This window comes from Catenuloplanes japonicus (assembly GCF_000717135.1).
GTDB classification, from domain to species: domain Bacteria; phylum Actinomycetota; class Actinomycetes; order Mycobacteriales; family Micromonosporaceae; genus Catenuloplanes; species Catenuloplanes japonicus.
Window position 1 is genome coordinate 172683 of sequence record NZ_JNXY01000006.1, and the last position, 360498, is coordinate 533180.

The 360498-nt window shown below is 71.4% G+C and carries 322 protein-coding genes, 1 tRNA gene, 1 other RNA gene and 7 pseudogenes; 185 read left to right on the top strand and 146 right to left on the bottom strand.

The window, feature by feature from the left end:
• Positions 1-6 precede the first annotated feature (6 nt).
• Positions 7-204, top strand: a complete 198-nt coding sequence (locus OP04_RS11545) for a hypothetical protein (RefSeq protein WP_033339570.1) — start codon at positions 7-9, stop codon at positions 202-204.
• Between the two features lie 41 nt (positions 205-245).
• Here OP04_RS11545 and OP04_RS11550 read toward each other — a convergent pair whose 3' ends face one another.
• From OP04_RS11550 to OP04_RS49515, 4 genes are all read right to left on the bottom strand, one after another.
• Complete coding sequence (locus OP04_RS11550; protein WP_033339571.1) at positions 246-491, bottom strand: hypothetical protein; 246 nt, start codon at positions 489-491, stop codon at positions 246-248.
• Positions 492-496: 5 nt separating this feature from the next.
• Positions 497-766, bottom strand: coding sequence for a hypothetical protein (locus OP04_RS11555; RefSeq protein WP_033339572.1), 270 nt, complete (start codon positions 764-766; stop codon positions 497-499).
• Positions 767-844: 78 nt separating this feature from the next.
• Complete coding sequence (locus OP04_RS11560; RefSeq protein ID WP_033339573.1) at positions 845-1294, bottom strand: single-stranded DNA-binding protein; 450 nt, start codon at positions 1292-1294, stop codon at positions 845-847.
• A gap of 93 nt (positions 1295-1387) precedes the next feature.
• Complete coding sequence (locus tag OP04_RS49515) at positions 1388-1828, bottom strand: single-stranded DNA-binding protein (RefSeq protein ID WP_051797579.1); 441 nt, start codon at positions 1826-1828, stop codon at positions 1388-1390.
• A 614-nt stretch (positions 1829-2442) separates the two neighbouring features.
• Here OP04_RS49515 and OP04_RS53220 point away from each other — a divergent pair.
• Together OP04_RS53220 and OP04_RS11575 are read left to right on the top strand one after the other, a co-directional pair.
• On the top strand, positions 2443-3000 hold the full coding sequence (locus tag OP04_RS53220; protein ID WP_157239673.1) for a hypothetical protein: 558 nt from the start codon (positions 2443-2445) through the stop codon (positions 2998-3000).
• A gap of 30 nt (positions 3001-3030) precedes the next feature.
• The gene (locus OP04_RS11575; protein ID WP_157239675.1) at positions 3031-3426 is read left to right on the top strand and encodes a hypothetical protein; all 396 of its coding nucleotides are present in this window, start codon (positions 3031-3033) and stop codon (positions 3424-3426) included.
• Between the two features lie 35 nt (positions 3427-3461).
• Here the strand turns inward: OP04_RS11575 and OP04_RS11580 are convergent, their stop codons facing one another.
• Entirely contained in the window at positions 3462-4307 is an 846-nt protein-coding gene (locus OP04_RS11580; RefSeq protein WP_232323554.1) for a DUF6042 family protein, read from the bottom strand.
• Between the two features lie 93 nt (positions 4308-4400).
• Here OP04_RS11580 and OP04_RS11585 point away from each other — a divergent pair, with 93 nt between their 5' ends.
• Positions 4401-5285 (top strand): hypothetical protein, encoded by an 885-nt coding sequence (locus OP04_RS11585; RefSeq protein WP_033339575.1) that lies wholly within the window; start codon positions 4401-4403, stop codon positions 5283-5285.
• Positions 5286-5420: 135 nt separating this feature from the next.
• On the opposite strand, the gene OP04_RS11590 is transcribed toward OP04_RS11585, so the two are convergent.
• The 8 genes from OP04_RS11590 to OP04_RS54595 all read right to left on the bottom strand — a co-directional run bounded on the left by OP04_RS11590 (position 5421) and on the right by OP04_RS54595 (position 14056).
• Complete coding sequence (locus OP04_RS11590) at positions 5421-6371, bottom strand: bifunctional DNA primase/polymerase (RefSeq protein WP_051797583.1); 951 nt, start codon at positions 6369-6371, stop codon at positions 5421-5423.
• Positions 6372-6377: 6 nt separating this feature from the next.
• Positions 6378-6815: a hypothetical protein gene (locus OP04_RS11595; RefSeq protein WP_033339576.1), complete on the bottom strand. Its 438-nt coding sequence runs from the start codon at positions 6813-6815 to the stop codon at positions 6378-6380.
• Between the two features lie 118 nt (positions 6816-6933).
• Positions 6934-8448 (bottom strand): DUF3560 domain-containing protein, encoded by a 1515-nt coding sequence (locus OP04_RS11600; RefSeq protein ID WP_085066382.1) that lies wholly within the window; start codon positions 8446-8448, stop codon positions 6934-6936.
• A 77-nt stretch (positions 8449-8525) separates the two neighbouring features.
• Positions 8526-9290: a hypothetical protein gene (locus tag OP04_RS11605; protein ID WP_033339577.1), complete on the bottom strand. Its 765-nt coding sequence runs from the start codon at positions 9288-9290 to the stop codon at positions 8526-8528.
• Positions 9287-10258, bottom strand: coding sequence for a hypothetical protein (locus tag OP04_RS11610; protein ID WP_033339578.1), 972 nt, complete (start codon positions 10256-10258; stop codon positions 9287-9289). Before OP04_RS11610 ends, OP04_RS11605 begins: the two co-directional genes overlap by 4 nt.
• Positions 10255-10671 (bottom strand): hypothetical protein, encoded by a 417-nt coding sequence (locus tag OP04_RS11615; protein ID WP_033339579.1) that lies wholly within the window; start codon positions 10669-10671, stop codon positions 10255-10257. The genes OP04_RS11610 and OP04_RS11615 overlap by 4 nt, the downstream gene beginning before the upstream one ends.
• On the bottom strand, positions 10668-12242 hold the full coding sequence (locus OP04_RS11620; protein WP_051797587.1) for a DNA cytosine methyltransferase: 1575 nt from the start codon (positions 12240-12242) through the stop codon (positions 10668-10670). The genes OP04_RS11615 and OP04_RS11620 overlap by 4 nt, the downstream gene beginning before the upstream one ends.
• Before the next feature lie 101 nt (positions 12243-12343).
• A complete protein-coding gene (locus OP04_RS54595) occupies positions 12344-14056 on the bottom strand; it encodes a ParB/RepB/Spo0J family partition protein (RefSeq protein WP_085066383.1) in 1713 nt (570 codons plus the stop codon).
• Between the two features lie 619 nt (positions 14057-14675).
• On the opposite strand from OP04_RS54595, the gene OP04_RS11630 reads away from it, so the two are divergent.
• Together OP04_RS11630 and OP04_RS51595 are read left to right on the top strand one after the other, a co-directional pair.
• Entirely contained in the window at positions 14676-15152 is a 477-nt protein-coding gene (locus tag OP04_RS11630; RefSeq protein ID WP_033339581.1) for a hypothetical protein, read from the top strand.
• A gap of 144 nt (positions 15153-15296) precedes the next feature.
• The gene (locus OP04_RS51595) at positions 15297-15863 is read left to right on the top strand and encodes a VanZ family protein (RefSeq protein WP_085066384.1); all 567 of its coding nucleotides are present in this window, start codon (positions 15297-15299) and stop codon (positions 15861-15863) included.
• Between the two features lie 741 nt (positions 15864-16604).
• Here OP04_RS51595 and OP04_RS11635 read toward each other — a convergent pair.
• The 12 genes and pseudogenes from OP04_RS11635 to OP04_RS11685 form a co-directional block, all read right to left on the bottom strand.
• Positions 16605-17051 carry a hypothetical protein gene (locus OP04_RS11635; RefSeq protein ID WP_033339582.1) on the bottom strand — a complete coding sequence of 149 codons (447 nt, stop codon included), beginning with the start codon at positions 17049-17051 and terminating at the stop codon, positions 16605-16607.
• Between the two features lie 24 nt (positions 17052-17075).
• A complete protein-coding gene (locus OP04_RS11640; RefSeq protein WP_157239677.1) occupies positions 17076-17819 on the bottom strand; it encodes a hypothetical protein in 744 nt (247 codons plus the stop codon).
• Positions 17812-18306 carry a WXG100-like domain-containing protein gene (locus OP04_RS11645; protein WP_033339584.1) on the bottom strand — a complete coding sequence of 165 codons (495 nt, stop codon included), beginning with the start codon at positions 18304-18306 and terminating at the stop codon, positions 17812-17814. Before OP04_RS11645 ends, OP04_RS11640 begins: the two co-directional genes overlap by 8 nt.
• Positions 18307-18313: 7 nt before the next feature.
• A complete protein-coding gene (locus tag OP04_RS11650) occupies positions 18314-18637 on the bottom strand; it encodes a hypothetical protein (protein ID WP_033339585.1) in 324 nt (107 codons plus the stop codon).
• Positions 18638-18783: 146 nt separating this feature from the next.
• On the bottom strand, positions 18784-19191 hold the full coding sequence (locus OP04_RS11655) for a YbaB/EbfC family nucleoid-associated protein (RefSeq protein ID WP_033339586.1): 408 nt from the start codon (positions 19189-19191) through the stop codon (positions 18784-18786).
• A gap of 199 nt (positions 19192-19390) precedes the next feature.
• Positions 19391-19642 (bottom strand): annotated as a pseudogene (locus OP04_RS55530) (IS630 family transposase); the annotation flags it as partial.
• A 120-nt stretch (positions 19643-19762) separates the two neighbouring features.
• Positions 19763-20524 carry a hypothetical protein gene (locus OP04_RS11660; protein ID WP_033339587.1) on the bottom strand — a complete coding sequence of 254 codons (762 nt, stop codon included), beginning with the start codon at positions 20522-20524 and terminating at the stop codon, positions 19763-19765.
• 3 nt (positions 20525-20527) lie between these two features.
• Positions 20528-20932 carry a hypothetical protein gene (locus tag OP04_RS11665; RefSeq protein ID WP_157239682.1) on the bottom strand — a complete coding sequence of 135 codons (405 nt, stop codon included), beginning with the start codon at positions 20930-20932 and terminating at the stop codon, positions 20528-20530.
• Positions 20933-21067: 135 nt separating this feature from the next.
• Positions 21068-21643: a hypothetical protein gene (locus OP04_RS53235; protein WP_157239684.1), complete on the bottom strand. Its 576-nt coding sequence runs from the start codon at positions 21641-21643 to the stop codon at positions 21068-21070.
• A complete protein-coding gene (locus OP04_RS11675) occupies positions 21640-22854 on the bottom strand; it encodes a methyltransferase (RefSeq protein WP_157239686.1) in 1215 nt (404 codons plus the stop codon). The genes OP04_RS53235 and OP04_RS11675 overlap by 4 nt, the downstream gene beginning before the upstream one ends.
• 185 nt (positions 22855-23039) lie before the next feature.
• Positions 23040-24161 (bottom strand): hypothetical protein, encoded by a 1122-nt coding sequence (locus OP04_RS11680; RefSeq protein ID WP_157239688.1) that lies wholly within the window; start codon positions 24159-24161, stop codon positions 23040-23042.
• Complete coding sequence (locus OP04_RS11685) at positions 24158-25111, bottom strand: DUF4192 domain-containing protein (protein ID WP_033339591.1); 954 nt, start codon at positions 25109-25111, stop codon at positions 24158-24160. The genes OP04_RS11680 and OP04_RS11685 overlap by 4 nt, the downstream gene beginning before the upstream one ends.
• A 468-nt stretch (positions 25112-25579) precedes the next feature.
• On the opposite strand from OP04_RS11685, the pseudogene OP04_RS56785 reads away from it, so the two are divergent.
• The 4 genes and pseudogenes from OP04_RS56785 to OP04_RS11705 form a co-directional block, all read left to right on the top strand.
• A pseudogene (locus OP04_RS56785) lies at positions 25580-25840 on the top strand (NYN domain-containing protein); the annotation flags it as partial.
• A 110-nt stretch (positions 25841-25950) separates the two neighbouring features.
• A complete protein-coding gene (locus OP04_RS56425; RefSeq protein ID WP_051797592.1) occupies positions 25951-26349 on the top strand; it encodes an OST-HTH/LOTUS domain-containing protein in 399 nt (132 codons plus the stop codon).
• Between the two features lie 477 nt (positions 26350-26826).
• Complete coding sequence (locus tag OP04_RS11700; protein ID WP_033339593.1) at positions 26827-27201, top strand: CU044_2847 family protein; 375 nt, start codon at positions 26827-26829, stop codon at positions 27199-27201.
• Between the two features lie 31 nt (positions 27202-27232).
• Positions 27233-32401 carry a S1 family peptidase gene (locus OP04_RS11705; protein ID WP_033339594.1) on the top strand — a complete coding sequence of 1723 codons (5169 nt, stop codon included), beginning with the start codon at positions 27233-27235 and terminating at the stop codon, positions 32399-32401.
• Positions 32402-32644: 243 nt separating this feature from the next.
• On the opposite strand, the gene OP04_RS49535 is transcribed toward OP04_RS11705, so the two are convergent.
• The 5 genes from OP04_RS49535 to OP04_RS11730 form a co-directional block, all read right to left on the bottom strand.
• Positions 32645-33748 (bottom strand): GGDEF domain-containing protein, encoded by a 1104-nt coding sequence (locus tag OP04_RS49535; protein ID WP_051797594.1) that lies wholly within the window; start codon positions 33746-33748, stop codon positions 32645-32647.
• 105 nt (positions 33749-33853) lie between these two features.
• Positions 33854-35488 (bottom strand): DUF2637 domain-containing protein, encoded by a 1635-nt coding sequence (locus OP04_RS49540; protein WP_198153793.1) that lies wholly within the window; start codon positions 35486-35488, stop codon positions 33854-33856.
• Positions 35481-36563: a DNA-processing protein DprA gene (locus OP04_RS49545; RefSeq protein WP_051797598.1), complete on the bottom strand. Its 1083-nt coding sequence runs from the start codon at positions 36561-36563 to the stop codon at positions 35481-35483. Before OP04_RS49545 ends, OP04_RS49540 begins: the two co-directional genes overlap by 8 nt.
• Positions 36564-36955: 392 nt before the next feature.
• Positions 36956-38197 (bottom strand): tyrosine-type recombinase/integrase, encoded by a 1242-nt coding sequence (locus OP04_RS11725; RefSeq protein WP_063746587.1) that lies wholly within the window; start codon positions 38195-38197, stop codon positions 36956-36958.
• A 275-nt stretch (positions 38198-38472) separates the two neighbouring features.
• On the bottom strand, positions 38473-39072 hold the full coding sequence (locus OP04_RS11730) for a helix-turn-helix domain-containing protein (protein ID WP_157239693.1): 600 nt from the start codon (positions 39070-39072) through the stop codon (positions 38473-38475).
• Between the two features lie 110 nt (positions 39073-39182).
• Here OP04_RS11730 and OP04_RS11735 point away from each other — a divergent pair, with 110 nt between their 5' ends.
• From OP04_RS11735 to OP04_RS11755, 5 genes are all read left to right on the top strand, one after another.
• A complete protein-coding gene (locus OP04_RS11735) occupies positions 39183-39371 on the top strand; it encodes a helix-turn-helix transcriptional regulator (RefSeq protein ID WP_033339596.1) in 189 nt (62 codons plus the stop codon).
• Positions 39368-40111: a DUF3800 domain-containing protein gene (locus OP04_RS11740; protein ID WP_033339597.1), complete on the top strand. Its 744-nt coding sequence runs from the start codon at positions 39368-39370 to the stop codon at positions 40109-40111. The genes OP04_RS11735 and OP04_RS11740 overlap by 4 nt, the downstream gene beginning before the upstream one ends.
• Before the next feature lie 366 nt (positions 40112-40477).
• The gene (locus OP04_RS11745) at positions 40478-42004 is read left to right on the top strand and encodes a hypothetical protein (RefSeq protein WP_157239695.1); all 1527 of its coding nucleotides are present in this window, start codon (positions 40478-40480) and stop codon (positions 42002-42004) included.
• Positions 42001-42573 carry a hypothetical protein gene (locus OP04_RS55545; RefSeq protein ID WP_033339599.1) on the top strand — a complete coding sequence of 191 codons (573 nt, stop codon included), beginning with the start codon at positions 42001-42003 and terminating at the stop codon, positions 42571-42573. Before OP04_RS11745 ends, OP04_RS55545 begins: the two co-directional genes overlap by 4 nt.
• The gene (locus OP04_RS11755; RefSeq protein WP_033339600.1) at positions 42570-44522 is read left to right on the top strand and encodes an ATP-binding protein; all 1953 of its coding nucleotides are present in this window, start codon (positions 42570-42572) and stop codon (positions 44520-44522) included. Before OP04_RS55545 ends, OP04_RS11755 begins: the two co-directional genes overlap by 4 nt.
• Positions 44523-44776: 254 nt before the next feature.
• Here OP04_RS11755 and OP04_RS56790 read toward each other — a convergent pair whose 3' ends face one another.
• The gene (locus OP04_RS56790; protein WP_408606740.1) at positions 44777-45085 is read right to left on the bottom strand and encodes a nitrilase-related carbon-nitrogen hydrolase; all 309 of its coding nucleotides are present in this window, start codon (positions 45083-45085) and stop codon (positions 44777-44779) included.
• Positions 45086-45472: 387 nt separating this feature from the next.
• Between OP04_RS56790 and OP04_RS11765 the strand changes: the two genes are divergently transcribed.
• From OP04_RS11765 to OP04_RS53245, 3 genes are all read left to right on the top strand, one after another.
• Entirely contained in the window at positions 45473-49303 is a 3831-nt protein-coding gene (locus OP04_RS11765; RefSeq protein WP_157239697.1) for an NACHT and WD repeat domain-containing protein, read from the top strand.
• Positions 49304-49462: 159 nt separating this feature from the next.
• The gene (locus tag OP04_RS11770; protein WP_157239699.1) at positions 49463-50035 is read left to right on the top strand and encodes a hypothetical protein; all 573 of its coding nucleotides are present in this window, start codon (positions 49463-49465) and stop codon (positions 50033-50035) included.
• A 1455-nt stretch (positions 50036-51490) separates the two neighbouring features.
• Entirely contained in the window at positions 51491-51712 is a 222-nt protein-coding gene (locus OP04_RS53245; protein WP_157239702.1) for a hypothetical protein, read from the top strand.
• A 1438-nt stretch (positions 51713-53150) separates the two neighbouring features.
• Here OP04_RS53245 and OP04_RS11780 read toward each other — a convergent pair.
• Positions 53151-53720, bottom strand: coding sequence for a TetR/AcrR family transcriptional regulator (locus OP04_RS11780; RefSeq protein ID WP_033339604.1), 570 nt, complete (start codon positions 53718-53720; stop codon positions 53151-53153).
• Between the two features lie 85 nt (positions 53721-53805).
• Between OP04_RS11780 and OP04_RS11785 the strand changes: the two genes are divergently transcribed.
• Both OP04_RS11785 and OP04_RS11790 read left to right on the top strand, forming a co-directional pair.
• On the top strand, positions 53806-54534 hold the full coding sequence (locus OP04_RS11785) for an SDR family NAD(P)-dependent oxidoreductase (RefSeq protein WP_033339605.1): 729 nt from the start codon (positions 53806-53808) through the stop codon (positions 54532-54534).
• Positions 54535-54757: 223 nt separating this feature from the next.
• Positions 54758-55633 carry a polysaccharide lyase gene (locus OP04_RS11790; protein WP_085066389.1) on the top strand — a complete coding sequence of 292 codons (876 nt, stop codon included), beginning with the start codon at positions 54758-54760 and terminating at the stop codon, positions 55631-55633.
• Here the strand turns inward: OP04_RS11790 and OP04_RS11795 are convergent.
• Positions 55630-55983, bottom strand: a complete 354-nt coding sequence (locus tag OP04_RS11795) for an MFS transporter (protein WP_157239707.1) — start codon at positions 55981-55983, stop codon at positions 55630-55632. The two genes, OP04_RS11790 and OP04_RS11795, sit on opposite strands and share 4 nt — an antisense overlap.
• Before the next feature lie 204 nt (positions 55984-56187).
• Here OP04_RS11795 and OP04_RS11800 point away from each other — a divergent pair, with 204 nt between their 5' ends.
• Entirely contained in the window at positions 56188-57123 is a 936-nt protein-coding gene (locus OP04_RS11800) for a hypothetical protein (RefSeq protein ID WP_033339607.1), read from the top strand.
• An 82-nt stretch (positions 57124-57205) separates the two neighbouring features.
• On the opposite strand, the gene OP04_RS49555 is transcribed toward OP04_RS11800, so the two are convergent.
• Positions 57206-58774, bottom strand: a complete 1569-nt coding sequence (locus OP04_RS49555; protein ID WP_157239710.1) for a sensor domain-containing diguanylate cyclase — start codon at positions 58772-58774, stop codon at positions 57206-57208.
• Between the two features lie 144 nt (positions 58775-58918).
• Between OP04_RS49555 and OP04_RS11810 the strand changes: the two genes are divergently transcribed.
• Positions 58919-60019: a nucleotide disphospho-sugar-binding domain-containing protein gene (locus OP04_RS11810; protein ID WP_157239712.1), complete on the top strand. Its 1101-nt coding sequence runs from the start codon at positions 58919-58921 to the stop codon at positions 60017-60019.
• Here OP04_RS11810 and OP04_RS11815 read toward each other — a convergent pair.
• Positions 59982-60506: a hypothetical protein gene (locus OP04_RS11815; RefSeq protein ID WP_033339609.1), complete on the bottom strand. Its 525-nt coding sequence runs from the start codon at positions 60504-60506 to the stop codon at positions 59982-59984. The two genes, OP04_RS11810 and OP04_RS11815, sit on opposite strands and share 38 nt — an antisense overlap.
• 59 nt (positions 60507-60565) lie before the next feature.
• On the opposite strand from OP04_RS11815, the gene OP04_RS11820 reads away from it, so the two are divergent.
• Positions 60566-62620: an NB-ARC domain-containing protein gene (locus OP04_RS11820; protein WP_033339610.1), complete on the top strand. Its 2055-nt coding sequence runs from the start codon at positions 60566-60568 to the stop codon at positions 62618-62620.
• On the opposite strand, the gene OP04_RS11825 is transcribed toward OP04_RS11820, so the two are convergent.
• Complete coding sequence (locus OP04_RS11825; RefSeq protein ID WP_051797609.1) at positions 62571-63911, bottom strand: hypothetical protein; 1341 nt, start codon at positions 63909-63911, stop codon at positions 62571-62573. The two genes, OP04_RS11820 and OP04_RS11825, sit on opposite strands and share 50 nt — an antisense overlap.
• A gap of 521 nt (positions 63912-64432) precedes the next feature.
• On the opposite strand from OP04_RS11825, the gene OP04_RS53250 reads away from it, so the two are divergent.
• The 4 genes from OP04_RS53250 (at position 64433) to OP04_RS49560 (ending at position 67059) form a co-directional block, all read left to right on the top strand.
• Complete coding sequence (locus OP04_RS53250) at positions 64433-64741, top strand: hypothetical protein (protein WP_157239714.1); 309 nt, start codon at positions 64433-64435, stop codon at positions 64739-64741.
• Between the two features lie 66 nt (positions 64742-64807).
• Complete coding sequence (locus OP04_RS11835; RefSeq protein WP_033339612.1) at positions 64808-65224, top strand: YbaB/EbfC family nucleoid-associated protein; 417 nt, start codon at positions 64808-64810, stop codon at positions 65222-65224.
• Complete coding sequence (locus OP04_RS11840; protein ID WP_033339613.1) at positions 65221-65550, top strand: type VII secretion target; 330 nt, start codon at positions 65221-65223, stop codon at positions 65548-65550. Before OP04_RS11835 ends, OP04_RS11840 begins: the two co-directional genes overlap by 4 nt.
• Positions 65551-65553: 3 nt before the next feature.
• Positions 65554-67059 (top strand): hypothetical protein, encoded by a 1506-nt coding sequence (locus OP04_RS49560; protein WP_051797612.1) that lies wholly within the window; start codon positions 65554-65556, stop codon positions 67057-67059.
• Positions 67060-67256: 197 nt separating this feature from the next.
• Here OP04_RS49560 and OP04_RS11855 read toward each other — a convergent pair whose 3' ends face one another.
• Complete coding sequence (locus OP04_RS11855) at positions 67257-68834, bottom strand: methyl-accepting chemotaxis protein (RefSeq protein ID WP_033339615.1); 1578 nt, start codon at positions 68832-68834, stop codon at positions 67257-67259.
• A 287-nt stretch (positions 68835-69121) separates the two neighbouring features.
• Between OP04_RS11855 and OP04_RS11860 the strand changes: the two genes are divergently transcribed.
• The 4 genes from OP04_RS11860 to OP04_RS11875 are packed head-to-tail and all read left to right on the top strand — an operon-like array spanning position 69122 to position 73765.
• Positions 69122-70132 (top strand): glycosyltransferase family 4 protein, encoded by a 1011-nt coding sequence (locus OP04_RS11860; RefSeq protein ID WP_033339616.1) that lies wholly within the window; start codon positions 69122-69124, stop codon positions 70130-70132.
• A gap of 11 nt (positions 70133-70143) precedes the next feature.
• Positions 70144-71250 (top strand): glycosyltransferase, encoded by a 1107-nt coding sequence (locus OP04_RS11865; protein WP_033339617.1) that lies wholly within the window; start codon positions 70144-70146, stop codon positions 71248-71250.
• On the top strand, positions 71247-72290 hold the full coding sequence (locus OP04_RS11870) for a glycosyltransferase (RefSeq protein WP_198153795.1): 1044 nt from the start codon (positions 71247-71249) through the stop codon (positions 72288-72290). Before OP04_RS11865 ends, OP04_RS11870 begins: the two co-directional genes overlap by 4 nt.
• Positions 72287-73765: a glycoside hydrolase family 130 protein gene (locus OP04_RS11875; protein ID WP_033339618.1), complete on the top strand. Its 1479-nt coding sequence runs from the start codon at positions 72287-72289 to the stop codon at positions 73763-73765. Before OP04_RS11870 ends, OP04_RS11875 begins: the two co-directional genes overlap by 4 nt.
• On the opposite strand, the gene OP04_RS11880 is transcribed toward OP04_RS11875, so the two are convergent.
• A complete protein-coding gene (locus OP04_RS11880) occupies positions 73766-74002 on the bottom strand; it encodes an ANTAR domain-containing protein (protein ID WP_033339619.1) in 237 nt (78 codons plus the stop codon).
• A 215-nt stretch (positions 74003-74217) separates the two neighbouring features.
• On the bottom strand, positions 74218-74988 hold the full coding sequence (locus tag OP04_RS11885) for a CPBP family intramembrane glutamic endopeptidase (RefSeq protein ID WP_051797614.1): 771 nt from the start codon (positions 74986-74988) through the stop codon (positions 74218-74220).
• Between the two features lie 58 nt (positions 74989-75046).
• Between OP04_RS11885 and OP04_RS11890 the strand changes: the two genes are divergently transcribed.
• Positions 75047-75691: a TetR/AcrR family transcriptional regulator gene (locus tag OP04_RS11890; protein WP_033339620.1), complete on the top strand. Its 645-nt coding sequence runs from the start codon at positions 75047-75049 to the stop codon at positions 75689-75691.
• Positions 75692-75898: 207 nt separating this feature from the next.
• On the opposite strand, the gene OP04_RS11895 is transcribed toward OP04_RS11890, so the two are convergent.
• Positions 75899-76297, bottom strand: a complete 399-nt coding sequence (locus OP04_RS11895; RefSeq protein ID WP_033339621.1) for an MmcQ/YjbR family DNA-binding protein — start codon at positions 76295-76297, stop codon at positions 75899-75901.
• 47 nt (positions 76298-76344) lie between these two features.
• Here OP04_RS11895 and ligD point away from each other — a divergent pair, with 47 nt between their 5' ends.
• Together ligD and OP04_RS11905 are read left to right on the top strand one after the other, a co-directional pair.
• Positions 76345-77310, top strand: coding sequence for a non-homologous end-joining DNA ligase (ligD, locus tag OP04_RS11900; RefSeq protein ID WP_033339622.1), 966 nt, complete (start codon positions 76345-76347; stop codon positions 77308-77310).
• Between the two features lie 75 nt (positions 77311-77385).
• Positions 77386-78789: a serine hydrolase gene (locus OP04_RS11905; RefSeq protein ID WP_051797616.1), complete on the top strand. Its 1404-nt coding sequence runs from the start codon at positions 77386-77388 to the stop codon at positions 78787-78789.
• A 47-nt stretch (positions 78790-78836) separates the two neighbouring features.
• Here the strand turns inward: OP04_RS11905 and OP04_RS11910 are convergent, their stop codons facing one another.
• From OP04_RS11910 to OP04_RS11945, 8 genes are all read right to left on the bottom strand, one after another.
• Positions 78837-79229, bottom strand: coding sequence for a VOC family protein (locus OP04_RS11910; protein ID WP_033339623.1), 393 nt, complete (start codon positions 79227-79229; stop codon positions 78837-78839).
• Positions 79230-79303: 74 nt separating this feature from the next.
• Entirely contained in the window at positions 79304-80188 is an 885-nt protein-coding gene (locus OP04_RS11915; RefSeq protein ID WP_051797619.1) for a CPBP family intramembrane glutamic endopeptidase, read from the bottom strand.
• Positions 80189-80309: 121 nt separating this feature from the next.
• Positions 80310-80870, bottom strand: a complete 561-nt coding sequence (locus tag OP04_RS11920; protein WP_033339624.1) for a hypothetical protein — start codon at positions 80868-80870, stop codon at positions 80310-80312.
• Positions 80867-81400, bottom strand: coding sequence for a hypothetical protein (locus OP04_RS11925; protein WP_033339625.1), 534 nt, complete (start codon positions 81398-81400; stop codon positions 80867-80869). The genes OP04_RS11920 and OP04_RS11925 overlap by 4 nt, the downstream gene beginning before the upstream one ends.
• Positions 81397-81933, bottom strand: a complete 537-nt coding sequence (locus OP04_RS11930) for a hypothetical protein (protein ID WP_033339626.1) — start codon at positions 81931-81933, stop codon at positions 81397-81399. Before OP04_RS11930 ends, OP04_RS11925 begins: the two co-directional genes overlap by 4 nt.
• 20 nt (positions 81934-81953) lie before the next feature.
• A complete protein-coding gene (locus OP04_RS11935; RefSeq protein ID WP_033339627.1) occupies positions 81954-83159 on the bottom strand; it encodes an ABC transporter permease in 1206 nt (401 codons plus the stop codon).
• Positions 83156-83842, bottom strand: coding sequence for an ABC transporter ATP-binding protein (locus OP04_RS11940; protein ID WP_033339628.1), 687 nt, complete (start codon positions 83840-83842; stop codon positions 83156-83158). Before OP04_RS11940 ends, OP04_RS11935 begins: the two co-directional genes overlap by 4 nt.
• On the bottom strand, positions 83839-85035 hold the full coding sequence (locus OP04_RS11945) for an efflux RND transporter periplasmic adaptor subunit (protein ID WP_157239716.1): 1197 nt from the start codon (positions 85033-85035) through the stop codon (positions 83839-83841). Before OP04_RS11945 ends, OP04_RS11940 begins: the two co-directional genes overlap by 4 nt.
• A gap of 98 nt (positions 85036-85133) precedes the next feature.
• On the opposite strand from OP04_RS11945, the gene OP04_RS11950 reads away from it, so the two are divergent.
• Positions 85134-85814: a response regulator transcription factor gene (locus OP04_RS11950; RefSeq protein ID WP_033339629.1), complete on the top strand. Its 681-nt coding sequence runs from the start codon at positions 85134-85136 to the stop codon at positions 85812-85814.
• On the top strand, positions 85814-87580 hold the full coding sequence (locus OP04_RS11955; protein ID WP_033339630.1) for a sensor histidine kinase: 1767 nt from the start codon (positions 85814-85816) through the stop codon (positions 87578-87580). The genes OP04_RS11950 and OP04_RS11955 overlap by 1 nt, the downstream gene beginning before the upstream one ends.
• 854 nt (positions 87581-88434) lie before the next feature.
• Here the strand turns inward: OP04_RS11955 and OP04_RS56430 are convergent.
• Complete coding sequence (locus OP04_RS56430) at positions 88435-89619, bottom strand: glycosyltransferase (protein ID WP_085066391.1); 1185 nt, start codon at positions 89617-89619, stop codon at positions 88435-88437.
• Between the two features lie 163 nt (positions 89620-89782).
• Between OP04_RS56430 and OP04_RS11965 the strand changes: the two genes are divergently transcribed.
• Genes OP04_RS11965 through OP04_RS11985 form a run of 5 tightly spaced genes read left to right on the top strand, consistent with a single transcriptional unit; the run spans position 89783 to position 93511 of the window.
• Positions 89783-90202 carry a YciI family protein gene (locus tag OP04_RS11965; RefSeq protein WP_033339631.1) on the top strand — a complete coding sequence of 140 codons (420 nt, stop codon included), beginning with the start codon at positions 89783-89785 and terminating at the stop codon, positions 90200-90202.
• A 17-nt stretch (positions 90203-90219) separates the two neighbouring features.
• The gene (locus OP04_RS11970; protein WP_456297620.1) at positions 90220-91419 is read left to right on the top strand and encodes an RNA polymerase sigma factor; all 1200 of its coding nucleotides are present in this window, start codon (positions 90220-90222) and stop codon (positions 91417-91419) included.
• A gap of 54 nt (positions 91420-91473) precedes the next feature.
• Positions 91474-91719 carry a hypothetical protein gene (locus OP04_RS11975; RefSeq protein WP_033339632.1) on the top strand — a complete coding sequence of 82 codons (246 nt, stop codon included), beginning with the start codon at positions 91474-91476 and terminating at the stop codon, positions 91717-91719.
• A 29-nt stretch (positions 91720-91748) separates the two neighbouring features.
• Positions 91749-92876, top strand: coding sequence for a sensor histidine kinase (locus OP04_RS11980; protein WP_085066392.1), 1128 nt, complete (start codon positions 91749-91751; stop codon positions 92874-92876).
• The gene (locus tag OP04_RS11985; RefSeq protein ID WP_033339633.1) at positions 92873-93511 is read left to right on the top strand and encodes a response regulator transcription factor; all 639 of its coding nucleotides are present in this window, start codon (positions 92873-92875) and stop codon (positions 93509-93511) included. Before OP04_RS11980 ends, OP04_RS11985 begins: the two co-directional genes overlap by 4 nt.
• On the opposite strand, the gene OP04_RS11990 is transcribed toward OP04_RS11985, so the two are convergent.
• From OP04_RS11990 to OP04_RS12000, 3 genes are read right to left on the bottom strand one after another with little or no spacing between them, the layout of a single operon-like run.
• Positions 93503-94303: an ABC transporter ATP-binding protein gene (locus OP04_RS11990; protein ID WP_033339634.1), complete on the bottom strand. Its 801-nt coding sequence runs from the start codon at positions 94301-94303 to the stop codon at positions 93503-93505. The genes OP04_RS11985 and OP04_RS11990 overlap by 9 nt on opposite strands.
• The gene (locus OP04_RS11995) at positions 94300-95340 is read right to left on the bottom strand and encodes a FecCD family ABC transporter permease (protein WP_033339635.1); all 1041 of its coding nucleotides are present in this window, start codon (positions 95338-95340) and stop codon (positions 94300-94302) included. The genes OP04_RS11990 and OP04_RS11995 overlap by 4 nt, the downstream gene beginning before the upstream one ends.
• Positions 95337-96368, bottom strand: a complete 1032-nt coding sequence (locus OP04_RS12000; RefSeq protein WP_033339636.1) for a FecCD family ABC transporter permease — start codon at positions 96366-96368, stop codon at positions 95337-95339. Before OP04_RS12000 ends, OP04_RS11995 begins: the two co-directional genes overlap by 4 nt.
• A gap of 110 nt (positions 96369-96478) precedes the next feature.
• On the opposite strand from OP04_RS12000, the gene OP04_RS12005 reads away from it, so the two are divergent.
• Complete coding sequence (locus tag OP04_RS12005; RefSeq protein ID WP_033339637.1) at positions 96479-97501, top strand: iron-siderophore ABC transporter substrate-binding protein; 1023 nt, start codon at positions 96479-96481, stop codon at positions 97499-97501.
• 987 nt (positions 97502-98488) lie between these two features.
• On the opposite strand, the gene OP04_RS12010 is transcribed toward OP04_RS12005, so the two are convergent.
• Entirely contained in the window at positions 98489-99334 is an 846-nt protein-coding gene (locus OP04_RS12010) for an EamA family transporter (protein ID WP_232323555.1), read from the bottom strand.
• Between the two features lie 181 nt (positions 99335-99515).
• A complete protein-coding gene (locus tag OP04_RS54605; protein ID WP_198153797.1) occupies positions 99516-100742 on the bottom strand; it encodes a hypothetical protein in 1227 nt (408 codons plus the stop codon).
• A gap of 97 nt (positions 100743-100839) precedes the next feature.
• Between OP04_RS54605 and OP04_RS12020 the strand changes: the two genes are divergently transcribed.
• The 9 genes from OP04_RS12020 (at position 100840) to OP04_RS12060 (ending at position 111896) form a co-directional block, all read left to right on the top strand.
• The gene (locus OP04_RS12020; RefSeq protein WP_033339639.1) at positions 100840-102762 is read left to right on the top strand and encodes an acetoacetate--CoA ligase; all 1923 of its coding nucleotides are present in this window, start codon (positions 100840-100842) and stop codon (positions 102760-102762) included.
• A 313-nt stretch (positions 102763-103075) separates the two neighbouring features.
• A complete protein-coding gene (locus OP04_RS12025; RefSeq protein WP_033339640.1) occupies positions 103076-104221 on the top strand; it encodes a glycosyltransferase family 4 protein in 1146 nt (381 codons plus the stop codon).
• An 88-nt stretch (positions 104222-104309) separates the two neighbouring features.
• A complete protein-coding gene (locus OP04_RS12030) occupies positions 104310-105407 on the top strand; it encodes a mannose-1-phosphate guanylyltransferase (protein ID WP_033339641.1) in 1098 nt (365 codons plus the stop codon).
• A 76-nt stretch (positions 105408-105483) separates the two neighbouring features.
• Entirely contained in the window at positions 105484-106518 is a 1035-nt protein-coding gene (locus tag OP04_RS12035; RefSeq protein ID WP_033339878.1) for a hypothetical protein, read from the top strand.
• A 72-nt stretch (positions 106519-106590) separates the two neighbouring features.
• Positions 106591-106965, top strand: a complete 375-nt coding sequence (locus OP04_RS12040) for a helix-turn-helix transcriptional regulator (RefSeq protein ID WP_085066416.1) — start codon at positions 106591-106593, stop codon at positions 106963-106965.
• Positions 106966-106970: 5 nt separating this feature from the next.
• Entirely contained in the window at positions 106971-107378 is a 408-nt protein-coding gene (locus OP04_RS12045) for a VOC family protein (protein WP_033339879.1), read from the top strand.
• A 23-nt stretch (positions 107379-107401) separates the two neighbouring features.
• On the top strand, positions 107402-109792 hold the full coding sequence (locus OP04_RS12050; protein WP_051797637.1) for an ATP-binding cassette domain-containing protein: 2391 nt from the start codon (positions 107402-107404) through the stop codon (positions 109790-109792).
• Between the two features lie 126 nt (positions 109793-109918).
• Entirely contained in the window at positions 109919-110956 is a 1038-nt protein-coding gene (locus OP04_RS12055) for a zinc-binding dehydrogenase (protein WP_033339643.1), read from the top strand.
• 55 nt (positions 110957-111011) lie between these two features.
• A complete protein-coding gene (locus OP04_RS12060; RefSeq protein ID WP_033339881.1) occupies positions 111012-111896 on the top strand; it encodes a helix-turn-helix transcriptional regulator in 885 nt (294 codons plus the stop codon).
• Here the strand turns inward: OP04_RS12060 and OP04_RS12065 are convergent.
• Together OP04_RS12065 and cofD are read right to left on the bottom strand one after the other, a co-directional pair.
• Positions 111853-112983: a coenzyme F420-0:L-glutamate ligase gene (locus OP04_RS12065; RefSeq protein ID WP_033339644.1), complete on the bottom strand. Its 1131-nt coding sequence runs from the start codon at positions 112981-112983 to the stop codon at positions 111853-111855. The two genes, OP04_RS12060 and OP04_RS12065, sit on opposite strands and share 44 nt — an antisense overlap.
• Before the next feature lie 33 nt (positions 112984-113016).
• Complete coding sequence (cofD, locus tag OP04_RS12070; protein WP_033339645.1) at positions 113017-113973, bottom strand: 2-phospho-L-lactate transferase; 957 nt, start codon at positions 113971-113973, stop codon at positions 113017-113019.
• Positions 113974-114086: 113 nt separating this feature from the next.
• On the opposite strand from cofD, the gene OP04_RS12075 reads away from it, so the two are divergent.
• The 3 genes from OP04_RS12075 (at position 114087) to OP04_RS12085 (ending at position 118230) form a co-directional block, all read left to right on the top strand.
• Positions 114087-115037 (top strand): hypothetical protein, encoded by a 951-nt coding sequence (locus tag OP04_RS12075; protein WP_033339646.1) that lies wholly within the window; start codon positions 114087-114089, stop codon positions 115035-115037.
• 97 nt (positions 115038-115134) lie between these two features.
• Positions 115135-117657, top strand: coding sequence for a bifunctional FO biosynthesis protein CofGH (locus tag OP04_RS12080; protein ID WP_033339647.1), 2523 nt, complete (start codon positions 115135-115137; stop codon positions 117655-117657).
• A 315-nt stretch (positions 117658-117972) separates the two neighbouring features.
• Positions 117973-118230: a WhiB family transcriptional regulator gene (locus OP04_RS12085; protein WP_033339648.1), complete on the top strand. Its 258-nt coding sequence runs from the start codon at positions 117973-117975 to the stop codon at positions 118228-118230.
• 73 nt (positions 118231-118303) lie between these two features.
• Here the strand turns inward: OP04_RS12085 and OP04_RS12090 are convergent, their stop codons facing one another.
• Complete coding sequence (locus OP04_RS12090) at positions 118304-118672, bottom strand: metallopeptidase family protein (protein WP_033339649.1); 369 nt, start codon at positions 118670-118672, stop codon at positions 118304-118306.
• Between the two features lie 250 nt (positions 118673-118922).
• On the opposite strand from OP04_RS12090, the gene OP04_RS12095 reads away from it, so the two are divergent.
• The 5 genes from OP04_RS12095 (at position 118923) to OP04_RS12115 (ending at position 125009) form a co-directional block, all read left to right on the top strand.
• Positions 118923-119297, top strand: coding sequence for a DUF3499 domain-containing protein (locus OP04_RS12095; RefSeq protein ID WP_033339650.1), 375 nt, complete (start codon positions 118923-118925; stop codon positions 119295-119297).
• 318 nt (positions 119298-119615) lie between these two features.
• Complete coding sequence (locus tag OP04_RS12100) at positions 119616-121763, top strand: M6 family metallopeptidase (protein ID WP_232323556.1); 2148 nt, start codon at positions 119616-119618, stop codon at positions 121761-121763.
• A 244-nt stretch (positions 121764-122007) separates the two neighbouring features.
• Positions 122008-122349, top strand: coding sequence for an effector-associated constant component EACC1 (locus OP04_RS12105; RefSeq protein WP_033339652.1), 342 nt, complete (start codon positions 122008-122010; stop codon positions 122347-122349).
• Between the two features lie 7 nt (positions 122350-122356).
• A complete protein-coding gene (locus OP04_RS12110; RefSeq protein ID WP_033339653.1) occupies positions 122357-123571 on the top strand; it encodes a caspase family protein in 1215 nt (404 codons plus the stop codon).
• Between the two features lie 13 nt (positions 123572-123584).
• A complete protein-coding gene (locus OP04_RS12115; RefSeq protein WP_033339654.1) occupies positions 123585-125009 on the top strand; it encodes a hypothetical protein in 1425 nt (474 codons plus the stop codon).
• A gap of 28 nt (positions 125010-125037) precedes the next feature.
• Here OP04_RS12115 and OP04_RS12120 read toward each other — a convergent pair whose 3' ends face one another.
• The 3 genes from OP04_RS12120 to OP04_RS12130 form a co-directional block, all read right to left on the bottom strand.
• Complete coding sequence (locus tag OP04_RS12120) at positions 125038-126366, bottom strand: NAD(P)/FAD-dependent oxidoreductase (protein WP_033339655.1); 1329 nt, start codon at positions 126364-126366, stop codon at positions 125038-125040.
• The gene (locus OP04_RS12125; protein WP_033339656.1) at positions 126366-127691 is read right to left on the bottom strand and encodes an aspartate aminotransferase family protein; all 1326 of its coding nucleotides are present in this window, start codon (positions 127689-127691) and stop codon (positions 126366-126368) included. Before OP04_RS12125 ends, OP04_RS12120 begins: the two co-directional genes overlap by 1 nt.
• A gap of 124 nt (positions 127692-127815) precedes the next feature.
• On the bottom strand, positions 127816-128319 hold the full coding sequence (locus OP04_RS12130) for an Lrp/AsnC family transcriptional regulator (protein WP_033339657.1): 504 nt from the start codon (positions 128317-128319) through the stop codon (positions 127816-127818).
• A gap of 182 nt (positions 128320-128501) precedes the next feature.
• Here OP04_RS12130 and OP04_RS12135 point away from each other — a divergent pair, with 182 nt between their 5' ends.
• The 5 genes from OP04_RS12135 to OP04_RS12155 all read left to right on the top strand — a co-directional run bounded on the left by OP04_RS12135 (position 128502) and on the right by OP04_RS12155 (position 134209).
• Positions 128502-129728, top strand: coding sequence for a polyamine ABC transporter substrate-binding protein (locus tag OP04_RS12135; RefSeq protein ID WP_232323557.1), 1227 nt, complete (start codon positions 128502-128504; stop codon positions 129726-129728).
• Between the two features lie 30 nt (positions 129729-129758).
• Positions 129759-130886 (top strand): ABC transporter ATP-binding protein, encoded by a 1128-nt coding sequence (locus OP04_RS12140; RefSeq protein WP_033339658.1) that lies wholly within the window; start codon positions 129759-129761, stop codon positions 130884-130886.
• 150 nt (positions 130887-131036) lie between these two features.
• The gene (locus tag OP04_RS12145) at positions 131037-131942 is read left to right on the top strand and encodes an ABC transporter permease (protein ID WP_033339659.1); all 906 of its coding nucleotides are present in this window, start codon (positions 131037-131039) and stop codon (positions 131940-131942) included.
• A complete protein-coding gene (locus tag OP04_RS12150; protein WP_033339660.1) occupies positions 131939-132712 on the top strand; it encodes an ABC transporter permease in 774 nt (257 codons plus the stop codon). The genes OP04_RS12145 and OP04_RS12150 overlap by 4 nt, the downstream gene beginning before the upstream one ends.
• A gap of 120 nt (positions 132713-132832) precedes the next feature.
• Complete coding sequence (locus tag OP04_RS12155; RefSeq protein ID WP_408606742.1) at positions 132833-134209, top strand: NAD(P)/FAD-dependent oxidoreductase; 1377 nt, start codon at positions 132833-132835, stop codon at positions 134207-134209.
• 73 nt (positions 134210-134282) lie between these two features.
• Here OP04_RS12155 and OP04_RS12160 read toward each other — a convergent pair whose 3' ends face one another.
• From OP04_RS12160 to OP04_RS12180, 5 genes are all read right to left on the bottom strand, one after another.
• Entirely contained in the window at positions 134283-135821 is a 1539-nt protein-coding gene (locus tag OP04_RS12160) for a beta-N-acetylhexosaminidase (RefSeq protein ID WP_033339662.1), read from the bottom strand.
• 76 nt (positions 135822-135897) lie between these two features.
• Positions 135898-137085, bottom strand: coding sequence for a carbohydrate-binding protein (locus tag OP04_RS12165; RefSeq protein ID WP_033339663.1), 1188 nt, complete (start codon positions 137083-137085; stop codon positions 135898-135900).
• A 31-nt stretch (positions 137086-137116) separates the two neighbouring features.
• A complete protein-coding gene (locus OP04_RS12170) occupies positions 137117-137935 on the bottom strand; it encodes a carbohydrate ABC transporter permease (protein ID WP_033339664.1) in 819 nt (272 codons plus the stop codon).
• Positions 137932-138870 (bottom strand): carbohydrate ABC transporter permease, encoded by a 939-nt coding sequence (locus tag OP04_RS12175; protein WP_051797642.1) that lies wholly within the window; start codon positions 138868-138870, stop codon positions 137932-137934. Before OP04_RS12175 ends, OP04_RS12170 begins: the two co-directional genes overlap by 4 nt.
• Positions 138871-138878: 8 nt before the next feature.
• Positions 138879-140132, bottom strand: coding sequence for a sugar ABC transporter substrate-binding protein (locus OP04_RS12180; RefSeq protein WP_051797645.1), 1254 nt, complete (start codon positions 140130-140132; stop codon positions 138879-138881).
• A gap of 184 nt (positions 140133-140316) precedes the next feature.
• On the opposite strand from OP04_RS12180, the gene OP04_RS12185 reads away from it, so the two are divergent.
• On the top strand, positions 140317-141027 hold the full coding sequence (locus OP04_RS12185) for a GntR family transcriptional regulator (RefSeq protein WP_033339665.1): 711 nt from the start codon (positions 140317-140319) through the stop codon (positions 141025-141027).
• A gap of 4 nt (positions 141028-141031) precedes the next feature.
• Here OP04_RS12185 and OP04_RS12190 read toward each other — a convergent pair whose 3' ends face one another.
• Positions 141032-141979, bottom strand: a complete 948-nt coding sequence (locus tag OP04_RS12190; protein WP_033339885.1) for a glycoside hydrolase family 16 protein — start codon at positions 141977-141979, stop codon at positions 141032-141034.
• Positions 141980-142060: 81 nt separating this feature from the next.
• Between OP04_RS12190 and OP04_RS12195 the strand changes: the two genes are divergently transcribed.
• Positions 142061-142297 carry a hypothetical protein gene (locus OP04_RS12195; protein ID WP_033339666.1) on the top strand — a complete coding sequence of 79 codons (237 nt, stop codon included), beginning with the start codon at positions 142061-142063 and terminating at the stop codon, positions 142295-142297.
• Here the strand turns inward: OP04_RS12195 and OP04_RS12200 are convergent.
• On the bottom strand, positions 142294-143454 hold the full coding sequence (locus OP04_RS12200; RefSeq protein ID WP_033339667.1) for a monooxygenase: 1161 nt from the start codon (positions 143452-143454) through the stop codon (positions 142294-142296). The genes OP04_RS12195 and OP04_RS12200 overlap by 4 nt on opposite strands.
• A gap of 183 nt (positions 143455-143637) precedes the next feature.
• Positions 143638-144522 (bottom strand): LysR family transcriptional regulator ArgP, encoded by an 885-nt coding sequence (locus OP04_RS12205; protein ID WP_033339668.1) that lies wholly within the window; start codon positions 144520-144522, stop codon positions 143638-143640.
• A gap of 70 nt (positions 144523-144592) precedes the next feature.
• Here OP04_RS12205 and OP04_RS12210 point away from each other — a divergent pair, with 70 nt between their 5' ends.
• Positions 144593-145186: a LysE/ArgO family amino acid transporter gene (locus tag OP04_RS12210; protein ID WP_033339669.1), complete on the top strand. Its 594-nt coding sequence runs from the start codon at positions 144593-144595 to the stop codon at positions 145184-145186.
• On the opposite strand, the gene OP04_RS12215 is transcribed toward OP04_RS12210, so the two are convergent.
• Positions 145183-145521: a hypothetical protein gene (locus OP04_RS12215; RefSeq protein ID WP_051797648.1), complete on the bottom strand. Its 339-nt coding sequence runs from the start codon at positions 145519-145521 to the stop codon at positions 145183-145185. The genes OP04_RS12210 and OP04_RS12215 overlap by 4 nt on opposite strands.
• Positions 145518-145934: a YbaB/EbfC family nucleoid-associated protein gene (locus OP04_RS12220; RefSeq protein WP_033339670.1), complete on the bottom strand. Its 417-nt coding sequence runs from the start codon at positions 145932-145934 to the stop codon at positions 145518-145520. The genes OP04_RS12215 and OP04_RS12220 overlap by 4 nt, the downstream gene beginning before the upstream one ends.
• Before the next feature lie 102 nt (positions 145935-146036).
• Between OP04_RS12220 and OP04_RS12225 the strand changes: the two genes are divergently transcribed.
• From OP04_RS12225 to OP04_RS12240, 4 genes are all read left to right on the top strand, one after another.
• Complete coding sequence (locus OP04_RS12225; RefSeq protein WP_033339671.1) at positions 146037-147293, top strand: SUKH-3 domain-containing protein; 1257 nt, start codon at positions 146037-146039, stop codon at positions 147291-147293.
• 77 nt (positions 147294-147370) lie between these two features.
• Positions 147371-148624 (top strand): helix-turn-helix domain-containing protein, encoded by a 1254-nt coding sequence (locus tag OP04_RS12230; protein WP_033339672.1) that lies wholly within the window; start codon positions 147371-147373, stop codon positions 148622-148624.
• Positions 148625-148634: 10 nt separating this feature from the next.
• Positions 148635-149261, top strand: coding sequence for a helix-turn-helix domain-containing protein (locus OP04_RS12235; RefSeq protein WP_085066394.1), 627 nt, complete (start codon positions 148635-148637; stop codon positions 149259-149261).
• Positions 149262-149360: 99 nt separating this feature from the next.
• The gene (locus OP04_RS12240) at positions 149361-150776 is read left to right on the top strand and encodes a GMC family oxidoreductase (RefSeq protein WP_033339674.1); all 1416 of its coding nucleotides are present in this window, start codon (positions 149361-149363) and stop codon (positions 150774-150776) included.
• 273 nt (positions 150777-151049) lie between these two features.
• Here the strand turns inward: OP04_RS12240 and OP04_RS12245 are convergent, their stop codons facing one another.
• Positions 151050-151427, bottom strand: a complete 378-nt coding sequence (locus OP04_RS12245) for a DUF779 domain-containing protein (protein WP_033339675.1) — start codon at positions 151425-151427, stop codon at positions 151050-151052.
• Positions 151428-151475: 48 nt separating this feature from the next.
• Complete coding sequence (gene exaC, locus OP04_RS12250; RefSeq protein WP_033339676.1) at positions 151476-152999, bottom strand: acetaldehyde dehydrogenase ExaC; 1524 nt, start codon at positions 152997-152999, stop codon at positions 151476-151478.
• 152 nt (positions 153000-153151) lie between these two features.
• On the opposite strand from exaC, the pseudogene OP04_RS56970 reads away from it, so the two are divergent.
• The 3 genes and pseudogenes from OP04_RS56970 to OP04_RS12260 all read left to right on the top strand — a co-directional run.
• Positions 153152-153568: pseudogene (locus OP04_RS56970) on the top strand (WXG100-like domain-containing protein); the annotation flags it as partial.
• 360 nt (positions 153569-153928) lie between these two features.
• Complete coding sequence (locus OP04_RS56435) at positions 153929-159568, top strand: toxin glutamine deamidase domain-containing protein (protein ID WP_157239721.1); 5640 nt, start codon at positions 153929-153931, stop codon at positions 159566-159568.
• Positions 159561-160004 carry a hypothetical protein gene (locus tag OP04_RS12260; protein ID WP_232323559.1) on the top strand — a complete coding sequence of 148 codons (444 nt, stop codon included), beginning with the start codon at positions 159561-159563 and terminating at the stop codon, positions 160002-160004. The genes OP04_RS56435 and OP04_RS12260 overlap by 8 nt, the downstream gene beginning before the upstream one ends.
• On the opposite strand, the gene gabT is transcribed toward OP04_RS12260, so the two are convergent.
• Both gabT and OP04_RS12270 read right to left on the bottom strand, forming a co-directional pair.
• Positions 160001-161281 carry a 4-aminobutyrate--2-oxoglutarate transaminase gene (gene gabT / locus OP04_RS12265; RefSeq protein WP_033339679.1) on the bottom strand — a complete coding sequence of 427 codons (1281 nt, stop codon included), beginning with the start codon at positions 161279-161281 and terminating at the stop codon, positions 160001-160003. The genes OP04_RS12260 and gabT overlap by 4 nt on opposite strands.
• The gene (locus OP04_RS12270; protein ID WP_033339680.1) at positions 161282-162718 is read right to left on the bottom strand and encodes a gamma-aminobutyraldehyde dehydrogenase; all 1437 of its coding nucleotides are present in this window, start codon (positions 162716-162718) and stop codon (positions 161282-161284) included. It abuts the gene before it with no gap.
• A 117-nt stretch (positions 162719-162835) separates the two neighbouring features.
• Between OP04_RS12270 and OP04_RS12275 the strand changes: the two genes are divergently transcribed.
• The 11 genes from OP04_RS12275 (at position 162836) to OP04_RS51640 (ending at position 174483) form a co-directional block, all read left to right on the top strand.
• A complete protein-coding gene (locus tag OP04_RS12275; protein ID WP_033339681.1) occupies positions 162836-164266 on the top strand; it encodes an aldehyde dehydrogenase family protein in 1431 nt (476 codons plus the stop codon).
• A gap of 72 nt (positions 164267-164338) precedes the next feature.
• Positions 164339-165004 (top strand): deoxyribonuclease V, encoded by a 666-nt coding sequence (gene nfi / locus OP04_RS12280; protein WP_033339682.1) that lies wholly within the window; start codon positions 164339-164341, stop codon positions 165002-165004.
• A gap of 77 nt (positions 165005-165081) precedes the next feature.
• On the top strand, positions 165082-166092 hold the full coding sequence (locus tag OP04_RS12285; protein ID WP_157239723.1) for a hypothetical protein: 1011 nt from the start codon (positions 165082-165084) through the stop codon (positions 166090-166092).
• Positions 166093-166237: 145 nt separating this feature from the next.
• Positions 166238-167614, top strand: a complete 1377-nt coding sequence (locus OP04_RS12290) for a phosphomannomutase/phosphoglucomutase (protein WP_033339684.1) — start codon at positions 166238-166240, stop codon at positions 167612-167614.
• A 52-nt stretch (positions 167615-167666) separates the two neighbouring features.
• The gene (locus OP04_RS12295; protein ID WP_051797650.1) at positions 167667-167882 is read left to right on the top strand and encodes a Trm112 family protein; all 216 of its coding nucleotides are present in this window, start codon (positions 167667-167669) and stop codon (positions 167880-167882) included.
• Positions 167882-169105: an SIS domain-containing protein gene (locus OP04_RS12300; protein WP_033339685.1), complete on the top strand. Its 1224-nt coding sequence runs from the start codon at positions 167882-167884 to the stop codon at positions 169103-169105. Before OP04_RS12295 ends, OP04_RS12300 begins: the two co-directional genes overlap by 1 nt.
• A gap of 3 nt (positions 169106-169108) precedes the next feature.
• Positions 169109-170110 carry a cation diffusion facilitator family transporter gene (locus OP04_RS12305; RefSeq protein ID WP_033339686.1) on the top strand — a complete coding sequence of 334 codons (1002 nt, stop codon included), beginning with the start codon at positions 169109-169111 and terminating at the stop codon, positions 170108-170110.
• Between the two features lie 5 nt (positions 170111-170115).
• A complete protein-coding gene (gene manA / locus OP04_RS12310) occupies positions 170116-171225 on the top strand; it encodes a mannose-6-phosphate isomerase, class I (protein ID WP_033339687.1) in 1110 nt (369 codons plus the stop codon).
• A 372-nt stretch (positions 171226-171597) separates the two neighbouring features.
• A complete protein-coding gene (ahcY, locus tag OP04_RS12315) occupies positions 171598-173070 on the top strand; it encodes an adenosylhomocysteinase (RefSeq protein WP_033339688.1) in 1473 nt (490 codons plus the stop codon).
• Positions 173071-173372: 302 nt separating this feature from the next.
• Entirely contained in the window at positions 173373-174248 is an 876-nt protein-coding gene (locus OP04_RS12320) for a helix-turn-helix domain-containing protein (RefSeq protein ID WP_033339689.1), read from the top strand.
• Between the two features lie 28 nt (positions 174249-174276).
• Complete coding sequence (locus tag OP04_RS51640; RefSeq protein ID WP_085066417.1) at positions 174277-174483, top strand: DUF397 domain-containing protein; 207 nt, start codon at positions 174277-174279, stop codon at positions 174481-174483.
• Between the two features lie 53 nt (positions 174484-174536).
• Here OP04_RS51640 and OP04_RS49570 read toward each other — a convergent pair whose 3' ends face one another.
• The gene (locus tag OP04_RS49570; RefSeq protein ID WP_051797653.1) at positions 174537-175148 is read right to left on the bottom strand and encodes a DUF6082 family protein; all 612 of its coding nucleotides are present in this window, start codon (positions 175146-175148) and stop codon (positions 174537-174539) included.
• Between the two features lie 57 nt (positions 175149-175205).
• Positions 175206-176312, bottom strand: a complete 1107-nt coding sequence (locus OP04_RS12330) for an RDD family protein (protein ID WP_051797655.1) — start codon at positions 176310-176312, stop codon at positions 175206-175208.
• A 40-nt stretch (positions 176313-176352) separates the two neighbouring features.
• On the opposite strand from OP04_RS12330, the gene OP04_RS12335 reads away from it, so the two are divergent.
• Complete coding sequence (locus OP04_RS12335) at positions 176353-177393, top strand: stage II sporulation protein M (RefSeq protein WP_063746588.1); 1041 nt, start codon at positions 176353-176355, stop codon at positions 177391-177393.
• Here the strand turns inward: OP04_RS12335 and OP04_RS12340 are convergent.
• From OP04_RS12340 to OP04_RS12360, 5 genes are read right to left on the bottom strand one after another with little or no spacing between them, the layout of a single operon-like run.
• Positions 177365-178744 (bottom strand): DUF58 domain-containing protein, encoded by a 1380-nt coding sequence (locus OP04_RS12340; RefSeq protein ID WP_198153798.1) that lies wholly within the window; start codon positions 178742-178744, stop codon positions 177365-177367. The genes OP04_RS12335 and OP04_RS12340 overlap by 29 nt on opposite strands.
• Before the next feature lie 7 nt (positions 178745-178751).
• Positions 178752-179735 carry an AAA family ATPase gene (locus tag OP04_RS12345; RefSeq protein WP_033339690.1) on the bottom strand — a complete coding sequence of 328 codons (984 nt, stop codon included), beginning with the start codon at positions 179733-179735 and terminating at the stop codon, positions 178752-178754.
• Positions 179732-181060 (bottom strand): DUF4350 domain-containing protein, encoded by a 1329-nt coding sequence (locus OP04_RS12350; RefSeq protein ID WP_051797657.1) that lies wholly within the window; start codon positions 181058-181060, stop codon positions 179732-179734. The genes OP04_RS12345 and OP04_RS12350 overlap by 4 nt, the downstream gene beginning before the upstream one ends.
• A complete protein-coding gene (locus OP04_RS12355) occupies positions 181057-181611 on the bottom strand; it encodes a DUF4129 domain-containing protein (protein WP_033339691.1) in 555 nt (184 codons plus the stop codon). Before OP04_RS12355 ends, OP04_RS12350 begins: the two co-directional genes overlap by 4 nt.
• Complete coding sequence (locus tag OP04_RS12360; protein WP_033339692.1) at positions 181608-182459, bottom strand: hypothetical protein; 852 nt, start codon at positions 182457-182459, stop codon at positions 181608-181610. The genes OP04_RS12355 and OP04_RS12360 overlap by 4 nt, the downstream gene beginning before the upstream one ends.
• A gap of 203 nt (positions 182460-182662) precedes the next feature.
• Here OP04_RS12360 and mtrA point away from each other — a divergent pair, with 203 nt between their 5' ends.
• From mtrA to hpf, 5 genes are all read left to right on the top strand, one after another.
• A complete protein-coding gene (gene mtrA, locus OP04_RS12365; protein ID WP_033339693.1) occupies positions 182663-183352 on the top strand; it encodes an MtrAB system response regulator MtrA in 690 nt (229 codons plus the stop codon).
• A gap of 76 nt (positions 183353-183428) precedes the next feature.
• Positions 183429-185129: an MtrAB system histidine kinase MtrB gene (gene mtrB, locus OP04_RS12370; protein WP_408606743.1), complete on the top strand. Its 1701-nt coding sequence runs from the start codon at positions 183429-183431 to the stop codon at positions 185127-185129.
• The gene (locus tag OP04_RS12375) at positions 185126-186949 is read left to right on the top strand and encodes an LpqB family beta-propeller domain-containing protein (protein ID WP_157239725.1); all 1824 of its coding nucleotides are present in this window, start codon (positions 185126-185128) and stop codon (positions 186947-186949) included. The genes mtrB and OP04_RS12375 overlap by 4 nt, the downstream gene beginning before the upstream one ends.
• Positions 186950-187020: 71 nt before the next feature.
• Positions 187021-187731: a ComF family protein gene (locus tag OP04_RS12380; protein ID WP_033339695.1), complete on the top strand. Its 711-nt coding sequence runs from the start codon at positions 187021-187023 to the stop codon at positions 187729-187731.
• Positions 187732-188048: 317 nt separating this feature from the next.
• On the top strand, positions 188049-188669 hold the full coding sequence (hpf, locus tag OP04_RS12385) for a ribosome hibernation-promoting factor, HPF/YfiA family (RefSeq protein ID WP_033339696.1): 621 nt from the start codon (positions 188049-188051) through the stop codon (positions 188667-188669).
• A 57-nt stretch (positions 188670-188726) separates the two neighbouring features.
• Here hpf and OP04_RS12390 read toward each other — a convergent pair whose 3' ends face one another.
• Positions 188727-189851: a GNAT family N-acetyltransferase gene (locus OP04_RS12390; RefSeq protein WP_033339697.1), complete on the bottom strand. Its 1125-nt coding sequence runs from the start codon at positions 189849-189851 to the stop codon at positions 188727-188729.
• Entirely contained in the window at positions 189848-191038 is a 1191-nt protein-coding gene (locus OP04_RS12395; protein WP_033339698.1) for a GNAT family N-acetyltransferase, read from the bottom strand. The genes OP04_RS12390 and OP04_RS12395 overlap by 4 nt, the downstream gene beginning before the upstream one ends.
• A gap of 193 nt (positions 191039-191231) precedes the next feature.
• On the opposite strand from OP04_RS12395, the pseudogene secA reads away from it, so the two are divergent.
• From secA to OP04_RS12410, 4 genes and pseudogenes are all read left to right on the top strand, one after another.
• Positions 191232-193749: pseudogene (gene secA, locus OP04_RS12400) on the top strand (preprotein translocase subunit SecA); the annotation flags it as partial.
• A gap of 80 nt (positions 193750-193829) precedes the next feature.
• A pseudogene (locus OP04_RS56975) lies at positions 193830-194129 on the top strand (SEC-C metal-binding domain-containing protein); the annotation flags it as partial.
• Between the two features lie 247 nt (positions 194130-194376).
• Positions 194377-195207, top strand: coding sequence for an alpha/beta fold hydrolase (locus OP04_RS12405; RefSeq protein ID WP_033339700.1), 831 nt, complete (start codon positions 194377-194379; stop codon positions 195205-195207).
• Positions 195200-195778, top strand: a complete 579-nt coding sequence (locus OP04_RS12410; RefSeq protein ID WP_033339701.1) for a TetR-like C-terminal domain-containing protein — start codon at positions 195200-195202, stop codon at positions 195776-195778. The genes OP04_RS12405 and OP04_RS12410 overlap by 8 nt, the downstream gene beginning before the upstream one ends.
• 264 nt (positions 195779-196042) lie before the next feature.
• Here the strand turns inward: OP04_RS12410 and OP04_RS53270 are convergent, their stop codons facing one another.
• The 3 genes from OP04_RS53270 to OP04_RS12425 all read right to left on the bottom strand — a co-directional run bounded on the left by OP04_RS53270 (position 196043) and on the right by OP04_RS12425 (position 197823).
• The gene (locus tag OP04_RS53270; RefSeq protein ID WP_157239727.1) at positions 196043-196963 is read right to left on the bottom strand and encodes an Rv3235 family protein; all 921 of its coding nucleotides are present in this window, start codon (positions 196961-196963) and stop codon (positions 196043-196045) included.
• A 134-nt stretch (positions 196964-197097) separates the two neighbouring features.
• Positions 197098-197331: a helix-turn-helix transcriptional regulator gene (locus OP04_RS12420; protein WP_033339895.1), complete on the bottom strand. Its 234-nt coding sequence runs from the start codon at positions 197329-197331 to the stop codon at positions 197098-197100.
• 24 nt (positions 197332-197355) lie between these two features.
• Positions 197356-197823 carry an Lrp/AsnC family transcriptional regulator gene (locus OP04_RS12425; protein ID WP_085066399.1) on the bottom strand — a complete coding sequence of 156 codons (468 nt, stop codon included), beginning with the start codon at positions 197821-197823 and terminating at the stop codon, positions 197356-197358.
• 92 nt (positions 197824-197915) lie between these two features.
• Between OP04_RS12425 and OP04_RS12430 the strand changes: the two genes are divergently transcribed.
• Together OP04_RS12430 and OP04_RS12435 are read left to right on the top strand one after the other, a co-directional pair.
• The gene (locus OP04_RS12430) at positions 197916-198347 is read left to right on the top strand and encodes a rhodanese-like domain-containing protein (protein WP_051797661.1); all 432 of its coding nucleotides are present in this window, start codon (positions 197916-197918) and stop codon (positions 198345-198347) included.
• Positions 198348-198401: 54 nt separating this feature from the next.
• Positions 198402-198908 carry a DUF6912 family protein gene (locus OP04_RS12435; RefSeq protein ID WP_033339702.1) on the top strand — a complete coding sequence of 169 codons (507 nt, stop codon included), beginning with the start codon at positions 198402-198404 and terminating at the stop codon, positions 198906-198908.
• On the opposite strand, the gene OP04_RS49575 is transcribed toward OP04_RS12435, so the two are convergent.
• From OP04_RS49575 to OP04_RS12450, 3 genes are all read right to left on the bottom strand, one after another.
• Entirely contained in the window at positions 198896-199381 is a 486-nt protein-coding gene (locus OP04_RS49575) for a hypothetical protein (RefSeq protein ID WP_051797663.1), read from the bottom strand. The genes OP04_RS12435 and OP04_RS49575 overlap by 13 nt on opposite strands.
• A gap of 68 nt (positions 199382-199449) precedes the next feature.
• Positions 199450-200370 (bottom strand): hypothetical protein, encoded by a 921-nt coding sequence (locus OP04_RS12445; RefSeq protein ID WP_051797665.1) that lies wholly within the window; start codon positions 200368-200370, stop codon positions 199450-199452.
• A 112-nt stretch (positions 200371-200482) separates the two neighbouring features.
• Positions 200483-202915, bottom strand: a complete 2433-nt coding sequence (locus OP04_RS12450; RefSeq protein WP_157239729.1) for a helicase-associated domain-containing protein — start codon at positions 202913-202915, stop codon at positions 200483-200485.
• 193 nt (positions 202916-203108) lie between these two features.
• On the opposite strand from OP04_RS12450, the gene OP04_RS49580 reads away from it, so the two are divergent.
• From OP04_RS49580 to ssrA, 9 genes are all read left to right on the top strand, one after another.
• A complete protein-coding gene (locus OP04_RS49580; RefSeq protein ID WP_051797670.1) occupies positions 203109-204506 on the top strand; it encodes a serine/threonine-protein kinase in 1398 nt (465 codons plus the stop codon).
• A 295-nt stretch (positions 204507-204801) separates the two neighbouring features.
• Complete coding sequence (locus OP04_RS12460) at positions 204802-205317, top strand: PadR family transcriptional regulator (protein WP_033339902.1); 516 nt, start codon at positions 204802-204804, stop codon at positions 205315-205317.
• 71 nt (positions 205318-205388) lie between these two features.
• Entirely contained in the window at positions 205389-206510 is a 1122-nt protein-coding gene (prfB, locus tag OP04_RS12465; RefSeq protein WP_033339703.1) for a peptide chain release factor 2, read from the top strand.
• Between the two features lie 129 nt (positions 206511-206639).
• Positions 206640-207320 (top strand): cell division ATP-binding protein FtsE, encoded by a 681-nt coding sequence (gene ftsE, locus OP04_RS12470; protein ID WP_033339704.1) that lies wholly within the window; start codon positions 206640-206642, stop codon positions 207318-207320.
• A 76-nt stretch (positions 207321-207396) separates the two neighbouring features.
• The gene (ftsX, locus tag OP04_RS12475; RefSeq protein WP_033339705.1) at positions 207397-208272 is read left to right on the top strand and encodes a permease-like cell division protein FtsX; all 876 of its coding nucleotides are present in this window, start codon (positions 207397-207399) and stop codon (positions 208270-208272) included.
• A gap of 131 nt (positions 208273-208403) precedes the next feature.
• Positions 208404-209699 carry a M23 family metallopeptidase gene (locus tag OP04_RS12480; RefSeq protein WP_051797673.1) on the top strand — a complete coding sequence of 432 codons (1296 nt, stop codon included), beginning with the start codon at positions 208404-208406 and terminating at the stop codon, positions 209697-209699.
• A gap of 206 nt (positions 209700-209905) precedes the next feature.
• Positions 209906-210382, top strand: coding sequence for an SsrA-binding protein SmpB (smpB, locus tag OP04_RS12485; protein ID WP_033339706.1), 477 nt, complete (start codon positions 209906-209908; stop codon positions 210380-210382).
• A 102-nt stretch (positions 210383-210484) separates the two neighbouring features.
• Positions 210485-211099 carry a cellulose binding domain-containing protein gene (locus OP04_RS12490; protein ID WP_033339707.1) on the top strand — a complete coding sequence of 205 codons (615 nt, stop codon included), beginning with the start codon at positions 210485-210487 and terminating at the stop codon, positions 211097-211099.
• Between the two features lie 84 nt (positions 211100-211183).
• Positions 211184-211556: a transfer-messenger RNA gene (gene ssrA / locus OP04_RS51070) on the top strand.
• Positions 211557-211728: 172 nt separating this feature from the next.
• Here ssrA and OP04_RS12495 read toward each other — a convergent pair.
• The gene (locus tag OP04_RS12495) at positions 211729-211962 is read right to left on the bottom strand and encodes a hypothetical protein (protein WP_033339708.1); all 234 of its coding nucleotides are present in this window, start codon (positions 211960-211962) and stop codon (positions 211729-211731) included.
• A gap of 21 nt (positions 211963-211983) precedes the next feature.
• On the opposite strand from OP04_RS12495, the gene OP04_RS53275 reads away from it, so the two are divergent.
• Positions 211984-212217: a hypothetical protein gene (locus OP04_RS53275; protein WP_157239731.1), complete on the top strand. Its 234-nt coding sequence runs from the start codon at positions 211984-211986 to the stop codon at positions 212215-212217.
• Between the two features lie 50 nt (positions 212218-212267).
• Here OP04_RS53275 and OP04_RS12500 read toward each other — a convergent pair whose 3' ends face one another.
• Together OP04_RS12500 and OP04_RS12505 are read right to left on the bottom strand one after the other, a co-directional pair.
• Positions 212268-212867, bottom strand: coding sequence for a class I SAM-dependent methyltransferase (locus OP04_RS12500; RefSeq protein WP_033339709.1), 600 nt, complete (start codon positions 212865-212867; stop codon positions 212268-212270).
• 92 nt (positions 212868-212959) lie between these two features.
• On the bottom strand, positions 212960-213562 hold the full coding sequence (locus OP04_RS12505) for a class I SAM-dependent methyltransferase (RefSeq protein WP_033339710.1): 603 nt from the start codon (positions 213560-213562) through the stop codon (positions 212960-212962).
• Between the two features lie 268 nt (positions 213563-213830).
• Between OP04_RS12505 and OP04_RS12510 the strand changes: the two genes are divergently transcribed.
• The 5 genes and pseudogenes from OP04_RS12510 to OP04_RS12530 form a co-directional block, all read left to right on the top strand.
• Positions 213831-214475, top strand: a complete 645-nt coding sequence (locus tag OP04_RS12510; protein ID WP_157239733.1) for a DUF6928 family protein — start codon at positions 213831-213833, stop codon at positions 214473-214475.
• A gap of 55 nt (positions 214476-214530) precedes the next feature.
• On the top strand, positions 214531-214737 hold the full coding sequence (locus OP04_RS12515; RefSeq protein WP_198153799.1) for a hypothetical protein: 207 nt from the start codon (positions 214531-214533) through the stop codon (positions 214735-214737).
• A 398-nt stretch (positions 214738-215135) separates the two neighbouring features.
• Positions 215136-215564 (top strand): cupin domain-containing protein, encoded by a 429-nt coding sequence (locus OP04_RS12520; protein ID WP_033339712.1) that lies wholly within the window; start codon positions 215136-215138, stop codon positions 215562-215564.
• A 4-nt stretch (positions 215565-215568) separates the two neighbouring features.
• On the top strand, positions 215569-216030 hold the full coding sequence (locus tag OP04_RS12525; protein WP_033339713.1) for a DUF6174 domain-containing protein: 462 nt from the start codon (positions 215569-215571) through the stop codon (positions 216028-216030).
• Between the two features lie 76 nt (positions 216031-216106).
• Positions 216107-216247, top strand: a pseudogene (locus tag OP04_RS12530) (YfcE family phosphodiesterase); the annotation flags it as partial.
• Positions 216248-216254: 7 nt separating this feature from the next.
• Here OP04_RS12530 and OP04_RS12535 read toward each other — a convergent pair.
• Entirely contained in the window at positions 216255-216839 is a 585-nt protein-coding gene (locus OP04_RS12535) for a TetR/AcrR family transcriptional regulator (protein ID WP_232323561.1), read from the bottom strand.
• Between the two features lie 73 nt (positions 216840-216912).
• On the opposite strand from OP04_RS12535, the gene OP04_RS12540 reads away from it, so the two are divergent.
• The 3 genes from OP04_RS12540 (at position 216913) to OP04_RS12550 (ending at position 220607) form a co-directional block, all read left to right on the top strand.
• Entirely contained in the window at positions 216913-217860 is a 948-nt protein-coding gene (locus tag OP04_RS12540) for an alpha/beta fold hydrolase (RefSeq protein WP_033339906.1), read from the top strand.
• Between the two features lie 204 nt (positions 217861-218064).
• Complete coding sequence (locus OP04_RS12545; RefSeq protein ID WP_051797678.1) at positions 218065-219501, top strand: hypothetical protein; 1437 nt, start codon at positions 218065-218067, stop codon at positions 219499-219501.
• Positions 219480-220607, top strand: coding sequence for an ARPP-2 domain-containing protein (locus tag OP04_RS12550; RefSeq protein WP_232323562.1), 1128 nt, complete (start codon positions 219480-219482; stop codon positions 220605-220607). The genes OP04_RS12545 and OP04_RS12550 overlap by 22 nt, the downstream gene beginning before the upstream one ends.
• Here the strand turns inward: OP04_RS12550 and OP04_RS12555 are convergent.
• Positions 220570-221406, bottom strand: coding sequence for a helix-turn-helix transcriptional regulator (locus tag OP04_RS12555; protein ID WP_033339716.1), 837 nt, complete (start codon positions 221404-221406; stop codon positions 220570-220572). The genes OP04_RS12550 and OP04_RS12555 overlap by 38 nt on opposite strands.
• A 103-nt stretch (positions 221407-221509) precedes the next feature.
• On the opposite strand from OP04_RS12555, the gene OP04_RS12560 reads away from it, so the two are divergent.
• Positions 221510-222214 carry an SDR family NAD(P)-dependent oxidoreductase gene (locus tag OP04_RS12560; protein ID WP_033339717.1) on the top strand — a complete coding sequence of 235 codons (705 nt, stop codon included), beginning with the start codon at positions 221510-221512 and terminating at the stop codon, positions 222212-222214.
• Positions 222215-222221: 7 nt separating this feature from the next.
• Here OP04_RS12560 and OP04_RS12565 read toward each other — a convergent pair whose 3' ends face one another.
• The gene (locus OP04_RS12565; RefSeq protein ID WP_033339718.1) at positions 222222-222404 is read right to left on the bottom strand and encodes a hypothetical protein; all 183 of its coding nucleotides are present in this window, start codon (positions 222402-222404) and stop codon (positions 222222-222224) included.
• A 414-nt stretch (positions 222405-222818) separates the two neighbouring features.
• Here OP04_RS12565 and OP04_RS12570 point away from each other — a divergent pair, with 414 nt between their 5' ends.
• From OP04_RS12570 to OP04_RS12585, 4 genes are all read left to right on the top strand, one after another.
• Complete coding sequence (locus OP04_RS12570) at positions 222819-223310, top strand: NADPH-dependent FMN reductase (protein ID WP_033339719.1); 492 nt, start codon at positions 222819-222821, stop codon at positions 223308-223310.
• Between the two features lie 6 nt (positions 223311-223316).
• Positions 223317-223832: a flavin reductase family protein gene (locus OP04_RS12575; RefSeq protein WP_033339720.1), complete on the top strand. Its 516-nt coding sequence runs from the start codon at positions 223317-223319 to the stop codon at positions 223830-223832.
• Positions 223829-224374, top strand: a complete 546-nt coding sequence (locus OP04_RS12580; protein ID WP_085066401.1) for a hypothetical protein — start codon at positions 223829-223831, stop codon at positions 224372-224374. Before OP04_RS12575 ends, OP04_RS12580 begins: the two co-directional genes overlap by 4 nt.
• A 74-nt stretch (positions 224375-224448) precedes the next feature.
• Positions 224449-224868, top strand: coding sequence for a hypothetical protein (locus tag OP04_RS12585; RefSeq protein ID WP_033339909.1), 420 nt, complete (start codon positions 224449-224451; stop codon positions 224866-224868).
• On the opposite strand, the gene OP04_RS12590 is transcribed toward OP04_RS12585, so the two are convergent.
• On the bottom strand, positions 224865-225674 hold the full coding sequence (locus tag OP04_RS12590; RefSeq protein WP_033339721.1) for a helix-turn-helix domain-containing protein: 810 nt from the start codon (positions 225672-225674) through the stop codon (positions 224865-224867). The genes OP04_RS12585 and OP04_RS12590 overlap by 4 nt on opposite strands.
• 101 nt (positions 225675-225775) lie before the next feature.
• Between OP04_RS12590 and OP04_RS12595 the strand changes: the two genes are divergently transcribed.
• Together OP04_RS12595 and OP04_RS12600 are read left to right on the top strand one after the other, a co-directional pair.
• Positions 225776-227215 carry an aldehyde dehydrogenase family protein gene (locus OP04_RS12595; RefSeq protein ID WP_033339722.1) on the top strand — a complete coding sequence of 480 codons (1440 nt, stop codon included), beginning with the start codon at positions 225776-225778 and terminating at the stop codon, positions 227213-227215.
• A gap of 45 nt (positions 227216-227260) precedes the next feature.
• A complete protein-coding gene (locus OP04_RS12600; RefSeq protein WP_157239735.1) occupies positions 227261-228160 on the top strand; it encodes a hypothetical protein in 900 nt (299 codons plus the stop codon).
• 44 nt (positions 228161-228204) lie between these two features.
• Here OP04_RS12600 and OP04_RS12605 read toward each other — a convergent pair whose 3' ends face one another.
• Entirely contained in the window at positions 228205-228756 is a 552-nt protein-coding gene (locus tag OP04_RS12605) for a helix-turn-helix domain-containing protein (protein WP_033339724.1), read from the bottom strand.
• A gap of 47 nt (positions 228757-228803) precedes the next feature.
• Here OP04_RS12605 and OP04_RS12610 point away from each other — a divergent pair, with 47 nt between their 5' ends.
• Positions 228804-229589: a class I SAM-dependent methyltransferase gene (locus OP04_RS12610; RefSeq protein WP_051797685.1), complete on the top strand. Its 786-nt coding sequence runs from the start codon at positions 228804-228806 to the stop codon at positions 229587-229589.
• On the opposite strand, the gene OP04_RS12615 is transcribed toward OP04_RS12610, so the two are convergent.
• Together OP04_RS12615 and OP04_RS12620 are read right to left on the bottom strand one after the other, a co-directional pair.
• Entirely contained in the window at positions 229586-230119 is a 534-nt protein-coding gene (locus tag OP04_RS12615; RefSeq protein ID WP_198153800.1) for a hypothetical protein, read from the bottom strand. The genes OP04_RS12610 and OP04_RS12615 overlap by 4 nt on opposite strands.
• A 318-nt stretch (positions 230120-230437) precedes the next feature.
• The gene (locus OP04_RS12620) at positions 230438-231274 is read right to left on the bottom strand and encodes an S-methyl-5'-thioadenosine phosphorylase (RefSeq protein WP_085066402.1); all 837 of its coding nucleotides are present in this window, start codon (positions 231272-231274) and stop codon (positions 230438-230440) included.
• A gap of 140 nt (positions 231275-231414) precedes the next feature.
• Here OP04_RS12620 and OP04_RS12625 point away from each other — a divergent pair, with 140 nt between their 5' ends.
• The 4 genes from OP04_RS12625 (at position 231415) to OP04_RS12640 (ending at position 233876) form a co-directional block, all read left to right on the top strand.
• Positions 231415-231969 (top strand): YqgE/AlgH family protein, encoded by a 555-nt coding sequence (locus OP04_RS12625; protein ID WP_033339726.1) that lies wholly within the window; start codon positions 231415-231417, stop codon positions 231967-231969.
• A gap of 91 nt (positions 231970-232060) precedes the next feature.
• A tRNA-Ala gene (locus OP04_RS12630) sits at positions 232061-232133 on the top strand.
• 170 nt (positions 232134-232303) lie between these two features.
• Positions 232304-232576 (top strand): helix-turn-helix domain-containing protein, encoded by a 273-nt coding sequence (locus OP04_RS51645; RefSeq protein ID WP_085066422.1) that lies wholly within the window; start codon positions 232304-232306, stop codon positions 232574-232576.
• The gene (locus tag OP04_RS12640; protein WP_033339728.1) at positions 232569-233876 is read left to right on the top strand and encodes a type II toxin-antitoxin system HipA family toxin; all 1308 of its coding nucleotides are present in this window, start codon (positions 232569-232571) and stop codon (positions 233874-233876) included. The genes OP04_RS51645 and OP04_RS12640 overlap by 8 nt, the downstream gene beginning before the upstream one ends.
• A 15-nt stretch (positions 233877-233891) precedes the next feature.
• Here the strand turns inward: OP04_RS12640 and OP04_RS12645 are convergent, their stop codons facing one another.
• The 3 genes from OP04_RS12645 to OP04_RS12655 are packed head-to-tail and all read right to left on the bottom strand — an operon-like array spanning position 233892 to position 239520.
• A complete protein-coding gene (locus tag OP04_RS12645) occupies positions 233892-234977 on the bottom strand; it encodes a hypothetical protein (RefSeq protein ID WP_033339729.1) in 1086 nt (361 codons plus the stop codon).
• On the bottom strand, positions 234974-237886 hold the full coding sequence (locus OP04_RS12650) for a DEAD/DEAH box helicase (RefSeq protein WP_198153801.1): 2913 nt from the start codon (positions 237884-237886) through the stop codon (positions 234974-234976). Before OP04_RS12650 ends, OP04_RS12645 begins: the two co-directional genes overlap by 4 nt.
• Before the next feature lie 20 nt (positions 237887-237906).
• The gene (locus OP04_RS12655) at positions 237907-239520 is read right to left on the bottom strand and encodes a protein kinase family protein (RefSeq protein ID WP_033339730.1); all 1614 of its coding nucleotides are present in this window, start codon (positions 239518-239520) and stop codon (positions 237907-237909) included.
• 522 nt (positions 239521-240042) lie between these two features.
• Between OP04_RS12655 and OP04_RS12660 the strand changes: the two genes are divergently transcribed.
• The 5 genes from OP04_RS12660 (at position 240043) to OP04_RS12680 (ending at position 247499) form a co-directional block, all read left to right on the top strand.
• A complete protein-coding gene (locus OP04_RS12660; RefSeq protein ID WP_051797710.1) occupies positions 240043-241245 on the top strand; it encodes an LPXTG cell wall anchor domain-containing protein in 1203 nt (400 codons plus the stop codon).
• 143 nt (positions 241246-241388) lie between these two features.
• The gene (locus tag OP04_RS12665; RefSeq protein ID WP_198153802.1) at positions 241389-243407 is read left to right on the top strand and encodes an AAA family ATPase; all 2019 of its coding nucleotides are present in this window, start codon (positions 241389-241391) and stop codon (positions 243405-243407) included.
• Between the two features lie 81 nt (positions 243408-243488).
• Positions 243489-246710, top strand: coding sequence for a DEAD/DEAH box helicase (locus OP04_RS12670; RefSeq protein ID WP_157239738.1), 3222 nt, complete (start codon positions 243489-243491; stop codon positions 246708-246710).
• A 228-nt stretch (positions 246711-246938) separates the two neighbouring features.
• Positions 246939-247139: a hypothetical protein gene (locus OP04_RS12675; RefSeq protein ID WP_033339731.1), complete on the top strand. Its 201-nt coding sequence runs from the start codon at positions 246939-246941 to the stop codon at positions 247137-247139.
• Positions 247140-247142: 3 nt separating this feature from the next.
• Positions 247143-247499 (top strand): hypothetical protein, encoded by a 357-nt coding sequence (locus tag OP04_RS12680; RefSeq protein WP_033339732.1) that lies wholly within the window; start codon positions 247143-247145, stop codon positions 247497-247499.
• 6 nt (positions 247500-247505) lie between these two features.
• Here the strand turns inward: OP04_RS12680 and OP04_RS12685 are convergent, their stop codons facing one another.
• The 11 genes from OP04_RS12685 to OP04_RS12735 all read right to left on the bottom strand — a co-directional run bounded on the left by OP04_RS12685 (position 247506) and on the right by OP04_RS12735 (position 260062).
• A complete protein-coding gene (locus tag OP04_RS12685; protein WP_033339733.1) occupies positions 247506-248708 on the bottom strand; it encodes a TIGR02679 family protein in 1203 nt (400 codons plus the stop codon).
• Positions 248705-252826: an SbcC/MukB-like Walker B domain-containing protein gene (locus OP04_RS12690; RefSeq protein WP_033339734.1), complete on the bottom strand. Its 4122-nt coding sequence runs from the start codon at positions 252824-252826 to the stop codon at positions 248705-248707. The genes OP04_RS12685 and OP04_RS12690 overlap by 4 nt, the downstream gene beginning before the upstream one ends.
• Positions 252826-254139, bottom strand: coding sequence for a TIGR02678 family protein (locus tag OP04_RS12695; RefSeq protein WP_033339735.1), 1314 nt, complete (start codon positions 254137-254139; stop codon positions 252826-252828). Before OP04_RS12695 ends, OP04_RS12690 begins: the two co-directional genes overlap by 1 nt.
• Positions 254136-255674: a TIGR02677 family protein gene (locus tag OP04_RS12700; protein WP_051797717.1), complete on the bottom strand. Its 1539-nt coding sequence runs from the start codon at positions 255672-255674 to the stop codon at positions 254136-254138. Before OP04_RS12700 ends, OP04_RS12695 begins: the two co-directional genes overlap by 4 nt.
• Before the next feature lie 71 nt (positions 255675-255745).
• Positions 255746-256102 carry a hypothetical protein gene (locus OP04_RS12705; RefSeq protein ID WP_033339736.1) on the bottom strand — a complete coding sequence of 119 codons (357 nt, stop codon included), beginning with the start codon at positions 256100-256102 and terminating at the stop codon, positions 255746-255748.
• Between the two features lie 10 nt (positions 256103-256112).
• A complete protein-coding gene (locus OP04_RS12710; protein ID WP_033339737.1) occupies positions 256113-256523 on the bottom strand; it encodes a nucleotidyltransferase domain-containing protein in 411 nt (136 codons plus the stop codon).
• A gap of 137 nt (positions 256524-256660) precedes the next feature.
• Positions 256661-257143, bottom strand: coding sequence for a WXG100-like domain-containing protein (locus OP04_RS12715; RefSeq protein WP_232323572.1), 483 nt, complete (start codon positions 257141-257143; stop codon positions 256661-256663).
• 19 nt (positions 257144-257162) lie between these two features.
• The gene (locus OP04_RS12720) at positions 257163-257474 is read right to left on the bottom strand and encodes a WXG100 family type VII secretion target (RefSeq protein ID WP_033339739.1); all 312 of its coding nucleotides are present in this window, start codon (positions 257472-257474) and stop codon (positions 257163-257165) included.
• 2 nt (positions 257475-257476) lie between these two features.
• The gene (locus OP04_RS12725; RefSeq protein ID WP_051797720.1) at positions 257477-257902 is read right to left on the bottom strand and encodes a YbaB/EbfC family nucleoid-associated protein; all 426 of its coding nucleotides are present in this window, start codon (positions 257900-257902) and stop codon (positions 257477-257479) included.
• 1 nt (position 257903) lies between these two features.
• Positions 257904-258491, bottom strand: coding sequence for a hypothetical protein (locus tag OP04_RS12730; RefSeq protein ID WP_033339740.1), 588 nt, complete (start codon positions 258489-258491; stop codon positions 257904-257906).
• Positions 258492-258568: 77 nt separating this feature from the next.
• Positions 258569-260062, bottom strand: a complete 1494-nt coding sequence (locus OP04_RS12735; protein WP_033339741.1) for a ricin-type beta-trefoil lectin domain protein — start codon at positions 260060-260062, stop codon at positions 258569-258571.
• A 157-nt stretch (positions 260063-260219) separates the two neighbouring features.
• Between OP04_RS12735 and OP04_RS12740 the strand changes: the two genes are divergently transcribed.
• Entirely contained in the window at positions 260220-261380 is a 1161-nt protein-coding gene (locus OP04_RS12740; protein WP_033339742.1) for a hypothetical protein, read from the top strand.
• A 6-nt stretch (positions 261381-261386) separates the two neighbouring features.
• Here OP04_RS12740 and OP04_RS12745 read toward each other — a convergent pair whose 3' ends face one another.
• Positions 261387-262292: a hypothetical protein gene (locus OP04_RS12745; RefSeq protein WP_157239745.1), complete on the bottom strand. Its 906-nt coding sequence runs from the start codon at positions 262290-262292 to the stop codon at positions 261387-261389.
• 308 nt (positions 262293-262600) lie between these two features.
• Here OP04_RS12745 and OP04_RS12750 point away from each other — a divergent pair, with 308 nt between their 5' ends.
• Positions 262601-263464, top strand: a complete 864-nt coding sequence (locus OP04_RS12750; protein ID WP_033339744.1) for a hypothetical protein — start codon at positions 262601-262603, stop codon at positions 263462-263464.
• On the opposite strand, the gene OP04_RS12755 is transcribed toward OP04_RS12750, so the two are convergent.
• The 4 genes from OP04_RS12755 to OP04_RS12770 all read right to left on the bottom strand — a co-directional run bounded on the left by OP04_RS12755 (position 263465) and on the right by OP04_RS12770 (position 269287).
• The gene (locus OP04_RS12755) at positions 263465-265003 is read right to left on the bottom strand and encodes a hypothetical protein (protein ID WP_033339745.1); all 1539 of its coding nucleotides are present in this window, start codon (positions 265001-265003) and stop codon (positions 263465-263467) included. It lies immediately after the preceding gene.
• 21 nt (positions 265004-265024) lie between these two features.
• On the bottom strand, positions 265025-266371 hold the full coding sequence (locus tag OP04_RS12760) for a P-loop NTPase family protein (RefSeq protein WP_033339746.1): 1347 nt from the start codon (positions 266369-266371) through the stop codon (positions 265025-265027).
• A gap of 31 nt (positions 266372-266402) precedes the next feature.
• Positions 266403-268157, bottom strand: a complete 1755-nt coding sequence (locus tag OP04_RS12765) for a dynamin family protein (RefSeq protein ID WP_033339747.1) — start codon at positions 268155-268157, stop codon at positions 266403-266405.
• Between the two features lie 137 nt (positions 268158-268294).
• Positions 268295-269287, bottom strand: coding sequence for an IniB N-terminal domain-containing protein (locus OP04_RS12770; RefSeq protein ID WP_051797722.1), 993 nt, complete (start codon positions 269285-269287; stop codon positions 268295-268297).
• A gap of 457 nt (positions 269288-269744) precedes the next feature.
• Here OP04_RS12770 and OP04_RS12775 point away from each other — a divergent pair, with 457 nt between their 5' ends.
• From OP04_RS12775 to OP04_RS12790, 4 genes are all read left to right on the top strand, one after another.
• The gene (locus tag OP04_RS12775; protein WP_033339748.1) at positions 269745-271028 is read left to right on the top strand and encodes an Hsp70 family protein; all 1284 of its coding nucleotides are present in this window, start codon (positions 269745-269747) and stop codon (positions 271026-271028) included.
• Between the two features lie 8 nt (positions 271029-271036).
• Positions 271037-273526 (top strand): helix-turn-helix transcriptional regulator, encoded by a 2490-nt coding sequence (locus tag OP04_RS12780; protein ID WP_198153803.1) that lies wholly within the window; start codon positions 271037-271039, stop codon positions 273524-273526.
• Positions 273527-273537: 11 nt separating this feature from the next.
• Positions 273538-274647: a sensor histidine kinase gene (locus OP04_RS12785; protein WP_051797724.1), complete on the top strand. Its 1110-nt coding sequence runs from the start codon at positions 273538-273540 to the stop codon at positions 274645-274647.
• A gap of 142 nt (positions 274648-274789) precedes the next feature.
• On the top strand, positions 274790-275110 hold the full coding sequence (locus tag OP04_RS12790; RefSeq protein ID WP_033339749.1) for a DUF742 domain-containing protein: 321 nt from the start codon (positions 274790-274792) through the stop codon (positions 275108-275110).
• A 31-nt stretch (positions 275111-275141) separates the two neighbouring features.
• Here OP04_RS12790 and OP04_RS12795 read toward each other — a convergent pair whose 3' ends face one another.
• Positions 275142-275762, bottom strand: a complete 621-nt coding sequence (locus tag OP04_RS12795; RefSeq protein WP_033339750.1) for a class I SAM-dependent methyltransferase — start codon at positions 275760-275762, stop codon at positions 275142-275144.
• Between the two features lie 37 nt (positions 275763-275799).
• On the opposite strand from OP04_RS12795, the gene OP04_RS53280 reads away from it, so the two are divergent.
• Together OP04_RS53280 and OP04_RS12805 are read left to right on the top strand one after the other, a co-directional pair.
• Positions 275800-276576, top strand: coding sequence for a hypothetical protein (locus tag OP04_RS53280; protein ID WP_033339751.1), 777 nt, complete (start codon positions 275800-275802; stop codon positions 276574-276576).
• A 64-nt stretch (positions 276577-276640) separates the two neighbouring features.
• Positions 276641-277051: a hypothetical protein gene (locus OP04_RS12805; protein WP_033339752.1), complete on the top strand. Its 411-nt coding sequence runs from the start codon at positions 276641-276643 to the stop codon at positions 277049-277051.
• Between the two features lie 278 nt (positions 277052-277329).
• Here OP04_RS12805 and OP04_RS12810 read toward each other — a convergent pair whose 3' ends face one another.
• The gene (locus OP04_RS12810) at positions 277330-277887 is read right to left on the bottom strand and encodes a GrpB family protein (protein WP_033339753.1); all 558 of its coding nucleotides are present in this window, start codon (positions 277885-277887) and stop codon (positions 277330-277332) included.
• A 22-nt stretch (positions 277888-277909) separates the two neighbouring features.
• Between OP04_RS12810 and OP04_RS12815 the strand changes: the two genes are divergently transcribed.
• The gene (locus OP04_RS12815; protein ID WP_033339754.1) at positions 277910-278347 is read left to right on the top strand and encodes a hypothetical protein; all 438 of its coding nucleotides are present in this window, start codon (positions 277910-277912) and stop codon (positions 278345-278347) included.
• A 1-nt stretch (position 278348) separates the two neighbouring features.
• Here the strand turns inward: OP04_RS12815 and OP04_RS12820 are convergent, their stop codons facing one another.
• From OP04_RS12820 to OP04_RS12830, 3 genes are read right to left on the bottom strand one after another with little or no spacing between them, the layout of a single operon-like run.
• Positions 278349-278729, bottom strand: coding sequence for a RidA family protein (locus OP04_RS12820; RefSeq protein ID WP_033339755.1), 381 nt, complete (start codon positions 278727-278729; stop codon positions 278349-278351).
• Positions 278730-278743: 14 nt separating this feature from the next.
• Entirely contained in the window at positions 278744-280000 is a 1257-nt protein-coding gene (locus OP04_RS12825) for an amidohydrolase/deacetylase family metallohydrolase (protein WP_033339756.1), read from the bottom strand.
• Positions 279997-281277, bottom strand: coding sequence for a helix-turn-helix domain-containing protein (locus OP04_RS12830; protein ID WP_033339921.1), 1281 nt, complete (start codon positions 281275-281277; stop codon positions 279997-279999). Before OP04_RS12830 ends, OP04_RS12825 begins: the two co-directional genes overlap by 4 nt.
• A 136-nt stretch (positions 281278-281413) precedes the next feature.
• Between OP04_RS12830 and OP04_RS12835 the strand changes: the two genes are divergently transcribed.
• The 5 genes from OP04_RS12835 to OP04_RS12855 all read left to right on the top strand — a co-directional run bounded on the left by OP04_RS12835 (position 281414) and on the right by OP04_RS12855 (position 287425).
• Positions 281414-282709, top strand: coding sequence for an alanine racemase (locus OP04_RS12835; protein WP_033339757.1), 1296 nt, complete (start codon positions 281414-281416; stop codon positions 282707-282709).
• A 108-nt stretch (positions 282710-282817) separates the two neighbouring features.
• Positions 282818-284074, top strand: coding sequence for an extracellular solute-binding protein (locus OP04_RS12840; RefSeq protein ID WP_033339758.1), 1257 nt, complete (start codon positions 282818-282820; stop codon positions 284072-284074).
• Complete coding sequence (locus OP04_RS12845) at positions 284071-284982, top strand: carbohydrate ABC transporter permease (protein WP_157239749.1); 912 nt, start codon at positions 284071-284073, stop codon at positions 284980-284982. The genes OP04_RS12840 and OP04_RS12845 overlap by 4 nt, the downstream gene beginning before the upstream one ends.
• On the top strand, positions 284979-285797 hold the full coding sequence (locus OP04_RS12850; protein WP_033339759.1) for a carbohydrate ABC transporter permease: 819 nt from the start codon (positions 284979-284981) through the stop codon (positions 285795-285797). The genes OP04_RS12845 and OP04_RS12850 overlap by 4 nt, the downstream gene beginning before the upstream one ends.
• 2 nt (positions 285798-285799) lie before the next feature.
• On the top strand, positions 285800-287425 hold the full coding sequence (locus OP04_RS12855) for a beta-N-acetylhexosaminidase (protein WP_232323563.1): 1626 nt from the start codon (positions 285800-285802) through the stop codon (positions 287423-287425).
• Here the strand turns inward: OP04_RS12855 and OP04_RS12860 are convergent.
• A complete protein-coding gene (locus OP04_RS12860; protein ID WP_033339760.1) occupies positions 287367-287852 on the bottom strand; it encodes a MarR family winged helix-turn-helix transcriptional regulator in 486 nt (161 codons plus the stop codon). The genes OP04_RS12855 and OP04_RS12860 overlap by 59 nt on opposite strands.
• Before the next feature lie 125 nt (positions 287853-287977).
• Here OP04_RS12860 and OP04_RS12865 point away from each other — a divergent pair, with 125 nt between their 5' ends.
• Both OP04_RS12865 and OP04_RS51655 read left to right on the top strand, forming a co-directional pair.
• On the top strand, positions 287978-288922 hold the full coding sequence (locus OP04_RS12865; RefSeq protein WP_033339761.1) for an NmrA/HSCARG family protein: 945 nt from the start codon (positions 287978-287980) through the stop codon (positions 288920-288922).
• A 708-nt stretch (positions 288923-289630) separates the two neighbouring features.
• A complete protein-coding gene (locus OP04_RS51655) occupies positions 289631-290854 on the top strand; it encodes a discoidin domain-containing protein (RefSeq protein WP_085066407.1) in 1224 nt (407 codons plus the stop codon).
• Between the two features lie 549 nt (positions 290855-291403).
• Here OP04_RS51655 and OP04_RS12875 read toward each other — a convergent pair.
• Positions 291404-291979: a TetR/AcrR family transcriptional regulator gene (locus tag OP04_RS12875; protein WP_033339762.1), complete on the bottom strand. Its 576-nt coding sequence runs from the start codon at positions 291977-291979 to the stop codon at positions 291404-291406.
• A gap of 95 nt (positions 291980-292074) precedes the next feature.
• On the opposite strand from OP04_RS12875, the gene OP04_RS12880 reads away from it, so the two are divergent.
• Together OP04_RS12880 and OP04_RS12885 are read left to right on the top strand one after the other, a co-directional pair.
• The gene (locus OP04_RS12880) at positions 292075-292932 is read left to right on the top strand and encodes an alpha/beta hydrolase family protein (RefSeq protein ID WP_051797732.1); all 858 of its coding nucleotides are present in this window, start codon (positions 292075-292077) and stop codon (positions 292930-292932) included.
• A complete protein-coding gene (locus OP04_RS12885; protein ID WP_033339763.1) occupies positions 292929-293789 on the top strand; it encodes an LLM class flavin-dependent oxidoreductase in 861 nt (286 codons plus the stop codon). The genes OP04_RS12880 and OP04_RS12885 overlap by 4 nt, the downstream gene beginning before the upstream one ends.
• Before the next feature lie 13 nt (positions 293790-293802).
• Here the strand turns inward: OP04_RS12885 and OP04_RS55570 are convergent, their stop codons facing one another.
• Positions 293803-294858, bottom strand: a complete 1056-nt coding sequence (locus OP04_RS55570; protein WP_033339764.1) for an AraC family transcriptional regulator — start codon at positions 294856-294858, stop codon at positions 293803-293805.
• A 77-nt stretch (positions 294859-294935) separates the two neighbouring features.
• On the opposite strand from OP04_RS55570, the gene OP04_RS12895 reads away from it, so the two are divergent.
• The gene (locus OP04_RS12895; protein WP_033339765.1) at positions 294936-295847 is read left to right on the top strand and encodes an NAD(P)/FAD-dependent oxidoreductase; all 912 of its coding nucleotides are present in this window, start codon (positions 294936-294938) and stop codon (positions 295845-295847) included.
• 441 nt (positions 295848-296288) lie between these two features.
• On the opposite strand, the gene OP04_RS12900 is transcribed toward OP04_RS12895, so the two are convergent.
• Together OP04_RS12900 and OP04_RS12905 are read right to left on the bottom strand one after the other, a co-directional pair.
• A complete protein-coding gene (locus OP04_RS12900) occupies positions 296289-296813 on the bottom strand; it encodes a CGNR zinc finger domain-containing protein (RefSeq protein ID WP_033339766.1) in 525 nt (174 codons plus the stop codon).
• 100 nt (positions 296814-296913) lie between these two features.
• Complete coding sequence (locus OP04_RS12905) at positions 296914-298827, bottom strand: HelD family protein (protein ID WP_033339767.1); 1914 nt, start codon at positions 298825-298827, stop codon at positions 296914-296916.
• Between the two features lie 65 nt (positions 298828-298892).
• Between OP04_RS12905 and OP04_RS12910 the strand changes: the two genes are divergently transcribed.
• The 8 genes from OP04_RS12910 (at position 298893) to OP04_RS12945 (ending at position 308543) form a co-directional block, all read left to right on the top strand.
• Positions 298893-299522, top strand: a complete 630-nt coding sequence (locus OP04_RS12910; protein WP_232323564.1) for a TetR/AcrR family transcriptional regulator — start codon at positions 298893-298895, stop codon at positions 299520-299522.
• Between the two features lie 240 nt (positions 299523-299762).
• Positions 299763-300602 carry a glycosyltransferase family 2 protein gene (locus OP04_RS12915; RefSeq protein ID WP_232323565.1) on the top strand — a complete coding sequence of 280 codons (840 nt, stop codon included), beginning with the start codon at positions 299763-299765 and terminating at the stop codon, positions 300600-300602.
• Positions 300599-301597, top strand: coding sequence for a glycosyltransferase family 2 protein (locus tag OP04_RS12920; RefSeq protein ID WP_198153805.1), 999 nt, complete (start codon positions 300599-300601; stop codon positions 301595-301597). Before OP04_RS12915 ends, OP04_RS12920 begins: the two co-directional genes overlap by 4 nt.
• Before the next feature lie 34 nt (positions 301598-301631).
• A complete protein-coding gene (locus OP04_RS12925; RefSeq protein WP_157239751.1) occupies positions 301632-302657 on the top strand; it encodes a polysaccharide pyruvyl transferase family protein in 1026 nt (341 codons plus the stop codon).
• A complete protein-coding gene (locus OP04_RS12930; RefSeq protein ID WP_033339769.1) occupies positions 302654-303922 on the top strand; it encodes a glycosyltransferase in 1269 nt (422 codons plus the stop codon). Before OP04_RS12925 ends, OP04_RS12930 begins: the two co-directional genes overlap by 4 nt.
• Positions 303919-305919 (top strand): hypothetical protein, encoded by a 2001-nt coding sequence (locus OP04_RS12935; RefSeq protein WP_033339770.1) that lies wholly within the window; start codon positions 303919-303921, stop codon positions 305917-305919. Before OP04_RS12930 ends, OP04_RS12935 begins: the two co-directional genes overlap by 4 nt.
• 150 nt (positions 305920-306069) lie before the next feature.
• A complete protein-coding gene (locus OP04_RS12940) occupies positions 306070-307623 on the top strand; it encodes a lipopolysaccharide biosynthesis protein (protein WP_033339771.1) in 1554 nt (517 codons plus the stop codon).
• Positions 307620-308543, top strand: coding sequence for a beta-1,6-N-acetylglucosaminyltransferase (locus tag OP04_RS12945; RefSeq protein ID WP_033339772.1), 924 nt, complete (start codon positions 307620-307622; stop codon positions 308541-308543). Before OP04_RS12940 ends, OP04_RS12945 begins: the two co-directional genes overlap by 4 nt.
• 131 nt (positions 308544-308674) lie before the next feature.
• On the opposite strand, the gene OP04_RS49585 is transcribed toward OP04_RS12945, so the two are convergent.
• Positions 308675-310129, bottom strand: a complete 1455-nt coding sequence (locus OP04_RS49585; RefSeq protein ID WP_051797736.1) for a glycoside hydrolase family 16 protein — start codon at positions 310127-310129, stop codon at positions 308675-308677.
• 309 nt (positions 310130-310438) lie between these two features.
• Between OP04_RS49585 and OP04_RS12955 the strand changes: the two genes are divergently transcribed.
• Genes OP04_RS12955 through OP04_RS12965 form a run of 3 tightly spaced genes read left to right on the top strand, consistent with a single transcriptional unit; the run spans position 310439 to position 316745 of the window.
• Positions 310439-313435, top strand: coding sequence for a methyl-accepting chemotaxis protein (locus OP04_RS12955; RefSeq protein ID WP_157239756.1), 2997 nt, complete (start codon positions 310439-310441; stop codon positions 313433-313435).
• Positions 313432-314985 (top strand): chemotaxis protein CheW, encoded by a 1554-nt coding sequence (locus OP04_RS12960; RefSeq protein WP_033339773.1) that lies wholly within the window; start codon positions 313432-313434, stop codon positions 314983-314985. The genes OP04_RS12955 and OP04_RS12960 overlap by 4 nt, the downstream gene beginning before the upstream one ends.
• 23 nt (positions 314986-315008) lie before the next feature.
• Positions 315009-316745 carry a sensor histidine kinase gene (locus OP04_RS12965; RefSeq protein ID WP_033339774.1) on the top strand — a complete coding sequence of 579 codons (1737 nt, stop codon included), beginning with the start codon at positions 315009-315011 and terminating at the stop codon, positions 316743-316745.
• A 28-nt stretch (positions 316746-316773) separates the two neighbouring features.
• Here OP04_RS12965 and OP04_RS12970 read toward each other — a convergent pair whose 3' ends face one another.
• Positions 316774-317271 carry a CAP domain-containing protein gene (locus OP04_RS12970; RefSeq protein WP_033339775.1) on the bottom strand — a complete coding sequence of 166 codons (498 nt, stop codon included), beginning with the start codon at positions 317269-317271 and terminating at the stop codon, positions 316774-316776.
• A gap of 423 nt (positions 317272-317694) precedes the next feature.
• Between OP04_RS12970 and OP04_RS12975 the strand changes: the two genes are divergently transcribed.
• On the top strand, positions 317695-318282 hold the full coding sequence (locus OP04_RS12975; protein ID WP_051797739.1) for a DUF3455 domain-containing protein: 588 nt from the start codon (positions 317695-317697) through the stop codon (positions 318280-318282).
• Positions 318283-318352: 70 nt separating this feature from the next.
• On the opposite strand, the gene OP04_RS12980 is transcribed toward OP04_RS12975, so the two are convergent.
• Complete coding sequence (locus OP04_RS12980; RefSeq protein ID WP_033339776.1) at positions 318353-318808, bottom strand: SLATT domain-containing protein; 456 nt, start codon at positions 318806-318808, stop codon at positions 318353-318355.
• Complete coding sequence (locus tag OP04_RS12985) at positions 318801-319289, bottom strand: DUF4231 domain-containing protein (protein ID WP_157239760.1); 489 nt, start codon at positions 319287-319289, stop codon at positions 318801-318803. The genes OP04_RS12980 and OP04_RS12985 overlap by 8 nt, the downstream gene beginning before the upstream one ends.
• A 123-nt stretch (positions 319290-319412) precedes the next feature.
• Between OP04_RS12985 and OP04_RS12990 the strand changes: the two genes are divergently transcribed.
• Both OP04_RS12990 and OP04_RS12995 read left to right on the top strand, forming a co-directional pair.
• Positions 319413-320573 carry an acyl-CoA dehydrogenase family protein gene (locus OP04_RS12990; RefSeq protein WP_157239762.1) on the top strand — a complete coding sequence of 387 codons (1161 nt, stop codon included), beginning with the start codon at positions 319413-319415 and terminating at the stop codon, positions 320571-320573.
• A gap of 72 nt (positions 320574-320645) precedes the next feature.
• Positions 320646-321506, top strand: a complete 861-nt coding sequence (locus OP04_RS12995; protein WP_157239764.1) for a protein kinase family protein — start codon at positions 320646-320648, stop codon at positions 321504-321506.
• 35 nt (positions 321507-321541) lie between these two features.
• Here OP04_RS12995 and OP04_RS13000 read toward each other — a convergent pair whose 3' ends face one another.
• The gene (locus OP04_RS13000; RefSeq protein ID WP_033339779.1) at positions 321542-322432 is read right to left on the bottom strand and encodes an SDR family oxidoreductase; all 891 of its coding nucleotides are present in this window, start codon (positions 322430-322432) and stop codon (positions 321542-321544) included.
• An 89-nt stretch (positions 322433-322521) separates the two neighbouring features.
• Between OP04_RS13000 and OP04_RS13005 the strand changes: the two genes are divergently transcribed.
• Positions 322522-323091, top strand: coding sequence for a TetR/AcrR family transcriptional regulator (locus tag OP04_RS13005; protein ID WP_033339780.1), 570 nt, complete (start codon positions 322522-322524; stop codon positions 323089-323091).
• Here the strand turns inward: OP04_RS13005 and OP04_RS13010 are convergent.
• On the bottom strand, positions 323088-325220 hold the full coding sequence (locus OP04_RS13010; protein ID WP_085066411.1) for a DEAD/DEAH box helicase: 2133 nt from the start codon (positions 325218-325220) through the stop codon (positions 323088-323090). The two genes, OP04_RS13005 and OP04_RS13010, sit on opposite strands and share 4 nt — an antisense overlap.
• Positions 325221-325266: 46 nt before the next feature.
• Here OP04_RS13010 and OP04_RS13015 point away from each other — a divergent pair, with 46 nt between their 5' ends.
• The gene (locus tag OP04_RS13015) at positions 325267-326172 is read left to right on the top strand and encodes an SMP-30/gluconolactonase/LRE family protein (protein WP_033339781.1); all 906 of its coding nucleotides are present in this window, start codon (positions 325267-325269) and stop codon (positions 326170-326172) included.
• 688 nt (positions 326173-326860) lie between these two features.
• Here the strand turns inward: OP04_RS13015 and OP04_RS13020 are convergent.
• Positions 326861-327370, bottom strand: coding sequence for a hypothetical protein (locus OP04_RS13020; RefSeq protein WP_157239766.1), 510 nt, complete (start codon positions 327368-327370; stop codon positions 326861-326863).
• Between the two features lie 413 nt (positions 327371-327783).
• Here OP04_RS13020 and OP04_RS13025 point away from each other — a divergent pair, with 413 nt between their 5' ends.
• Complete coding sequence (locus OP04_RS13025) at positions 327784-328356, top strand: hypothetical protein (RefSeq protein WP_033339783.1); 573 nt, start codon at positions 327784-327786, stop codon at positions 328354-328356.
• A gap of 382 nt (positions 328357-328738) precedes the next feature.
• On the opposite strand, the gene OP04_RS13030 is transcribed toward OP04_RS13025, so the two are convergent.
• Positions 328739-329695, bottom strand: a complete 957-nt coding sequence (locus tag OP04_RS13030; RefSeq protein WP_051797744.1) for a GlxA family transcriptional regulator — start codon at positions 329693-329695, stop codon at positions 328739-328741.
• A gap of 72 nt (positions 329696-329767) precedes the next feature.
• Between OP04_RS13030 and OP04_RS13035 the strand changes: the two genes are divergently transcribed.
• The gene (locus OP04_RS13035; RefSeq protein ID WP_033339784.1) at positions 329768-331069 is read left to right on the top strand and encodes an MFS transporter; all 1302 of its coding nucleotides are present in this window, start codon (positions 329768-329770) and stop codon (positions 331067-331069) included.
• A 54-nt stretch (positions 331070-331123) separates the two neighbouring features.
• On the top strand, positions 331124-331513 hold the full coding sequence (locus tag OP04_RS13040; RefSeq protein ID WP_033339785.1) for a cupin domain-containing protein: 390 nt from the start codon (positions 331124-331126) through the stop codon (positions 331511-331513).
• A gap of 10 nt (positions 331514-331523) precedes the next feature.
• On the opposite strand, the gene OP04_RS13045 is transcribed toward OP04_RS13040, so the two are convergent.
• Positions 331524-332063: a hypothetical protein gene (locus OP04_RS13045; RefSeq protein ID WP_033339786.1), complete on the bottom strand. Its 540-nt coding sequence runs from the start codon at positions 332061-332063 to the stop codon at positions 331524-331526.
• A gap of 187 nt (positions 332064-332250) precedes the next feature.
• The gene (locus OP04_RS13050; RefSeq protein ID WP_033339787.1) at positions 332251-332961 is read right to left on the bottom strand and encodes a 7-cyano-7-deazaguanine synthase; all 711 of its coding nucleotides are present in this window, start codon (positions 332959-332961) and stop codon (positions 332251-332253) included.
• A 187-nt stretch (positions 332962-333148) separates the two neighbouring features.
• On the opposite strand from OP04_RS13050, the gene OP04_RS53285 reads away from it, so the two are divergent.
• The 3 genes from OP04_RS53285 (at position 333149) to OP04_RS13060 (ending at position 335217) form a co-directional block, all read left to right on the top strand.
• On the top strand, positions 333149-333436 hold the full coding sequence (locus OP04_RS53285) for a hypothetical protein (RefSeq protein WP_157239768.1): 288 nt from the start codon (positions 333149-333151) through the stop codon (positions 333434-333436).
• A 115-nt stretch (positions 333437-333551) separates the two neighbouring features.
• Positions 333552-334394, top strand: a complete 843-nt coding sequence (locus OP04_RS13055) for an MmyB family transcriptional regulator (RefSeq protein WP_033339788.1) — start codon at positions 333552-333554, stop codon at positions 334392-334394.
• A gap of 76 nt (positions 334395-334470) precedes the next feature.
• Complete coding sequence (locus tag OP04_RS13060; protein ID WP_033339789.1) at positions 334471-335217, top strand: SDR family oxidoreductase; 747 nt, start codon at positions 334471-334473, stop codon at positions 335215-335217.
• On the opposite strand, the gene OP04_RS48460 is transcribed toward OP04_RS13060, so the two are convergent.
• The 3 genes from OP04_RS48460 to OP04_RS13075 form a co-directional block, all read right to left on the bottom strand.
• Complete coding sequence (locus OP04_RS48460; protein ID WP_232323566.1) at positions 335178-336050, bottom strand: glycosyltransferase; 873 nt, start codon at positions 336048-336050, stop codon at positions 335178-335180. The genes OP04_RS13060 and OP04_RS48460 overlap by 40 nt on opposite strands.
• Positions 336051-336283: 233 nt before the next feature.
• Positions 336284-337414 (bottom strand): GH12 family glycosyl hydrolase domain-containing protein, encoded by a 1131-nt coding sequence (locus OP04_RS13070; protein WP_033339790.1) that lies wholly within the window; start codon positions 337412-337414, stop codon positions 336284-336286.
• Between the two features lie 198 nt (positions 337415-337612).
• Complete coding sequence (locus OP04_RS13075; protein WP_232323567.1) at positions 337613-338374, bottom strand: IclR family transcriptional regulator; 762 nt, start codon at positions 338372-338374, stop codon at positions 337613-337615.
• A gap of 75 nt (positions 338375-338449) precedes the next feature.
• Here OP04_RS13075 and eda point away from each other — a divergent pair, with 75 nt between their 5' ends.
• The 4 genes from eda (at position 338450) to ctaD (ending at position 343368) form a co-directional block, all read left to right on the top strand.
• Complete coding sequence (gene eda, locus OP04_RS13080) at positions 338450-339088, top strand: bifunctional 4-hydroxy-2-oxoglutarate aldolase/2-dehydro-3-deoxy-phosphogluconate aldolase (RefSeq protein ID WP_033339791.1); 639 nt, start codon at positions 338450-338452, stop codon at positions 339086-339088.
• The gene (locus tag OP04_RS13085) at positions 339082-340170 is read left to right on the top strand and encodes a sugar kinase (protein WP_033339792.1); all 1089 of its coding nucleotides are present in this window, start codon (positions 339082-339084) and stop codon (positions 340168-340170) included. Before eda ends, OP04_RS13085 begins: the two co-directional genes overlap by 7 nt.
• Before the next feature lie 168 nt (positions 340171-340338).
• Positions 340339-341460, top strand: coding sequence for an FAD-dependent monooxygenase (locus tag OP04_RS13090; protein ID WP_033339793.1), 1122 nt, complete (start codon positions 340339-340341; stop codon positions 341458-341460).
• Between the two features lie 153 nt (positions 341461-341613).
• Positions 341614-343368, top strand: coding sequence for an aa3-type cytochrome oxidase subunit I (gene ctaD, locus OP04_RS13095; RefSeq protein ID WP_033339794.1), 1755 nt, complete (start codon positions 341614-341616; stop codon positions 343366-343368).
• Positions 343369-343505: 137 nt separating this feature from the next.
• On the opposite strand, the gene OP04_RS13100 is transcribed toward ctaD, so the two are convergent.
• A complete protein-coding gene (locus tag OP04_RS13100) occupies positions 343506-344498 on the bottom strand; it encodes a LysR family transcriptional regulator (RefSeq protein ID WP_085066413.1) in 993 nt (330 codons plus the stop codon).
• Positions 344499-344579: 81 nt separating this feature from the next.
• Between OP04_RS13100 and OP04_RS13105 the strand changes: the two genes are divergently transcribed.
• Both OP04_RS13105 and mptB read left to right on the top strand, forming a co-directional pair.
• A complete protein-coding gene (locus OP04_RS13105; protein ID WP_033339937.1) occupies positions 344580-345869 on the top strand; it encodes an aspartate aminotransferase family protein in 1290 nt (429 codons plus the stop codon).
• A 127-nt stretch (positions 345870-345996) separates the two neighbouring features.
• Positions 345997-347712: a polyprenol phosphomannose-dependent alpha 1,6 mannosyltransferase MptB gene (gene mptB, locus OP04_RS13110; RefSeq protein WP_051797749.1), complete on the top strand. Its 1716-nt coding sequence runs from the start codon at positions 345997-345999 to the stop codon at positions 347710-347712.
• Positions 347713-348619: 907 nt separating this feature from the next.
• Here the strand turns inward: mptB and OP04_RS13115 are convergent.
• The 4 genes from OP04_RS13115 to OP04_RS13130 are packed head-to-tail and all read right to left on the bottom strand — an operon-like array spanning position 348620 to position 354456.
• Complete coding sequence (locus tag OP04_RS13115; protein WP_157239770.1) at positions 348620-349849, bottom strand: MFS transporter; 1230 nt, start codon at positions 349847-349849, stop codon at positions 348620-348622.
• Positions 349850-349880: 31 nt separating this feature from the next.
• Entirely contained in the window at positions 349881-350456 is a 576-nt protein-coding gene (locus OP04_RS13120; protein ID WP_033339796.1) for an isochorismatase family protein, read from the bottom strand.
• 14 nt (positions 350457-350470) lie between these two features.
• Entirely contained in the window at positions 350471-351754 is a 1284-nt protein-coding gene (locus OP04_RS13125) for a nicotinate phosphoribosyltransferase (protein WP_033339797.1), read from the bottom strand.
• Between the two features lie 50 nt (positions 351755-351804).
• Positions 351805-354456 carry a LuxR C-terminal-related transcriptional regulator gene (locus tag OP04_RS13130; RefSeq protein ID WP_033339798.1) on the bottom strand — a complete coding sequence of 884 codons (2652 nt, stop codon included), beginning with the start codon at positions 354454-354456 and terminating at the stop codon, positions 351805-351807.
• A gap of 189 nt (positions 354457-354645) precedes the next feature.
• Here OP04_RS13130 and OP04_RS13135 point away from each other — a divergent pair, with 189 nt between their 5' ends.
• From OP04_RS13135 to OP04_RS13160, 6 genes and pseudogenes are all read left to right on the top strand, one after another.
• Positions 354646-356121 carry a hypothetical protein gene (locus tag OP04_RS13135; RefSeq protein ID WP_051797751.1) on the top strand — a complete coding sequence of 492 codons (1476 nt, stop codon included), beginning with the start codon at positions 354646-354648 and terminating at the stop codon, positions 356119-356121.
• A gap of 57 nt (positions 356122-356178) precedes the next feature.
• Positions 356179-356469, top strand: a complete 291-nt coding sequence (clpS, locus tag OP04_RS13140; RefSeq protein ID WP_033339799.1) for an ATP-dependent Clp protease adapter ClpS — start codon at positions 356179-356181, stop codon at positions 356467-356469.
• A 109-nt stretch (positions 356470-356578) separates the two neighbouring features.
• Complete coding sequence (locus OP04_RS13145; protein ID WP_033339800.1) at positions 356579-357076, top strand: DUF2017 domain-containing protein; 498 nt, start codon at positions 356579-356581, stop codon at positions 357074-357076.
• A 52-nt stretch (positions 357077-357128) separates the two neighbouring features.
• Positions 357129-357645 (top strand): annotated as a pseudogene (locus OP04_RS48465) (Mov34/MPN/PAD-1 family protein).
• A gap of 75 nt (positions 357646-357720) precedes the next feature.
• A complete protein-coding gene (locus tag OP04_RS13155; protein ID WP_033339801.1) occupies positions 357721-358044 on the top strand; it encodes a MoaD/ThiS family protein in 324 nt (107 codons plus the stop codon).
• Between the two features lie 5 nt (positions 358045-358049).
• Complete coding sequence (locus OP04_RS13160) at positions 358050-359015, top strand: PLP-dependent cysteine synthase family protein (protein ID WP_033339802.1); 966 nt, start codon at positions 358050-358052, stop codon at positions 359013-359015.
• The last annotated feature ends 1483 nt before the right edge of the window (positions 359016-360498 follow it).

The window sequence follows — 360498 nt, forward strand, 5'->3', positions numbered from 1 at the left end:
GACCGAATGATCTCTGTTCTCACCAACGCCGTAGCCGGCCTGTCCACGCCGGCCTACATCCTGATCGGCACCGTCATTGCTGTCCTTGTGGTGTTCGCCAGCGTAGCGATATGGACGAAGGACGTCGGGCGCCGCGACACCGCGATCAACGTGCTGTGCATCTTCCTTCGGTGGCGGGACGGAGGAAAGGGGCCGAAACGCTAACGATGCACCACCCAGAGACGCAGGCTGGCCCAGATCGCTGGTCAGGTGCAGTCGAGCCCGCATGAGGGGCAGATCAGCACCTGGCGCTCAGGCTCGTCGTCCGGGCCGATCCAGATCCCGAGCAGGCCGTCGTCCTGGCACTGTTCCGGGCATGGGTAGAGCCATTCACCGGCGACGGCGCGCCGCCCGGGCACGACGTAGGCGCCGCCGTGGTGCACCACGAACTCGTCTCGGTAGGGCACCGGCCCGCACTGGATTGCGGTGACGGCGGCGGCGATGGTGGTCATCGACGTCAGCCTGCGGAGAGGCCGCTGGTGCGGCAGCCGGTGGTGGTGTCACCGGCGTCGAGGGCGGCGGCGACATAGGTGCGGGCAAGGCGGAGTAGATCGGCGTGGGCCTGGTCGTGCTGGTGGTCCGGGCACGGGCTGCTGGTCGTGCTGTCGGGGCAGCGGCAGCGGGCCGTGTCGTGGTCGTAGGCGTCGACGGTGTAGGAGAGGGCGAAGAGCAGGTCGTCGGCGATCATGCGGGGCACGACGATCACGACCGGCGCGTGACGATGCATCGTGATGGCTCCTGAACAGGTGCGGGATGGGTGAGGCAGGGGGCCGGGCCAGTCGCGGGGACCGGCCCGGCCCGGGATTCAGCGGGTGTGGTGGACGAGTTCGCGGTCGGTGGCGATCTCGGGGTAGACGTCCGCGGCGTACCGCTCCCCATCCGGGGTGGTGACGACGTCGCCGCGGCGTTGCCGGGTCGGCGGGCCGGCGTGCGCGTTGGTGAAGCGCATCGAGACGGACACGTTCTTCGCGCTGAGCTTGAGGGTGGGGAGCCCTGAGTCGTTGAGGTAGGGCATCAGGTGGCCGCCTTCGACGACGACCTGGTCGCCGCGGGTGAGGTTGCGGACGCGTGCGGCGAGGTCGCCCCAGGTCATGACGTCGAAGAACATGGCTTTCGCCTCGACCCAGCGGCCGTTGTGGTCGCGGTAGCGGTCGCGGTGGATGAGCTGAAACTGGGTGTATTCGCGGCCCTCACGGGTGGTCCCGGTCTCGGCGGAGGAGGTGAGGCGGCCTTCGATGACGATGGTGCACAGCATGGTCGGCTCCAGCGGTGAGGTGACGGCAGAATCGCGTGCTCGGGGGCGACGCGGGGCCGGGCGGTGAGAGCGCCCGGCCCCGCGGGGCGGGTGTTAGAGGGCAGGCTCGAGGTCGCGGTCGGCGGCGGTCTCGGCGTGCGCCCACGGGTCCGTCTCGTGGTCGGCGGCGGTGCGCGTGGGCCGGCTCGAGGCGGCGGGGTTGAACCGCAGCGACAGCGCGATGTTGGCGGCGGTGACCTGGAGTTGCGCGCCGGGCTTGTCGCTGTTCTGGGCGGTGAAGGCCCAGGCGGCCAGGTCGTCGCGGGCGTCGACGATGATCGTGTCGCCCTTGGTGAGCTGGGCGCAGCGCTCGGCGAGGGTTTCCCAGGCGGTGACGGTGACCCACATGGTCGGCCCGTTGACCCACTCGCCGCCGGTGGTGCGGCGGCGGGTGTTGTGCCCGACCCGCAGCCGGCACAGGGCCTTGCCGGACGGGGTGAACCGCAGCTCGGGGTTCTCGGCCAGGTTGCCCTCGAAGGTGAGGTTGAACAGCATGGGTGGCTCCCAAAGGGTGGTGCTTGGGTGCGGCACCCCGTGGTCGGCAGGTGGATCGGCTGATCCGCCGCGCCGGGTGTGCCGCGCTGACGGGGCCGGTCAGAGCCCGCCTGGGGCCGGGGGTGCAAGCCGCCCGCGCGGGCGATCTTTGGCGTCGAGCGGAGCGAGACCATGGGGCTCGGTGTCGAGCGCAGCGAGACCCGACGGGCCAAGATCGTTCGTTGGCGGTGGCTTAGCGGCCTCGGCCTGGGGTGGGCTGACCTGAGTCCTGTTCAGAAGCGGCGCCACCGGCCGCCGGTGGAACAGCACCACCTGCGCGTCCCCGGATCGCACCCCGCAGCGCCCTGGGACGCCTCCCGTGCGCGTACGGCTCGCCGAGGGAAACCTGCCGAAGACCAGCGCGGAGAGCCCCACCCGTGAGGACGGTCCGGCACCAGGGTTACGTGCATCGCGTCCGCGAAGGTGCCGAGTGGAGCAAATTCGCACCGCGCTGTCTCGCCGCGTCAAGATGCCGGGTGCGTCCGGCTCACTGAAGGTGATGGAGGTTCGGTTCTTGACCGCGGTCCTGGCTCGGGCCGTAAGCTCGGCGGCGTCGACAGGAAGGTGCGGGCCAGGTGATCACGAGCAGCCGGTCCGCGATCGTTCACGATGCCGTCTCGCGGCGACTTGTCGAAGCCGTTCAGGATCACGTGCGGCTCATCGACACGGGCGGCCCGAGACCGGCCGGCTGGCGATACCCGAGCGTGTTTCATCTCCTGCTCGCTCACGGCCGGTGCTTCGCCCCGGCGCGGCGCCCGCCGGGACTGGACAAGATGCCGGACGGCGCCTGCTACGCCAACGCCGCGTATACCGCCCGCACGTACCGCGAGCACGATCTCGTGTATGCCGAGGGGATCGCGGCGTTAAGCCGGCGGGGCGTCACCATTCACCTACCGCACGCCTGGTGCGTCACGCGGGCTGGTGACGCGATCGACCCGACCTGGGAGGTCGAGGACGGCACTGTCGCGTACTTCGGCGTACCGGTCGCCGACGCCGAGATCTGGCCTGCGCGCGGTGAAGGGCTTCTCGAGGATTTCGGATGGGCTAAGCGACTGCTGCGCGATGGTCTCCTGCCCGGAGCGGTCGCCGATCGCGGTTACCGGCCGCCGCCGGTGACCGCGCCGCCAGGCTGATCGCGGATACCGGTGTCGCATACTTTGGAGATGGGGCATATCGACCGTGTCCGCGCTGCCCGTGACACATGCGACGGGATGGTTGCCGAGGCGCTCGCCGGGCTCTTCGAGTCGATGGCTGGTGCGCTGCGCGCCGGTGTGAGCGCCGCCGATATCGCGGCGGCGTCACGCTTCGACGTCGACCAAGTCACGCGGATTGGCGTGGCGGCAAACATCCTGGCCCCGGCTCCCGGCGTGGAGCCCGACGATCGGGCCGCGCCGCAATGGCGGGAGACTCTCGCTGCCACGGACGACCCGCGGCAGCGTGCTCGCCTTGAACGGCTGCCGCGGGACTCCCGGCCGTTGCCGACCGTCGACAAATACGATGCCCTGCTTGCCAGGCGCGGCCGCGCGGACGGCGGCTCCGGCGGCATGCCGGCCCCCTGACGGACCGGCGTAAGCGGCCTGTGCAGCAGGAGCGGTCAGGCGTCCGGACGCACGATCGGACGGTTGACCGTGATGGATTGCCGGTTCGCGTGGAACAGGTCCGGATCCACGACGAGGTCGAAACGCTGATGCGGGATCATCCGTTCGACATCGACCGGCGCCCCCTGACGGCGAGTGGTGAAGTCACCCTCCCAGATCAGCACCTGCACCGCGTGACGGACATCCTCAGGATCGGCGCCGGTGCTCTCGGCCAGCCGCTGCAGAGATGTCGGAAGGACAGTGTGGCGCAGCCCGCCGTCGTGCTCGTTGATAAAAAGTCTCAATACCTTCTGGGAAAGCCTTCCGTAACGGCTCGTCCAGCGAAGGTGGTCCTCCTGCGCGCGCTCCTCAGGGCTCAGCGGCAGGACCTCGGTCGGCAGCGGCGGATCGGACGCGAGCCGCATCTTGGCATCGTGGTCGGAGCCTTCCACCGTGACGATGCCGAGCCTGACCATCAGGTCCAGCGTATGTGCGGCGGTGCGAACGGGGCCGATGCCCATCCGCTCGGCCAGCTCGTCGTATTCGCGGACCCGCCGGTCGTGGTCGGCGACTTCTTCCTCGGTGAGAGGGTCGTCCTCATCGGGTGTGGGAGGTGACCATGCCGGTGCCTCTGGCAGCTCGGCGGCGAGCGCTTCAGGCGCCGTGTCTCGATCGATGGTGATGCCGAGCCGGCGCGCGTGCAGGAGCTGCTGGGCCAGGAGAATCTCTGCCTGCGGGATGTCGGGGAACCGATGCAGAATGTCTTCGATGTCCATCGCCGCGTGGGGCAGCCATCGGAACCAGCCCAGCTGGAAGATTGCCGGTACGCGAATCGGCTCGTGCTCGGTGTCGTTCACACTCACCCACTGATCGTACTGATAGGACTACCAATTGTGGTCGCGTGGTGTCCTGCGGGGTGAGTGCGTCGCTCGGGTGCCGGCGTTACGGTGTCGGCTGTGAACCTGGAGCAGTTCTCGTGGGCCGGTGGGCTCGTCGGCGCCTTTACCGGTATCGCCGCGCTGATCACCAGCGTCTACTTCACCCGGCGGGCGACTAAGGCTGCGGAGGACGCGGCCGCGTCAGCGCGCAGGACCGCGAAGGTCGAAGTCGACCGTCATCACGGCGAACTCACACCGCAGGTCACCGTGGAGGCGGCGGCTGCTGGCCACGGCAGTGATCGCGTGACGGTGACCCTGTGCCTTGATGGCCCGCCCGGGTTGCGGCATCTAGACGAGATGCTGATCCGCATCCGCGGCGATCAGCCTCAGCGAGTCCTCGCCGGAGACCCGAGCGAGGAAGAACTCCGCGCCGTGATCTGGGCACCCTACAGGCTCGTACCCGGTGTCGACGGCGCAGACCTCGACGGCCGCAGCGTAAACGTGGCCACCGTGCGCAGCGGCGATCGGCGAACGCTCGTACTGGAGCCCAGCCCCGCACCGGCCTGGATTACCGCGGACGAGTGGGCCGCACGCCACGATGAGACACCGATCCGGCTGGCGATCGAGTGCACACGCACAGGCGATGAACCCTGGCCACTTCTGCGCGAGTTTCCGCAGCCGCAGGCAGAGTTCGAACCGCACCTGACCACGAAGTCTGGCGGGATCCTTGTCCTGAGATGCACCAATACGGGCAACGCCCCGGCGAAGGGCCCCGTTTTCACCGACGATACCGGCGACGACGTGAGCGTTGAAGGCACCTACCGCGAACTGGTCCATCCCAGCGAGTCCACCCAGAGCGCGTGGATCTATCGGACGGCGGCTGGGCACACGGAATGGGTGCGGCTCGCGTGGACCGACCTACGCGGCGTGACACGCTCCATGCGATACCGCCTGCCCGACTGAGAGTCGGAACCGGCCTCGTGCCCCCGCCGGGCGGTGACGATCGGTAAGGTCCGGGTCGGGGCGGCGCCTCGATGTTGATCTCCCGCAAGAATCAACGGCGCCGCCCCGACCGCTCGGCGAATCCCTCGCGCTACGTCACCAACGCGCGCCGCGCCCGGCTCGGGGAACAACCGCACGTGGCCTGCGTAGACCCGCGTGCCAGCCGGAGGCGATCGTCCGTTCGGCCTCAGCGGCGCTCAGGCCGACGTTACGTGCCGCGCCGAGCAGCTGAGGCCGGACGACGGACTGATCCAGGCCGCTGCGGGCGGCGAGCTGCCCGAGACGGAACGCGGCCAGATGCAGCGCGTTGTTTCGGCCGCCGCCGGTCACGCGTCGCCCGCCGGAGTACACCGGTCGCGGCGCCGCATGAATCCGCGCGAGCTCTCCGTCGAGCGCCGCCTGCGCGTAGCGGTGCACGTCACCGACTTCGCCCGACCCTGCGGGCGGGACGATGTCCGGCGGGGCGGGCTGGACCAGCTGACGTAGCGCGGGCGGGCACTCCGGCAACGCCTCGGCGGCGTTCCACGGCTGCTGGAAGGTGTACCAGCGGCCGGAGGCGTGCAAGGACGGTGGCGCGACGGCGTACCCGCCGCGCCCGCGCCAGTCGACGCCGGGCAGCAGGCTGATCCGGCTGGGCAGGCCGTCTGCGGCAAACCACAGGTGCCAGCCGTGCCCGGTGCGCACCAGCGGCCCGGCGGGGCGTACGACGTCGAGGACGTCGAGGACCGTGCTCAGCCCGGTCGTGGTGTCGATGTCGCAGACGTCGAGCTTGCCGCCGGTGGCTAGGCCGATGTTCGCCTCCGGCCAGCGCCGCCACCATGCCCGGACCCGGTGCGAGTCGGTTGCCGCCTCGTGCAGGCCGTGCGGCAGGCGTGGGTGTTTCCCAGGCGATCCGCATTCCGGCCCGGCCGTGCACGAGCAGACGCCTGCGGCGGTGTGGTGCAGCGGCATGACCGGAATCCCGGCCGTCGCGTACCAGCGCGCGGCCGCGGCGAGCGTCGGCACGCGTGTCGGCTCGGGCCCAGTGGCGTTGATGCGCGCGGTCATCGGCGTTCACCTGGTCTCGCCGGCGATGGCGGTGATGGCGGCACGTGCCTTGGCCGGGTCGATCTCGGTGATCCAGGTGCGGGGGATTTTGGGCCAGTAGCGGTTGCCGTTGCCGCCGAGCTGGACGAGTTTGACGGTGTCGCCGTTGTCTTTGAGGACCACGTGCGGGTCGGGGCTGCCGCGCCAGGCCGGTGAGGTGACGGTGACGACGGCGCCGAGGTCGAGCGGACGGAGGAGGGCCACGTCCGTGGTGGTGTCGCCGTTCTGGGCGGGTGTCAGGAGGGTGCGGGCGATCTTCAGGCCGACGCCGCCTGCGGGGTGGTTGAGGAAGGCGTTGACGGGTCCGAGACGGTCGATCGTCCAGACGACGCCGTGGTATCGGGCGTCGACGTAGTTCGGGTTACAGGTGACACGGTCACCGGGTTTGAACTGGTGCTCTGGCATGGGCGGAACGGGCTCCCTTGCAGTGGTTGTCGAACGATGACGGGCAGGTGTAAGGGCTCGCGCGTGAGTGCATGACGCCAGTGGTGCGTGGCATCGCCGGGCGTGTGGGCGGTGCGGGTTATGGCTGGTGGGGGCAGTGGACGGCGACCCAGCGGCCGGTGGCGAGTTCGTGGGTGCTGCCGTCGTGGAGGGTGAGGGTGATCCAGTCCCGGCCGTTGTGGTGGCGGATGCCGGAGACGGCGGTGACCGGGCCGACGGCCTCGAGGGTGAGGGCGAGCCCACCCGCGTGGTGGTCGTAGATGCCGGCGAGGATGTCGCCCTCGTGGACGGCGTCCGGGTGCCGCTGGAGGGGTTTGCCGCCGGGCATCCGCCATGCGGGCTCGCGATGCTGCGGGGGCAGGTCGGCGATGATGTCCGGGATCGGGTCACCAGTGTCGAGGCGCTGGTAGACGGCGAGGTACGCGGCGGCCAACCGTCGTTGCTCGTCGACGAACCCGGGTTCGTCCGGATCGGGAATGAACGCGGCGACTTCGGCCGCCGCCGCGGACAGGTCGAGCCCGTGCACGATCCGCAGGGCCCAGCGCACGTGCCGGTCGTGGCGCTGGGCAGCCTCGTCATATCCGCCGCGCGCCGCCCGGGCGAACAGACGCTGCCAGCGGGCGACCGCGATCGCGAGGGTGACCGGCCACGGCTCGCCGTTGGGGGTGTCGAGCTGCTGCCCGTCGCGGCGCCGTCCGTAGATCTCGTCGAATGGGGCTTTCTGCGGCCACTCGCGGTTGTCGAGGCTGACGGTCTTGGTGTTGACCTTGGTGATGCGGTACCAGCCGAACCCGCTGACGTTGACCAGGTCGCCTGGCGCAAGGTTGTCCCGGCTCCATGCGACGAAGGTGCCGTCGGCGGTCAGGTGGTCGAGCTTGGCGCGCTGGTGGGCGATGTCTTCGACGAGCCGGTCGTAGTCGCGCTGGATCCGGTCGCGGTAGCCGCCGGTGGTGTCCGGGGCGTCGAGGCTGCGCCGGGTGCGGCGCAGGTCGGCGGTGAGGCGCTCGATCCGGCGCATGATCACGCGCGGGTTGTCTCGGCGGTTGTCGTGCGCGCGGACCGCTGCCGCCCGCTCCGCCAGCCCGTCGGCGGTCTTCTGTGCGTCGATGGCCGTGTCGAGGTGCGCGTGCGCGCGTTCGCGGTGCCGCCGGTCGCCGGGGTAGGAGTGGTGGCCGGGCAGCATCGGCTGCCCGGCGGGGATCTGGTCGAGGATCGCGTGCGCGGCGTCGTGCCGGGCGTCGGCCCGCCCGGCGGCGGCATCGGCCCGCGCGGTGTAGCGGTCCGCGCGGTCGGCGGCGCGGTCGCTGCGTGCGGCTTCGCGGTCGGCGGCGGGCCGCCACGTGTCGTCGATGTCGACGGTGACCTGGTGGCCGTGCGCGCGCAGCGCGGTCGCGGTGGCCTCGATACGGCTGGTGGGGGCGTCGCGGTCGCGGGTGCCGCGAATGTAGATGCCGACGTCGGTTGAGTAGCGGAAGCCGTGTGGCTGGACGAGCTCGTAGACGCCGTCACCGCGCCGGGAGCCGGTGAGGATCGTGCCGTCTTCGTGGGTGTGCGTGATCGTGATCAAGAGCGGGCTCTTTCGTGGTGCGGACATGGGAAAGCGCCCCGGCCCGCCGAAGCGGGCCGGGGCGCCGGGTGGAGGAAGGACGGCGCGGGCCGGAGAGGAGTGGGTCAGGGGCAGGAGTGCGCGGCGTGGGCGGCAAGCAGCCCGCCGAGGCTGTCGCCGGCGGCGAGCATGACCGTGCCCTGGCCGCAGGAGTGGCAGGTCAGCCAGTCACCGTCGTCACCTGCGGTGATCAGCGTGTCCGGATGCACCCGTGGCCACCGCCGCGCGCAGGGCGCCGACGATTCGGCGAGGCGTAACGGCGACAGGTCCTGAAGACGCGCGGCCAGGTCGTGCAGCTCGGCGAGTTCGCCAGCGGTGTCGGCGGCCAGCCGGGCCGTGGGCAGGACCTGTTCGTGGACCAGCCGGTTGAGCCGGGTGCTGGCGGTGGCGTGGGCGGCGGCCAGCGCGAGCCGTGCCGGGTCCATGGCCTGGTAGTGGTCGGCGAGGGCGGTGAGGACCGCGTGGAGGTGGGGCACCGATCTGCGGGGCACGGGGGTCAGCAGGCCGTCACGCCGGTGGGTGGCGTCGATCGCGGCGAGCCAGCCGATGTGGTCGAGGGTGGTGACGACGCCGCCGATCAGCCGGTGGCCGTCGAGGACGGGCCGGTCGGCGAGCTGGTCGGCGAGCATCGCAGTGCCGTCGCCGAACCGCACGACCACTGCGTCCGGGATGGCCTGACCGGGCAGCGGGCACGGCCGGAATACCACCGTGCCCGCGATCCGCGCGCCCGTGATCCGGAAGGCGACTTCGCCCGCCGGCCGGATCGCGATGCTGACGTCGAGCGTGCCGTGCCGGCCCGGCAGGGTGACGGCGATCGGCGGGGTGTTCATGCGGCCTGCTTTGTCCGCCGGAACACCGCGATGCCGGCCAGCGGAGATGGCATCCGGATCGCGCGGGCGGTGCGGTCGAACACGCTGGTGGCGTAGAGCGGGGTGTCGAAGTACCGCAGCGGGATCCCGGCGGCGGTCATGGCGGCGGTCCAGCCGAGCCGGTCCCGTTCGGCCTCGGCGAAACACCGGCGTCCCGGATGGACCCCGGCGAACGCGTCAGTGAACGCTCGTGTGATCTGCGCGGCGGTCACGTCGGTTGTGGTGGCGCCTTCGGCGTGCAGCCAGTCGCCGATCACCGACGCCGGCAGCTCGTGGGCGGCGGCGAGGGCGTCGATCGCGCACAGCACCGGCAACTCGAGGTGTTCGCGGTGCCGGCCGTAGTCGCCGAACCCGTCCACCTCCACCACCCGCACCTGCCCGTCGCCTGGATTGCGGCCGTTCAGCGCGGCCAGGTGTGCGCGGGTGGTGTCCAGGTCGCCGGAGGGTCTTGCCCACCAGGTGAGTGTCGGATCCGCGCTGTGCGCGAACAGCAGCCGTGTCGAGGGGCCCAGCGGATCCGGTGGATCGCCGGGGATCCGGCCGTCGCGCTGGTCGCGCAGCCGGGCGAGCGCGGCGACTGCCCGCCGGGTCAGCCCGGACAGCGCGGCCACGGCCCGCTGCTGGTGAGCGCGCTGGTAGGCGGTCAGAGCGGTGGCGGGTGGGGTGTGGACGCGGGCGTCGTAGGTCAGCCACGCCACCGGTGTGCCGTCGCTGGAGACGACGTAGCAGATGAGGCCGGCGGTGGTCGGGGTGTGCCGCGGCCGGTACACGCTGACCGCGAGTTCCTCAGCCGCCTCCCGGGTGAGCCGGCCGGGCGGGATCGCAGGCAGGGCCGGGCCGAGCAGGCTCGCGCCGGTCAGCCGGCCAGCGTCAGCGTCGGCCAGCGCGGAGAAGAGCCGGAACGCCTCGGTTTGGGTGCAGCGGCTCATGGCTGTACCTCCCCGATGTCGAGGCGGATCGACCGGGACGCCGATCGCGGTGTGAGCACCGGCCGGTCGTCGATGGTGACCCCGACCGGGCCGGTGGCCTGCCCGGTGATCGGGGTGTCGTTGTGCACCTCGATGCGCAGGTCGGGTGAGTCGATGGGGTGCTGGAACAGTCGCACCGTGTACCCGCCCGCGGTCACCACCACGGCCGGGATGCCGTGCTGGTCTTCGATGACCTCGGCGGTCATCTCCCACGGTTCGCTGATCACCGGCCGGCCGCTTGAGTCGAGCAGTTCGCAGAGCAGTTGGACGACGTCGGCGCCGGACGGCGGGTGGTTGCGGTTGATGAACGCGGTGAGCCTGTCCAGCAGCACCGTGTCCGGATGCCGCTCCTCCGGCGGCAGCGGCGCGTTCACGCGGCACCTGCGGCCAGCGCGAACTCGGCCCGGTGCGGCTGCGGCAGAAAGCTCGGCTCCTGCCCGGAGATCGTCTCAACCAGCGCCGCGATCAAATCCCGGGCGGCGGGCGGGGTGACGGCGTTTCCGGCCTGCCGGACCCGCTCGCGCCGGGTGCCGAGGATCTCGTACACCTCGCTGAACGCCATCCCGGCCGCGATCTCGCCCGGCTCCAGCATCCGGAACACACAATCCAGGGGATCGACCAGTGTGTCATCGCGGTCGAGCAGCCCGTACCGGTCGACGGTCGTCAGGGTGCCGATCGGCTGGTCGACCGGTCGCGCTGCCCCGGTGCGGTGGTACGGGATGAGCAGCTGCGGCCAGGTCAGCAGCCCGTGGTGGTTCCCGGCCGCGGTCACCGTCGGCAGCGGATGGGCGCCGGTGGGCCGGGCGATGCCGTGGTTACGCATCGGCACCAGCAGCGCGTCCTGATGCCGGCCGGTCTGCGCCCGCAACGGCACGTCGACCGGGCGGACGTGGGCGACGGTGGCCCGGCCCTCCAGCGCCACGACCATCGGCGGGACCACGAGCTGCTCGGGGACCGGCGGGATGGCCAGGCCGTCGTTCTCCCGCGTCGTCCGGGCCGGCATCGGCACATCGACCGGGGACGGGTCGGTGCGCCACGTCCCGCCGGTCGGCACGAGGGCCGGCCGGGCGTAGCGCTCTAGGCCGGCGCGGATGCGGGCCATGGTCTTGTCGGCGAGAGGTTCAGCGCGGTCGCGGATGCGGGTGCCGGTCAGCGTCCAGTCGATCGCGACCGCCGCCGGGAGGACCTGCGGGTAGACGCGCCGGCCGCGGCAGGCCGGGGTCGGGCACGCCCACACGTACTGGCCGTGCGAGCCGTACCGCCCCCAGGTGCGGTCGGTGCGTTTCCACGCCTGGACTGGCTTTCCGGTCCGCCCGCAGTTGTTGCAGGTGGCGTCGGGGCGGGTCCAGCGGCGTAGGTCGGGGCAGCGGCGGATTTTCGTGAGGTGGCCGAGCAGGTACCAGCGGTCGCGGGACTGCGGCGCGCCGGGCCCGCCGGCCTGGGCGTACATGGAGTTGAGGTAGACCGGGTGCGCGCAGTAGCCGAGCGCTTCGATCGCCATGCGCCATGCCCGGTAGGGCAGCCACTTGTTGACCTCGACGACGTTCTCGACGACGAACCCGGCGTACGGCCTGCCGGCGAGGAGTTTCGCCTCCAGGAACCGCACGACGTCCCACATCGTGGCCCGGGAGCGTTCGGCGGCGTCACCGTCGAGGGTCTGGTCGAACAGGTCGGGGATCTTGTCGGCGTCCCGGACGCCTTTGGCCTGGGTGTGGTTCGTGCACTCCGGCGACGCCCACAGCAGGTCGGTGTGCGGGTAGCGGCGCGGGTCGACCTGGGAGATGTCCGCGCAGTCATGCGCGGCCTGCGGCAGGTTGTGCTGGTGGGTGGCGATGGCCTTGGCCCAGTGGTTCGCGGCCATCACGGTCTGCACACCGTTGACGAGTTCGGCGCCGGAGCTTGAGCCGCCGGCGCCGCAGAACAGATCGGTGAGGGTGTAGGTCACCCGAAGTCCTCCCGGAAACGACAAAGGCGGCGGGAACCCCGCGCCTGTGCGCGTGGGCTCCCGCCGCCTCGTGATGAAAGGGCGAGAAGGGGGAGAGCAGGTCAGACGGTGGTGAGACCGGGCTCGGCCAGCACGGTCGTCAGTTCCAGATCGAGGTCCACGTCCGAGTCCGCGAAGGCGTCGTCCCCGTCCGGCTCGTCCACCTGGTAGATCTCGTCGTCGTCGTCGTCGTCGTCGTCGTCGTCGTCGGCGTCGGCGTCGGCGTCGGCGTCGTCGTCCTGGTCGTCCTCGTCCTCGAAGTCGTCCTCGTCTTCGTCGAAGTCGTCGGGATCGTCGGTCGGCGGGGTGGGGGTGAGCTGCTGGTGCAGCTGGGTCTCTGCGTCGGAGAGGGCGTAGCCGTCGGCGACGAGCCGGTCCAGCCACCACAACGCCGCCGCCCGGTCCAGGGCCCACGTCTGCGCGATGGTGTGGCCGAGGTTGCGCTCGTGCGCGGCGACCCACCGCGCGACCAAGCTCCGCCGCAGCCGGTCCTCCCCGGCCGTGGCGAGCGTGTCGTCGTCGGCGCCGCCGAGCGCGGTGTAGACCGCGTCGTCGCCGGGGACCGGGCGCAGCTGGAACCGGGAGGCTACGGCCTGCCGCAGCGCCTCCGGGAACTGCGCCTTCGCCGCCTTCGCCGTGCCGTAGACACGGCTGTAGAACGCGCGCCGGACCTCGGCGGCGGCGCCGAGCGCGGCGACGAACTCGGCCTGGGCGCGCTCGGCGGCCTCCTGTGCCTCGGTCTTCGCGTCCGCCGGGCGCCGGCCGATCCGCCGCATGTAGCCGAGCTTCTCCGGGTCGGTGCAGTACACGGTCACCCGGGCGCTGGAGACCACCTTCTCGATGAACGCCGCGAACCCGGGCAGCGCCCGCACCAGCTCCGCCTGCAGCGGCTCGCCGGCGGCGGTGGTGAGGTGGGCGATGTCGGCCTCGACGCTGTGATACCCGAAGCCCTTCGGCTTCCCGGTGATCTTCACCCCGGCCAGGACCAGCTCCGCGTGGAGCTTCTCCTTCTCCGCCGTGTAGCTGCGCTTCTGCCGCTCGGCAGAGACCGCGTGCTGGAAACCCCACTCACTACCGGTCTTGGCGAGGAGCTTCTTCATCACGGCCGGCTCGCCCGCGAACTCGTCCAGAGCGGCGAGCTGCTCCAGGTTCAGGGTGCCGGCGTCCGCCGCATCCTGGGCCTGCTGCGGCAGCTCGCGGAGCTTGAGGCTCTGCCGCACCCGCACGGCCGGGATCGCGCGCACGTGCGCGATCTGCTCCGGCGTCCAATCCAGCAGGGTCAGCTGATGGTAGGCCTCGGCCTCCTCGGTCGGGGACAGCCCGATCCGGTCGCCGTTCTCGGCCAGCTGCGCCACGATCCACGCGGCCTCACCCGCGTTGGTGGCGACCCAGCATGGCACCTGCGCCATCTCCAGCGCGATCGCGGCGTACTTGCGCCGGTGCCCGATGACGATCCGATACCGCTCGAGATCCTCCGGCTCGTAGACCTCCGGGGCGCGAGGGATGACGACCAGCGGGCACAGGACCCCGACGACCTTCATCGACGCCTTCAGGTCGTCGAGGTCGTCGAGGTTCTTGCGCACGTTGCCCGGGTTGTCCTGCAGCAGGCGCGGATCCAGGTACGCCGCGCGCGACTCCACCGACTCATCGCCGGAAAGCGGCGCGAACAACGCGGCCGGGCCAGAGAGCGGCGGGCCGTCGATGACGATCTCGCCCTCGATCGCCTCGTCCGCCACAAGAGCGGCAGGCGGTGGGGGCAGCACATCGATGGTCACGATGAACGGTCCTTCCTGAAAGGGAGACCACCCGAACCGCGTGTGATGCGGTGCGGATTAGGCGGTGCTGGCCCGATCCGAGAAGGCCGGCCGATCGGCGACGGACGGCAAGGCCCACTACGGCCCGGCATTCACCGATCCGCTCGCGACGACGGCAGCGTGCGGGGCCTTGCCCGGCCGTGCCGCGGTCGGCCAGGATCACGGGGCGGCAACGCTCCGATCCCGGCCGCTACGCGTCCTGCCTCACCTGTTCACCAAGCACCGGCCCGCTGGATCGGGCGCTGCGGTCGCGGTAGCTGGCAAGGACGACCGAATGAGCTGCTCCGCGTAAGGATGGTCAGCGGCGTTCACGCGATCTGTACGAGGTGGACGACGAACGGCGAGCTGCATCGGCAGTAGTTAACGGTCAGCGTGGTCGTAGGTGCCGACGCAATTTTGCCCAGGCCTGACTGGCTAGCAAGGGTCGGGGACTGGAGCCCGCCACTCAGAGGTGGGCATGCGCGCGTCCATAGTGACTACACAGTGGACAGTCAAACAAATTCTAAGTGATCTCGTTCACATTTACTGTATGTAAATGTGTGAATAGACTTTTGTAGTCTCGACGACCTGATGGGGAGTAATGACTAGATCGCTCATCACGCGCATCCTGGCGTTCGTGTCAGTGGTGACAATGGGGGCCGTTCTGCTTGCGGCGCCCGCATCCGCAGCTGTGAACAGCTGCTCCGGAGGAGGCGGAACTTTCTGGGGATCGAACTACGGAACGCTCGACAACGGGGAACTGCGCGTCGGCTGGTGCGTCGAAAATGGCACCAGCATCGTGAGGCAGGTGAACGTCGAGTATGCAAAGAGCGGTGGCGGTTCGATCTCTGTCAAGTTCGGCTGGTCGATGGTTAACAATGAGGACGCAACCGCGACCTACGCAACGTGGCTCGAGCCGACCGCCAGAACCATCAGCTCGGGTCAGACGCAGACCTACTCTTTCACGTATCCGACCGCGTCACCCGCTGCGGTGTCGAGGGACTGGCAGTGCGCTAGGGGCGTGATGCAGGCTCAAGTCTCTCTGGTCCTTTACATCACGAAGACCGTCTGCTCGTAGCAGGGGCCGTCGTTCTGCCTGCACGTATCCGAGTCTTGTCCTGGTCTGACCGGGGCAAGACTCGTTTCCATCACCCGTTGCCGATATGCTGTCTCGGCACAATCTTGATGTCAGGTCACGTGGCACTGACTGATCTGGAGGACCATGCTCATCGTCTCCCCGCAGCTATTGCAACGAACATTAATTGCTTTTGCGGTCTTCGCACTTGTGGGTATCGCGTGGAGTGTCAGTGCAGCGAAGCGAGATGTGCGACGTGGAGCTTATCTAGTTCTTTTATCTCTTTCCCTATCATTAATTTTCGCGCTTACGTTCCCGGTGGAACTCGACCTCCTGACGGGATCTTATCCATCGATTCAATCCGGAATTCGATCCGTCGAGATGGGTTTCTCGCTCAATGCTTTAATGCGAGCGTTGAGCAGTTTTGCTGATACGCCGGAAAAGGTGGCCAATATCGCTTTGTATGTCCCTTTCGGTTTTTTTGCTCAGGTGGTTATGCGGCGCGGTTGGTTGGTAGTTGGCTCGGGGGCAGCGCTATCACTGCTGGTTGAGCTATGGCAGTGCTTTGCCGTTATTCGACACGGGTCAGTCGCTGATTTGCTCCATAACACAACGGGAGTGGTGTTGGGGGTGCTTGCGTTTTGGGTCTTTGGGTTTGTGTCTAGGCTATTTCGTCCTCGTCGTGCGCACCAAACCTCATCCGACAGGGGATAAGGCGTTCGCATGCCGTCCAGCACGGATATATTGTTTTTGATTCCGCCTGACGACTACGAGGCAGCAACTACTCGCACCACCGCGGTGCGCGGACAGCGCGTGCCTGCTTGCCAATCCGAGTAGCAGCCTGCCGTACCTCCGGTTCTGCAAAAGGCAGCATTGACAGCGGCTTCAGTGAGTTGCAGCCGAATGTCGGCCTATCCGTACTCGCCATGGGGCGAAGTTGCTTGAGCTGAACGAGGCTATGGGCCGTGCCATGCGGCAGAGGCCGCGTACTTGGGCCGCTACCGAGGCCAGTCCCGGCTTCACACGGCTTCCGACCTCAAGATCTTCCCGACTTGGTGCACCACCAGCAGGCGGGACCCACTGAATGCCGGCCGGACAGACATCGAACGGTACGTGCGAGGGCTGCAGGAAACCCGGTGCTACCAGCCGTCTCCCGGCGGCTGTCCGTGGTGGCCGGCTTCGCCCGAACATGTGTCATCGATCAGATCCTGCCGCCCTCGCCTGCTGACTACGTCCGCCGGCCGGCGGTACCTGCCGAATAACCCACCCTCGGCCTCGGGCACCTGCAGTTCGAAGGCCTGATCACCGCCGCCCTTCTGTCGGGAAACATCAACGACTTCGCCCTGGTCGCGATGCTAGGCCTACTCGGGTTGCGGATCTTCGAAGCCTGCGGCGCGAACATCGGCTACCTCGGCGAGGAACACGGCAATGCTGCCCATCGCCGCATCGGCAGGTTCAGCTTGTGGGCTGTAGCTGGGCGTCGTAGACGCCGTCGCTGGTGAACAGCAACCCGTCGAGTTGGCGGGCGATGAATGCCTGCACGATGTCGAGCATCTCCCAGGCGTCGTCGTCGAAGCCGTCCGGCATGAACTCGATGCCGATGATCTGACGGGTGTCTCGCAGCCGGTCGGCGGTCTCCGGGCGTAACGGCACCGGTGGTGAGCCGATCGCCTCGGAGACCAGTTCCCCGATCGCGGCGCTGTCGCTGTCGCGCAGGAAGGTCACCGGCCGGCCGATCCCGGGCAGGCGCGCCTCGAGGCGCTGCCAGCCGGCGGTGGTGTCGGGTGACGGCACGAACGTGGGCTCGCCGTCGCCGTACCAGGCGCCCTGCAGCGCGTCGGCGATGTCCGCTCGAGACAAGGACGTCGCGGAGGCGCAGAAGATGTTGTGGAACTGAGCCATCGACAGTCAGCCTTTCACCGGCGGCTACCGCGCTCTCTTGGTGTGCGGATCGTCGCCTCTATTGTATCGAATCCAGTTATCCGGTTCCGGGGAAGTCTTGTTGACGAAGTTGAGTGTGTCGTTGTCGCCTAGTACGCCAACCTCGTTGGCGAGCTTCGCCCGTTCGCGCGCTTCGGGCAGCCCGTTCTGCAGGCCCGCGCCGACCTCGAAGTAGTCGGTACCGCCGCGGTCGTTGGTGCGGACTCCGTCGACGTACTGCGGGCCGAGCCGCACGTTCTCCACCGGCTCGACACCGTGCTCGTCGCGCAGGTAGTCCTTGGCCGCCTGCTGGTCGGCGCCGCCGCGCCGGCCGGGACGGCCGCCGTTGGCGGCCGCCTCGTAGTCCGTGCGCCGCCAGTCATCGAACGACTTGACGTCGTCCGGGCCCTTGCCACGGGCGTGCGCCTTCTGCAGGTATCGCTGGTAGCGCCACTCGGCCGCGCCCGGCTCACCGAACCCTGGCTTCCGCCCGGCCGGAGGCTGTGGCGGCCACGCTCGCCCATCCCGAGTACGGCCCGACGGTGTGCCGCCCGCCGACGATCCGCCACGGACACGGGGCTCATGTTGCATATCGGCGGCGCGGTGCAGGATCGAGTTACCGGACGGCCGGCGCGGCGCACCACTGCCGGAGCCCTGCCGGCCGCCGTCACCACGGCCGGCGGGTGGCGTGGAGCCGCCACCGTCGCCGCCTGATCCGCCGCGCGGCCGGGACGGCCGGCCCCTAGCCACCGAGGACCGCCGCGATCGCCTGGTCGATCAACAGCCCGACTACCATCCGCGCGGCTTCCTTCAGCAGCGGAATCACCAGCAGCGACGCGCCGAAGGAGACTGTCGCGGCCGCGATGGCCTGCGCGACGGCGACCGCCAGCAGGATCAACTGAACGATGATCTGGATCTTCAGGGCCAGGACGATGGCGGCGCTGGCCAGTAGGCCGGCACCGAGGGCGGTCGCCGCGTCGACGCCGCTGCCGAGCGTCGGCACGGGGCTGCCGTCCGCGGTCCACCAGGTGCCGAACGCCTGCATCGCCGGCCCGGCGTTGTCGGACTGGACCGTGCCGGCCGCGCCCTCGGCGGCGGTGATCGTCGATTCGAGGGTGCCGGCCATCCCGATCCAGGCCTGGCCCATCTCGAACAGGGCCGTCTCGTCGGCGTCGGGCCATTCGTAGCCGAGCCAGCCCAGGACGGTGACCAGCTCACCCGGCAGTTCGAGTCCCATCGACCGGTCAGCCCAGCCGCGTCGACATGGCCGTCATCGAGTCCTGCGCGCCGGCCTCGGTCTCCTCGTAGGCGGCACCCATCTCAACGAGATCCGCACCGCTGCGCGCCAGCTCATCGGCGGCGATGAACAGGCAATCCAGCACGTACTGACTGACCTCCAGATAGGACGGGCCGAGCAGGCTGCCGATCGTGCCGGTCCCCCACGGCGCGCCGTACCCCTGCAGCGTGCCGGCGAACATCTCAAGCTGCCCGGCGAGCTGATCACCGAGATCCTCCACGCGTGTGCCACCACTGCGCAACGACTCGGTGGATATGTCGAACCCGCTCATCTCGCCGCCCCGTCGTGCACCGAACGATGACGGCGAGTATAGGCGGCATGGACAACCCGCATCCATGCCCAGCGATCGAAGCGAGGATATCGGTGGCTTGCTCAGACGTCAGAGTCGCAAAGGTCCGCGGCAGGAGGTAGCGCCGCTCATCGCTGGTTCGGCGTGACGCGACGCAGGGCCTCGCCGATGCCATCGGTGAACTGCCGCATCTGCCGCAGCCCGTCGTCCTGCAACCGCTCAACGGTGGACAACAGCGAGCCCAGGTCGGGGGCGGCTTCGGCGGCCGGCTGCCCGGCGCTCTGCGCGTCGAGGCAAGCGTTGACGGCGTCCAGGATCGCGGCGGACACGGACTCGACACCTTCCCGCAGCGCCGCAGGCCGCACGTCGAGCGTGGTGAGCCGACCGGTGGAGTCGACGGTCACCCGCACTTGCCCGTCCATGCGTTCGACGGTGACCGGTTCTGGTGCCGGCGCCGCTGGCGTGGAGTCCTGCAGCTGACGCAGTGCGGCCCGCGTCGTGCGTAGTTGCTGTTCGAACGCGGACTCGTCGTACACGCGTACCTCCCATAGGCGTGCGGCGCGGCAGCCAGCCCACAGCATACCGTTGCTATTCGAGCACCCTGGACCTCGTCGCGCGGTTCCCAGCCGTCGCCGCCTCAGCCCCGCAATCCGTCCGGTGGCACGGATTCCTCGATGCTGCGCCGCACTTCGGCGGCGCGACGTTCATGTCAGTGCGGCTAGGCTGTGATTTATCGCCTTTGCGTTTCCGGACCGCACCCCAAAGCTGATCGTCGCCGAGGCTGTAACAGCCGTGGAAGCAACGAAGGCCAGGCGTGCGGGTGTAAGTCGCGGGCAGCTGGCCCGGAGCCGTGCGTGGTGCCCACTTGCTGCCGTGGTGCGGACGGATCAATAACGGCCCGAACTGGTCGAAGGCGAAACACCGGTTCGGGAACGCCTTCGTGACCTGCTCTATCCGGTCCAGTTTCGCGTCGAAGTCCGAATCGCGGCCGGATGATGACGCCGCGGCGGCGGCCGATCTGCCTGAGGTGCTGATGCGCCGTGATCGGTTACGTGATCCGGGAACGGTGCGGTAGACCGCAACCGCGGACGGCACCGCGTGCACTCCCTAGAAGTCGGATGCGAGGCCTGCTGGGCGGACCAAGACTCGGACATCGAGCGCCTCGGCACGATAATCGGCCAGCCGATACGCAAGACGAGATGGCAGATGGAGCAGGGTTACCGCCAGCCGGAGCTGGCGATCGGTGCTGATCGAGTGTCCCACCGACATCACGAGTTCTTCATCGACCTCGTTGAGGATCTCGTCCAGGTATCGGCGATCCCATCGGCTCGCGACTACGTCCAAGGACTCTCGATAGTGCGGTGCGAGCATGTCCGTGGTCAATCCGACGTCCGTGGTCAAGGCGATACGGCGGCCGGTGCGCTCGTCGGTCCACAGGTCGAGAACGATGCCCTGCTCCAGCAGGGCGCGCTCGGCCGGGATCCGTCTGCTCGGCCTCGTCCCGTGACGTGAGGCAGGCACATCGCCGGCCCGCAATCCGGTCGGTCGTCTGTCCGTCCTCGCGGCGTCCGCAGGGGCGGCGCGCGGCCGCACGACGTCGACGAGCAGCTGCTGACTCTGCAACGTGCCTGCCGCTGTGACCCATCGGTTGTCGAGAGCGGCCAGACCAGGATCCGGGACTGACACGGCTAGTGGCACGGCACGCGACATGGAGGGAATGCCGGCAGGGGAATGAGACACGTGCCCGTCCGACGCGACAACGAACGGAACGTCCTGCACGTGCACCAGAAGGCCGTCCGTCGCGCCGGGTTGCCCCTCATCCAGGACGAGGGGTAACCACGGCGCGGTCCCGCTATCCGGCAAGGGCATAGCTCAGCATAGCGGCGCATCCTGCCGGCTCTTCTGCGCCGCGATCGGCGTCAGGGCCTCGGGTGGAAGGAGCGAGTCCACCGACTTGACCTGCAGCACCCACCGGTACAGAGGGCATGGTGGCAGTCCGACATCTCGGCGGTCACAGCGAAGATTGCTCGTCGCGATGTTGTAAGTCCTGGCGATGAACGCGAGGCGGGCCTGGCAGTTCGCCAGCGACGTGATCAGGTTCCCGTCCCAGTCGGTCCAGACATCGAGCGGAGCGGTCCTCGGCTCGCCCGCACCCACTGGGGCGGCCACGACCACACCGGCAGACCGAGCCGAAGCCACCCCGGCATCCGCGCCGGCCGGTAACGCGTGCGCTCCGGCCAGCGTGAGCCCGAGGAGCAGGGCAAGAAAGCGTTTCATCGCGTCCCCATCCACACTAGACATATAGCGACTTCAATACGCTAGGTCTTTGGTGGTGCCTTCGGCAGCGGTGAGTCGGCCTCACGACTTAGCTCAACATCCCCTCCAGCGTCGGCCTGCGACGAGGCCACGGCGTCACGCTCGCCAGCACAGATGCCAGCACCGTGGCACCAGCAGGGCAGCCGCACGCGATTGCGGGTCCTGGCGGCCGCGGCGGAAGCCGCGGGCGGCGCCGTCGAAACCGAGATGTTCGAGACGGTCGTAGTCCAGCAGCTCCCATGGCGCGTCGGGCGGGCGTGCGGCGACGTGGACGACGTACGCGAGGATCAAGTCCGCGACGTCGCGATTCGTAGTGCAACCGGCATTGAGGATGTCCTGCGGCGTCTTATTCTCGCCGCTACGGCCGGGGCGGATCTCGAACTCACCGAGCCGGCCGGGGAGAGTGCTGGCGAGCCCGCAGAGGAGGGGATAGACCCCTCGGGCATCGGGTTCGCCCGCCGCGATGGTGGCGGTGCCATCGCGGTGATGCCGCACCGAGCAGCTCACGCGTACGGCCCGGATCGTGCCCGCGATCTGCTCCGCGTCGAAGGCGAGCCGCGCCGGCTCGCGATCAGAGTGGGCTGAGGCAGTGCGCGCCGGCGCGACCCGCGCGGCGAACCGACGAAGGACACGGGCCAGCCTTCCGGGCCAGGCGGGCGGTGTGGGCGTCATGCGCGGGCCAGCGGCTGGTGCGCGGCGGGCATCTGCCACTGTGCCTGCGCGGGCAGCATGCCCGACCGGTAGAGGTCACCGTCGTTGCCGCATCGGGAGCACAGCCCGATCTGCGGCCCGGTGAGGCCGAAGTCCTGCGGATCGAGGCTGAATCCGGCGGTGAAGTCGCCCAGGATCCCGCGCGGGTCGTTCTCGCCGTCGTCGAAGCCCCACAGCAGCCACCCGCACACCACGCACCGGCCCCGGTAGCGCAGCACCCGGTCCCGTCGCCGCCACGAGTCCCACCACAGCTGCACCGGAATCTCCCGCGCCCCGGCTCCGGTGAACTGCGGCTCATCCACCCGCACCGGCGCCGGGTCCGGGACGCGGAGCTCGAAGTCCGGTCGGCGTGTGTCGATCGGTCTGGTAAGACGGGCAACGCGGGCGCCGAACATGGTGCCCGACTCGGCGAACGCGTCGGGCGGTAGTGGTGCGAGGGTGCCGTGGTGGGTGATGAACGCCCGCGCGTCGGCGTAGACGGTGTCGGCGCGGCTGGCGGCGCTGGCCGGGACGACGCACACCATACGGGCGCCCGGGTGCAGCAGGTGCCAGGCGATGCGGAGGTGCTCGGCCCACAGTTTCGGGTCGTCGGTGGTGGCGAATGGCGGGTTCGCGATCACCGCGTCGAACCGGATGCCGACGGTCAGCGCGTGGGCGGCGTAGGTCTCGAAGGTGCTGGTGTGGACATCGACGGCGGGGCCGAGCGCGGCGCACAGCCGGGCCCTGGCCGGGTTCGGTTCGACCGCGGTCACCTGAACGTGCGGGTTGGCGCGCAGGATCGCCGCTACGAGGGATCCGTCCCCGGCGGAGGGCTCCAGCACGCGGGAGCCGGCGGGCAGCCAGCGCAGGTCGGTGTGCGGGTAGTCGCACAGCTCGTCGGCGAGGTCGTCCGGGGTGCGCACGTAGCCCTCGCCGCGCCGCGGGTGGATCGGCATGATGCCGGCGGCGAGCACTGCGGCGATGAGCGTTGTCGGGTCGGCATGTGCGGGAAAGACGAACGCGCGTTGATGTGGGTTCCAGGTGGCGCCGAGGGCGGCGAGGATCTGGCCGACCGGCGCGTACTGCGCCGGCGTGAGCAGGTCGGGCAGCCGCAGGTGCGCGCCGGCGATGACGGCATCGTTCAAGGCGACACGGGTGGACTCGTCCAGCGGGACAAGATTGGCAGTAGTCACGAACAAGCCTCATTCTCCGAGCAAGACGAAAGCTGCATGTGGGTCGGCAGCGGAACCCGCCGGACCACACACAGCCGGGATGAGCGAGACGGGAAGGCGCCTGTGCCGTGGACGGCGCGTTGGTGCGCTGGCTGCGCAGGCCCGCCGGACTGGCCGTCAGCAGCGGTGGCTGCGCAGCTGACCGCTCACACGGCGGTCGGCGTGGCGTAGGTGGTGCCGTGGTGGTGGTGCCAGACGGCGATCTGCGCGTCTAAGCGCGTTCGTGCGGCGGCGACCTGCTGGCCGTTGTAGCGCACCCTCCATTGCCCGTCGGCAGTGCCGTCGTCGTGGCGGTGGATGCGGTAGCGGGCGCGGGTGGCCGGGCCGCGCCGGACTTCGGCGAGCAGCCGGGCGGCGAACGCGGGCACGATCGCCGGGTAGTCCCAGCGCACCGTCACGCCGGTGTGCTCGGCCTGGGCGTCGATGGCATTGATCGTGCGCCACCACAGCTGTTCGACGTCGTCGGCGTCGAGCGCCAGCATCGCGTCTGCGGCACGTCGGCGCAGCAGCCGATAGACGTCGTCGGCAGCCCATTGCCGCCAGGAGGCGGCGATCTCCTCGTGCTGTAGCGCGCCGTGATCGTCGTCGTCGAGCAGGGGGTATTCGCTGAGCTGGCACATGGCGTCGACCACGGCCGGCGGGAGGTCCGCGACGAACGCGCCGAGGACCGGCCCGTCCGCGAAGACCAGGTCGGTCCAGACGTTCGGCCAGAGCCGGTGCGCGGTGCGGTAGTTGCTGCGCTGCACCGTGTCGACCTGCCCGATCTGGTCAGGTCCGGCCGCGGCACGGCTGAAACTGACGTAGACCGCCTGCTCCTCGCTCTCCCTGCGGGTTCGCAGATTTCTCGCAGTGACCTGCCCGAACGTGTTTGCCGTGTCCGGGTCGGTGTAGCTGATGCGATAACCCGCCCCGGTCAGCTGCCGCACCACGTTCTCCGCGGTGTCTGCGAGCCGATCGGCCAGCCAGTCCTGCGCGTCAGGCAGATGGGCGAGGAAGATCGCGTGCAGGTGCCGGGCGGCTGCCTCGGTCGCGGGCGTCGGCGTCGCGGCGGTGACGATCATCAGATTCCGCAGCGGTGGCATGCGTCGGCGGTATGCCGGATAGGCCAGGTCGGCGCCGAGCAGGACCAGCTGGGCGGCACGCCACTCTTTGCGGATCACGATCAGGGTGTGGCGCACCTCCAGCCACGCCCCGGCCCGCAGGACGCATGCGCGCACCAGCGTTACGAGGAGCGGGTCGGCGGTGACCAGCAGCACGGGGCCGTTCATGCCGGCACCGCCGGGTGCGTGCCGGTCGCGGCCGGCGGCCACACGCCGATGAGGTCACGGGCCGGCATCCCGGTCTGGATGGACGCGATGATGACCTTCGGCATCTGCGCGTCCGGGTCCGAGGCCAGCGCCCGCCGGGCGGCGGCGTGCGCGAGCGGGTCCTCGCCGCGCAGCCACGCACACCACGCGGCCAGGAACGCCGGCGCGGCGGCATGGTCGTCGGGGACGCGGCGGGTGATGTCCAGCCACAGGTCCCGCTGCCACACCCGGTCGCTGGTCGCGGCCAGCCACACCGCCTCCCGAACACGCTGGTCGCGCAGCATCACCACCAGCTGCGCGACCTGCTCATCCGACAGCCGGACGTCGAGCGCGGCCTGGTCCAGCATGTCCCGCAGCGCAGCCTTCGACGGCCGGACCTCCGGCGGAAGCGTCCGGATCGTCGCGGCGACGGCCGCCTGCGCGGCCGGGTCGGGTGCGGCGAGCGCGATCAGCGCGTCCCGCGACGGCAGTGCGACCAGCCCGGCCACCGTCGACTGCGCGGCGACTGCGGTCTCCCGGGCGTCGAACAGCACCCCGCCGGCGGCTGGGCAGCCGCAGCCGGGCGTCAGGCAGAACCGGTAGCCGACCGACACGAAATGCACCCCGAGGACCGGGACCGTCTGCGCGATCACCTCCGCCGCCGTACGGGTGAGGCCGGTGGCGGTCAGCGGCCCGTACCCGACCACGACCAGGGACATCTCCGGGTGCCGGTCGGCGACCGGCTTCAGCCGCTTGACCGCGACGGACGGCGGCGCGGCCAGGTCGAGGCGCATCGTGCCGCGCAGTTGCCGGTCGGTGCCGATTATGACCACGACGAGGCTGTCCTCGGGGTGAAATCCGAGCAGGTAGGGGATCATGCCGAGCACGTCGGACGGCGTGCGAAGCGAGAACGAAGCGGGAGTGTCGGGCACTAACGGCCTCCAGGGGCGCGATGAAGCAAGCGCCAGCCGACGCCGGAATTGACCGGGTCGGCGGCGCGCTGACCCACCGCGCGCACCGGCCAGGACGGCCGCCCGCAGGCCAGGGCCGCAACTCCAGCACCGACCGCCCCTGGCCGTCCGCCCGACGCCAGCGAGTGCGCCGCGGTCGGGGGTGGACGCGTGCCCTTGCCGGCGAAGGCCGGGGCCGGTACACACGCGGATGGGCAGCAGCGTCCCGATCCCGGCACCGACCGACGGCGCGTCACCTCGACGAGGTACGCCCTGCGACACCCATTGCCCGAGACGGCGCCGATACGCAAGGCTTCCAAACGGACACGGCATATCCCGGTGAGCGTTCGCCAGCCCGGCGCTTCATTGCACGACCTCGTGACGACCAGAGGAGGCACCCCGTTGAGTGAGGACCGGCCGGCGCCCTGGCACCGGAACCGCCCGGATCCGATGTTTCGCTACTCCCCGGACGCGCGCGTCGCCGTCTACCTGGACTTCGAGAACCTCGTCCACGGCGCCGGAGCGGGCCTACCCGGACAGAGCGAGCCGATCCCCGCCGCCGCGCTGACCCAGCTGTGCCGGGGCTTTTACGGCAACGCCTCCATCCGCCGCGCCTACGCCGACTGGGCCAGCCCCGTCCTCGGCCGCTACCAGCCGGCGCTGGTCGACAACGGCGTCGACCTGATCCAGATCACCCGCACCGCCCGCGGGAAGAACGCCGCCGACATCCGCATGGCCGTCGACGCGATGGAAGTCCTCATCACCCACCCCGACATCCAGGTTTTATCCTCGTCACCGGCGACAGTGACTACTCCCCGCTCGTGCATCGGCTCCGGGAGTTCGGCAAACACGTCGTCGGCGTCGGCACCGAGGCCAGCGCCAGCCAGCGCCTGGTCGCGGTCTGCTCCGAATACAAGTTCTGGGGGACGATCTTCGCGGAAGTCGAACCCGCCACCCGGCCCGCTCTCACCGCAGCGTTCGACCTCGCCGACGCCGAACGCCTCGCCGTCCAGGCCATCACCCAGAGCCGCGTCGACACCCCCACCGCGAGCGCGCTCAAGAACAAGATGCTCGCGCTCGACCCCTCCTTCGACGAAGCGAACTACGGCTGCACCAGCTTTCGCGCCTTCCTGGCCCGGCTGGCACACCGCATCCGCATCGATGGGACCTCCGGCTCCGACATCACCGTCTCGCTGATCCACACCGGTGAAGCATCGTGACCCCTACATCCACAGGCCATCATGAGTTACCGACAGCACAGCCCGGAACGGTCACGACCAGCGGACAACATACGGATCCGCACCACATCCGTTTGGCCAGTTATGCGTACTCGGACATGTTCGGCATATGCCATGCGGCCTGGTGATCTTGGGATGGCAGGTCCGCGTCACTCGTCGGCGTCTTACCCAGCCGTTGAAGCCGGCGCTGGTCGCGGAGTCTCTTCATAACCTCGGTACGGGGCAGGACGAGCATGGAGTGCTGGACGGAGAGGCACGCCTGCTGGACCCATGGTGTCGGTACGACGTCGAACTGCACCGGTTGTTTGCCGGCCCGCTCAGTGTGAAGCGCTGGCCGCCCGCACGCGTCGACGGCATGGACCATCTTTAATTTTTGCGGAGTTATTAGCACACAGTCGCGAGCACGCGCTCGTCATGGCAGAGTCGCGAGAACGATGCCGGTCGAGGATCGGAGCGCACATGTCGCGGTTACTGCCCGTCGAGCTTCCCAGCGGACAGGTCATATGGGCCCGGGTGAGCACCGAGGGGCCGACTGATGTCGGCGCATCCGACGTTATACGCGGGCTGCGGCTCGACGACCTGCGCGAGATCGTCGAGGGTGTCACCCGATCGGTGGCCGAGGCCGCCGAGAATGTCCGCCCTGACCAGATCAGCGTCGAGTTCGGCATCGAGCTCGCCTTGAAGACCGGCAAGCTCACCAGCGTCCTCGCCGAGGGATCCGCGAAGGGCGCCCTAAAGCTAACCCTGACCTGGGCCACCGGCAGCGCCGCGAGCGCGCCGATCGCGCACGGCGGCACCGACGATGACGACACTGACGGCGGTCCGGCGGCCTGACACAGTCGGCGTATTTATCGAGGAGTGTCAGATGACCGAGGCCGTTCAGGCGCTTGCAGCACTCGCCAGGGAATGCGTCGTCCAGATCGGTGCCGAGGACACCGCTTTTCTCGGCTCCGGCTTTTTCGTGACCGAGACCGACGTGATCACCTGCGCCCACGTTGTCCGGGGCCGGGACGCCGGCACGCTGCATGTCATGTGTGGTGACGGCTCGGTCATCACCGTCCTCGCCTGCGAACGGGAACCGTCGGGCGACGGGTTTCTCGGCAACTGGCCGGCTCCGGACCTGGCGCGGCTCACCGTCGCGTCGGCGCCGGGCCGGCCGACCGTCTGGCTGGGCGGCGATCCGCCAGCTGCGGGCACCGAGACCCTGGCTCTCGGCCGGTCCAGCGATACACCGACTGCCGGCGTAGTCGCGCACACGCTCGCGCTGCGGGTCGTGGGCGAAAGCGGCCCGCCGCTGCTGAAGGTCAACGCCGACTACATCCCGCTCGGCATGAGCGGCAGCGCTGTCCTGGACCGAGACCGCGGATCGGTCTGCGGCGTGGTAAAGACCGCGGTGGCAGCGTTCGAGCCGGGCGGCGGCTGGATCGTCCCGGCCACCGAGATCCGTCGCTGTTTCCCAGCCATCGCCGCCCGCAACGATGACCTGCATCGGCCGGGTACGCCGTGGCGTGACCTGGCCACCCGCCGCGCGGCCTACACCCGGCGGATCTTCGGCCCGGCCGGCGCGTTCGGGCGGCCACTGGCGGTCGCGACCCCACCGCCCTCACGATGGCTGGACCCCCGTGTCCAGGCCGTCACATTCCAGCCGCGCCCCGAGCTCGCCGATCTCCTGGCCTGGGCCCGGGATCGTTCGCCCGGTGTGCCGGTGGCGCGCCTGCTGACCGGCCCCGGCGGTGCGGGCAAGACCCGGCTCGCGCTCGAGATCGCCGGTCAGCTGCACGCCGACGGATGGATCGCCGGGATCCTGCCGCCCGACAACGCCGAGCGGCTGCAGCCGGTGGCCGACGCGATCCAGGAGGCCACCGGCCGGGGCCATCGCGTGTTCCTGGCGCTCGACTACGTCGAGGGGTACGGCCGGGAGATCGGCTGGCTGATCTCCCGCATACCGCCGGACCAGGTACGGATCCTGCTCCTCGCCCGATCCGCGGGCGCCTGGTGGAACAACTTCCTGACCGGCGGCAACGACCGGGCGCTCGTCGACCGCGCACCAATGCCGATCGAGCCGATCGCCGGCGACCGGACGGCGGCGGTCGCTTCGCTGGAAGCCGCGCTGACTGACTTCCGGCGCCACCTCGGGCTCACCGGTGACCTGCCACCGCTGCCCACGGGGCTACGCGCTCGCGCGCAGGAGCACACCGACGTGCTCAATCTGCACGCCCTAGCGCTCGTCGCCGCGCTGCACGAACGTGAGCACGGCGGACTGCCCGAGGACGGACCGGCGTCGCCCGATCCGCTGCGGGATCTGGCCCGGCACGAGCGCCATCACCTGATAATGGCAAGTTCTCGGGAGCGGCTCGACCGTACCCCGGAGCTCGTTGGGCAGGTGCTTCTCGCACCCACCATGTTCGCTGCGCGGGACGAGACGCAGGCCTGGCAGGCGCTCGAACGGCTCGGCGGCATGAGATACCGCGATCCGGCGCCGGTGGCGGCCTGCCTACGGGACCTGTACCCACCGGCACGGCACAGCCTGCGCTGGTGGAGCCCGCTGCCGCTTGACCGGCTCGCGGAGACGCTGCTCGACGAGGTGATCGCCGAGTCGTCGACCGGATTCCTGCGTGAACTCGTCGGCGCCGCGCCGGTCTGGCCGGCCGCCGAGGCGTTCGTACTGCTGCTGCGCACCCGGCAGTGGGCGGCCCCGGAGCGTGGCGAGGACCTCGACGAGTGCATCGACGCGCTCGTGCGCGCGGACGGCTTCCGGCTACTCGGAGCCCTGTTCGTGGCGGAGAGACGGAGCACCGGCACGAGCGCGCGGGCTGAGGCTTACATTGCCGGCCTCGATCCCGGGCCTGCCGGAGATCTCGTCCGCGCGGCGCAGCGGACCGGACGGCACGGTCTGCTGGAGTTCGCCGTGGTCGTGCTGGACCGCCTCGCCACCATGGCCGACGCCAAGGCCCGCGAAGGTAGACCTGCATTAACCGGGATGCCTCCGGGCGCCGTGCACAATCTGGCGACGGCGATGGTGCGGGTACAGCAGGCGCAGATCCTGGTCGTGCTTGGCCGCCCTACTGACGCGCTGACGGTGCTCGAGCCCGGACTCGAGGTGCTGCGCCGCATCGACCGAGCTGACGCCATCCGGCAGGCCCAAGAGGTGGACGCCGTCCTGCTGTCCGACCGCAGGTTTGTAATGGTGTCGTTCGCGCGGACGGATGTGACGAGAGAGCTCGTCGTCGCCCTGGACACCTGCGCCGCCGCGCTGTCCGAACAGAGTCGGCATGTCGAAGCGGCCGCCCTGCTGCGCGAGGCGGTGCACAAGGTACGAGAGCAGCGGGACAGCGACCCGGAGCACGACCGGCATCTCGGACACTACCTTGCCCGGCTGGGAGCCACGCTGATCAGCAGCGGTGACGACGAGGCCGCCGTGATCGTGCTTACCGAAGCGGCGGGTCTTCTGTCGTCAGTGTCGGGCTTGCCGGAGCGCTCGGTCATACTGCTCGAACTTTCGCACGCGTGCCGGCGCCTCGGCGACCATGAGGGGTCCGCCGCCTGGCTCGCCGAGCATGACCGGACGGGTCCACTGACCACCGCCGATCCTGAGGTGCGCCACAAGCTGGAGACGACTCGGGCCGGGATGGAGGCGCTCGCGGCGTGGCGAGCCGGCCGGATGGATGAACTGCGGGCGTGGAGCCGGGAGCACCTCGACAAGCTGCGAGCGCTGGACGCGGACGACCCGGCGACCCACGCCGTTGACCTCGCCGGGGCACTCACCTGGCTCGGACACCTGTTCCAGGCGGAAGAGCAGCTGGTCGAAGCTGTCGACGTCCTGCGCCGCCGCCCAGGCAACAAAGGACCCCACGAGCTGCGCGCGCTCGGCATCGCCCACGCCGGCTACAGCGGCTACCTGACCGGAGCGGGCCGCCATCAGGAGGCATTCGTCGCCGCTCAGGACGCGGTGGCGTCATTTGACATGCTCGCCGTCTTGGAGCCGGCCACCACCAGCACGCCGCTGCTGCTCGCCGACGCCCTCGCCATGCTGTCCACGGCGGCGTACGACGCCGGTGACCACCAGGCCGCGTTTCTCACAGGACGCCGGTTGACCGGCATGCCGAGCCGATACGCCGACGACATGCAGGCCTCGGTTCACAGGCCTGGCGGCCATGAGCGGCGGCTCGCGCTCATGCTCCTCAACGACGCGGTGGGCCTCGAAGACCCGGCGCTGCGGCTCAGCCGGGCGGACGAGGCCATCGCGCTGTTCGAGGAGAGCGACCGGCTGGCCGCGGAAGGGCTGCGGCAGGAGGACATCCGTATGGAACTGGCCGCCCGGCAGTTTAAGTCGATCGTCCTGCTGGACCAGGGCGATCGGCGGGCCGCCGCAGGCGCCCTGCGCGCGCAACTGCACGCCTGCCGGCGGACCGACGACGCCGGCCTGCGGTCCATGGCGCTCGGGCTCGCGATGAACATCCCGGACGACACACCGCAGGAGGAACTGCTTCCTCTGCTCGTCGACATGCTCGCCGTGCGGGCATCGACACCGGACGATGACCGGTACCCCGGGCTCACACTCTCGCTCATCGAGCGCATCGCTGCTCTCGTGCACCGCTGGGGCCTGCCCGCCGCGGTCGCGCCCCAGCTGGGTGCCGCCCTCTGCGCCACCGCGGAGGCGGCCGGCGACGGGGGTGCCGCCCTAACGGGTGAGGCGCTCGACCTGCTGTCCGCCCTGCTGCTCCGTCTGCCCGACGACGTGCGAGAGCCGGTCCTGATCCGGCTAGCCGCCGCCGTCGCCTGGCAGCCGGAGCTGGTCCGAAACGCCGGCCCTCCGGTCCTGGCTCTGCTGGGAAACACGATGGTCGCCTCGGGCCACGCTGACGCGGCCGTCGACCTGCTGTCCAGCACGCTCGACCGGCTCCTGCCTGAGATCACCTCCTGGACAGAGGATCCCTCGGAGCTGGCAATCGTCGCCGCCAACGACCTGCTCGACGCCGCCCAGCTGGCCGGCCGCACGGCCGAGTGGGACGCGCTATTCACGCGCCTCGGCGCCGACGGCCAGCGGCAGGTGTACCTGTTCCGGGCCGGCCGGTCCCTACGTCAGGCGCGGCAGGTCGCAACCGAGGACCCCGCCACCGCTGTCCCGCTCACCGGGCAGGCGCTCGGGTACAGCTACCTGGCGGGTGACGTCGCACGGATCGGTCAGGCCCATCACGACCACGCCGACATGCTCCTCACTATGCAGCCGTACGCGCCCGACGCGCTGGCCCATCACCTGGCCGGCGGTGTGATCGACGCGCTACGGCAGGGCAAGGTGGAGACCGGACGGCTGCGTCTGCTACTGAAGGCACAGATGGGCGGGCACGACATCGGCACGATCACCGGACTCAGCCGCCGGGTAGACACGGTGCCGGCCGTCGACTTCACTCAGCTCATCGAGCACACCGCGGGTGTACGCACCGGTCAGGACGTCCTCGATCAGGTGCTCCTGATGGTGATCGAAGGGGACCGGCCGGCGTTCGAGGAGGGCGCCCGGTACCGGGCACAGTTCGATCCGGTCATCGCGGCGATCGTACGGGTCCGTGGCGGTGCGCCAGACCTTGCTGCTTCCCTCCGGCAGCTCCTGGCGATTTACCGGCAGGCCGGGCCGTGGAGCGGCCTCGCGCGCGGCTTCGAGTTGATACTGGAACGCGCTGACGAACGGGCTCTCGGTGCCGCCAGCGACGGCGCCGACGAGGCGGTGATTGCACGCTGTCTCAACGCCGTCGGCGGCCGCATCACCATCCCCGACGCCCTCGCGGACGCCGCTGGCATCGGCGGGGTGTTCTCGACCGTCCTCAGAACCATGCAGAACCCCGGGCAGCGTGATCCCCGGCTCGCGGCCGCGCTGGCCGGGCTGCGGCAAGACGAAGTCTGGTCCGAACTGGTGCCGCATCTGCACCGCCTGATCGACGGCGACCTGCGCCCTGCACGGGCCCGCCCACCCGTCGAGGCCGCGATTCGCCTGATCCTCGACTGCTACGCGTCGTGCTGGGCATCGCCCCACCAGTAGACCGCCCACCGGGCGGCATCCGGTCACCGCACGGCGCCCCGGCCGGCGTTCGCCGCGGCGCCCGGGCAGGTGAGGCACCCCTCCCGCTGAGCTGCAGCGAGACGCCCGGGATCGTTGAGACGCCAGAAAACTGGCTCTATGACGTGCTGCGCCTATGGCTGGATGAACAGTGTCCGCCAGGCCCACGATCGTTCCTCGGCTTCAAAGGCTCCCTTCGATAACTCCCGGTGGGACGGCCGAGGATCACCGGTCGGCCTGCCCGCTCTGTCGGAGGGCGCGGAAGTTGGTGTGGAGCCGATCGGCGGTCTCCGCGATGACCTCCAAGATCCGCATGGGGACGTCGGTAGCGTCGACGAAGGCACGTGCGCGGATCTGCGGTGAGGTCAGGGTGATGGTGCGGCTGATCTCGGCGAGGACGAGGAATCCGCCGTCGCGTGCTTCGCCGCGGGTGATGGGCTGGATCGCCAGGCCGGTGACCGGATAGCGCAGCGTGATCGCCCCGTGGGTGACCGCGAACGTGACCAGGTCCGCCACGTCGGTGCCGAAGTCACGGGACAGCGGGGCGAGAACCTCGAGCAGTTGGTGGAATTCGGCGATGTCGTCTCGGTGGGCGACGTCGCTGGATACCTCGCCTGCGACGAGGTGCCGGTATCGGGTGGTGTCGAGCAGGACGGCTGGCATGGGGCGCTGGTCGCGCAGGCGGGCGCCGTGGCGGCCGCCGGTGGCGGGGTGGGTCATGCCCGGGTGGTGCATGGCCCAGGGCAGGTGGTGGTGCCGGGCGTGGTAGAGCGCGATGTCCGCGGTCCGGAACGGCTGCGCCGGATCGGCGCCGGTAGCGGGACGGGCGGCGCCCACGACACAGGACACGGTCACCGTCTGGCCGTTGTCCCCGACGCGGATCGGGCTGCCGACCGCAGCACGGATCGCGTCCACCAGCGCTGTGAGATCGTCCGGTGCTGTATGGCCGGGAAGCAGGAGGACGAACTCATCGCCGCCAAGCCGGCCGGCGACTGCCCCGAATTCGGCGGCCAGGGTGGCCAGGCGGGTAGCGACGGCGCGCAGGACGTCGTCTCCGGCGTCATGACCGTACTGGTCGTTGATCTCCTTGAACCCGGTCAGGTCCAGCAGCAGCACAACCGGGGGCGCACCGGTCGCGGCGAGGGCGCGGTAGGTGTCGTGAAGACCGCCGCGGCCGGGAGAACCGGTCAGGCGGTCAATGCCTACGGATGCTGACAGTGCGGCCAGCCGTCGGATCAGCCGGCGCAGCAGCAGACCGACGGCAGCGGCTTGCAGCAACTCCACGGCGGCGATCACTGCGATGACGAGGAAGGTGGTGGCGGGCAACATACGGGCTCCCGAAACGACAAAAGGCCCGTCCCCGAGTGGGGGACGGGCCGTGGTGGATGTCAGTAGGTCAGGACGTGGCCGAGGTGATGCGGAGGGCGTAGGTGGTCATCCTGGTGACGCGTCCGTATCGTCGGCGGGCATCAATTCAGAGGTCAGGACGAGGAGAAGCGCGGAGGCGCGGTCGGTGGAGACCGGCACACCCGCCGCGCGCAGCTGCGCGATCAGCGCGCTCCGCGACAGCGCGAGGCCTTGATCGGCGAACCGGGACCGGATCTGCCGCCCGACCGGAAGCAGGTCGGACACATCAGGACGAGCCCGCAGCAGGCCCGCCTTGTCCGGATTGGACCTGACTGCCGTGCCCGGTACGGTCCTGCCCGGTCCTGGGCCTCTCGTGCTCGTCTTCCCCGATTGCGGCTCACCGACCGTGCCGTTGCGTGAGGCGACCGGTTCGGGGACCCGCGCCGGTGCGATGCGCGGACCGGACTCCGGTCCACCTCGCGCACGTGCCAGCTGGCCTGACGCTGTCTCCGCGTGTCCGGTTCGGACCTGCTGGACGCGAGCCCGCCGCAGCCTTGCGATACGTCCACGTTGTGCCCGCGTGCGGCGCGAAGGGCTGCCGCGCCGGACGGATCCGTGTCGCGCCGGCCGGGCGGTGTTCTTCGCGATCGTGGGCAGCAGGACGTCGGAGCGATGGGGTGGTGAGGTCCGTGATGCCGGGCCGATGGTCAAAGCGGGGACCGTGGGGATGGTGCCGTGGGCGGCCAGCGAGGTCAGCGCGGTCAGGAGCGCACCGGACTCGCCGCGCCGCAGCGCGCGCCGGACCGCGCGGCGCGCCAGACGCCGGACCTGCCCGGCCTCGCGCCTGATATGCCGGGCCTGGTCCTCGGCGGCGACCTGAGCCAGCAGCGCGGCGGCGCGCGGGCTGACCCGGCTGCGGATGTCCAGCGACCAGGCCGCCGCGGTGGAGGGGAAGTATCGACACCACCTGCGCCACCCGAACGACGCCGGCGGGTCCGGCAGCAGCCCGCGGTGGCGCAGCTCGGCACGGTGCGCGGCACCGGAGCGGACCTCCCACACCACGATCCCGGCCGCGGACAACGCCGCGAGCAGGACCGCGCCGGTGCGATCGAGATCGGCGTGGCCGGCGTAGTTGACCGCCGACGCGAACCCAGCGCACAACCAGGTCAGCGCGCGAGGCAGCCGGGCGGCCTCACCTTGCAGCCGCAGCTGCTGCGCGGTCAACGCCATCACCAGCGCCAGACCTTCGACCGCGGCGGCGATCACGACACCGACCAACAGTGGCCAGCCCCTGCCGGTCGCCGCGCTGATCTGCCCGTACACGGCGCCGCCGACCGCGAGCAGATACATCACGGCCGCGTACACCGCCACCCCGCGCTCACGCACCAGCCGCAGCAGACCCGCCACGCGAGCGACGAACGCGGCACCCCGCACGCGCCGCGCTGCTGCGGCATCGGACCTCCGTTGACGGCGGGCGGCCGTGGCCTCGGCGGCTTCCTGCCGGCGGGCCGCCCGCTGTTCGGCGGCCAGCTGCGCACGGCGCGCGGCGATCCGCAGACGCCGGTCCGCGTCCGCGTCCGCGACGGCGATCCGCGCCTGCGTCACCGCCCTCGTCTGCTCCACCCCGGCGAGCACCCGCGCCGCACGCGGATCCTGCACCCAGGCCGGCGACACACCATCGACCGGTGACCGCGTCACATCGTCTCGGACGGTCTCAGTCACTGGATGCCACCTGCACGGCCTCGTAGATACCGGCCGGATCGACGATGCCGGCATCGAGCGTGGCACCTGCCGCACCGGGGTGGGCCGCGAAGACCACCTCGTAGGCGAGATCCGCCGCTTCGCGGTGCGAGGCCGCCTCGACCGCGAAGTCCGGCACCCGGCGGGTACGCCAGTACCCGTCATCCCAGGAGGCAGTGCCATACACGCGAAATGCCCGCGTCGCCTCAACCGCCGTGCCCGGGCCGGCGAGCGCGCGGAGGATGTCGTGTGCGCCGGTGACCGTCATGGCGCCGGAGGCCAACAGTTGGTGGCAGCCGGCGGAGACCTTCGAGGACACCGGGCCCGGCACCGCACCGACCAGCCGCCCCGACTCCGATGCTGCGGTCGCGACATCCAGCGTCCGACTATCGGCGGCGGCCTCGACGATCACCGTTGCGGCGGCGAACGTGCCCAGAAGACGATCCCGCACGCTCCAGCGGGACCACGTCGCCGGCACGCCGGGCGGGAACGCGCTGACGACCGCGCCACGACGCGCGGTGCGCTCGACGAGCTCGTGCGGGCCGTGGAAGGACTCCGCATCGAGACCGGAGGCGGCAACGGCCACCGGCTGCTGCGGGGCATGCGCGAGCGCAGCCCGCCACGCGTAGTAGTCGATACCGGCGGCAGGGGCAGCACCGCAGACCACGGTGACCTGCGAGGCCGCGAGATCGAAGGCCAGATCGGTCGCCACATGCTGCCCGTACTCGGTGCACTCCCGCACACCTGAGACCGTCACCGCGCGCCGCAACAGCCCGGCCACATTACGATCACCGCGCACCCACAGACACGGCAGCTCATCCGCGCCGGTACCGGACGGCCAGCCCAGATCGCCGCGCATCAGCATCGTGATCCCGGCCCGATCCGCAGCGCGACGCAACTGCTGGCCGAACTCCCGTAGGTTCTGTGGATTCTGCGAGTTGAGCTCCGGCGCCGACGGATAGACCCAGCCACCGATCGTCAGTCCATGTGCCTCTGCGGTGCCGACCAGATCGGCGGGAAGCGGACCGCCGACGTACCGCGACAGCGCCGCGGTCACGTCGCGTATATCTTCTTCGGCTTGCACGTGCGTACCTCCGAGCGATAAGGCAGGACCCGCGCCGAGGCGCTGGAGGCGCTGGCGGGGGAGTGGACGGCACGCATCGGCCTGGCCGGCATCGACCAGGGTCAAGCCGGGCGCGGCCCGCGCGGGCGGCAACGGGCGCGAAGTAGATTCGGCGGGCGCGGTCGGCCTGACGCGGCCGGCGCCGTACGGCCGGGCGTCCCGGTCGGCTTGACGCGGGGCGTGACCGGGCAGGATCGTGCCTCGTCCACTCACCCGCGTACGCAAGCCGGAAAGATGCTGAATCCGATCGCGTGGGTGAACGTGACGAGGCCGTCCGGTGAGATCAACTGGTGGCGTCCAGAGGGAGACCATCAGCGGAAATGCGTCTATGCGGCGAGTGGATCTTGTGGATCAGTGCCCTCGTCGAGAGGGAGATCTGCGACGCGCTCCGACGCTTCAGAGGGAAGTCCGGCGTTTTCAGGATCGGTCGGTGGCTGCATGGCGAGGTCGATGGCGGCCCGGCCGCGTTCGGGGGCGTCGGGCATCAGGTGGCCGTAGTACGCGTAGGTGATCTCGACGTTGGAGTGGCCGAGCCAGACGCTGACATCGGTGATCGGCACGCCTCGGCTGAGCAGGGAAGAGGCGAAGAAGTGCCGCAGCGCGTGGGTTTTGATGAATGAGACCCGTGCGCTCTTCAGGGCTGGCAGCCACAGCTGGTTGCGGAAGAAGTACTGGTAGATCAGGCCAGTCCGTGTGCTGTTGGGAAACAGCAGCTGATCGAGGCCGTAGGTGCCGTACTCGCGCAGGTGCGCGCGCAGGATTCTCGCGACGATGGCCGGCAGTGGAACGTCTCGGCCGGGTGTGTCCTCGTCGCGGTGTTTGGTGTAGCGCTTCAGCCGGAGGCCGGCGTTCTTGCCGCTGGCGGTTTCGCCGTCCTCGGTGATCTGCCGGTCGACGTGCAGAATTTGCTTGCGGAAGTCGATCTGATCGCGGCACAGGCCCATGACCTCGCCGATGCGCAGACCACAGCCGGCCATGAGCCACACCATGGCCGCGTACCGCGGGTCGAACGCGGCGGCGAGCGCGTCGATCTCCGCCAGTGACGGCACGATGATTTTCCGTTTGGCGATGCGTCGCACGTTCGCCCGCCGACCGGGCAGTTTGACTCCCTTGGCCGGATTCCGGCCGAGTTCCTGGTTGACGACGGCCCACTGCAACGCCGAGGACAGGTACCCGAATCGCGTCTGGATTGTTTGGGGCGCGTACCGCTTGGTGTCCTTCATCCACAGCACCCACGCCTGCACATCGGTTTGCCGGAGTGCGCCGATCGTTTTCGCCTTGAAGTATGGGGCGATGGCCTGGTTGAGCATGCTGCGGTACTGCCGGACGCTGGAGTTCTCCAGCCCGCGGGTGGTCGCCCACCGGGCGAAGAGCCGGGTGATGGTCTCCCCGGCGTGCTCGGCCTCGATGTAGACGCCAGTGTCGAGGTCACGTTCGGTCTTGGCCCGGAACTTCTCGGCGTCGACCTTCTTCTTGAAGGACCGCTGGCGCTGCTTCTGGTTCGCGTCGTACCAGTACACCGTGTAGCCGGGGCCATCAGAGCGGGGATTGATCCATGCGCGAGCCATCTGGTGTTCCTTTGCTGTGCGGTGTGCTCCCGGCGGCCGCCGAACGGCGCCGGTTTCTGTGCGAGGGCGTGCGGGATCGGCCCGGCTGCCGGCGCGGCAGCGGGCTGAGGGCACGAAGGGATGGCCCTGCGGCCGCGCCGCAGGGTTGATCTATGCCGGTATGGGGTCGTATGGAGCCGCGTGAAACGGCGTGATCAGGGCATGGCTGAGCCGCCCGTGTACCGCGTGGGTCTTACGGGCCGGTCAGTCGAGTCTGGTGGTGGTGGGGCTGGGGCTTACTCGAGCCGGTTGAGGTAGGTGTCGATGACCCCGAGTAGTTCGTCCGTCGTCTTGCCGGACGAGATTGCCTCGCGGACGTCGCTGAGCACGCCGCGGACCTGCTGCCGGGTCTTATGGTGGATCTCTTCGCTATCGGCGAAGAAACCGTCGAAGGCCGCCTGCGCCCGGGCCAGGAACTCATCCCGCAGCTCCTGCGGCACACCGCGGCCGGCATCGCCGAGGGCCTCGGCGGCGACCGCGCGATAGTGATCGGCGTCCGCGCCGTCCAGCGCCTCCTGCCCGCGCAGCCAGCGCAGGAACCGGCCGGAGTCCACCGAGACCCCCGGCGCGACCTCCACTACCGCGCCCGGTCCGACCAGCAGTGCCTCCACTGGCACGTCCAGCACGTACGCGAGCCGGACGAGCTCGTCGACTGTGACCGACTGGCGGCGCCCGGCCTCGATGTTCATCAGCACCGTCGCGGTCATCGCCACGTCGCCGTAGCGCTCCGCAGCCGCCGTCGGGCTGAGCTTCCGTGCCTTCCGCACCTCACGGATCCGCCGCCGGGCGACCTCGCCCGGCGTCTCCACCTGCACCTCGGCACGATCACTTGTCATGTTCGTAAGTTTTACTCGCCTCCTTGACAACTGGCAAGACGCGGAGCAGTCTCACTTTCCGAAAAGGTTGATCAACGTAATCTACTTACTGATTTGGTGAGTGAGGGTGCATGGCGGACGGCGCGAAAGGGTTGTGGTCGCACGAGGAGGCAGCCGCCTACCTCGGGCTCAGCGAGCAGACCCTGTACTTCATCAACCACAAGGGCAAAGGTCCGAAGTCATACAAAGTCGGTAAATACCGCAGGTACCGGAAGGCGGACATCGACGCCTGGCTCGAAACGGAGTGCGCGGCCAAATGAACCAGGCCCGGCAGCGAAAGACCCCCACCCCGTCCAGGCTGAACGCCGCGACCCGTCCGTCCTGCAACTTCACCCTCTTCTACATCGACGATTCCGGCAGCGAAGCCGCCGGCTGCACCACCTTCAGCTGGATCGAAATCAGCCCCGCCACCTGGACGGACGCCGCCGACCGGTGGAACAACTACCGAACCGCTCTGTACGAGCGCTACGGCATCCCCACTGCAGACCGGCTCCACGCCACCGACCTCGCCACCGGACGCGGCTACCGCACACGCGGCACCGCCGGAAAATCCGCCGACCACGGACGACAGATCCTGCGCCACGGCATCGAGACGATCGCATCCCTGCCGGGAGCCGCCGTCGGCAGCGTCTACCGCAGGACGACGGCTCGTGGCCGCGCCTTCGAGCGCGTCAAGCAGGACCTTTATCAGCGTCTCCTGGACGCGCTCGATACCCGGCTACTCGCCACCGACACTTACGGCAGCGTGATCATGGACGGCGACGGCAGTAACACCGGATATGCCACCAGCCACCACCAACGGAACATCACGACGAGCCGGCTGATCGAAGACCCGTTCTTCCGCCACGCCAGCACCAGCCAATGGGTCCAAGCCGCAGACCTCGTCGCCTGGACCGCCTACCGCTCACTACGCCCCGGCGCTCACCGCGCCGAACACGACTCCTGGTACGACGGCGTGCTCAGGCCGCTCGACATCCACGGCGGACCGGTCCGGCTGTAGACCTCATCGCGCGAACGTTCGAACTGTCCTGAGGTGGCCCTGACGTCAGGCTCGCCCTGTGGAGCGGGGGCGTACTCCTTCGCCGCAGGTTGCAGTCACAGCCCCGCCCGCTTGAGTGCGGGGAACTGTCGACTCGTTGAGCGTTCGCTGTGGTCCAGAAGTGGCGGAGGCTTGACGGCGGCCAAGAGCGAAGGAAAGTTTGCCCTCGCGCAAGGCGAGACCATCGGCAGGGCCAGGGGTGGCCCTGGCGGCGGGCGCGATGCGGGGTGGCCGCAGGGATAGGTAGGTACGACAGCGTGAGGCTCGGCCCGCTAGGGCCGGAGAATTTCACGGTTGGGTCTAGATAGGCTTATTTGATTAATGTCAATGGCCGAGATCGTTTCGGACGAGGTTTTCGTTCGTTGTCGGCTTGGCGACGACCTTTCTTGTCGCCTAGGCGGCGGCCGCCCTGATATGGTTCTGCAACCACAAGCGGTTAGCTCTTCGATACCCTACGAATATTATTGCGGGTGGCGGTTGCAGGCGGAAGACGGAGCGGTTTCGGCTGCTGATCTTGTGGTGACGCAGGAGCCACCCGACGATGCCGGTGCTCGGACTGCGGATCTGTACGAGTGGCAGGCCGTCATGGCCGCGGCTGACGGATTGCGACTCTATTTAGACGCCTTAAGGCCGTCCGGCGAGTTTGTCGCGGCGGAGGGCTGCAGGGTGCTGTGTGAGCGGCACGAGGACTGGGTGATCCTGCGCGACAGGGATGCCGAGTTGGTCTCCGCCAAGCATCCGGGTCTCTCGTTCGGCGCCTACACCACTCTCAATTCGCTGGCCGATGACGGCGGCGTCGGGCATCTGTTCAACCGATGGCTGGCCATGGGTGAGCATGCGACGTGCCGGCTCGTGACGACCGCTGGCCTGGATAAGCAGCCCAAACAGCTGGCCACGCTGGCAGAAACGCTTCGGCAGCGACGGCTTGCCGGTGCTGCTCTGCTCGCCGACGGCGAGTTCGAGGAATTGCTCGACGCCTTCGGCGCCGCGCTGCTAAAACACTGCGATGGCCTGCCTAGCCTGTGGAGCGCCGATGCCGGAGGTCAGGCCGATGTGGTTCCCGGCTTGGGCCAGCGGCGGCAGATGGCGCGTTTCCTATCGATGTTCCGCTATCAGCCGAGCCCTCTGCGGGACTATGTAGGCTTTGCGGCACCGTCGATGTATGTGCGGCCGGTGCTGCGGCGTCTTGGCAGTTCAGTTCCTGCCGATGCGGTCTGGGAAGCGGTTCTATCGCTGTTCCGCGCTAGAATGCGCGCCTGCGGTCCGACCGAGGCGGGCGGCCTGCCGGCGGTTCTGATGGCCCCGTTGGGCGCCGGAATCCCGAGCGCTGCCGAGTTGGAGAAGGATCTGGCGGGCCGGATCGTTACGCTCGGCGACATCGATGTGGCAGTCCGCGCTGCGCTGGCGTTCCCCGCGGGTTTCGCGCGGCTGCCGCGGATGCAGCGCACGAGCCGTCTGGCCATCAAGATGGAGGCTGGGGGCTGCTCGGATAACGCTGTGGAACGCGCGGAACAACTGCGTCTGGACTACCAAGACCTGATGCGTGAGCGGATGGCGGGTGATCCGCTGGCCCGTGCCGACGAGATGCGGCTGCGACGCATGCTGTTGCGGATCAGCGACACCGCGACGTCGCGGGTGAAAGATCCGGCCGCGGAGTGGGGTACCGCTCTGTGGCGGGAACTTGAGGCTTCGCTTGAGCAGCAGGCTGCCAAGTTGCCTGACGATATGGATGTGGACCTGGCGCTGGGCGGGCTGTGTGACCTGTCCAGCCGGTGCCAGGTGTGGTTCAGCGAGAAATTCGCCATCGACAACGAGGTCGCGCGCCGGCGCCGTGAAGGGGGCGGAGAATCATGACAACAGCATTCGAGGCCGCTGAGCTGGCGTTACTGCGGGAGGATCTCGCCTACCACCAGGCTCGCGTGTTGCTGCTGGTTAACGCTACCGCCGCGGAGCGCGGCCACAACCGCAAACTCGACGGGCTCACCAAGCTCGCGAAGCTGGATTTCCTTCTGCGCTATCCGGCCCTGGCCGCGCAGGTGCTAGACGAGCTCGACCCCGATGATCCGCGTTTGCACCTGAGCGAGGACGAGATCCAGCAGCCCACCGACGTGGAAGCCCCAATGACCCGCTACAAGTACGGGCCTTGGGATGACCGCTACTACGCGATCATCGGTGCTCTGGTCGGGCGTGGCCTGCTGCGCTACGCCCGCGGCCGCAGAGGCAGCGTGGCGCTGGTTACGACCCCGGAAGGCCGCGAACTGGCCGGGCAGCTCGCCGACGCCTCCGCCTGGGAGATCATCGCCGAACGCAGTCGGGCCATCGCACAGGCATCGACTGGTCTGACCGGCAACGCTCTTAAGGATCTCATCTACCAAAGACTGTCCGACCTCATGGACCGACCCCACCGACAGGTGATCCGTTGACCACCACGTTTCGTCTCAACGCCGTCGTCCTCGACACTGTCGAAGGGCCCGTACGGCACGAGTTCCCGAGAGATCTGACGATCCTGGCCGGCCCGACCGGCGTCGGGAAAACCACGCTGCTGGAAGCGGTCAAGTACGGCTTCGGCCTCGACGGCGTACTGGCCCTGGTTATCACCGACAGCGTCACCGACATCAGCGTCGATGTGACCATCGGCGACGAGCGCTACCTGCTGGTGCGGTCGACCGACCCGAACAAGCGGCGCAACGTCCGTGTCACTGACCAGAAAACGCAGGAGCGGCTGCCCGATCAAAGCACCGATCTGGACAAGTCACCCAGCCTCAACACCCTGCTCATGACCGCACTGGGCCTCTCAGCCGACATGCGGGCGGCATCGAAGAACAGCGCCAGCGGCAATCCCGGGACCCGCATCTCCTTCGCGGACATCTTCTCCTTCCTCTACGTCGCGCAATCCGACATGAACCGGGACATCGCTCGGAGCCAAGACCAGTATCTCGAACCCAAACGTAAAGCAGTCTTCGAGCTGCTGTTCATGCTGACCAACGAGAACATCCTCGCCCTGCGCTCGGAGGCCAGCCGGCTGCACGCCGAAGTCGCCGCCGCGCAGAAGGAAACGCAGACCATCCGCAGCTTCCTGCGCACCACCAACACCACCGGGAAGGAAGAAGCCCTCGGCGCCTTCGGCGACGCCACGAATGACCAAATCGCTGCAGAGGCGCAACTAAAGGTGCTGCGGGAAGCAATCAACCCGACCGTCGACCGTGAGACCCAAGTGATCCGTGATCTGCTGACCGACACCGAGAGGCGGCTGGCGGACGCCCGGGCGGCGGTAACTTCTCTAGTCCGGCAGCAGCGGGAACTGGTACGCGAGCGAAGCCGGGTCGAAGCCGATCTGGCGCGGCTGGAGCGCATGCGCGATGCCGGCGACCGAATCGCCAATATCGAGTTCGTGACCTGCCCCCGATGCCTGCAATCGCTGACAGCCAGGCCGGTTCCCGAAGACGCCTGCCGAGTGTGCCTGCAACATGATCCGGTGACGGTCGGTCACAGCGATGACCAGTATGAACAGCGTCAACTAGCCGACCAGATGCGCGAGATGGACGCACAACTGGTGGTGCTGCGGGAGCAACTCGCCGTCACCAAGGATGCGGTAACCGATCGCGAGGCTCTCGTTTACAGGCTCACCGGGGAGATCGAGACCCGGACAGCGGAGCGGGTCACACCACGGCTTCAAGCATACACCGACGCCGCCACCAAATTGGCCAACGCCCAGGCCCGGCGCCGAGAGCTGGAAACCATCCTGCGGCAATGGGATCGGGTCGATGATCTGGGCCGAATCGAAGACGACCTGCGCGCCAAGCGTGATCGCGTCCGCGGCGAGAGCCAGCGGCTAGAAGCGGATCTGAACGAACGCCGGGATTCGATCATCGGAGAGCTGAATTACCAGTTCGACCTGGCCATGCGCAGCATCGGCGTTCCCAGCGTGAGAACCGCCGAGATCAGCCCCACGACCTATCTGCCTGTTTTGAACGGTAAGCCGTTCCAGAAGTCGAGCAAGGGCGGCGGCATCATCACCGCCACCCAGATCGCCTACTGGACATCGATCCTCTATGTGGTGGTGTCTCGTGGCGACACCCGATACCCGTCGTTCCTGTTGATCGACAGCCCACGGATGGCTTTGAACTCGGCGACGAGCATGCAGGTCGCTCTCTACCGGCGGCTCAGCGACCTTGCCGGCGCCTTGCCCGGAAAGCTGCAGCTGATCGTTGCCGACAACGAGCTGCCTCCAGTCGTGCAACGTGATTTCGTGGAGATCGACTTCGACTACGACGCGCCTACGGTGTCCACCATTGAGCACCCGGGCCCGGCAGCCGTGGACACCATCTACGAGAGCGACCCCGAGCAAGACGAAGCCGAAGCTGACCGGTGAACACCAATAGGAACCGAGCCGACCGAGGTGGCTAGGTTTCTATCGATCACGGCAGCTGGCCGGGTAGCACGCTAAGCGTCGGTGGCTCGGGCGGGCGGCTGTCGGGCCATGGATAGATGCATCGTCGTGTCTGCTGAACCGGACGCAGGAGATCAGATCGGTCCGCAGAGCGTCACCAATGCTGGGAAATGCTGGGCGAGCCGTTCAGGGAGCGCGTTTTGCAGCTCAGAAACCCTGTGACCTGTGGCCTGTGTTCAGCCAAGTTCCGGTCTCCCGCGCTCGCGCGTCCTGATCTCGTGATGCCGGTCCCTCCACTCCTGTGCGACGGCGTGACCCGTTATGTGCTGCGCTGGGACCAGCAGTACGAGGGCACCCTGAGCCGCGACTGCCGCTACGGTGCCGGGGAAGCGGGTGTCAGCGCAGATGCTGATGCCCACGCAGACGCCAGCCTCGTCGAAGACGAGCAATGGTGCGCCCGGAGTGAAGATCGCCTCGCCCGGGTCAGGTGCACTTTGCAGTAGACGACGAGTAGCCCGCCGCGGTGGATGATCACGGCGTAGCAATGGCAGCGTGGCTGCCGATGCCTAACAGCAACGTGATCTACCGCTCGATCGCGTGAACCACAACACGCCGGTGCAAAATTACTTTGCGTTGCTGATCTAAACGCTGGCTAGAGCCCGCCAACATCCACTGCCGAGATATTGTCGATCATGACACAGATGACGATATTGGACAGGAGTTGGACAGTGATCTAGGGGATCGAGCAGTACTGTTCGTCGTCACGGTATGTTGTCTTCGATGGCGAGGATTTAGTGAGCGAACTGCCGCGCAATAGATCAATCTCACCCCAACCTGAGGATTGTGTCGGTCGCGAGGAGTTCTCGGCCGCGTTGGAGAGGCTTCGGGTCGGATCAGGACTCTCGTTCCGCAACTTGGCGGACGCAAGCGACGTGGCGAACCACAAGATGGTGCACGGCACGATCGAGGGCTGGTTCAAGGGTAGAATTGTGCGAATGCGGAATGAACCGGCATTCCGCATTGTGCTGCGCGAACTCGGGGTGACGGGGCAGGCCGACCAAGACGCATGGGTGGCCGGAGCGCGTAAACTGCGCACTAGGCGCGCACCATCAGCGGGTGTGGAGCCATTCCGCGGTCTGGAGAGCTATAACGTTACCGACGCCGAGATGTACTATGGCCGAGGTCGGCTGATCGAGCAGGTCTTGGAAGAGCTGGCCGCTCTGTACGGCCTCGGCGGCGGCGCTATGCTATTGACTGGAGTCTCCGGGGCGGGCAAATCCTCATTGCTAAAGGCGGGTGTGATTCCGGCGCTCGCCGGAGGTCGACACACGGGCAGCGCAAGTTGGCCAGTGCTGTTCGTGAGTGCCGGCCCGAATGCCGTAGACAGATTGGCCGAAGCGGTGGCGGCACGTCTGCGCGTAGACGCCGACAAGATTGCTATCGACCTGCGCGGAGGTCCGGCGTCTGTCGCGGGCGTAGTTCAGCGGCTCGTCGCATCGAGCACCAAGCCCACGTCATACGATAAAGATGCATCCGGTAGCACTACCGACGCCAAGGTCGTCTTGATCGTTGATCAGTTTGAGCAAGCCATGATCAGCACTGCAGACGGGGCGGGCGGCGACGATGCGCTCGAATCGTTCATTGCCGTACTCCAAGCAATGACCTCCGGACCAGTCCGTGTCGCTGTGATCTTCGGCGTGCGGCTGGACTTTCTCAACGCTGCGATGCTGCGCCGTTCGCTGCGTGATCTGACCAAGGGTAGGCCGCCGGTTGTTGTCGGACCGATGGACGATAACGACCTGATCGAGGTGATCGATAAACCTGCACAACGCGTCGGCGTCAGACCAGAGCCGGGCTTTGTTGAGCTGCTACTCAGAGACATTTCGGCGCGCGACGGCAGGGTCGCACACCAGGCAGGCACCCTGCCTTTGTTGTCCCACGCGCTACGCATGACCTGGGAGCGGGGCAATGGACAGCAGATGACTTTGGCGAACTATCGAGCCGTTGGTGGTATCGACGGTGCGCTGAGCGAGAGCGCGGAGAAGGTATACACCGGCCTGTCTCCCAAGCAGCAGACCATCGCGCGGCGCATGTTCTTCTGCCTCGTGCACTTGCACCCCTCCGGTGCCGATACACGTCGACAGATATCACAGGACGAACTGTTCACCGAGATCGACGGTGGCGCTGCTGAACTCGACGTGGTACTAGATCGTTTTGTCGCGCAACGCCTGCTCACCATCGACGAAGACACCGTCGAGATCACTCACGACGCGTTGATGGTCGCCTGGCCACAGCTGCGGGATTGGCTGAACGCCGACCGCGACGACCAGCTCAGGGCGCAGAAGCTCAACACCGACGCCCGCGCCTGGGATCATGCAGGCCGGCCAACCTCCGATTACTACCGGGGCACCCGGCTGCAAGCCGCGCAGGAATGGCGCGAGCGTCACCCTGCCGAGTCGAATAAGTTGTCACGAGAATTTCTCGACGCGGCGACCCGATACGCCCGACGCTCGACCCGAGCTCTGCAGCTCACGGTCGGCGTGCTAACGATCCTTCTACTCGTCGCCGGCATGCTGACTGGGGTCGTGTTTCAACAGTTCCAGAACGCTGAACGCCAACGCGACGAGGCGCAATCCCGAAGCCTTGCCAGTCAGGTCCGCACGCTGCGTGGCAAAGACGTCGCGCTCGCGCGCCAACTCGCGCTGACTGCATTCCAGATCTCGCCCACCACAGAGGCGCGGTCCGCGCTGATCGACGCGACCGCGTTGCGACCCGCCGTGCGGATGCGCGGCGGCGTCGGCACCATGTACGCAGTGGGTATACACCCAAGCGGAACAATTGCCGCAATAGCCGCCGAGAACACCATACGGTTCTGGGACATCACGAACCCTGGCCACCCCAAACCGCAGTCGGACCCACCCGCCGCAACCTGTAGCAAGATCTACGCTCTCGCGTTCTCTTCTAACGGGAATCTGCTCGCAGCGTCCTGCGGTGACGGCACCATCCACCTGTGGAACACCCGCGACCCCATGGCTCCTGCCGTGCTGCCCACATTGTCCGGTCTTGGAGCGAAGGTCTACTCGGTCGCCTTCAGCCCAGATGCGAGCATGATGGCCGCCGCGGTCGCCGAGCCGCCGGTCGGCAATGTCGTCCAGGGCAGCGTGCGACTGTGGCGAGTCAGTGGGGATACGCCAAAACCGCTCGGCGAGCCGGTGCGCGTTGATGACAACGCGCCGGCGAAGTCCGTCGCGTTCCATCCGAGCAACAAACACCTCGCCGTAGGCACAGACGACGGCACCGTGCATATCTGGGACATCAGCACCGCCGGGCAGCCCGCGAACCCCGTGCCTGCGGTGGGGGCGGCGAGGGCGATTGGCCAGTTGGCCTTCAGTCCCGACGGCACCACGCTGGCTGCTGGCGGTGCCGACAACCTGGTGTACCTGTGGTCTACAATCGATCCCCGCAGCCCTCGCCCAGACGGGCCGCCGATCGGCGGCTCGGCCACCTACATCAACGCTGTCGCCTTCTCACCCGACGGCGCCACCCTTGCGATCGCCAGCTCGGACGCCAACAACGGCGTCCGGCTCCTCGACCTGGTCAGCCGCCACATCGTTGCCACGATGGCACATCCGACGGCCGTCACCGCGGTTAAGTTCAGCCCCGACAGCACGCAGGTGATTACCGGCGCGAACGACGGCACCGCCCGCATCTGGCCGGTGCTCTCCAGCGCGCTGGAGAGCATGGACTACACGGTCAGCGCCGCCCGCTTCAGCCCCAACGGCGATACTCTGGCCATCGGCAGTGCAGACCTGCGGCTGCTCGACGTCTCCGACCCGCAGTATCCCCGTCCACTCGGGCCCGCGATACCCAATCCCGACGGGTTCTCCGGCACCCTTGCCTTCGCCCCGAACAACCGACTCCTCGCTGAAGGCCGCGGTAGATCGGGCACCGCGCAAATCTGGAACATCGCCAACCCGTCTCAACTGATACCCCTCGGCCAGCCACTGAAGGCTCACTCCAAGCAGATCGAAACCCTCGCGTTCAGCCCGGATAGCACCATTCTGGCCACCGGTAGCCGCGACGGCGCTGTGCACCTGTGGGACGTTCGCACACCCGAAACGCCGGTTCGGTTGTCCACGCCCGGCAACTTCGGCGGATTTGTTCATGAGGTGGCGTTTAGTCCGGACGGAACGCTACTGGTTGCCGGCAGTGCAGACAAAACCATCCGGCTGTGGGATATCAGCAGTCCACGTACTCCGATTCCCGTCGGCCCGCCGCTCACACCGGCCAACCACTACGTTTACTCGACGGTCTTCAGTCCCGACGGCACGATGCTCGCCGTCAGCCTCGCAGACAGCACCATCCGGCTCTTCGACGTTACCGAACCAGGCCTCCCAACGCCTTTGGGTGCACCACTAGCTGGCCCAGAAGGCTATGTCCACGCGGTCTCATTCGCCTCGGACGGCAGCACTCTCGCCGCTACTGCTGGCGACGGGACCGTCTCTATCTGGAACCTACGCGACCAGGGCACGCCGACCCTACACGCCAGTCTCACGCTCGGCGCCGGAGCTATGTTCCCCGTGAACTATCAGCCGCATACTCACCTGCTCGTAGCTGGCGGCGACCAGAAGAAGGCGTGGATCTGGACCACGGACACTGATGCGGCTGCGGCCCTCATTTGTGACACCAGTGGTGACCCCATCACCCCCGAAGAGTGGGAGAAGCACATTCCCGCCCGCGCCTATGACCCCCCCTGCCTGTGAACTTGCATGATCCACACTCTGTCCAGAAACCGTCTAACTTAGGCATCTGACCTGGCCAGGAGGCACGTGCAGCGGTCATGGTCGTCATGTCGGGGTTCGATCCGCAGCCCTGGCTCCACGGGTCAACTAGATCCGAAACAGAAGGGACCAGTACCGCCCATGAACCGAGATACACGCCTCTATCGCAAGGTGCGCGTGCTAATCGCCGGAGTCACGATCTCGGCGTCGACGATCTTCGGCCTGGCGGCCTTCGTGCCGCCAGCGAGTGCTGCCTCGTACTGCGGCCCGAGCAAATTTGTTGAGGAGATCGAGGTCGCACGGTGGGGCGATGGACAGTTCCAGATCGTTCTCACCCCTACAACCGAGGCTCGGGCGCACGCGGCCTTCTCGAAGAGCCCGCGCGATGCGGTGGTCGAGCAGTGGCACGCGATCCAGCGCTGCGTGCCGGGGCTCTATGGGAGCTTGGCCGACACGATTTGGGACCAGCTGGAGTGCCACCAGCTGAACTCGTGGCTGATCTTCCCGAAGGAAGATGGAAACTGGTTGACCGGCTCGACGTACGACCTGGAGAGCTGGCGACCAATCCTGCCCCGTTGGGTAGGCGGTCAGGACCTCATCGTCACCGAGTGCCTCAACAGGCTAGGCGTCGATCCCGCTGGCCCGTTCGGCAGTCCCTTGAGGCCCGATGCGGGCCAGTCCGACCTCTACGGAGCGTGGAGCAAGATCGCGTGATGAACACCGGCTAGTGCCGTGCCACTAGCTGAGGATGGGTGGGGCAGGTCCATGGGACGTGTCCCACCCATCCCATTTCGGTGGTGGTCTCTGAGATGTCGCCTGTTCGAGGCGAGGTTCGGAGGGTTGATGCAGGACTTGGGAAAGTTGGCTGGTGGCAGGGCTGCTGTTGAGTGCAACGGCGGTGGTGGTACCAGTACGTACTCCAGGTGGCGATCTCGACTTGGTCGCAGGTCCGCCACGGCCCGCGCGGTTTGATCAGTTCGGTCTCGAGCAGCCCGGTCGAAGACTGGCTGGAGCATTGTCGTAAGCCCCGCGACGGTGCCGACCGATGCATCGGTACTCGCTGCGGCGAGGCGTCCGGTGAAAGGCTATAGAGGTGTTGACCGCCCGCGTCGTGGTGATGGATCAACGTGGACAGGCCGGTGGTGCCGTGCCGCCGCGAGTCCAGATCGCCATCGCAAGGACGTCGAGAACCAGAGCAGTCTTCATTGCTGCTCGCGGCTCGCCAGACCGGGGTCCGCCGAGAGCAGAGGTCGATCACGAACGCGACGTAGACCCTGCCGGACCAGGTCGGGCACGTAGGTGAAGTCCACGCCCTACCTCCGGCTCGGCCGGTCCGCGCGGAACCGGCGCTATGCCAGATTCGTCGGCCGCGCCGTGTGTGGGTCGGTCATCGTGGTGCAGCGAGTCTTGCCCGAGGGGCACCGCGCAGGCCAAGTTGACGCATGAGCCGTTCGACCACCACGGCGGGTCTTGCCGGCGACGAACGGCGGCACGGCGCGGTAGGTGCTCGACGCGATCAGCCACCCGAACGAGGTCACAGCCCGACACATCGGCTCGACGCAGAAGAGACGCCTGCGCTCGTCGATATAAGTCACGAGCGATGCTTCGGCCGGTCGAGCTCGGCCGCGAAGAAGGCCGACGCACTTTCAAAATTTGGTTCGTCCGGCGCAGCTCGGCTTTCTCGCGGCGCAGCCGCTTCAGCTCGGCGGACTCGTCCGTGCTGGCTCCGGCACGCTGCCCGCCGTCAATCTGGGCTTTGCGAACCCATTCATGCAGCGTCTCCGCGGTACCGATGCCCAGCTTCTGAGCTGCCGCGGTGATCGCAGCACAGTCGGATTCGTAGTTTCGACCGCACCTCGACGACCATCCGAACCGCGCTGAGGCGACTCAGCAGGCTAGGGCAAGGGCGTGACATGACTCGACCCTTCACAAGACGTCGGGCCGATATCAAACCCGGGGCGGTTCAGTCGTGCACAGGCTCAAGTGAATGACTTGTTGACGGCCTTAAGCTGGACGCCGCCTACTACCCCAAGCCGTACAAGACTGTCTTACCTCCGTCCAATACAAGCATTTGGGCTATCCGCCAGACCTCATATCGGTCACTGTCGTGATCTGAGCTCAACCAGCGAGCGCCGCGTCTGCGGCCTACGCGAGCTGATCGGAGGTAACATGCGCGTGTTCATCTCGTTCGGTGCCTTGTTCAGAATAGGCGCATATTGCTTCGTCGCCGGATTTATTGTCGGCATCACCGTTATCGCCTACGCGGGGCAATTTCAGTGGCCCGGCAAGGTAACCAGTGCGCGCTTCGTAACCGTTGCGGCAGGCGTCAACAGAAGTCACCAATTGACCAGTGGTGACCTAAAGACTACCTGGCTCATGGTCAACAAGTGACGCCCGTTTGGCGGATACTTAGGCTAACTAGCAAGATGGCGCCGAAGCTGAGTACGTCGGGCATGGTGGTGAGCGACCCGGCGTCATCGCGTAGGGCGCCGCCGGACTCGACCGCGGACACCTGCCGGTAGTCCCGAGGGGCCGGATCGTCGCGCGCTTCTCGGCGATTGTGTGGAGGGCGTTGAGGTTGCGGGTACCAGCGCGACCGGTCTCGTCGACCAGGATTACGTCCCCGAGCCGGATGTGGCTGGCTGCGTGCCGGGGAAAGGAGCATTTGTGACTACGTTCGGAGTCAATACAGTTCGCTGTCGGCGGCCACGCTGGTGGGAAACGCCTTCGTCGGTCAGCGTGAGGCCCGGTAGCGGGGGCGCAACCGGGTATTGGGCTTTCTCCGCCTGTGATGGTCGGTGGAGGCTCGACGGTGGCCGGCAGTCGACGAACCGTAGGCATTGCCAGAGGGCGAATGCGAACGATGTGGGGGGTTGCTAGCAGTCGGATCGCTGTTCGGATGGATGGATAGGCGGCATCGTCGCGGTCGGGTTCGTGTTGGCAAAGCGGCTTAAATCGGTGCGGAAGGTGGCTCGCCTGCGCGACTCCGTCACGTCGGATATCCGCCTCTTTGCTCACGGCTAGAAATTGCGATTTCAAACTTCGCGGTTCAGAACGAAACGACACGTATCGCTTAACACTATCAGGAACGGCTCATAACGTTTTGACGTCGAAGCTGACCTTCGCGAGCCGGGTCGATTTCCGTTAAGGCAAACCCTGTCCGAGAAAGGCTCGTCATCGGATGTCCCCCGTACGCATCATCTGTGTCCTCGTCCTAGCACTCATGGGGGTCGCTGTTGCTGCTCTAGCCGGCTACCTCACACTTCAGCACAGCAAGAACCCATACGTTTCCGTCCTTACCGGCGGCGGAGCCTTCGCGGGGTGGATGGCGCTCGGGCTCGCAGTGCTGACCTTCGTCATGTCAACCGGCTGAGTCATATGGACCGGGAGGGCCGCGATCCACCCCTCCCGTAGGGAGTTGTGAGCAACTTGACCCCGCGACCCGCGCGTTACATCTGTGGCTCACCGTAGAGCTGCCGACGTGAGATAGCGCTCGGTCCGATAATGCGGTTAGGTTCGACGTTGGTGTGCTCGTGACTGCTGTCCCTGGGCCAGAGCATCTCGATCGGTGGACCGATGAGTGCTGTGGTGACGAAACAAGTCGCTGGGCAACTCGGATACTGGGCAAATGCTGGGCAGGCCGCCCTTGGGTCACGTTTCCGCAGCTCAGACGGCATCTGATCGTTGTTCACCCAAATTTACGAGGGTACGAATCAGGTGCAGCGGATCGTGATGTCGAGGCAGCTGCTCAAGGGTTGAACCTGTCGTTCTGCGGTTCAGGCATCGTTGCCGGTTGGCAACGATGCCTGACTTTTTTTAACGGCGGAGCTCACGTCAGCGCGGTGGTGGTGGTGCGCAGTTCGGCGAGGACGTCGTCAGCGAGGGCGGGGAGGGGCTGGTCGGTGGGGGCGGAGAGCCAGCGGGTGTAGGTCTCGTGCAGGGCCAGTCCGATCAGCGAGGCGACGAGGTCCGCGTGCAGGCCGGTCAGTCCCCGGTCGCGCAGGGCGCCGGTGATCGCCGCGGTCTGGGCGTGCTGTTTGAGCAGGTCGCGCTCGCGGAGTTCGGGGTTGCCGGCGACCACGGCCTGGCGTCGTGCGTACCACTGCCTTCTGGCCGGGTCGAAGACCGGCAGGATCCCGCGCAGGGCGCCGTCGACCAGGTCGAACGTGGTGGCGGTGGGCGGGGTGGCGGCGATCGCGGCCACGGCCCGGTCGGCGATCTCGGCGGTGCCGTCGAACAGCACCTCCCGCTTGTCGCTGAAGAGGCGGAAGAACGTGCTCTTCGCCGTGCCGGCCCGCTCGGCGATCTCCGCAGCGGTGGCGTTGTCGTAGCCGTGCTCGAACAGCTCCAGGGCCGCGTTCTGCAGACGTTCGCGCGTATCCGGTCCCCACCTGGCCACGGGCTCATCATACGTATAGGACCCGGGTCCGATCACCTGCTAGCATGACAGGACCCCGGTCCTATCACTCTGGAAGGCGTTGGACATGGACTTCTCCGGCAAGACGGCCCTGGTCACTGGATCCGGCGCGATCGGCGGCCTCGGCCACGCGATCGCGAAGATGTTCGCGGCCCGCGGTGCCTCCGTCATCGTCACCGGCGTCGACGCGGCTCGCGGGGCCGAGGTCGTCGCTGACATCGGCGGGGATGCCCGCTTCGCACGGGTCGATCTGAGCAGCCTCGACGAGGTGCGCCGCCTGGCCGACGACGTCGGCACGGTCGACGTCCTGGTCAACAACGCGGTGGCCTACACGATGGCGCCCACGGTGGGGCAGGATCTCGATGAGTACGACGGGGCCTTCGCGGTCAACGTCAGGGCGCCGTTCGTCCTCACCGCCGCGCTCGCCCCGAAGATGGCCGCGAACGGCGGCGGCAGCATCGTCAACATCTCGTCGACGGCCGCCGGCAAGGCCGAGCCCGGCATGACCGTCTACAGCGCGACGAAGGCCGCCATCGAGGCGCTGACGCGTGCGTGGGCGGCCGAGTTCGTCGAGGGAAACGTGCGGGTCAACGCGGTCCGGCCCGGCCCCATGCACACCTCCAAGCTGGTCGGCGCGCTCGGTCCGGACCTGGGCGGCCTGCCGCAGCTGGTGCCGATGCGCCGCTCGGCCGACCCGTCCGAGGTGGCCGAGGTCGTGGCGTTCGTCGCCAGTGACAGGGCGAGCTTCATGACCGGCGCGACGATCTCCTCGGACGGCGGCCGCGCCGCCATCTGATGTGCCGGCGCTGCCGTACCCCCGGCGTCCGGGCATTGTGATGCGGTTGACGTCGCCGTCGAGAGGGCTGAGGCGGTGAATGCTGCGGGCCGGATTGTCCTATTAGCGGCGTGGGTACCCGCTTGACTCGCAGGATCCTGAGATGTCTAGTTTTGTCGAGGGTCTCCCTCGCCGCGCACCGTCGCGGACGGCCCTCACATCTCAAGCCCTCAATGGAGACATCATGCGAAAGCGGCTCTTCGCGACCGCGGGCATAGTTGCCCTCGTCGCGGCCATTCTGACCCCGGGAAGTGCCTCGGCGGCGGTGGGTTTCGGCGGGTTCGAGAACGGGACGGCCGGGCAGCCGTACACCCGTGCCCTGTGGTCTCAGTCGGGGTGGAACGCCTCGTGGGACCAGGGGATGGACACCCGGACGTATGTGGACGCGACGACGCCCGCGCACTCGGGGACGAAGTCCCTGCGGGTCTACTACCCCAAGGGCGTGGTGGGGCCGGAGGGCTCGGGTGCGCAGGCGCCGTTCACCCTGACCAAGGGGCGTGAGTACTACCTGTCGTACTGGGCGCGGCTGAGCCCGGACTTCAGCTTCGGGACGACCGAGTTCTCCGGCAAGATGGGCATCGGGCTGGCCGGCGGCGCGGCCTGTTCCGGCGGTCAGCAGTGCGACGGGTACAACGGCTTCAGCTCGCGGTTCATCTGGCTCTCCGGCGGCCGGGCCGGGCTGTACTACTACCAGATGGAGCACGACGGCGAGTACGGCGACCACTTCGTGCTGAAGAACGCCGACGGTACGGACGTGCGCTACCCGCGCGGGCAGTGGTTCCACGTCGCGCAGCGTCTGAAGGTCAACACCGTGACGAACGGCCAGGCCGACGCGAACGGCGAGATCGAGGTCTTCTACAACGGCCGCTCCGCGGGCAGCGCCACCGGCCTGCGGTTCGTCCGTAACGGGGACCTGGTCGACCGGGCCTACTTCTCGTCGTTCTTCGGCGGCGCGACCACCACGTTCGCCCCCGCCAACGACTCCTGGATCTGGTACGACACGATCAAGGTCTCCACCGACCGCGCGGAGATCTGTGAGATCAGCGGCGCCGGCTGCTAGGTGCCGAGGCGCGCGTCGCTGCCGGGTGCGAGGCCCGGCGGCGACGCGGACAGCTGTGGGGTGGCGGCGCCGGCGAACCCGAGCACCAGCGCGCTCACCACGTACGGCACCCACAGGTGCGGCGCATACGCGATCCCGGCCCAGCCTGCGAAACCGGCGGCCGCGCAGATCCGGAACAAGCCCAGACGCCGGCCGGTACGGTCCGAGCGCGCGCCGACCAGGTAACCGGTCACCGGCGCGGTGAGGTTCGTCAGGTAGAACAGCCCGGCCGCGGTGAGCTCGTTGACCAGGTACGACGCGATCTGCGGCGCGGCCGCGGAGAACCCGAGGCCGGACAGGAACATTGCCACCGTCGCGCCCCGGTAGAGCGGCGACGCCAGCGTCGGCGCCGTCGCCGGGCGTGCGCCACGCGATCATCGTCCCGTTCATGCCACTCCCGCCGTCAGGTATCCAGGCCGGACCGCACGCTAGGGGCGGGAGCGGTTCCGGATAAAGCCATGGGTAGGCCTGAGCGGGTGTGGCTGGCCCGCCGCGGATCTCCCAGGATCGACGTCATGAACGCGAAGAAGATCCTTGCTGCCGCGGTGCTGAGCATCGCGGCGGCCGCGACACCGGGCGTCGCCACCGCGGCCGTCCCCACGGCCTCCGTCCTGGTGCACTTCGACCTGGCCGCCGGCCAGATGCCGGAGAACGTGGTGCCGGACCGGGACGGCAGCGTCGACGTCACGTTCGCCGGCGCGCGGCAGGTGGCGCGCATCGGCGCGGACGGCCGGGTGCGCGTGCTGGCCACGCTGCCCGCACCGGCCGACCCGGCCGCGGTCACCCCGCTGCTCGGCTTCCCGCTGACGACCGGCCTGGTCCGCGTGGGCCGCACGTTCTACGTGCTGTACGCGACCGGTTCCGCGGCCGAGACCGGCGTCTGGACGTTCACCGAGGGCGGCACGCCGCGGAAGTTCGCGGACCTGCCCGCGGACGGACTGCCGAACGGCCTGGCGAGGGACGCGGACACCGGCACGCTCTACGCCACCGACTCCGCCAAGGGCGTGGTCTACGCCGTCACCCCGCACGGCCGGACCCGGGTGTTCAGCGCGGACCCGGCACTGACCTCGACCGGCTTCTTCGGCGTCAACGGCGCGAAGATCCACAACGGCCGCCTGTACGTGTCGAACCTGGACCGGGGCACGGTGCTGCGTACCCCCGTGGGCGGCCGGCAGGCCGGGGTCTTCACCACGGTCGCGACCGGCCTGACCGGCATCGACGACTTCGATTTCGTCGGCGACGGCGAGACGTTCCTGGCCGGTCTGGTCACGCAGAACACGGTCGTGCTGGCCGGTGGCGGCCGCGCGCCGCGGACCGTGCTGACCGAGGCCGACGGCCTGTCCAACCCGACGTCGGTCCTGGTCCGCGGCGGCACGGTCTACGTCCCGAGCGCCGCCTACACCACCCAGCACGACCCGAACCTGCTGGTCACCCGCCTGCCCCGGCGCTGACTCGCCCCGCCGGTGATCGGGGCGTCCCCCAAGTCGTCAGAACACTGTGGGGACGCCCCGATCTTGGAGAAGCGCGGCACGTCTAGGAGGCGGCGACGCGGCCGCGGCCGCTGTCCTTGGCCCGGTAGAGGTTGCGGTCCGCGTCCGTCAGCAGGGTCGGCAGTTCCTGGGCGCCGCCGCGGTGGACGCCGATGCTGATCGAGACGGTGAGGCCCGGGGCCAGCTCGTCCCACGCCTGCTCGCGGACCGCGTCGATGATCTCCTGGGCCCGTTTTTCCGGCTGGTTCGGGCCGACCCCGGCGAGGACCACGACGAACTCGTCGCCGCCGAGCCGGGCGGCCAGGTCCACCGGTCGTACGTGCGCGGCCAGGATCTCGGAGATCCGGGCCAGGACCAGGTCGCCGACGTCGTGGCCGAAACCGTCGTTCACCTGCTTGAAGTGATCGACGTCGACCATCATGACGGCGTACTCCCGCGGCTCGGCCTCGGGGACCAGCAGCGCGTTGAGGTAGGCGCGGTAGCCACGCCGGTTCGCCAGCCCGGTCAGCTCGTCGACCAGGACCTGCTGGCGCAGCTGCTCGTGCTCGCGGCGCTGGCGCTCGACGGCGATCGCGTCCCGCAGCCCGGCCACCTGGTCGAGCCGGGCGTTCCAGCGAAGGCGGGCCAGCTCGTCCGCGTAGGTGACCGCGGCGACCGGCACACCCGGCAGCCGGGCGGCGATGCTCATGCACAGCAGCCGGGTGCTCTGTGGCGTGGCCCAGCCGATCTGGCCGGCCAGATCGGCGGCGAGCAGGGCCGCGTCCGCGTCGTCGGCGGCCCGCGCGGTGCGGATGGCCTCGCCCAGCGCGACGACCGAGGCGACCGAGACGCCGGTGCTGAACATCTCCGGCGGCAGCGCGATCTCCACCGCGCTCCCGGCGAGCGCGGCGAGCAGGTGCAGGTGGGCGCGGTGTTCCATCTCCCAGCTGGGCGGCCAGTCGTCGTCGATCGCGGCGAGACCGCCGGGGATCGCCGCCGCGGCGTTGCGCACCGCCGCGTCCCAGTTGCCGATCATGGCCTGCGCGCTCGCCCAGTCGAGCACGACCTCGGTCCGGTTGTAGCTGAGGACCCGGCGCTGCAGCAGGATCGTCTCGGTCAGGCGCGGGTCACCGGCGCTGTCCAGGACCCGCTCGGCGTGGTCGTAGTACTCGACGGCCAGCTCCCAGAAGCTCAGCTCCTGCGCGGCGACGCCGACCTCGATCAGTGCGGCCGCCCGATGGACCACCGGGCCGCCGCCGTCGTCGAGCAGCGCGACCGCGCGTACCAGCGGGATGGCCGTGGACTCGCTCACGTCCACGGCACGCTTGAGGGTCCTGCGCCGGGCGGCCACCGTGGCCAGGGCCAGCGCGAGCAGCACCGTCTCCCCGCTGCTCTCGGCCAGGTCGACCATGGCCTGCAGGTAGTCGGTGTTGTCGAGCCCGGTCTCGCGCGCGGCCATCGTGCGGGCCCACTTGAGGAGCAGCCGGACGTCGGTCCAGCCCTGCGCGGCCGCCTCGTCCTCGGCCGCGCCGATCTCGGCGTCCACGTTCTGGCCCTGGGCCAGGCCGACCAGCTCGTAGGCGCGCCCGATCGCCACCGCGCGGGCGTCGTCCAGGTGGCCGGCGTTCGGCACGGGCCCGCCTCCCTCGTGATCCGCGTCGGCCACGCTCGTTGCCACCCCATCGGCAGCGCGAGGAGCGCCCTGAGCTTGTCACGCTCCGAGGTGGCTTGGGAACCATGAGTGGATGTCCGGTAGTGTGTGGCGATCGTGGCGCGGGTGCTGTTCGTTCCGTATTCGGTGGCGGGGCACGTGGGGCCGATGCTGCCGGTCGCGGCGGAGCTGAGCGCGCGTGGTGAGCAGGTCTGGATGCTGGCCGGCGGTGCCTTCGCGGAGGCGATCCGGGAGCGCGGCGCGACGCCGGTGCCGCTCACCGCCGTCCCGGACGTGTACGTGCCGGACCGGCTGCTCGGGCCGGGCGGGCTGCGCTACGCGCGCGGCCGGATGCGCCGGCCGCGGATCAACCGGCGCGCGGCCGCTGAGCTGCACACGACGCTGTTGGGCACCCGCCCGGACCTGGTGGTGCTGGACCCGATGATCGGCTGGGCGGATCGCGTGGCGACCCGGGCCGGCGTGCGGTCCGTGCTGCTCAGCACCACGTTCGCCGCGACCGGGACCGCGCTGGCCGAGGTCTCCCGGCTGCCGGCCGCGGTGCACCGGTTGCGGCCGATGGTCCGCCGGGTCGAGCGCGACGGACGGCTGGTGCTGGCCCACACCGTTCCCGGCCTGCAACCGGGTCACGCGAAAGGCATCGAGGTGGTCGGCCCGCTGCTGGGCAGCCTCGACGAGCACGCCCGGCGGGAGGATCGTCTGCTGTTCGTCTCGCCCGGCACGGTTTTTGCGCGCGGGAGGCGGTTCTTTCACGACATTTCAGGAGCCTTCGCGGGTACGGACTGGCGCGTCCTGATCGCGACCGGCCACCTGGACCCGGCCTCGCTCGGGCCGTTGCCGCCGCACGTCCACGCCGTCCGGCACGTGCCCCAGCGGACGGTGCTGCGCCGCGCGACCGTGTTCCTCACGCACGGCGGGATGAACTCGACGCTGGAGGCGGTCGCGGCCGGCGTGCCGATGATCTTCGCGCCGCGCTCGGCGGAACAGCGCTACCTGGCGCGACGGTGGGCGGATCGACGGGCGGGGGTGCTGCTCACGGCACCACGCGAGGCTCGGCACACGGCAGAGCGCCTCGTCGCGGACCCAGGCGTACCCCCGGCGATTGATTATTGGCGTGCGGAACTGGCGGCGCGCGACGGGGCGCGACGCGCCGCGGACCTGATCGCGGCCGCTATTCCGGGCCGGACATCGGCAGGTAGGGCGCGGTGACGCCGACGTCCCGGCGCGCCGCGCGGACGAACGCGTCCAGCGCGGTCCCGAGCCGCCGCCGCGCGTCCGCCAGGCTCTCCGCGGGTTCGCCGGACAGCGTGCCGCCGACCGGCCGGGTCGTGCTCTCCCGCAACCCGTCGATCACCGCGGTCAGCGCGAGCGCGGCCGTGGTCGCCTCCCGCGCGGTGCCGGTCACCCGCGCCGGCGCCGCGAACGCGATGTCCACGTCCGCGCGCCGGACCTGTTCCAGCATCGGTTCGGTGGGGACAGGGTCACCGGTCCGCGACGACGGCCAGACGTCCAGGTCGAGCAGGCGGCGGCCGGCGTGCACGTACTCCCGATAGAAGCCGATCTTGTCCGGATCCAGCCGCGCGGCCCGCTCCGACCGGCGGCGCGCCTGGTCGGACAGCAGCGTCCACAGCTGGGTGAGCACGATGCCGGCCAGGGTGAAGGCGGGCACGGCCCACCACGGTGACGTAGCGTCCACGGCGCGACCATAGCCGGTAATGTTCGTCCAACGTGGTCGCCGCAACCGTGGAGTGTGGAGTGAACGAGTTCCCCGCCGCGCCGATGCCGTTCGTCGATCGCCAGGAGCCGCTGGACCGGGCCAACACGCTGATCAACACCGCGCGGTCCCGCGAGGAGCCGCTGCGCCTGCTCGTGACCGGTCCGCAGGGCATCGGCAAGACCATGTTCGCGCAGTACCTGGCGCACGGGCTGCTCGGCCGCTACGGCGACCGGCGCCTCTACGCGGAGCTGGGCGGCTCGGCGCCCGGCGGCGGCACCGAGCCCGCGGAGATCCTCGCGGACTGGCTGGGCGCGATGCGCTGGGAGAACGACCGGGCGGGCGGCGAGATCCCGGCCGGTCTGTCCGCGCGGCAGCGGCTGTTCCGGTCGCTGACCGTCCGCGGCAGCGTGCTGATGCTGCTCGACGACGTGCACGACGGGCCGCAGGTCGAGGCGCTGCTGCCGTCCTCGTCCGACGCCGTGGTGATCGCCACCAGCCGCCGCGACCTCGACCACCTGCACCGGCAGGGCTTCCGCCGGATCGTGCTCGGCGAACTGACCGACGAGCACGCGATCGCGCTGCTGGAGGCGCTGATGCCGGACGGCCTGGCCGCAGGTGAGCCGGAGGCGGTGCGCGCGCTCGCCGGGCTCTGCGGCGGGCTGCCGCTCGCGCTCGCGATCGCGTCGGCCCGCGTCCGGCGCCGCGGCGACCGCCCGCTCGGCGTGCTCACGGACCTGCTCCGGGCCCGGTCCCCGCTCGACGTGCTGCACCTGGACGGCGAGCGCGTCATCCGCCTGCTGCTGGACACCTGCGCGGACGCGCTCACGCCGCCGGCCCGGCGCGCCTACCTGACGCTGGGCCTGCACCCGGGCCCGGACTTCGCGGCGACGACCGCGTCCGCACTGCTCGGCGACGCGGACGACGTGCTCGACGAACTCTGCGCCGCCCACCTGCTGCGCCCTTCCCCGCCCGGCGACCGTTACCGCTTCCACCACGCGCTCATCGCGCGCCACGCCCACGAGCTCGCCGTCGCAGAACTCTCCCCGGAGGAGCGGCTCGACACGATCAAGAGCATCACCGGTGGGTACGCCGCGCGGGCGGCCGCGCTCGCCCGCGTCTACTCCGGCCGGTGGTGGGTGAGCGACGTCTTCGCGCGTACCGCGCCCGCCCACCACGGGCCCGGCGCCCGCGCGGCCGTGCGGGCGGAGCTGGCCGCCGAGCAGGCGAACCTGCGCGCGGTCGTGCGGCTGGCGGGCGAGGCCGGGCTGCACGCGGACTGCGTCGCGGTGTGCGAGGCGCTGTGGCCGCTCTTCTACCAGACCGACCGGGCGGACGCGCTGCTGGAGATCCTGCCGATCGGCCTGGAGGCCGCCGGTCATCTCGGCGCGCTCGCGTCGATGCGCCTGCACCAGGATCTCGGCGCCACCGCGGAACAGGCCGCCGAGCACGAGGCGGCCGCGCAGGGCGCCGGGCACGAGACCAGGCGGACCGCGCTGCTGCACACGGCGCTGGAGTCGTTCGGCGAGTTCCGCCGGCTGGCCGGGGAACTGGACCACGTGCCCGGGATGCAGAGCGCGCGGGAGTGGCAGGGCATCGTGCTCGGACAGCTGCCCGGCCGGATCGAGGAGGGGATCGCGCGGCTGCGCGAGTCCTGGGAGATCGTCGAGGACCGGATGCCGGACGGCGCGCAGCGGGACCGGATGTGCGCGCTGCTGCGGCTGCACCTGGCCCGGCTGCTGACCGACGCCGGCCGCCCGGACGAGGCCCATCCACTGGTCCGGGCCGCGCACGACTGGTTCACCGCACAGGGCGAGGCGATCAACACGGGACGCTCCGCGTCGACGCTGGGCCTGGCGCTGACGCTGCTCGGCCGTCCCGAGGAGGGACGGGCGGCCGCGGAGGAGGCGGTGGCGCTGCTGACCGGGGAGAACGCGCGGTCGGCCGCGATGCGCACGATGATCGCGATGGCGGGCGTGGTGCCGCCGGCGGAGGCGCGCGCATGGCTGGACCGAGCCGTGCCGGCCGCCACCGAGCTGGGGCTGCTCAGCCTGGCCGATCGGCTTCGCGGGCAACGGGACGCGCTGCCAGCCTGACGCGTCGCGCTCCGATGTGGAGCGTGATGCCGTTCGCGGCGGCCGCGAGCGGGCTGCTCGCGTTCCCGGCGGATCTGAGCGGGCCGTCCGCGTTCCCGGCGGATCTGAGTGGGCTGCCGGCGGGTTCGGCCGAGCCGGGCGGGCTGTCCGAGGTCTCGGCGGCGTGGCGGGCGAGGGCGGCGGACGCATAGGTGAGCGGATCGACCGGGCCGGCGTCCTCGGCCGAGGCGGGCGGGCCGCCGCGTTCGCCGTTGGCGCCGCCCGCGTCGGCCACGCCTGCGATGTCCGCGCGCAGCGCCACGAGGGTGCCGTCACGGTCGCTGATCAGGCAGTCGTCCTGGCCGGCCACCGCCGCGAGCAGCGCGCCGGGATGCGCCTTCAGGATCTGCCGCAGCAGGGAGGCGCGCGCGGCGTCCGTCGCGGGGGCCTCCGAGACGAGCGCGAAGACGATGTCGGCGGCGGCGCGGAGGCGGCGGGCCGGGTGGCGGTGGTGGACCAGCAGGTGGGCGCGGGTGCCGGGTGCGGCGGGGGCAAAATGCGGCCACTGTTCGGCGGGGAAGCGCTGCAGGCGTACCCACTGATGGTCTTGACCTGTTCTTGCCGTGACCAGCACGGCGGGGATGCGGGGTGCCGGCAGCGGGGTGAGGCCGTCGAGCGGGAGCGGGTGGAGCGTCGGCTCGTGCGCGGGCTCGTCGAGGCGCAGCAGGCGGTAGAACGTGGCGCGCAGGCGTTCGGGGGACTCGCCGGGGACGGCGTTGGTCAGCGCGGCGACCTCGGCGAACGTGTCGTGGCAGTGATTCTTGAGCGCGGCCTCCAGCTGCGGGCGAAGTGGCGACGTGGTGTCCAGGCGGGGTGCGGTGCGGCCCAGCGCGCTGATAGCGGTGCCGGGAGCGATGTCGTCATCGGGGAACGCGGCGAGCAGCGTGGGGCGGCCGAGCGCGGCGGCGTAGCCGGTCACGGCGCCGTGGTCGCCGATCACCGCGTCGGCGGCGATGAGCGTGGCGCGCCAGCCCTCCAGCGGCGGGACGATCTGGAGGCCGGCGCGGACGCAGTCGGCAAGCCAGGAGCGCAGCTGGTAGGCGCCGTGGCCGGCGACCGCGTTCGGGTGGACGATCGCGGCGACGCGGTACTCGTCGATCGGCAGCTCGGCGAGCAGCCGGCGGATCAGCGTGGGGTGGGTGCCGAGGAGCGAGCCGGCGGACCAGGTCGAGGAGATCGCGATGAGCGTGTGATCGGCGGGGATGCCGAGCGCGGCGCGGTACTGGTCGCGGTGAGGGAGCGAGGCGAGCATCCGGTCGTGGCAGGGATCGCCGGCGATGACACCGGCGTGCGCGGCCTGCGGGACGCGGGCGCGGAGGCGGTCGGCCTGCTCCTGGTGGGAGAGGATGAGCGCGTCCGCGATCGGCCGCCCGTCATAGAGCAGCCACTGCGCGGACAGCCCGAAAACGCTGCGTTCGTGCGCCGATTCCGGGCTCCCGGCTCCCGGCTCCCGGCTCCCGGCTCCCGGCTCCCGGCTCCCGGCTCCCGGCTCCCGGCTCCCGGCTCCCGGCTCCCGGCAATGCCGTGCGACAGAATCGCTTTAGGACCGTGCAGTTCCGTCAGGTATCCGTGGTGGCTGGCGGCGATGATCAGGTCGAATCGCGTCTGTAGCGCCTGCGCCCACGGGATGACCACGATCCCCAGGCCGGCCAGCACCTCCGGCAGCCCGGCGGAGAACGGATCCGTCATGCTGGACGTCGCCACCACCTGTACCCGCAGGTCCGCGTCGAAGGCGGGAAAGACGTCGGTGAGCCGGTTCAGCGTCGTCACGTTGTGGACCACGAAAAGGACCGTGCGCGCGAATCCGACCGTGCGCCATTCTCCCGCCGCTATGCCGATCGGGACCTGCACGGGCGGCACGTTCATCGGGACAGCCTAGAGGGCGCCCCGCGCCAGGGAATCGATGGCGCGCTTTGTCACCGATCGCAGTCGGACGATTTCTCGCTGGAGTCCACCTGTCAAGTCAGGTTTACCCTCGCGGGGTACGCCTGGTGCGGCATCGCCGGCGCGCTCGGCGGGGTGCTGCTGGTCTACGCCGCGCTGATCGCCCGTCGGCTGTGGCGATCCCGGCGGCTCGGATGATTTTTAGAACCGAAACCGTCGTCCGTCCGTAGCCCGAATGACGTGCGTCAATCTCGGGAGGTCGGGATGAGCGGGGAACGGGACGAATTTCGGCGGGCCGGCGCGGACGAGGTGGAACGCATGCTGTCCGCGGCCCGGGACAGGCTGGCGGAGGCCCGGAGAAGCCGCGACGAGGGCCGGGGGGAGTGCGTCGGCGACGCGTTCGACGGTCTGGTCCGGGCCCGTGCCGGCGCCGACGGCATGGTGTCGGAGCTGGTCCTCGACCCCCGCGTGATGCGGTTGCCGGCGATCGACCTGGCCGAGGGCGTGCGTGCGGCCGTCAACCAGGCGCTGCGGGCCGCCCTCGGCGACCCGGAGTCGCCGGTGGCCGACCTGGCCGGGCTCGATGCCCGGATCGCGGAGATGCAGAACCAGGGACTGCGGCAGCTGGCGATGATCGGCGAGTCGATGGACGACTTCCTGCGACGGGCGGCACGACGGTGAAGCCGCTGCACGTCGAGCCGGACTCGATGCGGGACGCCGGGGACACGATCGACCGCGCGTCCGACGACGTGGACGAGGCCGCGAACAGGGCCGACAGCGGAAGCGCGCAGCCGTGGGGCGCGGACCTCCTCGGCAGCGCGATCGGCTCGTGCTTCACGCCCGCGTTCGAGCTGGCCTTCGACTGCGTCGACGCGAACCTGGTCGTCCTCCGCGACTACGCGGAGAAGCTGCGCACGATGGCCGGTTCCTACGACCGGACCGAGGACGAGAACGGCCGCGGCATGACCGAGGTCCGCAGGCAGTTCGACAACCGCGCGGGGCGGTGAACCATGGCCGACGACCTCGCCTGGCCGCTGGCCGCCACGCTGAACTGGCTGGAACGGACCTGGCCGGAGGCGGACGAGTCCGCGATGTTCGTGATGGGAATGGTCTGGATCGCCAACGGCGGCTCGATGCAGGACCCGATGGCGACCGCGCAGAAGTCCGCGGCCTCGGTGTGGGAGCGCAACAGCGGCGACGCGGTGGAGGCGTTCCGGACGACGTGGAGCAAACGGGACGCGCCGGCGGCGAACCTGGAGGACGCCGCGGAGGGCTACCAGCTGCTCGGCCTCGGCCTGCTCGCGGCCGCGAGCATCGTGGGCCAGACGAAACAGATCCTGGAGTCGATCCTGCTGGAGACCATCAGCCAGTTGCTGCTGGTGGAGTCGACGTTCGTGGTCACGTTCGGCGCTTCCGCGGCCTGGCTTCCCCGCATCAAGGCGAACGCGCAGACCGCCATCGACGAGGTTCTCGCCGAGGCGCAGAAGCAGATCACCAGGGGTACGGCCGGCACTCCCACGGGCGACGCGGACGGCCGTCGGGACGGGGCGGGCGGCGGGTTCGGGCTGGCGCGGGAGGGGAGCCTCAAGTTCCGGTTGCCGGCGGCTCCGGCAGCCGGGGACCCGGCGACGGCAGCGGAAACCCCGACCCCGGACACCGGCGGGGGTACGTCCGGAGCGCCGGAATCCCCGGCACCGTCAGGGTCCGGGGGCGGCGGCGGGGGAGCGCCGACGGGGACGGGTGGCGGTGGGGCTCCGGCGCCGAGCGGCAGCGCTCCGAGTGCCCCGAGTGTTCCGAGCGCTCCGAGTGTTCCGAGCGCTCCGAGTGTTCCGAGCGCTCCGAGTGTGCCGAGTGGTGGCGTGCCGAGTGGGGGAGGCGGTCCGGCTGATACCGGTGGGAGCGCGATGGCGGAGCCGGTCGGGTCCGGGAGTGAGGCGGAGGGCGAGGGCGGTGGCACCAGCCTGAGCGGCGCGGGGCCGTCCGGGACGGGTGGTGCGTCCGGCGAGGAACAGGGTGGCGAGGCCGAGGAGGGCTCCGAGGCGGAGAAGCCGGAAGCCGACGACGCGAAGGATGACGAGGACGGCGAGGACTCGGAACACGACAGGCCCGAGAACGAGGAAGACGAACGCAAGGAAGACGAGAACGGGGAAGACGAGGAGGCGACCGCCGAGCACGACGAGCATGAGGACGACGAGCGCGAGCGCGAGGGCGAGGCCGACGAGCGCGAAGGCGAAGGGGACGAGCACAAAGGCGACGAGCACGATGGTGAGGGGGACAAGCGCGGGGGCGACGAGCACGAAGGTGACGGCAGCGAGCACGAGGGTGATCGTGACGAGCACGAGCGTGACGAGCACGAGCGTGACGAGCACGAGCGTGATGGGCACGAGCGCGGCGAGCACGAGCACGAGGGCGGCGAGCACGCGGGCAACGGCGACGCGGGCGAACAGGATGGCCACGGGCGCGAGCACGAGGACCACGGGGCACGAACGCGGCGAGCACGAGGGTGGCGGCGCTGAGGACCGCGGCGAGCACGGGGAGCACGACGGCCACGGCCGGAACCACGAGCACGACCGTGACCACGAGCGCCACGATGAGCACGACGACGGCCGCCGGCCCGAGCAGGGCGACGGCCATCGGGGCGGGCACGACGGCCACGACCGGCGGTGACGCGGCGGAAGCGGTGGGCCGGAGGATCGGCCCACCGCTCACCGGGTCAGTACTTGAACTGGCCGACCAGCGTCTTCAGCGTGCTGCTCATCTCGTTGAGCTCCTCGACCGAGGCCTGGGTGGCGGTCAGCGCGACCGTGGTGTCCCCCGCGGCGCTGGCCACGCCGGCCAGGTTCGCGGAGATCTCGGTGGTGCTGCCGGAGGCCTCGTTGACGCTGCGGCTCATCTCGGTGGTGGTGGCGGTCTGCTCCTCCACTGCCGACGCGATCGTGGTCTGGTAGTCGTTGACCTGGACCACGATGTCGCTCATCCGGCCGATCGCGTCCGCCGCGGCGTCCGCGTTGACCTTCATGCTCTCCACCCGGCGGCTGATGTCCTCGGTGGCGCGTGCGGTCTCCTGCGCGAGGTCCTTGACCTCGCTGGCCACGACCGCGAACCCCTTGCCGGCCTCGCCGGCGCGGGCCGCCTCGATGGTGGCGTTCAGGGCGAGCAGGTTGGTCTGCTCCGCGATCGCGGTGATCAGCTTGATCACGTTGGTGATCTCGGCGGAGGAGTTGCCCAGCTCGCTGACGGTCTCGGTGGCGGACCGGGCGACCTCGACCGCCTCGGCGACCACGCGGGCGGCCTCGGTGGCGTTCGTGGAGATCTCGCGGATGGACGCGCCCATCTCCTCGGCGCCGGCCGCGACCGTGTTCAGCGCGCCGCTCATCGCCTCGGTCGCGGACGACACCTGGTCGGCCCGGTTCGAGGTCTCCACGGCCGAGGCCGAGATCTGGGTGGTGGCGCGGGCGACCTCGCCGGCCGCGACCGCGAGGTTGGCGGACTGCTCGCCGATCTGCCCGATGGTGCCGGCCAGCTTGGCCACGAACCGGTTGAACGCGGCGGCCAGCGGCCCGAACTCGTCGCGCCGGTCCTCCTCGACGCGCCGGGTGAGGTCGCCCTCGCCGTTGGCGATCTCGCTGAGCCGTGAGGTGAGTGCGGACAGCGGGCGCAGGATGCTGCGGGTCATCAGGAAGGCCAGGACGAGTACGAACACGAGCGCGATGGCCACGCCGGCCAGGATCGTGGTGCGGGAGGCGTCCGCGGTGTCGTCGGTGGTCTTTGCCCGGTCGTCGAGCAGCGAGGACTCGGCCGTGGACATGTCGTCGAGCAGGCCGCGGATCTGGTCCATCACGGCCTTGCCCTTGTTCTGCAGGACGACGGCCTCGGCGGCCGCGAAGCCCTGGGTGCGGCGCAGGTCGATGGTCTCCTGCATCTCGGCGAACTTCGTGTCGACCAGCGGGCGCAGCTCGTCGATGCGGCCCTGCTGGGTGGCGTTGTCCGCGGTGAGTTCCGCGACCGTGTCGATGGTGCCGCTGACCGCGTCCTTCGCCTTGGTGTACGGCTCGAGGTAGGCGTCCTGGCCGGTGATCAGGAAGCCGCGCTGCCCGGTCTCCGCGTTCTGCAGCGCGTCTGAGACCTGGTCGATCGCGTTCATGACCTGGTACGTGTGGGACACCCACCCGCTGGTGGTCTCCAGCGTGTCCGTGTTCCGGTACGCCAGCGTGCCCACGATGCAGAGGACGACGAGCGGGACTGCGAACGCGGCGATCATCCGCGTTCTGATGCGGTGGATCCAGGCCATGACACCGACCTATCGAGTTCGTGCGGGGGTGGTCGTATGTCCCTTCGACCTGAAATACCCGTAATTAAGGGCATTTGTCACCCTGTCGAATGGAGAACGGCTGGCGAGGGCGTAGGCTGTGCGGAGTCGCCCGGGACCCCGGTGGCCGCCGATACGCCGCCACCGATCCTGACGGGCATTCGCGGTGCTCCTGACATCTCCGCTTTTCGCGGGATCGTTGACCTACCGCTTCGTGAGGAGCACCCGATGATGATCACTTCACGTTTGAGATCCGCCGTGCGCCACCTGTGAGAGTCGCCCTGCTGGGCCCGGTGGCGTGGCGGACTCCGCCGCTGCACTACGGCCCGTGGGAGCAGGTGACCGGGCTGCTGGCCGACGGGCTGGCCACGCGTGGCGTCGACGTGACGCTGTTCGCCACGCTGGATTCGAGGACCACCGCGACGCTGGACGGGGTGGTGCCGCACGGGTACGGCGACGACCCCGGCCTGGACGGGCGGGTGCAGGAGGCGCTGCACGTCGCGTACGCGCTGGGCCGCTCGTCCGAGTTCGACCTGGTGCACAACCATCTCGACTGGCTGCCGCTGGCCTTCGCCGCGCACTGCCGCGCGCCGATGCTGACCACGGTGCACGGCTTCTCCGGGCCGCGCATCCTGCCCGCCTACCGGAGCGCGCGGTCCGCCTACGTGTCGATCTCCGACTCGGACCGGGTCGCGGACCTCGACTACGCGGCCACGGTCTACCACGGGGTGGACCTCGGCGGGCTGCCGTTCACGGCCACGCCCGGGGACGGGCTGGTCTCGTTCGGCCGGATCCACCCGGACAAGGGCACGCACACCGCGATCGAGATCGCCCGCCGGGCCGGCCGCCGGCTCACCATCGCCGGCATCGTGCACGACGAGCGCTACTTCACCGAGGCGGTGGCGCCGCACATCGACGGTGACCGGGTGGAGTTCATCGGCCCGGTCGGGCCGGCGGACCGCCCGCGCGTGCTCGGATCCGCGGCGGCACTGCTGCACCCGATCGCGTTCGACGAGCCGTTCGGACTCTCCGTGGTGGAGGCGATGGCGTGCGGCACGCCGGTCGTCGCGTACGCCCGGGGCTCGATGCCCGAGGTCGTCGACGACGGCGTCACCGGCGTGCTCGCCCACGACCTGGACGGCGCCGTCGCGGCGGTCGGCCGGGCCGTGGCGCTGGACCGGCCGAGGTGCCGGGACCGGGCCCGGGAGCGCTTCGGCGCGGACCGGATGGTCGACGACTACCTGGCCGTCTACGGCCGGCTCGCTTCACTACAGACCTGAGAGGTCGATCAATGCGTACCTTCGGATTCCTCAGCACCCACCCGCCGACCCGCTGCGGGCTGGCCACCTTCAACTCCGCGCTCGCCGACCACCTCGACGGCGGCATCGTGCGCGTCCTCGACGGGGACGCAGTGCAGACGCCGCCGCGGGTCGTGCACACCTGGTCGTCCCGCACGCGCGGTGGCTGGCGGGACGCCGCGGCCGCGCTGGACGGGTTCGACGTGGCGATAATCCAGCACGAGTACGGCATCTACCCGGGCCCGGACGGCGAGGAGGTGCTGCCGCTGCTGCGCCGGCTGACCGTGCCGAGCATCGTGGTGCTGCACACCGTGCTCACCAACCCGTCCGAGCGGCAGCGCTCGCTGCTGACCCAGATCGCGGGCGCGGCCGGCGCGGTGGTCACCATGACCAACACGGCCCGCGACCGGCTGCTGGCCGGCTACGGCGTGGACCCGTCGAAGGTCACGGTCATCCCGCACGGCGCGGCCGGCCCGGTCGGCGGCACGGCCGCCCGCCGCGACCGCCCGCACCTGCTCACCTGGGGCCTGATCGGGCCGGGCAAGGGCATCGAGTGGACGCTGCGCGCGCTCGCGCTGCTCCAGGACCTGGACCCGGCGCCGACCTACACGGTGGCCGGCCGCACGCACCCGAAGGTGATCGAGCACCACGGCGAGGCGTACCGGGCCGGGCTCTATCAGCTCGGCGCGGAGCTCGGCGTGGCGCACACGGTCGACTACCAGCAGCGCTACCTCGACCAGGACGCGCTCGGCGCGCTGATCCGCTCGGCGGACGTGGTGGTGCTGCCCTACGACTCGCGCGAGCAGGTCACGTCCGGCGTGCTGATCGAGGCGGTCGCGGCCGGCGTGCCGGTGGTGGCGACGCCGTTCCCGCACGCGGTGGAACTGCTCACGGACGGTCCCGGCCTGCTCGTGCCGCACGCGAACCCGAAGGCGCTGGCCAAGGCGATCCGGCGGGTGCTGACCGTGCCGGGCCTGGCCGCCAAGCTGTCCCGGCAGGCCGGCGCAGAGCTGCGCTGGCCGGCCGTCGCGGAGGCCTACGACGAGCTGGCCGGCCGGTTGCTGGCCGCCCGCGAGCCGGTCGGCGTGGCGGCGGCATGACCGCGACGCTCGGACCGGCGCTGACCGTACCCGCGCCGCCCTTCGCTCATCTGGCCCGGCTCAGCGACGACACCGGGCTGTGCGAGCACGCACGGCACGGGATCGTCCGCCGCGAGCACGGCTACTGCACCGACGACGTGGCCCGCGGGCTGGTCGTCGCCGCCCGCGAGCCGGAACCGTCCGCGCTCGTGTCCGGGCTGGCCGAGCGCTACCTCGGGTTCCTGACACACGCGCAGGGCGCCGACGGCGCCTTCCACAACCGGCTGGGGTACGACCGGCGCTGGCAGGATGCCCCCGGCCTCGGCGACTGGTGGGGCCGCGCGCTCTGGGGACTCGGCACCGCCGTGGCGCACAGCCCGGCCGGGTGGATCCGGCAGGAGGCGCTGGTCGCGTTCAGACTGGGTGCGTCCCGGCGGTCACCGGCGCCGCGCGCGATGGCGTTCGCCGGGCTGGGCGCGGCCGAGGTGCTGCGGGCCCGCCCCGGCGACCCGGCCGCGCGGGCCCTGCTCGCCGACGCCGCGTCCGCGATCGTGGGCGCGGCTCCGCCGTACCCACTGAGAGGTCTTGACTGGGTCTGGCCGGACGACCGGCTCACCTATGCCAATGCGGCGCTCGCCGAGGTGGTCATCGCGGCGGGTCAGCTCGGCGGCGACGCCGCGCTGCGCGACGCCGGGCTGCGCATGCTGACCTGGCTGTGCGCGGTCCAGACGCGCGACGACCGGCTCTCCGTGGTGCCGGTCGCCGGGTGGCGGCACGGCGGGCCACGGCCACGGCACGACCAGCAGCCGATCGAGGTCGCCGCGCTCGCGGACGCGTGCGCCACCGCGGCCGGGATCACCGGCGACCCGGCCTGGGAGCAGCGGATCCGGCGCTGCGCGGACTGGTTCCTGGGGGAGAACGACGGGGGAGTGCCGATGTGGGATCCGGAGACCGGCGGCGGATACGACGGGCTCACCCCCGGCGGGCCGAACCTCAACCAGGGCGCCGAGTCCACGCTCGCGCTCGTCGCCACGCTCCAGCACGCCCGGCGGTGGTCATGACCGGCGGTCTCGCGGTCCGGCTGGACCACACGCTGAGCCCGGACCCGCGGCGGGTGGTGGTCAAGCTCTTCGTCCCCGGCGAGGACGCGGCGCTGGTCCGGACGCGGGCACAGTCGCTCATCGACCGGATCGCGCTGCTCGGCGAGCAGGAGAGCACACGCCTGCTGCGGCAGGTCATGGAGCGTTTCGGTGACCGGCACGCGGCGCTGGACGACATCTTTCTCCACCACTACGACCTGGTCCGGCACCGGATCGCGCACCCGCTGGAGCTGTCCCGCACGGCCCGGCTGCTGGTCGGCGCGTACTTCACGCACGAGTACGCGGTCGAGGCCGCCGCGCTGTGCAACCCGTCGATGGTCGCCCACCCGGACCAGAGCGGCCTGGGCGCCGGGCAGCTGCGGGTCGCGATCAGCCTGCGCCAGATCGGCGAGGGCCACCTGTCGTCGATCGGCTTCGCCACCGCGGTCCTCGGCCCCGGCAGGCGGCTGGAGGTCGCGGACCGCACCGGGCCGCTGCTGATCGGGCAGCGCACCGCGGCCCGGCACCGCCGGGACCTGCTCGCGGCCGGCCTCGACGAGAGCGACTGCGACAACGAGATCTCCGCGACCGTGCTGGACCTGCTGCCGGAACGGTACGACGACGCCACGTTCGAGCGCGTCGTCGCGGACCTGCCGGCGGACCTGATCAGCCGCAGCACCGGGCCGAGCACGGTGGAGCTGCTGCGCCGCATCCGGTCCGACAGCTACGCCGCGGCCTTCCCGGACGGCACCCGGCTGGAGCAGCAGGTGCTCTGGCCGGCCACGCCGCCGGAGAGCAACGGGATGGAGGACGCGCGGTTCGTGCTCTTCGCCGGCGAGGACGGGCCGGTCTACCGGGCCACGTACACCGCGTACGACGGACGGCGGATCGCCGGGCGTGAGCTGGCCAGCGCCGACCTGCGACACTTCGAGATCATGCCGATGCGCGGACCGGGCGCGGCGAACAAGGGCGTCGCGCTCTTCCCGCGTGCGGTCGGAGGGCGGCACCTCGCGCTGTGCCGCTCCGACGGCGAGACCATCGGCCTGTCCACCATGGACGAGCTGAGCCGCTGGCGGACGCCGGTGCCGCTGCACACGCCGCGGCACGCCTGGGAGCTGATCCAGGTCGGCAACTGCGGCTCGCCGATCGAGACCGAGGCCGGCTGGCTCGTGCTCACGCACGGCGTCGGACCCATGCGGCGGTACGCCGTCGGCGCGCTCCTGCTGGACCTGGACCACCCGGAACGCGTGCTCGCCGAGCTGCCGGACGCGCTGCTTTCCCCGGACGGGACCGAGCGCGACGGGTACGTGCCCAACGTCGTCTACTCGTGCGGCGGGCTCGTCCACGACGGCGACCTGTGGCTGCCGTACGGCGCGAGCGACGCCCGCGTCGGGTTCGCCACCGTCCCGGTCGACCGGCTGCTCGCCGCCATGGTCCGCCGCCCGGAGGCGGGCTGATCAGGCCGGGGAGATCCGCGTGGTCCCGTCCACGACGGCCTGGGAGAGGTCGGCCAGCTGCTGATTCGTCCGCCGGGCCTGCGCACGCATCAGCGTGAACGCCTCGGCCATGTCCGTGCCCAGGCCGGCGGCGGCGCGATGCGCAGCCGGCGGACGATGTGCGTGGACGTGCGGGGGAGACCGGGGAATCCGGGTGGCCCGGCGCAGATGCGCGATGCGTGCCGTGCCGATCGACATCTCAGAATGGATGGCGTCGGCGCCGGGCAGCCCGCGCCTACGCCTGATCGGCCCGCGCCGCCCGGCGGCTGCGACGTGCGCCGCCCGGCGGCTGCGGCCCGCGCGGCCTGGCGGTATAGGCCCGCGTTGCCCGGCGGCTTCGGCCCGCGGTTTCGACCTGCGCCGCGCGGCGGCCGCGGTCAGTTCGACGGCGTCGGCCCGCGCGGCCCGGTGGCCTACTTGCGGGCGACCACCAGTGCGGCGGCCAGGAGCAGCGCGGTCAGCGGCACCAGCGGCACGTCGCCGAGCGCGGCCTGCAGCAGGGACAGGCCGACGTTGAGCGCGGTGTGGGCCAGCACGGCCGGGAGGATGCCGCCGCCGGCGCGCTGCGTGGCCCAGCCGAGCAGGATCGAGATCGCGACCGCGGTCACGGCGAACACCGCGAACGGGAGCGTCTGCTGGGCCGTGCCCGGGATCAGCCACAGCGGCGCGTGCCAGACCGCCCAGATCAGGCCGACCGTGAGGTGCGCCGCGGCCGGCGGCAGCGCGGACCGCAGCCGCGGCGAGAGGAAACCACGCCAGCCGAGCTCCTCGTTGCCGCCGCCGACCAGCGCGATCATGACGATCATGACGGGCAGCGCCGGGAGCACGGCCAGCAGCGCGCCCGTGTCCAGCGTGGCGCCGGTGAGCAGGCTCCCGGCGGCGGTGAGCGCGGCGGCCAGCAGGATCACCGGCGCCATCAGGTAGGCACGGCCGCTGCCGCGCCGGTGCTTGTACTTCCCGAGGAGCTCGCGGACGGCCGGCCGGCCGCCGGTCCGCGCGGTCACCGCGATCGCGGCGACCATGGGACCGAAGCCGCCGAGGAACACCAGCGCGGTCCGGGCGTCCGCCGCGCCGAGGCTCGCCGCGATGCTCCAGGGGATCCAGGACAGGACAAAGGCGCCGATGAGGTACGCCGTGGTGTGCCCGACGTCGGCACGAGGAATCGAGATCGACTGCTGCGTCATACGTTGTAGGTTAAGACCTACAGCGTAGGAGAGTCAATCGCGTCATTAAGATCGGCGGGTGGAATTCGACAGCGTCTTCATGCGTGAGCAGCGGCGCGGGCGCTCGCAGCCGGCCCTCACCCAGGAGCGGATCGTCGCCGAGACGATCACGCTGCTCGACGAGAAGGGCGCGGCCGCGCTGACCATGCGCGGGCTCGCGGCCCGGCTCGGCGTGCACGCGACCAGCCTCTACTGGTACGTGGACCGTCGTGAGGACCTGATCGACCTGGCGCTCGACGAGATCGTCCGCCCGGTCGCGGAGGCCACCCCGCCGGCCGGCCCCTGGGACGTGGTGGTGACCGACTCCGTGATCCGGATGTACGCCGCGCTGACCGCGCACCCCTGGGCGTCCGCGTTCTTCGGCGTCCGGCCGCTGATCGGGCCGAACGCGCTGACCATGACCGCACGGCTGCAGGCGACGCTGGCCTCCGCGGGCGCGCCGCCGCTCACGGTCGCCACCGTGGCCGCGGCCGTCTCGCACCTGGCGATCGGCGCCGCCACGACCGCGGCCGCGTTCGCGTCGCTGCAGCTCGGCGACGACGACGCGTCCCGGCGGATCGTCGCGCACCTGGGCGCGAACTCGGCCGAGCAGGTCGCCTGGCGCCCGGAGTTCGCCGACCAGCTGGAGATGCTGCTCGACGGCGTGCGCGCGCGGCTGGGGTGACGCCGGCTTCGTACCGTTGATGTGACGTCGGGTTGGGGTTTCAGCGTGGCGGCCATGAGGGTGGCGATCGTGGGCGCGGGGCCGGCCGGGACGTGCAGGCGGGGTACCGGGCGATCCCGCATCAGGGTGGCGCGGTGGCCGGCGAGCGGCTCACCGCACTTCAGGGCGGCGACCGGCTCAGCCACACGCTGCGCGCGCCGCACTGTCCTACCTCGCGTCGTTCGCCTCCGCCGAAGGCCCCGCCCCTGCCACGGATGAAGAGGACCCCGGCTCCGCCCGCATCCGCCACGCGTCCGTGATCAGCTCGGACAGCCGCTCCACCGGCACCTCCGGCAGGCGCAGCATCACCAGCGGGAGGTCGCCGTAGCCCGGTGCGGTGAAGAAGAGGGCCGGCTCGCCGAGCAGCAGCGCCTGCTTCTCCGCCTCGTCGCCCACGAAGAGCACGGCCACGTCGGTACGGATCCGGCGCGGCTTGCCCGGCACGCGCTCGGGATAGGACCAGACGAAGCCCCTGCCGGCCACCCGGAAGTCGAAACCGTCGCTGGCGATCTCCACCACCTGCGGCAGCGCGAGCGCGAGCCGGCGCACGTCATCCGCATCAGCCATGGTCAGAAGCCCCCATGACACGGAGCGTACCGGCTAGATTCGGATCCATGGCGGCCAGCACCTCGCCGGCGATCATGATCGACGCCGGCGACCACGAGGTCCGGGTGTCGAACCCGGACCGGGTCTACTTCCCGCAGCTCGGGATCACCAAGCTCGACCTGGTCAACTACTACCTGGCGGTCGGCGACGGCATCGTCCGGGCGCTGCGCGAGCGGCCCTGCATGCTGCATCGCTTCCCGGACGGGCTGGCCGGCGACAAGGTGCATCAGAAGCGTGTGCCGAACGGCGCGCCCCCGTGGCTGGAGACGGTCCGGGTGTTCTTCCCGCGCTACAAGCGGTACGCGGACGAGCTCTGCGTGACCAAGCCGGCGGACGTGATCTGGGCCGTGCAGATGTCGACCGTCGAGTTCCACCCGTGGAATTCGAGGCGCGCCGACACCGAGCAGCCGGACGAGTGGCGCATCGATCTCGACCCGATGCCGGACTGCCCGTTCGACCGCGTGCGCCGGGTGGCCGGCGTCGCCCACGAGGTGCTCGACGACCTGGGCATCATCGGCTATCCGAAGACGTCCGGCGGCCGTGGCCTGCACATCTACGTCCGGATCGCGCCGGAGTGGGGTTTTGCGGACGTGCGCCGGGCCGCGCTCGCGTTCGCCCGCGAGGTGGAGCGCCGCGCGCCGCAGGACGTGACCACGGCCTGGTGGCGCAAGGACCGCGACCCGGCCGCGCTCTTCGTCGACTACAACCAGAACGCGCGCGACCACACGATCGCCAGCGCCTACTCCGTGCGCGGCGTGCCCGAGGCCACGGTCTCCACGCCGGTCGACTGGTCCGAGATCCCCGCGCTCGACCCGCACGACTTCACGGTCCGCACCGTCCCGGCCCGCTTCGCGGCGCGCGGCGACCTGCACGCACGCATCGACGACCGGCACTTCTCCCTGGACACCCTGCTGGAGTGGGCGCAGCGCGACGAAGCCGCAGGCCTGAGCGGTCCGGAGGATCAAGCTCCGTAGTGGACAATCCCGTGATCTGGGCGCAGTCTGTTGGCGCTCTGGGTGATGAACCCTCCTGGATGACGGGGATGAACATTGCACAGGAACAATCGCCTGCTCAGCGGTCTGACCGTACTGACCGTGGGCCTGGGTGTCCTCTTCGCGCCGACCGCCGCGAGCGCGTCGTCGCACACGCCGCCGCTCGATGAGTTCCTCCGGCGTACCCTCGACGGCCTTGCCTTTGAAGAGGTGCTGGATCTTGCGCCGCCGACGTCGGCACAGGCCCGCGCCGCGGTGGTGACCACCGACAAGGAAAACGCCGCGGGGGTACGCCGCGCGGCCGCCACCGACCTCGCGGCCGAGCCGATCGTGCAGCAGCCGCAGATCGACGCCACCGTGCTGGAGCTGGACTCCGCCGGCCGGATCGTCGGGTCCGCGACCGTGCTGATGAGCCCGCAGTACCCGGACGGCGTGATCGTCGACGTGGACCGCGACCTGCACACCGACGACGTGCGCTGGCGTGAGTGGGACGACGCGGGCTGGTACGCGAACCAGGCGCAGGGCACGGTCGACATCGTGCCCGGCCGCGAGGACGCGTCGCTGGACTTCATGTCGCCCTACCCGGCCTCGGTGCTGAAGCTGATGGTCGCGTTCGGCGTGCTGCGCCTGGTCGACAGCGGCGTGGCCGGTCTGGACGACACGTACACGTACACGCCGACGCTGGCCAGCTCGCTCTGCGGCCCGGCCTCGGAGAACACGCTGCGCGGCTACCTCGACCTGTCGCTGACCGAGTCGTCGAACGAGGCCAGCTGCGCGCTGATCAAGTTCCTCTGGGACCACGACGCGGTGAACGCGCTGAACCAGACGTTCCAGGATCTGGGCCTGGAGACGCTGCGGCTGCTGAACACCCGGCCGGAGAACGGCGGGCGCTGGACGAACTCGCTGACCATGTCCTCACTGGACACCGCGAAGCTGCTGGCGATAGTCAACGGTGGCCCCGGCACGCTCTGGACCGCGCCGAACGGCCACCGCGTCACGAAGAACGAGCTGAGCCGCGCGTCCCGCGAGTTCTTCCTGTCCACGCTGCGCCAGCAGGGGTGGAACTGGATGCTGTCGACCACGAACTGGTGCGGCCGCGACTACCCGGCCGCCGGCATCCCGCAGAAGATCGCGTCCCGCTGGATCGCCGCGGACGGCACCGTGACGGTGGCGGGCAACGCGTTCGGCGAGGACGTGCGCCCGTGCAACCGCGCGGCCGAGGTCTCGTTCGCCCACAAGCCCGGCTGGGTCCCGAACAGCGGCGCCGACTCCGGCATCGTGTCGTCCCTGCCCGGCGCGCGCAGCCGCCACTACATCATCTCCGTCTTCTCCAACCTCGGTGACCAGTACACCGACCCGAACCGCCCGCCGACGCCGGACGGCACCGTCCCGGTCCAGTACACCGAGAAGTTCGCCCGGCTGGGCGCGCTGATCGACCGGTACGAGGCCGCGAAGCGCTGATGCCACGACGGAAAGGCCCGGCTCTCCAGCCGGGCCTTTCCGCGTTCTCAGGCGAGGTTGAGCTGCCAGGAGACGCCGAAGCGGTCGTCGGTCCAGCCGAACTTGCGGCTGAAGCCGTAGTCGCCGAGCGGCATGCGGGGCGTGCCGCCCTCGGCGAGCGCGGCGTAGAGGCGGTCCAGCTCCTCCTCGGTGTCGCAGCTGACGAAGAGCGAGACCGAGGGCGTGAAGCCGAATCCGTGCTTCACGTGGCTGTCGATGCACTGGTAGGTCCGGCCGGCCAGCCGGAACGAGGCCCGCAGGACGGAGCCCTCGGGTCCGGGGCCCTCGGGGCCGTACCGCGCGATGTCGATGATCTTGGAGTCGGGGAACAGGCCCACGTAGAAGGTGATGGCCTCCTCGGCCGCACCCTCGAACATCAGGAACGTCTCGATCGTTGTCATGGCGCCTATATTAACCGCGGACTTATATAAGTAAAGCCCCTGGTGGCGGACCACCAGGGGCTTTTCCGGGGCTGTCAGGCGGCGACGCGGGCCTCGGCCGGAGCGGCCTGGAGTCCGAGGCGGCCGCGGGTGGCGATGATGAGAAGGAGCGCGGCGGCGGTGGAGGCGATGAGCTGGCCCCACATGGTGTCGCTGGATTCGAGCGTGGGGTAGACCTCGGCCCAGACCAGCGAGTACGTGGTGTTGATGCCGGCGTGCAGGAGCATGATCAGCGGCACGCTCTGGTTGGTGCGGTTGAAGACCCAGGTCATGACCAGGCTCAGCGGTACGCATCCGACGATGAAGATCACCGGCAGCCACCAGGGCTTCTCCGGGCCGCCCCACTCGGTCAGGAACAGCGGGAGGTGCCACGCGCCCCACAGCAGGCCCAGGAACGTGGTGCCGAGCACCGGGCCGAAGCGCTCCTGCATCCGCGGCAGCGCGAAGTCACGCCAGCCCGGCTCCTCGGCCGCGGCCGTGGTGATGATCTGCATGATCAGCAGCGGCACGTAGAGGGCCAGGATCATCAGGCTCGGCATGGTCACGTGGCCCCACGTCTTCGGCAACGCGAGCGGCGCCAGCAGGATCGCGGCCGGCACGATCAGCAGCACGGCGAAGAACCAGCGCCAGCCGACCTTCCAGTGCGTCAGGCGGTGTGCCCACGCGCGCAGTCCGGCGCGGCCCTCGGAGAGCGCGGTGACGATGAACGCGGCGCCCAGCGGGCCGAGGTAGGCGCCGGGCAGTACGCCGATCAGCTGGCTGCCGAGCGGCCCGCCCGGGATCTTGAGGTCCGGCTCCAGCGCGAGGCCGTGGTCGGAGAGGATGTAGGGCGTCCAGAGGAACCAGCTCAGCCCGAACGCGAGGGCGAAGAAGCTCAGTACCGGGAAGCGTCGTACCAGGGCGCGCAGGCCGTCCATCATGGACTCCGTTTCAGGACTTCCACCGTTTCTCTGACGGGGTCAAGTCCACCGGATCGGAGCCCTGCGGTCATTGCAGCGGACTGGCCGACCGGGGTACAGCAGGCTGTACCCCGGCGGACGGTCAGACCGTGAAGGCCTTCATCTCGCACTCGTCGACGAACCGCATCTTGTCCTCCGAGGGCAGGCTCTCGAACGCGAGGAAGCCGTCCTCCTCGAACGCGTCGATGCCGTGCGAGCGGATGCAGGTGATCCAGTCGCGCAGCCGGTCGGCGTAGTGCGGGTCGGTGCGCTGGGACCGCTGCCAGGGCGTCTCCGGCTCCAGGTTCGCGCAGGCCGCCACCGCCGCGGCGTCGTCGTCACCCCTGCCCTGCCCGGCGCCCGGCTTGGGCGCGGTGGCGACGCTGCCGTCCGCCTCCTTCGTGTAGCCGGGAACGCCGTGGTCGGACAGGCAGGTCCAGTACACGTCGTAGTAGCGGTCCTCCTCCTCGCTCGAGGCGTCCGGCCGGAGCAGCGGGCGCTCCTGCGCGGACGCGGCGGGGGAGGCGGACGCGGCCGGGGTGTCGGTGGTCAGCGTGGCGACGTCCGCGGAGTCGCCGGCAGCGTCCGTGTCCGGCGCGCTGGAACATGCGCTGAGCAGGAGCACGAGTGCGATGCCGGTGAGACGTGAAAGCGGGATCTTCATGAGGACTCCGTCAGTGTCGTGGTGAACGCCTTCATCTCGCACTCGCCGACCAGCTTCGCGTCCGCCTCGGAGAGCATCTCCTCGACGAACAGCTCGCCGGGCTCGCCCCAGGCGTCGATGCCCTTGGCGCGGATGCAGGTGATCCAGTCGCGGTGGTGGTCGGCGAAGTGCGGGTCGGTGCGCTCGGCGCGCTTCGAGAGCGTCTCCGGCTGCAGGTGACCGCAGACCTTCAACGCCGCGGCCTGCTGATCCAGCGTGCCGGTGCCGTCCGGCTGCGGGAAACCGTTCTGCTCCATGCACTCGTCGAAGACGGCGTACATGCGGGCGATGTCCTCCTGCGAGGCGTCCGCGCGTTCCAGCGGACGCTCCGGCGGAGCGGGGGAGGACGTTGCGGCGGGTGTGTCGGTGGTCAGCGTGGCGACGTCCGCGGAGCCGCCGTCCCCGGAAGACGTGCCGGAATCGGGGCTCGAACAGGCGGTGAGCAGCAGCGCGAGCCCGGCGACGGCCGTGACGGCAGCCAGCCGGGTCACTTGGCCGCCCCCACGACCTCGGCGAACGCCTTCATCTCGCACTCGTCGACCCGCTTCGCGTCCTCGCCCTCGGGCAGTTTCTCGAACGAGATCTGGCCGTCGTGCTCCCAGGCGTCGACGCCGGCCGCGCGCACGCAGGTGACCCAGTCGCGCACCCGGTCCGCGTAGTTCGCCGGGTCGAGGCGCTGGGCGCGTTCCCACGGCTCCTCCGGCTCCAGCTGGTTGCAGGCCGCATCCGCGGTCTTCCACTGCTCCTCGGTGTTCTCGGCCCGCGTCTCCGGGTCGAAACCGTTCTTCCGCAGGCAGTCGAAGTAGATGTCGCGAATCCGGTCCTGCTCCTCCTGGGAGGCATCCGGCCGGAGCAGCGGGCGCTCCTGGGCGACGGGCGTCGCGGACGTGCCGCCGCCGGGCGTGGCCGTGGCCAGGGACGCGACCTCGTTCGTACCCTCGGCGGCCTTGTCCTCTCCGCCGCAGGCGGACAGCAGCAGCGCGAGGCCGGTCACGATCGTGACACCGGTGATCCGGGTGATCATGCGTTGGTCCCTTTCCAGGTTCATGCGGAGGCCAGCGCGACCGTCGGCTGCAGCCGGGCCGCGCGGATGGAGGGGTAGACGCCGGCGATGACGCCGACCACGAGCGCGCCGCCGAGCGAGCCCGCGACGGCCAGCGCCGGCACCACCACCGGAAGGTCGTTGGCGATGGCGTAGACGGCCGTGCCCGCGACGCCGATCGCGGTGCCGGCGCCGCCGCCGAGCGCGGACAGCGCCACCGATTCGGTGAGGAACTGGATGCGGATCTGCCCGCGGTTCGCGCCGAGCGCGCGGCGCAGGCCGATCTCGGAGCGGCGTTCCAGCACCGAGATGACCATGGTGTTCGCCACGCCGATGCCGCCGACCAGCAGCGCGACCATGGCCAGGCCCACGAACAGCACGGAGAACGTCTGCTCGGTGGCGCGCTTCGCGAACAGCGCGTCCGACGGCAGCGTGACCCGGACCCGGCTCGGCTCCTGCGGATGCACGGTGGCGGGCAGCACCGCGCGCACCGACTCGATCGCGGACTCGCGGGCCCGCAGGTAGATCACGGTCGGCCGCCCGTCGAACCCGAGCGATGTCTGCGCGGCCTCCCAGCCGACCAGCACGGACCGGTCGATCTCCGGGGACAGCGGCGTGGTGGCGAGAATGCCCACCACCGCGAACCAGCTCTTGCCGATCAAGATCTGGGGCGGCGGAGCATCCGAGGGTACGGAGGGAATGCCCAGCCGGGACGCCGCGACCGACCCGAGCACCACCGTGGGCACGGCGCCGCCGGCCCGGTCCAGGAAGTGCCCGGAGTACATGGTGGACTCCAGCGTCTCCAGCAGATCGGGCCGGCTGGCCAGCACGGCCAGCCCGGAGCCGTCGCGCGGGTCGGTGAGGTCGGAGCGGCGTACCACCGTGTGGGTGTTCGCGACCGCGGTCACGCTGGTCACCGGCCCGATCCGGGAGACCATGTCCACCGACTCCGCCGGCAGGCCGAAATCCTGCTCGGGGTTGTCCGCGGCGTTGACCTGCAGCAGGTTCGGGCCGAGCGCGGCCAGCTCGTTCATCAGCGCACGCTCGTTCGACTCCGGGATGGCGGTGACCGCGACCATGGTGGCGATGCCGACCGCGATGCCGAGCGCGGAGAGGACGGCCCGCATCCGCCGGGTGCGCAGCCCGATCGTGCCGAGCGACAGCACGTCGGGCAGCGCCAGCCGGACCGGCTTGACGTCGTCGTTCATCGGACCTGGACTCCGGTCCGGTCGCTGACGATCTTCCCGTCCCGCACCTCGACCTTGCGCGGCAGCTGCGCCGCGATGTCCCGGTCGTGCGTGATCAGCGCGATCGTGGACCCCTCCGCGTGCAACCGGTGGAACAGGTCCAGCACGGCCCGGCCGTTCGCGGTGTCCAGCGCCCCGGTCGGCTCGTCGGCCAGCAGCAGCGCGGGCTCGTTGACGATCGCGCGGGCGATCGCGACACGCTGCTTCTCGCCGCCGGACAGCTGATGCGGCAGGTGGGTGATGCGGTGGCCGAGCCCGACGCGCTCCAGCGCGGCCACGGCCTTCGCCCGCCGCTCCCGGCGCGGCACGCCCGCGTAGAGCAGGCCGGTGGACACGTTCTCCACCGCGGACAGCCCGTCGGTGAGGTGGAACTGCTGGAACACGAAGCCGAGCCAGCGGCCGCGCAGTGCGGACAGCCGGCGGTCGGAGAGCGCGGCGACGTCGTGCCCGGCCAGCTCGACCGTGCCGGACGTGGGCCGGTCCAGCGTGCCCATGATGCTGAGCAGCGTTGACTTGCCGGAGCCGGACGGGCCGACGATCGCGACCAGCTCGCCGGCGTCGATGTCGAGCGACACCCGGTCGAGCGCGGTGACGCCGCCGGGGTAGTGCTTGCTGGCGTCGCGGACCGAGAGCACCCGGGTCATGACGTCGTCACCACCATCAGGCCCTCGGCCACGCCGTCGCCGCTGACCTCGACCAGGCCGCCGGAGAACATGCCGGTGGTGACCGCGATCCGGCGGCCGTCCGCCAGCTGGATCGCGTACCCGCCCTCGCGCAGCGCCAGCAGCGCGGTCACCGGCACGGCCAGCACGCCGGCGTGCGTCTCGCCCTCCACCTTCACCTCGACCGTGCCGCCGTCGAGGTTGCCGGCCGCCTTCGGGTCGGTCATCGTGACCGTGAGCGTCACCTGCTGCGGGCTGCCGGGCGCGGAGCCGTCCGGCGTCTGCGCGACCGTGGAGATCTCGCCGACCTCGCCCGCGGCCTCCTTGCCGTCCGGCATGCGCAGCGTGACCTTGTCGCCGGGCTTGAGCCCGTCCGCCTCGGTCACGGACGCGGACGCCGTGATCGCCTTGGTGGTCTGGGTGACGGACATCAGGTCGCCGGTGGCCGGGTCGCCGACCTGCACGGCGACGGAGTCGACGCGGACCGCGCCGGGGAGCACGGCCAGGTCGCCGACCTCGATGACGCCGTCGTCGTCGACGCCGAGATCACGCTGCCACTTCTTGATCGCGTTGGTCAGCGTGGTGGTCAGCACGCCCTCGCCCTCACGCACGGTCACCCACTCGGTGCGGTTTACCGGCGCGGACGGGGGCGCGCTCGCGGTGGGCGACGGCTCCTCCGTGGTGGTCTGCTGCACCTGCTGGCCGGCGCGGGGCTGGTCGCCGATGGCGTACCCGAGCGCCTTCAGGTTCTTCGCGACCATGGCGACGTCGCGGCCGGTCATGTTGCGGCCGTCGATCGTGCGGTAGATCGGCGGCGCGCCGATGAACAGCGGGACCGGCTCGTCGTTGACCTGGTACAGCGACTGGCCGCGGTCGACGGTCTTCCCCCCGTCCGGCAGCCAGGTCACCACGCCCTCACGTGCGCTCTTGATCGTGCGCGGGGTGCCGTAGCCGAGCTTCCCGTCCAGGGACCTGCTGGTCGACAGGTCGGTACGGGTGATCGCGACCGACGACACGCTGATCACCTCGGCGGGTTCGTCGTCGGCCGCCCGTACGCCGCGCGTCCACACCAGCACCGCCGCGGTGACGGCCAGCACGGACCCGGCCGCGATGAGGCCGGACACGATGCGGTTCCGGCGCCGATGGGAATGCGGCCGGTCTTCGTCCAGAGACATGGCGACGATTCTGGCGAAGACTTGTCAGGAAGTTGTGGGGTGTAAGAAATGCCCCGCACGCTGCTGAAATGCGATGGGGCCCATCTATTGTCGACGTCGTGTCCGCACACTTGCTGATAGCCGAGGACGACCACAAACACGCTGAGATATTGCGGCGTTACCTGGAGTCGGCCGGCTATCGGACCACGGTCGCGCACGACGGCCGCACCGCGCTGGACCACGCCCGCCGGCTGCGTCCCGACCTGCTGCTGCTCGACGTGATGATGCCGGAGATGGACGGCCTCGACCTGTGCGCCGTGATCCGCCGCGAGTCCGACGTGCCGGTGCTGATGCTGACGGCGCGGACCAGCGAGGACGATCTGCTGCTCGGACTGGATCGCGGCGCGGACGACTACCTCACCAAGCCGTACCGGCCGCGGGAGCTGCTGGCCCGGATCAGGACGCTGCTGCGGCGCGCCGACCGCGGCTCCACCCGGGACGTGCTGCGGGCCGGCCCGGTCGCGGTCGACCTGACCCGCCGGACCGTCACGGTCGGCGACCGGGAGATCGACTGCACGCCCGACGAGTTCGCGATCCTGGTGACGCTCGCACACCAGCCGGAACGCGTCTTCACCCGCGCCCAGCTGCTCGAACAGACCAACGGCTACGGCCGGGACTCCACCGAGCGCACGATCGACACCCACATGTCGAACCTTCGCCGCAAGATCGAGCCGAACCCGCGCCGCCCCGTGCTGCTGCTCACCGTCTACGGCGTCGGCTACAAGCTGGCCGGCGCCTGATGCGCGCCGCGGTCCCGCCGCACCGCAGCCTGCTGGTCCGGCTGCTCGCCACGTCCATGCTGATCGCGGTGTGCGCGGTCGCCGCGACCGCGTGGCTGACCGTGCAGCTCACCACCCGCGCGGTCACCGTGGAGCAGAGCCGCACGCTCGCGTCCGACACGGACGTCTACAACGCGATCATCGCGTACGCGGCCGGCCACGACAGCTGGAACGGCGCGGCCGAGCTGGTCCGGCGGCAGGCCGACCTGACCGGCACCCGGATCGCGCTGACCACGCCGGACCGGGCGCTGATCGCGGCCTCGTCCCCGGACGCGGCGGACGCGGTCGCGGCCTCGGACGTGCCCACGGCCACGGTCGACCCGCTCAGCCTGGACCGGGGCATCGTGCGCGACACCGGCGGCCGCATCCATCCGGACGTGGTCGGGCCGTACCGCCTGACCGATGCCGAACGCGACCAGCTGCGCCGCCTCGCGGACGTGGAGGTCGTCTGCCTCGGCCGGCAGAACCTCCCGGCCGAGGTGGTCACGCTGCCCAGCGGCCGCCCCACGATCCGCGCGGCCGGCGGCGGACCACCGCCGATCACGCGGTGCGCGCTGATGGGCCGGCTCGACCCGGTCGGCACCGAACGCGGGCCGCTGGCCGAGCTGGCCGGCCTCACCATCAGGTGCAACAGCGGGAGCGTGAAGGACGCGGGCTACACGATCACACCGGAGTTCACACCACGGTACGACGGCGACCCGCCCACCGCGGACGAGGACAACCGGGTGCGGGACTGCATCGAGGAGGCGCGCCGCGCGCAGCTGCGCCCCTACGTCGCGCCGCGCGCGCTGCTGTTCGTCACCGGACTCGCCGCACCCACGCCCGCGGTCACGCTCTCCACCGCGAACACGCTCCGGATCGCCGGCACCGCGCTGGTCATCCTGCTGCTCACGCTGGCCGCGACGATCGTGGCCGGGCGCCGCCTGGTCCGGCCGCTGCGCGCGCTCACCGACGCGGCCCGCCAGCCCGCGGACCGGCAGGAGCCGGTGCCGATCACCACCCGGGACGAGATCGGATATCTGGCGGCCGCGTTCAACGACCTGTCCGCGCGCCGGCAGGCGCTGGAGCAGCAGCGCACCGCCATGGTCAACGACATCGCGCACGAGCTGCGGACGCCGCTGACGAACATCCGTACCTGGCTGGAGACCGCGCGGGACGGCGCCGTCGAGGTCGACCAGGAAGTGCTGGACCTGCTGGTCGAGGAGTCCGTGCTGCTCCACCACGTGGTCGACGACCTGCGCGACATCGCCGCGCTCGAGGCCGGCAGCCTGCGCGTGCACCCGGAACCCACCTACGTCCGCGACCTGCTCGAACAGCTGCTCGACGCACACCGCGGCGCCGGCACGGTCACGCTGACGCTGTCGACCACGGACGACCCCGAGGTCACGGTCGACCCGGTGCGCCTGCGCCAGATCGTCGGCAACCTGGTCTCCAACGCGGTCCGCCACACGTCGCCCGGCGGCACGGTCACGGTGCTCCTCTCCATGCGCCCCGGCCGCATGGTCATCGCCGTGACCGACACCGGCCCCGGCATCGCCGCCGCCGACCTCCCGAAGGTCTTCGACCGCTTCTGGCGCGCGGACGGCTCCCGCTCCCGTACCACCGGCGGCAGCGGCCTCGGCCTGCCCATCGCCCGCCAGCTGGCCCGTGCCCACGGCGGCGACCTCACCGCCACCAGCACCCCCGGCCACGGCGCCACCTTCACCGTCATCCTCCCGACGACGTGATGACCGCCGCGCTCTCGGCGTCAGGGCGAGGATGCTTCGGCCGCTATTTCCCGAAATCTCGGGCACGGAGTGCGCGTCGATCGAGGCAGGTCCGGACCTCGCCGCCGGAAGCCCCGATAAGCCGCTTTTAATTGCATAAATTCCTTTTCCCGCTTCCGGCGTGGTGCGGCCCGCATGCTCCCGCGGGCACTTGAGCTTGCCTGGGGGCGACCCCAGACCCCGATCCCGCTTACGCGACGGTTCAGTCCGTCCGCCGGCACCGGCGCTTGGCCCGGCCCGAAGTCAATCCCACAACCGATTTTCCCGCTTCCAGCGTGGTGCGGCCCGCATGCTCCCGCGGGCAAACCTCCGGTTCCTCGAAGACTCCGCTGGCGCTCCGCTTCGATCCACCGGTCGGAGCCGGTTTCGCCGTGGTTCCGGAATACCCGCGTGGTGTGGGTCGCGTCGCCTGCCGTCGGCAGCGACGGGAATTGGGTGCTTGTTTTCGATCCGCCGGTCGGAGCCGGTTCCCCGTGGTTCCGGAGCACCCGTGCGGCGTGCGTCGCGCCGCCTGCCGCGGGCGGCGACGGGAGTCGCGTGCTCGTTCCCGGCCACGGGGGAACCGGCTCCGATGGCGAGTGGCAAGCGGAGCGCCAGCGGAGTCTTGGCGCGAGGCGAGGTTTGCCCGCGGGAGCATGCGGGCCGGACCACGCCGGAAGCGGGAAAATGATCTTGTGCATTTCGGGTCTTCTGATCTTTGGGCATCAAGGGGTGGTCCGGATGGCGCCGATGGGGCTGTCGGGCGCTTCGCGCCCGATATTTCAGTAAATAGCCGCCTGGACGGGCGACTGCGGGCCCTGCCGGACGCTGAGAACTCAGCCGCGCACCAGTGCTTCCAGGTCGCGGATCATCGTGGGGGTGCCGGGGAGGGCGGTGATGCGGCGCTGCCAGTCCTGGGCGGCGGTGCGGTAGGCGGGATCGGCGAGCAGCGTGCGGGTGGCCTCGGCAATGTCGGCGGCGGACGCGGTGGCGGGGTCGAGGGTGAGGCCGGCGCCGAGTTCGGTGAGGCGGCGGGCGTTGGCGGGCTGTTCGGAGTGGAGCGGGAGCGCGAGCATCGGGACGCCCGCGGTCAGCGACTCGCGGAGGCTGCCGAAACCGGCGTGCGTGATGAAGAGGTCGCAGTGGGGGAGCAGTGCGCGCTGCGGGGCGAAGCCGGTGAGGCGGACGTTCGCCGGGCGCGGGCCGGTCCAGGCGGCGAGCGCCTCGTCGTCGCCGAGCGCCACGATCGCGGTGCACGGCAGCGTGCCCAGTGCCTCGACCACGCGGGCCAGCGGGGAGCCGTCGACGCCGACCGTGTGCCGCAGCAGCGAGCCGAATGCGACGAGGACCAGCGGTTTCTCGACGTCCGCCAGGTCTGGCGGAGTGTGGGGCGAGGGCGGGGCCTGATAGGCGCGGGAGTCCGGTGGGGTGGCGGCGGCGGGCGTCCAGCCGGGCGCGATCCAGGTGATCCACGGGCCGTCCGTCACGGCGGCCAGATCGGTGGTCGCCGGCAGGCCGAGCGCGGCGCGCGAGCGGTTGAGCCAGGGCAACAGCGCGGGGTCGCGGGCCAGCAGCTCCAGCGGCGCGTTGTCCAGCGTGACCAGCGGAACGCCGAGCTTCTCCGCGAGCAGCAGGCCGCTGAAGTCGAGCGATTCCCGGATCACCAGGTCCGGCGCGGCACGGTCGATCAGCTCCGCGGCCGCGCGCTCGGCCAGCACGCCGGCCATGAACCGGCCGAAGCGTGACGCGGGCGTGGCGTCCGGATCGTCCGCGAGCGTGCCCTGCCCGCCGAACCCGGCCTGCGCGGCCAGCTCCGGATCCGCGGCCAGCTGGTCCTGGGTGAGCATCTGCCGCAGCGGGAGCATCGGCACGCCGGCCGCGGCCGCGTGCGAGGCCGCCATCGGCGCGGCGGTCGCGACCGTGACCTCGTGCCCGGCCGCGGCCAGCGCGCGGGCCGTCGGGATGACCATGGTCCACAGGTGGGACGGCACGGCCAGGCTGGTCAGCAGCACTTTGATCATGTCCTGAAGCCAACCGCACGGGGTGGCGGGAGGGCCATACGCGACCGGACCCGGGTGATACGAGAAAAAGTCCGGCGGACGTGTCGATCCGGGGCGGGGCCGTTCGACCTGGGAGTGTCAGAGGCCGAGGAACGGGCCTGAGCGGGTACGGAGGAGAGCCACCATGGCGAAGTACATGCTGATCATGCGGAACACGGACGAGTCGCTGGCCACGATGGTCAAGACGCCGATGGAGGAGATGCTGGACGTCGTGGGCCGCTTCAACGAGGAGCTGATCCAGGCCGGCGTGCTGGTGGCGGCCGAGGGCCTGGACGACGCGGCGAACGGCGTGGTCATCGACTACAGCGGCGAGACGCCGGTGGTCACGGACGGCCCCTACGGCGAGACGAAGGAGCTGTTCGGCGGCTACTACATCCTCGACGTAGCCACGATCGAGGAGGCCGTGGAGTGGGGGAAGCGGATGCCGGCCATCCCGGGTGCGAAGTGCGAGATCCGCCGGGTGCCGGGCATCGACGAGTTCCCGCAGGACAACAAGTGGGTCGCGCTCGAGCGGGCCTGGCGCGAGCGCACGGGCCAGCTGTAATGCACGCGGGGCGGGCCGTGGAGGCGGTCTGGCGGATCGAGTCGGCCCGGATCGTCAGCGCGCTCGCCCGCTACACCGGTGACTTCGCGCTCGCCGAGGACGTGGCCCAGGAGGCGCTGGCCGAGGCGCTCGTCTCCTGGGAGCGGGACGGCACGCCGGACAACCCGGCCGGCTGGCTGCTGGCAACGGCGCGGCGGCGGGCGATCGACGCGTTCCGCCGCCGGGCCGCGCTGGAGAAGCGCCTCCCGCTGCTGGCCCCGCCGGAGGCCGCGGCGGAGGAGAGCTGGGATCCGGACCGGATCGACGACGACGTGCTGGCGCTGATCTTCACGGCCTGCCATCCGGTGCTCGCGCCGGAGGCCCGGGTGGCGCTGACGTTGCGTGCGGTCGGCGGCCTGACCAGCGAGGAGATCGCTCGCGCGTTCCTGGTGCCGGTCGCGACGTTGCAGGCCCGGATCACCCGGGCGAAGAAGACGATCGTGGCGGCGCGGGTCGCGTTCGCGTTGCCGGCCGCGGACCAGCGCCGGGAGCGGCTCGGCACCGTGCTGAGCGTGCTCTACGTGGTCTTCACGGAGGGCGCGACCGCCACGTCCGGCCCGGACCTGCTGCGTCCGGACCTGGCACGGGAGGCGATCCGGCTGGCCCGGATGCTGGTCGCGCTGCTGCCGGACGAGCCGGAGGTGCACGGGCTGCTGGCGCTGTGCGAGCTGACCGCGGCGCGCTTCCCGGCCCGGACCGGCCCGGACGGTGAGCCGATCCTGCTGGAGGAGCAGGACCGCCGGCTCTGGGACCGGTCCGCGATCCGGCGGGGGACGGCCGCGCTGGACCGGGCGTCCGCGCTGGGCCGGGGCCTGGGCCCGTACGGGCTGCAGGCGGCCATCGCGGCCTGCCACGACGCGGCGCCGTCGGTGCCCGGCACGGACTGGGAGCGGATCGTGCTGCTCTACGAGGCGCTCGGCCGGGTGGCGCCGTCGCCGATCGTCTCGCTCAACCAGGCCGTGGCCGTGTCGATGGCGTACGGCCCGGAGCGCGCGCTGACCATGGTGGACGGCCTGACCGGGCTGTCCGGATCACACCTGTTGCCGGCTGTGCGCGGCGAGTTGCTGATCCGGCTGGGGCGGCGGGCGGAGGCGCGCGCTGAGCTGGAACGGGCGGCCGCGCTGTGCCGGAACGACAGGGAACGGGCCGTTCTCCTCCGCAAACTGTCTCCACCCTGATCTCCACCCTGCGGTCGTGCCGTTCCACCCGGGTGTGTTCGTAGCGTCAGGGCCATGAGCGAACACGACGGAAAGCGGAGCGCGATCAACTACGTGCTGACCGGCGATCGGAACGGCAGCCGGGGAACCAGGGTCGCGGAGGCGGTCATCGGGCGGGTCATCGAGCGGGATGGTGGGAAAGTGACCGGACGTGTCATCGTGGCGGCGCTGGTGGTGCTGGTCGTGGCCGGGCTGGGCTTCGTCGCGTACCGGATGCTGGTCCTGGATCTGCTGCTGACCCTGGTCCGTGAACAGGGCTGATCAGGTCGCCGAACGGGAGGCGTGCGCGGGTGAGGTGGCTGGGCCGGTTGGTGCGGGCGGACGATCCGGAGACCGGGTGGCTGGTGCGGATCGTGCTCAGCACGCTGCTGCTCTGGATGCTGCTCTTCTCCGGACCGGCCAGCCCCGGCGTGCGACCGGTCCTCACCGCGAGCTTCGCCGCCTGGCTCTACTTCGTGGTGATGGACCGGCGCACGCCCCGCGCGGCCCTGGTCGCGCTCGCGCTCGCGGCGCTGCTGCCCGCGGGCGTCACCGGCCGTCCCGAGGACGCGTCCGCGCTGCTGTTCCTCTATGGCGCGCTGCTGACGTTCGTGCTGCTGACGCGCACGCCGTTGCCTGCGATCCTGGCCCTGACCGGCATGATCATCGTGGTGCTGCTGATCGGTCTCCACCTGACCGGCCACGGCGCGACCGCGATGCTCACCCAGCCCGGCCTGGTCCTGATCGTGGTGCTGTTCGGCCTGCACCGGCGCGAGTTCCGGCTGCGGGCCGAGCAGACCGCGCTGCTGCTGGAGCAGACCTCGCGCACCCAGCAGGCCCAGGCGCACGCGGCCGCGCTGGACGAGCGGACGCGGATCTCCCGCGAACTGCACGACGTGCTGGCGCACTCGCTGGGCGCGCTCGGCGTGCAGCTGGAGGTGGCCGAGGCGCAGCTCGACAAGCACAGATACGACGAGGCCACGGTACGGGTCAAGCGCGCGCGACGACTGGCCGCGGACGGTCTGGCCGAGGCGCGGGCCGCGGTGGCGGCGCTGCGCACGGACGTGCCGCCGTTGCCGGAGGCGCTGGACGGCCTGGTCGCGACGCACCGCGCGAACCACGGCGTCGAGGTCACGCTGCGCGTCGACGGCACGGCGCGGCAGCTGGAGTCCGAGCCGAAGATGTCGCTGCTGCGGACGGCCCGCGAGGCGCTCACGAACGCGGCGAAGCACGCGCCGGGCGTACCCGTGGAGATAGATCTTGAATTCGGGCCTGACACCACGCGGCTGACCGTGGCGAACAGTGCGGCGCCGGAGCACGCGCCCGGCGACGGTCACGGCCTGATCGGTGCGCGGGAGCGGCTGGCGCTGGTGGGTGGCACGCTGGACGCGGCGTATGCCGACGGGGTGTGGCGGGTGGACGCGGAGGTGCCGGCGTGACGTTACGGGTCCTGGTGGCCGACGATCAGCAGCTGGTGCGCGAGGGCCTGACCGCGCTGCTGGAGCTGACCGACGACATCGAGGTGGTGGGCGCGGCGGCGGACGGCCGGGAGGCGCTGGAGCTGACCGCGACCCACCTGCCCGACGTGGTGCTGATGGACCTGCGCATGCCGCGGCTGGACGGCGTCGAGGCGACCGCGCGGATCCAGGCCCGCTTCCCGGACGTGGCCGTGGTGGTGCTGACGACCTATGCGGACGACGACTCGATCTCGGGCGCGCTGGCCGCGGGCGCGCGCGGCTACCTGACGAAGGACGCGGGCCGGGCCGAGATCGCGATGGCGTTGCGCGCGGCCGCGACCGGGCACGCGATGTTCGCGCCCGTGGTCTCCACTCACCTCGTCGACGTGCTGAAACGCCCGGTGCCGAAGAAAGAGGCGCTGCCGGACGGGCTCACGCCGCGCGAGGCGGAGGTGCTGGGCCGGCTCGCGGGCGGCGGGACGAACGCGGAGATCGCGGCCGCGCTGTTCGTCACGGAGGCGACGATCAAGACGCACATCAACAACGCGTTCGCCAAGATCGGCGCGCGGAACCGGACCGAGGCGGCCGGGTACGCCACCCGGCACGGCCTAGGCTAGGGCCCTTCGCCGCGCACGACTGGCCGGGACGATCATCGGCGTCTCCGTCTCCGGGTCGGTCATCACGCGGCACGGCATGGCGAAGACGCGCTCGACCAGCTCCGCGGTCATCACCTCGGCCGGCGGCCCCTGCGCCAGCACCGCGCCGTCGCGCATCACGATCAGCTCGGTGGCGTACCGGCAGGCGTGGTTGAGGTCGTGCAGCACCGCGACGATGGTCCGGCCCTGTTCGTGCAGGTCGGCGCAGAGATCCAGCACCTCGAACTGGTGCGACAGGTCCAGGAACGTGGTCGGCTCGTCGAGCAGCAGGATCGAGGTCTGCTGCGCGAGCGCGACCGCGAGCCACACGCGTTGCCGCTGCCCGCCGGACAGCTCGTCGACGAACCGGTCCGCCAGCGCTTCCGTGCCGGTGAGCCGCATCGCGTCCGCGACCGCGGCCTCGTCCTCCGGCGACCACTGCCGCAGCAGCCGCTGATGGGCGAACCGCCCGCGCGCGACAAGCTCCTCGACCACGATCCCACCGGGTACGACCGGGGACTGCGGCAGCATGCCCAGCCGGCGTGCGACCTCCTTGGACGGATAGGAACTGATCGCCCGCCCGTCCAGGTGCACCGCGCCCGACTGCGGCGTCAGCACCCGCGCCAGCGCCTTGAGCAGCGTGGACTTCCCGCACGCGTTCGGCCCGACGATCACGGTGAACGAGCCGTCCGTGATCGAGACGTCCAGGTTCGAGGCGACCACCCGCCGGTCGTACGCCAAGGTGAGGTCCGAAGCCCGCAATCTCATGATCATCCCCGGGTACGTCGTTCGTGGATCAGCAGCCAGGTCAGGTACACGCCGCCCAGCGCGGCCGTGATGATCCCGACCGGGATGTCGTCGCCGGGCAGCGTGTGCTGGGCCGCCCAGTCACCGGCCGTGAGCAGCGCCGCGCCCATCATGGCGGCCGGCAGGATGCCCGCACCGGGCGAGCGGGTCAGCCGGGCCGCGAGCGGCGGCGCGGCCAGCGCCACGAACGCGATCGGCCCGGCCGCCGCGGTGGCACCCGCGGCCAGCCCGACCGCGGCCAGCGCCAGCACGATCCGGCTGCGCTCGACCGGCACGCCGTGCAGCACGGCCATCTCGTCGCCGAGCGAGAGCATGGTCAGCTGGCGCCCGTAGTACAGCGCGATCGGCAGCAGCACCGCGACCGCCACTCCGACGATCGTCACCTCGGTCCAGGTGCGGCCGTTGACGCTGCCGATCTGCCAGACCTGCGCCGCCATCGCCTCGTCCAGCCGGCCGCGGTAGATCAGGTACGAGTTGAACGCCTCCAGCAGCGCGGACACGCCCACACCCATCAGCACCAGCCGGAACGGCTGCGCGCCACGCCGGAAGGCCAGCAGGTAGATGCCGACCGACGTGGCGACGCAGCCGATCACGGCGCCGGTGGCGACCTGCACGCCGCCACCGCCGAGGATCAGCATCACGACCAGCGCGCCCGTGGCCGCGCCCACCGTGATGCCGACGAAGTCCGGACTGCCGAGCGGGTTGCGGGTGAGGCTCTGGAAGACCGCGCCGCCGGCACCGAGCGCGGCGCCGACCAGCAGCGTGAGCAGCACGCGGGGGAGCCGCAGCTCCAGCACGATGAAGTCGGTGCCGGCGTCGCCCTGGCCGACCAGGCTGCGCAGCACGTCGGAGGCGGGCAGCGGGAAATCGCCGCTGGTCAGGTTGACCAGCGCGACGGCGAGCGCGACGAGCAGCAGTGCCGCGCCGACGGCGAGCGCGCGCGGGTGCAGCCGTAGCGAGACGGGTCCGTACCTGACCGCGCGCACCTTCGACCCGGCCTTCACAGCAGCCTCAGCTTCCGGCGCCGGCACAGTGCGATGAACAGCGGCGCGCCCAGGAACGCGGTCACCACGCCGACCGGCAGCTCGGCCGGCGAGACCAGCACGCGGCCGGCCACGTCGGAGACCAGCAGCAGCGTCGGGCCGAGCACCAGCGCGTAGACCAGGATCCAGCGGTGGTCCGCGCCGGTGAACATCCGCGCGATGTACGGCACGGCCAGCCCGATGAACCACAGTGGACCGCAGGCCGCGGTCGCGGCGCCGCAGAGCAGCGTGATCGCGACGATGCCGAGCACCCGGATCCGGCCCGGGTGCGCGCCGAGCGCGGTGGCCGACTCGTCGCCCATGCCGAGCGCGTTGAGCCGCCCGCCGAGCGCCAGCGCCAGCAGGATGCCGACGACCAGGAACGGCGCGACCTGGACCAGCGTGTCCGTCTCCCGGTCGGAGAGCGAGCCGACGTCCCAGTGCCGGTACTTGTCGAACGCGTCGCGCCGGGTCACCAGGACCGCCCAGACGATCGCGCCGAGCACGGCCGTGAACGAGACGCCGGCCAGCACCTGGCGCTCCGGGGTGGCCGCGCGCCCGGAACCGCCGAGCGCGAACACGATCGCGGAGGTCAGCGCCGCGCCGAGGAACGCGAACCAGACGTATCCGGTGGCGCTCCCCACGCCCAGGAACGCGATCGCGATCACCACGCCGGTGGACGCGCCCAGGTTCACGCCGAGCAGGCCCGGCTCGGCCAGCGGATTGCGGGTGAGCGCCTGCATCAGCGTGCCGGCCAGGCCCAGCGCGGCGCCGACGCCGATCGCGAGCGCGGTCCGGGGCAGCCGGAGCTGGTGGACGATCACGGCGGACGGCGAGCCGTCGTCGTTCCACAGCACGCGCCACACCTCGGCCGGGCCGATGAAGCGGCTGCCGACCGCGATGCTGAGCACCACCGCGACCGCGAGTGCGGCCAGTCCGATCAGGAGTCCGGTCATCCGGCGCCGCGTCCGGGCACGGGCCGGGCCCGCGACCGCTGCGGTCTGCGTCAACGCGTTCTCCGTCCGTGATCAAATCTTGTCTCGCAAAGTTAGGCGAGGCTAACCTACGCTCGCGGGTAGGGCCACCACCTGGCGGTCTTCTTTGCTGAAAGGAAACTGCCGTGAGGCAAACCGTTATTCGTCTGGCGGCGACCGGGCTCCTCCTGGCGCTCGCCGCCTGCGGGGGCGCCTCGGAGGAGTCGGAGGCCCCGACCGCGTCGTCCGGCGCGTTCCCGGTGTCCATCGAGCACAAGTACGGCAGCACCACCATCCCGGCCGAGCCGAAGCGCGTCGTCGCGGTCGGACTGGTCGAACAGGACGCACTGCTCGCGCTCGGCGTCGTCCCGGTCGCCACCACCGAGTGGTTCGGCAAGAAGCCGGGCGCGATCTGGCCCTGGGCCCAGGACGAGCTCGGCTCCGCCACGCCGCCCGAGGTGCTCACCGACACGGACGGCATCCAGGTCGAGAAGGTCGCCGCGCTGCGCCCCGACCTGATCATCGGCATCTACTCCGGCATGACCGCGGAGGAGTACGCCACGCTCTCCAAGATCGCACCGGTCGTCGCCGCACCCAAGGGCAGCATCGACTACGGCGTGAGCTGGCAGGACCTCACCCGCAGCGTCGGCAAGGCGGTCGGCAGGTCCGCGCAGACCGAGGAGATCATCAAGGGCGTCGAGGACCGGTTCGCGGCGGAGCGGGCCGCGCACCCCGAGTTCGCCGGCGCCAGCGGCATGATGGCCACCACCTGGGAGGGCTACTACGTCTACGGCCCCGACGACCCGCGCGGCCGGCTGCTGGCCGACCTCGGCTTCACCACGCCCGCGGGCCTGGCCGACGTGACCGGCACCGAGTTCGGCGCCAACCTCAGCAAGGAGCGCACCGACCTCCTCGACGTCGGCACGATCGTCTGGCTCGTCGACGCGTACGACACGGACAAGGCCAAGGTCCAGTCCGACCCGCTCTACGGCAAGCTCAAGGTCAACACCGAGGGCCGCGACATCTACCTGGTCAGCGAGGAGCAGGTCGGCGCCGCCACGTCCTTCATCTCCGTCCTGAGCCTCCCCTACCTCCTCGACAACCTCGTCCCCCAGCTCGCCCTCGCCGTCGACGGCAACCCCGCCACCGCGGTCCAGCGCATCAGCTGACGTACCCCACCCCGGCCCCGGCACTCTCGCCGGGGCCGGACCCATGCCCGGCTCCCGGCACCTTTCCGCGCGGCGCGCGGCTCGCCGAGATCCGTAAGCAGCTGGGCATGACCCAGGCACAGCTCGCCGAGGCGGCCGGACTTCCCAGGCCCGGATCAGCCAGATCGAGAACGGCGGCGCCACCAACCTCGACACGCTGCGCGCCTACGTCACCGGCCTCGGCGGTCATCTCGACATCGTCGCCCGGATCGGCAACATCAATCTCAACGTGGCCTGACGCGCGCCTCGGTGCCGGGGAGGACCCGGCAACCGCTGATCCGCGTGGGAAGCGCACCCCTGCCAGGTCTCGCGGACGCCGCGGGCGCGCTGAGGTGAATGAGCACTGCGCGGGCGTGCCCCGGGTGATTGAGCGCTGTGCGGGCATGCCCGCCGCCATCGAGGCGGGCGATGCTGAGCATTCGGCGTCATGGTCCGGCCTGGCGGCGGGATCAATGGGCGATTAACGTCCGAAATTTCGGTAAATAGCGGGCCACGGCGCCGACCGCAGTCTTGCCCGGACATAGTGGGCCGCAGGGCCGGCCGCAGTCTTGCCCCGACGCTGAACCTCAGTAAGCGGTCGAGACCAGGCCAGATCTTCGTAAGCGGTCAAGACCAGGCTGGCCTGGGTGAACATCGCAGTCGCACCGTGGCCTGCCAGGTGCAGACCGATGAGCAGCACCACGATGGCCGAGGCCGGCACTCATTGCCGCCGGATCCGGATCCGGACCTGAGCTCGGATCCTGACCTGGACCTGGGCCTGGACCCGGACCCCGGAGGCCGGAGGCGGCTGTGGCGTGACCGTGCGGATGACGGGGCCGGGTTTTCGGCGACCACGGCGGGACCGGCAGGGAGGAGCGCCAGCGACGACCGGTGCCCGCGGGAGCATGCGGACCGCCACCACGCTGGAAGCGGGAAGATGCCCTGGAATTTGATCTTGTGACGGGGCGGTCAGCCGGCCAGGCAGGCGATGGCGAGGAGGGCGGCTGCGACGCCGCAGCCGTGGACGATGTGGAGGCGTTCGCGGAGGATGTAGGCGTTGAGCAGCACCGTTACGGCGGGGTAGAGGGACGACAGCATGGCGGCGAGGCCGAGCGTGCCGGCGCCGGCGGCCAGGACGAACGAGGCGTCGGCCAGCGTCTCCAGCACGCCGACGACCCCGGCGGTGGTCAGCGGTCCGAGGTGGGCGCGGAGGCTGACGCGAGCGGCGCGGCGGCGGCGCAGTGCGAGCGCGAGGATGACCGCGCCCGCGCCGCCGGTCACGCACGCGACCGCGGTCGCCCAGTAGGGGTCGACGGCGCCGGCCGCGGGGAGCAGTACGAAGTACGCGCCGAAGCAGAGCGCCGCGCCGAGCGCGTGCCAGGCGGCGGCCGGACGGATCGGCGCGCGGGGGACACCTTCGATCGGCCAGCTCGCCAGCGTGGCGCCGGCCAGTGCGGTGATCACTCCGGCCGCGCCGGCGAGTCCGAAACGTTCGCCGCCGGCGAAGCCCCAGCCGACCGGCACCAGCGCGGCGACCGCGGCGATCGGTGCGACCACGGCCGGCGAGCCGTCGCGCATGGCGCGGTAGAGCAGTCCCATCGAGGGCAGTCCGAGCAGGCCGGCGATGGCCGCGAGGAGCAGGCGGGGGTCGGCGGGGCAGGGTACGCCGCGGGCGGCCACGATGATCAGCGCGAGGACGGCGCCGGCGATCTTGGACCAGATCAGCAGCGTGACGACGGGCAGACGTCTGGACAGGATGCCCGCGAGGAAGTCCGCGAAGCCCCACGCCCCTGCCGCGAAACCCGCGGTCGCCACGATCCACACCATGCGCGCGCCCCCACTCGTGTGCCCTTACACCGACCGGCGTGGGGCTCACGATGTGGTCTGAACGGCTGATCAACGCAGATCGGTCATCCGACCTGGTGACGGGCCTGCGGAGACGAGCAGGGCCTCCCGGATCCGAGGATCTGGGAGGCCCTGGGGGCGCGGTGTGCGGTCAGCCGTTGGACTTGGCCCGGTTGCCGGAGCCGGTGGGCGGCTCGGACCAGGGTGATTCCGGGCGGCGGGCGGACGGGACCGGCGGTTCCTCCGGGCCGGGGCCGGCCGGGTCGGTCGGTGCGGGCCTGCCGGGGGCCGGGCGGCGGCCGGGATCGGCCGGCGTCGGCGCGGGCTGCGGCGGCTGCTGAGGCTGCGGCTGCTGGGGTGCGGCCGCGCGCTTCGTGGCCGGGCTCTCCACGGGCGGACCGGGCACGGCCACGCTGGCCAGCGTCACCGGCACGGACGGCTTCCGCGGTGCGGCGGCCCGGGGCGGGGCCGCGGCCCGGGGCGGCTCGGCAGCACGAGGCGGCTGGGCACCACGCGGCTGCGAGGCCGCACGAGGCGGCGACACGGCACCGGGCTGCGAGGCTGCCCGCGGCTGCGACGCGGCACCGGGCTGCGAGGTGGCACCGGACTGGGAAGCGGCAGCGCGAGGCGGCGCCGCGGCCTGGGGAACCGGGCCCTGCGGCCGCCCACCGGCCTGCGGCCCGGCGCCCTGCGGCGTCGCGGGACCCGTGGGCTGCGGCTGGACCAGCGTCAGTTCCTGCGTGTCCTCGTTCAGCGCCGAGACCGCGTGCCGCAGCTCCGGCTGTGCGTCAACCGACACCTCGGACTCTTGCCGCGCTTCGCGCAGGTCACGCGAGTCGTGCGCTTCGTGCACGTCGCCCGGGTCGTGCAGGTCACCCGAGTCGTGTACGTCGGGTGACTCGGAGGTCTCGTCGGCTTCGGGCACATCGGACGCCTCGACCGGGGCCGCCGTCGCGACCGGCCGCCACCGGTGCACGCTGAACGCCGCCATCAGCAGCATGACGCCCAGCAGCGCGAGCGTCCCGTTGTCCAGCGGCGCGTGCAGCGGGACCGGGCGGTCCAGGATCACCCAGTCGTTCGGGATCGCGGAGCGGACGGCCAGCGGGTCGAAGAACGTGGCCACGTAGCCGGACAGCAGCAGCACGCCGGCCACGATCGGGCCGACCGGGGAGATCCGCAGCGTGGCGAGGAGGCCGATCAGCACGCCGGCGACCACCAGGAACACCGCAGGCTCGATCAGATCGTGGGTGTCCCACCCGCGACCGGCAGCCACCCAGCCGGCGATCACGGCAGACGACGACGCCTGGCCGGTGGCGAGCAGCAGCCAGGTGAGGGGCGCCGCCACCATCCCGGCTATCAGACTCCAGATGTGTCGCATAGCGCGCACCGTACCGTTTTCCGGCTTTCCGGTCATCTCCGGGACGCATCGTGAAAGCCCACTTACTGCTTAACGCTTGTTAGGGCAGTATCTAAGCATGAGCACGCCGTTGTGGTCACCCCCTGCCGACATCCGTGACCGGAGCCGGATCGGGGCCTATCTGCGCTGGCTGGGGCGGGGCGAGGCGGACTACGGCACGGTCTGGGAATGGTCCGTCGACGAGCCGGAGGCGTTCTGGTCGTCGATCTGGGATCACTTCGAGATCCGTGCCGGCGACGCGCCGGAGCGGGTGCTGGCGGACCCCTCGATGCCGGGCGCACGCTGGTTTCCCGGAGCGACGCTCAACTATGCCGCGCACGTGCTGCGCGCCCCCGGTGTCGCGCCCGGGACGCCGATCGTGGTCGCGCGCAGCCAGACCAGGGCTCCCCGGGAGCTGACCGTCGAAGAGCTCGAAGATCAGGTCGCGAGGGTACGAGCCGGGCTGCGCGCCCGCGGCGTCGTGCGCGGCGACCGGGTGGTCGCCTACGCGCCGAACATCCCGGAGACGCTGATCCTGCTGCTGGCCGCCGCGAGCCTGGGCGCGGTCTTCTCCTCCTGCGCGCCCGAGTTCGGCGTCCGCAGCGTGATCGACCGCTGGCGGCAGATCGCCCCCACGCTGCTGGTCGCGGTGGACGGCTACCGCTACGGCGACAGGCCGGTGGACCGCCGTGCCGAGGTGGCCGAGATCCGCGCCGCGCTCCCGTCGCTCACCCACGCGGTGACGATCCCCTATCTGGGTGACGGCGACGGTGGCGAGACCTGGGCGGAGCTGGCCGCGCCCACGGACGAGCCGCTCACGTTCGACCCGGTGCCGTTCGACCACCCGCTCTACGTGCTCTACTCGTCCGGCACCACCGGGCTGCCGAAGCCGATCGTGCACGGGCACGGCGGCATCCTGCTGGAGCACGTGAAGATGCTGGCCCTGCACCATGATCTCGGGCCCGGCGACCGTTTCCTCTGGTTCACCACGACCGGCTGGATGATGTGGAACTTCCTGGTCTCCGGCCCGGCCGTGGGTGCCTCGATCGTGCTGTTCGACGGCAGCCCGGCCCATCCTGACCTGGGCGCGATGTGGCGGCTGGCCGAGGAGACCGGGACCACGTATTTCGGCACGTCGGCGCCGTTCCTGATGGCCTGCCGCAAGGCCGGGCTGGTGCCGAAGGACGTCGCGGATCTGGGAAGGATCCGCGGTCTCGGGTCGACCGGTGCGCCGCTGCCGGCCGAGGGCTTCGACTGGGTCTACGAGAACGTGGGCAGGGACCTGCGGCTGGACTCGCTGTCCGGTGGCACGGACGTGTGCACCGGGTTCGTGGGCGGTTCGCCGCTGCTGCCGGTACGGGCCGGGAAGATCTCGTGCCGGGCGCTGGGTGCGCGGGTGGAGTCGTTCGACCCGGACGGGAAGCCGGTGCGGGACCGGCTCGGCGAGCTGGTGATCACCGCGCCGATGCCGAGCATGCCGGTCGGGTTCTGGGGCGACGAGGACGGCTCGCGGTACCGGGAGGCGTACTTCGACGTGTTCCCGGGCGTGTGGCGGCACGGCGACTGGATCACGATCGACGCCGACGGCAGCTGTGTGATCACCGGCCGGTCCGACGCGACGCTGAACCGGGGTGGCGTGCGGCTGGGGACGGCGGAGTTCTACTCCGTGGTGGAAGCGCTGGACGAGGTCGCGGACTCACTGGTCGTGCATCTGGAGGAGTCGGACGAGCTGCTGCTCTTCGTCGTACCCGCGAAGGATCTTGATCGTGAGGGCATCAGGCGGGCGCTGCGCACCGGGTTGTCGCCGCGGCACGTGCCGGACGAGATCCACGAGGTCGCCGCGGTGCCGCGCACGCTGTCCGGAAAGAAGCTGGAGGTGCCGGTGAAGCGGATCCTCGGCGGGACGCCGGCCGGTGAGGCCGCGGCGAAGGGCGCGCTGGTGAACCCGGAGTCGCTGGCCGTGTTCGAGCAACTCGCCGCGCGACGGGCCACGCAAGGTTGATGTGCGTTATGTGCAAAATCGCCACCTAGTGGTGAACCGGTCCTGGTCGGGGCGCTGTGACCTGCCCGATTCAATTCCGGAAACCCACGAAGGTGTACGGAGCGTGACCGGGTTTGCTCGGGGTGATGAGGGTCGGCGGAAGATCCGCTGATGCCGTGTAAACGGTGGGTGGAAAGACCCTCTACCGTCGCGTCGTGGACATCGCCGCAGAACCGGATCGGCGTAGGCTTGCGTCGGTCGACGCCCCCGCCGCCGCCCGTTCGCGCGAGGCCGCCGCACCTTTCGTACCGATGACAGATCGAGGAGTTGCCCTGTGACCGCCGGTCATCCGCCCCGCGTTCTCGTCGACGCCACCAGCGTCCCCGCCGACCGTGGCGGGGTGGGCAGATACGTGGATGGTCTGCTCGGTGCGCTCGGCAACATGTCCGGCAGCGCCGTCGACCTGGCCGTTGTCGCGCTGCGCACCGATACCGAGCGTTATGCGCGGATGCTGCCCGGCGCCGAGATCATCGCCGCCCCGGCCGCGGTCGCGCACCGCCCGGCGCGGCTGGCCTGGGAGCAGACCGGCCTGCCGATGCTGGCTCAGCAGGTCGGCGCGCGCGTGCTGCACGCGCCGTTCTACACGTGCCCGCTGCGTGCGGCCTGCCCGGTGACCGTGACCGTCCACGACGCCACGTTCTTCACCGAGCCGGAGCACTACGACAAGTCGAAGCGCACGTTCTTCCGCAGCGCGATCAAGACGTCGCTGCGCCGCGCCAACCGGGTGATCGTGCCCTCCAAGGCGACGCGCGACGAGCTGATCCGCCTGCTGGATGCGGACCCGACCACGATCGACGTGGCCTACCACGGGGTGGACCACACCGCGTTCCACGCGCCCACCGACGACGAGAAGGCGCGCGTGCGGGCCCGCCTCGGCCTGGGCGGCACGCAGTACATCGCGTTCCTCGGCGCCAAGGAGCCCCGGAAGAACGTGCCGAACCTGATCCGTGGCTGGGTGCGCGCGGTCGTCGACCGTGACGACCCGCCCGCGCTGGTCATCGCCGGTGGCCAGGGCCACGACGACGACATCGACCGGGCCGTGGCCGAGGTGCCGCCGCACCTGCGCCTGCTCCGTCCCGGATACCTGCGGTACGCGGACCTGCCCGGCTTCCTCGGCGGCGCGCTCGTCGCGGCGTACCCGTCCTATGGCGAGGGTTTCGGCCTGCCGATCCTGGAGGCGATGGCGTGCGCCGCCCCGGTGCTCACCACGCCGCGGCTCTCGCTGCCCGAGGTCGGCGGCGACGCGGTGGCCTACACCAGCGAGGCCCCGGGCCAGATCGCGACGGACCTGACCGCGCTGCTCGACGACGAGCCGCGCCGGCGGTCGCTGGCGAAGGCCGGCTTCGACCGGGCGAAGGAGTTCACCTGGGAGTCCAGCGCGGAGGTGCACGTCGCCGCGTGGGCCCGAGCGGCCTCCTGACCTGGGCTTCCGGAAGGTAACTGATCGTTACCATCTGTATATGTGTGCCGCCTTCGGGTGCTCACCGTGACCGGGCATGATGGCGGCCATGTTCTACACCGTCATCCCGGCAGGTGGGAGCGGCACGCGGCTGTGGCCGCTGTCCCGCGCCGGTCACCCCAAGTTCCTGCACCCGTTGACCGGCACCGACGACTCGTTGTTGCAGGCCACCGTGGCCCGTCTGGCGCCGTTGGCCCCGGCGGAGCGGACCCTCGTGGTGACCGGCGTGTCGCACGCGGCCGCGGTGGCTCGGCAGCTGGCCGACCTGCCCGCGGCGAACATCCTGGTCGAGCCGTCGCCGCGTGACTCGTGCGCCGCGATCGCGCTGGCCGCGGCGCTGATCGCGCGCCGCGACCCGGAGGCCGTGATGGGCTCGTTCGCGGCCGACCACCTGATCGCGGACGGGCCGGCGTACGTCGCGGTCCTGAAGGACGCGATCAAGGGCGCCGAGGCCGGTCTGCTGATGACCATCGGCATCAACCCGACGCACCCGGAGACCGGCTACGGCTACCTGGAGTGCGGCGAGGAGATCGACGGCGGCCCGCAGCTGCGCGTCAAGGAGTTCAAGGAGAAGCCGTCCTTCGAGGTGGCCGAGTCCTACGTCGCCTCCGGCCGCTACCGGTGGAACGCCGGCATGTTCGTCTGGCGGGTGGACGTGTTCCTCACCGAGCTGGCCCGTCAGCAGCCGCAGCTCGCGTCCGGCATCTCCCGCATCGCCGCCGCCTGGGACACCCCGGAGCAGGAGGACGTGCTCGGCGAGGTGTGGCCGACGCTGCCGAAGATCTCCGTCGACTACGCGGTGATGGAGGGCGCGGCCGCGGCCGGCCAGGTCGCGACCGTCTCCGGCGACTTCGGCTGGAACGACGTCGGCGACTTCCACACGCTCGGCGAGGTGCTGACCGCGGACGCGGCCGGCAACATGGTGCTCGGCGCGGACGCGGCCGAGAAGCCGAAGGTGCTGATCCGGGACTCCAGCGGCCTGGTCGTGGTGCCGCACTCCGGCCGTCTGGTGGCCGCGCTCGGCGTCCGCGACCTGATCGTGGTCGACACGGACGACGCGGTGCTGGTCTGCCCGCGCGACCGGGCGCAGGACGTCAAGCAGCTCGTCGACGAGCTCAAGCAGCGCGGGGACCACGCGCTCGTCTGACTCGCGGATCAGGGCCGTGACCGTCCAACCGGTCGCGGCCCTGGTCACGGCCTCCTACGCTGTGTCGGTGGACCATCTGACATCCGTGGAACTGGTCGTCGCCGGTAACGAGGCCAGTGACCTGTTGCCCGTACACTCCCCGGCCCTTCTCGCCGCTCATGGCGCGCGCCGCGGCTTCTGGACCGTCCTGGACGAGGGGCCGGTCGAGGAGTGCCTGGCGCTGCTGCTGGAGAAGGACGACAACCCCGGGCACTGGTTCGCGCATCACCTGAGCGCGCTGCCCGGCCGCGAGGCGGGGCGCACCGAGGACGGCGAGGCGCTCGCCTACCGGGGCGGCTGGGTCTACGCGATCGGCTCGCACTTCGGCTCCAAGGCCGGACCGCTGCGGCCGCGGCGCGCGTTCTTCTCCCGGTTCCGCGAGGACGACGCCGCGCGCGGGCCGGTGCCGATACACATCATCCGCAACCAGTTCCGGCTGCACCGCGTGTTCAACGACGCCATGCGTTCGTTCGGGATCGACACGCTGCCGCCCGGCTCGACCTCGCAGGCGCGGTTCATCGTGGAGACCACGCGGCGCGGCACCGAGCGCCGGAAGAGCTGGACCCGGCGGCTGGCCCCCGGCGACCACCCGGTCAACGTGGAGGCGGCCGCGTTCACACCGTCCGGCACGCTGCTGCTCGGCCTGCGGTTCCCGGTCACCACGGACGGCGAGCCGATCCTGCTGGAGATCGACGGCGTCGAGGCGATGTTCGACAACGACGAGCGCACCTGGCCGCACGTGGTCGGCGCGTACGTGCTCACCGGCGTCACGCCGCCCGGCACGCTGACCGGGTTCCGCGCGGTGACGGCACGGCCGGACGGCACGTTCGACGCGGTCATCGGGTCGATCGACGCGCTCAACAAGGGCTCGATCCTGCTGGACGACCACCCGCACGGCGGCGGCGTGGAGTGCCGGCACGTGCGGTTCGGCGTGCCGTCCGGCGTGCGGGTCCCGGGCACGGTGGTGGCGGAGCTGGCGCCGTTCCGCAACGTGGAGGGGCTGGCCGAGATCGACGGTCACCCGCACTACGTGACGGATGAGGATCACCGGATCGCGCTCTGGTTCGCCTGAGGTTGTGGCATCATCGCGCAGGTGGAGGCTCATCTGCGCGACCTCAGGCTGCTGCGCCGCGTCCGGGACCGGATGGACCGGGAGTTCGCGGAGCCGCTCGACGTGGAGGCACTGGCCCGCGGCGTCAACATGTCCGCCGGGCACCTCAGCCGGCAGTTCAAGCTGGCCTACGGCGAGTCGCCGTACTCCTACCTGATGACCCGGCGCATCGAACGGGCGATGGCGCTGCTGCGCCGCGGCGACCTCAGCGTCACCGAGGTCTGCTTCGCGGTCGGCTGTTCCTCGCTCGGCACGTTCAGCACCCGGTTCACCGAGCTGGTCGGGATGCCGCCGAGCGCGTACCGGCGCGAGGCGACCCGCACCGAGCTGCCGACGTGCGTGGTGAAGGCCGTGACCAGACCGGTCAGGAATAGAGAAGCCCAGGTCAACGCGTCGCACCTAGTGTGAACGGCATGGACATCTCCATCAACGCCAGCTTCCTGCCGCAGGACGACCCGGAGGCCGCGCTCGGCTTCTACCGGGACCTGCTCGGCTTCGAGCTCCGCAACGACGTCGGCTACGGCGGGATGCGGTGGCTGACGGTCGGCCCGCCCGGTCAGCCCGCCACGTCCATCGTGCTGCACCCGCCGGCCGTCGACCCGGGCATCACGGACGACGAGCGCCGCACCATCACCGAGATGATGGCGAAGGGCACCTACGCCGGCATCCTGCTCGCCACCCCGGACCTGGCCGGCACGTTCGACCGGCTGCAGGCCGCGGACGCGGACATCGTCCAGGAGCCCACCGACCAGCCCTACGGGGTACGAGACTGCGCCGTGCGCGACCCCGCCGGCAACCTGATCCGCATCCAGCAGGCCTGAACGCTCACCACGGGGGATCATCCATGGCTCACGTCGCCGACAGCCACGACCTGATCCGGGTGCACGGCGCCCGGGAGAACAACCTGAAGGACATCAGCGTCGAGCTGCCGAAACGACGGCTGACGGTCTTCACGGGCGTCTCCGGTTCCGGCAAGAGCTCGCTGGTGTTCAGCACGATCGCGGCCGAGTCGCAGCGGATGATCAACGAGACGTACAGCGCGTTCGTGCAGGGCTTCATGCCGACGCTGGCCCGCCCGGACGTGGACGTGCTGGACGGGCTGACCACCGCGATCATCGTGGACCAGCAGCGGATGGGCGCGGACCCGCGGTCCACCGTGGGCACGGCAACGGACGTGCACGCGATGCTGCGGATCCTGTTCAGCCGGCTCGGGAAGCCGTACATCGGGCCGCCGGGCGCGTTCTCGTTCAACACGGCCTCGGCCAGCGGTTCCGGCGCGATCACGGTCGAGCGCGGCGCGGCGACCCGGGCGGCGAAGGCGACGTTCAGCCGTACCGGCGGGATGTGTGTGCGGTGTGAGGGCCGGGGGTCGGTCAACGACATCGACCTGGGCGCGCTCTACGACGACACCAAGTCGCTCGGCGAGGGCGCGCTGACCATCCCCGGCTACAGCATGGAGGGGTGGTACGGCCGGATCTTCGCGGGCAGCGGCTACTTCGACATGGACAAGCCGATCAGGAAGTTCGGCAAGCGCGAGATGCACGACCTGCTCTACAAGGAACCCACGAAGATCAAGGTGGACGGCATCAACCTGACGTACACCGGCCTGATCCCGTCGATCCAGAAGTCGTACCTGTCCAAGGACGTGGAGGCGATGCAGCCGCACATCCGGGCGTTCGTGGAGCGTGCGGTCACGTTCCAGACCTGCCCGGAGTGCGGCGGCACCCGGCTCAGCGAGGGTGCCCGGTCCTCCAAGATCAAGGGGATCAGCATCGCGGACGCGTGCGCCATGCAGATCTCCGACCTGGCGCAGTGGGTGTCCGCGCTGAAGGAGCCGTCGGTGGCGCCGCTGCTGGAGACGCTGCGGCACACGCTCGACTCGTTCACCGAGATCGGCCTGGGCTACCTGTCGCTGGAGCGCCCGGCCGGCACGCTCTCCGGCGGCGAGGCGCAGCGCGTCAAGATGGTCCGGCACCTGGGCTCCTCGCTGACCGACGTCACGTACGTCTTCGACGAGCCCACCACCGGCCTGCACCCGCACGACATCCAGCGGATGAACAACCTGCTGCTCCGGCTGCGCGACAAGGGCAACACGGTGCTGGTCGTGGAGCACAAGCCGGAGACGATCGTGATCGCGGACCACATCGTCGACCTCGGGCCCGGCGCGGGCACCGGCGGCGGCCAGGTCTGCTTCGAGGGCACGGTCGACGGCCTGCGGGCCAGCGACACCGTGACCGGACGCCATTTCGACGACCGGGCGTCGCTGAAGCCGTCGGTCCGCGCCTCGACCGGCACGATCGAGATCCGCGGCGCGGACCTGCACAACCTGCGCGGCGTGGACGTGGACGTGCCGCTCGGCGTGCTGGTCGTGGTGACCGGCGTCGCGGGCTCCGGCAAGAGCTCGCTGATCCACGGCTCGGTCGCCGCACGCGAGGGCGTGATCGCGGTCGACCAGGGCGCGATCCGCGGCTCCCGGCGCAGCAACCCCGCCACCTACACCGGCCTGCTGGAGCCGATCCGCAAGGCGTTCGCCAAGGCCAACGGCGTCAAGCCGGCGCTGTTCAGCGCGAACTCCGAGGGTGCCTGTCCGACGTGCAACGGCAACGGGGTGATCTTCACGGATCTGGCGATGATGGCCGGGGTGGCCACCACCTGCGAGGACTGCGAGGGCAAGCGGTTCCAGGCGTCGGTGCTGGAATACACGTTCGGCGGGAAGGACATCAGCGAGGTCCTGGCCATGCCGGTCGCGACCGCGGTCACGTTCTTCGAGTCGGGGGAGGCGCGGACGCCGGCCGCGCACGCGATCCTGGCCCGGCTCGCGGACGTCGGGCTCGGCTATCTGACGCTGGGCCAGCCGCTGACCACGCTGTCCGGCGGGGAGCGGCAGCGGTTGAAGCTGGCGACGCACATGTCCGACAAGGGCGGCATCTACGTCCTGGACGAGCCCACCGCCGGCCTGCACCTGGCCGACGTGGAACAACTGCTGGGCCTGCTCGACCGCTTGGTCGACTCCGGCAAGTCGGTCATCGTCATCGAACACCACCAGGCCGTGATGGCCCACGCGGACTGGATCATCGATCTGGGACCGGGCGCCGGCCACGACGGCGGAAAAATCGTCTTCGAGGGTACGCCGGAGGCACTGGTCGCGGACCGGTCGACACTGACCGGACAGCACCTCGCGGAGTATGTCGGCGCACCCGCCCCGGCACGGGCCCGAGCCGCCCGCCGTCGCTGAGTGGCCACGTTCCGGTCCCGCGCCCAGTAGCCTCCCAGCCCACGAGTGCCGCCGGAGGGAGGTGGTGGCAGTGCCCCCATAAACGCGGCCTGCCGAGCGGCGCCGGGGCGGGATTGCATGGTGGGCATGAGAGCAACGTTCATGTACGGCGCCGGCGATGTCCGCGTCGAGACGGTCCCGGACCCGGTGATCTCCCTGCCGACGGATGCACTGGTACGGGTCACCGCGACCACGATCTGCGGGACCGACCTGTGGGACTACGCCGCCATGGCGCCGGGTGGCGAGCCCGCGCGGATGGGGCACGAGTTCGTCGGTGTCGTCGAGGAGACCGGTGCCGAGGTCCGGACGGTACGGCGTGGTGATCTGGTCATCGCGCCGTGGGCGATCTCGGACGGCACCTGTGAGTTCTGCCGGGAGGGGAAGAACGTCTCCTGCGAGAACTTCAGCATGTGGAACCTGGTCCCCGACGAGGGAGGACAGGCCGAGGCGGTACGCGTGCCGCTCGCCGACGGCACGCTCGTGCGCGTCCCGGCCGGCGTGGATGCCGCGCTGCTGCCGTCGCTGCTCACCCTGTCCGACGTGTACGGGACCGGCCACCACGGTGCGGTCGCCGGCGGCGTCCGGCCGGGCAGCACGGTGACCGTGATCGGTGACGGCGCGGTGGGCCTGCTCGCCGTGCTCTCGGCCCGGCAGCTCGGCGCGGAGCGGATCGTCCTGATGGGGCGGCACCCGGCACGGACCGACCTCGGCCGGGACTTCGGGGCCACCGACGTCGTCGCGGCGCGCGGTACGGAGGGTGTGGAGCAGGTGCGCGCGCTCACCGGCGGCCACGGCACCTCCGTGGTCATCGAGGCGGTCGGTTCGCGGACGGCGTACGACCAGGCGGTAGGTGTGGTCCGGTCCGGCGGGGTGATCAGCCGGGTCGGCGTGCCGCAGTACGACGAGGCGCCGATCGGCATCGAGAGCCTGTTCTTCCGCAATGTCGCGCTCACCGGCGGTTCCGCGTCGACGCGCGCCTACATCGAGGAGTTGCTGCCCGCGATCCTGGACGGCACGGTCGAGCCGGGCCGGGTCTTCGACGCGGAGACCGACCTGGCCGGCGTGCCGGACGGGTACCGCGACATGGCCGACCGGCGGCGGCTCAAGGTGCTGGTCCGCCCCTGAGAGGGGTAGAAACGCGACCTCCTTCCGCCGCGGCCCGATCCGTACCGTGGTGGTCGTGGAGAGCGGTGACAACCGGGCGGACGTCCGGGACTTCCTCGCGGCGCGCCGGGCCCGGCTCGGACCGGCCGAGGTCGGGCTTCCGGCCGGTAGCCGTCGGCGGGTGCCGGGGCTGCGGCGTGAGGAGGTCGCGGTGCTGGCCGGGGTGAGTACGGAGTGGTACACCCGGCTGGAGAAGGGACACATCGCCGGCGTCTCCGAGGAGGTGCTCGACGCGGTGGCCCGCGCGCTGCGGCTCGGCGACGACGAGCGGACCTACCTGTTCGACCTGGCCAGGGCCGCGCGACCGGTGCGCCGGCCGCGCGGCACCCGGGCCGTGGCGGAGGTGCCGGCGCAGGTCCGATGGCTGCTGGACGCGATGACGATGTGCGCCGCGCTGGTCACGGACGGGCGGTGGAACGTGCTGGCGGCGAACGCGCTCGGCCGGGCGCTCTACTCGCCGGTGCTGGAGAGCACGGTGGCCCGCAACAACGTCGCCCGATACCACTTCCTCGACCCCGGCGCGCACCACTTCTACGCGGACTGGGCGGGCGCGGCCGCGATCGTGGTGGCGCTGCTGCGGGCCGAGGCGGGGCGCCGGCCGGAGGACCGTGGTCTGCGCGGGCTGGTCGGCGAGCTGAGCACGGTCAGCCCGGCGTTCCGGACGCGGTGGGCCGCGCACGACGTCCTGCTGCACAACCGGGGCGCGAAGACGTTCCGCCATCCGGACGCGGGCGCGGTCGCGCTGGCCTACTGCTCGATGCCGCTGGACGACGCGCTGACGCTCACCACGTACACGGCGGAGCCGGGCTCGACCGCGGAGCAGCAGCTACGCTTCCTCGCCAGCTGGACCGGCACGGTCAGGCCTGACCGACCGCCAGCAGAATCGGCGGGATCTCGGTGAGCGCGGCCGAGGCCAGGCCCTCCGCGGCCAGCGACGCGCGCAACCGGTGCACGTCCGCGCCGAACCGGATCAGTGCTGCCACGGAGTCCGCCGGCGGGGTGCACACGATCAGGTCGGTGGTGGCGTCCGGCAGGTCCACGCCGGGGGGAGGCGTCTCGCGTACCACCTCGGGATTCTTCTCGTGGGTGAAGAGAGTGCCCGGGGCGGCGGCCGGCAGCGCGTGCGCGATCGCCCGCACCACGGCCGCGGTGTCCTCCGCGTCCGGCAGCGGCGGGGTCGTCGGGTGGAACAGCGGGGCCGGAGGGAGGTCGGCGGCGTCGCGCAGGCCGGTCGCGCGTGCTTCCGTGGTGCCCAGCGCGAACATGTCCGTGGCGCCGTCGCGGATCATCACGCGCGCGCCGGGGCCGTCCGCCGCGGGTGGCGAGGGCAGATAACCCCTGACCACCGCCACGGGTACGCCGTTCGCCTTGCCCTTGACCAGGTCGGCCGCGCTCGCGAGCTCGTCCGCGACCGCGATCTGCGTCACGTGCAACTCGTTGCCGAACGAGTCGGTGCGCCCGCGGTGGTCGTCGATCGGCTCCAGTCCCGCGCTGCCGAGCGCCACGTCGGTGAGCCCGTTGCGCCAGGCCCGGCCCATGGTGTCGGACACGATCACGGCCACGTTCCGCCCGAGGCGGGTCCGGAGCGCGGCCCGCAGCGCGCGGGCGGACGCGTCCGGGTCCGCGGGCAGCAGGACCAGGCGGCCGGGCTCGACGTTCGACGCGTCGATGCCCGCGTTCGCCATCACGAAGCCGTGGTGCGTCTGCACGATCCGGGTCGGGCCGCGGCCGGCGACCACCCGGGCCGTCTCGCCGCGCAGCACCTCGGCCTTGGCCGCGTCCCGCGCCGGGCCCTCGGACGCGGGCACGTCGACGAGCCGGCCCTCGGCCTTCGACACGATCTTGCTGGTGACCACCAGCACGTCGCCGTCGTGCAGCCAGGGCGCGGCCTCGGCGATCATCGAGGCCAGGTCGTCGCCGGGCCGGATCTCCCCGATGCCGGTGACGGGGAGGACCAGCAGGTCGGTCACGGGGTTGTCTCCGCTCATGCCAGTGAAAACGATCAAGTCAACGGGTAGGTGTCACGCGGCGAGCCGCAGCGCGGCGGCCACGATCTCGGCGGTGGCGTCCTCGTCCGTCATCCAGAGCGGCGCGGACGCCACGGCCAGGCCGGGGATCTCCAGCCCGTCGTCCGTGGTGTCGACCAGCCAGCCGTCCAGCAGGCCGCCGTCGCCACGCGGGCCGTAGAGCGCGCCCACGCCGGCCGCGGAGCACTCGACCCCGATCGTGGCCAGGCACTTGTCGGCCATGCCGCGCACCGGCGAGCCGCCGATGATGCCGGAGACGCCGACGATCCGGGCCTTCGCGGCCAGCAGCGCGTCCCGCAGGCCGGGCACCGCCAGGATCGGCGCGATGCTGACCACGGGGTTGCTGGGCGCGAGCAGGATCAGGTCCGCCGCTGCGATCGCGTCCAGCACGCCCGGCGCCGGTTTGGCCGCGTCCGCGCCCACGAACACAAAACGACTCGTGGGTACGTTCCCGCGGTACCGGACCCACCACTCCTGGAAGTGGATCGCCCGCTGGCCCTCGCCCGGCAGATCCACCACCACGTGCGTCTCGAGCCGGTCGTCGGTGGCCGGGATCAGCCGCACGCCGGGCTGCCAGCGGGCACAGAGCGCCTCGGTGACCTGGGAGAGCGGGTAGCCGGCGTCGAGCATGGTGGTGCGCACCAGATGGGTGGCGATGTCCTTGTCGCCGAGGCCGAACCAGGTGGGCTCCGCGCCGTACGCCTTCAGTTCGCCGCTGACCGTCCACGTCTCGCCGGCCTGGCCCCAGCCGCGCTCCGCGTCGTGCGCGCCGCCCAGCGTATACATGACGCTGTCCAGGTCAGGGGAGATCCGCAGGCCGTGCATGCGTGTGTCGTCCGCAACGTTCACTACGGCCGTGACGTCGCTTTCCGAAAGGGTCCGCGCGTGCGCCCGCACGCCCTGAAGGAAACGGGCGCCGCCGATCCCGCCGGCCAAGACCGTAATCCGCATGCCCCAATCCTTACTCATCCCGGAGTCCGCCGGTCGCGGCGGTCCGGCCCGACCGTTAGGCTGCGCGGGACAACCGCGCCGATACAACGACGCACATGACTCCAGGGGGAGCCGTGACCACCCAACCCGACCCGGCACCGACCGGGCAGAAGCCGGCTCGTCAGCTGGTCGAGCCGCTGCGCGAGATCGCCGCGTTCGTCCTGCTCGGGGCGAATGCCGTCCTGCTGTTCGCCGCCGTGCTGAGCCTGCTGGGGGACGCGGCCAGCGCGTCCGGCTCGTTCGCCAGGGCCTCCGCCGCGCTGTTCGGCGACTTCGCCGGGCTCACCGCGATCGCCTTCCCGCTGATCGCGGTGCTGCTGGCGACGTTCATCACGCCCGTGCTGCCGAGGGCGAAGCTGATCGTCATCGCCGCGCTGGTCGAGCTCGGGGTGTCCGCGTTCTTCGGCGTGCTCTTCGGCCTGCTGATCGGCATGGCCGGCCTGCTGGAGATCTCGATCCTGGCCGTGTTCACCGGGCTGCTGTCGCGGGTCGCGTGGCTCGCGGTGCTGGGCCTGGTGGCGTACGGCACGTGGACGATCTTCCAGGGCAACTACTACACGCCGAAGCCGAAGCCGGCGCCGGGCATGTACGGCCAGCCGGGCCAGCAGTACCCGGGCCAGCCCTACCCGGGCCAGCCCTACCCGGGGCAGCCGTACCAGCAGCACCCCGGGCAGCAGCCGCCGTACGGATACCCGGCGCAGCAGCAGTACGGCGCGCCGTACGGCGACCCGCAGGGCTTCGGGCAGGCGACCACCGCGTTCCCGGTCCAGCAGCCGCCGCCGGGCTCGCCGGCCGCGCCGCAGCAGCAGCCCTACCCGGCCACCCAGTCCGGTCCGGCGCCGCAGTCCGGCCCGCCGTACCCGGGCCCGCAGTCCGGGCCGCCGTATCCGGGGCCGCAGTCGGGTCCGCCGTCGTCCTCGGTGCCGCCGCACGTGCAGCAGCCGCCGCAGGGGCCGCCGCCCGGTTACCCGCAGTCGCCGCCGCCCGGTTACGACCAGACGCCGCGGAATGCGGATGATCGGTGACTGATTTATTCCGCTGAGCCGAATACGGGCCGTGTGATCACAATTACCGGGGGATGTACCCCCGGTCACAGGTGGTCCACGGCCTAGGCTTTTGCCCATGGCCGAGACTGCATTCGGGGAGACCCCGCCGACCGAGGCGAGCATCCGGCGTGCGCTGCGACGCGCCGCCGAGGGCAAGGCCCTGGACGCGGACGAGGCGACCACGCTGCTCGCCTCGCGCGGTGACCAGCTGAACGAGCTGCTGTCGATCGCGGGCGGGATCCGGGACGCAGGCCTGCGCGAGGCCGGCCGGCCCGGCGTGGTGACGTTCTCGAAGAAGGTCTTCATCCCGCTGACCCGGCTGTGCCGGGACCGCTGTCACTACTGCACGTTCGCCACGGTGCCGCACAAGCTGGCCGCGCCGTTCCTGGACCGCGACGAGGTGCTGGCGATCGCGCGCGAGGGTGCGGCCCAGGGCTGCAAGGAAGCGCTGTTCACGCTGGGCGACGCGCCGGAGGACCGGTGGGACGCGGCCCGGCAGTGGCTGGACGAGCGCGGTTACGACTCCACGCTGGACTACGTGCGCGCCTGCGCCGTGGCCGTGCTGGAGGAGACCGGCCTGCTGCCGCACCTGAACCCGGGCGTGATGTCCTGGGCGGACCTGACCAGGCTCAAGCCGGTCGCGCCCAGCATGGGCATGATGCTGGAGACCACGGCCACCCGCCTGTGGTCGGAGAAGTCCGGCCCGCACTTCGGCTCGCCGGACAAGGAGCCGGCGGTCCGGCTGCGCGTGCTGGACGACGCGGGCCGGGTAGGCGTGCCGTTCACCACCGGCATCCTGATCGGCATCGGTGAGACGCGCGCGGAGCGGATCGACTCGCTGTTCGCGATCCGGCGGACCCAGCGCGAGTACCACCACATCCAGGAAGTCATCATCCAGAACTTCCGCGCCAAGCCGGACACCGCGATGCGCGGCATGCCGGACGCGGAGCTGCACGAGCTGGCCGCCACGATCGCGGTCGGCCGCATCCTGTTCGGCCCGGCCATGCGCATCCAGGCCCCGCCGAACCTGATCGACGACGAGTTCGCGCTGCTGCTGCGCGCCGGCATCGACGACTGGGGCGGCGTGTCGCCGGTGACGCCGGACCACGTGAACCCGGAACGGCCGTGGCCGCAGATCGACGAGCTGGCCCGGCGCAGCGCCGAGGCCGGTTTCACGCTGCGCGAGCGGCTGACCGTGTACCCGGACTACGTGACCCGTGGCGAGCCGTGGATCGACCCGCGCGTGCTCGGGCACGTGGCCGCGCTGGCCGACCCGTCGACCGGGCTGGCGGACGAGTCCGCGATGCCGGTGGGCCTGCCGTGGCAGGAGCCGGACGACGCATTCGTGCCGGGCGGCCGCACCGACCTGCACACCGCGATCGACACGGAGGGCCGCACGGAGGACCGGCGCGGCGACTTCGACTCCGTCTACGGCGACTGGGACGACGTGGCCGCGCACGCCGCGCGTACCTCCGCCGGGGCGCTGCACAAGCTGCCGTCCGATGTGCTGGACGGGTTGAAGCTGGCGTCCGAGGACCCGGGCGCGCTGCTGCGCGAGGAGCACACGGACGCGGCGATGGCGCTGTTCACCGCGGACGGCAGCGCGCTGGACGAGCTGGCCCGGATCGCGGACGACCTGCGGAAGTCCGCGGTCGGCGACGACATCACGTACATCGTGAACCGGAACATCAACTTCACCAACGTCTGTTACGTGGGCTGCCGGTTCTGCGCGTTCGCCCAGCGCGAGCGCGATGCGGACGCGTTCCGCCTCTCCGTGGAGCAGGTCGCGGACCGGGCCGAGGAGGCGTGGAAGCTCGGCGCCACCGAGGTCTGCATGCAGGGTGGCATCGACCCGAAGATGCCGGTCAGCGCGTACGCGGACATCGTCCGCGCGGTGAAGCGCCGGGTGCCGGGCATGCACGTCCACGCGTACTCGCCGATGGAGATCGTCACCGGGGCCGCGAAGGCGGGCGTGCCCGTGCGCGAGTGGCTGACCGAGCTGAAGGAGGCCGGTCTGGACACGATCCCGGGCACGGCCGCGGAGATCCTCGACGACGACGTGCGCTGGGTGCTGACCAAGGGCAAGCTGCCCGCGTCCGCCTGGATCGACGTGGTCTCCACCGCGCACGAGGTGGGCATCCGCTCCAGCAGCACCATGATGTACGGACACGTGGACCACCCGCGACAGTGGCTGCAGCACTTCCGGGTGCTGGCCGGCATCCAGGACCGGACCGGCGGGTTCACCGAGTTCGTGGCGCTGCCGTTCGTCCACACCAACGCGCCGATCTACCTGGCCGGCATCGCGAAGGCCGGCCCGACGTGGCGGGAGAACCGGGCCGTGCACGCCATGGCGCGCGTCCTGCTGCACGGCCGCATCTCCAACATCCAGTGCTCCTGGGTCAAACTCGGCGACGAGGGTACGGTCGCGATGCTCAACGGCGGCTGCAACGACCTCGGCGGCACGCTGATGGAGGAGACCATCTCCCGGATGGCCGGCTCGGACCACGGCTCCGCGCGTACCGTCGCCCAGCTGCACGACATCGCGGCGAAGGCCGGGCGTCCGGCGCGTCAACGGACCACTGCGTACGGTCGCGTCTGATCTTTTTCCAGCGCGCCACGCCGATCGGGCGTTACCCCGGCCGGGTCTGAATCGATAGGGCAGGTTACGAGACCACGTCACGGTGGTGCTCGGGAAAGTGACCCTGTTTATCAGGTTCGGCTTGACGACGCACGCACAACACGCGTGTAATTTCGATGGGGTTGTGCGAACGGATTGCCGCTAATCGGACAGTAGACCGTCTTTCAGACAGTAACTGTCAGATGGCGGAACGGGGTGTGGTACGTACGTAGCTGGACACGCTTCCGCGTGGGGGATCAGCCGGCGAATCCCGCCGGCGACAGAGGAGGCACGTTGATGGACGGCCAAGTGGAAGTGGCCGACCTGCTCGGGGACGCGCCGGAGTGGCAGGAGCGGGCACTGTGCTCGCAGACCGACCCGGAGGCGTTCTTCCCGGAGAAGGGGGGATCGACGCGTGAGGCGAAGCGGATCTGCGGCCGTTGCGAGGTCAAGGGCGAGTGCCTGGAGTACGCGCTCGGCCACGACGAGCGGTTCGGGATCTGGGGCGGGCTCTCCGAGCGGGAGCGCCGCAAGCTGAAGCGCCGCGCGGCCTGACCCGCGCGAAGCGATTGACGACGTTGTAGACGAAGTCGGCCGGACGGGCCCGCCGGGGGGCGCTCGTCGGGGTTTACGAGGAGAGCTCGTCCGGGTCGACGCCCAGCAGGTTGGCCACCTGCTCGATGATCACGTCGTGCACCAGGTCGGCCAGATCCTCGCGGTCCATCGCGCGGAACTCCAGCGGCCGGCGGTAGAGCACGATCCGCGGCGGGACCTCCTGCCGGCCGGGGCGGCCGGGCAGCAGCCGCGCCAGCGGGACCTCGCCGTCCTCCAGCACGTCGCTGTCGTAGACGTTCAGATCCGGCGGCACGTCCTCGACCGCGAACTCGACGCCGGCGAGCTCCTTCGCGTAGCGGCGCTCCAGGCCCTCGACCGTGTCCAGCACCAGGTCGTCGAAGATCTCCGCCTTCGTACGGGCCAGCGGCACGGTGGCGGGCACCAGGCGGCCGCGCAGCCCGCGACCGTGGCGGTCACGGCGGGGACGACGGCCGGGCCCGGCGCTGGTCGGCCCGGAGACGGCTGGGCTTGTCCGGTCGGTCACGCACCCAGGGTAGACCCGCCGGAGCGGCGCGTGGTGCGCCCCGGGCACGACCGTTCCCCGCGTGTCGCCGAATCGTGATCATCGGGTGTGCGGCGTGTCGCGTTCGCGCGCGCGGGCGCGGACCGGGTAAGAGAGATAACGTTCTGCCGTGAGGTCACCACGGCGTTGCTCCCGGAACGGCTGCCCCCGGCAGGCCGTCGCAACGCTGACCTATGTCTACACGGAGTCCACGGCCGTGGTCGGGCCGCTGTCCGCGTTCGCCGAGCCGCACACCTATGACCTGTGCGAGCCGCATGCGCGCAGCCTGACCGCGCCGCGCGGCTGGGAGCTGGTGCGGCACGAGGGCGAGTTCACGCCGCCGCCGCCGACGTCGGACGATCTTCTGGCGCTCGCCGAGGCGGTGCGCGAGGCGGCCCGCCCGGTCGCGCCGCGGCCGGACGAGCACGAGCAGAAGAAGACGCCGGGTCAGCCCGGACCGCAGACCGGTCGTCGCGGTCACCTGCGCGTCATTCCGCCTGCCTGACCTTCGCTTTCCTGCTGAAAATGGTGCGCTCTCGGGCGTACTCCCCGCTGCCCACCCCTGACCGGCCAAAGGCGTACCCCCTGTATGCCCTTTTTGGGGTTTTGTTCAAATGGCGTTGGCCGGGATTTCCCTTGAAGCTTTCTGTGGACGGGTCATGATCCCGCCTTCGGCGTAGGGTCACGAACGGTTCGGCGATCGATGTTTTTCGGGGTCCGGGGTCGTCCCCGGGATGACTCAGGCCCAAGCGTCAGATCGATGCCGACCGGACAATACCCCTCCGAAGGGAGCTTCATGGCACGCAGCCATGTCCGAGGAGCGGTGGCCGTCATAACGGCCCTGCCGCTTGTGGCCCTGCTTCCGGCGCAACCCGCGTCGGCCGAGCCCGGCGGGACGATCACGCCTTACGCCAGCGACATGCGGGAGCTGGACCAGGAGAAGGCCAAGAGCTTCACGTTCGACATCCCGCCGTCCGCGTCCCGGAAGAGCGCGCCCGCGGTCACCGCGGCCGCCACCCCGCCGGTCGGCACGGTCCGGACCTGGGTCGCGCTCGACGACACCCAGGGTTACTACCTGAAGGAGTTCACGCTTCGCGGCGTGGGCGACAAGATCGAGGTCTGGGTCGCGAACGACACCCTCTTCCCCGAGGGCGACTGCCGCAACCCCACCGGCGCGACCGTGGTGACGGACGCACAGGTCAACGGCCTGATCACCGAGTTCGACACCAACATGTTCCCGAAGGAGACCGCGGCGTTCAGCACGCCGCCGGACCGTGACGGATCGGGTGCCGCGCTCGGCGGTTTCGACTTCGGCGGTGACGGCGACAAGACCGTCACGCTGGTCGACAACGTCCGGGACGACAACTACTACGACTTCCCGGCCGCCAGCACGTACATCGCCGGCTTCTTCTCGTCGGCGATCAACGACTACACCGACCGCAACGTCATGACGATTGACGCGTTCGACTGGGCGCACCGCACCGGTGCCGACCCGGCCAACGAGCCGACCGACGACGTCTGCACCAGCCGCCCGGCGCGGCCGCGGGCCTACGAGGGCACGTTCGCGCACGAGTGGCAGCACCTGCTGCTGTCCTACGTCGACCCGAACGAGACGACGTGGGTCAACGAGGGCCTGTCCGACTACGCCATGTACCTCGTGGGTTACTCGAACACGGCCGCCACGGTGTACGAGGCCGGCCAGGACGGTCACCTGGTCTGCTTCCAGGGCTTCGGCCCGGTGAAGACGGACTTCAACGCGAATCCGCGCGACTGCGGCGGCCCGGAGAACTCACTGAATCTCTGGGGCGAGAGCAGCAACGCGGCCGCGGTCCTCGCGGACTACGGCAACGCCTTCGAGTTCATGCAGTTCCTCCACGACCGGTACGGCGCGGACTTCCTGACCGCGCTGCACCAGGACAAGGACCTGCAGGGCATCGCCAGCGTCGCGGCGCTGGCGAAGAAGGAGGGCGTCAAGGACGTCTACCAGCTCATCCACGACTACCAGTCGATGGTGCTGCTGGACAAGATCGTCGGTGGCCGCTGGGGCGTCTCGCTCGGCGTCCCGAAGAACCGGGTGACCAGCGCGAGCCTCAACTCCACGGTCAACCTGGCGAACCCGGCGTCCTACGCCACCCCCGGCGCGGCCCCGAACGGCGCGGACTACGTGCTGCTCCAGGACCGCAACGGCAAGGCGCTCAAGGGCAAGGACCTGCGCTCGCTGCAGTTCACCGGCGCGAAGACGCTGCCCACGGTGCCGCTGGCCTGGACGGTCGTCAGCAACGACCCCGACCGCGCCGGCAACCCGGTGCTGTTCTCCGGCAACGCGAACAACACCGACGCGGCCGCCGTCTTCGAGGCCGCGGTGCCGGCCGGCTCCCCGACGCTGAGCTTCCTCGCGAAGTACGGTGCCGAGGAGGGCTACGACTACGGCTACGTCTCGGTCTCCACGGACGGTGGCAAGACCTACACCGTCGTCCCCGGTGACAAGACCGTCGACGGGCCGCTCGGGCCGGGCCTCAACGGCTCGACCGAGGGCTTCACGCCGCACAGCTACGACCTGTCGGCGTACGCCGGCACGTCCGTGCTGATCAACATCCGTTATGTGTCCGACGGCGGCGTCAACGAGGGCGGTCTCCTCGTCGACGACATCGCGGTGGGCGGCACGGCGATCAGCGACGGCTCCAGCCTCGACCCGTTCGACTCGCCGACCGAGATCTCCCCGACCGCGGTCGACAACTGGAACGTCAGGCTGATCGGCATCGACGAGGCCCACGGCATCACCTGGCAGTTCGAGTACGACGGGAAGACCTCCCTGAAGCTCGGCCAGCTGTCCCTGCTGCTGCTCGCCGCCTTCCCGAAGGTGGTCGCGGTCGTCGCCTACGACGAGCCCACCGAGCAGATCCAGCAGTACGCGCCGTACTCGCTCACGGTGAACGGCACCGCCCAGCCGGGCGGGGCACCGCTGTCGTAAGCGTTCCGCGCTGACCGAGGCCCCCGGACCGTTCACTCGGCCCGGGGGCTTCTTCATGGGCGGGACCGGCCGTACGCACCTCAGCTTCGGGATGTGTCGTGCGATTCCTTCTCGATCGTCGTCTACGCGCCGATGATCGGCCGGCAGAAGTGGTCATCGGTCCACAGCGTTCCGGATGTGATCGTCGGGATGATGTCGTCGGGCGACAGCCCGGTTCGGCGATCATTGCGACGGAGGACCAGGCATGGCTGAGACGGTTCTGACGATGTCTGTCGTATCCGAGGACCCGGCCTATTTGAGCGAGTGGCTTGACCTGACCCGGCAGTTGACCGAGGAAGGTGCCGACTGCCGGCTGAGCACCCGGAACGCGGTGCCGGAGCCCGGTGTGAAGTCCACGGTGGATCTCGCCGTGGTGCTGGAGGTCGTGCAACAGATCGGCCCGCCACTGATTCTGGCGGTCGCGGAATTTCTCGGCAGGCGGCGTACCGCGAGCGTATTGATCAGACACGGCGATGTGGAGGTCGAGATCGAACAGGTCTCTCCTGCCGAGGCCGAGCGGATCGTGCGCCGCATTCTCGAGGACTGAGCCCGTCGTGGCCCGCTCTGCGCTTCTTGTGGTCACGGACGACTATTCGGATGCGGTGAACGGACTTGGGCCGCTGCGGTCCCCGGTCTCGGATGCGCTGATGGTGCAGGATCTGCTGCAGATGCCGTATACGAGGTTCGACTCGATCGACCTCATGGTGAACGAGCCGCTGACGAAGGTCCGCCGGGAGATAGAACGGTTCCTGCGCGGGTCGCGCCGGGACGATGTGCTGCTGTACTTCAGCGGCCATGGCGCACGCTTCGCCGACGAGTACTTCTACGCGCTGACGGACACCGAACGGCAGTTTCTGAAGGCGACCGGTCTTTCGGAGTCGTTCCTGAAGTGGGCTATCGAGTACTACAAGACGCGGTCCAAGACGGTCATTCTCGATACCTGCCGGTCCGGTCTGCGTTTCGCGAAGGGCGGCGCGAATCCCGAGGGAGAGCCGGCCGAGCCAGGGTTCTCCCGGCTGGCCGGCGACGGCATCAGCATCATCAGTGCTTCATCCGCCACGGAGCGGACCTTCGAGCGGCCCGATCCCGGAGGTAACGGCACCTACTACTCGATCTTCACGTCTGCGCTTGCCTACGCGATCCGAGAAGGAATTCCCGTCGATCAGGAGGGTGTCGTCCGAGCGGGGCCACTCGTGGACTTCACTCGATTCCTCCTTGATGAGTACGCACAGATCTTTCCGGACATGACCTCCTCCACTCCGGAACATTCGATCCTTCAGGAACGTCAGGGCGGCGTCCCGCTCGCCTATCTGGGCCTGCGGGAGGAGGGCTTCGTGCCCGCCGGGCCATGCGCGAGCACGCTGTTCGACAGGCTCCGCGAGGTGGAGAAATGGCCCGGTGACGACGTGATCGCGCATTTCAGGACTCGGCAGCAGCCGTCGCCGGTGGCGATACCGGCGCCAGAGCTGGCACCGGTCGAGCCGTTGAAGATGGAGAAGCTCAACTCGCTCTCTCCCGAGCGCAAGCTCAACCGGGTGCGTGGTGCGGAGGAGTGGAGCGGGCTCCGCGCCGTCATTCAGGCGGGTGTGGCGGACGCCAAGGAGAACCGCGCGGGGATCGTCCACATCTTTCGCAGCACGTTCGTCAGGAACGCGGCTGCCCGGCTGCGCTACTCCGATGACGAACTGCAGGAACAGATCAATGCCGCCCTTGAGGTCGGGCTCATCAGGCAGGACGGGCCGAAGCTCATCATCCGTATCGCAATGTGAAAGGAATTCATCAATGGCGACCCGCTCGAAAGGCTATAAGGCCGGCGTCGTGGAACACGCCCGCGAGGCCATCCTCGATCTGCCGGTCCTCAACTTCCTGGCCTACCGCTCCGCGGAGCAGATCGTTCAGGATTTCACCGAGTCGTGGGGCATGTCACCCAAGGCCGTGGTGATTCCGGTTCTGGCGTCGGACGGCGTCTACTTCGACAACCCCTGCGAGCTGCCGCTGAGCCGGGCTGTCGACCCTGACGTGCAGCAGGCGCGTGCGCCGATCGTGGACTTTGCCAAGGCGGTCTACGACTTCGGTGAGCAAGGACTGGACATCTATCTGCTGGTGGCGCCGTCGGTCAGCTTCGTGAGCGCGAACCCGCTCCTGGTCGTCGACAGCGTGGGCGACACCGCGCGGCTCACCTGCATGACCAAGAACGGATGCCGGGAGCTGATCTCCGAGATCGTCGCGGAGGCGGTGCTGCTGGCCACGGACGCGCTCGCGAGCCTGACGATGGAGAACACGCCGAGGCTCCGGGGGCTGGTCTTCGACGTGGTCAACATCTGGCCGATGTCGTCGACCAACGGCCGGATCGAACTCAACTGCTTCTGCGAGGACTGCGTCGCCGTACTCGAGCGGCACATGAAGGGGAAGTACGAGGTCCCGGACCTACTGGGCCATTTCCGGACCTATCCCAGCCCGGCCAACCTGCTGCTGTCCGAGAACCCGGGCGGCATCCTCTACGTCGAGCGCGTGGTGTCGACGATGAAGGCACCGCAGGTCGTCGGCTTGAGCCGGATGAAGGGATTCCACGAGGTCTGGGAGGGGCACGGGGACTCGGAGTTGCTGGAGGCGGCTGACTACCTGATGGAGTACCTCCGTGCGCGGCACCGTCTGACGCTCGAGTCGTTGCAGAGCATCTTCGACGAGGTGCTGGAGATCGTCGGCCGGGAGCGGAGCGACCTCGGCGGGCTCGACGTGGACCTGGTCATTCTCTCCGAAGGGGACCCGTACGACTGGACAGCGGGGCTGTTCCTCGACTGGCTCGACTCCTGGCCGGCCGACTTCGCCCGCAAGCCCTGCGATGAGCTGTGGTTCGACCCCACCTCGGTGAGCCCGCAGGTGAAGAACCTGAAGACCCGGTCGTACATGTGGCGCCGATCGAGGTACCCCATCGACACGCTCTTCGACGCGATCACCTCGCTGGGCGATGACGACCTGCGCGTGTCGACCGGGTGGGCCCGCTTCGACGACGACCAGGCCAGGATGATGCTGGATCTGCGGAAGCGGTCGACGCTCGCGGGCCGGATGGAAGGGCTGACCAGCCTCAAAGCGCTGAGCGCGGAACCGAACCGAGTGGGTTTCGTGGGTCCCGCGATCAACGATCTGGTGATCAACAAGATGATCCACGATGCGCCGGTGGTGCGGGGGCGCCAGGACTTCACCTGATGAGACCGGGAGACCGGCGTCATCGGTGTCAGCCGCCGAGGAGGCGGGAGAAGAGGGCGGCGCGACGGGACGCGCGGCCGGAGCGGGACTCGGCGGCGTCGGCGCTGGACATGGTGGTGAGGCCGGCGTTGATGCCGAGCCAGCGCAGTGGCTCCGGTTCCCAGCGTGGGGAGCGGTGGCCGACCCAGGGAAGCCGGGTCAGGGCGGTGGACTCGCCGCGGATGAGGTCGGCCAGCGTGCGGCCGGCCAGGTTGCTGGTGCCGACGCCGTCGCCGACGTAGCCGCCGGCCCAGGCGAAACCGCGGTCGAGGCCGACGGAGGCGTGCCAGTCCCGGGCGACGCCGAGCGGGCCGCCCCACGTGTGCGTGACGGCCGCGTCGGGTGGCAGCGCGGGGAAGAGGTCGCGGAGCGTGGCGGCGAGCGCGGCGAAGACCCGCTCGTCGCGGTCGAACAAGGGCGAGACCCGGGAGCCGAAGTGGTACGGCGCGCCGCGGCCGCCGAACGCGAGCCGGTCGTCCGCGGTCCGCTGGCCGTAGATGACCATGTGCCGGTAGTCGCTGAACGTCTCGCGGGCGGCCAGCCCGGCGGTCTCCCAGAACGACGGCGGCAGCGGTGCGGTGGCGATCATGAGTGAGTAGATCGGGGCGGTGACGCGGCGGCCCCGCGGGAGCGTGGCCGTGTAGCCCTCGGTGGCGCGGACCACCACGTCCGCGCGGACCCGGCCGTGCGCGGTGACCGCCTCGCCGGGCGGCAGCGCGATCACGGGCGTGTGCTCGTAGACGGTGACGCCGAGCCGTTCGACCGCGCGGGCCAGGCCGCGGACCAGACGGGCCGGGTGGATGGCGGCGCAGTGCGGTGTCCAGGTGCCGCCGAGCACGCCGGACGCGCCGCAGCGGGCCGAGGCCTCGGCCGCGGTCAGGAGGACGGGGTCGTCGGAGGCGCGGGCGCGGGACAGCTGGACCGGGGTGCGGGCGAGCGTGAGGCTGCCGCCCTTGGCCCAGTGGCAGTCGATGCCCTCGGCCTCGGCGACGCGGCCGACCTCGTCGACCGTGTCCTCCAGCGCGTGCCTGAGTGCGAGCGCGGCGTCGCGCCCGTGCCGCCGGGCGATCGCGGCGGCGGAGGCCGGGAAGAGCGAGGAGCACCAGCCACCGTTGCGGCCGGACGCGCCGTACCCGGCGATCTGCTTCTCCAGCACCGCGATGCGCAGTGACGGATCCGCCTTGGCCAGGTAGTACGCGGTCCACAGGCCGGTGTAGCCGGCGCCGACGATCGCGACGTCGACGTCCCGGTCACCGGGCAGCGGCGGCCGGGGCGTCAGGTCGTCGTCCACGGTGGACATCCAGAACGAGACGTCCATCAGATGCGGGTGTAAGCCTCGGTGAGCACGGAACGCAGGATACGTTCCATCTCGTCGAACTCGGTCTGGCCCGCGGTCAGCGGCGGCGCGAGCTGCACGACCGGGTCACCGCGGTCGTCGGCGCGGCAGTAGAGGCCGGCGTCGAGGAGCGCGTCGGAGAGGAACCCGCGCAGCAGCCGCTCGGACTCGTCGTCGGTGAACGTCTCCCGGGTCGCCCTGTCCTTGACCAGTTCGATCCCGTAGAAGTAGCCGTCGCCGCGCACGTCGCCGACGATCGGCAGGTCGTGCAGCCGCTCCAGCGTGGCCCGGAACGCGGCCTCGTGCGTCCGGACGTGCCCGTGGAGATCCTCGCGGGCCAGCAGGTCCAGGTTGGCGAGCGCGACCGCGCAGGAGACCGGGTGCCCGCCGAACGTGATGCCGTGCAGGAACGCGGCGCCGTCGCGCAGGAACGGCTCCATCAGCCGGTCGTCCGCGATGACGGCGCCGAGCGGTGAGTAGCCGGAGGTGAGCGCCTTCGCGGTGGTGATGATGTCCGGCCGGTAGCCGTAGCGCTGGGCGCCGAACCAGTCGCCGAGCCGGCCCCACGCGCAGATCACCTCGTCGGAGACGAGCAGCACGTCGTACCGGTCGCAGATCTCACGGACGCGCTGGAAGTAGCCGGGCGGCGGCGGGAAGCAGCCGCCCGCGTTCTGCACCGGTTCGAGGAAGACGGCCGCGACCGTGTCCGCGCCCTCGCGCTCGATGGCGCGCGCGATCTCGTCCGCGGCCCAGGCGCCGAACGCGGCCGGGTCGTCGCCGTGCACGGGCGCGCGGTAGATGTTCGTATTCGCGGCCTTGATGCCGCCGGGGACGAGCGGCTCGAAGTCCGCCTTGATCGCGGGCAGGCCGGTGATCGCGAGCGCGCCCATCGTGGTCCCGTGGTACGCGAGATGGCGGCTGATCACCTTGTGCTTGGCCGGTTTCCCGGTCTTCCGGAAGTAGGCGCGGGCCAGCTTCCACGCGGTCTCGACCGCCTCGGAGCCGCCGGTGGTGAAGAAGACGCGGTTCAGGTCGCCGGGCGCGAGCGCGGCGATGCGTTCGGCCAGCGCGATCGCGCCCGGGTGGGCGACGCCCCAGATCGGGAAGTAGGCCAGCTCGGCCGCCTGCTTGGCCGCGGCCTCGGCCAGCTCGGTGCGGCCGTGCCCGGCGTTGACGGTGAACAGGCCGGCGATGCCGTCGAGGTAGCGGCGGCCGCGGGAGTCCCAGACGTAGCAGCCCTCGCCGCGCACGATGACCGGAGCGTCGTGGCCGGCCATCCGGGTGAAGTGCATCCAGAGATGGTCCATGATCAGCCCCAAGGGAGTACGCAAAGCGGTCACCACCGTTATCGCACACGAAATCCGCGCCAAGCAAGCGCCAGAGGCAACGAAAACAGTGGGGGCTGACCGATTTTTCCTACGGTATCCGCAACTACGCCGTACCCCAGGAATAAGTCTGTTTCCGTAGTTTGAGGTAGACGAACGCTTCGGTGGAGAGCACGCCCTCCACCGCCCGGATCCGCTGGAGGATCTCGAGCAGATGATCGTCATTGCGGCAGACCACCTCCGCGAGGATCTCGAACGATCCCGCGGTGATCACGACGTAGCTGCACTCCACCAGCTCGGCGATCCGGTCCGCGATCACCTGGAGGTCCCCGGTGGTACGGATGCCGAGCATCGCCTGGCGCGGAAATCCCAGCTGGAGCGGGTCGGTGACGGCCACGATCTGCATGACGCCGGCGTCGAGCAGGCGTTGCACCCGCTGGCGGACCGCGGCCTCGGACAGCCCGACCGCCTTGCCGATCGCCGCGTACGGCCGCCGCCCGTCCTGCTGCAGTTGCTCGATGATCTGCTTGGCAACGTCGTCGAGCAGCGGGTGGCCCGCGTCACGGATGGTGATTCGGCGACCATTGCCCGCCGGTGCGCCATGGGCCATGCGGCAGCCTCCCTCGTAACCGTTACGACGAAGAGTGTGCGGTATTTCGTTGCCAGGCGACAGTTTCGCAACGGAATCCCTGGTCAGAGTCGATCTTGCGTATGATCGCCGGTCGTCTAATCTAAGCCGGCCCGCCGGTGGTATTCCCCCTTCCGGCATACCCCTTTACGTAGGAGCCGTGAATGCGTAAGACCCCCCGTGCGCCGATGTCACCGGAGGCGTCTGCGGTCATCTCCACCCTCTCCCTCTCCCGGCGGACGCTGATGCGGGGCACGCTGGCCTCGTCCGCACTGGTCGCCGCCGGTGGCGCGCTGGCCGCGTGCGGCACGAAAGGACAGACGCAGACCGCGGAGAGCTGTGTCAGCGAGGACGTCTCCGGCACCGAGAAGACGCTCGCGTTCTCCAACTGGCCGCTCTACATCGACGTCGACGAGAACGACGAGTCCAAGCGGCCCACGTTGGACGGATTCACCGCGAAGAGCGGCATCGCGGTGACGTACACCGAGGACATCAACGACAACAACGAGTTCTTCGGCAAGGTGCAGAACCAGCTCGCGGCCTGCCAGCCCACCGACCGCGACCTCATCGTGCTGACCGACTGGATGGCGGCGCGGCTGATCCGCCTCGGCTGGCTGCAGAAGCTGGACCGGGCGAAGATGCCGGCCGTGGAGAAGAACCTGCTCCCGTCGCTGCGGAACCGCACCTTCGACCCCGCGGGGGAGTACTCGGTGCCGTGGCAGGCCGGGCTCACCGGCATCGCCTACAACGGAGACGTGACCGGCGAGATCCGTACCGTGGACGAGCTGCTGACCCGCGCGGACCTGAAGGGCCGGGTCACCGCGCTCTCCGAGATGCGCGACACGATCGGCCTGCTGCTCCAGTCGAACGGGCACGACCCGTCCCACTTCACGGCCGCGCAGTTCGACGACGCGCTCGCCAAGCTGCAGAAGGCCGTCGACTCCGGGCAGATACGCCGGTTCACCGGCAATGACTACACGACCGAGCTGGCCGGCGGCGACATAGCGGCCTGCATGGCGTGGTCCGGCGACGTCTACCAGCTCTCCGCGGACAACGAGAAGGTGCGGTTCGTCGTGCCGGAGTCCGGCGTGATCCTGTTCTCGGACGACCTGCAGGTGCCGAACAAGGCGGCGCACAAGGGCAACGCCGAGGCGCTCATCGACTACTACTACGACCCTGCCGTGGCGGCCGAGGTCGCGCTGTACGTCAACTACATCTGCCCGGTCGAGGGCGCGCGGGCCGAGGCGGAGAAGATCGACCCCGAGCTCGCGGCCAACCCGCTCATCTTCCCGGACGAGACCGTCACGTCGAAGGCCAAGGGCTTCATGGCGCTCGACGAGGCGACCGAGAAGGCGTACGAGCAGAAGTTCCGGGCCGTCGTCGGCGCCTGACCACCGAGAATTCCAGAAGACGGAGCGAGGATGAGCGGCGATCTGCGCCTGACGAACGTGACCAAGAGCTTCGGGCCGTTCACCGCGGTGGACGACCTGACGCTGACCGTGCCGCAGGGCGCGTTCTTCGCGTTGCTCGGCGCGTCCGGCTGCGGCAAGACCACCACGCTGCGGATGGTGGCCGGGCTGGAGGAGCCGTCCGCCGGGCAGGTCACGCTGGGCGGCACGGACATCACCCGGCTGCGGCCGTACCAGCGGCCGGTCAACACCGTGTTCCAGAGCTACGCGCTCTTCCCGCACCTGAGCATCACCGAGAACGTCGCGTTCGGCCTGCGGCGCAAGGGCGTGAAGAACGTCGCGCCGCAGGTCGAGCAGATGCTGTCGCTGGTGCAGCTGGACGACTTCGGCGGCCGCCGCCCGCACCAGCTCTCCGGCGGGCAGCAGCAGCGGGTGGCGCTGGCCCGCGCGCTGATCAACCACCCGCAGGTGCTGCTGCTGGACGAGCCGCTCGGCGCGCTCGACCTCAAGCTGCGCCGGCAGATGCAGATCGAGCTCAAGCGCATCCAGACCGAGGTCGGCATCACGTTCGTGCACGTCACGCACGACCAGGAGGAGGCCATGACGATGGCCGACACGGTCGCGGTGATGAACGACGGGCGGATCGAGCAGCTGGGCGCGCCCGCGGAGATCTACGAGTTCCCGGCGACGCCGTTCGTGGCCAACTTCCTCGGCCAGTCCAACCTGCTGGCCGGGACCGGCGGCCTCGCGCGCAGCGGCGACGATCTGTCGATCACGGCGCACGGGTCGCGCTTCACGGTGCCGGCCGCGCGTTCCCGGGCCACCGGCGACAAGATCTATCTGGGGGTACGACCGGAGAAGCTGCATCTGGTGACGTCCGAGGCCGACGTGCCGTCCGGGTTCCAGCACCTCACCGGCACCGTCACCGACTCCTCCTACGTCGGCGTCAGCACGCAGTACCTGGTCCGGACCGCCTGGGACACCGAGCTGTCCGTCTTCGCGCCGAACTCCGGCCTCGGCGGCAGCCTCCCGCCCGGCGCCGAGGTCACGGTGGCGTGGAACCCGGCGCACGCGTTCCTGCTCGACCGTCTGGACGGCGCCGGCGACGCGACGCATGCGCTGGTGGAGGAGCGGGCATGAGCGAGCTTGCGAGCGAATCATCAGCTCAGTGCCTTGACTCGTGCCGACGGGGGAGCGAAGCGGAGGAGGCGGCATGAGCGAGCTTGCGAGCGAATCATCAGCTCAGCGCCTTGACTCATGCCGACGGGGGAGCGAAGCGGAGGAGGCGGCATGAGCGTCGCGGCGATCGGTGCGGGGACGGGATCGAAACAGAACGAACCGCCGCAGAAGACGGGGCGCGCCTGGCTGCCGTACCTCCTGTTGCTGCCTGCGGGTCTGTGGTTGTTGCTCTTCTTCGCCCTGCCGCTGGTGCAGCTCGGCGCGACCAGCCTCTACGACCCGACCGGCTCGCTGTCCACCGGGTACGCGATGACGTGGTCCTTCGGCAACTACCCCGAAGCGCTCGACGCCTACAAATGGCATTTCCTGCGCTCACTCGGGTACGCCGCCGTGGCCACCGCGATCTGCCTGCTGCTCGGCTACCCGTTGGCCTACGCGATCGCGCACCGGGCCGGCCGGTGGAAGAACGTGCTGCTGGTCGGCGTGATCGCGCCGTTCTTCACCAGTTTCCTGATCCGCACGCTGGCCTGGAAGACGATCCTGTCGGACAACGGCCCGCTGGTCGAGGCGCTGCGCACGCTGCACCTGCTGGGCGCGGACGGCCGGCTGCTGGCCACGCCGACCGCGGTGATCATGGGGTTGGTCTACAACTTCCTGCCGTTCATGGTGCTGCCGCTCTACGCGAGCCTGGAACGGCTCGACCAGCGCCTGCTGGAGGCGGCCGGTGATCTCTACGCCGGCCCGGTCAGCACGTTCTGGAAGGTCACGCTGCCGCTGAGCATGCCCGGCGTGGTGGCCGGCACGCTGCTGACGTTCATCCCGGCGACCGGCGACTACATCAACGCGGAGCTGCTCGGCACGCCGCGGGAGTACATGATCGGTAACGTGATCGACTCCGCGTTCCTGGTCCGGCTGGACTACCCGCAGGCGGCCGCGCTCTCGTTCCTGCTGATGGCCGTGGTGCTGCTGGTCGTGTTCGTGTACGTGCGCCGGTCCGGCACCGAGGAGATCCTGTGAGGCGTCACTGGGTGCTGGTGACCGGGCTGCTGGTCCTGCTCTACCTCTTCCTGCCGATCTTCGTGGTGGCCGCGCTGTCGTTCAACGAGCCGTCCAGCCGCCTGTCGTACGACTTCCACCGGTTCACGCTGGACAACTGGGCGAACCCGTGCGGCCCCGGCGACATGTGCGACGCGGTCGGCCGCAGCATCGAGATCGCGCTGCTGGCCACGCTGATCGCGACCGTGCTCGGCACGCTGATGGCGTTCGCGCTGGCCCGGCACCGGTTCCGCGGCCGGGACGCGACCAATCTGCTGATCTTCATGCCGATGGCCACGCCCGAGGTGGTGATGGGCTCGTCGCTGCTGGCGCTGTTCGTGGCCGGTGGCGTGTCGCTCGGCTTCTGGACCGTGGTCGTCGCGCACGTGATGTTCTGCGTGTCGTTCGTGGTGGTGACCGTGAAGGCGCGGCTGGCCGGGCTTGATCCGCGGCTTGAGGAGGCCGCGATGGACCTCTACGCCGGCGAGTGGCAGACGTTCTACCGGATCACGCTGCCGCTGGTCGCGCCCGGGATCGTGGCGGCCGCGCTGCTGTCGTTCTCGCTGTCGTTCGACGACTTCATCATCACGAACTTCAACTCCGGCACCACGGTCACGTTCCCGATGTACGTGTGGGGCGCGGCCCAGCGTGGCATCCCGCCGCAGGTCAACGTGATCGGCACGGCCATGTTCTTGATCGCGGTGCTTATCGTGGTGGCCGGCGAGATCATCAATCGGCGCCGGGCGGCATGAGAAAGCGTGCCGACCTGCTCGGATGCGCGGCGGAGGTGGCATGAGCGAGCTTGCGAGCGAATCAGCAGCTCAGTGCCATAACTCATGCCGACGCCGGAGCGAAGCGGAGGCGGCGGCATGATGCGAGCGCTGACCGACGCGGAACCGGTCCCGTACTGGCTGGACCGCCCGGACCGCCCGGACCCGCTCCCGCCGCTGTCCGGCACCCGCGACGCCGACCTGGCCATCGTCGGCGGCGGCTACGCCGGGCTGTGGGCCGCGCTGCTGGCGAAGCAGGACGACCCGTCGACGGACGTGGTCCTGCTGGAGGCCGGGACCTGCGGGTGGGCCGCGTCCGGCCGCAACGCCGGCTTCTGCGCGACCAGCCTGACCGGCGGGCTCGAGAACGGCCGCAACCGGTTCCCGGACGCGCTCGCCCGGCTGGAGCAGCTCGGCACGGAGAACCTGGACGCGATCGAGGCGGCCGTGTCGCGGCACGGCATCGCCTGCGACTTCCTCCGCTCCGGCGAGCTGAAGGTGGCGACCGAGGCGTACCAGGTGTCGCAGCTCGCGGAGCAGGCGATGCTGGCCATGGCGTACGGCCGGACCGTGCGCCTGCTCGACTCCGCCACCGTGCGCGCCGAGGTCAACTCGCCGACCTACCTCTACGCGGCCTGGGACCGGCGGGGCACCGCGCTGGTGGATCCGGCCCGGCTCGCCTGGGGCCTGCGCCGCGTCTGCCTGGACCTGGGCGTGCGGATCTTCGAGCACACCCGGGTGACCGGCCTGACCGACGACGGCCCGGCCGTGCTGCTGACCACCGCGCACGGCCGCGTCCGGGCGGGGAAGGCGATCCTGGCCACGAACGCGTTCCCGCCGCTGCTGCGCCGCCTGCGGCACTTCGTCACGCCGGTCTACGACTACGCGCTGATGACCGAGCCGCTGACCGGCGCGCAGCTGGCCTCGGTCGGCTGGAAGAAGCGGCAGGGTGTGCGCGACCTGGGCAACCGGTTCCACTACTACCGGATGACGGAGGACCGGCGGATCCTGTTCGGCGGCTACGAGCCGATCCACCACGCGGGTGGCCGGATGGCCCCGGCCCTGTCCCAGCGCCCGCGGTCGTTCCACACCCTGGCACAGCACTTCTTCGGTACGTTTCCGCAGCTCGACGGCGTGCGATTCAGCCACAAGTGGGGTGGCGCGGTGGACGCCTGCACGCGGTACTTCGCGTTCCACGGCACGGCCTACTCCGGCCGGGTCGCCTACGCGGCCGGCTTCACCGGCCTGGGCGTCTCCGCCACCCGGTTCGCCGCGCGGGTCAGTCTGGACCTGCTCAGCGGCCGGCGCACGGAGCTGGTCGAGCTCGCCTCCGTGCGCCGTGGGCCGGTCCCGTTCCCGCCGGAACCGGCCCGTTCACTCGGCATCGCGCTGACCCGCCGGTCCATGGCCCGCGCGGACGATCGCGAGGGGCAGCCCGACCTGTGGCTGCGCACCATGAACCGGCTCGGGATGGGCTGAAAAATCCGGCGTGGTCACCGGCCGCACGCCCCCGCGGGCCGCGGGATTCGTGGGTGGTCACGCCGGGCGAAACCTAGTCGAGGGGCCGGTACGTGAGGCCGGCCGCGTCGAAGCGGCGGACGTGGGTGGCCAGGCGGGTGCGGAACGCGGCCGGGTCGGTGGTGGCGCCCCAGGCCACCTCCGCGACCGCGGCCAGGCGCGGGAGCAGGTCATATTCCGCGCGTTCCGCCGTGGGTGCGTACTCGCACCACATGTTCGCCTGCACGCCGACCACGCGGGACGCGAGTTCCTGGGGCAGGCCGGCCGGCTCCGCGCGGTAGGCGTAGACGCTGTCCAGCGTCGTCGGCCCGTGCGGGTCCGGATATCCGTCGCGGATGGACAGCGGCTCGCCCGGCGCGTCGGACGCGGGGTAGTTCAGGTACAGGTGCTCGTGCGGCGTGGCGATCACGTCGTGGCCGTCGCGCAGCCCGTCCGCGATCCGGTCGTGACCGCGCCAGGCCATCACGATCGCGTCCGCGGGCGCGGACTGCCCGACCAGCTCGTCCCACAGCACCGGCCGCCGCCCGGCGGCCGTCACGTGCGCCGCGACCTGGCGGATCCACCAGCCGAGCAGGTCACCGGCGCCGTCCAGCCCTTCGGCGGCGATGCGCCGGGCCGCTTCCGGGCTGGCCTGCCACTCGTCGAGCGGGACCTCGTCGCCGCCGAGGTGGATCCACGGGCTCGGGAAGACGTCCATCAGCTCGTCGAGCACGTCCTTGACGAACGCGACCGTCTCGTCCGCCACGTTGAGCACGCGGGTGCTGACGCCGAAGCGCGTCCACACCTCCGGCGGGTTCTCCGGGTCGTTTCCCAGCCGGGGGTACGCCGCGATCGCGGCCTGCATGTGGCCGGGCAGGTCGATCTCCGGCACGATCGTGACGCCGCGCCGGGCCGCGTAGGCGACGAGATCGCGCAGCTCGTCCTGGGTGTAGAAGCCGCCGTGCGGGGTGTCGTCGCTGGCGTTGTCCGTCTCGTGCCCGGCCGGCGACGCGCGGCGGAACGCGCCGACCTCGGTCAGCCGTGGATATTTCCGCACCTCGAACCGCCAGCCCTGGTCCTCGGTCAGGTGCAGGTGCAGCACGTTCATCCGGTGCATGGCCAGCAGGTCGACGACCGTGCGCAGCCAGGCGACCGGCTTGTGCCAGCGGCCCACGTCCAGCAGCAGCCCGCGCCACGGATAGCGCGGCGTGTCCACGACGGACACCGGCGTGACGGTCCAGGCCGCATCGGCCGGGCCGCGCGCGAACGCGGCGACCGGGAGCAGCTGCCGGAACGCCTGCACGGCCCAGCGGAGCCCGGCCGGTCCGGTGGCGACGGCGGTGACGCCGGTGCGGGCCACGTCCAGCCGGTAGCCCTCCGCGCCGAGGTCGGTGGCGCCCGGGTCGACGTGCAGCGCGATCGTGTGCGGGCCGTGCTCGGCCGCGTCCGGCAGCGGCAGGCCGGTGACCGGCGTGAGCAGCTCGCGGAGCAGCGCGGCGACCTCGGGCGCGTCCGGCGCGTGGATCGCGGTCGCGGGCGTGAGCGCGAACGACCCGGCGCTGTCCGAGATCGAGACGGGACGGGGGATCAGCATGAGGCCTCCACTGACGAAGGGTGTGTGACGCCGCCCCTTCCATGGTGAGGGAAGGGGCGGCGCGGGCGAGCGTGATTCAGCAGGTGCCGAGGTCGCGCCACTGGGCGGTGAGGCCGGGCTCGGAGCCCTGCGTCCACCAGTTCGCCTGCCACAGGTGCCCGTTGTGGGTCGCGCGGTCACCGGCCAGGTAGACCGTGCCCCACGCCCACGGGTTCGCGCCCGCGCACGAGGTGGGCGGCGGCGTGGTCGGCGGCGTGGTGGTGGGAGGGGTGGTCGTCGGCGGTGCCGTGGTGGGCGTCGTGGTCGGGCCGGTGGAGCAGCCGGTGCCGGTGCTGATCGTGTCCTGGTGGGTGGTGCCGGCGCTGCGGTACGCCGCGGTCCGCGAGGTCAGGTCCGCCGGCGAGACGGACTCGTTCTTCGCGTAGTAGACCCAGTCCACGTGCTCCTGGTACGTGGCCCGGCCGCCGTTGTGCGCGGCCAGGTCGATGAACCACAGGTTGAAGTTGATGGACATGGCCGCGCGCGGGTAGACCGTCCAGGACGCGTCCTTCTCGGACACCGTGTGGTCGCCGACCTGCACGCCGTCGATGAAGTACTTCACGTGCCCGTTCGCGACCTGCCCGGCCACGGTGTGCCAGCCGGCGAGGCTGCCGGTCTGCTGGGAGTGCGCGTTGTACGGGTCCCAGGGCTCTTCCTTGTACCCGTTCCAGCTGGTCTGGTAGTTGATCGAGCCGGTGACACCCCAGCCGCCGTTCGGCAGATACTCCGAGAAGTCCAGCTCGGAGTAGAGCGGGTCGTAGTCGAAGCGCTGGGCCGGCCCGATCGCGAAGAACGTCTCGTTGATGTGGTCGCCGTCCGGGCCGCTGACCGGCGCGTCGGAGAACTTTATTCGCGCCGCATAGGTGCCCTCGAAGAACCGCAGCTGGTTCTGGAGGAACTCCGCGTGCGTGGTGCCGGCCGCGGTGCCGTCCGTGGACGCCTGCAGCTGCGCGACCTTCTGCCCGTCCACGGTGGGGAACGAGATGTTCGACGCGGACCAGGACGCGCCGGGCACGCCCGGACCGCCGGCGTTGCTGCGCGCGGTCCAGCCGTGGCCGGTGAACGCGGAGTCGGACGGCGACGTGTAGTTGAAGTCGTCGAACAGCACGCCACACGCGGCGGCGGCCGATGCGGTCGCGTTCCCGGTGACGACCAGGCCACCGGCCACGGTCACCAGGGCGGCAGCGGCGAGCGCTCCCGTTCGTACCCTCGATGGGGTTTTCATGGTTTTTTCTCCTGGGGGTTGAGGAGGGATGTCAGCCTTTGACCGCGCCGGCGCTCATGCCGGCGACGGCCCGCCGCTGAACCACAAGGAAGAAGACGACGACCGGGAGCGTGAACAGGAAGGCGACCGCCATCTGTGGCCCGTAGTCGACGTCGTCGCGGCCGATGAACGACTGGATGTAGATCGGGAGCGGGTAGTTCTTCGGGTCGTTGATCAGCACGTACGCGTACGTGAACTCGGTCCAGACCGTGATGAACGAGAAGATCGAGGTGGCCAGCAGGCCGGGCGCGACCAGCGGGAACAGCACCCGCCAGAACGTCTGCCAGCGGGTGGCGCCGTCGACGGCCGCGGCCTCCTCCAGGTCGAACGGGATCGACGCGACGAAACCGCGCAGCATCCAGGCCGTGAACGGGACCGTGATCGACAGGTAGACCAGCATCAGCCCGGTCAGCTGCCCGAGCAGGTGGGCCTCGCGCAGCGTCAGGTAGAACGGGATGAACAGCGCCTCGCCCGGGATCATCTGCACGATGATCAGCGCGAGCACGAACCCGGTCCGGCCGCGGAACGTGAAGCGGGCCAGCGCGACCGCGGCCAGCAGCGCGACGAGCGTGCCGCCGGTCACCACGGACACGGTGACCGTGAGCGAGCTGCGCAGCGCGTCCCAGAACGCGGCGTCGCCGAGCACCCGGGCGAAGTGCCCGAACTCGATCGGCCAGGGCAGGAACGTCGGCGGGTCGCTGATGATGTCCCGGTCCGGCTTGAACGCGGTCGAGGCCATCCAGTAGACCGGGAAGACGAACAGCGCCGCGAGCAGCACGCAGGCCGTGTTGACGAACGCGCGGGTCCTCATCGGGCCTCCTCGCGCATCGCCCGGATGTAGATCCAGGAGAGGCCGAGCAGCATGACCGTCATCAGCACCGCGATCGTGGACGCGACGCCGAACTGCGAGCCGACGATGCCCTTCTGGTAGATGTAGACGCCCAGCATCACGGTGCCCTGGTACGGCCCGCCCTTGGTGGTGAGCCAGACCTGCGGGAAGACCTTCGTGTCCCAGATGACGGAGAGCACGATGAGGATCGCGTAGATCGGCCGCAGCAGCGGGAACGTGATCCGCCAGAAGATGCGGGACGCGCTCGCGCCGTCCACCCGCGCGGCCTCGGCCAGCTCCGGCGGCACCGTGAGTAGCCCGGCGTAGATGGAGAGCGCGGCGAACGGCACCGCGCCCCACACCACGATCGACACCAGCACCGCGAACGCGGACCACTGGTCGCCCAGCCAGGACCGGTGCCCGCAGTCGCAGAGCCCGGACGCGGTGAGCAGCCAGTTCACCACGCCGAACTCGGCGTCGAAGAGCCACTTGAAGATGACGGCGCCGATCAGCACCGGCGTGGCCCAGGCGATCACCATGCCGACCGAGAGCGTGACCCGGGCCCACCGGCTGGCGTGCTGGAGCAGCAGCGCGCAGCCGGTGGCGACGATCAGGGTCAGTGCCACGCAGACCGCGGCGAATCCGACGGTACGCGGTAGCACGGTCCAGAACACCGGGTCGGTGAGGACGGACCGGTAGTTGTCCAGGCCGACCCAGACCGTGCGCCGGGCGATCAGGTCGCCGAGGTTCCCTCGCTGGAAGCTGAGCGCGACCATCCGCCCGACCGGGTAGAGCAGCGTCGCGAAGACGACGACGGTGGCGGGGATGAGCAGGATATATGGCGTTATCTGCCGTTTTTTCGCGAGCGCGACCGTGGTCGCGGTCGGTGGCTCCGGCGGCGCGAGGGTGGTGGTCATCGGCGTGGTCAGGCCGCGTTCAGCATCTGGTTGATCTGCTCGTCGGCCTTCTTCGTGGCCTCCGCGACGGTGGCGTCACCGGCGGCGATCGACTGCAGCATGTCCATCAGTACCTGCGCGTTGTCCACATCGGACCACTTCGTCGAGGTGGGCGTGAACCAGCTCTTCGCGGCCGCGTCCATCTGGATCTTCGTGATGCCGGTGACCGCGCCGGAGAGGCTGGTCGAGTTCGGCAGCAGGCCGCCCTGGGCCAGCACCGTCTGGTACTTGGTGCCGGTCATCAGCTTGATCCAGTCGTAGGCCAGATCCTGGTGCCGGCTCGCGGCCGCGGACGCCAGGTTGGAGCCGCCGAGGAAGACCGGCATCGGCCCGGCCGTGCCCGGCACCGGGAACGCGGCCAGCTGGTCCGCCAGCTCCGGGTGCTCCTTGCCGATCGAGCCGACCATCCACGCCTGGCCGATGATCATGCCGGTCCTGCCCTGCGCCAGCACGTCCGGCAGGTTCGTCTCGTCCGTGTCCGCCGGGGCCTTCGACACGGCCTTGACCAGGTCGGCCCAGTTGGTCAGCCCGGCCTGCGCCTGCGGGGAGGAGAGCGCGCCGGCCCACTTCTCGCCGTTGCGGGTCGCGATCACGCCGCCGGTGTCGTAGAGGAACGGCAGCGCCGCGTACTGGTAGCGGCCCGGGAAGTAGAGGCCGGAGAAATCGGCTCCGCCGGACTGCTGGAGCTTCTCGCCGGCGGCCTTCAGCTCGGCCAGCGTGGTCGGCTCGGCGGACAGCCCCGCCTTCTGCCACAGATCCTTGCGGTAGATGACCACGCGGTCGCCGCCGTAGTAGGGGACGCCGTAGAGCTTGTCCTCGTAACTGCCGGCCTCGGTCAGGCCCTGCAGCCAGGTCGCCTGGTTCTCGAACTCGCGCCCGGTCAGGTCCGTCAGGCCGCCGGACGCGGCGTAGGCCAGCACGTCCGTGTTGCCCATCTCCAGTACGTCCGGCGGGGTGTCGCTGGCCAGCGCGGTCTTCCACTTCACGTCCCGGCCGTCCCACTCGAGGATCTGGACGGAGACGGTGACGCCCGGGTGCGCGTTCTGGAACTCGGTGTTGACCTGTTGGAGCACCGCGTCCGGCGCGGAGTCCTTCATCAGCCAGACGTTCAGCGTGGCCGGGCCGTCCTCGGCCTCGGCCCCGCCGCAGGCCGCGGCCGTGCCGAGCGTGATCGCGGCGAGCGCGGCGCCGAGCGCGCGTCGACGGGTCAGGGTCTTTATCACGATGTGCTCCCCTGGGGGTGAGGGTGTCTCGCGTTGGGGAGTAACGCTGGTCTAACCACTGGTTAAAGTCAAGGCTCTTCACAGATTTATATGGATCGCTTAGGGTGAGCTTTGCCCGTTTTTGCGGCCTGAAAGGTTGACCACTGGTAAATAATGAACGCGACCGGTTGGTATAGTGCCAATCATGAAGCGGGCCGAGATCCGGGAACTGCTCCGGGAGCTGATCGACGGCAGCCGACCCGGGGAGATGATGCCGTCCGAGCGGAACCTCAGCGAGCAGTTCGGCGTCTCGCGGCCCACGCTGCGCGCCGCCATCGAGGACCTGGCCAGGGACGGGCTACTGGTGCGCAGTCACGGGCGCGGCACGTTCACCACGCCGCGCAAGATCTCGCAGGAGCTCGCGCCTGCCAGCGCCGGAAACTTCAACGTGCCGCCCGCGGAGGGCGAGTGGCGCAGCGAGGTGATCGACTTCCGGGTCGAGCCGGCCGGTGCGCGCCTCGGCCGCCGGATGGAGCTGTCGCCCAGTTCGGAACTGCTCTACATCCAGCGGGTACGGGTGGTCGACGGCGCGCCGATGGCGATCGAGCGCATCCGCATCCCCGCCACGCTGGTGCCCGGCCTGGAGCCGGCCGACGTGGAGTCCGGGTCGCTGTACCAGCTGCTGCGGATGCGGTTCGAGGTCGTCGTCACCGGGGCCGTCCAGACGACGGAGCCCACGGTGACGGACGACGCGGAGTCGCGGCTGCTCGGCGTACCGCTGCATGCCCCTGCTCTGCTCTTCGAGCGGACGACGCGGGACACGTCGGGGCGGGTCGTCGAGTTCGCCAGGTCCATCTACCGCGGTGACCGTTACCGGATCACCACGCACCTGACGTTCGGCCACGACGCGGGGTGAGACGTCAGCAGCCGCCGAGCGTGTCCTCGTGCGCGGTGCCGGCGGCGCGGTACGCGGCGGTCCGTGCCTCCAGATCGGCCGGCGCGACGGCCTCCTCGTCCGCGTAGTAGACCCAGTCGATGTGCTCCTGGTACGTCGCGCGGTCGCCGCGGTGCCCGGCCGTGTCGATGAACCACAGGTTGAAGTTGATCGCCATCTCCACGCGCGGCGAGACCGGCCGGGAGCCGTCCTTCTCGTCCACGGTGTGCGTCGCGACCTGCTCGCCGTCGACGAAGTACGTCACGCGCCCGTCCACGGCCTGGCCCACGATCGTGTGCCAGCCGGCCAGGCTGCCGTCCTGTGCCGTGCTCGCGTTGTACGGGTCCCACGGGTCCTCCTTGAACCCGTTCCAGCTTGTCTCGTAGTTGGCCGGGCCGTCCGTGCCCCAGCCGCCGTTCGGCAGGTACTCCGTGAAGTCCAGCTCGGAGTAGTCCGGGTCGTAGTCGAAGCGCTGCGTCGGGCCCATCGCGAAGAACGTCTGGTTCACGTGGTCGCCGTCCTGGCCGCTGACCGGCGTGTCGGAGAGCCTGATCCGCGCCGCGTAGGTGCCCTCGAAGAACCGCCGCTCGCCCTGGTAGAACTCCGCCTGCGTGGTGCCGCCCGCGGTCCCGTCCGTGGATCCCCGCAGCTGGGCGACGCGCTGACCGTCCACATCGGTGAAGCTCACGTTCGCGGCGGACCAGGTCGCGCCGGGCACGCCGGGGCCGCCCGCGTAGTCGCGCGTGCGCCAGCCGTTGCCGGTGAACGCGGCGTCCGCGGTCGAGGCGTAACCGAAGTCGTCGAAGAAGACGCCGCAGCCGGCGGTCTCGGCCAGTGCGTTTCCGGTGACGATCAGGCCCCCTGCCGCGGTGAGCGCGGCGGCCGTGGCGAGCGCGCCCACGCGTATCTTGGAAGATCGAAAGGTGTCTCGCATCTGGGCCACGGTGGTCGAGGCCGCTGTCAGAGTCAAGATCCTTTAGAGTCTCCTAAGAATGGTTTAGGGCGGCTACGCACGGTGCTGTCCCGGCTCGGCCTGCCCGCGGTGCCGGTCGGCGCCCGGCTGCCGGAGGGCAAGCTGCTGCACGACCCGCTCGCGTTCGCGGCCGTGCTGGAACCGGACGTGTTCCGCTGGGCCGAGGTGTCCGTCTACCGGGAGACCGGGCAATGGGGCGCCCGCTCCGCGTCCGGCACCGGCACGTTCATCACGGTCGGTGTGGAGGCGGAGCGGGCGCCGGCCGTGCTGCTGAACTAGTCGGAGCGGGTCACCACCAGGATGCCGAGGCACATCTCGTCGCTGGTGCCCTCGCCCCACACGACGTACCGCGGCGGCAGTTTCTGCAGTGCCGGCAGCTGCTGGCGCAGTCCGGCGTCGTGGGTGCAGGTCACCTTGATCGTGTCGCCGGGCTTGACGTCGACCGGCGCGGCCAGCGGGCGGATCGCCTGGTCGTCGAAGTCGTAGGCCGGGATGTCCAGCAGCTTCTTCGCGCCCGGCGTGCCGGGGTTCAGCTCGACCGAGATCGCGCGGCCCAGCAGGTGCATGTGACCGGCGACCGCGTGCACGGTCAACGGCGTGTCGATCGGCCGGGTGCAGCTCTGCGTCGGGCCGGTCGCGGGCTCCCTGCCCTGGTTGCATCCCTTGTTGAGCCGGGTGACGGTCTCACCGGCCTGGGCGCCGAACCGCTTCGTCACGTCCGCCACCGCGGCGGCCCGGTCGCAGAGCGGGCCCTGTTCCGTCGGCGTGCACGGCAGCTCGATCGGCGCGGTGAGCAGCGCGGTGTTCAGCGGTGTCAGGCTCTTGCCGGACAGTCGCAGCCGGATGCCGGACTGGTCCGTGCCGCCGGACGCGCCGTCCGCGGCCAGCAGGTTGTAGTGGATCTGCATCACCAGGCGGCTGCCCGGCGGCATCTCGTAGCCGAACGTCTCGTTCAGCAGCACCTCGTTCGCGCCGGGCGCCCAGTGGGCCACCCAGGCCGCGTCGCCGACCCCGGCGTCACCGAAGCAGCGCCAGCCGTCGCCCTCCTCGGACGCGTCCAGCTTCTCCGCGGCAGCGACGTCCGCCGGCTCCATCCGGAAGAAGATCGCGTGGTGGACCATGTCGTGGTTCTGCGGCGCGAACTGGCTGCCGGTCAGGAACGTGGGCTCGGTGATGCCCGGGTCGACCATGAAGCAGCGGTACTCGTCGGTCGCGCCGTCCGGTGCCTTCGGCGTGTAGGGCCGCGGCATGGCGAGCTCCTGGAACCGCTCGCCGTCCCGCAGCGGCGCCGGGGGTGGCGGCGACTGGTACTCGTGGCCGCCGTGCGCCGGGGCGGCCGTGTCGGTGTTCTCGGTGCTCTGTGCGGTGGCGCAGGCCGAGGTCAGCAGGAGTAGTGCGGCGAGCACGGCAACGGCCGGCTTGTTGCGGTGTAGCACTGGGATGTGCCTCCGTCCGCGTTGCGTTGGGTCTCCCGACGCTTTCAGAGAGTGATCGTCGGTTCATCCGGGTTCACCCCGAAGAACCCCCGGATAAGCATGGTTGTGGATCATCCGGGTTGTGACGCTTTTGTCGGTATCCGGACGCGCTCCACCAGGTGGATCACGGTGCTGGCGCGGTCTCTACCGCAGCGCTGCCGCGGCCGCCGTGCGCACCGCGCCGGTCAGCGCGGTCAGCGCCGCCGACTCCAGCCGCCACCGCTGCCAGTAGAGCGGCACGTCCACGAACCGCCCCGGCGCGAGGTCGACCAGCCGCCCGGCCGCGATGTCCGCGGCCGCGATCTGCTCCGGCAACAGCCCCCAGCCGAGCCCGAGCCGGACCGCCGCGTCGAACGCGGACGACGCCGGCACGCTGTGCACGGGCGGATCCAGGTCCGGCAGGCCGGTCACCTCGCGGACGAAACGATGTTGCAGCACGTCCTTGCGATTGAAGCGGATCATCGGCGCGTCCGGCAGCGCGGAGGCGAGATCGCGCCCGGCGAACCAGGTCGCGTGCGCGCCCGGCGACGCGGCCGCGAGGTAGCGCATCCCGCCGAGCGGCTGCACGCTGCAGCCCTGCACCGGCACGTCCTCCGTGGTCACCGCCGCCATCACGGTGCCGGCGCGCAGCATCTCGGCCGTGTGGCCCTCGTCGTCGGTGTGCAGGTCGAAGATCACATCGGGTACGGCCACGAGCGCGGGCACGAACCAGTAGGCCAGCGAGTCCGCGTTGACCACCACGGACAGGCGGGTCGTGGCCGCGGTTGTGAGCGTGCCCCGGGCCGCGCCCAGCGCCTCCTGCTCCAGCAGCGCGATCTGGCCGCCGAGCCGTACCAGCGCCTGGCCCGCGGTCGTCGGCTCGCACGGCCGGACACGGCGCACCAGCACCTGGCCGACGACCTGCTCCAACGCCTTGATCCGCTGGCTCACGGCGGACGGCGTGACGTGCAGCGCCCGCGCGGCCGCGTCGAAGCTGCCCTGCGCGATCACCGCGTGGAACGTCGCCAACTGCACCGGGTCCAGCGCCATTAAGCGATTCTAATGGACCTTCAGAATCTTTAGCTTCCGTACGTCTACCGGTCGCCCTAGCGTCATCCGCATGGGATCGCTCCTGGCCGGCTTCGGCTTCTCGCTCACGCTCATCGTCGCCATCGGCGCGCAGAACGCGTTCGTCCTGCGCCAGGGCCTGCGGCGGGAACACGTGCTCGCGGTCGTCGCCACCTGCGCGATCTCCGACGCGATCCTGATCGGCGCCGGCATCGCGGGGCTGGGCGCGCTGCTGTCGTCCGCCCCGGCCGCGCTCACGGCCGTGCGCTGGGGCGGTGCCGCGTTCCTGCTCGGCTACGCCGTGCTGGCCGCCCGCCGTGCACTGCGGCCCGGCGTGCTCTCACCCACGGACCGGCCGCCGGCCACACTCCGCGCCACACTGCTGGCCTGCCTGGCCTTCACGTTCCTCAACCCGCACGTCTACCTGGACACGGTCGTGCTGCTCGGCGCGATCGCCCACCAGGACCCGCACCAGTGGCTCTTCGGCCTCGGCGCCACCGCGGCCAGCCTGGTCTGGTTCACCGCGCTCGGCTTCGGCGCCCGGCGCCTCGCGCCGCTGCTGGCCCGCCCGCTCGCCTGGCGCGTCGTCGACGGCCTGATCGCCGCCGTCATGGCGGCCCTCGGCCTGACGCTGGTGCTCTCCTAGCGGGATCCCCAGGTGCGCCGGACGATGGCGTCGTTGGCCTCGTCGGTGGCGGTGCTCTGCTGCACCGCGTGCGCGGCCGACTCGCCCAGATCCTCGACGTACGTCCCGAGCTTCTCCCAGCCGGTCAGCAGCTGAGACTCGATCTGCCGGTACTGGGCCTCGAACGCGGCGCCGATCTCGTCCGCGCCCCACGGCGGGCCGGAGGAGAGGCTCTGGATCTGCGGCGCGATCGACTTCTGCTGACTGAGGAAGTCGCTGCCCGCGTCCGTGAGATCGCGCGCGCCCTGGGCCGCTCGCTCCGGGTTGAGGAACAGCTCGTTGCCGGGACCGGTCATTCGTTGCTCTCCCGCATGCGGGCGTCGCTGTTGCGCAGCAGCGAGCCGAACTTGCCGTCCTTCAGGTAGTCCATCGCGCCGGTGCCGGCCGGTAGGTAGTCACCCATGACCTCCTGCACCGCATCCGTCGCGCTCGCCGCGGCCTCGGCGACCACCTTGGTGATCTGCTCGGCCAGCTCGTGCGCCTCGTACACGCGGTACGCCCGGGGCTCGATCTCCAGGGACGTCAGCTGGCCGCGCGGCCCGACGGTCGCCCGGATCAGCTCCTCCTCGTCCGTGGCGGAGATGGTCAGCTCGGCGAGGCGGGTCTGCATCTCACCCATGCCGTCGCGAAGCCGCTCGTACTGCCCGTAGACGTCGGCGAAACGGGCCTTGAGGGCCGCGTTCGCGTCCCGGTTGGCGTGCTGGGCCACCGTTACCTCCCCGATGTAGCGGCTGCGTCGACGATACCGGGCCGAGTCGAGTGGCAGTGTCCGGTACGTTGCGCAGCGGGACGACCGAGGGGACGTTTACGGATGATCACCCGTGAGGAGGCGGACGCGCTCGCCGCCGTCTGGGCCGAACGCGATTCGCTGCGCCATGGCTACCAGTGCACACCTGAGCTGTACGAATTCGACCTGGGCTACGTGATCTGGACCCGCCGGCCGCAGGGCGTGTTCACCCAGCCGGACGACGGCGGCCGGACCGTCGTCGACCGCGAGACCGGTGAGCTGTCCGCGTTCCCGAGCCTGCCGCCGGCGATGGTGGAGGAGCAGTACCGCCGCACCCGCCGGATCCGGATCCGCACCGCGGACCCCGCGGTCGAGCTGCGCCGCACGCTGCGCCGGCTGCCGACGCCGACCACGGCCGCGCACCTCACCGTGGGCAGCGACGAGACCGGCTACGACCTGTTCATCGCGCGCGGCGCCAAGGGCGATCAGACCCTGAACCACCATCCGCTGGTACGCGACTACCTGTCCGCGCTCCCGGCCGGGCACCTGGTGCGCGGCGGCGACCGGCACGCGGAGATCCTGGCGCTCTCCGACGCGCTGCACGAGCACGATCGCCGGCTGCGCGCGCAGGACGCGCCGCCGCTGACCCTGGACACCGCGCGTGAACTGCTGCGCGGCGCGATGCTGGAGGTCTTCCCGGTGCGTGAGCCCGGCGACCCGGTGCTGGCGGAGCCGCTGCTCCCGGCCGAGTCGTCGATCCGGGCGCTGGCGCACTTCGGCGTGCTGCCCGAGTCGGACCTGGTCTTCGCGGAGGAGCAGTTCCCGGAGCCGCCACCGCCCGGCCTGGAGGTCGCGGAGCCGGACCCGGCCCGCTTCCCGCCGGACGTGGCCGAGGATCTGAAGTCCGCCGCCTGGGAGCCGAACTTCGCGTACCCGGTCTACGCGGAGGAGGGCATCAAGGAGGCGGTCGCGGTCGCCGGCCGGCGCCACCGGCACGAGTCCTTCCCCGCCGCGCTCGCCGCGCTGACCGAGTTCCCGCTGCTGGCGTCGTCGCGCCGCGGGCCGGGCCGGGACGTGTGGATCCGCCGCGTGCAGATCAACCCGGCGCGGAACGCGTACAACGCGGACACGCTGGCGGACTTCGGCCGGCTGATCGGCACGCGCCTGTTCCCGATGGGCAGCGAGGAGGGCCACAGCATCATCGCGGTCGACGAGCGCGGCAACGTCTTCGCGCTCGACCAGGCCGGCGAGTGGTTCCTCGGCGCGACCGTGGACCAGGCGATGATCGCGCTCCTGCAGGGACACGCGCCGGCCCGCGTGCGCGACGACGGCACCTGGTGAAAGCGGCGGTTGGCAGCGTGGGGTGACGTGGGTCACGATAGGTGTCGACCCCCTCGCCCCGGAACGGGAGGACGCCGATGTCCAACCCGTGGCTCGCCCTGCGTCTCGGCGCCGACCCGGCCGAGCGCATCGGCCAGATCCGCCGTGCCCACGACGCGTTCATCAACGGGGGCACGGCCACGCAGGTCCGTGACGTCGTGGCCGAGTCCTGGCAGCGGTCCGCGGTCGCGTCCGTCGACCCGGACACCACCGCGCCCACCGACCTGACCGACGGCGAGCTCTCCGACTACCGCGCCTCGCACCCGCTGGCCCGGGTGCTGCCGCTCTTCCGCGACCTGCTCGGCGGCCTCGCGGACGACGGCGAGAACCTGATGGCGGTCTGCGACGCCGGCGGCCGCCTGCTCTGGGTCGAGGGCCACACCTCGGTGCTGCGGCAGGCCGCGGCCATGAACTTCGTGCCCGGCGCGCGCTGGGACGAGACGCACGCGGGTACGAACGCGCCCGGCACCGCGCTCGCGGTCGACCACTCCGTGCAGATCTTCGCGACCGAGCACTTCAGCCGCCCGGTCCAGCGCTGGACGTGCGCGGCCGCGCCGATCCACGACCCGGCCTCCGGGCGGCTGCTCGGCGCCGTCGACCTGACCGGCGGCGACCACCTGGCGAACCCGCACAGTCTCGCGCTGGTCGCCGCGACCGCGCGGGCCGCGGAGGCACTGCTGGCGACGTCGCCGGACCGGCCCGGCCCGCGCGCGGTGGTGACCGCGCTCGGCCGCGACGAGGCGGTCCTGACCGTGGGCGGGCGGCGCACCCGGCTGGGACGGCGGCACAGCGAACTGCTGACACTGCTGCTCTGCCACCCCGAGGGGCGTACCGGTGAGCAGCTGGCCCTCGACCTCTACGGCGAGGACCACCAGCAGCCGGTGACGGTCCGCGCGGAGCTGTCCCGCCTGCGCCGCGCGCTCGGCCCCGCGCTGGTCGGCTCGCGCCCCTACCGGGTCGAACCGGGCGTCGGCGCGGACTTCCTGTCGCTTCCCCGGCTGCTCGACGCCGGCCTGGTCCGCGAGGCGCTGGACAGCTACGCCGGCCCGCTGCTGCCCGGCTCCGACGCGCCCGGCATCGTCCGCCTGCGCCGCACGCTGGAGGACGGCCTGCGCGCCGCGATCTTCGGCGCCGGCGACCCCGCGCTGCTCGACACCTGGGTCCGCGCCGAGTGGGGCGCCGACGACCTCCAGGCCTGGGAGGCGCTCGCGTCCGCGCTGCCCGCCGGCTCCCCCCGCCGCGGCCTCGCGATCACCCGGCTGCGCGCACTCCACCGCGAGTACGGGTTGTAGCGTTTCGCGGGTGGAGAGTCGAAGCGTGGTGGACGGCGCTTTCCGCATCCTGCGCGCGTTGCCCGAGGCCGGGACGGACCGTCAGGTGTCGCGTCTGGCGGAACTGACCGGGCTGCCCCGGCCCACCGTGTACCGGCTGCTCGACCAGTTGCGCGACGCCGGCGCCGTGGATCTGGCGGACGGCCGCTGGACGCTGTCGGCCGGGCTGGTCCGGATCGCGCGGCACGTCGAGCCGTTCGCCGGCCTGCGGAGACCCGCCTCGCAGGTCCTGCGCGTGCTGCGCCGGGAGACCGGCGCGACCGTTTCGCTGATCGTGCCGTCGGACGGGGCCTTCGTGGTGCTGGAGAGCGTGCTGGGCGGCGAGCCGGTGCCGGACACGCGGCCGGGCGCGACGATGCCCGCGTTCACGGCCGCGGGCGTGCTGCTCGGGTCCGCGCCGTCCTCGGGGCCCGGCGTCCTGGTCGATCACGGGGCCGAGATGAACGGTCTGACCTGCTACGCGGTGCCGTTGACGCTGCCCGGGGGCGTCCGGGCCGCGTTGCAGATCGGCAGCGTCGCCGAGCCCGCGGAACGGTTCGCGGCGCCGCTGCACCATGCCGCAGTCGCGCTGACCCGGCACGTCACCGGCAACGGCTGACCGGCCGCTCCGGGAGCGTCTGATCGGCCGGTTCGCGGACGAGTCCGGTCAGCGGACAACCGCTGGCCGCGCCGGGCCGGGTTCGCCATCGTGGACCGCATGTACGACTACGTGGTGTGTGGCTCCGGCTCGTCCGGCTCCGCCGTGGCCGGGCGGCTCGCCGAGGACCCGGGCGTCTCCGTGCTGCTGATCGAGGCGGGCGGCGACGACGACCGGGAGAGCGTCCGGAACCCGGATCTGTGGGCGGCGAACCTGGGCGCGGACACGGTCTGGCACTTCACCACCGAGCCCGATCCGGCGGTCGCGGGACGGTCGCTGCCGTACGCGATGGGCCGCGTGCTCGGCGGCGGGGGCAGCGTCAACGTGTGCAACTGGGTGCGCGGGCACCGCAACGACTGGGACTCCTTCGCGCGTGCCACCGGCGACCCTGCCTGGGGGTACGAGGCGATCACCGAGGTGTTCCGGCGGGTCGAGGCCGGCCCGATGCGGGTGACACCCGCGTCGCTCACCCCGTTCGGCACGGCGGTGCGCGCGGCGGCGGAGGAGGCCGGCTTCCCGGGACACCCGAGCCCGAACGGCGCGCTCACCACGGCCGCGCGGGGCTCGGCGACCTCGCAGAAGACCGTCGTCGACGGGCGGCGCCTGTCGCCGTACCGGGCCTACGTGGCCGGCCGCGAGCTGCCCAACCTGACCGTCATGACCGGCACGCTCGTGCTGCGCGTGCTGATCGAGGGCGGCAGGGCCGTGGGCGTCCGCGTGCTCGCCGGCGGGCGTGTCGAGGACATCCGGGCGGAGGCGGAGGTGGTGCTGTCGCTCGGCGCGATCAACACGCCCAAGGTGCTCATGCTCTCCGGCCTCGGGGACGCGGCCGAGCTGCGCCGTCACGCGATCCCGGTGGTGCGGGACCTGCCCGGCGTCGGCCGCAACCTGCACGATCACGCGCTGCTGAACCTGGTCTGGAACACGCGGCCGGGCGCGGTGCTGCCGCCGCCGGGTGACACCGGGGCCGGCTGCTTCTGGCAGCTCGACGGGTCGCCCGCGTTCCTGTACGTCACGCCCACGCCCGACGGCACCGTCACGTTCCTGGTCGGCACGTCGATGACGGACACCGGCCGGGTCCGGCTGGCCTCCGTGGACCCGGCGGCGGATCCGCTGATCCGCACCGGCTACTTCACCGACCCGGCCGACGTGGCCGCGGCGCTGCGCGTGCTGGACACCGTCCGGACCGTCGCCTCCGCGCCCGCGCTGCGCCCGTACCTCACGGACGAGCGCGCGCCGGGCACGTCCGACCCGGTGGCGCATCTGCGCGCGACGGTCGAGACGTTCTGGCACCAGTGCGGCACCGCCAGGATGGGCCACGACGATCTCGCCGTGGTCGACTCCCGCCTGCGCGTCCACGGTGTCGACGGGCTCCGGGTCGCGGACGCCTCCGTGCTGCCCCACGTCACGATGGCCAACACGATGGCGCCGAGCGTGGCGATCGGCGAGCGGGCCGCCGCCTTCATCCGGGGCTGAGACCGGCTGTCCTGCGGCCTCCGGACATGCGGCGCCCCACGCCCCGCGCTCCCGAGACCGGGCGGCGGCGTGCGCTGCGAGATCGGGGCGTCCCCCATGTTGCTCTGACGACAGGAGGGACGCCCTGATCACCGATCGCCGGGCGGTGGGCATCCGGGCGGGTTTTCCGGACCACGGCGGGACCGGCAGGGAGGAGCGCCGGCGACGACCGGTGCCCGCGGGAGCAACGCTGCCGGACCACGCCGGAAGCGGGAAATCTGCTTTTGAAGGGTTTTAGTCTCCCAACTCGGCCAGCTCGTCCTCGGTGAGCAGGCGGGAGCGGATCAGGAAGCGGACGCCTTCCGGGGCTTCGAGGGAGAAGCCGCTGCCGCGGCCGGGGACCACGTCGACGGTCAGGTGGGTGTGGCGCCAGAGCGCGAACTGGGACGAGGACATCCAGAACGTGACCGGCTCGGTGACGCCGTCGATGTCGAGCTCCTCGAGCAGCACGTCGGCGCTGCCGGTGCGGAACTCGCCGCTCGGGAAGCACATCGGCGCGCTGCCGTCGCAGCAGCCGCCGGACTGGTGGAACATCAGCGGGCCGTGCGTGCCGTGCAGGGACCTGATCAGGTCGGCGGCGGCCGGCGTGACCTCCACCCGGGATACCACCATGTCGCACCTTTCCGGGGTACGCCGTCGCCGGCGCACCCCGTATCGGTTCTAGAAGAAGCCCTGCTTCTTCGTCGAGTAGCTGACCAGCAGGTTCTTGGTCTGCTGGTAGTGGTCGAGCATCATCCGGTGGTTCTCCCGGCCGATGCCGGACTGCTTGTAGCCGCCGAACGCCGCGTGCGCAGGGTAGGCGTGGTAGCAGTTCGTCCAGACGCGGCCGGCCTGGATCGCGCGCCCGGCCCGGTACGCCGTGTTCATGTCGCGCGTCCACACGCCGGCGCCGAGGCCGTAGAGCGTGTCGTTGGCGATCTTGATGCCGTCCGCGAAGTCGGAGAACGACGCGACCGAGACCACCGGGCCGAAGATCTCCTCCTGGAAGATCCGCATGGCGTTGTCGCCCTGGAAGATCGTCGGCTGCACGTAGTAGCCGCCGGCCAGGTCGCCGCCCAGGTCCGCGCGCTCGCCGCCGGTCAGCAGCTTCGCGCCCTCGCGCTGGCCGATGTCCAGGTACGACAGGATCTTCTCCAACTGGTCGTTGGACGCCTGCGCGCCGACCATGGTGTCCGTGTCGAGCGGATTGCCCTGCTTGATGGCGTTGGTTCGGTCGACGGCCGCGGCCAGGAAGTCCGAGTAATGGCCCTGCTGGATCAGCGCGCGCGACGGGCAGGTGCAGACCTCGCCCTGGTTCAGCGCGAACATGGTGAAGCCCTCGAGCGCCTTGTCCAGGAAGTCGTCGTCGCGGGCGGACACGTCGTCGAAGAACAGGTTCGGGCTCTTGCCGCCCAGCTCCAGCGTGACCGGCTTGATGTTCTCCGAGGCGTACTGCATGATCAGCCGCCCGGTGGTGGTCTCGCCGGTGAACGCCACCTTCGCCACCCGTGCGCTGCTGGCCAGCGGCTTGCCGGCCTCCACGCCGAAACCGTTGACGATGTTGACCACGCCCGGCGGCAGCAGGTCCGCGATCAGGCTCATCATCAGGTGGATCGAGGCCGGCGTCTGCTCGGCCGGCTTCAGCACCACGGTGTTGCCGGCCGCGAGCGCCGGGGCCAGCTTCCACACCGCCATCAGGATCGGGAAGTTCCACGGGATGATCTGCGCGACCACGCCCAGCGGCTCGTGGAAGTGGTACGCCACGGTGTCGTCGTCCAGCTCCGCGAGCCCGCCCTCCTGCGCCCGGATCGCGCCGGCGAAGTAGCGGAAGTGGTCCACCGCCAGCGGCAGGTCCGCCGCCAGCGTCTCCCGGACCGGCTTGCCGTTCTCCCAGCTCTCCGCGACCGCGAGCTTCTCCAGGTTCTGCTCCAGCCGGTCCGCGATCCGGTTCAGGATGTTCGCCCGGTCCGCGACGGACGTGCGGCCCCAGGCGTCCGCCGCGCCGTGCGCCGCGTCCAGCGCCCGCTCCACGTCGTCGGCGGTGCCGCGGGCGATCTCGGTGAAGGACCGCCCGTTGACCGGGCTCGGGTTCTCGAAGTACTGGCCCTTGGCCGGCGCGACGTACTCGCCGCCGATCCAGTGGTCGTAGCGGGACTCGTAGGAGACGATCGCGCCGTCCTGTCCGGGCGCTGCGTAAACGGTCATGTGCCGTCCTCCCTCACTCTCGGCCGCACGCTAGTTACGCAGACGTTGCACGAACGTTGCATGAGGTCGTTTCATTGGCGTTCGCCTGCTTGAATGGGTGTCTCGTGGCGGGGCGGCGTTCGGGGGGATTCGTGGCGGCATTGACGAGCCCCGTGCCGCACCCGCTCGACCTGCTCTGGTTCGACGCCCCCGGCTGGGTCCGCGAAGGCCTCGAATGGGTCATCGGCGTCGAATGGCCCGAAGGCGACGAACGTGCCGTCTGGGACCTCGCCGACGAGTGGTACACGGTCTCCGGCGCGCTCGCCGCCCCCGCCTCGCACGCCGCTTCCGGCGCCGCCGCGTTCATCGACGGCTACGGCGAGACCGGCCCGGTCGTGGACGCGTTCCGCACCGCCTGGGCCGCCGTCGCCGCCGGTGACCACGCCGCCGTCGACCAGCTGATGACCGCCGCCGACGAGGTCGCGAAGATGGTCGAGGAGTGCGGCTGCGACATCGAGGCCGCCAAACTCGAAGTCTGGATCGAGGTCACGCTCCTCGTCATCGAGCTGATCTCCCTGATCATCGCGATGGCGCTGACGCTCGGCGCCGCCACGCCCGCCGCCACCGCCGCGATGGCCGTCAGCCGGATCACGGTCCAGCAGATCTTCAAGAAGCTCCTGGCCGCCATGGCCAAGAAAACCATCAGATCCGAGCTTCGACCGGTACGCCGTGGGCTGCGCGAAGGCCTCACCGAGGCAGCCCAGGAGGTCGCGCTGGACGGCGCGATCCAGGCGCATCAGGTCGACGCCGGTCGCCGGGACGGTGTCGACGGGGCGTCGCTCCGGGACTCCGCGGTCGGCGGGTTCGCCGGAGGAGCGGCCGCGTCCATGGCCGGCGTCCGTGCGTCCGGCGGATTCGCGGACGGGGTGGTGCGCGGGGCAGCCGGTGAGGTGCTCGGCGAGGTGGGTGCGTCGCTGGCGACCGGGGGCGAGGTGTCGCTCTCCGGCCTCGCGATGGCGGGCACGTCGGGTGCGCGCGGCGCGGCGGTCTCCGGCGTGACGGACGGGCTCAACACGGATCTGGCGGCCAAGCTCGACGGCTTGACGGATAGGCCGGCGGTGACGGGCGGCGGGGATCCGTATGCGGATCTGACGTCGATCGCTGAACCGGCGGGGTCGCCGGCGGCGACTTTTGAGGCAGCGCTGTCGCCTTCGGGGGGCGTTGTCTCCGCTGCTGCCGCCTCGGATGGTGGTGCGGGGCCGGGGGACGGGTCGCCCGTTGCTCCGGACCTGGCGTCTCGTGTGGAACCTGCCGCTCCGGCCGCATCACCGGGCCTGCTTTCCGCTGATTCGGGGCCGGGCGACCTGACGCCTCGGGCTGCGACGGGAGCGGACGTGACGCCCGCCGGTGCCGATCCGGCACCACGTGGGGAATCCGTGTCGGCTGTTTCCGCCGGCGGGCCGCTTCTGACTGTGGCTACTGACGGGCCGGTGCTGACCGCGGGCTCGGTCGAGGGCGTCGGGACCGCCCCTGATCTCGGATCGAGCGGCGCGCCCGCTGACTCGGTGGGGCGTGCGGAGGCTGCCGCGGTTGCTTCCGGCGGCGTGGAGACGGCTCGTGCCGACGTCGAGGCCGCGTCGGATTCGGCTCCGCGCGCGGAGCCTGCCGTGGCCACCTCAGCCGGCGGCTCGGTGCCGGCACCGGGGACGGATGCTCCGCCCGGGGGCTCTCCGCCCGGAGCCTTTCCGCTCGGAGGCTCTCCGACTGGAGGCTTTCCGGTGGTGGCGGAATCGGCTCCGCGTGCGGATTTCCGGCCGTCGATCGGAGGCAGCGAGGCGGCCGCGTCGGCGGTCCCGGCCGCCTCGTGGGCAGACAACGGGTCCGGAGCGGAGCCGGGGGTGCCGTCAGCGCAGCCGGGGGTGTCGTCGGGCACCGGACTGGCTTCAGCGATCGGCGGCGCGGCAAGCGATGCGTCACGTTCCCACGCGGACAGCCCGGTCGTCTCCGGCGACCGCGACGGTGACGCGGACTCGGACGCACGACCGTCGCCGGCCGGTGCGCCCTCGGATTCCGCCGCGATGTCACCCCTCGCCGGAGCGGCCGGGGCGATGGGCCGATCGCTCGGTACGGCCGGACCGCTCGTGAGCGGCGCCGGTGCCAGCCTCGCCATGACCATGTCCGACGCCGCAGCAGCCTCGGAAGCCGTCGGTGGCTGGACCGACGGCTCCGCCCGGCCGCCCGCCGCCGTGCCCGGCGACACCGCCGTGCCCGCTCCCGTGGCAGGTCAGGCGGCACCGCCTGGGTCGAGTTCGCCCACGGCGGCGCCGGTTCCGCCGGTCGCCGCGGCCGGTCCGTCCGGGATCGCCGGTGGTTCGCCCGGATCTGCCGGCGGCCTGTCCGGGTCCGGTGGCGGCCTGTCCGGGTCTGCTTTCGGTCCGTCCGAGGCGGCGTGGGGGTCAGCGGGACCGGCTTCCGGACAGGTTCCGCCGGTGTCTGCCGCCAGCACGTCCGGCACGCTCGCGGGTGGCCTCGGCCCGGCGCTGGCAGGCGACGTCGAGTCCGCACAGAGGTCCGTCGACGGCTGGCAGGACGGCCCGCGCCGAACGCCAGGAAGCGAAAGCCCTGCCCCGCCGATGGCGGCACCCGACCCGGGCGACGGTGCTGGACGGCCTTCCACCGGGCGGCCGGCCACCGGGCTGCTCGCCGGTGGGAGCGGTATCGGCTCGGGTGACGTGCTCGGCTCGCGGACCGCCGTTGGGGACAGCACAGACGAGGCCGACCGGCCCACGGCTGCCGGACCCGACCGGACCGTGTCCGCACCCGGCCCGATCGCCGGTGGCAGCGCCGCCGGACTCACGCTGCCGACGGGCGGAGACACGCCTCTACCGGCGGCAGGCGTGGAGCCGGCCGCGTCGGCGACGGCAGGTGCTGAGACACCCGCGTCGGTGGCGGCAGGCGGTGAAACTCCCGCGTCGGTGGCGGCAGGCGGTGAAACTCCCGCGTCGGTGGCGGCAGGCGGTGAAACACCTGGGTCGGCGGCGATGGGCCGTGCGGCCGTGCCGAGCATGCTGGCCGGAGACGCCGCGCCCGCGCCTGCCCAGGAGGCCGGTCCGGAACTCGCCTCGGCCCCGGCGGCACCGATCCCCACCTCGGAATCCAGCGGGAACGCTTCCAGCGGAGCCGGTGGCGTCTTCATCGCGCCCCCGATGGGCGGAGTCGGGATGGGCGGTGGAGCGCGCGGATCGTCCAGGAGCGGCGGTACCGGCGGAAAACCCACGGACCAGGGCTTCCGCCCCGCCCAGAACCCGATCACGCAGCCAGGGGTGCCGTCACCCGGCGTCCTCGGTTCGGCGTCGTTCGGCATCGAGGAGCCGGTGCTGCCGCCGCGCCCCGCACCGGGCGCGAACGCCGCGGGAAGCACCCCAGCAGGCGCGCGTCCCGCCACACCGCCCGGCAGCACGCCGGCGAGCACCGGCACGGCACCCATCGCCACGGCACCCGGCGGACGCGTGCCGACCGTCCCACGCACAGCACCCGGAGGGCGGACACCCCCTTCGCAGCAGCCGACCACGCCGGGTGTGATCGGAGCCGGCGCAGCGCTCGGCGAGCATGCGCCGCCAGCGCAGCAGCCCGTCGTGTCCGGCTCGATCGGATCCGGCACCGTGCCCGGCGGGCAGACACCACCGTCACAGCGCCCGGTTACACCCGGCCTGATCGGCCCCAACGAGTTCGGCATGCCGACGACGGACTTCCCGGTCGTCGCTTCCGAAAGCCGCAGTGCCCCCACCAGCACAGACCCGGCAGAAATTCCGGCCAGGCAAGACGCGGATACGTCGGCGCCCGGTGGCACGGATCTTGCAGAAACCTCTGCCCAGCAAGATGCGGTCATGCCGGCGGCCGGCGCCGGCGACGTGGACCCTGCGGAAGACGCGGTGCGACAGGACCCAGGCACGTCGGTGCCTGGCGCTGGCGGCACGGGCCAGGCAGAAAGCCCGGCCCGGCAGGCCGCGGACACTCCGACGCCCGCTGGCACGGATCAGGCGGGAAACGCGGCCCGGCAGGACACGGGTTTGCCATCGCCCAGCGCCACGAACCCGGCCGGGCCCGGCATGGACGGGTTGCCCAGCATCACCCGCACCGATCCGGCGGGAACCCCGCCCCGGACCGCCGAAGCGCGACCGGAGCCGACCGGCACACCGGACGTGACGCCTGCCGGCGGCGTGGTCGGCAGCGAATCGTCCATGTCGGATGACCCGCCGGAGCCGCGGACCGTCGCCGGCGCGGGCACCGCGAGCCTCGGCGACCCGGGCGGGCCGGTCCTCAACGCGGGAACGCGCCCTGATCGCGTACCCGATGAGGATCTTCTGGATCGGCGGGCACCCGGGGCGAATCGGGAATTCCGGTTCGCGGAGGTGGAGTTCCGGCGGCGGTGTGAGCAGGTGCGGCCGTGGCAGGAGTCGGCGGCGCAGGCGCGGCACAGCGCGGAGCTGGCGAGGCAGCGCGGCGGCGACTGGGCGGCGGAGGCGGCGCGGCAGGATGCGCGGTCCGCCCGGTTCGATGCGGCGGCAGAAGCGGCACCGGCGGGCAGGAGCGCGCCCGCGACGCATGACCTGGACGCCGGCGAGCGGGCCCTCGCGAACCGGGACGTCGGGCTGCTGGCGGACGGGCCGGTCGACACCGGCGTGCTGTCCGTGGCCACCGGCGGTGGCGAGCCGGCGCCGGTGGAGGCGTCGCGGCCCTACGGGCGGCCGGGAGGGCTGCGTCCGCCGCTGGCCACGCATCAGCGTGACCTGGAACGGGCGCTGCCGCGCGGGCCGGGCGGCGACTTCGTGCGGCACGCGGATCCGCGCGGCGCGGGCTGGTTCGGCCTGCAGAACGACGGCGGCCCGGCGGCCGATCCGACACGCGGGCTGAACTGTGTGGACTCCGTGCTCTCGTTCTACGAGACCTGGGCGCACGGCCGGCCGCGGGTGGCCGCGCCGAGGACGTTCGACGGATACGCGGGCGGCGATCCCGCGCGCCCGACCGGCGGGGAGTCCGGCGGCGTGGCGCGGGCCGAGGCGCTGACCGGCGGCCGGTTCCAGGCGCTGGCCACGGGCCCGGAGGGCGTGGACCACGCCTATGTGACGATCGAGGACCGGCTGCTGGACGCCGGGCCGGGCGCCATGGCCATGATCGTGCACGGCTGGGAGGCCGGCGGCGCGCACGCGTCCGTCGCGGTCAACCAGGACGGCACCATCGTCTACCTCGACCCGCAGACCGGCGAGTACGCGGACACCGGCCCGCTCTACCACGACGGCGTGACGACACTGGACGCGCTGCTGCTGCACGCGGACACCACGCCGCACCCGATCCCGGGCCACCCGCCGGGCACGTGGAGCACGGACGCGCCCGCCCCGACCGGAATCTCCCCCGACGAGGCCCTTCGGGAAACCCGCCTTGCGGCGCAAAGAGCCTTCGTGGGTACGCCGGAAGCCGCCCTCGCCACGGCCCCCGACCTCGATGCCGCGCTGGCCGCCGGCCTCACCCCGGCCCAGCTCGCCGCGAACCTGACCCCGGCCACGCTGTCCCGCCTGGCCCCGGCACTGTCCGCGGCCGAGGTGCGTGAGGTGTCCACGCTGCTGTCCAGCCCCGACGTGCAGACCGCGCTGTCCTCGGCCTGGGACTCACCGGAACCCGGACGCCCACTGGTCGCGGAACACCTGGTAGGCCAGCTGATCGCCCACCCCGACCTGGTCCGCGTCATCCAGTCCTCATCCGAACTTCGCCACAGCCTCCTGTCCCGCCCCCTGACCCTCCACAACCTCGCCACACACCAGCAGGCAATCGACGTGGTCGCCGAGGTCCTGGCCGAGGTCGAGGAGCGGTCCGCAGCGGGCCTGCCACCACAGCCGGTCGAGGGGCCGCCGCCGTTCGCGCTTACCGATGATCAGGCAGAGATCAGCACGTCTCTTGCCACACGAACTGATCAAGCCCATCAGCCGGATTTCGATATGCGGCGCAGCCGGGACAGAGTTTATCTAGACAATTATGTCGATATGCTTTATGTCCGATCGGTGGAGGCTCAAGCAGAACTCAATCGGGTGGCGGGCGAAATCGCGGATCGATCCGGGGGAGAGCTGCATTCTCGCCCGAAGCCGAAGAGCCGGCAGCGCGTGATGGACAAGATCGCCGAATATGTCAATGACGCCTCGCTGCTGACCGATCTTGCGGGCGCTTACATTGAGTTCGAGTCGCTTGGTGATGCCTACCGGGCGCTGCGGATGATCGACGAGGATCCGTCTCTACGCGTGGTGGAGTTCGACGACCGAATCAAGAGCCCGGCCAAGAGCGGTTATCGGGATCTGCGGACAAACGTTCGCTTGGCCGATGGTCATATCGCCGAGTTGCGAATCCATCTGAAGGCTGTGGACGATGTCGCGGTGTGGGAGCATTCGCTTTTCGAGGTGCGTCGTGATCTGGCGAGCCTGGCCAAGGAGGCGGGCCGCGGCATGACGTTGAGGGAACAAGCGATACATGATGGCCTGATGAGAGCTCAGCAGCGATATTTCTGGGAGGCGCTGCAATCTGCGAGGGGGATTGATGGCTGAAATGTATAACCCGCCTGGCCTGACGCTTCCCTACTATTTCCTGTACTACAAATTTCCCGGGAAAATGGTCGCCACGTCTGGAGGTGGTGCCGAGATCTGGCGATTTTCCGGTGAAACAGGCGGGTGGGAACCGCGAAACGACATCGCGGATGACATCCTGCATGGCACGACGCAGGAGGTCAGCGTATTGACCCCGGAGGAATTCGTGCAGCGGACCGAGCGCGCCCGCGGTCGGTACCTGCAGGGCGAGGGGCCGGTCTACGCCCTCTACGACACCATCCGCGCCCTCGAAGAGACCGCCGACGCCGAGAACCGTCGCCTCACCGACCGCGAGCGTCTCCTCGTCGAGGGTCTCCGCCGCCGCACCTACGTCATGTTCGAGACCGTTCTGCAGCAGCAGGGCGACCCCGCCGCCGATCCGACCCTCGCCGCCTAACGACCCACCGACGCGAACGCCCCCTCCAGGATCCTCATCCCGCGCTCCAGCGTCTCCGCCGGCATGACCAGCGGGGGCAGGAAGCGGAGCACGTTCCCGTACGTCCCGCAGGTCAGCGTCAGTAGCCCGCCCCGATGGCAGGCCGCGGACACGGCCGCGGTCGTCGCCGGGTCCGGGGTCAGTTCGCCGCCCGGCACCACGATCTCGACCGCGAGCATCGCGCCCCGGCCGCGTACCTCCGCGATTCTGGGGTCCTGCTCCGCGATGGCCCGCAGTCGCGGCACCATGGCCGCCTCGATCGCGACGGCCGCGTCCGCGAGCGACAGTTCACGCATGGTCTCGATGCCGGCCAGCGCTGCCGCGCACGCGATCGGATTGCCGCCGTAGGTGCCGCCCAGCCCGCCGACGTGCACCGCGTCCATGATCGCGGCCCGCCCGGTGACGCCGGCCAGCGGCAGCCCGCCGCCCAGGCCTTTCGCGGTGGTGATCAGATCGGGTTCGACACCCTCGAACGTCGACGCGAACCAGTCGCCGGTGCGGCAGAACCCGGTCTGGATCTCGTCCGCGATGAGGACCGCGCCGGCGCCCGTGGCCCAGGCGTGCAGGCCGGAGACGAAGCCCGGCGCGGGCACGACGAAGCCGCCCTCGCCCTGGATCGGCTCGATGAGCACGGCGGCCACGTTGGCGGCGCCGACCTGCTTCTCGATCAGGTCGATGGCGCGGGCGGCCGCGGCGGGGCCGTCGAGTGTGTCGCGGAGCGGGTACGACATGGGCACCCGGTAGATCTCCCCGGCGAACGGGCCGAACCGGTGCTTGTACGGCATGTTCTTCGCGGTCAGCGCCATGGTCAGGTTGGTGCGCCCGTGGTAGGCGTGCTCGAACACCACGATCGCGGGCCGCCCGGTCGCATGGCGCGCGATCTTGACGGCGTTCTCCACCGCCTCCGCGCCGGAGTTGAACAGCGCGGACCGCTTCTCGAACGTGCCCGGCGTCAGCGCGTTGAGCTGCTCGCACACGTCGATGTAGACCTCGTACGGCGCGACCATGAAGCAGGTGTGCGTGAACCGCTCCACCTGCGCGCGCACGGCCTCGACCACGCGCGGCGCCGAGTTGCCCACGTTGGTGACCGCGATCCCGGCCGCGAAGTCGATCCACTCCCGCCCGTCGACGTCGGTCAGCGTGCCGCCGGAGGCGTGCGAGACGTAGGAGTCGATGACGCTGCTGACACCGGGGGCGACGGCCGCGCGACGCCGGTCATGAAGCGACTTGGACGACATTCACACCTCGATGTTGTGCATGACGTGCTTGACCCGGGTGTAGTCCTCCAGCGAATACAGCGAGAGATCCTTGCCGTGCCCGCTGTGCTTGAACCCGCCGTGCGGCATCTCGGAGACGAACGGGATGTGCGTGTTGACCCAGACGCACCCGAAGTCGAGCCGCCGCGTCATCCGCATGGCCCGGCCGTGGTCCCGTGTCCAGACCGAGGCCGCGAGCCCGTAGTCGACACCGTTCGCCCAGCGCACCGCCTCGTCCTCGCCGGAGAAGCGCTGCACGGTGATGACCGGCCCGAACACCTCGTCCTGGATCAGCTCGTCGTCCTGCCGCACGCCGGAGATCACGGTGGGGGAGTAGAAGTAGCCGCGGTCGCCGACCCGGGTGCCGCCGGTCTCGACCGACGCGTGATCCGGCACGCGGGCGAGGAAGCCGGAGACCCGGTCCAGCTGCGAGGCGTTGTTGAGCGGCCCGTAGGCCACATCAGGATCGTCGGGCAGGCCGGTGCGCGTGTTCCGCGCCTCGGCGGTGAGCGCGGCCACCAGGTCCGCGTAGATGCCGGGGCCGGCGAGCACCCGGGTCGCGGCCGTGCAGTCCTGCCCGGCGTTGAAGTAGCCGCCGCCGGCGATCGCGGCGGCCGCGGCCTCCACATCGGCGTCGTCGAAGAGCACGACCGGGGCCTTGCCGCCCAGCTCCAGGTGGGTGCGTTTGAGGTCGGGCGCGGCGGCCCGGGCGACCTCGCGGCCGGCCCGGGTGGAGCCGGTGATCGAGACGAACTGCGGCGTGCGGTGGGCGACGAGCGCGCGGCCGGTGTCCCGGTCGCCGGCGACCACGTTGAACACGCCGGGCGGCAGGAACTCGGCCGCGATCTCGGCGAGCAGCAGCGTGGAGACCGGCGTGGTGTCGGACGGCTTGAGGACCACGGTGTTGCCGGCCGCGAGCGCGGGCGCGATCTTCCAGATGGCCATCATCAGCGGATAGTTCCACGGGGTGACCTGGGCGCAGACGCCGATGGGCTCGCGCCGCACATAGGACTCGTGGCCGGCCAGGTAGGTGCCGGCGGACTTGCCCTCCAGCATGCGGGCCGCGCCGGCGAAGAAGCGCAGCTGGTCGACGGAGGGCGGCAACTCCTCGTCCGTGGTCAGCTGCCGGGGCTTGCCGGTGTTGCGGACCTCCGCGTCGACCAGCTCGGCCGCGCGGGACTCGACCGCATCCGCGATCTTGAGCAGTGCGCGCTGCCGCTCGGCCGGCGTGGTGTCGCGCCACGTCTCGAACGCGGTGGCGGCGGCGCGCATGGCCGCGTCCACATCGTGCTCACCGGAGACCGGCGCCTGCGCGAAGACCTCGCCGTTCGTCGGGTCGATCAGGTCGGAGTAACGACCGTCGGCCGGGTCGGTGAACGCGCCGTTGATGAAGTTGCGGAGCACCAGCTTGTCGGTCATGTCATCTCCGTTGAAAGCCGTTCCCGTCATCCTCGCGACGGAACCCGCGGCGAGCAACCGTTCCGGCCCGATCGGTCACGCGGACTACGCTGAAACCATAGGGAGAGGATCCGCGCCATGGACATGACCCCGTTCTACCTCGCAGGACGCCCCGTGCACGGCGAAGTCGAGGTGATCGTGCGGCATCCGTACGACGGCGCCGCGGTCGGCCGCACCACGTTCGCCACGCCCGCGCAGGTCGAGGCCGCGATCGTCGCGGCCACCCGGGCCCCGCAGAGCCTTCCCGCCCACCGGCGGGCAGCCGCGCTGGACCACGTCTCGAAGCGCCTCCAGGAGAGGAACGACGAGGTCGCCCGCCTGATCACAGCGGAGAACGGCAAGCCGCTGAAGTGGGCGCGCGCCGAGGCGGCCCGCGCGGTCTCCGTGTTCCGCTGGGCCGCGGAGGAGGCACGCCGTTTCGCCGGCGACCTGCAGCGCCTGGACACCGACCCGGCCGGCGATGGCCGGATGGCGCTGGTCACGCGCGTGCCGAAGGGCCCGGTGCTGGGCATCTCCCCGTTCAACTTCCCGCTGAACCTGGTGGCGCACAAGATCGCGCCCGCGATCGCGGCCGGCGCGCCGATCGTGCTGAAGCCGGCCCCGGCCACGCCGCTGTCCGCGCTGCTGCTGGGCGAGCTGCTGGCCGAGACGGACCTGCCGGAGGGCATGTTCTCCGTGCTGCCGCTGCCGAACGACCGCACGGCCGAGCTGGTGAAGGACCCGCGGTTGCCGGTGGTGTCGTTCACCGGTTCCGGCCCGGTCGGCGGCCTGATCCAGGACTCGGTGCCGCGCAAGCACGTGACGCTGGAGCTGGGCGGCAACGCCGCGGTGGTGATCTGTGCGGACTGGTCCGCGGACGACGACCTCGCCCACGCGGCGAAGCGGATCGCGGTCTTCTCCAACTACCAGGCCGGGCAGAGCTGCATCGCGGTCCAGCGGGTGTACGTGCACGACGCCGTCCACGACCGGTTCGCCGCGCAGCTCGTCGAGGAGGTGCGCGCGCTGGTGACCGGCGACCCGTCCGACGAGGCGACCGACGTCGGCCCGCTGATCACCGAGGACGCGGCACAGCGGGTCGAGGCGTGGGTGGACGAGGCGGTCGCGGCCGGCGCGCGGGTGCTGGCCGGCGGGAAGCGCGACGGCACGTCGTACCCCCCGACGATCTTGATGAATGTGCCGGCCGGGGCGAAGGTGCTGGCCGAGGAGGTGTTCGGCCCGGTCCTGGTGGTGCAGCGGGTGGCGGACGACGCGGCCGCGTTCGAGGCCGTCAACGACTCCGCCTACGGCCTGCAGGCCGGCGTGTTCACGCACGACGTGCGGACCGCGTTCGCCGCGCACCGGACGCTGCGGGTCGGCGGCGTGATCGTCGGCGACGTGCCGTCCTACCGCGCCGACCAGATGCCCTACGGCGGCACCAAGGGCAGCGGCGTCGGCCGCGAGGGCCTGCGCTCCGCCATGGACGATTACACCGAACCACGCGTGCTCGTGCTCACCGGCATCGCGCTCTGAAATCAAGATCAAGATCAAGATCCGGCGACGGTACGGGGAGCGCCCGGCCCGCCCCGGCCGGGAGGAACGACGTTGGCAACCTGGCCCACCACGGTCGCCGAGGCCGAAGCGGAGCAGGACCGCCTCCGCACGCTGGTCGACCTGACCGACGTCGCGGCGCCGCCGCGGACCGTGGCCGGCCTGGACGTGGCCTACGGGGACGGCGACGAACGCCTGTTCGCGGCCGTGGTGGTGCTGGACGCGGCTACGCTCGCGCCGGTCGACGAGGCGGTGGCGACCGGCCGCCCCGCGTTCCCCTACGTGCCGGGCCTGTTCGCGTTCCGGGAGATCCCGGCGCTGCTGGACGCGCTGGAGCGGTTGACCGTGCGCCCTGACCTGCTGGTCTGTGACGGTCACGGCCTGACGCACCCGCGCCGGTTCGGCCTGGCCTGCCACCTCGGCGTGCTCACCGGCCTGCCGGCGCTGGGCGTGGGTAAGACCCATCTCACCGGCGAGTGGTCGATGCCGGGCGAGCGGCGCGGCGATGCGACCCCGATCACCCTCGATGGGGTGACGGTCGGCACCGTGTTGCGGACGCAGGATCGGGTCAAGCCGGTGTTCGTCTCGCCGGGCCATCGCATGTCCGTCGATGGCGCGGCCGCGCAGGTCCTGGCGCTGGCCCCGCGCTACCGGCTGCCCGAGACGACCCGCGCGGCCGACCATGCCTGCCGCGCCGCGCTCGCGGGACGTACCCGCTGAAATGGTGTTAAAAGAATTTGGATATCGCCCGAACGACGGCTTCGGGATTGTCGCGCGATCGATGTAGCCTCCGAACCATGCTTGTACGGCGATGGGTGGCGCGTGCCCTGGTGGCGGTGACGGCCGGCGTGATCGGTGCCGTCACGCTCGGTGTGGCGCCCGCCTACGCGGACGAGGTCAACCTCAGCGCGCCCGGCACGTTCACCGCGGGCAGCGGCCCGCAGAACGTGGACCTGCGCATGCGCCGTGAGGACGACGGCTGCATCCGGGCCCGTGCCCAGCTGCGCATCCGCGCCGACGATCTCGCGCCGGACCAGGTGGCGGTCGGCGTCAGCTCCGGCGGCCGCGTGGTCCAGGTGCAGCTGCAGGCGCAGGGCGACGGCGACTACGTCACCCAGCTGGTGCAGCCGTCCGAGGCGGAGATGTGCCGGCAGCGCAACCGCCAGCAGACCGTGCAGTTCAAGGTCGCGTTCGGGCCGAATGCGCCGAACGGCGACGTCCAGTTCATCGGCTTCATGTTCGACGACAACGACAACCGGCTCGCGCAGGAGGACGACACCTCGCGCATCCGCGGCGGCGTGACCGCCAGCCCGACGCCGAGCCGCACGCCGTCGAAGAGCCCGTCGCCCAGCCCCACGCCCGAGGAGGAGGAGACCGAGGAGGTCGTGGCCGAGACCACGTTCGCCTCGCTGCCTCCGGACCCGACCGGCCCGGTGTCGCTGAAGTCCGGCGGCGGTTTCGCCGGTCTCGGTGTCCCGATCGCGATCGGCGTGGTCATGGTCGGCGTCGGCGTGGCACTGATCGTGCTGCTGGTCCGCCGCAACCGTGCCGACCCCGGGGGCCCGCTCCCGGCCGGCGGCGGCTTCAGCGGTCCGCCCCCGACCGGCGGTGGCGGCGGCAGCCTCTACCGTCCGGCCCCCGGCGGCTGGAGCGGCGCGGCCTCGGCCACCCAGATGCTCCCCGCGCGGCCGCCCGGGGACGATCCGCCTACGCAGCGTTACCCCGGCGCACCCTCCGGGCCGAACGCGAACCGGGCGCCGCGCCCGCCGATGGACCCGACCAGCCGGTTGCCGAGAGTGACGGAGTAGTGCCACCGCGCCGTCCGCTTGTCACCCGCACGTGGCCTGCCTGCAGCTTGCCGGTCACCCGCCTCGTCACGTCCGGTGAACACGACTCCTATACGCTTCCCCGGTCGGCTACACAGGCGTAGGGCGAGGCGTGAGGAGCGTTGAGTTGGCTGAGCTGTCGCGGATCGTGAAGGCGTACGACGTGCGAGGCACGGTCCCGGATCAGTTCGACACCGCGGCGGCGTGCGCGCTGGGACAGGCGTTCGTCGAGACGCTGCGTGCCCGGGGCGACGACGCCGACCGGATCGTGATCGCGCATGACATGCGCGAGTCCGGCCCGGCGCTGGCGGAGTCGTTCGCGGCCGGTGCGATCGCGGCCGGTGCCGAGGTGGTGCACGCGGGCCTCGGGTCGACCGACCTTCTCTACTACGCGTCCGGTGTGCTCGGGCTGCCCGGTGCGATGTTCACCGCCAGCCACAACCCGGCGCAGTACAACGGCATCAAGATGTGCAAGGCGGGCGCGAAGCCGATCGGCCAGGACACCGGCCTGTCGCAGATCCGCGACCGGGCGCAGCAGCTGCTCGACGAGGGCCTGACGCCGGTCGGCGAGGTCTCCGTGGAGCGCCGTGACCTGCTCACCGACTACGCGAAGCACCTGCGCTCGCTGGTCGACCTGTCCGGCATCCGGCCGCTCAAGGTCGTGGTGGACGCGGGCAACGGCATGGGCGGCCACACCGTCCCGGCCGTGCTGGGCGACACCGTGCTGGCCGGTCTGCCGCTTTCGATCGTGCCGCTCTACTTCGAGCTGGACGGCTCGTTCCCGAACCACGAGGCGAACCCGCTGGAGCCGGCGAACCTGGTGGACCTGCAGGCCGCCGTGGTCGCGCACGGTGCGGACATCGGCCTGGCGTTCGACGGCGACGCGGACCGCTGCTTCGTGATCGACGAGAAGGGCGAGCCGGTCTCGCCGTCCGCGATCACCGGGCTGGTCGCGGTGCGTGAGCTGGCCAAGCACCCCGGCGGCATCATCATCCACAACCTGATCACGTCGAACGCGGTGCCGGAGATCGTCACCGAGCACGGCGGCAAGCCGGTCCGGACGCGGGTGGGCCACTCGTTCATCAAGGCGGAGATGGCGAAGACCGACGCCGTCTTCGGTGGAGAGCACTCCGCCCACTACTACTTCCGCGACTTCTGGGGCGCGGATACGGGCATGCTGGCCGCGATGCACGTGCTGGCCGCGCTGGGCGAGCAGGACCGCCCGCTCTCCGAGCTCGGCGTCGCCTACGAGCGGTACGTCGCGTCCGGTGAGATCAACTCCACTGTCTCGGATGCGGCGGCCAAGACCGCCGAGGTCCGGGCGGCCTACTCGGGCAACCCGACGGACGAGCTGGACGGTCTGACCATCACGTTCGAGGACGGTGCCTGGATCAACCTGCGCCCGTCCAACACGGAGCCGCTGCTGCGGCTCAACGTGGAGGCGCCGACCGCGGATCGCATGGCACAGCTGCGCGACGACGTTCTGGCGATCGTTCGCGGTTAGCATTCTTGGGTCGCGGGGAAGATTCCCGCAGGACCCTGGAAAGGAGCCGTTCGTGGCCCTCGACCCGCAGCTGCTGGAGATCCTCGCCTGTCCGGACACGCACCACGCGCCGCTCGACCATGATGCGGCCGCGGGCACGCTCACCTGCACCGAGTGCGGGCGCGAGTTCCGGATCGAGGACGACATCCCGGTGCTGCTGCTCGAGGAGGCACGGACGGCTCCCGTCGTCCCGGGTCCGCACGACACGGACCAGGAGGATGACCTCTGATGGGCAACCCGGTGGACGGCACGGCGGGCATTCAGGGCCGGCGCGTCGTCGACGAGAGCATCCTCGACGACGAGAGACTGATGGCCGCGCAGGACCCCGGCGGGATGCTGCGGGCCACCGCGTCCGCGGGCGCGCAGGTGCGCGAGTCCGCGCAACTGGCCGCGGAGGCGAACCTGGCCGACCTGGCCGACGAGGGCCGCCCGCGCGCGGTCGTCATCGCCGGCGCCGGCACCGCGGTCCTGACCGCGGACATCCTCCGCACCGTCGCAGGGCCCCGCTGCCCCGCGCCGGTGATGGCGCACCGCAGTCCGGGCGTGCCCGGCTGGGTCGGTGCGGCAGACGTCGTGATCGCTGTCTCCGCGTCCGGCCGGAGCCCGGAGGCGCTCGCCGCCGCCGAGGCCGCGGCCCGTCGTGGCGCCCGGCTGGTCGCGATCGGCGCGCCCGACTCCCGGCTGCAGTCCGTGGCCGAGTCGGCCCGCGCCACGTTCATCGGCGTGCCGCGGCGTGCCCCGGCCCGCGCCAGCCTGTGGTCGCTGGCCGTGCCGGTGCTGCTGGCCGCGCGCCACCTCGACCTGGTCAAGATCAACGAGGCGGACCTGGCCGAGACCGCCACCCGGCTGGACTCGGACGCGGACCGCAGCCGCCCCGGCCTGGAGTCGTTCGTGAACCCGGCGAAGTCGCTGGCGCTCGGCCTGGCCGGGTCCGTGCCGATCGTCTGGGGCTCGTCGCCGCTGGCCACGGTCGCGGCCCGGCGCTTCGCGGACACGCTCTCCGCCAACGCGCGGTACCCCGTGGTCTCCGGCGCGCTCGGCGAGGCCGGCCGCGGCCGTGTCGGACTGCTCGACGGCGTCTTCGGCGGCCTGGTCGAGTCCGCCCGCGACATCTTCGCGGACCCGGACGACGATGACGCCGCCACCCGCCTGCGGATCGTGCTGCTGCGCGACGGCGGCCTCAACCCCGAGGAGGCGAACGACGAGCCGGTCGCGGTCGAGGAGCGCCGGGCGGACGCGGTGCAGACGCTGGCCGAGCGCCGCGGCGTGCGCTGCGACGTGGTGACCGCGGAGGGCGGCTCCGCGCTGGAGCGGCTGGCGTCGCTGATCGCGGTGCCCGACTTCGCGTCGATCTACCTGGCGCTCGCGCACGGGCTCGACCCGATGGCGGTGCCGGCGATCTCCGAGATGAAGGAGCTGTCCAACCCCATCCGCACCGAAGGGATCGGCTGACCTATGAGTGCCGGCGGGGGCAGTAGGGCGATCATCGCGGCGCTTGCGGCCAACCTGGGGATCGCGGCGACCAAGTTCGTCGCGTTCCTGCTCACCCAGTCGTCGTCGATGCTGGCGGAGTCGATCCACTCCGTCGCCGACTCCGGCAACCAGGCGCTGCTGCTGCTCGGCGGGCGCCGGGCGAAGCGGGCCGCGACCCCGGACCATCCGTTCGGGTACGGCCGTGAGCGCTACATCTACGCGTTCATCGTGTCGATCGTGCTGTTCTCCGTCGGCGGTCTGTTCGCGCTCTACGAGGCGTATCACAAGTGGCACGAGGCGCACCTGGACCCGAACCACGGCGCCATCACGTCGTGGCACTGGGTTCCGGTCGCGGTGCTGGTGGCCGCGCTCGCCATGGAGGGCTTCTCGTTCCGCACCGCGATCCAGGAGTCCAACCACACCCGGGGCACGGCGTCGTGGAAGCAGTTCATCCGCCGCGCCAAGGCGCCGGAGCTGCCGGTCGTACTGCTGGAGGACTTCGGCGCGCTGATCGGCCTGGCGCTCGCGCTGGTCGGCGTGGGCCTGACGCTGATCACCGGCAACGGCCTGTGGGACGCGCTCGGCACCGGCGCGATCGGCCTGCTGCTGGTCTCGATCGCGGCGATCCTGGCCGTCGAGACCAAGAGCCTGCTGCTCGGCGAGGGCGCGTCCCGCCAGGACCAGGCCGCGATCGAGAAGGCGCTGCTGGACGGCGACGCGGTGCAGCAGATCATCCACATGCGCACGCTGCACCTCGGCCCGGAGGAGCTGCTGGTCGCGGCCAAGTTCGCGGTCCGCGCGGACGAGACCGCGGCCGACGTGGCCCGGCACATCAACGAGGCCGAGGCGCGGATCCGGGCCGCCGTGCCGATCGCCCGCGTCATCTATCTTGAGCCGGACGTCTACAGCGCCGAGGCGGCGGCCGTGCCGAAGCCCGGGTTCGACGGCACCCAGCTCGCCTCCGAGATCCAGACCGGGAACTGAACCTTATGAAGCCTCTGATGAGCGTCATCCGCCCCTACGCCTGGGGCTCGCACTCCGCCATCGCCGAGATCCAGGGCCGTCCCGCGCCCGCGGCCGGGCCGGAGGCGGAGCTGTGGATCGGCGCGCACCCGGCCGACCCGTCGCGGGTGGCCGGGACCGGCCTGGACGAGCTGCTGGCCGCGGAGCCGGACCGGCTGCTCGGCCCGGCCGTGGCGGAGAAGTTCGGCGCCCGCCTGCCGTACCTGATGAAGATCCTCGCCGCTGAGCAGCCGCTGTCGCTGCAGGCGCACCCGACGCTCGCGCACGCGCGGGCCCGGTTCGCCGAGGGCCACGGCGGCTACGTCGACGCGAACCACAAGCCGGAGCTGCTGGTCGCGCTCACGCCGTTCGACGCGCTGTGCGGCTTCGCCGACCCGGCCGTCTCGGCGGACACGATCGAGTCGCTCGGCATCGCGGAGCTGGCGCCGGTGGTGGCGAGCCTGCGGACCGGTCCCGAGGGCCTGCGGGACGCGGTACGCACGCTGCTGACCTGGCCGGCCGAGGAGCGGGCCGGGCTGGTCAAGGCCGCGGTGGCCGCGGGCACGGCGCCGCTGGTGGCGGACCTGGCCCGGTTCTACCCGGAGGACACCGGCGTGCTGGTCGCGCTGCTGCTCAACCACGTGCGGCTGGAGCCCGGCCAGGCGATCTGGATGCCGGCCGGGAACCTGCACGCGTACCTGCGCGGCACCGGCATCGAGATCATGGCCGCCAGTGACAACGTGCTGCGCGGCGGCATGACGCCGAAGCACGTGGACGTGGACGAGCTGCTGGGCGTGCTGCGCTTCGAGGTGCTGCACGAGCCGCTGCACGAGGAGACCGCGATCGCCCAGGGCGTGCGCGCCTGGCCGGTCCCGGTGCCGGACTTCCTGCTGCACCAGGTGACGCCGGGCGACCGGACGGTCGTGCTGGACGTGCCGGGCCCGCGCATCGTGCTGGCCGTGGGCGGCTCCGTGCGGGTGGACGACGGGCAGGCCGTGGTGGAGATCGCACCGGGCACGGCCGCGTTCGCGGGCGCGGACGCGGGGCCGCTGCGCATCTCCGGCCCCGGCGAGGCGTTCGTCGCTGCCGTGGGCTAGCTCTCACGAACACTGTCTCAGGCGCCACTCGTACCGCGGGTGGCGCCTGTTTCATGCCGCCTCCACCCCGTTTCGCCATTTGCAACTCCGTACCAATGACGATTTTTATGGATTTTGCTTGACAGTTTGGTTGCTGAGTGTGAGTCTATAACTACGCAAGGTCACGGGGTGGCCACGCGGAGAAGCCAAACCGGGGGGATGCACGGGGCGGTCGGGGCTAAGGCCACCGACCGCCCCGTGCGCATGTGCGTACGGTGACCAACGACCTCCGCCATCCGCCGGGTGCGCCGTGACCAGCGCGATTCCTCGCCCACGACCGGTGACGCGTAAGGTGGTGGGTCGGTCATCGGTGACGTATCGACAGGAGCTTTCATGACCAGCACCCTTCCCGCCCGGCCCCAGACAGTCGCTGAGGGCGACTACAAGGTGGCCGACCTGTCGCTGGCCGCCTTCGGCCGCAAGGAGATCCAGCTCGCCGAGCACGAGATGCCCGGCCTGATGTCGATCCGGCGCGAGTTCGCTGCCACGCAGCCGCTGCGTGGCGCGCGGGTGACCGGCTCGCTGCACATGACGATCCAGACCGCCGTGCTGATCGAGACGCTGACCGCGCTCGGCGCCGACGTCCGCTGGGCGTCCTGCAACATCTTCTCGACCCAGGACCACGCGGCCGCCGCGATCGTGGTCGGCCCCGAGGGCACCCCCGAGGCGCCCTCCGGCGTGCCGGTCTACGCCTGGAAGGGCGAGACGCTCGACGAGTACTGGTGGTGCACCGAGCAGATCCTGGTCTGGCCGGACGGCCAGGGGCCGAACATGATCCTGGACGACGGCGGCGACGCCACGCTCCTGGTGCACAAGGGCGCCGAGTTCGAGAAGCTGGGCGCGGTCCCGGCCGTCGACACCGCCGACTCCGAGGAGTACGCGGTCATCCTCAAGACGCTGCACAAGACGCTCGCCGAGGACAACCAGCGCTGGACGAAGATCGCGGCCGGCATCAAGGGCGTCACCGAGGAGACCACCACCGGCGTGCACCGCCTCTACGAGATGCAGCGCGACGGCAAGCTGCTCTTCCCGGCGATCAACGTCAACGACTCGGTCACCAAGAGCAAGTTCGACAACAAGTACGGCTGCCGCCACTCGCTGATCGACGGCATCAACCGCGCCACCGACGTGCTGATCGGCGGCAAGGTGGCCGTGGTCTTCGGCTACGGCGACGTCGGCAAGGGCTGTGCGGAGTCGCTGCGCGGCCAGGGCGCCCGGGTCATCGTGACCGAGGTCGACCCGATCTGCGCTCTGCAGGCCGCGATGGACGGCTACCAGGTCGCCACGATCGAGGACGTCGTCGCGACCGCGGACATCTTCATCACCGCGACCGGCTGCTTCAACGTCATCACCGCCGACCACATGGCGCAGATGAAGCACAACGCGATCGTGGGCAACATCGGCCACTTCGACAACGAGATCGACATGGCCGGCCTCTACAAGCGGTCCGGCGTCGAGCGGATCAACATCAAGCCGCAGGTCGACGAGTTCAAGTTCGAGGACGGGCACTCGATCATCGTGCTGTCCGAGGGCCGCCTGCTGAACCTCGGCAACGCCACCGGCCACCCGTCGTTCGTCATGTCGAACTCGTTCGCGAACCAGACGATCGCGCAGATCGAGCTGTTCACGAAGCTCGACGAGTACCCGATCGGCGTCTACGTGCTGCCGAAGCACCTGGACGAGAAGGTCGCCCGGCTGCACCTGGCCGCGCTCGGCGTCAAGCTGACCGAGCTGACCAAGGAGCAGGCGTCGTACCTGAACGTGCCGGTCGAGGGCCCGTTCAAGCCGGACCACTACCGGTACTGACCCGAAACAGATCAGGGGCGCCCAGCCACGGTGGGGCGCCCCTGATCTGTGTGACCGCGCCCGTTTCAGGTCGCGGCGGTGTTCATACGTGTCTCATCGCGCGTCAGGAGGGGCGGACCCGGCGTTTGCCGCCGCCGGACCTACCCCTCCTGCGCGTCGAGCCCGGTTCGCTCCGGTCTGACTTAGTGCTCATTAGGCCACTTGCAGTCTCAGGATGCAAGTGCAGCTCGATGCACCTTTTTGCATCCGACACCGCCGTGGCCTGCACTGTCCTAATCGGATCTTGCAGTACCGTAGTGCCGATGGCCGTAAAGTCCAGCCCGACAACCCTACGACGGCAACTCGGAGCGGAGCTACGACGCCTCCGCGACGCCTCCGGACGCACCGTGGCCGACGTGGCCCGTTCGCTGGGCTGGTCCGAGAGCAAGCTCAGCCGCATCGAGACCGCGCACACCGGCATCCGCAACCGCGACCTCGACCTGCTCCTCGACACCTACTCCGTCCCGGACGACGACCGGCGCCGCATCCAGGCGGTCGCGGTCCAGTCCCGCCAGCGTGCCTGGTGGGAGGGGTATCGCGACGTGCTCCCGGACGCTTACGAGATGCTCATCGGCTTCGAGTCCGAGGCGGAGAGCCTTCAGTGCTATGAGGGCCTGGTGGTCCCGGGGCTGTTGCAGACTGATGAGTACGCCCGTGCCGTCTTCGAGAGCGACGGCCACCGGCACGACGGCCGCGCGCTGGGCGTCAGCGAAATAGACCAGAAGGTCGCCGTGCGCATGGCTCGGCAGTCGCTGTTGACCCGCCAGCCGCCGTTGGACTTCGTGGCGATCCTGGACGAGGGCGTGTTGCATCGGCAAGTGGGTGGTCCGGGCGTACTGCGTCGACAGCTGATCAGATTGGCCGAAACGTCCGAACGGGCGAACGTGACGATCCAGGTGTTGCCGTTCTCCGCGGGTGCGCATCCAGCGTTAGCCGGAGCTTTTGCGATCTTGCGTTTCTCCGGTGGGCAAAGCCCGTTAGTGCACTGTGAAGTTCGCACCGGCGGAATCTTCCAGACCCGAGCCGAAGAGGTCGAGGGATACGCGGCGAGCTTCGATGAACTTCGCGCGATAGCGCTGTCGCCGGAGAAATCCATAGATTTCCTGCATACGGCCTCGCGCGAAGCCGGAAATAGATAGGTGGATGAGAGAGAAGGTGGTGGCGCGGATGACTCCCGCGTCGCGTGGTCGTGCTCTGGCCTGGCGCAAGAGCACCAGAAGCGCCTCGAACGGAAATTGTGTCGAGGTCGCGGATTGTGATTCCACCGTTTATGTTCGCGACTCCAAGGATCCGCAGGGCCCTGCCCTGGCCTTCGGTCGGGGCGCCTGGAACGGTCTGCTCGCCCTGACACGGAACCCCCCGGTTCGCGACTGAGGTAGTCCGGCTGTACCGGGCCGACGCTGCATGCGTCGGCCCGCCCAGCTGCCTTACCGGTTCGAGGAGACTCCGAACTCCGCGTCCATCAGATCGACCACCGGATGCCTGCCGGGCGGGTAGGTGGTCTGCCAGTTGGTGCGAGTGCTCGCCCAGTACTCCGGCATCCAGTCCCCTGCAGCCATCGCATGCAGATGCAGCCCGATTTCATCCAACTCAGCCGTGCCGCTGTCGTACAGCATGATCATGTAGTTCAGCACGAGGTTGGCGTAGACGGACAGCTTCGGGCTCTGGCTGTCTGCGATGGGGATCTTGCCCCAGGTGCGTAGGAGATCCGGATCGTCGATCGCCATAACGAGTAGTTCTCGTTGCTGCTCGCGGATCGACATGCGCCGGTTGTCGGCGATCTGCTGCTGTTGAAGCCGCAGGCTCAGGGCGACCCCAAGCACCGCCAACGCGGCCAGGATTGCCGAGATCGCCCCGTATGACTGGCCGATGAGGCTCAGTTGATTCCAGTCGGTGTTGCCGCTCGCGATGAATCCGAGCGCGAGGGGTGAGAGAAAAATCAGGACGATGGCGGCGAGGGCTCCGGCTGCCAAGGTGCTGATGCCGGTGACGTTCGCAGCCCGCCTTGCGACGGTGGGCGGGGTACGACGAGCGCGCATGAGGCTCCTTCCGGGGTCTCCCACGGTAGCCGCATAGTGCTATGTCGATTGTTCGATTCAGGTCTCCTCCTGCGGGGTGGAGCCGCGCAGGGTGCTGGCCATGGGCGGGGGTGTCATGCCGGTCCAGTCCGGGGTCTGGCCGGTCTGCCAGGGCGGGCGGGGCCAGGCCTGGCTCGGCCACTCGGCGAGCGCGGCGACCTCGGACGGGACGGCGGGCTGGGGGCGGAAGCCGGGGAGCGGGAGGCTGGGCCAGAGTGCGGCGGAGACGGAGCGGTTGCGGGCCAGGCGGTGGGTGGCGCGGCGGTGGCGTTCGGCGAGGACGGCGGCGAGGTAGGCCCAGTCGGGGACGCCCGGCGGTGGCGGCGGTGCGGTGACGGACGCGACCTCGCCGGCGAGTGCGTGGCCGAGGCGGCTGCGGTCCGGCTCGACGAGGGCGCTGCCTCGGGACAGGAAGTGGCGGACCGCGAGCGCCAGGTCGTCGCCGAGGCCGGTGAGGTCGAGCGTGCCCGCCCAGCCGGCCAGTGCGGGTGGCATGCCGGGGACCCAGCCCCAGCTGGTCGCGGCGCGGTCGTGGATGACCATGGTGCCGGCCGCGAGGTCGCCGAGGCGCTTGCCGAGCGGGTTGGTGAGCATGGTGAACAGGCCGGCGATCCAGGTGACCAGCGGCAGCACCAGGCCGGGCCACTCCAGCGCCACGCCGACCAGCGCGCGGGTGAACGCGTGCCGCAGCTGGATCGGGCCGCCGTCGTCGCGGACCACGCGCAGGCCGACGACGGTCTTGCCGACGGTGCGGCCGCCGGAGAACGTCTCGGCGACCGTGGGGTAGCCGACCAGGACCAGCACGGTGCCGATGACGATCATCGCGCTGGTGACGGCGTCGTCCAGCAGGTCGAACGCGCCGGTGATCAGCAGCATCATCATGGTCACGAACGTCAGCGTCACGGCCAGGCAGAACTGGACCATGATGTCGACCGCGAGCGCGAGCACACGGGAGCCCGGCCGGGCCACCCGGATCTCGACCTCGACCGCCTCACCGGAGACCAGCCCGCTGGAGACCGACCCGCCGGGGACCAGGCCCCCCGAGATCAGGCCCCCCGAGATCGGGCCCCCGGAGGCGAGGCCGTCGCCGGAGACCGGACTTGCTTTGCCGTCCGCCACGCGCACAGTGAAACACTATGCCGGATGGCTGCGGGCAGGGGGATTAGTGGATCTTGATGCGTACGTCGCGGAACACGACGGCGAGTGGCGCCGTCTGGAGCAGCTGTCCCGCGGACGCCGTCTGGACCCGGCCGAGGTCGACGAGTTGCTCGCGCTCTACCAGCGCGCCACCACGCACCTGTCCGTGGTCCGCAGCCGGTCGCCCGACCCGGTGCTGGTCGCGCGCCTGTCCCGGCTGGTGCTGACCGCGCGCGCCACCATCACCGGCGGCCGCCGCCTGCGCCTGGCGGACGCGGGCCGGTTCGTCACGCACGGCTTCCCGCGCGCGGTCTACCGGGCCTGGCCGTGGTGGTCCGGCGTCGCGGTGGCGTTCTGCGCGGTGACCGCGTTCCTCATGTACTGGGTGGCCGCGCACCCGGAGAGCGCGGCCGTGCTGGTCGGCGAGGAGCAGGCGAGGGAGCTGGTCGAGAGCGAGTTCGCCGGTTACTACACGGAGTTCCTGCCGGCCTCGTTCGCGCTCCACCTGTGGACGCACAACGCGTGGCTGGCCGCGCAGTGCCTGGCCTCCGGCGTGCTGATCCTGCCGGTGGTCTGGCTGCTCTGGACGAACGCGCTGAACCTGGGCGTGGTCGGCGGCGTGATGATCGACCACGGCAGCGCGGAGCAGTTCTTCGGCCTGATCACGCCGCACGGTCTGCTGGAGCTGACCGGCATCTACGTGGCGGCCGGCGTGGGCCTGCGCATCGGCTGGGCGTGGATCGCGCCGGGCCCGGACCGCACCCGTGGCCGCGCGCTGGCCGAGACCGCGCGCGAGGGCATGGTCGCCGCGGTCGGGCTGGTCGCGCTGTTCGCGGTCTCCGCGCTGATCGAGTCTATGGTGACGCCCACGCCGATGCCGGCCGCGTTCCGGATCGGCATCGGCGCGGCGGCCTGGTTGGGCTTCCTGGGGTACGTCCTGCTGTTCGGATCCCGTGCGGAGGCGGAACTCAAAGCTGAGGCCGACTTCAAAACCGGGGCCGGCTTCGAAACCGGGGCCGACCTCAAAACCGGGGCCGGCCTCAGAGCCGGCCCGCCGCCTTCAGCGTGAGGTAGGCATCGCTGACCCGGGAGGCGAACTCGGCCAGCGGCGCGTCCACCACCTCGACCCCGTGCCGGACCAGCGCGTCCCGCACCCGGTCCCGCTCCGCGAAGGCCTGGTGGGCGGCGACGGCCGCGTACGCCTGTTCCGCGTCCTCCGGCATCCGCGAGGTGAGCGCGGTCAGCGCCGGATCGTGCACGGACGCGACCAGCACCTTGTGCCGCGAGGCGAGCCGGGGCAGCACCGGCAGCAGCCCTTCGCCGATCGGGCCGGGCTCCAGCGTGGTGAACAGCACCACCAGCGCCCGCTTCCGCTCCCGGCGCATGATCTCGCCGACGACCAGCTCGAAGTCGGTCTCGACCAGCGCGGGCTGCAGCGGCGCGACCGCGTCGACGAGCCGGGGCAGCAGCGCCTCCCGCCCGGCACCCGCGACCGAGGCCCGGACCGCGGTGTCCACGGCCAGCAGGTCGACCCGGTCCCCGGCCCGGCCGGCCAGCGCGGCCAGCAGCAGCGCGGCGTCGATGGCGGCGTCCAGCCGGGGCTCGCCGTGCGCCGGCACCGGGCCGGTCGGCGGCGGGAGTGCGGGCAGCCAGGCCGGCCGCGGTGCCGGGGCCGAGGTGCGGTCCACCCGCACCGCGGACGTGCGGCCGGTGTCCAGCACGCACAGCACGCGGCGGTCGCGCTCCGGCCGCCAGGTGCGTACCAGCACGTCGGAGCGGCGTGCGCTGGCCCGCCAGTCGATCGACCGCACGTCGTCGCCGCCGACGTACTCGCGCAGCGCGTCGAACTCCGTGCCCCGCCCGCGCCCGCGTACGGCGGTCGAGCCGTCCAGCACGCGCAGCCGGGACACCTTCTCGGCCAGGAAGCGACGGGACTCGAACCGGGGCAGCACCCGCAGCGTCCAGCCGGGTGTGGCCGGACGCGCGCCGAGCTGCCGGAACGTGAGCCGGAGCGGGCCGTGCGAGCGCAGCGTCACCCGGACGGCGGGCCGGTCGCCGCGCCGGGTCGGGCGCAGCCGCGTCTCCACCACGCCGGTGGCGCCGGGCGCGATCTCCAGGCGGTGCGTGGTCTGCCCGGCGCCGGCCGAGGGGACCCAGTCGTCGCGGAGGTCGGCGCGCAGCGTCCGTACCCCCGAGTTGTGGATCTTCAGGGTCACGACGGCCTCGTCACCGAGCCGGACCGCACGCTGGCCCTCCCTGGTCAGCGTGACCTGCTTCAGCGCGGCGGCGGCCCGGAGGTCGAGCGCGCACAGCAGGGCCACGGCCGCGAGGACGACGGCCAGGCCGGTCCACGGCCACGGCCACAGCGGCATCGACGCGGCGCCGAGGCAGAGCAGCACCGCGGCCCGCCACGTCACCATGGGCGGCTCATCGCGGCGTGGGGACGGACGCGAGCACGGAGTCCAGCACCGCGTCCGTGGTGACGCCCTCCAGCTCCGCCTCGGGGCGCAGCCGCACCCGGTGGCGCAGCGTGGACCGGACGACGGACTTCACGTCGTCCGGCGTGACGTAGTCCCGGCCGGCCAGCCAGCCCCACGCCTTGGACGTGGCCAGCAGCGCGGTCGCGCCACGCGGGGACGCGCCCAGCTCGAACGCGGGCGACGTGCGGGTGGCGCGGCAGATGTCGACCATGTAGGCCAGGACCGGGTCCGCGACCGCGACCCGGGCGACGGCAGCGCGCCCGGCGTTGAGGTCGTCCGCGGTCGCGACCTGCCGCACCCCGGCGGCGGCCAGGTCACGAGGGTCGAAGCCGGAGTGGTGCGCGCGCAGCACGCCCAGCTCCTCGTCGCGGGTGGGCAGCGGCACGGTCAGCTTGAGCAGGAACCGGTCCAGCTGGGCCTCGGGCAGCGGGTAGGTGCCCTCGTACTCGACCGGGTTCTGCGTGGCGGCCACGATGAACACGTCCGGCAGCGGCCGGGGCGTGCCCTCCACCGACACCTGCCGCTCCTCCATCACCTCCAGCAGCGCGGACTGCGTCTTCGGCGGCGTCCGGTTGATCTCGTCGGCGAGCAGCAGGTTCGTGAAGACCGGCCCGTTGCGGAACTCGAACTTCGCGGTCTGCGGGTCGTAGACCAGCGAGCCGGTCACGTCGCCGGGCATCAGGTCCGGCGTGAACTGCAGGCGCTTGGCGTCGAGCGCGAGCGAGGCCGCCACGGTACGGACCAGCAGCGTCTTCGCCACGCCGGGCACGCCCTCCAGCAGCACGTGGCCGCGGCAGAGCAGCGCGATCAGCACGCCGGTGACCACGGCATCCTGCCCGACGACGGCCTTGGCCACCTCGGCGCGCAGGCGGTGGAGCGTCTCCCGGGCGTCGTCCGCGGTGGCGACCGCTCCGAACGCGTTCTGGGTCACCGGTTGTCTCCTTCATGTGTCACGGCGGTGGTCAGGTCGTGCAGCGCGCGGGCCAGCCAGACCAGCGTGCGGTCGTCCGGGACCTCGGCGTCGTAGAGCACCCGGCGGATCTCCCGCTCGTCCGCGCGCAGGTGCGCGGCCACGGCGGACACCAGGTCGGTGTCTGGGGCGAGCCGCAGCCGCCGGGCGAGCCGCTCCCGGGCGGCCACGCGGAGGATCTCCGCGCTGTGCGGCGCGTCCCGGGCCCGCCGGTAGAGGCGGCCACGGCCGAGCACGGTCTCGTGCGCGCGGACCGTCACCGGCAGCGGCTCGACCACGGGCGGGCCGAGCCGACGGGCCCGCCACAGCGCGGTGGTCAGCGCCGCAGCCGCCAGCAGCACCAGCATGGCCCAGAACCAGGCCGGGAACGCCGCGAGGAGCGGATTCCCGCGGTCCGAGGGGGAGGCGGCCTGGTTGCCGGCCTCCGGGGTGGAATCGCCGGGCTGGGGCGACCTGGTCCGGCCGGGGCCGGGCTGGTCGCCGCCGGGAGGTCCGGAGTCGCCCGGACCGCTGGTGCTGATGTCGCTGTCCGGGTAGAGCGAGGGCGGCGCGCCCGGACCGCCGCCCGGCCGGGACGAGGCGTAGAGCGGCGCCGGCTCCATCCGGTGCCGGTCCAGCCAGATCATCCGGGTACGCGTGCCCAGCAGCCCGATCGCGAGCCGCTGGTTGCCGTGCTCACGGATCCGGTCGTTGCGGAACGGGTCGCCGGCGCCGATCACCAGCGTCTCGGCGTTCAGGTCGTACGCGCGGACCAGCCCGTGGCCGTAGCAGACCGGGCCCGGCGCGTCGTAGCGCTGGCGCAGCGCGGCCGCGGTGCCGGCCTCGCGCGCCTCGTTGATCAGGCACGGCCGGTTCTGCTCCGCGTCCGGCCCGACGGCCTTGGTGGTCCAGCGGCGGCTCTCCGCCGTGACGGACAGCCCGGCCGCGCGCAGCGCCGGGGAGCCGGGCGCGACCAGCACGACCCGAGTCGTGGGCGGCAGCAGTTCGAGCATCCGCAGGTACTCCGGGTGGATCGCCTCCGGTGCGGGGATGAACAGCGTGGCGTTGCCCCGGTACGCCTCGACCAGCGCGTCCGACGTCTTCGTCAGGTGCCGGACGGTCACGCCGCTCGCACGCAGCGCGTTGTCCAGCGTGCTGCCGCCGGCGCCGGTGGTGACGGCGGGGGAGAGGTACGTGTCCGCGGCCGGGTCCGGCTCCTCGATCGCGTACGTGACGCCGGTGATCAGGAGCAGCGCCAGCGTGACCGCGACCGGGACGAGGATCCGGTGCCGGCGCCGGCGCGTCATCGCAGGGCCTCGCGCACGCTGGCGGACAGCTCGCGCATGCGCCGGTCGTGCGCGGGTTCGGCGGGGCGTTCGCCGTACCAGATGTCGGAGAAGATCGTCCCGGCGTCGCGCAGCGGCGCGTCCAGCGACGGCCGGGCGCGCGCGGCCGCACCGGCCAGCTCCGTGACGGTCCATTCGGGGTGGTGCTCGATGACGCGCCGCTCGACCAGCTCGCGGACCATGGCCCGGTGCCGCTCGCGGACGGCCTCGGCGTAGCGGCCCTCGGCGGCGTATCGGTCGGCCAGCGTGACCAGCGACCCGGACGGCATGGTCGGCAGCGTGTCGATCTCCACGGTCTCCACGGCCTCCTCGGGCGGGACCGCGCGCGTCTTGCGGCGGCGGAGACGCAGGCGGGGCAGGCGGGGCAGCCGGCGTGGCACCCATGCCGGGAACGTGTACCAGGCGATCGCCACCACGAAAGTGGCGATCATCAGCAGCAGCATGGCCGTGCCCGTGCCGATCGCGTCGTCGATGACGCCGACCGTCTCGGTCCACCACCGGCTGGGCGTCACGGCAGCACCCCCTGGGCGAGCGACTCGGTGGTGACCGGCCCGTGCGCGCGGGCGCGGGCGAGCCGGATGTCCAGCCCTTCGGTACGCATCCGCATCTCCAGGTAGACGACCGCGTCCAGGCAGGCGAGCGTCGGGTACGCGATCGTGTTCGCCAGCGTCCAGACCGCGAAGCCGAGCGGCGCGGCCCAGCCCGGGTGGGTGAGCCCGAGCAGGTCCATGGTGTAGACGCCGGACAGCGCGAGCGCGATGCGCATGGCCAGCCAGCCCGCGGCGCCGAGCAGCCGGATGCCGAGCGCGCGGGCGCTGTGCCGGGCCGCGATGGACACGCCGCGGGCGACCGCGCGCGTCACGGAGACCCGGTCGATCACCAGCACCGGGATGATCAGGCCGGTCAGGCCGTACACCGGGAGCCAGACCAGGCCGGTGATCGCGGCGCCGAGCGTGAGCGCGCCGACCAGCAGCGCGATCAGCAGGACCGGGCCGAGGCGGGCCGCGCGCACGTCGAGCAGCTGCCGCACGGGCAGGCGCGTGCCGAGCAGCGCGGCCGCGGCGGCCCGGGACGCGACGCCGCCGAGCAGCAGGATCACGATCGCCTCGGTGGCGGCGCCGACCACCAGCAGCAGGTAGAACCGGTCCAGATCCTCCCAGAGCGGGATGTAGGTGGGCGGGTTCGCGTGCGCCCACGCCCGTACCGGGTAGAGCAGGGCCTGCTCGGTCGCGGCCAGCACCGCGGCGACGGGCAGCAGCGCACGGGCGTTGTCCCGCAGCACGCCGACCGCGGCGTCCAGCAGCTCACCGACGGTGAGCGGACGCAGCGGGAGCGCGGCGGACGGGCCGGCGTGGTCCAAACCGGGTGACTCCTGAGGCAGGGCGGGAGTGGTTTGTTCGCGGCAATCCTGGCACGCCGGGACGAAGGGGGTTCCAAGCAGACCTTGAGGTAGGGAAAAGTGCCTGGAAAATACCAAGATCGCATGATTCGGTACGGACGGCTGGAACAGACAGACGGCGGGCGTCACGCGCTTCCTGGAGTGGAAGTGCGATATTTGACGCCATGAGAGCCCGGGTCCTGGTGGTCGACGACGATCCAGCGCTGGCGGAGATGCTCGGCATCGTTCTGCGCAGCGAAGGATTCCTGCCGTCTTTTGTCTCCGACGGTGAGCGCGCACTCGCGGCGTTTCGCGAGAACCGACCGGACATCGTCCTGTTGGACCTGATGCTGCCCGGCATGAGCGGGATCGACGTGTGCCGTTCGATCCGCTCCGAGTCCGGTCTGCCGATCGTCATGCTGACCGCGAAGAGCGACACGGTCGACGTCGTTCTCGGTCTGGAGTCCGGCGCGGACGACTACGTGGTGAAGCCGTTCAAGCCGAAGGAGCTGGTCGCGCGCATGCGGGCCCGGCTGCGCCGGGGTGAGGACGCGGCGCCGGAGCTGCTGACGATCGGCCCGCCGACGAACCAGATCACGATCGACGTGCCCGCGCACACGGTCAGCCGCGACGGCGAGGAGGTCAAGCTCACGCCGCTGGAGTTCGACCTGCTGGTGGCGCTGGCCCGCAAGCCGCGTCAGGTCTTCACCCGCGAGGTGCTGCTGGAGCAGGTGTGGGGTTACCGGCACGCGGCCGACACGCGCCTGGTCAACGTGCACGTCCAGCGCCTGCGGGCCAAGATCGAACCGGATCCGGAGCGACCCGAGATCATCCTGACCGTGCGGGGCGTGGGTTACAAGGCGGGGAACGGCTAGCCTGTACGGCGTTGTGACCCGGACCTCTCCTGTGACCCTGATCCGACGGCTCGCCGCCTCCCGCGCGGCCGCCGCGCTGGGTGCTGCGCTCGTTCGTCTCCGTGACTCCCGCGCCGGCCGCACGGCCGGCGGCTGGTGGCACGCCATCGCCTGGCGGGCCGGCCGGATAGCGGCCGTCGTCCGTCAGGCCTGGCGCCGCTCGCTGCAGCTGCGGATGGTCGCCATCACGCTGATCGCGTCCGGCGTGCTGGTCGGCGTGTTCGCCTCCGTGGTGGCCGTCCGGGCCAGCACGATCCTCCGCGACCAGGCCGTGGCGAATGCGGAGGCGCAGCTGAAAGCCGGCGAGGTCTGGGCCGGCTCGCAGCTCGGCGTGCACAACCAGGCCTTCGATCCGGAGCTGCAGAGCACGCTGTCCAGCACGGTCGGCTACCTGGTCGGCGGCGAGGCCAGCCAGGCCACCGGCCGGATCTGGTCGCTGCGCGCGCACAACTTCGAGAACCTGACGCCGGTGACCGCGCCGCAGGTCGACGACCTCTCCCGGGTGCTGACCGCGGAGCTGGAGACCAGCGTCGCCACCCGGGGCCCGTCGTGGCAGATCCAGACCGCGTCGCTCAACGGCGGCGAGACACAGAAATATTTGGTGTACGGCGCGCCCGTGCTGACCGGCTTCGGCCAGGTCGAGCTCTACTACGTGGTGCCGCTGACCACGGAGAACCAGGCGGCCAACGAGATCCGCACGACCGTGCTGATCACCGGCGCCGCACTCGTGGTGCTGCTCGTCATCCTGACCGCGCTGGTCACCCGCCTGGTCGTGACGCCGGTCCGGGTCGCGGCCCGCACCGCGCAGCGGCTCTCCGCCGGCCTGCTCGACCAGCGCATGGTGGTCAACGGCGAGGACGACCTGGCGCTGCTCGGCGCGTCCTTCAACCAGATGGCGGCGAACCTGCAACGGCAGATCGTCCGGCTGGAGGAGATGTCCCGTCTCCAGCGCCGCTTCACCTCGGACGTCTCGCACGAGCTGCGCACACCCCTGACCACGGTACGGATGGCCGCCGACCTGATCTTCGCGGAGCGCGACGAGTTCGACCCCGCGGTCGCGCGCAGCGCCGAGCTGCTGCAGAACGAGCTGGACCGCTTCGAGAACCTGCTGACCGACCTGCTGGAGATCAGCCGGTTCGACGCCGGCTTCGCGATGCTGGACTCCGAGCCGACCGACCTGGTCCCGATCGTGGAGCGGGTGAGCGAGCGCCTGGCCGGCCTGGCCGAGCGCGTCGGCGTGGAGCTCGACCTGGAGCTGCCGGACGTGCCGGTGGTCGCGGAGGTCGACCCGCGCCGCGTCGAGCGGATCCTGCGCAACCTGGTCGGCAACGCGATCGAGCACAGCGAGGGCCGTCCGGTGCGGGTGCGCGTGCGCACGGACGAGTCCGCCGTGTCGATCACGGTCCGCGACCACGGCGTGGGCCTCAAGCCGGGCGAGGAGAAGCTGGTGTTCAACCGGTTCTGGCGCGCGGACCCGTCCCGGGCACGGCAGACCGGCGGCACCGGCCTCGGCCTGTCGATCAGCCTGGAGGACGCGCGGCTGCACGGCGGGTGGCTGGAGGCGTGGGGTGCTCCCGGCGCGGGCGCGCAGTTCCGGCTGACGCTGCCGTGCCAGGCCGGTGACCGGCTCACCACCGCGCCGCTGCGCCTGGTGCCGGACGATCTGACGCCGCGCGCGACCGACCCGGCGCTGGCCGTGAGCGAGCTGCGCCGCCTGACCGAGGAGTCCCAGTCGTGAGGAAGGTCACAGCAGCGGCCGCGGTGCTGTTCGTGGTGGCCGGGCTGTCCGGCTGCGGCATCCCCGGCTCGACCGACGTGCAGGTGCGCGGCGGCATGCCGTCGCCGGAGGCGGGCGGCAACGCGGACACGGTCCCGCCGCTGGACCGGGAGAGCGCGGACATCAGCACGGCCCGCAAGACGGTGGAGGCGTTCCTCGCGGCCGCGGCCGGCGACCCGGAGCAGGCCGTGGAGCGGGCCCGGTCGTTCATCTCGCCGGGCAAGAGCGCGGAGTGGAAACCGTCCAGCGAGATCAACGTCGTGCACCTGCTGGAGGATCTGAACGTCACCCCGGTCGACTCGTCCAGCTCCACCGCGGTGCTCAGCGTGCAGCATCTCGGCGTGCTCTCCGCCAACGGCGCGCTGGATCCGCCGAACAACGCCGACGGGAAGTACACGCTCACGGTCGGCGAGGTGCCCGGTCAGAGCGGGTTCTGGGTGACCGGCGCGCCGCCGATGCTCCTGCTCCGGGACAGCGCGCTCCGCGAGCGGTACGAGCAGACGCCCGTCTACTTCTGGAACAAGGACCGGACCGCGCTCGTGCCGGACATGCGCTGGCTGCCGCTGAGCATCTCCCTCGAGCGCCGCCCCACCGAGCTGCTGGAGTGGCTCAGCAGCGGCCCGTCCGGACTGATCGGTCAGGCCGTCGACAGCCTCCCGGCGAACGTGAAGCAGAAGGGCAACGTGCCGAAGGTCGGGGCCGACCGGGCGCTGGAGGTCAACCTGACCGCCGAGGCCGGCGCGCTGGACGAGGAGGCGCTCAACCGGCTCGGCGCGCAGCTGCACTGGACGCTGCGCCGGTACTACAGCGGTGACCTGCTGGTGAAGGTCGAGGGACAGCCGCGCAAGACGTTCGCCACCGACGCGTCGCTGCTGGCCGCGAACCCGTCGGCCGAGCTGCAGTCCCCGCCGGAGCGGTTCGCGATCTACGACGGCGAGATCAAGCGGCTGCGTGACCCGAACCAGGTGTCGCTCCCGCCGGTGCCGCTGGTGACGGCGGAGACGCGCACCGGCGTGAGCGTCGCGTCGTTCTCCCGGCTCGGCCAGCGCATCTTCGGCGCCTGGGTCCGGGAGGAGGGCGAGGGCCGGGAGCTGGTGATCAGCGCCGAGGTGCCCGGCATGCCGCTGCGCATCCCGATCGGCGACGGCGTGGCGGGCCGCCCGGTCTGGCTCTGGGCGCCGGACGCGATCGCGGACGAGAACGCCGCGGGCATGGTCGGCCTGGTCGTGATCGACGGAAAGCTGCAGCAGTTCGGCACGCAGGACACGAACCGCACCACGCTCGCGGTCTCCGGCCTGCCCGGCCCGATCACCGCGATGGGCGTGGCGCACGACGGGCAGCGGATCGCGCTGGTCTCCGGCGGCCGGCTGTTCCTGACCGCGCTGATCCGCACGGACACCAGCGTGAAGGTCAGCACCGGGCTGCGCGAGGTGCACACGCAGCTGCGCGACATCACGGCCGTGGACTTCGCCGGCCAGGACACGCTGATGGTGGCCGGTCAGCTGCCGACGAACCGGGTCGGCATCATGGAGACCTCGCTGGACGGCGTCGATCAGCTGCAGCGCCCGACCGACCTCGGTTCCGCGCAGGTCACCGACCTCGTCGCCTATCCGGTCAACCCGATGAGCGCGAACAGCTCGGGCGCCGAGGCGGCCTACGTCGTGACCAACATCCCGTACCGCCTGCTGGCCCGTTCCACGCGGATGGAGCCGACGGAGATGGTCGACCCGCCCGCGGACGCGGTCGCCAACAAGATCACGGCCCCGTTCTTCCTGCAGTGAGCGCCCCCTACGCAAAGTGATCAAGCTCTATCCTTCGGTGGTTTCTTTCCACACCGTCCGGGGGTACGGAGATGGGCTTCTGGGCCACGCTGACCGATCTGGTGCTGCCGTCCGCCTGTGCCGGGTGCGGCGCCGCCGGCCGCCCGCTGCGCCGCGCGGTCTGCCCCGCCTGCGAGGCCGAGCTGCGCACGCTCACGCCGTTCGCCACCAGTCCGGACCCGGCCCCGCCCGGTTTCCCGCCCTGCGCCGCGCTCGGGCCGTACGCGGGCGTGCTGCGCTCCGCGCTGCTCGAGTTCAAGGAACGCGGCCGCCGCGCCCTGGCCCGGCCGCTCGGCGTGCTGCTCGGCGACGTGGTGGCGGCGTCCGCGCCCGGCCCGGCCGTGGTGCTGGTGCCGGTGCCGTCCACGCCGCAGGCGATCCGTGCGCGGCAGGGCGACCACCTGGGCGCGCTGACCGGCTGGGCCGCGTGGCGGCTGCGCGACGCCGGCGTGCGCGCGACCGTGGCCCGGCCGCTGCGGGCCCGCTCCCGGGCGGACTCGACGGAGCTCTCCGCGGCGGGCCGGCGTGCCGAGGCGGAGTCGAAGTTCGGGCTGCGCGCGCCGGAGGTCGGGCGGCTGCGCGACACGCCGGTGCCGGCGATCCTGCTCGACGACATCGTCACCACCGGCGCCACGCTCGCGGTCGTCTCGGCACGGCTGGAGGCGGCCGGCGTGCCCGTGACCGGCGCGGCCGTGCTCGCCGCAACGTTGAGACGACGGCCTTTGTCCCTCGAACGTGCCTAGTGCGCGAATCTTCTCGAAACGGTCTTGGGAACGGAGCGTGACGCGGGGCCGAACAGGGGTTAGCGTTTCTATAGCGGGGGTATGACCTCAAGATCAGCCCTCGCTGTCAGGGTGCTCTGCGCGCCCCGCTGGCCGCTGGCCGGCACTGCCCGACCGAGAGGAGGCATCGCCGTTTTCGGAGGTCGGTCGAGTTCCACTCGCCAGCGCGTCAGACCGCGTTTTCCGTCCTCCGCCTCGTCAGACCAGTTCAAGCCCAGATCTGAGGTCGCCGGCACCGTCCGGCGGTCTTTCGAGATCGATCGTGGGGGAGGTCACGCGTGGACATTGTCGTCAAGGGTCGCAACGTTGAGGTTCCGGACCACTACCGGGTGCACGTCGCCGAAAAACTCGAGAAGATCGAGCGTTACGACCAGAAACTCATCCGCGTCGACGTCGAGCTGTTTCACGAGCGCAATCCGCGCCAATCCGATCACTGCCAGCGAGTCGAGATCACGGTCGTTTCCCGCGGCCCGGTGATCCGCGCCGAGGCATGTGCCGCCGACTTCTACAGCGCCCTGGACATCGCGTTCACCAAACTCGAAACCCGGCTCCGCCGTTCAGCGGACCGCCGCCGGGTCCACCGCGGCCGCCGTACCCCGGTCTCGGTCGCGGCCGCCACCGCCGGACTCCCGGCCGAGGGCTTCGCACCGCTCGGGGGCGGATCCGCCACCCTGGTGCAGGAACGCGAGCAGGAATCCGTGCACGACGACGACCAGCCCTGGCACGTCGTGCGGGAGAAAGAGCACTCCTCGATCCCCATGAGTGTGGACGACGCGCTGTTCCAGATGGAGCTCGTCGGGCACGACTTCTACCTCTTCATGGACAAGGAGACCGGCCGCCCGAGCGTCGTCTACCGGCGCCGCGGCTACGACTACGGCGTCATCGGCCTCGAGGCCTGACGCCGCTCCTCCGATCCGGTTCGGGTGCCCCGCGCGTTCTACCGTGGGGCACCCCTTTTATGCATTTTTGTCGCTGAGCAGGTCGGCGGCGACCAGCGCGTACGGCACGTCGTCGAGGCGGCGGCCGTTCATCCCCGGCAGCCGGGACCGGTGGTAGCCCTCGCGCTGGAATCCGGCCTTCTCCAGCACCCGCTGCGAGCCGGTGTTCCGCGGATTCGTGCCGGCGACCAGCCGCGCGATCGAGGTCTGCGCGAACGCCCAGTGCGCCACCAGCCGCACGGCCCGGGTGGGCAGGCCGCGCCCGCGCCACTCCGGCAGCATCGCGTACCCGATCATGGCCTGTCCGAGGTTGCGCTCCTGGTAGTAGAGCCCGACGTCACCGACCGGGCGCCCGGACGAGTTCTCCAGGATGACCATGTCGGCCCGCTCGCCGGAGAGCCAGTGCGCCTGCGAGCGCGCGCACCGCAACGCGATCTCCTCCGCGTCCGGCGCGATCGGGGGCACGCTGGTCAGGACCACGTCCGGCTCGTTGAGCAGCCGGTACGTGAAGTCCTCGTCGCCGGGCCGCAGCGGCCGCACCGTGACCACGCCGTCGGTGAGCGCACCACCGGGCAGGTCGGGCAGCCAGCGCGGCACCGGGCCGGGCCGGTCGCTGTTCAGCCGCGCGAACGCCAGCAGGTCGGTGCGCCCGCCGTCCCGGTCCGGCGACAGCCCGCGGCGCACGCCCTCGCGCTGGAAGCCGGCACCGAGCGCGACCCGCTGGCTGGCTATGTTCTCCAGCTCGGTTATCAGCTCCAGCCGGACGAAGCCGGACGCGAACGCGTGCCGGCTCAGCGCCACCGTGGCCGCGGTCGCGACGCCCCGGCCGCGGGCCCACGGCGCGACCCAGTAGCCGACCTCGGCCTGTGCGCGCTCGTGGACCACCCGGTGCAGGCCGATGGTGCCGGCGAGCCGGTCGGTGGCCGGGTCCGCGATCACCCACACGCCGCCGCCCTGCTGCCACTCGGCCTCGGTGCCCTCCTCGATCCACCAGACCGCGTCCGACCGCGTGTACGGCCTCGGCAGCAACGGCAGGAACCGCTGGGTGAGCGGGTCGGAGCAGGCCGCGACCACGTCATCGACATCGGAGAGGCGCAACGGCCGCAGCCGTACCCCCTGGTCCTCGACCACTGCCCGGCTCATGACCACGATTCAGCATCTCCCGGCACCGCGCCGGCCGCCACCCCGCGAAGATCGTCCGGAACGAGCCCGGCCGCCCACACGTCGCGGCGCTCACCGCGGTGCGGGAGTCCCGCGCGGCGCACACCCTCGATCACGAACCCGGCCTTCTCCGCGACCCGGCGCGAGGCGTCGTTGCCGACGTGCGCGAGCCACTCGATGCGCTCCAGGTCCAGCGCCTCGAAGCCCCACTCGCAGACCGTGCGCAGCGCGGCCGTGGTGTAGCCCTTCCCCCGGGCGTGCGGCGCGGCCGAGTAGCCGACGTCCGCGAAGAGCGGGTCACCGGGCCGGCTCAGCCGCAGGTCCATGCTGCCGGCGTAGTTGTCGTCCGGGTCCGCGATCACGAACATCGCCGCGGTGCCGGCCGCCCACTGCGTGGGCTGGTACCCCAGCGAGAACCCGGCCGCGTCCGCGAGCGTGTAGTTCTCCGGCACCGTGGTCCAGCGCAGCGTCACCGGGTCCCGGCAGGTCTCCACGATCGCGGGCAGGTCCCGCTCCTCGGCCGCGCGCAGCCGCACGCCGCCGGGCCCGGTCAGCACCGGGCGCGGGCCGCCGAAGACGCGGGCGCGCCGGGCCGCGAGCGCCATCGCGGGCGTGTCCAGCAGCCCGGCCCGGGTGAGGCTGCCGGGCAGCAGCGACGCGGTCCACCGGTCGCTCCGGCTGCCGTCCGGGTTGAGGCGCTGGCTGCGGCTGACGCCCTCCGGCGTGTAACCGAGCCGCAGCGCGGTGACCAGGGACGCGTGGTTGCCGACCTTGGCGCGCCAGCCGGCCATGCCGATGCCCAGCTCGGTGAACGCCCAGCCGAGCAGCGCGCGTCCGGCCCGTTCCGCGACCCGGTTGCCCTGGGCGCCGGCCGCGACCCAGAAGCCCAGCTCGGCGTACCCGCGAGAGGGTGTGATGTCGTTGAGCGCGACGGAGCCGAGCAGTGTGCCGTTCGTGGCGTCGAACACGCCGAGGTGGAGTCCGACGCCGGCGGCGTGCTGCTCGGGGGCCTTGCGCAGCACGAAGTCGGCGGTCGCGGCCGGGTCGGTGGGCAGCGACAGCCACCGCTGGACGGCCGGGTGCGACGCCTCGCGGTTCAGCGTGTCCACGTCGCCCGGCTCCCAGGCGCGCACCCGCAAACCGTCGGAAATGATCTCCACGGGTTCCATCCGGCCATCCTCACCCATGGGTCCGAGATCCCCAACAGCCTTTCGCGGGTACGAGATGCGGCCGATAATCTGCCCTCAGCGAACTCACAGGTGTTTTTTGTCCGATTCGGGCGACTATCGAGAGCCGCGGTGGACTCTTCGTGCCCTTCGCGCCCTACGATGGTTCGGCAGACTGTGTAGGGAGCGTTGACCCGTGTCGATTCTGGAAAGAGTCCTCCGCGCCGGTGAAGGCCGGATGGTGCGGCGGCTCAAGGCCATCGCGGACGCCGTCAATTCGATCGAGGATCAATACACTGACCTCACGGATGACGAGCTGCGCGACCTGACCGAGCAATACCGTGAGCGGCTGGCCGAGGGTGAGTCGCTCGACGACCTGCTGCCCGAGGCTTTCGCCACGGTCCGCGAAGCCGCGTCCCGGGTGCTGGGGCAGCGGCCTTATGACGTCCAGATGATGGGCGGTGCCGCGCTGCACTTCGGGAACATCGCCGAGATGCGCACCGGTGAGGGCAAGACCCTGACCTGTGTGATGCCGGCGTACCTGAATGCGCTCTCCGGCGACGGCGTGCACATCATCACCACGAACGACTACCTCGCCCAGCGCGACGCCGAGACCATGGGCCGGGTCCACCGGTTCCTCGGCCTCACCGTCGGCGTCGTCCTGCCGAACAGGCCGGCCGCCGAGCACCGCGCGGCGTACGAGTGCGACATCACGTACGGGACGAACAACGAGTTCGGCTTCGACTACCTCCGCGACAACATGGCGTGGGCCGCCACCGAGCTGGTGCAGCGCGGCCACAACTTCGCCATCGTGGACGAGGTCGACTCCATCCTGATCGACGAGGCGCGTACCCCGTTGATCATCTCCGGCCCGGCCGAGCACTCCGCCCGGTGGTACGGCGAGTTCTCCCGCGTCGTCAAGCGCCTGCAGAAGGGCAAGGACGGCGAGGGCGACTACGAGGTCGACGAGGCCAAGCGCACGGTGGCGATCACCGAGCGCGGCGTCGCCCGGGTCGAGGACCAGCTCGGCATCGACAACCTGTACGAGTCGGTGAACACGCCGCTGGTCGGCTACCTGAACAACGCGATCAAGGCCAAGGAGCTCTACAAGAAGGACAAGGACTACATCGTCAACGACGGTGAGGTCCTGATCGTCGACGAGTTCACCGGTCGCGTCCTGCACGGCCGCCGCTACAACGAGGGCATGCACCAGGCCATCGAGGCGAAGGAGGGCGTCGAGGTCAAGCAGGAGAACCAGACGCTCGCCACCGTCACGCTGCAGAACTTCTTCCGCCTCTACAACAAGCTGTCCGGCATGACCGGTACGGCGCAGACCGAGGCCGCGGAGTTCAACAAGGTCTACAACGTCGGCGTGGTCACCATCCCGACGAACCGTCCGATGATCCGCGAGGACCACCCGGACGTCATCTACAAGACCGAGAAGGCGAAGTTCCACGCGGTCGTCGAGGACATCGCCGAGCGCCACGCGAACGGTCAGCCCGTCCTGGTCGGCACCGTCTCCGTGGAGAACTCGGAGATTCTCGCGACGCTGCTGCGCAAGCGCGGCATCCCGCACCACGTGCTGAACGCGAAGTTCCACGCCCAGGAGGCGGAGATCATCGCGCAGGCCGGCCGCAAGGGCGGCGTCACGGTCGCCACCAACATGGCCGGCCGCGGCACCGACATCCTGCTCGGCGGCAACGCCGAGCACCTCGCGAACGGCGAGCTCCGCCAGCGTGGCATCGACCCGGTCGAGCACGAGGAGGAGTACGCGAAGGCGATGGAGGAGATCCTCCCGCACTGGAAGCAGAAGTGCGACGAGGAGGCCCAGGAGGTCGTCGGCGCCGGCGGTCTCTACGTGCTCGGCACCGAGCGCCACGACTCCCGCCGCATCGACAACCAGCTGCGCGGTCGTTCCGGCCGTCAGGGCGACCCGGGCGAGTCCCGGTTCTACCTGTCGCTGCAGGACGACCTGATGCGCCGTTTCCGGGCCGGTGCGGTCGAGGCCGTGATGGACCGCCTCAACATCCCCGAGGACGTGCCGATCGAGTCGAAGATGGTCTCCCGGCAGATCAAGAGCGCGCAGACCCAGATCGAGGGTCAGAACGCGGAGATCCGGAAGAACGTCCTCAAGTACGACGAGGTCATGAACAAGCAGCGCCAGGTGATCTACGCCGAGCGCCGGCGCGTGCTCAACGGTGAGGACCTGCACGACCAGGTCCGGCACATGCTCGACGACACCATCTCGGCGTACGTGCAGGGTGCCACCAGCGCCGGCTACGGCGAGGACTGGGACCTGGACCAGCTCTGGACCAGCCTCAAGCAGCTCTACCCGGTCGGCCGCACCGTCGAGGACCTGGCCGAGGAGGCGGGCGGCGAGGTCAACCACATCGACCCCGACTTCCTGCTCACCCAGATGAAGGAAGACATCCACGACGCGTACGACCGTCGTGAGCAGGAGCTCGGTCCCGAGGCGCTGCGCGAGCTGGAGCGTCAGGTGCTGCTCGCGGTCATCGACCGCAAGTGGCGCGAGCACCTCTACGAGATGGACTACCTGCAGGAGGGTGTCGGTCTCCGGGCATATGCGCAGCGCGACCCGCTGGTGGAGTACCAGCGCGAGGGCTTCGACATGTTCCAGCAGATGATGGACGGCATCAAGGAGGAGGCGGTCGGCTTCCTCTTCAACCTGGAGGTCCAGGTCGAGGAGACCCCGACCGTCGACCCGTCGAAGGCGCAGGCGCTGCCCCGCGTCGGCGGCGACGGCGCGGTGGCCACCGCGGAGCCGGAGACGCAGGTCGAGGTGCGGGCCAAGGGCCTCGGCGGCGGGCGCAGCCAGCGTCAGCCGTTGCAGTACACCGCGCCCACGATCGACGGTGCGGCCGGTTCCGGCGCGGTCGAGATGCAGCGCCAGGCGCCCGCGCTCGGCGGCGACCCGACGCGTGACTCGCAGTCCCCGAGCGCGGCCGGTCGCCGTGGCCCGGTGGTCGGCAGCGGCCAGGCGAGCGCGTCCAACGGACCGTCCCGCAACGCGCCGTGCCCCTGCGGTTCGGGCAAGAAGTACAAGCGGTGCCACGGCGCCGGCGGCAACGACTGACCTGCTGCTTTTCCGCTTTCGCCGGTTCGGCCCCCTCCGGGGCCGGGCCGGCGAACGTCGTTTGAGGGCTCTTTCCTCGCTCGCTTCTGCCTCCGCGCTTTCATCACCGGCGCCTCGCGTTTCCGTGGGCCCCGGGGCTGCTGCGGCTTACCTCTTCGCGTGCCGGCTTGACGCGGTTGGCTAACTGTATTAGCTTATAGCTATTGCAGCTAGCCGAACGGCTAAGCGAATGATCTGAGGAGTAGTCATGACCGAGTTCCTGACCGTCGGTGCCGGCACGATCGCGTTCGAGGTGGCAGGCGAGGGCCCGCTGGTCGTCCTGGCCCCGGGCATGGGCGACAGCCGTGAGGCGTACCGGTTCGTCGCGCCGCAGCTGGTGGCCGCCGGATACCGGGTCGCCTCGGTCGACCCGCGCGGGCTCGGCGAGTCCACCGCGACGTGGCCGTCCTACACGCGCACCGACATCGCCGGCGACCTGATCGCGGTGATCCGCCACCTCGGCGGCCCGGCCGTGCTGGTCGGCCACTCGATCTCCGGCGGCGCCGCCACCGTCGCGGCCGCGACCGCGCCGGAGCTGATCACCGGCATCGTCGAGCTGGCGCCGTTCACCCGGGCACAGGCGATGGCGCTGGGCGACCTCCGGTCGAGGAACTTCCGCAAGGGGGCGTACCGGCTGGCCGGCGCCATGATGGGCAGCGTGCCGCGGTGGCTGAGCTACCTCGACCACGCGTACCCGGGCAAGAAGCCCGCCGACTGGGACGCGCGGCAGGCCCGGATCGAGGCCATGCTGCGCGAGCCCGGCCGGGCCAAGGCGCTGCAGACCATGCTCCAGACCTCGCCGGCCGACGCCGGGGCGCACCTCGCGAACGTGCGCTGCCCCGCCCTCGTCGTCATGGGCTCGGCGGACCCGGACTGGGCCGACCCGCGTGCCGAGGGCGAGCGGATCCTGGCCGGCCTGCCGGAGGGCCTGGGCCGGCTTGAGATGATCGAAGGCGCGGGTCACTACCCGCACGCTCAGTACCCCGACGAGACGGTGGCCCTCTTGCTCTCCTTCCTCCAGGCGAACGCGCGTGCCTAGGGCGGGCCTCGCCCCCGCCGCGGTCATCGCGGCCGGCGCCGAGCTGGCGGACGAGGTCGGCCTCGCGGGCCTCACCATGGGCCTGCTGGCCGAGCGCGTGGGCGTGCGCACGCCGTCGCTCTACAAGCACGTCGACTCGCTGGACGCGCTCCGCCGCAGCATCGGCCTCCAGGCCAAGCGCGAGATGGGCGACGCACTGGCCCGCGCGTGCGTCGGCCGGTCCGGTGCGGACGCGGTCCACGCGTTCGCCGACGCCTGGCGCCGCTGGGTCGTCGCCCACCCCGGCCGCTACGCCGCCACCGTCCGGGCTCCCGCACCCGACGACGAGGAGGGTCTACTCCTCGCCGACGAGGTGCTCCAGATCCTCTTCGCCGTCCTCTCCGGTTTCGGCCTGGAGGGCCCCCGCGCCATCGACGCCGCCCGCATGGTCCGCTCCGCCCTCCACGGCTTCGCCAGCCTGGAGAGCGACGGAGGCTTCGGCTTCCCCCGCGACATCGACCGCAGCTACCACTACCTCGTCACCACCCTCATCGCCGGCCTCCGATCCCCCGACCCGGACCCCGACGCCTGACCGGCGCCTTCGATCCGGGCGCCGGTCAGCGCGCATTCACCGGACCGCTAACTGCCGAAATTTCGGGCGCAGGGCGCCCGCCTTGCGGCACGACGCGCCCGCCTTGCGGCACGACGCGCCCGCCTTGCGGCACGACGCGCCCGCCTTGCGGCACGACGCGCCCGCCTGTGTGGCGACGATCTGTGCGGACGGCGACCGGCGCGGCAGGCTGCCGGTCGCGAGCGCCGGACTGACGCACGACCACGGGCGGGCCGTGAGCAGTGGTCAGATGGCGGTGAAGGCGGTGGCGAGCCAGCGGCCGTGGCGGAGTTCGAGGCGGTAGGCGAGGGCCCAGGTGCGGCCGGCGGTGGTGAGGACGGCGGAGGCCTCGGCGACGCCGGGGCGTGGCTCGCAGACGCGCAGGCGGCGGGGGTGGACGCGGCCCGCGGGGGCGAGCGGGCGGCGACCGGCCACCGGTGGCAGGCCGGCGGCCTGGCGGTAGCGGCCGATGGCGCGCTGGGCGGCATTCGCCTCGTTCAGAATCCCTGGGGCCTCCAGCAGGGCGGAGACGGTGCGCAGGTGGCCGATCGGCCGGTAGCCGTTGAGGATCTCCAGTGCGCGGGTGAGGAACCGGTGGGCGGCGCCGCGGGCCTCGGTGGACGCGCCGGCCAGCGCCGCGGGCGGGATGGGCGGTGGGGTGCGGCCCGGCCCGGCCAGCCCGGCGAGCGTGGCGAGATCGGACAGCGAATCAGCGGGCAGGGTCGCGGCCCCACCGGGCCGTCCGGTGCCGCCCGCGACCACGGATCCGGGAGGCGGTGCGGCCCCGCCCGTCGCCGGGGATCCGCCAGGCCACCCAGGCTCGCCCGACAACGGTGACCCGCCGGCCCACCTGGGCTCGCCCGGCGCCGGTGACCCGCCGGCCCACCCGGTCTCGCCCGGCGCCGGTGACTCGCCGGGCCACCCGGACTCGTCCGCCGACGAGGATCCACCGGCCCACCCGGACCCGCCCGGCGGCGTCGACCCACCACGCCACCCGGGCCCGCCCGCCGGCGCCGGCGCGGCGGCCGGGGTGCGCCAGGGGAGGGTGAGCTGGTCGGCGTCGGACCAGGCGAAGGGCTCGTCGTCGAACGGGGGGTCGACGGCGGGAACGGGGGAGATGCGGATGGCGGGGCGGACGCCGCGCGGATCGCACAGTCGCATGACCATGAGAATCGCTCCTGATGCCTACGTTTGCCTTCGTTTGCCTTCGACAACCCCCATTGAAAAGCACGCCGAACGACACTGTCAATGATCGACATCGATGCTTGATCCGCCCGCGTGACCGCGTGCACCCGGACCCGTCAGTCCTCGGGATCCGGCTCCACCAGCGGATTCCGGGCCACCCACTCGGCGGTCTCGGTGTACTTCGCCGCGATGTACGCCTCCAGCGCGGACCGCTCCACGCGCCACTGCCCGCGGCCACCGATCTTGATCGCGGGGAGCTCGCCCCGGCGGACCATGTGGTACACCTGCGAGTCCGAGACGTTCAGCTCCGCGGCCACGTCGGACAGCAGCAGAAACCTCGGCTCCGGCAACGCGGGCACCTCCCTCGGACCGTCTCAGTCTGCCATCGACGGGGCCGCGATCGCCCGTGCCTCCAGGTGGCTGGAGTAGACCACGCTCGTGGTCACGCCGCCCAGCGTGCTGATCCGCCCGGTGACCTCCTCCAGGTGGCGCATGGACCCGGCCAGCACCTTCAGCACGAAACAGTCCTCGCCGGTGACGTGATGTGCTTCCAGGATCTCGGGGGTACGCGCGACCAGCTCATGGAACGGCCGATAGTTCCCGGTCGGGTAGCGCAGCCGGACGAACGCCATGATCCCCAGCCCGACCCGCTCCGGCGCCACGACCGCGCGGTACCCGGAGATCACACCGAGCTCCTCCAGCCGCCGCACCCGCTCGGTCACCGCGCTGGCCGACATCGCCACCGTGCGGGCCAGCTCCGCGAAGCTCATCCGGCCGTCCCGCTGAAGTGCGTCGAGGATTCGCCAGTCTGTCTGGTCCAGCTCCGGGGGATTCGCGGCCACAGGCGCACTATAGCGGTGGATCCACGGCCAGGGAGACGAGGAACCGCGTGAAGTCCGTTAACGGGAAGCGCGGGGATACGTACCGTTGAAGGATGTTGAATGAGCAGGCGATAGCCTGGTTCTCCGCCCGTCTGGCGATGCAGATCGACGTGTCCGACACCCACGCGGCGCTGGAGTCCGGGACGCCCGGCTTCGTGCTGGTCGACTCGCGGTCGGAGGAGTCCTGGGAGCAGGGGCACATTCCGGGCGCGCTGCACCTGCCGAGGCGACTGATCGCGGAGCGCGCGCCGGGCCTGATCGACCCGCGGACGCCGGTCGTGACCTACTGCTGGGGGCCGGGCTGTGACGGCGCGACCCGGGCCGCGCTGGCGTTCGCGCAGCGGGGATACCGGGTGCAGGAGATGATCGGCGGCATCGAGTACTGGATCCGGGAGGGTTTCGCGGTGCGGACCGCGACCGGGCTGACCACGCGCGAGCCGGACCCGCTTACCGCACCGGCGAAGGGTGCGACCTGCGCCTGCTGACCGATGCGGTCTAATTGGACCGCAGGTGGTCGACGGAGGCGGGGAGACAGTGCGGTGCCAGTTCTGATCGTCCGGGTGTACGTTCCGGCAACGCTCCCGCTGCTGGCCACGCTGCTGGAGAAGGGCGAGATCGGTGCGCCCGGCGACCCGGTGCACACGGTCACCCCGAATCTGCGCGAGTGGTACGCGGAGGGCGACGAGGAGGAGCTGGAGTTCGTGGCGTTCACCCGCGCCGCCCAGTCCGCGCTCGTGCTGCTGCACCGCGATTCTCAGGCCCCGCGCCGCCGCGTGGTGATCTCCGCGGACCTGATCGCCTCGGCCGTGACCCGCGGCGACGACCAGCTCGGCTCGTCGATCATGACGCTCGCCGGCCCGCTGCCGCTGTCCGCGGTCGCTTCCGTGCACGTGGACGCGACCGATGCGGAGACCGACGTGGCGGCCGCGGTGGAGGCGGTGCCCGGCGCGCTGGACGGCGACGAGGACGCGCAGTTCGCGGTGGACGCCGCCGAGGACCACGATCTCGAGTGGTACGACCCCTCGGAGCTGGATCAGATCGTCTGAGCCCGCTCCAGCCGGTCGACGTACCGGGCGGCCGGCGCGGCCAGCAGGGCACCGGCGGCGATCGTCAGCCATGCGAAGAACAGCGGGTTCACCCACCACGGCACCAGCTCGAAGCGGGTGCCGTCCGACCATGCGCAGGTGCGCTGAAGCGGCAGGTCGTGGGCGATGATGCCGGTCCACAGCTCGTCGGCCGGGCCGGGCGTACCGGAGTAGAAGCCGGCCGCGGACGCGCACATCTGATCCGGGTCGAGCAGGTAGAACGAGGACAGTGTGCCCCAGCCGTACGTGCCGGCCGCATAGATCAGGGCGACCACCACCAGCCCGGCCAGCGTGCCCGGCGCGAGCAGCGCGGCCGAGGTCGTCCGGCCCCGGCGTCGGACCTGCCGCCGGACGTAACCGGCCAGCAGCAGCAGCGGCATCAGCAGGATCACCGCGGCGATGACGAGCGCGGCTATCGGATAGACGATCTCCATGCCGGGAACGCTAGGTCCGATCCGGAGGCCCATGCCATGATCTGCACCGGATCGGCACAAATCATGTACTAATCGTCCTCGACCGGCTTGAGCGTGCGGCCGAGCAGGATCATCGCGGTGATCGCGCCGACGAAGAGCACGACCAGGCCGTTGTTGAAGCGCGCGTTCGCCAGGATGTCCTGCGCGGCCCGGTCCGCCTCGCTGAGCTGCCCGGCCAGGTCCAGCAACTGGCCGCCGCCGGTCCGCGCGATCGCCTCGGACGCCAGCAGCACCAGGCCCGCGCCCGCGCCGCCGGCCAGGTAGACCGCCCACCTCGGCCGCTCGTCGCCCTGCCCGCTGGCCAGCGTCAGGTAGGCGATGATGCCCGCGAGCAGCGCGCTGAGCAGCGATGATGTCAGTGAGAACCAGCTGAGCGCGCTCGCCTGGGAGGCCTGCGTGTCACCGGAGCCGAACAGGTCCAGCAGCGGGCCCTGGAACAGGTTGAGCACGAATCCGATCAGGAACACGCCCAGGCTGGCGTTGATGACCGCACCCGCGAGCGGCGCGTGCCGGATGCCGGCGAACGCGCCGCCGGCCGTGGCCGAGGCCGCGAACGTGGCGGCCAGGATCGTGATCGCGTCGCCCTGCCCGTAGCTCTCCAGCACCAGCAGCGCCGCGCCCGCCCCGACCAGCAGCCCGGCCGCGGAGGCCACGGCGAACCGCACGGTCGCGCCCGCGCGGCGGACCGGCCCGATCAGCGTGACGGCGGTGAGCCCGGTGGCGGCGCCGGCCACCAGGCTGGCGGAGATGAGGCCGGGCAGGGAGTAGGCGGCGAGATAGACGGCCAGCGCGCCCTCGGCCGCGGTCGACACCGACACCTGCGCCGATCGGAGCATCACGCCGAGCCAGCCGAGCGCGAGAACAGCGAAAATCGGCTCCAGGGGTACGGAGAAGCGCTTCCTCGTCGTCGCGGGCGCGTCGGACGTGGGGGTGCGTGACTGCTTCGTCATCCTCTGACTTTCTGCCTGGCCCTGGTGCCACGAATCGGCGCACTCAGCGTACGCGGCCCGCTCGGCGGCCGTACCATGCCGGACCTCGCCTTTCGCCTTTGCCCTGTTTGCCCTAGGCAGGCGTGACGGTGACGATGCGGCCGAGCGCGAACGACACCTCCTCGGACAGCGGCGGCACCCAGCCGACCAGGAACTCGCCGTCCACCGTGATCGGCGAGACCAGCCGGGTGTAGCGGCGGCCGCCGGCGTTGACGTACTCGATGTGGACGTCGCGGCGCGTCTGCACGCAGTCGGCCAGCAGCGCGCGGGCGGCGCCGCCGAGGCGTTCCGCGTGGAGCGCGATGGCCTTCTCCAGGCCGCCCCGCGGCGCCCTGGGCGTGAGCGCGGCGAGACGCTGCCGGGCCTGCTCCACCGGGTCGGCCGGCGCCGGCGCGGTGAGCAGCAGCTTCGCGAGGTGCAGCGCGTCGGCGCCCTCGGTCGGCGGCTCCGGTTCCGCCGCGGGTTCCGGGCCCGGCTCCGGCTCCGGCGCGGGGACGACCGCCGGGCGATGCTGGACCAGCGGCCCGCCCGCCGCGTCCTCACCGGCCGGTGCGAATCCCGCCGCGCGCAGCGCCGCCAGCGTCTCCGTCAGGCCCGCGGGGCTGACCAGGACGGTCGGCGCCACCGCGGCCAGCCCGAACGCGGCCAGCTCCCGGGTGGACAGGATCTCCGCGACCAGCGCGGGGTCCTCGGTGTGCAGCACGGACCCGGCGGCACGGACCCGGACGTGCCCGTGCCGCCGGGCCACGTCGGTGATCAGGTAGTCGAGCGCCTGCGGGAGCGTGCCGATCCCGGCCAGCGCGGCGCGCAGATCCTCGGCCCGGTGGCCGTCGTCCAGCGCGCGGCGCACGGAGGCGGTGCTGAACCGCCAGGTGCCGGCGTTGCCGCGGGACTCCCGGTCCGCGCACGCGTCCAGCAGCGCGGCGAGCGCGGCCGCGGGGATGCCGGGCACGACGACGGTGAGATCGTTCTGGAACAGCGCGGTGGTGACCGCGTCCGGCAGCAGCGCGTCCGCGACCGGGCCGAGGTCCGCGCCCGCGGTCAGCGCGCGCCCGAGCGGCGTGAGCGCGCCGTGGGCGAGCACGCCGCAGAGCCGCGCCTCCTCCCAGAGCTGCACGACCAGCTCGTCCCGGTCGCCGGTGAGCGGCGTGTCCATCGGCCGGTGCCAGCCGACCGCGGGCCCGGCCGCGAACGGCGCGGGCAGCCCGACGCCGTCCGGCAGCGCGGCCAGCAGCGCGAGCAGCCCGGTCTTGAGCCGCGGCGCGACCACGTCCAGCGGGTGCGGGGTGAGCGCGGAGCCGGCCGGCCCGAAGCCGCCCCGGTGCGCGGCCAGCGGCGCGGGCGCGAGCGCGGGCCAGCGGCGCAGCAGCGCGGTGAGGCGGCGGGCCGGGCGCAGCTGCAGCCAGCGGGCGTGCGCCTCGGTGACGGCGTAGTGCACCGGGTCCATGCCGTACCCGACCGCGCGATCGTGGACGGCGCCGACCAGCCCGGCCGCGTGCGCGAGCACCAGCCAGAACCGGGCCTCCGCGGGTGGGCAGCCGACCGCCTTGCCGAGGCGGGTCAGCTCTCGCGCGCCGACGCCGCCGGTCTTGAGCGCGGCCGCCGGCGTGGCCGCGATCGTGTCCAGCAGCGCGGTGACCTGCTGGACGGCCGCGTGCGCGGCCGCACCGGCCTCCCGGTCCACCGCGTCCGCCGGGACCGGCACCGGTGTCGGCAGCGGCGGCTCGGGCGTGAACGGCGGCGTCCAGCCGGGCCCGCGGAGCGCGACCGCGACCTCGGCGGGCATCTCCAGGCGCCAGCCGCTGAACGCGAGCAGGCCGTGGCTGACGGCCCAGTCCTGCGCGGCGGACCGGGCCGCGTCCGGCGTGGCGACCGGCAGCCCGGCGGCCATCGCGTGCAGCAGGTCGCGGGCGTCGGGCGGCCCGGTGTCGGCCACGGCACGGACCGCCGGGGCGTCGGCGAGCGCGGCGCGGACCGCGGCGTAGGACTCGTCGCGCTGCGGCCCGGGGTCGGGCCGGCCGAGCGCGACCGCGATCTGGCGCAGCCGGTCCGCGGGCGTCTCGCGGTAGAGGCGGGCCGCGTCCGCGCCGAGGCCGAGCGGGTTCGGGAACGCGCGGGCCAGCTCGCCCGGCACGTGCAGCGCACCGTCCTGATCGGGCCAGGCCAGCGCGTGGTCCGCCAGCCGGTCGAGCGCGCCGGCCAGGGCCGGGTCGTCGGACGTCAGCCCGAGGTGGCGGGCGAGCGTGGCGCGGGGGACCGGCCGGTGCCGCCGGCCGAGGTGGACGAGCAGCCCGAGCAGCTCGTGGCCGGGCTGGGGCAGCGTGCGCAGCGCGGTCTGCAGCGCGGCGGGCCGTTGCAGCCGCTCCGCGAGCGCGGACAGGTCGGCCGGTGGCGCGGCGGGCCGGGAGCCGGTGGTCGCGTGCACGCTGTCCGGGCGGTTGACCAGGATCCGGGCGAGCTGATCGGGGCTGTGAGCTGCGAGCCATCGTACGAGTGGAGACGCCACGGCAGCCAAATGTTCCCTATCGGCTCCGGCCGGTCAATCGGGCGTCATCCGACATGGCTGTTTATCGATGATCGGCGTGCGTTTGTCCTGGTGGGTATGTCGGGTGGCATGCCCGGGGGTCCGAAATCGAGCATCGTCGCCGTAATATCGGACGCGCAGCCGGACGGGGGGTCGTCCGGTGGGGAGGGCCACGATGACGGGTCTGCTGCACGGTCGCTACCAGCTCGACGCCGAGATCGCCCGGGGAGCGATCGGCGCGGTCTGGTCCGGCCGGGACACGGCCACCGGGCGGTCGGTGGCGGTCAAGCTGCTGCGCTCCGAGGCCGCGTCCCAGCCCGACCTGGTGCGCAACTTCGTGGACGAGGCGGAGATCCTGGCCGAGCTGTCGCACCCGTGCATCGTGCGGCCGATCGAGTTCGGCCGGGAGGCGGACCGGCACGTCTTCGTGATGGAGCTGGTCGACGGCGAGGACCTGCGCAAACGGCTGCGGCGGGACGGCCCGGTGCCACCCGCGGTCGCGGCGAACCTGGTCGCCCAGCTGGCGAACGCGCTGGCGTACCTGCACGGTCGCGGCATCGTGCACGGCGACGTGAAGCCGGGCAACCTGATCGTCCCGGCGGACGGCGGCCCGGTCCGGCTCGCGGACTTCGGCGTGGCGCGCCGGGTGCGACCGGCCGGGGCGGACCCGCGGGCCACCCACGCCACGCCGGAGTACGTCTCGCCCGAGGTGGTGGACGGCGCGGCCCCCAGCCCGGCCTCGGACGTGTACGCGATGGGCATCGTCCTGTTCGAGCTGCTGTGCGGCCGGAGCCCGTTCAAGGGCGGCACCCCGCTGGACGTGCTGGGCCGGCACCGGCAGTGCACGGTCGTCCCGCCCGCGGGACTGCCGGCGCCGGTGTGGCCGCTGATCGAGCGCTGCATGTCGCCGGACCCGGCGCGCCGGCCGGACGCGCGGATGGTCGGTGTGCGACTGCGCGAGGTGGAGTCCGCGCTGGCCGGGATGCCGCCGCTGCCCGCGCTGGCCGAGGGTGAGGTGACCTGGTGGCCTCGGCCGGACGGGCGCAGCCGGGGACAGGCGCGGGTGCGGTGGGTGCCGTTGGAGGCGGCGCCGGTGTCCCCCGCGTCCGGCGGCCGGATGGTGGCGCTGCCGGTGATGGAGTTCCAGGACTCGATCTCCGCACCGCCGTTCTCCGCGGCCCCGTTCTCTGCCGCGCCGTTCTCGGCTGCTCCGTTCTCGGGTGCGCCGTACTCCGGGCCACCGTTCATCCCCACGTCGGCTCCGCCGCAGATCCCCACGTCGGCTCCGCCGAACCCTGCCGCGGCCGCGCTCGGGGCGGCCTACAGCGCCGGCGGGCCGTGGCCCCGGGCCGCCGCGGGACGGCTGCACCGGCCGGAGATGGGGCTGATGACGGGTGGGGAGATCCGTCCGGACCACCGTTCGCGGCGACGCCGCTTGATCGCGGTTTGTGTGGTGGCCGCGTTCCTTATGTTGATCACTGTGGTGAGTGGGGTGCTTCTCTCCGGAGGGGACGCGAGCGGTATGCGTGCACCTCGGGTACCGTCCGGGACCTCTACCGTGGTCGCCCGTTGACCCCTGATTTCCTATGGCCTTGACCCCCGTTTCCCGGTATTCGGGCGCCGGAGTCTGCAAAGCTGAGTCGGGAGTGGTGCATTGCACGCCGGGCGGGCCACGTTTTTCGTGAGAACCCTGCTAGATCCAGAATCGGACAAAGGGCATTCCCGGTCGAATAGTTCCCGCTCATGATCACTATTTGTGGCCGGTCCGAGCCGGACAGTCCGCGCAAGACAGTGCACTGTGGAGACGCGTTGGCGCGGATAAGCCGAAATCCTGGACGTCGGGGCTACAAAGTGGCAGCGTAATGGGCATGGCCGAGACAGGAATCAACCCAACCGCGGCTGCCCTCCTCGGGCTGCTCCACGAGGGGCCGATGACGGGTGGGCAACTGATGGGTCAGGCGGAGCGCCGCCTTGGCCCCTTCTGGTCGATGACCAGAAGCCAGGTTTACCGAGAATTGCCGGCGCTTGCCGAGATGGGTTATGTCCGGCTGGGTAAGCCGGGGCCCCGCTCGAGCCAGCCCTACGCGATCACGGCGTCCGGAAAGCGCGCGTTCAGCCGTTGGCTGACCGACTCCCCGGGGCGCGATGCCATTCGCAACCCGATCGCGCTCCGCGTCGCGTTCGGGGAGCAGCACAGTGAAGGTCAGATGGGCACCTTGATCGCTGGTGCCAACGAGTACCACACGGCCGCGTTGGCGTCCGCACGTGAGCAGGCCAAGGAGGCGAAGAAGGACGGGGACAACTACGGGGCGTCCGCGCTGGAGTTCGCGGTGGCCTATCACAAGGCGGCGCTCACCTGGTTGAAGACGGCGCCCGGCGCCTGATCCGGCCGTCTGTGCGCGGATCGGCCCGGGGGGAGCCCGATCGCGTACAGCGCGCCGTATTCTTGGGTGTTGTGACTGCAGCCGACTTTTCCGAACAGCTCAAACACCTCGACGCCACCCTGCGGAACATCGAGGGCGTCCTCGACGTCGACAGGCTCCGCCGGGAGAAGGTGGAGCTGGAGGAGCAGGCCGCCGAGCCGAACCTCTGGGACGATCAGGCGCGCGCGCAGCAGGTCACGTCGAAGCTCTCCTACGTCAACGGTGAGATCGCGCGACTGGAGAGCCTCCGTTCCCGGCTCGACGACGCGTTCGTGCTCCTCGAGCTCTCCGAGGGCGAGGACGACGCCTCGTCGCTGGGTGACGTCGGGTCCGAGATCGCGGCGCTGACCAAGTCCGTGGACGAGCTCGAGGTGCGCACGCTGCTCTCCGGGGAGTACGACGCCCGGGAGGCGCTGGTCGCCGTGCGGGCCGGCGCCGGTGGTGTCGACGCGGCGGACTTCGCGGAGATGCTGCTGCGGATGTACCTGCGCTGGGCGGAGCGGCACGGTTACGCCACCGAGGTCTACGAGACGTCGTACGCGGAGGAGGCGGGCCTCAAGTCCGCCACCTTCACCGTGAAGGCGCCGTATGCGTACGGCACGCTGAGTGTCGAGTCGGGCACGCACCGTCTGGTCCGGATCAGCCCGTTCGACAACCAGGGCCGCCGGCAGACGAGCTTCGCCGGTGTCGAGGTGCTGCCGGTCGTCGAGCAGACCGACCATATCGACATCCCGGAGAACGAGATGCGGTTCGACGTCTACCGTTCGTCCGGGCCCGGTGGACAGAGCGTCAACACGACGGACTCTGCGGTGCGAATCACACACATTCCCACCGGCATCGTCGTGACCTGCCAGAACGAGAAGTCGCAGCTGCAGAACAAGGCGTCCGCGCTGCGGGTGCTCCAGGCGCGTCTGCTGGAGCGCAAGCGGCAGGAGGAGCAGGCCAAGATGCAGGGACTGAAGACCGACGCGGCCGGCTCCTGGGGCGACCAGATGCGGTCGTACGTGCTGCACCCGTATCAGATGGTGAAGGATCTGCGCACCGAGCAGGAGACGGGCAATCCGACCGCGGTCTTCGACGGCGACCTGGACCCGTTCATCGAGGCGGGCATCAAGTGGCGTAAGCAGCAGCAGTTGAGTGGCGACGCCGAGTAACCGGATCGGCGTGTCGCGGATCGACCCGTTAAAGTCACCCGATCGGACGATCCTTTATCGGGTCATCGCGGGCAGATCGGACTACCTCTGGGCTTGGACTTTTCGTTACACCGCGTAGACTCTGCTCCCGTGATTCAGCTTGAGAACGTGACCAAGACGTATCCGAAGGCGTCCCGGCCGTCGCTGGACGATGTGTCGGTCGGGATCGAAAAGGGCGAGTTCGTCTTCTTCATCGGCCCGTCCGGCAGCGGCAAGTCCACGATCATCAAGCTGCTGCTGCACGAGGTCGCCCCGAACAAGGGGAAGGTGATCGTCAACTCCAAGGACGTCACCTCCATGCGTTCGTGGAAGATTCCGCACTTCCGGCGCTCGATCGGCTGCGTGTTCCAGGACTTCCGGCTGCTGCCCAACCGGACGGCCTACGAGAACGTCGCCTTCGCGCTCGAGGTGATCGGCAAGACCAAGGCGGTCGCCCGCCGTGTCGTGCCCGAGGTGCTCGAACTCGTGGGTCTCGGTGGCAAGGAGCACCGTTACCCGCACGAGCTCTCCGGCGGTGAGCAGCAGCGTGTCGCGGTGGCCCGTGCCTTCGTCAACCGCCCCCTGATCCTGCTGGCGGACGAGCCCACCGGAAACCTGGACCCCGACACCTCGATCGAGATCATGCGCCTGCTGGACCGGATCAACCGGACCGGCACCACCGTCGTCATGGTGACCCACGACTCCAATATCGTGAACCAGATGCGGCGCCGGGTCATCGAGATCGAGAGCGGCCGGATCGTCCGTGACCAGCCGCGCGGCGTTTACGGATGATGACAGACCGTAACTGACGGCACCTCCCCCCGATCCCTGACCCGGCAGCAGACGAGCCCCGAAGGAAGCCTCACCGATGCGCGTCAAATATGTCCTGTCCGAAGTGCTGGTCGGACTGTGGCGCAATGTCACGATGACCATCGCCATGATCATCACGATGGCCGTCTCGCTGACCATGCTCGGCGCCAGCGCGCTGCTGTACCTGCAGGCCAACGAGATGAAGGACTACTACTACGCGAACATCGAAGTGGCGATGTTCCTGAAGTCCGACGTCAACGATGAGCAGCGGCAAGCCCTGGACCAGCAGCTGCGGTCCGACGATCTGGTGCAGGACTACCAGCTCGAGACCAAGGACAAGGCGCTCGAGAAGTTCCAGACGCTCTGGCGCGACACGCCCGACCTGGTGAACTCCGTCAGCGCCGAGCAGCTGCCCGAGTCCTTCCGCGTCAAGCTGAAGAACCCGGAGCAGTACGAGGACTTCGCCGTCAAGTACCGGGACGCCGAGGGCGTCGACGAGGTGCTCGACCAGCGCGAGCTGCTGGAGAAGGTCTTCGGCATCCTCAACTCGGTCCAGACGATGTCGCTGATCGCCGCGATCGTCATGGCCATCGCCGCGTTGATGCTGGTCGGTAACACGATCCAGGTCGCGGCGTACAGCAAGCGCCGCGAGGTCGCGGTCATGAAACTCGTCGGCGCGTCCAACTGGTTCATCCAGGCGCCGTTCGTGCTCGAGGCCGTCGCCGCCGGTGTGATCGGCGCGCTGCTCGGCTTCGGCATCCTGGTGCTCGGCAAGGTCTTCCTGATCGACGGCGCACTGCAGGACCTGACCAACCTGCTGACGCCGCTGAGCTGGGACAACGTGCTGCTCATGCTGCCGTTCATGGCCGGCGCCGGTGCGCTGGTCAGCGCGGTCACCGCGTGGACAACGCTGCGCTTCTACCTGCGGGTCTAGGTACCTCTCGCTGTACTCACCGCCGTCGCCGTCCGTTCCCGGGTCCTCCGGGCAGCGGGCGGCGATTCGCGTTTCCACCCCTGGGGCTCATGTGACACGCGTATGGTGGTGATCACGGAGAATCGGGGGAAATGTCCGTGAAGTCCTACCGCAGTACGCCCTGGGCCCTGAAAGCGCTCGGTGCCCTGCTGGTGCTGTCGGCCGTCGTCTCCGGCGCCCCGGCCGCGGCCGACCCGCGCGACGACCAGCGGCGGATCGAGCGGGAGGTCACCAAGGCCGCCTCCATCCTGGAGGGCGCCACCGACCGCGCGCAGGCCGCCGCCCGCAGCCTCGCCGCCTCCGCCGCCGGCCTCCCGCCCGCCCAGGCCCGCGCGGAACAGGCCCGGGGACGCGTCGCCGCAGCCCAGGCCGCCGCGGACACGGCCGAGCGCAAGGCCGGCACCGCGAAGACCGCCCAGACCAAGGCCACCATGGGGTACGAGACGGCGGAGCACCGCGTCGACGAGGCGCGCGAACGGCTGGGCGACCTCGCCGCCGCCTCGTTCAAGGGCGGCAACATCGGCACGCTGAACGTCATCCTCGGCGCGACCCCGACCACGTTCGCCGACCGGCTCGGCTACGTCGACCGCGTGCTCGACACCCAGCGCGGCGCGCTCGGCACCGTCATCGACGCCCGCGGCGCCGCCCGCGACGCCCAGAACACCGCCGTCACCGCCCGTCGGGCCGCGGACGCGGCCAGCGCGGACGCCCAGGGCAAGCTCGCCACCGCGCGGCAGGCCCAGCGGGCGGCCGACGACGCGGTGGCGGAGGTCGAGGCGCTCACCGCCCAGCGCCGCGCCGCGCTCGGCGTCGCCCAGCAGGAGCGCGCGGCCAGCCTCGCCAAGTACCGCCAGGCCCGCGACGACGAGGCCCGCGTGGCCGCGGAGGTCCGGCGGTGGGAGGAGGCGCGCCGTCGCGCCACCCGCCGGCCGCAGTCGCAGCACAACAGCGGTGGCGGGATCACCCAGATGCGTCCCGGCGCGCGGCTGCTGATGCCGGTCCAGGGCTGGAAGTCGAGCGACTTCGGCTGGCGCTTCGACCCGTTCTACAAGGTCTGGAACCTGCACACCGGCGTCGACCTGGCGGCCGGCGGTGGGCAGCCGATCTGGGCCGCGGACGACGGCGAGGTGATCCGCGCCGGCTGGGCCACCGGGTACGGCAACCTCACCTGCGTGGCCCACGGCGAGGTCGACGGCCGCAACATCAGCACCTGTTACGGCCACCAGTCGCGCATCCTGGTCTATCCCGGGCAGCACGTGCGTCGCGGCCAGATGATCGGTCGCGTCGGCACCACCGGCGCCAGCACCGGCTATCACCTGCACTTCGAGGTCCGCATCGACGGCACGCCGCGCCAGCCGCTGGGCTGGCTCCCGGGCTGCCTCTGCTGATCCTCCGCCACGTGTGGACCCGGCCGGGCGGAGCGCCGCCGACGGGGTCCGGGTGACCACCCGCGGACCCGAGGCCGCGGGAGCGCGCGGAACCGGACCACGCCGGAAGCGGGAAAGCCGGTGGTGGGTTTTGGTCTGTGGGGGTTGATGGGGTCGGCGCTGTAACATTGCGACGCTGTTGGTCGACCATGAGGGAGTTGTGCACGATGCCGCGCGAAAAGGGGCGCAAGGTGGTGGCCTCGAATCGCAAGGCGCGCCACGACTACACGATCCTGGACACCTACGAGGCCGGCATGCAGTTGACCGGCACCGAGGTGAAGTCGCTGCGCGCCGGTCGGGCATCGCTCGTCGACGCGTTCGCGCAGGTCAGCAACGGTGAGGTCTTCCTGCACGCGATGCACATCCCGGAGTACACGCAGGGCACGTGGACGAATCATGAGCCGCGCCGCATCCGGAAACTGCTGCTCAACCGCACCGAGATCATGAAGCTGGCCGGGAAGGTCCGCGAGGACGGGCTGACCATGGTGCCGCTGCAGGTCTACTTCGCGGACGGCTGGGCCAAGGTCGAGATCGGTCTCGCGCGCGGAAAGCGGGATTACGACAAGCGGCAGGACCTGGCCAAGAAGGACGCGCAGAAGGAGATCAGCCGCGCGATCGGGCGCCGTGGCAAGGGCATGGACTGACCTGAGCGCGGCGGGGTAGCCTTCTTCGTCCATGACGCCGGGCGTACGTGTGCGCGGCGTCGCCGCCCGGTCACCGGGCGGAGTGCGGGAGGAAGTCCAGCCTTGCCCGGCAATCATTCCGAAGACGTCGCCACCAGCGGATTCCTCGGCTTCTCACCCACGCGGTCCCGGCTCGCCATCGCGGCCGTCGCCGTGGTCGCGGTCATCATCGGGCTCACGGTCTGGACGCTGACCAGCTCCTCCGACGACGCGGTGCGGCCGTCGCTGATCGTCATCCCGACCACCGCGCTCTCCGGGCCCCCGCCGGGCGTCATCACCGCGGATCCGTACGTCGAGCCGACCCCGTCCGCCGTCCCGCCGACCTCCGCCAAGCCGTCCCCCACGCCCGCGCGGGAAGCCGTGGCCGGGCTCGGCGCGCGGTACGTGCTCGGCAGCAGCTGGAACGACGGCTTCGTGTCCAACCTGGTGATCGGCAACGACACCGGCGCGTCCACCGGCTGGCAGGTCCGCCTCACCTATCCGGCGAACGTGGAGATAGCCGTCACCGGCTTCTGGAACGCGACCGCCTCCGTCTCCGGCACCACGCTCGTCCTCGACGGCGGCCCGCTCGCCGCCGACGCCGAGGTCCAGGCCGGCTTCCAGGCCACCAAGAACACGCCCGCCCAGGTCGACCCCACATCCTGCACGATCAACGGGACTCCCTGCGCCGGATTCTGACATGCGGGGGTATCTCATGTGACGTTCGCGCGCGGAGGCGTTAACCTTGTGGAGTTGCGTCGCCCGCCGGGCGGCGTCCTACGAGGGGGTGACTGGTTTCGACTTCGGATGCTGAAGCAGGGGAAGCGAGCTGAGGAAGCCAACGTCGTCTCATTAATCGGTCGTTGGAAGCTATAAGCGCCAACTCTAAGCGCTCTGAGCTCGCTCTCGCCGCCTGAGGCGAGTAGCAGCTCCGTTGGTCTAGGCACGCCTTCGGCCTAGTCACCGACGTCATCTAGAAGGCTGGCCAACCAAGCCCCGTCGTGAGGCTTGCGCGGTGAGACTAATCGCGACTGGGCCCGTCACACCGACTCGCTTGCGTGATCGGAGGGGCCGAGTAGAGGCACAGCAAGCTGCGCTCGGAGAAGCCCTGTAGATTCACCGAAGGACCCGGGTTCGATTCCCGGCACCTCCACGGCTGACGGCCCCCTGTTCGCGGAAAGCGCGAACCGGGGGCCGTTTCGGCATTCCGCTCCGGGGGCCGAGCCCCCGGAAGCCCCACGGTCTGGTGGGGGCGTTACGCGTCCTTGTTGCGTTGCGATCGTTGCGATTCGTGCGGTCCTGCTTACCCCTTCCCCTCTTGCGGGTGGTCAGGAGTAGAGGCGGGGGAGGTCGACCAGGAGGATGCGGGGGTCGGGGGTGAAGCCGGCGGCGCCGTAGAGGGTGAGTGCGGTGTGGGTGGTGTCGTAGCCCTTGAGGGTCAGGAGGTCGCGGGCTCTGGTCAGGCAGTGGTGGTGGTGGCCGATGGTCTCGCCCCATGTGGCCTCGCCCAGCGAGAGGATGCGCCGAGGGGCGTTTGGCTCCGGGGCGGCCAGGGCGACCACGTCGATCTGGATCTGGGTGCGGTGCTGTGGGTCGTTGACGATTCCGGAGCCGACCTCGGACGGCTGCTCCGTGAAGAGTGTGTCGCCGGACTCCAGGGTGAAGGCGCGGCACAGGGCCTCGAAGTGCGGGCCGACGACCTGGGTGAGGAAGGACTGCCGCGTTGTCGCCCAGACTTGCTCGGCGTGCTGCCGATCGACCCGGAGTGGCCCGTGTCCTCCGGCCTGGTGCGGTACGCCGCGCCGTTCGGGATCTGAGTCCTCGCGCCGGGCCTGCCTGAAGGGTGCGGCCCGGCGGCGAAGGAGGCTCAGCGCGGCCGGTGGGCCTCGTAGACGAAGGCGGGCGGCGGGTTGCGCCAGAACGTGCGGCTCTGGCCGACCTCCTCGAACGTGCCGGTGAGCGCCTCGCGGAAGCGCCGGGCGCCCGGCATGCGGCTGCCGATGCTGAGCGTGATCGTGGTGAACGCGCCGTGCGGGGCCATGGACGCGGCGACGCTGCTCAGGATGGCGCGGGTCTGCGCGTCGGGGAACAGCGTCCACGGCAGCGCGCTGACGACCACGTCGGCCTTCCCGAGCCCGCGGTCGGCGAGCAGCTCCGGGAGGCGGGCGGCGTCGGCCTCGGCGACGTCGAGGTCGGGCCAGCGGGTGCGGAGCAGGCCGGCGAAGACCGGGTCGATCTCGATCGCCAGGTGGTGGCCGCGACCGCCGAGCCGCTGACGTATCTGCTCGGTGACCGCGCCGGTGCCGGCGCCCAGCTCGACGACGAGCGGGTCGCCTGTCTCCGGTATCGGTGCGGCCATCTGGCGTGCGACCGGGGCGGAGGTGGCCGCCGGGGTGCCGACCCGGGCCGGGTTGCGGAGGAATCGTTGCACGAATGCGCCGGGGGACGAGGGGGTGGCCGTCTGCATCCCGCCAACGCTGCCTCAGAGTCCGCTCAATGGCCAGTCACAGTTTGCTCACCGGTGCCACACGAGACGCGTGACACCGGTGAGCGGGCGGGTCAGCGGGGACGACGGGCCTCGTAGACGTAGGCCGGCGGGATGTTGCGCCAGATCGCCCGGCTCGGCTCCACGCTCTCGAACGTGTCGTTGAGCGCGGCGAGTACGCGGCGCCACGGCGGCAGCATCCGCGCGGTGGTGTACGTGATCGTGGTGAACACGCCGTCCGGGGTCATCGACGCGGCGAGCGCGCCGAGTATGCGGCGGGTCTGCTCGTCGGAGAAGAGCGTCCACGGCAGCGCGCTGACCACCACGTCGACCTTGCCGAGCCCCCGCTCGGCCAGCAGCGCGGACAGGTCACCCGCATCGGCGACAGCTATGTCCAGGTCCGGGTAGTTGGTCCGGAGCATGTCGGCGAAGACCGGGTCGATCTCGATCGCGAGGTGGTGTCCGCGGCCGTCGAGCCGGCGGCGGATCCACTCGGTGACCGCGCCGGTGCCGGGGCCCAGCTCGACGACGAGCGGGTCGCCGGTCTCCGGGATCGGCTCGGCCAGCCGCCTGCTCACCGCCGGTGACGTGGCGGCGATCGTGCCCACCTGGGCGGGGTGCTTGATGAAGCGTTGGATGAAGGCGGCGCCGGACGAGGGGGTGGATTTCGACTGCATCCCGCCACGCTGACTTAGATCACTGCTCACTCGCCACTCGCTCACTGTTAATTCGGCGTGCATTCATGGGGCCGCTGTGGACGGCCGAAGAATTGTCGCTGGTCAGGAGGGCTCGGCCCACCCGGCCCTCCGCGCGAGATTCTCGCCGCGACCACCATAAAAGCCGCCGGGGGTACGACGATGTGGCAGATCCCCGACAAGAGCTTTGCCGGCCGCGCCACACCACCCATGATCATCCCTCGGTACGTGTCTGAGCAGGGAGAATGCGGTGGGAGTGAAGACGGCGCTGCTGGCGATCAGCGACGGTGACGTGAGGCCGGCGCTGCGTGGGGCCACCCGTTCGGCGTCCGATGCCGAGGAACTGGTGCGCGGGCTGCTGCCCGGCCGCGACGTGACCCCGGCCGGCGAGGGCACGCTCCGCGACCGGATCAGCCCGCCCGACGACCTCACCTACGCCGCGGTGCTGCGCGGCGCGTCCGTGGTGTGTGACCGCCGGTTCGCGCTCGAACGCCCGTCCCGCCTGCCCGCGCACCTGCTCAAGGCCGCAGGCGGCCGCCGGATCACCGTGCACGCCATGGACTCGGTCACCGGCTGGGTGAGCTTCGGCGTGTGGGAGAACGGCGCGCTGGTCCGCTCCCTGAGCCGCACCGGCACCCGGATCCTGGAGCACATCGGCACCCCCTACGACTTCGAACGCTCCGCCGACCCGACCGCGCTCGGCGAGGAGGCGCTCCGCGCGCTCTTCGGCTTCGTCATCGCCGGCCGCCCCCACCCCGGCGACATCCACGCCGGCGGCGTCCGCCTGCACGGCTTCCGCGTCGAGGACCCCCTCGGCCAGGAACAGGCCCTCCGCCAGGCCATGTCCTCCCGCCTCCGCCACGCCCTCCACCGCCGGCCATTGACGACCACCTGACCATCCGTGATCATCTCGGGCTCTCACCTTCGCGGTGTGGGAGGACGGCTCGCTGGTGCGGTCGCTGGCACTCTCGCCCGACGACGGCATCGAGGGCCGGCCGGCACCGGACGACCTCGACGCCGACGCCGTGCACATGCACGGTTTCCTGGTCGAGGATCCGAGCGGCCGGGAGCAGGCGGCGCGCGAGGCCGCGGTGGAGCTGTGGATGAGATCCGCCCGCGTCGCGAGGCACCGGTTCGGAGCCGACCAGACGCCCTGACGGCGGGTTCCCGAAGATCAAGATCAGATTCATTTCCCGCTTCCGGCGTGGTGCGGCAGCGTTGCTCCCGCGGGCAAACCTCGCCGTACGCCAAGACTCCGCCGGCGCTCCGCTTGCCTCCCGGCGTCGGAGCCGGTGCCGCGCGGCGCACGAAAGAGCACGCGAGTCCCGTCGTGCTCGCGATGATCGAGGCGCGTCTCGTGGCGCGCAGAGTGCCCTCCCGCGATCGGGAAGCGTCCTTCATGGTGTTCCTGGTGATGGCCGGGTCGTTCGGCGCGGGGTGACGTGGGATGCCCTGACCGTGCGGGGCGGGTCACCGCGGGAGCGGGAAGGTCTGCTGGTGAGGGTGAACCTGGCGTGGGGCGGGGCCGGGGCGGTGGCGGAATCGTTGGCAGGGCATGGCTGAGACGATGACCGGGCTGCGGCGGCCCGACGAGGTGCCGACCAGGACGTTCGACTGGGGGACGATCAAGTGGCTGGTGACGCCGCATCTGGACGCGGGTGCGGGGCTGACCACCGGTGAGGTGATCGTCTATCCCGGGCGCGGGCATGATCCGCACGTGCATCCGGGCGAGGAGGAGGTCATCTACGTGATCTCCGGTGAGGGTGAGCAGACGGTCGGGGACGGGCCCGCGTTTCCGATCCGGGAGGGCGACGCGGTATACATCCCGGCGAACACGGTGCACTCGACGCGCAACACGGGATGGCGGCCGCTGCGGCTGGTGGTGGTCTACACGCCCGGTGGCGCGGAGACCGGGCTGGACGGGCTGCCGGACGCCCGGATCCTCGGGCCCGGCGTCGCACCGACGTGGACACGGACGGAGTAGCGGCGTGCGCTGGAAACCGGTGGTGCTGATGCTGGTGGCGGCGGGTGCGGGCCTGGCGGCGTGCGGCGGGGGCGCGGACGTGCCGGAGGCGCGGCGCTCGGTCGTACCGTCGGCGGGGGTGGAATCTTCTTCTGCGGCGTCGCCGCAGTGGGCCGAGCCGGAGAGCTACAGCTACGTGCTGACGACCGGGTGCACGCGCGGGTTCGTCGAAGCGCGGTACGCGGTGCAGGTCGAGGGCGGGCGGGTGCTGTCGGCGACGGGGTTGAACGCGCAGGCGGAGACGCGTCCGGACATCGCCGCACCGACGCTGGGTGAGATCGACGCGTGGATGCGTGCCGCGACCGGGAACGAGCGGCGTGAGCGGGATCCGGGCGACGGGCATCCGGTCGCGTTCGGGTTCGATCCGGAGAAGATGGCGATCGACGCGGGGCAGTGTTATCAGGTGTCGGAGTACGAACCGGCCTAGCCTGGTGGGCATGCGTCTGGTGCTGATGGCGGACACGCACGTGCCGAAGCGGGCGCGCGACCTGCCGGCGGAGGTGTGGGACGCGGTGGCGCCGGGCGGGTTACGCCTGCTCAACCCGGGCAGTCCGACGGACCGGCGGCGTCAGCCGCACCGCACCTACCTGACCGCGGTGGTCGAGGGCGGCGCGCTGGGAGACGTGACGCTGCACCGGCTCTGATGCCGCTTCAGCGTCCCCACGCCCGGCCGAGCATGGTGATCAGCTCGTCGGCCGCGCGCGCGGTGTCGAACGCGGGATCGGTCAGGCTCACGGTCACGATCGCGTCCAGCGCGCCGTTGATGATCACGGCGGTGACCTGCGGGTCCACGTCGGAACGGTAGTCGCCGGCGTCCCTGGCCGCGGCGACCAGCGCGGCGACGCTCTCTGTCCGGCCGGGGGAGTGCGGCGTGTCGGTGACGTCCGCGTCCGCGGTCAGCCCCTCGATGATCATGCGGGTGTGGTCCGGGTTCTCGCGCAGGTACGCGACCAGCGACCGGATGTAGGCCTCCAGCGCCGCGGCCCCGGCCAGCGGCTCGACCGCGGCGCCGACGCGCGCGACCACACCGTCCAGCACCGAGGCGTAGGCGGCCCGGACGACCGCGTCCTTGCTCGGGAAGTGGTAGAGCACCGCGGCCTTCGAGATGCCCGCCGCCTCGGCGATCCGGGCGAGCGAGGTGCCGGGGTAGCCGTGCCGGGCCACCAGCGAGATGGTGACGCCGATGAGCTGGGTGCGCCGGGCCTGCTCGGTGAGCGTGGGTTGTCTGATCGGCACTCGCACACCGTACCGTGGCGGCTTCTGACCGATCGGTAGAATTTTCTACCGCGTGGTTAGTATACTGGTGGTCATGAATAGGAAGAAGGTGCTCATCAGCGGCGGAGTGGTGATCGCGGTGCTGGCCGCCACGGTGGCGTATGTGCTGCGTGATCCCGCTCCGGTCGGCTACTTCACGTCCGGCGAGGCGGCCGACCGCTTCGCCGGGGCCTATCAGGAGGCGATGGCGGACATGCCGGTGCCGGACCGGACGATCGACATCCGCACCGGGTACGGCGTGGTCCGCGTCTACCACTTCAGCGGCGGTCCCGGCCCGCCGCTGCTGCTCCTGCCCGGCCGCGCGTCCGCGTCACCGGTCTGGGCCGACAACATGCCGTCGCTGCTGCGGCTGTGCAGCGTCTACACCGTCGACCTGCTCGGCGAGCCCGGCCTGAGCATCCAGCAACGCCCGATCGCCACGCCCGCGGACCACGCGCAGTGGCTGCACGAGGTGGTGCAGGCGCTGCCGGAGCCGGAGGTCTACCTGTTCGGGCTGTCGTTCGGCGGCTGGAACGCGATGAACCTTGCCGTGCACCGGCCGGAGAAGATCGCCGGCGTGATCCTGCTCGACCCGATCCTGATCTTCGGCGACCTGTCCGCGGGCGTGATCTGGCGGTCCATCCCGGTCGCGGTCACGTGGGCGCCACGCTCCTGGCGCGACGACTTCGCCAGCTGGACCGCGAACGACGCGCCGGTCAAGGACGTCCCGGTCGCCCGGATGATCGAGGCCGGCCTGCAGTCGTACGTGGTCAAGCTGTCCGCGCCGACCCGCCCGGCCGACGACCGGTTGCGCGCCGTCACCGCCCCGGTGCTGCTGCTGGTGGCCGGCAAGTCCCGCATGCACGACGCGGCCGAGGTGGCGGCGAAGGCACAGGCCCTGCTGCCGCACGCCACCGTGAAGACCTACCCGGACGCCTCCCACGCGATCAACGGCGAACACCCGGACGAGATCGCAGCGGACATCGCGACCTTCCTGAGCTGAGCCACGCCAGGTGTCAGGGTGACCGACCCTCCACCCGTCTTTGTGGGCCGACGGATAACGCGTCGCCCGCGGAGGCAGGGATGGTTAGGGTGGGCGGGCCGGTCGCGGGACTTCGGCGCGACTTCCGGAACCCGCCTCTGAAGCGATGCTTCGCAGTTCGTTCCCTCATTCCCCGGCCGGCGCCTTGGAGACCTGGGGGAGACGATGGAGCGGGTGGCCCGCGAGGACCTGGTCATGTTCATGAACGCGGCGATCGCGTCGACCGGGCAGCGCGAGTTCCGGAGCGGGGCCGCGGAGCAGCGGATGTCGCTGGAGTTCCTGCACGAATATGTGATGGGGAACTACCGGGATCTTTACGCGTCCACGCTGGCGCTGGAGATCAACCACCTGAACGCCGTCATGATCGTGACGAATCTGCTGCGCACCGCGTCCGAGGCCGGGCCGGAGCAGCGTGAGCGGGAGGGCCGGCTGATCGCCGCGCGGCTCGGCACCCTGCCACCCCAGCGGGTGTACGCGATGATCCGCCGACTGCGCCGGCTGAAGGTCAACAACCGGCGTACCCGGGCGATCATCCGCGATTGGGTGAAGGCCCGGCCCGATCCCGCGTTCGACGCGGTCAAGTACCGCCGTGGGCTGTCCGTCGCGGCCCGGCACGCGCACCTGGCGCTGCCGGACGAGGTCGGCACCGCGCTGTTCGACTGGCGCCGCCCGAAGCGCTACGAGACGCCGATCCTGGAGTCGTGGCGCCGGGCCCACTACGAGCAGCGCGCGCTCTACGACCTGCCCTACACCGCGGCGGAGGGGCTGGCCGCCCGGCACGGGATCACGCGCGCCCGGTTCCTGAAGCAGATCGCGCCGAACCTGACCGGCGGCGAGCGCCTGCGCCTGCAGGAGACCGCGGAGCGTAACCACCAGACCGGAGCGCTGAGCATGGACCTCGGCCGGGTGCCGCTGACCCGGCTGGCGATCTACGTGCTGTCGCTGCCCCGGGACGAGCGTGCCCGGCGCCGGGACGAGCTGACCGGCGCGCTGCGGGACGCGGCCGAGCGGGCCGCGGGCCGGTGGGCGGGCGCCTGGGACCCGATGGTCGCGGTGCTGGACGACAGCTACTCCGCGTACGGCTCCGGAGTGAAGCGCCGCCGTCCGCTCGCGGTCGCGCTGGCCGTGCACTTCATGCTGGAGGCGCTGTCCCGCAACTACACCGGCCTGTGGCTGCACCACCGAGGGGACCCGCTGCTGGTGCACCCGATCGGCGCGACCGGGCTGGGTGAGCGGCTGGTCGACGCGCTGGAGCTGCGCCCGGCGCACGTGGTCGTGGTCTCGGACGGGTGGGACAACGCGCCGCCCGGTCTCGCGGCCGAGGTGCTGCGCGTCTGGCACCGGCGGCTGCGCCGGTCGTCGGACACGTCCGTGGTGCACTTCAACCCGGTGTACGAGGCGGACACGTTCGACGTCCGGCACCTGTCGCCGCACGTGCCGAGCATCGGCATCCGCGACGCGGAGTCGGCGCCGGAACTGTTCTGGCTGGCCGAGTACGCGGCCGGCGAGGCCGACGGCGAGCTGAACCATTACCTGAACGAGCGGGTCCAGAAGTTCCTGCGGACCGGGAAGGAGAAGTGGTGGACGCCCTCGCCGATCTGATCGCCGGCCCGGCACAGGTCTGGGGCGCGGTCCGGCTGGTCCCGCTGATGCGCGACGAGCCGGTCACCGGCCTGCGCCTGCACGCCCGTCTGCACCCGGACGAGCAGATCTCCGTGGTCAGCACCGGCCCGCGCCGCGCCTACGTGTCCTACGTGCCGCACTCGTTCGTCGCGAGCTGGGGCGAGGACGGGCTGCCCGCCGCCGCGTTCGGCACGCAGCTGGTCGACCCGGAGGCGTCGCCGCGCGGCATCCCGCTGACGTTCCGGCGCCGGCCGGCCCGCCGCGAGGACCGGCGCCGGCTGCGCTTCCTGCCGCTGCACCTGGCCGTCGAGGGTTTCCTGGCGCTGGAGTTCGCCGGCCCGCCGATCGCCTGGGAGGAGTGGACGCACCGCGCGGTCACGCAGGGGCTGTCGCCGCGCGCCGAGGCCGCGTACAACGGCGGCGCGATCGACGGCCTCGACGACGCGCTGCGCATCTTCGAGATCCACCCGGACCAGTGCGGGATGGTGCTCTACGTGGCGGACGCGCTCGCGGCCGCGTTCGTGGTGCCGCACCCGGACGACTACCGTGCGCTGCACCGCACGCTGCTGAGCGACTTCTACGGCGAGCTGATCTACCAGTACGCGCTGATGTATCCCGCGGTCGCGGACTTCACCGCGCGGCTGGACGACGCCCGCATCACGGACCTGGCCGGGCTGCGCCGGGAGATCGGCCGGTCGCGCGCGGAGTGGACGTCGTTCCACACGCTGATGGCGGGCGGGCTGCGGGAGCACCGGGCCACGCCGGTCTACACGATGGGCCGGTTCACGCTGTCCCGGTCGCTGCCGTCGTTCGACCCGGACGTGGAGAACCACCTCGGCGAGACGATCACGGACGACGAGGGCCGGCTGGCGTACCTCAAGACGTTCCGCCTCTCGGCCGCCCAGACCCGCCGCGGTCACCTGCTGTCCACGCTGGCCGCGTACGACTGGCGGCTGGACGAGACCGCGGCTGCGCTCGGCACCGACCGCCAGGGCCTGGTGATGCGCCTGGACCGGGCCGGTTTCGGCCACCTGCTGCGCCCGGAGATCATCGACGCGTGCCGGGCGGCCGCGCGTCGGCGGTGAGGAGCCGCAACCGGCGCTGGGACTCGCTGCCCGGCGCCGCGGTATAGAGGATCAGGCGCTGGTCCGCCTCGGTGATCTCCAGCGTCTGGCAGTCGAGTTCCAGATCGCCGACGACCGGGTGCGGGATCCGCTTGGCCGAGGTGACGCGCGGCGGATCCACCGGATAGTCGGCCCATCGCGGTCCGAATCCGGGCGTGCCGCGCAGCCGGTCGACCAGGCCGGTGACCTCGGGACTGCCCGGATAGCGGGCCGCGGCCCGGCGCAGGTCGGCCAGGCAGTGCCGCGCGTGCTGGTCGATCTGCGGGTCGGCGAAGTCGGTGTGCGGGCCGGCGAACAGCTGCCAGATCAGGTTCCGATCGGCTTCCGCCCAGATCAGGGGGTCGCAGAGCAGCGCGACCGCGCTCCGGTTCCAGGCCAGCAGCTGGTGGATCGCGTCGATGACGAACGCCGGCGTGTCGTCGAGTCTCTCGATCAGATGCAGAATTCCGGCGGGTACGTCCCGGCAGGGCCCGGCCGGCACGTGTTCCCGGTCGCCCACCAGCTGGAAGAGGTGCGCGCGCTCGCTGCCGCTCAACCGCAGCGCGCGGGCCAGCGCGGCCAGCACCGAGCGGGACGGCTGCGGCCCGCGTGCCTGCTCCAGCCGCGTGTAGTAGTCGACCGAGATGCCGGCGAGCTGTGCGACCTCCTCCCGGCGCAGCCCCGGTGTCCGCCGCCGCGATCCGGCGGGAAGCCCGGCGTCGGCGGGCCGGACGTGCTCGCGCCGGGCGCGCAGGAAGTCGGCGAGCGTGCGTCGGTCCATCCGGCCATCGTGCCGGTCCCGGGCGCGCGCATCCAGGGATCGGCCGGTCCGGGGCTGCGACCGGCCTCTTCACCGGCCGTCCGTACGCCCACAGGCTGAGGGCATGGCTGACACGAGGATCGCGCTGGTGACCGGCGCGAACAAGGGGATCGGTTTCGAGACGGCCCGCCGGCTGGCCGAGGCCGGGGTGACCGTGCTGCTCGGCGCGCGGGACGCGGATCGGGGGACGGAGGCGGCCGCCCGGCTGGCCGGCCTTCCGGTGACGCCGTTGCGGCTGGACGTCACGGACCTGGACTCGGTCGCGGCCGCGGCACGGTGGATCGAGGATGCGCACGGGCGGCTGGACATCCTGGTCAACAACGCGGGCGTGCTCACCGGCTGGGGCCGGCCGGCGGACCTGTCGGCCGGGGATCTGCGCGCGGCGTACGAGGTGAACGTGTTCGGCGTGGTCACCGTGACCAACGCGCTGCTGCCGCTGCTGCGGCGCGGGCCGGCCGGGCGGATCGTGAACGTCTCCAGCGCGATCGGCTCGCTGACGCTGCGGGCGGCGCCGGACAGCCAGATCCCGATCATGTCGTACAGCTCGTCGAAGGCCGCGCTGAACGGCCTGACCGTCGCGTACGCCGCCGACCTGCGGGACACCGCGATCACGGTGCTCTCGGTCGATCCGGGCCACTGCGCCACCGACCTGAATCGGCACACCGGCCCGCGGAGCGCGGACGAGGGGGCGGCGGTGGTGGCCGGTGCGGCGCTCGGGGCCGGCGACTCCGGCCGGTTCGTCGGCGACAGCGGCGAGGTGCCCTGGTAGGAAGCTGCTAACCGTCCGCCAGGACGGCCGCCCGGTCGGTGTCGCCGAGCCGGTCGAAAATCTCCAGCGCGGTGTCGAGCTCGGCCAGCGCCCGCCGGTGCCGCCGCCGTCGGTGGGCGATGACGCCGAGGTTCCGGTGGGCGGCGGCGACGCCGGTCTGGTGCCCGATGCCGCCGAGCAGCCGCTTCATCTGCCGGAACTCCCGCTCCGGCGGCCTCGGTGGCGGCCGTGAGGGATGCGGCGAGCGTGCCGATGTTGCGGTGCGAGTTCGCCACCCAGCGCAGCGCGCGGGCCCTGGACAGTCCGGTGAGCGCGGCCGCGAGCAGCCCTACGATCGGCCACGCGAGCCAGGCGTATGCGTCGAACGGAGCGGGAAGCTCTCCTCCGGTGGCGACGTTGATGGCGATGGTGAGCAGTGCGGTGAGTAACCCGGAGGTGACAATCTGGAGCGCGGTCACCTGTTCGCGTCGCACGACGTCTCCCTGGCCGATCTGCGGCGTCCGGACAGGGGTACGTGAGCCGGGCCACTTACGCTCGGGATCGCGATCAGGCAGAATAGGCTCCAATACCCATCGGGTAACAAGGATTTAATTGGAGGATCTCGGTGAGCGTTGCTGTCGTGGCGGGTAACCCGAAGCCGAAGTCCCGCACCCTCGCCGCCGGCATCCTGCTCGCCGAGACGCTCACCGGCACCGCGCCGGATCTGGTGATCGACGTCGTCGACCTCGGCCCCGGTCTGCTCGGCTGGGGCGACCCGGTCGTGGCCGAGGCCGTCGCCGCCGTGGCGAAGTCCGATGTGGTCATCGTGGCCAGTCCCACGTTCAAGGCCACCTACACCGGCCTGCTCAAACTCTTCCTCGACCAGATCCCCACGGACGGGCTGGCCGGCGTCTACGCGCTGCCGCTCATGCTCGGTGCCGGGCCCGGCCACGCGCTCGCCCCGGAGCTGCTGCTCAAGCCGGTCCTGGTCGAGCTGGGCGCGATCACGCCGGCCCGCGGGCTCTACCTCATCGACAAGACCTACGCCGAGGACCCGCAGCTGGCCGCGTATGCGGACCGGGTCCGACCCCTGCTTCCGATATCCAAGGGAGAGTGACAAGCCATGGTCGAGCTTCGTCCCGTCGCCGACGATCCGGGCGCGCTGCGCCAGGCCTACGGCTGCTTTCCCAGCGGCGTCACGGCCGTCTGCGCGCTCGTCGACGGGGTGCCGGTCGGGCTCGCCGCCAGCTCGTTCACCTCCGTGTCGATGGACCCGCCGCTCGTCTCCGTCTGCGTCCAGCACACGTCCACCACCTGGCCCAAGCTGCGCGATCTCGACCGGGTCGGCGTGAGCGTGCTCGGCGAGGGGCACGACGTGCTCGCCCGGCAGATCGCGTCCCGGACCGGCGACCGGTTCGCGGGCGTCACCTGGGAGGCCGCGCGGGACGGGGCCGTCTTCCTCGGCGGCGCCACCGCCTGGCTCGACTGCACCGTCGAGCGGCACGTGCCGGCCGGCGACCACGACATCGTGCTGCTGCGCGTGCGCACGCTCAGCGCGGACCCGGACGTCGCCCCGCTGGTCTTCCACGCCAGCCGGTTCCGTCAGCTCGCCGAGCCCCGCCTCCGGGACGCCGCATGAGACGCGTGCCGGCGGCCTGCTTGCGTACCGTCGCGGTCTCCGCTCTTGAACGTGCGGCCACCACGCGGTTGCCGACGCCGCACGGCGAGTTCCAGCTCATCGCCTACCGCGACCCGGTCACCGGGCAGGAGCCGCTGGCGTTCGTCAGCGGGCGCCCGCCCGCGGCCGGCGCGCACGTGCGTGTCCAGGTCGAATGCCCGGTCGCGGACACGTTGCGCTCCACCCGCTGTGACTGCGCCGCGCTGCTCGCGCACGGCCTGTCCGCCACCTCCGCGGCCGGCGGCGTGCTCCTCTACCTCCGCGCCGCGCCCGGCACGCTGCTGGACCGGCTCACCCACTACGCCCGCCAGGACACCTCCGGCGGTCCGTCGGCATGCTCACAAACGCCACGGGGGTACGAGGTCCCCGCCGCGATCCTGCGCGAGCTCGGGCTCGACGACGTCGTGCTGCACAGCTCCGACCCGCGTGCCACTGTGGCCCTGGAGGCGCATGAGGTGCGTGTGACCAGGCAGAAGCCGGTAACGCTCCCATCCGGCCGATGATCCTGGACAGCCCGTCGCCGCCGCGCGCACCATCGAGGCATGGGATGTGCGTGACCGACCAGGGGGTGCGGGCGATGGTGACTTCCGGACCGGCTCAACCGCTGTTGCACGACACCCGTGAGCTGGAGCGTGCGGTCGCCGCGCCGGTGCACGACGACCCGGCCTGGCGGGAACGGGTCGCGGTGCGGCTGCGCGGGCTGCGGACCGCGTTCGACGAGCACATGCGCGACACCGAGGGCCCGTACGGGCACTACGCCGCCGTGGTCGACAGCGCGCCCCGGCTGGCGTACAACGTGGACGGTCTGGTGCGTGAGCACGCGGCCGTCCTGGACGGGCTGCGCACGTTGCAGGAGCAGGTGGAGGGCGACGACCCGGTCGCGGAGGAGATCCGGGTGTGGGCGCGGCTGCTGGTCCGCCAGCTGTTCCAGCACCGTCAGCGCGGCGCCGACCTGCTGCTGGAGGCGTACCAGACGGACATCGGCGGTTCCGACTAGCGTCCGGTGCGGACGGTCAGCGCGGTCAGCGCCTCGGCGGACCGGGAGCCGGGCTCCGCGTGCAGCAGCATCGCCTCCAGCCCCGGCACGCCACCGACCGTGAACTTCTCCGCCATCAGCTCCACGTCGCCGACGTGCGGGTGCCGGATCACCAGCGTGCTGCTGCGGCCCTTCATCACCTCGTGCCGCTCCCACAGCTGCCGGAACCGGGCGCTCTTGAGCGACAGCTCGCCGACCAGCGCGTGCAGCCGCGGGTCGTCCGTGTCCGCGCCGCACTGCGCGCGCAGGTGGGCGACCGCGCCGGTGGCCAGCTGTTCCGCGTCCGGGAGCCGCACGCGGTCCTGCGCGCCGACGAAGATGCCGCGCAACAGGTTCGCACCCGGGGACAGGAACGGCACCAGCGCAGTGGCCAGTGCGTTCGCGGCCAGCACGTCGCAGTACTTGTTGAAGACGATGCACGGCACGTTGACGGTCCGCACGAACAGGCCGAGGTTGCGCGGCATCCGCGTGTCCGCCGGGATCTCCGCGGGTGCGGCGCGCCCGGCCAGCGTCAGGAGGTAGCCGGTGCTCTCCGCGTCCAGCCGGAGCACGTGCGCGAGCGCCTCGACCACGCGGGCGGACGGGCTGCGGTCCCGCCCGCGCTCCAGCCGCAGGTAGTAGTCGATGCTGATGCCGGCCAGCATCGCCACCTCCTCGCGGCGCAGGCCCGGCACCCTCCGCATCCCGTGGCCCGGCGCGAGGCCCGCCTCGGCGGGCGTGATCAGCTCCCGCCGGGCGCGCAGGAAGTCACCGAGCGCGTTGTCCACGGGTCCACGGTAGGCCGCGGGCCCGCGCGGTGGGGTGGCCCTTTTTCTACCTGGAGCGGCGGTCACTGCCACCCGCGCGCCGCGGCCGTGAGGATCGGCGCATGACAACCACTGTGCAGGGCGAGGACCGGATGCTGATCGACGGGAAGCTGGTGGGCGCCGTCTCCGGCGCGCGCTTCGCGAACGTCAGCCCCACCACGGAACAGGTGCTCGGCCACGCCGCGGACGCCGGCGCGGAGGATCTGGAGGCCGCGATCGCGGCAGCCCGGCGCGCGTTCGATCACACGGACTGGGCGGTGGACCACGCATTCCGCCGCCGGTGCCTGGAACAGCTCGGCGACGCGATCCGGGACTCGGTGGAGGAGCTGCGGCGCATCGACGTCGCGGAGCTGGGCGCGCCGCTCACCACGACCGCGCTGACCATCGACGCGAGCGTGCCGCGGCTCGCACAGCTGGCCGCGCTCGCGGAGTCCTACGACTACGAACGGCCGCTGCCGCACGGCGCCGGCATCCTGCAGCGCGAGGCCGTCGGCGTGGTCGCGGCCGTGCTGACCTGGAACTGCGGCTTCTTCCTGTGGGTGGAGAAGGTGCTGCCCGCGCTCGCGGCCGGCAACACGGTCGTGGTCCGCCCGGCCCCGGAGACGCCGTGGGGCTCGACGTTCCTCGGCCGGCTGATCGCGGAGCGGACCGACATCCCGGCCGGCGTGGTGAACGTGGTGACGTCCGGCGATCCCGCGATCGCGGTGCGGCTGACCACGGACGCGCGGGTGGACATGGTCACGTTCACCGGATCCACCGCGGTCGGGCGGCAGGTGATGGCGCAGGCGGCCGGCACGGTGAAGAAGCTGGTGCTGGAGCTGGGCGGCAAGTCCGCGAACATCGTGCTCGACGACGGAGACCTGCACGCCGCGGTCGCCACCTCGGTCGGCATGTCGTGCGCGACCGCGGGGCAGATGTGCGGCTTCCTCGGACGGCTGCTGCTGCCCCGCTCCCGGTACGAGGAGGGCGTCGCGCTCGCGGCCGCGCTGATGCGCGACGTGGTGCCGGGCGACCCGGCGGACCCGGCCACCGTGCAGGGCCCGCAGGTGTCGGCCGCGCACCGGGACCGCATCCTCGGGCTGATCGCCACGGCCCGTGAGGAGGGCGCGCGGGTGGTGACCGGTGGCGGCGCCGCCGGCGTGGAACGCGGGTTCTTCCTCCAGCAGACGCTGCTCGCGGACGTGGACCCGGACTCCGCGATCGCCCAGCAGGAGATCTTCGGCCCGGTGCTCTGCGTGATCCCCTACGAGGACGACGACGATGCCGTGCGCATCGCGAACAACAGCATCTACGGGCTCAGCGGCGCGGTGTGGGGCGCGGACCGGGAGCGGGCGCTCGGGATCGCGCGGCGCGTGCGGACCGGCACGATCTCGGTCAACGGCGCGCCGTTCTTCGGCAGCGCGCCGCTCGGCGGTTACAAGCAGTCCGGGCTCGGGCGGGAGACCGGCGAGTGGGGCTTCGAGGAGTACCTGGAGGTGAAGGGCATCGGCATCGCCGTGTGACGGAACCGCGGGTGCGGCCCGCTCGTCCAACGCGTTATGCGTCGTTTGCCGTTTCTGGGAATCGCCCTCGTTCTGACGGCCGCCGGGTGTGCCGCGCCGGGTGAGTCACCGTCCTCCTCGACCAGCCTCCCGCCCTCGTCCGACGCGTTCACCGCGCGTGCCGAAGCCGTCGCGGCGGCCTGGCCGGGGGCGGGCGGGTTCGTACCGTTGCAGGCTCTGCTGGTGGTGCCGTCCGGGCTCAGCGACGAGCAGCGGACCGCGGTGGACGCCGGCTGGTTCACGCTCGACGGTCAGCTGCCGGCGGAGCCGCCGTCCGGTGAGGTGGTGTTCGCGGACGGGTCGGAGAAGCTGCCGCTGATCGGCGCCGCGGAGGCGTACGCGCTGATCGACCAGGGGGACCCGCCGCCGTGCGAGCCCGCGCAGGGCAAACCGTCCGCCGGTGGCGGGCCCGACTCGCCGGTCAGCGGCGCCGGGGGCGCCTGCACGAGACTGCCGGTGACCGGCGCGACGCCGGGAACGGTGCCGCTGCGCACCGGCCGCGGCGACGCGACCGTGCCGGCCTGGCTGTTCACGGTGCGCGGGCTGACCGCCCCGATCGCGCGCGTCGCGGTCGCGCCGTCCGCGATCACGGAGGCGCCCTCGCCGTCCCTGGCGCCGCCGGACCGGGAGCTCGCCGCCACGCTCAAGGGCGCGCAGTCGCTGGCCCGGGTCGACGGGACCACGGTCGACTTCCGGCTCGGCGTCGGCGCCTGCGACGAGCAGATCACGCCACTGGTGTACGAGACGGAGGCGCTGATCGTGCTCGGCGGCAGCGCGACGTCGTCCGCCGAGATGTGCACGGAACAGCTGGTGCTCGCGCCGGTGTCGGTCACGCTGGCGGCCCCGGCCGGCGCCCGCACCGTCCTCGACGCCCAGACCGGCCAGGCCGTCATCCTGCAGCCCTGACCCCCGTTGCCCGGCCGGGCGCCATTCAGGTCGATGACGCCCGGCTAGTGCTTCAGGTGGCTGCGCTCGCCCTCGTGGTCGAGGATGCAGAGGATCTCGGCCGGGCCACCGTGCGCGCCGAACGCGTGCGGCACCATCGTGGAGAACTCGGCGGCCTCACCGGTCCCGACCAGGATCGTGCGCTCGCCGAGGCGCAGCTCGATCGTGCCGGAGAGCACGGTGAACCAGTCCCGCCCCGGGTGCACGCGCGGCTCGTCCGGAGCCCCGCGCGTGATCCGCATCTTGCTGACGGTCTGCCCGCTGTCCCGGGACAGCAGCCAGGTGGTGATGCCGCGCTCCTCGTTGCGGTGCGGGCGGATCACCACGTCGTCGTCGGTGCCGGACTCGACCAGCGCGTCCAGCGTGGTGCCGAGCGCGCGGGCGATCGCGGTCATCTGGTCCAGCGCGATCCGCCGGTGGCCGGTCTCGATCCGGCTGAGCGTGGACGGGCTGAGCAGGCAGCGGGTGGCCAGCTCGTCCAGCGACCAGCCGCGCGCGGTGCGCAGGCCGCGGATGCGCTGCCGGACCACGTCCTCCAGATCCTTGTCTTGCTTCATACGCAAGATGCTATGCCGGAAGGGCAATTCGTGGCTACCGTCGAGGCATGGCACATGACCACCTGATCGAGGTGCTGGACCTGGATGTCGAGGTCCTGCACGCGTACCACCACGAGCTCATCACCTGGGTCGGCCGCGAGGCCGCGGACCGGCCGCACATCGCCGACCTCGGCGCCGGCAGCGGCAGCGGCTCGCTCTCGCTCGCCCGCGAGCTGCCCGGCTCGCGCATCACCGCGGTCGACGTCTCGCCGGAGATGCTGGCCCACCTGCGCGCCCGCGCCGACGCGGCAGGTCTGGGCGACCGGATCCGCACGGTCGAGGCCGACCTGGACCGCCCCTGGCCCGACCTCGGCCCGCTCGACGTGATCTGGGCCGCCGCCTCCCTGCACCACATGGCCGACCCCGCGGCCGCGCTCACCGCCGCGTTCCAGGCGCTGCGCCCTGGCGGCCTGCTGGTCATCGCGGAGCTGGAAGGGTTCCCCCGCTTCCTGACCGGCACCGCGGACGAGGAAGCCGAGGCCCACTGGCACGCCGTGGCCGCGAAGGGCCGCCACGACGCCGGCCTGCACATGCACGAGAACTGGGCGGCCCGCGCCACGCAGGCCGGCTTCACCGAGGTGACCGAGCGGCACTTCGACATCGACCTGCGCCCGCCCCTGCCCGAGGCCACCACCCGCTACGCCGCTGCCCTGCTGCACCGCATGCGTCACGGCCTGGGCGACCGCCTGTCCCCGTCCGACCTCGCCGCACTGGAGCAAGTCCTCGCCGGCCTGCCCGGCCGCAACGACCTGACCGTCCGCACCGAGCGCACGGTGCTGCTCGCCCGCCGCTAGGCGCGGACCGCCGGAAGCCCGAACCGGGCGATCACGGCGTCGGCGACCTCCGCGGGGGACAGGTGGGTGTTGTCGATGCAGAGGTGGTCGTCACGGCCGTCGAACCGGCCGTCCGAGCTGAGCCGGTAGTCGCGGTCCAGGTCCAGCAGGTTCTGCCGGGAGGCGGCCAGGTCCCGCTTGGACGCCTTCTCGGCCAGCCGGGACGCACCCTCGTTGCGCCGCAACCGCTCCTCCTGGCTCGCGGTCAGCTCGACGAAGACCACGCGGCCGCCGCGCTGCCGGAACGGCGCCGCGAACCGGTGCACCGCCCGCTCGTCGGCGGGCTGGTCGAACGCCCACACGTAGGTGAAGATCAGCCCCGGCAGGTCGCTGGCCGCCACCTCCTCGATGAGGGCGGTGCGGAACCCGTCGACGAGTCGGCCGAACGGCGCGCTGCCGAACGGGAAGAACCGCAGTACCGGCTCGATCGCGAGGTGGTTGTGGAACAGCCGCAGACCGGTCCGGGCCGCGATCTCCTCACCCACCGTCATTTTTCCCACCGCTGGCGGGCCCACGAGGAATAGCAATGTGCCGGTCATTTCACGAACGCTAATCCCGGGGGTACGGCAGGAGCGACGAATTATCCGCGCGGCCCGGCGCTTCGGTTCCGGACGGTGACACTGGTCCGTGTCCGGAACCGAAGCGAGGTTTTGATCTTGCGGCCACGGATCGCGCAGGGAGCCCGCTGCCACCCCGGCCACCCACCCCTGAGCCGAGTAAACGCTCTGCTCTCATGCGACGACCGTTGCCCGCGGGAGCACGCGGAAGGTGATGTGTGACCAGGTGCAGATATGGATCTTCGAAGGGTTCTACGGCAGCTGGATCGGTAGCGAGATGCCGTCGAGCGCGGTCGCGCACGGGCACGTGCGCTTCTCGGGGAGCTGGGTGACGACCGTGAGCAGCAGGTCACGGAGGCGGTCGGTGTTCTCCCGGAAGACGCGGAAGACCTCCTCCATGGTGACGCCCTCGCCGGCCTCGACGCCCGCGTCCAGGTCCGTGACCAGCGCGATCGAGGTGTAGCAGAGCTCGAGCTCGCGGGCGAGGACCGCCTCCGGGTGGCCGGTCATGTTGACGACGGTGCCACCGATGGCGGTGAACCACCGCGACTCGGCGCGGGTCGAGAAACGCGGGCCCTCGACGACGACCATCGTGCCGCCGCTCACCGGGTTCAGCCGCTGCTGCGTGGCTTCGGCGAGGACGAGTTCACGGCCGGTAGGGCAGTACGGGTCCGCGAAGGCGAGGTGGACCGCGCCCTCGTCGTAGTACGTCTGCACGCGGCCGCTGGTCCGGTCGATCAGCTGGTCGGGGACGACGAACGTGCCAGGTCCGAGCTCGGGGCGGAGGCCGCCGACCGCGCACGGCGCCAGGACCTGCCGCACGCCGAGCGACCGTAGCGCCCACATGTTCGCCCGATATGGGATTTTATGGGGCGGAAAACGGTGATCCTTGCCGTGCCGGGGGAGGAAGGCGATCTTCCGGCCACCGATCTCCGCGATCGTGATCGCGTCGGACGGAAGGCCATAGGGTGTGTTGATGACGTGCTCGCTCGCGTTGTCGAGCAGGGCGTAGAGGCCGGACCCGCCGATCACCGCCACATCCGCGTGCGGCGCTTCCGGCTCTGTCGGGTAATCGTTGCGCTCACTCACGTGCAGACCTTATCGGCAGGCTCGGACGCAAGCTATCGTGCGAGGCATGGCGTTGACTGCGTCCGGAGACTTCGACGCCCCCGGAGCCGGGGATTGGGGGTCGCGTGCATCCTGAAGGGCAGCGCATCGGAGGTCGTTCCATGGAGTCGATGACCGGCCGCATCCTGGTCGCGACTCCATCGCTGAAGGACCCGAATTTCGACCGCACGGTCGTGCTGCTGGTCGCGCACGAGCCCGGCGGCGCACTCGGCGTGGTGCTGAACCGGGCCACCGAGGTGCCGGTCTCCGAGGTTCTCGGCAAGTGGGGCAGCCTGGCCGGCGATCCGGCAGTGCTCTTCGAGGGCGGTCCCGTCGCGCCCGAGTCCGCGATCTGCCTGGCCCGCACACGCCCCTCCGCGAAGCGGCCCTCCGGCTTCCATCCGGTGTCCGGCGGCGTCGGCACCGTCGACCTGTCCGCGGATCCGGAGTCGCTGGGCGACAACCTGTCCGGCCTGCGGGTGTTCGCCGGTTACTCCGGGTGGTCGCCCGGCCAGCTGGAGGAGGAGGTGTCCTCCGGCTCGTGGTTCGTCTTCGACGCGCTGCCGGGCGACGCGTTCGTCTCGCGGCCGGACGATCTGTGGGGCATGGTCCTCAAACGTCAGGGCGGCATCATGGCCGCCGTCGCCCACTTCCCGTCCGACCCGGCGCTGAACTGAGGTCGGACCCCCTCCAGCGAGGGGGCGCCGGAGGTGTGTAATATTGCTGCCGTGCCCGGGTGAAACCGGGGACGAAGCAGAACAAACGCAAGGGGCTGTGGCGCAGCTGGTAGCGCACCACACTGGCAGTGTGGGGGTCAGGGGTTCGAGTCCCCTCAGCTCCACCCTTAAAAAATGCCCGGACTTCGGTCCGGGCATTTCGCGTTTATGTGTCCTGTGGGTTCGGTGTCACTCCCGTTCAACCAGTCGTGCGCATGAACGTGCGCATGGTTGTTGGTGTGCACGTTCGTGCATATCGGCTATGGTGTGCACGTTCGTGCACGAGAGGGGTGCGATGAGAATCGCCAACGCGCGGGACCTGGGCTTAGTAGTTCGTCAGGCGAGGCAGGACCGGGGCCAGACACAGGCGGCGCTCGCCGTCGCGGCAGGAGTGAGCCTTCGCTGGCTTTCCAACCTTGAGGCGGGAAAAGCGACCGCAGAACTCGGTCTGGTCCTGCGCACGCTGGATGAGCTCGGGCTCGGCCTGGACGTGTTTCCCGTCAAGCCTGAGCCCGGCCAGCTCGACCTCGATGACCTGTTCGGAAACGACGGGGGCAAACATGGCTGAGACTGCCGAGCCGCAATTGGTGGTCCTCATGGGTGGCGAGCGCGTCGGTGTGATCGTCCAAGGGGAAAACGGGCGCTTCTCGCTGGAGTACAACAGACAGTGGCAGATGGCGAGGAATGCAACGCCGCTGTCGTTGTCGATGCCGTTGGCTCGGCACGTACATTCCGACACTGTGGTCCGGCCCTTTCTCTGGGGACTGCTCCCGGACAACGAACGTGTGCTTGAACGATGGGCTCAGACCTATCACGTCTCGGCTGGTAATCCGTTTGCCTTGCTCCGCCACGTCGGCGAGGACTGCGCGGGGGCTGCGCAGTTCGTTCGGCCGGAACGAGTCGACGCGGTTCTCAACGGTGAGGGCGGTGTCAAGTGGCTCGGCGAGAGCGATATGGCTGACCGACTGCGTACATTGCGCGCCGATCCGACGTCCTGGCATGTGCACAACAGCGGGCAGTTCAGCCTTGCCGGGGCCCAAGCCAAGATGGCGCTCTACTTCGATCCGGAAACCAGCCGATGGGGCGAGCCCTGGGGTGCGACACCGACAACCCACATCCTCAAGCCAGCAGTCGCCGGACTGGACGAGCACGACCTCACTGAGCATCTGTGCCTGGCTGCTGCCGGTCGCGCACAGATCCCGGCCGCACGCTCCTCCGTGGTCAGGTTCGGGCACGAGCGAGCCATCGTCGTGGAACGATACGACCGTGTGAGCCAGAGCCCTGGAGCGCCCATTCGGCGAGTGCATCAGGAGGACGTTTGTCAGGCTCTTGGTTTTCAACCAACGATGAAGTATCAGAACGAGGGAGGTCCGTCTCCCGAGCAGATTATTGACCTCTTGCGGAGGGAGATCCGACCGATACGGACTGGCGAGGCACACGTGGCCCGCTTCGTTGACGCGCTCGCCTTCAACTGGATCATCGCCGGTACCGACGCGCACGCGAAGAACTACTCGCTCCTGCTCGCAGGCCGGCAGGTCCGGCTGGCTCCGCTGTACGACGTAGCCAGCGCGCTTCCGTACGACGGTATGTACCTGCCCCGCCTTCGGATGGCGATGCGGGTGGGTGGCGAGGATCGGGTCGAGCGTGTCAGCGGCCGGCACTGGCGTCGATTCGCTGAAGCAAACCGGCTCGACCCCGACGAGATCCTGGCGAGGGTCGACTCACTCGCCGAGCGCACGCCCGACTGCTTCGCCGACGCCGCACGCAACGATGAGGTGCGGGCGCTCCGAAGTGCTCAGCCCGCAAGGCTGACGGAGCGTGTTGCCGCCCGCGCGGTTCGGTGCCGAAGCGCCCTGACTAGTAACTGACGCTGACAGCTGAACTCAGACGTCGCGGAGATCAGCGACAGGGATGTCGAGCCGTGCGGAGAGACTTTCGAGGAAGTCCGCAAGACGGCCGTCATTCTCCAGCTGAGCCTTGCCGGTCAGGCTCATGACCTGGCCGAGTGCCGCCTCACGGCGGGTTTCCTGGTCGTCACACCAAAGCTGCATGAAGGAGTGGCGGTACGGCTCGAACGAGCCGAGTCGGTGGAGCGCGAACGATTTCGGGAAAGCGGAGGCCGGGAGCGTGGCCCGGAGCACGCCATTGGCCATGCGCCGAGGCTTCACGTCGCCGAAGCCGCGTGCCGCCAGCCAGTGCTGCCATGTCTCGACCGAGTCCTCCCGTTCCTCCTCTTCCCGCAAGGCCTCGCCCAAGTCGGCGCAGACCCGTTCGATGTGCTGATCACGCCGCTCGCTGGCCATCGTGAACGCCTGCATACGGATCTCGCCGGCGTCCTCGACGAGATAGGTGGGAAGCCACACCTGCGCGGTGGCGATGGGGCGTGCGGCGTGCACGCCATCGCTGATGTTGAAAGCACGGCGGTCCGGGCGAGAAAGCAGCGCGCCTATCTCGGCATCGCGGAACGGGTTGGTAAGGCCGGCGGGCCGGAAGCCGGTGCCGTCCTTGCCTCGCAGCGAGGGTTCTCGTAGGTAGGTGACACCGGTGTAGTGCCCGGTGGGGAGTGGCCCGCTGGTGTATCCGTCGAAGTACAGGTGCCGCCGGTCCTCACGCACGATGCGGCGCACGCCCTCGCGGGCGGACTGGTTGCCGAGCGCGGTGAGCCTCAGGTTGCTTCCGGTCCACTCGACATGACCGAGGGAGATCAGGAAGCGAAGGGTACGGTCGACGATCGATGGTTCGATGCCGAAGAATCCGGCCAGGTCGCTGGGGGTACGCAGACCGGCCTCGGCAATGCCGCGCGTGACGAACTGGTCGAACACCTCATACGGCTCGGTCTCGGTGACGGTCACGCTCACCTCGATCCGCCAGACCGGGACCAGGATGCCGAACAGCCGGGTCGGGCGGGCTCCCGGCGTGGCGACCGCGCGTTCGATGGCGCGGCGTGCGGGGTAGATAGCCGTGTTCATGAGTGGTCCCGGAGGCGGGTACGGAGGGTAACCGACGAGTGGATCTCGCCGTGCGCAAGTGCGTGGGCGTGCAACGCCTTCGCGAGGTCGGCGAATCCGGGATCACGGGCGGCACGGAGAGTGGCGAAGTCGCCGACCAGGATCAGCTGGTGGCGGGCGCGGGTGATCGCCACATTGAGGCGGCGTAGTTCGGACAGAAACCCGATCCGCCCGTCCGGGTTGCTGCGGGTGAACCCGAAGATGACCACATCGCGTTCCCCGCCCTGAAATGCGTCCACGGTGCCGACGTTGTCGTTGACGAGTGTCTCGTTGCCGAGCAGTTCGGCGAGCCGCGCACGCAGGTACTGGGCTTGGGCGCGGTAGGGGACGATCACTGCCCAGGACAGCCGGGTAGCGGAGTATCGAGCGACCAGGTCGATGATCAGCTTGGCCTCGGCCGGGTTGTCGTGGCCGGCGGCCTGCCAGGTCTCACTGTTCTTCCGGCTCCGTTCGGCTCGCTCTCGGGCGGGCAGGTCGCTGGTGTCGATGATCGCCAGACAGCTGCCGAGCAGCGGGTCGGGCGGAGTCCGGGCGACCTTGGTGACCAGCGCGCCGTCGTAGAATCGGGCGGAGACGAAGTCGGCGACCGTGCCCGGCATCCGGCGCTGCCAGGTGAGAGTGACGGTCAGCCTGTCCTGTCCCGCCCGGTGCAGGCGCTCGAACGCGCTGGTGGTCAGCAGGTCCGAGAGCACGCTCGGATCGGTGTCGCCGAGCGTGGGAGGCCGTCGACTCAGCCACTGACGCACGTCGTCCTCGACGACCGGTGGCAGCTGATGATGGTCGCCGACCAGGATGGCGCGGCGGGCACGGACGAGCGGTACCAGTGTGGACGCAAGCGGGATCTGTGCCGCCTCGTCGATGATCGCGACATCGAACGTTTGATCGGCGATAAGGTTGCGTTCGACCCCGACCCCGATGCATGTGGAGCCGACCACATCGGCGTACCGGATGAGTTCGTGGTTGAAGTCCTTCGAGGGCTCGCCGAGCCGTTCCCGCCACTGCGCCAGCAGGTTCGCTCGTCGCCGGAGGCTCGCGTCGAGCTGCTCAGCCGCATGGTGGAAGGCGCTCAGGTCATCCGACGAGGGCAGCGCACCATGGGGGGCGAGGAGCGGTCTGAGCTCCTCGGCGGTCCGGTGTGCGTTCGCGGCCGACTCCTTCCGCCGGCGATCAGCGGCGATTGCGGCCCTCTTCGCGTCCTGTACTGCCGGATCGTTCCTCAGACGCAGGGCCACATTGCTCTCGACGGCATCAGCGGTCGCTCTCGCCGCCACGTGAACTCGCTCGGATCCGGGTACTTCATGGGCGGTTGCCGCGATTCGCTCGCGGAGCCGGCGGGCATGCCAGCGGTGGTAGAAGCCCAGAATCCCCGATCGACGAGCCTCGGCCCGGGTGAGCGCGGTGGCGAGGGCGGCCGCGCGCGTCTCGGCCTCGGCCAGCCTGCTCCGGGCCTCGTGGAGCGCGTGTTGCGCTGCTCGCCGAGGCTCGTGAAAGCTTGCCTCCACGGCGGTGATCGCGGACTCGTGCCGGTCGACCGTGGCGCGAAGGCCGGCCTCAGCCCGGTCCACGGCGGCGACACCCTCTCCGAGCTGAGCGAGGAGAACCGCCGGTCGGCTCTTGTCGGCCGTCCATGGTCGCAGGATCGCCATGCCGGGCGCTGTCCGGTCGAGAACGGAAGTGCGTACGGACTCGGCCAGGTTGGGCACGACGAGGTGCCGTACGGATTGCGCCACACGTTGCTCGTCGCCCACGCGTACCGCTCGAAGGTCGCCGGACAGTTGCTCGAGCACGTTGTCTACCGCGACGTGGGTCTGTGAACTGACCAGGACGCGCTCGCCACGGGACACCAGCGCACGAGTGATCTCGCCGATCGTCCTGGACTTGCCGGTCCCGGGCGGGCCGAGGATCAGCAGCAGATCGGGAGCTTCGACGGCGCGTCGGAACGCTTCCCGTTGTCCGGGGTCGAGGCTGACCGGCGGGACGATACTGCTCGTGCCCGGTTTGCCGGCGGCTGCTGCGGCGACGGTCCGCGCGGGCTCGGCAAACAGGGGCAACAGCGCCGGATTCGCGGTGCGACCCGTCCGCATCGCGGTGAGCGCGTCACGTTGGATCTGTGGAATGACCAGGTTGACGGAGGCGGACAACTCACCCTGATCCGGCAGACGGGGCCGGTGGACGCTCCTGTTGAAGGTCACCTTCAGCCGATCCCCGTCGAGTTCGCGTACCTGGCCTCGCAGATCCGGCACCCCTGCCACCTCGACCGTGCTTCCCGGCGTGAGGCTGGCTGGCCTGGCCAGGCGGAACACGTACACCGCACCGGTGTCGTGGCGTGCATCGGCTACCGAGTCGACGGCGTAGTACGGAATGGATGGAGCGTCGGCCTGCGCGGCGACTCGAATCTGGCGACCGGCGTCGATGACCGTCTCGACCGCGTCGCAGAAGGCGTCATGGCTCGCCGGGTGGCTAGGAGCCTCAGGCGCGGCGGAGACCGGCGCCATCGCCCGCCACGCCTGCGCGATCTCCGCGGAGAACGACCGGACTCCAGGCGGGACGTGGCGAAGAATCGGCTCGTAGTGCCAGCCACCGTGCGCCCACAACCGGACCGCACCACGCGCCAGCCGTTCGTGGTCGGTGAGCCGCATCGGCGCGATGAACTGGAGCATCCAGGCGTCACCCTGCCGGGACTCTTGTAACCCGGCCACGTGTCGCCGTATGTAGAGCCGTAGTCCCCGGTCCATCGTCGCGGGCACGCCGCCGTTCGTGTTGAGCCGGTTGATCTCGGCTATCAGTTCGGCCTCGGCCGGGATCTGCCGGCCCTGCTGGCGCTGCTGCATGACCTTGCCGGGAAGGCTCAAAGACGGGACGAGCACCACCGGGCCGTGGAGAGCGATGGTCATGATTGCCCGACCAGCCCGGACAGGTCTCCGAAGAATCGGCCGGCGTCCGGCCGTTGATTGGCCTCTTCCCGGAGCGCGGGAAGGAGGACGTCGTCGAAACGCGACGAAAGGCCCGGCCGCAGCGTGCTCGGCGGTAGTGGCCGGTGTCCCGGCAGATACCCGGTGGACAGGTGGTACACAATCGCCGCGAGCTGGAATACATCGGTCCAGCTGCCGATCGGGTGTCGCAACGGCCGGTCTTGCTCCGGTGCTCGGTATCCGTCCGGTCCCTCACCGGGAGCAGCGGCGGTGGCGGCCATGCCGAGATCGCGCGGGACGATGTCGCCCCGATCGGCGGTGACCAGCAGGGTGGAAGGTGAGAGTTCACGGTGGGAGAGGCCGCGGTCATGCAGGGCCGTGAGGACAACGCCAAGGGAGCGCAGGCCGCGAAGCGCCGCATCGAGGAGCAACGGGGGATAGCCGCCATCCGCCGGTCCGAGAGTCTCGAAGATCGAACGGCCCGCCGGACGCGCCACGACCAGGACGGCACTGCCGCCCGTCTCGATGAGATCGGCAACCCTGGGCGCTCCGGGAACCGCACGCAGGTCCCGCATCAGGTGCGCCTCACGACGCAGCTCAGCACGGCCGGTTTCGTGCTCGTCCAGCGCGTCGACCCTGCGCAGCCAGACAGGTCCGCATTCCGGTGTCAGCCGGCTGGCACATGCCTCCCATCGGCGATGGCTACCGTCGAATGAGGTACGGGTCGTCACCTCCCCCTGGATGAGGAAGAGCGCGCCGGATACTCGTACCCGCGCGCCGGGCCGCCACTCGCCGGCCGCGCGTGAGCTGGACGCGGATCGCATGGGTACGTCACGCGCTACCCCATGGTCGACGCAGTCGTCATGGGTGGTGAGCACGAGCCGTCGAAGATCCGCGATGGTCAGCGTGTGGTCGGCGATCTGGGGTCCCACGGCGGACCTCAGCGATCGCATGAGCCCCGCGAGACGCCGCCCCTTCCGCTCGGGAGACTCCGGTTCCTCGGTGGAGACGGCGACGACCCGCCGATGGATCGCGCGATAGCACTGCTCGGCATATTGCGGGTCGCGATCCAGATCGATCAGGGCCCGGCGCATCCGGTCGACCGCGACCGCGCGAATGTGTGGCTGATGCGGCATCACCTGCGCGTTGACGAGGAGCACGTTCCGAACGAAGGCATCGGTCTCCGCTGCCGGCAGGCCCGACTTCCGGGACCAGGTGCCGGCCAGCGTCTCCATCGTTTTCGCCGGGACCGCCAGATTCGAGACGAACGCGCAGTCGCAGGTACGGCCCATTGCCACCCAGTAGGAGTACAGATCCGCGACCGGGCTCCACAGCTCGGACGGAGTCCAGAACGGCTGGTCAGGCCGCCGGTGTTTGATCGAGACCAGCTCGACGACGCCGTCTGCGGAGACGGCCAGATAGTCACTGCTCCACTCCGCGACGACCCGGTGCAGGCCACCCGAGACGAGGTTGTCGATGCACCGGATGACGAGGCAGTGGTCCTGGAAGGAGTAGTTGCCGCGAGTCTGCCGGGCGGTGTTGCGGTCGTCGAAGAAGTAGTCGTCATCCGAGTGCGCGGATGAGAGCGGCATGAGACGACCATATCGGCAACCATCGTCGTGTGGGGGGAGCCTGCAGCGGATTCCCGGCTTGCGGAGCAACTTGCGCCGATCGATGAAGCTCCTCGGTCGTGGTCCGGGGAGGGGCGCGTACTTCTCGTTTCCGGGCTTGGCGTGCCGGCAGTGCCGGCGTCAGCATGGCTGCCTCCGGCATCCGTGCAAAGCTGCGATTTCCCTCCGGGGTGGCCACGAAAAGCGACCGTGGAACGCCTGTGCGCTCAATAAATATCTCGAATCGGTATCAAGAGATTAAGGGCACCCTAAAAAATTTCTGTGGCGAAGGTGAAATGGCTAACCTCAGGCGGCGCTACGAGCCACCCCTGTCTACTAGCGACAATCGACGCTCGTGCGTCCCTTGATTCAAAGGCGTGACCCCGTCGGAGGAAGCGCCTACCGGCGGATTGTGAAGCGTCGTCAGTGAATTGGCATCACCCGGGTCGCACCGACCACGATCGGTGTGCCCCGCTCGTTCCCCTCTTTTGGAGCGTCGCACCTATGAGATCCGCCCCCCGTTTCCGCCGTGCCGCCGCCCTCGCGGCCGGTGTCCTTCTCGGCCTGACCGGTCTGGCCGCCGTCGGCTCCCCGGCGAGCGCCACCGGCAATCACGGCACGGCCTGCGTCACGCCGGACAAGGCCACGTACGAGCACTCCTTCGACGGCCCCAAGGGCACCGCGAGCATCAAGCTGCTCAACGGCCCGCTCTGCGCCGAGCAGGCGTTCGCGCTGGTGTCCTACACCGCGCCGTCGGCGAAGTTCGCCACGCCGCAGCACCTGCTCGACAGCTCGGTGAAGAAGTTCGTGCCGGCCACGTCCGAGGAGTTCAGCGGGAACGAGCTGAAGTTCAAGGTCGAGGTCCCGGAGTGCTTCACCCAGGTCGACTTCGTCTTCGGTGACCAGATCATCAATCCGCTGACGGACAGCAGCGACCGGTACGGCAACCGCAAGGTCGGCGAGACCTCCCAGTCGAAGCCGGCCCCGGGCCAGCCGCAGCACGCGTACTACAACGGCGGCTCCGGCACCTGCAAGGCCGAGCCGGCCGTCGAGGCGCTCCCCGACTGCGACGGCAACGTCACGCTCACGCTGATCAACCGCAGCACCTTCAGTGAGACGTTCACGATCACCGCGGACGGCGGCTTCAGCAAGACCCAGACGCTCACGGCGAACCAGGCGCCGGTCACCGTCGAGGTGCCGGCCGCGAACGCCAAGAACATCGTGGTCAAGTCCAAGGACAAGGAGCTGTACCGCGGCGCCTGGACCAAGCCGGAGGACTGCAAGACCCCCGAGGTCGGCACGCCCGAGGGCTCGGTCACCCAGACCTGTGAGGGCCTGACCTTCGAGGTCAAGAACCCGGAGAACGGCAAGGACCTGACCGTCACCTTCACCCCGAACCAGGGCGAGGCGAAGACCGTCACCGTGGCCGCCGGCAAGACCGAGAACGTGACCTTCGAGGGCACCGAGGGCCTCACCGTCAAGGTCGAGGGCGGGCTGGACGCGCTGGGCGAGGTCGTCTGGGCCGGCCCGGAGAACTGCGACTCCACCCCGGTCCCCGGCACCGGTGGCGGTGAGCCGGGCGAGCCCGAGCTGCCGCTGACCGGCACCGCCGTCGGCTCCATCGTGGCCGGCGCGGCCGTGCTGCTCGCGGTCGGTGGCGGCCTGTTCTTCATGGCCCGTCGCCGGAAGCTGAACTTCCAGGCCTGATACACCTGCCGAGGCGCGCCGACCGATGCCGGTCGGCGCGCCTTCGTGTGCGGGTGACCGATCGTGCGGCCGGGCCGTTACTCGATCTTCCGTCTCTGTCATCGTGGACGCTCGCCGTAGGTCCAATGGAGATGGAGACCGGGATGCCGCTGCTGCACGATCTGGCCGGAAAGCTGGACCCCGACGTCCGCGACCTGATCCTCGCCGCCGTCGACGGCGATCAGGCGCTCGACGAGGCGTTGCGCGGCGTGTGGCGCGATCGGCCGGAGCCGGCGTCGCCCGCCGATCCCGGTGACACCCGCCTGTTCCTGGAGTCCGTCAAGGTCCGCGGCTTCCGTGGCATAGGCCCGATGGCCACGATCCCGCTCACGCCCGCACCGGGGCTCACCGTGATCACCGGGCGGAACGGCTCCGGCAAGTCCAGTTTCGCCGAGGCGGTCGAGTTCGCCCTGACCGCCGACTCGACGCGCTGGTCACAGCGCCCCGCGGCGTTCCGCACCGGCTGGCGCAACCTGCACCAGGACGGCCCCGCCGGCATCCAGGTGACGCTGCGGCCGGATTCGGGCCCCTCGGTGACCATCCGCCGCACGTGGCCGGCCGGCAGCACCGACCTGGCCGCCGCCGAGCTCGCCGTGCTGCACGACGGCGGCCCGCTGCCGGACTGGGCGGGACGGATCGACCGCTACCGCCCGTTCCTGTCCGCGCGCGACCTGGAGCGGGTGATCACCGCGAAGCCCACCGAGCTCTACGACGCCATCGCCCCGATCCTCGGCCTCGGCCCGTTGCCCGAGGCGGACAAGCGCCTCCAACGGCAGCGGAAGATCAGGGAAGACCGGGTCAAGAGCCTCAAAATGGGGTACGACCGGCTGCGCGTGATGCTCGGCGAGACCGACGACCCCCGTGCCGTGCGGGCGCTGTCCGCGCTCGCGTCGCGCGATCTCACCGCGCTCGCGGCGCTGACCGGCGACGACGCGGAGAGCATGGACGTGCGCGCGGTGACGGCCGCCCGGCGGCTCACCTCGGAGGAGCTGCCGGACCCGCAGCCCGCGCTGCTGGAGCGGGACGCGGCGGCGAAGGAGGCGGAGGCCGCGGCCGGCACGGACAGCGCCGCCGCACACCGCGCCGCCGAGCTGCTCCGGCAGGCCGTCGACCTGCACCGGGACGGCGGCGATCAGCCCTGCCCGGTCTGCCGGTCCGGGCATCTCGACGACGCGTGGCAACGTGCGGCCCTGACCGAGCTGGAGCGGCTCGGCGACGCCGCCACCACCGCCCGCGCCGCCCGCGATCGCCACGCGTCCGCGGACCGGGCTGTCGCGGAGCTGCTCAGGGACGTCCGCGGCCGGCTGACCCCGCTGGCCGCCGCACTCGCCCGCCAGCTGCCCGAGGCCGCCGCCGCACTGCGGTCCGCGCTGGACGCGCTGCCGGTCGGGGGTGCGCGGGAGGCCGGCGGGGTCTGGGAGCCGGGCGGTGGCTCGGAGGCCGGCGGCGTCTGGGAGGCGGTCGTCGGTGCTCACTCGCGGCTTGCCGCCGAGGCCGCCGACTGGCTCGACCGCCGCCACGACGGGTCGCGTGAGCCGGCCGCCGCGATCCGCCGATGGATCGACGAGGCGCGCGTCGTGCGCGCCGAGGCCGCAGAGCTGGAACGGCTCGTCCGCGCCCGCACCGCGCTCGGCCACGCCGCCGACCGGATCAGGACGGAACGGCTCGGCACGTTCGTCTCCCAGGCCGACCACCTGTGGCGGCGCCTGCGCCGGGAGAGCAACGTCGACCTCCGGCAGATCACCATGTCCGGCGTCAACACGTCCCGCCGCGTCGAGTTCCCGGTCGCGGTCGACGACGCGGCCACCAGCGCGCTCGCGGTCATGAGCCAGGGCGAGCTGCACGCGCTCGGCCTCGCCGTCTTCCTGCCCCGCGCCTGCGCGGACGCCAGCCCGTACCGTTTCGTCGTCATCGACGACCCGGTCCAGAGCATGGACCCGTCCAAGGTCGACGGTCTCGCCGAGATCCTCGCCGAGACCTCCCGCACCCGCCAGCTCATCGTCTTCACCCACGACGACCGCCTCCCCGAGTCCCTCGACCGCCTCGGCATCCCCGTGACGAGGCGGGAGGTCGTCCGAGCGCAGCGGTCGGTGGTGACAGTGCGTGAGCCGGAACCGCGGTGAGGCCCGCCGACCACCCGATCGAGGGCACGTCCCCGGGTCCGGTGGGGAGCTTCGATACTGTTGGTCCTCGTGGCGCGCTTGGTGTTGACCCCGGATGAGGCGGCGATCTGCGATGCGGTCGGTAACAGGAACTTCCTGGCCGCGCGCGCAATCCTGGCCGGCGGAGACCTGATCGACATCCGGTGGGAGGCCGAGGCCCGGCAGGGCTTCGCCGTCGTGCGCGGCCTGGCGACCGGTCTGGTCACGGCGTCGGTGGAGACCGCGGCGAACGGCAAGGTGCGTGTCGGCGGTGACTGCACGTGCGCTGCCGCGCCCGGCTGCCTCCATCCGGTGGCACTGGCGCTGGCCCTGGCCGGCAATCAGACGCCCGCGGCCGCCGTGCCGGCGAAGCGGCGCAAGAAGGCGGCGGCCCCCTGGGAACCGCTGCTGACGGCGTTGATGGGTACCGATCCGTCGCCGGACGAGCACGAGGCCCCGGACATCGCGCTTCAGGTCGAGATCGACGGCGGCCGGGCCGCGCTGCGCCCCGTGGTGCCGGGCAAGAAAGGGTGGGTACGCACCGGCATCTCGTGGTCGACGCTGCACTACGCCTACCACGCCCGGTCGCTCCGGGCGAAACGGCATATCGCGCTGCTTCACGAGCTGCGCGCGCTTGCCGAGGCCGACGACCACGACCCGTACCGATTTGCCTACTACGGCGGCGGCCATCGCGTCGTCTACCTGGACGAGTTCCGCAGCCGGCGGGTGTGGGACGTGCTGACCGAGGCGCAGGAGGCCGGGCTGCCGCTGGTCCAGAGCGGCCGGGCGTCGGCGCCGGTGACGGTGTCCGCGCCGGTGCGGTTCTCCGTCCACGCCGACCGGGACGGCGCGGATCTTCGGCTGCGCCCGGTGCTGACGAGCGGCGGCGAGGTGATCGATCCGGCGAGCTCCGTCATGATCGGTGACCCGGTGCACGGCGTCGCCTGGTGGGGTGCGGGCCCGCTGCGGCTGGCACCCACGGATCGGCCGTTGACCGGTCAGGCCCGGCGGGCGCTCGCGGTGCCGGCGATCGTCGTCCCGGCCGCCGACGAGCCGCGGTTCCTGAGGCAGTACTACCCGGGCCTGATGCACCGGTCCGAGATCGTCGCGGCCGGCGAGGCCGGGCTGCCCGACATCGCGCCGGCGGTCCTGACCCTGACCGCGCACAAGCTTCCCGGGCATCGCATGTCGCTGACCTGGGACTGGATCTCCACGATCGGGCGGCAGATCCAGCGCGAACGCGTGAGTGACGGCACCCGCGAGACGGCCGAGCGCGCCGCGACGCTGCGCCGGGCGGTGGCGCTGGTGGCCGGGCCCGAGTACGGGATGACCGAGCCGGCGCCCGGTGGTGAGCGCCTGCGCGGCCACGTCATGGCCGACGGCGATCACATGCTGCGGATCGTCCGCGACATCCTTCCCCGGGTGGCCGAGGCCGGCGACCTCGCGCTGGAGTTCGACGCGGACGGTGACCTGCCCGACTACGTCGAGGAGGAGTCGGCGCCGGTCGTCTCGTTCGGCAGCGGCAGTGGCGGCGGCGAGCACGGGGCTCAGGCCGACTGGTTCGACCTCGCGGTACGGGTGACCGTCGGTGGCGAGGACGTCGGGTTCGACGAGTTGTTCCTGTCGCTGGCGGCCGACCAGGAGTTCATGATTCTGCCGAGCGGCAGATACTTCGGTCTCGGCCAGAACGAGTTCCGCCAGCTCCGCGACCTGATCACCGAGTCCCGCGCGCTGCAGGACGCGCCGCCGGGCGTGCTGCGGGTCGGCCGGTTCCAGGCCGGGCTGTTGCAGGAGCTGTCCGAGCTGGGCGTTCTTTCCGGGCAGGCGGCCGCCTGGCAGGAGTCGATCCGGGCGTTGAGCGTGGCCGGAGCAGGAGACCGCGACCCGGTGCCGGCCGGGCTGAATGCCACGCTCCGGCCGTACCAGGTGGAAGGTTTTGAATGGCTTGCCGCCCTTCACCGCCATGGGCTCGGCGGGGTGCTGGCCGACGACATGGGCCTCGGGAAGACGCTCCAGGCGCTCGCGCTGATCTGCCATGCGGCCGCCGACGCGCCGTTTCTGGTCGTGGCGCCGGCCAGCGTGGTCGGCAACTGGGCGCACGAGGCCGGCCGCTTCGCCCCGCACCTGCGGGTCAGCACCATCGTGCAGACGGGTGCGCGCCGGACCGGTTCGCTGCGTGAGACGGTCGAGGGCGCGGACATCGTGGTCACGTCGTACACGCTGTTCCGGTTGGAGTACGACGACTACGCCGCGTTGCCGTGGGCCGGGCTCATCCTCGACGAGGCGCAGTTCGTCAAGAACTCCCAGTCGCACGGCTACCGGAATGCCAAGCAGTTGCCCGTCCCGTTCAAACTGGCCATCACCGGCACGCCCATGGAGAACAACCTGGGCGAACTGTGGGCGCTCCTGTCGATCACCGCGCCAGGGTTGCTGCCCCGGCACGACCGGTTCAACGACTACTACCGCAAGCCGATCGAGAAGGAGCACGACGAGGACCGGCTTGCCCAGCTGCGCCGCAGGATCCGGCCGCTGATGCTGCGCCGCCGCAAGTCCGAGGTGGTCACCGAGCTGCCGGCCAAACAGGAACAGATCGTCGAGCTGGAGCTGAACCCGAAACACCGCAAGATGTACCAGACCTACCTGCAACGCGAGCGGCAGAAGGTGCTCGGCCTCCTCGGCGACCTGCAGAAGAACCGCTTCGAGATCTTCCGATCGCTGACGCTGCTGAGGCAGGCCAGCCTGGACCTGAGCCTGGTCGACCCGAAGCACGCGAACATCGCGTCGACCAAGCTGGACGTGCTCGGCGATCGCGTCACCGACCTCGTCGCCGAGGGGCACCGAGTGCTGATCTTCAGCCAGTTCACCCGGTTCCTGACCGCGGCCCGGCAACGGCTGGAGGACGCCGGCATCGAGTGTCTCTATCTCGACGGCAAGTCCCGCGACCGAGCAAAGATCATCGACGGCTTCAAGAGCGGCACCGCGCCGGTCTTCCTGGTCAGCCTCAAGTCCGGCGGCTTCGGCCTGAACCTGACCGAGGCCGACTACTGCATCCTGCTCGACCCGTGGTGGAACCCGGCGACCGAGGCGCAGGCGGTGGACCGGATCCACCGCATCGGCCAGACCCGCACCGTCATGGTCTACCGCTTCGTCGCCAAGGACACCATCGAGGAGAAGGTGATGGCGCTCCAGGCCCGCAAGGCCGAATTGTTCAGCAGCGTCCTCGACGGCGGCGACTTCGCGGACGCGGCCCTGACCACCGAGGACATCCGCAACCTGCTCGAATGAGCGCCGGTAGGCATCCGTGGGTAAGAACAGCCGGGAACGCCACAAGGCCAAGCGGAAGGCCGAAGAGGCGGCACAACGCCGCCCGGCCTCAGCCGCGCCCTCCGGCCGCCGCTGAGCGGCGTCGGCGATCGGCAGTTCGGCAAGAAGTGGGGCAAGCACGCCAAGGACTACGGTCTGGATCCCGGTGATCCGGAGGCGCGCCAGTGGTTCGAGAACCGGATTCACGCGGTGCATGCGGATCCGGAGGAGGTACGGGTCGGGCCGTGGAATCCGCAGCGTGGCGGCGGTACCGACTATCAGTTCTACCGCCAGGGCACAGACCTGCTCATCACGAAGGGTGACGGGTCCTTCGTGACGATGTTCCCCCTCGGCCCGGCAGGGAACGGCTGGTACAACGGTGCCACCGTGGTACGGAACCAGGAGGGCTGAACGGTGGACGACGAGCTGGTCGGGACGACGGCGGAGTCGGTGGTCGAGGTGCTCGACGAGGACGGGGACCTCGCAGCCCTCCAGATCGTGCTCGGTGACGGGTCGGCGCTGCTGTGCACGGTGTGGACAGACTGGTCGTTGCGGACCGATCGACGGCGGGATGCGGCGCTGCCGGACTATCTGTGGCCGCCGGAGGCGTACACGCGCCGGCCGATCGCGGGTGCCGGCCGGCGAATCGTCTCGATGCGGCCGGAGACCGACGAGGCGGGGGAGCCGATCGGCCTGGAGATCGAGTTCGAGGGCGGTGGCCTGATCACGGCCCGGTCGGTGGGCGGGGAACTCTGTCTGGCAACAAGCTGACGCGACTCAGGTGATGGTGACCGGGTGTCCGGCAGGGGTGAGGTCGGACAACAACGCATCGAGCAGTCTCTCCTCCATCACCGCCCGCCCGGTCTCGTGCATCAGCGCACCCAGCGCCGGATCCCACGGTGTCCCCGCCGCCGGCCCGGCCAGCGGAATACCGGCGGTCCCGGCCGCGTAGTCGGACGCGGCCATCCGCCACGGGACCGCGGCCGGGTAGCGGGTGAGTGCGCTGCCGGTCAGGCGTACGCCGGTCCAGTCGAAATCGTTGCGCCAGCGGATCACGGTGTCCGGGGCGAGGGCGGCCAGCAACGTGTGGACGGCGGCGGACGGCACGCCCTCGGTGCAGACGAGCGGGCGGGTGGCCCGGCCCGCCGCCGCGCGGAGCACGGCCGGGTTCTCACAGACGAAAACCTCGGGGGTACGGAGCAGGAGCGGCGCGATCCGCAGTTGATGCAGCGTCACCCGGAACGGGACATGGGTCTGCGCCGCCGAGGTGAGCCAGCCGCCGAGCGGGCCACCGCCGGACGCGGGCAGGTTGAGGACCAGTACCTGGCTGGCCAGATCGTCCGGGACGACGCCGGCCAGCTCCCACAGCGCCCGTTCGTGTTCCGCAGCGGCGGAGGCGGGCGCGGGCAACCCGTGCCAGACCGCGAGCGCGCGCAGGACCAGGCCGCGTACCGGGCCGTCGGCCAGCGCCTTCGTGTCGGAGAGGACGCGTTCCGCGAAGACCGGCATCGGCTCGTCGGCGGCGGGCAGCGCGTCCAGGACCGCGAGCACGTCCGGGAACGGCAGGCCGCAGCGGACGATGCGGGTGAGCGTGCCGTCGCGGCGCATCGCGTCCAGCCAGGTCTCGAACCAGGCCTCGCCCGAGTGCCGGGAGGACGCGGTGAGCGCGAGCACGGCGTCCCGGCCGACCGCGTCGCGTGCACGTTCGCCGGGGCGGTCGCGGAACGGGCCGACGACCGAGGCCAGGCTCCGGCCATGAGCGGCGCGCAGGTGGTCGTCGAGGTCGGCGAGGCGCACGCTGACCCGGGCCGTCCCGGCGGGGCGATGCGTGCCGGTCACGCCGATGATCACGAGGCGTTCGGCGTCGTCGGGCGTGGCGAGCGAGATGCTTCCGTCCAGCGCGCCGCCGGTGCGTTCCAGGCTGCGCCGGGCGGCGGCGAGCAGTCGCTGCCAGCCGGGGTCCGTGGCCGGATCGGTCACCGCGCGGCCCGCCGTGTCTCGGGGGAGCCGAGCGCGCGGGCCAGCGTCCCGTCGAAGTCGGCCACGTTCATCGTGCCGTCCCAGACCAGCAGCACGGTCGAGACCGCGTGCTCCACGGTGGAGTGCGAGAGGTCGTAGTGCGCGGCGCCGGTCACGGCCGGGTGGGTGGCCCACAGGTCGTACCCGGTCATGAAGAGGTCCAGGTCGAACTGCTTGGCCAGCGACATCAGCTCACCCCGGCCGTTGTCGTCGACGCCGGCGAACGCCTCGTCCAGGCCGAGTAGCCGGGGCGCGTCCGGGCGGGCGGAGCCGAAGAGCGCGTTCGCGGCCGCGAACAGCGGCAGGTGCAGCGACACGGACTGCTCGCCGCCGGAGAGCTGGCTGTGCCGGGCCCGGGTCAACGGCTCCGGCTTCCCGCCCGGCCGATGCAGCGCGAACGCGAACGTCCGCCACTGCCGGTAGTCGAGCACCTCGGCGAGCAGATCCCGGTACGGCTTCTCCGGCGCCTGCGCCCGCGCCTGCTTGATCCGGGCGGCGAAGTGGCGGCGCAGCGTGGTGAGCTGGCCGGGGCCGAGCCGGGCCGGGTCGCGTTCCAGCAGGCCGCACACCTCGCGCTGCTCCGGGTCGAGGTCGTCGGCCAGCCGCCAGCCGACGCCGACGGTCAGACCGGACGACATGCGCCGGGCCCGCATCTGGGTGTCCATCGCGCCGACCAGGTCGCGCGCCTCGATCGTGCGCCGGTGGATCTGCCCGGCGAGCTGGCCGAGGAGCGCGTCCTCGAACACCTTCTGCTCCGCGTCGGTGAGCAGCTGTTCCTGGTCGCGGCGCTCGGCGGCGATCCGGTCGGCGAAGTGGGCGACCGGGGTGAGGCCCTGCTCGTCCGCGACCCGGACCACGATCACGCCCTCGTCGGTGTCCCACTCGGGACGGTGGTCGAGGCCGGCGGCGGGCAGTTGCGCCTGCAGTTCGGTGAGCGCGCCGGTGAGCCGGGTCGCGCTCTGCTTCAGCGACGACTCGGTGGGGGCCAGCTCGCGGGTGGCGGCCAGGATCGCCTCGTGCAGCGCGATCACGGCGGGGTCGAGGTCGCCGTCGACCGTGACCGGCCAGCGCAGGTCCGTGGGGCAACGGATCAAACCCAGAAGATCGGCCTGGGCGTACGGGCGCAGCCGCACCGCCTCCTGTCGGGCCTCGGCGACCGCGCGTCCGGCGGACTCCTCGCCCATCTCCACGCGTGCCGCCGCGCCGGCCTGTGCGGTGCGGGCCTCGGTGAGCGCGGCGCGGGCCTCGGCGAGCGCGGTCTCGGCGGCGCCGACGGCCTCCTCGGTGCGGGCGACCTCGGCCAGCACCTCCGCCGCCTCCGCGCCGATCGCGTCGGAGAGCGTGCGCAACTCCTGGTCCTTCTCGGCGTGCCGCTGCCGTGCCTCCTGCGCCGACTCGACCGCGGTCTCCCACCGGCCGTGCGCCTCCGCGTGCCGGTCCGCGGCCTGCGCGGCCTGGACGGCGGCCCGCCCGGCCGCGGTGTGCGCGTGTTCGAGCCGCAGGCCGGCCCGGTCGAAACGGTCCACCGCGGATGCGGTCGCGTCGAGCGACTCCACCGGCAGCCCGCGGTCCGCGACGGCCCGGCGCAGTGCGGCGCCGGTGCCGGCCCGAACCGCAGCGGCCGAGTCCAGCTGGTTCGCGGCGTCGACGGCCGCCTCCCGGCGCATGCGGGAGGCGGTGGCGGCCCGGTCCACGGCCCGTTCCGCCTGCCGGATTCCGTCCAGCGACGGCAGTGCGGCGGCGGCCCGGTCCACGGCCGCGAGCACGTCCCGCACCGCCTGCCGGGCGGCCTCGATCTCGGCGATCTCCCGGTCCAGCGCGGCGAGCCGGCGGTCGCACTCGGCGATCCGGGCGGCCCGGCGCGCGGCCCGTGCGGTGGCGCCGATGTACTCACCGCGGTCCTTGCCGAACCGTCCGACCCCGGCGCCCTGTGCCCACCCGCCCTCGACGGTCACCCCGGCCGGGACGGCCAGGTCGCCGAGCGCGATCCCGGCCAGCACCTCGACGATCCGCGCGGCCGGCACCAGGTCCTGATCCTCGGGCACCAGCACGTCCGCGAGGCTCGCGCCGGCCACGGCGGGGCCGGCGCGCAGGAACGCGTCCTCCTCGGTGAGAAGGCCGCTCGCCTGCGGGGATGCGACCTCGCCGGAGACCGGCACGTCCGCCGGCTGCGGAGATCCGCCTTCGCCGGACCACGATGTCTCCGCCGGAACCGGTGCGGCGTGCCGTGCACGCGGCGAAGAGCCGTCCGGGCGCAGCCAGGCGTCGAGCAGGCCGGCCGCCTCCAGTGCGCCCTCGATCCCGGCCGCCTCCGCCTCGGGCACGCCGTCCGCGAACCGGACCAGCCGCCACAGCGGTGCGCCCGGACGCCCGTCACGCGCGGCAGGGCGGGTCGGGGACGGCGGCGGGGCGTCGTCGTGCTCGGCCGCGATCCGGTTCCGTTCCTCCTCGACCTGCCGCCGTTCGGTGACCCGGCCGTCGTGTTGCGCGGACAGCGCCGCGGCCGAGTCCCGGCGTGCCGCGACCGGGGCGGCGACCGCCTCCGCGTAGGCGTCCCGCAGGGACGGTGCGTCCAGTGACTCGGCGAGCGCGTCGGGCAGGCCCGGCAGGTCCAGTGTGGACAGCACGGCCGCGTGGTCGGCGCCCCAGAGGCGTACCCCCGCTGCGGTCTGCTCTTGGGTCTGGGCCAGGTGCGAGATGGCCTGCTGCTCGTCGTCGGTGGCCCGATCGACCGCGTCGCGGGCGGCACGGTCGGCGTCGACGGCGCGGGCATGATCACGCTCGGCCTCGGTGAGCCGGTCGGCGGCGGTCCGGACCGCGAGGACGTCGGCACGGCGGGCTTCGGCCCGCGCGGACAGGCGCGTCGCCAGGCCGTCGGGTTCGGCGTCGGCGGCGGCCCAGACGATGCCGGCCGTCTCCGCCTCGGCCGCGAGGCCGGTGGCGAGACGCCCGGCGGCCGCGCGCGCCTCCCGGGACTCGGACTCGGCCCGGTCCTGCTCGTCGCGGCGCCGGCCGGCCGCGGTCTCCTCGGCCGTCACCGCTGCCAGCGCACGCGCGGCGGCCGCGGACAGGTCGTGGACGTGCCGTTCCAGGTCGGCGAGCTGCTCGTGCGACCGGTACGCGGCCGAGCCCTTCAGCCGGTCCAGATGGGCGCGCAGCCGGCCGGGCTCGCCCTCGGCCGCGTCCTGCCGGTCCGCCGCCTCCGACACGGCGACGGACGCGCGGGCCGCCGCCTCCCGCGCCGTGACGAGCGCGTCCCGGTGCTCTGCCACGCTCGCCCGGCGCGCCGTGACCGCGTCGGCCGCGGCCCGCGCGTGGGTGCGCAGATAGGTGGCGTAGACGGACAGGAACGCGGTGGTCGCGCCGTCCGCGGCGACAAGACCTTCGAGGGTACGGGCGACCGCCTCCATGTCGTCGAACGAGCGCGCGGCCTCGACCAGCAGATGGTCCTCGACCGGCCGCAGCCCACGCTGGAGCGTCCGGGACAGCTCGACCGGGTTCAGATCCTTGGCCAGCTGCGGCTTGCGCAGCGTCAGCACCAGGTCCAGCAGCTGCTCGTAGCGGGCCGGCCCGAGGCCGAACAGCCGTGCGTCGACCAGGTGCCGGTACTCCTCGGCGGAGTCCCGGACCGCGTCGGCGCCCAGCCGCTCGATCAGCTCCTTGCGCGACACCGGCCGGTCATCGGCGTCCAGCAGCGACAGGTCCACGCCGACGCGGCCGTCCGCGACGAAGTGCCAGCGGGTCACCCGATCGTTGTGCCGGTGCGCGCGCAGCCCGATCCCGATCGTCACGTGCTCGCTGCCGTTGCCGAACTCCATCCACACGTACGCGTGCGCGACGTCCTGCCCGCGGTAGAGCAGGTTCGACTTCATCGTGCGGTCCTCGCCCGCGAACGGGTTCAGCCGCCGGGGCTCGATCCGCCCGTCCAGCACGAACGGGAACAGCACCTCGAGCGCCTTGGTCTTGCCGGAGCCGTTCGGGCCGCGCAGCACCAGCCAGCCGTCGACGAACAGGAACTCCTCGTCCCGGTAGTCCCAGAGGTTGATGATCCCGGCCCGGGTCGGGGCGAAACGTGCCATCAGAACAGTGTCCTCTGCTTCACCTGGGCGACCGTGCTGCGATAGCGGCCCACCAGCGGGCGGACCAGCACACCACCGGGCACCATGATCACCGCGCCGAACCGGGCCAGCAGCGCCACGGCCTCCGTCCGCAGCCGGTCCGGGTCGGAGTGCCAGGCGGCGCCGAACGCGGAACCGTACCGCCGCAGGATCTCGGTGGTCGCCTCCCGCAGGAAGCTGTCCGTGATCAGCGGGAGTCTGTGCTCCTCGGTCTCCGGTGCCTCGCGGGGACCGTCGTCGTCCGGCATGATCATCGTCGCGGCCGGCAGTCCCGCGTCCGCGTCCCGTACCAGCTGGATCCGGTGCTCCTCGGGGTCCGGCGCGGGCATCCGCCGGGCACGCCGGCCGTCCGGGTCCAGCACCCGCTCCGCCATCTCCACCGCGAGCAGGATCGCGGCCTGCGCCACCGAACCCGTGCCCGGGAACCGTTCCGCGGACCAGCCCGCGGTGTCGACCAGCAGCACCCCCTCGGCCCGGCGCTCCAGCCGCAGGCCGGTCAGCCGCGCCAGGTCGGCGGGCAGCGCCTGGCCGCGCAGGTGGTTGCCGATCTCGGCCGCGACGTCCGCGTAGTAGACGACCGGGCGCTCCACCACGGCCCGCCGGGCCGCCTGCGCGGCGGCCCGGCGCTCCGCGTTCCCGCTGCTGGACACGGTCCGGTCCAGCAGTGCGGAGACCGACTCGATGTGCTGCAGCACGCGCGGCGGGCGGAACAGCGCCAGCACCGCGTCGCGTGCGATGTCGTAGAGCGCCTCGCCCGCGCCCGGGTCGGACGCCCAGGACGCGCTCGAACCGTCGGCCAGGCGCAGCACACCGCGCTCCTCCAGCCAGGCGACCGCGTCCACGAACGCGCGACGGTCCGCGCCGTGGTCCGGGTCCAGGCCGAGGCCGCCGATCCGGTTCGCGTCGCCGGCGACCGCGTCGGCCAGCTCGCTCAACGTGATCTGCACGCCGGCCCGGCCCAGCACGGCCAGGCACAGCGACAGGTACGCGTACCGGCGGCGGTCGAACGTCTTGCCCGTGCGCGAGGTGGCCGGCCGGTCCGGATCCAGCGCGTCCACCGTGCGCACCAGCCGCGCGGTCGCGCCGTGCAGCTCCAGCCGGTAGCCGAACGCCTCCGCGAGATCGCCGCGCAGCTCCGCGGCGAACCGGCGCACCCGCGGCAGCGCCTTCTCGTCCGGCCAGGTCGCGGTGATCAGCGGATGCCGCAGCACCAGACGCACGGCACGCTGATAGTCGGCCAGCTCCAGATCGGAGACGGCGGCGGCGAACCTCATACGGCCGCCGTGTGCGCCGCTTTGTCCACCGTCAGCGCGTAACCGTCGAGGTGCAGGCGACCGTCCTCGGTCTCCACCGTGGTGAACCGGCCCGGGACCGGCGTCAGCGTCAGCCGCACACCGAACGCGGCGGCGGCCAGCGGCCGGTCCTTCTGGTTGTTTCTGGCCGCGAGCGCGATGTCCAGCAGACGGCGCAGCGCCGCGGTCTGCGCCGCGTCGAGCTTGTCGTCCGCGCCGGTGCCGATGAGGCGGCCCGCGGCCTCGGCCTGCCTGCGCTCCTCGGCCACCTGCCGCTCGCGCAGCGCCCGCCGCGACGAATCGGCCCGATCCACCCGCGCCGGACGGCCGTTGCCCTGACCCGGCAGCCGCCCCGACTGCACCAGCGTCCGGGACAGCTCCACCGCGGGCGCGTCCCACCAGGACAGACGCCCCGGGATCGCCTCCGGGTCCGCGTGTGCGACACCGGCGTGCCGCGGCGCGCCCAGCCCGAACACCACGTCGAACAGCGCGTGCGCGGACGCCTCCGAGCCGGTGCCCGCGAACCAGGCCGCCAGGTGCCGCAACTGCGACTCCCGGCTCACCCCGCCCCGGCGTGCCTCCGTCACCCGGCGCAGCAGCGCCAGCACGTCCCCGATCGCGGCCATCGTGGCGCCGGACAACCGATCCGCCTCGCTCGGGCCCGCACCGGCCGGTGCCAGCCACGACCGCAGCCCCGCCCACCGGCGATGCCAGTCGGCCACACGTTCCGCCGGCGTGGCGAACAGCCGCTCGTCCGCCTCGGCCGCGGCCTCGATCAGGCGCTCCAGCCCGGTCTCCTCGACCTCGAACACGGCCTCCCGCAGCCTCGGCGTGTACCGCTGCAGTTCGTCGTGGAAATCGCGCAGGTGTGCGAGCAGCGCATCCTTGTGCGAGAGGAAGACCTCCGGGCGTACGTCGTGGGTGCGGCCCAGATCCCCGAGCATGTGGTAGAACCGCGCGGCCCGTTCCGCCACGTCCGCCAGCGCCCGGTCCAGCCGGTTCAGCTTCCGGTAGACCTCCTCCGCGTCACCGGCCGTGTTCGCCGCCGCCAGCGCCTTCAGGTCGGCCAGCAGATCCGCGAAGACCAGCCGGGACAGCGTGCTGTCGTCCAGCCCCGCGGCGAGCACGCTCTCCACCGCCCGGTGCGCGCGATAGCCGGCCTCGGTGAACTGGTAGACCGAATGGCGGTTGCGATATTCGGCCAGCGTCGCCGCGCGGGCACCGTCCTGGCTGCGATCCAGCACACCCCAGTCGACCAGCGCGTCCAGCAGCCGGGGAAGTTCGAGAGCCGCCGGGTCCGGGCACTCGCGGTGCATGTCCGCCAGGCCGGCGAGCGTCACCGAGACCTCGGAGGTGTGCAGCACGACCTGGTAGCTGGACCGGGCCGCGTCGAAGGCCCGCAACACCCATAGATAGGCGAGCCGGTTGTCCGCCGTCACATACCCGAACAGCCGCATCCGATCATCCAGCCCGAAGTCGTCCAGCCCGAACGAGGCAGGCTGCGGCTGCTGCGGCATTGGACCACTCTACCGGTCGGCGCGGTGCGGGTCGCACACACCGGGTCCGGTGATGCTCGTGCGGTACAGACTCAGACCTTGTCCTCGAAAGCCGCGCAGACGATCGCCCTCAGCCGGTCGGCCTGCACGACCCGGACGATGTCCCGGGCGAGCGCGATCTGCTCCGCCTCGCCGATCGTCCGGTCCGTCGGTGTCGCCTCGACGCGCCAACGGAAGTAGAGGAAGTCGTCCTCGTCGGTGCGGGCCAGTTCCGCGTCGGCCTCCTCGTTCGGCTGGATCTCGATGAGGTTGCCGCGCGCGTGCAGGGAGTTGCGCCGGTAGGGTGTCGCGCTCAGCCCTCGTGCCAGCAGCTCGTGCAGCCCACCCTCGTCGATCGACCCGTCGACCATCGTCAGAAATTGCAGTGTCGGGCCGGTGCCGGTCACCATTCCTCCAGGTTTAGCTGTCCAACGGAATATATGGCCCGTTGTCGAACGGGCCGCCACGACGGAGCACCGAGAACTGCACCGGCACCGATACGTGACTGTCGAGCAGAGCCTGCCGCCGGTTGGTGAATTCGGTGCCCAGGTCGAAGCTCGACAATTGACCGTTGTTCCTGATCCTGCGCAACATCGTACGACGCAGCCGCGTTCCCTCCGGTGCACGGGCGAGGGCCCGTTGAGCCAGGTCATGGAACGTCCGGTCGTCGACTCTCAAGGCCACGTCGATATCCGAGTCGCTGCGCGCGGTGCCACGTGCGCGGCTGCCGTGAACGCCCAGATCTCCGGGCGGAAGGCGCGCGTCACGCTGCAGTTGCCGGGCACCGCGCGAGAACCGCTGCCACTGCCGATCGGTCAGCCCCTGAGGCACCTGTCGTGCTCTCGCGGGTGTCGCATCGGGGGCCCGACGCACACCCGTGCGGGCGCGTCGCAACAGGCTTCGGGCTGCGCGGGCGATGACGCCTCCGGCCGCGTCTCCCGCGCCGCGTCCGGCGCCCCGGCGGGTGTTCACCCGAGGACCACGCCGATCGCCTGGTCGATGAGCAGGTCGATGACCAGATCGGTGAGTTTCTTGAAGATAGGGATCTCCAGCAGGGACGCCCCGAACGTCACCGCCGCCGTCGCGATCGCCTGGATGATCTGGATGAGCAGGATCGTGAGCTGGACAATGACATTGATCTTCAAAGCCAGAACGATCATCGCGCAGACGATCAGCGTGGCACCGACCGCCTGACTTCCCACGGCCGCGTCACGAAGCACGGCGAGTGCCTCGTCGTCCCCGCCCCAGCGATTGAGGAAGGCCTGAACATCACCACTTCTGTTGTGCTGCACCATGGCTGACACCGCAGACTCACTGCCGGCGACGGCGGCATCGAGCGGGGCCGTCATCTCGAACCACGCCTGCCCCAGCTCCATCATCTTCGTCTCGTCCGACATCGGCCAGGTGTAGCCGAGCTCGTTGAGCAGCGCGGCCAGCTCACCGGGGATCATCAGGCCCACGACAGCCTCCTCAGGTCAGCCGGAAAAGACTCTCGTTGTCCTGTTCGACCAGCTCGTACTCGGTTGCCATGACACCGAGCCCCTCGCTGAAGCCGGTCAGCCCGTCGGACACGGACGTCATGCATTCAGCGGCGATCTCGACAGCCGCCTGGTAGGACATTTTGATCAGGCTGCCGACGTCGTCGTCACCGAAGATGTCGCCGAAGCCCTCACTCTGCGCGGCCAGCGCCTGCCATCGAGCGTTCACGTCGCGGGCGATGGCCGCGATGTCGTCCGCGCACTGCCGTACCGCGGGCGGGTCGATCTCGATACCGTTCGACACGGTCAGCGTCCCGATCGTGAGATGCGCTGAACCGCCTCGGTGAGCATCTCGTTCATCGCGGTCATGCTGCGGATCGACTCGGTCTGAAGCTCATCCAGCCGTTCCGCGAGAGCGGCGGTGTCGGTTTCCGTGTTGACGTGGCCGGCGCCGGAACGGAGTTGGTCGAGCGCGGCGTTCACGGCCTCGGCCACGAACTCTCCGAGTGAGTCGGTGCCGGCCTGCAGTAGTCGCGGATCGATGTCCACACGGCTCACCCGGTTGCCGGAGAAGGTGACCAGCACCCGGCCGTCGGCAGACTGCCCGACTGTCTCCACCGGTTCCTCGGAATCGGCGGAGCCGCTCGGATCCGGAGCCGTGCCTGTGCGTACCGCCTGAAGGGTGGTGCGCATCTTTGCGAACAGCTCATCGAACTGCGTGGCCGGATTCACGTCACCCCCGAAGTGAAGTGTCTGCATCGATGACTGTATCAGCGTGATCGAGCGCCGCCTGGAAGACTTGTGCCAGTTCCCGGGCGTCGTCACCCGCATGGTGGGTGTGCGGGACGTCGTGCAGACCGAGTTCGTGTTTGATGCGGCCCTTCCGTGTCTCGACCCACTCATGTCCGGTTCGCCCCATCCAGTAGCTGCGGAGGTCCACACCGGAACCTGTCGCGCCGAACGGGCTGTGGCCGACGAACCGCATGAAGTACCAGTGCACGAACATGCCGTCCCACACGGCCGGTGCGGCGAGGAACACCGGCCTTCCGATGCGTCTGAGACTGTTCACCCAGGCGTCTGCGGCGCGCATGGCCTCCTCGGCCGCAGGCGCCTCGGACAGCAGCCGATCCCGGTCCAGGCCGGAGACGGCGAGCGCCTTGGGGTCGAAGTCATCCGAGATCGGCCGCAATTCGGTGTAGAACGTGAGATCCGGTCGGCCCGCGACCGCGAAACCGAGCGAGATCATGCTGTAGGGGCCGGGGATCGGGCCGTCGGCCTCGACGTCCGCGGCAACGTACAGCTCGGGAAGCTTTGCATGCACGATCAGAACCGTACGCCGGGCGTCGCCCCGGAGACTGCCGAGCCGGACAGGCCCAGCTCGGCAGCTCGCACGCGGAATCAGCCGCGGCGCCACTTCTGGTTGGCGCCGCCGTGGCAGTCGAAGAGGATGAGGCGGGCGCCGTCGGCGGTGTTCCAGTCGACGACGTCGACGCACTTGTTGGCCTGGGGGTTGACGAGGTCGCCGGCGCCGCTCAGGACGAACTGCTGGGCGGGGTTGCCGCTGCAGTTGGCGAGCTGGATGACGGCGCCGTTCGCTGTGGAGCCCCACGCCACGTCCATGCAGAGGCCGAGCGCGCGGACCGTACCGTCGCCGGGCCAGGTCCAGTTCTGGGCGCCGGTGCCGTTGCACGTCCAGAGCTGCAGGAACTGTCCGTCGGTCGCGTTGGAGTTGGGGACGTCGATGCACTTGTCGGCGAGGCCGATGAGCCGGTTGCCGGAGCTGCCGCCGCCGGTGGTGGTCAGCGAGAGGCCGTACCGCTGCAGGATCTCGTTGACCGGCTGGTAGACGGTGGTGCCGCCGGACGTGCAGTCGCCGCCGGCGCCGGACGTGACGCCCTGTGCCTGGTTGCCGGAGATGAACGAGCCGCCGGAGTCGCCCGGCTGGGCGCACGCGGAGCTGCCCACCAGGCCGTTGACGATCTGCCCGGAGTAGTTGACGGTGACGTTCTTGGCGGTGATGGTGCCGCACCGCCAGCCGGTGGTCCGGCCGGACCGGCAGACGGACGCGCCGACCGCGGCCTCGGTGGAGCCGGCGACCGTGGCCACGCCGCCGCCGTAGTTGTTGACCCACGGCTGGGAGACCCAGTTCGAGTTGGTCTGGACCCAGGCGAGGTCGTCGCCGGGGAAGACCGAGCCGCGGAACGTGCCCTGGGCGACGCCGCTGCCGGCGGTGGTGGCGCCGACGCCGCCGCAGTGCCCGGCGGTGACGAAGCCGCCGGCGACCGCGAAGCCGACCGAGCACAGCACGCTGTTGTTGATCACGTACTGGTCGCCGCCGCGGATGTCGTAGACCGGCTTGTACGCCTCGGTCGTGGCCACGGCGCTCACCGCGTCCGCGGGGATTCCGGCGGTACGCGCGAACGCGCTCGCCGCGGCCGTGCTGGACGCCTTGATCGTGACCGTGTTGGTGACCGGGTCGACGTACCAGGAGTGCACGTCGGGCCCGGGGGAGGACAGCGTCGCGGCGAGGCGGTCCAGCGTGGCGAGGTTGCGGGTGACGACCTTCGGCGTGGCGCCGGCCGCGCGGACCTGGGCGGCGCGTGCCGGGTCGGTGATGCCGGCGATCACGGTGCGGCCGTCCTCGGTCACCCATGTGCCCGCGTACGCGCTGCCCAGCGTCTTCTGCAGTTGCTTCTCGATCGGCGGGGCGGCGGCCTCGGTGACGAGCCGGGTGGCCAGCTGGCCGTCCGTGACCTGCAGGTCCCGCAGCAGCGCGTCGACCTGTCCCGGCGGGAGGTCGGGCGCGGCGAGCGCGGGCGTGGCGGCCTGGGTGGAGGCGAGCAGGCTCGCGCCGAGGATCAGGCTGGAGAGCGCACCTATTTTCCGTTTCATGGACATACCTCCGGTGGGGGTAGGTAAGGAGGTGAGAGCGCTCTCTGTTAGGAGAGTTTACGGATAGTCCGAAAGCTGTCAATATCCAGAAACATCTATTGCGCGAGGCGGTGCCACGAAGGAGTGATGCAGGCGGGGCGGCTTATACGCTTCTCTCATGCCGGTGTCGCGCAAGCGCAAGTCCACGAAGAGCAAGCCGCCGAAGCACGCGCCCCGGAGTCGGGCGATCGAAGGCCGGCACCCCCTCGACGATCAGCGCGTCGTCCGGGTGACCCCGGCCGTGAAGACGCTGGTGGCGCAGCTCGTCGACGAGATCGCGACGCTGCCGGACGCCCCGGCCCTGGAGGACCGGCTGTGCGCGCTGATCGGGCCCGTGATCCACGCGTTCGAGGAGGAACCGCTGGAGGCGTACGCCGGCCCGCAGCACGTGATGGAAGCGCTGATCAAGGCCGCGGCCTCGGTGGACGGCGACACCGGCCGGCGGATCTTCGCCGCCGTCGCGGCCATCGCGCCCGCGCGCTTCCACGGCCAGATCAAGAAGGCGCGGCGCCAGAACCCGGTGCCGTCGGCACAGCCGGCCGGTGACGTCCGCTGGGTCCGTGACCGCTACGGCAGCCGGTTCGGCATCCTTGCGCCGTTCACCGTCCCCGGCGGCGACCTCCGCTGGTACCTGTGGGACGTCGACGCCTGTGGCCTGTCGATCTCCACCGTCCACAGCGGCTTCCACGCCGGCCCGGACGAGGCGCTCGCCGCCTGGCACGCCGGGGTCGGCCCGTTCGCGGCCGCGGACGCGCCGTGGTCCCCGATCGACGACGCCGAGATCCTGGACGAGGTGCTGCCCCGGGACCGGGGCGCGATACGCATGGGCGGGGAGTCGGCGGCGCAGTTCACCGAGTTCCACCGCGGCCTGCGACTCGCCGAGACCGTTCGCGACCTGCGCGGACCCGTGCGGCGTACCTGGCCCGAGCTGGGGCCGGAGACGGCCGCCGACGAGTTCGCCGCGTGGCTGCGCGCCCGGCGCCCGGACGCGCTGCCGGACGACCTGGACGAGCTCGCCACCGACTTCGCGGAGTCGTGGCAGACGGACGCGACCAGGCTCTACGGCACGTTCTCCGCGCACCGCGTCGCGCGGAATGTCCTGCTCCTGCGGGACTACTTCCAGGAACCCGGCGCGTCCGAGCTGGTGGCGCTGATCCCGGACTGGGTCACCTGGCTGGGTGAGCGCGCGGGTGCGGACGCCGACCTGGTGGAACACAGCCTCGCGTACCGCCCGCCGGCCGGCGACGCGCTCAGCCACCAGGCCCGCGTCATCGAGTAGCGCCGTCTAGCGCAGCCGCCGCACGTCCGCGCGCGGCGACGGCGGCAGCAGCTCCACCCGGCCGCGGAGCAGGTCGAGGAACACCTCCACGTCCGCGACCTGGTCGGGCTGCTCCGGGCAGGCCGGCCGGTCCAGCGCGCGCCGCAGGATCGCGGCCGCCTCGGCCGGCGTGTAGTCGCGGAACACGATGCCGCCCTGTCCCGAGGCCGACCGGAAACCGTCCCGCAGCACCTCCGGCTCGGACGCGGCCCAGATGTCCTTGACGCCGCCGCCGAGGTGATGGTCGATCAGGACCGCGACCGCGTGGTCCCGGCGGCCGTAGCGGAACGTCACCGCGACCGTCTCCTGCGAGCCGAGATCGTCGCCGTAGCCGAACGCCGGCGTACCCACGACGGGTCTTCCCAGGTCTTTGACCCACGGGCGGTCCCGCAGGCCGCCCGCGACCATCCGGTCCGCCGCCTGCGCCGCCGCCGGCCGGGCCCGCTTCGGGCCGGTCACGGCCAGCAGCCGCAGCATCGCCAGCGCGGCCGGTCCGCCGTGCGTCTCCACCTGCCCGGCCAGCGCGATCAGCATCTCGATCTCGTCGTCGCCGGTCGGCGCGTGCGGCGCGGCGCGCATCGCGGCCAGGAACTCGTAGGCGCTGATCTCCGCCTCCAGCGCGCCGATCCCGCGCTCGGTGAGCGGCGCGAACCCGCTGATCAGCCCGGCCACGGCGTCGCCCGGCTCCGGCAGCACACCCGCCGCCGCGAGATGCTCGATCACCTGGTCCGGATCGGTCACCCCGTCCAGCCCGTCCAGGACCTCCTGCGGCACCCCCGCCTCGGCCAGCACGCGGAGCAGTTCGGCCGCCGGGCCGCCACCGCCACCTCCGTTGATCACCGTGAACCGGGGTCGCGATTGTGCTTCAGCCATCCGAGAATCGTGTCAAAACAAATGATCAAGAACATAACGGGGGTACGGATCGGGCGGCGGCATTACGGCGCCGGGGTGTCCCACGGGTTGACGAGGGCTACGCCGGTGCCGGCGAAGTCCTCGGTGTTGCGGGTCGCGTCGCCGCCCCTCGGGTAGTCGGGCGATGCCGTAGCGAATCTCGGCGACCGTGATCGTGGTCGTGTAGAGGGCCTCGCCGGTGTTGGACTGCAGCCACGTGATCACGGAAGGCGCCGGCTCTGATCGCATGAGTACCGTCGCGCCGAGCGAGGGCTGGCTATATTGACGCGATGCGGATACCTCGCGGAACGACGGTCGTCGCGGTCCTGGCGGCGCTGATCGGGGCCTTCCTGACCGCGTCGCTGGCGAACCGGCTGGCCTGGGAGCACGCGCCGGAACTGCCCGGCGAGCAGGAGCGGGCCGCGATCGGCCGGATGGTCCTGCCGGACACGTCGCTGACCTGGCACGACTGGGCCACCGACGACCCGGGGAAGGCCGGCCTGCCGTTCGCGTCGGTCGGCGCGGAGCTGACCGCGCGGCAGTTCGACGCGTACGCGCCGGGCACGCCGGAGACGGACCGGGTCGCGGAGTTCATGGACGGGCTGCGGGGCCGGCTGCACGACGCCGGCTGGACCGTGCTCGACGACTACTCCGTGGGCCCGACCACGATCGCGACCGGCGAGCGGACGAACGACTCGCGGGCGCTGATCGCGCGCAACGACCATCTCGTCCTGTACTTCGAGGACTATCACGACGCCGAGTTCGCCGAGAGTCACCTGAGCCTGACCGTGCACCGCGCCGAGCCGGACTGGTTCGCGCCGGTCACGTTCGCGGCCGGGCTGCCCGGTGCGATCGCCGGCGTGCTGCTGGCGATCTGGGCGGCCCGCCGCACCGCGTTGTACCCGGCGGCACGGCGGGCGACGGTCATCGTGTTCGGGCTCGCGTTCGCCGTGTTCCTGCCGGTCCTGGCGTTCGGGACGGTCTACCTGGAGACGCTGACCGGCGCGTACGACTCGTCGCAGCCGCTGTGGGCCGGGCTGGCGCTCGGCCACGAGTTCAGCCTGTTCTCCGTCCCGCTCCTGGTCCTGCTCGCGGTCGCGGTCGTGATCCCGCTGTGCTGCCGCGAGGCCGTCCCGGTGGAAGCTGGTTCCTAGCTAGCGCCGCGGCCGCTTCTTGGGGCGGCGGGCCGACACCGCATGCGGGCGGGCCGGCGCGCGACGGACGCCGCCGTAGGTCTCGGCCAGCGCGCGGTGCTCCGGGTCGTCGGTGCGGTCCGCGAGCGCGCGCAGCTCGGCCGCGCCGGTCTCCGGGCGGTGGTCGCGCCAGCGGGTGAGCAGCGTGGCCGCGATCGTGGGCGTCTCCGCGGCGAGCGCGACCACGAACTCGGCGGTCTCGGCCAGCAGGTCGTCGAACGTGGGCACCGTGATGTCCTCGCCGCGCAGGTGCTCGACGAACAACGCGGCGCCGAACGGCGTGAGCGTCGTCCGCTCCTCGTCGTGGCGAACCGCGCCGAACAGGTCCAGCTGGGTGAGCATCAGGTCCACGTCGCGCTCGTGCACGGGGTCGAAGATGCCGTCCGGGTCGGGGTCGAAGAACTCGTCGATGAGGCCGTTGACGATGTCGGACCGCTCCTCCGCGTCGATCGGCCGCTGCGCCATGAACATGGCCATGAGCAGCGCGAACGCGAATTCGTCGAACCGGTACGGCACGATCGAGTCGAGGTAGCCGGGCGGGGCCACGGCGCGGCCGACCGCGAAGAACGCCTCGAACGCGCGCCGGGCGGCCGCGGCCGGATCCTTGAGCGTCCTCGCGGCGGACTTGTTCGGCAGCACGCGGCCCTTGACCACGCGGACGAAACGCGCCTCCTTCGCCCAGGCGAAGACGACGTTCGTCTCGTACAACTCCTCGCTGCTCCTGACCTTGAACGGCGGCGCGTTGAACCGGTCGGACAGGCCGAGCAACGTGATCAGCTCGGCCGCGTCCGCAAGTTTGAGGTTGCCCTTGGGGGTGAGCGCGCGGCCGTCGCCGACCCAGGCGGTGAAGCGGAGCAGACGGTCCAGCGCGACGGATCCGGCCGCCACGGCCGTGAGCGCCTCCGGCGTCGGCGGGTCGAACGGCGGCAGCGGCAGCAGGCTCTCGTCGTCGTCGGTCAGCTGGTTCTCCACGACCCTGGCCAGCACCGCCTCGTCGACCGGGACGCGGCCGTGCTGCACGTCGGTCATGAACGCGGCGATCTCGGCCTCGTTCTCGATGTTGACGCCGGCCGCCAGCATGCGCATCGACCAGTACTTGGCCGGGCCGAAGCGGGTCTCGTCGGCCATCGCGGCGTCGAAGTCGACGGACAGCGCGTCCAGCGCGGCGTGCAGCACGGACGCGTCCGCGCACTTCGCATCCGCCAGGTCCGCGTCGAACAGGAAGTCGACGAACGTGTGCACGGTCGCGATCATCTCGGACCAGTGCGTGGTGGTGACGGTGCGCGGGAAGTACTCCAGCAGCGCGTAACGCAGGTCGTCCGGCTGCCACCGGCCGAGCAGCCCGTCGCCGACGCTCCACCGCTGCTCGATCAGCACCTCGGCCACGAACAGATCGGCGCCCCGGCCGGCCCGGCGGGCCCATCGCTCGAACGCGTCCACCAGCCGATCACGGGCCGGGAAGAAGTCCTCGTCGGGGGCGTAGGTCCAGACCATGCGCATGAGCACGAACCGTACCCGAGGTCAGACGCCGAGGCGGTCGAGGATGGCGGCGCAGCTCTCCACCACGATCGTGGCGGCGCGGCGCTGCCGGCGGTCCGCGACGCCGCCCTCCGCGAGCACCTGCCAGCGCAGCAGCGCCTCATCGCAGTGCCGTCGCATGCCGGGCGCGTCGGTCGGCTCGTCCAGTCCGAGCCGGGCCGGGATGTCGGTGCCGTCGCCGCCGGCCAGCCGGTGCGCCTCCGCCTCCAGCTCGGCGGGGAACCGGACCGGCAGCTCCGGCAGCGTCGCGACCAGGCGCATCTCCCGGAACTCGGTGGCCTCGGCCAGGATGCGGCCGAGCCGCACGCGCAGCGCGTCCGTCTTCGGTGTCCACTGACCGTCCAGCGCGGACTCGACGGCCAGCAGCGTGGCGCGCGCCTTCAGCGCCTCGGTGCGCGCGACCAGGCTGTGCGCGATCGTGTCGCGGAGCTCGGTGAGGCCGCTGCGGCGCGCGAGTTCACCCGCGAGCGTGAGCCGGGTGTCGTGCCCGGTGCGGGCCAGCACGACCGCGAGCCGCACGCCGGGCAGCCCGAGCCGGTGCAGCAGTTCCGCGGGCAGGCCGGCCGCCAGGTACCGGTCCGTGCTGAGCAGCGCGCCGTCCGTGTCCGTGCGCGGGAGCGCGGCCAGGTGCGCGAGCGTCTCGAACTCCACGTCGGTGAGCGTGCGCGCGGTCGCGGCCGCGAGCCCGCCGAGCGGGTGTACGCGCAGGCACAGGTCGCGCACGGCCGGGTCGCGGGCGTGCCGGCGGGCGATCTGCCGCGCGGTGACGAACGCGTCCGTGCGCCCGCCGTTGATCTCGTCCGCTCGGGACAGCACCAGCACGGTCGCGACCGGCGTGGCGCGCGCGACCGCGCTGCTCTGCAGGTCGCGCAGCGGCGCCAGGTCCGCGGGCCGGGCCGCGGGCGTCAGGTGCAGCACCGCGTCCGCGTCGTCGAGCGTCGCACCGCCGGACGGCGTGTCGAGCAGCGTCATCTGCCGGAGCACCCGGCTCGGCCAGTGGATCACCAGGTCGCCGTCGACCTGCCCGGTGCGCGGCCCGTCCGGCGTCACGGTCAGCGGCAGCTCATAAGGATCGAGATCAGGGGGGTACGCGGTGGCGCGCGGACTGGTCCCGTCCTGATACCAGACCGTGCAGCCGTCGCCGATCGGCGCGACCTTGTCGCCGACCAGCGCGTTGACCAGTGTGGACTTCCCGGACCCGGCCCGCCCGGCGACCGCGACGCGCAGCGGCTCCGTCCACCGGTGGCGCTGATGGCGCAGCGACGTGACCTGCGGATAGGCGGCGACGGTGTCGTCCAGCAGCGCCTGGGCCGCCGACGCCAGGCTCATGCCGTCCCCTCCGCTTCGCGTGCCGACTCGCTCATGCCGCCTGCAGCTGCTGGGCCTGCCGATACAGCCCGGCCAGCTCGCGCAGGCTGATCTCGATCTCCCGCTGCCGGCGCTCGGTCTCGGCCACGTCCGCGTCCGCGGCCAGCTTCGCGGTGCGCACGGAGTGCACGATCGCGTCCTGCAGCCGGTCCGTCAGGTCGATGAAGTGGTCGCGCAGCAGCCGGTGTGCCTGCCGGACCGTGTCCTTCGCCTCCTTGCTGACCAGCAGGAAGAAGTCGTCGACGTGCCGTTGTGTGCGGGTGCGGGCCGCGGACTGCCGCCGTTTGAGCAGCGTCTTGCTCTCGTCGTGCACGGTCTTGCCGCCGAGGATCGCGCCGGCGCCGACGGAGACCGGGTTGATCAGCGGCATGCCGGCGAGGCTGGTGGCCAGGCCGACCATCAGGATGCCGCCGTACGACCCGCGCAGCCCGGTCAGCGCCTTCTGCGTGATGGTGAACTTCTCCACGCCGGGCTGCTCGATCGCGGGCACCAGCCGGTCCAGATCGTCCGGGACGTGCATGCGCCAGGTGGGCAGCGCGTCCGGGCCGTACTCGCCGAAGTGTGCCGCGACCCGGTGCGAGATCCACTCGCACTGCGCGATCAGCCACCCGAAGTTCGCCTCCGCGGCGTCCTTGAGCTCGGCGTCGAGCCAGCCGGCGAACTCGTCCCAGGCGGTCATCGGGTCCGCGCTCTCGAACGTCTCGTCCACCCGGCGGAGGATCTGGCGGGTACGGTCCCGCAGGTCGTACTCGATGTTGGACACCAGGTCCGAGATGTCGTCGTTGAGGGTGTTCTGCCAGCGGACGTGCCGGCGCCGCACGTCGTCCAGCGCGCGCTGTGCCTCGGTGAGCCGGGCCATCGCCTGCGACGGCGCCGACGCGGACGTGAGCCGGGCCCGCAACGGTGCCGCGACCTGCTCCAGCGCGGCCCGGGACGCCTGCGCAGCCGCACTGCGGGCCAGCTCGCGCGGCTTGCCGGCCACGTCCCGGTTCAGCCGGACGATCAGCTCGGGGAAGCCGGACTCCGCGTTGAGCACGGCGTCGCCGGTGCGGGCCGCGTGCAGCCGCAGCACGGCGGAGACCGGGATGACGACCGCGGCGATGCCGGCCGAGGCCAGCCGCTGCCGGTTGCGGTCCGCGACCGCGCGCCAGTCCGTGGCCAGGTCGGTCTTGGTGAGCGCGACCACCACGTTCGGCACGGTGGCGGCGGCGTCGCGCAGCAGGTCGAGCTCGGCGACGGTCAGCTCCGCGGTCGCGGCGGACGCCAGCACCACGGTGTCCGCGGGCGGGTGCGCGCCGAGCCGCGCGTGCCAGGGCTCGCCGGGGACGGCCGCGGGCGTGTCGACCAGCGTCAGGCCGCCGGCCAGCAGCGCGCGGGGCACGCCGATCTCGGCCCGGATCGCCTCGCGGCCGCGGATGTGCGGCGCGGCCTCGGCGACGGTGAGCGTGGTCCGCGCGGTGCGGTGCACGAGCGTGACGCCGGGCTGCTCCGCGTGCCGTACCACGGTGGGGGTTCCGGTGGTGCCGGCGTCGCCGACCGGGCAGACCGGCGCGTTGATCAGCGCGTTGATCAGCTGACTCTTGCCCTGGCCGGGCTCGCCGAGCACGATGACCCAGAGCGCCGGGTCGAGCAGTTGCTTGCGACGGGCGCGCAGGCCCGTGGCGAGGTCGGTGCGGCCGTGCACCAGGCAGGCCTGAGCCGCCGAATCGAGGATGTCCACCCACATCGGGGTCGCGACCGTGCTCATTCGGTGCTCCTTCCGGCCGGACGTTCTGTGCTGACACGCCTGCCGCGCGGCACCCGGAACCGGGGCCGCGCGGCAGAGGCGTGGTGATAGAGCCTCGTCAACCTGGCTGGCATCCTAGCCGGGTTGAAAAAAGCTCATTAGAACAGAATGTCGGTCACGCCCGACAGGTCCGATCCGTGCTGGCCGGTCACGTCGCTGACCGTGCCGGTGACGGTGCCGGTCACGTCGCCCAGGCCGGTCCCGCCGGTGAGGTCGGTCAGGCCCGCGCCGCCGGTGACGGTGCCGAGGGTGTCCCCGGTGATGCCGTCGACCGACGAGGTGACGCCGTCCAGCGTGTGGTCCAGGCCGGTGCCGTGGGTGACGTGGTCGGTGATGCCGGAGACGCCGGTGGTCAGGCCGTTGACCGTGCCGGTGACGCCGCTGACGGTGCCGGTCAGGCCGTTCACGGTGCCGGTCACGCCGTGCAGCGTGCCGCCGACCGTGTTCAGGCCGAGGCCGACCGTGCCGAACACGGTGCCGCCCAGGCCGCTGATCGTGCCGTCCAGGCCGCCCACGGTGCTGCCGACGCCGGTCACGGTGTCGCCGAGGCCGGCCGTGTCCGCCACGTCGTAGACCGTGCCCGCAACCTCGTTCACCGGGGCGTAGACCGCGCCGGTCACGTCCGCGTCCAGCTGCGCGGTGATGTCGCCACCCGGGCCCAGATCCACCGGCAGCTCGACCGAGGCCTCGCTGATCGCGCCGAGACCGAGGCCGGTCAGCGCACCGACGCCCAGCTGCACGCTGTTGTGGTCGATCGCCAGACCGGCCGCGGCGGCGTTCGTACCCAGGTCGCCCGGGTTGGCGGTGCCGGCGGACAGCTGCGCGGTCACCGACTGGAGCTGCGCGATGGCGGTCGCGGACACGGTGTCGCCGGCCGCGGTCTCCACCGCCGCGGTCGGGAGCGACAGACCGGCCAGGCCCGGCACGGCCGCGTAGTCCATCACCAGCGGCACCACGTCGGTCACGTCGGCCGGCGTGATGTCGCCCAGGCCGGCCGCGGTCAGCGCCGCCTCCGGGTCCAGCTCGAACACGGAACGGGCCTGGGAGTCCGTGATCAGGTTCAGTACGAAGTCGTGGAGGGTGGAAGTCATGAAGGGAACCTCTCAAGTCAGCGCGGTTGTCGGGCAGCGGCTGCCACAACCGAAGCTAGTGCGGCACCCTACGGCGAACATCGGGGACGAGACCGGGTTCCGGACCCTACCCCCTGGGGACCCCCGGGGGCGGGGATAGGGGATTAGGGGTTCTCGGTGCCCCCTGATTCTGGGGGTCCGTCCCCTCGGCGCTTTCTGGTACGAACGTTGCAGTCCGCCGAACACCGTGGCCGAAACGGAGCCATCCCGTTCCGGCTCCGGCGGGCAGGCCTTACCGTGGCCGCAGCCGGACCTCCGTCTGCCGAGCCGGCTGTGTGAGCGTGTGCCCACGCGCTGCCACGGAAGGGCCGGTCCCTCCCGGGTAGGGGTGCCGGGGAGAGACACACGAGGGATGGGGAGGGCATCCGCCGGTTCATGGCGGATGCCCTCCTGAACAGCGCAGAGGAGGTGAGGCGGCGTGGCCTACGTACTCGGCATCGACATCGGTGGCACCCACGTCACCGCGGCCGCCAGCCGCCTCGTCGACGGCGCCTGGAAGCGCCCGGCCCCGATCCGCCTGCGCGGCGACACCGACGAGGCCCCCGCGGTCCTGCACGTCGGCCCGGACGGCGGCCTCACGGTCGGCGACCCGGCCGAACGCGGGCCCGTACTGCGCCCCGGCGTCGTCGCCCGCGAGTTCGCCGGCCGGATCGGCGCGGACGCCCCGGTCCTGCTGCGCGGCGAGCGCTGGTCGCCGCAGCGGCTCACCGCGATCGTCGCCCGCCGCGTCACCGACCTGATCCGGTCCCGCGAGGGCGACCTGCCGGTCCGGGTCGTGCTCGCCCACCCGGCCACGTTCACCGCGCACCACGTGTCCGCGCTGCGCGCCGCGCTCGCCGACGTCGGCCTGGCCGCGGAGCCGCTCCCCGAGCCCGTGCTCGCCGCCGAGGGACACGCGGCACGCGGCGGCAAGGGCGCGCCCGCGCTCGCGGTCCTCACGGTCGGCGGCACCGGCTACGAGGCGTCCGTCGTCACCAGGACCAACCCGATCACGTACGTGGTACGCGCCACCCGCACCGGCGCGCACCAGATCGGCGGCGCCGACCTCGACGAGGCGCTCGCCCAGCACGCGCTCGAGCAGCTCCGCAAGGAGATCGGCGCGCTCGACCCGGCGGACGAGCGCGAGCTGCGGATCCTGCACGACCTGCGGGCCGAGTGCCGGTACACGCGCGAGCAGCTCAGCCACGCGGACGAGGCCGAGATCATCCTGCCGCTGCACCCGGGCGAGATCCGGCTCACCGTCACCCGCACCCAGCTCGACCAGCTCATCCGCCCGCTGCTCGACCACCCGGCCGCCACCCTGGCCCGTGTCGTGGCCTCGGCCGGCGTACCACCGCACCACCTCGGCGGCATCCTGCTCACCGGCGGCGTCGCACACACCCCGCTGCTCGCCACGCTGGTCACCGGCCATCTGCCGGGCGTCACCGCGCTCCCGCCGGGCGGCCACACGCTGGTCGCCGAGGGCGCGGCCGCGGTCGCCGCCCAGCTCGCCGCCGGGCTGCACGACAGCCCGCCCCCGGGCGGTCGCGGCAGGGCGGTCTGGGAGCCGGAGCCGGGCCAGGAGCCGTCCGTGCTCCCGGCGCCCGCGCCCGGCAACCGCGCGCCGCTGCCCGACCCGCCACCCCGGCCGCCTGTGAAGATCAGCACCCCCGATCTGCCCGGCCGTCGCCGCACCCGCAAGAACTCCACGCACATCAGTTGAGGAGAACGGTGACGATCCGCACCATGACACCGTCCTGGCTGGTACTCGACGAACAGGTCGCGCAGCTCTGCGACGACCTCGCCGCGAACCCCGCCGGACCGCTGCGCCTCTGCCTCCAGGCGCCCGGCGGGTACGGCAAGACCGCGCTGCTGTCCTACCTGGCCGGTCTGCTCCGCGAGCACGACCTGCCGGTCCTGGACGTCTGGGCCGACCCGATCGACGGTGCGGACCCGGACGCGGTGCTGTTCGCCGACGACGCCCACCTGCTCGACGAGGGCCGTCTCGCCACGCTGCAGGCGCTTGCCGTCGGGCGGCGGCGCATCGTGCTCGCGTACCGGCCTTGGCCCCGCCCGGCCGGCCTCACGTCGCTGACCTCGATCCTGCGGCGCGAACGACCGCCGGTGCTGCTCGGCCCGTTCACGCCGGTGCAGACCGCGCGCGCCGTGCACGCCTGGGCCGGCGGCGAGCCCGCGGACGGGCTCGCGGACCGCGTCCACCAGCTCAGCGGCGGCGTACCCGGACTCGCGCAGCGCCTCACCGCGGTGCTCACCACCAGCCCGGAGCTCACGGACGCGTCGCTGCTGCAGTTCCGCGCCGACCTGGACCACCTGGAGCCGGACGTACGCCGTCTGCTGCTGGCCACCGCGGCCGGCGGCGCGCTCCCGATCGACGTGCTCGCCTCCCTGCTCGGCCGCGACTCCGCCGGCATCGACGACCTGCTCGAAGCGGCCCGCGCCACCGGGCTGCTCAGCATGGACGACACGCTCGTCCCGGCCGCCCGGCAGGCCGTCACCGCGCTCGGCCCGGTCGCGCACCGCGCCGACCTGTGGCAGCGCCTCGCCGCGCTCCAGCTCGCCCGCGGTGACCGGACGCTCACGGTCGCCCGCTCGCTGGTCGACGCCGGCATCGGCGGCAGCGTGCTCGCGCCCACGTTCCAGGCCGGCGCGGAGGAGGCACTCGCGGCCGCGCCCCAGGTCGCCGCGCGCCTCTTCGCCGCCGCGGCCGCCGGGGGCGCGCCCACCGGCGCCCGGCACGCGCTCGCCACCGCGCTCGGCGGCGACCTGGACACCGCGCTGCGCCTCGCGGACCGGCTGGTCGGCGCGCCCGGCACGGATCAGGCGGCCGAGCACGACCGGGCCGCCGGCGCCGCGGTCGCGGCCGCGGTCCTGGCCCACCGCGGGCAGCTGGCCCGCAGCGCGGAACGGTACCGCTGGTCCCGCACGCCCACGTCGCGTTCGTTCGCCGCGCTGGCGGCCCAGGCCACCGGCGCCGCGTTCGTGGAGGTCGACGAGGGTACGGACGGGCCACCCACGCTGCTCACCAACGCGGCCGCGATGATGGCGGACGGCCTGCGGGAAAGCATCTCCGGCACGCCCGCGGCCGCGCTGGGCACGCTCGTCCAGGCCGCCGCACTGCTCGAACCGGCCGGACCCGCGGTCCTGCTCCCGGACAGCCCGGCCGCGCTCGCCGCGCTGGTCGCGCTGCACGACGGCGAGCTCGACGCGGCCGACGCGGTGCTCGGACGCGCGGTCACCGCGGGCATGGGCTCGGTGCTGATGGCCCGCCGCCACCGCCTGCTCTCGGGCTGGATCCGGATGTTCCGCGGCGACACCACGGCCGCCCGGGACCACCTCGAGGCCGCGACCGGCGGGGGCGCGCCGATCCAGCTGCGGGACGGGTTGTTCGCGTCCGCGCTGCAGATCGGGCTGGCCCGCCGCACCGGCGATCTGCCGGAGATGCACCGCGGCTGGGCGACCGCACGCGAGACCGTGCTGCGGCACCCGGTCGACCTCTTCATGCTGCTGCCGCTCGGTGAGCTCGCGATCGCGGGCGCACGACTCGGGGAACGCGCGGCGCTCGACGTACCGGTGAATCAGGCTCTTGATCTTCTTGACCGTCTCGGGCGTCCGCCGCTGTGGCACGCCACGCTGCACTGGTACCTCCTGCAGGCGGCAGTGGTCGGCGAGGACGCGGAGACCGCGGCCGTGCACGCGGGCGCGCTCGCCGCCCACGCGGGCGCCACCGCGCACACCGCGATCCTCGCGGCCGCGGCCACCAGCTGGTGCCGCCTGCTCACCGGCGACATCGACCCGGACGAGGTCGTCCAGCACGCCCGCGACCTGCACCGCACCGGCCTGTCCTGGGACGCGGCCCGGCTCGCCGGACAGGCCGCGGCCCGCACCGAGGACCGCCGCGCCATGGTCACGCTGCTCGACACCGCGCGCCTGCTCCAGGGCCGCCAGCCCGGCCCGCGCGCGGACAACACGGATAAACCGGCCGGGCCCACGCCGAGCGGGCAGCTCTCCGACCGGGAGCAGGAGGTCGCCGAGCTGCTGCTCGCCGGCCTCACCTACAAGGAGATCGGCGACCGGCTCTTCATCACGCCCAAGACCGTCGAACACCACGTGGCCCGCATGCGCGCGCGACTCGGCGCACCCAACCGCGCGGAACTCCTCGCCCGGCTGCGCGCCACCGCGCCCCGCAACACCGCTTCCTGAGAGGGGCCGGAATGAAGAACACCGCGCTGGTCATCGGCATCCCCGTCGGCGCCGGCCTGATCGCCTACGCGGCCGGCAACGCCATCGCGCGCACCGGCAGCGGCGAGACGCCGCTGACCGTCCCGATCGTGCTCGCGGCCGTGCTCGGCGTCATCGTGCTCGCCGCCACCGCGGTTGTCGTCTGGATCGACCGGCAGGTGCGCGCGGCCGCCGCGTACGCGGAAGAGCTCGCCGCCGTGCGCGTCCCCGACCTCACCCGCCGCGTCCGCGCCGGCGAGCCCGTCGACCCCGCGATCGCGCTCCCGCCGCCCGCCGGCGGGCCGTTCGCGTCGCTCGGCGAGGCCGCACGCGCGATCGCCTGCCACGCGGTCGACGCGGTCGCGGCCGAGACCATCAGCCGCGACGCCCAGCAGCTCGCGCTGCGCGTCGGCCGGGACAACCAGCGGCTGCTGCACCGGCAGCTGTCCATGCTGGACGAGGTGGAGAGCCGGGAGACCGACCCGGACGAGCTGGCCCGGCTGTTCACCATCGACCACCTCGCCGCCCGCATGCGCCGCAACGTCGAGAAGCACCTCACGCTCTCCGGCAGCACGCCGGCCCGTCGCTGGCGCAAGCCCGTGCCCATGCTCGACGTGCTGCGCGCCGCGGCCGCGGAGGCGGACGACTACCACCGGGTGGAGGTCGTGCCGGTCAACGGGCCGATCCTGCTCGGGCGCGCGCTGATCGACGTCACCCACCTGCTCGCGGAGCTGGTCGACAACGCGCTCGCGGCGGCGCCCGGACGGCAGGTGCGTGTGGTGTGCACGCCGATGCGCGGCGAATGCCTGATCACGGTGCGCGATGGCGGGCGCGGCATGTCCCAGTCCACGGTGGACGTGCTGAACGAGCTGCTGCGGGCGCCGGCGAGCGCGACGGAGGAGCAGCGCGGGCACGGGCTGCACGTGGCCGCGCGGCTCGCCCAGCGGCGCGGGATCACGATCACGCTGCAGACCGGACCGGACGGCAGCACCGCGACCGTCCTGCTCCCGGCGGATCTGCTGACCGCCGCTTCCCCGGGGGCGGGACCGGGATCAGGACCGGGAGCGGTGCGGCCTCGGCGAGGCGTGGATGCGGTCCGCTGAGGCGGGTCCGGACGAGGGACCCGGCCGAGGCTCGCGTCCCGGCCGGGTCCTGCGTTCCGCCCGGGTCTCGGCTCCGGCTCCGGCTCCGGGTTCGGGTTCGGGTTCGGGGGAGGATGCCTGGTACGACTCCGACGCCGGCCCGGTGGTGCGTCCCTACGCGGTCACGCGCGGGCGCACCCGGCCCGCCGGAGACCTCGACCTGGTCACGCTCGTGGTCACCACCGGCAAGGGCGCCCGGACCGGCCGCACGCTCCCGCCCGAACAACGCGACATCCTGATGCTCTGCCGCCGCCCGCACTCCGTCGCCGAGGCCGCGGTCAGCGCGGGCCTGCCGCTCGGCACCACCCGCGTCCTCCTCGGCGACCTGGTCACCGCCGGCCTGGTCACCGCCTGGGAACCACCCACCACCGCGCCCACGGAGAAGCTGCTGCGCCGTGTGCTGGTCGGGCTGCGCGCACTGTAAGGCGCGGGCCCGGTCACCCCGGCACAGGAACTCACATCGGGAGCGCGGCGAACCAGTGACCGGCGTCGTCGAGCCACCGGTCCCGTCTCAAGCCGCTGTCGTGCAGCAACCGGTCCAGCTGCTCCTCGGTCCGGCGGCACACCTCGAACCGCTGCACCCACGAACGGCCACCCAGCGTGTAGACGGTCTCCGCGGTCGCTCCACGCAGCTCCGTCCGCCCGTGCACCGGACCCAGCCACCCCTCGCGCACGGCCGGACCGTCGAACCAGGACGGCGGCAGCCACTGGACGATCACCTGCCCGCCCGGCGCGACGTGCCGTGCGCAGGCCTCCAGCGACTCCGTGCCGATCATGTTCGCGGCCAGCAGCACCACGTCGAACGTCTCGTCCAGCCGTAGCTGCTCGATCCGCGCGTGCACCGGCGTCACACCGTCCAGGTAGGCCAGCATCGCGGCGGACTCGTCCACGCCGACCACCCGATGCCCGCGCGCGGCCAGCGGATTCGCCAGCCGCCCGGTGCCACACCCGAGCTCCAGCACGCGGGACGCCGTCGGGATCGCGCGGTCGATCAGCTCCGGCTCACCGCGGGGCGGCAGATGGCGGTAGACCTCCACCGGGCAGCCATCCGCCGTGACCGCGTCGTCGTAATCCACCTGACGACCGTATCGACGAGCGCTACCCTCGCACGCGATGAAGAAGCGATCCCCCTTTAACACCGCGGTACGCCGCATCCTGGCCGGTGCGGCCGAGGTGCACGTCATCGATCAGCTTTCGGTCCTGAACGATCCCGACGCGCCCAGGATCACGGTGACCGGGCCGGAGATCGCCGAGCTCACCCGGCTGCTGGCCGTCGGCGGGATGTCCACGACCCGCTACATGGGTTGGGGCCAGCCGACGGTCCTCGTCCTCGGGCCGGGCGGAGAAGAACTCGCCCGGTGGGATCTGCACGGCCAGGAACGGTTGCGCGGCCCGGAGAACCACGAGGCCTGGCTGCTCGACGGCCCCGCGCTGACCACCTGGCTCGCGGACCGTGGCCTCACCGGGCCCCGCGAGGAACAGGAGGAGGCGGCCCGTGACGAGATCCTCCGCGAGGAACGCCGCGTGCAATGGGTGCGGGCCGCGCCGAAACTCGTCTACCTGGCCGACCCGGTGTCGCTCGGGGAGCCCGGCGCCGAGGAACGGCTCGCGGCGTCGATGCCGCGCGTCTACCCCGATCCGGTCACGCGCATCCGCAACCTCCTGACCTGGGCCGGTTTCTCGTGCCGGCAGGGGGACGGCTTCATGGGATACGAACACGTGCCGCAACGCCTGCTGCTCACCGAACCGCCCGAGGCGATCTTCGACGCGCTCCTCGCCGCGCCACTGACGCCGGAACAACGCGACGGCGCCGCGGCACTGTTCGCGTCCCACCCCTGGTCCGCACCGGTGCCGGAAGCGGTGCGCGCGCAACTGGAACCGAACCCATGAAATTCCGGATGCGCCACGGGTACGGCGCGGGCCGTACCGAGTAGAAGATCGTCATAATGTCGCCGTGGAGACGGCACGTTTCGATGCGGTGGCGGCACGGCTCGCGGAGGACCGGGGCGACTTCGCCACGGCGATCGCGCTCGTCGGCCCGTTCGGCGAGTGCTTCAGCGACGACCTCGACCGGCACGAGGCACACCTGTGGCACGTCGATCTGCTGGGCCGCGCCGGCCGCCTGGCCGAGCTGGAGGAGCTGAGCCACACCGACGAGCACGCCCGCCGCCGCCTGAACCGGCTCCTCTACCGCAAGGGCCGCACCGCTGCGCTCCGCAGACGCGCGCTCAACGGCGACCAGCTCGCGTTCTACCTGCTCGTAGGCCTGCACTACGCCCGCGGCCGCCACGCGGAAGCCCGCCGCACGATCATGGAGATCGACCCCACCGGCCGCTACGCCATCGAGGCAGAATCGGCGTCATGAACGCCCACCACGCCATCAACTACCGCGAGTTCACCGTCACCGACCCCAGCGGCAACGAACTCGGGGTCTGGTCAGAGCGATGATCCAGATCAAGATCTAGTTCATTTTCCCGCTTCCGGCGTGGTCCGGCAGCGTTGCTCCCGCGGGCAAACCTCGCGTCGGGCTCCGCTGGCGCTCCGCTCGTCGCGAGGAGCCGGTTCCGCCTAGTGGTCCCGGTAAGCCAGGCCGACGTCGCCCGCTGCGGGCTGACTCGGTGTCCGACCGGGGAGAAGAGGTGGCTACGGGGTCCAGGCGGTGGCGGTGGCCCATTCCTCGGCGGCGACGATGATGACGTCGATGACCGGGTCCTTGAGGTCGGTGTAGGTGTAGATGTCGCCGACGGCGGTGGCCAGCTTCTCCTTGAAGCGGGCGTAGGCGGGGACGGCGGCGGGGTGGGCGCGGAACCAGTCGCGGAAGAGCAGGGCCAGGCGTTCGTTGGGTGAGCCGGTGACGCGGCAGTGCAGGTTGATCTGGTCCTGGCCGGGGGTGCGCAGGTTCCAGTATCGCTTGGCCCACCGGTCCTGGGGGTCGTCGCGGCCGGCGGGCACGTGGTCGTGGTCGTAGGGCCATCGCTCGAAACCGAGACCGGCCAGTACGGGTGAGAAGGCGGCGGTCGCGGCGTCCAGGCCGGACACGCTCACCTGGAGGTCGTAGATCGGCTTCGCGGCCATGCCGGGTACGGACGTGCTGCCGATGTGCTCCACGCGCAGCGCGAGCGGGCCCAGGGCGGCGCGCAGCGAGGTGGCGTGTGCGAGGCCGCGCTCGGCCCAGGCCTGGTCGTAGGGGGCGACGAACATTGTCGAAGACTACGGTGGTCCGATGTCGCTGACCGAGGATGATCTCGCGTATCTCGCCACGGTCACCGTGACGGTCGCGCCGGGTCGCAGCCTGGACGTGGTCACGCTGGTACGGGCGTGGCGGTCCCACCTTGCCACGTTCGAGGCGGATCTGTTCGCGGCCGGGGGCGGGCGGCCGGTGCGAGGGGCGCACGACTACATCGCGGCGCTCTGTTTCCGGGACTGGATCGCGCAGGCGACGGCGCTGCTGCCGGAGGATCTGCGGCGGGCGCTGGACCGCACGGTGGCGGAGATCGACCGGCGTTTTCTGGCGTTCACCCAGCCCGATGTGGACAACCGCGTGGAGCGGGCCGCGGACGATCACGATCCGATGCACGACTGGTGGTGGCATCGCCTGCCGCGCTCCGGCCCGGTCCACGACGAGCTGATGGGTGCGTGGCCGGGCGCGGAGGGGGCGTGAGTCAGGCGCCGGTGTAGAGGACCGCGTCGATCTCGATCTGGAAGCCTTCGAGGGCGACGGGGAGGGTGGTGCGGGCGGGCAGGTTCGACGTGCCGAGGAACTCGGTGTAGATCTCGTTCATCTTCGGGAAGTCGGAGAAGTCGCGCAGGTAGACGCCGACGCGCACGGCCTGGGACAGCGACGCCCCGGCGGCCTCGGCGACCGCGGCCAGGTTGACGAAGCACTGGCGGGCGGCGGCCTCGAAGTCGTCGCGGATCCAGGTGCCGTCGGGGAGCACGGGGCAGGCGCCGGCCAGGTAGACGAAGTCGCCGGCCACGACGGCCTGCGAGTACGGCCCGCCGGGCGGTGCGGCCTTGTCGGTCTCGATGATGCGCTTGGGCACGGGGAAGAGCCTTTCTAGACGGAGAATCGGGGGAACTGCTCGGCCAGACCGTCCGCGCCGACCAGCGGCTCACGCAGCAGCGCCCGCAACGCGGTGGTGCGGTCGTGCAGCGCCTGCCGCTGGGCGGGCGTCAGGGGGATCCAGGCGGGCGGTGGCTCCGGCAGCCGCGGCGTGAGCAGCCGGCCGCCGACGTAGGTGGCGTCGTTGACCAGCCGGTGCGGCGCGGTCCGGCGCTGCTGGTGCGCGTCGACCACCTCGAACGGGCCGTCGCGCAGCGTGAACACGGCGATGTCGGCGGGCGCGCCGACCGCGAGCGTGCCGACCGGCAGGCCGAGCACGCGCGCGGGGTGGACGGTGGCGCGCGCGATCACGTCCTCCAGCGGCAGGCCGAGCGCGAGCATCTTGGTCAGCGTGGTGGGCAGGTCGAACACCGGGCCGTAGACGCTGCGCGCGTGCAGGTCGGAGCTGAGCGTGTGCGGGACCAGCCCGAGCGCGAGCTGCGCGTCCAGCACGTCGAAGGCGAAACCCCCGGACCCATGACCAAGATCAAACAAAACGCCTCGGCGGTACGCGGAGACGAGCGCCGGATGCGCCGGGGAGGAGCCGGCCGCGATCGCGCTCGCGCAGTGCGTGACCAGGTCGCCGGGCCGTAGCAGCGCCAGCACGTCCTCGAGCGCGGGTGGCGACGTGCCGATGTGGACCATGAGCGGCACGTCGCAGGCCGCGGCCACGGCGAGCCCGCGGCGCAGCGGTTCCAGGCCGTTGCCGCCGACGGTCTCCCGGTCCATCCGCACCTTCACGCCGCGGACCAGGTCCCGGTGCGCGCCGATCGTGGCGATGGCCAGGTCGACGTCGCAGTGCGCCAGGTCGCGCGCCTCGCCGGTCCGCCCGGCCAGCCCGACGGCGGAGATGTTGAGGAACGCGGCGGTACGCACCCGGTCGCGCGCCGCGGCCTCCCGGAACGCGCCCAGCGTGTACGCGCCGGCGGACCCCGCGTCCACCCAGGTCGTCACGCCGGAGCACCAGGCCACCGGGTCCGGGTCGATGCCCCAGTAACCGCCGCCCGCGTGCACGTGCGTGTGCAGGTCGACCAGGCCGGGCGTGACGATCCGGCCGCGCGCGTCCACCACCTCGCGGGCGGCCGTGGCGTCCAGGGCCGGCGCGACCGCGGCCACCTTGCCGTCGCGCACGCCCACGTCGAACGCGCCGACGTGCCCGCCGCCCACGTCGATCAGGCGCCCGCCGGTGACGAGCAGGTCGAACCGGGTCACGATGCGGACACCGCGGCCGTGATGGCCAGCCGGTACAGCCGGGTCGGCCGTCCCTTGCGGCTCACCTGCGCGCTGCCCTCGTCGACCACCAGGCCCCGTTCGCTCAGTTTGCGGATCAGTCGCCGGCCGCTCGGGTCGGTGATGCCCAGCGATGCGGCCAGCTCGCCCGGCGAGACCGCGCGCCCGGCCAGCCCGCGCTCGATCGCGGCCAGCCGGGACAGCGTGCCCGCGCTCAGCCCGACCTCGGCGGCCAGCCCTTCCAGGCCCTCGTCGTGCGAGCGGTAGGTGAACGTCAGCGCGGTGCCGCCCGCACCCATCGGGCCGATGACCAGTCCTGAGTCCTCGATCAGGTACGCACCCGGGGCCGGCTCCTGCTCGGCGCGGGTGGCGGCGCGTTCGGCCAGCGCCACGCAGGTGCGGGCGGAGGAGCCGATGCCGAAGCCGGCCACCACCCGTACCCCCAAGGTCTCCTGTGCTCGTGACAACACGTTCAGGTCGACCCAGCGGTGCGTGACGGCCTCGAACAGCGCGCGGTGCGCGAAGACGACGACGCCGCGGCGGTCGCGGTTCTCGATCCAGCAGTCGGCGAACTCGGGCGTGTTGAGCAGCAGGTTCATCAGGCCGATCCGCGCCCGGTCCGGGTCGGGGGAGTTCGGCGCGACCAGGAACACGCCGGCCGCGAACCGCAGCTCGTCCGCCTGCTTCGACTTCACGCGCAGTGCCAGCTGGTGCAGCTCCGCGCGGATGGTGGCGATCTCCGGCTGCGCGCTGACCACGGTCGCGCCGTCGACGCCGGCCGCGATCACGCCGGTGCGCACGCTGATCACCAGCGGCGCGCCGGCCCGGCGGTGGAACGCCACGATGTCGTCCACGGTCTGCGCCTCGTCGAACGGCAGCGCGGCGATCTGCGCGCGGTCCAGGCCGAGCGCGTCCGCGACCTCGTCCACGGTGTCCTGCCCGAACGTGTCGATGCTGACCGGCACGGCCGCGCCGCCGTGCGCGAGCGCGCGGCCCCAGGCGAGCGCGAGGTCGAGCGGCGCGGGCCGGGTGACCGTGACCGGCAGGTCGGCCGGGAGCACCTCGCGAGCCCGCGCATACGGCACCGGGCCGAGCAGCAGGCCGTCGACGCGCTTGCGTCGCAGCAGGTCGCCGACGAGCGGGCGGATCTCCGGCTCGTGCTCGTAGGTGACCCACTCCAGCGTGGCGCCGGTCAGCGTGCGCGAGGCCGCGTCGAACCGCGCCCGGTGACTCGCGTGGACCACGAGCCCGATGACCATCGCCACGACAGGCCGCTCCTCACCTAGGATCGGAACCGATATTCGAGCAGGTTCGAAAATAGTGCGCTAAAGCTCGACCAAGAGTGGGGCCTCAGGCCCCTGCGGGTCAAGCCCGCCCTGCGAGAAGGGTGTCACAGTGACCACGATCGACCGGTGGACCAAGGGCTTCTTCCACCCCGGCCCGCCCACCCCGGACGCGGACTTCATCGCCGCAGGCCACGACCTGTTCGACGGCGCTTTCACGTACCCGCTGATGTTCGCCCGGCAGCCCGCGCTGGACGCCAACGTGGCGACGATGGCCGCGTTCTGCGCCGGCCGCGGTCTCGCCTTCGCGCCGCACATCAAGACCCACATGAGCCCCTCGCTGGTACGGGCACAACTCGACGCCGGCGCCTGGGGCGTCACGGTCGCCACCGCGAACCAGGCGCTGGCCGCGCACGCGATGGGCGCACCCCGGATCCTGGTCGCCAACCAGGTGCTGGACCCGACCGCGCTGCGCTGGCTCGCCGCCCAGCACGTGACCATCACGGTCGACTCGGTGATCGGCGCGGAGACGGCCGGCGCCGCGGCCGAGGCGGCTCGCGTGGCGGCGGCCGGCACCGCAACCATCGCGGCCGGGGTGGCCCACGTCGGAACGGCCGGTATCGCAGCCGAAGCGGCAGGCATGGCGGCGGCCGGCACCGCGCCGCTCATCCCGGTGCTCGTCGAACTCGGCCACGCGGGTGGCCGCACGGGCTGTCGTACCCTCGATGACCTGCTGGTTGTCGCGACCACGGTCCACGTGCAGCCGGGCCTGCGGCTGGCCGGCGTGACCGGTTACGAGGGCGGCCTCTCCGATGCGGCCTCGGTCGCATCCTTCCTCGACCGGCTGCGTGACGCCGCCGAGGCGGTATCAGGCCTGGTCGACGGCGAGATCATCGTCTCCGCGGGCGGAAGCTCCTGGTTCGACGTGGTCGCGGACCGTCTGCCGGGGCCGCTCGGGCAGGGCCGCCCGATCACCGCGCTGCTCCGCTCCGGTGCCTACGTCTCGCACGACGACGGCTACTACCGGGAGCGCACGCCGTTCAACCGGCTGGCCGGCGAGGGTGCGCTGCACGCCGCGCTCGGCGTCTGGGCGCAGGTGCTCTCCACGCCGGAGCCCGGTATCGCGCTGGTCGGCATGGGCAAACGCGACGTCCCCTACGACGAGGGCCTGCCCGAGCCGCAGCGGATCCGCCGGCCCGACGGCACCGAGTCCGGCGCCGCCGGACTGCGCGTGACCAGGGTGAACGACCACCACGCCTATCTGTCGACAGCGGACGGACAGGTGTCTCCCGGGGATCTGGTGCTGTTCGGGATCTCGCACCCGTGCACCGCGTTCGACAAGTGGCGGGCCATCCCGGTCGTCGATCATGACGGACGGGTTTCCGGCGTGCTGCGCCCGCATTTGTGACCACCGAGGTCTTGACGCGCTGACCGGCGCAAGCCCACTCTAGGTGCCACTGAGATCAACGAACTATTTACGAACCATGCCCGAAATAATTCCTTGACCGGAGGCCCGATGAAGAAGCGGATAGCGGGCGTCGCCGTCGCCGCCGCGCTGCTGACCGGCTGTGCCCCCTCCACCAACGCGCCGGCCACGTCCGGCACCGACGAGAAGACCGGCACGCTGCGCGTCTGGCTCTTCGACGAGCCGAACCGCACCCCGAAGGAGGCGGTCATCAAGGCCGCCGTCGAGGAGTTCCAGGCCGCGCACCAGGGCGTGACCGTCGACGTGCAGTACATCGCGGTCGAGACCCGGGCCGAGCGCTTCAAGGGCGCGTTCAACGACCCGGCCAGCGCGCCGGACGTGGTGGAGTTCGGCAACACCGACCTCGCGGAGTACGTGAACGCGGGCGGCCTCGCCGACATCGGCGCGGACCTGGACGGCTGGGCCGAGGGCGCGGACCTCGCGGCCGACCTGCGCGCCAGCGCCACCGTCGACGGCACGGCGTACGGCCTGCCCTGGTGGGTCGGCGTCCGCGCGCTGCACTACCGCACGGACGTCTTCACCGAGCTGGGCCTCACGCCGCCGGCCACGCTGGCGGAGCTGACCGCGACCGCGAAGACCATCCGGCAGCGGAAGCCGGACCTGTTCGGCGTCGCGGTCGGCGGCAAGTACACGTTCGGCGCGCTGCCGTTCGTGTGGGCCAACGGCGGCGACATCACGGCGCTGAACTCGGCGCAGTCCCGGGCCGGCGTCACCGCGTACACGGACCTGCTCAAGGACGACAACTGCCCGCCGCAGCAGTGCGCGGACCTGACCGGCGGCAAGACCGTCGAGCTGTTCGCGGGCGGCAAGGCCGGCATGGCGATCCTCGGCAACTTCAACCGCGCCGCGGTCGAGGCGGGCACGGTCAAGGGTAAGTACGCGGTCGTGCCGCTGCCGGGCGTCACGGCCGGCAGCATCGCGCCCGCGTTCGCCGGCGGCAACAACCTCGGCGTCATGAAGAACACGCCGCGACGTACGCTCGCCGCGGACTTCCTGAAGCTGCTCGGCAGCAAGAACTACCAGCTCAAGATGTTCGACGCGATGGGCAACCTGCCGACGCTCACCTCGGCGCGCACCGAGCTGGCGGCCAAGGACGCCACGCTGAAGCCGTTCCTGGACACGATCGCGGCCGGCACCAAGTTCGTCCCGGTCGACCCGGGCTGGGGCGCGATCGACAGCCAGGCCGTCATCCCGACCATGCTGCAGAACGTCGCCACCGGCCGTTCCACCGTGGATGCCGCGACCGACGAGGCCGCCGCCGCGGTCAGCGCGGCCCTGAAGAAGTGACGACGATCGACGCGGGCCCGGCCGTCAAAGGCCGGGCCCGCACGCTCACGCCGCTCTGGCTGCTGTTGCCGGCCGCCGCGGTGCTGCTGCCGCTGTTCGTCTACCCGATCTACCAGCTCGGCCTGCTCTCCGTGCTGGACTTCCGGCAGGCCCAGGTCAGCGGCGGCCAGCCCACCCGGTTCATCGGGCTGGACAACTACACCGACCTGATGTCCGCGCCGCGGTTCTGGTCCGTGCTCTGGGCCACCGTGCTGTTCGCGGCCGCGCTGGTGCTGGTCACGCTCGCGGTCGGCGCCGCGCTCGCGGTGCTGCTCACCAAGGTCAGCCGCTGGGCCGCGTACACGCTGTCACTCGCCGCGATGGCCGCCTGGGCCGCGCCCGCGATGACCGGCTCCACCGTGTGGATGTTCCTGTTCGACACGAACCTCGGCCTGGTCAACCGCGTGCTGGGCTGGGAGGGGCACAACTGGACGTACGAGCGGCTGGACGCGTTCGCACTGGTCGGCGCCGTCGTGGTCTGGCACTCGTTCCCGTTCGTCATGGTCACGCTCTACGCCGGCATCAAGGCGCTGCCGGAGCAGGTGCTGGAGGCCGCGCAGCTGGACGGCGCGAACCCGTGGCAGTCGTTCTGGCGGGTGACCGTGCCGATGCTGCGCCCGATCATCGCGATCGTGGTCATCCAGTCGATCATCTGGGACTTCAAGATCTTCACCCAGATCTACGTGATGACGAACGGCGGCGGCATCGCCGGTCAGAACCTCACCCTCAACGTGTACGCGTACCAGCAGGCCTTCGCGTCCTCCGAGTACGGCCTCGGCTCCGCGATCGGCGTGGTCATGATGCTGATCCTGCTCGCCGTCACGCTGGTCTACCTGCGCCTGCTACGCCGCTCCGGGGAGCCGCTGTGATCCGCCGCCTCGTCCCGAACACCATCGCACTGATCGTGGCGCTGGTCGTCGCGTTCCCGATCTACTGGATGGTGCTGTCCGCGCTCAAGCCCGCCGGCGAGATCCAGTCCGCCTCGCCGGTGCCGTGGACGCTCGCGCCGTCGCTGGAGAGCTTCCAGCGTGTGCTCCAGGTGAACGGCTTCGGCCGTTACTTCATGAACAGCCTGATCGTGGCGCTGGCCGTGGTCGTGCTGTCCGGCCTGGTGGCGTTCCTGGCCGCGGTCGCGCTCACCCGGTTCCGGTTCCGCTTCCGGACCACGCTGCTGGTGCTGTTCCTGATCGCGCAGATGGTGCCGATCGAGGCGCTGACCATCCCGCTGTTCTTCCTGGTCCGGGACCTCGGCGCGCTGAACACGCTGTTCTCGCTGATCCTGGTGCACTTCGCGTTCACGCTGCCGCTCGCGGTCTGGATGCTGCGCGGCTTCGTCGCCGCGATCCCGGACGAGATCGAGGAGGCTGCCCAGCTCGACGGCGCGTCCCGCTGGCAGATCCTGTGGCGCATCCTGTTCCCGCTGGTCGCACCAGGACTCGCGGCCACCGGCGTGTTCTCGTTCATCACCGCGTGGAACGACTTCCTGTTCGCCCGCACGTTCATCATCAGCGCCACCGAGAACCAGACGCTGCCGATGGCGCTGCTGGTCTTCTTCAAGCCGGACGAGAACGACTGGGGCGGGATCATGGCAGCATCGGTGCTGATGACCGTACCCGTGCTGATCTTCTTCCTGTTCGTCCAGCGCCGTCTCGTCTCGGGCCTGGCCGGGGCGGTGAAGGATTGATCGTGCCCCGTCCCGTCTCGCTGGTCCGGTCCGGCGACGACGTCTTCACGCTGCGCCCGGACACGGTGCTGATCGCGCCGGAGTCGCTGGCCGCCACCGCGGCCTGGCTGCGGGCCACGCTCGGGCCGCCGACCGGCTGTTTCCTGCCACCGGCGGTGCAGTCCGTGGTCGCGGAGCCGGCGCCGAGCGGCGCGATCGTGCTGCGCCTGGACGAGCGGATGCCGGCGGAGGCGTACCGGCTGACCGTCTCCGCCTCGCTGGTCGCGGTCACCGGTGGCGACGCCGCGGGCGTGCACCACGGCCTGCAGACGCTGCGTCAGCTGCTGCCATCGGCCGCGCTGCGTCGTGCCGCGGCCTCGGACGGGCCGTGGACGCTGCCGGCGCTGGAGATCGAGGACGCGCCCCGGTTCCGCTGGCGCGGTTGCATGCTGGACGTGGCACGGCACTTCATGCCGGTCGCGGGCGTGCTGCGGATGATCGACCTGATCGCGCTGCACAAGCTCAACGTGCTGCACCTGCACCTGACGGACGACCAGGGCTGGCGGCTGGAGATCCCGGGCTATCCGGGCCTGACCGCGGTGGGCGGATGGCGGCCGCGCAGCATGCGCGGGTCACGCGTGCACGGCGAGTTCGACGAACGACCGCACGGCGGGTTCTACACGGCGGACGACATCCGGGAGATCGTCGCCTACGCGGCTGATCGGCACGTCACGGTCGTGCCGGAGATCGATCTGCCCGGCCACGTGCAGGCCGCGCTCGCGGCGTACCCCCGGCTGGGTCATGGGGGTGAACCCGCGGTGATGGAATCGTGGGGCGTCTCCGCGCACACGCTCACCGTCTCCGACGAGGCGCTGGAGTTCTGCCGGACGGTGCTGCACACGGTCTGCGACCTGTTCCCGTCGCCGGTGGTCGGCATCGGCGGCGACGAGTGCGACCGCACCGAGTGGCAGCACAGTGCGTCGGCGCGGGCGCTCGGCGTCGACGACGTCCAGGCCTGGTACGTGGCGCGGCTCGCCGGTTTCCTGCGCGAGCGCGGACGGCGGCCCTACGGCTGGGACGAGATCCTGGAGGGCGGCGCACCGGCGGACGCGCTGATCGGCGCGTGGCGCGGTCCGGACGCCACCGTGCGCGCCGCGAACGCGGGCCACGACGTGATCGCCTGCCCGGACATGCACCTCTACCTGGACTATCGCCAGTCCGACGACCCGGGCGAGCCGACGCCGGTGGGCACGCGGCTGACGGTCGCCGACGTGTACGCGTTCGAGCCGGTGCCGGACTCCGTCGAGGATCCGGCGCGGGTCATCGGCGCGCAGGCCAACATCTGGACCGAGCACATGCCGGACGCGCGGGCCGTGGACTACATGGCCTTCCCGCGGCTGTGCGCGTTCGCCGAGGTGGTCTGGTCGCCGGCCGCACGGGAGGTCTCGGACTTCGACGCGCGGCTGACCGGGCACTACGCGCGGCTGGACGCGCTCGGCGTGGAGTACCGCCGGCCGGACGGGCCGCGCCCCTGGCAGTCCCGCCCGGCCGCGCGCGGCAACCCGTTGACCCACGAGCAGCGGCGCGCGGTCATACGGGAGATGCTGCTTCCTCGCACAGCGGCGTCACCTCGTCCAGACGGGCGATGACCTTCTCGCACAGCTCGCCGAACGTGGCCAGCTCCGCCGGCGTCAGCGCCTCGATGAACCAGGTCCGCACGTGGGCCACGTGCATCGGCGCCGCGCTCTCGATCGCGGCCTGGCCGGCCGCGGTGATCACCACGTCGGAGTAGCGCAGGTCGTCCGCCCGGGTCTCGCGCGTGATCAGGCCGCGCTTCTCCATCCGGGTCAGGTGGTGGGACAGCCGGCTCTTCTCCCAGCACGTGCACTCGATCAGGTCGGTCGAGCGCATCCGGCCGTCCGGCGCCTCGGACAGGTGCACCAGCACCTCGTAGTCCGGCACCGACATCTTGCCCTCGGCCTGCATGTGGGCCGCGATCTGGGCCGTCAACCGGCCCTGCATCTCGACGTAACGGCGCCAGTCGCGCTGCTCGTCGTCCGTCAGCCATTCAGTCACCTTCCCATGATACGCGTCACAGGTTGATGTGTCATCGATCGGGAATCATCGATCGGATGGTCAAGTTGATGTGTCAACAGAAGGGTCGAAAGACATTCGGCCCGGAGGATGATGCGGAGACCATCATGAACAAGATCATCGCGGTTGTCGGAGCCACCGGTGCCCAGGGCAACGGTCTGGTCCGCGCCATCCTCGACGACCCCGAGGGCGGCTACACGGTCCGCGCGCTGACCCGCGACGCCACCTCCCCGAAGGCGCAGGAGCTGGTCAAGCTCGGTGCCGAGGTGGTGCAGGCCGACAACTACGACGAGGAGAGCCTGGTCCGGGCGTTCACCGGGGCCTACGGCGCCTACCTGGTCACCAACTTCTGGGCGCACATGTCCGCCACCCGAGAACAGGAGGAGGCGGCGAACCTGGCACGCGCCGCCCGGACCGCGGGTGTCCAACACGTCATCTGGTCCACGCTGGAGGACACCCGCGACCACATCCCGGCCTCCGACCCGCGGCTGCCCACGCTCCAGGACGTCTACACCGTGCCGCACTTCGACGCGAAGGCTGAGGCGGACAGCCTCTTCACCTCGCTCGGCGTGCCCACCACGTTCCTGCGTACCACCGCCTACTTCGACAACTTCGCCGGATTCGGCTGGGAGCCGCAGCGTGACGCCGCGGGCGAGCTCGTGCTCAACCTGCCGATGGGGGCCGGGCGCCTCTCGGGCATCGCGGCCGAGGACATCGGTCGCACCGCCTACGGCGTCTTCAAGGCCGGCCAGGAGTACGTCGGGAAGACCGTCCACATCGCGGGCGAGCACCTGACCGGATCGGAGATGGCGGCCGCGCTGAGCAGGGCGCTCGGCGAGAAGGTGGTCTACCGGCCGCTCAGCCACGACGAGTACCGCGCACTGGGATTCCCGGGCGCGGACGAGATCGGCAACATGTTCCAGTACTACACCGAGCACACCGACTACTTCACCGGCGTCCGCGACCTCGACGAGGTCCGCCGCCTGAACCCGGCCCTCCAGACCCTCGACCAGTGGCTGGCCCGCAACGGTGACGCGATCCCGCGCCACTGACCCCGCTCCGGTGCCCGGCGGTTCATCCGCCGGGCGCCGTACGTCCGTCGATGCCGGGGCGGCGCAGACACATCGGCCGTCTCCGGCTAGCCTCCTCCGGGCGTGGCAGTCGTACGTAGGGGAGCCGACATGGAGAAGCCTGAGCGGCAGCCGGATCCGGCGGCCGACGAGCGGCCGGAAGCGCCGGGGGCGGTTGAAAAGGCTGGTGAGGCGCCTTCTTCGGTGTCGGAGGGAGCGCCGGTTCCGCCGGTGACGCGGGCGGGGTCCATATCGGATTCCGCGGCGGCGGGGCCGGATTCGGGCGGGGCTCTTGCGGCGGCTGAGCCAGGGCTGCGGGACTCCGTGCCGGCGGTTCCCGTTCACGCGGAATCCCCGACGGAGGCTGCCACCGAGGCCTCGCCGGCGGAGATTGCTCCGGCGCCGAAAGCTGAGAATGCTGCTGGCCGGGATGCCGTCGGCGTGGCAGAGACGGGTAGTGGCGCCGCAGGTGTCTCTCCGCAGGCTTCCGGTGGTTCGCCACTCGCTTCCGGCGGGTCTCCGCAGGCTTCCGGTGGTTCGCCGCTGGCCGCCGGCGGGTCTCCGCTTGCGTCCGGTGGTTCGCCGCTCGCGTCCGGTGGGTCTCCGCAATCCTCGGGCGCGATTACCGGTGCGCGGGAACGGCCTAAGCCGCCGGCCCCGCAGCGGGCGATCGCGTTGCGCGGGCTGCCCATGAACAGCCCGGCCGGTTCCGTTGCCAGGGGTGGTGCCGAGTTCGCGCCGGGCAGTTCCGGCGAGTCCGCATCGCAGTCTGCGCCGCCGGTCCCCGCCGCTGACCAGCCCGCGCCGCCCGCCACCCGCGCCACCCAGCCTGTGCTGCCCGTTCCGGCCGCGCAGCCCGCCACCCAGGTCGGGCCGCCCGCCCGGACCGTGTCGCCTGCTCCGGCTGTCGTACCTCCCGCGTCTCGTCCGGTGCCCGCTCAGCACACGTCCCCTGAGCAGCCCGCATCCGCCGCACCATCCGCATCCGGGGCTGCCACGACGCAGCTCACATCGTCCGCTGCCGCCACGCCGGCGCCCGCGTCGTCGGCCGCCACCACGACGCCGTCCGCGTTCGCCGCGCTGCCGTCGACGCAGACCTTCGCCGGTCCCGCCGAGCGAGGGCCGATGGATTCGGACCCGGTCCTGGCCACCGTGCCGCCGCGCAGCGCCTCGCCCACCACCGACACACCGCCCGCCGACCCTTCCCGGCGGGTCCGGCCGTGGCTGATCGGTGTCGCGGTGGCGGCCGTGGTCGGGCTGGTGGCGGTGCTCGTGCCGCTGTTCCAGCAGCGTGGGGACGAGCCTGATCTCGTGTCAGCGCCCAGCGCGTCGTCGGCCGGGGAACCGTGGAACGTCGGCTATCCCTCCGGACCGTCCACCGTCGACCCGGCCGCTGTCTCGCCGTCGCCGTCGAGCACGGGCGCCGCGTCCGCCTCGCCGAAGCCGAGCAGGACCTCGTCGGCGTCCCCCTCGCCCGCGCCGAGCCGGAGCGCGTCCCCGAAGGCGACCGGCCCCAAGGCGAACACCGCCGGTGCGAACATCGCGCGCGGCAAGCCCGGCTTCGCCTCCACGGAGGCGGACGGGACACGCGCCGGCCAGGCCCTCGACGGCGACATGTCGACGCGGTGGACCAGCGCCTACTCCGCACCCGAGTGGATCATGGTCGATCTCGGCGAGTCCTGGCAGATCAGCAACGTCACGCTGTACTGGGAGGCCGCCTACGGCCGCGCCTACCGCGTCGAGGCCTCAGCGGACGGCAACACCTGGAAGTCGATCTACAGCACCACGGCCGGCGAGGGCGGCACCGTCAAGGCCACCGCGCCCGCCGGAACCACCGGCCGCTACGTGCGCCTCTACGGCACCGAGGTCGCCACCATCTGGGGCTTCAGCATTTTCGAACTCGAGGTCCGCTGACAGCACATCTGCCGGGTTCCCCGGATCCAGCTCACTTTCCCGCTTCCGGCGTGGTGCAGCCCGCATGCTCCCGACCCTGTTGCCCATCCGGGACGAGCGCCGTGAGCGCGAGGCCCGGCTCCGCCTGTCATGTCGGGTGCTTGCACCTGACCGGAATGGGCAACAGGGTCGCTCCCGCGGGCGAACCTCGCCGTCCGCCAAGACTTCGCCGGCGCTCCGCTTGCCTCCCGGTGTCGGAGCCGGTTCCGTGCGGTGCCGGAAAGTGCGCGCGGCTCCCGTCGTGTGCGCGTCGCGCGAGGCGCCTCCCGTGCCCGCGCGGAGTGCCCTCCCGTGATCGGGCGACCCTGAGGGACGCCCGATCACGGGAAGGGTGCCTGGGACCTGTGCGTGCGGGCGGGTTTTTGGTTTGAGCTCGGCCACCCGCGGCAGCGGAAGGGAGGAGCGCCAGCGACGACCGGTGCCCGCGGGAGCGTGCGGACCGCAACCACCGCGAAGTGGGAAATCTGTTTCCAGGTTTTGATCTTGGTCTTGATGGGACCGGGCGATGTGTCAGGAGTCGGCGCGCAGGCCCTTGATCACGAGTTGGACCATGTGGCGGGCGTGGTAGTGGGGGTCGTTCTCGGCGCCGATGCAGAGGTTGCCGACGCCGCGCATGAGCGTGAGCGGGTCCATGCCGGGGGTGATCTCGCCGGAGGCGGTGGCGGCGTCGAGGAGCTGGGCGCAGACGGGCAGCAGGCGTTCGAGGAAGAGGCCGTGGAGCGTCTGGAAGGCGGCGTCGTCGGACTGGAGCGCGCCGGCCAGGCCGTGCTTGGTGGTCAGGAAGTCGACGAACATCATGATCCAGTCGGCCAGCGCGGCGTGCGGTGACGGGCGGGCGGCCAGCAGTGCGGGGCCGGCCTCGACGCACGCCTCGATCTGGTGGAGGTAGACCGCGACGATCAGGTCGGCCCGGGTGGGGAAGTGGCGGTAGATCGTGCCGACGCCGACGCCCGCGCGGGCCGCGATGTCCCGGACCGCCACGTCGACGCCGGACTCGACGAACGCCGCGGCGGCCGCGTCCAGCAGCGCCAGCTTGTTGCGCTCGGCGTCGGCGCGCTTGCGTGGTGCGGGCGTGTCCGATCCCACTGCATCACTCCACTTGGCAAACGGAACCTGGTTCCGTATCTTTGGTCGCGGAACGAGGTTCCGCTTATCCGATTCTGCCAGAACATGAGGACCCCATGACACCCGTCATCTCAGTGCACCCGGTGATCCTGCCCGCTCCGGAGCGTGGCGACGACCTGCGGGTTCGCGTCTCCGCGCCCGCCACCGCCGACACCCACCCGGTCGTCATCCTCTCGCACGGCTTCGGTGGGTCGGCGAGCGGCTACGCGCCGCTGGTCGACGCCTGGACCGAGGCCGGGTTCGCCGTCCTGCAGCCCACCCACCTGGACTCCCGCGCGCTGGCGCTGCCGCAGGACGACCCGCGCCAGCCGGACATCTGGCGCATCCGCATCGACGACGTGACCCGCGTCCTCGACAACCTCGACGCGCTGGAGGCGCTGATCCCGGGCCGGTTCGACCGGGACCGGATCGCGGTGGCCGGGCACTCCTACGGCGCGCAGACCGTCAGCGCGCTGCTCGGCGCGCGCGTGATCGGCTTCGACGGCGTGCCGGAGCGGGACCCGCGGATCACCGCCGGCGTGCTGCTGGCGCTGACCGGCACCGGGCTGGGGGATCTGAGCCCGTTCGCGGCCGAGCACTTCCCGTTCATGAGCCCGAGCTTCGCGGAACTGACCGCACCGGCGCTGCTCGTGGCCGGTGACAAGGACCAGTCGCTGCTGAGCACGCGCGGGCCGGACTGGTTCACCGACGGCTTCCACCTGAGCCCGTCGCCGAAGGACCTGCTCACGCTGCCCGGCGGCGAGCACTCGCTCGGCGGGATCACCGGGTACGGCGTCACCGAGACCACGGACGAGGACCCGGAGCGGGTGGCGCTGGTGCGGCGGGCGTCCACGGCGTACCTCCGCAAGGCTTTTGGTCTTGGCGACGCGGACTGGGACGACGTGCGGCGCGAGGCCGGGATCGAGTCGAAATGACGTTCGGGATCATGACCGCGCCGATGCAGGTCGGCTACGCGGACATCCTGCGCGTGTGGCGGGAGGCGGACGCGATCCCGGAGATCGCGCACGCCTGGCTCTTCGACCACCTGATGCCGATCGGCGGCGACCCGGACGGTCCGATCCACGAGGGCTGGACGCTGCTCGCCGCGCTCGCGGCGCAGACCGCACGGCTGCGCCTCGGCGTGCTGGTGACCAGCAACCGGTTCCGGCCGCCCGCGATGCTCGCCAAGATCGCGACGACCGTGGACGTGGTGTCCGGCGGGCGGCTCGACTTCGGCATCGGCGCGGGGTCGAGGCCGACCTATGCACCGGCGCGGCGCGAGTACGACGCGCACGGCCTGCCCTATCACGACTTCGGGCACTCGGTGAGCGCGCTCGGCGAGTCGCTGACCGTGATCCGGCGGCTGTGGACGGCGGAGGAGCCGTTCGACTTCCACGGCGAGCACGTGCGGGTGACCGGCGCGTTCGGCAATCCGAAGCCGGTGCAGCGCCCGCACCCACCGATCATGATCGGTGGCCGCTCGTCGCCGGTGCTGCGGGTGGTCGCGGAGCACGCGGACCTGTGGAACATCGCGGGTGGCGGCGACATCGAGGATCTGGTGGGGCGGAGCCGGTTGCTGGACCGGTTCTGCGCGGAGATCGGGCGGGATCCGGGCGAGATAGTCCGGTCGATTCATCTGCCGGTCGACTACGACCGGCCGGGGGTGACACGAGGGAAGATCGCGGAGGCGCGGGAGGCCGGGTTCGCGCACGTCGTGCTGGGCCTGCCGCCGTTCTACCCGGAGGGCGTCGCGCAGTGGGTGGCGGACGAGTTGATCACGCCGTCGATCTGATCCGATCGGGATCTCAACCCGATGAGCCGGACCGGGCGGCGGCGCGGAACCGGCCGGGCGCGACGCCGTACTCACGCCGGAACGCGCCGGCGAACGAGAACTCCGTCGCATACCCCACCTGCCGCGCGATCGAGGACAGCGGCGCCTCGGTCTCGCGCAGGAGGCGTGCGGCCCGGTCCAGACGCGCGCCGATCAGGTAGGCCATCGGCGGCCGGCCTACCGCGGCCGTGAAGCGCCGGGTGAGCGCCGCCCGCGACAGGCCCGCGGCCCGGCCCAGATCCCGCACGGTCCACCGGGTCTGCGGGCTGTCGTCGATCATGTTCAGCAACGTCGTGATCGCCGGGTCGGGCGTGGCCGGTCGGTCCGCGGATGCCAGCCAGCCGGTCAGCGCGTGCGTCAGCATCAGGTCCAGCAGCGCGGGCCGGACCGTGTCCGTACCCGGCCCGCCGGCCTGCGCCTCGTGCGCGTCCAGCAGCGCGACCACCGATGGCAAGGGGCTACCCGGCCGCCGGTCCGCCTCCGGTCCATCGGCGGCCTCCGGCCCGAGGCCTGCCTCCGGTCGACGGGCTGCTCCCGGCTCGTGGCCTGATTCCGGTTCGTAGCCCGCTTCCGGCTCGCGATCCCTCGGTCGGTACGGATCGATCGCCGCCGCTTCCGGCGGCGAGACCGTCGCGGCTGCGGGCACCACGAGCAAGCCGGGCAACGCGGCCAGATAGGGGTGCACACGTCCGGTGTCCAGCCGGTACGCGCCGCACAGGAACTCGAAGCCGGCGGCGCCCGCGGGTGGCCGGGCCGTGCCCAGCGCCACCGGCGGCAGCCCGCGCAACGGGCGCGGCTCGGCGGCCAGACCGTGGTCCGCGCCGGACGTGACCAGCACGATGTCGCCCGCGCGCAGCGGGACCGGCGGTGCGTCCGCGGCGAGCAGCCAGCCGGTGCCGTGCAGGACCACGTGGAAGCCGCTGCCGGTCAGGCCGGAGAACCGCAGGCCCCACGCGCCGGACTGGCGGAAACGCCGCACCGTCCCGCGGCCGACCCGCAGCGTCGAGATCGCCTGGCTGATCGGGTCCACCGGCGGATGCTATCCGGGTATGTGCGTGAGACACACGCGCATGTCGGCCGGGGCGTACCCCTGGTGAGGTCTAGATCATGAACGACAGCATCGTGATCGGCGCGGGTGCGGCCGGTCTGAGTGCCGGGCTCACGCTGGCTCGGGCCCGCCGCACCACCCTGATCGTCGACGCCGGACGGCAGAGCAATCTGGCCGCTACCGGGATCGGCGGTCTGCTCGGGCATGACCGGCGGCCGCCGGCGGAGTACTACGCGGCGGGTCGTGCGGAACTCTCGGCGTACCCCTCGATCGAGATCCGGCACGGCGAAGCCGTGAGCGCGGCCCGGGAGCCGGACGGGACGTTCAGCGTGGCGCTCGCGGACGGCCGCCGGGAGCGTGCGCGGACTCTGATCCTCGCGCCCGGGATGGACTACCGGGTGCCGGAGCTGCCGGGACTGGCCGCGCGGTGGGGCACGTCCGTGTTCCACTGTCCGTTCTGTCACGGTTGGGAGGCGCGGGACCGGCCGATGGGCGTGCTGGCGAGCGGCGCGGTCGGCGTGCACGGCGCACTCAACCTGCGGGCCTGGACGACCACGATCACGCTGCTGACCAACGGCGTCGCGCTCACGGACGGACAGCGCGACCTGCTGGCCGGCGGGGGAGTGGCGTGGGACGAGCGGCCGATCGCCGCGCTCGACGGCCCCGGCAGTGCGCTGGCGACCGTCACGTTCGGCGACGGCGACGCGCTCCCGGTGACCGCGCTGCTGGTCAAGGCCGTGCTGCACCAGCGTTCCGCGCTCGCCGCCGGCCTGGGCGTCACACTGATCCCGCCGGACGAGATGCTCAGCGTGGCGGCGATCACGGTCGACCCGATGTGCAGGACCGGCGTTCCGGGCCTCTTCGCCGCAGGCGACGCCGCGACCTCGGTACCGCCGTCGATGGCCGCGGCAGTCGCCTCCGGCTACCTGGCCGGCGCGAGCGCGGCCGTGCAGATCGCGGCCGGCTACTGATCAGCCATTCAGGCAACACTGTCTGATCGCACAGTCTCCAGCGGACGGGTCTTCTGTCTTTTATGCGTAAGCACCCACAGTGGTGACCGCCTGGCTGCCCTGCCGATGATCTGCTCGGCTTGTCCCGGGTCGATGGCAAACGGGGCAGACAGGCCGCACGAAACCCAGCCACGGATCCCGGTCCAGCGCAGCTGAAAAGGTGTTGGACCCTGCCCCGGAGCCGGAGCGTTCCCGCCGGAGGAAAAGCCCAACGCAACCAATAACATGAAATTTCGGGCGCCCCAGCGCCCAGTCAATCGCAACGGATCCAGACCTCGACGCCGAAACTGAGTAAATGGCACCGGCTTCGTGGTGGTCGAGGAAACCGGCCGGCCACTCGTAGCGGTTGATGCAGACGTCTCTATCAGGCCGGTCACGCCGCCGTGGCGCGGATCAGGCCGGTCACGCCGCCGTAGCGCGAGCGCGATGGCGGCGGACCGCATCGCGGTTGGCGCAGGTGGTGGAGCAGTAGCGCTGGCGGCCGGTGCGGCTGACGTCGGCGAACGGGGCGTCGCAGCCCGGCTCGGCGCAGCGGCCCAAGCGGTGCATGCCGCGGCCGGCCAGGTGGAGAGCGGTGCCGACGCTGATCAGCGTGCGGAGCAGCCAGGCGAGCGGCAGGTTCGCACCCCGGTAGTGGACGTGCCAGCCGTCCTCCGCGTGGTTGGTGAGCCGGGGGTGGGCGGACGAGCCGGCCAGCAGGCGGTTGAGCCGGTCGGCGCGGGTCTCGAAGTCGGTGGCGTCGACGACCTCGAGCCAGGACGTCAGGAACTCGCGGGTGGCGTGCAGGTCTCCGTCGGTGACCGGCTGCTCGATCATCAGCTCGACGGCGCGGCAGCGGGCCTCCAGCTCGGCGGCGGTGGCCGGCGGGTCGCGCAGCAGGTCTATGGCGAGCAGGACCGCATCCTCGCCGTAAGGGTTGATGTGCACAAGGGCATTACATCATCGTTGACGGCATGACGGAACAGCACACCTGGCGCACCGTTTCCAGCCACCACACCAGCACCGGCCCGATCCGCTACCAGCGCTGTCACTGCGGCGCCTGGCGGCTGGCCTCCTCCAGCGCCGCGGGCAGCGGCCGGGAGTGGATCACGTCCAGCCTGGAGACCGCGCGGGTGAGCACCACGTAGAGCCGGTTCAGGCCGCGCGGCTCCGCGTCCACGATCTCCGTGGGCTCGACCACGATCACGTGGTCGAACTCCAGGCCCTTGGCCAGTGCCGCGGGCAGCGCGGTCAGCCGCGGCGAGGACGGCAGCGACAGCCCGTCCACCGACGCCGCGATCACCGCGACCGAGCCCTCGTGGTCCAGCGCGGCCAGTGCGGTGTCGTGGACCGAGGCGCCGGGCAGGAACCGGACCACGCCGTCCGCGCGCACGGACCGGGCCGGCGGCACGTCGACACCGAGCGGGCCGAGCAGCCGGTTCGCCACCGCGAGCACCGCGGCCGGGACCCGGAAGCCGGCGGTCAGCGGCGTCACCGGCGCGTCCGGCCGGCCGAGATGACCCAGCTGCGCGCGCCACGACGTGGCGGCCCACGGCGTGGTGCCCTGTGCGAGGTCGCCGAGCACGGTCAGCGAGCCGTGCGTGCTGCGGCGTGCGATCGCGCGGCACTGCATGGGGGAAAGATCCTGTGCCTCGTCCACGATGATGTGGCCGAAGCCGGGCAGCGCGTCGATCAGGCCGGCCGCCTCGTCGATCAGCAGCGTGTCCGCCTCGGTCCACCGGGCGGCGCGGGCGGAGCGGCGGCGGGGCCAGCGGATCGCGGCCCGTTCCGCGTCCGACAGGTCGGTGTCCACGGGGTCGCTGAGCAGCTCCGCGACCAGCTCGGCCGGTGTGATCCGGGGCCAGACCTGGTCGAGCAGCTCCCGGACCGGCGCGGCCCGGCTCGTGCGCTGCTGCCATGCGTAACCCGGCGTCTCGCCCCGTCGCTCCGCCTGCCGCTGCATCAGCGCGACGATCCGGGCACGCAGCCGTTCCCGGCCCACGCCGTAGCGCGGTCCCTCGGCGCGGATCCCGGCGACGAGCCGCTCGATGACGAAGACCGGGATCCGCCACCGGTACGACCCGTCGAGCACGGTCAGCGGCGCGGCGGGTGCGGCGATCCGGGACCAGAGCGCGCGCTCCAGCACGCCGGCCATCCGCACGTCGTGCTTGACCGCGGCGGCCTCCGGCGGGTCGGTACCGGTGATCTCCAGGTCCAGCAGGCCGGGCAGCGTGCGCTGCTCCACGCGCACCTCGCCGAGCGCGGGGAGCACGGCGGAGACGTAGTCCAGGAACACCCGGCTCGGGCCGAGGACCAGGACGCCGGTGCGCTCCAGCTGCCTGCGGTGCGCGTAGAGCAGGTAGGCCGCGCGGTGCAGGCCGACCGCGGTCTTGCCGGTGCCGGGCGCGCCCTGCACGCACACGGAGTCGCCGAGGCCGGCCCGGACCAGGTCGTCCTGATCGGGCTGGATGGTGGCCACGATGTCGCGCATCGGCCCGACGCGCGGCCGCTCGATCTCCTCGGTGACCAGGCGGCTCAGCGACCGGCCGTCGGTGAGCGGCTCGTCCTCGTAGCCGGTGAGCGTCAGGCCGGACCAGCCGTAGCGACGGCGTACGCGCACGCCCTGCGGGTCGGACGCGCGGGCCTGGTAGAACGCCCGGGAGACCGGTGCGCGCCAGTCCAGCACCAGCGGGGTGCCCTGCGCGTCGGCCACGCGGCGGCGGCCGATGCGGTGCCGCTCACCGTCCATCAGGTGCAGCGCCCCGAAATAGGGCGGGGCCTCGGGCTCCTCGCGCAGCTCCTTGAGGTGGCTCTTGAGCATCCGGCCGAGCACCTCGGCCGTGTAGCGGTCGCCGGCCACCATGGCGCCGGTCTCGACGCGGTAGGCCGCGGTGTCCAGCATGCGGGCCAGCGCCGCATGCACCTCATCCAGGAATGCGATCTCATCGCCGGGCACAGCCATGCCGGAAAGCTTAACCGAGTAAAGAAAATAACCAAGTCAAAAATTTGCCTGGTACGCTGAGCGGCGTGATCGAGAGCGAAATGGGCCTGCGCGAGCGTAAGAAGCAGCGCACCCGTGACGCCCTCTCCGCCGCCGCGATCGGCCTGTTCCTGGAGCGCGGCTACGACCGGGTCTCCGTCGCCGAGGTCGCGGCCGTCGCCGAGGTCTCCAAGCCGACGCTGTTCAAGTACTTCGCCTCCAAGGAGGACCTGGCGCTGCACCGGATCGCCGACCACGCCGGCGAGCTCGCCCGTGTGGTCCTCGGGCGGTCCTCCGGCACGTCCCCGCTGGCCGCGCTGCACGCGCACTTCCAGCACGGGCTCGACGCCCGCGACCCGGTGACCGGGCTCAACGATCATCCACAGGTGCTGGCGTACCACCGGCTGATCTTCGAAACGCCGGCCCTGGCCGGCCGCGTGGCCGCGCACGCCGCCGCGGACGAGGAGTCGCTGGCCGAGGCGCTGGGCGACACGCCCGAGCCGGTGGATCTCGTCGCCGCGGGCCAGATCGTCACGGTCCGCCGCATCCTGGCCCGGGAGAACTGGCGGCACCTGGCCGCCGGCGTCAGCGCGCAGGCGCGTTACCCGGGCGCGCTCGCCGCGGCCGACGACGCGTTCGCGCTGCTGGCCGGCGGGCTGTCCGTCCGCTACCCCTGAATTTATCCGCCGACCCACGTGTGATTTGTCCAAACGCGGGTAATTGGGGCGGTTTATCGCTTGGGTCCACTTCGCCTGGACCGCGATACCTTGCAGGCATTACCTGTGATTCGTGCGCTCTCCACCGATGTGCCCCGCCTACTCTGTAACGGTCACGGCACACAGCGTGACGGCATGCACCTACAACACCGGTGGTTTGGAGATGCCATGCAATATCACCATCACGCGCCGCCTCCTACGGTGAGCGTGATCGTTCCGGCGCTGAACGAGGCCCGGAACCTGCCGCACGTGCTCGGCTCGATGCCGGACGTGGACGAGGTCATCCTCGTCGACGGCGGCTCCGAGGACGACACGGTCGAGACCGCGCGACGCCTCATGCCCGGCATCCGGGTCGTCCAGCAGAACCGCAAGGGGAAAGGAAACGCCCTGGCCTGTGGATTCGCGGCCGCCAAGGGCGACATCATCGTCATGATCGACGCAGACGGGTCCACCGATCCCGGTGAGATCCCGCGCTTCGTCGAGGCGCTCCGCCGAGGTGCGGACTTCGCCAAGGGAACCCGGTTCGTAGCCAGCGGGGGCAGCGCGGACATCACGGGAATCCGGCGGCTCGGCAACAAGGCGCTCAGCCTGTTCGTCAACGTGCTGTTCCGGACGCGCTACAGCGATCTCTGCTACGGCTACAACGCGTTCTGGGCCGCCCACCTGCCGATCTTCGGGCTCGACCACACCACGCCGCGGCCCGCGTCCGGCGTCTGGCTCTGGGGCGACGGCTTCGAGATCGAGACGCTGCTGAACCTGCGCGTCGCGCGTGCCGGGCTGCGCATCGAGGAGGTCGCCAGCTACGAGCACCGGCGCATCCACGGCGTCAGCAACCTCAACGCGATCACGGACGGGCTCCGCGTGCTGCGCACCATCATGCGCGAATGGCCGCGCCGCCCGATCCCGAACCTGGAGGTCGAGGTGGCCGCCGCGGCCGCGACCGTGGCCGGGCGCCGGCACCGCGTCTCCGCGTCGATGCGCACGCGCGCCGCCGCCTCCGGTCGCAAGCCCGCCCGCGCGGGTGCGAGAGGGGTCTCGTGACCCTGCTCGCGCCGGAGGAACAAGCAAGAACAGGCGAGGGTACGGGCACGCCCGCGATCAGCGTCGTCATCTGCACCTACCACGAGCGGCGCTTCGGCGACCTCGTCGCCGCCTGCGCCTCCGTCACCGCGCAGCTCGCGCCGCACGACGAGCTCATCGTGGTCGTCGACCACAATCCGGAGCTGCTGTCCCGGGTGGACCGGGAGATCCCCGGCGTCCACACGGTCGCCAGCGCCGGGCCGCGCGGCCTGTCCGGCGCGCGCAACACCGGCGTCCGGCTCAGCCACTGCCCGGTCGTCGCGTTCCTCGACGACGACGCCACCGCCGCGGACGGCTGGCTGGACCGGGTCCGCGCCGGCTTCGGCGACCCGGCCGTGCAGGTCGTCGGCACCGCGGTCGCGCCGCGCTGGGCCGGCGGGGCCGCGCCGCGCTGGTTCCCGCCGGAGTTCGGCTGGGTGGTCGGCTGCGGCTATCGCGGCCTGCCCACGGTGCCGGCGCCGGTCCGCAACCCGATCGGCGCGTCGATGGCGGTCCGCCGGGCCTGCTTCTCCGAGGTCGGCGGCTTCTCCGAGGTCGTCGGCCGGATCGGCACGCTCCCGGTCGGCTGCGAGGAGACGGAGTTCTGCATCCGCCTGACGCGGCGGCACACCCACGCGGCCGTGGTCTTCGACCCGCGAGCCAGGGTGGACCACCTGGTACCCACGGAACGGCAGCGCTTCGGCTACTTCCTGCGCCGCTGCTACCACGAGGGCCGTTCCAAGCGCGCGGTCGCGGCGCTGACCGGGCCGGGCGACGCGCTCGCGTCCGAACGCCGGTACGTCCGCCGGGTCCTGCCGCGCGGCGTGGCCCTCGGTCTCGCCGGCGCGATCCGGCGGCCCAGCGGACTGCTCCGGTCCGGCGCGATCCTGGCCGGCCTGACCGTGACCGTCCTCGGCTACCTGGCCGGTCAGCCGGCCGGCATCGCGGGGGCCCGCGCCGGAAGGACCGATCGATGAGACGACACCTGAGTGACGTTTGGAGGGTCACACGGTGACCGACGCCCGCCTTGACGATCCCGTCCGCGCACTGACCGCGCGGACGGGAGCGATCCTGCAGGATCTGCTGCCCGGCGGCACGCACGTCGCGCTGCTCGACTTCCCCGCTCACGACAACGCCGGCGACTCGCTGATCCATCTTGGACAGATGGCCCATCTGCGGCGGCTCGGCCTCGTGGTGCGGTATCTGGCCGATGACCGGACCTACAGCCCCACGGTACTGCGCAAACGGCATCCGGCGGGGCCGATCTTCATTCAGGGCGGGGGAAATCTCGGCGACCTCTGGCCGCTGCGCCAGGACTTCCGCGAACGCCTGCTGCGCGAGCACCCGGACCGGCCGATCGTCCAGCTGCCACAGTCCATGGACTTCCGGGACCGGACCCGGCGCAGCCGTGCCAGCGCCGCGTTCCACGCCCACCCGGACCTGACGCTGCTGCTGCGCGACGAGACCAGCCTGGGCCGTGCCCGGGACGCGTTTCCGGGCGTACGCACCGAATTCTGCCCCGACCTCGCGCCCGGCGTGGGACCGCAGACGCGGACCGGACCGGTCACCCACGACGTCGTGCTGCTGATGCGCACGGACGGCGAGCAGACCGGAAACCATCGCATCGTCGTGCCGCGCGGCGCCACCACGCTGCGCACCGACTGGGGATTCCGGGGCACGGACCGGCTGCGCTGGGACCTGCTGCGTGCGCCGTCCGCGCTGGCCAGGCACGTGCCTTCGCTGCGCGGGCCGCTGCAGGGCACGGTGGAGCGCACGTTCGACGCGATCGCGGAGCACAACGTGGAGCGTGCCCGCGCGGTGCTCTCCCAGGGCCGGGTCGTGGTCACCGACCGGCTGCATGCGGCCGTGCTGGGCGCGCTGATGAGCATCCCCGTGGTCGCGCTGGACAACTGCTCCGGGAAGATCTCCGCGGCGTACGACGCGTACCTGCATGCCCTGCCCGGCCTCGTGTTCGCCCGCAACACCGAGGAGGCCGGCGCGCACCTGGCCACGCTGCTCGACGGCGGTGCGCGATGACCGCGACGCTGTCCGTGGAGAAGCCCGCCGGGGTGTGGTGCTGCGAGTTCGAGCTGTCCGGATCGGACGGCCCGGTCTCGGTCGTCCCCGGGAACGGCGAGTCGGCGATGCGCGTGCTGGTCCGGCTGCACGGCGAACCGCTCGGCTACCTCACGCGCCCGGCCGGTACGCCGGTGGACGCGCTGGTCGAGGGCGCGTGGCGGAAGTTCGGCCCGAAGGTGCTGGAACACCTGGCGGCCGAGGGCGCACCCCCGGCCGTGGGGCAGCGGCCCGGACCGGGCGGGCCGGCCTGCCCGAACCGGGCGGTCGAGGACGCGCACGTCACCGTGGTCGTCTGCACCCGGGACCGCGCGGACCAGCTCGGTGCCTGCCTCGATCGTCTGGCGCGCATCGCGTACCCCCGGCTGGAGTTTGTGGTCGTGGACAACGCGCCGTCGGACGACTCGACGAAGCGGCTGGTCACGGCGCTGACCGCGCGGGACGAACGGTTCCGGTACGTGTGCGAGCCGCGTCCCGGCCTGTCCCCGGCCCGGAACAAGGGCCTGGAGGTGGCGCGCGGGACCTACGTGGCCTACACGGACGACGACGTGTCGGTGGACGCCGGCTGGGTGCACGGGCTGGTCCGCGGCTTCGCGACCCGCGCGGACGTCGCCTGCGTGACCGGGCTGGTCTGCACCGCGTCGATCGGGAACGCGGCCGAGGCATACTTCGACGCCCGCAACTCCGGCTGGTCCGGCCGGGTCGCGCCGCGGCTCTACGACCTGCGGACGGACGGCGGGCCGCTCTACCCCTACTCCGCCGGGATCTTCGGGACCGGCGCGAACGTGGCGTTCCACCGCGACCGGACCATGGCGATCGGCGGGTTCGACGAGGCGCTCGGCGCCGGATCGCCGACCCGCGGCGGCGAGGACCTGGACGCGTTCGTGCGGGTGCTGCGCGCCGGGCACGCGATCGCCTACCAGCCGGCCGCGGTCGTCTGGCACCACCACCGGGCGGACCACGAGTCCCTGCTCCGCCAGATGTACGGGTACGGCACCGGCCTCACCGCCTACCTCACCAAGCTCGCGCTCACCCGCGACACCCGCCGTGACCTGCTGCGACGCATCCCGGCCGGGCTGCTGCGGCTGGCCCGGGTCCGCGGCGACACGCACCGCCGGCTCGACGGCGTGGCCGCGCCCCGGGCCGCGCTGCGCCGCGAGTTCGCCGGCTACCTCGCCGGACCGTTCCTCTACCTGCGCGCCCGTCGCGCCGGGCTGACGCCGTGACCACGCTGCGCACGGTCCGCACCGCGGACCCGGACGTCACCACCCGCCTCGCGCTCTCCGCCGGCAGCCTCGTGCTGCTGCCGCTGGCCGGGCTGCTGCACCTGTGCGGCGAGCCCGGCGGTCGCAGCGTGGCGCTGCTCGCGTTCGCGCTGGTCGGGCTCGGGTCCGCGCCGTGGGCGCTGACCACCGGGCTCGGCTGCGGCACCCGGCTCGCGCTGACCGCGCTGACCGGGCTCGGCCTGCCGGTCGTGGCCGGCATCGGCCTGCTGCTGACCGGACTGTGGCACCCCGTCGTGCTGTTCGTGCTGCTCAGCGCGGCCGCGGCGGTGGCGCACGGGCTCGCGCTCTACCGGGAGAGACCGGTGCTGCCGCCGGTGGACGGGCTGGTCGCGGTGCTCGGCGGCGCGCTCTGCCTGTTCGCCGCGCTCACCCACCGGCACCTCGACCCGGGCCTGTGGGGGTTCCTGGCCCAGATCGGACCGGTCTGGTACGCCGGGCTCGCGCTCATCCTGATCGGCCTGGCCACGTCGCGCGACCGCGGGCAGACCGGGCTCGCGGTCGCGGTGCTGGTGCTGGCGCTCACGCTCACCGTGACGCCCGCGCTGGTCTACGACGGGCCGCGCTCCCAGTCCGCGAACAAGCACGTCGAGCTGGTGCAGCAGATCCGGGCGAGCGGCGTGCTGGAGTCGTCGGTCAACGCGTACAACGCGTGGCCCGGGTTCTTCGCGGCCGTGGCCTGGCTCTGCGACGCGGCCGGGGTACGCGATCCGATGCGCCTCGCCATCGCCTGGCCGCCGCTGCTCGCGGTGTTCCGGGTGGTCGCGCTGCGGCACCTGGCCGGGCGGATGCTCTCCTCGCCGTACCAGGCGTGGGTGGCGGTCGCGCTGGCCGTGCTGGCGGACCCGATCGGGGCGGACTACTTCTCGCCGCAGTCGCTCGGCTTCGTGCTCGGACTGCTGGCCTTCAGCCTTGCTTTAGCAGGAAATATTCGGTTATTGGTGGTGGTGGGGTGCGTTCTTGCGGTCACCCATCAGCTCAGCCCGTTCATCACCGGCGGCATCCTCATCGTGCTCGTCGCATTCCGGCAGGTCAGACCGTGGTGGACGCCCGCCGCCATCCTGGTCCCGGCCATTGTCTGGACGCTCGCCCACTTCTCCGCGGTCGCCGGCTATCTCAGCCTGCACGGCGTCGGCAACGCCACCAACTTCCGGCCACCGCGCACCACCGCGGCCGACGACCTGGAACGCCTCCCGATCGTCACGGTCAGCGTGGTCGCGCTCTCCGCCGGCATCGTGCTGCTCGGCCTCGTCGCGGCCGGCGTGCTGCTCACCCGGCTCCGGGACGAGCGCGCCTGGGCGATGGCAGCCTGTCCCGCGGTCGGGCTGGCCATCATCGCCGGGAACGCGTACGGCAACGAGGGCATCTTCCGGGCCGCGCTCTTCGGCATCCCGTGGCTGGCGATGCTGGCCGCGGGCGCGTTCACCGCGCGCCGGTGGCCGTACCTGCTGGCCACGACCGCGGCGCTCACCGCCACGTTCGTCACGGCCGCGTTCAGCATGGACGCCACCAACGTCAGCCGGCCCGGCGACCGGGCCGCGTTCCAGTATTTCCTGGCCCAGCCGCGCGGCAGCTGGATGCTGATCCTCGGCGCCGGCGACCTTCCCAGCGTGCCGCCGACCAGGGAACGCACGCACGTCTCCGTCTACCGGCCCCAACTCGACCCACCGGCGGACCGGCCGGCCGGCGAGACCGCGTCGCAGGCGGTTCCCCGGCTCACCACGCTGCTGGAGGAGTACGCGGACACGCAGGCGAACTGGAAGACCGATCGCCTCTACGCGCTCTGGTCGCCGGTCACCTCCCTCTACGGCTGGGAGTACGGGCTGCACACCCGCGACGACTTCGCCGCGCTGCGCGACGCGTTCGCGGCCGCACCCGGCTGGTCCGTCGCGTTCCGCTCCGGCGACACCGTCGTCTTCGCGTACCGGGCGACGGCATGAGCGAGCTTGCGAGCGAATCATGGGCTCAGTGCCTGAACTCATGCCGACGGGGGAGCGAAGCGGAGGAGGCGGCATGAGCGAGCTTGCGAGCGAATCATCGGCGCAGTGCCTGAACTCATGCCGACGGGGGAGCGAAGCGGAGGAGGCGGCATGAGCGTCGACACCCACATGTCCCGGCTGTTCGGCCGCGACTCGCTCTACATGGTGCTCTGGGCCGTACAGCTCGGCTGCGCCGCACTGATCACGCCGGTGCTCACCCGCTTCCTCGGCACCGGCGAGTTCGGCACGGTCGCGGCCGCGAACACGGTCATGCAGGTCCTGTTCGTGGTCGGCGGCTTCGGCCTGCAGACCGCGGTCCAGCGCGCCCACGCACGCGCCGGCGGCCCCTCGGACGCCCGCCGGATCGTCACGCTCGCGATCGTGCTCGCGCTGGCCGTCACCGCGCTCGCGCTCGCCACCGCCGCCGGCTGGGCCCGCCCGCTCGGCCTCGCCGCCGAGATGCCCGCGCTGCGGCTCGCGATCGTCTGGGCCGGCCTCTCCGCCGTCACCAACGCCTCACTCGGACTGCTCCGCAGCCAGGACCGACTCGCCGCGTTCGCACTGGTCAGCCTGCTGCAGTCGGCCGTGGCCGAGGCCGCCAGCCTCGGATTCGTCGCGCTCGCACGGCCGGCCGCGGAGAGTTTCCTGATCGGGCAGGCGCTGCTGCAGGGCGTGGCCGCGCTGGCCGGGCTCGCACTCGCGCCCCCGTTGCTGCTGCGCCTGGCGGATCTTCCGATGCTGAAGGCCGCGCTCGGCTACGCGATGCCGCTGGTGCCGGCCGTGCTCGGACTGCTCGTGCTCTCCACCGCGGACCGGCTCATGATCCAGGCGGAGCTGGGGGCGGACGCGGTGGCGCGCTACCAGGTCGCGTACAACGTCGCCTCCGGTCCGATCCTGCTGCTGGGCGTGCTCAACACGGCGTGGATGCCGCGCTTCTTCGCGCTCGCGGAGGACGGGGACCGCGCGGCCGTGCTCGCGGCCAGCCGTGACCTGCTCTACCGGCTGCTGGTGCCGCTGGTGGCCGGCGTCGCGATCGGGGCGCCGTTCGTGCTGCGGGTGTGGGCGCCCCCGTCGTACCGGCCGGAAGATCTGTATTGGGTCTTCTCGCTCATCGTGATCGCGGCCGTGCCGTTCGCCGCCCAGCTGGCGCTGCATCGAGCGCTGGTCGCGGCCGGTCACACCGGCGTCGTCGCGGTGGCGGTCTGCGCTGCCGCGGTCGCGAATCTGCTGCTCAACCGGCTGATGCTGCCGCCGTTCGGGCTGGCCGGGGCGGCGCTCGCGACGGTGGCCGCTTATGGGCTGCTCTATCTGGGGCTGCGCCGAGGGGCCGCCGTCACGACGCCGGTCCGGCCGACGCCGGGGCGGTTGCGGGCGCTGATCGCGGGGTCGGTCCTGGTCAGCCTCGCGGTCGCGGCGGTCCCGGACACGCGGCTGTTCCTGGCGGTGCGCGCGGCGCTGGTCCTCGGGACGGTCGTCTGGTTCTTCCGCATCCTGGCGGGGCTGCGACGTGGCACGTCACGATCGGCAGGACGTGGGGCGGCGCCGGGAGCCGCCGGTTCCGCGCCGGTCGGCGTTGCATCGGCGGCGATCGCCGCCGCCGGTCCAGTCGGCCCCCGGTGCGTCTGCGTGACACCCGACGCCTGCGCCTGCCGGGCCGCCTCATGACCGAGCCGCTCTCCGTCGTCCTGCTCGCCCACGCCGACCCCGCCCAGGTCCGTCGCCTGATCGGCACGCTCGACGACGTACCGATCTTCCTGCACTGCGATGCGCGCACGCCGCCCACGGTCTGCCGTGCGATGACCGCCGGACTGCCTTCCCGGGTCACGGTCGTCGACCGGGTCAGGACCGCGCTGGCCAGCTGGTCGCTGGTACAGGCCGAACTGACCGCGCTGCGTGCCGCTGTGCGAGGCGTCGACGCCCGGCACATCGCCGTACTCTCCGGCGCCTGCTACCCGCTGACCGGCGTCGCGGACCTGGTCCGGGAGCTCGCGGTCTGGCAGGGCCGATCATGGATCACGAACCTGCCGCTCCCGCTGCCCCGCTGGAGCACCCCGCGCCACCCGGACGGCGGACTCTGGCGTCTCAACCGCCGCTACCTCACCCGCCGCGACGCGGTCCTGCACCTCGGCGGCGTGCCGCTGCGGTGGCCGTGGCCGCGCGAGATCCCCGCGGAACTCTCCCTACGCGCCGGCGGCCACTGGAAGATCTACTCCGCCGATCACGCCCGCCTGCTGCTCGACCTGGTCGACTCGCGGCCGGACCTGATGCGCTTCTGGCGTACCACGCTCATCCCCGAGGAGACGTTCGTCCCGACCATGCTGGCCAGCCCGGCGTTGGCCGGAAGCGAGGCGCTGCCGGTGTGCGAGGCCGGCGCCTGGTACATCGACTGGTCCGCCAGCCCCGACGGCCACCACCCACCCTGGCTCACCGAAGCCGACTTCGACCGGTTGAAGGCCGCCCGCTGGGCGCCGCCGCTGACGCCCGCGGGGCCGTCCGCCGGTGGCGAGAACCGGCGTCTCTTTGCCCGGAAGTTCCGGTCCTCCGGCCCCGAGATTCTGGATCGCATCGACGCGGAACTTCATTAGGCTCAAGATCTAGATCTAGTTCATTTTCCCGCTGCCGGACCACGCCGGAAGCGGGTAAGTCTGCTTTCGGGGGTTTTGTTTGGGATAGAGGGAGGCCCGGCACAGCGGGGGTGCTGTGCCGGGCGTGGGGGTCAGAAGGGGGTGCCGCCCTCGTGGATGGTGATTTCGCCGACGGTCATGGTCTTGGGGAAGGGGGCGGTGACGGGATTGGTGCCGTTGGAGACGGCGACGTTGAGGACGAGGAACTGGTCGCTGCCGAAGGGCCAGGTACGGCCGGAGGAGATGGCGTCGGCGGCCCAGACGGTCATGGTGGGTTTGCGGTCGATGTAGAAGCGGACGACGTTGCGGTCGAAGTAGACGCCGTAGCGGTGGGGGCGGGCGTCGAGGGACTCGCGGATGTCGGTGGTGCCGCCGGCCTCGCCCCAGCCGTAGGGGAGGTCGGTCTTGGGGGCGCCGGCCTTGGCCATGTGCATGGCGCTGTGGGCGAGCGTGGGGGTGGCGCCCCAGCCTTCCAGGATGTCGAGCTCGCCGGCGGCGGGCCAGCCCTGGGTACGGGTGTTGACGCCGACGGTCCAGAAGGCGGGCCACACGCCGGCGCCGACTGGGGCGGTGATCTCGGCCTCGACGTAGGAGCCGGCCTCGACGACGACCTTGCCCTCGGTGGTCAGGCGGGCGCTGGTGTAGTCGCGGGTGATGCCGTCGGCGCCGCGCACGGTCTGGCGGCGTGCGGTGACGGCGAGCTTGCCGGTGCCGGTGAGGGACGCGTTGTCGGTGCTGGTGGTGTACGTCTGGAGTTCGTCGTTGCCCCAGCCGTTGCCGCCGGTCTCGTAGTTCCACTGGGACGCGGACGGCGCGGTGCCGGCCTTGCCGGTGAACGATACGACCTTCTCGGGAAGCGTGTCGGTCTTGGCGGGGAGCGCGGCGGCGTACTCCTTGACGCTCACGCCGGTGACCTCGAACGTGAACGCGCCGGTGGCGGGCAGGCCGAGGTAGACGGCGGTGTCGGACCAGCCGGCGGCGCTCGCCACGAACGTGCGGGTGATCAGGTGCCAGCCGGCGTCGTTGTACTTGCCGTAGACGGCGGCGTCGGCGGGGCGGTGCCCGTAGTTGCCGTTGGCGAGCAGCATGCCGATCGACGCGCTGGACGCGCGGGTGTCGCGCACCCACGCCTCCATCCGGTAGACCTTGCCGGCGGTGAAGAACTTCTGCGGGTCGCGCATCGGGACCAGCGCGAACGCCCAGCCGGACCCGGAGCCGGGGCCGACGGCGGTGCGGGACAGCTCCATCGCGGTCTTCGCGGTGAACGGGCCGGAGACGCGCGGGACGCGGCGCACGGTGACCGGGCCGGCGCTGGAGGCGGCGGTCCAGCCGGGCGCGGTCGTGCTGCCGGTGCCGTCGGCGACGCCCTCGGCGCTGGCGGCGTCCGGAGCGCCGGAGGTGACGGTGATGGCGCGGGCGTTGTACGGCTTCGGCTTGGGGTGGACCGTGGCGATGGCGCCGACGGCGGCGACGGAGAGCGTGACGGCGGCGAGCGCGACGATCGTGACGGTTCGTCGAGTCCCGCGCCGGGCGAGGTGGGCGCGCATGGTTATGAGGACCTTCGATAGGGGGAGCGTGCGTGGGGGTGCCGTTTGCGGCGGCGACGAGCCCTATCGGGGATGCCGGGGGTGCCCTGAGACCGGCACCGAACGGCAACCGGCGGACAACGCGATTACTCGCGATTCGCCGGACATTTCCGGATTTATGTGAATCAGCCGGGGGAGGGGACCTAACCTGCTGAGAGCCGGAGAGGCAACTTCTGAACGGTTGCGGCCCGGTTGTCTCAAGGTTGTCTTTCGGTTGCCGATGAGACCTCCGAGAGCAGGGCGGGAACCGCGCCGAAAGGGAGCAACACAGTGGCTGAATCCGGTTCGCTGATCAACGCCGAGAGCGGCATGATGCTCGAGGGCGCGGCGCTGCGCCTGCTGCTACAGGAACGCCTGGTGCTGACGCTGCACGCCAAGTCCGGCTCGATCCTGGCGGTGAACCAGCGCGTGCTGGACGTCGCCGACATGCCGATCAACAAGGTCGTCGGGATCAAGCTCGAGCACCTGTGGAAGATGCCCGGCCCGCTGGTCGACCGGATGCTGGAGACGGCCGCGCGCGGCGAGTTCATCGAGCAGGTCACCTCGATCTCCGACGGCAACAACCGGCAGCGCTGGCTGCGCCTCAACTGCGGCCCGGTGTCACCGCCGGCCAAGACCGCCGCCCCGCCGGCCAAGGCCGCGCCCGCGAAGGCCGCGGTCTCCACCGCGGCCGCTGCTGCCGCCGCCGCGAAGGAGGCGGCCACCTCCACCGGTGCGTCGTCCGCCTCGGCCGCGCCGGTCGAGATCCCGCCGGAGACGAAGCTGTCCGACACGGTGCTGGTCACCGCGTACGACATCACCGAGGACCGGCGGCAGATCGGCGAGCTGAAGGGCAAGTACGCCGCGATCGACCGCGCCCAGGCCGTGATCGAGTTCGACCTGACCGGCACGATCCTGCACGCGAACGAGAACTTCCTCGGCCTGGTCGGCTACTCGCTCGGCGAGGTGGTCGGCAAGCAGCACCGCGTGCTCTGCGAGGAGTCCTACGCCAACAGTCCGGAGTACGAGAAGTTCTGGGATCGGCTGCGGTCCGGCGAGTTCGAGTCCGGCGAGTTCAAGCGCGTCGGCCGGGGTGGCCGGGAGCTGTGGATCCGGGCGTCGTACAACCCGATCTTCGACCTGGACGGGCGCCCGTTCAAGGTCGTCAAGTACGCGATGGACGTGACCGAGACGAAGCTGCGCACCGCGGAGTTCGAGGGCAAGGTCAACGCGATCTCCCGTGCGCAGGCGGTGATCGAGTTCGATCTCTCCGGCTTGATCCTGGACGCGAACCAGAACTTCCTCAACGCCACCGGGTACGAGCTGAACGAGGTCGTCGGCCAGCACCACAAGATGTTCGTCGAGGAGGAGGAGGGCCGCAGCGCCGCCTACCGCAACTTCTGGCAGGCGCTGGCCCGCGGCGAGTTCGAGTCCGGCGAGTACAAGCGGGTCGGCAAGGGTGGCAAGGAGATCTGGCTGCAGGCCACGTACAACCCGATCTTCGATCTGAACGGCCGCCCGTTCAAGGTGGTCAAGTACGCGATCGACATCACCGAACAGAAGATCCGCAACGCGGAGTTCGAGGGCAAGGTCTCCGCGATCGACCGCTCCCAGGCCGTGATCGAGTTCGACCTCAAGGGCAACGTGCTGCGCGCCAACCAGCTGTTCCAGGAGACGATGGGCTACTCCGAGTCGGAGATCGTCGGCAAGCACCACCGGATGTTCGTCGACGCGGCCACCTCGTCCAGCGGGGAGTACCGCGAGTTCTGGCAGCGGCTCGGCCGCGGCGAGTTCGAGAGCGGCGAGTACAAGCGGGTCGGCAAGGGCGGCAAGGAGGTGTGGCTGCAGGCCAGCTACAACCCGATCTTCGACATGGCCGGGCACCCGTTCAAGGTGGTCAAGTATGCCAGCGACATCACCGATCAGAAGACCCGCAACGTCGAGTTCGAGGGCAAGGTCAACGCGATCTCCCGCGCGCAGGCCGTGATCGAGTTCGACCTGCAGGGGCGCGTGCTCGCGGCCAACCAGAACTTCCTCGACCTGCTCGGGTACTCGCTGGAGGAGGTGCGTGGCAAGCACCACCGGATGTTCGTGGACGAGGAGGAGTCGAAGTCCTCCGAGTACGCCGCGTTCTGGGAGAAGCTGTCCCGCGGCGACTTCGACGCCGGTGAGTACCGCCGCCGCACCAAGGGCGGGCGGGACGTCTACATCCAGGCCACGTACAACCCGATCTTCGACCTGGACAACCGGCCCTACAAGATCGTCAAGTACGCGGTCGACATCACGGACGCGAAGATCCGCAACGCGGAGTTCGTCGGCAAGGACCGTGCGATCAACCGCGCCCAGGCCGTCATCGAGTTCGACCTGGAGGGGACGATCCTCGCGGCGAACGAGAACTTCCAGCGCGCGCTCGGCTACTCGCTGCGCGAGCTGGTCGGCCAGCACCACAGCATGCTCTGCGACAGCGACTACATCACCTCGGCCGAGTACCGCGACTTCTGGCTGCGGCTGCGCAAGGGCGAGTACCTGGCCGGACGCTTCCACCGGGTCGGCAAGTACGGCCGCAGCGTGTGGATCCAGGCCAGCTACAACCCGATCTTCGACATGCGCGGCGAGCCGATCAAGGTGGTCAAGTACGCGCACGACATCACCGAGCAGGTCGAGCTGGAGCAACGCCTGACCACGAAGACCCGGGACATGGCCACCTCGATCAAGGCGCTGGCCGACTCGATCGACGAGATCGTGGCGAACGCGCAGCAGGCCAGCGGCCTGGCCGGCGAGACGCAGAGCAACGCGGAGCAGGGCTTCGAGGAGCTGCGCAAGTCGATCGAGGCGATCGACCTGATCGAGAAGTCGTCCGACCAGATCGCCGCGATCGTGAAGGTGATCAGCGAGATCGCGGGCCAGACCAACCTGCTCGCGTTCAACGCCTCGATCGAGGCGGCCCGCGCGGGCGAGCACGGCGTCGGCTTCTCCGTCGTCGCCGGCGAGGTCCGCAAGCTCGCGGAGCGCTCCTCCGAGGCCGCCCGCGAGATCAGCAACCTGATTCACGAGTCCGCGGCCCGGGTCGGCCAGGGCTCGCAGGTCTCGCACCGCGCCCAGGCCGCGTTCGCGGACATCCTGAAGAGCGTCGCCTCCACCGGCGAGTCGATCCGGCGGATCGCGGACTCCACGCAGAAGCAGCAGTCCGCGTCCGTCACGGTCACCCGCCTGATCAACGAGCTCACCGGGCCCGGCAACAACCACGAGCAGGCCGAGCAGGTGCTCGAGTCGAGCGGCAAGTCATGACCACCACCATGTTCGACCCGCAGTCCGACTTCGCCGGCCTGCACGCGAGCGCGGACACGCTCTTCGGCGTCTTCCGCATCGATCGCATCCGGGTCGCGCTGCCGCTCACCGAGCTGCGCGAGGTCATCCCGTGCCCGCCCGAGTTCAGCCCGCTGCCCGCGCGTGCGCCCGGCCTGGTCGGCGCCGTGAATCTGCGGCACCTGGTCATCCCGGTGCTCGACCTGCGCCGGCTCACCGGCATCGAGGACGCCACCGGCGACCAGGTCATCGTGATCGTCGCCCAGCAGGGCCGCGTGTTCGGCCTGATCGCGGACGAGATCGAGGGCGTCAGCCGGGTGTCCGGCGACGCGCTCATGCGGATGACGGTCGGCGGTGACCTGCCGTCGCTCTTCTCGCACAGCTTCGAGCGGCCGGACGACGACGCCGTGGTCTCGCTGCTCGACGCGGAGGCGATCGCGGCGCTGCCCGGCATGCCGGTGGTCCGGGACACCGGGCCGCGCGGCGTGCCGGTCGAGGCCGAGGGCGTGGTCGCGGACGCGTCCCGCCGCACCGTCATGCTCATAACCTGCGGCGAGATCGGTCTCGCGATGGAGGTCGACGACGTCCACTCGGTCATCCCGACGCTGACCGTCCGCTCCTCGCCGCTGGACGGGCCGGCCTGCCGTGGCGTCGTGCACCTGCACGGCCACGCCGTGCCCGCGGTCGACCCGCTCGGGCTGCTCGGCCTCGGCGGGATGAGCGAGGGCGGCACGCTGCGTGGCGTCGTGCTCGCGCTGCCCCGCGGCCTGATCGTGCTCACCGTCAACGACGTCGCGCACATCGCCTCCGTGCCGAACGCGGACGTGCTGCCGCTGCCGCCGCTCGGCATGCCGAAGTCCGAGTTCATCTCCGGCGTGCTGCAGTACGAGGGCGCCCGCCAGTACGTCATGGTCGACGGCGACGCCATGCGCCGGGACGCGGAGCTGGACGCGCTCGCCGCGCTCGGCCTGCCGCTCGACCCGCGCAAGGCCGCGGCCGTGACGGACGGGCCGCCCGCCTCCGAGGAGCAGCCGCGCACGGTCGGCGCGCAGCGTACCCACGAGGGCCGGCACGTGGTGCAGAGCGTGCGGAAGTTCCTGACCTACAACGTGGGTGTGGAGACCGCGACGCTGCTGTCCCAGATCGGGGAGATCCTGCCGTACCCCCGCGAGGTCATCCCGCTCGACAGCGGTGGCGTGATCAAGGGCGTCTTCACCCACCGTCGTACGTCCGTGCCGCTGCTCTGCCTGCCCACGCTGCTCGGCCGGTACGAGGAGATCAACCCGGACACGTCCCGCGTGCTGCTCGTGGCCGTGGAGCGCGACGACGGTTCGAGCAGCGCGGTCGGCTTCATCGTCCCGGCGCTGCACGCGATCGAGGACTCGGTGTGGGAGGAGTCCGGCGGCGAGAACGAGTACTCCGGCCTGTCGCTGAGCAACAGCCCCCTCGTCAAGATCGGCACCGAGGAACAGGGCCGCATGATGCCGCACATCGACCTCCACCGCATCGCCGCGGCCGAGCTTTCCTATTAGCAGTTCGAGGGGGTACGGCCCGGGTGCTCAGCCGATTCGTCAGATCAGAGTGGCGTCATCTCGCCCTGCCGCTGGCCGTGTGGTTCGCGTCCTGCGCGGTCGCCACCTGGGGCGCGCTCTGGGTCGAGCAGCGTGGTGAGGCGGAGATGCGGCACCGCTTCGACGAGCGGATCCAGTACGCCGCGGGCGCGGTCGCCGGCCTGGCCGGTCGCGACAACGGGCCGTCCAGCCCGCTCGGCCGCTACCTGAAGCACACGACCTCGATCTCCGGCGCGAAGGTCTACCTGATCGACGCCGCGGGCCGGGTCCAGGGCAGCAACGACGACAACGCGGTCCGCTGGGCGCTGATCGAGAACCAGGACCGCGCGGTCGCCGAGGCGCTGAGGGACGGCGACCGCGGTCTCTACGGCACGGCCGGCGCGGAACGGTACTTCGTGGCCGAGGACGTCTCCGGCGGCCGGATGCTGGTCGCCTCCGTCCCCACCGCCGACCTGTACGGCCCGATCATCACCGCGAACCTCGCGGTCCAGTCGACCACGGCCGGGCTCGGCGGCCTGGGCCTGGTCGCGGTCTTCACCGCGGCCCGCGCCGCGCGCAACCGCGCCGCGCTGCGTGCCAGCGAGGCCGAGTTCCGCGGGCTGTTCGACAACAGTCTGCTCGGCATGGTGGTCACGCGTACGGACGGTGAGATCGAGCGGGTGAACCGGGCGTTCGGCACGCTGCTCGGCCACGAGCCGGGCGCGCTGCCGCCCGGTGGGTGGCCCGGCATCCTGCACCCGGACGACGCGCAGAGCATCTCCCTGCTCGCGGCCCGCGCGATGTCCGGCGAGATCCCGGGGTTCACCGCTACGGTCCGGCTGCGGCACACGTCGGGGCGGACCGTGCCGGTCGAGGTGACCAGCACGATCATCCGGGACGAGGCGGGCGAGCCGGTGCACTTCAGCACGCAGCTGCTGGACGTCTCGGAGCGGGCGCGCCGGCAGGAGGAGCAGCGGGCGTACCGGGAGGAGCTGGCCGTCCGTGCGCGTGACCTGCAGTCCGCGAACGCGGGTCTGCAGGCGGCGAACCAGCGGGTGGCCGACATGGTCGCGATGCTCACCCACGACGTGCGGCAGCCGATCGCCACCATCGCCGGCTACTGCGAGCTGCTCACCGACATGTGGGAGGACACGGACGACCGGGCCAAGCGGCGCGACGTCGACCGGATCGCCGCCACGGCCGCGAGCATGAGCGGGTACGTCGAGGAGATCCTCACGCTGACCCAGGTCGACGCGGACACGCTCTTCGCCCGCCCGGCGCCGCTGACCGTGGCGGACGTGGTCACCGAGGCGCTGGCCCATCTGACCGCCGGCGAACGCGCCGGCGTGAGCGTGTCCGTCGACGAGCAGCTGCGCGTCTTCGCGGACCCGCGCCAGTTGCACCAGATGCTGGTCAACCTGGTCGGCAACGGACTCAAGTACGGCGAGCCGCCACTGGCGGTACGCGCGCGGGCGCTCGGCGGCGGCGGCGTCGAGATCGAGGTGAGCGACTCCGGCGAGGGCGTGCCCGAGGACTTCGTGCCGCACCTGTTCGATCGTTTCGCGCGCGCCAGCAGCGGCGTGGCGCCGACGAAGAAGGGGACCGGGCTCGGGCTCTACATCGTCCGGCAGCTCGCGCTCGCGAACGACGGGGCCGTCGAGTACCGGCCGCACCAGCCGTCCGGTGCGAGCTTCGTGCTGACGCTGCCGACCGTGAAGGCGGAGCTGCACGCCGCGGTGTGAGGGGCCCGGCCGGGCCCCTCACGAATGGCTACTTCCCGAACTCCTGCGTCCAGTAGAGGACGCCGTCGGAGTTGCGGACCGCGCCCACGCCGATCAGCGTGGACCGGCAGTTGAGCATGTTCCGGCGGTGCCCCGGGCTGCGCAGCCAGCCACGCGTGACGCCCTCGGCGTTCTTGTAGCCCCACGCGATGTTCTCGCCCATCGGCTGCGAGGTGAAGCCGGCCTCCTTGGTGCGCTGGGTGAAGCGGCTGCCGTCGGCGCCGGTATGGCTGAAGAAGTCCCGGCGCGCCATCTCCCTGCTGTGCGACTCCGCGGCCTTGGCCAGGGACCGGCTGACCCGCAGCTTCTCGCAGCCGGCCCGGACCCGGGCCGCGTTCGTCTGTGACACGACCTGCGCCTCGAACACGGAGGTCCGGACCGAGGCGGAGGAGGCGGAGGCGGAGGACGCGGTCGCGGCCAGCGCCAGGCCGGAGGCAGCGGCGGGGCCGAGCACGGCGAGCGCGGCCAGACGGACGATTGTGCGCAAGAGTGTGTCACCTCTCGGGTCGGTAAATTCATTCGCCGACGCCGGACGAGCGCCGACGAATCACCCGGCTGAGCCTTTGGTTCGCTCCCGGATGCTGCGACGATTCACTACACACAGCAGACACTTATTCCCGGCTGTCCGGACACTTTTTCACCATTTTCCGGACACGGTGACCAGGGTGTGCTTTCGCGGACACGCAGCGTGAAAGGCGTCGGGAGATGTGTCGGCGTACCGATGAATGGTTGCCCGTAATGGCGCGGGCCGATTTCGTGAAAATGGTTCACGGCTCAAAAATATTCGCATTAATTTCGTCCGAGCCTGAACCGCGGATGGTCGCTCATCCGTGTTGGGTGGCGGCGGCGTTCACCGGAGCATCCACGGGGCGCCGCTGCAACTGACCCGGAACTGTCCCCTGGAGGACACGTGAACAAGACCAAGTCGCGCACGATCAAGATCGGTGCGGCCGTGGCCGTCGCCGCGGCGCTGATCGGCGGCACGCTCGCCACCGCGAACGCGGCGGAGCAGGCGCCCGCCGCGGACCTGTCCGCCGCCGACGTCTCCGCGCAGGGCCGCGGCGGCCCGAAGATCCCCACGGAGATCGCGGTCCCGGCCGGCAACCGGCTGATCGGCGTCATGCAGGCCCGCGGCCAGCAGGTCTACACCTGCACCGCCGGCGCATGGGTCTTCACCGAGCCGGTCGCCACGATGACCGGCCTGGTCAACAACCGTCCGACCACGGCCATCCACTTCAAGGGCCCGAGCTGGGAGTCCGTCGAGGACGGCTCGCTCGTCACCGCCACCGGCGACGGCACCTCCCCGGTGACCGGCTCCATCCCGCAGCTGCGGCTCAAGGCCACGCCGGCCGCCGGCTCCGCCGGTGTCTTCGGCAAGGTCACCTTCATCCAGCGGCTCTCCACCAGCGGCGGCGCGGCTCCGGCCGGCGCCTGCACCGACGGCACCCGCCAGGGCGTCGCGTACCGCGCGGAGTACCGCTTCTACACGGCCGGCTGACGCCGCCGGAGACCTGCCGCACGCGCCAAGGGGGAAAGGGGCGCCCGCGAGATCGTTTCGCGGGCGCCCCTTACGCGCGGTCCGGCGGGTCGTCGACCAGCTCCTCCCAGCGCACGTGCTCCTGGGACAGCACGCTCTCGACCGCGGTCACGTACGCCGCGACCTGCTGCGGATCGGCCGTGGACGGGTCCGGCTCGATCGCGCGCAACGCGTACAGCCGGTCGGCGGTGTTCTGGTACAACCCGCCGATCGGCTCATAACCGAGCAGCGCGTCGTAGCCGGTGATGAACGCGGCCGCGCCCGCGAACGCCACCGCGAGCACGCCCCAGCCGGCCCGGAACGCCCAGATGTCCGCCGCGCCCAGCACGCCGCACGCACCGGCTGCCAGCAGCAGCATCGTGCTCGCCATCAGGGCCTGTCCGTGTGCGGTCGCGTACTCGTCGGCGCGGCTCTCGTAGTAGGCGAACTGGTCCGCGTACCGGTGCCGGAGGTAGGCCCGCAGCGCCTGTTCGTCCCGGTCAGTCACGATCGCTCGCTCGCGCGACCGCGGAGATCAGGTCCGTGGCGGTCCCGGTCAGGAACCGGAAGTAGACCGCCCGCAACGCCTCCGCCTCCCGCCGGCAGCGCTGGAACTCCGGCAGCGACCGGCGGCGCAGCGCGTACCCGGCGGAGACCGTGGCGCCGGTGGCCGCCAGCCCGGTCACCACGCCGGGCCACGGCGAGGACGCCCACGCGGCCTGCGCGGCGCCGCCCACCGCGGTCAGCACCGCCAGCGCCAGCATCACGGTCTGCTGACGACGGTGCCGTCGCTGATGCCGCTCCGCGTCCCGCTGGGCCCGTAGCAGTCGCGGCACCAGCTCCCGGCGCAGCAGGTCCAGCTCCGCGGCGAGCGCCGGGAAAGCCAGTTCCTCCTCAGTGGACAACGGCGGGCGTGGCGGATCCGGCCGGCCGAGCGGAAATCTGCGCAGCAGAGCCGGTCTCCGCCGGCCTACGGAAACCCAGGTCACGCACGGCAGCGTATCGGTCACGCGCATGCACGACCGGGGTCGTGCGATCGGACGATGTCCCCTCGACTGGAAAAACCACGCCGTGTCCCCCCGAAAGGGCCGCCGATCGTCTAATTTGGCGCGGTGAAAGCTGGACGCCCGCCGACCCCCGAGCAACGGGAGGCCGAGCACCGCACCTGGGTGACCCGCGCCGAGCGGGTCGCCGAGCTGATCGACGGCCACACCCGGCGCGCCGCCGACCGTGATCCGGCCCCGCCCGTCGCCGAGGCGGAGCTGCTGCGCCAGCACGGCCTGCTCACGCTGCTGACCCCGGCCGCGCACGGCGGCGCGGGGCTGACCTGGCGCACCGCGCTCGCGGCGGTCCGCGTCCTGGCCCGCGCGGACGGCCGGATCGGCTACCTGCTCGGCGACCACTACGTCAGCAACGCCTCGATCTGGCTGGCCGGCGGCCCGCGCGTGCAGCAGCTGCTCGGCCGTCCCTCGGCCGAGCGCCAGTGGCTGTGGAGCAACGTCGTGGTGCCCGGCGCAGCGCCGCTCGACCTGGCCGCCGACGGCGACGGCTACCGGCTCTCCGGCGCGCGGCTGGCCACGGTCGGCGTGGCCGCGGCGGACATGACCGTGGTCGCCGCCGCGGTCGCGGACAGCGCGGAGGCGCTGCTGGTCGGCGTGCCGCGGGACAGCAAGGGCGTCACGTTCACGCCCGAGCCGGAGAGCGCGGCGCCGCGCCCGGACGGCGTCAACGTCCGCTACGACCACGTCTGGGTGCCGTCCGAGCACGTCGTCTGCTCGATGGACCCGGACCGGGCCACGCCGCGCGCCTCGCTGCTCGGGCTCGCGGTCCAAGCGGTCGCCGGCCACCTCTGCCTCGGCATCGCGGAGGGCGCGATGGCGTACTGCCGGACCGGCCGGTCCACCGGCGTCCGCGCGCTCGCCGGCTACGGCACCTGGGTGGCCGCGCTGGATGCGGCCGGCGAGCTGGCCGACCGGGTGGCCGAGCGGCTGGGTGACGCCGCGCTGCGCCCCACGCTCACCTGGCCGGAGCGGGCCGAGCTGGCCGCGCGCGTGTCGCGCCTGCCGATCCTCGCGGCGGACCTGGCCACCGAGGTCACGTTCGGCCTCTACGAGACCACCAGCGACTGGCCGGCCTCGGCGCAGCAGGGCTTCGACCGCTTCTGGCGGGACGCGCGGGCCTACACGGCCGGCATGGCCGTCGACAAGCGCCGCCGCGAGGTCGCGCAGCACTACCTGACCGGCGCGGAGCCGGCCCGCACCGACCTTGCCTGAAAAAATCATCAATGGGTACGAATCGGAGCTGATCGGACGCGCGCCGTGCGACCACCACTAGGGTCGGCTGCCATGACAGCAGCTCCGGGCGGCATGGCGTCGATGCCGGGCGATATGGCGTCAGTGCCGGGCGACATCGCGGCGGCGCTGGGCAGCGCGGCGGCGGCTCCGGGCGGACCGTGGCGGGCCGGCGCCAAGGTGCGGCTCGGCCAGGCCGCGTTCCTGCTGCACGATCCGGTCACGGTCGAGACCGCGCCCGATCGCGGGCACGAACTGCGCCGTGCCCGCGCACGCCAGCTCACACCGGTCGCGCGTGACGTGTGGCTGATCCAGGCGCACTCGTTCCGGCCGACGCCGGGCGCCGGCCGGGCGCTCGACGACCTCGCGGCGCAGGGGCTCCTCATGGACCGGCTGCGGATCCTGCCCGGCCTGCCCCGCCTGATCGCCGCGGTGCCCGGGGCCGGCAGCGAGACGCTGGTCGTCGCGTTCCCGGCCGCGGGCACGCTGCCGGAGGTGATGGGCGCGGTCCCGTACCCCCGTCATGTTCTTGATCTTTTGTGGCGTGGGCTTCCGGCGCTGTGCGCGGCGCTGGAGGCGTTGCACGCCCGTGGCTTCGCGCATCGCGCGCTGCACGAGGAGGGACTGCTGGTCACGGTGGACGGCCGGATCCTGCCGCGGGACCTGGGCGCGGCCGCGTTCGCCGGGACCGGCGGCGACGAGCCGGGGCCGGCCGCGGACGTGCACGATCTGGCGGCGCTGGTCTACCGCGCGGTGACCGGCATCCGGCCGGGTTCGCCGCCGGTGCCGCCCGGCATGCTCCGGCCGGACGCGGCCGAGCTGGACGACGTGCTGCTCCCGGCGCTCGACCAGGACCCGTCGGCCCGCCCGCCGCTGGCCCGTCTCTCCCGCAGCCTGCGGCATCTCGCACTCTAGGGCCGCCGGGATCCGCCGGACAGGCAGGTCATCGGCTACCGCCCGAAGTAGTGGCCCAGGTCGAGATCCTCGATCAGGCCCGGGTGCTCCGGCTTCCAGTCGAGCAGCTCGCGGGTCCGCGGAGCCGCGGCCGCGTAGTCGAGCGAGAGCATCATGCCGAAGAAGCCGAGCGACTCCGCCGGGACCGACGCGACCGGCAGGTCCAGGCCGCGACCGATGGCGGCGGCGATCTCCCGGCCCGGCACGCCCCCGTCGCCGATCCCGTGCAGCACCGTGCCGGCCGACGCGTGCTCCAGCGCCAGCCGGTAGAGCCGCGCCGCGTCCTTGACGTGCACGGCCGCCCAGCGCGCTGAGCCGTCGCCGACGTAGCCGGCCACGCCCTGCTGCCGGGCCAGCCCGACCAGCGCGGCGATGAAGCCGTGGTCGCCGGTGCCGTGCACGGTGGGCGGCAGCCGCAGCACGGACGACCGGACGCCGCGGTCGGCGAGCGCCAGCGCGGCGCGCGCGTTCGCGTCCCGGCCAGGGCCGGTGCCGGGGTTGCCGAGCGGGCTCCAGTCGCTCTCGACCGCGGTCCGGCCGCCCAGTGCGGGCGTGCCACCGGTGGTGACGAGCGGCTTTCCGGTGCCGGCCAGCACCTCGCCGATCGCGGCGACCGCCCGCGCGTCGGCCTCGATCGCCAGGTCCATCCGGGTGAAGTCGTCATGGATGAAGGCGAGGTGGGCGACCGCGTCCGCGGCGTCCGCGCCGGCCCGGAGCGAGTCGAGGTCGTCGAGGCCGCCGCGGAGCACGTCCGCGCCCAGCCCGGCGACGAACGTGGCGGAGGCGTCCGAGCGGGCGAGCCCGACGACCTGGTGACCCGCGCCGAGCAGCTCGGCGACGAGGTGGCGGCCGTTCCAGCCGGAGGCTCCGGTGACGAATACGCGCATGGCAGTGCTCCTTTGACCAACCGTGATGAGACTCGGTCCCATCACGGTAGCACGTGATGGGACCGAGTCCCGTCGGTAAGCTGGCACGCATGGGTCGCTGGGAGCCGAACGCGCCGGACCGCCTCACCCGCGCGGCGCTCGAACTGTTCCTGGCGAACGGTTACGAGAACAGCACCGCCGCCGGGATCGCGGAGCGCGCCGGGCTGGGCAAGAGCACGTTCTTCCGGCACTTCGCGGACAAGCGCGAGGTGCTGTTCACCGGCGAGGAACTGCTGCACGAGCTCGCCACGGCCGCGATCGACGGCGCGCCGGCCGAGGCGTCACCGCTCGACGTGCTCGACACGGTCTTCGACGCGTTCGGCCAGGTCTTCGACGAGGGCCGGCGACCGTGGGCCCGCGAGCGGCACGCGGTGATCCAGTCCGCCACCGAGCTGATGGAGCGGGAGCTGCTCAAGAACGCGGCACTCACCGGCGCGCTGGCCGAGGCGCTGCGGAAGCGCGGCGTGCCGGACCCGGCCGCCGGCACCGCCGCGGAGCTGGGCAACCTCGCGTTCCGGACCGGGTTCCTCCGCTGGATCGCGCCGGGCGAGCGACGTGACTTCAGCACGCTCGCGCACGAGGACCTGCGCGCGATCCGCGCCGCGCTGCCGGGCCTCTAGACCGCCAGGCGGCGCTGCTCCTCCGCGATCACGGCCTTGGCCAGGTCGACGTCGACCGCGTCCGGGCTGGAGCGGGCGACCTCGCTGTGCCGGGCGTACTCGTCGAAGAGCTGCCGTTTCTGCTGCAGGATCTCCAGGATGCGCTGGTCCGGGCCGTCCTCGGTGAGCAGCCGGTGCACCTGCACGGACCGCACCTGGCCCATCCGGTGCGCGCGGGCCACGGCCTGGTCCTCGATCGTCGGCTTGATCTGCGGCTCACAGATGATCACCACGGACGCGGCCTGGATGTTCAGCCCCACGCCGCCGGCCTGGATCTGGCTCAGCAGCACGGAGTGGCCGGGCACCGCGCTGAACGCGTCCACCAGCTTCTGCCGCTCCTCGACCGGGGTCGCGCCGGTCAGCGGCCCGAACGCGGCCGGGCCCAGCAGCTCCGTCACCTGGGTCAGCGCGGACTTGAAGTTCGAGAAGATCACGACCTTGCGGCCGTTCTCCCGGGCCTCGTTGACCAGCTCCTTCAGCCGGGTCAGCTTGCCGCCCTTCGGGTCCGCGGTGAACGCGACCTGGCGCATCGCCATGAAGTTCCCGGCCGCGACCGCCTCCCGGTAGTCCAGCATCTCCGCCCGGCTGAACCGTGACCACTCCTCGGCCTTGACCAGCTCGGGCAGCTCCTTGAGCACGTCCTCCTGGTTGCGCCGCAGGTAGACCGGGGCGACCGCGCGCCGGAACGACACCGGGCCGGCCGCGGTCTCGGACAGGTCCAGGCCGTCGGAGACGCGCGGCTGCAGGTACTCGATCAGGTTCCGGAACTCGTCCAGCTTGTTCTCCATCGGCGTGCCGGACAGGAAGATCACCCGCGGCACCCGGGCCGTCCACTCGCGGACCGCCTTCGACCGGCGCGTGTCCGGGTTCTTCACGTAGTGCGCCTCGTCGACCACCATCATCGCCACGCGCATGCCGTCCGGCACCTCCAGCGTGTGCAGCGAGTCCACCGTGGCCACGCCGACGCCGCCGTCCTCCACCCAGGTCCGCAGGTTCGCGCCGCGCTGGCCGCCGTGCAGGAGATAAGCGGTGAGCTTGCTGCGCTCGGCGACCTCCCGCGTCCAGTTGACCATCACGCTCGCCGGGCAGACCACGATGAAGTGCGTCTCGCCGCGCGCCCGCAGGTGTGCCATCGCGGCTATCGACTGGACCGTCTTGCCAAGGCCCATCTCGTCCCCGATGATCACCCGGCCCTGGGCCAGCGCGAACCGGGCGCCGAACGACTGGTAGCCGCGCAGCGTCACGTTGCGGAACGTGTCGTCCAGCTCCTGGCGGCGCACCCGCCCGGTGATGTCGTTCGGCAGGAAGCCCTGCGCCGAGTCCACATCCGGCTGCTCGGCGCCCAGCTCGCCGAAGGCCGTGTAGTACTCCGCGGACCGCTTCTCGAAGTCCTTCCACACCGTGCGCGGCGTGGCCGGGCGCTCGCGGATCGCCCGCTCCGCCTTGGCCAGCGCGGCCGGCAGCTTCTCCCGGTCCGCGTCCTGGACCATCCGGCGCAGCTGCTCGACCGCGGAACCGGCGCGCTCCCGGCCGGCCCGCCCGGCGAACAGGCTCCGCAGCAGGCTGCCCGCGACGGACGCGGACCGGATCGCGGACTCCAGCTCGTCCACCAGCCGCCGCGCCGGGCCACGTGCCGGACCGACCGCGGGCTCGGCCCGCAGCACCCGGTGCGTGGCCGTGAGCAGCGCGGTCGCCGCCCTGTCCTTCTTGTCGAAGTTGACGCGCACGGCCAGCGACCGCTCGGCCGCCTCCGCCACCTGCTCCGCGGTCTCCTTCAGCGCGCGGGCGCTCGCGTCGCTCAGACCCGGGATCTGCGCCAGCTCGGCCTCGGACCGGGACCGGACCGCGCCGACCGAGGTCAGCCCGGCCTTCTCCAGCGGTGCCGTACGGATCTTCGCGCCGCCCGCGTCGCGCAGCGCCGAGACCGGCAGCGTCTCCAGGTGCGCGGCCAGCAACTGGTCACGTTCCCGCAGGTAGGCGTCGCGCGCCTCGCCCCTGATATGCCGATCGCCGTCCGCGACCCGCTCGGCGGCGTCCCGCAGCCGGCGTCCCGCGGCCAGCACTTGCCGCGCTTGCGCCCGCTCCACCACGCGCTACAGGCTACTTGCCCCCGCCCATCCGGCTTAATGTGCTCACATGACCGAGCAGACGCCAGCGCGATTCGAGGTTCTGGACGGCCGCTTCAAGGGCATCGGCGGCGACCGCGTCCTGACGCGGCTGCACACCGGCTGCCGCTGGACCGAGGGCCCGGCGTACTTCCCGGCCGGCCGCTACCTGGTCTTCAGCGACATCCCGAACGAGCGGATCCTGCGCTACGACGAGACGACCGGCGCGGTCGGCGTCTTCCGGGAGCCGTCAGGCCATGCGAACGGGCACACCGTCGACCGGAACGGCCGGCTGGTCAGCTGCGAGCACGGGAACCGGCGGGTGACGCGTACCGAGCACGACGGCAGCATCACCGTGATCGCGGACCGCTGGGACGGCAAGCGCCTGAACAGCCCGAACGACCTGGTCGAGCGCGCGGACGGCACGATCTGGTTCACCGACCCCAGCTACGGCATCGACAGCGACTACGAGGGCCACAAATCGGCCGGCGAGATCGGCGCCTGCCACGTCTACCGCGCCGACCCGGCCACCGGCGAGGTGCGCCTGGTCGCGCACGACTTCGACAGGCCGAACGGCCTGGCCTTCTCCCGCGACGAGACGCGACTCTACATCGTGGACACCGCCCGCAAGCACATCCGGCTTTTCGACGTCGACCCGGCGAACGGCACGCTGACCGGCGGCGACGTGTTCGGCACCTGCGACGCCGGCAGCTTCGACGGCCTCCGGCTGGACTCGGACGGCCGCGTCTGGGTCGCCGCGTCGGACGGGCTGCACTGCTTCGACCCGGACGGCACGCTGATCGGCAAGCTGCACGTGCCGGAGTGCGTCTCGAACCTCACGTTCGGCGGTCCGAAGCGCAACCAGCTCTACCTCACGGCCACCACGTCGCTCTACACGATCCGTGTCAACGTCAACGGCGCGCGGAGGCCCGCATGAGGGACGTGGCGGCGCTGCTCGACGGCGTGACGGACGTGCGCTGGGCACGGATGCGGCACGCCTACGGCAGCGCGGGCGAGATGCCGGAGATCCTGTCCGGCCTCGCCTCCGCCGATCCGCCGACGCGGGAGGACGCGCTCGACCGCTTCTACGGCGCGGTCCACCACCAGGGCGACGTCTACGGGTGCACGCTCGCGGCCATCCCGTTCCTGCTGCGCATCGCCGCGGACACCGGGCGTCCCGGCCGCGCCGAGGTGATCACGCTGCTGGCGAGTCTCGGCAACGCCGAGGACCCCGCACCCCAGCCCGGCCGGTACGGGCAGGCGCGCGCCGCGATCGCGGACGCGCACCCGCTGCTGCTGTCGCTACTTCAAGACCCCGATCCGGCGGTACGCGCCGCAGCGCCGAAAACCCTGCTGATCGCGCCCGTGCCGGTGGACTCGGTGCTGCGTGCGCGCTTCCCGGAAGAGCCCGACCTGGACACCCGCGAGGCGATCGTGAACACGGTGGCCGAGCTGGCGCGCCGGGGCGCGGCCGGCGGCGGGACGGTGGACTGGCTGCACGGGATCATGCGCGAGCCGGGGGAGGCGCGGCTGCGGCTGGCCGCGCTCGCCGGGCTCAGCCGGTTGCCCTCGGAACCGGAGCGGCCGATCGACGTGGAGGTGGCGATCGCGCTGTTGCCCGTGCTTTACAAGGGCTCGGAGGCGACGCGGGCGGCAGACGGCACGGACGACGCCACCGGCGGGCAAAGTACCGCGAGCGCGGTGAACACGGGCGACCTCGCGAGCGCCATCAGCACGGACAGCGCCGCGGGCAGGGGCGATGCCGCGGGCTCGGGGAGCGTGACAGGGTCCGCGGGCGGCCCGTCCGAGGCGCGTCCGGACACGGGTACCGGCACCGCGCCGGCCTCGCTGCTCGGCGCGGTCCGGCAACTGCGGGCACAGGCCGCCGAGGACCGCCGCGCGCCGGACGCGCTGGACACGCTGCACGAGGTCAGCGACGGCCTCGGCGATCGGGTCGGCGACCGGATCGCGCTGGTCCGCACGCTGCTGGCCTCGCCGGACCGGGAGCAGCGCCACGACGGCATCCGCCTCGCGGCCCGGCTGATGATGCGGTGGCGCGGGCCGTACCGCGAGATCATCGTGTCGATCGGCGCGCAGCTGCGGCATCGGAGACTGCGCGAGCCCGCGCTGTCCACGCTGCGGACCATCGGCACCGCGGCCGCGCCTGCGGCGGACGCGCTGCACGCCGCCCTCGCCGATGCACCGCTGGTCCTCGCGCACACCGGCAACGACCGGGCCTCGCTGATGATCACCTGGGCGCAGGGCCGGCCCACCATCGGCGACGAACTGGCCGCGCTGGTGACGATCGGCGATCCACGCGCGCTGCCGCTGCTCGAACGACTGCTGGCCGCCGAGCCCCCGCCGGAGAACCTGCCCTACTCGATCGGCCGCCCACGGCCTGCGCCCGCTGCTCCTGCGCCGGATCGCCGAGCTGCGCGGCCAGGGGCTGAGCCGGGACCTGACCTACTACGCGCTACCCCGGCTCGGCCCGGTCACCGCCGCCGAGCTGCTCCCCGGGCTCCTGGAGCAACCGCCCGGCGAGCAGGTCATGCTGCTGCTCGGCGGCCTCGGCCCGGAGGCGGTGGACGCGCTGCCCTACGTCAGGGCCACGATGGCGGACGAGACCGGCACGACCGCGACCTCGGCGGCGACCGCGTTCCACCGGATCACCGGCGATCCCGGGCCGGCACTCGACGTCTTCGACCGCGAGCTCACCGGCCCGGACCACGACTGCCGCGCCGCGCTCTCCGGCTACGAGGCGCTGGGCGCGCTCGCCGCCGACCGTGTGCCCCGGATCCTGAAGACGTTGCGTCGCAGGGACCACACCGGCTGGACCCGGGTCCACGCCGCGCGTGCGCTGTGGTCCGTCGCGGGCCGCGCCGACGGCCTGCCCGCGCTGCTCACGGCCTGGCGGACGAATGCGTTCACCCGTCGCGAGATCACCCAGCTCTGGACCGCCATGGGCCCGTCCGCCGCCGAGGCCCGCCCCCTGCTCGCCGCGGAACAGGCCGCGGTCCGCCGTCACTCCACGTCCGGTTCCGGCTGGCACTCCGGCGCCGTCAGCGACGACGAGGAACTGCTCCGCCTGCTGCCGACAGCCCTGGCCGCGATCGGCCGCTAGCGCGCCCGGATGAACAAAGATCAAGATCCAGGCCATCTTCCCGCTTCCGGCGTGGCCCAGCAGCGCAGCTCCCGCGGGCGCTTGAGCTTGCCTGGGGGCGACCCCAGACCCCGCCCCTGACGCTCTTGCGTGGGGTGGCGCGCTGCCCGCTTCGCGAAGATCAAGATCAGATTCATTTTCCCGCTTCCGGCGTGGTCCGGCAGCGTTGCTCCCGCGGGCAAACCTCGCCGTACGCCAAGCCTCCGCTGGCGCTCCGCTTGCCTCCCGGCGTCGGAGCCGGTGCCGCGCGGCGCACGAAAGAGCACGCGAGTCCCGCCGTGCTCGCGATGATCGAGGTGCGTCCCGTGCCGCGGGAGCCGCCCTTCCATGATCGGGGCGTCCCTCATGCTGCGGGACGCCCCCGATCGTGAAAGGGGGTGCCCGGAGCGGTGCGTGCTGCGGTGCCCAGGCCGCACCGGCGGGCGATCTGGTCGACGTTGAGCGTCGTGGTCTCCAGCAGTTGGCGGGCGAGGTCGAGGCGGCGCTGGAGCAGCCAGCGGTTCGGGCTGACGCCGGTCTCCTCGCGGAAGCGGCGGGTGAACGTGCGCACGCTCATCCGCGCGTGCCCGGCGAGTTCCGGCAGCGTGAGCGCGGTGTCCAGCCGTTCCAGCGCCCAGCCGCGCGTCGCCGCGGTGTCCGCGCCGGCGGGGGAGACGGGGACGGGGCGCTCGATGTACTGCGCCTGGCCGCCCTCGCGCCAGGACGGCACCACGCAGCGGCGGGCGGCCCGGTTCGCGACCTGGCTGCCGTGGTCGGTGCGGATGATGTGCAGGCAGAGGTCGATGCCGGCGGCGACGCCGGCCGAGGTGAGTACCGAGCCGTTGTCCACGAACAGCACGTCCGGATCCAGCGTGACCTGCGGATAGAGCCGCCGGAAGGTCTCCACCCAGCCCCAGTGCGTGGTGGCCGGCCGGCCGTCGAGCAGGCCTGCCGCGGCCAGCACCATCGACGCGGTGCATATCGACACGATCCGGGCGCCACGCGCGTGTGCGGTGCGCAGCGCGAGCGTGACCGCCGGGTCCAGCGTGCCGTCCGTGACCGGCGGCCCGGAGTCGACGCCGGGCACCACGATCGTGTCGGCGGTGGCCAGTAACGAGAGGTCGGCGCCGTCCTCCGGGCCGATCAGGATGCCGGCGCCGGCCAGGATCGGGCGCCCGTCCGGCGTGCACACCCGGGTCTTGTAGAGGCGCCGGTCCGCGCCGTCGCGCGCGGCGCGGAACAGCTGCACGGCGGTGCCCAGGTCGAAGGCGACGGTGCCGGGCAGCGCGAGCACGGCCACCAGGTGACGGAGATCGCTCATGGCCCAATTCTTGCGCACGATGGCCTGCGGGCCACTAGCCGTAACGGACGAGGGAAAAGAGACTCGTTACTCGTGCGGAACTATCGAATCCATCCGGCCTGGGCGGTCGCGGTCGTCGCGTTCGTGGCGCTGATCGGCGCCGCCGGCTTCCGGGCCACGCCCGGCGTCATGCTGCATCCGTTGCACGCGGAGTTCGGCTGGCCGCTCGCCGTGATCTCCGCGGCCGTCAGCGTGAACCTGCTGCTCTACGGCCTGACCGCGCCGTTCGCGGCCGCGCTGATGGACCGGTTCGGCATCCGGCGGGTCGCGGCCGTGGCGCTGCTGCTGGTCGCGACCGGCAGCGGCTTGACCGTGTTCATGAACGCGAGCTGGCAGCTGCTGCTCTGCTGGGGCGTGCTGGTCGGGCTCGGCACCGGCTCGATGGCGCTGTCGTTCGTGGCGACCGTGACCGGGCGCTGGTTCGTGAAGCGGCGCGGCCTGGTCACCGGCGTGCTGACCGCGGGCGGCGCGGCCGGCCAGCTGATCTTCCTGCCGATCCTGGCCGTGCTGGTCCGCGACAGCGGCTGGCGCACCGCCTCGCTCACCGTGACCGTGGCCGCGCTGCTGGTCGTGCCGCTGATCTGGTTCTTCCTCCGTGACCACCCGCGCGACCTGGGCGTGACCGCCTACGGCGGCGCCGTCGAGGAAGATCCAAAACCTCAGGGCAACGCGGCGGTACGGGCCGTGCGCGCGCTCCGCACGGCCGCGCGGACGCGCGCGTTCTGGCTGCTCGCGGGCGGCTTCGCGATCTGCGGCGCGACCACGAACGGCCTGGTCGGCACGCACTTCATCCCGGCCGCACACGATCACGGCATGACCGAGACCGCGGCCGCGAGCCTGCTGGCGCTGATCGGCGTGTTCGACATCGTCGGCACGATCGCGTCCGGCTGGCTGACCGACCGGTTCGACAGCCGGATCCTGCTCGGCGCCTACTACGGGCTGCGCGGCCTGTCGCTGATGGTGCTGCCGACGCTGTTCGCGCAGGAGACCGGCCCGAGCATGCTGGTCTTCATCCTGTTCTACGGCCTGGACTGGGTGGCCACGGTCCCGCCGACCGTCGCGCTGTGCCGGACCTACTTCGGCACGGACGGCGCGGTCGTGTTCGGCTGGGTCTTCGCCTCGCACCAGGTGGGCGCCGCGATCGCGGCCACCGCGGCCGGCCTGGTCCGGGACCGGCTGGGCGAGTACACGATGGCCTGGTACGTCGCGGGCGTGCTCGCGCTCGGCGCGGCCGTGCTGTCACTGCTGCTGTTCCGCGCCCGGCGCCACGATCGGGTGACGCCGCCGGTGACCGGCCTCGCGGAGCCCGGCCGGTGGTCGCTGAAGCCCTCGTGAGACAGGGCCGGAAGACCTGAGTGACCGGGCCGCGACAGGGGTAGAACTGAAGCCATGGAGCATTACACGATCGCCACCGTCGCGGAACAGTACTCGGACTTCCGTCGCGTCCTCTGGACCGGCAAGCACACCCAGGTCGTGATCATGACGATCCCGGCCGGCGGCGAGATCGGCGAGGAGGTCCACGAGGTGGACCAGATCCTCACGTTCGTCAGCGGTGTCGGCGAGGCCAAGGTCAGCGGCCAGACCCGCAAGGTCTCCCAGGGTGACATGGTCATCGTCCCGGCCGGCAGCAAGCACAACTTCACCAACACGGGCCCGAACCCGCTGGTCCTCTACACGGTGTACGGCCCGCCGGAGCACGCGGACGGCGCGGTGCACGCCACCAAGGAGGAGGCGGACGCGCTCGAGGAGGCCGGCAAGGACGAGCCGCCGGCCTCCTGAGACACGGCGTTCAGCTGAGGATGTCGGTGTCGCCGGCGACCGCGCACTGCATGAGCGCGGCGCTGGCGGCAAGCTCCCGTGACGCCGCGGAGTCCAGGTCCAGAGCCTGCTCGGCTCCGCCGACGTGCAGCGCGCCGAACATGGCGATCGCGACGTCGGCCGTGCCGCCCGTGCTCAGGTGGGTGAGCAGCAGGTCGCTGATGTACTGGTCGCTGATCTTGCCCGGCCCCGGGTGCCGGTAGCCGATGAGCCGCCGCCACAGGTTGCCGGTCTCGCCGACGAACGTGCGGTGCCCGCAGATCGGGTCCACCCAGGTGAAACGGTAGAGGCCCGGACGGTCCGGCAGCACCGGGAACGCGAGCCGTCCCAGGCTGTCCACAGTGATCTTGCCGGAGTGCCGCCAGCGCATCGTGATGCGCAGATCCACGGTGCCGCCCTTGGGCCTCGGTGCGTCGTATCCGCGGTAGCCGGCGCCGAGGTTCGGCCGATCCACGGTCGCCGGGCCGGCTGCGAGCAGCTCGGCCAGCGGGTCGGTGTGGTTGCCGGGCATCGAACCCGCCCCCTTCGTCCTCCGTCGGGCGGCCGGTCGGGCCGCGTCGACGGACAGGTTGCCTGCGGTCGGTGGCGGCGACCGATCTTGCCGGACGGCCGCGCAAGGCTAATTCTGCTCGCGTTCGCACCCGCACCGACTCCGCTGAGCGGTTCGCATGCCCACCGGCTCGGTGAGCAACCATCGGCTATGCGGCCGACGGTTCCGACCTTCGGTCACCCCCGGTGTCGAACATTCGCCTTAACTCGATCCGGGCCCGTTCGATCGCCGCGCGCAGCCGTCCGGGGGAGGCGTCCATCGGTGCGTTCGAAGGAAGATCCAGCTCAACGCCGGTGAGATCGCGGCGGAGCCAGGTGCGGACCGCCTCGCGGTCACGCAGCGTGTCCCCATGATCGGCAACGTTCCATGCATCGGTCAGATACGGCGTGTTGTCACGGCCGAGCGCGGCCAGCAGTCCGGCACGGCGCGTGAGGCAGGCCGGGCAGTGCCCGCAGTGCGCGGTTGCGGAGTGGGGTGCCCGGACGCAGCTGATGGTCCGGGTGAGCACCGGCGCGGGCAGGCCGGCCCGCCGTGCCTGTTGAAAAATCTCCCCCTGGGTCATCAGAAGGTACGGATTGAGTGCGCCGTCCGGGGCCGGCTCCATGCCCGGGGGTAGTTCCATCGCGCGGAGCACGTGTGCGGGTGCGGTCGTTGCCGGGCTGCCGGAAATGCGCAGCGTGACCGGGCGCGATGCGATCGACTCGACGGCCGCGAACAGTTCCCGAATGCGCCGCGCGTGACCGTCGGTGATGTTCGTCGGTCCGATCAGGATCAGCGGGTGCGGACCCGAGCCGGCCCGCTCGGCGGCCCAGGTGGTCGAGTCGGGGTCGCCGGTGAATGGCACCGTCTCCTCTGCCACAGCACCTCCCAAGCTCGCCGCCGACCATAGTAAACACCCGCAGTCATTGGCTAGTGTCACTCAGTTGCCGGAAGCTGTCCTTCGTGGGAATTGCGCGGAAAGGTTCTTCCACGCGGTCTGAAACGGGACATGTGCGAATCGGCATTTTATGTTGTCAATGCCGCTTCCTGCACTCGAAAATGCTTCGGTGACGAGTCAGCCGCCGACGGATCCACCCGCACGCCCGTCGATCAACCAGGCCTCGCGCCGCTACCTCGGTAGCCAGGGTCGCAACGTCACCCCGAAGCCCAGCCCTCGCCCGGCTTCCTCGACGGCGGAGCCCGCTGCGGCCGGTTCTGCTGTGACTCCGTGCCCCGACCGCCGTCGCCACGATCGCCGCGTCCTGCTGTTGCACCGCGTGCGGTACGTCGCGATCACGCTCGCCCTGATGATCGCCACCGGCGCCACCGTCGCGCTGATCTGCACCCGCGGCTGACGAATCATCCCTTTTATCCCCGGTCTTCGATTCCCCGGATAAACACGACGCGGGACAATCCGCCGGCAGACGGCAGACTGGAGCCCGCAGCGGGGAACGAAGAGGGGAGGACATCATGGCCGGACTCGACGATCTGGGCCGGTTCCTGCGCAGCCGCCGGGAGGCGTTGCTTCCGGAGGACGTCGGCTTCGCGGGTGGCGGCCGGCGCCGGACGCCCGGCCTCCGCCGCGAGGAGATCGCGCTGCTGTCCGCGCTCTCCGCCGACTACTACGCACGGCTCGAGCAGGGCAGGGCCGGCAGCGTCTCCCTGGCCGCGCTCGCGTCGCTGGCCCGCGCCATGCGGCTGTCCGCGGACGAACGTGACTACCTGTTCCGGCTCGGCGGCCACCAGCCGCCGCCCCGGCACTCCGCGCACGCCCACGTCGACCCGGCCATGCTGTTCCTGCTCGACGCGCTCGGCGACACGCCCGCGCACGTCACGGACAGCCTGTGCACCGTGATCGCGCAGAACCGGACCGCCACCGCGCTGTTCGGCCGCCTGGCCGGCCTGCCGGGCCACGAGTCGAACGTCGTCTGGCGCTGGTTCACCTACCCGTCCTCCCGCAGGCTCAACGATCCCGCGGAGCACGGGCTGATCGGGCGCGCGTACGTCGCGGACTTCCGCTACGGGCTGGCCCGCCGGTCGCCCGGCGAGCGGTACGGCCACGAGATCGTCGAGGAACTCCTGGCCCGCAGCCCCGAGTTCAGCGAGCTGTGGGCGGCGCACGAGGTCGCGCCGCTGGTCTCGGTCCGCAAACGGATGCTGCACCCGGAGGCCGGCCCGCTCGACCTCCAGTGCGACGTGGTCCTCAGCCCCGAGACCGGCCACCGCCTGCACCTCTTCCGCCCCGCGCCCGGCTCCGGATCCGGCGAACAGCTCGCGTTCCTCTCCGTGCTGGCGGGCCAGCTCTTCCACTAGCAGCCCCATCCGACAGTTTCTGCCCGGCCGATCGACGGCCGGGTGGTTCACCACGCCTCAGAACAGGAAGAACATCGTGAAGCTCACCGGAAACACCGTCTTCATTCCCGGCGCCACGTCCGGCATCGGGCTCGGGCTGGCGCTGCGGCTGCACGAGCGCGGCAACACCGTGATCATCGGCGGGCGGCGCACCGAGCTGCTGGAGAAGATCGCGGCCGAGCACCCCGGCATCGGCACCGTGGAGATCGACACCACCGTGCCCGCGTCGATCGAGGCCGCGGCCGCCACGCTCGCGGAGCGCTACCCCGCGCTGGACACCCTGGTGACCATGGCCGGGATCATGCTCCGGGAGGACCTGCTCGACCCGGCGTTCCTGGAGACCGCGGAGAAGACGGTCCTCACCAACCTGCTCGGCCCGATCCGCCTCGTCGCCGCGTTCCTGCCGATCCTGCGGCAGCAGCCGGCCGCCACGATCATCACGGTCTCGTCCGGCCTGGCCTTCGTGCCGCTGGCGATCACGCCCAGCTACAGCGCGACCAAGGCCGGCATCCACATGTTCACCGAAGCCATGCGCATCCAGCTTCAGGACACGAACGTCCAGGTCATCGAGTGGGTGCCGCCGCTGACTCGCACCACGCTGATGAACTCGCAGAACAACGAGGCCGCCATGCCCCTCGACGACCTCCTCGACGAGACGCTGGCCCTGCTCGAATCCCAGCCCGACGCGCGCGAGATCCAGGTCGAGCGCGTCAAGTGGCAGCGCAACGCCGTGGCCGAAGGCCGCTACGACGACGTCCTCCAGGTCCTCAGCGGCCGCCGCTGACCACGCCACCACCGGGCCTCGTGCCTCAGGGGCCGGTGTTCGCCAGCGTGCGTGCGGACGCCTCGACCTGTGGCGGGAGCGGGCGCCGGTGGCGCAGGGCCCACGGGAGCAGCCGCGCCGCGTCCGCCAGACCGGCGCGGTCCGGCCCGCCCGCACGCCAGGCGGACCGGGCGGCCGCGGCCGCGATCGGCAGCGGACGTCGTAACAGCGCGGTGAGCAGGTCGTTGCGGGCCCGGCGTCGCCGGCTGCTCCCGGCCGGTGCGGACGATCGCCGGTGATCGGGTGCGTCCGGGTGGCAGGTGGCGGACGGTCAGCGCGGGCACGTAGGCAAGGTCCCAGCCCGCTGCGGCCAGGTCCATGGCGAGCAGCGCCTCCCCGTACGCGTGGAGGGTGGGGTTGAATCCGCCGACCGCGAGGAACGCGTCCCGGCGGACCACGGCCGCGCGGGCCAGGAAGCCGAGCACCGCCGGGCCCGGCAGATTCGGGGGAGTGCCGAGCGGCGCCGCGTCCATCGCGGTGGAGATCGGGTCGCCGAGCCCGTCCGGCCCGACCAGCACGCGCGCGGTCAGCAGCGCGACGTGCGGATGCACGTCCAGCAGCGTGGCCGCCCTGCCGAGCGAGCCCGCCTCCCAGTAGGAGTCGTCGTCCGCGAACGCCACGTACGGCGTGCCGGCCAGCTCCGCACCGGCGTTCCGGGCCGCCGCGCCCATGTCGGTGTGCGCCCGCACCACGTACACGTGCGGCAGCGCCTCCGTGACCGCGTCCGCCGTCCCGTCCGACGACGCGTTGTCGACCAGGATCACCGGCACGTCGTGCCGCGGCAGATAACGCAACAGCTGCTCACGCCGATTCCGACTGACCACAACGACGGTGACGTCATCCACATGTCTGTTTTACCCGGAAATATGTGAACATATGTCGTTTTGCGCGGACTTGACGGTCCGTGCGGGCCGGCGCCGGGCCCGTTTCGCGCCCACCGGACCGTGGGGTCCGGGGTCGCCCCCCGGGTTGGCGAAGAGGGGCCGGTGCGGGCCGGCCCCTCTTCTGTGGGAACTGCGCGGCGGGGTTAGGCGACCGCGCAGGCTGTGCCGTTCAGAGTGAACGCGCCCGGCTTCGCGAACGCGCCCGTCGAGCTCGCCTGGAACCCGAACGACGCGGAGGTTCCGGCGGCGATCACACCGTTCCACCCGATGTTCTTCGCAGAGACAGTCTGCCCGTTCTGGGTAACGGTGGCATTCCAAGAATTTCCGACCTGCTGGCCCGCGGGGAGCGCGAATCCGAGGTCCCAGCCGTTGATCGGCGAGGTCCCGGTGTTCCGCACCGTCACGTTCGCCGTGAAGCCGCCGTTCCAGCTGTTCGCGTCATAGGTGACCGCGCAACCACCGGTGGGACCGGGCGTGGGGGACGACGTCGTCGGGACCGTCGTCGGGTTCGTGCCGGTGCCGTTGACGGATGCGGAGAACGAGTTGACCGCCAGGCCCGCGCCGCCGTTCCACGGCTCGAAGCCGGCCTGGATGCTGGTCAGGTACCACGAGTTGGTGATCGCGCCACGGTTGCGGACGTCATTGATGAAGTCCAGGACGCTGAAGTTCCAGGACGGGATCGCGGACGGCGCCAGGTAGGAGATGACGTTGTTGGCGCCGTTGCTGCCCTGCCAGACCTCCCAGGTCTTCCCGCCCACCGTGGCGGTGCCGACCGCGGAGCCGATCGGCTGGATGTTCCCCTGCCGGTTGAACCAGATCATGATCTCCATCTGGTTCACGCCGTCGCGCTTGGGCGACGGGTCCAGCCAGATGTCGTACGACGCGTTGTACGTGGCACCGGAGACATAGCTGTAGTCGATCGCGCTGGTGGCGTTGCTGATCGCGCTGACCTGGACCGGCAGGTTCGTGCCCGGCGAACACTTCGTGTAATGACAACCCACGAAGATCGACGGGTACGAGACCGGCGCGCCGCTGGTGTTGCCGACGCCCTGCTGCCGGGTGATGGAGAAGCCGGTGCCGGTGACGTTGATGCACTGTTCGGCCGACGTGCCCCAGCGGTTGTTCTGCACGACGTACCGGTTCTGGATCGTGGCCGTGCCGTACTGCTCACAGATCTGCGTGTCGGCGTGGGCGACGCCGTTGATCACGAACGCGGTGGCCGCGCCCGCTATCAGCAGGGCGGCCGCCGCGATGGCGCGGATCGGTCGTTTCATGGGTTAGGGTCCTTAAAGGTGTCCGTGGAGCCGGATGGGGACCAGGGGCGTTGCGGTGAAACCAGCGCAGGCTGGGCGACCTGCACCGGGAGCGCTCCCAAGGGGCCCTCACAGGTTTACACGCCCGAAAACGACAGGCAACCCGTCAGCGCCTTTTCTTCTTCTTAAGTCGTTTTCCGTAGTCGACTGAGGACAGCATCAGGTCAGCAGCGCCCGTGCCGCCCGCACCCCGGCGAGCCCGCGCCGCAACGCGTCCAGCACCTTCTCCTGCGTGGACCCCGTGACCCGCGCGGCCGGGATCGAGATGCTGATCGCGTCCGTGGCCGGCGTGCGCAGCGGCACCGTCATCGCGAAGCAGACGATCCCGTCCGTGTTCTCCTGCCGGTCCATCGACCACCCCTGCGCCGCGATCGTGTCCAGTTCGGCCCGCAGCGCGCCCGGATCCGTGATCGTGTGCGAGGTCAGCGCCGGCAGCGGCCGGGGGAGCAGCGCGTCCACGTCGGACGGCGGCAGCCCGGCCAGCAGCGCCTTGCCGAGCCCGGTCGCGTGCGCGGGCAGGTGCCGGCCGATCGCGCTGTAGAGGCGCAGTGGGTGGATCGACTCGCGCTTGGCCATGTAGACCACGTTCGGCCCGTCGAGGCGGCCCAGGTGCACGGTCTCGCCCAGCTCGTCGGCGAGCCGGTCCAGGACCGTGGAGAGCAGGCCGACCGCGTCGTCCGCCTCGATGTAGGCGGCGCCGACCTGCAGCGCGCGCATGCCGAGCCCGAACCGGGTGCCGGTCGGGTCGGTCTCCACCCAGCCGCGCCGGGCCATGGTGCGCAGGATGCCGTGCAGCGAGCTCTTCGGGATGTCCAGCTCGCGGGCGAGTTCGACCAGCGACCGGCCGGGGTGGGCGGCGAGGCGCTCCAGGATCTCCAGCGTCCGGTCGGCGGACTTAACGGGCTGCCACTCGTCGCTCACAAAGTGCTCCTCACTGCGTACCCCCATCTTGATTGTCTTGACAGGGGTTGTGGCACGAGGGCTAGGGTCACATACGTGACTGACGTTCGCCATCTTGAACAGACGATCGAGGCCGGCCGGATCCTGCCGGTCGTCGTGCTCCACGACGCGGCCGCGGCCGACGGGCTGGCCGACGCGCTCCTCGCGGGCGGCCTGCGCAGCGTCGAGGTGACCTTCCGGACCGATGCCGCGGCCGACGCGATCCGGGCCATGGCCCGGCGCGAGGAGCTGCTGGTCGGCGCCGGCACCGTCACCCGCGTGGAGCAGGTCGACCAGGCGGTCGAGGCCGGCGCCACCTTCCTGGTCAGCCCCGGCTTCTCGCCGAAGGTGGTGGCCCGCGCGCAGGAGCTGCAGGTGCCGATCTTCCCGGGCATCGCCACCGGCACCGAGATCCAGATGGCGCTGGACGCAGGGCTGAGCACGGTCAAGTTCTTCCCGGCCGAGCAGCTGGGCGGCGCGCCGATGGTCAAGGCGCTCTCCGCGCCCTATGCGAACGTCCGGTTCATCCCGACCGGCGGCGTGACCACGGCGAACCTGGCCGGTTACCTCGGCCTGAAGTCCGTGCTCGCGGTCGGCGGCACCTGGATGGTCGCGCCCGACCTGCTGGCCGCGCAGGACTGGGCCGAGGTCACCGCCCGCACCGCCGCCGCGCTCAAGGAGGCCGCGGCATGCTGACGATCCGTACCGACGCGGCTTTTGATGCTGTTTCCCTGGGCGAGATCATGCTCCGGCTCGATCCGGGGGAGGGCCGGATCAAGACGGCCCGCGCGTTCCGGGCGTGGGAGGGCGGCGGGGAGTACAACGTGGCCCGGGGCCTGCGCCGCGCGTTCGGCAAGCGCACGGCCGTGGTCACCGCGTTCGCGGACAACGAGGTCGGCCGGCTGCTGGAGGATCTGATCCTGCAGGGCGGCGTGGACACGTCCTTCATCCACTGGGCGAAATACGACGGCATCGGCCGCACGGTCCGCAACGGTCTCAACTTCACCGAGCGCGGCTTCGGCGTGCGCGGCGCGGTCGGCGTCTCGGACCGCGGCCTGACCGCCGCGTCCCAGCTCAAGGCGTCCGACGTGGACTGGGAGCACCTGTTCGGCACGCTCGGCGTCCGGTGGCTGCACACCGGCGGCATCTACGCGGCGCTCTCCGAGACCACGCCGGACGTGATCGAGGCCGCGATGGAGGCCGCGCATCGGCACGGCACGATCGTCTCCTACGACCTCAACTACCGGCCCAGCCTCTGGCAGACCATCGGTGGCAAGGTCCGTGCGCAGGAGGTCAACCGCCGCCTCGCCCGGTACGTCGACGTGATGATCGGCAACGAGGAGGACTTCACCGCCTCGCTGGGTTTCGAGGTCCACGGCGTGTCCGAGAACCTGGACAACCTGGAGACGCTCGCCTTCCGGTCGATGATCGAGGAAGCGATCAAGGAATATCCGAACTTTCAGGTCGTCGCCACCACGCTGCGCACCGTGAAGAGCGCCACGGTCAACGACTGGGGCGCGATCGCCTGGCAGGACGGCACGTTCGCCGAGGCCACGCACCGGGCCGGACTGGAGATCATGGACCGGGTGGGCGGCGGCGACAGCTTCGCCTCCGGCCTGATCTACGGCCTGCTGGAGGGCTTCGGCATCGCGCAGGCGGTCGAATATGGAGCCGCGCACGGCGCGCTGGCCATGACCACGCCCGGCGACACGTCCATGGCGTCGCTGCGTGAGGTGGAGGCGCTCGTCGGCGGCAAGGGCGCGCGCGTTCAGCGATAGAACTTCCATCGAAGTGGCCATGACCTGAGCTGCGCAAACATGCCAGGTCATGGTCACCCGGCGGCGGGACGGGCGGCAATGCGAGTCACACGCCTCTACCATGGTGCCGTTCGCGGCGAGTAATCTCTTGGCTTCAACGCGTGCCCACCCCTCGGAGGCGTCGCTCACATGGCCGGTTCCACCCTGCGGATCCTGATCGTCGGCGCCGGCATCGCCGGCCTCGGTGTCGCTCGGGCTCTGCGTATGGCCGGTCTCCGGCCCGATGTCGTCGATCGGGAGCCGCCCGCCATCGGCCCTGCCGCGGCCATATTCCTGCCCGGCAACGCGACCCGCGCGCTCGCCGGTCTCGGGCTCGCCGGACCGCTCCGCCCGCTCGGCGCGGTCATCAGCCGCCAGTCCATCCGCGACGCCGCCGGTGATCCGCTCTGCGAGCTGGACCTCAACGGGCTCTGGGAGGGCGTCGGCGAGTCCCGCGCGCTGCCCCGCGCCGACCTCCAGCGTGTGCTGCTCACCGCGGTCGGTGGAGTCGTACGTCACAACACCGCCGTCACCGGCCTCGAGCTCGACGAGAACGGGCCGGTCAAGGTGGACTTCGCCGACGGCACCCGCACCGACTACGACCTGGTCATCGGCGCGGACGGGCGGCGGTCCACGGTCCGCTCGCTGGCCGGCCTCGGCGGCGCCGCCCGTCGCACCGGGCAGTTCGTCTACCGCAGCGTCGTCCACGGCGGCCCCGCGGTCACCGAGTGGACCGGGCTGCTCGGCGCGCACTCCAGCTTCGTCGTCATGCCCATGGGCGACCGGCGTCTCTACTGTTATGCACACGAGACCGTGCCGGCCGACGCGCCGCTGCCGTCCGACGGGCTCGCCCGCGTCCGCGAGGTCTTCGCCGGCTACGGCGGCCCGGTGCCCACGGTGCTGGACGCGTTGGAGAAAGTGCAGCTCGCCGCGCCCGAGGAGGTCGAGGTCGCCGGCTGGTCCCGCGGCCGCGTTCTGCTGGTCGGCGACGCCGCGCACTCCACGTCGCCCACGCTGTCCCAGGGCGCCGCGATGGCGCTGGAGGACGCGACCGTGCTCGCCGAGGTGCTGCGCGGCCACGCCGGTGACCTGCCGGCCGCGCTGGCCGCGTACGAGAAGCGCCGCCGTCCGCGTACGAAGTGGGTGCTGGAGCGCACCCGCGACCGGGACCGGACCGGCGACGTCGCGCCCGACACCCGCGACCCCCTGCTGCGCAAACGGGGCGACCGCATCTTCCGGGACTACTACGCCCCGCTGCGTGATCCAGCCTAGAGGACCCGGGGGCAAGCACACGGCGTTAACGGCGCGTTTGGTCACCCCGTGCCTACAGGAGCATTCGGAAGGATTATTCTGCCCGAGAGGTACGTCTGCAGATCAACTGTGCGTCGTGCCCACGTGGTGAGCTATGAAGACCGGAGGCTGCTCGTGACCACCGTCGCACCGAAGCCGATTGTCACCCGGCCCTGGCCGGTGCATAAGCCCGTCAAGGGATCGGCGTTCGCGCGAGTCCTGCGCACGACGGATGCGAAGCAGATCGGGATCATGTATTTGATCACGTCCTTCGTGTTCTTCCTGCTCGGCGGTCTCATGGCGCTGCTGATCCGCGCCGAGCTCGCCGCACCGGGCCTGCAGTTCCTCTCGCCCGAGCAGTACAACCAGATGTTCACGATGCACGGCACGATCATGCTGCTGTTCTTCGCGACGCCGATCGTGTTCGCGTTCGGCAACTACATCGTGCCGATCCAGATCGGCGCGCCGGACGTGTCGTTCCCGCGGCTCAACGCGTTCGCCTACTGGCTGTACCTGTTCGGTGGCACGATCACCATGGGCGGCTTCTTCACGCCCGGTGGCGCCGCCGACTTCGGCTGGTTCGCCTACACGCCGCTGTCGGACGGCATCCACAGCCCCGGCGTCGGGGCGAACATGTGGGTCGTCGGCCTCGCGCTCTCCGGCCTCGGCACCATCCTCGGCGCGGTCAACCTGATCACGACGATCCTGACGCTCCGCGCGCCCGGCATGACGATGTTCCGCATGCCGATCTTCACGTGGAACATGCTGGTCACCAGCCTGCTCGTGGTGATGGTCTTCCCGTTCCTGGCCGCCGCGCTCTTCGCGCTGGCCGCGGACCGCATCCTCGGCGCCCAGGTCTTCAACCCGGAGACCGGCGGGCCGATGCTCTGGCAGCACCTCTTCTGGTTCTTCGGGCACCCCGAGGTCTACATCATCGCGCTGCCGTTCTTCGGCATCATCTCGGAGATCATCCCGGTCTTCAGCCGCAAGCCGATCTTCGGCTACAAGGGCCTCGTCGCCGCCACGCTGCTGATCGCGGCGCTGTCGATGTCCGTGTGGGCGCACCACATGTTCGCCACCGGCCAGGTGCTGCTGCCGTTCTTCAGCTTCCTGAGCTTCCTGATCGCGGTCCCGACCGGCATGAAGTTCTTCAACTGGATCGGCACCATGTGGCGCGGCCAGATCAGCTTCGAGTCCCCGATGCTGTTCTCGATCGGCTTCCTCACGACGTTCCTCTTCGGCGGCCTGTCCGGCGTGCTGCTCGCCAGCCCGCCCATCGACTTCCACGTCTCCGACACGTACTTCGTGATCGCCCACTTCCACTACGTGCTCTTCGGCACCATCGTGTTCGCCGTCTACGCCGGCGTGTACTTCTGGTTCCCGAAGATGTTCGGCCGGATGCTGGACGAGCGCCTCGGCAAGCTGCACTTCTGGCTGACGTTCATCGGCTTCCACACCACGTTCCTGGTGCAGCACTGGCTCGGCGCCGAGGGCATGCCGCGTCGTTACGCGGACTACCAGGCGATCGACGGCTTCACCGAGCTCAACGTGATCTCCACGGTCGGCGCGTTCATCACCGGCCTCTCCACGCTGCCGTTCCTCTACAACTGCTGGAAGTCCTACAAGGCCGGTCCGCTGGTCACCGTGGACGACCCGTGGGGCCACGGCAACAGCCTCGAGTGGGCCACGTCCAGCCCGCCGCCGCTGCGCAACTTCGACCGCATGCCGCGCATCCGCTCCGAGCGGCCGGCCTTCGACGCGAAGTTCCCCGAGCTCGCCGCCGGACACCAGTCGATCGCGGGCCCGCCGGAGGGCGGCGCCAAGCCGCTCAGCGCCGAGTCCGACGGTGGTGCCTCCTACCAGGAGAACAAGGACCACACGCTCGACTAGCACGATTTTCTGCCCCCCACTCGCTTTCCGCGAGTGGGGGCTTTTTTCAATTCAGGTCCCGCTTCCAGCGTGGTCCAGGCCCGCGCGCTCCCGCGGCCTGGGGATCCGTGGGTGGTCCCGCAGACCCGTGCGGCGGTTCAGAACCTCGGGACACGCTCGGCCGCCGTGCCGGGCGGGACGGGCTCGGTGGCCGTGGCGGGCTTGCTGGCCGTGACGGGCTCGGTGGCTGTGGCGGGCTCGGTGGCGGCGATGCGGCGGAGGTGGGTGACGGCCAGCGTGATCAGGTCGGCGTGGCGTCGGTCGTGACGGGCGTGGACCACGATCCGGCGCGCGAGTGATGGGCCGGCCAGCGGGCGCGTGACCAGGTCGCCCGCGATCCCGGCGACGGCCAGGCGGGGCAGCACGGTCACGCCGATCCCGGCCGCGACCAGGCGCAGCGCGGCGCGGTGGTCGTCGAGGCGGGCCGCGTACCGTGGCGTGAACCCGGCGGCCCGGCAGGCGCTCAGCACGATCTGACCGATCGGGCTGTCGTAGATGTCATGATCCACCCACGGTTCGCCGGCGAGATCGCGCAGCGGGACGGCCCCGGCCCCGGCCAGCGGGTGCGCGGCCGGCAGCACCACGACCAGCGCCTCCACCAGCAGCTCGTGCCGGCGGTACCCGTCGAGCCGCAGCTTCACGCCGTCCGCGGGCTCGGTGCGCAGGTCCAGGTCCGGCCGCCGGCGCCCGCGGCCGTCCATCGGCTCGTTCAGGCTGATCTCCACCGTCAGGTTCGGGCGGTGGTCGCGCACGGCCCGCACCACGTCCGGCATCCACTGCTCCGCGGCCGACGCCATGCAGGCGATGGCGAGCCGTTCCGCCTGGCCGTCCCGCAGGTCCGCGATCGCGCGTTCCAGCCGGCCGAAGTCCGCCAGCAGTTCGGAGGCCTGCTCGGCGAGCCGTCGCGCGGCCGGGGTGGCCACGATGCCGCGCCCCTGCCGCTCGAACAGCACCAGGCCGGTCTCGCGGGCCAGCGCGGTCATGTGCTGGCTGATCGTGGCGGGGGAGTAGGTGAGGTTGCGGGCCGCGGCGTTGATCGACCCGGCCTCCAGCACGGCGTTCAGGACCACCAGGCGGTGCGGATTGAGCATCAGGGAACCATACGTCCGTACCGAATGATCAGCGGTTTTGATCTGCTTGTGGCGGTCGGTGGGGTGTTCGAGGATGCAGGCATGACTTTCTGGGAGAACGCGGACCGCCTGCTCATCCGGTACGGCGCGAGCTTCACGCCACGGATCATCGAACGCGCGCAGGGGGCGTACGTCCACGACGACCAGGGACGCGCGATCCTCGACTTCACGTCCGGGCAGATGAGCGCGATCCTCGGACACGCCCACCCGGACGTCGTGGCCACGGTCTCGTCCGCGATCGCGTCGCTCGACCACCTCTACAGCGGCATGCTCAGCCGTCCCGTGGTCGACCTGGCCGTGCGGCTGACCGCCACGCTCCCGGCCGGCCTGGACCGGATGATGCTGCTCACCACCGGCGCGGAGGCGAACGAGGCCGCGCTCAAAATGGCCAAACTCGCCACCGGACGGTACGAGATCGTCTCCTTCGACCGGTCCTGGCACGGCATGACCCACGGCGCCGCATCCGCCACGTTCTCGGCCGGGCGGCACGGCTACGGCCCCGCCGCGCCCGGCAGCCTGGCGCTCCCGTCGCCGAACGCGTACCGCTCCCCGTTCCGCACGCCGGACGGCGGCCACGACTGGGAGGCGGAGCTGACCTACGGCTTCGCGCTCGTCGACCAGCAGTCCTCCGGCAGCCTCGCCGCCTGCCTGATCGAACCGATCCTGTCCTCCGGCGGCATCCTCGAACTGCCGCCCGGCTACCTGCGCCGGCTCCGAGAGCTGTGCGACGAGCGCGGCATGCTGCTCATCCTGGACGAGGCGCAGACCGGGATCGGACGGACCGGGACCATGTACGCGTTCCAGCGCGACGGCGTCACCCCGGACATCCTGACGCTGTCCAAGACGCTCGGCGCCGGCCTGCCCGTGGCCGCGGTCGTCGCCTCGGACGAGATCGAGCAGCGCTGCCACGAGCGCGGCTTCCTCTTCTACACCACGCACGTCTCCGACCCGCTCGCCGCGTCCGTCGCGCTGACCGTGCTCGACGTCGTGGAACGGGACGGGCTGGTCGCGCGCGCGGCCACGCTCGGCGAGCGGCTGGGGGCCCGGCTGCGCGCGCTGCGCGACGAGTGCGAGGTCGTCGGCGACGTACGCGGCCGTGGCCTGCTGCAGGGCATCGAGCTGGTCCGCGACAAGAAGAGCCGGGAACCGGCCGAGGCACTCGGCGCCGCCGTCACGGCCGCCTGCCTGGAGCGCGGCCTGCACCTGAACATCGTGCAACTGCCCGGCATGGGCGGCATCTTCCGGATCGCCCCGCCGCTGACCATCACCGACGACGAGCTCGACGCGGGTCTGGACATCCTCGAAACGTCCATCCGCGCGTGCGCTGAGTGACGATCTACAACTTTCGGCCGAGGTAGACAGGCTTAAGTCCCTCCTCTGGACAGAGGTTTCTCGATGTCTCATCGGGCAGCCTTAGGTCCGGGAATACACCGTGTGTATACATGGAGGGCGTAAGCCGATGAGCAGCACGAACGCGATCCTGGAAAAGGTGCCGGTCAGTGCTTCGCCACGGGCTCCGCGCCTGGCCACGGGCCCGGTGGCGGCGGTGGGGGCGGTCGCCACGGCCACGCTCGCGGCCGTCACCGCGGGTAGCCGGCTGCCGGAGACCGCGGCCATCGCGGCCGGGCTGATCGCCATGGGCGTGGTGATCGGCGCGTGGCTGTTCATCGGGCGCCTGACGGCGTCGGCCCGGCAGCTGTACGCGGTGGCGGCCGCCTGGGGTGCACCGCTGCTGCTCGCGCCGCCGCTGTTCAGCGGCGACGTGTGGAGCTACGTGGCGCAGGGGGCGACGGCCGCGGCCGGGCTGGACCCCTACAAGCTCGGTCCCGCCGCCGCGCTCGGTGCCGACTCGGCCCTCACCCAGCAGGTCAGCCACTACTGGCAGGACACGCCGGCTCCGTACGGGCCGGCCTGGATGCTGCTGTCCCGGCTGGCAGCGCTGCTGACCGGGGAGAACCTGACCGCGGGAGCGCTGGTCTACCGGGCGATCGCGGTTGCCGGGCTGGTGCTGATCGCGTGGGCGCTGCCACGGCTCGCCGTCCGGGCCGGCGTCGCCGCGCACACCGCGGTCTGGCTCGGGCTGCTCAACCCGCTGGTGCTCTGGCACCTGCTCGGCGGGGCGCACAACGACGCGCTGATGCTGGGACTGATGCTGGCCGGGCTGGAGGTGGCGCTGGCGGGCGTCGACCGGGGGACGGGACTGACGCTCGCGGGCGGCGTGGTGCTGCTGACGCTGGCCGCCGGCATCAAGTTCGTGGCCGGTGCCGCGTTCTGCGTCGTGGTGATCGCCCTCGTTCACCGTCCGAGCCGCTCGCTGGGCTCCGGCACGTCGCTGGGCTCCGGCCGTTCGTCCGGCTCCTCGGTGGGCGATGGGCGCTCGCCGCGCCTCGGCCTGTTCCGCCTTGGCCGTTCGTTCCGGGCCGGTCGTGCACCTCGTGTGGATCGTTCGTTCCGTGCTGACCGCTCGTCCCGCGTCGGCGTCGCGTCCCGCCGTGGTCGTTCGTCCGGCTCCGTGGTCGCGGTGATCATCGGCGCGTTCGCCGGCACCGCCGCGCTCTCGGCCGTGGCCGGCTTCGGCTGGATGACCAGCCCGCTGGGCTCACTGTCCGTTTACAGCTGGATGTCCCCGACGACCGCGACCGGCCTGCTCATCGGCGCGCTCTTCGGCAGCGACACCACCCCTGCCGCGGTGGGCGTGCTGAACGCGATCGGCCTGGTGATCTGCGTGCCCGTGGTGATCATGCTCCTGGTCGCCATGTCCCGCCGCCGCCTCGACCTCATCCGCGGCCTCGGGCTGATCTTCACCGCCGCGCTTCTCTGCGGCGCCGTCGTTCAGCCCTGGTACGTCCTCTGGGCCGTCCTGCCCCTCGCCGCCGCGGCCGGCACGCCCGCCCGCCGGCGCACGGTCGCGGCCGTGAGCGCGGTCGTCGCGGTGGCCATCCCGCCGCTCACCGGCAACGCTCCCGCGATGATCGTCGGCTATCTGATCGCCGTTGCGGTCCTCGGCACCGCCGCCCTGGCCGTCCGCCGTCGCGTCCTGTCCACCCCTGCCCCGGTCATCCCTCGTCCCCGTCGCCACGCCGAGCCGGCGATGCCTCCGGTGCCGTCGGGCGAGGCTGTCCCGCCGATGCGCGAGCACGCGATCCGGACTCTCCTCTCCCTGCCCCGCCGGTAACGCTGTCAGCAGCCGCGTCCCCGGCGGGAGGCGGCGTCCGCCGGACCGCACGAGAACCCCCTCGCCTCGGTGATCATTGAGTGCCGCGAAAACCAGGTCGACACGCCGCTGCGGACCTGGTTTTCGCGGCACTCAATGATCGTTTGGGGAGAGGGCAGGCTGCGATGTCGCGGTGAGCGGCATGAACGACCGAGTCCTCGCTGCCGACGCACGGTGAAGCCGATAGCGCCCGAGCGCCGGCATCCAGGATCCGGCGCCGGCATCCATGATTCAGGGCAGGCCTTGCCCCGAGCCGAACCGGTCCGCAATAGTAGGAAATTTCGGTCGCGGAGCGCGTCCGCTGTGACGGACATGAGCAGGCAGCAGCAATCGGCGGCAGGCTGGCTCCCCGGGCCGGTCGCCATGTCTGTCCGGGCGTGTTGTGACGTGCGGCGGGTTTCTGTCCGGGCGTGTTGCGACGTGCGGCGGGTTTCTGTCCGGGCGTGTTGCGACGTGCGGCGGGTTTCTGTCCGGGCGTGTTGCGACGTGCGGCGGGCTTTTGTCCGGGCGTGTCGCGACGTGCGGCGGGTTTCTGCCCGAGCGTGTCGCGACGTGCGGCGAGTTTTTGCCCGAGCGTGTCGCGACGTGCGGCGGGCTTTGCACGAGCGTGTCGCCGCGTGCGGCGAGGTGGTGAGTCCTGCGGCGCCACCGGGCAGGAATTCGGAGGCGCGGCGCCCGATATTTCATCTCATGTCGTCCGTGCGCGGCTACCGCGGTGGGGTGTGGCTCTGGACCGGGCCACGACGGGACCGGCAGGGAGGAGCGCCAGCGACGACCGGTGCCCGCGGGAGCAACGCTGCCGGACCACGCCGGAAGCGGGAAGATGAACGGGATCTTGAATTTGATCTTGAGGTGCCGAGGTGGCCCGTCACGCCTTGATCGGTTGTGCCGTCAAGGCCCGCTCCGCGTCCTCGTCGAGGAGCGTGCTCCCGCGCCGGTGCCGGGCCACGATCGGGAACGCCGCCGCGGCGATCAGCAGGCCCGCGATGCCGACCGCGGCGAAGCCCCAGCCGCCGCCGAAAGCGTCGATGACGGCGCCGGCCAGGGGTGCGCCGATGGCCATGCCGACCGTGAGCGAGGAGCCGTGCAGGCCGAGGGCCTCGCCGCGGACCGAGGCGGGAGCGAGCGCGCTGACCTGTTCGGTGGTGGCGGTCAGGGTGGGGGCGCAGAGTGCGCCGGCCGGGATGAGGGCGAGGGCCAGCAGCCACCAGGTGTCGCCGGCCAGGCCGACCGGGATGGTGAGCACGGCCAGGCCGGCCAGGAGGCCGACCGCGCCGAGCGGGCGGGGGAGCGTGCCGTAGACGAAGCCGCCGGCCAGCGATGCGGCGGCCCAGAGGCCGAGGACGAGGCCGGTCCACCGGATCTCGCCGCCGTCGCGCAGGACGGCCACGGTGGCGACGTCGGTGCCGCCGAGGACGAGCGTGGAGGCGGCCGCGATCGCGTAGGCGGTGAGCAGCGGCGGGCGCAGCCAGGCGCGGCGGGGCAGCCGGACCGTACCGGCGACGGGCTTTTCGTGGTCTGCGCGGATCGGCGGGTTGAGCAGGGCCATCAGGGCGGCGGACAGCGCCAGCGCGCCGCCGATCGCGAGCATGGCGACGCTGGGGGAGATCGTGCTGGCGAGCAGGACCGCGCCGGCCGGGCCGGTCATGTAGGACAGCTCGACGGTCATCGCGTCCAGCGAGAATGCCTGGCGGCGCCGGCCTTCCGGCACCATCGCGGTCAGCGCCTGCCGGACGATCGAGAACGCGGGCAGCGTGAGCAGGCCGCCGACGGCGGCGGCGCAGAGCAGCCAGGTGTACGGCAGGCGCGGCGAGAGCAGCCAGAACGCGCTGCCGGCGACGCCGGTGAGCACGATGACCGGGCGGATGCCGACGCGGTCGGCCCAGCGGCCGAGCAGCGGGGAGCCGAGCGCGGTGCCGACCGTCATGGCGGCGCCGACCAGGCCGGCCTGGAGGTAGCCGAGGTGCTGCTCGTCGGTCACGTGCAGCGTGATGGCCATCGTGGTCGCGGTGATCGGGACGCGGGCGAGGAAGCCGATCAGCAGTAGTGCGAACACGCCGCGCAGCCGCAGCACACTGCCGTACCCCCGGAGACCCATGCGGGACATGCTGCCGCATGGGTCCGGTACGTTACGAGCTAATTACCACCGGTTTTCCGGTCAGCGTGACGGACGCCTCCGCGAGCCGGGTCAGCGCGGACTCCGTGGTGGCCGCTGCTACGCCGGCGGTCAGGTCGAGCAGCACGGTGGTGTCGAAGCCGGCCGCGGCCGCGTCCAGCGCGGTGGCGCGCACGCAGTGGTCGGTGGCGATGCCGACCACGTCCACGGCGGTGACGTCGCGGGCGCGGAGCCAGTCGGTCAGCTGCTCGCCGGTGGTGGTCGCGCCCTCGAAGCCGGAGTACGCCGCCGCGCGCCGGCCCTTGTGGAAGACCGCCTCGACGCGCGCGGTGTCCAGCGCCGGGTGGAACTCGGACCCGTCCGTGCCGACCACGCAGTGTGCGGGCCAGGAGTCGACGAAGTCCGGCGTCTCGGAGAAGTGCGCGCCCGGGTCGATGTGGTAGTCCTTCGTCGCCACCACGTGGTCCCAGCCGCCTGACGACAGCGCCGTGGAGATGGCTTCGGCCACTCCGGCGCCGCCGGTCACGGCCAGTGAGCCGCCCTCGCAGAAGTCGTTCTGGACGTCGACGATTATCAGTGCACGAGTCATCGTGAAACAGCCTTTCAGGAGGCGGAGACCATGACGACCGGGATCGCGGGATCGCCGGCGGAGAGCTTGAGCCCCTCCCACGGGATGGAGATCAGGCACTGCCGCAGGTGCTCGCGGGCCTCGGCGAGCGTGGGCATGTCCAGGAACTCGCCGTTCGCCACGTACGAGTGCTGGAGCAGGCGGTCGTTGGGCAGGTGGTCCGGCACGCCCTGGGAGACGACGATCTCCTCGGTCGCGGTGCCGGTCGGCTTGTGGCGGCGGACCGCGGTCTTGCGGCCGCCGACCGTGCGCTTGTTCTCCGAGCGCTTGACGACCGGGCGGCCCTCGACCTCGACCAGCTTGTAGACCAGGCCGGCGGTGGGTGCGCCGGAGCCGGTGACGACGGAGGTGCCGGCGCCGTAGATGTCGACCGGCTCGGCGGCGAGTGCGGCGATCGCGTACTCGTCCAGGTCGCCGGAGACGACAATCTTGGTTTCGGTGGCGCCGAGCGAGTCGAGCAGCTCACGGGACTGCACGGCGAGCACGGACAGGTCGCCGGAGTCGATGCGGACCGCGCGCAGCTCCGGCCCGGCGGCCTGGATGGCGTTGCGGATGCCCTGACTGATGTCGTACGTGTCGACGAGCAGCGTGGTGCCGGTGCCGAGCGCCTTGACCTGGGACGCGAACGCGGTCGGCTCGTCGTCGTGCAGCAGCGTGAACGCGTGCGCGGACGTGCCCGCGGTCGGCACGCCGTAGCGCAGGCCGGCCGCCAGGTTCGAGGTGGCGGTGAAGCCGGCCAGGTAGGAGGCGCGGGACGCGGCGGTGGCGGCCTCCTCGTGGGTGCGCCGGGAGCCCATCTCGATCACGCTGCGGCCGCGGGCGGCGGTGACCATGCGGGTGGCCGCGGCCGCGATCGCGCAGTCGTGGTTGAGGACGGAGAGGATCAGCGTCTCCAGGATCACGCACTCCGCGAACGTGCCGGACACGGTCATGATCGGGGAGCCGGGGAAGAAGAGCTCGCCCTCGGCGTACCCATCGATGTCGCCTTTGAACTGGTAGGTGGAGAGCCACTCGGCGGTGAGCTCGTCGACCACGCCGGTGCGCCGCAGAAAGTCGACGTCGTCCGCGGAGAACCGGAACGCCTTGATCAGCTCGACCAGGCGCGTGGTGCCGGCGACGACGCCGTAGCGGCGGCCCGTGGGTAACCGCCTCGCGAAGACCTCGAAGACGCACTGACGGTTGGCGGTGCCGTCGCGGAGTGCCGCGCTGATCATCGTCAGCTCGTAGTGGTCGGTCAGCAGCGAGGTGGTAGCAGTCACGAGCTCAGCTTATGCGATGAACCCCGGGTTAGCTCTGTGAGGAGTCTAACTCAGTCTGAGATCGATCTGAGCGCGTGCGGCAGCTCGACGCGGCCGGTCACGCCGAGCTTCACGTAGACGCGCTGGAGATGGTTCTCCACGGTGCGGGCGGAGAGGTACAGCTGCTCCGCGATCTCCCGGCTCGGCGTGCCCATCGCGGCCAGCTCCGCGACCTGCCGTTCCCGCTCGGTCAGCCGCACCCGGTCGACGCGCAGCGCGGGCGTGTCGATCAGCTGGCAGCGCTCCTTCAGCTCGGCCAGTTTCGCGTTGATCAGCTGGGTCTGCGGCGAGCGCTGGTCGCGCAGCAGCCGGATCGCGGTCGCGATCGCCTCCGCCGCGTAGAGCAGGAAGTCCTGCCGGGCGAACTCGTCCGCGACCCAGAGCAGCCCCGCGGTCGACTCCTCGGCCGCGGCCTTCGCGTGCCGGGAGATCAGCGACGGCATCGGGCCGTCGACCTGCCGGGCCAGCTCCGCCAGCCGATCCGTGACCGAGATCAGGCCGCCGTCCGGCATCGCCAGCGGCAGCGCCGGGAAGCCGAGCCGGACCAGGTCGTGCAACGCGTACAGCTCGTGGCCGGCCATCCTGTCCCGGCGCAGCCGCTCGGCCAGCTCGCGCAGCGTGTCCACCGCGCCGGCCAGGTCGCCGCCGGCCGCGCGCGTCCAGGCGCGGGCCTGTTCCCGCCACGGATAGAGGACGATCATGTTCGTGCCGTGGGTACGGTCGGAGTCCGCCATCGCCTCGGCCGCGAGCGCGGCCTCGCCCCGCAGCGCCGCGGCCATCGCACGCTCCGCGTGGGCCAGCCCGGCGAAGACCTTGCTGGCCGCCAGCATCGCGCACGCCTGCAGACTGTGCCGCAGCGCGTCGCCGGTCCGCCCGCGCAGCCGCGCCGCCTGGGCGCGCAGCACCGAGACGTAGCCGGAGCCGAGCCGGAACTCGCCCGCGTCGGCCAGGTCCGCGAACTCGTCCGCCACGATCTCGTCGATGCTGCGCAGGTCGCCACCGAGCACCAGGCGGGTGCCGCGGCCGAGCTCCATCGCGACCTTGATGTACGGCATCTCGGTCTGCCACGCCGCCAGGTCGGCCAGCACCCGGGACGCGGCCCGGTCGCTGTCGCCCAGCTCGCCGCGGGCGGCCCGCAGGTGGGTGAGCATGCTGTAGACCAGCGCGCGGCTGATCCCGTCCGTGGCCGGGCGGTCCAGCACGCCGCGGCCGATGTTCAGCGCGTCCTCGTGCTCCATCTGGTGGAACCGCATCATCGACTCGAACGCACGCAGCCGGGAGCGGTGGTTCGGGTTCTCCAGGCCACCGACCGCCTCGGAGATCTCCGTGACCGTCTTCTCGTGGCTCAGGCCCCAGAAGCCGATCAGCGCCCGCGCCGAGTACCACCGGGTCTTGCGCTCCTCGCAGTCCGCCTCGTGCTGCACGGAGTCGATCACCTGCTGCGCGTCGTCCGGCTGGTCAGCGAACATCAGCAGCGTGGCCAGCAGCTCCGCGGCCGGGAAGCCGCCGTCCGCGTCCACCGCGGCCTTGGCCAGGCGCAGCGCGAGCGGCACGTCGAACCGGCTGTACGCCTGCATGCCGGCGTTGAGCAGCAGCGCGGGATCCTTCGCGGTGCCGGAGTCGAGCCGCCACACCGCAACGCGCAGCAGGTCGTCGCGGCGGCGCGCGCCCACGCCCTCGACCGCGTCCGCGAGCTGGGCGGTGAGGCGGCGGCTGCGGCTGACCGGGCAGCGGCGGCGCACCACCTCGCCGTAGAGCGGGTGGGCCAGCCGCACGTTGTGCCGCCGGTCGTCGGAGGTGACCCGGATCAGGCCGCGCTCCTCCGCGATCTCCACCTCGGCGGGCCGCACTATCTTCGTCAGCAGGTCCAGGCCGAGCGGCTCGCCCAGCGCGACCAGCTCCACGGCGGTACGCACGTCCGGGCTGAGCCGGCCGATGCGCGTGTCGATCAGGTCGGTGAGGTCCGGCGCCAGCTCCAGCCGCCCGGTCCACCGCCACACGCCGAAGTGCTGGATCATCTCGTCGCCGGACTGCGCCGCGATCACCAGTTCGCGCAGGAACAGCGCGTTGCCCAGGCACATGCGCCACAGTCGCTCCGAGGACGCGGACTCGACCTCGCCGCCGAGCATCTCGCCGAGGATGTGCGTGGTGTCCGAGATGGTCAGCGGCGACAGCTCCGCATGATCCACCAGATCGTCGGTCCACAGTGCCCGAATGGGTAACGGCACCGGTTCCCCGCTACGCAGCGTGCCGAGCACGGTGGCGTGGCCGGACCGGGCGATCAGGTAGACCAGCGCGGCCGAGGTGGGATCGAGCAGGTGCGCATCATCGATCGCCAGCACGATCGGGCGTCCGGCCGCGCGCTCCACCAGGGAGTCCATCGCCCAGCGCAGGAGACCGGCCGGGGAGAGACCGACCGGCTGACTGGGTGGCAGAACCTGGGCGAGGCCTCCGAAGGGGAGACCCGCGGTGGCGATGTTGGCTGACGCGTACCACGTGGCGTAACCGTCTCCGGGTAGCACGTCGACGCCTTCGCGTAGAAGGCGGCTCTTGCCAATACCGGCGCTACCGCTGAAAATGAGGCCGCGTTCGCTTCCGCTGGTGGCGGCGACGACGAGGCGCTGCAACTCCTGGGTCCGGCCGACGAAGCTCCACGGACGCACCCGAGCAGCATATAGATCCGACCCGGCTCCGCACAGTTACCGTAATGGCGGAATTGAGTAATGATCCACGAGTCCATTGAGTACCGCAGGATCTGTGGCGTGAGCACGCCTTCACGTAGCGTCTTCCATGCCGTGTGGCCGCCCACGCCCACGGCTTGAACCTCCGCACATCCGTTGAGGAGCCGCACCATGCAGCAGAGCGGGCCGACCCAGGCGCAGAACAGCGTGTCTCCGGCGCCGAAGCAGCGGAAGTCGTCACGTCCCCGGCCCGCCCACGCGGAGCAGCCGGTCCCGGACGAGCCGATCGCCCTCATGATCGTCGGCGCGAAGGGCAGCGGGCGGGACGGCGTGCTCGGCGCGCTGCTGGACGCGCCCGGCCCGCTGCTCGCCCGGCCCGGCGGCAGCTACCTGGTCGTCACGTACGGGCACAGTCGCGACGTGTGCGCCTACGTGCCCGGCAACCGCCAGCCGCAGCCGTTCACCCCGCCGCCGCCCGGCGAGGAGTCCGGTGCCCGCCCGCCGCGCCGCATCGAGCTCACGCTGCCCAACCCACTGCTGCGGCACTTCGCGCTGGTCGACACGCCGGACGCGGAACGGCTCTCCGCCGCCGGCACCCAGATCCTGCTGGACGCGGCCGTCCGCGGCGGCGCGGTCCTCTATGTCGTCGCCGCAGGTCACGTGCTGGAGCCGGCCGAGGCCACGCTCCTCGGCGAGCTGCACAAGGCCGGCGTCCACCTGTTCTTCGCGCTCACCCCCGCCACGGACGGCGCCTGGGGTGACGGCACGGTCGAGACCGCGATCAGCGACGCGCGCGACGCCGTGATCGCCGCGGTCCCGTCCGCCGCGGACGCGAGCTGGCACACGGTCGACCCGGCCATGGGCGACACCGCGTTCCTGCGCCGCGCGCTCAGCGAGTGGTCCGGTCTGGAGGCGCTGGAGCGGGCCAGCATCAACCCGCCGGTGCCGCCGGGCGCGGGCCGCACCGTGCACATCGCCTCGGACGCGGACCGGTCCGGCTGGGCCGAACGCCTGGAGGACATGACGCGGACCAGCACGCAGCTGATCCGGCAGCGGCTCGCGATCGAGGTCGCCAACATCCACCTGCGCTGCGTGCAGGAGATCGTGTTCGGCGACGGCTGCGCCGGACTGCCCGGCGCGCTCGACCGGGAGATGCACGCGCTGTCGCTCTCCGCGGTCGCGGAGTGCGACTCGGCCGCCGACAAGATCATCGACGACCTGCTGGAGCTGGTGCTGGACGAGCCGGCCACCGAGGCGGCCCGCCGCCGGGTGGTCGCGGCCGTCCGGGACGGGTTCGCCGACGACCGGTCCGCCCGCGATCTCGAGCGCGTGCTGTTGGTGACGAACACCGGCGGCGTCGCGACCGTGGCCGGCGAGGGCGCGGTCACCGCGCTCACGGCTTATCACACGCCCGGCGTACCGCGGCCGCTTCCCGGGCTCGGCATCGGGCTGTCCGGCGCCTGCTACGCGTACTGGCGCCACCCCGCGAACCGGGACAACAACCGGGCCCGTTCCTGGCTCCAGCTGGCCATCCGCGGCGTCGAGCTGGAGCTGCTGCGGGAGATCTCCCGCCGGTTCGAGGCCGTGCAGCGCTCGCTCGGCGCCGTGCTGACCGACGCGGTGGACCACGGCATTCTGCTGAGTTGAGCGACTCGTGGTTCGGTCGGTTCCTCACCACAGCGGACTCGGTGGCACGATGGGGACATGGCGGCGCCGCAGATCGCACCGGAGAAGACGCCAGACATCGAAGAGCTCCCGGCCGAGGACCGTCCGTGGGTGACGATCGTCTGGGATGACCCGGTCAATCTCATGACGTATGTGACCTGGGTTTTCCAGAAGCTGTTCGGATACAGCAGGGAGAAGGCCGAGGAGTTGATGCTGGCGGTCCACCACAAGGGCAGGGCGGTGGTCTCCACCGGTGCGCGTGAGCGCATGGAGCACGATGCCTCCCAGCTGCATGCCTATGGTTTGTGGGCGACGGTGGATCGGCAGTGAGCATTTTTCAACCTGGCGAGCGAGTCGATGCCGCGGAGGAGTCCACGGGGCGGGCGCGCACGAGTGGGGACCACGTTGAAAAAGGCGCAGTGACAGGGGGAGACCGATAATGTTCCGGCGCCAGGGGTCACACTGCGTGGCCAGCTTCGCCCAGGACGAGGTGCGCGTGCTGCGCAAGGTCGCGGGCGAGGTCGTGGGCCTACTCACGGACGGTTTCGACCACGACGACCCGGTGGTCGACCGGCTGTTTCCGGCGATCTATCCGGACGAGCCCGCGGAGAGCGAGGAGGTCCGCCGCTACACCGAGGGCGACCTGAAGACCGCGAAGATCGACCAGGCCGGCGCGATCCTCGCCGGGCTGCCGTCCGAGGGCTCGGGCGACGTCGCGCTCGACGCGGAGGAGGCCGAGGCCTGGCTGCGCGCGATCAACGACGCGCGGCTGGCGATGGGCATCCGGCTGGAGATCACCGGCGACACCGACCTCGGCGAGGAGCTGGACGACGCGGTTCTGCACGACCCCACGTCCACCCGCGTGTTCCAGCTGTCCGTCTACGCCTATCTGGGCTATCTGCAGGAGTCGCTCCTGCACGCGCTCATCGACGGGTGACGGCCGCCACGGGGACGTCCCGGGCTCCTGGCTGGGAGGTAAAGTGGCCGACGTGCTGACCATTGACCGGGCGATTCTCGATGCGATCGTCGCGCACGCCCGCCGGGACCACCCGGACGAGGCGTGTGGCGTCGTCGCCGGCCCGGCCGGCAGTGACCGGCCCGCGCGGCACATCCCGATGGACAACGCGGCCCGGTCGATGACGTTCTACGAGTTCGACTCGATGGAGCAGCTGCGCGTCTGGCGCGAGATGGACGACCGTGACGAGGAGCCGGTGGTCATCTACCACTCGCACACCGCCACCGAGGCGTTCCCGTCCCGCACCGACGTCTCCTTCGCGGGCGAGCCCGGGGCACACTACCTGCTGGTCTCCACCCGGGAGCCGGACTCGGAGGAGATCCGCTCGTTCCGCATCGTGGACGGTCAGGTCACCGAGGAGCCGGTCGAGGTGCGGGATGGCACCATTGAGTCCATGGAGCTGATGCCCCATGGTGTCTGATCCGCACGCGGTCCAGACGTACATGTTCGGTCAGAGTCCGACGACGGTCGATTACGAGTGTCGGCGCTGATACTGCGCGCCCGAAAGCCGTAATCGTTCCCCTTCTATCGTCGTTTGTCGATTCTTCCTTCAGGAGTACGCCACCATGGCCATCGAAGTTCGCATCCCCACCATCCTGCGCAGCTACACCGGCGGCGCGAAGGTCGTCGAGGGCTCCGGCGACACGCTCGCCGACCTGCTCACCGACCTCGACACCCGCCACTCCGGCATCCGCGGCCGCCTGGTCACGCCGGAGGGCGCGCTGCACCGCTTCGTGAACATCTACGTCAACGACGAGGACGTCCGCTTCCTCGGCGGCCTCGACGCCAAGATCTCCGACGGCGCCTCCGTGACCGTGCTGCCCGCCGTCGCCGGTGGCGCGTTCGGGTTCGCCGCCGCGGCCGCGCTGCTCGGCCACAACGGCCGCTAGCCCTCATGGCGCGGTTTGACAGCCTGCTGGACCTCGGCGGCGACACGCCGCTGATCGGACTGCCTCGCCTGTCGCCGGTGGTGCCCGAAGGGGCGCCACCGGTCCGCCTGTGGGCGAAGCTCGAGGATCGCAACCCGACCGGCAGCGTGAAGGACCGCGCCGCCGCGTTCATGATCCGGGCGGCCGAGGAGGCCGGCCGGATCCGTCCGGGTGACACCATCCTGGAGCCGACCAGCGGAAACACCGGCATCTCACTGGCCATGGTGGCGAAGCTCCGCGGCTACCGCCTGGTCTGCGTCATGCCGGAAAATGTCTCCGCCGAGCGCACCCAGCTCCTCCGCATGTACGGCGCCGAGATCATTTTCTCGCCCGCGGCCGGCGGCTCCAACCAGGCCGTCGCCACCGCGAAGCAGATCGCGGCCGAGCACCCCGACTGGGTGATGCTCTACCAGTACGGCAACGAGGCCAACGCGCGCGCCCACTACGAGACCACCGGCCCCGAGCTGCTCCGCGACCTGCCCTCGATCACGCACTTCGTGGCCGGCCTCGGCACCACCGGCACGCTCATGGGCACCGGCCGTTACCTGCGCGAAAAGGTGGAGAACATCGAGATCGTGGCCGCCGAGCCCCGCTACGGCGAGCTCGTCTACGGCCTCCGCAACCTCGACGAGGGCTACGTCCCCGAGCTCTACGACGCCACCGTCCTCACCCGCCGCTTCTCCGTCGGCACCCGCGACTCGGTGCTGCGTACCAGGCAGCTCGTCGAGGTCGAAGGCCTCTTCGCGGGCTTCTCCACGGGCGCGGTCCTGCATGCGGCGCTCAATGTCGCGCACGAGGCGGTCAAGGCGGGGCGGCGCGCCGACGTGGCCTTCCTGGTCGCCGATGGTGGCTGGAAATATCTCTCCACCGGCGCCTACGGCGGCACGCTCGCCGAGGCCGAGGAAGCGCTCGACGGCCAACTCTGGGCGTAGCTTTTCGTTTCCCCGAGGCGCGCGCCTGCGCCTCGGGGACGGCCGGTCCTCCCGGAACAGATCGAGTTCAAGATCTTGTGTGCCCCGCTTCCGGCGTGGTGCGGCCCGCATGCTCCCGACTCTGTCGCCCATTCACGGCGAGCGCGGTGAGCGGTGAGATCCGCGTGGTCGCCGTGTGAGAACCCGGGCGCCTGCCGATATTTCGGCGTCAAGGTCCGGGACCGATCTCGGTCGACGGGCGCTCCGTGCCCGAAATTTCAGGAAATAGCTGGCCTGGTGGCCCGGCAGCCTGACCCTGTCGCCGGAAGGCCGGCGATGTCGGATATGTCATCTCATGGCGCTCGCCCACGGAATGCTGTGGGCCTTGATCAACGGTCGTATGTACGTTCTCTGCGGTCTCAGGCACTCACAGCGTGGAGAACGTACATACGGCCGTTGATCAAGGCCGGAAGCCACGGCCGGCCTGTGACCCAGAAGCCGCAAGACGGACTGCCCCGCCTGGGGGAACGAACACGAAGAGTGAATCAGGAAGCCTGGACCTGCGTCAGAAGCCGCAACGGTCGCCGTTCAGGGCCTGATATACCGAAATTTCGGGCGCGGAGCGTCCTGTCCCGGCGGACCTGGCGCGCTGCGCAGCTCGGCCTGGGCTCGGGCATCGCGACCAATTGCACCGAACGGGAATGGGCAACAGAGTCGCTCCCGCGGGCAAGCCTCACGTCGGGCTCCGCCGGCGCTCCGCTCGTCGCGAGGAGCCGGTTCCGCCGTGCTCCAGAAACCCCACAACCCCGCTGAGGTCATTCACGCGGAAGGGACCCCGGCGCCGGGTCCTGGCCGGAGGCGGGCCTCGGGCGCCCCACGCCCGATCGGCTCGGGCGCTGCACCGCAGACGCCTGGGCGCGAGCTGGCCTGAGCGCCCTCGCGCCAAAGGATCATTGAGTGCCGCAGAAACCAGGTCAATGGTGCGGCCGGACCTGGTTTTTGCGGCACTCAATGATCCTTTACTGGGTTTCCGCGTCAGGGTGAGGTCGGCATGGTCACCTGGGATTCTATTTCATGAAATTTCGGGCACGGAGTGCCCGTTGATCGCAAGGGATCCGGACTTCAACGTCGGAGCGCAGCAACGCTGGCGCTGCGGTGGCGACTCGGCGAACGCGAGGCTGACGGCCGCTCCCCGGCCTCGCTGCCAGCCCTCGCGGCCAGCCCCGCGGGGGCTGGCTGGCAGCGGGGGCTGACTGGCGGCGGGGCTGGTGGGCGGCGAGGGCTGGTGGGTCGCGGGGGCTGGTGGGCGGCGGGGGCTGACTGGTGGCGAGGGCTGACTGGCAGCGAGGGCTGGCGGGTCGCGAGGGCTGGCGGGCGGCAGGGCTGGTGGCGCGTGTGGTGGGCGCGGTCGGTGAGGGCTGGCAGGGGTGGCTGGGCGGTGGGGTGCGAAGGTGAGTGTGGGTGGCGCGCGTGGTGCCGTGGGGTCGGTGGGGGCTGGCAGGGG

What these genes read in the sequence shown, in the direction of transcription:
- OP04_RS11770 (WP_157239699.1), top strand. Translation starts at nt 49,463, where the DNA reads ATGAACCGAGATACACGCCTCTATCGCAAGGTGCGCGTGCTAATCGCC.
- OP04_RS12460 (WP_033339902.1), top strand. Translation starts at nt 204,802, where the DNA reads ATGGCCGAGACAGGAATCAACCCAACCGCGGCTGCCCTCCTCGGGCTG.
- OP04_RS12690 (WP_033339734.1), bottom strand. Translation starts at nt 252,826, where the DNA reads ATGGCACGTTTCGCCCCGACCCGGGCCGGGATCATCAACCTCTGGGAC.
- OP04_RS13070 (WP_033339790.1), bottom strand. Translation starts at nt 337,414, where the DNA reads ATGAAACGACCGATCCGCGCCATCGCGGCGGCCGCCCTGCTGATAGCG.
- OP04_RS12155 (WP_408606742.1), top strand. Translation starts at nt 132,833, where the DNA reads ATGCGAGCGCTGACCGACGCGGAACCGGTCCCGTACTGGCTGGACCGC.
- OP04_RS12560 (WP_033339717.1), top strand. Translation starts at nt 221,510, where the DNA reads ATGGCTGACACGAGGATCGCGCTGGTGACCGGCGCGAACAAGGGGATC.
- OP04_RS11825 (WP_051797609.1), bottom strand. Translation starts at nt 63,911, where the DNA reads ATGCTCGCCTCGCTCCCTCACCGCGACCAGTACCGCGCCGCGCTCGGC.
- OP04_RS13155 (WP_033339801.1), top strand. Translation starts at nt 357,721, where the DNA reads ATGGCCATCGAAGTTCGCATCCCCACCATCCTGCGCAGCTACACCGGC.
- OP04_RS12320 (WP_033339689.1), top strand. Translation starts at nt 173,373, where the DNA reads ATGGCCGTAAAGTCCAGCCCGACAACCCTACGACGGCAACTCGGAGCG.
- OP04_RS11730 (WP_157239693.1), bottom strand. Translation starts at nt 39,072, where the DNA reads ATGACAAGTGATCGTGCCGAGGTGCAGGTGGAGACGCCGGGCGAGGTC.
- OP04_RS12705 (WP_033339736.1), bottom strand. Translation starts at nt 256,102, where the DNA reads ATGGTGACCGGCACCGGCCCGACACTGCAATTTCTGACGATGGTCGAC.
- OP04_RS51645 (WP_085066422.1), top strand. Translation starts at nt 232,304, where the DNA reads ATGAGAATCGCCAACGCGCGGGACCTGGGCTTAGTAGTTCGTCAGGCG.
- OP04_RS11895 (WP_033339621.1), bottom strand. Translation starts at nt 76,297, where the DNA reads ATGGCTGATGCGGATGACGTGCGCCGGCTCGCGCTCGCGCTGCCGCAG.
- OP04_RS12445 (WP_051797665.1), bottom strand. Translation starts at nt 200,370, where the DNA reads ATGACGAAGCAGTCACGCACCCCCACGTCCGACGCGCCCGCGACGACG.
- OP04_RS49570 (WP_051797653.1), bottom strand. Translation starts at nt 175,148, where the DNA reads ATGCGCGCTCGTCGTACCCCGCCCACCGTCGCAAGGCGGGCTGCGAAC.
- OP04_RS12240 (WP_033339674.1), top strand. Translation starts at nt 149,361, where the DNA reads ATGTACGACTACGTGGTGTGTGGCTCCGGCTCGTCCGGCTCCGCCGTG.
- OP04_RS12545 (WP_051797678.1), top strand. Translation starts at nt 218,065, where the DNA reads ATGGAGCGGGTGGCCCGCGAGGACCTGGTCATGTTCATGAACGCGGCG.
- OP04_RS49575 (WP_051797663.1), bottom strand. Translation starts at nt 199,381, where the DNA reads ATGGAGATCGTCTATCCGATAGCCGCGCTCGTCATCGCCGCGGTGATC.
- OP04_RS11575 (WP_157239675.1), top strand. Translation starts at nt 3,031, where the DNA reads ATGGGGCATATCGACCGTGTCCGCGCTGCCCGTGACACATGCGACGGG.
- OP04_RS12380 (WP_033339695.1), top strand. Translation starts at nt 187,021, where the DNA reads ATGGGCTTCTGGGCCACGCTGACCGATCTGGTGCTGCCGTCCGCCTGT.
- OP04_RS13120 (WP_033339796.1), bottom strand. Translation starts at nt 350,456, where the DNA reads ATGACTCGTGCACTGATAATCGTCGACGTCCAGAACGACTTCTGCGAG.
- OP04_RS11600 (WP_085066382.1), bottom strand. Translation starts at nt 8,448, where the DNA reads ATGTCCGCACCACGAAAGAGCCCGCTCTTGATCACGATCACGCACACC.
- OP04_RS12605 (WP_033339724.1), bottom strand. Translation starts at nt 228,756, where the DNA reads ATGAAGCAAGACAAGGATCTGGAGGACGTGGTCCGGCAGCGCATCCGC.
- OP04_RS12880 (WP_051797732.1), top strand. Translation starts at nt 292,075, where the DNA reads ATGACACCCGTCATCTCAGTGCACCCGGTGATCCTGCCCGCTCCGGAG.
- OP04_RS11605 (WP_033339577.1), bottom strand. Translation starts at nt 9,290, where the DNA reads ATGAACACCCCGCCGATCGCCGTCACCCTGCCGGGCCGGCACGGCACG.
- OP04_RS11965 (WP_033339631.1), top strand. Translation starts at nt 89,783, where the DNA reads ATGGCGAAGTACATGCTGATCATGCGGAACACGGACGAGTCGCTGGCC.
- OP04_RS53280 (WP_033339751.1), top strand. Translation starts at nt 275,800, where the DNA reads ATGAAGAAGCGATCCCCCTTTAACACCGCGGTACGCCGCATCCTGGCC.
- OP04_RS12770 (WP_051797722.1), bottom strand. Translation starts at nt 269,287, where the DNA reads ATGACTTCCACCCTCCACGACTTCGTACTGAACCTGATCACGGACTCC.
- OP04_RS12285 (WP_157239723.1), top strand. Translation starts at nt 165,082, where the DNA reads ATGCTTGTACGGCGATGGGTGGCGCGTGCCCTGGTGGCGGTGACGGCC.
- OP04_RS51595 (WP_085066384.1), top strand. Translation starts at nt 15,297, where the DNA reads ATGCTCATCGTCTCCCCGCAGCTATTGCAACGAACATTAATTGCTTTT.
- OP04_RS13040 (WP_033339785.1), top strand. Translation starts at nt 331,124, where the DNA reads ATGGAGCATTACACGATCGCCACCGTCGCGGAACAGTACTCGGACTTC.
- OP04_RS12895 (WP_033339765.1), top strand. Translation starts at nt 294,936, where the DNA reads ATGAACGACAGCATCGTGATCGGCGCGGGTGCGGCCGGTCTGAGTGCC.
- OP04_RS12430 (WP_051797661.1), top strand. Translation starts at nt 197,916, where the DNA reads ATGTTGAATGAGCAGGCGATAGCCTGGTTCTCCGCCCGTCTGGCGATG.
- OP04_RS13135 (WP_051797751.1), top strand. Translation starts at nt 354,646, where the DNA reads ATGCAGCAGAGCGGGCCGACCCAGGCGCAGAACAGCGTGTCTCCGGCG.
- OP04_RS12595 (WP_033339722.1), top strand. Translation starts at nt 225,776, where the DNA reads ATGACAACCACTGTGCAGGGCGAGGACCGGATGCTGATCGACGGGAAG.
- OP04_RS12215 (WP_051797648.1), bottom strand. Translation starts at nt 145,521, where the DNA reads ATGACCGGTCCCGGCAACGAGCTGTTCCTCAACCCGGAGCGAGCGGCC.
- OP04_RS11725 (WP_063746587.1), bottom strand. Translation starts at nt 38,197, where the DNA reads ATGGCTCGCGCATGGATCAATCCCCGCTCTGATGGCCCCGGCTACACG.
- OP04_RS53235 (WP_157239684.1), bottom strand. Translation starts at nt 21,643, where the DNA reads ATGACGCCCACACCGCCCGCCTGGCCCGGAAGGCTGGCCCGTGTCCTT.
- cofD (WP_033339645.1), bottom strand. Translation starts at nt 113,973, where the DNA reads ATGCGGATTACGGTCTTGGCCGGCGGGATCGGCGGCGCCCGTTTCCTT.
- OP04_RS11590 (WP_051797583.1), bottom strand. Translation starts at nt 6,371, where the DNA reads ATGACCGCGCGCATCAACGCCACTGGGCCCGAGCCGACACGCGTGCCG.
- OP04_RS12575 (WP_033339720.1), top strand. Translation starts at nt 223,317, where the DNA reads ATGGTCGAGCTTCGTCCCGTCGCCGACGATCCGGGCGCGCTGCGCCAG.
- OP04_RS11630 (WP_033339581.1), top strand. Translation starts at nt 14,676, where the DNA reads ATGACTAGATCGCTCATCACGCGCATCCTGGCGTTCGTGTCAGTGGTG.
- smpB (WP_033339706.1), top strand. Translation starts at nt 209,906, where the DNA reads ATGCCGCGCGAAAAGGGGCGCAAGGTGGTGGCCTCGAATCGCAAGGCG.
- OP04_RS11560 (WP_033339573.1), bottom strand. Translation starts at nt 1,294, where the DNA reads ATGCTGTGCACCATCGTCATCGAAGGCCGCCTCACCTCCTCCGCCGAG.
- OP04_RS12940 (WP_033339771.1), top strand. Translation starts at nt 306,070, where the DNA reads ATGAGCGTCGACACCCACATGTCCCGGCTGTTCGGCCGCGACTCGCTC.
- gabT (WP_033339679.1), bottom strand. Translation starts at nt 161,281, where the DNA reads ATGTCGTCCAAGTCGCTTCATGACCGGCGTCGCGCGGCCGTCGCCCCC.
- OP04_RS12030 (WP_033339641.1), top strand. Translation starts at nt 104,310, where the DNA reads ATGTTCTACACCGTCATCCCGGCAGGTGGGAGCGGCACGCGGCTGTGG.
- OP04_RS53270 (WP_157239727.1), bottom strand. Translation starts at nt 196,963, where the DNA reads ATGGTCATGCGACTGTGCGATCCGCGCGGCGTCCGCCCCGCCATCCGC.
- OP04_RS12020 (WP_033339639.1), top strand. Translation starts at nt 100,840, where the DNA reads ATGAGCACGCCGTTGTGGTCACCCCCTGCCGACATCCGTGACCGGAGC.
- OP04_RS13090 (WP_033339793.1), top strand. Translation starts at nt 340,339, where the DNA reads ATGGCCGGTTCCACCCTGCGGATCCTGATCGTCGGCGCCGGCATCGCC.
- OP04_RS11880 (WP_033339619.1), bottom strand. Translation starts at nt 74,002, where the DNA reads ATGTCGATCGGCACGGCACGCATCGCGCATCTGCGCCGGGCCACCCGG.
- OP04_RS13145 (WP_033339800.1), top strand. Translation starts at nt 356,579, where the DNA reads ATGTTCCGGCGCCAGGGGTCACACTGCGTGGCCAGCTTCGCCCAGGAC.
- manA (WP_033339687.1), top strand. Translation starts at nt 170,116, where the DNA reads ATGAAGCCTCTGATGAGCGTCATCCGCCCCTACGCCTGGGGCTCGCAC.
- OP04_RS11870 (WP_198153795.1), top strand. Translation starts at nt 71,247, where the DNA reads ATGACCGCGACGCTCGGACCGGCGCTGACCGTACCCGCGCCGCCCTTC.
- OP04_RS12760 (WP_033339746.1), bottom strand. Translation starts at nt 266,371, where the DNA reads ATGAGCCTGGCGTCGGCGGCCCAGGCGCTGCTGGACGACACCGTCGCC.
- OP04_RS12135 (WP_232323557.1), top strand. Translation starts at nt 128,502, where the DNA reads ATGCGTAAGACCCCCCGTGCGCCGATGTCACCGGAGGCGTCTGCGGTC.
- OP04_RS13030 (WP_051797744.1), bottom strand. Translation starts at nt 329,695, where the DNA reads ATGAGCGATCTCCGTCACCTGGTGGCCGTGCTCGCGCTGCCCGGCACC.
- OP04_RS12565 (WP_033339718.1), bottom strand. Translation starts at nt 222,404, where the DNA reads ATGAAGCGGCTGCTCGGCGGCATCGGGCACCAGACCGGCGTCGCCGCC.
- OP04_RS13085 (WP_033339792.1), top strand. Translation starts at nt 339,082, where the DNA reads ATGCTGACGATCCGTACCGACGCGGCTTTTGATGCTGTTTCCCTGGGC.
- OP04_RS11680 (WP_157239688.1), bottom strand. Translation starts at nt 24,161, where the DNA reads ATGAACGGCCCCGTGCTGCTGGTCACCGCCGACCCGCTCCTCGTAACG.
- OP04_RS11945 (WP_157239716.1), bottom strand. Translation starts at nt 85,035, where the DNA reads ATGTCTCTGGACGAAGACCGGCCGCATTCCCATCGGCGCCGGAACCGC.
- OP04_RS11550 (WP_033339571.1), bottom strand. Translation starts at nt 491, where the DNA reads ATGACCACCATCGCCGCCGCCGTCACCGCAATCCAGTGCGGGCCGGTG.
- OP04_RS12625 (WP_033339726.1), top strand. Translation starts at nt 231,415, where the DNA reads ATGGAGTCGATGACCGGCCGCATCCTGGTCGCGACTCCATCGCTGAAG.
- OP04_RS56430 (WP_085066391.1), bottom strand. Translation starts at nt 89,619, where the DNA reads ATGATCAAAGTGCTGCTGACCAGCCTGGCCGTGCCGTCCCACCTGTGG.
- OP04_RS11865 (WP_033339617.1), top strand. Translation starts at nt 70,144, where the DNA reads ATGCGTACCTTCGGATTCCTCAGCACCCACCCGCCGACCCGCTGCGGG.
- OP04_RS12115 (WP_033339654.1), top strand. Translation starts at nt 123,585, where the DNA reads ATGGCGACCCGCTCGAAAGGCTATAAGGCCGGCGTCGTGGAACACGCC.
- OP04_RS12840 (WP_033339758.1), top strand. Translation starts at nt 282,818, where the DNA reads ATGAAGAAGCGGATAGCGGGCGTCGCCGTCGCCGCCGCGCTGCTGACC.
- OP04_RS11735 (WP_033339596.1), top strand. Translation starts at nt 39,183, where the DNA reads ATGGCGGACGGCGCGAAAGGGTTGTGGTCGCACGAGGAGGCAGCCGCC.
- OP04_RS12120 (WP_033339655.1), bottom strand. Translation starts at nt 126,366, where the DNA reads ATGGACGTCTCGTTCTGGATGTCCACCGTGGACGACGACCTGACGCCC.
- OP04_RS12580 (WP_085066401.1), top strand. Translation starts at nt 223,829, where the DNA reads ATGAGACGCGTGCCGGCGGCCTGCTTGCGTACCGTCGCGGTCTCCGCT.
- OP04_RS12105 (WP_033339652.1), top strand. Translation starts at nt 122,008, where the DNA reads ATGGCTGAGACGGTTCTGACGATGTCTGTCGTATCCGAGGACCCGGCC.
- OP04_RS12145 (WP_033339659.1), top strand. Translation starts at nt 131,037, where the DNA reads ATGAGCGTCGCGGCGATCGGTGCGGGGACGGGATCGAAACAGAACGAA.
- OP04_RS54605 (WP_198153797.1), bottom strand. Translation starts at nt 100,742, where the DNA reads ATGCGACACATCTGGAGTCTGATAGCCGGGATGGTGGCGGCGCCCCTC.
- OP04_RS11930 (WP_033339626.1), bottom strand. Translation starts at nt 81,933, where the DNA reads ATGATCACCCGGATCACCGGTGTCACGATCGTGACCGGCCTCGCGCTG.
- OP04_RS12065 (WP_033339644.1), bottom strand. Translation starts at nt 112,983, where the DNA reads ATGAGCGGAGACAACCCCGTGACCGACCTGCTGGTCCTCCCCGTCACC.
- OP04_RS11790 (WP_085066389.1), top strand. Translation starts at nt 54,758, where the DNA reads ATGCGAAAGCGGCTCTTCGCGACCGCGGGCATAGTTGCCCTCGTCGCG.
- ligD (WP_033339622.1), top strand. Translation starts at nt 76,345, where the DNA reads ATGGCGGCCAGCACCTCGCCGGCGATCATGATCGACGCCGGCGACCAC.
- OP04_RS12540 (WP_033339906.1), top strand. Translation starts at nt 216,913, where the DNA reads ATGAATAGGAAGAAGGTGCTCATCAGCGGCGGAGTGGTGATCGCGGTG.
- OP04_RS12125 (WP_033339656.1), bottom strand. Translation starts at nt 127,691, where the DNA reads ATGGACCATCTCTGGATGCACTTCACCCGGATGGCCGGCCACGACGCT.
- OP04_RS13100 (WP_085066413.1), bottom strand. Translation starts at nt 344,498, where the DNA reads ATGCTCAATCCGCACCGCCTGGTGGTCCTGAACGCCGTGCTGGAGGCC.
- OP04_RS51640 (WP_085066417.1), top strand. Translation starts at nt 174,277, where the DNA reads ATGACTCCCGCGTCGCGTGGTCGTGCTCTGGCCTGGCGCAAGAGCACC.
- mtrA (WP_033339693.1), top strand. Translation starts at nt 182,663, where the DNA reads ATGAGAGCCCGGGTCCTGGTGGTCGACGACGATCCAGCGCTGGCGGAG.
- OP04_RS12305 (WP_033339686.1), top strand. Translation starts at nt 169,109, where the DNA reads ATGAGTGCCGGCGGGGGCAGTAGGGCGATCATCGCGGCGCTTGCGGCC.
- OP04_RS12960 (WP_033339773.1), top strand. Translation starts at nt 313,432, where the DNA reads ATGACCACCACCATGTTCGACCCGCAGTCCGACTTCGCCGGCCTGCAC.
- ahcY (WP_033339688.1), top strand. Translation starts at nt 171,598, where the DNA reads ATGACCAGCACCCTTCCCGCCCGGCCCCAGACAGTCGCTGAGGGCGAC.
- OP04_RS12395 (WP_033339698.1), bottom strand. Translation starts at nt 191,038, where the DNA reads ATGGAACCCGTGGAGATCATTTCCGACGGTTTGCGGGTGCGCGCCTGG.
- OP04_RS12190 (WP_033339885.1), bottom strand. Translation starts at nt 141,979, where the DNA reads ATGCGAGACACCTTTCGATCTTCCAAGATACGCGTGGGCGCGCTCGCC.
- OP04_RS12740 (WP_033339742.1), top strand. Translation starts at nt 260,220, where the DNA reads ATGCCGGTGTCGCGCAAGCGCAAGTCCACGAAGAGCAAGCCGCCGAAG.
- OP04_RS12745 (WP_157239745.1), bottom strand. Translation starts at nt 262,292, where the DNA reads ATGGCTGAAGCACAATCGCGACCCCGGTTCACGGTGATCAACGGAGGT.
- OP04_RS12480 (WP_051797673.1), top strand. Translation starts at nt 208,404, where the DNA reads ATGTCCGTGAAGTCCTACCGCAGTACGCCCTGGGCCCTGAAAGCGCTC.
- OP04_RS12520 (WP_033339712.1), top strand. Translation starts at nt 215,136, where the DNA reads ATGGCTGAGACGATGACCGGGCTGCGGCGGCCCGACGAGGTGCCGACC.
- OP04_RS11885 (WP_051797614.1), bottom strand. Translation starts at nt 74,988, where the DNA reads ATGACGCAGCAGTCGATCTCGATTCCTCGTGCCGACGTCGGGCACACC.
- OP04_RS12640 (WP_033339728.1), top strand. Translation starts at nt 232,569, where the DNA reads ATGGCTGAGACTGCCGAGCCGCAATTGGTGGTCCTCATGGGTGGCGAG.
- OP04_RS12080 (WP_033339647.1), top strand. Translation starts at nt 115,135, where the DNA reads ATGGCCGAGACTGCATTCGGGGAGACCCCGCCGACCGAGGCGAGCATC.
- OP04_RS12210 (WP_033339669.1), top strand. Translation starts at nt 144,593, where the DNA reads ATGGGATCGCTCCTGGCCGGCTTCGGCTTCTCGCTCACGCTCATCGTC.
- OP04_RS12205 (WP_033339668.1), bottom strand. Translation starts at nt 144,522, where the DNA reads ATGGCGCTGGACCCGGTGCAGTTGGCGACGTTCCACGCGGTGATCGCG.
- OP04_RS11920 (WP_033339624.1), bottom strand. Translation starts at nt 80,870, where the DNA reads ATGAAGATCCCGCTTTCACGTCTCACCGGCATCGCACTCGTGCTCCTG.
- OP04_RS12645 (WP_033339729.1), bottom strand. Translation starts at nt 234,977, where the DNA reads ATGAACACGGCTATCTACCCCGCACGCCGCGCCATCGAACGCGCGGTC.
- OP04_RS11990 (WP_033339634.1), bottom strand. Translation starts at nt 94,303, where the DNA reads ATGATCATGAGATTGCGGGCTTCGGACCTCACCTTGGCGTACGACCGG.
- OP04_RS12225 (WP_033339671.1), top strand. Translation starts at nt 146,037, where the DNA reads ATGATCACCCGTGAGGAGGCGGACGCGCTCGCCGCCGTCTGGGCCGAA.
- OP04_RS11745 (WP_157239695.1), top strand. Translation starts at nt 40,478, where the DNA reads ATGGCCGAGATCGTTTCGGACGAGGTTTTCGTTCGTTGTCGGCTTGGC.
- OP04_RS12995 (WP_157239764.1), top strand. Translation starts at nt 320,646, where the DNA reads ATGACAGCAGCTCCGGGCGGCATGGCGTCGATGCCGGGCGATATGGCG.
- OP04_RS11610 (WP_033339578.1), bottom strand. Translation starts at nt 10,258, where the DNA reads ATGAGCCGCTGCACCCAAACCGAGGCGTTCCGGCTCTTCTCCGCGCTG.
- OP04_RS12390 (WP_033339697.1), bottom strand. Translation starts at nt 189,851, where the DNA reads ATGAGCCGGGCAGTGGTCGAGGACCAGGGGGTACGGCTGCGGCCGTTG.
- OP04_RS12555 (WP_033339716.1), bottom strand. Translation starts at nt 221,406, where the DNA reads ATGGACCGACGCACGCTCGCCGACTTCCTGCGCGCCCGGCGCGAGCAC.
- OP04_RS11740 (WP_033339597.1), top strand. Translation starts at nt 39,368, where the DNA reads ATGAACCAGGCCCGGCAGCGAAAGACCCCCACCCCGTCCAGGCTGAAC.
- OP04_RS12610 (WP_051797685.1), top strand. Translation starts at nt 228,804, where the DNA reads ATGGCACATGACCACCTGATCGAGGTGCTGGACCTGGATGTCGAGGTC.
- OP04_RS12165 (WP_033339663.1), bottom strand. Translation starts at nt 137,085, where the DNA reads ATGAAAACCCCATCGAGGGTACGAACGGGAGCGCTCGCCGCTGCCGCC.
- OP04_RS11545 (WP_033339570.1), top strand. Translation starts at nt 7, where the DNA reads ATGATCTCTGTTCTCACCAACGCCGTAGCCGGCCTGTCCACGCCGGCC.
- OP04_RS12505 (WP_033339710.1), bottom strand. Translation starts at nt 213,562, where the DNA reads ATGCAGTCGAAATCCACCCCCTCGTCCGGCGCCGCCTTCATCCAACGC.
- OP04_RS12905 (WP_033339767.1), bottom strand. Translation starts at nt 298,827, where the DNA reads ATGGCTGTGCCCGGCGATGAGATCGCATTCCTGGATGAGGTGCATGCG.
- OP04_RS49535 (WP_051797594.1), bottom strand. Translation starts at nt 33,748, where the DNA reads ATGTTGCCCGCCACCACCTTCCTCGTCATCGCAGTGATCGCCGCCGTG.
- OP04_RS13005 (WP_033339780.1), top strand. Translation starts at nt 322,522, where the DNA reads ATGGGTCGCTGGGAGCCGAACGCGCCGGACCGCCTCACCCGCGCGGCG.
- OP04_RS12830 (WP_033339921.1), bottom strand. Translation starts at nt 281,277, where the DNA reads ATGGTCATCGGGCTCGTGGTCCACGCGAGTCACCGGGCGCGGTTCGAC.
- OP04_RS12615 (WP_198153800.1), bottom strand. Translation starts at nt 230,119, where the DNA reads ATGACGGTGGGTGAGGAGATCGCGGCCCGGACCGGTCTGCGGCTGTTC.
- OP04_RS12270 (WP_033339680.1), bottom strand. Translation starts at nt 162,718, where the DNA reads ATGACCGACAAGCTGGTGCTCCGCAACTTCATCAACGGCGCGTTCACC.
- OP04_RS12785 (WP_051797724.1), top strand. Translation starts at nt 273,538, where the DNA reads ATGAAGAACACCGCGCTGGTCATCGGCATCCCCGTCGGCGCCGGCCTG.
- OP04_RS55545 (WP_033339599.1), top strand. Translation starts at nt 42,001, where the DNA reads ATGACAACAGCATTCGAGGCCGCTGAGCTGGCGTTACTGCGGGAGGAT.
- OP04_RS11660 (WP_033339587.1), bottom strand. Translation starts at nt 20,524, where the DNA reads ATGCCCTTGCCGGATAGCGGGACCGCGCCGTGGTTACCCCTCGTCCTG.
- OP04_RS49580 (WP_051797670.1), top strand. Translation starts at nt 203,109, where the DNA reads ATGACGGGTCTGCTGCACGGTCGCTACCAGCTCGACGCCGAGATCGCC.
- OP04_RS12700 (WP_051797717.1), bottom strand. Translation starts at nt 255,674, where the DNA reads ATGCCGCAGCAGCCGCAGCCTGCCTCGTTCGGGCTGGACGACTTCGGG.
- OP04_RS11940 (WP_033339628.1), bottom strand. Translation starts at nt 83,842, where the DNA reads ATGACCCGGGTGCTCTCGGTCCGCGACGCCAGCAAGCACTACCCCGGC.
- OP04_RS11595 (WP_033339576.1), bottom strand. Translation starts at nt 6,815, where the DNA reads ATGCCAGAGCACCAGTTCAAACCCGGTGACCGTGTCACCTGTAACCCG.
- OP04_RS12170 (WP_033339664.1), bottom strand. Translation starts at nt 137,935, where the DNA reads ATGAGGACCCGCGCGTTCGTCAACACGGCCTGCGTGCTGCTCGCGGCG.
- OP04_RS12040 (WP_085066416.1), top strand. Translation starts at nt 106,591, where the DNA reads ATGGACCGGGAGTTCGCGGAGCCGCTCGACGTGGAGGCACTGGCCCGC.
- OP04_RS13015 (WP_033339781.1), top strand. Translation starts at nt 325,267, where the DNA reads ATGACCGAGCAGACGCCAGCGCGATTCGAGGTTCTGGACGGCCGCTTC.
- OP04_RS12695 (WP_033339735.1), bottom strand. Translation starts at nt 254,139, where the DNA reads ATGAGGTTCGCCGCCGCCGTCTCCGATCTGGAGCTGGCCGACTATCAG.
- OP04_RS11800 (WP_033339607.1), top strand. Translation starts at nt 56,188, where the DNA reads ATGAACGCGAAGAAGATCCTTGCTGCCGCGGTGCTGAGCATCGCGGCG.
- OP04_RS13055 (WP_033339788.1), top strand. Translation starts at nt 333,552, where the DNA reads ATGGCCGGACTCGACGATCTGGGCCGGTTCCTGCGCAGCCGCCGGGAG.
- OP04_RS12660 (WP_051797710.1), top strand. Translation starts at nt 240,043, where the DNA reads ATGAGATCCGCCCCCCGTTTCCGCCGTGCCGCCGCCCTCGCGGCCGGT.
- OP04_RS13115 (WP_157239770.1), bottom strand. Translation starts at nt 349,849, where the DNA reads ATGGGTCTCCGGGGGTACGGCAGTGTGCTGCGGCTGCGCGGCGTGTTC.
- OP04_RS51655 (WP_085066407.1), top strand. Translation starts at nt 289,631, where the DNA reads ATGAACAGCCCGGCCGGTTCCGTTGCCAGGGGTGGTGCCGAGTTCGCG.
- OP04_RS12765 (WP_033339747.1), bottom strand. Translation starts at nt 268,157, where the DNA reads ATGAGCACGGTCGCGACCCCGATGTGGGTGGACATCCTCGATTCGGCG.
- OP04_RS12945 (WP_033339772.1), top strand. Translation starts at nt 307,620, where the DNA reads ATGACCGAGCCGCTCTCCGTCGTCCTGCTCGCCCACGCCGACCCCGCC.
- OP04_RS12655 (WP_033339730.1), bottom strand. Translation starts at nt 239,520, where the DNA reads ATGCCGCTCTCATCCGCGCACTCGGATGACGACTACTTCTTCGACGAC.
- OP04_RS12160 (WP_033339662.1), bottom strand. Translation starts at nt 135,821, where the DNA reads ATGCTGATCCCCCGTCCCGTCTCGATCTCGGACAGCGCCGGGTCGTTC.
- OP04_RS12175 (WP_051797642.1), bottom strand. Translation starts at nt 138,870, where the DNA reads ATGACCACCACCCTCGCGCCGCCGGAGCCACCGACCGCGACCACGGTC.
- OP04_RS12050 (WP_051797637.1), top strand. Translation starts at nt 107,402, where the DNA reads ATGGCTCACGTCGCCGACAGCCACGACCTGATCCGGGTGCACGGCGCC.
- OP04_RS12750 (WP_033339744.1), top strand. Translation starts at nt 262,601, where the DNA reads ATGCGGATACCTCGCGGAACGACGGTCGTCGCGGTCCTGGCGGCGCTG.
- OP04_RS11955 (WP_033339630.1), top strand. Translation starts at nt 85,814, where the DNA reads ATGCGCGCCGCGGTCCCGCCGCACCGCAGCCTGCTGGTCCGGCTGCTC.
- OP04_RS12755 (WP_033339745.1), bottom strand. Translation starts at nt 265,003, where the DNA reads ATGCGCATGGTCTGGACCTACGCCCCCGACGAGGACTTCTTCCCGGCC.
- OP04_RS11835 (WP_033339612.1), top strand. Translation starts at nt 64,808, where the DNA reads ATGAGCGGGGAACGGGACGAATTTCGGCGGGCCGGCGCGGACGAGGTG.
- OP04_RS12140 (WP_033339658.1), top strand. Translation starts at nt 129,759, where the DNA reads ATGAGCGGCGATCTGCGCCTGACGAACGTGACCAAGAGCTTCGGGCCG.
- OP04_RS13160 (WP_033339802.1), top strand. Translation starts at nt 358,050, where the DNA reads ATGGCGCGGTTTGACAGCCTGCTGGACCTCGGCGGCGACACGCCGCTG.
- OP04_RS11910 (WP_033339623.1), bottom strand. Translation starts at nt 79,229, where the DNA reads ATGACAACGATCGAGACGTTCCTGATGTTCGAGGGTGCGGCCGAGGAG.
- OP04_RS11975 (WP_033339632.1), top strand. Translation starts at nt 91,474, where the DNA reads ATGAGCGAACACGACGGAAAGCGGAGCGCGATCAACTACGTGCTGACC.
- OP04_RS12185 (WP_033339665.1), top strand. Translation starts at nt 140,317, where the DNA reads ATGAAGCGGGCCGAGATCCGGGAACTGCTCCGGGAGCTGATCGACGGC.
- OP04_RS12350 (WP_051797657.1), bottom strand. Translation starts at nt 181,060, where the DNA reads ATGACGCGCCGGCGCCGGCACCGGATCCTCGTCCCGGTCGCGGTCACG.
- OP04_RS12245 (WP_033339675.1), bottom strand. Translation starts at nt 151,427, where the DNA reads ATGGTGGTATCCCGGGTGGAGGTCACGCCGGCCGCCGCCGACCTGATC.
- OP04_RS12055 (WP_033339643.1), top strand. Translation starts at nt 109,919, where the DNA reads ATGAGAGCAACGTTCATGTACGGCGCCGGCGATGTCCGCGTCGAGACG.
- exaC (WP_033339676.1), bottom strand. Translation starts at nt 152,999, where the DNA reads ATGACCGTTTACGCAGCGCCCGGACAGGACGGCGCGATCGTCTCCTAC.
- OP04_RS11555 (WP_033339572.1), bottom strand. Translation starts at nt 766, where the DNA reads ATGCATCGTCACGCGCCGGTCGTGATCGTCGTGCCCCGCATGATCGCC.
- OP04_RS11855 (WP_033339615.1), bottom strand. Translation starts at nt 68,834, where the DNA reads ATGGCCTGGATCCACCGCATCAGAACGCGGATGATCGCCGCGTTCGCA.
- OP04_RS13045 (WP_033339786.1), bottom strand. Translation starts at nt 332,063, where the DNA reads ATGCCCGGCAACCACACCGACCCGCTGGCCGAGCTGCTCGCAGCCGGC.
- OP04_RS12665 (WP_198153802.1), top strand. Translation starts at nt 241,389, where the DNA reads ATGCCGCTGCTGCACGATCTGGCCGGAAAGCTGGACCCCGACGTCCGC.
- OP04_RS11935 (WP_033339627.1), bottom strand. Translation starts at nt 83,159, where the DNA reads ATGAACGACGACGTCAAGCCGGTCCGGCTGGCGCTGCCCGACGTGCTG.
- OP04_RS12405 (WP_033339700.1), top strand. Translation starts at nt 194,377, where the DNA reads ATGACCGAGTTCCTGACCGTCGGTGCCGGCACGATCGCGTTCGAGGTG.
- OP04_RS12300 (WP_033339685.1), top strand. Translation starts at nt 167,882, where the DNA reads ATGGGCAACCCGGTGGACGGCACGGCGGGCATTCAGGGCCGGCGCGTC.
- OP04_RS11785 (WP_033339605.1), top strand. Translation starts at nt 53,806, where the DNA reads ATGGACTTCTCCGGCAAGACGGCCCTGGTCACTGGATCCGGCGCGATC.
- OP04_RS12715 (WP_232323572.1), bottom strand. Translation starts at nt 257,143, where the DNA reads ATGATCCCCGGTGAGCTGGCCGCGCTGCTCAACGAGCTCGGCTACACC.
- mptB (WP_051797749.1), top strand. Translation starts at nt 345,997, where the DNA reads ATGAGCAGCACGAACGCGATCCTGGAAAAGGTGCCGGTCAGTGCTTCG.
- OP04_RS12885 (WP_033339763.1), top strand. Translation starts at nt 292,929, where the DNA reads ATGACGTTCGGGATCATGACCGCGCCGATGCAGGTCGGCTACGCGGAC.
- OP04_RS12230 (WP_033339672.1), top strand. Translation starts at nt 147,371, where the DNA reads ATGTCCAACCCGTGGCTCGCCCTGCGTCTCGGCGCCGACCCGGCCGAG.
- OP04_RS12500 (WP_033339709.1), bottom strand. Translation starts at nt 212,867, where the DNA reads ATGCAGACGGCCACCCCCTCGTCCCCCGGCGCATTCGTGCAACGATTC.
- OP04_RS12865 (WP_033339761.1), top strand. Translation starts at nt 287,978, where the DNA reads ATGAACAAGATCATCGCGGTTGTCGGAGCCACCGGTGCCCAGGGCAAC.
- OP04_RS11875 (WP_033339618.1), top strand. Translation starts at nt 72,287, where the DNA reads ATGACCGGCGGTCTCGCGGTCCGGCTGGACCACACGCTGAGCCCGGAC.
- OP04_RS11915 (WP_051797619.1), bottom strand. Translation starts at nt 80,188, where the DNA reads ATGATGGACGGCCTGCGCGCCCTGGTACGACGCTTCCCGGTACTGAGC.
- OP04_RS49515 (WP_051797579.1), bottom strand. Translation starts at nt 1,828, where the DNA reads ATGCTGTTCAACCTCACCTTCGAGGGCAACCTGGCCGAGAACCCCGAG.
- OP04_RS12735 (WP_033339741.1), bottom strand. Translation starts at nt 260,062, where the DNA reads ATGAAACGGAAAATAGGTGCGCTCTCCAGCCTGATCCTCGGCGCGAGC.
- OP04_RS11645 (WP_033339584.1), bottom strand. Translation starts at nt 18,306, where the DNA reads ATGGGACTCGAACTGCCGGGTGAGCTGGTCACCGTCCTGGGCTGGCTC.
- OP04_RS11650 (WP_033339585.1), bottom strand. Translation starts at nt 18,637, where the DNA reads ATGAGCGGGTTCGACATATCCACCGAGTCGTTGCGCAGTGGTGGCACA.
- clpS (WP_033339799.1), top strand. Translation starts at nt 356,179, where the DNA reads ATGGCGGCGCCGCAGATCGCACCGGAGAAGACGCCAGACATCGAAGAG.
- OP04_RS13000 (WP_033339779.1), bottom strand. Translation starts at nt 322,432, where the DNA reads ATGCGCGTATTCGTCACCGGAGCCTCCGGCTGGAACGGCCGCCACCTC.
- OP04_RS49585 (WP_051797736.1), bottom strand. Translation starts at nt 310,129, where the DNA reads ATGCGCGCCCACCTCGCCCGGCGCGGGACTCGACGAACCGTCACGATC.
- OP04_RS11635 (WP_033339582.1), bottom strand. Translation starts at nt 17,051, where the DNA reads ATGGCTCAGTTCCACAACATCTTCTGCGCCTCCGCGACGTCCTTGTCT.
- OP04_RS53245 (WP_157239702.1), top strand. Translation starts at nt 51,491, where the DNA reads ATGCGCGTGTTCATCTCGTTCGGTGCCTTGTTCAGAATAGGCGCATAT.
- OP04_RS12130 (WP_033339657.1), bottom strand. Translation starts at nt 128,319, where the DNA reads ATGGCCCATGGCGCACCGGCGGGCAATGGTCGCCGAATCACCATCCGT.
- OP04_RS49560 (WP_051797612.1), top strand. Translation starts at nt 65,554, where the DNA reads ATGGCCGACGACCTCGCCTGGCCGCTGGCCGCCACGCTGAACTGGCTG.
- OP04_RS12275 (WP_033339681.1), top strand. Translation starts at nt 162,836, where the DNA reads ATGGACATGACCCCGTTCTACCTCGCAGGACGCCCCGTGCACGGCGAA.
- OP04_RS12045 (WP_033339879.1), top strand. Translation starts at nt 106,971, where the DNA reads ATGGACATCTCCATCAACGCCAGCTTCCTGCCGCAGGACGACCCGGAG.
- OP04_RS12810 (WP_033339753.1), bottom strand. Translation starts at nt 277,887, where the DNA reads ATGTTCGTCGCCCCCTACGACCAGGCCTGGGCCGAGCGCGGCCTCGCA.
- OP04_RS13105 (WP_033339937.1), top strand. Translation starts at nt 344,580, where the DNA reads ATGACTTTCTGGGAGAACGCGGACCGCCTGCTCATCCGGTACGGCGCG.
- OP04_RS12260 (WP_232323559.1), top strand. Translation starts at nt 159,561, where the DNA reads ATGGCTGAAATGTATAACCCGCCTGGCCTGACGCTTCCCTACTATTTC.
- OP04_RS12585 (WP_033339909.1), top strand. Translation starts at nt 224,449, where the DNA reads ATGGTGACTTCCGGACCGGCTCAACCGCTGTTGCACGACACCCGTGAG.
- OP04_RS13025 (WP_033339783.1), top strand. Translation starts at nt 327,784, where the DNA reads ATGCTGCTGCTCGGCGGCCTCGGCCCGGAGGCGGTGGACGCGCTGCCC.
- OP04_RS11705 (WP_033339594.1), top strand. Translation starts at nt 27,233, where the DNA reads ATGACCGAGGCCGTTCAGGCGCTTGCAGCACTCGCCAGGGAATGCGTC.
- OP04_RS12815 (WP_033339754.1), top strand. Translation starts at nt 277,910, where the DNA reads ATGTCGCTGACCGAGGATGATCTCGCGTATCTCGCCACGGTCACCGTG.
- OP04_RS12340 (WP_198153798.1), bottom strand. Translation starts at nt 178,744, where the DNA reads ATGGTGACGTGGCGGGCCGCGGTGCTGCTCTGCCTCGGCGCCGCGTCG.
- OP04_RS11700 (WP_033339593.1), top strand. Translation starts at nt 26,827, where the DNA reads ATGTCGCGGTTACTGCCCGTCGAGCTTCCCAGCGGACAGGTCATATGG.
- ftsX (WP_033339705.1), top strand. Translation starts at nt 207,397, where the DNA reads ATGCGCGTCAAATATGTCCTGTCCGAAGTGCTGGTCGGACTGTGGCGC.
- OP04_RS12085 (WP_033339648.1), top strand. Translation starts at nt 117,973, where the DNA reads ATGGACGGCCAAGTGGAAGTGGCCGACCTGCTCGGGGACGCGCCGGAG.
- OP04_RS12930 (WP_033339769.1), top strand. Translation starts at nt 302,654, where the DNA reads ATGACCGCGACGCTGTCCGTGGAGAAGCCCGCCGGGGTGTGGTGCTGC.
- OP04_RS11665 (WP_157239682.1), bottom strand. Translation starts at nt 20,932, where the DNA reads ATGAAACGCTTTCTTGCCCTGCTCCTCGGGCTCACGCTGGCCGGAGCG.